We start from the raw sequence: 461,373 nt of genomic DNA, 5'->3' as shown, positions 1-461,373 counted from the left end.
CCTTTGAGCACGTCTATCCGATGCAGGTGCCGTTGGGTGCCATGCGTGACATGCTGCTGTCTAAAACGGAGCGTACCTGATGCGTCATATCATCTCGATTCTGATGGAAAACGAACCGGGTGCGCTGTCACGTGTGGTCGGGCTGTTCTCCCAGCGTAACTTCAACATTGAAACGCTGAACGTTGCACCGACCGAAGACCCGTCGCTGTCACGCCTGACGGTGACCACCGTGGGTGATGACCGAGTGATTGAGCAAATCACCAAGCATCTTAATAAGCTGATTGATGTGGTGAAGCTGGTCGACCTGACGGAAGGTAACCACATTGAGCGTGAGCTGATGTTGGTGAAAGTAAAAGCGTTAGGCGCTGCCCGCGATGAAGTGAAGCGTACGGTGGATATTTTCCGGGCGCAGATCGTCGACGTAACGCCAAGCCTTTATACCGTTCAGATTACCGGTGACGCCGCTAAGTTGGATGCATTTCTACAGGCCATGGCGCCGGTAGGCATTCTCGAAGTGGCGCGTACTGGGGTGTCCGGTATCGCTCGCGGCGATAAAGTTCTATCGTTGTAAACGCGGCATGCTAGCTGAGTAAGTCGTTGGAAAAGCCGTCCTTATCAGGGCGGCTTTTTTTGTATTCATATAAGCACGCGTTAACGTGGCGTCACCGTCGCCCAAAACGCGTCAATCATCGGATTTTTGAGGCGTCGGTTAAGCACGCAAACTCCGACATCGTAGTGGGGGAGCTCGGGTTTTACGCTGAGCACTTGCACACGTTCGGACAGCGGGCTGTTATCTAGTACGATTTTAGGTACCACTCCCACGCCAAATCCCAGCCCCACCATGCTCACGATCGCTTCATGCCCAGCTACTTGGGCATAAATGCGCGGCGTAATGCCCATCGCTTTAAACCACGTATTGGCGTACTCCCTTGAAAGCCCAGCCTCTGAAAGAATCATCGGGACATCACGCCACTGCTCGGCTGTTGAGCTTTCCGGCTGACTTGGCAGCCAGTCATGGGCTTCTGTAGGTGCAATAAATAGCAGCGGTGAGCGGGTAAGCGATTTAAAGGCCAGGGCGCTGGGGGGAATCCGTGGGCGGGGGGTGATGGCCATATCGTCTGCGCCTTCCAGCACCCGCGACATGGCATCGGCGGGGTCACCGGTATGCAGCTTTAATTCGATGCCGGGGTGCCGAGTACGCACATCACTCAGTAGTTCGTAGAGAAAGCTATAGCTGGCGGTTACCGAGCAGTAAATGCTTATTTCGCCGCTCAGCTGTGCCACCGTGGCGGCCAGTGTTCGCTTCTGCATTTCCCATTGCTCTAAGGTCTCTTTTGCATAGCGCTGAAACGCTAAGCCTTGAGGGGTTAGCGTGACATGGCGATTGTCGCGCTCAAATAGTTGCGTGCCTAGCTCGCCTTCAACCTGCTGAATTGAGCGGCTTAGGGTGGATGGACTGATATGACAAAGCTCGCTGGCGCGGCCAAAGTGCAGCGTCTCGGCCAGCGTTACCACATGCTTTAATAAGCGAAAATCCATAGGAAGCCCACTGTTAAAATCGATGTTTCATAATTAGAAATAGTATGTTGCAAATATAGCGTTTTACGCAATGGTGGCGGTGGCGTAGAGTGATCTCAACGCCAAAGCCCAGTGCTGCAAAAGACGGCACGGGTGGCCATCAACGCTGATACGACCTATATAAATTATTCCTATATAACGATCATTTTTTGATCAAGTTCGATTTTTGGAGCCTCGCTATGCACGTTTATTACGATAAAGATTGTGATCTGTCCCTCATTCAAGCCAAGAAAGTCACTATTGTTGGTTATGGCTCGCAAGGCCATGCCCATGCGAATAACTTGAAAGAGTCTGGCGTCGACGTCACAGTTGCTCTGCGCAAAGGTTCTTCCTCTGCCGCCAAAGCAGAAGCCGCAGGCCTGAAAGTGGCAAGCGTTCCAGAAGCGTGCAAAACCGCAGACGTTGTCATGATTTTGGCGCCGGATGAGAATCAAAAAGCGATCTACGAGCAAGAAGTAGAGCCGAACTTGAAAGAGGGCGCGACCTTGGCCTTCGCTCATGGCTTTAACATCCACTACAACCAAATCGAGCCGCGCAAAGATCTAGATGTCATCATGATCGCGCCGAAAGCGCCAGGTCACACGGTTCGTTCTGAGTTTGTTAAAGGTGGCGGCATTCCTGACTTGATCGCTATCCACCAGGATGCGTCTGGTAATGCCAAAGAGTTGGCGCTTTCTTACGCGGCAGGCGTCGGTGGCGGCCGTAGCGGTATCATCGAAACTACCTTCAAAGATGAGACCGAAACGGATCTGTTTGGCGAACAAGCAGTTCTGTGTGGCGGCGCAGTTGAACTGGTCAAAGCTGGCTTTGAAACGCTGACTGAAGCAGGTTATGCGCCAGAAATGGCTTACTTCGAGTGTCTGCATGAGCTTAAGCTGATTGTTGACCTGATGTACGAAGGCGGCATCGCCAACATGAACTACTCCATCTCCAACAATGCGGAGTACGGTGAGTACGTGACTGGCCCTGAAGTGATTAACGATGAGTCTCGTGCCGCAATGCGCAATGCACTCAAGCGTATCCAGACGGGTGAGTATGCCAAAATGTTCATCCAGGAAGGTAACACTAACTACCCGTCGATGACGGCACGTCGTCGCTTGAATGCTGAGCACGAAATCGAGCAAGTAGGCGCTAAGCTACGTGGCATGATGCCGTGGATTGCTGCCAACCAGTTGGTTGATAAGTCGAAAAACTAAGCGGTTAGCGTGCTGGTACGCTAGTTAGAGCCTCGGGGCGCGCATTGTCGCGCCCCGAGGCGTTTGGCGTTGCATACTGCAATTGACTGGCTGAGTTAGCGTCACCGTGTAGAATGAAAAGGGATCACTGTTCTTGTGACTTCACTTCAAACGGATGATATTTATGACCCAGGATGCTCGCGATCAAGAGCGTAAACAGGCCCCGCAGTCAGTGTCTCAAGAAGGCCAGAAAACAGAAGCTAATGGTGCTGGAGAACAAGAAGACGCTAGTCACGAAAAGGTAAGTAATGGCAGCGCAAGTTATGACAACGTAAGTAATGAAGACCTTGCTAGCGTTTTTTTGCGCGAAACCGAGGTGGTTGAAGAAGCGGTTGAAGACGGTAAGAAGATTCGCCGAAAAGGCATTTACTTATTACCTAACTTGTTTACTACGTCTGCGCTGTTTTCAGGGTTCTTCGCAGTGGTAGCTGGCATTAACGGAGAATTCACTTCGGCAGCAGTGGCAATTTTTATCGCCATGGTGCTTGATGGGCTTGATGGCCGTGTTGCCCGTATGACCAATACTCAAAGCGAGTTTGGCGCCGAGTACGATAGCCTTTCCGACATGATCTCGTTCGGTATGGCGCCTGCATTGGTGGCCTTTACCTGGATTTTACAAGACATCGGTAAAACTGGTTGGGTCGTGGCATTTCTTTATGTGGCTTGTGCTGCACTGCGCCTGGCGCGCTTTAATGTGCAGATTGGTAGTGTTGATAAGAAATGGTTTATCGGCTTGCCAAGCCCATCCGCTGCCGCTTTAGTGGCTGCAAGTGTATGGACCTTCCATAGTTTTGATGCAGATGCGGTAGGTTTTAAGCTGCTAATGCTGTTTGTAGTGGGGGCTGCGGGGGTGCTTATGGTTAGCAATATTCGTTATTACAGCTTTAAAGACCTCGATTTCAAAAAGCCTGTGCCTTTTGTTGTGCTGCTAGCGGTAGTGCTAGGGTTCGTCATGATCTCAGTGGAACCATCTGTAATGCTGCTACTGCTTTTTGGTGCTTATGTGTGCTCAGGCCCTGTATTAGCCGTTATGCGCAAGGCCAAGCCTAAAAGCTAAAGTTTATTCACATTTTCTCAAAAAACCACTTGCCAAGACGGCAGCGAATCCGTAAAGTACGCATCCGCTGCCGGGGACGCACAGCGTTACCAGCGGTGATTGAAGGTGAAAACCTTCGGTTTGTCAGAGAGTTAGAAGAACTCAGCAGCAATACGCTGTGATGTTTTCCAACCCTTTTTGAAACGAGCCACGCCAGAAAGCATCGTTATCTCGCTTTCTTCGCTCACTCGCTTCATTCACTCAAAACAGTGATTGACAAACACCAGGAAATGCGTAGAATACGCCTTCCTCGCTGAGGCAAGCTAGTTTATCGGTTAGCCAGTTACTTCTTCGGAAGTTCAGCAGCGAAAACAGCTCTTTAACAATTTGATCAGGTAATTCATGTGGGCGCTTGCCGATGAGGGTGATAAATCACCAAATATCAAGGCAAGCGGTCATGAAAACGAAAGTTTGAATGAATTCGTTTGAACCTTGAGCCAAGTTTGATGCGCTTTTTGTTGTTCGTAAACATTACGTTTTCGGGTGACGAGTAAGCATCACAATGATTTTAAACTGAAGAGTTTGATCATGGCTCAGATTGAACGCTGGCGGCAGGCCTAACACATGCAAGTCGAGCGGTAACAGGGGTAGCTTGCTACCCGCTGACGAGCGGCGGACGGGTGAGTAATGCATAGGAATCTGCCCGATAGTGGGGGATAACCTGGGGAAACCCAGGCTAATACCGCATACGTCCTACGGGAGAAAGGGGGCTTCGGCTCCCGCTATTGGATGAGCCTATGTCGGATTAGCTAGTTGGTGAGGTAATGGCTCACCAAGGCAACGATCCGTAGCTGGTCTGAGAGGATGATCAGCCACATCGGGACTGAGACACGGCCCGAACTCCTACGGGAGGCAGCAGTGGGGAATATTGGACAATGGGCGAAAGCCTGATCCAGCCATGCCGCGTGTGTGAAGAAGGCCCTCGGGTTGTAAAGCACTTTCAGCGAGGAAGAACGCCTAGTGGTTAATACCCATTAGGAAAGACATCACTCGCAGAAGAAGCACCGGCTAACTCCGTGCCAGCAGCCGCGGTAATACGGAGGGTGCAAGCGTTAATCGGAATTACTGGGCGTAAAGCGCGCGTAGGTGGCTTGATAAGCCGGTTGTGAAAGCCCCGGGCTCAACCTGGGAACGGCATCCGGAACTGTCAAGCTAGAGTGCAGGAGAGGAAGGTAGAATTCCCGGTGTAGCGGTGAAATGCGTAGAGATCGGGAGGAATACCAGTGGCGAAGGCGGCCTTCTGGACTGACACTGACACTGAGGTGCGAAAGCGTGGGTAGCAAACAGGATTAGATACCCTGGTAGTCCACGCCGTAAACGATGTCGACCAGCCGTTGGGTGCCTAGCGCACTTTGTGGCGAAGTTAACGCGATAAGTCGACCGCCTGGGGAGTACGGCCGCAAGGTTAAAACTCAAATGAATTGACGGGGGCCCGCACAAGCGGTGGAGCATGTGGTTTAATTCGATGCAACGCGAAGAACCTTACCTACTCTTGACATCCTGCGAACTTGTGAGAGATCACTTGGTGCCTTCGGGAACGCAGAGACAGGTGCTGCATGGCTGTCGTCAGCTCGTGTTGTGAAATGTTGGGTTAAGTCCCGTAACGAGCGCAACCCTTGTCCTTATTTGCCAGCGGGTAATGCCGGGAACTCTAAGGAGACTGCCGGTGACAAACCGGAGGAAGGTGGGGACGACGTCAAGTCATCATGGCCCTTACGAGTAGGGCTACACACGTGCTACAATGGCCGGTACAAAGGGTTGCGAGCTCGCGAGAGTCAGCTAATCCCGAAAAGCCGGTCTCAGTCCGGATCGGAGTCTGCAACTCGACTCCGTGAAGTCGGAATCGCTAGTAATCGTGAATCAGAATGTCACGGTGAATACGTTCCCGGGCCTTGTACACACCGCCCGTCACACCATGGGAGTGGACTGCACCAGAAGTGGTTAGCTTAACCTTCGGGAAAGCGATCACCACGGTGTGGTTCATGACTGGGGTGAAGTCGTAACAAGGTAGCCGTAGGGGAACCTGCGGCTGGATCACCTCCTTAAACGATGCATCACTCCTCGCGGTAAGCGCTCACAATGAATTACCTGATCAGAATGCTGTTGATACGCAGTGATAAGCGTTTTCTTCATATTGAAAGAAGAGAAAAGACCTTTTTTAAGATCTTATTTAAAAGACCTTTCTTTTCCTTTTAATGTGAAAAAAGCACTCGCTTATCACTGCGCATAGCAGTCGCTCTTTAACAATGTATATCATGCTGACATAAACGTTTTAAAACGTTTATACGTAATTGTTTTGTGATACGTCTCAAGCGTATCCGGCAATCGTTATCATTGCGAGACACCAGACTCCTTCGGGTTATAGGGTCAAGCAATGAAGCGCACACGGTGGATGCCTAGGCAGCCAGAGGCGATGAAAGACGTGGAAGCCTGCGATAAGGCTCGGCGAGGTGGCAAACAACCTGTGACCCGGGCATTTCTGAATGGGGAAACCCACTCATCATAAGATGAGTATCTTGCGCTGAATATATAGGCGTAAGAGGCGAACCAGGGGAACTGAAACATCTAAGTACCCTGAGGAAAAGAAATCAACCGAGATTCCCCTAGTAGCGGCGAGCGAACGGGGACCAGCCCTTAAGCATGTGACTGATTAGGCGAATGCGCTGGGAAGCGCGGCCATAGTGGGTGATAGCCCCGTAGTCGAAAATCTGATCATGTGAAATCGAGTAGGTCGGGGCACGAGAAACCTTGACTGAAGACGGGGGGACCATCCTCCAAGGCTAAATACTCCTGGCTGACCGATAGTGAACCAGTACCGTGAGGGAAAGGCGAAAAGAACCCCGGAGAGGGGAGTGAAATAGATCCTGAAACCGTGTGCGTACAAGCAGTAGGAGCAGACTTGTTCTGTGACTGCGTACCTTTTGTATAATGGGTCAGCGACTTATATTCAGTGGCGAGGTTAACCGTTTAGGGGAGCCGTAGGGAAACCGAGTCTTAACTGGGCGACACAGTCGCTGGATATAGACCCGAAACCGAGCGATCTATCCATGAGCAGGTTGAAGATTGAGTAACATCAATTGGAGGACCGAACCAGGATCTGTTGAAAAAGATTTGGATGACTTGTGGATCGGAGTGAAAGGCTAATCAAGCTCGGAGATAGCTGGTTCTCCTCGAAAGCTATTTAGGTAGCGCCTCACGTATCACCGCCGGGGGTAGAGCACTGTTTCGGCTAGGGGGTCATCCCGACTTACCAACCCGAGGCAAACTCCGAATACCGGTGAGTGCAAGCGTGGGAGACACACGGCGGGTGCTAACGTCCGTCGTGAAAAGGGAAACAACCCAGACCGTCAGCTAAGGTCCCGAAATCCTGGTTAAGTGGGAAACGATGTGGGAAGGCTCAGACAGCTAGGAGGTTGGCTTAGAAGCAGCCATCCTTTAAAGAAAGCGTAATAGCTCACTAGTCGAGTCGGCCTGCGCGGAAGATGTAACGGGGCTAAACCAGGTACCGAAGCTACGGGTTCACACTATGTGTGAGCGGTAGAGGAGCGTCGTGTAAGCCAATGAAGGTGGATTGAGAAGTCTGCTGGAGGTATCACGAGTGCGAATGCTGACATGAGTAACGATAAAGGGAGTGAAAAACTCCCTCGCCGGAAGACCAAGGGTTTCTGTTCGACGCTAATCGGAGCAGAGTGAGTCGGCCCCTAAGGCGAGGCCGAAAGGCGTAGTCGATGGGAAACAGGTCAATATTCCTGTACCGGACATGATTGCGATGGGGGGACGGAGAAGGCTAGGTGAGCCAGGCGTTGGTTGTCCTGGTGAAAGTGAGTAGGCTTGGGTCTTAGGTAAATCCGGGACCCTTTAAGGCCGAGACACGAAACGAACTGACTACGGTCAGGAAGTCATTGATGCCACGCTTCCAGGAAAAGCCTCTAAGCTTCAGATCATGTGCGACCGTACCCCAAACCGACACAGGTGGTCAGGGTGAGAATCCCAAGGCGCTTGAGAGAACTCGGGTGAAGGAACTAGGCAAAATGGTGCCGTAACTTCGGGAGAAGGCACGCCGGCGTAGGGTGACGAGACTTGCTCTCTAAGCCCGAACCGGTCGAAGATACCAGGTGGCTGCAACTGTTTAGTAAAAACACAGCACTCTGCTAACGCGCAAGCGGACGTATAGGGTGTGACGCCTGCCCGGTGCCGGAAGGTTAAATGATGGTGTTAGGATTCGTCCGAAGCTCTTGATTGAAGCCCCGGTAAACGGCGGCCGTAACTATAACGGTCCTAAGGTAGCGAAATTCCTTGTCGGGTAAGTTCCGACCTGCACGAATGGCGTAATGATGGCCACGCTGTCTCCACCCGAGACTCAGTGAAATTGAAATCGCCGTGAAGATGCGGTGTACCCGCGGCTAGACGGAAAGACCCCGTGAACCTTTACTATAGCTTCACACTGGACGCTGATGTTGCCTGTGTAGGATAGCTGGGAGGCTTTGAATCTCGGACGCCAGTTCGAGGGGAGCCAACCTTGAAATACCAGCCTGGCATCATTGGCGTTCTCACTCAGGTCCGTTATCCGGATCGAGGACAGTGTGTGGTGGGTAGTTTGACTGGGGCGGTCTCCTCCCAAAGAGTAACGGAGGAGCACGAAGGTACCCTCAGCACGGTCGGACATCGTGCAGTGAGTGCAAGAGCATAAGGGTGCTTGACTGCGAGACAGACACGTCGAGCAGGTGCGAAAGCAGGTTCTAGTGATCCGGTGGTTCTGTATGGAAGGGCCATCGCTCAACGGATAAAAGGTACTCCGGGGATAACAGGCTGATACCGCCCAAGAGTTCACATCGACGGCGGTGTTTGGCACCTCGATGTCGGCTCATCACATCCTGGGGCTGAAGTCGGTCCCAAGGGTATGGCTGTTCGCCATTTAAAGTGGTACGCGAGCTGGGTTTAGAACGTCGTGAGACAGTTCGGTCCCTATCTGCCGTGGGCGTTGGATGTTTGAGAAGGGCTGCTCCTAGTACGAGAGGACCGGAGTGGACGCACCTCTGGTGTTCCGGTTGTCACGCCAGTGGCATTGCCGGGTAGCTATGTGCGGACGGGATAACCGCTGAAAGCATCTAAGCGGGAAGCCCCCTTCAAGATGAGACATCCCTGAGGCCTAGAGCCTCCTGAAGGGCCCAGCGAGACCAGCTGGTTGATAGGCACGGTGTGGAAGCGCTGCAAGGCGTTGAGCTAACGTGTACTAATGGCCCGTGAGGCTTGACCCTATAACACCCAAGGGGTCTGGTCGCAGTGATAACGAAAACCGGATACGCGCTTCCTGTCGGTGACAGGAGACGAGAGACGCCACAAAACAGATCAGCATGATATGCATTACAAGTTACGCCTGACGACCATAGCACGCGTGAACCACCTGATCCCATGCCGAACTCAGAAGTGAAACCGCTTAGCGCCGATGGTAGTGTGGGGTCTCCCCATGCGAGAGTAGGTCATCGTCAGGCACTTATTGAACAAAGAACCCAGCCAACCGGCTGGGTTTTTTGTTTGCGCGGAAGAAAAAAGCACCCTCTGCCCCCTATCACAAAGCGGCCACCTGCCGAAGCGTTTACCGCACTGTCATTCCCGAGTGGGGTTATCGGGAATCCACCTTGGCCTTGACCTTGACCTGCAGCCCGAAACCCCAGCTCAACATGGATTCCCGCTAAGAGCCTGCGGGAATGACAAGGGCAGGGCCTGCGGGAATGACAACAAGGGCGGCGTGGAGGGCTGGGGGGGCGTCATCGTCAGGCACTTATTAACAAAAACCCCAGCTTCAACTGAAGCTGGGGTTTTTGTTGGTGCTATTGGTTATGGACTGTCTGAAAAATCCCTCAGAGCCTCGTGCACTGAGGATTTTTATGCATGGAACGGTGAAAATTAGCGGCAGATTGCTTCCAGTGCCTCTATTAAACTATCCATTTCATCATCTGTGCCGATGGTGATGCGCAAGAAGTTGTTGAGCGCGTCAGTATTAAAGTGACGTACCAAAACTCCTCGCTCGCGGAGGCCTGCAAACAGCTGAGCACCTTCAATGTTAGGGTGTTGAGCAAGCACGAAGTTGGCTTTTGATGGCAGTACTTCAAAGCCTAGCTGCTCAAGACGCTGACGTGTGCGCTCTCGAGTCGTGATCACATTATTTCGGCAGGCGTTAAAATGTTCTTCATCCTTAAGGGCTTCAATGCCGATGAGGCTCGCTAGACTATCGACGGGATAGGAGTTAAACGAGTCTTTGACCCGCTGAAGGCCATCAATCAGCTCAGGGGAGCCAATGGCATAGCCCAAGCGCAACCCAGCCAAGCTACGTGATTTAGAGAACGTTCCCGTGACGAGCAGATTAGGGTAGCGCTTAACTAAGGCGACAGCGCTTTCTGCGCCGAAATCAACATAAGCCTCATCAATTAATACAACCCGGTTTGTCACGCGCTTAAGCAGAGCCTCAATGGTTTCGAGGGAGTGCGCGTGTCCAGTCGGCGCGTTTGGGTTGGCAAAAATAACGCCGCTGCGCTCTGAGGTGCTCGCCAGGGCATCAATATCAACTTCCCACTGGGCATTTAGTGGGTGTTTGCGAAGCGTGACGCCATAAAGATTGGCGTAAACAGGATAGAAGCTATAGGTGATTGAGGGGACATCCAGCGGTGCGTCATGGCAGAAGAAAGCCTGAAACGCAAACGCTAGCACTTCATCGGACCCATTGCCGACGAAGGTCTCGGCGACGCTAACCCCATAGCTTTCTGCCAGCGCTGTACGCAGGGCATGAGAGGTAGGGTCAGGATACAGGCGCAAATGATCGGTGGCATAATTGCGCAGCGCCTTGCTCACCCCTGGCGCAGGTGGGTAAGGGTTTTCATTAGTGTTGAGTTTAATAACCTGTTCACGGGGCTGCTCACCTGGCACATAGGGGGTAAGCTCCCGAACAGCTGGACTCCAGTATTGGCTCATGCGGGTAACCTGATTATCCTAATGTTAATACCCCATGGTCACCCGGTGGCCGCCCAAGCGCAAGCATTCAAGTCAGTAAGGGGGTGGGCGTCGCACCTTGTAGCGGTTATGCTGTCATAAGCGCGCGAAAGAAATGTATGTCCAACACGATAAGGAGACACTCAATGCAATTTAGGAGTTTGCTAGCCGGCTCGGCTATGTTGGCACTGCTGGCGGGCTGTGCAGCTGGCCCGACTGGCCAGGGTGAAGATGCAGGAATGACTGCTTCTCAAGTCAATTACCAAGGTACGCTGCCTTGCCGCAACTGCGATGGTATCGACTTGGATGTGACGATGATAGGCGAAGAAATGAGTGCTCCTGAAGAACGGACGTTCACGTTAAACGCCACGTATCGTAATCATCCACAAACACCACCAGACGAAAACTACGCAGGTAACTGGGAAGTGTTGACAGGCACGCCGTCTGATCCAGATGCTACTGTCTATGAATTAACGCCGAATGGCGATGGTCAGATTTACTACTTCCAGCGTATCAGTGAGCGCACGTTGGAGCTGATTGACCCAGAGCGTCGTCGTTTCGAGAACGGCGAAATGCTGCAGTTACAGCGTCAATAAAGTGTGAAGCGACGCTCAAAGGCGGCCATTGGCCGCCTTTTGCATTTCTAGCGATCTGATGCATAAATCTCAGTGGCGACATCAAGATATCTACAGGAGCAACATGGCGGTGGCGAAAGCGAAAAGTGCCTTTGTATGTACCGAGTGCGGTGCAGAGTATCGAAAGTGGCAAGGCCAGTGCTCCAGCTGCCAGGAGTGGAACACGCTAAGTGAGATTCGTTTGGCCAGTGCGCGACCTGGAGGTGGTGCTGCGACGGGACGGGCGGGCTATGCTGGAGACCTGTCGAGAGATGTAGTGGATCTTGGCAATGTGGATCTCAGTGAGGTTCCTCGCCTTACCTCGACCTTTGCCGAGTTTGACCGTGTGCTGGGTGGTGGCTTAGTGCCGGGTTCTGCTGTGTTACTGGGGGGGAATCCAGGCGCTGGTAAATCTACACTGCTTCTACAAACTGCCTGCAAGCTCGCTCAGCAGCGGCGTATTCTATATGTCACTGGGGAGGAGTCGCTTTCCCAAGTCGCCATGCGCGCCCACCGCTTACAGCTGCCTACTAATGGCTTGAAAATGTTGGCCGAGACCAGCGTGGAAACCATCTTGGCGGTGTCTGAACGAGAGAAGCCAGAGATTCTGGTGATTGACTCCATCCAGACCATGCATCTGGAAGATATCAGCTCTGCGCCGGGTGGCGTTGCCCAGGTGCGGGAATCTGCGGCAGCGCTGACACGCTTCGCTAAGCAAACGAACACGGTTCTTTTGCTGGTTGGACATGTGACCAAAGATGGCACGCTGGCGGGCCCTAAAGTGCTGGAGCACATGATTGATGCTTCGTTGCTATTAGAGGGCGGAGCTGATTCTCGATTTAGAACGCTCCGCGGCCAGAAAAACCGCTTCGGCGCGGTGAATGAGCTGGGTGTGTTTGCAATGCTCGAGCAAGGTTTGAAAGAGGTTAAAAACCCCAGCGCGATTTTCCTCTCACGCCAAGAAGAGCAGGCACCTGGTAGCTTGGTCATGGTGGTGTGGGAAGGCACTCGGCCAATTCTAGTGGAAGTGCAGGCATTGGTGGATGAGTCCGCCCTGGGTAATCCTCGTCGGGTTGCCGTGGGCGTCGATCAAAACCGGCTTGCCATGCTGCTAGCCGTGTTAAATCGCCACGGTGGTCTATTTACCGGTGATCAAGATGTCTTCCTTAACGTAGTGGGTGGGGTGAAAGTGCTCGAAACCAGTGCTGACTTAGCGGTGCTGTTAGCCGTGGTGTCCAGTCTACAAAATCGCGCACTGCCAAAAGAGCTAGTGGTGTTTGGCGAAGTGGGGCTTTCAGGAGAAATTCGGCCGGTGCCCAGTGGGCAAGAACGCATTGCCGAAGCGGCTAAGCACGGTTTTCTAAGAGCAATTGTTCCGCGCGGCAACGCACCTAAGCAGGCTCCGAAGGGAATGGAGGTTATCCCTGTCGATAAATTGAGCGATGCCCTGGAAGCGCTGTAGCGTAAGCTATGCTAAGGAAAAGCATTAAGACTAAGGAGAGGTGCCATGAGTGCAATTCGGTTAACCCAATATAGTCACGGAGCGGGTTGCGGCTGCAAAATTGCACCAGATGTGCTGGATGGGATTCTTGCTAAAGCGGGGCCCGCCGCGGGCCATAAGCGGCTCATTGTCGGTAACAAAGGACGCGAAGACGCAGCGGTGTATGATTTGGGTGATGGCCGCGGCATGATTGCGACCACCGATTTCTTTATGCCGATTGTTGATGACCCCTTTGATTTTGGTCGTATTGCTGCCACTAACGCGATTAGCGATGTGTATGCCATGGGTGGCACGCCGGTTATGGCATTAGGGATTTTAGGTTGGCCGCTGGATAAACTCAGCGCAGAAATCGCGGGAGATGTTGTTGCCGGTGCCCAGGCTGTTTGTCGTGAGCTAGGGGTAGCGTTAGCGGGCGGTCACTCGATCGACGCTCCTGAGCCGATGTTTGGTTTGGCGGTCAACGGGTTAGTCGATTTAGCGCAGTTAAAGCTCAACAGCCAAGCAAAGTCTGGTGACCTGTTATTTCTAACCAAACCACTTGGCGTAGGGCTACTAACCACAGCCGAAAAACGTGGTTTGTTAGAGGCTGGGCACCACGGCCTTGCCCGTGAAACGATGCTCAAGCCCAACCATATCGGTGTTGAGTTAGCTAAGGTGAAGGGCGTTAACGCTATGACGGATGTCACCGGGTTTGGCCTTGCTGGGCACTTAGCTGAAATGTGCAGCGCAAGCGGTGTGATGGCGCAGATCGATTTTCGCCGCTTACCCCGTTTAGCCGAAGCCGAAGCTTACCGTCGGCAGGGCGCTGTCCCCGGAGGTTCGCTGCGCAACCGCGAAGCCCTTGGTAAAGCGTTGCCAGTGATGGACGACGCTCACTGGCAATGGCTGTGTGATCCTCAGACGTCAGGCGGTTTGCTGGTCAGTGTCGACCCTGCCTGGGAAGATGATGTAGAGCGTATTGGTCGTGAGCACAGCCTTACCTTGGTACCGTTTGGTACCATGAAGGCAGCTCAAGGCGACGTTTTGATTGAGGTCATTGGATGACGCTAGCCACTGTTCCGGCATCATTGAACTTAATCGCGCAAACAACACCGCTGATTGATGTGCGCGCCCCGGTTGAATTTGTGCAAGGCAGTTTGCCTGGCGCGGTTAACTTACCGTTAATGGTTGATGATGAGCGCCATCAAGTTGGTATTGCTTATAAACAGCACGGACAGCAGGCGGCAATCGGTTTAGGTGAACGTTTAGTCAGCGGTGACACTAAGCGAGCACGCGTTGACGGGTGGCTGGAGTACGTAGCGCGTCAACCAGACGCCATTATCTACTGTTTTCGCGGAGGGCTTCGTTCGCAAATTGCACAGCAATGGCTTGCTGATGGAGGCATCAATCGGCCGCGCATTGACGATGGCTGGAAAGCGATGCGGCAACGGCTATGTCAGCGCATCGATGAGGCTGCCAGCCAGCCGATGCTGGTCGTGGCGGGGCTGACGGGTTGCGCGAAAACGACGCTAATTAATCAATTGAGTAACGGCATTGATCTGGAGGCGTTTGCCAACCATAAAGGATCGGCTTTTGGGAGGCAGCCAGAAGAGCCGACAACACAAATTGATTTTGAGCATGCCTTAGCCAAGCGCTTAATTGGGCTGACGGGAAGCTTAGTGGTAGAAGATGAGTCGCGGCAAATCGGTAACGCCAATATTCCGCTTACCTTTTGGCATGCTCTGCAACGTGCGCCGCGAATACGCATTGAGATGCCCTTGGATTGGCGTTTAGAGCAGTTGCGTCGCGACTATATTGAAGCACTTGAACAGCGCTACACTGCCCGTTACGGCCAGCAAGAGGGCTGGCAACGTATGCGACTCCAATTAGCCAATGCCCTGGAGCGTTTGGCGAAACGCTTAGGCAATGCCCGATTGCAGCGTCTACAGCGATTACAAGGTATGGCTTTTGATGCCCATGCACTAGGGAATATTCAAGCCCACGAAGCATGGCTTGCGCCACTGTTGACCGAATATTACGACCCACTTTATCGCTATCATCTTGAAAAGCAGCGAGATAACCGTCCTGTGGAACTGCATGTTGGCGATTGGGAAAGCTGCTTAGAAGCCGCTAGGCAGTGGAGCGCTTAGCGGCGTTGTATTCATCTATAGCTTATGCCGCTTTCAGCCATTGGGTCATCACGCGGTCTAGCAGTGGGGCTAACTGATGAAAGCGTCCAGCATCTTCTAGGATCTGTTCACTGGTTTGTATAAAACGTCCTGCTGAGGCAGTTTTTGGCTGTGGCCACTCATCGGCATTGAGCAGTGGTGATACGCTGGAAGCCGTCGCTTCGAAATGACACAGTAAACCGACGACACGCCCGGCGTCCCACGAAAAACCTTGCAGTGGTGCTGCTGCACTGCCGCCTAGCGGTAGTGCGCTTTCCGGTAAGCTAAACACGAGGCGGTGCCTCATAAATGCCTCAAATTGTTCGGGTAGGTCAAAGGTGCTTTCTGGGGCAAGTGTTATTTGGTGCCAGCCAATTTCAGGGTAGGTGCCTGGTGCAATAACGGCATCCAGCGCCTCCGCTATCCACAGTGCGCCCAAGCCAATACCCAATAATGGTTTCTGCCCATCCAGATAGCGGTTAATCAGCTTGCGTTCGGCTTTAAACCAATCGGGCGGATCATTTACTAGACGTTCAGGGCCATCCAGTATAATTAGCGCGTCGCACTCACCTGGTCGTGGGGTTAGCTCGCCCGCATAAAGATGAAAAACGGTGTAACTATGGCCCATACTTTCAAGCCAGTCAGTTAGACGAGCGGGGCCATGGTCAGGGCCGTGCTGTAGCAGATGGATATGCATGGTAATCTCCTCGCCGGCCGATGTTAATAACGCGATAGGGATCTCCTGCCGCGTTTGTGCGACGATAACGTATCGCGTTCATTTCACCAATATTGTGACCCAGGAAATCAGCATGGTGGCTAAACCCCTAGGATTTTACCAGCGGCTTCAACAGTTGCCGTTGCCCGCTCAGCAAGCGTTTATGGCAGCTTTGTGTGAACGTCTGCTACCTAACTACGCGCTTTATCAACAAACCACGGGGTTAGGTGACGAGCATACACTGCAGACTGTACTGAGCCTGGTGTGGGAGCGTCTGAGCGTTTCGAATGCGAGCATTGACTTTGCTCGGCAAGCGGAAAAACTGGCTGAGTGCGAACCTCCTGAAGATGATGAGAGCTTTGGCGCGCGCCGAGCGTTAGATGCTGTTGTGTCTGTATCCGCGCTGCTGGATACGCTGCTAGGGGAGTCGCCTGAAGCCGTGTTAGATGTCAGTCGCACCTCGCGAGCGGGCGTTCGCGCTTTTATCGAGCTAACGGAAGGTGAAGAAGATGCCCAGGCGCTTGCGCTGATCATTCGCGACCATCCCTTGATGGCCGACGAAAATGATTTCCAGGACGCTGTTTTGGACGCCGTGAGCGAGCCAATTAATAAAACCTCCCTAAAAGAAATTCGTCAGCTAGGGCGTAATAACGGCATTAGTAATCTTGGTTTAACCTTAGACGAGGGCGAGGAGTAACGGTCGAAGCTGGTTAAAACCGCAGGCCCGCCGTGACCATCATGCCGGCGGTGCCGAAGATGATAAGGTCTGATTCTACACGCCCCCATTGCACGCCAATGCTGGGTAGCAGTGCAGGCGCCGTGCCTAAATGGTTAAAGGGAATCTTGTCGCGATATTCACCTTTATAGCCGTGTAGTAACCCGCCAGTTAGCTTAGCGCGTACGTTGATCTCTTCGGCAAATTGCCAAAGAGGGAATTCACGCCCAGCATAAAAATACCAGGTTGGTTGATCAAATGAGTTTTTAAACCATGCTGCCCCTGCTAACCAGCGGTCTGGATTATGTAGTTCAACGCTTGCCAGTTTTTGCTGATTGGTATGGTCAGGGTCAGGATCGAAGTGGCGCGTTAGCAAACTGGTTTGCACCAGTGTGTGATCGAGTTCTAAGGAAGGAGGCCAATCTGGCAAAGAAAAGGCTGAGACAGTAGTGCTCAGCCAAATCCCAGCTATCCCTCCTGCCCATTGATAATAACGAGGCATGTCACTGCTCCTGAGAGAAGGGCTTTTTGCTAAGTGGTTTCGCTACTAGGAGGTTTTGTTAAAGGCGCATTTCGATGCCACGTTCCGCCATGTAGCGTTTTGCTTCTGGTATCGTATATTCACCAAAGTGGAAGATGCTTGCTGCCAATACCGCATCGGCACCACCTTTGAGTACGCCGTCTACTAAGTGATCCAAGTTTCCTACGCCGCCAGAAGCAATCACCGGCACGCTGACGGCTTCAGAAATAGCGTGGGTAACCCCCAGATCAAAACCCACTTTAGTGCCGTCGCGATCCATACTGGTTAGCAATAACTCGCCAGCACCAAACTCTACCATCTTTTTGGCCCACTCGATGGCATCCAGTCCCGTTGGTCGACGCCCACCGTGAGTGAATATTTCCCAGCGATGAGGCTCGCCTTCTTTAGACACCTTCTTAGCGTCAATCGCCACCACAATACATTGGCTGCCAAAGCGCTCGGCGGCTTCGCGAACAAACTCAGGGTTGGTCACCGCGGCGGTATTGATGGAGACTTTATCAGCCCCTGCATTCAGCATCGTGCGAATATCATCGCAGCTGCGGATGCCTCCCCCCACGGTGAGGGGAATAAACACTTCACCGGCAATGCGCTCTACCATGTCGACCGTTGTGTCACGGTTTTCATGGCTGGCGGTAATGTCGAGGAAGGTGATTTCATCAGCACCCTGCTGGTTATAGCGCTGGGCGATTTCGACCGGGTCGCCTGCATCACGGATGCCTACAAAGTTAACGCCTTTCACCACACGTCCGGCATCGACATCTAAGCAAGGGATAATACGTTTCGCTAAACTCATTTGTCGCCTCCGCTAAGCTGATCGCTCAAGCGCTGAGCTTCTGCCACATCGAGGCTGCCTTCATAGATCGCGCGGCCGGTAATCGCGCCTAAAATGCCGCTGTCAGCGACATCACACAGCGCACGAATGTCGTCTAAATTGGTGACGCCGCCGGAAGCAATCACCGGTAAGCCGCCTTCGCGGGCTAGCGCAGCCGTGGCTTCTACATTGACGCCTTGCATCATGCCATCGCGGGCAATGTCGGTATAGACAATGCTGGAAACGCCGTCATTGGCAAAGCGCTTGGCGAGTTCGGTCGCCTTTAAAGTAGATACTTCCGCCCAGCCATCGGTGGCCACATAGCCATCTTTAGCATCCAGGCCAACAATAATGTGGCCTGGGAACGCACGGCACATTTCACCCACGAAGTTCGGCTCTTTAACCGCTTTGGTGCCAATAATGACGTAAGAAACCCCGGCATTTAAATAATGCTCAATGGTTTCCGCTGAGCGGATACCGCCGCCAATTTGGATGGGCAGCTTAGGGTAGGCGCGCGCAATTGCGGTGACTGCCTCGCCGTTCATCGGCTTGCCTTCAAAAGCGCCGTTTAGGTCAACCAAGTGCAGGCGGCGAGCACCCGCTTCTACCCAGCGAGCGGCCATGGCAACAGGGTCATCGCCGTAGGACGTTGAATCTTCCATGCGGCCTTGCTTCAAGCGCACACACTGGCCGTCTTTGAGATCAATCGCGGGAATTACCAACATTGTGAAACCTCTCAGGGCGTCCAGGTGACAAAATTTTCTAGCAGGCGAAGGCCCGCGCGGGAGCTTTTTTCAGGATGGAACTGCACAGCGAAGGTGGCGTCACGGCCAATCGCTACATGGGCGCAAACCTTGCCGTACTGGGTAGTACCAAACACTTGAGCGTCGTCAGTCGCATTGACGTAGTAGCTGTGCACAAAATAGAAGTGTTCGTTATCGTCAATGCCTGACCATAGCGGGTGATCGTGATGTTGCGCCACAAGGTTCCAGCCCATGTGCGGGACTTTCAAGCGCTGTTCGTAATCATCGCGCATATTGGCCGGAAAACGATCAACGCTGCCATGGAAAAAGCCCAGGCAATCTACGCCACCGTTCTCTTCGCTACGTTCCATCAGCATTTGCTGGCCCACGCAAATACCCAATAGTGGTTTAGCTTGGCGGGTAAGGATGTCATCGACTAAGCCGCGTAGCTCGGTACGTTCCAGCTCGCCTACACAGTCCCGAATTGCCCCCTGGCCCGGGAGTACTAGGCGCGTTGCACCTAAAATACGTCGAGGGTCGCGAGTAATAATCACATTTTCGTGGGTGACGTGCTCAAGCGCTTTTGCCACAGAGTGCAGGTTGCCCATTCCATAATCGATTACCGCGATGGTCATAAAGCGCTCCTTGTTATCGTTGGCGAGCTACCACTCGCTGCAATACCCGGCATTATAGGCTGCCTTTGGTAGACGGCATTTGTCCCGCCATACGCGGGTCTTCTGCCACCGCCATGCGCAGCGCGCGGCCAAATGCTTTAAATATAGTCTCAGCCTGATGGTGAGCATTAAAGCCTTTTACATTGTCAATATGCAGGGTGACGCGCGCATGGTTGACGAAGCCTTGGAAAAATTCCCAAAACAGCTGGGTATCCATACGGCCAATGGTATCGCGGGTGAAGTCGACATTCATATAGAGACCTGGACGGCCGGAGAAGTCGATAACCACACGGGACAACGCTTCATCAAGAGGAACGTAAGCATGCCCGTAGCGATAGATGCCGCGTTTATCGCCGATCGCTTGGTGAAATGCTTGGCCTAGGGTAATGCCTAGATCTTCAACTGTATGGTGATCATCGATGTGCAGATCGCCTTTTGCGTCAATGTCGAGATCCACCATCCCATGACGAGCCACTTGATCAAGCATATGGTCAAGAAACGGAACGCCGGTGTCGCTGCGGAGACGGCCTTCGCCATCAAGGTTGACGCTGACCGTAATCTGCGTTTCGTTGGTGTCACGGCTTACCGTGGCAATACGCGCTGACATGTTGCATCTCCTGCGCTGATGCGCACTCTGAGGGGGTATTGGTGGATCGTCGGGTAATGTTAACACCGCTAGATCAAAGCATAACCTGTGCCAAAAGCGACCATTATAGTGAATCGGCACCCCCATCCGCTACAATGCGCGAAAGGTAGCCGCCTTTGCTGGCGGTAGAATAGCAGCCTTGCTGCTTTGGCAAAGAGGATTTCACCATGCCGGTGACATTGCATTACGTCGACCAGGCCCGTTGGGAAGCTGAGGAACAGGTGCGTATTGACCTAATACGCATTTATGAAGATGCGCCCCAAGAGCGAATGCCTACACCAACGGTCACCCCTTTTATTGAACAGCATTTAAAAGGGCAGCACTTTTTTGCCTGCGCACATTTTAACGATCGACTGCTCGGTGCGGTGGCGATAAAAGAGGCAGTTGACCGCGCATGGTTGCTCTCCGAGCTGTGCGTGCGTAAACCCACTCGACGGCGTGGCGTAGGCACGCGACTGATGGCACTGTTAGGGGAGCAGGCAAAACAAGAAGGGCGTGTGCTGCGCATTGAAACGTCGTCGTTGCCGTTAGCCGATCGAGTACTGCTCTCAAAGCTTGGTTATCGCCCCGTAGCCCCTGAATCGTCCGCACCGTCGGATGATGCCATCACCAGTGATTTTGTTGAGCTAGACCCACAAGGAAAAGGGCAATGAATCATCTACTACGTATTTTGCTGGCTGCGGTAGGTATTTTAGCAATCGTTGCCGTTGCCGCAGTGGTGTATGTCACCACTTTTCTTGATCCAGAAGATTTCAAGCCTCGGCTAACCGCGGTGGTAGAAGAACAAACTGGCCTGAATCTAGCCTTGGAAGGCCCAATTACATGGTCATTTTATCCGCGTATAGGGGTTAGTGTTGAGCAAGCAAAAGCGTGGCTGCCAGAGCAAGCTCAGGACGAGAGTGCGTTTGCCGCCATTGAGCGAGCTGAAGTTAGCGTCGCCTTTGCCCCTTTATTACGCGGCGAAATCGCGGTTGACGGCTTAACCCTAGATGGCATGCGCTTAAACCTTGAAAAGGATGGACAGGGCGAAGGTAATTGGCAGCCGCTACTAGAGCGCCTCGCAGAGCAAGGTAACGAAACAGCGGAAACGGTACTGGCGCCTGCAAGCGCTGGCCCCAACGCAGATGCTGGCAATTTGTCGGTAGTGCTGAATATTGCCAGTGTAGAAGTGAAAAATGCTGATATTCGTTTTCGTGATGAGCAAAGCCAAGCGCTTTGGCGTGTTCAGTCGCTCAATATTTCAGGCGCCAACGTCAATCCGTTACGCTCCTTCCCTTTAAAAACCATGTTCACATTAACTAAGCATAATCGCTTAGATGCTGAGGTGTTGGAGCGTACGCCCGACCTGAGCAGCGAAGTGAATCTCGACACTCGTCTTCGTTTAGGTTTGAAAGATGAACAGTTGGTTTTTGAAAATATCCAGTTGACGACCCGTACGCGACGCGCTGGCGAAAGTGATCCGCAGCAGCTTAGTTTGAAAGCAGCTGAAATAGTTGCCCGAATGGGGGAGCAACAACTTACGATTCGCGAGGGTGTCGTTGACGCGGGCTTACGTCACCCAAACAATTGGCAGGGTAGCCTCGCGCTTTCGTTGGCATTTGGTTTGGAAAGTGACTGGGCGGCGCAAACTGCTCAGTTTAAAGATGCTCAGTTAACCGGGCCGGATGGGCTGAGAGTCAGTGGCCATCTCAATGTCGAAAAGTTTTTAGACTCTCCTCAGTACAGCGGCCAACTCACCGCAGCGCCTTTTACATTGCGGCCTTGGTTATCTCGCGCAGGCATTACTCTCAATACGGCCAATGAAAGTGCCCTGAGAGATGTGGCGATGACTAGCCCAATTGAAGGCGATATGACGAGTATTGATCTACCGCGTCTTTCCTTAGTAGTGGACGACAGCACCTTTACAGGTAATATTTCCGCCGCGCTGGACGGTACTCGGCTCGCCTTTAATCTGGAAGGCGACCAACTGAATATTGATCATTATCTGCCTGGTCCGGAAACCGCCCAACAAGCTAGCCGAGGCTTACTGCGCAAAGCCTTGGCCCAAACCGATGGGGCACTATTGCCTCAGGAATGGCTGAGCACGCTATCGCTAGAGGGAGACTTAAGCGTCGACCAGCTTGTGCTGGCTGGATTAACGTTCGATGACACTTCGCTAAGCTTGCGCGGAGAGAATGGAGTGCACCAACTGACAGCCTTTGAGTCACGTTTTTATGAGGGCGAGCTTAATTCGACAGGCCGTCTAGATGCGACAGCAAACGTGCTGGAATGGCAGATTTCTCCACGTGTCAGTGATGTTCAGGTCGCACCTCTCATTGAAACCTTTAGTGAAGAGGAATCACCGTTACGAGGCCGCTTTAACTTGGAAGGTGCACTGACGACTCAAGGCAATCGCCGTGACGTGCTCATCAATAATCTTAACGGCGAGCTAAGTGCACAACTGAACGATGGCGCTATTCTGCAAACGAATATCTCTCAGCAAATGTGCGAGATAGTGGCGCAGCTAGAGGGCGAAGGCACGCTGCGCGAATGGGAGCCTGATACGCGTTTTGAACGGTTTGACGCGACCTTCCAAGTGCGTAATGGTGTAGTAAACAGCGATGATTTGCTTATCACCCTTCCTGGCATTGATGTACAGGGTGAAGGCGAATTCAATCTCAATACACTGAATTTTACGACTGAAGCAAATGCTAGGTTGGTCGACACAGCAGATGCCGCCTGTAACGTGAACCCGCGTTTAGAGCAGTTGCCACTTCCCGTTCGCTGTGAAGGCCATGTGGGCGACGACAAAACCCAGTGGTGCCGATTTGATCGTTCGGCTTTCCAAGCAGCGGTGATAGACCTGCTACGTAATGAAGCAGGCGGCCGCCTTGAAGAAGAACTTGAGGAGCGGCTGGGCGATTCGCTTGATCAAATTGATGAACGCCTAGGAGAAGGCGCTGGTCAGGAACTGCGTGAGGGAATCCGTCGTCTATTTAACTGAGCATTCATGCACGTTTTGAAGCGATACAATCAGTGTGCGCCGGCCTTACCGCCGGCGCTTTTTTGCGTGTTAGTTAGCCACATAATAGCAAGGCCAACTGACGGCTAATTGCAGGGTGCCGTTTTACTGTTTAAGGAAATCCTATGGCCGACATGTTTACACCGTGCCTCGCGGCGGAAGAGTTTCAACGCCGCTTACTTACCTGGTTCGATCAGTATGGCCGGCATGACCTGCCTTGGCAGTCGCCCCGAAGTGCCTACCGGGTATGGGTATCTGAAATTATGCTCCAGCAAACCCAAGTCGCGACGGTTATTCCCTACTTTAAACGCTTTATGACGCGCTTTCCCACGTTAGAAGCACTGGCCAACGCACCTCAGGACGACGTGCTGCATCTCTGGACCGGGCTGGGTTACTACGCCCGTGCTCGTAATTTGCATAAAGCGGCCCAAGTGGCGTTAGCGTCCCATGGGGGAGAGTTGCCAACGGACAGTGTCGAAGCGTTAATGGCGCTGCCAGGTATCGGCCGTTCCACGGCTGGCGCGATCATCGCGCAAAGCGCTGGTCAGCAGGCCACGATTTTAGATGGCAATGTAAAACGATCACTGACTCGCTTGCATGCCATTGCTGGCTGGCCAGGCAAGCCAGCAGTAGAGCGTTCACTATGGACACTGGCTGAGTATTTTACGCCCAATACCCGTCTTGCCGACTATACCCAGGCCATTATGGATTTCGGCGCCACACTCTGTAAACGCAGCAAACCTGATTGCTTGATCTGTCCGTTTAACGACGTATGCCGTACCTACGCCCAAGGTGAGCCGCAACGCTTTCCTGAATCCAAACCTAAAAAAGCCTTGCCTACGCGTGAAACCATTATGCTGATGCTACGAGACAGGCAAGGGCGGGTGTGGTTAGAGCAACGGCCACCCAGCGGCCTGTGGGGAGGCCTATGGAGCCTGCCTCAATTTGAGCAACATAGTGAACTGAACGATTGGCTGGCTGATCATGTGACGTCCCCCGAACGCCATGCGCCACTGCCCAGCTTTACGCATACGTTTAGTCATTTTCGGCTATTGATTACGCCTCAGCCGGTCAGTTGCGATAGGCTGAACGGCGTAAGAGAAGAGGGCGTGTGGTATGACGTTGACGAACCGCCCACGCTTGGCTTGGCTGCGCCGGTTAAATCGCTGCTGAGCCAGCTGGCGCCTTTTTCCTTAGATCCAACGCCAGGGCCGTCACGCTAACCTCACACGCGCTATTACTTTTATATTCGCAGCGTTATTCAAAAAGGAGTACACCATGAGCACCACCGTTTTCTGCCGCAAGTACCAACAAGAGCTGCCCGCTCTGCCATTTCCACCACTGCCAGGTAAGCAGGGGCAAGAGATTCAAGCCACCGTGTCTAAGCAGGCCTGGGAAGAGTGGCAGTCGTTGCAAACGCGCTTGATTAATGAAAAGCACCTCAACATGTTAGAGCCCGAGGCACGCGCCTATTTGATGGATCAAATGCAGCGTTTTCTAAATAACGAAGCTACGGATCAAGCGGAAGGTTACGTGCCGCCTACCCAGGCTTAAGCGTTTAGGAAGCAAGGCTGTAAGGAGTGAAACTCGGTGCAGCCCACGGATGGCGTGGCTTTTGCGCGTTTTGAGCCCTGAAAAGAAGTGCCCTAAGCACGTGACTAGAAAGAAAGTTTCACGAAAGTGTTGACGAAAAGCTGAGTTTTTAGTTTAATACGCACCGTTGGCAGCGGCCAGATAGCTCAGTTGGTAGAGCAGGGGATTGAAAATCCCCGTGTCGGCGGTTCGATTCCGTCTCTGGCCACCAAACGTTGGGGTATCGCCAAGTGGTAAGGCACCGGTTTTTGGTATCGGCATCCCCAGGTTCGAATCCTGGTACCCCAGCCATTGCCAACAAGATTTCTTGTTGATTGCAAAGCTTAACAGTGAAGCAATCATATTCTCAAGAAAGCGCGAAGCGCCGACATAGCTCAGTTGGTAGAGCAACTGACTTGTAATCAGTAGGTCCCGGGTTCGACTCCTGGTGTCGGCACCACTTAAAGTGGTTAAAATCAGAGCGTTAGAGAATTAGATCAAGCCGTCCGAAAGGGCGGCTTTTTCGTATGTGTTTATAAAGTGTCTACAGCGTGGGCGCTTTCACAGCTGAACCTTGCAAGTTGGGTGACCAAGCTGCCATTGCAGAAAGATGGTCATCGTCCACCTCTATACTATAGAGAAAACCGACTATCCCCAGTCCATTTCCCCCATAGCTACCTTAGCGCCAATCTGAAGTGCAACACTTAGCTTTGCATTTGGGTAGCGACGGGTCATTGCTTCAATGAGTTCATCGCTGTTATTCGCTTTGGCGAGCTCTTCTTCAAATGCTAATAGGTACTCACGTGTATATTGAATCGCGGAAGCATCAATCGCTGCGTCAGGTTGCATGTGGCCGGGTATAACGACCCTAGGAGAGCGTGCTGCCATTTCATCAAGCGCTTGTACCCAAGCCGCTCGCTGTTCAGCAGTAGGGGTGTCTGCTGTCCACACATGCAGGTCTGAGAATACCAGCACACCACCAAAAACAGCATCCAGGGAGGGAGCCCAGAGGTAGCGACGATTGGGCAGACCCTCTACGTTAACAATCTGAATGTCTTGACCATCGACTTGCAATGCTTGGCCATCAAACGTCTCGGGCATAACGATTTCATCAAGTGATTGTGGTCCGTTTTCTTGGAGCTGGGGTGACCATGTAGAGATTTTTTTCTCTACATTTCCCTTGATGGCATCAATTGTGGCGGGGGCAGCGATAACTCGAGCATCGGGAAATGCTGCTTGTATCGCGCCAAGGCCAAAATAGTAATCAGGATCGCTTTGGCTAATATAGACGGTGGTTAGCTGCTTACCGCTCTGTTGGATTGCCTCGGCAATTGCACGACCATCAGATAAGGTAAAGCTACTGTCAATTAATACTGCCTCTGTTGCTCCCGTCACCAATACGGGCGCCCGGAAAAAGCCATTTTCTCCCGCAGGAAAATGCCGCCAACTTAATTGGTCATCAGACGCGAGGCTCTTTTTTATGCCGCTTAGGTTACCAGTACTTATAGCCATGGATAATCCCAAGACAGTTAACGACTTTAAAAACATACGACGAGTAGCCATTTTTTCTTCCTTCTGCAATTTCATTTAGAGAGCCAATTGATTAAGTTGACGCGTTACAGGGCGCGTATCTGTTGGGCTAGCGCACTGGGGTTGGCATACAACTCATTCGTGGAAAGAACCTTTAGGTTTTCACTCGACTGAGCGATGAACGTGGGCACTCCTCGAACGTTAAGCTTCTGCATTAGCGCTTGAGCCTGTGAAATTCGAGAACGATTGGAATGGATAAGTGTTTCACTGGCACCTGTCATTAGCTCGGCCGCTTGCGTCAGCTCAAGTCTTTGTAGAATTTCAACCAACGTGACTTGAGATGTCACGTCACGACCCTGTACGTAGCGTGCGTATTGGATTGATTTTAAGGCCTCGAACTCATCGGCGGGTGCGGTAAGCGATACTGCCGTTAGCGCTAGTGTAGCGGCACTACTATCAAACCGTTGATGATGATCGCTTAACACCTGAGCGCGATATAGTTGAGTGAATAATTGCCCTGTTAGGCGCTCAATCCGCTGATCGTTACTCCAGGCATAGGCCGCGAATTCCTGATCCATTTGCCTTCCGCCACCGCCTGAGAAAAGGCCGCTGGGTAACAGAACCACGTTTATATCGTCTGCCGCGATCACGTCCGAAACAGATGATGTTGCGCCATAGCACCAGCCACACAAAGGATCGAATAGGTAATACAAAGTGTTATTCATCGTCGAGTCTCTCTATACATGATGGACTCGCATGCTAAAGAGATTGTATTGACGGATAAATACATACGAAGCATATTATGTGTATGGAAAAAGCATACAGTCGAAGTGGAAGTAAGCTAGGCGGATTTAATAACTTGCGGCGTTTAACTTACTTTGCGGCAGTGGTTGAAACGGGGTCTTTTACGGCCGCCGCTGAGCGTCTGGGTATCACCAAGGCGGTGGTTAGCCAGCAGGTGGCGCGCCTTGAACAAGAATTTAGAACCTCTCTTCTCACGCGTACGACGCGATCGGTACAAGTTACCTCCGCTGGAAAAGTGTTTTACCAACGCTGTGCCTTGATTCTCCGTGAAGCTGAAGATGCTTTTGATGAGTTAGGCGAAATAGCCCAGGAGCCAACAGGCACATTACGATTGACGGCCCCTTTCGATTACGGTGTCACCTTTGTGGTGCCGGCGATTGCTGCATATACCCAGCAATATCCCGATTGCCGGGTCGATGCCACGCTGCGGGATCAAAAAGTCGATCTGATGGCTGAGGATATCGAACTGGCTATCCGTGTTGGTTGGCTAACAGAGACAAGCGTGCAAGCAAGGAAAATAGGCTCTTTTCAGCAATTGCTCGTTGCATCGCCAAGCCTTGAAAAAGAGGTGGCGCAGCTCTCTCAGCCGGAAGAGTTATTGAAATTCCCGTTCATTGCTAATAAAGCGCTGCCCCATCCATTGCAGTGGGAATTTTCACTCAGTAAGGGGGAGCGCAGAACCATCCACGTGCGCGCCTCAATTTTTCTTGATGCGACACTCGCGGTACGCGAAGCGTTGTACGCTGGTGCGGGAATCTCGGTATTGCCGGATTATGTCATTGCAGGCGACATAGCCGCCGGGCGCCTTATACATATTTTGCCCCAGTGGCGTCTGCCCTCCGGCGGCATACATGTCGTTTTCCCATTCGCACGTTTTCGTCCTGCGAAAGTGCGTGCGTTTGTCGACATACTTGCGCGTAGAGAGCAGCAGCGACAACAAGAGGGTGCTTTTCATTAAGTGAGCTTGCCTGCTAACCGATGGCTAATAAAGATGCACGGCCTCAAATACTGCCACTGGTTTGCCATTGGCGTTTTTAAGTGACAGGGAACCACCGTCTACTTGCCAAGTGTCTACATTGTTAAGTACGCTTAGCATTGTCTGCTCGTTACGCATTTGTGTGTCGGGGCAGGCCATCATCGTGGTGCCAACTTGTTCAAATGCTATCTGCTGACCATCAACACGGTAACTGCCAATCAAGGTATTGCAGCCAGTTGAGCCAGCTAGTCGTGTATTTTCTTCATGGAGCACAAGATGAGGCTCGCGAAAGTTCTCAGCGGTGATGATGGGTTGCCCTTCAAGCGTGACCAGTTTCCAGTAGGTATTGGTTAGCGTTTCGTCAGGCTTGGCTGCTTGATGAGGCGCTGAATGTGATTGGCACCCGCTCGCTAGCAGGATAATAAGAGTGGATGCGATAAGGGATAATTTTTTCATAAAGCGTTTCTCTAGGTTTGCGTCATAAAATAATAATCGGATTGATAATGTTTTGCTACCTTAGCCTCTGTCCGATACTTTGTTAACAACCTGAGTCTATTCCTGTTTTAATGTTTTATATGAATAGTAAGCCTCATGTTTTATGTGCCCTTGCTTGATTGTCTCTTTTTCCTAACCTACTGGCTTAATGAGACCATGAGAGGCGGCATGCGATGTGAGGATAATACGATGACAAAAATATGATTTATTTTATTGGCACTTCTAATGAGGCGACCAAATTCACTATGCCATTTACCCTGTGTAAGGGTGTTTGAACAGAAAAGTTATTCGTGAAAATAGAAGTGATATCAGCTGTTTGAACTTTAAGAAGATGATAAGAGATGCCGATTTTATAGCGATTATATTTATGGATATGTTTTTCTGTAATGGTCTTTTAAAATCGTTACTAGGTCTTGTTTGAGAGCGATTAAAAAAATTTCATAACACACGTTATAAAATGAAGATGTGGCGGTTGCAAGAGCTAAGTATTTAGCTACCCTATTGGCTGTGTTATGTGCAAGCGGAAGCCGCTACATGTTTTATCGGTCTGAAATTTAATCATACAAGGAGTGGATTAGATGACAGTCAGCAACAATTCTCTCAAAACGATTACTGTCTACAAGCAATATAATGAAATGTTGGATATGCCGTCGGCGCGACGTACCGCGGTGAAAGATGAGTACCCAACGCGCCTAGCAGCAGCTCCAGCTTCGCTAACTCAGCCGCGTCGCGATGCGGTGGTTAAAGGTCGGAATTTATCAGGGCCGCTATCCTCAGAGCAGCTTGATGAGTTTGAACGCAAAGGTTTTTTGTTTATTCCAAGCCTTATTTCAGGTGAAGAGCTGGAAGCACTTCGCCATGAAATGAAATTATTGATGAGTAATAATGCTTATCGCGATCAAGAATTCAGCGTTACTGAACCAGAAAGCCATGATATTCGTTCGCTGTTTGCCGTGCATAGGCTTTCTGAACGATTAGGTCAATTGGCCAGTGACGAACGCTTAGCGGGTGCAGCCCGGCAGATCATTGGCGCTAATCCATACGTGCATCAGTCACGGATTAACTATAAGCCAGGTTTTGCAGGTAAAGGGTTTAATTGGCACTCGGATTTCGAGACGTGGCACGCGGAAGATGGCATGCCGAATATGCATGCTGTTAGCGCTTCACTGATCTTGACCGACAACCATGAATTTAATGGCCCGCTTATGCTGATTCCAGGCTCCCATTTAGAATTTGTGCCCTGTTTGGGGGAAACACCGAAGGATAACCACAAAAGCTCGCTTAAAGCACAGGAGATTGGTGTGCCCAGCCAAGAAGCGCTGACTCAGTTAGTAGCAAAATATGGTATTGAAGCGCCAAAAGGTAAAGCAGGGGGCTTACTACTATTTGATTGCAACACGTTGCATGCGTCTAATGCCAATTTGTCGCCTGACCCCCGCAGCAACGTGTTCTTTGTCTTTAATCGTCCGGATAATCGCTGTGTTGCACCGTTTGCTGCTCCCAAACAGCGTCCTCGCTTTTTGGCGCATGGGCCTGATGATCGCTGGCTGCCCGACGCATAATCTAACGTGTCACTAGTGATATGTATGAAATGCTGTAGAAGAGGGTGTGGTACATACGCATAGCTAAGGTAGACTGTTGCGCCTGTCGTTGCGAATGCGGCACGCATAATGAGAAGGAGAGGACCCGCCATGCGTTTTGTTCCCCAGTTTACCGATGGTCAGGAGTTTCCCCACACGTTGGGCAAAATCGTCTGCGTTGGCCGCAACTATGCCGACCATGCCAAAGAACTGGATAATCCGGTTCCCAGTGAGCCTCTGTTATTCATGAAGCCCGCCACCAGTGTGGTGGACTTGACTAAACCTCTTGATCCGCCGTTTTCACGAGGTGATATACATTACGAAGTCGAACTTGCGCTTTTGGTGGGGGAGACCCTGACTCACGCGACCCAAGATGAAGCAGAGCGTGCCATTGTGGGCATTGGCCTGGCGATAGATTTAACGCTGCGAGATGTACAAACCCAGTTGAAAGAGAAGGGGCACCCGTGGGAAATAGCAAAAGCATTTGATGGTGCTTGCCCACTATCGCCGTTTTTGCCGCTAAGCCGCGTCCCCAATTGGAACGCGCTGGTGTTCACCCTTGAGATTGATGGTGAAGAGCGTCAACACGGAGAAGGCGCCGATATGATCTTCGCGATCCCGACGTTGGTGGCGGAGATGAGTCGTCACTTCACGCTAGAGCCGGGCGACGTTATTTTGACAGGTACACCTGCGGGCGTCGGCGAATTGCCCCGTGGAGCTTCGCTGCGTTTAACGTTGACCGGTGGGCTAGAAATCACCACTAGCGTAGTAGAGTAGTTGGATGGCGATGACGCCAAAACCAACAATAAGTAAGCGTTAGCCGTTATGCGAAAAGCCACTGACGATGTCAGTGGCTTTTTCGTTGGCCTATCCTAAAAGCGCTATTCTATAAGCACTATTCTATAAGCTCTATTCTAAATAGGTGTAGCCATCCAGGCCTTCGCTCAGGCTAGCGGCAAACTTTGCCTGCTCTTGGGTCGAAAAGCCGCTAGTGATCAATTGCTCGGTGAGCTTTTGCTTAAGCACTCGAGCATCAAAATTGACGTAGGCTAAAACATCGGCCACCGTATCGCCTGCCTGTAGGTTAGAAAGCACCCACTCGCCATCGTCACCCAATGCGGCATCGACTGAGTCGGTATCGCCGAACAGATTGTGCAAGTCGCCGAGAATTTCTTGATAGGCACCTACCAGGAAGAAGCCTAGCCAACGCTCGTCGTCGCTTGCCCACTCGGGCAGCGGTAGTGTGCTTTCCACGCCCTGGCCATCCACGTAGCTATCAATGCGGCCATCTGAATCGCAGGTAATATCCTGAATGACTGCGCGACGAGTGGGGGGCTGGTCTAGCCCGCTCAATGGCAGAACAGGGAATATCTGTTCGATCCCCCAGACATCAGGCACTGACTGGAATAATGAGAAGTTGACGAACAGCTTGTCGGCTAGCTTTTCGGCCAGTTCGTCCATGATTTCCCGGTGTGCGCGATTACGGGTATCGAGCTGGCCGCGTAGGCGAGCACAGGCTGCCATATAAAGCCGTTCACCTTCGGCACGGGCATTGATATCACTTAAGCCCATTACGAAGCGGTCTTGCAGCTCACTAACCGCTTGCAGAAGGTCATGCCAAGCTTCCACCAAGACACGGGGCTCCTGGCTTTCGGCTAACTGCTCAAAAACCCGCCATAGGGCTTCCACCTGGAGGTCTTCCTGAGAAGAGCGCTCTGGAGGCGAATCATTAACGCGCTCTTCGCCAATCACGTTGGTGATCAACACGGCATGATGAGCCGTTAGCGCACGGCCTGACTCACTGATCAGATGAGGCTGGGGAAGGTCAGCCTCCTGACACAGCTGCGCAAAGGCGCTAACGACGTTACGTGCATACTCCTGCATGGAGTAGTTGGCTGAGCAGTAGCTACGTGAGCGAGTACCTTCGTAGTCGATGCCTAGACCGCCACCCACATCGACGGTATCAATCGGTGCCCCTAGGCTCACCAGGTTTTGGTAAAAACGGGCGCATTCCCGCAGACCGCGCTGAATGTCGCGAATATTGGCAATTTGCGAGCCGAGATGAAAGTGCACTAACTGTAGGCTCTCTAACGCATTTTGAGCGCGTAAGGTCGCGACTACGTCAAGAATTTGGCTGGCAGTCAGACCAAACTTCGACTTCTCTCCACCAGTGTTTTGCCATTTACCTTTACCCACTGAAGCAAGCCGAGCCCGCAAACCAATACGCGGGGTGACTTCCAACTCACGCGCCTCTTCTAATATAAGCTCCAGCTCAGAGAGCTTTTCCACAACCAGATAAACGCGATGCCCCAGCTTTTCACCCAGCAGCGCTAGGCGAACGTACTCGCGGTCTTTATAACCATTGCAGACGATAAGCGAGGAGCCGCCATCAGACAGCGCCAGCACTGCCAGCAGCTCCGGTTTACTGCCTGCTTCTAAGCCTACGCGACCATTGCCCCGCTCGGAGGTGGCGAGGATCTCTTCCACCACGCGGCGCTGCTGATTCACTTTGATCGGATAAACGGCTGTGTAGCCGCCCTGATAGTCGATGTCCTGCATCGCGACATCAAACGCACCGCACAGCTGTTCTACGCGGTCGTGCAGAATATCGCTAAACCTTACCAGTACCGGCAACCGCAGACCTGCAGTCTGCAACTGACGCACAAGCCCACTAAGCGGCAATGCTGGGCCTTCTGCGTCGCTACCTAGCGGACGAACCAAGGCTTGCCCGTGGTCGTCCACATCAAAGTAGCCACTGCCCCATTGGTCAATATTCCATGTGCGTCGGGCGCGTAAGGCCTGGGCGCTGGTGGTCACCGATTCGATCATCAAGAAACCTCTGGGAGCGGTAGTGCACCAAATGCAATGCGCGCTTTTAAAATGGTTCGGAAACGCTCAGGGTCATGAGGCGTTAGGTCATGGGCAGGTGGGTCAACATAGACGACCAGCAGGCGCGATAGCCAATATCGCAACGCCGTCATGCGCAACATGGCTGGCCATAATTCACGTTCATCAGCGGTGAGAGGGCGACGTGCTTGGTAAGCGCTCAGAATGGCTTCATAACGCTCAGCATTCAGCGTGCCATCCTCATTGGTTGCCCAGTCGTTAATGACGATGGCGAGATCAAACAGCAAATCGCCGGTACAGCCGTTATAAAAATCGATAATACCGCCTAGTTGGTCGCCCTCAAACAGCGTGTTATCACGGAATAAGTCGCCGTGAAGCGCTCCTTGCGGTAGCTCGCCATGTTGGCTAAAGGCACCTTCGAAGTCATCGACTTCATTTTTCATCAGCGTTTGGTCGTCAGGGCTAATATAGGTTAGCACCTTGTGATGCACCGCTCGCAGCCAGTGAAGGTCGCGCGGGTTTGGCCGATGGCCAGGAAAACGCTGGGAGACAACATGCAAGTGCCCCAACGTATTGCCCAGCGCTTGGCATTGGGCAAGGTTAGGGGCGCTAGGATGCTTGCCTGGTAGGCGTGGAAACAGTAAAGCAGGCTTACCTGCCAAACTGTGTAGCGCAATCCCTTCGCGGTCGTGAATAGTACCGGGCACCGGCAAACGGTGCTCATCCAGGTAATCCAACAACTCGACAAAAAACGGCAGCTCTTCATGTTCACCCTGTTCAAACAGGGTTAACACCAGCTCACGACGATCGGTGGTCACAAAAAACGTCGAGTTTTCTGTGCCACCGGCAACGCCTTGTAGCGAAACGAAGCTGCCTACATCAAACTTTTCCAAAAACGCGGCGACCTGAACGTCGCTCAGCGGAGTAAATACAGCCATGAGAATCTCGCCCAGGTTGCTAAGCCCATTATTGTAGCGGCTTGCAGGGTCAGTTGGCAGCGTTGTGTGAGTTTGAAATGCGTTATTCGTAGCGGTTGTTTCTGCAGCCATTGCCGTGAACGCGTATCATAGCTAATAGACTTCTTACTGTGTTGCTAACAATGGAATTGGTTATGGCCCGTGCCCCAATCGTGCTTGTCGATGGCTCATCGTACCTATATCGCGCTTTTCACGCGCTGCCACCGTTAACGACCTCCAACGGCCAGCCTACGGGAGCCGTGAAAGGCGTATTAAATATGCTCAAGCGGTTGATCAAAGACTACCCGGAAAGCCCAATGGCGGTGGTGTTTGATGCGCCAGGAAAAACCTTTCGCGATGAGATGTACAGTGACTACAAAGCTCATCGGCCGCCCATGCCGGATGACCTGCGCAGCCAAATTAAGCCGCTGCACGCTTGTGTAAGAGCGCTAGGCTTACCGCTGCTGTGCATTGAAGGTGTCGAAGCCGACGATGTGATTGGTACCCTGGCCCATCATGCCACCCAGGCTGGCCGTGATGCGGTGATCTCGACTGGCGATAAAGATATGGCGCAGTTGGTGAATGACCACATCACACTGGTCAATACCATGAAAGAAGAAACCCTCGATGAAACGGGCGTCAAAGAGAAGTTTGGTCTACCACCCTCACTGATCATTGATTTTTTGGCATTGATGGGTGACAAGGTTGATAACATTCCCGGCGTACCGGGGGTGGGTGAAAAGACTGCCATTGGCCTGTTGCAAGGCATGGAAGGTGGCTTAGAGACAATTTATGGTGATCTTGAGCGCGTCAAGACACTTAGTTTCCGTGGTGCGAAAACGTTACCGAAGAAGCTGGAAGAGCACCGTGAACAGGCCTTTCTCTCTTATCAGTTAGCAACTATTAAAACTGACTGCGAACTGCCCGTGGGGCTGGATGACTTGGATATTGCGCATCCCGACCGTGAGGCGCTGGTAGAGCTCTATAAAGAAATGGAGTTCAAGCAGTGGTTGGCTGAGCTACTGGCAGGTAGCGACGAAGGCGTCGATGATGTAAAGGGGAGCGAGCCTGCGCCTGATAACGCTGCTAATGACGTGACTGATAGCGCCGCGGCTTCTAGCCAGCGGCATGACCATGTCATCGTTGAGCAAGCTGAGTTTGATGCGTGGCTAGCGCGACTGAAAAAAGCCGAGCGCTTTTGCTTCGACTTAGAAACGACCAGCCTGAATTATATGGACGCCGATATTGTAGGCGTTGGCTTGGCACTGGAAGCTGGTGAAGCTGCCTATATTCCACTGGCCCATGACTACCTGGATGCGCCCGCTCAGCTGGATCGTCAACAGGTCCTGCAAGCATTAAAGCCGCTGCTGGAAAATCCTGAAAAAACCAAAATTGGTCAGAACCTTAAGTACGATATTTCCGTGCTGGCAAACTATGATATTCGCGTGGTGGGGCCGCTGGCCGACACCATGCTAGCCTCGTACGTGTTGAATTCCACCGCCACGCGTCACGACATGGATTCGCTGGCACTAAAGTATTTGGGCGAAAAAACCATCTCTTTCGAAGAGATCGCTGGAAAGGGGGCCAAGCAGCTCACGTTTAACCAGATCGCCCTAGAGCAAGCGGTTCCTTATGCCTGTGAAGATGTGGATATCACGCTGCGGCTGCAAGAAATACTGCGCCCTCAAGTGGAACGGGAAGGGCGTTTAGCGGACGTGCTGGATCATCTTGAGCTGCCGCTGATTAACGTCTTGTCGCGGATTGAACGCAATGGCGTCGCACTGGATGCCGAACGTCTACACGAGCAAAGCCAGCAGCTAGAGCGCCGTATTCGTGAGCTTGAAAGCGAAGCCTTCGAGTTAGCAGGTCGTGAATTTAATCTCGGTTCGCCCAAACAGCTAGGGCAGATTTTGTTCGAAGAGCAGAAAATTCCGGTGATCAAGAAAACTCCCAAAGGCGCCCCTTCGACCGCAGAGGCGGTGCTAGAGGAGTTGGCGCTGGATTACCCCTTGCCCAAGGTGATTATGCAGCACCGGGGACTGGCGAAGCTAAAATCCACCTATACCGATAAGCTGCCGCGCTTGCTCAATAAAACCACTGGGCGGGTGCATACTAGCTATCACCAAGCGGTAACGGCGACAGGGCGGCTGTCGTCGTCGGACCCGAATTTACAGAACATCCCTATTCGTACCGAAGAGGGACGCAAAATTCGTCAGGCATTTATTGCCCGCCCAGGCTATCGCATTGTGGCGGCAGACTACTCGCAAATTGAACTGCGTATTATGGCGCACCTCTCAGAAGATAAAGGGCTTTTGGAGGCGTTTGCGGAAGGGCGCGATATCCACACAGCGACCGCTGCCGAAGTATTTGGTACTGCGCTTGAAAAGGTCTCTGCCGACCAGCGGCGCAGCGCTAAAGCGATCAACTTTGGCCTAATTTACGGCATGAGCGCTTGGGGCTTATCACGCCAGCTGCATATTGATCGTAATCAGGCGCAAACCTACATCGACCGCTATTTTGACCGTTATCCTGGCGTTGCTCGCTATATGGATCGTATTCGCACCCAGGCCGCAGAAGATGGCTTTGTGGAAACCGTGCTAGGGCGGCGGCTGTACCTGCCAGAGATCCACTCGCAAAACCGCAATCGCCGTCAGGGTGCTGAACGCACCGCCATTAACGCGCCTATGCAGGGCACGGCAGCGGATATCATCAAGCAGGCGATGATCGATGTCGATGCATGGCTTGCTGAAGGCGATTTTGACGCCCTCATGGTTATGCAGGTGCATGATGAACTGGTGTTTGAGGTGGCCGAAGGGCAAGTTGAGGCGTTTATTGAGCAAGTTCAGGCGCGTATGCAGGCCGCTGCCACGCTTAGCGTGCCGCTGATTGTTGAAGCCGAAAGTGGCGCCAACTGGGATGAAGCCCACTAGCATGAAGCCCGCTAGGCTAAGCGAGGCTTAAACGACGTTACGGGGTCGTTACCGGCAACCCAATAAAAAACACCTGCAGCTGAGCTGCAGGTGTTTTTTTAGTTAGGCTTGCGGCTCCTGAGTCCTAAGAGCCGTAGAGCTTAACGCCAGCTTACGCGATCGAAAATACGAATCGCTTCTGGGTTATTTTCACCCAAGATGCTGATGTTGATATCGTCTTTGGCGAAATCACCCCAAGATTCAAGTACTGGGTTTTTCTTGATGCCTTCCACGACAGGGAACTCGTAGTTACGGTCAGCCAGTACTTCCTGAGCTTCGTCAGAGGCTAAGAACTCCAGGAAACGAATGCCGTTTTCTGGGTTTTGCGCGTTAGCCACTAAGCCAGCGCCGCCAACGTTAATGTGGGTGCCACGGTCATCCTGGTTGGGGAAAATTACCCCCACTTTGCGTGCGGCTTCGCGGTCGGCATCTTCATCGGAATGCAGCATGCGAACATAGTAATAGTGGTTTGCAACCGCTAAGTCACACTCACCGCTGGCAACGCCAAGAATCTGATCGGTATCGCCACCTTCTGGGTCGCGTGCCATATTATTCACAACACCTTGGGCCCACTCTTCTGCACCTTCTGCGCCGTGGTGCTCAATCATTGACGCTAGCAGCGACTGGTTATAAATGTTGTTGGAAGAGCGAATGCATACTTGGCCTTCAAACTGCGGATCGGCCAGGTCTTCATAAGAGGTGATTTGGCTGGGGTCAAAGTTCTCACGGTTGTAGAAAATAACCCGTGCGCGCTGGCTAAAGCCAAACCACAAACCTTCAGGGTGGCGCATTGATTCTGGCAGGCGCTCGTTAAGCACGTCAGAGTCTACGCTTTGAAAAAGACCGTCCTGCTCGGCGCGCCATAGGCGGCCTGCGTCAACGGTAAGCATTACGTCAGCAGGGCTAGCGATGCCTTCACGCTGCATGCGCTCCATCAACTGGTCGGAGTCGCCTTCCAGTACATTAACTTCGATGCCGGTCTCGTCAGTGAACGCTTTGTAGAGAATCTCATCAGAGTCGTAATGGCGGGCGGAGTAAATGTTGACCTCGTTAGCGAGCGCGCTACCTGCAAAAGCAGAACCTGCCATGATGGCAGCTACGGTAGCCGTAAGACGTGCTTTTTTCATAACAAATACCCTGAATGTTTATGATAATAAGTTGCATTAGCGACGTGACGTATTGAAACGCTTCTCTTGGTTGGCGTCAAGTTAAATGCTAATGAAACGCATCTGCTGTTTAGTAAGAAACGTGCATCTCTACTCAATAGAAAATAGAATGCAAATAACTTTCAACCGTGTTCGCAGCGGCATGCGTTTATCATGTCGCGGGTGGACGAGACAATGGTGAAATAATGACGGCAACTGTGTCACTTTCCGATGTGTCGGCGCCTGCATCAGCACTGTCGCTTCGTGGTATTCAGCACACGTTTGCGGCTAATAAAGTGGTGAAAGGCATTGATCTTGATATCGCCCCAGGCGAGGTTGTGTGTTTGCTGGGCCCTTCTGGTTGCGGCAAAACCACACTGCTTCGGATTGCTGCGGGCTTAGAGGTCGTGCAGGAAGGCTCGGTTAGTCTTGATGGTCTATCCATTGCGGCACCCGGCAAGCGTCATGTGCCACCAGAAAAGCGCAATGTTGGTCTCGCTTTCCAAGACTCAGCCTTGTTCCCACACCTTAGCGTACTGGAAAATGTTACCTTCGGTCTGAAAAATTTGCCCTCTAGCCAGCGCCGGGAGCGTGCGCTGGAACTGCTGGCTCAACTTGGCATGGCCGACTACGCTGAGAGCTATCCACACATGTTGTCAGGTGGGCAGCAGCAGCGCGTTGCGCTGGCGCGAGCGCTGGCACCCACGCCTAAATTAATGTTGTTGGATGAACCCTTTTCGAGTCTGGATGCGCGGCTACGTGATCGCATCCGAGACGATACGCTGCATGTGTTGAAAAAACTCGGTTCAGCGACCCTGCTAGTAACCCACGACCCTGAAGAAGCCATGTTTATGGCAGACCGTATCGCGCTAATGCGGGATGGCGAAATTGTGCAGACCGGCACCCCCCGTGAGCTTTATTGTGCGCCAGTGGCTCCCTTTGTGGTGACGTTTTTTGGTGAAGTGAATGAGTTAAGTGGTGTGGTGAAGGGGGGCTTTGTCGCTACGCCAGTTGGGCTGGTAGATGCCAGCTGGTTGCCAGAAGGCAGTAATGTTCAGGTGATGATACGCCCCGAAGCATTGCGCATCAAAGAGCGTGACTTGCCCGTCGAGTCGCATAGCCACAGCCATGTGGTCATGGCTAAGCTGCTAGGGCGTTCCAGCCTTATTCACTTATGTGCGCATGGAGAAGATGGTCAGGAAGCCCACCTTCACGCCCGTGTGCCAGGCGTGTTTTTACCCCAGGAGGGCCAGCCGATTGATATCGATTTGGACCACTCCCAGGTATTTATCTTTCCGCGTTAATTTTCGCTGTTCAGCGCTTGCTCGCATCCACTACTCAGCCTGGCTACCCGGGCGCGCCCGGCGCATTGCCAAGCTGAGTAAAATCACCGGTAAGATGCCGACGACCACAATGGTCAGAGAGGCTGTTGACGCTTCAGCTAAGCGTTCATCTGAGGCGAGGCTGTGAGCGCGTACTGCCAGCGTGTCAAAGTTGAAGGGGCGCAGGATGATCGTGGCAGGCAACTCTTTCATCACATCGACAAATACCAGAATCCCGGCTGCTAGGAGACTGCTACGCATCAGCGGCGTATGAATATGGCGTAGCGTGCCACCAGCGGTTTGGCCCAAGGTGCGCGATGCGGCATCCATGCTGGGGGTTACTTTGCCAAGGCTCGCTTCTACCGCATTAAACGAGACGGCCAGAAAGCGTACGACATAAGCGTAAATCAAAATAAACGCTGAACCGCTAAATACCAGGCCAATGATTTTTCCGTAGTGTTCGTGAAGCCACATGTTCAGCGAGTTATCCAGCCAGGCAAACGGAATCAGGATGCCCACGGCAACCACCGAGCCAGGAATGGCATAGCCCATTGCGGCGATGCGTGTGAAAAACCGTGCACTTGGTGAATTATTGAGCCTAACCCCGTAGCTCAGGAGTACGGCTAACCCTACTGCAATCAATGCGGCAACGGTCGCGAGGCTCAGGCTATTCATAGCAAAGCCAATAAACCGTGTGCCAAACAAGCTATCGCCCGTTTCAATGGCCATATTGAGCAAAATACCGCTGGGCAGTAAAAAGCCGATAACAATGGGCAGCAAACACACCAGGGTAGCCCCGAGTGCATACCAGCCACGCAGCTGATATTCCGGTAGTTGCTGATAGCGGTTAGTGGTGTGGAAGTAGCGCCGTTTACCCCGCGAATAGCGCTCTAGAAGAACCAATACAATGACGAAGGTCAGCAGGCAAGCGGCTAGCTGAGCGGCAGCGACGGGTTCTCCTAAGCCAAACCATGTGCGATAGATCCCCGTGGTAAACGTGTCTACTCCAAAAAACTGCACTGCGCCAAATTCGTTAAGTGTCTCCATCAGTACCAGTGAAACGCCACCTACTAATGCTGGGCGGGCGAGGGGCAACGCCACGCTGGCAAACAAGCGCCAGGGGCCACGTCCTAAGGTACGGCCTACATCTAATACACATACCGACTGCTCAAGAAAAGAAGCCCTAGCTAACAGATACACATACGGGTAAAGCACAAAGGTAATCAGGGTTGCCGCGCCGCCTAGTGAGCGCACATTGGGGAAATAGTAATCGCCTACTCGCCAGTCAAACCATTCACGCAATATGCTTTGTAGCGGTCCCGCTACTTGGAAAAAGTCTGTATAGGCGTAGGCAATGACATACGTTGGTACCGCCAGGGGTAACAGCAGCGCCCATTCAAATATGCGCTTGCCTGGAAAACGGCACATTACCACCAGCCACGCCGTCCCGGCGCCTGTAATCAGAGTGCCAATGCCAACCCATAGCACCAGCCAGAAAGTATTAGAGAGATAACGTGGTAATACAGTGCTTGCAAGGTGCTGCCAAACGCCTTCTGTCGGCACAAAAATATGGCTGAGGACCACAATAATAGGCAGGGCGACAACAAGGGCGATCAAAAAAAGCGCGATTGACCAAGGGTTGAGCGATAGTGAAATGCGTGACGCAAAACCTGAAAGCAGAGCCGATGGTGAGCGGCGAGCTGGCGTAGACACGTCGTTGTCTCCTTGGATGAGGGGCAGCTTGGCTCGTCAATGCGAAAAAATAGCGGCTGCAAATAGTATCACTTGCGTTAGGCGGCTGCAGCCAACATTGTGGCTATCAAAAAAATCCCCCCGCAAGGCGGGGGGACGTTGTGCGTTTGGCATCAGTCGCTTGGTATCACTGGTAGCCCACCAGCACACTAGGTAGCCCCGTAATCAAACTAGGGAAAATAGCCATTAGTATGCAGGCGAAAAGGATGATGGCCACAAATGGCACGACGGCTTTATATAAGTCGACGATTTCGACCCCTGGTGGAGCCACCCCTTTCAAATAGAACAGTGCATAGCCAAAGGGCGGCGTTAAGAAGGAGGTTTGTAACACCACCGCCACCATGACGACGAACCACAGTACATCCACGCCCATCTGCGAAATGATTGGCAGCATGATAGGGAAGCTAAGCAACACAATGCCAGTCCAATCAAGGAACATGCCGAGAATGAATACCAGGAACAGCATTAATAGCAGAGCACCAACGGTGCCACCCGGCATGGCCAGGACAAAGTCACTGATCACGGTCATCCCGCCACCAATCGAGAATACCCCAGTGAATGCCGTGGCCCCGACGAGCACTAACATCACCATCGTCGTGGTTTTGCCAGCTTCAATCAGCGTGTTGTAACAGGTTGATAGTTTGCGGTCGCCGAAGATTAAAAACAGCAGGAAAGCGATAAAAACACCAATAGCGGATGCCTCAGTCGCCGTCGCTACACCGGTAAACAGTGCCCCCAGTACGCCGAGAATTAACGACATTGGCGGGACAACATACTTGCCCAGCATGATCAGTAGCTGTTTTGTGCTGACTTCAGCGCGCTCTTCTGCAGGTACTTTAGGGCCGTAGCTAGGTTTGAGCCAGCAGATTACCAGCACGTACAAGGCGTACATCACCCCCAGTATCAGGCCGGGTACTAACGCACCAGCAAAGAGTGCACCTACGGAGACAGGCGAGTAGCTTGCCATCAAAATCAGCATAATGCTGGGGGGAATCAAAATGCCCAGACAGCCGCTAGCCATGATGACGCCAGCACTTAGCTCTTTGTTATAGCCATACTTAAGCATAGGTACTAAGGCAATCATGCCCATAACGGCAATCGACGCGCCGACAATGCCAGTGGTCGCTGCCAGTAAGACAGAGACAACCACCACGGTCAGCGCTAATCCACCGCGAAGGTTCGCCAGTAGTAAGCGCATGGCATCAAACATTTTTTCGGTGACGCCTGAGTCATTAAGGAAGCGCGCCATTAGAATAAACAGTGGTATCGCCACGAGTACATAGTTGTCCATAGCGTTGCCATAGACGTTGTTAATGATGATACCCAGGGTATTAATGCCCGGCCCTAGATAAGCACCGATGACCGCCATGCCCCCCAATACAAAAGCAAGCGGGTGACCCATAAACAGGCCAACTAAAAGGCCGCCAAACATCACCAGCGTCAGTAGTTCTGCACTCATGCGGACGTCTCCTCACGCAGCTGCATAATGGCGCGCAGAACGATAGCAATCGCCTGCAACAAAATAAGCACAGCAGCGACTACGATAACGCCTTTCACCGGATACACCGGGATTGAGACCATTCCGTAGGTCGTTTCGCCACGACTGAACGAGCGCTCGAAAAAACGCCAACCGTAGGTCAATAACAGCCAGATGAAGGGCACAAAGAATATCAAGTAGCCGAGCAGGTCTAGTACGGCCTGCTTTTTACGTGATAGCAGGCGTTTAATAACGTCGACTTCCACGTGGGCATGGTGGCGCAATCCATAGGCGGCCATCAGCATAAAGTGGGCGCCGAACAGCATTTTGGTGACATCAAACGCCCAGTCGCTAGGGCGGCCAAAGAAGAAGCGCGACACAATGTCGTAAAGCACTATTAGAGTAATGATGGCAATTAACGGTGCAATGATGCGGCCCAGCAGCTCGTTAATTGCATCGATCGCCTTGGCAATCGCGTTCATGGAAGGTCTCCGCAGCTAAGCAATAACCGCCCCAGCAGCGCAGGGGCGGCACTTAAACGTCTTATAGGCAGGCTTCGATCTCTTCCAATGAGGGCAGGTTATCCATCGTGCGGCTCATGTTGAATGGTGCAGTAACATCACGCCATGTAGCGTACTCTTGTAGATAGGTAATCATGGAGTGATAGACCTTCGCGTGGTCGGGATTTTCACAAGCGCCACGTACGATGACATCGTTGGTGATTTCCTGGATACGCGCCAAGTCTTCTTCTGAGAACTGGTTAATGGTGACGCCCGCATCAATAAACTTCTGGGTTGCTTCGGTAGATTCACGCTCCGACCAGGAAAGTGACCAAGCCATAGTGGCTTCAGCAGCTATTTTAAGCTTAGTCTGGGTTTCTTCAGACAGGGCATCCCAAGCGTCTTTGTTAATCATAACGCCGAAAACGCTTGCCGACTGGTGCCAACCAGGTGTCGCCCAGTAGTCAGCAACTTCAGCAAAACCGGCCTTAAAATCAACGCCTGGAGTCGAGAACTCACCGGCATCAATTACGCCGCGTTCAATCGCTTGATACACTTCACCACCGGCCAGAGTGACCTGGGAGCCGCCTAGCTCTTCGAGTACACGGCCCTGGTCGCGTCCCGATAGACGCAAACGCTTACCTTCAAGATCTGCGATGCTCTCAATCGGTGTGCGGCCCATGAAACCAGATTCGTTGTTGGTAATGCCGTAGGGCAAATACACCATGTTGTACTGGCCATAGATTTCTTGATAGAGCTCAAAACCGCCCCATTGTTGAATCCAGTTCAAGTAATCCACGCCGTTAAACAGGCTGGTCGTGGTGGCCAGAGGAGAGAACGCTGGGTTCAAACCGGCCCAGTAGCCTGGCCAATCGCCAGAAGCTTGGATAGCACCGGTTTCGGTAGCGTCGAACACTTCAGTGCCAGGCATTAGCGTGCCGCCTGCACGGAAGTTAATTTGTACTTCGTCACCTGCAAGCTGGTTGACAAGCTCTACCCAGTGCTGATCAACCTTAATCAGGTCAAGGTTTTCGGGCCAGGTGGTCGTCATTGTCCACTGCTCTTGCGCTTGAGCAGTAGAGGTGAGTGCGGCGAAAGCGACACCAGCGGCGAGGCTGGTTAGTGCGAATTTAGTCATCTTTTTCATTGTATGTTTCCTGGTACTTTGGCGGTTGGCGTTATTAGTGTTTATTACCTGAAAGCAGGAAAGTGCAGTGAGTATGGCTTACGTTTACGTAAGGTAAACGCCGCTAGGCTGCATCGCTAAGCTAGCACACTCCCCCCGCTGCAGCGCAATATCAGTAACTCAAGGAATTTAACGTCGTATAAGATGTTTCTTTGAAAAATTTAGCTCATTAAAAACAATTATTTGTATATTTTTTAGTAACTTTCTTAACCTTAGGGTTAGTTCTAAGAGCGTTGAAAATTACGCTGATCTACAACCAAAGTTGTAAACAAGAGACAATCTCAGGAGTTGCTATGCGAGCAGGCTGCCGCATTGACACACCCAGCGCTGTTATTAAGCAGGCATCCGCCTTGGTTCATCATGCCACCCGCTTGCAGCGCCGCCGTTGGCGGGCACTGGTATGGCTATATGGGGCGCCTGATAAGGCCCGCCAGCAGGCGCAACTGTTGTGGGAAGCGCAAACGTGGCAAGCACCGCTGTGGGTGGGTGCTGAGCACGAGACGCTAGTGGCGCCGTGTTTACCAGCCAGTAAAGCTCGCACACGGCTAGGTGCGGAGCATCAGCTAATCGTCCTAGACGCTAGTGGTAGCCAAGGGTTAGATCCAGATGCGCTCGGCGCATTAGCAGGTACCGTCAGTGCTGGTGGGTTATTGGTCATTATCACGCCAGACAATTGGGGCGAACAGCCTGATCCTGATTATGCTCGCTTTGCTGATTACCCGTGGCGTTGGGATTCGCTGAGTGCCCATTACCTTAAACGGTTAGCGTTTCAACTGACGGGTGAGAGCGCTATTGTTCGCTGGAAGGTAGACGGTAGCCTCACGCTGCCCGGGCTGTCTACTCGAGACTCGCGAGCGGCTCCATTTGACGACGCAGACTGTTTGACGGCTGACCAGGTTCGTGCAGTGAATGCGCTAGTAAAACTAAAGCGTCGTCGGCCATTGGTTATTACCGCGGATCGTGGGCGGGGTAAAAGCGCCGCATTGGGGATTGCTTGTGCTCGTCTGCTACAAAAAAGCGTAACGCAACTGGTGGTGACGGCGCCTCGACTCAGTTCAGTGGAAAGCTTGTTTGCGCGCGTAGTAGCGCTATGTCCGGAAGGTCAACGCCTCAGCCCAGCGCGGTTTGAACTGCCGAGCGGTAGCTCGCTGTGTTTCCTTGCGCCTGATGCACTTAACGAGCAGGTTGATCAGGCAAGAGTCGGCGGTAGCGGCAGCTATTTACTCGTCGACGAGGCAGCGGCAATTCCTGCGGCAATGTTAGCTCACTGGCTTGCTGCATTTCCGCGTATCGCGTTTGCAACTACTGTGCATGGCTATGAAGGCTCAGGGCGCGGTTTTGCACTACGCTTTCGCGAGGTGCTAAATCGAACAGCCCCCCAATGGCGAGAGTTAACGTTAGATGCCCCTGTTCGCTGGTCAGTGGGAGATCCTTTAGAAGCGACTATTCAAGCGTTGCTACTGCTCAACGCTCCGTTGCCTGAGGCACATGCCAGTACTCATTGTCAGAATGCCTCTATGCCGTTGACTCAGGCGCAGTTAGCCAAGCAGCGAGAGTTGTTAGCGAAACTGTTTGGCTTGCTGGTGCAGTCCCACTATCGCACCACGCCTAGTGACTTACGCCAACTGTTAGATGGCCCTGGTACCGCCATTCGCACAATCATCGCGTCACAAGAGCCTCAGGCCGTTTTGGTGACCCGTGAAGAGGGCGGCTTTAATGCCGCACTTGCTGATCAAGTGGCGCGTGGTGAGCGACGCCCTCAAGGCCATTTACTGGCCCAGTCGTTGGCGGCTCACAGTGGCAGCCGTGAGGCGTTAACCTCTCGCTGGCGGCGAGTGGCACGCATTGCTACTCATCCAGAGCGGCGGCGTGAAGGATTAGGACGCCGGTTGTTAGAAGAGGATATAGCTAACGCTCGTCAGCAGGGTATCGCGCTTTACGGGGCTACCTTTGGTGCCGAAGCATCGTTGCTGCGTTTTTGGCTGGCGCTCGGGTTTACGCCTGTTCGTTTAGGCATCACCCGAGAAGCGGCTACCGGCGAGTACGCCATTATGGTGGCGCGCGCGCTGACCAGCGAAGGGCAAGCCGTGCTAGCGTCGCTGCGTGATACCTTTGCGGCCTCGTTGATAACGCTATTGGCCTTTGAATTAGCGACACTGCCCGCACCCATCGTCGCGTTACTGCTGCCGTCCTTGCCTCGTTTGCCGCTTAGCAACGCTGAGATTCAGGCGGTGGACGATGTGGCGTATGCGCACCGCGACCCTGCCTTGGCAAGGACGTCGCTCCAGGCGCTGGCCAGAGAGGCTAGCCATTGGCCGTTAGAGCAAGAGGCGCACATAGCCCACCAGCAGTTAATTACCTGGGCCTTCCAAAACCAGCCGTTAGCAAAGGCGCACGGTGAGTCAGTGCGACTGATTCGTCGCGCGACTCAACAAATTATTGAACAGCGCACGCTTTTCCCCAGTAGCCCGGAGGGGTAAAGTAAACTGGTTATCGATAATGAAGAGTTTCCATGAACGCACATCTAGAAGCCCTCGAGCCACGTTTAGTGTGGCAGCACTTTCGCACACTATGTAATACGCCGCGTCCCTCTGGTCATGAGGCCGCGCTGGTGGCGACGCTGGAGGCCTGGGCCGATTCCCAGGGGCTATCCCACGACCGTGATGAGTTTGGCAACTTGCGCATTTGTAAGCCAGCCACGCCCGGCTGTGAAAGCGCACCAGGCATCGTGCTGCAGGGCCATCTAGATATGGTGGCGCAAGCTAACGCAGGCCATGACCACGATTTTACCCGTGACCCCATTCAGACGTATGAAAAAGACGGTTGGCTATTTGCTGATGGCACCACACTGGGTGCTGATAATGGCCTTGGTGTCGCCGCTATTCTGGCCGTATTGGAAGACCCTGCGCTTACTCATGGCCCGTTAGAAGCACTGTTTACGCTAGAGGAAGAGACCTCTATGGGGGGCGCGCTCAATCTTGCTGAAAATTGGCTGGAAGGGTCATTGCTGCTTAATTTAGACAGTGAAGATCGCGGCCAAGTCTATATCGGCTGCGCGGGAGGCGCTGATGTAGTAGTGAATGCGCAGCTCCCCAGCACGGCGATGCAAGACCATGAGCAGGTGATTTCGCTGGCGCTGACGGGGCTAAAAGGCGGTCACTCGGGGATGGATATTGATAAACCCCTGGGCAATGCGAACCGTTTGCTAGTCCGCGTGCTGTGGGCATTGGAATCCTTTGGTGCGCGACTGGTTAATTACCATGGCGGCACACTGCGTAATGCCATCCCCCGTGAGGCGTTTGCGCAAATTGCCCTGCCTGCGGATGAGCTTGACGCCGCGCTGGCGATGGTGGAAACGCTTGCTGATACGCTAAAAGCTGAATTGGGCAGTGGCGATAGCAATATGGCGCTTACTGCTGAGCGCGTGGAGCTGGCTGACGCTGAACCACTAACGCGGGATGCCAGTGCGATGCTGCTGGCTGCACTGCATGCGGCCCCCTGTGGGGTCGAACGCATGAGCGCTGATGTGCCAGGGGTAGTGGAAACTTCGAACAATTTAGGTGTATTAAGCGTCGAAAACGGACGTTTCCATCTTTGTGCACTGGTGCGTTCACTGCATGATAGTGCCACGGGCGCGATGGCGGGACGTTTTCAGGCGCTATTTGGTCTGATGGGCGCTAGAGTGAAAGTGGAAAATGGCTATCCAGGTTGGGTGCCTAATCCACAAAGCCCCTTGCTTGCTACCTTTAATGCCCGGCATGCTGCGTTAATGGGCCGTGAACCCGAGGTCAAGGTGATTCATGCAGGCCTTGAATGTGGCATTCTGGGAAGTAAGTACCCACAGTTAGACATGATTTCGTTTGGCCCGCTGATTCGTGGTGCGCATTCGCCAGCCGAGCGAGTGGAAATTGCCTCGGTGGCGGAGTTCTGGGAGATGCTGCGCGATTTCATTGAAACCTTGGCGAACTCTCGTTAGACAAATCGCCATAAAAAACGGCACCCGTATAGGGTGCCGTTTTTGTTAGTGTCTAACCCTCTGCCTACGTTAGCCGTCAGCGAGGTAAGCCTCGCGTTATTTGCTCAGGTAAGCGTTGAGCATCCATACGGTTTTTTCCTGCTCGCGAATATAGTCGCCGGCTTGTGCTGCGGTACCTTCATCGTCAGCGTCCGAGGCAATTGCCAGCAATTCCCGCTGTAATTCAATCAGTGTTTGATAACCTGTGAGTACGCCTTTCACGCAGGTTTGACCATCATGAACGTCTTTGTCTTCTTCAATGCGCGAAATCTTCACATAGTCGCTATACGCATGAATAGGCTTGTGGCCTAACGTCAAAATACGTTCTGCCACTTCATCTACTTTGGTAAGCAAGTCGGTATAAAACTCTTCAAATTTCGCGTGTAGCTCAAAGAAGTCGTTACCTCGTACGTTCCAGTGGTAGCCACGAACGTTCATATAGAAAATCTGATAATTGGCCAGCAGATGATTAAGTTTCTCGGCAAGTTGGCTTGCGCTGCCTTCGTGTAAGCCAATGCTATTTGTATCACTCATGTAGTGCTCCTCCATGGTTGCAACCGCTCTGAAAACAGTACGGTCATCAAATCGTTCGATTTAGCTTAAGACGCTTAGCGAGCGTTGCAAAACAAGTTTTTTGCATCGCGGCAATAGCGTCATAACATTACCTTGGCGGTGAGCTGGCGACGGCTGACTCATCGCTTACGCAACATAGTACAGGTCTGATATGCCGTCGAATGTATGCCTAATAAAAGAGATGTAGGCGCCTAGCGTGTTTTTCAAGGGGGCATATTTCCACGCGTTGGCTGGCTGACCCGTTTATCGAGCGAGCCAAAGCCTTGCAATGCTCTCACAGCGGTCAGCGAGTAGCTCTGCGGTGCGTGGTAAAGCATCCTCAAGTGTCATCGGGCCGTCGGCAAGGGCAAACGCAGCGGTAACGCCTTCTTCTAGGCAGGCCTGCCACCCTTCACCCAGGCTACCGGCCAGTACGATGACCGGCTTGCCGTGGCGTTTGGCGGTACGGGCAACGCCAATAGGCGTTTTACCCGAAAGGCTTTGGCCATCTAGGCGACCTTCTCCGGTAATCACTACGTCAATATCAGGAAGCAGGCTAGGTAGCTTGGCCTGCTGCATAATCATCTCAATGCCGGGCGTGGGGGTGGCGTTCAGAAAGCTGCGAGCGGCAAATCCCATACCACCCGCAGCCCCCGCGCCGGCTAATTCTTTTTCATCGCGACCCAGCACCTGGGCACTTAGCTCGGCAAAGTGGCCGATCGCGCGATCAAGCGTGGCAACATCGTCAGGTGATGCGCCTTTTTGCGGGCCAAAGACAGCGCTCGCTCCACGTGACCCTAGCAGCGGGTTATCTACATCCACGGCGGCTTCAACTTCTAAGCTGTTTAAACGAGGGTCTAGCGTGGAAAGGTCTAACGTTGCAAGCTGCTGGAGTGCTGCGCCACCGGGGGGAAGCGAGTTGCCGTGCTTATCTAATAGCTTGGCTCCCAGGGCTTGGAGCATGCCTGCGCCTGCGTCATTGGTGGCACTGCCACCTAAAAAGAGCAGCGCCTTTGTGGCACCAGCATCAAGCGCCGCATGAAATAACTCTCCGACGCCGTAAGTGGTGGTATGCAGGGCATTACGTTGATGAGGGGATAGATGCTGCAGCCCACTGGCTTCTGCTAGTTCGATAAACGCGGTACGCTGCTCGCTAAGCCAGCCCCAGGATGCTTGACGCGGCCGCCCCAGGGCATCTTGTACTGTTAGTTGACGTCGCTCGGCATGGGTGGCGGCTATAAGCGCATCCAAGCTGCCTTCGCCGCCATCAGCAAGCGGGCAAAGGTGGATCGTGGCGGTTGGCGAAGCCCGTTGAATACCGTCTGCCATGGCGCTTGCTGCTTGTTCAGCGCTAAGCGCATCTTTAAAACTATCGGGGCAAAGCAGAACATTCATCGCACAACCTCCCTAACGCGTTGTCATAATTGTTTATCGTGGTTTTTTATCATTTATCTTAATGAATAGCTGCTGGCGAGCTTAGCGCGGCGTTCGATGACACACCAGCCGCATCTGAGATGAGAGGATCACTCATGAAGGCAATACTACCGATTAGCATGACGTGCTTGTTGATACTGACAGGCTGCCAAGCAGTGCCAGAGCGTCTTCCTCAAGCGGAGCCAGCCCCTTCTGCAGCCTGCTACTTTCCCACTGGGCCGTCTGGTCAAACGGCACCGCCATTGGAGGTGGTGACGCAAAGTATTGACGTATTGGAAGCATGGGGGTTTGAGCTTGAAGCTACCGACACCGATTTAGGTTTGGTGACCGCTAGTCGGCAGCGAGATTTGATTGGCTACTACGACCCTTATGATAACGACTTTGGGTATGGGCGAAACATGCGGGTCTTTGGTGGCTTTGGTTTGGGGCGTGGTGGTTCCAGCATTGGTCTGGGGATTGGTAGTGGATTTGGAGGCGGTTTCCGCCATCAACCTGTTGAAATAGAGCGGGTGTCGCTACTGGCACGTGATGGGCATATTCGGCTTTCCCGAGATATTCGGCGCTTTGACCACTTAGGGGATCTGCGTGAATCTTACAGCGCTAGCAATGATGATTTTTGTCAACGTTTCCAAACTGCGTTTGAGCAAGCAGCAGCTACCCCGAGGGCGTTATGAAATCACTACGTAAGCACTTTTTAACGGCCACCGCAGTACTCATGATCCTTATGCTGGCAGGTTGTGCCTCTACGCAGCCACTAGAGCCGCGAGAACTACGTTACAGCGCTTCCCCAGAGCAAACGTTCCGCGAAGCCATTGAGTTAATGATGGAGCAAGGCTATGTCGTTCGGCACGCTGATTTAGCGCTAGGGCGCGCAGATGCAACGCTAGCCCGCTGGCCAGAGTATCGCTTGCAACTGCAGGTAAGTGAGGTGCCTGGTGGCAGCCGTGTCAGCCTGTCGGCGTTGCGTGGGAATCAGCCGCTGCCACCGTATGTATTAGATCCCTGGCTGGTTGAGCTGCAACATAAATTAGGAGAGCTGCCGTGACAGGCGTATTCCCCCCGCTAGGTAGCTCACTGAATAAATTCCGCAGATACTGGATAGCGTTGGTAATAGGCGTTTGTAGCACGCTAAACAGCAGCCTTGTGTTGGCCCACCCCCATGGATGGATTGATCTCAGCGTTAGGGTGATAACAAACGATGAGGGGGTCGCAACAGGGCTTCATCAAACATGGCGAATGGATCCTTTTTACAGTTTGGTGGTGTTCGAAGAGTTACAGCAGGTTCAAGGCAGCAACCTGCAGGAAGGACTTGACCAGCTAGGCAGCGACATCCGCGATAACCTGTCGCAGCAGCACTACTTTACGGAGGTTCGTGTGAATGGCGAACCGCAAGCGCTGGGTGAGGTATCTGAATACACGGCGTTGGAGCGCAATGGTCGCTTAACCTTTATGTTTATTCTGCCGTTAGCAACGCCTCAGCCATTGGCCGGGCGAATGCTGGAGTACCAGGTCTTTGATCCAACCTACTATATCGAAGTGGTGCACGAAGAAGAGGACGGAGCACCCTCTGAGCAGGCGCTGATTCTCTATGGTGAGCCTGACTGCCGTTTAAGCGTGCTGCCTGCTGATCCTGATCCCGAGCTTGTTATGCAAGCCGCGCTGTTAGATGTGGATGAAACGGGGGAGCCAGGATTGGGTCGCCATTTTGCAGAAACGGGGCGGATTGAATGCGACTAGCGGAAAACCTGGAAGGTCGTGTATAAAGTGTTACTTTATAACTTTCCGGTGGAGGGGCAATGCCATTAACGCGGCAACAACTGTTATGGGGAGCGCTTACCGTGTCGGCGGCGCTGCTGTTGGTCTTCATCGTACAGGCTAATTTGCAGGGGGTAAGCCTTCAATTGCTGGCTTGGCAGCGAGATTTACATCGCACCCTGACACTTGCTATTACCGAACTCTCTCGTACGCCTTCTAGCAACACTTGGCTAACGCTGCTAGGGGTAAGTTTTGCTTATGGCGTTTTTCATGCTGCGGGGCCTGGGCATGGCAAAGCGGTATTAGCGACGTATTTAGCGTCTCACGGAGGTGCTACCCGTCGCGCCTTGGGGCTCTCTTTTGCGGCAGCTCTGCTGCAGGGGATAACGGCGATTGCCATGGTGGCAGTGCTCGTACATGGGCTAGGCTGGGTGACCCGTCAGGCGATGGGCAGCGTGGTTTGGGTAGAGCAAGCCAGCTTTATATTAGTGGCACTGTTAGGTGGCTGGTTATGCTGGCGAGCGATAAAACAATTGCGCCACGCTTACTCAGGCCACGCTAGTGATGCTGTTGGTCACAGTCACAGTCACAGTCATGACCATTCCCACTGCTGCGGTGGAGCTCATCATATTGAGCCACAGCAAGCGCTTGATTGGCGCACAGCGCTGATGACTGTTGGTGCGATTGGGATGCGTCCGTGCACTGGGGCAGTGCTTATGCTGGGGGCTGCTAGCCTGCTTGGGCAGTTTTACGTCGGTGTCGCTTCGGTACTTGCCATGTCGCTTGGTACTGGTATTACCGTTTCTGTACTGGCGCTGGCAAGCATCGTGGCTCGTGGCTGGGCGGCTAAGCGGTTGCAGCAACAGAGCAGCCGACAGGTGGTCGAGAAAGCGGCTGGTTGGGCGGCGCTTGCCGGCGGTGCTCTCATTGTTGTACTAGGCGTATCACTTTCTATGGCTGGCGCCGCCCAGCCTGCCAGTAGTCCATTACTTAGTGAGCCACCATCCAGACAGGGCTCTTTGCTGGGGAATTAAGTTAAAGCTTTAACCCTTCAATTTGGGCCAGCAACTGTTCGCGGCGACTGCCCTGTAGGGCTAGCTCATAAGGCTCTGGGCTACCATTTCCCCATACCGGCGCTGGCCAACAGGCATCATCTATATAGCGCACTACCAAATGAATATGCAGCTGGCTGACCACATTACCTAAGGTGGCAATATTGAGCTTATCGCCGTGAAATGTCTCCTTCATCACGGTCCCCAACGCGATCGTTTCACGCCACAGCTGGGCTTGTTCATCCTGGCTCAGTTCAAATACTTCGCTGACTGAGCCGCTCCTGGGGACCAAAATTACCCAAGGGTAGCGCGCATCGTTCATTAGCAGCGCCCGACAAAGGGGAAGGTCGGCGAGCGGCAAAGTATCCGCTTCCAGCCGTGGGTCAAGTTCGAACATTTTCAAGTAAGTACTCCTTTACATAATAAAAATCATCATAGCAGCTGCGGATACACCTTGCTCTTTACCCAAGGACTTACCAAGAGGCTTTCCAAGGGCTTGGGAAGGAGAGGCCAAAACAGGCGAAATCATTAAAATCTGTTACTCTAAAAACACTCCCATACGGCAAGGCTGCCGTCGGAGCATCCCGATGTTGAATGATTTGTTAAGGAGAACACAGATGAAAAAATTATTAAGTATTAGCTTTATTCTGTTGATGACGGCGGGCGCTCTAGCGGGCTGCAATACCATTGCAGGTGCAGGAAAAGACGTTCAAGAGGGTGGCCAGGCGGTTCAGGATGCGGCGAGTTAATACGCTTTATTTCCACTGCTTCTTGGCGTGAATGAGCGGGTTAGGCATAGTTGTCTAGCCCGTTTTGCATTCAGGGTAGTTATTTGCCAACACAAGGAAGCACCACAATGAATCATCCATTCCGCTGTGCGAAGAAAAAATTGGCCAGCCTCACGGTATTACTCGCATCGGTGTTACCAGTCTCGGTGTTATTGGCGGCATGCGCAGGCTCACCCGATAATGTCTCTGCTCCAGAGCCTCCAGCTGTTGGTCAGCCTTCTGCCGAAATGCGCACCACATGCGATGCTGAAGCGGTTCAGTACGCCATTGGCACGTCTTTTGATGAAGCTAATGTACCCGCTCTACAAAGTGAGAGTGGTGCCAAGCAGGTTAGGGTGCTCAGGCCTAGCAGCGCCGCCACCATGGATTATCGCGAAGACCGCTTAAATATTCTTCTTGAAATTAATGACACGATTGAAGCGCTGCGCTGCGGCTAGCGTAAGATCAGTACGACGCAGGCGGCCGTTAATAGTCCCATAGTGATATTAAATACCCGCCATGCTTGGTCACTTTTGATCCACTGTCCAATCGCGCTGCCAAACGCTGCCCACAGGGCAATGCACGGCAGCGCGACCAACTCCGCAAAGCCTGCTAACACCAGTGCGTTTACCACCGGTTGGCCATTTTCGGGCAGAAACCCAGCCATCAACGCCAACCCCATTACCCACGCTTTGGGGTTGGCGAATTGAAACATCGCGGCTTGGAAAAAGGTTAACGGCACTCCGTGTTGAGTTCCGTTGAGATTCGGCGGTGGTGCAGTGGCTATCTTCCAGGCTAAATACAACAAATAGGCGCTACCCACCCAGCGGAGTGTCGTTTGCACCATAGGAAAGCGTTCAAACAATACGCCTAGCCCCAGCGCGATACCGGAAAACAGCAGAAAACAGCCGCCTAAAATGCCCCACATATGAGGCATGGTTCTGCGAAAACCAAAATTCGCCCCAGAGGCGGTCAACATAATATTGTTTGGCCCAGGGGTAAGCGTCATCGACATCATATAAAGCGCAGCCGGGCCAAGCAGTAGCCATTCGTTATTCATTTTTGTATCCATACAATTTTGTGGTTTAAATTGTTTTTTGATCGCTTTTGTAAGCATAATGGCGGGTAAATCTACGTCAAAGGTTTTATTGTCACCATGACAATTTGGGTGCCTTCACTTGAGTGTTTTTCTGGGCCACGCTATCGCGCGATTGCTCAATCTATTGGCGCAGCCATCTCGGCCGGCGAACTTGCCCCAGGCGAACGTTTACCACCTCAGCGGCGCTTAGCGGATGCGTTGGGGGTAACCGTAGGCACTGTTACCCGGGGGTATGCTGAGGCAGAGCACCATGGCTGGGTAACCGCTCGAGTAGGCAGCGGAACCTTTGTCAAACAACCTGCACCAAGAACCGTTTTTGATATGGCATGGCGTCAGAATGATGACAGCGATGTCATTGATTTAAGCTTAAGCTTGCCGCCGCCTCATCCGCTTCGTTTGCAGGCGTTCAGTGCTGCATTAAAGGCTATGAGCGAATCGCCTTCTGCAGTAACGCGAGGAGTTTCCTATCTTGATGCGAGGGGAGCCGAAGGCCACCGCGAGAGGTTGGCAGGGTGGCTAGCGCAGCTAGGTATGTCGCTGGATGCGGATGAGCTACTGATTACTCAGGGAGGACAGCATGGCATTAGTCTGGTGCTGAGTACGTTGCTGCGCCCTGGCGAACTGATGGCGACCGATGCCTTGACCTATCCAGGTGCCATTAGCGCTGCCCAGCAAGCACACCTAAAAATGGTCGGCATTGCCTTTGACGAATCGGGGATGTGTATGGAGGCGCTGGAGGCCCAGTGCGCCCGCCAGCCACCCAGGTTAATCTATGTGACACCCGATCAGAATAACCCTACCGGGGCTTGCCTCAGCGAGGAGCGGCGAGAGCAATTGGTGGCACTTGCCAGACGCTATGACAGCTGGCTACTGGAAGATGGTGTGCAGTATTTACCTGCTGAGCAGCGCGGCACACCGCTGTATCAGTTAGCACCAGAACGAACGCTATTTGTCTTCAGTACCGCAAAGGTATTAGCGGGTGGGCTGCGTATCGGAGTCTTGCGGACGCCTAATAAGCTGCTTGAACGCCTAGCCGCTGGGTTAAGAGCGCAGAGTTGGATGGTGCCGCCGCTGATGGTTGATATTGCCTGTTATTGGATCGCTCAGCCCGAGGCAGCTTCGTTGCTTGCATGGCAAACCGAGGAGCTGGCCGCGCGACAGCAAATAGTGACAGAGGTGCTTTCCGATTACACGCTGGGTCGAAGCCACAATGGCAGCAATGTCTGGCTTACGCTGCCGGAAGGGAGCCGTGCCATCGAGCTGTGTGAACGCTTGCAGCTGCAAGGCGTTAAAGTTTCAAATGCGGAGCCTTTTTGTGTGGGAAGTACGCCTGCGCCCCAGGCCATTAGGATCTGTATTGGCGCTGCTGCTGACAGGCAGACATTAACCCAGGCGCTGAACGTTATTAAGCAGTGCTTGGCTCAGCCACCGTTGGCGACCGTTACCGTATAGCAGGGCTATTCATAGTCCTGCTATTGGTAACCAAGCTACTCATAACGGTCCTTCCATCCTTGATGGCGTACCTGCTCTTTGAGCATTTCGAGAATGTCGTAAAGCACTTGTTCGGTGACATGCGCGCTTGTTTCATCCACAGTTAGCCAGCTGTTGAAGCCCGTTTCTGCTGTACGCTCAACCAGTTGGCGAAACTCTGTTGAGTGAATGCCCTGAGCGAGTTCATCCACTAGCCGCTGGGCAACTCCGCTAAGTGACGCCTGCATAGCGTTTGAAGCCGTGTACCCCATGGGAAGGCGGTGTAGTTTTTGAATTTCTGGGCTTTCCCGCAGTGTTCGGCTAACTAAGTCATCAATCGCCGCCATGATAGCGATGCGGTTTTGTTGATAGGCTTGTCCCACCGTTGTTTCTAACCGCTGAGCAATTTCATGAATGAGCTGAGCCTTGCGAGGGAGGATAACGCGATCAATAACCCGCTCTGTAAGTGAATCGCTAGCGATAACTTGCTCTTGCACATTGCCTAGTAAGCGCAGTGCAATGCGGTCGGAAAGTTCTTCCAACAGGATGTCGTAATACTTGGCCAAAAAGCGGTAGCTGGACCAGCGGGTTACATCAATCAAGCGCAGCCGGTGCAGTCGGTTTAAGAGTGACACGACACGCAGTACGCGCAATAAGCGGAACCCGCTAAGGGGGATGCAGCCAAGTACGTCGTACCAGTTAACAAACGGGTAGAAAAACCAGCGGTGATAGCGCCGTTCGGCAATTGCTACCGTCCAGCCCAGCAGTACATCCGCTATAAAAATACCCACGAAAAATAAGTCGATGGTAATAAAACGGCTGTGGATCACTGTGTCGTAAAAAGCGTGAAAGCCGGGTGTGAGGCTGGCAATGGTGTCGTTAATTGGCCCAATCAGAAATAACGAGTCAAACAGTAACAGGCTAAGGTTGATGATAACCGCGGCGAGAATAAAAAAATCCCAGCCGATATGCGCATACTCAACGCTTTTAGGTAGGTGTGGGTAGCGCTCCCTAGCGGGCATGAGGGCTCCTTGCTCTGAAGGTGTAGGTTAGCGTTAAGAGTGCTGCTGATGGTGGTTTTTATGAGTTAGCAACTCTTCTTGCTCTGCTTGCTTACGCAGTTTTTTGCGTAGCGCGGCTTTTTCGAATCTCAACTTCTGTAGCGACGTTTCCAACGCTAGCGGTGGCACTAACGCGGGCTTTCCGTCTGAATCTACTGCCACCATGGTGAGATAACAGCTATTGGTGTGACGAATCAGCTTCTCACGAATATCTTCGGCCACTACCTTAACCCCGATCTCCATAGAAGAGCGCCCCACATGATTGACGCTGGCAAGAAAGGTCACCAGCTCGCCGACGTGAATTGGCTGTTTAAACAACACCTGATCGACGGAAAGCGTGACGACATAGTGGCCCGAATAACGGCTGGCGCAAGCATAGGCCACTTCATCGAGTTTTTTAAGAATAGCACCACCGTGTACTTTGCCACTGAAGTTCGCCATATCGGGTGTCATAAGAACCGTCATAGAGAGTTCATGCTGGCCGGGTAGGGCGCTATGTTCAACCTGGGTGTCAGACATAAATAAAAACCTTCAGAGATTAAAATGCCCGCCCCAGAGGGCGGGCGCTATGCAGGTCGCAAGTGTTGTCAGGCTAGTGCCCTAACACTATCGCTACATTAGTGCTAGAGCCATACTAGGCCAACAGAAATGATAATGCCGGTAACAAATAGCTGGATAAGACAGAAGCCCATTATGTCTTTCGCTTTCAGGCCTGCGATAGCCAGAACCGGCAATGCCCAGAAAGGCTGCAATAAGTTCGTCCAGGCATCGCCCCAGGCCACTGCCATGGCAATACGTGGAATATCAGCACCCAGCGCTTCTGCGGCAGGTAGCATGACTGGGGCTTGAACAGCCCATTGGCCACCGCCGGAAGGCACGAACAGGTTCACGATGCCAGCACTTAGGAAGGACCAGAATGGCAGCGACGTAGCGGTGGCGAAAGAGACTAACCACTCAGACATGCTCTGAGCCAATCCCGACTGCACCATTATGGCCATAATGCCCGCGTAGAAGGGGAACTGAATGACGATGCCAGCGCCGCCTTTTATGGCTTCGTTCAAACTGTTGAGCAGGTTGCGCGGTGTACGATGCAGCACAATAGCTAAGAATAAGAACAGGAAATTAACCACGTTCAGGTTCAAGCCACCGCTACGGAGTAGAAAGTGGTCGAGCAGGAACAGCAGCCCTGGAACGCCCACTAGCAGGGCGAGAGGCATACTGTTTTCGAGCTTTTCGGCTGGGCGGGTAATACGGCCTTGCTGCTCGGGCTCGTCGTTTAGCAGCTTGGGATCCACATAAACGCTGTCCTTTTCGTCCGGCAGCATGAAGCGGTTAACCAGCGGTACGGCGATAAACAGACAAATAACAATCGCAAGGTTAAAGAAGGCAAAAATGGTTGAGCCGGTACCGATAACGCCGATTTGATCAGCGGAGAAGTGGCCTTCAGTAGCAATGGTCAACGGAATGGAACCCGCAAGACCGCCATGCCATACCACGAAGCCTGAGTAAGCACTGGCAACTAGAAGCCGATAGTCCACTCGTACCAAGCGAGCGAGCTCTTTGGCAAAAAGCGCCCCAACCACCAAGCCAAACCCCCAGTTAATCCAACTAGCCGCGAGCGAAACGAGCGTGACTAAAATGATCGCGCCACCAGGGCTTTTCGCAGTGCTAGCGATTTTCTGCAGAATGCGTTTGACCGGTGGTGAGCTTGCCAGCATAAAGCCCGTGACGAGTACCAGCAGCATTTGCATTGAGAAGGTGAGTAGCCCCCAAAAACCATCTCCCCACATGCGCAGCACGGCAAGCGGTGTTTGGCGCTCAACGGCGATGGCAGCCACGGAGGCAATTAACGTGAGGAGCAGAACAAAGATATAGGGGTCTGGCAAATAGCGCTCTACCAGCTTAACTGCCGGTTTTGATATGAGTTTTAACATGAGTGCTCTCTTTATTCGTTATTAAGATATGCGTGGCTAATATACGGCGGTACAGCGTATTTTTCATCCATTGTTAGCGGCTTGATTAAGTGCTTGCTCAACGACTGGCTTAGAGAATCATTCTTACGATAGACCAGTTGGCAACAGCTAAGCGTGGTGGGCTTCAACGGTGGGAGGGCACGATGAGTTTAGCGTTGTGGATTTCAGTACTATGGGCTTTAGCCCTGAGGGCACCAGTGGCGCTGACGGTAGCGGTAGTAGTAGGCGATCAGTACCACCGAGCGTGTGAGCATAAAGAGCGTAAAGGCTAACCACAGGCCATGGTTACCAAGCCCTTGGGATAGCCACCAAGTTGGTAGGTAAACTGCTAGACCAATAAAAATGCTGTTGCGCATTTCGCGCACAGCGGTGGTGCCGATAAAAACGCCATCTAATAAGTAGCTCCATACGGCTATCAATGGCATTACGATCATCCACGGTAGATAACTAGCGGCGGTGGCACGAACCTCTGTCAGCCCTGTCAGCATGGCAACTAGATAATTTCCACCCAATGCGAAGGCAAAGGTGGCTACAGCGGCTGTCCAGAACGAGAACTGTGCTGTCGCCCGAACTATCGCTGCAAACGCCTGCCAGTCACGCCGCCCATACGCGCGGCCTACCAGCGATTCTGCCGCGTGGGCGAAGCCATCAAGTGCGTAGCTAGTGAGCATAATAAATTGCAGTAGCACAGCATTAGCGGCTAACACCGTGTCGCCCTGACGTGCCCCTTGAGCGGTAAAAAAGGCCATTGCAAACAGTAACCCTAAAGTACGCACAAACAGATTGGCGTTAACATTAACCAGGGCTGAGTAGGCTGACACTACCAAAAGTCGCTGCCGTTGAAAGCAGCCTTCCAAGTGGCCAAGCTGGCGCAGTACTAAATAGCTGCCAAAGGTTAGCGCACTGTAATCGGCAATCACGCTGGCCAGGGCGACGCCGCCGCTGGTCATCCCTAGCCCTACGACAAACCAAAGATCGAGCACGATATTGACGCTGTTGGTCAGCACTAAAATCATCAGCGTAACGCGGGCGTTTTGTTGGCCCAAAAACCAGCCGAGGATGGCGTAGTTCGCCAGCACTGCCGGGGCTGACCAGAGGCGTATTTCGGCATACTCGCGTGCCAGTGGTGTCGCCGCTTCACTGCCGTCTAATAGCCACAAGCCGAGCGAAATCAGCGGCGAGCCAAAGATAATCAGTAGCGCGCCGATAACGGCCGCCATAATAAGTGACTGACCCAGCAAATTGCGCACATCGCTATGTGCTTCGCGGCCGATTGCCTGGGCAACCAACCCCGTGGTGCCCATGCGTAAAAAGCCAAATCCCCAATAGAGGAAACTAAACAGCGTCGCCCCGAGGGTCACGGCAGCCAGATAGCGAGAATCGGGCAGGTGCCCGACCACCGCGGTATCGACCAGCCCTAGTAAGGGAACTGTTATATTCGAAAGAATGATTGGCCAGGCAAGAGTCCAAATACGCACGTTTCAGTGGGCCTAAGCAGCAGTAATGATGCGGTACTTCTCCATGAGTTTCTCGTGGGTTTCGGGACGCTCTGGGTCGAGAGGGATGCAGTCCACTGGGCACACTTGCTGGCACTGTGGCTCGTCAAAGTGACCGACACATTCCGTGCATAAGTTGGGGTCAATAACGTAAATCTCTTCGCCAGGAGAGATGGCGTCATTGGGGCATTCAGGTTCGCAGACGTCGCAGTTAATGCATTCGTCGGTGATCATCAGGGCCATGGGCGTACCTCACGAATGGCTTTTCGCCCAGGTAGTTATATACCTGAGCGTTTTACTCAACAATATCGATCGCTAGATAGTGTAGTGCTTACGCAGTGCCTCTGCGACCTGCGGGTGAACGAGCGGTGAAATATCGCCGCCCAGTTTGGCGATTTCTCGCACGATGGTCGACGAAATATAGGAGTTTTCCACCGCTGGGGTGAGAAATACGCTCTCAAGCTCAGGGTTTTGCGCCCGATTCATATTGGCCAGCTGTAGCTCGTACTCGAAATCCGAGACAGCCCGCAGGCCACGTAGAATAATGGTGGCACCCTGTTCATGCATCATAGTGGTCAGAAGTGTTGAAAAGCCGATGACCTCTACGTTCGGCAGTGAAGCACACACCGTTTTGGCCAGCGCGATACGGGTATCTAACTCAAGACTAGGCTGCTTGCCGGGGCTCGCCGCGACGGCAATGACCACCTTATCGAACATCCGTGCGCCGCGTTCGATAAGATCAAAATGGCCGTTGGTGATAGGGTCAAAGGTCCCGGGATAGACGGCAACATTCACACGCTGATCGTTCATTCGGGTGTCTCCTGCTCGTCAAGCTGACCAAAAGGGTTATCCGCCGTTAGCGAAACGGCGTGATCATAGCCCGGGATATGAATGCGGTCGGCGTGGATCTCAAGCTCGGGGCCTTCTAGAACGGCTTCACCAAACTGATAACGAGGCGCATAGTGCCCATGATCAGCGTCTGCTAAATAAGCGGCGGCATTCTCGCGCACAGCTTCCCGACGTGTTTTCCAAGCGCTGATGGCAGCGCTGCCGTGGCGTTGAGTGAGCAATCGTTCGGTGACCTGAGGGGAGAGCACAACGCCAGTAGCGTTATTACCACCGAACCCTTTTGCATTAATAAACGCCGCATCGGCGCTAAATGCCACTGGGGTAGTGGAAAAACGTAGCCGCTTAGCGTACACATCGTCCGCGACCGCGTCTAAGGTAGGAATACCTGGCAGTAACCCATGGGCAAAGCTGCCCAAAGCGTTTACCAATTGATCGCCTGCCGCAGACCCTTGGGAGTGGCCGATAAACGCTTTAATAGCGACCACTGGCCAGTTATCGATGCCATTTGCGCGGGCAATTTCATCGAAAACATGGGATTCGGTAGTACGGTTTTTAGGGGTGCTGGTGCCATGGGCATGCAGGAAGGTACGCTCTTTTAGCGCTTTCTCACCTAGCATATCTTTTACCAAAGCGGCTGCCTTGCCCAGGGTGATGTAGTTACCAATGCCGGGTGCGGAAATAGAGCGCTTAAAGCCATCAGCGTTAACGAATACATCAGGCACTGAACCTAGAATATCCGCCCCTAACTCAAGCGCTAACGCATCGTCCATTAACAGTACGAACTGACTTGCTTCCGCCATGGTGAAGCCACAGTTACGTGCAAACGGGCGACAGGCGCGCTGGTAGTCAGCGTCGGTAAGTAGCGCTAAAGAATCCAGTGCTTTCAGGCTGGCATCATCGGCCAGTGCGCCCATCGCGCGGAAGCCTTCGATGATTTCGGGGGTAATCGGCGCATCTGCGGTGCCTACCATAACGACCCGGCAGCGCCCTGTGCGAATATCATCAATACCTAGGCGCAGGTTATATAAAAAGCTTGCGCAGGCACCTAAGGCAGCACCCGTACTCCCCACACTGCCTAATACGTAGGCATTGAGGAAGTCAGCGGGCATTTGCCCGTAGCCCAGCGGCATTTGCTTAGACGTGGCACGTTGGCCACTCACCAAGCTCTTTAGTAAGCCGCCCCAGCCTTGGTCATCTAATTGGCCAATAGAGTTGCCCGCATATACAGCGATATGGTCAGGGTCAAGCCGCTGGCGAATTGTTTCCCAAGCGAGCCCGCTGGCACCTAGGCAGTCACTAGCACTAAAGACTGCCATCGACAGCCCGCGCGGATGATGCACGCTACGGTAAAGGCTAGCGGGGTCGAAGCCACTCGGCAGTTGGGCGGCTGCACGCACCTTGGGCTCTAAGGCGTCAGGCAGCAGAGCACTAAAGTTGCCCGCGGGCACGGTGACGGCGACTACCTTCGCGTCGATGTCCTCCACCTGCCATCCTTCAGGCAGCTGTTCGGGCAGCTGACGGCGGCGCAATGTAAAACGCACCGGTTCAGACAGCGTCATTTCTGCCCGTCGGTTGGCTGGCAAGCCCGGGGCGAGAAAGCGTGGATCCTCGTTGCGCCGAATCAATGTGTGGTTAAGCACATGATCGCGCAAGGTTTGAGCAGGGGAGTCAATGGGCTGGCCGGCGCTATCATGCCAGCCGTTAGCGGAATGCTCGGCAAGGCGCATAAGCGCTGCCAAGCCTTCCAGTGTTTGGCGCTGCTGGTCAGCTGGAAGAGCATCAAGCACGGTGCGGCGGAAGGCCTGGTGGCCCGAGGTTCTGCCGGCGGGATTGATGCCGCCCATGCCGACAATCACCGGTAAGTGTGACAAGCCGGGTTCCTCGTGGTGCGGTGGTTTTTAGTAACAGCTATTGTCAGAGGCATAGCAAAAAAGTGCTGCTCATCTGCGCTTAATAATACTCTCGAACGTGATCATAGCACCGGGCGTGCAACGGCGTCATGCCGCGTGCGCGGTAGACTGATAGAATCACGTTTTTTTTAAGCAGGGAATGGCATGCAGCATACTTCACGACCCGTGGTTTCCAACCAACCTGGCCCGCATCACGATGTGGCGCGCCGGGTAGCACGTGCCTTGGAAAACCCACTGCGAAAGCCAATCGCTGCGCATACACAACAAGCTTTTGAAGACGCGCATACGTGGCTTCAAAAGCAGCAAGCGCCGTTAATCCTCGATGCCGGCTGCGGTGTAGGGCTTTCGACACGCCGTTTGGCAGAACAGTTTCCGGCGCACGCGGTGATCGGCGTTGATCGAAGCGAAGATCGGTTAAGCCGAGACCATGGTGAATTGCCTGCTAATGCACTGTTGGTGCGGGCTGACCTTGTCGATTTCTGGCGACTAGCTGAACAGGCAAAGTGGGCACCCGAGCGGCATTTTCTGCTTTACCCCAATCCTTATCCAAAAGCTGCGCATTTAAAAATGCGCTGGCATGGGCATCCTGTTTTCCCCACACTGCTAGCCCTTGGAGGGCGTTTAGAAGTGCGCTCCAATTGGCAGTTGTATGTTGAAGAGTTTGCTCTGGCAACCGCCCTAGTAACGGGAAAGCAGGCAACGATTGCCGCGTTGGCTCCCAACGGCAGCTATCTAACGCCATTTGAAGCAAAGTATGATCAAAGCGGCCAAACGCTTTGGCAGTTGAAGATTGAATTGGAGCGGGCATGACGTTTGTATATCTAGTGCTAGCGATTGTTGCCGAGGTTATCGCTACTAGCGCCCTCAAGTCGTCAATGGGATTCACACGACCGCTTCCAAGCATCATGGTCGTCGTGGGCTACGGTGTGGCATTTTATCTGTTGAGCTTGGTGTTGCGGACATTGCCGGTCGGTATTGCTTATGCCATCTGGGCAGGTCTGGGAATCGTGTTGGTCACGCTGGTTGGCATTGTAGTTTTCGGTGAGAAACCTGATTTACCTGCCGTTATCGGCATTAGTTTGATCGTGGCTGGGGTAGTCATACTTCAAGTCTTTTCAAAAATGAACGTGCATTGAGGAAAGTAAGCGTGACGTGCTCAGATACTAGGTTTTCAAATAGTAAGTGTTCAGAAGTTAACTATTCTGCGGTGACATTCTCAGCGTTTAATCATGCGGTTAAATCATCCCTACGCCGCTGGCATCGGGCATTGATGACAAGTGTGGTAGGTGCCGCCATGTGCGCAAGCCCTGCACTGTATGCCGACTTCAGCCAGCTTGGTCAGTTAGAAAGCAAAGGCTTCTCAATTAGTGCTGAAGCACGCTTACTGGATGCGGATACCGGCAGTAATACATTGCTGGGGAGTCTGAATCCTGAGCGTCAGCTGTCGCCAGCGTCTGTCACCAAAGCCTATATGTCTGCTGCGGCGCTCAATCGTTTTGGGCCCCAGCATCGCTTTACCAGCCAGCTTGTCAGCACAGGTAATGTGGAAAATGGTGTATTGCGTGGCGACTTGGTATTTGAAGGTGGGGGCGATCCAGGCCTCACAACTGAAGACCTTTGGCGGTTAGTGCAACGTCTGCAACTGGCGGGTGTGCGCGAAGTGGATGGCGCACTGGTGGTCAGTCAGTGGCGCTTTGGCCCTGTTGAGTGTATTACCACGGACCGCTGTAATGCGCGTACCCGAGTCACCAATGCTTATAGTGCGCCGCTCACCTCGGCAGGCGTCAACTTTGGTAGCTGGTGCGCCAATATAGCCCCTGCTGCGGCAGCGGGAGAGCCTGCCCGCGTGGGGTTATGCGATAGCCAAGCGCCGTTAATTACTATAGATAACCAAGTTATTACGCGCCCGGCTAATAGTGGCACCGACATCAGTGCAGAGCGGATTACCGATGAGCGCGGTGATGTTCTGCATCTTACCGGGCAAATTTCAACCAATGCCGCGGCTCGTGATGTTTACCGTGGCGCTGGCGATGCGGCAGAGAAAACGGCGCAAGTATTGTTAAGCATGCTAAATCAGGCGGGCGTCAGTGTGCGAGATCCCTGGCGGGTTAGCTCAACGCGTCCGCCCAGCAGTGCACAGCGTTTGGCAGCCGTTGACAGCAAGCCGCTGCAGGAGCTGCTGCTGCGTACAATGAACTACTCCAATAATTACATGGCTGATGTGCTGGCGCTGAACCTGGTGGAAACACCACAAGCGCAACTGCGCCAAGCGGGGGAAGCGATAGAAGCCTATGTGAACAGCTTGTCGGGCCACGGTCCGTTAACGTTACACAGCGGCAGCGGGCTGACGACGGATAACCGTACCTCCGCTCACGGCGTCAATGTGATGTTGGAGGATATGTTTCGCCAGAGCGCCTTGTTCCCCAGTTTTGTCGCCTCTTTCCAGTCGCCTGCCAATGGGGTCATGCGCTTTATTCGCCGTGGTTCTCCAACGTTTCAAAATAACGTCATGTTGAAAACAGGCACTCTCAATCAGCCGTTTGCTGTTCGCGCCGCGGCGGGCTATTTCCGTACCGCCCAGGGGCGCTGGGGCGTTTTCAGTGTGCTGGTTAACGGTACTGGCAGTACGCCTTATCTTAGCTGGCCCGAGGTGTTAGATCCGCTGTCGCTGGATTTAGATGCGATGATATTGGCTAATTAATCTTAATTTTACCGGCGAGGCAATAGGCATGAAGCCAGGACATACGGGGTTAACCCATTTAATGCACTCAACGCGCTATTCATGGAAAGGGCTAAAAGCCGCTTTTAGAAATGAAGCTGCGTTTCGCCAAGAAGTGGGTATTACAGCGGTGTTGCTGCCGCTGGCTTGGTGGATTGGAGAAGGGCCCATTAGCTGGTTGCTGCTGGTTGGCAGCCTGTGCCTTGTGCTGATTGTAGAACTGCTTAATAGTGCTATAGAGAACGTTGTTGATCGTATTGGCACCGAGCATCACGAGCTTTCAGGGCGTGCTAAAGATATTGGCTCGGCGGCGGTTATGCTGTCATTGATCATGGCAGGCTTAACCTGGGGGCTGTTAGGCTGGCAAAAATTGGTGGGCTAAATTGCTTTTATTCAGCTCATGCAGCGATCCGCTTCATCAACAAACATAATAGACGCTTGGCAAAGAGGTGGTTATGCAGTTAGACGACGCGTTTTTCCCCAACGTTGGGCTGCCAACAGCGCTTAAGCCCGCCGCTCAGCGCGCCTGGCAGCGATTAAGTGAAGCGCTTAGCCAAGCTGATAATATTGCCTCAATGACCCAGCAGTCGTTGCCTTCCAGTAGTTGGGAGGCACTTTCTGATGCGCGTCGTGAAGCGTTAGCCAACGTCGTAACTGTCTCAAGCTTTGCTCTAGATACCTTGGCACGCTTTCCGCACTGGCTGATTGATTTAGATGTGGCTGGCGAGCTGGATGCGACAGCAAGTAAGGAGTCACAAGCGAGTTGGCTAGATGATGCGCTAGAAAATGCTGATGATGAGGAGGCAATGCATCGCGCTATTCGCCGTTTTCGCCGTGCTCGCATGCTCGGGATTGTGTGGCGCGATCTTAATCGTCCTGATGACTACACCATGTGGGACACTGCTCAGGCAGTTTCGTGGCTGGCGGAAGTCTGTCTTGAAGCCGCGCTAAGCTGGCTTGAGCGTTTTTACGCCCCGCGCTGGGGATTGCCTGCGGCTCGCAGAGATGGCTCGTCCCAGCGGTTGGTGGTGCTGGGTATGGGTAAACTCGGCGCGGGTGAGCTGAATCTTTCCTCAGATATTGACCTGATCTTCGCCTTCCCTGAAAAAGGTGAAACCGAAGGCGGGCGTAAGCCCCTTGAGCACCAAGAGTACTTCACCAAACTAGGTCAGAAACTGATCGCCGCTTTAGATGCCATGACGGCCGACGGTTTCGTATTTCGCGTTGACATGCGGCTGCGTCCACTGGGTGATGGTGGCCCCCTGGTGGGCAGTTTCTCGATGCTCTCCAGTTACTATCAGGATCAGGGCCGTGAGTGGGAGCGTTATGCCATGCTCAAAGCGCGTCCCGTCGCAGGAGATATAGATGGTGGGCATGAATTGCTCGCAAGTCTCAGGCCGTTTGTTTACCGCCGCTACCTGGATTTTGGTGCGATTGAGTCGCTGCGTGAGCTCAAGGCGATGATCAATCGCGAGGTAAAGCGCAAAGGCATGCAAAGCAATATCAAGCTAGGGCCCGGTGGAATCCGGGAGGTTGAGTTCGTTGTCCAGGCATTTCAGTTGATTCGCGGTGGACGTGATACCGAGCTTCAAGTGACTTCACTCAAGACCGCCCTTCAACGACTGCCTGAACTGGGGCTGTTGCCCCAAGCGGTCGTCGATGAGTTGCTACCCGACTATGCGTATCTTCGTGACATGGAACACGCTATTCAGGCGCTAGAAGATCGTCAAACCCAAACGCTACCCGTTGATGATGAAGATCGAGAGCGGATCGCCTTTGCCTTGGGGCATGACGATTGGCCTGGACTCATCGCGCGGCTGGAGGAAGTGCGCGAACGCGTTCGTCAGCACTTTGATGCGGTGATCGCCGACCCCGAAGAGGATAGCGATGCAGAGAGTAGCGACGATAACCTTGGCCTGTCTCAGTGGCGGTTACTGTGGCGCGGCGAGCTAGAGCAGGAAGAAGCGGAAGCACTGCTAACTGATGCTGGTTTTATAGAACCAGAGAAAGCACTTAAACGGCTGCAGAGTCTTTACCATTCCCGCCAAGTGCAAAGCATGCAGCGTATCGGCTTTGAACGGCTAGATGCGCTGATGCCGCTACTGCTGGTTGCCGTTGCTGAAAGTGAGTTGCCGGATAACGCGCTTAGTGGTGTCCAGCCGCTGATCGAGTCGGTGCTTAGGCGAACCGCTTACCTTGCGCTGTTGCGTGAAAACCCCCAGGCGCTTGAGCACCTAATGAAGCTGTGCTCGGCCAGCCACTGGATTGCAGAGCAACTTGCACGTTACCCGATACTGCTTGATGAGCTACTAACGCCGGATACGCTTTACACTCCCGCTGATAAATCACGACTTGCCGATGAGTTACGCCAGACCTTAAGCAGGCTGCCAGAAGATGATGATGAGGCGCAGTTGGAAGCGCTTCGCGTGTTTAAGCATGCGCAGATGCTTCACGTTGCAGCGTCGGATATCGCTGGAACACGCCACTTGATGAAAGTGAGCGACTACTTAACGTATATCGCTGAAGTCATTCTAGATGCCGTGCTAGCGATGGCCTGGAAACATGTCACGCGTAAACATGGTGTGCCAGAAGGCCTCAATACACGAGAGCCAGCGTTTTTGATTGTGGGATACGGCAAGCTGGGGGGCATCGAACTTGGTTATGGCTCTGATTTGGACTTGGTGTTCCTCCATGATAACGACGGAAAAGGCACTACCGATGGTGCCAGACCCATCGATACAGCGGTCTTTTTTACCCGCCTAGGCCAGCGCATCATCCACCTTTTAACCGCAGTAACGCCTGCCGGCAGCCTTTACGAGGTTGATATGCGCCTTCGGCCTTCAGGCAATGCGGGCCTATTGGTGACCTCTTTAGATGCTTTTGCGGATTATCAACGCCAAAACGCCTGGACCTGGGAGCACCAGGCACTAGTACGCGCGCGCGTTGTCGCCGGTAGTAACGCGCTGGCGAGTAAATTTGATGCGATCCGTGGTGAGATGCTGTGTCGCGAGCGTGACCCGCAAGCCTTAAGAGATGACGTTGTCAGCATGCGTCATAAAATGCGTGATCACCTTGGCTCTAAAGGGCAGCCAGGTAGTGCGGACGGGGAGGTGTTCAGTCTAAAGCACGATGTGGGTGGCATGGTCGATATTGAGTTTCTTTGCCAATACGCGGTGCTATCACTCGCTCATGACACGCCTGCATTAATCACGTATAGCGATAATATCCGCATTTTAGAAACCCTCGCCAAAAGTGGTCATATTAGCGAGTCAGAAGCGGAGCAGTTGCGGGAAGCGTACCTCGCTTATCGTAGCCGTACCCATCGTGCGGCGTTAACCGGTGAAAAAACTGTCGTTGATGCACAGGCATTCAAAGCCCACCGCGATGTGGTTATTGCACTTTGGCAGCGTTTTCTTGAACCCTGATTGGCGAGATGAGCGTTTTTAAGTAGCATCGATAGGGAAGATAGCCTGATAACAATAAGGAAAAGCTCCCTATGCATGCAACCGTTTGTCTCTGCGCCCGCCGCTCGGCGGAGGGCGTATGATCGGTCATATTCTCGCAACGCTGTTACCCGTGTTCTTAATTGCTGGCTGTGGTGCGGTTTACGGGCGTTATCGAAACCCTGATATTCGCAGCCTTAACACGCTCAATATGGAGCTATTTGTTCCATTACTGGTATTTGCCGTGTTGGCTGATCGCCAAGCGCCGTTGGCAGACTATGCGTGGCTTGCCACTGCGGCGGTGGCTGTCGTGCTAGGGTCTGGTCTTGTGCTTTGGCCGGTTGCTAAATGGCTGTCTCTGGACATAAAAGTGTTCTTACCGCCGATGATGTTCAATAACTCTGGCAATATGGGGGTACCGCTATTGGTGCTCGCCTTTGGACCAGAAGCCCTACCGGCTGCAGTGGTCGTGTTTATTGTTGAAATGTTGCTGCATTTCTCAGTAGGTCTTTATATGTTGGACCCGCGCACGTCACTTTGGCGACTATTACGAATGCCCATCGTAGCGGCGAGCCTAGCAGGGCTAGTCATAAACGTTGGAAATGTACCGTTGCCGAGCTGGCTGTTAGAAGCAATGCACATGTTAGGGGGAATCTGTATTCCACTGATGCTCTTTGCATTAGGTGTTCGATTGCTGGAAATTGATTTTAATGACTGGCGAACGGGCTTGTTGGGCGCGCTCCTCTGCCCACTTTCTGGCTTAGTGATCGCACTACCGCTCATGTGGTTACTACCATTGAATCCGCTACAGACAGCTGTGCTACTGGTATTTGCAGCACTGCCGCCAGCGGTATTGAATTACTTAGTGGCCGAGCAGTATAAACTGGCGCCGCAGAAGGTCGCTTCGTTGGTGCTCATCGGCAATTTAGGGAGCTTAATCGTTATGCCACTGACGTTGGCAGCAGCGTTCGCCTGGGTTCAAGCGCCGCTTTAACAGCGGCGGTAGTCTGCAACTGATTAAGGCCGGTGGTGGTCGTCTTTAACTTCGTAACTACCTTCTATTGCGTCGTGCTGGCTCGTAGAGGTGTCGCTGTAAGCATAACCGCCACCAACATCCTGAGCGTTGTCAGCGCGCATCTGCTCCATGCGTTTTTTCATTTTATGGCGGACAAAGGGCATCATTGCCCAGCCAATGAGCAGGAAAAAAAGTCCGAGTACGACACCCACGATCATCAGTGCACCAAACGCTAACCACGTCAGTAACAGTTTAATGCTGCCCACCAGGCCGGTTGGCTGGGTCTGGGCTGCCCGAGCACGCCACTGGTTAGCAGCTTGCCACGCGGCATTGCGTTGATCACGATTCATTTGCGGCATGAAAGCCTCCATCGTTCATATGCGTTTCATTGGAACACAGGCTGGGTATCAAGTTCCTGGTCTGGGTCAACATTTCTTTATGACTACCGTAAAGAAATTTTATACGAATATGTTAGCTTAAAGACCATGCCGTTTAATGTTTAGTACAAGATATAGGTTTCAAAAAGCCTGTATTTATCGGTACATTTTACGCTGTTATACACAATGCTCATTTAACAGGATGGTTATATGGCAAATCATGGCGGTAAGTCGGTATTTGTCGCTTCTGCAGTGATTATATTCGGCTTGGTTGTTATTGGCGCTGCATTCCCAGAAGGCTTTGGTAATGCAGCCCAAGCGGCGCTCACCTCAATTACGGAACTGTTCGGCTGGTTCTACTTATTTTCAGTGTTTGGCTTTGTAATTTTTCTGGTTGGCTTAGCATTGAGTAAGTATGGAAAAGTGCGCCTTGGCCCTCAAGACAGTACGCCCAGCTACAGTTTTTTCTCGTGGATTAGCATGCTGCTGGCGGCTGGGTTCGGCGTTGGGCTGGTGTTCTACGGTATGGCGGAACCAATGACGCACTATATCAACCCGCCTTATGGTGACGTGCCTGCTGAAACAGACGCTGCTGCGCGCTATGCAATCCAATACAGCTACTTTAACTGGGGCGTCCATCAGTGGGCAGCATTTTCTGTTGTGGGCTTGATTATTGCCTACTTTCAATTTCGCAAAGGGCAAGCAGGGCTGGTGTCTTCAGTGCTCTCTTCGGTGACGGCTAAACATCCCCGGGTGCGCCCCTACGCATCCTGGCTGGATATTTTTGCCGTGGTCGCCACCGTTATGGGGGTTGCCACCTCGCTTGGCTTAGGTGTGCTGCAAATGAACGGTGGCCTTAATGCGGTGTTTGGTTTGCCGGAAAATGGCTTTTGGCAGTTTATCATTCTGTTTGTCATGTTCTGTGCTTACATGGCATCGACATGGTCAGGTTTGGATAAAGGCATTAAACGGTTATCGAACTTAAACATGATTTTATGTATTGGCTTGATGCTGTATGTATTAATCACCGGCCCTACTATTGCTATTTTAGAGACCATTACCCTGGGACTTGGCGATTACCTGCAAAACTTTATCGGTATGAGCCTACGTATTTCGCCCTACAGCGATAATCAATGGGCGAGTAGCTGGACCATTTTTTATTGGGCATGGGTCATTGCCTGGTCGCCGTTTGTGGGTACCTTTGTGGCGCGTGTTTCCCGTGGCCGCACGATCAAAGAGTATGTCTTTGGTGTGTTGTTTGTACCACCACTATTAGCCTGTTTATGGATAGGTATTTTTGGCGGTGCCGCGCTTAATTTGGAAATGTCGAGCAGTGATGCTGGATTGGCTGCCGCCACTGAAGCCAATATTACTGTGGCGTTGTTCGAGATGTTCGAGCTAATGCCCTTTACCGGTGCATTATCGGTCGTCGCCATGTTACTTATCTTCATTTTCCTGGTGACGTCGGCAGATTCTGCTTCCTACATCGTGGCGCAAATGACCGACAATGGCTCCATCAATCCGCCACTTTATAAGCGTATTATTTGGGGTGTCTTGATCGCCGCCATTTGTTTAACACTGATTGTGGCGGGTGGACTTTCTGGCCTGCAGTCAGCGGCGGTGCTTTCGGCATTACCGTTTACCTTTATTTTGTATATGATGATTGTAGTGTTGGTTCGTGAGCTGCGTGCTGACCGCAAGGCGATGTTAACGCAGTTATATCGTCGCCACGGGGAAACGCCGGTTGGTGCTGATGCATTTGAAGCTGAGCAGTTAGGCGAAGAAGAACGCTTACGCCGTGCTCCAAGTGTCGTCAATCGCCGCATTAATAGTTAAATTATTCGCTGATTTATGGGGAATGCACACATGGATAAGGCGTGCTGATGGCCCGGCAAGGACGCCACGGTGCCACGCGAAAACAGCCCAAAAGGGAGGTTGTTGATCGCTGGTTGGATCGCCTCGTCACTGTTGCTGTTATAACTGCGATGGTGGTGGGTATTGCCGCCGTGGTAGCGCACTGGTTGCTATGAACCAGAATGCCAAGGATGGCAAAAGTAACAATGTTCAGCGTATCACGCTCGGCTATGCCGAGCGTTTGCTTTTTTAAGGCCCCGTCCGCGGTTAAGCCGCTTTACTGAATAATCACTTGCCCTATTATCGTCATGAATTAGCTGTCGTTAATAGGGTAATGACGCTACTACACACTTTTTTGAGAGAGCCTGCATGCTGACTGCTAACCCCGCCAAGGTTGCTCCCACCTACGCATCGCGACGTGAAATATTTGGTTGGGCAATGTTTGACTTTGCCAACCAGGCTTACACCTTGCTCATCATCACGGTCGTGTTTGGAGAATTGTTCACGACGGTAATCGTCGGTGATCGAGGCGATGGCTTTCGTCTAGCCAATTTTTTGTGGAGTCTCGCGCTCGCGTTGAGCTATCTAATGGTCGTGTTAACTGCCCCGCTCTGCGGTGCCGTGATGGATTATCGAGCAGAAAAAAAGCGCTTTTTATTAATCAGTTATCTCGCCACTGTGGCGACAACTGCCATGCTCTACTTTGTCGAGCCTGGTTACGTAGTCGCGGGACTGCTATTAATTATACTTTCAAACTATGCTTACTCGATGGGCGAGTCGTTTATTGCCGCTTTTTTACCGGAGCTAGGCCCCCCTGATGCGCTGGGTAAAATTTCTGGGTTTGGCTGGGCGCTTGGCTATATTGGTGGCCTTTTTGCCGCTGGTTTTACGCTGATGGTGCTAGGGGAGGCGACCGCCGATAACTTTGAGCGCATACGTTGGGTAGGTCCTTTTGCAGCTGGCTTTTTCTTAGTAGCCGCGCTTCCCACCTTCCTATGGATGAAAGAGCGGGGAGTGCCTCAACCCCATGCTGTTTCCTATCAACGTATTGCGTTACAGCGTGTTCGCTCAACATTTACTGAGCTGCGCTACTTTAAAGACTTAACTGTCTTTTTGGTGTCGCTGTTATTCTCAATGGCAGGTGTCTACATCATTATTGCGTTTGCTTTTATTTATGGCGCTCAGGTGATTGGTTGGGATGAGAGCGTGCGCAATATTATGTTTATTATTGTTCAAATAACGGCAGCGGCAGGCGCACTGGGATTTGGTTTTTTACAGGATAAATTGGGCGCCAAGCGCACGTATCAAATGACACTGGCGTTGTGGGTCATCGCTATTTTATCAATATGGGCGACGCCAGAGCTGACCGACTGGGTGAACAGCCATTACGCCGTGCAGTGGCAGGCACAGTACGTTTTTCTGGTGGTCGGTTGTCTGGCGGGGCTTAGTCTGGGGTCTAGCCAATCAGCTAGCCGGGCGCTGGTCGGCGTATTTTCACCACTGGAGAAGTCTGCTGAATTTTTTGGCTTCTGGGGGCTCGCTAATAAATTGGCCGGCGTGTTCGGCATTGTCATGCTGGGCATTTTGCAAACGTTAATTGGTTTGCAAGCGTCTATCCTATTATGTGTAGCACTGTTTGTTATCGCGATGTTGATATGCGCTGGCGTGAATGAGCAGCGTGGACGTGAGGCTGCACTTGCCTGGAAAAGGAGCGCTTAGTCTGGAGGTGGCGTATGAAAACCCTCGCTATGCAACGAGGTGGTATCGTCACAATGCTACTCTTTTGGGTGCTGCTATTGGCTGCTGGCACATGGCTATTAGATGGTGGTTTCGAGAAGGTAATGACGCCGAATGCCCATGTGATGTACGCCTCCGCCGATGACGGACCTGTCAATTTGACGCGTAATCGTGCTGGCCATTTTGAAGCTCCTGGGAAAATTAACGGGAAGCCGGTGACCTTTCTATTAGATACGGGGGCGACTTATGTTGCAGTACCGCGCAATTTAGCTAGCGAGTTGGGGCTAAAGCCGGGACGCAGTGCTTGGTTTAATACCGCGAATGGTCGCGCAGAGGGCTCGCTGACACAGCTAGATGAGGTTGTGTTGGGCAACATACGTATGAATGGCGTGCAAGGGTCTATAAGCCCTGGTATGGAAAACGATACCGTACTACTTGGCATGAGTTTTCTTAATTTATTGGTGATTGAAATACGTGGCGGAGAAATGGTGCTGAGCCTGCCTACGGAGTGAATGTTACTTGTCTGCATCGAAACGGTGTGCTTAGCTGGAAATTCATGGAAGCAAACCCGCTAAGGAGCAGTTATGGGCATTGAGGTAGGTGGATTACTAGGGCTTATCTGGCTCATCATTATTGTATGGGCCATTGTTAAAGTTGCTAAGAGTTCAGCAGGTGGGCTGGCAAAGCTGTTATGGATCTTGGCGCTATTATTTTTCCCGTTGGTTGGACTGATCGCGTGGTTTCTATTTGGCCCCAAAGGGTAGCGAACAACACGCTATTTCTAAAAAATAAAAAGCGGGCCACCTCCGTGGTCTGCCTTTTTAGTAACCTAGCGATCAGACTACCTAACGGATCGTGAAGCGGCTTATCACGCAAGCCGTTTTAGTCACTTGGTGGCGCTTTATAATGCCCAGGAATCGTCAGCTTCTCTCCATTAGGCAAATCGCGCACTTGAGTGGGTACGTAAACGCGCTTGATAACACTTTTTGTTTTGCTGTTTCCCATAATGTCCTCCTTCTGCCAGATTATCGACAGTTAGCAACGCCACATTAGCGTTTGGCGGTGTAAGAATCAAGGTGTCTAGCAGGCGAACCATTACATAGGTTATGGGGAAAGAAGTAAGGGGGCAGGCGTTTGAACGGTTTTGAGGTATCCTGGAAGATATTGCAACCTGCGGTTACATAGGGTGAGCGGGTGATAACACAAACTGCCTAAGCGGAGTGAATATAAAGGATGGTAGACCACTTGGAACAGCAATTTCAGGCGCTTGGGGCTCAAGACGCCGCCACACTTGGCTATCCCGATCAAGATCACGTGTTGATTATTGAAGATGACCAGCGCTTGGCAGAGCTGACCCGCGAATATCTGGAGGCAAATGGCTTTCAAGTGACGCTAGAGGCGGATGGTGCAAAAGGCGTGGATCGTATTTTAACACTTCAGCCTGACTTGGTGATTTTGGACTTAATGTTACCGGGCGAGGATGGTTTGGCTATCTGCCGTCGTGTTAGGCCCAACTTTGCTGGTCCTATCATGATGCTAACGGCCCGCACGGATGATCTTGACCAGGTGCTGGGTTTGGAAATGGGGGCCGATGACTATGTGCCAAAACCGGTTCAACCCCGTGTACTCCTAGCGCGTATGCGTGCGTTACTGCGTCGTGCCGATGCACCAGCGCCGGGTGGTGAGATGCGCCTGCGCTTTGAAAATCTAGAGATAGATAACGCAACGCGTGAAGCCTGGCTTTCCGGCGAGCGTATTGATCTCACCAGCGCGGAGTTTGATCTACTGTGGCTGTTGGCGAGCAACGCAGGGCGTGTATTAACCCGAGAAGAAATTTTTAATGAGCTGCGTGGCATTAAATACGATGGTCAGGATCGTTCAATTGACGTGCGGGTTTCGCGTATTCGTCCCAAAGTAGGCGACGACCCTAACCAACCGCACCGGATCAAAACAGTGCGAAGCAAAGGCTATCTTTTTGTCAAAGACAGTTAACTAACAGAGGTTAACCGCATGCGGCGAGTGCTGGGCCACGGTTCTTTTTTAAGGTTTTATCTTCTGTTGGGGCTAGCACTATGCGTGGTATTTTTTATTGCATTGGGCGGGCGTTCTTTTATCGAGCAGATTCGTCGTGAAGATTATCGTGAACAGCTCGCCGCATTGCCGATGTCGTTAATGACGCAGCAGTTAGCGTCAAGTCCGGTAGCTGAAAGAGAAACCATGCTTGCCCGCTTTTCGGAACGGCTGGGTATGCAGCTCTCACTTAAGCGTATTGAGAGTGTGGGGCTTAACTACTTTGAACAAGCTCGCGTTGAGCGAGGCACGGTATTAGTTGCTGAAGACCCCTGGCGGTTACGGCAACGCATACCCAGCGATGAGTGGATGCTGGAAGCAACGTTTGCCGCCTGGAGCGAGCGTCAGTGGCAGGGCAGCATGATACTGCTCGGAGAGTGGCTTGCTAGCATGCCACATGAGGCGAGGGCCGACGCCATCGCTTCGCTAGACACGGGTGGCTGGCCACTTGTCCTGCTTTCAACGCCGCCCTCAGATCTTACTCCAGAACAGCAGTTTCAACTCTCTCAGGGAGGCGTGCTGACGCGGCTGGTGTCGGATAAGCTCTCGCTGATGCTGCTTTACCGGGTGCCTGGTGATAATCAGTGGTTGCAAGCGGGACCGACCTCTCGTGGTGATACGCTGCCGGTCAATTTGCACTTACCTTTGTTGGTAGGCTTGATGGTAGTGCTTAGCCTGATTATTTACTTAATTATGCGCAGTATTGAATCGCGTATGGCGCGTTTAGAGCTTGCTGCGACTAGAATCGCTAGCGGGCGCTTAGAAACCCGGGTGAAAGTGGAAAGCGGAGACTTTTTAGGCCGCCTGGGCATGGCATTCAATGGGATGGCGAATCAAGTTCAGAGCTTGCTAAGAGGCCAGCAAGAGATGATTCGTGCGGTCTCTCATGAATTACGCACGCCGGTGGCCCGTATACGATTCGCGGTGCAAATGGTCGAAGATATGACCGACCAACCTGCGATTCGCCGTCAGCTTCAGGGGATTGATGCTGATATTTCCGAACTAGACGAATTGGTAGACGAAATTCTCACCTATGCTCGCTTGGGGGGGGAATCGAACAATGGCGTTGAATTAGAAATGGCGTTGGTTGAGTGCCGGGCAATGGCTGAGCGAGTTATCGACACGCTGTCGCCGTTGCACCAAAGCCTATCGTTAACGCTGGATGGTAGTGCTGAAGTTGAGTTGTACGCCGAACCTCGCTATTTACAACGAGCGCTGCAGAACCTTGTCAGCAATGCCTGTCGCTATGGCAAGTCGCAAGTAGTGATTCGTCTATGGGATGAGCCTCACCTTGTACGTATTGATATTGAGGATGATGGGCCCGGCATACCACCCGAAGCGCGTAGCGATATCTTCAAGCCGTTTGCCAGACTTGACGATAGTCGAGCCCGTAGCTCTGGGGGCTACGGGCTAGGTTTATCCATTGTGCAAAAAATTATCGCAGGCCATGGCGGTAGCGTCACTGTTGATACCAGCCCTACACTGGGCGGCGCGCGCTTTACGCTGCTGATTCCTCGTCGCGAGTTGCCGGTTTAATGCCTGACAGCACCGCAAATGACGTCTCTTTAGCGGTGCGCAAAAAATCCTGCATCCAAGGCGCTTCTATATTTTCCTCCCGAATGGCAGCATAAAGTGTGCTCCAAATGCCGTTCTCACCCAGTTTTACGGCGCTAACGTAATCCCGCTCTAAATACTCGGTGAGTGCCCAGTTGGGTAGCGCGCAGACGCCTCTACCGCTGGCAACAAGCTGCATCATCATGATGGTGAGCTCTGCGGTGCGAATTTCCTGTGGTCGTACATTGGCGGGAGACAAAAACTGGGTAAACACATCTAGCCGGGAGTGCTCGACTGGGTAGGTGATTAGCGTCTCCTCGGCTAACGCTTGTGGTTCGATAAATGGCCGGCCGGCAAAGGCATGCTGTCGAGCAACCGCCAGCAGTCCCTCATAACGAAACAGCGGTACGTAGTGAACCCCTTCTAGTGGCTGGGGGTCAGCGGTAATCACCAAGTCTAACTGCTCTCTAGCAAGAGCAGGGAGCGGGTCGAAGTGGTGACCACTGGGGATATCAATTTCCACCTCTGGCCAATGGTCGCGAAAATAATCCACCGTTGGCATCAGCCACTGGAAACAGCTGTGGCACTCGATCGCCATGTGTAATCGCCCCTGTTCGGTACCTGCCAAGCGAGCTAAGTCGCGCTCAGTTTTACGCACCTCAGGCAAAATCTCATCCGCCAGGGCCAATAGGCGAAGACCCGCCCGGGTGAATTCTACTGGGCGCGTTTTACGTACAAACAGCGCGCTGTCAACGCGACCTTCCAAGTCTTTTAACTGATGGGAAAGTGCCGACTGCGTTAGGTGAACCCGCTCAGCAGCCTCCACTAAAGAACCGGTTTCCCGGAGGGCAAGCAGCGTGCGCAGGTGGCGTAATTCAATCATTGTGAGTATTTTTCATGATTAGTATTAAAAACTTTAGTTTGATTCATCTTTGTGGGGTGAGCAGACTGTGCGAAATCATTCACGTTGAAAGGTTTCATCATGACAGTTTCTCATATTCTCGGCTATCCCCGAATTGGCGCTCAGCGCGAACTTAAAAAAGCCACCGAAGCCTATTGGAAAGGAGACATCTCACGGGGAGACCTTGAAGCAACAGGGCAGGCGCTCAGGCTTTCTCATTGGCAGACCCAGCAAAACGCGGGCCTCGACTTTATCAGTGTTGGCGATTTTGCATTTTACGACCAGGTACTTAATGTTTCCGTCATGCTGGGAGCGGTGCCCGCGCGTTTTAACGCCCAACACGAAGTTAGCGCAGGCAACGTTGATTTGGATACCGCGTTTCGCATGGCCCGTGGCCGTGCCCCTAGCGGCACACCTGCAGCTGCTTGCGAAATGACCAAGTACTTTGATACCAACTACCACTACTTAGTACCTGAACTGCATGAGGGGCAGACGTTTACGCTAGCGTCTGAGCGCTTATTTAATGAAGTAGATGAAGCTTTACAGGCAGGCTTTACGCCTAAAGTGACGCTAACCGGCCCGCTTACTTGGCTATGGCTAGGCAAGGCTAAAGGTAGTGAATTTGACCGGCTGAACCTGCTAGATAGTGTATTAGATGTGTATAGCGAAATTCTGGCACGCCTAGCCACCCAAGGTATTGAGTGGGTGCAGCTTGACGAGCCTGCTTTGGTGCAAGATCTGCCGTTGGCGTGGCAGCAAGCGTATGAGCGTGCCTATCATCGCCTGCAGTCGGCGCCGCTGAAGCTACTCGTTGCCACTTACTTTGGTGCGCTGGGTGATAACCTTTCGCTAACCACTCGCCTGCCAGTGGCTGGTTTGCATATTGATGCTGTGCGTGCGCAGGGCCAGGTAGAGAGCGTGATTGATCGTTTAAGCCCTCATCAAGTGCTCTCAATTGGCTTAGTCGATGGCCGTAATATTTGGCGTGCTGATTTGGCAGCCCTACGTGAGCGTTTGCTGCCCTTAAAAGTGCGTTTAGGGCAGCGGTTATGGCTGGCGCCCAGCTGTTCGTTGCTGCACGTGCCGGTAGACTTGTCCCAAGAAACCGAGCTAGATAGCGAGCTGGTCGGCTGGCTAGCATTTGCCCGGCAAAAACTGGATGAAGTGGTGACCCTCGCTCGGCTCATTGATAACCGAACAACGTCCATTGATGAGCAGCGGGTGAGCGAGGCAACATATGCTTTGGATAAGCGTCGGGAATCAACCCGAATTCATCAACCTGCTGTCAGCTCACGTCTAGCAGCAATAACGGCTCAAGATAGCCAACGCCAATCACCTTATGCTGCCCGTGCAGCAGCACAGCGCAGAGCGCTTGCGTTACCGCTGTTTCCCACCACCACCATTGGTTCTTTTCCGCAAACAGATGAGATACGCGCTGCTCGTCGGGTATTTAAAGCCGGTGAACTGAGCCAAACGGATTATGAAGCCCGCATGCGTGAAGAAATTGCCTTTGTCGTAGAACGCCAGCAAGCACTAGGGCTTGATGTGCCTGTCCATGGTGAGGCTGAACGTAATGACATGGTGGAGTACTTTGGTGAACAGTTAGAAGGCTTTGCCTTTACGCGCTTCGGCTGGGTACAAAGTTATGGCTCTCGTTGTGTGAAACCACCGATTATTTTTGGTGATGTCACCCGCCAAGTGCCGATGACGGTGAAGTGGAGCGAATATGCCCAATCGCTCACGGATAAGCCCATGAAAGGCATGCTGACAGGACCTGTGACGATTTTGCAGTGGTCGTTTGTGCGTGATGATCAACCTCGCGCAACTACCTGCCGCCAGATCGCCCTGGCGCTGCGTGACGAAGTATTGGATTTGGAAAAAGCCGGTATTCGGATCATTCAAATTGACGAGCCTGCGCTACGTGAAGGCTTACCGCTGCGCCAGCACGAGTGGCAAGACTATTTAGATTGGGCGGTAGAAAGCTTCCAGCTAAGCGCCGCTGGCGTGAAGGATAGCACCCAAATCCATACCCATATGTGCTATTCGGAGTTTAACGACATCATTGGTGCCATCGCTGCGCTAGACGCGGATGTGATTACTATTGAAACCTCACGTTCCGATATGGAGTTGCTGGACGCTTTCCAGGATTTTGCATACCCGAACGAAATTGGGCCAGGGGTTTATGATATCCACACACCCAATATTCCGGATGTTGCGTGGATGGTGGCGCTGATGGAAAAAGCGCTAGAGAAAATCCCTGCCGAGCGGCTATGGGTGAACCCAGATTGTGGTCTAAAAACCCGTGGTTGGGCTGAAGTGGAGCCTGCATTGGCGAATATGGTGGAAGCGGCCAATCAACTGCGTCAGCGTTATGCGTAATTAGCTGATCACCCGCTAGATAAGTAAGTAGGGGTGGTAAAAGTTAATTCTGAACATAGGTACTTCTGAACATAGGTACTTCTAAATATAGGTACTTCTGAACACAGCTACTTATCATTTAAGCCCCGCTGCAGCAGGCAGCGGGGCTTACTGTTTCTCTAGCGGTGATAGCTAGCTTTTTGAGGCGTAGGCATAGAGCAGTGTTTCCTGGGCGCTGATCGGGTCGCCATTGCCAGGGCTCTGCAGTTGATAGCTACCGTCGCTTTGTAGTAGCCAGCTTTGGCAGTTATCTACCAGATAGGTTTCCAGATCTTTACGTACTCGGGTGGCCAGCTTTTTATCCAATAGCGGGAAACAGGTTTCTACGCGATGGAACATATTGCGTGACATAAAATCAGCGCTTGAACACCACGTTTCTGGCTTGCCGTCATTGTGGAAGTGGAAAACACGGGTATGTTCTAAAAAGCGCCCAATAATCGACCGAACGCGGATATTCTCTGAAACACCCTCGATACCAGGTTTCAAACAGCACATGCCACGAATGATCAGGTCGCACTCTACGCCTGCTTGCGAGGCGCGATAAAGCGCTTTGATAAGTTTGGGCTCTGTTAACGAATTGCACTTAATAATGATATGCCCACGCTTACCTTTAAGCGCCACCTGAGCTTCACGGTCAATCATTTCGACTAAGCGCTCGTGAAGCGTAAAGGGGGCGTGAAGCAGGGTGTCGATCTTGCGCGCGCGGCCCATGCCAGAAAGCTGCTGGAACACCTTATGCACGTCCGCGCATAGCGCTGTATTGGCAGTCAGCAGACTATAATCGGTATATAGTTTCGCGGTTTTAGAGTGGTAGTTGCCGGTGCCTAAATGTGCGTAGTGGCGCAGCTCGCCCTTCTCACGCCGCACGATATGCAGCATTTTGGCGTGGGTTTTATAGGCCATGATGCCGTAAATCACGATGGCGCCGGCTTCTTGAAGGCGTGATGCTAACTGAAGATTGTCGGCCTCATCGAAACGCGCCCGCAGCTCGATAACAACGGTGACTTCTTTGCCTTGGCTGGCGGCATCGACCAGAGCACTCACTATCGTTGAGTCTGCGCCTGTACGGTACAGCGTCTGCTTGATTGCCAGTACGTCCGGATCGCGTGCAGCCTCGCGCAGTAAATCTTCGATAGGTGAAAAGGACTGGAACGGGTGGTGAAGCAGAATATCGCTTTTGGCAATAGCGCTAAACAGGCTGCCACCTTTTAATGCTTTTGGCACGCTAGGTGAGTAAGGGCGGTAGAGTAGCTCTGGTCGGTCGACATCGCCGAGAACCGCCATCATGCGGGTCAAATTTACCGGCCCTTGAACACGGTATAAATCGCTGCTTTCTAGCTCAAACTGGCGCAGCAAGAAACTGATCAAGTCATCTGGACAATTATCAGCGACTTCAAGGCGAACACCGCTGCCATAGCGGCGGGCTAATAGCTCGCCACGTAGCGCTGAGGCCAAGTCTGAGACCTCTTCTGGGTCGACGGTCATATCGGCATTGCGGGTCAGCCGGAACTGATAACAACCGCGCACACGCATGCCGGGGAAGAGTTCCTCTGCATGTGCGTGAATCATCGACGATAAGAAAATATACTCGGAGAAGCCTTCTGCACATAGCGCTTTAGGCAGCGCCATCAAACGAGGCAGTGAGCGGGGTGCTGGCAGTATTGCCATACCGCCAGCCCGGCCAAAGGCGTCCTTTCCCTCTAGCTCAACAATGAAGTTGAGGCTTTTATTAACCAAACGCGGGAACGGGTGGGAAGGATCTAAGCCAATGGGGCTGATGACCGGCATGATCTCGTTATCAAAAAAATCTTTCACCCAGGCTTTTTGCTCGTCGGTCCACTGATCGCGACGACGAAAGCGTAATCCCTGAGCTTCCAGCGCGGGCAGCAGTGTTTCGTTCAATATTTGATATTGGCGGGCAATTTGCTGATGCGCGATATCCGAAATTTCTGCCAACACAGCCTTGGGTAAGCGGCCATCAGCGGCGGTGGTATCGTCGCCTAGTGCCATTTGGTGTTTAAGCCCAGCGACTCTTATCTCAAAAAACTCATCCATGTTGGATGAAAAGATCAGCAGAAACATCAGCCGGTTAAGTAGCGGATGCGCATCGTCCAGGGCTTGTTCAAGCACCCGGATATTGAATTGCAGATGAGAAAGCTCGCGATTGAAGTAGAGCTGCGGATCGTCAAGATCCGCCTCCAAATGAGACTCTTTCGCGTGAACTCCGGTGGGGGTACGATTGATGCGCAATGGCAAAGCTTCTCCCTCGCCACTTACTGTCTCGTTTGCAGCGTTCGTTGACTCGCTAGAAAATACTGGCGTGGAATCTGCTGATTGATCGTCCATGGTTGCCCCCCCGGTGGTGGTTCATACTCATCATAGCGTGATAATTGCTGTTGATAGGAGTATGCCGGGAAAAGATGACAAACTAGTGTCACTGGTTTGTCATCTTTACGGACTGATCTACTAAACTAACGCTGCAATAAGCGTGCTGCTTCTAACGCAAAATAGGTTAAAATTCCATCAGCTCCTGCGCGCTTGAAGCACATCAGTGACTCAAGAATCACCGGTTCGGCCTCAAGCCAGCCGTTATCGAAAGCAGCGCGATGCATGGCGTATTCACCGCTGACTTGGTAGGCAAATGTCGGTACTTGGAGTTCGCTTTTTACACGGCGTACGATATCCAAGTAAGGCATACCGGGTTTCACCATCACCATATCGGCGCCTTCGGCGATATCCATAGCCACTTCATGCAGCGCTTCATCGCTATTGGCAGGATCCATCTGATAGGTGCGTTTATCTGCTTTGCCAAGGTTAGTGGCAGACCCGACTGCATCACGGAAGGGGCCGTAATACTTAGAGGCATACTTAGCGCTATACGCCATAATACGCACATTATGCAGGTGTTCTTGCTCTAACACTTGGCGGATGGCGCCGATGCGGCCATCCATCATATCGGAGGGGGCTACGACATCGGCGCCTGCTTCGGCGTGAGAGAGCGCTTGTTTGAGCAGCGTATCCACTGTGCGGTCATTTTGCACATAGCCGTGCTCATCAAGAATGCCGTCCTGCCCGTGGCTAGTATAGGGGTCAAGGGCGACATCGGTAATAATGCCAAGCTCTGGTAGTGCTTCTTTTAGCGCCCGCACACTACGCTGGACAAGACCATTCGAGTTGTAAGCCTCTTCTGCTAACTCGCTTTTTTGCTCAGCGCCGACAACGGGGAAGAGAGCTAAGGCAGGAATACCCAGCGCGTAGGCCTCACGTGCCTGCTCTATCAGCAGGTCGATGGAAAGACGCTCAACACCGGGCATTGAGGCAATTGCTTCGCGTTGATTTTCGCCTTCCAGTACAAAAACCGGCAAAATCAAATCACTGGGTGTTAGCGTCGACTCCTGCATTAAGCGACGGGAGAAATCGTCGCGACGCATACGGCGAAGTCGGGTAGCAGGGAAGTGACGGGGAGCAGAGGTGTTCAACGGCTTTCTCCAAACAATCGCATAGTCAATCGAATAGTAGGTGCCTTAAAAGGCCTAACGTGAGTATATCAGTCCTGCACTGCAGCGAAAGCAGGCTTGTGGTAGCTGGCTTGTAGTGGCTTTATAGACTGACTAAAGTGAGCCACTCAGCGACGCTAAGTGGCGACGATTTAACAGCGATAATAAGCGCTACGATAAGGAGATAAGCATGACCAAACAGGTAGCAATCGTATTAGCAGGCTGCGGCGTTTTTGATGGTTCTGAAATCTATGAAACAACGCTAACGCTGCTGCGCCTTGATCAGTTGGGGATTGGCTATCGCTGCTTTGCGCCAGATGTCGCTCAGCATCATGTGATTAACCACTTAACCCAAGAGCCTGTTGAGGGTGAGCAGCGCAATGTGTTGCAGGAGTCTGCGCGCCTTGCCCGGGGTGATATTAGCCCGATTACTGAGCTAGATGCTGACGACTTTGATGCGGTCATTGTTCCTGGTGGCTTTGGTGTCGCTAAAAACCTGTCTGATTTTGCCGACAAGGGCGACAGTATGCAGGTACTTGAGAGCGTAAAAGAGGCGCTGGTAGGCTTTAAGGAAGAGGCAAAACCCATTGGCCTGATGTGTATTTCTCCTGTTTTGGTCCCGCGCCTACTTGGCGAAGGGGTGGCCGTGACCATTGGTCATGATCCGAGTGTTTCTGGCGCCATTAGTGCGATGGGTGGCCTGCACCGCAGCTGTGGCGTAGAAGACATTGTGGTGGATCATGAGCACCGGGTGGTAACGACGCCTGCTTATATGCTGGCGACCCGTATCAGTGAGGCCGCAACAGGTATCTTTAAGTTGGTAGACCGCATTGATGAAATGATGGGCTAATATTTTCTAGGTAATCGGCTATTCGTATGAAGCGTAAAAAGCCTCTGTCATGTTTCCATGACAGAGGCTTTTTTTGAGCAGTGGATCGTCTTTAATAGTGCTTTTAGGTCTCTTGTTCCTCAGCGTCATCCGCCTTTGCCTTACGGCGTACCAACCGGCCAAACAGTAGGCCCACCTCATAAAGTAGATACATCGGTATCGCTAACAGGCTTTGAGAAATAATGTCGGGAGGGGTAAGCAGCATGCCCACCACAAAGCAGCCTAAAATAATGTAGGGGCGCTTTTTAGAAAGGCTTTCGACCGTGGTCGCACCAGACAGGATCAACAGAAATGTTGCGATGGGGATTTCAAACGCAACACCAAAGGCGAAAAACAGCTTCAGTACAAAGTTCAGATACTGATTAATATCGGTCATTACCGCCACGTTTTCCGGCCCGGTCTGGGTGAAAAACTCAAAGAGCAGCGGGAAAACCACGTAATAAGCGAAGGCCGCCCCAGCGTAAAATAGCGCTATGCTGGAGACCAGAATGGGTATCGCCAGCGCTTTTTCGTTATCGTAAAGCCCAGGTGCTACAAACGCCCATGCTTGGTGCAGTACGAAGGGGATAGCGATAAAAACGGCGACTACCAGGGTTAGTTTGAAGGGCGCCAAGAAGGGCGAGGCTACCTCGGTGGCGATCATCTGTGAGCCTTCTGGCAACAGGGCCATTAATGGCTCAGCCACAAAGCTGTAGATGTCATTAGCAAAGGCATAAAGGCCAAGAAATACGACTAATACAACCACGACCGCTTTCATAAGCCGCGAGCGTAGTTCAATCAGGTGCTCAATAAGAGGCGCTTGGCCTTGGTCTTTACGTGGCTCCTGGGAATCGCCAGACATGCTCATTGGTGATTACTATCCTTTGTAAGATCTGCCTTTGTAAGATCCGCCTTTGTAAGATCCGCTTTTTTAATATCGGCATTTTCCACATCCGCTTGCTTAGCATTATTGCTAGGCTCACTCTTGCCGCTAGGATTCACCGCGCGCAGTTCATCGGTAGCACGTTGATGAGACGTTGAGGAAGAGGCTGCTGGCGTGTCTTCGCGTACTGTTTGCAGGGCATCATCTAGCCGAGCACTCGCGTTGGCAACCCGCTGCTCGGTCTCGTTTTGGGTCGCTTGTGTCGAAGTGCTGGAAGAAGAGGGGGCGTCGGCAATGCTCTCAACATCCTGCTTGGCTTTTTTGAGACTGTCATCGAGCTTTTTCTGTTGCTCGTTGAGTTTTTGACGCAACTCCTCTGCTTCCAACTGAGCGCTGATTTCGCGCTGCATACCGGATACCGTACGCTTGATTTTGCCAATCCACATGCCTGCTGTGCGAGCCGCTCTAGGCAGGCGCTCTGGGCCAAGCACCAGAAGCCCGACGATACCAATCAGCATCAGTTCAAGAAAGCCGATATCCAGCATGGGTTATTTGCGCTCTTCGTTACGTTCTGTGGGGCGTTCTTCGGCGGCACGCTTCTCTTCTGCTTGAACATCATAGGTGTTACCAGCCTCTTCGTGGCTTACTTTCGCCTGAGGTTGGTCAGCATCTTTTTTGTCGCCGTCTTTCTCTTCTTCGTTAATGGCCTTCTTAAAGCCTTTGACTGCACCGCCTAAGTCGGTGCCCACATTACGCAGTTTCTTGGTGCCGAAAATTAGGATGATAATGCCCAGAACAATCAGCAACTGCCAAATACTGATACCACCTAACATATGCATTTCCTCATCAGTGCAGGTTAACGTTGTGTGCGGGACGCTTTTTCGTCATGACCAGAAATACCAAACCGCCGTGCTAGCTCATCTAAAACGCGCTGATGATCCAGTTCAAGGTGCGACAGCATCACCAAACTATGAAACCACAGGTCGGCGGTTTCAGCGATCACAGCTTGATGCGCTTGTTCGCCGCCGTGCTCGGCATCTTTAGCAGCCAAAATTGTTTCGGTCGCCTCTTCGCCGACTTTTTCGAGTATCTTGTTCAAACCCTTATGATGCAAGGAGGCAACATAAGAATCTTCTGCACAAGCATGTCGACGCTGCTTTAAGACCTCCGCGAGTGCATCTAGCACTTGCGTCGTCTGGGTAGAATCAGTCATAGGCATCCTTTTATCAATCATCACAGCGCTTTCGCCAAAGATCAGTGCTTTCGCCAAGGGCGACACTGAGACGCTTTATCTTACTGCCAGAATGTTTCATTGCCATAGCAGCAGCAACAAACCTACTCCCGCAGCGGCTAAGACAGGCCACTCTTGAGCCGATGCCCAGCTGCTCAGCGGCTGCCAAGCCAGGGCAATAGCAAGCAAAATAAGGCCGATACGCAGTCGGTAATGACGCTTATGCTGGCGCGTCAGTTGCTGCTGAACGTCACTAATTGAGGTTACTTGCTGATGACGCTGGCGGTGTTCATGCTCCATTCGACTCAGTGCCTGATGCGCTAGCGCGGGTAGCTCAGGCAACTGATGAGAAAGCTCCGGCGCTTGGCGTTTGAGCGACTCCCAAAGGCCGCCGATACCCGCGCGCTGTTTCATCCACTTTTCTAGATATGGTTTCGCAGTGCTCCACAGGTCCAGGTCAGGATAAAGCTGACGACCCAGCCCTTCGATGTTAAGCAGCGTTTTTTGCAACAATACTAACTGTGGCTGTACTTCCATATTAAAACGTCGTGCTGTTTGAAACAGTCCTAACAGCACCTGCCCAAACGAAATATCTTTTAGCGGCTTTTCAAGAATGGGCTCGCATACGGTACGAATAGCGGCTGCGAACTCGTTAGCGCGGGTGTTTTCGCCCACCCAGCCGGACTCAATATGTAACGCTGCTACTTCGTAATAATCTTGATGGAAAAAGGCTAGTAGATTGCGCGCTAGGTAGTCTTGATCTTCTCGAGTAAGGCTCCCCACGATGCCGCAGTCGATGGCGATATACTGTGGATCTTCAGGATCATCGCAGTTAACAAAGATATTGCCGGGGTGCATATCGGCATGGAAGAAGTTATCTCGGAAGACCTGGGTGAAGAAGATTTCTACGCCGCGTTCAGCCAGCTTCTTAAGGTTGGTTCCACGCGCAATAAGGGTATCTAAATCAGCCACTGGTACGCCGCGAATGCGCTCCTGGACCATGACATGGCGGCGGGTGTATGACCAATAGATTGTCGGCACAAACAGCAGCGGTGAGTCTTTGAAGTTACGCTTAAGTTGCGATGTGTTTGCCGCTTCTTTGTAGAGATCAAGCTCGTCAAATAAGGTGGCTTCGTAATCACGAATCACTTCTACGGGGCGTAAGCGTTTTGCGTCAGGCACTTTACCCAGCAACTTAGCGATTTGATACATCAGCGCCATATCTTGGCGCATAATGCGCTCGATGCCGGGGCGAATAATTTTGACGACGACATCTTCACCGCTATGCAGCGTTGCCGCATGCACCTGGGCAATCGATGCTGACGCTAAAGGCACTCGGTCAAAGGCGGCAAATGCCTCTACAAGCGACATTTCAAGCTCTTTTTCGACCCGTGCAGCGGCTAGTTCGCCGGGGAAGGGCGGCACTTGGTCTTGCAGCCGTTTTAATTCATCGGCGATGTCTTCGGGCAATAGGTCTCGACGGGTCGAGAGCATTTGGCCAAATTTAATAAAAATCGGCCCCAGCGCTTCCAAGGCCAGGCGCAGTCGCTCGCCGCGACTGCGCTGCCCGACAGGAAACAGTTTTAGAGGCGAAAGCGTCATTAAGGCACGTAGCCAGAACGGTAGCCGCTCAACGGGTATCAACGTATCCAAGCGATGGCGAGCCACTATCCAAGAGATCTTCAATAACCGCAGGCTCATCAGTGCGGCTCCTCGAGGTGTGGCTGCTTGTTTGGCGACTGGCTGGCCGTCAACTGTGTCAAACGCTTATGCAGGCGATTGAGCTTGGCTTCCAGGCGGTCGGTGGAGATCTCTAGTTCGGTCAAATGATCGCGGAGCACATCGCGCTGTTGGCGGCCGGGGAGTATGCGGGCTTCTTCAAATACGTATTCAGAAACGTCTTGCAGCAGCTCATCTTTCGCTCTTAGCCCCCAGCGCGCGGCGCGTCGGACACCTTCGGCCAGTGAATGAGCGGGCATATCTCCCAGCCAGCGAGCTAGCTCGCCTTCCCAGTCGATATCCAGATCAAAGAGTAGGTCTCGGGTGGCTTCCAGAAGGTGGATGCGGCCACGCACAGAAAGCTTGCCATCAAACATCAACCGCTCAATGGAGGAGCCACTTAACCACTCAGAGAGTGTTTCAGGAGTGAGTTCGACGATGGCATCGACGTCAGTTTCGTCTAAATCATCGCCACGCAGCAGATCAATACCTGCATGGTGGTAGTGCAGCACCAGCTGAAGGTGAGGCTTTTCAAGCCTTACCAGTAGTCGACTTCCTGCTAACGCGGACAAACGCGCAGGCGCAGCCGGATCACGGGCAAGCAAGGCGTTCAACGTGCGTTCACATCCGGCCAGCAACAGGGTCGGGGTGACTAGCATGCTGACCTCATTGTCGGTGAGTTCATAATTTAATGCCGCGGTGAAGGGCAACGATGCCGCCGGTCAGGTTGGTATATTCAACCCGATCAAGCCCTGCCGTTTCCATCATGCCTTTCAGGGTTTCCTGGTCGGGATGCATGCGAATAGATTCGGCGAGGTAGCGATAACTCTCACCGTCCCCGGCTACTAGTTCGCCCATTTTAGGCAGCAGGCGGAAGGAGTACTCATCGTAGGCTTTCGACAGCAGCGCACTATTTGGCTTTGAAAACTCCAGCACTAGCAACCGTCCGCCGGGCTTTAGCACGCGTGTCATAGAGCGCAGTGCAGCGTCTTTGTCGGTGACGTTGCGCAGTCCGAAGGCAATCGTAATGCAGTCAAAACTGTTGTCCGGAAATGGCAGGCACTCGGCGTTGGCTTGTACAAACTCAACGTTGCCTCCGACGCCATTATCCATCAGTTTGTCGCGGCCAACGTTGAGCATGGAGGCGTTAATGTCAGCCAATACCACTTTGCCACGCGGGCCAACCAGACGAGAGAATTTGAGCGTTAAATCGCCAGTGCCGCCAGCAATATCCAGCACGTGGTGCCCAGGACGAACGCCTGCGCGCTCAATAGCAAGGCGTTTCCAGACGCGATGGATGCCCATAGACATCAGGTCATTCATGATGTCATAGCGCGCAGCTACCGAATGAAAGACATCGGCAACACGAGACGCTTTTTCGTCAACTGCGACTTCCTGATAACCAAAATGGGTGGTGCGTTTTTCAGTGGGGCTCATGGGGCTCTAGCTCCCGAGTTCGAGGCGGTAATAGTCGACCAAAAGGTCGTCGCAATAAATGGTTAGCGACATTGTAGCCTTCTCACCCCCAACTTGTCTGCGCTTCAACTGAGGTGAAGCGTCACAGCTGTTTGAATTGGATGCTGGCCGGTTCGCGGGAGGCGCCGGCCTCTTCAAGGCGTTGTAGGTAGTTTTGCCAGTAATCTGTTTGGTGCTGAGCTAAGTCGTAAAGATAGTTCCAGCTGTAAAGGCCGCTGTCGTGGCCGTCGTCAAAATGCAATTTCAGAGCGTAATTGCCGGCTTGGGTAATGTTTTGCAGGCCGACATCTTTTTTACCCACTTGCAGCACGGCAGTATCGCCGCCGTGGCCACGCACTTCGGCTGAAGGTGAGTAAACCCGTAAAAACTCGACAGGCAGCCGAAAGCTTTCACCCGTGGCGTAGCCAAGTTCTAGCTCGCGAGCCTGCTTATGGTAGTGAACCCGCGTTGGGGTGGGGGCATTCGTAGAAGTAGGGGCATTCATGGCTGACGTCACCTTTTACGATATTGAGCTAAAGCGGATTGACCGACTATTTGCGCCTTAGCAAATGCGTGAAGGCAAGCGCCACGGCTAACGTTTGATCGACAGGACGTCGATCAAGCACGAGCAACATGGATTTGTTCTCGTGCGTAACGTTAGACGCAGCGCAGCCTGGACAGCAGCATTTGCGTGCGTAAAAAGCGGGCAAGCTGCTGCGGGCTATACCGATATAAGCGCGTTTACAAAATATAGCGCGATAGGTCTTCGTCTACTGCTAGCTCACCCAGTTGGGCATTGACGTAATCGGCATCGATGACCAGCGGGCTATCCATGTCGCCGCCTTTAAATGAGGCTTCTTCGAGCAGCCGTTCCAGCACTGTATGTAGACGGCGAGCGCCAATATTCTCGGTGCCTTCGTTCACCTGCCAGGATATCTCGGCAATACGCTCGATACCGTCTGGAGTGAACTCGATATCCAGCCCTTCGGTAGCCAGCAGTGCTTGATACTGCTTGGTGAGCGAGGCGGAGGGCTCGGTGAGAATCCGCTGGAAATCGCCGGGGGTCAGCGCATCCAGCTCAACACGGATCGGCAAGCGTCCTTGTAGCTCTGGAATAAGGTCCGAGGGACGCGATAGGTGGAAGGCACCCGAGGCAATGAACAGGATATGATCGGTTTTGACCATGCCGTATTTGGTTGAAACGGTAGAGCCTTCGATTAACGGCAGCAGGTCACGCTGAACGCCTTCACGGGAGACTTCGCCACCGCTAGACTGGCCGCTACCCTTGGCAACTTTGTCGATCTCATCCAAGAAGACAATCCCATGCTGCTCAACGGCTTCGACGGCGCGGGCTTTGATCTCTTCTTCATTGACCAGCTTGCCCGCTTCTTCATCGCGCAGCAGAACCAGTGCCTCTTTCACCGTTACACGGCGCTGCTCACGCTTTTGTTGGCCCATGTTGGAGAACAGGCTCTGTAGCTGGTTGGTCATCTCCTCCATGCCTGGCGGCGTCATTATGTCGATGCCTTGCCCATGGGAAGAGATTTCGATATCGATCTCTTTATCATCCAACTGACCTTCCCGAAGCTTTTTGCGGAAGGTTTGACGCGTACCGTTATCTTCCCGAGGCTTATCTTCCTGACCGCGGGGTGGTGGCAGCAGTGCATCTAGAACGCGGTCTTCAGCGGCATCTTCAGCGCGATGGCCGACTTCTTCCTTCGCGTGTTCACGCACCATTTTGATGGCGGCTTCCATCAAGTCGCGAATAATCGACTCAACGTCCCGGCCTACATAGCCCACTTCGGTAAATTTAGTGGCCTCGACCTTGATGAAGGGCGCTCTGGCTAGCTTGGCGAGGCGGCGAGCAATTTCAGTTTTACCCACGCCGGTAGGGCCAATCATCAGAATATTCTTTGGAGTCACTTCCGGGCGCAACTCATCGTCTAGTTGCATGCGACGCCAGCGGTTACGCAGGGCAATGGCCACGGCGCGCTTGGCATCTTGTTGACCAATGATGTATTGATCCAGGGCGTGGACGATTTCGCGGGGTGTCATCTGAGTCATAAAAAGGGCCTCAACGGTCGTTGATGTTCAGCTCTTCGAGCGTCACGTGGTGATTGGTAAATACGCAGATGTCGCCGGCGATTTCGAGAGACTTTTCAGTGATTTCACGAGCAGAAAGCTCGGTGTTTTCCAATAGTGCGCGGGCACTTGCCTGGGCAAAGTTGCCGCCAGAGCCAATAGCAATAATGCCGCGTTCAGGCTCAACCACATCACCGTTACCGGTAATAATCAGCGAGGCACTGTGGTCCGCCACGGCCAGTAGCGCTTCCAGGCGGCGCAGCGCTCGATCGGTGCGCCAATCTTTGGCCAACTCAACCGCTGCTTTGGTGAGGTGTCCTTGGTATTTTTCTAACTGCGCTTCAAAACGCTCAAACAGGGTGAAGGCATCGGCGGTGCCGCCAGCAAAACCAGCGAGTACTTTGCCACGATACAGGCGGCGTACTTTACTCGCATTGCCTTTCATTACGGTGTTGCCCAGTGATACTTGGCCGTCGCCTGCAAGGGCAACCTGATTACCGCGGCGTACGGATACAATAGTGGTCATGGAGATAACTCCTTGGGGGAGACACATGCTCCCGATGACTGATCGGCCATTTTAAAAGACCGTATAAAAAGCGATTCACAACAAAATGCGGGCGGCTGATAAAAAATCAACCGCCCGCTAAATAAAGCTGTTAGATAAACTGTTTTTTTAACGGGGCTTATGACGGTGAAAGCCTGCCTAGCCCGTTGGTTAACGTAGTCTGTGGTTAGACTAGTTCTGCAGTTGGATCAGCAGTGGCTCAATGCCTTGTGTGGCCATTAAGTCTTGGGCGCGGTTAAGCTCACGAGTATCTTCGTAAGGGCCTACTTGAACACGGTGCCAAGTATCGCCATTAGCCTTTACTTCGCTAACTTGGGCCAGCAGGCTTAAGTTGCGCAGACGGCCACGCAACTGCTCGGCATCGCTTAGCTCCCGAAACGACGCGGCCTGTAGCATGTAGCGGTTAGGCGTGTTGCTGGCAGGCGCTTGCTGGGCAGCGGCCACTTGCTCTTCAGGGCGCATATTAGCTGCAATAACCTGAGCAATAGGGTCATCGTTCTGACGCGCACTTGCGTTGCTTGTCGTTGTTTCGTTGCTTGTCGTTGTTTGGTTAGTTGTCGCGTTGTTACTTGCCGTCGTTTGTTCCTGCTGTGCTGCTGCTTCAGGGCGGTTCACGGTTGATGGCAGTGACACGCCTGGAGCAATGACTTCTGTGTCTGGCAGCAGCGTGTAGAACTCAAACGTTGGCATTGATGGCTCAGCGACGGTTTCTGTTTGACGCGCAGCGCTGCGCTCATCGCTGTCAGCAGGCTTAGGCAAGACAGTCGCTTGGGGCGTGTCTTCCTGCTCTTGCCAAGGAGCGGTGCCATGTTGATGCTGTGCTAGGAAGAAGCCTGCCGCTAAACCTGCTATCCCCCAAAGCCAGCCAGGAATTTTGAATCCGCCACCTGAGCTTTTGCTGGCTTTGCGCTGAGAGGTTGCGCCTCGGCGGGCGGGCTTCTCTTTTGGGCTGGCCATCGCTTACATCTCCTCTGGGGCGCTAACCCCCATAAGATCAAGGCCGTTGCGAAGCACCTGCTTGGTTGCTAGGCCAAGAGCTAAGCGTGTGTTGCGCAGGGTATCGTCTTCGACCATGACTTTAACGGCGTTGTAGCAGGTGTGGAAATCACCCGAAAGATCCAATAGATACTGAGCAACCTGCTGGGGCTCGCGATTTTTAGCGGCGTTTTCAACCACTTCTGGGTAGCGTGCCAAGCGATTAAGCACGGCCTTTTCCTGGTCGCTATCGAGCAGTGCGAGGTTAGCTAGAGCGACGCTGTGGTTGAATGGCTGGTCTGCATCTTCGGCTTTGCGCAGCATGCTGGATACCCGCGCATGGGCGTATTGAATGTAATACACCGGATTATCGTTCGACTGCGAGCGCGCCAAGTCGATATCAAAGGTAAGCTGCGAATCCGCCCGGCGTGCGGCCAGGAAGAAGCGGGTAGCATCACGGCCAACTTCATCAATCAGGTCGCGCACGGTGACATAGCTACCAGCACGTTTGGAAAGTTTTACCTCTACACCTGAGCGGGTCACCATCACCATTTGATGCAGAACGTAGTCGGGCCAGCCTTTGGGAATGCCGACCTCCAGTGCCTGCAAGCCAGCACGAACACGGGTAACCGTGGAGTGGTGGTCAGCACCTTGCTCATTAATCACGGTTTTAAAGCCGCGTTGCCACTTATTCAGGTGGTAGGCCACATCCGGTAAGAAGTAGGTATAGCCACCTTCCCGTTTGCGCATCACGCGGTCTTTGTCATCGCCAAAGTCAGTGGTGCGCAGCCACATGGCACCGTCTTCTTCGTACGTATGGCCATTCGCAACGAGCTTCTCAACGGTCGCGTCTACTTTGCCGTCTTGATAAAGCGATGACTCAAGGAAGTAGACGTCAAACTCAACGCCAAACGCTTTCAGGTCTAAATCCTGTTCTCGGCGTAGCCAAGCGACAGCGAAGGCCTGAATGGCATCTAGGTCATTAGCATCTGCTTTAGCGGTGACTTCACGGTCATCGGCTGCCACCGTTTTGCCTGCCATGTAGTCATTGGCCACATCAACGATGTACTCGCCGCGGTAGCCGTCTTCTGGCCAGCTGGGGTCATCTGGCCCAAGGCCCTTGGCGCGAGCTTGAACAGAAAGCGCCAGATTTTTGATCTGGGCGCCGGCATCGTTGTAATAAAATTCGCGCGTCACATCGTAGCCGGTGGCTTCTAACAGGCGGCAAATACAGTCGCCTATTGCTGCGCCACGGCCATGGCCAACATGAAGAGGTCCTGTCGGGTTGGCAGAAACAAACTCCACCTGGACTTTCTCGCCCTTGCCAATCAGGCTGCGGCCAAAGGCATCGCCGCTATCGAGCACCTGAGCAACAATTTGAGCGGCCGCATCTGTGGCAGCAAAAAAATTAATAAAGCCGGGGCCAGCAATCTCGGTTTTTTGAATGGCATCGCTCGCAGGGAGGGCGGCGACCAGTAGGTCGGCTAGCTCGCGCGGCTTCTTTGCTGCGGGCTTCGCCAGCATAAGGGCTAGGTTGGTGGCGTAGTCGCCGTGTGCTTTATCTTTAGTGGGGTCAACTTTAATCGTCGGCTGTAGATCGTCGGGCAGCACGCCTTGGTGCTTAAGCGCGTCAATCGCGCCTTCTAGCAAAGTAACAATTGTGTCTTTCATTTAAATATCCGAATGTCGTCAGTGGCGGCGTGTGCATGCGCTCATGTTAGGCAGCGGCAAAGCGGTCATTATCGGCAATTGGCGCGCAGTTTCAAAGCCGTATTACGTTACAGGGCGAGCCAATGGCCCACGATATGTCTATCTCTACGCGAGACTCTACGCGAGAGTTTGCGGGTCAATGTCGATTGACCATCGGACTTTGCGCGCCTCACGATTGGCTTCTAACCACTGTACCAGCCAGTTAGCAGCGGTATGGCGCTGGCTACGTTTGTCTGCTGCCAGCATGATGTGCACATGATAACGGTTTTGGCGGCGCTCCATGGGAGCTGGAACGGGGCCTAGGCAGCGCACCGGTAGTTTTACCATTGTTAACCATTGGTGAAGTGCTTGAGCAGCCTGCTGGCCCAAAGCAGTGGCAGCTTCTTCATGGGGGCTTTCAATGCGTAGCAATGCCATAAAGCAAAAAGGCGGCAGCATAGCGAGGCGGCGCTCTTCCAAAAGGCTGCGGGCGAGTGCGCCATAACCGTGCTCCGCAAGTTGGCCCAAGTGCGGGTCATCTGGGTGCAGCGTTTGTACCAGAACCCGCCCTGGATGAGCGGCACGCCCAGCGCGACCGGCGACCTGCTCCAGCAACTGCGCGCTGTGTTCCAGCGCGCGAAAATCAGCAGCGTAAAGTCCACCGTCGGCATTAACGACGACGACCAGCGTGACATGGGGCAGGTGATGGCCTTTCGCCAGCATTTGGGTGCCGACGAGCAAGCATGGCTCGCCTCGTTGGATCTCTTTGAGTATCTGCTCAAAACTCTCTTTTTTACGCGTACTGTCGCGGTCGATACGGTGAACGGTGACGTTTGGGAACAATCCCTGCAGCGTCTCTTCCGTTCGTTCGGTGCCGCTGCCCAGGGCGCGCAGGTCGCCGCTGCCACACTCGGGGCAAGCGTCTGGTAGCGCGCGCCGACTATCGCAATGGTGGCAGGCCAAAAGGGCAGGCTGGCGGTGCAGCGTCATGCGCGAGTCGCACTGTCCGCACTCGGCGATCCACCCACAGCTATGGCAAGCCAGCGTTGGTGCGAATCCCCGTCGGTTAATAAAAACCAGCGCCTGCTTGCCTGACGCTAAGGTGTTTTTGATAGCGGTGATGGCGCCGGGCAGAAGCCCCCCCTGGCGTCGCTGATGACGTAGGTCAATCAATTCAAGCTTGGCTGGTGGGTGTCGGCTGGGACGTTGGGTGAGGCGCAGATGGCGATAGTGGCCGGAAAGCGCTTGCTGCAAACTCTCAAAAGAAGGCGTGGCGCTGCCTAACAGCAGGGGGATGTTGTGGTAATGAGCCCTGGCAACGGCTAAGTCCCGGGCGTGGTAGCGAAGCCCGTCGTGCTGTTTATAGGAGCCATCATGCTCTTCGTCGACGATAATGGCCCCTGGGCTTTTGAGTGGCGTAAAAATAGCCGAACGGGTGCCGATAATGACTAGCGCGCGGCCATTGGCAGCGGCTTCCCATACATCCAGGCGCTCCAGGTCGGTCAGCCCCGAGTGTAGCGCCACTACCGGTACCCTAAAGCGACTCTTAAAGCGCGCCAGGGTTTGAGGCGTGAGGCCTATTTCAGGCACCAACACCAGAGACTGCTTGCCCTTAGCGGCGAGGGCTTCAATTAGCTGAAGGTAGATTTCGGTTTTACCGCTTCCGGTTACGCCTTCAAGTAAGCAAGGATGGTAGCTATCGAGCTTTTCATGCAATACGGCAAGTGCCGAGGCCTGCTCTCTGTTCAGCGGCAGTGATGGTGAGGCCAGCAGGTTGCCACCAGCGGAAGGTGTTGCGGTTAGCGTGGTTTCCTGGGCACGGGCGAAGCCCTTTTTTTGCAAGGCTAGCAGCTGTTCACGGGTGAAGCCATGAGCAGTGATTGCTCGACCAGCCAGCCCATGTGGATGCTGACGCAGCAGGGCATACAGCTCGGCTTGTTTCGGTGCTCGCTGAAGCGGCAGGTCGTCCCCAGGTGATAGCGGCAGCCACAGGGTCTGCGTTCGCCCTCCCATTGGGTGGCCCTGGCGCAGCCGAGCGGGCATGGCCAGCTGCATTGTGTCGCCTAAACTGTGCTGATAATAACGCGCAGCAAAATGGCATAGCCACTGCCAGTCGTTGGGCAGGGGGGCGTCATCGAGCACTTCGCTAATAGCGCGTAGCTTCCCGTGAGGCAGTTCGCTGCCATTGGCAAGTTCTGCCACCACGCCGACCACTTCTCTGCGGCCAAAGGGGACGCGTACTCTAAGGCCTATCTGCCAGCCACAAGCGGGTGGTTGGCATGTTGGTAAGTAGTCAAATAAACGCCGCAGCGGTGATGGTAGAGCGACTTTTAGCACTTGAAAAGGTGCTGAGGACTCGCCTTGAGGGCGTGCCTGGTTAGAAACAGAATCGGACAATTGGCCTCCGGCGTTTAGTTTGCTAGAATGCGCGGCCGCTCTGAATCTATAGGATGGAGCGGTTAACCGGTTAGCAGTTTTTTCAAACCCGTATGCGGTGCCTGGCAACGGATCAGGTGGCGGCATACAGCTCATGAGGCTCAAGATGAAACAAGGTATCCACCCGAATTACAACACGGTCACCGCTAGCTGTTCTTGCGGTGCAAGCTTCCAGGTTGGTTCTACCTCTGGTCAGGACTTCTCTCTGGACGTGTGCTCCAACTGCCACCCGTTCTACACTGGTAAGCAGAAGCAAGCGACCACTGGTGGCCGTGTAGAACGCTTTAACAAGCGTTTCGGCGCTGCCGTTAAGCGCGGCTAATCCTAACGGATTTGCGCTGCTGCAAACACACAATGTGTTTGCAATATAAGCCCACGCTACGGCGTGGGCTTTTTATTCTCAGAGGCACGCTTTTTCCATTTTCCTTTCCCTTCCTTGCCTGATAGGCCTTTTGAAGGCTTATTCTACCTAGTAATGATGCATCCATGGATGCTTCTAGCAGATGCTTTAAATAGATACTTTTCCACAACCGCTTCTGCATAGATAGGCCTGTGGAAAAAACTGGTTTTTTATAATTTTTAATGGAATTTATTTTCATAAATGCCGCATTGCATCAATAAGCAAACCTTTATGGCTATCGCGTTCATTTATAAGTTGCAGCAAATGGTGTTGAAAAGTTACGAACATGTTGGAAACGGGGTTGAAACAACTGTTTTTCTGCAAAGTTTACTACGTGCTTGAGGCGCATGGGTTTTTTCTATATTCTGGAGTGACTTTTCTACTTTAGGCTGATTGGACCTTGACCATGATGGATGCAAATAAGCAAGCGGCTTTGGATTATCACGCTAAACCGATTCCCGGTAAGCTATCTGTGGAGTTAACCAAACCCACAGCTACCGCGCGTGATCTGGCGCTGGCGTATAGCCCTGGCGTTGCTGAGCCGGTTCGCGAAATCGCCCGTGAGGCGGAAAACGCGTATCGCTACACTGGTAAAGGGAATCTGGTCGCTGTCATTTCTGACGGAACTGCCATTCTAGGTCTTGGTAACCTTGGTCCGCTGGCCAGTAAGCCGGTTATGGAAGGTAAGGGCGTACTGTTTAAGTGCTTTGCAGGCATTAACTCAGTCGATATTGAAGTGGATGCTGAAAGCCCTCAGGCGTTTATCGATACGGTGGCGCGCATTGCGGATACCTGGGGTGGTATTAACCTGGAAGATATCAAAGCACCCGAATGCTTTGAAATCGAAAAAGCCTTGATTGATCGCTGCAGTATTCCAGTATTTCACGATGATCAGCATGGTACGGCCATTGTGACCGCTGCCGGTATGCTTAATGCGCTGGATATTGCCAATAAGCGTATTGAAGATGTGAAGATTGTCTGCATGGGCGCGGGGGCAGCAGCGATTGCCTGCATGCGTTTGCTAGTGTCTTGTGGCGCGAGTAAAAAGAATTTGGTGATGCTTGATCGTCGCGGTGTTATTCACGCTGATCGCGATGGCATTAACGAGTATAAAGCTGAATTCGCCCGCCATACCAATATGCGCACGCTAGACGATGCCATCGACGGTGCTGATGTGTTTATTGGTCTTTCAGGCCCAGGGCTGCTTTCTGCCGAGCAAGTGAAAAAAATGGCCGCAGACCCGGTTATTTTCGCCTGTACTAACCCAGATCCGGAAATTCACCCGGCTGTGGCCCGCGAGGCACGTCCTGATGTGATCATGGCCACAGGTCGTTCGGATTTCCCGAATCAGGTAAATAACGTATTGGGTTTCCCGTTTATTTTCCGAGGTGCTTTGGATGTTCGGGCGACACGCATTAATGAAGCCATGAAGCTGGCTGCTGTCCACGCCCTGAAGGATCTAGCTCGAGAGCCGGTACCCCAAGAAGTGTTAGACGCCTACGAGCGCACCGAGATGAGTTTTGGGCGTGAGTACATTATTCCGACACCGGTCGATATTCGCCTGCTAGAGCGAGTTTCTTCGGCGGTGGCTCAGGCAGCCGTAGACTCAGGTGTGGCGCGTAAGCCTTATCCCGCGCACTATCCGCTCAAAACAATTAATGACGTTTACGGTGCGTAAACTTTATAGCGCACGTTGATGTATCCTCCGACGCCCGCTGATAGCGGGCGTCGGTGTTTTTGCGAACCGGTGCGCTTTAGTGCTGTTGCGGGTAACGCACCAGTCCTTCTTGAGCGGTAGAGGCCACTAAGCGACCATCGCGTTGGTAAATATGACCGCGCGCTAAACCACGGGCACCGCCAGCCCAGGGAGAGTCAATCACGTAGAGTAACCAGTCATCCAGACGGGGGTCTTCGTGTAGCCACAGGGCATGGTCCAGGCTGGCGATGCGCAGTTTGGGATCGGTAAACTTGATGCCGTGGGGAACCAGTCCGGTCGTTAGCAGGTTGAAGTCCGATGCGTAGGAAAGCAGATGGCGATGCAGGGCTGGGTCATCGGGCAGCGTTCCGCCCGCTAGGCGAAACCATAGGCACTGACCTGCAGGCGATGCATTGTCTGGATTGCCTTTTAAATGCAGAAACTCGATAGGATGACCTGGGAAACGCGCATGCTTTACATCTCCACTTTCGATTAACGCTTCTGGCGTAGGCACGTGGGGCATGGTGCGCTGGTGGCTAATGCTCTCTTCGGCGCTTTGAAACGAAGCGCTACAGAAGAAAATCGGGCGCCCTTTTTGAATAGCGGTAACGCGCCGAGTAGTAAAGCTACCACCATCGCGAATCGTGTCTACTTGGTAGACGACAGGGCGGTGAGGGTCGCCGGGACGCAGAAAATAGCCATGCTGTGAGTGTGGGCGGCGATCATCGGGCACGGTGCGGGCCGCCGCTGCTAATGCTTGGCCTAATACCTGGCCGCCGTAGAGCTGTGGGAAGCCGAGGTCTTGGCTTTGGCCACGAAATAGCGTCTCTTCAAGTGTTTCCAGCTCTAGTAAGCTTACCAGTAACTTCAGCGCATCGTTCATTCTCGGTATCCTTAGTGCTGTCCGTTTGGCCGCTAATGTTTGCCAGGGTATCTTTGCGGCTATGGCACAATTAAAACGATCGTTTTGCTACCTTAGCGGAGTTTGTCTTGATACGCAGCGACGAATTTTACATGCACCGAGCGCTTGACCAAGCACACCTTGCCTTTAAAGAGGGTGAGGTGCCGGTGGGGGCCGTAGTGGTGGATGCTTTGGGTACCATTATAGGAGCAGGGCGAAACTCACCGGTAGCGAGTTGCGACCCTAGCGGTCACGCGGAAATTGGCGCGCTGAGAGCGGCGGGGCAGCAGGTAGGTAACTACCGCTTAGAGGGCTGCACACTATTTGTGACGCTTGAGCCATGCATGATGTGTGCGGGTGCCATGGTCCATGCCCGATTAGCACGCTTGGTTTATGGTGCGGCAGAGCCGCGCACGGGGATGGTCGAATCAAAAGCTAACCTGCTTGCTCAGCCGTGGTTCAATCATCAAGTAGCCGTCACTAGTGGCGTGCTGGCAACGCCGGCAAAAAAATTGCTAAAACAGTTTTTTGCTACGAAACGTTAGCCCGCTACTATCGTCAACGAGTGGCGGTATTGTGGGTAGCAGTCAATCATTGCTCCACGGGTGGAATAATATCAAAGAGTAACAGAGGCTCATCGCTAACCAGCGTTTGTCCCAATTGGAAAAACTGCTGGCGACTGCGTTCGACGTACTCAATCATCTCGTAGTAGCGGCGAATGTTGCGTACATAGATCACCGGCTCACCGCCGCGTGCATAGCCATGGCGAGTTTGGCTGTGCCATTCCCGTTGCTGAAGTAAGGGCAGCGCTGCACGGACATCTTGCCAGCTGTCTGGGTTGCCGCCGCGCATTTCGGCGATCTTGCGGGCATCGTATAGGTGTCCAAGTCCCACGTTATAGGCCGCCATCGCCATGTAGAGCCGGTCATTGCCGACAATGCTCTCTGGCAGACGATCTTTAATGCTGCGTAAATAGCGGGCGCCACCATCAATGCTCTGGGCAGGATTAGTGCGGTCAGCGACGCCCATCTCGCTGGCGGTTGGGTTGGTGAGCATCATTAGGCCGCGCACCCCGGTGGGAGACACTGCGTTAGGGTCCCAGTGAGATTCCTGATAGCCCACGGCAGCCAGCAGTTTCCAATCAAACCCCGTGTCTCGAGCAGCCTTTTTGAAAAGCTCGCTATAGGTTGGCAGGCGTTCATCAAGATGGGCTAAAAATGTGCGTGTTCCCACGTACTCCAAATAATCATCATGGCCAAAATAGCGGCTGACGAGCTGCTCCAGCGTGCCATTTTCCTGCAGTTCTTGGAGGAACTGATTGGCAGTTTCCAATAGCCCCAGTCCGCGCCCGCTGGGCACCGCCCAGGCTAATGATAGCGGCTCTCCTAGCAAGAAACCGCGCTCGACGTTAGGAAAAAAAAAGCCGATTGAGACGAAACTGATGATCAAAAATAATTGCGGCATCCAGCGTGCCGTTTTCCACCCGCGCCAGCAGTTCTGCTACTTCAAGCTCGTGAGACTCTTTCCAGCTTAAGCTTGGGTAGTCGCGCTGAAGGGCGAGGAGTGATTGGCTGGTGCCTGCTTCGCTAAGCGTGCCTAATTCCAAACCAACTAAATTTTTTGGCTCGTTTATGCCGTTCAAGCCACGACGATAAACCACCAGTGGCTGCATCTGAATAATTGAGCGGGTGTAATGAATGCCGGGTGAATCTGGCAGCAAGGGGAGCGCCGCAGCACCTAGGTCTCCTTGTTCTCGTACGGCTGGCAGCACGCTTTCAGGATGGTGGCTTGCATTGAGATTTAAGCTAACCCCCAAATAGTCAGCAAACCGATGCATCAGCTCATATTCAAAGCCAGTGGGGCCTTGGCGGCCTTCATAGTAAGTGGTTGGTGTGTTACGGGTATGAATAGTAATAAATTCTTTCGCGATGATCTGGGCGAGGTGCTCACCTTGCGGTACCGGCGTGGTGGCGCGCGGAATTAACGCTAAGAAAAGCGTAACAATGACTGCAAAATAAGCGCGATAACGCGTTATAAAATGTCGGCAAATCAACGTCAGCATGGCGTCTTGTCGGCATGAAACAAGCTGTCACGATACCCAGCCTGAGAGATGCTGTCACCTTGTTGATTTCGTGTGGCCGCCGCTTTCCAGTATCATAGTGAGATTGCCGCGCTGCGGCCCACTGATTTCCCGCACGAACTCTTCCTGCTTTAGAGGCTCCCAGATATGCTCGAACTGCGAGGCGCACCTGCCCTTTCTGCCTTCCGCCATGAACGGCTGTTAACGGTGTTGCGTGAACGTGTTCCCGAGGTGGAGGCGTTGTCCGCCCATTACGTCCACTTCATAGACCACCGCGAGACACTGGATGATGCTGCCCAGGAGTGTTTGGCCAAGCTGCTTGATTATGGCAGCCACGCAAGCCAAGACATTCCTGAAAACGCCCAGCGCTTCCTGGTTGTGCCGCGTTTAGGCACCCAGTCGCCATGGTCTTCTAAAGCAACTGATATTGCTCATAACTGTGGGCTGCACCAGATTGATCGCATCGAACGTGGTGTCGATTATCGGGTAGCGCTGCGCAGTGAGCCTAGCGCTGAACAGTTAGACGCGATCAGCGCGTTACTGCACGACCGTATGACGGAGAACGTGCTGGCTGACGTTGCTGATGCGGTCAAACTGTTTGCTCATCATACCCCTGCGCCACTGGGCAGTGTCGATATCTTGGAAGGCGGCCACGAAGCGTTGGCAACAGCCAACCGAGAATTAGGGCTGGCGCTTGCCGACGATGAAATCGACTATCTAGTGGCTGCGTTTATTGAGCTTGGTCGCAACCCTAGCGATGTCGAGCTGATGATGTTTGCCCAGGCGAACTCGGAGCACTGCCGCCACAAAATCTTCAACGCGGACTGGGTTATTGATGGTGAAGCCCAGAGCCATTCGCTGTTTAAGATGATTAAGAACACCTTTGCGACCTCGCCGGATAACGTACTCTCGGCTTATAGCGATAACGCGGCGGTGATCAAGGGTAGCCAGGGAGGGCGCTTCTTCCCCACGCCACTGACTGGCGCTGAGGGGGAGCGGGCCAGCTACGACGCCCACCAAGAGCCCATCCACATTCTGATGAAGGTGGAAACCCACAACCATCCTACAGCGATTGCACCATTCCCTGGCGCGGCGACCGGTTCTGGCGGTGAAATTCGTGATGAGGGGGCGACCGGTATCGGCGGCAAGCCGAAGGCCGGCCTGTCGGGCTTTACCGTATCCAACCTGCGTATCCCCGAGTTCGTACAGCCCTGGGAAGCGTTTGACTACGGCAAGCCAGAGCGCATGCAGTCAGCGCTGCAAATTATGCTGGACGGCCCCATCGGTGGTGCGGCGTTTAACAATGAATTTGGCCGACCTAATCTGACGGGCTACTTCCGTACCTATGAGCAGGATACGCTGAGCGACGATGGTATCGAGCGTCGCGGCTTCCACAAGCCGATTATGCTGGCCGGTGGTTATGGCAACATTCGTGCTCACCATGTGCAGAAAGGGGAGATCCCCGTTGGTGGCAAGCTCATCGTGATGGGTGGCCCGGCCATGCTGATCGGTCTGGGTGGTGGTGCAGCGTCTAGCATGGCATCAGGCGAGTCCAGCGCGGACTTGGATTTTGCCTCGGTGCAGCGGGAAAACCCGGAAATTGAGCGTCGCGCCCAGGAGGTCATCGACCGCTGTTGGGCGCTGGGCGATAAAAACCCGATTCGCTTTATTCACGATGTAGGTGCAGGCGGGCTTTCCAACGCCTTACCGGAGCTGGTCAAAGACGGTAATCGCGGTGGCCTGTTCAACCTGCGTGCAGTGCCTAATGCTGAACCGGGTATGAGCCCGCTGGAAATTTGGTGTAACGAAGCCCAAGAGCGTTATGTGCTGGCCGTTGCCCCTGATGACTTAGCTACCTTTGACGCACTGTGCAAACGCGAACGCTGCCCCTATGCGGTGGTCGGCGAGGCCATGGAGCATCATCACCTGGAAGTTCGTGACGGCCATTTTGATACCAAGCCGGTCGATCTCCCGATGAGCGTGTTGTTTGGCAAGCCGCCGAAGATGACGCGCTCGTTTGAACGTCAAACCCCTGAGCTATCTGGCGTTATGCTCGACAACCTGGATCTACGCGAAGCGATGGATCGGGTGTTGCGCCTGCCAACCGTGGCATCGAAGAGCTTTTTGATTACCATTGGCGACCGTTCAATTACCGGCCAAGTCGCCCGCGATCAGATGGTTGGCCCTTGGCAGGTACCGGTGGCCGATGTGGCCGTGACCACTGCTAGCTTCGACACCCACGCTGGTGAAGCTATGGCGATGGGCGAGCGTCCGCCAGTGGCACTGATTAATCCTGCTGCTAGTGCTCGCTTAGCGGTTGCCGAAGCGATTACTAACTTAGCCGCGGCGCCCATTGCCAAACTGTCGGATATTAAGCTTTCAGCGAACTGGATGAGCGCTGCCGACCATCCCGGTGAAAATCAGGCGCTCTATGATGCTGTACATGCCGTCGGTATGGAGCTGTGTCCGGCACTCGGCATTGCCATTCCGGTGGGTAAGGATTCCATGTCAATGCGCACTGCTTGGCAGGAAGGCAATGAGGCTGACGAAAAGAGCATCACATCGCCGCTTTCGCTGGTGGTGACGGGGTTTGCGCCAGTGACCGATGCGTTGGCGACGCTGACACCGCAAATCAATCTAGAGCAGGATGAATCTGACCTGATTCTGATCGACTTGGGTAATGGCCAAAACCGCTTAGGTGGTTCTGCGCTGGCGCAAGTTTATGGTCAAGTCGGTAATGACTGTCCTGATGTTGATGACCCAGAAGACCTGAAAGCATTTTTCGAGGTCATTCAGGGGCTCAACCGCGATGGCAAACTGTTGGCCTATCACGACCGTAGTGATGGTGGCCTGCTGGTCACGCTATTGGAAATGGCCTTTGCTGCCCATGCAGGCCTTGAGATTAAGCTGGACTGGCTGATTGATGAGCCGGTGGAAGCGTTCAATGCGCTGTTCTCTGAAGAGCTGGGTGCGGTCATTCAGGTGAGCCGTGAGCACACTGAAGAAGTGCTCACCCAGTTTGCAGTGGCGGGTATCGAAACCTGCGGTGTTATTGCGCGTCCCCGTTATGACGACCAGGTGCGGGTAACGCTGTTTGAAGAGCCGCTGCTGGAAACCACACGCCAGCTGACCCAGCGCACCTGGGCGGAAACCAGCTACCGCATGCAGGCACTGCGTGATAACCCCGAATGCGCCAAGAATGAATTCGATAGCCTGCTGGATGTTCGTGACCCTGGCCTAAGTGCCGCGCCTAGCTTTGATATCAACGATGATATCAGCGCGCCGTTTATCAACACGGCCAAGCCTGCTGTTGCTGTACTGCGCGAGCAAGGCGTTAATGGTCAGGTCGAGATGGCCTGGGCGTTCCATAAAGCGGGCTTCGACGCAGTGGATGTGCACATGAGTGACATCCTGGAAGGGCGTGTTTCGCTTGATGAGTTCAAAGGCTTAGTCGCCTGCGGTGGTTTCTCTTACGGCGACGTGCTGGGCGCTGGCGGCGGTTGGGCAAAGTCGGTGTTGTTCAATGAGCGTGCCCGTGAGCAGTTTGCCAACTTCTTCACCCGTGATGACAGCTTCTCGTTGGGCGTGTGCAATGGTTGTCAGATGCTCTCGCAGCTAAAGACACTGATTCCGGGGGCTGAAAGCTGGCCTGCGTTTGAGCGTAACGAATCTGAGCAGTTCGAAGCACGTGTAGCGATGGTGCGGGTAGAGAAAAGCCCGTCGATTCTGCTGGCGGGTATGGAAGGCTCTAAGTTACCGATTGCTGTGGCCCACGGCGAAGGACGTGCTGAGTTCCGTGATACCGCGCATCTGCGCAGTATGCAGTCCAGCAGCCAGATAGCGCTGCGTTATATCGACAACTACGGTCAAGTAACAACCCGCTACCCAGCTAATCCTAACGGCTCGCCGTCAGGAATCACCGGCCTAACCACACCGGATGGCCGTGTGACCATTATGATGCCTCACCCAGAGCGGGTGACTCGCGCGGTCACCAACTCCTGGCGTCCGGCCGAATGGACTGAGGATGGCGCTTGGCTGCGTTTATTCCGTAACGCCCGTGTATGGCTGGGCTGATACGCCTTGCCATGCTAAAGAAAAGCGGCCTGCGGGCCGCTTTTTTTCCTGTGGTGGAGAAGTGATCTTGGTGGTAGTTGCGATAGAATGAAACGTTCGTTTGAAAATACTTCGTCTTCGCGCCACACTCAGTTCACAAGCGCGTTTATCACATCATAAGCGCACTACTTCACAAGCTCAGCTATCGCCCATCGATGGCGAGCCAAAGGAATCTTCTGGGAGCCCGAATGCATCAAATCCTCAATGAACGTGTGACTCTGACCTTCGCTGACCACGTGGCTGAGGTCATGTTGTCACGACCTGACCACCACAATGGCCTGGATTGGGCCATGATTGATGGTCTGTTGGCAGCCCAACAGTGCCTGACCCAGCTCGCTGGGCTGCGTGCGGTGGTCTTGAGTGGCGATGGTGACAGCTTTTGCGCGGGGCTCGATATGGCGTCGATCATGAGCGAGGCGGAACGGCTGCCCACCCTGCTGGCGCCCGACGAAGCGGGTATCAATCCGGTTCAGCGCTTGGCTCTAGGCTGGCGCGAGGCGGGCGTTCCCGTGGTAGTTGCTCTGCACGGGCATGTTTACGGCGGCGGCTTGCAGATAGCCTTGGGCGCCGATATTCGTATTCTCCACCCCCGCGCACGTCTGGCGCTGTTGGAGATTGATTGGGGCATCATTCCCGATATGGCCATTAGCGTGACGGGCGTGGGGCTGCGCCAGGATGTACTTCAGGAGCTGGCGATCAGTGGGCGCAAGGTGTCCGGGGAGGAGGCCTATCAGTTGGGCTTGGGCAGCCGCCTGAGCGATACGCCCCTGGAAGCCGCCCGGGAAACCGCTGCGCTTATTGCTTCGCGCTCACCTCGTGCCGTCGCTGCGGCTCGTGAGCTGTTTGCACGCAGCCCGGATTTAGCCCCTCGTGATCGACTAGCCCTCGAAGCGCATTTGCAGCAGCAGCTTTTAGCCGGTGCCGAGCAGCGTGAGGCGGTGAGTGCACGAATGGAGCGTCGCGCCCCGCGTTTCGACTGACATGCCTCAATTCAGCCCTTCCAGCGATCCCATTTCTGGTTCACCACCCCGTTTACGCCCCTACCAAACGGAGGCCGTAAAGCGCGTGGTGGGCCACTTCCGTGCCAGCAGCGCGCCTGCAGTGGTGGTATTACCCACTGGGAGCGGTAAGTCGTTAGTGATTGCTGAGCTGGCTAGGCTAGCCCGTGGCCGTGTGCTGGTGCTGGCCCACGTGCGTGAGCTGGTTGAGCAAAATCATGCCAAGTACCAAGCCTACGGGCTTCAGGCAGATATTTTCAGCGCAGGTCTTAAGCGTAAAGAAGCCAGCCGACAAGTGGTATTTGGTTCGGTACAGTCGGTGGTGCGTAATCTGGAGCGCTTCAGTGACGCCAGTTTTACGTTATTGGTGATTGATGAGTGCCACCGAGTATCGCTGGAAAAAGATGCTAGCTATCGCCAAGTGATTGAGCATCTTCGGCGTCAGAATCCGCAGCTAAAAATTCTCGGCTTAACCGCTACGCCGTTTCGGTTGGGGCAGGGGTTTATCTACCACCGCCATCACCACGGCATGGTGCGCGGTGATGAAGCGTGCTTCTTTGCCGACTGCGTCTTTGAACAGCCGCTGCGATTGATGGTGAAGCAAGGTTTTTTGGCAGCGCCAAAACGGCTGGATATGGCCATTGAAGGCTACGATTTTTCTGCCTTGGCCCCTGCGCCCAGTGGGCTGTTTCGTGAGGAAGAGCTCAATCGCGTTGTTGCCGGTAGCCGTGCTACGCCAAGGATTATTCAGCAGGTGGTTGAGTACGCTGAAGAACGTCAAGGGGTGATGATTTTTGCCGCAACGGTCGCTCATGCTGAAGAAATCATCAGCTACTTACCTGCGGACCAAGCGGCGTTGATTACCGGCGCGACGGCCTCCCAAGAGCGCGCCTCTCTGATTGAGGCGTTCAAGGCGCGTGAGCTTAAGTTTCTAGTTAATGTGGCCGTGCTAACCACAGGATTCGATGCGCCCCATGTGGATTTAATCGCTATTCTGCGGCCCACGGAATCGGTGAGCCTTTACCAGCAGATTGTTGGTCGAGGGCTGCGTTTATCGCCGGATAAAACCAACTGCCTAGTGTTGGATTTCGCTGGTAATCCCTGGGACCTTTATGCGCCAGAAGTCGGCGAGCCAAAACCAGACAGCGACAGCGAACCGGTCCAGGTTGAGTGCCCGGCGTGTGGCCATGCCAATCTGTTCTGGGGTAAGCGTGATGGAGAACTGGTGATTGAGCATTTTGGCCGCCGCTGCCAGGGGCTGGTAGACAATCCCAATCCGCCCGCTAAGCCGGGCAAGGGCAGGCAGGGCACCGATCAAAAACAGTGTGATTTTCGCTTTCGCTTTAAAGTTTGTGAGCAGTGTGGCGCTGAGAATGATATTGCCGCCCGCCGATGTCATGGTTGCGAGCAACTGCTGGTGGATGCCGACGATAAGCTCAAAGACGCACTCAAATTAAAAGATGCCAAAGTGCTGCGAGTCAGCGGTATGCAGTTAGAGGCCACGACCAATGGGCGGGGGCTACCACGCCTAAAAGTGACCTATCACGATGAAGATGGCGCGAGCTTGGCAGAGTGGTTTGCGCTGGAAACGCCTGCTCAGCGGCGGGCATTTTATGCTGTTTTTTTACGTAACCACCTGCGTGCCCCAGGCGCTAAGTGGCAGCCTGCTTCGCCGACCGAAGTGGTCGAAGAGCAGCGCCGCCTGCGCCATCCCGATTTTGTTGTGGGGCGTAAAGTCGGGCGGCACTGGAAGCTTCGCGATAAGCTGTTTGACTACCAAGGGCGTTATCGCAAGGCGGCTGAGGCAGGCTAGCGATAATGCCTCGATAGGTGACACGCTGTTACACTGGCGAGCATAGCCATTTAACTAACCATGGGCGCTCAACTAACCATGGATGTTTAACTAAAAAGGAACACGCCCCGCGTGAGCGAGACGCCAAACGCCCCCGTTGATCACGAACTTATTGAGCCAACTGCCGAACCGGTAGCGGAAGCGCTTGGGCGTCTGTTTGATGAGCCCATCATGCAGTTGCCGGAGGATCTCTATATACCGCCAGAGGCGCTACGCGTGTTTCTAGAGGCCTTCGAAGGGCCGCTTGATCTGCTGCTCTATCTTATTCGCCGTCAGAACCTGGATATTTTGACGATCAATGTGGCAACCATCACTCATCAATACATTGAGTATGTGGAACTGATGAAAGCCATGGAGATTGAGCTGGCCGGAGAGTACTTGTTAATGGCGGCTATGCTGGCGGAAATTAAATCCCGCACACTACTGCCGCGCCCACCGAAGGCAGAAGGCGAAGAGGAAGAAGATCCCAGGGCTGAGTTGATTCGCCGTCTGCAAGAGTATGAGCGCTTAAAGGAAGCCGCTGAAACGTTGGACACGCTGCCTCGGGTAGGGCGTGACTGGTTTAGTGTACAGGCGGGTCTGCCCCCGTTAGAGGCGCGGGTAATTCATCCCGATGTAGGGTTAGATGAGCTGCTTGGGGCGCTGTCGGATATTCTGAAACGCGCTGAGCTGGCGCAAGCCCACCAAATCAGCCGCGAGGTACTCTCTACCCGCGAACGCATGCTGAAAATTATGGAGCAGTTAAGTCACGACGGGGACCATCAGCGCTATACCCCGTTTGAAGCGTTGTTTACGCTGGAAGAGGGGCGTGCTGGAGTCGTTGTTACGTTTATGGCCATTTTAGAATTAGCCAAAGAAGCCATGATCGAAATTGTACAGAACGCGCCACTGTCGCCCATTCATGTGCGTGCGCGGCGTGCGGCCCTCACGGATGGAGAAGAAGAGAGCGCATTTGAAGAGGCTGACTCAGGCGATGACGTCTCAGAGTCTGCGTTTGAAGAGTACGCGTTTGAGGAGTCAGCATTTGAGCCTGACGAGGAGTCGCCGTGAGAGACACCACGTTAGACGATATTATTGAAGCGGCATTACTTGCCGCTGGCGAGCCGCTTTCTCTAGAGCGGCTTGAAACGCTGTTTTTAGAAGACGAGTGTCCGTCTAAAAAAGCACTGCGCGATACGTTGTCCCGCCTTGTCCTGCGCCATGAAGAAGGAGCGCTGGAGCTAGTAGAGACCGCGTCAGGATTTCAGCTGCGTATTCGCCCACGACTCTCTCATTGGGTGTCGCGCCTATGGGATGAGCGGCCACAGCGATACTCCCGGGCATTGTTGGAAACATTGGCGCTGATTGCTTATCGACAGCCGGTGACGCGGGGTGATATCGAAGACGTGCGCGGTGTAAGTGTTAGCAGCTCTATTATCCGTACGCTAATGGAGCGGGGATGGATTCGCGTGGTAGGCCATCGAGATGTGCCTGGGCGACCAGCCGTTTATGCCACCACCCGCAGCTTTTTAGATGATTTTGGCTTGAAAACCTTGGATGCATTGCCGCCGATGCATGAATTGGTCAATGCCGATGATAGCGATACGGTTATTGAGCAAGATGAAGCACAACCAGCACTGGACGAAACGCCAGAAACCGTGCAGGATGCGCCACCCCAGAGTGAAGAGATAGCTTCAGCTGAGACTGCTGCAGCAGAGATAGCTGATAAACACGCCGAGACGGCGTTAACCCAGCCGCTGAGTTTTGCCGATTTAGAGGCGCGCTTAGCGGCACGTGCGCAGCGTAACGATGATGATGCGCGCACGCAGACTAACGATGTGAGGTCAGACGACCATGAGTCAGAGTAATAACACCACGCCCCCCGCCAGTGAAAAGCTGCAAAAAGTACTGGCCCGGGCAGGGCTGGGGTCACGCCGTGAAATGGAAACTGCCATTTCCGACGGCCGGGTAAAGGTTAATAGCCAGGTAGCCAAGTTAGGCGACCGAGTAGAAGCCCGCGACAAGGTCAGTTTTGATGATCGCCCTGTGTCGCTGCGCCCCGAAGAGGAAGTGCCCCGCCGTGTGATTATGTACAACAAGCCGGAAGGAGAGTTGTGCACGCGCAAAGACCCAGAAGGGCGTCGCACGGTGTTTGAGCGTCTCCCGCGTCTGAAAGGCGAGCGCTGGGTTGCCATTGGCCGTTTGGATATTAACACGAGCGGCTTGTTGCTATTCACCACAGACGGCGAGCTTGCAAACCGGCTAATGCACCCTTCGACCCAGGTAGAGCGTGAGTACGCGGTTCGCGTGATGGGTGAAGTCAAGCGCGAGCATATTGTCGCCATGGTTGATGGCGTCATGTTAGAAGATGGTCCTGCGCGCTTTACTGACGTACAAGAGTTTGGTGGCGAAGGCATTAATACCTGGTTCCACGTGGTGATTTTAGAAGGTCGTAACCGTGAAGTACGCCGCCTGTGGGAATCTCAGGGGCTAACGGTTAGCCGTCTGAAGCGGGTGCGCTACGGCAACATCTTCCTTGATAAGCGCGCTAAAGCAGGCGAGTGGGTTGAGCTCTCCCAGGATGAGGTCGACGACCTAGCCACATTAGCAAACTTGGAAACTCGCAAGGTGCCAGCACTAACACCCGACGAGAAAAACCGCTGGAGCCGTGATAAGCACAAACGCCGTCCGGTTCAAGCTATGCGCAAGCCTAAGCGTCGCGAATAACTGCTCCCCTTGGCTGTTCTGAGCAGCAAGTCGGCAGAAAAGTAAAGCATCACATTTGGCTTTTCTACCGTGCTTAGTTCAGCCGGGCTTTGATGCTTTGTGTGTATGCTGCTTTCAAGGAGTCTCGCTTTCCAACCAGGCAACGATTTTATGCATGCCTGTGCTGTTCGAGCCTTTTACGAGTACACCGTCGCCATTGTTGAAGGTATCTGCCAGCACTGTTTTTAATGCCTCAATAGACGCCACGTGGGCGCCTTGCTGCGCAGTAGGCAAACGCTCCCAAAATGTTCGGTAATGGGGGCCAACGACATACAGTGTGTCGATTTTAGCGCGCTCGACAGCCTCTAAAAGTGCTGTGTGGTAGTGTTCGGCTGATGGTCCCAGGTCTTCCATTTGCCCCAGAATGGCAATTCGTTGTCCTTCAACAGTGAGGTGTCCCAGTCGATCCAGTGCTGCGGCCATTGAGCCTGGATTGGCATTGTAGGCATCATTGATTAGTGTGAACTGGCGACCCTTAAAACGAATCAGTTTTTCCTCTCCACGGCCGGGCAGTGGGCGGAATGTTTTTAAGCGTTCTAGTATTGGTGCTAACGGATAGTCCAATGCCGTCGTGACGGCTATTACGGCAAGGCTGTTCAAGGCCATATGGTGGCCAGCTGCTCCAATTTTCATGTTCTCCTGTGGGCCGCCGTAACGTGACAATGTGGCAACCTGCGTTACGTTGTCATAGCTAATCAGTCGTATGTCACTCTGCTCGTGTTCGCCAAACAATATGACGCGTTGCTTGTTCTTAATCGCGGCCGAGTAGACCATTTCAAACTCGAGCATATCTCGGTTGATGACAGCAACCCCACCCGGTGACATCCCCTCGAAAATAGCGCTTTTGACGCGAGCAATATCAGCCACTGTGTGTGAGCTACCTATATGCGCCGGATGGACGTTCAGGAAAACAGCAACATGCGGCCGTGCCATTCTGGAACTGGTCGGCATTCTGCCGACTGCCATTTCTAGTACTAGGTGTGGCAAATCCCATCCAGCTGAAGATAGGTTCCAGGCAACGCCATGCGGTAAATTTGCATTGTGTGCACTAGCATAAACGTCACCTCGGGTTGCTAGAGCATGTGCCAGCATGGCCACGGCCGTCGTTTTACCCGAACTTCCAGTCACTCCAACAACAACACCGCTCATCTGATTTCGAGCATAGCGGCCAAGGGCTAAGATTGCCTCCCCGATGTTGTCGACCTCAAGTATTGGGAGTTCGTTGCTTTCTAGCGCCAGCGTGGATGATGAGGATGAGCTCACCATGATACCTGCTGGTGTTGGTAAGGTGCTCACGCGACTTGGCAGAACGCCGACCTTCTCATCCTCGCCTCTCACAACCACAAGGTCGCCACCACAAACGCTCGGAGCGAAATACTTAACTCCCTTTGCGAAGAACCAGTCGTGTGTAGGCCGTCGAAGCCAGCGCCCCCCTGTGGCTGCTTCTATGTGATGGGCATTCCAGGCGCGGTCGTTGACCACGGGGGAGGGGGCGCAGGGCGCTTTTAGATAGTGGGTCAAGAACGCAACATACCCCGACAAATAGTGCTCCACATCATCGATACGTACACGGAAGCTGTGGTGACGAATAAAAAAGCTACCCATGATGCGCTGCGGGTTCTGAAAGTAGATAGCAAATTCTGGCCAGAAAAAACCATTGAGCAGGTAGTGTGCCCGTGCTTCTAATGCGCGGTAGAACTTCTTAAGATCAACTTGCTCCAGCAGATGTTGATGCTGCTTGCTAGTTTCCAGGCGTGTAATCATTTTGTGAGCTGCCATCATCAATTCAAGCAGCGTTGGGAAAGTCGTAATACGTCCCATCACAAAATTAAGATGCCCTGAAACGTTTTTGATACCAAATTGGTAGTAACGCTCTTCTGGTCGGTAAAGCGTTAATTCATTGACGCAGTAACTAAGCCAGTGGTCGTGAGTTTTCCAGTGGTCTTTTTCGATAAAATACTCAAAAGCGCTTACAACGGTGTTTAGCCAGCGTTCGTCTTTAGTAAGGCCGTATAGGCGCATTAGGCCGAAAGCGGCCTCGCCATCGTAGTATATGATGCGAAACTCTTCTTTTATGCTGAGATCGTCGGCATTTAAAACGTGATTGAACTGGCCAGTGGCCTGGTGCTGCATGTGCTGTATGCCGAGCGCTAGCTGCTCCATAAGCGGCAAGTATTGCTGGTCATTAGTAAGCTCTGTGTACTTAACAAGGGCAAGCAAACACACCGCGTTGCCGCCGAGCTTTATTTCGTTGTTGCTGTCTTGTAAGTAAGCGAGGGTTTCTCCAGAAGGTAAGGTATATTGGCGAATTAATTGGCTCGTTAAGTGCTCCATAGAGCGGTCTATTGCAGACTTTAACTCGCTACTTTGGGTGACTTCCCATGCTTCAAGCATTGAGTACGTGGTGCTGGTGTGGCGGAGTGTATTGTAGGCGTTGATTTCTCTGTCGAAGCAGGGGTGAATGCCATAAATAAAGCGGCCTTTTGCATCGACCTGCTCTGCCAGGAATTGGCTGGATTGCTGAATTAATGAGGTAACCTGAGCAGGGTCTAGCTGCTCGATAATTCGCCGCCCGGTATTGCGACCTTCTTGACCGCCGCTATAGCCGTGAAGCAGTTCATGCGGTTTGTCGGGTTGCACTAAAATGGCTTGGGTGGTGAACAGCAGGGCTTGATCTTGGAGGGCTGGTAATGAGAAGTGCTTACCGTAGCGCTTCACACCATAGCTGAGAAAATTTTTCTTGTTCAGTGCGGCTTTTGGCTGATTGCCACCTAGGTACAGCATGGCGTTTGCGTTGAGTTCTTGCTCAAGAAAGGCGTAGCGGAAGTTGGTATCTAGACAGACGCCATAGCGGAAATAGTTGCGCTTTACGCTTTGCATCTCTTTTAGGCAGTCGGCCCATGGCATGGCCCGCGTTCCGGTTACCCAGTCAATACGTAGCCAGCGTACCTTAGGCGACTCTTTAAATTTTCGTTGTTGCCAGTCGGCGAGCTTTTTCCACACCTCGGCTAGATGCTTACCTGAAAACTGCACCACGGTTGCTCGTTGCAAGCCATCCGTGAATGATAAAAATAGGGTAAGTGATTTGTTTACTGATAAATGGGCTTTCGACAGCTCTGCTTCCAGTGGCGCTTTTGCCTGCACAATTAACTCTGAGAGTTTTTTTGTGGGGTGCTGCTTGATCAGGCTGCGTACCTGAGGCTGTTTGGCCTTTGGTTGGGCACTACGTGCGGCGGTAGGCTTTTTCACTGTTGGTTGCTGGCGCATGCTGTGCTTCTCTTTGTTAACGTCGCGAAAACACATGGGTATGGTGCGTTAACGCTTTATGTTTGGCTTAAATATCACATTTTAATTAGTGCGTGTCATTAGCGCCGGAGAGTAGCAACCCATGCTTTTTCTGGGTTAATTAGAAGTTTTGCTAATCAGCTTTAAAAGAACTTGCCAAGCGTAGGGGTGGTCTGTATTATATGCATCCGTTCGAGGGGGTCGTTAGCTCAGTTGGTAGAGCAGTTGACTTTTAATCAATTGGTCGTAGGTTCGAATCCTACACGACCCACCATTCGAACCAGTTTATAGCGCCAAGTGGTCAACTAGGTGCGTAGCAAAATTTGGGTCGTTAGCTCAGTTGGTAGAGCAGTTGACTTTTAATCAATTGGTCGTAGGTTCGAATCCTACACGACCCACCAAATTTAACGCCCCTGGTAGCTTGCTGCCAGGGGCGTTTTGCTATTCGGTGATGAAGCGTCCTAACGCACACTTTATGCTTGCAGCGGGCAACGATTTAACACCACAATAGTCTTAGTTATAGCTACCAATGATGTCTCGGTAGCGCTGCCCGCACTAATGGCGGGCAGAGCGATGAGTCACCGCGAGAGACGCAGCGACTCGTCGCATCGAGTGCGGCGTTTGCGGAGTGCACGCGCCGTGACCGGTGTTTAACAGGGGGATTCCCTGTTCGTCACAGTGGTAGACACGATGACTATTATGACTACTCAAGCTGAGCTTGACGCTCCGCTCCCCAGCCCGTACTGCCCCACCCGCATTCCTGCGGAAGATGAGGCGCGGGTAGCCGAAATCAAGCAGTTGCTAAAAGCACACAATGCGGTGCTCGTCGCCCATTACTACACCGATGATGCCATTCAACAGCTGGCTGAAGAGACCGGTGGCTGTGTTGCTGACTCCCTTGAAATGGCGCGCTTTGGTGCGCGGCACGATGCAACAACGCTGGTGGTTGCAGGTGTACGCTTCATGGGGGAAACAGCGAAAATTCTATCCCCAGAAAAACGCGTTTTAATGCCCACCCTGGAAGCGACCTGTTCGCTGGATATTGGTTGCCCTGCTGACGAGTTTAGCGCTTTTTGTGATGCGCATCCGGATCGTACCGTTGTGGTATACGCCAATACCTCGGCTGCTGTAAAAGCGCGCGCTGACTGGGTCGTCACCTCTTCGATTGCCGTCGACGTTATTGAGCACCTTCAAGCCAAAGGTGAAAAAATACTGTGGGCGCCGGATAAGCACTTAGGTGGCTATATCCAGAAAAAAACCGGTGCAGATATGCTGATGTGGGACGGTGCCTGTATCGTTCACGAAGAGTTCAAGGCAAAGGGGATTGAAGATCTTAAGCGTCTTTATCCTGAAGCCGCTGTACTGGTGCACCCAGAGTCGCCCGATGCCGTGGTCAAACTGGCCGATGTGGCAGGTTCAACCTCTCAGTTGATCAAAGCCGCGCAAACGTTGCCCAATGACAAACTGATCGTTGCTACTGATCGCGGTATTTTCTTTAAAATGCAGCAGGCGGTGCCCGATAAAACGCTATTTGAGGCGCCCACAGCAGGTAACGGTGCGACCTGTCGTAGCTGCGCACATTGCCCGTGGATGGCGATGAATGCTCTGGATAACTTGGCGGGTGCGTTGCGTGACGGTAGCGGTGAGATTTTTGTTGATGACACGCTGCGGTGGCAGGCGTTAAAACCATTAGAGCGAATGCTGAACTTTAATGCCTAGTGTATAAACTCTCCATGGCAGCAAGGCGACAGCCCGAATGCGATAAGCATGCGGGCTGTTTTTTTGAAACATCAAAACTTCTCTAGTGCCTCGCGGTATTCAATGAACGCTTCCCTACGTTGTTCGATACGCGCCAGTGCCTGTTGATCATTCTCTTGCTGTGCGGCATCTTTGGCGATGCTCAACTGACGAATGCCGCGGTCAATTCTGCCTGTTAGCTGTAAGTGTTCTGCTCGCGCTAAGTGTCCCCAGCCGTCATAGCCGCTTCGTCCGGCTGCTTCGGCAAGAAGATTGAACCCTTGAGGGGTTTCAGGGTGCTGAGCAGTAATATCACGTAATAACTCATAAGCTGCTTGAGGATCGCGCTGGAGCTGGGCTTCGGCTAACACCAATTGAGCAGGTAAGTAGTTGGGCATGATGCGCAGCAGGCGCTGGCTACGCGTAATAGCCTCCTCATAGCGTTGTGCTTCTAGCGCAACGGTGGCGGCAGAAGCCGGTAGCATGCCATAGTCAGGTAGCTCGCGGGCCAATTGGTCAAGGGTTTGCAGTGCGTTGTCTGTTTGGCCATTGCGGGCTGCCATTAGCGCTGATAGGTAGCGTTGCGCTTGTTCTTCGCTATCCTCTTGAGCAAGTCGTGACGCAGCTTGTTGCGGTGTGTTGTGGTAAATGCTCAAAAGTGCGCGGGCGCGCATCATGTCGTATAACGTGTCGCTGGTATAGGCGTCGGCAATATTTAGCTGTGATGCGCGTGCTTGAGCATCACTTAGTCGGCTATCGCTCACCGGGTGGGTAAGTAAGAACTCTGGTGGTGTGCCGCCCTGGAGTCGTGCCATCCGTTGCATGGCACTGAACATACGTACCATCGCATCTGGGTTGTATCCAGCACTTGCCATTGCCTGCAGGCCAACCCGGTCGGCTTCTTGCTCAAAGCGTCGTGAATAGGACAATTGGTCTTGAATGAGCGCCGCTTGGGAACCCATAGCAGCGGCCATGCCCGCATCGCCGCCACCGCTGGCGGCAATGAGCATGCCTGCCAGCATGGCGGCCATTGCAGGCAGCTGTGTTTGCTCCGCACGTGCACTGCCCCTGGCGTAGTGTCGTTGAGATAGGTGGCCCAGCTCGTGGGCGATAACCGACACAAAGGCTCCCTCATCTTCAGCAAAGGCGAATAGCCCTGAATTGATACCTATGACCCCGCCAGGGACTGCGAAAGCATTGAGAGAGCCGTTATCAACCATCACGGTCGTTGTGCGAAGGTTGCCAAGCTGGCTGTGGGGAGCAAGGCGTGCAACTAGACTATCTAGGTAGTCATTTGCAATAAGGTCTTGCCACTGTGGTGCTTGGGCACGAAATTGACGAAGCCAAGCGCGCCCCAGGCGATACTCTTCGTTACTGACAGAGGTTGAAGCGCCACCTAGGCTTGGGAGCTGATAATCGTCGAAGCCAAAGCTGGGTGGGCTAACACTGGCGACACTCAGCATGAACGCTAGCGCGTAGGCTCGGCGAGAAAGTGTGAATCGAAGGTGCAGCATGGCATCCTCATGGTGTTCCTGATATTCAAGTAATATACGCAGCAAACAGCGGTGTGACATTGATTCAGGCAGGTAAGTGCCGTTAAATCAAATTCTCAGCGACCGTTTTAAAGAAATAGTTTATGTAACAATGCCGTATTCAAGTAAGTATTTTGATCAAGTAGGTATTTTGGGGGAGAGGGTATGTCCGAGCACACAGAGTCCAGGTCAAACGCTAGCATTAAGCCCGATACGGTGCTGGATGCTACCGGGTTGCACTGCCCGCTGCCATTATTAAAAGCCAAACAGGCATTGGCTGGGCTGGCCCCTGGTCAATTGCTTGAAGTAAGAGCAACGGATGCTGGTTCGTGGCGTGATATGGCATCTTTCACCGAGCTTAGTGATCATGTGTTAGAAGCGCGCGAGCAGCATGGCGATATGTACTATTTTTGGATACGCAAAGCAGGGATGTCTCACTCATGACCATGCGCACTATTCTGAAAAGTTGGATTGATCGCTACTTTTCAGACGAAGAGGCGTTAATTCTTCTCTTGGTATTGGTAGCTGGTTTTGCGGCCATTATTTGGTTTGGCAGGATGCTGGCGCCGTTCTTCACCGCGCTGGTGATCGCTTTTTTACTGCAGGGCGTAGTGAGTGCCTTGACGCGGCGCGGTGTACCTCATTTGCTAGCGGTCATTGTTGTGTTTGTGGCGTTTGTTAGCGTGTTGCTAACAATGGCCTTTATTTTGATGCCGCTGATATGGAATCAACTTGTCGGGCTTGTTCAGGAGACGCCGCGTATGTTTGCTAGCGGCCAAGGGTGGTTAGACGAACTTCAGGCCCGTTATCCTAATTTAATCACTCCCGATCAAATGCAGAGCTGGATAGGCGTTGCCAGTCGGGAAATTAGCCAGCTAGGACAGCGTGCATTAACGCTGTCACTGGCATCGCTCGGCAATATTATGTCGTTGATTATTTACTTAGTGTTAGTGCCGATACTGGTATTCTTCATGCTAAAGGATCGCCAGTCTTTGGTAGGTTTTACGCTGTCGTTGCTACCGCAAAAGCGTACGCTGTTAACGCGTATTTGGCATGAGATGGATCGTCAGATTGCTAATTACATACGCGGCAAATCGATAGAGATTATTATCGTTGGTACGGTTGCTTTTTTTACCTTCGCTTTCTTTGGCTTACCTTACACCGCCTTGTTAGCAGTGCTGGTGGGATTTTCTGTTCTGGTGCCATACATTGGAGCGGCGGTAGTCACCATCCCAGTGGCAGCCGTTGCCGGGTTTCATTTTGGGATCAGTGAGCAGTTTGCTTATGTGGTTGTCGCTTACGGCGTTATTCAAGCGCTTGATGGGAATGTGCTTGCACCGGTGTTGTTTTCAGAAACGAATAATATTCACCCGGTTTCCATTATTGTCGCGGTGCTGTTTTTTGGTGGTATCTGGGGGTTCTGGGGCGTTTTCTTTGCGATTCCCCTGGCCACCCTACTAAAAGCACTGGTTTATGCATGGCCAAGAGGAATAGCCGAGAGAGAAGGTGAAAAGCAGCTTCCATTGGCTGAACATTAGCAGGCGCCACCTGACCGTAGTACGTGAAGCGCGAACGGAAAAATTGCCTGCGAATCAGTCGCGGCACCGCTTCGCGCTGTACCCGCCCAGGATGCGGTGCTCCTGGTTTTGTTAGTTGGCGTGAAGCGCTTCTGCTGCTGTTAGTACGTCATCAACATGCCCTGGTACCTTAACGCCGCGCCACTCTTGAACAAGCTTACCCTCGCTGTCGATTAGGAAGGTACTGCGCTCAATGCCAAGATGCTCTTTGCCGTACATCTTTTTAAGTTTGATAACATCAAAAATCTGGCATACGGTTTCGTCCTTATCGGAGATAAGCTCGAAGTTAAAATCTTGCTTGGCTTTGAAGTTCTCCTGAGCACGGATACCATCTCTAGAAACGCCGATAATAACCGTATTGGCAGCATCGAATCGTGGCTTGCGGTCTCTAAAGTCTCCGCCTTCGGTAGTGCACCCCGGGGTGCTGGCCTTTGGATAAAAATAGATAACCACCTGCTTGCCACGCAGCTTAGACAGCGTCACCGTCGTATCGCTAGTGGCTGGGGCAGAAAAGTCAGGTACCGGGTGATTGAGTTTTACAGACATGAAGAGCTCCTTTAATGAGAGGGTTTACTTAGTTGATTACACGAAAGTAACGCTATTATGTCAAAGCGAATAGGCGCCCAGTAATGAGCAGGTGAGAAAACTCTCAGCGCTTTGCGCTGTACAGGTTCGAGCCGCCTGAGTACCATTTGCTGTCTGTCGCCTCCCTTGGGACGACAGCAAAGTGTTCAAAGCATAAAATGGCAGTAGGTTAAATCGCCCCGATAGTGCTCGTTCTAGTGGTCAAAGCTCTTGTGGACAGTCTCTTGTGGGCAGTCTCTTGTGGACAGGCTCTTATAAATAGAGCCCTTATGGTCGAAGCTTCTCGATTTTCAATGAACATCGTCAGTAGCTTAATTTTATAATTTGGCAGGTGAGGAAAAAACGGATGATCACAGGCAGCATTGTCGCCCTGGCGACGCCGATGAAAGTCAATGGCGACATCGACTGGGAGGCGCTTCGTCGCCTGGTGAACTTCCACCTCGATAATGGCACTGATGCCATTGTCGCAGCGGGCACCACGGGCGAACCTACTACCATGACGTTTGCTGAGCACTTTGATGTGATCCGCAGCGTGGTAGAAGAGGTGAATGGTCGTATTCCGGTGATCGCCGGCACGGGAGCGAACGCCACATCAGAGGCGGTTGAGTTAGCTCGCTACGCTAGCGAAGTTGGCGCAGATTACTGTCTATCGGTTTGCCCCTACTATAACAAACCGACTCAGGAAGGCCTTTACCAACATTTCAAAGCGGTGGCTGAAGGAAGCAAACTGCCGGTAATTCTTTATAACGTTCCCGGCCGTACCTGCTCTGATCTGTACAATGAAACGGTAGTACGCCTAGCCGAGGTGAAGAATATTATCGGTTTGAAAGATGCTACCGGGAACCTTGAGCGCGCAGAGGATCTAATTACCCGCTTGAAGGGCAGCGACTTTATGCTCTACTCCGGCGACGATGCCACCGCCTGTGACTTTATGTTGATGGGTGGCCACGGCGATATCTCGGTGACTGCGAACGTAGCGCCCAAAGCGATGCATGAACTCTGCGCTGCAGCCGTAGCTGGTGATTCGGATAAGGCTCACCAAATTAATACGCGTTTGATGCCGTTACACACCAATTTAGGCATTGAAGCGAATCCGATTCCGGTTAAATGGGCACTGCATCGCATGGGATATATGGACGCAGGGATTCGTTTGCCGTTGACCTGGCTGTCGGAAAAGTACCACGCCACTGTCAGTGAAGCGCTGCAGCTGGCGGGCGTCGTAGAGGAGTAATTCGACGTAACCCCTTTGCTACTCGGCGTACGTTGATGCGCCGAGTACTCGACCTGTTGACTGTAAAGGTGGCTTGATGAGCCCTGTTCTTGAAAAACGTTTGCTTGAAAAACGTGCGCTTAAATGGATACCGCTGGCTCTCGCAACGGCTGTCACGCTTGCTGGATGCGCGCGCGACGATGGTTACTATCACGACCGTAATTTGGATTATACTGAAGCTACCCCAGCGCCCCCCTTAGTACTGCCAGAAACCCGCAATCCACAGCGTTACCGTGATGCCATGCCGGTGCCCCAGGTAGCGGTGCAAGGTAGCCGTATTGATGAGGCGGCCGAGATTGCTCCCCCCCAGACGCTGACAATTGGCAGTGGTTTAGAACCTGAATTTGTAGAGCGTCGTCAGGTCGGTGATCAGACTTGGTTGGTGGTCGCGGCAGATACGGGAACTGTCTGGCCTCAGTTAGAAGCGTTCGCGAATAGTCGCCAGCTAGGTGTTCAGCAAAGCGATGCGAATCAAGGTGTCATAGTGACCTCTCAAGCCACGTTGAAGCTACAAAGCGCGCTCAGGGCGGGCAGTAGTGAGGTGCGCTGTGAGCAAGCAGGGCAAAGTGTGACTGTGTGTCTTGATGCCCTAGAGCAGTACTTAGGCGCACGCAGTGCCACTGCTAGCGCATCTTCTTGGACTGCACAACGACTCGCACAAGATCAGACGCTGCAAATGCGCCAGCAGGGCGACGCGTGGGAAGTTGTGATCCCTCAATCCATTGATCGTGTTTGGGCAGAGCTGGACCACTATCTTGAGCTCGACTTTAGTGTCGAAGGGCAGCGCGACCTATTAGCCACTTCTGCTGAAAACTATGAATTCCTGGTTGAGTACATGACCGAGACTGAGCGAGGTCGCAACCCGCTACAAATTGTCTTCAGTCCCGATGTGCGTCGCATGTCGCAGCAAATTCGTCTAGCTCTTCAGCCTGATGGTGATAAGACCATTCTGCGTGCGATTAATGCCAGTGAGCGTAGTTTAACTGCTGACGATCAGCGCGAGCTGCTTGAGCGAGTCTCCGGCTACCTACGTTAATTTTTAATTTTGAAACCCTTCGGAGCCCCTATGGAAAAGCGCCAAGAACTCTACGCTGGTAAAGCGAAATCCGTTTATACCACCGACGACCCTGACTTGTTGGTACTGCACTTTCGTGATGATACCAGTGCTTTCGATGGCAAAAAGAAAGAGTCACTGGCCCGCAAAGGCAAAGTGAACAACATCTTCAATGCTTTCATTATGCAGCGCCTGGAAGAGGCAGGGATTCCTACCCATTTTGAGAAGCAGCTTTCTGATACTGAAAGCCTAGTCAAAAAAATGGAGATGATTCCTGTTGAATGCGTCGTGCGCAACATTGCAGCAGGTGGCCTAGTTAAGCGCCTGGGTGTGGAAGAGGGCATCAGTTTGAATCCGCCCACCTTTGAATTGTTCTTAAAGAACGATGAAAAGGGAGACCCCATGATTAACGAGTCGCTAGCAGAAACCTTTGGCTGGGCAACCCCCGAACAGCTGGCGAAAATGAAGTCACTTACTTTTAAAGTGAACCATGTGCTTAAGCAGCTGTTTGCCGAAGGCGACATGTTGCTAGTCGATTACAAGCTTGAGTTTGGAGTCTTCAAAGGCGATGTAGTCCTTGGCGATGAGTTCTCCCCGGATGGATGTCGTTTATGGGATGCCAATACGCGAGAAAAGCTTGATAAAGATCGCTTTCGCCAGGGGTTAGGTGGTGTCATTGAAGCGTATGAAGAAGTAGCACGACGGATTGGTATTCATATTGATTAATGCCGTAGCATATATGTAATAAATGTTTGTGCTGATATGCTCGCATAGTAAAAACCCGCTTAGGATACTGCTTCCGAAGCGGGTTTTTCTATTAAACTCTGATAGTGTGCTTTAGTCGTCTGAAGACTCTGCAGTTAGTTCATCAAGTGCCTGTAACCGATAGCCATAGCCATAAACTGAAACAAGGTTCCAACCAAATTCCGACGTTAGACTAAGCTTTTTGCGCACTCGGTGAATATGAACGTCTAGCGTACGAGTGCCAGGCGGATCACTTTTACCCCATACATATTCATATAGGTAGGAGCGTGAAAGCGGACTTCCTAACTGGTTTAGTAGAAGAAAGGCTAACCGAAACTCCTGCCTCGTCAACGATACTTCTTCTCCGTCCACGTAGGCTGTTTCACGATTGGTATTGAGCTTAATGCGGCCAAACTCTAATGTTTGCTGCTGAGCAACACTTGGCGTGCGGAGCGAGTGGCGACGAGTTGACGCATGGGCCCTTGCGGCCAATTCGCGCGGCCTAAAAGGCTTGCTGATGAAGTCATCAGCCCCCGCGTTCAAGGCTTGAATAATATCGGCTTCTTCTTGTCTCAGGGTCACCATTAGGACAGCAGGAATAATCTGTAGGTAGGTTTTCATCCAATTGAGCAGCGCAATACCAGTGCCGTCGGGCAAGTGCCAATCTAGTATGACTAAATCGAACGTATTGCGGCTAGCGGTATGAATAAATGCCTTACTGGTTTCGAATGAGTAGATGTTCGCCTCTATACCTCGCTCGGCAAAGCCATCCATAAGCGCTGTTTCAATGCGCTCTGATACCACCTTCTCATCTTCTACTACTGCAATGCGCATAGGCTGTATCCAAGTCAGGTCTCGTCAGTGAAAGTGAGCAGTATAGGTTACAAATCTGTTCCTAGATCTCAAAAGCATCAAGGCAGCATAGTTAGATACTTGCTCTGAAATATGAGCTTTGCAAGTAGAAAAGCTCGTTAAGTGCCTGCCCAGTAGTGTTTAGTATCCCCGGACTCTTCCTCTATTGATGCTGCCGCAGCGGTATGACCAACGCTGAGCGTGATCAAAATACGTGGCAGGTCAGCTACTTCCCAGAATACGCATGTCGGCCGAAATGTAAATTGATGAGTTCAGTTGAGGTGTAAATTTTAATTAGTATTAATTTTTATTATGTCTGGGCTGTTTTTTGTGGATGTATTAGTAAGTGCTTACTCTTCATTTGGCTAAGAGCAGGAGATTCTTAGCTGGCATGTATTTTTCTACCTTAGAGCCCATTAAAAGAGACTAAAAAAACTCACTGACTAGGCTGTTAATATTGATTAATAATATGGAGAAGAGTAGTTCCCTGTGCTAGCTTCAATGTTAAGAAGTGTTTCAAGCGCGGGTATGGCTTCCATAGACTATATAAAAATATTCCGAAAAGTCTTGTGAATCTGCGAGCGAAAACTCGTTTTAGAAGCCTAGCTAGCAGAGTGAGCCCAATTATGTGCCCCCCTTACCTGTCGCCCAAGAAACTAGCAAAAACTAGTCACAATAATCCCTGACAATTTTAATGGGAGCATGGGAATGAATAACGTATTTCGCTTAGTTTGGAATCGATCTCTTGGGCGCCTGGTAGTAGCTTCAGAAGTAGCACGTAGTTGTAGTAAGTCGGGGGCTAGTCACCAAATTGGACGGGTGGCCGAACCTATAACAATTCAATCACCTGTCAAATATTTTCTTCGGCCGGTTACATTAGGTGTCGTGTTCGCATTCGCGGCAATGCTTTCTCCACTGGGAAGCCACGATGCTGAAGCAAGGAAATTTGCTTCAGACGGTGGTAGCTGTGTGTCTGGAGCGGCAGGCTCAGTGGTTGGTAGGATAGCGACCCCAAACACCAGCGCAGACCCCATAGATGGAAGTGGTACTTACTCGCTTGTTGCAGGTTGTGATGCCAGTGGTAATAACCAGTTGGCAGCTACTGTCTATGGTGCTTTTAGTCAGGTCACAGGAACTGGCGGAGCGGTGTTTGGCTTTAATTCCAGTGCGGCTCAGTGGGCGACGGCAATAGGGTTAGAAAGCCGCGCTACTGGCGTGGGTGGCACAGCATTAGGTTTTGGAAGCCAAGCAACGGCTAGGAATTCTATTGCCATAGGAAGTGCTGGCGGTACTGACAATAACAACCCACTTTCTGTTGCAAACTCAACCACGGCGTCGGGCGCGCACTCTATTGCCATTGGTGCGGATAACGTGCGCGGAGCGCAGGCCTCCGGAACCAATAGTATCGCATTGGGAGGGCGGGCCACGGCTAGTGAACTTGCTACGGTAGCAATTGGTGAACGTGCGGAGGCGACCGTAAGTCACGCAATTGCGATAGGCCAGCTAACTCTAGCGACAGGCTTTGGTGCCACTGCTGTGGGTGTTGATGCTGACGCGCTACAGCAGAACACCACGGCGTTGGGACGGCGAGCCTGGGCCAATGCTAATGCCGGTACGGCCGTAGGGCTTGGCAGTCGGGTGGAAGCGGGTGCCACGCGTGGTGTTGCGATTGGTGGTGCCACTGATGAAACCTCTAATGCGACGGTGGATGCATCGGGTACCCTTGTCACTGCGGTCGACGGTATTGCAATTGGTGCGGGGGCGATAACTCAAGGCGAGCGCGCTATGTCCTTTGGACGTGAGGCGACGGCTAGTGGAGAGGACGCCATCGCCATGGGCACCGGTGCCACGGCCAGTGGCGTCCAGTCTATTGCTATTGGTACCGGCAACACCGTGTCTGGCGACAACTCTGGCGCTTTTGGTGACCCGAATATTATCAATGGCGCCGGCTCCTACGCGGTGGGTAACGATAACGAGATTGACGCCGACGAGGCCGGCACTTTTGGCAACCGTAATGTGCTGGCGGCGACTGCCAACGGCAGCCGCATTATCGGTAATGATAATAACATTGATGTCGCCGATGCCTTTGTGATCGGCAACGGCGCAGACGTCACCGTGGCCGAGGGCGTGGCGCTGGGTAATGGTTCCATCGCCGATACCGGTGCGGGCGTGGCAGGTTACAACCCGACTACCGGCGCCGCCGATGGGCTGGACGCGGGGATCGCCGCGACCCAGAGCACCACCGGGGCGGTGGCCGTGGGTGATGCCGCAGGCGGCGTTTATCGCCAGGTTACCGGCGTAGCCGCAGGTACCGAGGACTCTGACGCGGTCAACGTCGCTCAGCTCAAGGCCAGCGAAACACACTATTACAGCGTCAACTCCACTGTGACCGGTGCTGGATCAAACTTTGACAATGACGGTGCGACCGGGGCGAATGCCCTGGCGGCAGGCGTAAAGGCCAGCGCTGCAGGGGCATCCGCCGTGGCCGTTGGCAATACGGCCACTGCAGGTACAACGCGGGACATTGCTATTGGTAACGCGGCCGAGACGGGGGTCATTGCCGGTGCGACAGGGAACCAAGCTGACAATGTGGCCATCGGTTCGGGAGCGCAGGCGCTTGGCGGCACCGCCATTGCCATTGGTGAAGGGGCAACGGCGACGGGCACCAGTACAGCAAGTGTCAACTCGGTCATCGCCATTGGTCGTCGAGCAACGGCCAGGGATGTCGCTGCCCTTGCCCTAGGCTCCAACGCAAGCACCGGGTGGGGTCAAGCTATGCCGCGGCTATCGGCCCCACTGCGACGGTTGGCGACAATGCAGCTAGCTCAATCGCCATCGGCAGCAGCTCGAAAGTGGCAGATGGTGCCTCCTCTTCCACGGCAATCGGTCGCAACACCATGGTCAATGCGTCGACCTCCGTGGCCGTCGGGTCGGACGCGACAGTGGCGACTGGTGCCTACTCTTCCACGGCACTCGGTCGCAACGCTACGGTCAATTCGAATCGCTCAGTGGCCATCGGGCAGGACACGGACGTGGCGATTAACGCCAATTTTGGAACGGCCATCGGTAGTGCCGCCAAGGTGCTTGAAGGCGCTGTGTCGGGCATGGCGTTTGGCACCAATGCGCAAGTCTTGGCCACAGGTGATGTCGCCATAGGGCGCGGTGCCAGCGTAGATGGAACGTCCGATGGCGGTCCTTCTATTGGCTTAGGCGCGGATGTCGCGATTAATGGATCAGCCGACGCCACAGCAATCGGCTCGAAGGCAACAATAGGGACAGGTGTCAGCGATTCCAGTGGTGCCACGGCGATTGGTTCCGGGACTGTCGTGGGCGATCAGTCGCGCAATGCTACGGCTATTGGCAGGCTTTCCAGCATAGGTGACAGTGCGTGGGATAGCGTGGCGTTGGGGACTGCAGCCACTGTTGGAGATAGCGCTGCTGGATCCGTTTCTATCGGCGTTAATGCGACGAATGCTACAGGGGCTTTTAGCTCGGTTGCCCTGGGTATTGGTACCAGTAACGATGCATCTCATGCAATCGCCATTGGTAGCTATGCCACTACTAGTGCGAGTGATGCAATTGCCATTGGCTCTGACACCGAAGCAGCCAAAAATTCCATCGCTTTGGGGCATGACGCTAAAGCCACGGGGAACCAATCGATCAGCATTGGTACTGGCAACGAGGTCAGTGGTGACGGCTCCGGCGCGATCGGCGACCCGAGCATCATCACTGGCGCAGGCTCCTATTCGCTGGGTAACGACAACACCATTGATGCCGACGAAGCTGGCACCTTCGGCAACGACAATATCCTGGCTGCGACGGCTACCGGCAGCCGCATCATCGGTAATGGCAACGATATTGATGTGGCCGATGCCTTTGTAATCGGCAATGGAGCAGACGTCACCGTTGCTGAAGGCGTGGCGCTTGGTAATGGCGCGATTGCCAGTACCGGTGCAGGCATTCAAGGCTATAACCCGCTCACCGGCGCTGCCGATGGCACCGATGCGGCGATTGCCGCGACGCAAAGCACCACCGGTGCAGTGGCCGTGGGTGACGCAGGCAATGGCGTCTATCGTCAAATCACCGGCGTGGCGGCTGGTAGTCAAAATAGCGACGCCGTCAACGTCGCCCAACTGAAGGCCGCCGAGACGCACTACTACAGCGTCAACGACGGTGGCGTGGTGGGCGGCAACTACAACAACGATGGTGCCGCTGGCGCCAACAGCATTGCCGCGGGCGTGGGTGCAAGAACCGGCGCGGCAGCGGGCGGTAGCCTGGCGATGGGCACGAACGCGCAGGCCGATTTTGTAAATGACATAGCATTAGGGACCGGTGCCCATGCGACCGGCGACACAACGGGGACTGGGCCAGCGACCGCATTTGGTCACAGTGCGACAGCCTCCAAACCCGCTGACACAGCGTTCGGCACCCTGGCCACGGCGTCGGGTGGCCAATCCCTTGCACTTGGTTACGGCGCCACTTCTTCAGGGCTTTCCAGTACTGCATTCGGCACCCAGGCAGAGGCGACCGCGAAAGGCAGCCTTGCGCTGGGAGGCTTCACGTTTTCCAACGGCGAGTTTTCCACCGCGATCGGCGGTGCCACTGCCGGTGCCGACGAATCCGTCGTGATCGGTGAACTGGCGAGCAGCACAGCGGCCGCCATCGACGGCGTCGCACTGGGCGCGGGCGCCGAAGTGTCGGCGGAGAACAGCGTGGCATTGGGCGCCGGCAGTGTGGCCGACGGCAGCACGTTGAGTACAGCGGCTTACCAACCGCTTGATGTTGACGGTAACCCGGCTACCGTTGCAGCACCCACCGCAGATAGCGAAGTCTCAGTTGGTAGCGCAGGTAATGAGCGCCGCATCATTAATGTGGCTGCAGGGGCAGAAGATACCGATGCGGTCAACGTGAGTCAGTTGAAAGCAGTGAATGATGTTGCCAGCGCTGGCTGGAATGTCCAGACCAACGGTGATACAGCGACGAATGTGGCTCCCGGCGATACCGTTCAGTTTATCGATGGCAAGAACATCGATATCACCCGCAGCGGTACCGATATCACCGTCGCCACCGCCGACAGTGTGGCCTTTGATGATGTGACCATTACCGGTGGTCCAACGCTGACCGGTGGTGGAATCAATATGAATAACACCACCATCAGTAACCTGGCTGATGGCGTGGACGCGCAAGACGCTGTTAACGTTAGCCAATTGGAAAGCGCAGCGGCGGCCTCAAAAACTGCAGTCACCGGCGGCACCAATATTGCCAGTGTGGATCAAACCACCGGCGCGGACGGCCAGGATATCTACGAAATAAACGCTGATGGAGCCTCAGTGAGTGCCGGTTCCGGTGCGGTGGATGTTATCGCCGCTGCCCCAGATGCGGATAACGTCACCGACTACGCGGTGGATCTCAGCCAAGCCAGCAAAGACAGCCTAGACCTCGCCGACTCGGCACTGCAAACCGTGGTCACCCAGATCGACGGTGTGGATGTTAAAACCCTCGACCAGAACGATAACGTCGCTAACTTTATCAGCGGCCAGAACATTGAGCTGAGCAATGACGGCGGTGCGATTGAAATTGCCACTAGCACAGACCTGACGGCGGATAGCCTGACTATCAACAATGGACCAATACTCAATGACAGTGGCATTGATATGGGCGGGGACACCATCACCAACGTTGGCGCGCCAGTAAACGGCGGTGATGCGGTTAATCTCGACTACTTCGATGAAAACCGCTCCCGCTATTACAGTGTTAACGATAATGGCACCCAGCAAGGTAACTACGACAATGATGGTGCAACTGGCATTAATGCACTGGCAGCGGGTACTAATGCGTTAGCGCAAGGCAATGCCTCTGTTGCCGTCGGTGATGGCGCAGAAGCAACAGCTGTTCGCGATATTGCAATGGGCGAAGGAGCGGGTGCGAATGCAGGAACCGGTGGGCGCGATAATATCGCGGTCGGAGGCCTAGCAGGGCAGGGCCGTGGCAATAACAGCAGTTTCAATGTGGCCACTGGTTACAGATCTGGTGAGAATGTTACCGGAAACGCTAATATCGCGTACGGCCGTACATCAGGCCAGAATGTAACAGGTTCTGAGAACCTTGCTTTCGGTACAGGCGCTGGCCGTAACGTCACGGGCACGGATAACGTCGGAATCGGCCAGGATGCCGGGGAAGGCGTGAATGGAATCAATAACCTCGGTATTGGCCGACAGGCTGGCCGGACGGTAGCGGGTAGCCAGAATATTGGTGTTGGTGGATTGGCCGGTGCAGGAGTCACTGGTTTCAATAACGTTGGCGTTGGGGTATACGCAGGAGGTAGCACTAACGGTGATTTCAATGCTGCTGTAGGCGAGCGAGCCGGTCGGATTGTGACGGGAAGTCATAACGCGGCCTTGGGGCACTACGCGGGTAACCGATTGATCGGTAGCGATAACGTAGCTATTGGCCATCATGCAGGCACTCTGGTTCATGTCGATCCCGCGCTTAGAGTGGAAGCGGATCGTACGGTATCTATTGGTAACCAGGCGTTGGCCTCGGCTGATGATGCTGTTGCGATTGGCACAAGCGCGCAGGCTTCGGGCGAACGCAGCATTGCGGTTGGCTATGACGCTATCGCCACCGGCTCTGTTGCTATGGGCGCATCTTCACGCGCAGGCAATGGCGGCGCGGCCTTTGGTGATGGTGCCATTGCAACGTATAACGGTGGTGTTAATGATCCGGCAATTGTGGCAGGCGCAGCGCTAGGGGAAAACGCGAGTGCTGATGTGTCAGGAGCCACCGCGTTAGGTACAGAGGCTACGGTGACTCATGAAGGCAGTGTAGCGCTGGGGCAAGGTTCTATCGCCGATGGCAGTACGTTAGGCACGGCGGCTTACCAACCGTTGGATGTTAACGGCAACCCAGCTACCGTTGCAGCACCCACCGCAGATAGCGAAGTCTCAGTTGGTAGCGCAGATAATGAGCGCCGCATCATTAATGTGGCTGCAGGTGCAGAAGATACAGACGCGGTCAACGTCAGTCAGTTGAAGGCAGTGAATGATGTTGCCAGCGCTGGCTGGAATGTCCAGACCAACGGTGACACGGCTACCAACGTGGCTCCCGGCGATACCGTTCAGTTTATCGATGGCAAGAACATCGATATCACCCGCAGCGGTACCGATATCACCGTCGCCACCGCCGACAGTGTGGCCTTTGATGATGTGACCATTACCGGTGGTCCAACGCTGACCGGTGGCGGTATTGATATGAACAACACCACCATCAGTAACCTGGCTGATGGCGTGAATGATCAGGATGCTGTGAACCTCAGTCAGTTGGAAAACGCTGCGGCTGCCTCAAAAACCGAAGTCACCGCAGGTACCAACGTGGCTAGTGTTGACCAAACCACCGGCGCTGATGGCCAAGACATCTACACCGTTAATGCCGACGGCGCCTCGGTGAGTGCCGGTTCTGGTGCGGTGGATGTGACCGCCGCTGCCTCGGATGCGGATAACGTCACCGACTACGCAGTGGATCTCAGCCAAGCCAGCAAAGACAGCCTGACGCTGGCCGACTCTGCGCTGCAAACCGTGGTCACTCAGATCGACGGCACTGAGGTGAAAACCCTCGACCAGAACGACAATGTCGCCAACTTTGTGACCGGCGATAACATCGTGCTCAGTGATGAGGCGGGTGGTATCAAGATTGCCACCGCGGATGACGTTACCTTTACCAGCATCAACAGCGACAGCCTCGCGATCACCGGCGGCCCGACCCTGACCGGTGGTGGCATTGATATGAACAACACCACCATCAGTAATCTGGCTGATGGCGTGGACGCGCAAGACGCTGTCAACGTTAGCCAATTGGAAAACGCTGCGGCGGCCTCAAAAACCGAAGTCATCGCAGGTACCAACGTTACCAGTGTTGGCCAAACCACCGGCGCTGATGGTCAAGGCATCTACACCGTTAATGCCGACGGCGCTTCAGTGAGTGCCGGTTCCGGCGCGGTGGATGTTATCGCCGCTGCCCCAGATGCGGATAACGTCACCGACTACGCGGTGGATCTCAGCCAAGCCAGCAAAGACAGCCTAGACCTTGCCGACTCGGCGCTGCAAACCGTGGTCACCCAGATCGACGGTGTGGACGTTAAAACCCTCGACCAGAACGACAACACCGCCAACTTCGTCACCGGCGACAATATTGTGCTCAGTGATGAAGCGGGCGGTATCAAAATCGCCACTAGCGCAGACCTGACGGCAGATAGCCTGACGATCAATAATGGCCCGACGCTCAATGACAACGGCATTGATATGGGCGGTGATACGATTACCAACCTCGGTGATCCGGTGAACGGCGGCGATGCGATCAATCTTGATTACTTCGACGAGAACCGTGCGCACTACTACAGCGTGAATGACGGCGGCATCATCGGCGGCAACTACAATAATGATGGTGCCACCGGCCTGAACGCGATTGCCTCCGGCGTTGACGCCACCGCTAGCGGTGACGGTGCGGTGGCCATGGGCTTTGGTGCCAGTGCGCCGATTAATGACAGTCTCGCGTTGGGCAGTGGCTCGGTGGTTGACCGCGCGCTGGCTCCAGACTCCGGCTTTATCCCAGCAGGGTCCGCCACCATTGAGTTCAACACCACCGACAAAGAACTGCTCGGTGCGATCTCGGTGGGTGACAACGACTCTTACCGCCAGATCACCAACGTCGCCGACGGTACGGAAGCACAAGACGCCGTGACGGTGCGCCAGTTACAAGGAGCGGTTGGCTCTGTGATTGATAGCGGCACCAAGTATTTCCGTGCCAACTCCACCGAGCCTGATTCGCTGGCAGTAGGTAACGACAGTATTGCGGTTGGCCCAACAACGGTCACTAACGGCGACAACGGCATAGGCATGGGTAACGGCGCGATTGTCGGGCAAATGGCCCCAGGTGGCACTGCGATTGGTCACAATGCCGAAGTCATGCTCTCTGATGGTATAGCGTTCGGTACCAATGCCCTCTCTGAAGCCCAGCAGGGCATTGCCCTGGGCGCAGGCGCGACGGTTAGCCACGATCAAAGTGTCGCCCTGGGTAGCAACAGCAGCACTGAGGACGCGGTCGCCACCAGTGGCGTCACTATTGCCGGTGATAGCTATACCTTCGCTGGCACCACACCGGATAGCACGGTGAGTATTGGCAGTGCAGGCAACGAGCGCACGCTGACCAATGTGGCCGCAGGTCGCGTGAGCGAGACGAGTACCGATGCCATCAATGGCAGCCAACTATTTGCCTCTAACCAAGCGATAGAAGAGGTCAGTGCGATTGCCAACACGGGTTGGAATGTTCAAACCAACGGTGATACAGCGACCAACGTTGCCCCAGGCGATACGGTTCAGTTCCTAGATGGCAAAAATGTTGATATCACCCGCAACGGCACGGATATCACTGTTGCCACGGCTGATAGTGTGGCCTTTGATGGCGTGGCCATCACCGGTGGTCCGACGTTGAACGGAGGCGGCATTGATATGAACAACACTACCATCAGCAACCTTGCCGATGGTGTGGATGCTCAAGATGCCGTTAACCTTAGCCAACTGCAAAATAGCGCGGCAGCGTCGAAGACAGAGGTTGCGGGTGGCTCTAACGTGGCGAGTGTTGACCAAACCACTGGCGCTGATGGCCAAGCTATCTACACCGTTAATGCGGACGGCGCTTCAGTGAGTGCCGGTTCCAGCGCGGTAGATGTTACCGCCGCTGCCCCGGATGCGGATAACGTCACCGACTACGCGGTGGATCTCAGCCAAGCCAGCAAAGACAGCCTGACACTGGCCGACTCTGCACTCCAAACTGTGGTTACCCAGATCGACGGTACCGAGGTCAAAACTCTCGACCAGAACGATAACGTCGCCAACTTTATCAGCGGTAACAATATCGAACTGAGTGATGATAATGGCGCGATTGAAATCGCCACTAGCGCAGACCTGACGGCGGATAGCCTGACCATCAACAATGGTGGTCCGACGCTCAATGACAATGGCATTGATATGAACGATAACCGCATCACCAATGTTGGAGAGGCGGTCGACGGTGGTGATGCCATCAATCTGGATTACTTCGATGCAAACCGTACCCGCTACTACAGCGTGAATGACGGCGGCACCATCGGTGGCAACTACAACAACGATGGTGCAACGGGACTGAACGCGATTGCCAGTGGTGTTAATGCCACTGCTAGCGGCGAAGGCGCCGTGGCCTTGGGCTTTGGAGCGAATGCACCGATTCGCGATAGTCTGGCATTGGGCAGTGGCTCGGTGGTTGACCGCGCGCTGGCACCGGACTCCGGTTTTATCCCAGCAGGGTCCGCCACCATTGAGTTCAACACCACCGACAAAGAGCTGCTTGGTGCAATCTCGGTGGGTGATGATGACTCCTATCGCCAGATCACCAACGTTGCCGACGGTACGGAAGCACAAGATGCGGTGACGGTTCGTCAGTTGCAAGGTGCGGTGGGCTCGGTGGTTGAGACGGGCATCAAGTACTTCCGTGCCAACTCCGATGACCCTGACGCCATCGCAGCGGGAGACGACAGCCTTGCCGTTGGGCCTAATACAGTCACCAATGGTGACAATGGCCTCGGCATGGGTAACGGCGCGATTGTCGGGCAAATGGCCCCAGGTGGAACTGCGATTGGTCATAATGCCGAAGTCATGCTCTCTGATGGTATAGCGTTCGGTACCAATGCCCTCTCTGAAGCCCAGCAGGGCATTGCCCTGGGTGCAGGCGCGAGGGTGAGCCACGATCAAAGTGTCGCCCTGGGCAGCAACAGCAGCACTGAGGACGCGGTCGCCACCAGTGGCGTCACGATTGCCGGTAATAGCTACACCTTCGCTGGCACCACACCCGATAGCACGGTCAGCATTGGTAGCGAGGGCAATGAGCGCACGTTGACCAATGTGGCCGCAGGCCGCGTGAGCGAGACCAGCACCGATGCCATCAATGGCAGCCAACTGTTTGCCTCTAACCAAGCGATAGAAGAGGTCAGTGCGATTGCCAACACGGGTTGGAATGTTCAAACCAACGGTGATACAGCGACCAACGTTGCCCCAGGCGATACGGTTCAGTTCCTAGATGGCAAAAATGTTGATATCACCCGCAACGGCACGGATATCACTGTTGCCACGGCTGATAGTGTGGCCTTTGATGGCGTGGCCATCACCGGTGGTCCGACGTTGAACGGAGGCGGCATTGATATGAACAACACTACCATCAGCAACCTTGCCGATGGTGTGGATGCTCAAGATGCCGTTAACCTTAGCCAACTGCAAAATAGCGCGGCAGCGTCGAAGACAGAGGTTGCGGGTGGCTCTAACGTGGCGAGTGTTGACCAAACCACTGGCGCTGATGGCCAAGCTATCTACACCGTTAATGCGGACGGCGCTTCAGTGAGTGCCGGTTCCAGCGCGGTAGATGTTACCGCCGCTGCCCCGGATGCGGATAACGTCACCGACTACGCGGTGGATCTCAGCCAAGCCAGCAAAGACAGCCTGACGCTGGCTGATTCCGCGCTCCAAACGGTGGTCACTCAGATTGATGGCACCGACGTTAAAACCCTCGACCAGAACGATAACGTCGCCAACTTTATCAGCGGCCAGAATATTGAGCTGAGCAACGACGGCGGTGCGATAGAAATCGCCACTAGCGCAGACCTGACGGCAGACAGTCTGACGATCAATAACGGCCCAACGCTTAATGGTAACGGCATTGATATGGGCGGCAACACCATCACCAGCCTGGGCGACCCAGTGAATGATGGCGATGCACTCAACCTTCACTACTTCAATGAAAACCGCGTTCGCTACTTTAGCGTGAACGATAACGGTGTCATCGGCGGTAACTTCAATAACGACGGTGCCACCGGCTTGAATGCAATGGCGAGCGGTGTAGGTGCTACTGCAATTGGCGAAGGTGCCGTGGCCATGGGCTTTGGGGCAAATGCTCAAGTACGCGGCAGTCTAGCGATTGGTAGCGGCTCAATTTCTGACCGTGCCTTAGCCCCAGAATCAGGTTTTATCACTGCGGGTTCAGCAACCATTGAGTACAACACTACCGACAAAGAACTGCTTGGCGCGATTTCCGTCGGGGACAGCGACTCTTATCGACAGATTATTAATGTTGCTGATGGCACGGAAGCGCAAGATGCCGTCACGGTTCGCCAACTACAGGGGGCAATAGGCTCTGTCGTTGATACCGGCACTAAGTACTTCCACGCCAACTCTACGGCGCCAGACTCACTTGCGGTAGGTAACGACAGTATTGCGGTTGGCCCAACCACGGTCACTAACGGTGATAACGGCATTGGTATGGGGAACGGCGCGATTGTCGGTCAAATGGCCCCTGGTGGCACCGCCATTGGCAATAATGCCGAGGTATTGCTCTCCGACGGAATCGCATTCGGCACTAATGCCCTCTCCGAAGCCCAGCAGGGCATTGCCCTGGGTGCAGGCGCGACGGTGAGCCACGATCAAAGTGTGGCGTTAGGCAGCAATAGCACCACAGATGAGCCGGTTGCAACCCAGGGCATGACGCTGATTGGCAACGACTACGCATTTGCAGGCACCACGCCGGACAGCACCGTGAGTATTGGCAGTGCGGGCAACGAACGTACGCTGACCAATGTGGCGGCTGGTCGTGTGAGTGAAACCAGCACGGATGCCGTCAACGGCAGCCAACTGTTTGCCTCTAACCAAGCCATTGAAGAAGTAAGTACTGCCGTCAATGCCGGCTGGAACGTCACCGACGGTACCAATGCCGCCAATATCGGCCCTAATGGCGAGGTAACGTTCACTGGGGATAGCAATCTCACCGTCGCGCAGACTGGCATCGATGATGCAGGCGAAGTGGAAATCACCCTGAATCGTGACCTTGATCTCGATAGTGTGACGGCTGGCAACAGCCAACTCACCAACACCGGTCTAAGCGTAGACGATGGTAGCGGCAACCTCACCACCGTCACTAACGATGGCCTCACCATTGCTGGTGGACCCAGCATTACCGCGAGTGGTGGTATTGATGCCAATAACCAAGTCATCAGCAATGTAGGCACGCCAGTGGATGACGGTGATGCGCTTAACCTCCAATATTTCAATGAAAACCGTGCCCGTTACTACAGTGTGAACGACGGCGGCACTGTCGGTGGCAACTTTAATAACGATGGTGCCACGGGGTTGAATGCCATCGCTAGTGGCGTAGATGCTAGCGCCAGTGGTGAAGGTGCCGTGGCCATGGGATTTGGTGCTAACGCGCCGATTACAGATAGCTTGGCACTGGGTAGTGGCTCGATTTCTGACCGTGCTTTAGCGCCAGAATCAGGATTTATTCCTGTGGGTTCGGCAACCATTGAGTACAACACCACCGACAAAGAATTACTTGGTTCGATTTCCGTCGGGGACAGCGACTCTTACCGTCAGATTATTAATGTTGCCGATGGTACTGAAGCGCAAGACGCTGTCACCGTGCGCCAGCTTCAGGGAGCGATAGGCTCCGTGGTGGCTACAGGCACTAAGTATTTCCACGCCAACTCTACAGCGCCCGACTCACTTGCAGCAGGTAACGATAGCATTGCCGTTGGCCCGACCACCGTCACAAACGGTGATAACGGCATTGGCATTGGTAACGGCGCGATTGTCGGTCAAATGGCTCCAGGCGGCACTGCCATTGGCGATAGTGCCGAAGTACTGCTGTCAGACGGAATAGCGTTTGGTAGCAATGCCCGCTCCGAAGCCCAGCAGGGTATCGCTCTTGGCGCAGGTGCGATGGTTAGCCACGATCAAAGTGTGGCGTTAGGCAGTAACAGTGCTACAGATGAATCGGTTGCGACCCAGGGTATTACACTGATCGGCAATGATTACTCGTTTGCAGGCACTACGCCGATGAGCACTGTCAGTGTTGGTAGTGTGGGTAATGAGCGTACGATCACTAATGTGGCAGCAGGGCGAGTAAGTGCTACCAGCACCGATGCCATCAATGGCAGCCAATTGTTTGCTTCTAATCAGGCTATCGAAGAGGTGAGTGCCGCGGCGAACGCTGGATGGAACCTGAGCGTTGAAGATGGCGACGCTAGCAATGTGGCCCCAACGGGTGAAGTTAACCTCTTAAGTGATGACGGTAACATACTCATCACCCAGGCCACGGTTAATGATCGTGAAGAAGTCGCTTTTGGTCTATCCGATGATGTATCAGTTGCTAATAGCCTTACCGTCGGACAAGACGGGCCAGTCATTAGTAGTGAGGGCATCACCAACTTAGCCGAAGGCGATGTCTCAGCCGATAGCAAGGATGCCATCAACGGCTCTCAACTTTACGCCACGAATCAGTGGATCGAAGTGCTAGAAAACAGCGTTACCAACGTGGTGGGTGACGGAAGCGATGAGTACATCACCAACAACGGTCGTGGTATTCGCTACGTGCGCACCAACGACAGTGGCTTAGCAGTCAGCGATGCCTTTGCCCAAGGAGAAGGCTCCACCGCCGTGGGCTACGAAGCCGTTGCCTCGGTAGATCGCGCTCTGGCGATGGGGTACGACGCGATTGCTTCGCACCAAGGGAGTGTCGCGTTAGGGGAAGGGGCTCGCACTGCAGAAGCGGTTGGCACCGCATCGGTTGAAATTGCAGGCCAAACGTACCAGTTTGCGGGTGTTTCCCCAGTAGCCACCGTCAGCGTTGGCAGCGTCGGTGCTGAGCGAACGGTGACGAACGTCGCAGCAGGCCGAATTTCGGCTGAGAGCACTGATGCCATTAACGGCAGCCAGTTGTATGCCACCAACCAGGCAGTCGGTGAGCTAGACAACCGCGTCACCAATGTCGAAGGCGATATCACTAATATCACCAACGACTTGGCGGATCTGGATGACCGCGCGGTGCAATATGACCGCAACGACGATGGCAGTGTTAACTATGACACCATTACCTTGGAAGGCGATGGCGGCACGAAGATCACCAATGTTGCTCCCGGTGATATTGCACAAAACAGCTCGGATGCGGTGAACGGCGGCCAGCTATGGGATGTGCAGAACCAAATCACCAACATTGAACAAGGGGGCTCCAAGTACTTCCGCGCCAACAGCGATGGGCCCGCCGCAGACCCACAAGGTGCTGACAGCATCGCCATGGGGCCAGGCAGTGTCGCGGCAGGCGATCGTAGCGTGGCTTCGGGAGCCGGTGCGCAAGCCAAAGCGGAAGGCAGCGTTGCCCTCGGTGCGGACTCTGTTGCCGACCGTGAAGGCATGAACGGTGAGCGTGAGCGTTTCTCCAACGAATCCGTTGCTTCCACACAGGGTGCCGTTTCAGTGGGTAGTGAAGGAAATGAGCGTCAGATCACCAACGTAGCAGGCGGTACCCAAGACACCGACGCGGTTAACGTTCGTCAGTTGGATGCTGTTCAGCGCGGCGCGGTGAACTACGACCGTGATGAAGATGGCAATGTTGACTACAGCACCATCACGCTGAAAGGCGCAGAAGGCACCACCATCACCAATGTGGCGCCAGGTATTAATGCCAACGATGCTGCCAACGTGGGGCAGTTGAACGAGCTGGGGCGTCGCTTTGAGAACGAGATTGTCAACGTGCATGGCCGTATCGACGATGTTGAACGCAACGCTAATGCAGGTTCTGCCAGTGCGATTGCTGCTTCCACGGTGCCGCAAGCGTGGATGCCCGGTAAGAGCATGATTGGTGTGGGGGCAGGCACCTACGGTGGCGAATCGGCGGTCTCGGTAGGTGTCTCTCGCCTTTCTGACAATGGCCGCTGGGTGATTCAAGGCAAGGTGACGGGTGACTCGCAAAGCAACTTCGGCGCAGGTATTGGCGCTGGCTGGCACTGGTAAAGGAGAACGACGTGAACAATCTTAGTAACAGCATGATGACCAAGGCGGCCCTCGGGGCCGCCAGTATCGCCGCCGTTCTCGTGTTAGCAGGCTGTGCTAGCCCGCCTAACAGTGACCGTACAGAGTTGCGTGAAGCGGGTGATGGCTTTCCGGCGCTAGCGGGCAACTGGTATGACGGTGGCAAGTTTGTGGAGCCGGATAGCGTGCTTCGTATTGCAGAAGGGCAAAGCAAAGACCAAGTACGGCAACTGATCGGCAATCCCCATTACGCGGAAGGATTCTTTGGCGTTCGAGAGTGGAACTACGTATTCAACCTGTACACGGGCAATGGCAATGAGTACATCACCTGCCAATACCAAGTGCACTATGATGATGAGATGGCGTTAGAAAGCACGCGTTGGCGCGACGCGCAATGTCCGGCGTTATTGGTGCCAATCGAAGTAGAAGAAATAGCCGCTGAGCCGCGTGAAGAGAAATTAACGTTATCAGGCGATGTGCTATTTGATTTTGATAGTGACCAACTCTCGTTAGAGGGGCGACGCGCTTTGGAACGGGTGTCAGATATGGTGCTTGATGCCTACTCATCACCAAGTGTACTCGTTGTTGGCTACACGGATCGATTTGGTGAGGAGCAGTATAATCTTAGCTTGTCTCAGTCACGTGCGGAGGCAGTTGGCAGTTATCTAGTCTCACAGGGAATAGAGCGACGTAACTTAACGCTGCTAGGAAGAGGAGAGGCCGACCCTATCGTTGATTGCCCAGGTCAAGTGGCTACACCAAGCGTGAAGGAGTGCTTGAGGCCTAATCGCAGAGTGGAGATGACGCTGCAATAAGCACTCTAGTCAGTCAATAACAGCTCGACCCCAATGCCCACGATGTTCACGCTTTAATAAGCATGCGCATCGTGGGCTTTTATATGGCTATAAAAGTCGCTTTTTAATTGAGATGACGAAAGTGTTTAAGATTGTTTCTTAGTGCTGTAAGTCTGGCTGCCTACTCCTGAGTTCAACTAATAAGTGTTTTGTGAGAGGGGGTTTGTATGAACAATTGTAAATAGTGTGAGGTTCTCTAGGTAAAATTAGTTAACGATTGCTGAATATCAACCTGGCTGCGAATGTTATTTCATCATAATGAATTTTAATGAATAGCTATTTTTTCGGCTTTAATAGCGTGGCTTGTTAAATTCCGGTGTATTTTTTTTCATTATTTTCAAGGCGTTGATAGCCATGTTTTTGACTGTCTGCGAGAAAGTGGAAAGAGTGGTTATGAACGATCTGTATAGTGAATATTTTGTTAAAAATAATGATTATTAAATTAGGTAAATAGATCTCTAAGTCTGGGTTGTTTTTACATCTATGTGAATGTTAACAATCTTAAACCCATATTGAGATTGTGATTATCTAAGTAAGAGAATGTATCCACTAAAAGGAACCTTGAACAAAATCGCTAACGTCTGCGCTTTAGGGCAGCGGCTGGCGGTTATTCGAATTGGTCGTTTGTCTGTAGCTGCGTTGCGAATGCTCCGGTTGTTTAGTGGCATTCAGCGGTTGCTGAGTCGGAAAAGTGTTGCGCTGGGTTAGGTGTTGCTTCTGAGCATCAACATTGTACCGAGATGGCCAAGGTCAAGGTAAAGGTAACTGAGCGAGGCAACAGCACCTCCTCACCGAATAATTAGTGGAGTTCTAAATAATGAATAACGTGTTTCGACTAATTTGGAACCGGGCCCTTGGTCGGCTGGTAGTCGTCTCGGAAGCAGCGCGTAGTCGTGATAAAGCCGCCACGCGAAAAGGAGTGGTTGGCCAACTGCCCGCGCCAGAAATCGCCTTCTCAGGCGTGCCCGCTCTGCTGCGTCCTGCTGTTGTTGCCGTCGCGCTGGCCGTTGGCTCGCTGGTGCTGGTTATGCCAAGCGGACAGGCCCATGAAGGTTTTGGCGGGGACGATTGTAATGGCGACATTACACGGCTTGCGCTCGGGTATAGCTCAAAAGCTTGTGCAGATCATGCGACGGCTATTGGGGTAGCTACCAATGCATCAGCGTTATCGGCTACCGCGATTGGAGTAAAGGCGGCAGCGAGCGGAGAGTCGAGCCTTGCGATTGGGATTTTATCGACGGCAAAAGGGGGCTTTTCCGCGGCCGTTGGAAGCGGGGCTGTTTCGGATGGCGATTTTTCCTCGGCGTTCGGCAACGATGCGCAATCGGCCGGCTACGCTTCTGTAGCCTTTGGTACGTCGACACGAAGCACTGGCCATAATTCCACTGCGATTGGCCGGCGTGCCAAGGGGCTAGGGCGTGACTCTACGGCCATTGGGGTGGGTGCCCAGGCAGAAGCTGGTGCGTTGAGGGGCCTGTCTATTGGGAACGCACTTGATACCGGAACGATTGGTGGTACGGTCTCGAATGGTACGGTTGATGCTTCGGGAACACGCGTAACGGCAACCGATGGCATCGCGATCGGTTCTGGTACGCGCAGTGACGCTGAGAGAAGCACGGCGATCGGCTATGCCGCTCAAACATCAGGGAAAGACAGTATCGCCTTTGGTACTGAGGCAGAAGCCAAGGGTGATTATGGTATTGCGCAAGGCGCGCAGGCAACCGCTTCCGGACAGTCCGCAGTGGCCGTTGGCGATACGGCCACTGCAGGTACAACGCGGGACATTGCCATTGGTAACTCGGCCGAGACGGGGGTCATTGCTGGCGCGACAGGGAACCAAGCTGACAACGTGGCCATCGGTACGGGAGCGCAGGCGTTTGGTGGCACCTCCATTGCCATTGGTGAAGATGCAACGGCGACAGGTACCAGTACAGTAGCTGTAAACTCGGTCATCGCTATTGGTCGTCAGGCAAAGGCTAACGAGACAGCTGCCCTTGCCTTAGGCTCCCATGCAAGCACGGGGATGGGGTCAAGCTATGCCGCAGCTATCGGCCCCAATGCGAAGGTCGGCGACAATGCAAACAGCTCAATCGCCATCGGCAGCAGCTCGAAAGTGGCGAATAAGGCCACTTTTTCCACGGCAATTGGTAGTAGTGCCACGGTTAATGCGTGGGGCTCAGTGGCCGTCGGGCAGGGCGCGACAGTGGAAAGTGGTGCCACCTCTGCCACGGCAGTCGGTCGCAACGCCAAGGTGCTTGAAGGTGCCGTGTCGGGCATGGCCATCGGCCATGATGCGCAAGTCCTGGCCAAAGGTGATGTCGCCATGGGACGCGGTGCTAGCGTGGATGGAACATCCGATGGAGGTCCTTCTATTGGCTTAGGCGCGGATGTCGCGATTAATGGCTCAGCCAACGCCACAGCGATCGGCTCGAATGCAACAATAGGGACAGTGGCAAGTGTCGAGGACTCCGATGGTGCCACGGCGATCGGCTCTGCGGCTGTCGTGGGCGATAAATCGCGCAATGCTACGGCCATTGGCAGGAATTCCAGCATAGGTGACAGTGCGTGGGATAGCGTCGCGTTGGGGTCTGCGGCCACTGTTGGAGAGGGCGCTCCAGGAGCAGTGTCCATCGGCAGATCAGCGAAGAATGAGGCTGGGGCTTATGACTCGATTGCCTTGGGTACTTCCGCCACTAACTTATCAACTATCGAATCAAAGGCAAACAGTTCAATTGCCATTGGCTCTAGGGCTAAAACCAGTGCGAGTAATGCGGTGGCAATGGGCTCTGACGCGGAAGCAGCCAAAAACGCTATCGCCCTGGGGCATGACGCTAAAGCCACGGGCAGCCAATCGATCAGTATTGGTACTAAAAACGTGGTAGATGGCGATAATTCAGGCGCGATTGGTGATCCGAGTTATGTGAGTGGGAGTGGCACCTATACCCTAGGTAACAACAACGGCACTGCAGCTGCGCCAATTTCTGCTGATAATGCTGGCATCTTCGGCAATAACAACCTGATGAGTGCTTCCGCCACAGGCAGCCGCATCATCGGCAACGGCAATGATGTCGATGTCGCCAATGCCTTCGTGATCGGTAACGGCGCGGATGTCACCGTTGCCGAGGGCGTGGCGCTGGGTAATGGTTCCATCGCCGATACCGGTGCGGGTGTGGCAGGTTACAACCCGACTACCAGCGCCGCCGATGGTATGGATGCGGCGATTGCTGCCACCGAGAGCACTACCGGGGCGGTGGCCGTGGGTGACGGAACCAATGTGTTCCGTCAAATCACCGGCGTGGCCGCGGGCACGGCGGATAGCGATGCGGTCAACGTTAGCCAGTTGAAAGCAGTGAATGATGTTGCCAGCGCTGGCTGGAACGTCCAGACCAACGGTGATACAGCGACGAATGTGGCACCTAACGCTACCGTCCAGTTCATCGATGGCAAGAACATCGATATCACGCGCTTTGGCACTGACATCACGGTTGCCACTGCAGACAATGTTGACTTCACCAACGTCAATGTCTCCAATAATTTGGACGTTGATGGTGACACCTACCTGGGTGACAACTTCTCGGTCGTCAACAACGAAGCGTTCTACGACGGTGCCATCACTGAAAACACCCACATCGTCAACAAAGAGTATGTGGATGGTGGCATTGGTGACCTTGCGGACACCCCGATCACCTTCGGCGGCGACACTGGTACCACAGAGCGTAAGCTAGGTGACCAGTTGGATATCGTCACCAGCAACGCCAACCTCAGCACGGAAGTGACCGACGACGAGACCCTTGTTATTGCCATGAGCGATGACCTGAACGTCAACAGCGTCACCACCAACACGCTAGATGTTGCCAACAACGCCACCATCGGCGGCACGCTGAACGTGACTGGCCAAACCACCTTGACTGGCGGCTTGGACATGGCAGGCAACAAGATCACCAACGTTGGGCCAGGTACGGATGGCACCGACGCAGTGAACGTTGACCAGTTGACCGACGTTAGTGATGTGGCCAACAAAGGCTGGAACGTCCAGACCAACGGTGACACAGCTACCAATGTGGCACCGGGCGATACCGTGCAGTTCGAAAATGGCCAGAACATCGCCATTACTCGCAACGGCACTGATATCACCGTGGCGACGACGGATATCGTTGACTTCACCGAAGTGAATGTCTCTGGCGATACCAATATTGGTGGCAACACTACCATCGCGGGCGACACGATTGTTCAAGGCGACACCTACCTGGGTGACAACTTCAAGGTCGTTAATAACGAAGCGTTCTACGACGGAGCCATCACTGAGAACACCCACATCGTCAACAAAGAGTATGTGGATGGTGGCATTGGTGACCTTGCGGACACCCCGATCACCTTCGGCGGCGATACTGGTACGACCGATCGTAAGCTAGGTGACCAGTTGGATATCGTCACCAGCAACGCCAACCTCAGCACGGAAGTGACCGACGACGAGACCCTTGTTATTGCCATGAGCGATGACCTGAACGTCAACAGCGTCACCACCAACACGCTAGATGTTGCCAACAACGCCACCATCGGCGGCACGCTGAACGTGACTGGCCAAACCACCTTGACTGGCGGCTTGGACATGGCAGGCAACAAGATCACCAACGTTGGGCCAGGTACGGATGGCACCGACGCAGTGAACGTTGACCAGTTGACCGACGTTAGTGATGTGGCCAACAAAGGCTGGGATCTCACCGCTAACGGCGAAGCCGTCGGCGAGAACATTGCCCCAGGCGAAACGGCGGACTTCAGTCAGGGCAAGAACATTGCCATTACCCGCACGGGTAACAGCATTGAAGTAGCCACGGCAGACGATGTTGACTTTACCAATGTGAATGTGACCAACCAGCTGGATGTGGCGGGCGATACCAATATTGGTGGCAACACTACCATCGCGGGCGACACGATTGTTCAAGGCGACACCTACCTGGGTGACAGTTTCAAGGTCGTTAATAACGAAGCGTTCTACGACGGAGCCATCACTGAGAACACCCACATCGTCAACAAAGAGTATGTGGATGGTGGCATTGGTGACCTTGCGGACACCCCGATCACCTTCGGTGGCGACACCGGCACGACGGATCGTAAGCTGGGTGACGCGCTAAACATTGTCACCAGCAACGCCAACCTCAGCACGGAAGTGACCGACGACGAGACCCTTGTTATTGCCATGAGCGATGACCTGGACGTCAACAGCGTCACCACCAACACGCTAGATGTTGCCAACAACGCCACCATCGGCGGCACGCTGAACGTGACTGGCCAAACCACCTTGACTGGCGGCTTGGACATGGCAGGCAACAAGATCACCAACGTTGGGCCAGGTACGGATGGCACCGACGCAGTGAACGTTGACCAGTTGACCGACGTTAGTGATGTGGCCAACAAAGGCTGGAACGTCCAGACCAACGGTGACACGACCACCAATGTGGCACCGGGTGACACCGTGCAGTTCGAAAATGGCCAGAACATCGCCATTACTCGCAACGGCACTGATATCACCGTGGCGACGACGGATATCGTTGACTTCACCGAAGTGAATGTCACTGAAAACCTCACGGTGGCAGGTGAAACCCAACTGGGCGACAACTTCGTCGTCAACAACGACGGTAACGTCACCTACACCGGTGAGATCACCGAAGGCGACCACATCACCAACAAGACCTACGTCGACGGTCTGGGCGACGACCTCGTTGCCGAAGGCCTCAACTTCGCGGGTAACGACGGTGAAGTGATCCACAAAGACCTGGGTGAGCAGCTCAACATCGTCGGCGGCATGACCGACCTGACGGCAGACGCCGCTTCAGCTGAAAACCTACGTACGGTTCAGAACGCCGACGGCGATCTTGAAGTCCAGCTGTCCAAGAACCTGACGAACTTGGAAAGCGTCGAGTCGACCACGGTGAACGTCACCGAAGAGCTGACGGTTGCGGATAACACCACCATCAACGAAGGCGGTATCACCACCAACAACGTCGATATCACTGAAAACCTCACGGTGGCCGGTGAGACCCAACTAGGCGACCACTTCGTCGTCAACAACGAAGGTAATGTCACCTACACCGGCGACATCACCGAAGGCGACCACATCACCAACAAGACCTACGTCGATGGTCTGGGCGACGACTTGATCGCCGAAGGCCTCAACTTCGCGGGTAACGACGGTGAGGTGATCCACAAAGACCTGGGTGAGCAGCTCGACATCGTTGGCGGCATGACCGACCTGGATGAAGACGCCGCCTCGGCCGAGAACCTGCGTACGGTTCAGAACGCCGACGGCGCGCTTGAAATCCAGCTGTCTAAGAACCTGACGAACCTGGAAAGCGTCGAGTCGACCACGGTGAACGTCACCGAAGAGCTGACGGTTGCGGATAACACCACCATCAACGAAGGCGGTATCACCACCAACAACGTCGATATCACTGAAAACCTCACGGTGGCAGGTGAGACCCAACTGGGCGACAACTTCGTCGTCAACAACGACGGTAACGTCACCTACACCGGCGAGATCACCGAAGGCGACCACATCACCAACAAGACCTACGTCGACGGTCTGGGCGACGACCTCGTTGCCGAAGGCCTGAACTTCGCGGGTAACGACGGTGAAGTGATCCACAAAGACCTGGGTGAGCAGCTCAACATCGTCGGCGGCATGACCGACCTGACGGCAGACGCCGCTTCAGCTGAAAACCTACGTACGGTTCAGAACGCCGACGGCGATCTTGAAGTCCAGCTGTCCAAGAACCTGACGAACCTGGAAAGCGTCGAGTCGACCACGGTGAACGTCACCGAAGAGCTGACGGTTGCGGATAACACCACCATCAACGAAGGCGGTATCACCACCAACAACGTCGATATCACTGAAAACCTCACGGTGGCAGGTGAGACCCAACTGGGCGACAACTTCGTCGTCAACAACGACGGTAACGTCACCTACACCGGCGACATCACCGAAGGCGACCACATCACCAACAAGACCTACGTCGATGGTCTGGGCGACGACTTGATCGCCGAAGGCCTCAACTTCGCGGGTAACGACGGTGAGGTGATCCACAAAGACCTGGGTGAGCAGCTCGACATCGTTGGCGGCATGACCGACCTGGATGAAGACGCCGCCTCGGCCGAGAACCTGCGTACGGTTCAGAACGCCGACGGCGCGCTTGAAATCCAGCTATCTAAGAACCTGACGAACCTGGAAAGCGTCGAATCGACCACGGTGAACGTTACCGAAGAACTGACGGTGGCCAACAACACCACCATCAATGAAGGCGGACTCACCACCAACAACGTCGATATCACTGAAAACCTCACGGTGGCAGGTGAGACCAAGTTGGGTGACAACTTCGTCGTCAACAACGAAGGTAACGTCACCTACACCGGCGACATCACCGAAGGCGACCACATCACCAACAAGACCTACGTTGATGGTCTGGGTGAAGACCTGGTTGCCGAAGGCCTCAACTTCGCGGGTAACGACGGTGAAGTGATCCACAAAGACCTGGGTGAGCAGCTCGACATCGTTGGCGGCATGACCGACCTGACGGCAGACGCCGCCTCAGCTGAAAACCTACGTACGGTTCAGAACGCCGACGGCGCGCTTGAAATCCAGCTGTCCAAGAACCTGACGAACCTGGAAAGCGTCGAATCGACCACGGTGAACGTTACCGAAGAACTGACGGTGGCCAACAACACCACCATCAATGAAGGCGGACTCACCACCAACAACGTCGATATCACTGAAAACCTCACGGTGGCAGGTGAGACCCAACTGGGCGACCACTTCGTCGTCAACAACGACGGTAACGTCACCTACACCGGTGAGATCACCGAAGGCGACCACATCACCAACAAGACCTACGTCGACGGTCTGGGCGACGACCTCGTTGCCGAAGGCCTCAACTTCGCGGGTAACGACGGTGAAGTGATCCACAAAGACCTGGGTGAGCAGCTCAACATCGTCGGCGGCATGACCGACCTGACGGCAGACGCCGCTTCAGCTGAAAACCTGCGTACGGTTCAGAACGCCGACGGCGCGCTTGAAATCCAGCTGTCTAAGAACCTGACGAACCTGGAAAGCGTCGAGTCGACCACGGTGAACGTCACCGAAGAGCTGACGGTTGCGGATAACACCACCATCAACGAAGGCGGTATCACCACCAACAACGTCGATATCACTGAAAACCTCACGGTGGCCGGTGAGACCCAACTAGGCGACCACTTCGTCGTCAACAACGAAGGTAATGTCACCTACACCGGCGACATCACCGAAGGCGACCACATCACCAACAAGACCTACGTCGATGGTCTGGGCGACGACTTGATCGCCGAAGGCCTCAACTTCGCGGGTAACGACGGTGAAGTGATCCACAAAGACCTGGGTGAGCAACTCGACATCGTTGGCGGCATGACCGACCTGGATGAAGACGCCGCCTCGGCCGAAAACCTGCGCACCGTTCGCAACGAGAATGGCGAGCTTGAAATCCAGCTGTCTAAGAACCTGACGAACCTGGAAAGCGTCGAATCGACCACGGTGAACGTTACCGAAGAACTGACGGTGGCCAACAACACCACCATCAATGAAGGCGGACTCACCACCAACAACGTCGATATCACTGAAAACCTCACGGTGGCAGGTGAGACTAAGCTGGGTGATAACTTCGTCGTCAACAACGAAGGTAATGTCACCTACACCGGCGACATCACCGAAGGCGACCACATCACCAACAAGACCTACGTGGATGGTCTGGGCGACGACTTGATCGCCGAAGGCCTCAACTTCGCGGGTAACGACGGTGAAGTGATCCACAAAGACCTGGGTGAGCAGCTCGACATCGTTGGCGGCATGACCGACCTGGATGAAGACGCCGCCTCGGCCGAGAACCTGCGTACGGTTCAGAACGCCGACGGCGATCTTGAAGTCCAGCTGTCCAAGAACCTGACGAACCTGGAAAGCGTCGAGTCGACCACGGTGAACGTCACCGAAGAGCTGACGGTTGCGGATAACACCACCATCAACGAAGGCGGTATCACCACCAACAACGTCGATATCACTGAAAACCTCACGGTGGCAGGTGAGACTAAGCTGGGCGACAACTTCGTCGTTAACAACGAAGGTAATGTCACCTACACCGGCGAGATCACCGAAGGTGACCACATCACCAACAAGACCTACGTCGACGGTCTGGGCGACGACCTCGTTGCCGAAGGCCTCAACTTCGCGGGTAACGACGGTGAAGTGATCCACAAAGACCTGGGTGAGCAGCTCAACATCGTCGGCGGCATGACCGACCTGACGGCAGACGCCGCCTCGGCCGAGAACCTACGTACGGTTCAGAACGCCGACGGCGATCTTGAAGTCCAGCTGTCCAAGAACCTGACGAACCTGGAAAGCGTCGAGTCGACCACGGTGAACGTCACCGAAGAGCTGACGGTTGCGGATAACACCACCATCAACGAAGGCGGTATCACCACCAACAACGTCGATATCACTGAAAACCTCACGGTGGCAGGTGAGACTAAGCTGGGCGACAACTTCGTCGTTAACAACGAAGGTAATGTCACCTACACCGGCGAGATCACCGAAGGTGACCACATCACCAACAAGACCTACGTCGACGGTCTGGGTGACGACCTCGTTGCCGAAGGCCTCAACTTCGCGGGTAACGACGGTGAAGTGATCCACAAAGACCTGGGTGAGCAGCTCAACATCGTCGGCGGCATGACCGACCTGACGGCAGACGCCGCCTCGGCCGAGAACCTACGTACGGTTCAGAACGCCGACGGCGATCTTGAAGTCCAGCTGTCCAAGAACCTGACGAACCTGGAAAGCGTCGAGTCGACCACGGTGAACGTCACCGAAGAGCTGACGGTTGCGGATAACACCACCATCAACGAAGGCGGTATCACCACCAACAACATGACGGTTAACGAGAACCTGACGGTTGAAGGTGATACGCATCTGAATGAGAACCTGTATGTCGATGGCAGCACTACCATCAACGAAAACCTGACGGTAGAAGGCGATACCCACCTGGGTGATCACTTCTCCATCGTTAACAATGAAGCGTACTACGATGGCCCGATCACCGAAGGCGATCACATCACCAACAAAACGTACGTTGACAACAGCGTAACTGAGTTGGGCGATACGCCACTGACATTTGGTGCCAACGAAGGTGAAGATACCGAGCGCCGTCTGGGCGACCGTCTCGATATCGTGGGCGAAGCCGATGATGAAGGTCACAGCAACATCATCACCAAGGTGACCGATGAAGAAACGCTGGAACTGGCGCTGAATGCCGACTTGAACGTCGACAACAGCATCACCGTAGGCGACACCTTCATTGACGGTGACAGCATTACCACCAACAACATGACGGTTAATGAGAACCTGACGGTTGAAGGTGATACGCATCTGAATGAGAACCTGTATGTCGATGGCAGCACCACCATCAACGAAAACCTGACGGTAGAAGGCGATACCCACCTGGGTGATCACTTCTCCATCGTTAACAATGAAGCGCACTACGATGGCTCGATCACCGAAGGCGACCACATCACCAACAAAACGTACGTTGATAACAGCGTAACTGAGTTGGGCGATACGCCGCTGACGTTTGGTGCCAACGAAGGTGAAGACACCGAGCGCCGTCTGGGCGACCGTCTTGATATCGTGGGCGAAGCCGATGATGAAGGTCACAGCAACATCATCACCAAGGTGACCGATGAAGAAACGCTGGAACTAGCGCTGAATGCCGACTTGAACGTCGACAACAGCATCACAGTGGGCGAGACCTTCATTGACGGTGACAGCATCACCACCAATAACATGACGGTGAACGAGAACCTGACCGTGGCAGGTGAAACCCGCCTGGGCGACAACTTCTTCGTTAACAACGAAGGTAACGTCACCTACACCGGCGACATCACCGAAGGCGACCACATCACCAACAAGAGCTACGTTGACAACAGCGTGACCGAGTTGGGTGATACGCCGCTAACGTTTGCGGGTGATAGTGGCGAGTCGTTTGAGCGTCGCTTGGGTGAAACGGCCAACGTGAAAGGCGGTGCTGAAGGTGGCTTGACCGAAGGCAACATAGGAGTTGTAGCCGATGGTGAAGACACGCTGAACATTCAGCTAGCTGAAAACATTGACCTGGGTGAAGACGGCAGCCTGACGATCAACGAAACGCTGATCGACGGCGACCAAGTCATCACCAACAACATGACGGTGAACGAGAACCTGACGGTTGAAGGCGACACGTTCCTGAACGAGAACCTGACCGTTGCTGGTAACACCACCATCAACGAAAACCTGACGGTTGAAGGTGACACCTACCTGGGTGATAGCTTCTCCGTGGTCAACAACGAAGCGCATTACGACGGTCCGATCACCGACGAGACGCACATCACCAACAAGCAGTACGTGGATAACTCGGTTAGCGAAGTTGCCGATACGCCACTGACGTTTGGTGCCAACGAAGGTGAAGACACCGAGCGCCGTCTGGGCGACCGCCTCGATATCGTGGGCGAAGCCGATGATGAAGGTCACAGCAACATCATCACCAAGGTGACCGATGAAGAAACGCTGGAACTAGCGCTGAATGCCGACTTGAACGTCGACAACAGCATTACGGTTGGCGAGACCTTCATTGACGGTGACAGCATCACCACCAACAACATGACGGTTAATGAGAACCTGACGGTTGAAGGTGACACGTTCCTGAACGAGAACCTGTATGTCGATGGCAGCACCACCATCAACGAAAACCTGACGGTAGAAGGCGATACCCACCTAGGTGATCACTTCTCCATCGTTAACAATGAAGCGTACTACGATGGCCCGATCACCGAAGGCGACCACATCACCAACAAGAGCTACGTTGACAACAGCGTGACCGAGTTGGGTGATACGCCACTGACGTTTGGTGCCAACGAAGGTGAAGACACCGAGCGCCGCCTGGGTGATCGTCTAGACATCGTGGGCGAAGCCGATGATGAAGGTCACAGCAACATCATCACCAAGGTGACCGATGACGAGACGCTGGAACTGGCGCTGAATGCCGACTTGAACGTCGACAACAGCATCACAGTGGGCGAGACCTTCATTGATGGTGACAGCGTCACCACCAACAACATGACGGTGAACGAGAACCTGACCGTGGCAGGTGAAACCCGCCTGGGCGACAACTTCTTCGTTAACAACGAAGGTAACGTCACCTACACCGGCGACATCACCGAAGGCGACCACATCACCAACAAGAACTACGTTGACAACAGCGTGACCGAGTTGGGTGATACGCCGCTAACGTTTGCGGGTGATAGTGGCGAGTCGTTTGAGCGTCGCTTGGGTGAAACGGCCAACGTGAAAGGCGGTGCTGAAGGTGGCTTGACCGAAGGCAACATTGGAGTTGTAGCCGATGGTGAAGACACGCTGAACATTCAACTGGCTGAAAACATTGACCTGGGTGAAGACGGCAGCCTGACGATCAACGAAACGCTGATCGACGGCGACCAAGTCATCACCAACAACATGACGGTGAACGAGAACCTGACGGTTGAAGGCGACACGTTCCTGAACGAGAACCTGACCGTTGCTGGTAACACCACCATCAACGAAAACCTGACGGTTGAAGGTGACACCTACCTGGGTGATAGCTTCTCCGTGGTCAACAACGAAGCGCATTACGACGGTCCGATCACCGACGAGACGCACATCACCAACAAGCAGTACGTGGATAACTCGGTTAGCGAAGTTGCCGATACGCCACTGACGTTTGGTGCCAACGAAGGTGAAGACACCGAGCGCCGTCTGGGCGACCGTCTCGATATCGTGGGCGAAGCCGATGATGAAGGTCACAGCAACATCATCACCAAGTTGAGCGATGACGAGACGCTGAAACTGGCGCTGAATGCCGACTTGAACGTCGACAACAGCATTACGGTTGGCGAGACCTTCATTGACGGTGACAGCATCACCACCAACAACATGACGGTTAACGAGAACCTGACCGTGGTAGGTGAAACCCGCCTGGGCGACAACTTCTTCGTTAACAACGAAGGTAACGTTACCTACACCGGCGAGATCACCGAAGGCGATCACATCACCAACAAGAGCTACGTTGATAACTCGGTTGGCGAAGTTGCCGATACGCCGCTGACGTTTGGTGCTAACGAAGGTGAGGACACTGAGCGCCGTCTGGGTGATCGTCTAGATATCGTGGGCGAGGCTGATGAAGAAGGTAACAGCAACATCATCACCAAGCTAAGCGATGACGAGACGCTGGAACTGGCGCTGAATGATGATCTTAAAATCGTCAGTTCCATTACCGTAGGTGAGGATGGCCCGACTATTAGCGGTGACGGCATCGACATGGGTGATAACAAAATCACCAATGTGGCTGATGGTGACGTATCCGCAGATAGTAAAGATGCGATCAACGGCTCTCAGCTGTATCAGCTGGAAAGCATCGTGACGAACGTGACTGGCGATATCAGTAATGAATACGTTACTGAAAATGGCTTAGGCATTCGCTACGTGCGCACCAATGATAGTGGCTTAGCAGTGAGCGATGCCTTTGCCCAAGGAGAAGGTTCCACCGCCGTGGGTTATGAGGCCATTGCCTCAGCAGATCGCGCTCTGGCGTTAGGTTACGACGCGATTGCTTCGCACCAAGGCAGCGTTGCGCTAGGGGAAGGTGCTCGTACTGCAGAAGCGGTTAGCACCGCATCGGTTGAAATTGCAGGCCAAACGTACCAGTTTGCGGGTGTCTCCCCAGTAGCCACCGTTAGCGTTGGTAGCGTCGGCGCTGAGCGAACGGTGACCAACGTCGCAGCAGGCCGAATTTCGGCTGAGAGCACCGATGCGATTAACGGCAGCCAGTTGTATGCCACCAACCAAGCGGTCGGTGAGCTAGACAACCGCGTCACCACTGTTGAAGGCGATATCAGTAATATCACCAACGACCTGGCGGACTTGGATGACCGCGCAGTGAAATATGACCGCAACGACGACGGCAGTGTTGATTACAACACCATTACCTTGGAAGGCGATGGCGGCACGAAGATCACTAACGTTGCTCCCGGTGATATTGCACAAAACAGCTCGGATGCGGTGAACGGTAGTCAGCTTTGGGATGTGCAGAACCAAATCACCAACATTGAACAAGGGGGCTCCAAATACTTCCGCGCCAACAGCGACGGCCCCGCCGCAGACCCACAAGGTGCTGACAGCATCGCCATGGGCTCAGACAGTGTTGCGGCAGGCGATCGTAGTGTGGCTTCGGGAGCCGGTGCACAAGCCAAAGCGGAAGGCAGCGTTGCCCTCGGTGCGGACTCTGTTGCCGACCGTGAAGGCATGAACGGTGAGCGTGAGCGTTTCTCCAATGAGTCGGTGGCATCGACGCAAGGAGCCGTGTCGGTGGGTAGCGAAGGTAACGAACGCCAGATCACCAATGTGGCGGGCGGTACACGAGATACCGATGCCGTTAACGTCCGCCAGTTGGATGCTGTTCAGCGCGGCGCGGTGAACTACGACCGTGATGAAGATGGCAATGTTGACTACAGCACCATCACACTGAAAGGCGCAGAAGGCACCACCATCACCAACGTAGCGCCGGGGGTTAATGAGACCGATGCGGTTAACGTAGGGCAGATGAACGAGCTGGGACGTCGTTTTGAAAACGAGATCGTCAACGTGCATGGCCGTATCGACAGCGTCGAACGCAACGCTAATGCGGGTTCTGCCAGTGCGATTGCTGCTTCCACGGTGCCGCAAGCGTGGATGCCCGGTAAGAGCATGATTGGTGTAGGGGCAGGCACCTACGGTGGCGAATCGGCGGTCTCGGTAGGTGTCTCTCGCCTTTCTGACAATGGCCGCTGGGTGATTCAAGGCAAGGTAACGGGTGACTCGCAAAGCAACTTCGGCGCAGGTATTGGCGCTGGCTGGCACTGGTAAAGGAGAACGACGTGAACAATCTTAGTAACAGAATGATGACCAAGGCGGCCCTCGGGGCCGCCAGTATCGCCGCCGTTCTCGTGTTAGCAGGCTGTGCTAGCCCGCCTAACAACGACCGTACGGAGTTGCGTGAAGCGGGTGATGGCTTTCCAGCACTAGCGGGTAACTGGTATGACGGCGGCAAGTTTGTCGATCCTGAAAACATTTTACGCATTCAGGAAAGCCAGACGAAGGATCAAGTACGCCAGCTAATCGGCAACCCCCATTACTCGGAAGGGTTCTTTGGTGTGCGGGAGTGGAACTACGTGTTCAACTTGTACACGGGTAACGGCAATGAGTACATCACCTGCCAATACCAAGTGCACTATGATGATGAGATGGCATTAGAGAGCACGCGTTGGCGGGATGCACAGTGTCCGGCGTTACTGGTGCCAATCGAAGTAGAAGAAATTGCCGCTGAACCGCGTGAAGAGAAACTAACACTATCAGGCGATGTGTTATTTGATTTTGATAGCGACACGTTAACATTAGAGGGGCGTCGTGCTGTTGATCTAGTGACTCAAACAATCACAAGTGACTTTGTAAACCCGAGCGTAATGATCATCGGTTATACAGATCGATTTGGTAATGAGGCTTATAATTTAGCATTATCCAACTCTCGTGCTGAGACTGTGGGAACCCGTATGGCTAATCAGGGAGTTCGTCGCTCAAGCATTATGACGGTTGGGCGTGGTATGGCGGATCCTGTTGTTGAGTGCCCAGGAAGAAGTGCAACGCCAGGTGTGACTGAGTGTTTGAGGCCGAATAGACGTGTAGAAATCACGGTTACAGAGACGGCTCGTTAGTTGCTTATGTAGCTAACTAGTACTAAAGATAACTACTAACGGTAGGGATATAGTGTTATCCCTGCCTTTTAACAACTGAAAATTAGGAACTGAAATAATGAAGTATGTTGGCTATCTCACGACGTTCGTAGCAGCAGTTGCGGCGGCAGTTGTTCTATCTGTATTCAGTATGGGGGTAATGGCGGAGCAGCAAGAGGAACCCGCTAAGAAGTCTGTGGATCAAGGCTCGGTATGTGTCGCAGTAAGTGACGAGCAAGCGCTAGGGTGCCCCGAAGGTGGTATATTTTTAGCACGTTTGGTCGTCAATGAAAGTGACTTGCAAAACCCACTATTACTTGAAAACCGTGTGCTTAATACCATGGCTCTTTTCTGCGATACAAACTTTGAAATTCAACATACACGCACTGGTGTACTTTGTGTGCTGACCCATGAGCGTGTCGGTACGCCAGCTGAAGCTGTTAACGCTATTGAAGCAGTTGAAGAAGAAGCGGTCGAAGAAGACTCCTAATTGAGCACTTAGATAATTGCTCTTATTATTTTATGATAATTTACATTAACTGAGAGGTAGTTCCTTATGAGCAAACCGCGCACGTCAAGTTCAGTAAAAAGCAGAGCAGTTAGTAAAAGTGAAGCCAACCAAAGCGATAAAAACGTAACTGCTAATGAGAGTGAATCAGCGGTTGCCGTTGGTGAACAAGCAGCACAGCCAACTGTCACGATAGATGGTAAAGAGTACACGCTTGAAAGCCTGGGACAGCAGGGGCGCGAACAAATTCAGAACCTGCGAGTAACTGATCAAGAACTACAGCGTTTACAAGATCAACTGGCTATTACGCAAACGGCCCGCAATACTTATGCCCGTATTTTGGCAGAAGTGACGCAGTCGATAACGCCAGTGAAGTAATCTCGTAAGTGGTGAGATTGCTCAATTTTATTGAATGCCCGGTAGACGAGAGTCTATCGGGCTTTTGTGAAGGAAGGCCTGAATATGAGGATACTACCCTGGTTGAGCCTTGTTTTTGTCGGGGTTAGCACGCTAGCCAGTGCGGATTATGAGGCAGGGCTTGACGAATACCAGCGTGGTCATTATGCCTCCGCTATTCATGAGTGGCGTACGGCAGCAGAACGAGGCAACTCGGACTCTCAGTTTGCACTGGGAATGATGTTCGAACGCGGCCAAGGAGTAAGTGCCAGCTTAGATGAAGCCTACAAATGGTACCGACTTGCGGCGGATAATGGGCTCACAGATGCTCAGGTTAGGCTGGCTGAGCTTTATCTTCTTGAACGTCTTGATGGCGACCCAGGATCAGCCGCGCAATGGTTTGAGCGGGCTGCCGAGGCGGGCAATGCTGCAGCGCAATTTCAACTAGGTTTATTGTATTTGGAAGGTGAGGGCGTTGATGAAAATGCTGAGCTTGCAGCGAGATGGTTTGAGTTGGCTGCTGAGCAGGGACATGTGGCAGCTCAGAACAATATCGGAAGCCTTTACGAAACAGGTCGTGGAGTAGAGCAAAGCTATACCCGCGCGTTTGAGTGGTATGAACGTGCTGCGAAGCAAAATGATCCGTTCGCACAAAATAATTTAGGTGCGATGCACGCTAGGGGGCATGGGGTTGAACGTAACCATGCTTGGGCTGTTTTTTGGTTTGTTATGGCTGCTCAAGGGGGCAATGGTTTGGCGCAAGAAAATATTAATGCCAGCCTGCCTAATCTTGAAGAAAAGCAAATTGCCGGAAGCCGCGTTAATATCCGCGCGGGAGCAAGTACTGATTTTGAACGTATTGCGTCATTGACAAAAGGCACCACTGTTTACGTGCTAGGGAGCATGGATGGATGGAGTCAAGTCTACTTCGAACAGGGCAATGCACCCGCTTTAGGTTGGATATCCAATACACTAATTGAGTGATCTTTTTAATCCTGAATTCAGGATAGAAATTAATGCTGTTTGAAAGAAATACATTACCAAGCGTACCTATGCGCATTGAAGATGGTGGCGTTATGAATATAAGAAGCAGCGGGAGTCGTCTGAAAGCTCAGTCACTATTACAACATCTTTTAGGCGTTGTATTCGGAGGTGTGTTTTTACTGAATTGGGGGCTTGCCTATGCATCTGATACACACCATCAAGTGATGCCAGGCGATACACTTTGGGATATCTCCGAATATTATTATGGTACTCCTGACGAGTGGCCTACTTTGCAGCAAGTGAATGCGATAGCTGATCCCTTCAAACTTCAGCCTGATACCATGGTGGACCTCAGTGCTCTCGACCCTTTTCCCTTGTCAGTTCTATACCGTTCGGGAGATGCATGGATAGTCGAAGAGAACGGTGAAAATCTTTTAGAGAGTGGAGACCTTATTAAGGTCGACTCCGTTATTCAAACTGGCCCAGGTTCTTCCTTGACCGTTCAGATGCGTGACGGGGCTAGGGCGGTGGTACCTTCTAATTCACGCATTGTGTTAAAGCGTGAAGGGGAGAGAGGCATCACGTTTCAATTAGAGCATGGAGAGATAGAGTCTTATGTGCCTACAAATCGCATGCGCAGACGAGCATACAATATAGAAACAACTGCGGGCGTCCTAGGTGTGCGCGGTACTCACTTTCGGGCAAGCTATACAGACGAAGCACTGCTAACGTCGGTTTATGAGGGAAATGTTGCTGCTCAACATCGGGTGGATACTGCCGAAGCCTCAATAAATGAGGGAGAGGGTGCACGTGTTGATGAAGCAGGTGGTATCCAAGTAGTACAGCTATTACCTCCACCAGAGGGAGTGGCTATCAATTCGCTTTCAAATGAAGCCATACAAGTAGATATTTTATCGCCTATGCAGGGGCAGGCTTTCAGAGCGCAAATAGCAAGTGATCCAAACTTTTTAACGATAATACGTGATCAGCGATCTCAGAGCAGCCAGATACAGTTCGACCCACTTCCTCCAGGGTTCTACCATTTACGCATATCCGCTATAGATGAGCTAGGTATTGAAGGTGAGAGCACTATTTTCGTTATTCATCACCATGGTGATCGAGTATCCGTTAAACAGGAGGAAGATGCGTGGATATTCGAGTGGTTCCATAAAGCACAAACAAACTATCGCTTGCAACTAGCTGCTGATCACGAATTTACGCGAGTTTTATTGGATTATGAACCTCAAAATAATGGTCCTTTAAGAGTAAGCCGTTTGCCAGGTAACGAGATATTCTGGCGTGTTGTCAGCTTAGGTGAACGTACAGATATGGCTGTTGTTCTCGATGCTGGAACACTAAGGAGCCTCTGATTAACGTTATGAGCGCAGGCCAGACAAGGAAAAAATCAACGAAAAAGCGCAGTTTACGGGGTGTAAATGAGCATTTTGATCGGACTCGCGCACGAGATGATTTTTAACGCAGTATGGACAAGCGCAATAGTTAATCAGAGGTTTCCTAAATGACTCAGGGAAGTAACCTTTCTAGAGCATTGCACCGGCGGTTTGTGATGACATGGTGTGCAATGGGTAGCTTGTTACTGCCCATTGCTTTCTTTCTTTATAGTTTGTCTCCCTTACTGTCTGATAATTTTTTTTACGATGCTTGGCTTTCCAGGCAATCAGAGCCTCCCTCTGACGATATTTTAGTTGTAGCGATCGATGAACCCAGTTTACAAGCATTGGGGCGTTGGCCTTGGTCTAGAGATGTTCACACACAGCTGATTGATCAGTTGAACGCTGCGGGCGTGCAATCGATTGTTTTGGACATCCTTTTAGTTGAGCCAAGTCGGCTACCTGAAGAGGATCGGCAGCTTGCCAATGCGATGGATCGCCATGGCCGCACTTATCTACCTATGGCACTACTTTCTGAATCGCTGCTGGACGGTAGGACACGAGATGTCTTAATCCCCCCCTCTCCATTATTATCTGCCGCCAAAGGCGTTGGGCATATCAATGTGATGCTTGATGCTGATGGAGTAGCTCGGTCAGTGGAGCTGTTGATTGAGCGCGGTGATGATGTCTGGCCACAGCTAATGACCCTTCTTGTGGATCCAGAAAAAAAGGGAGGGAGTGATATATCATCAAACTGGCCAACTGAGGCGATAAGAATACCATTTCGTGGTCCATCTGGCTCATATCCGACCGTTTCTTACCATGATGTATTAATGGGGTATGTACCCGCTTCTTTGCTCCGAGGTCGCACTGTCTTAGTGGGCATGACTGCTCTTGGTTTGGGCGATCGTTACAATGTGTCGTTATTGTCTTCAGGTTTAATGCCAGGTGTTGAGGTGCATGCTCACTTACTCGATGCCCTACGAAATGAAACTTATATACGCGAAGTGGATAGTTGGCTAGGGGCATTTTTAGCAAGCTTACCTATTGTTATTTTAATTCTACTGGCATGGTGGCTAAGGTTTCGCTATTTGCTATTAGTGGTGCTGTCGCTCGGTACTGGTGTGTTATTCGCTTCTTTAGTAGCGCTGAATTTTAGGTGGTGGTGGCCTCCTTTTGCGAGCTTAATAGCGTTGGGGATCGCCATCATTGCAATTGTTTGGCAAAGCCAGGCAGCCTTACTGTCTTGGTTTAAGCGCGAGCTGGAATTGTTATATCAAGAACCATCTATCTTGCCCTTTAGGCAGCCTGATGATATTCGAGGTGAGGGTGGGAAGCTTTATCAGCAGTCTCAAGCACTTGAATTTGCGCTAGATAGAATTGTAGAAGGGCGGCGATTCATATTAGATGCAATGCACTCATTACCGCTCCCCATCTTCATACTAAATAAGAAGGGAGAGGTTCTACAGGCAAATAAAAAAGCATTGGCGATTTGTTGGGAGGAAGGAGAGCATGCCATCGATCACATTGATGCTTTGCCATCCTTCCTAACCTTTGAAGAGAAACACGGTTTTTCGACTATATGGCCACCCCAGCCAGCTGACACGAGTAACGTCAACGGCATTCAAATAGGTGGATTATGTACTGACAGGGATGGGCGAACGTACCGACTGGAGATGGGAGAGTTATCTACAACGACGAATAGTGCGGCTGGGGGCTGGTTAGTATGGCTGGTTGACCTGACAAGTGAAGTAGAAGCTGAAGCACAGAGGTCTAGTATGCTTAGTTTCTTATCACATGATATGAAAGCTCCTCAGGCAAGAGCGCTAGCATTTCTAGAAGCCCAAAAAAATCCAGCCTCGGCCGCATCGCAAGCTAATTTCTATAGCTATTTGGAACAATGCCTCACGATGGGACTTGGGATGATTAACGACTTTATTAATTTAACGCGAGCCAAGTCATTTGATTTGAAAAAAGAGTTTGTGCTTTTTGAAGATGTTGTTATGGAAGTGCTAGATCAAGTTTACCCACTTGCGAAAGTAAAAGATATTAAAATGGTGAGAAAGCTCAAAGATGAAGACGGCGCCCCGATGATGGGCGACAAAAACTATCTTGCAAGAGCCGTCTTTAACTTAATTGAAAATGCCGTTAAGTATACGCCTTCTGGAGGCGAAGTTAATGTTTTTGTGTATCGACAGGATAGGTGGATTGTGCTGCAGGTTTCTGACAATGGCGTTGGTATTGAGTCTGATGAGATTAACGATATTTTTGACGACTTTACTCGCAGTGATAAAGATGGAATGGCGGATGGGCATGGTCTAGGGCTAGCATTAGTGAAAACGGTAGCAGCTAAGCATGGCGGCGAAATTTATTGTGAAAGTGAGTTTGGTAAAGGCAGTCAATTTACAATGAAGCTACCTTTTTGTGAGTTGTGAGTTGTGAGTTGTGAGTTGTGAGTTGTGAGTTGTGAGTTGACAATTGTTAGTTGTTTTTTTGAATGTTGATTATATAAACGACATTGCCTAGCTCAGGCATCTGTTGTACTTGAAAACGAATATTGACATCTCTTAACTGCATGCCATATTCCCGTTCTAGTTGATCCTGATGGTAAGCGGGTCGTGGGTCTTGGCCTAATACTTGGGTAATGAGCCGCCTTAAGTCACTAGCATCTGCGCGTTCAGCGAGCGCTGTTTCGGCCGCTGAGGAGAATTCTACGGGGTAAAAAGGTGGCGGTGCAGAGGCATAGCCTGAGCGTGCATTCGGAACGGCTTCAGTCCAAGGCAGGTAAGGTTTGATATCCGCTACGGGCGTGCCTGTCATTAAATCTGCTCCTTTGAGCAGTAGGCGTACACCATGGTGCGTATCAATTCCCACTAGCTCAACAAGTGATAGCCCTAAACGATTAGGCCGGTGTGTGCTGCGACTCGCGAATACCCCTATTTTTTTATTGCCACCCAGTCGGGGAGGGCGTACAAGGGGAACCCACTCTTCGGGGCTGCGGTGAAATATAAAGCTGATCCATAAGTGGCTAAATGCTTCAAGTCCACGAACGCTTAACGGTGTGTTGAAGGGGGGCGTTAATACCAGTGTCGCTTTCGCTGCCGTCGCTAGTCCTGGTTGGCGAGGAATGCCAAACTTATCAGGGTAGTCGCTTTCAATATAACCTATAGGGTTGATGGTAAATGGCTCAGTTATGGATATATCGTGCATGACACACCTTACGTGTAGATAAAAACGAAGTATAAAACAGCCAAGCATCGAGTTGGGATGCAATGAAACGTTAAGGTGCGATAATTAAATAGTGGAGTTGTATACATGCTAAGTACCAACGTGACAAGCACCAACGTGACAAGTGCTAACGTGAGCCAAACACCTTCTACGCCTACTCCAAGAATTATCTATCGTGAAGGGTTTACCCGTGACGCAGCTGACCAAGCAGAGGTGTTTTATCACGCCGTGATGCAGAGTGCCGCTTCCCACTATGGTGTAGACGAACGCCGAGCTTGGGCGAATGCTCTGCCACGCGAGGCAAGCGCCTGGGCGGCCAGACAAACGCTTTATACTACGCTGGTCGCCAGCTGTGATGGGCGATGCGTAGGTTTTTTAGAGCTGGATATTGCGGCCAAACGCATAGAGACACTTTATGTGTGGCCTTCACTGACTGGACGTGGGATCGGTACCACACTGTTGATACACGCTGAACGTATGTTGCTTGAGCAGGGCGTATCGAGTGTAGAAATTGAAGCAAGCTCAGTGCTTTATGAACGCTTGATTCGCCGAGGTTTTAGCAACCTCGGCGAGCAGTGGGTAGAGCGCAGTGGCGAGCTTTTGAAACGCTATCGCTTAGTCAAAAAGCTTAACGCTGTCGAAACCTGAGTACATCAAATGTCGAAGGTGTGGGTAATACGCATCGATAAATCGATCGATTTTAGGTCTTTGGTAAGTGCGCCGCTGGAAATACAGTCAACACCAGTATCGGCAATTGCCTTTAATGTGGCTGCGCCGACATTGCCAGAGGCCTCAAGTGTTGCCCGCCCACCATTTATTTCGACGGCTACATGTAAGTCTTCTAAGGCGAAATTATCGAGCATGATAATGTCTGCCTTTGCGGCCAGTGCCTGATCAAGCTCCTCAAACGTTTCCACCTCTACCTCTACTGGCAGGTCACTTGCCAGTTTACGAGCTTGCTCAACGGCTGCCTTAATACCGCCACAAGCAGTAATATGATTCTCTTTAATTAAGAAAGCATCCCACAATCCTATACGATGATTATGTCCACCGCCGCAGGTTACGGCGTACTTTTGGGCGAGGCGCATTCCAGGCAACGTTTTACGCGTATCTAGTAAACGGACATTAGTGCCTTCAATTAAATCAACATAATGTCGTGTTGAGGTAGCTGTGGCAGACAATGTTTGCAGCATATTTAGGGCCGCTCGTTCACCGGTCAGTAGGCTGCGAGCAGGCCCTTCTAGCTCTAAAAAACACTGATCTGCTTGAAGAGAGTCGCCGTCTGCTGCCTGCCAACGTAGCGTAACGCGGTTATCTAACCGTCGAAAAATCTCATCTACCCAAGCAACACCACAAAGTACTGCGGGTTCACGCGTAATGATGCTGGCGGTTGCCCATTGGTTCTCAGGGATTAGCTGCGCTGTAATATCGCCAGGGCCAATATCCTCAGCTAGTAAGCGGGCTGCGCTAGCGCGTATCTCTTCGGCAAGAGCGTTTTCATAATGCATGGCGGTGAGTTCTCTAGGCGTTATTGAGTGTGTTGGGCATTATAGTGAAAGAGAATGCCAACGTAGAGAAGAGTGTATCTGTTATGAAAAGTACAGCCTTTGATGGGCAGTGGCCAAGCGCTAGACAAATGGCATCACCCAACTGCGATCAGCGCCCCAATAGTGAGGTCTCGCTACTGCTTATTCATGCGATTAGTTTGCCGCCCGGTCAGTTTAGTGGTGATGCCATTGAGGCACTGTTTACTAACCAGCTAAATTCAGCAGAGCACCCCTTTTTTGCTGAGATTGCACATCTTAGGGTATCAGCTCACTTTCTGATTCGTCGCGATGGCGAGTGCTTACAGTTTGTTGATACAGATCATCGCGCCTGGCATGCCGGGCGCTCATGCTGGCTGGATCCGTATCAAAAGGCGTGGCGAACAGCCTTAAATGACTTTTCAGTGGGTATTGAGCTGGAGGGTGACGACGTGACCCCTTTTACCAAAGCGCAATATCAAAGGTTAGTAGCGGTAACTCAGTGGCTAATAGCGCGCTACCCACAGCTGGATAAGTCACGCATTACCGGTCATGCTCACGTGGCTCCACTGCGTAAAACTGATCCAGGGCCAGCCTTTGACTGGGCTTATTATTATCAACAGTTAGATGCTTAGCGCTGGGTTAATAAATTTGTAAAAGAACGTTGGAAATTTAATTAAGTACTTCACTCGTAAGTAAATAAAACGGTAGTTTGGCTACATTTTTGAGCGTTTGGTAGATTCGTCTAAAGTCTTACTATTTTTTTATGTTGCGGTGCAATAGTCTGTTTTCGATAGCCTTTTAGGGCTTGCTGGAATTGGCAGAGTGACGACTTTGCGGTATCTTCTCATATACAAAAGGCTAACTTTTACGACAATTGTGTAGCTTTACTACATCGAAAAGTACGTAGCTTGTTGAATGTAGAAAGAAAACATCTACACGGCGCTTAGGCGTCGGCGTTTTATCGGCCTGTGGTGGCTAAACACCGCAGCCGCCCCAGGCCCTAAGGGTTGGCGGGGCTCATTGTCATTTATCGTCATTCGGAGAGACCTCTATGAGTCTGGAGACAAGAGAAGATCTCGATCCGCTCGAAACCACGGAGTGGCTGGAATCCCTGGAATCAGTACTGGATCGTGAGGGCGAAGATCGTGCCCGCTACCTGATGACCCGCTTGGCGGATCGCCTGCGCCGGGACGGGATGAAGGTACCCTTCTCGGTGACAACCCCGCACCGGAATACGATCCCTGTGCATCGCGAAGCACCGATGCCCGGCGATCTGTTTATGGAGCGCCGCATTCGGTCGTTGATTCGTTACAACGCCATTGCCCAGGTCATCCGTAATAACCGCGCCAACCCCGGGCTGGGCGGCCACATTGCCAGCTTTATGTCGTCGGCCACGCTGTACGATGTTGGCTTTAACCACTTCTTCCGCGCCCCCAAAGGCGATTTTGAAGGCGACCTGATTTACATCCAGGGCCACGTTGCCCCGGGGATTTACGCGCGTTCCTACTTGGAAGGCCGTTTATCAGAAGAGCAGATGGACAAATTCCGTCGCGAAGTCGACGGCGATGGCCTCTCTTCCTACCCGCACCCGTGGCTGATGCCGGACTACTGGCAGTTCCCCACGGTGTCCATGGGCCTTGGCCCGATTCAGGCCATCTATCAAGCCCACGTGATGAAGTACCTGCATCACCGTGAGCTGAAAGACATGTACGACCGTAAGATCTGGTGCTTCATGGGTGACGGCGAGTGTGATGAGCCGGAGTCACTGGGCGCGATCTCCCTAGCGGGGCGTGAAAACCTCGATAACCTGATCTTCGTTATCAACTGCAACCTGCAGCGCTTGGACGGTCCGGTGCGCGGCAACTCCCGCGTCATGGACGAGTTCGAAGGCGTATTCCGTGGTGCCGGCTGGAACGTCATCAAGGTGGTCTGGGGGCGTCACTGGGATCCGCTGTTCGAGAAGGACAAGAAAGGCATCCTGCAAAAGCGCATGGATGAAGCGGTCGACGGTGAGTACCAGAACTACAAGGCCAACGGTGGCTCGTACACCCGTGAGCACTTCTTCGGTAAGTACCCCGAAACCGAAGCGATGGTCAACGACCTGTCTGATGAAGACATCTGGAAGCTCAACCGCGGTGGTCACGATCCGTTCAAGGTCTACGCGGCCTACCACGAAGCGGTCAACCAGACCAACGGTAAGCCCACGGTCATTCTGGCGCATACCGTCAAAGGCTACGGCATGGGCAGCGGCGATGGCGAAGCCGCCAACGAGTCCCACCAGGTCAAGAGCATGGAGTACGAGGCGTTGCGTAAATTCCGCGACCGCTTCGGCATTCCGCTCACCGACGAGCAGCTTAAAGATGTGCCCTATTACAAGCCGGAAGAAGACTCTCCCGAGCTGAAATACATGCACCTGCAGCGGGAACGCTTAAACGGCTACCTGCCGAGCCGCCGCAGTGACTTTGAGGCGCTGGAGATCCCCAGCCTGGACGACAAAACCTTTGCCTCGCAAATGGTCGGTTCCAAAGGGCGCGAAGTCTCGACCACCATGGCGTTCGTGCGCGTGCTGAACGGCCTGGTGAAGGATAAGAAGCTCGGCAAACATGTCGTCCCGATTATTCCTGACGAAGCGCGTACCTTCGGCATGGAAGGCATGTTCCGTCAGCTCGGCATCTACACCTCGGAAGGTCAGAAGTATGAGCCGGTCGATAAAGGCCAGATCATGTTCTACCGCGAGGATCAGAAAGGCCAGATTCTCGAAGAAGGGATTAGTGAAGCCGGTGCCATGTCCGCATGGATTGCCGCCGCGACGTCCTACAGCAACAACAACGTCACCCTGCTGCCGTTCTACGTCTACTACTCGATGTTCGGCTTCCAGCGCATTGGTGACTTGGCCTGGGCCGCCGGTGACCTGCAAGCCCGCGGCTTTATGGTCGGCGGCACCGCCGGGCGTACCACGCTCAACGGTGAAGGTCTGCAGCACCAGGATGGCCACAGCTTGATTCAAGCCTCCACCATCCCCAACTGCCGCAGCTACGACCCGACCTATGCCCACGAAGTGGCGGTCATCCTCCAGGATGGTCTGAAGCGCATGTTCTCCGACAAAGAGAACTGCTTCTACTACCTGACGGTGATGAACGAAAACTACGAGCACCCCGCGCTTGAGAACGTGCCTACCGACGATATCGTCAAAGGCATGTACCTGCTCAACGAAACCCAGGGCGATAAAGGCCGCGTGCAACTGCTGGGCTCCGGCACCATCCTGCGCGAAGTCGAAGCGGCTGCCGAGCTGTTGGCCAACGACTGGGGCATTGGTGCGGATATCTGGAGTGTGACCAGCTTTAACGAGCTGCGCCGCGAAGCGCTGCTGCTGGAGCGTGAAGGCTTCCTGAACCCGGACGCTGAGGCCAACAAGCCCCACGTGACGAAGTGCCTGGAAGGCCGTGACGGCCCGGTGATTGCCTCCACCGACTACATGAAGCTCTACGCCGACCAGGTGCGTGCCTGGGTGCCGAGCGAGTACACCGTGCTGGGCACGGACGGCTTTGGCCGTTCCGACACCCGCGAGAAGCTGCGCTACTTCTTTGAAGTAGACCGCTACTTCGTCACCGTGGCGGCGCTACGCGCGCTGGCAGACCGTGGTGAGCTTGATCGCAAGCACGTCGGCGAGGCGCTGAAGAAGTATGGCATTGATGCCAGCAAGCCAAACCCGCTGACCAGCTAAACCGCTGCCCGGCGGGCAGAAGCCCGCCGGCTCGATCCGATTTGGAAGGAGCGCGACCTTGAGTAGCGAAATCATCAAAGTTCCCGATATCGGTGGCGATACCGATGTCGAAATCATCGAGATTGCGGTGTCAGAAGGCGACGTCATTGAAGCGGAAGACACCCTAATCACCCTGGAATCCGACAAAGCCAGCATGGACGTCCCGGCCCCGAAAGGCGGCAAGGTGCTCAAAGTGCTGGTCAAAGAAGGCGATACTGTCTCCGAAGGCGACGACATCGTTGAGCTGGAGGTTGAAGGCGGCACAGACGGTGGCGAAGAGACGTCAGCCCCCGCGTCTGACAGCCAGCCCAACGACGCGCCAGCGAAACAAGACAAACCAACGCAGGAAGCAGCCCCCGCACCGGCAGCGAAGAAAGCCAGCGGCGGCAAGCAAACCGTTGACATCAAGGTGCCTGACCTGGGCGGTTCCGACAGCGTTGAAATCATCGAAGTCGCCGTCAGCGCCGGTGATGAGGTCAACGCCGAAGACACCCTAATCACCCTGGAGTCGGATAAAGCCTCCATGGACGTGCCCAGCCCGCACGGTGGTAAGATCGTTGCGCTCACGGTAAAAGAAGGCGATACCGTCTCGGAAGGCGACGTGATCGGCCAGATGGAAATCGCTGGCGAAGGCGGTGATGCATCGGCTGAAGAAGATGCACCGCAGCAAGCCGCTAGCCAAGCCAGCAGCGAGCCGGAAGCAGCGGCTGAAGAGCCGGTCGTTGAAGAAGATAGCGGTAGCGGTGAGCCTGAGCGCAAAGAGATTCGTGTACCTGACTTGTCGGGTTCTTCTGACGTGCCGATTATCGAAATTGGTGTGGCGGCAGGTGATGAGGTCAACGAAGAAGACCCGTTGATCACTCTGGAATCTGATAAAGCGTCGATGGACGTGCCGAGCCCTTACAAAGGCAAGCTCTTAGAGCTTACTGTGAAAGAGGGTGACACCGTCTCTGAAGGCGATGTGATTGGCTATATAGAAGTAGCCGGTGCCAAGAAGGCAGCCCCTAAAAAAGCGGCGCCGGAGAAAGCTCAGTCCTCTAGTGCCAGTCAGTCAAGTGCGAAGCCTGCCGCTTCACCAGAAGGCACGCCTAGCCCTGAAGCGCAGATGGCCTCTCATAAGCCCCGCGATGGGAAACTGGTACACGCAGGCCCCGCAGTACGCATGCTGGCACGTGAGCTCGGCGTAGACCTCGGTCTTGTTAAGCCTAGTGGCCCGAAAGATCGGGTGCTGAAAGAAGATGTGCAGGCCTACGTGAAACAGGCCATTGCCAACCAAGGTAAAGCACAAACAGCGGCTGCCCCTGCGGCGAGTGGTGGTGCTGGCATTCCCGCGATACCGGAAGTTGACTTCAGTCAGTTTGGCGACGTAGAAGAGAAGCCGATGGGTCGCCTGCTGAAAATGGGCGCGACCAATCTGCACCGCAGCTGGCTTAACGTGCCTCACGTGACGCAGTTCGACGAGGCCGACATTACCGAGCTTGAAAGCTTCCGTAAGGCCATGAAAGCCGAGGCTGAAGCCCAGGGCGCCAAGCTGACACCGTTGCCGTTTATGGTCAAAGCCTGTGCCTTTGCACTGCGTAAATTCCCCCAGTTCAACGTCAGCCTGAAAGGCGACGGCGAAACGCTGGTATGGAAAAACTACGTGCATATTGGGATTGCCGTGGATACGCCGGATGGCCTGATGGTGCCGGTGGTGCGTAACGCTGATAAGAAATCCTTGATCGAGATAGCCAAGGAGATGGCGGAGCTAGGCAAGAAAGCGCAAACCAAGAAGCTTAAGCGTGATGAGATGACCGGTGGCTGCTTCACCATTTCGAGCCTTGGCTCGATTGGTGGCACCGCGTTCACACCGATCGTTAATGCGCCGGAAGTGGCGATCCTGGGGGTATCGAAAGCGCAGATGAAGCCGGTATGGGATGGCAGCGCCTTCCAACCGCGCTTAATGATGCCGCTCTCGCTCTCCTATGATCACCGGGCGATTAACGGTGCGGATGCTGCCCGCTTTACGGCCTTTCTGGCCGATGTGCTGACGGATATTCGCCGATTGCTGCTGTAATCGTCTCGCAGTAAGCCACAAGCGGCGCCCAATAGGGCGCCGCTTGTGTTTAAAACAGTTCAGTAGGTCTGCAAAGAAGGGGTGACCAAAGTACAAGAAATTGCCACCTGACTGTTTTTGCTTAAGAAAATGTTAAAAAAATGCGTTATCAGGCTTTTGGGGAGTTGTGTCATCCGAACGGCACGGTTATTGTCAGTCCATTATTCAAAAATTATTCATATCTAACGACTAACATTCAAGGAGCAGTGCCATGCGTTTAATCCTGTTGGGTGCCCCCGGCGCGGGGAAGGGGACTCAGGCTCAGTTTATCTGTGAGCAATTTAAGATCCCTCAAATTTCCACCGGGGATATGCTGCGCGCGGCCATCAAGGACGGTACCGAATTGGGGCTCAAAGTAAAAGAGATTATGAATAGCGGCGGTTTGGTGTCCGACGATGTCATTATCGATCTTGTTAAAGAGCGTATTAGCCAACCCGACTGTGAAAATGGTTTCTTGTTCGATGGTTTTCCGCGCACCATCCCGCAAGCCGATGCGATGAAAGAGGCTGGCGTTAAGCTGGACCACGTGTTGGAAATTGCCGTACCAGACGAAGAAATTGTTAGCCGTCTTGCGGGGCGTCGTGTGCATCCGGCATCTGGGCGTGTTTACCATGTCGACCATAATCCGCCCAAAGAGCCGGGTAAAGATGATGTGACTGGGGAAGCGCTGATTCAGCGTGAAGATGATCAAGAATCTACCGTGCGCAACCGTCTGTCGGTTTATCACGACCAAACCGCACCGTTGGTAGACTATTATCAGCAGTGGGCGAAAGAAGACCCTGAGGCCGCGCCGCAGTATCATCGCGTAGAAGGCGTAGGCAGCGTGGCTGACATTACTCGGCAAGTGAAAGAAGCGCTTTGCTAAGTAGCACATGCTAGTGAATGTCACGATGGCCCGCAGGTTACCTGCGGGCCATCGTCGTTGAGGCCGCGTAAAGGTATAATGACGGTCTATTTTATGGAGTGCAGAATCGATGTCATCGTTATACCTTCTCGCACTGGACGCATCTTCTAGTGCCTGCTCTGCGGCTTTATTGCGCCAGCAGGGTAGCCAGCGTGAATGCTTGGCGCGTTTCGAGATGACGCCAAGGGCCCATACCCGGCGCTTAATGCCGATGGTGGATGACATTCTCGCTGAGGCCAATATTTCTACGCAGCAGCTAGATGCGGTTGCGTTTGGGCGTGGCCCTGGCTCATTCACCGGCTTGCGCATCGCTGCCGGTGCAGCGCAAGGCTTGGCGTTTGGGCTGGATCGTCCATTGTTGGGTATTTCCACCTTGGAAGCGCTCGCGCTTCAGGCCCATCGCCGCTACCATTTTCGTCATGTAGTGACCGCGTTAGATGCCCGTATGGGCGAAATCTATGCGGCTACTTGGCACTGTTTAAATGACACGCTTAGCTTGCAAAGTGACGAAGTAGTCGTGGCGCCTGCTAACTTTTGTTTGCCTGCGGAGGAGACCGACTGGGTAGGCGTGGGCTCGGGGTTTACGCTGTGGGATGACTTTGCGTTAAGCCTACAAGCCAACATGTCTCAGCACCTCACTGATCTTGAGCCACGGGCCGAAGAGATGGCATGGCTCGCCGCTCGTGATTTGGAAGCGGGGTTGGGTCAGGCAGCCCATGAAGCACAGCCAGTTTATTTGCGCAACGACGTGGCCTGGAAAAAGCCAGCATGAGCCACATGGCAAGCCCAGAGACGCTTGTGCTGCCTTCGGGGTTAGCACTTAGTTACGTTGATGGCCAATTGGCACTGTCAGGTGATGAGCGCCAATACGGAAAACCGCTTAGCGTGGATTTTGCCGCTGGAAAGGCAGCCCATCGCCGTCAGTTTGGTGGTGGTCGCGGGCAGTTAGTGGCAAAAGCCTGTGGGCTTGCTAAAGGCATCACACCTAACGTCGTGGATGCCACGGCTGGTTTGGGTCGGGATGCATTTGTACTGGCAAGCCTGGGCGCAAATGTCTTATTAATTGAACGTGTCGCGGCGATTGCCGCGCTGCTTCAGGATGGCCTCGCGCGTGCCGCAAGAACAGAGTCGACAGCAGAGATTGCCTTGCGTATGACGCTCCGCCATGGTGATGCCGCTGAGCAGTTGGCTGCCCTTGTGGAAAGCGCGGCCTTTGATCCTGAGGTTGTTCATCTTGATCCGATGTTTCCGCACCGTGAAAAGTCGGCGTTGGTCAAAAAAGAGATGCGCGTGTTTCGAGAGCTGGCGGGAGATGACGATGATGCACCGCGCTTATTAGAAGCTGCGCTGGATGTAGCGACGCATCGAGTAGTGGTCAAGCGCCCCCGTAAAGCACCCCCTATCGGCGGTCCCGCGCCGCAGCATACGCTGGAAGGTAAAACGAGCCGGTACGATTTGTACGTCCATCGTTCGCTAACTCGTCGCTGAGCCGTTTCATCAAGAGAAGGAGTCTCTATGCAGCACGTGTGGCGTGAAGGCAACCGCACGACTCTGTTGCCGGAAGCAACGCGATTTTTGCCAGCTATGTTTGATGCGGTTAGTCAAGCGGAGTACTACGTGCTGGTGGAGCTCTACTTGATGGAGTCAGGTAAGTTAGCCAGCCAGATGAGTAATGCGTTGATCGACGCTGCTGAGCGCGGTGTAAAGGTGTATTTGCTGCTCGATGGTTATGGCTCTATGGGATTGGAGCACCGTGACCGCACACGCCTAGAGCAAGCAGGTGTCGCATTACGGTTCTTTAATCCCATCGGTTTTCACTCGCTGGCTCGCAACTTAAGCCGTGACCACCGTAAAATTGTTGTCGTGGATGGAGAGATTGCGTTTACCGGCGGATTTGGCGCGGTGGATGAGTTTCTGGAAGCATGGTACGAAATTGCGGTGCGCATCGAAGGCCCGGTGGTTGCTGATTGGGAAGGGCTTTTTCGCCGCTTATGGCGCTCCCGGTTAACACGGCAAGAAGGTGGTGGGCGGGCTAGCGCGGCGTTGCCGCCACAGCGGACAGCCGTACATTATGCTGATGGCATACGCGGCCGAGTGATGTCAGCGAGGGGTTATCGTTACCAAGCTATTCGCCACTCGCTCCATGCGCGGGTAAATCAGGCAAACAAGCGGCTTTGGCTATGTACACCTTATTTTGTGCCGACCTTCACGCTGCGCCGACGCCTGATTCGGGCAGCACGGCGTGGCGTGGATGTTTGTTTACTATTACCGGGCAGTAAACATGACCACCCAGGCGTGCGCTATGCAGGACAACGGTTTTACCAAGCGTTGTTAAAAGCCGGCGTGCGGATTTTTGAGTTCCAGCCCACGTTTATTCATGCCAAGTTTGTGTTAGCCGATGACTGGGTCAGTCTTGGCTCATGTAACTTCGACCATTGGAATCTGCACTGGAACCTTGAAGCTAATCAAGAAGTAGAAAACCAAGCCTTCGCCAAACAAGTTCAATCGCTGTTTGAGCGTAACTTTACCGCCAGTCAAGAAGTCGATGCTGCCGCCTGGGCCGCACGGTCCTGGCGGCAGCGAGCCCGAGAGTGGGTCTATGGCGTAGTGGATGGTATTGTCACCCGCCTTAAATAATGTGCGGCTAACAATCGGCTATCGACGCTTTTTACCTTTGGCCGGGGTTTTCTTGCGTGGCTTAGGTTTCGGCGTTTCGGGGGGCACGCGGTAGTGAAGATAAAGGTCCAGGACTAATTCTGGCAATTGGGCAACAAAGGTTTCCTGACTGGCCTGATCTTGGGCCATCTCAGCCATTTCTGGCTCATCATCGAATAAACCTGAGAGCGACATAAAGGGCAGCAGTAGCGTGGCGGCAGCCTCTTCGTCATCTTGAAACCATGCGCTTTCGTCGCTAAAGACACCTTCCATAAACCCCGCGCACCAGTCGCCGATAGGCGTTTCTTCAGCGGGGATGCCATCGAGCGTTAGCTCGAAGGGTAGCTCTGGTAAACCACCTTGTTCAAGCACTGCGACGGCGTTGTCACGTAGCAGTGTTAACAGTTGGATAATCTCGTCTCGCTCGGCATCATCCCGATAACTTGGCTCTCCCTGAAACAGCTCAGCTAGCCATTGACTGGTGGGTAATTCGCTAGGGGCAACTGCCAGCGCCACTAAAAAGCCATGGGCAGAGATAAGATCCAGCGCATCTTCGCCGACCTGCTCTGAGTCGAGAAAGTCATCCAATCGATCAAGTTGCTCGTCATCAAGTAGCGGCTGAGGTGGGGTGGTATTGGGCGACGTTGCTGCGGGAACGTTATTGCGCTCTGCCATAAGGGGCCTCATCATAAAAATCGTCTTTGAGAAAAAGATGTTGATCGGCAACACTCGTTGGCAACATCGTTACTGGTTAGTTTATCACTAATGAAGACTTTACCACTGCCCCCATGGCCTGCTGAAAAACTTGCAACACTCTCTTCAGAGGCGCTCATGCACGCCGTGCGAGACAGAACTGATGAAGCGTTAAGACGCTGCCAAGAAGTCTATCCTGCACTGCCAGCGCCAAAGGTGTGGTTCGACCTAAAAGGTGCCTCAGCAGGGCAGGCGCATCTAGGGCGTGGCGGGCTGCGTTTTAATCCTGTTTTACTGAGCAATAATCGGCAGGCGTTTTTTGACGAGGTGATTCCCCATGAAATGGCGCATTGGTTAGTCTTTCATTTAGCCAATGGCACGCGGCTCAAACCGCATGGTCGAGAATGGCAAGCCGTCATGCGAGACCTGTTTGGCCTTGAGCCTAAGGTGACTCATCGCTTTGATGTTCAGGATGCCCAGTCTCGGCCATATTATTATCAATGTGGCTGTCAAACGCATTGTTTCACAGCCAGGCGTCATTCTTTAGTGGTAAAGGGGCGTCGCTATCGCTGCCGCCATTGTGATCAGACCTTGGTCTACAGTGCTTTTAGAAAACCTTGAAAGTGCTTTAACTTATTGTTTTTAATATTTAAAATGTTAATACCAATGTCTAAAGGGAAGCCGGCGTTGGGAGGTTTATGCTAGGTAAATATTAAGCGCGTCGGTGCGACTAATAATAATACCGACACCATTTTCTAGAGAGTGCAATTTCACGGACAGAGGCAACTTCATGAGCGAGCATAAAAACGTCTATCCAGTGCGCGATAGTATCGCTGCCAGTGCATGGGCTGATAAAGATAAATATGCGGCAATGTATCAGCAGTCCATGGACGACCCGGAAAGTTTCTGGGCTGAGCAAGCAAAGCGTCTGGATTGGATCAAGACGCCAACCAAGATTAAAAACACCTCCTTCGCACGCGATAATGTTGATATTCGCTGGTTTGAAGATGGTGAGCTAAACGTTAGCGCCAACTGTCTAGATCGCCACTTGGAGAAGCGTGGCGACCAAACGGCGATTATCTGGGAAGGGGATAACCCTAACGATTCAAAACACATTACTTACCGCGAGCTTTATGAGCGCACTAACCAGCTGGCCAACGGCCTGAAGTCGCTGGGAGTTAACAAAGGCGATACAGTGACGCTGTATATGCCGATGATTCCCGAGGCGGCCATGGCCATGTTGGCATGTGCCCGTATTGGTGCTGTGCACTCTGTTGTGTTTGGCGGCTTTTCGCCGGATGCCGTCGCTCAGCGGGTAATTGGTGCTGATTCTAAACTGGTGATCACAGCTGATGAGTCGGTGCGTGGTGGTAAACACGTCCCCCTTAAGGAGAACGTCGATTCGGCGCTGACGCGCGATGGCACCGATGTATGTAAAAACGTATTGGTGGTGAAGCGTACAGGCGGTGATATTGATTGGCAGGAAGGTCGTGACATTTGGTTTGACGAGCTGGTGGATAAGCAGTCTACCGAATGCCCAGTTGAGGCCATGAATGCCGAAGATCCACTGTTTATTCTCTATACCTCTGGGTCAACTGGTGCGCCTAAGGGCTTAAAGCATACCACTGGCGGCTACCTGACCTACGCCGCGATGACCCATCAGTATGTTTTCGACTATCAAGAAGGTGAAATTTACTGGTGTACAGCGGACGTAGGCTGGGTGACGGGCCACAGCTATATCGTGTACGGACCGCTTGCCAATGGTGCAACCACGCTAATGTTTGAAGGCGTACCGAGCTACCCAAGCCATGGCCGCATGGGCGAAATTGTCGATAAGCATCAGGTCAATATCCTCTATACCGCGCCTACCGCTGTCCGTGCCTTAATGGCGCATGGTGATAACGTGATGGACTCTAGCAAACGTGATTCATTGCGCTTGCTGGGTTCTGTGGGCGAACCTATCAACCCAGAAGCCTGGGAGTGGTTCTATCGCGTTATTGGCAATGAGCAGTGTCCTATTGTGGATACTTGGTGGCAAACCGAAACGGGCGGCATTATGATCGCGCCACTTCCCGGTGCTACAGATCTAAAGCCTGGTTCTGCGACAACGCCCTTCTTTGGTGTGAACCCCGCGCTGGTGGATAATGAAGGCCATAAATTGGAAGGCGAGACGGAAGGCAATCTAGTCATTCTCGACTCCTGGCCGGGCCAAGCGCGCTCCATTTGGGGCGACCACGAACGCTTTGTACAAACCTACTTCTCTACTTACGACGGCATGTATTTTACTGGGGATGGCTGTCGTCGGGATGAGGATGGCTATTACTGGATTACAGGGCGGGTTGACGACGTGCTTAACGTCTCAGGCCACCGTATGGGCACTGCTGAAATAGAGTCGTCTCTGGTTGCTCACTCGGCAGTGGCAGAAGCCGCCGTCGTTGGCTTCCCGCACGATATTAAGGGCCAGGGCATCTATATCTATGTAACGCTCAATGATGATGTTGAGCCCACGGATGAACTCAAGAAAGAGCTGACTCAATGGGTACGTAAAGATATTGGCCCGATTGCATCGCCAGATGTAATTCAGTGGGCGCCAGGGCTGCCAAAAACACGTTCTGGTAAAATTATGCGGCGCATTTTACGTAAAATTGCAGCTAATGAGTGTGACGGCCTGGGCGATACCAGCACGCTGGCTGATCCGTCGGTGGTGGACGAACTCATCGAGCATCGTGCCAACCAGTAATGCTCTTTGCCCCCAGTTATCTTTCTAATGGGGGCACTTTTAAATGACGGATGTCATTCATTTGCTATGTTAAATAAGGCAAACTGGACAGATCCGTTGCAGTGCCGGCCATGGAGCCGGCACTGTTATTTCTGTTTGGATGACGTATCTATGACAAATAGTGCATGTGATGCTTGGGAATGACGAAGCCCATGGGGTACCATGCTTCAACCGTATGAGCCTAGCGTCGCGGCGGTAGTCAACCCCGCTGCTCGAGGAACCGGAGGAATATCCATGGCAGTAGCCCATAAGTTTATCGTCGCAGACGACCATCCGCTGTTTCGTGCAGCGCTCACTCAGGCGTTGCGCCAGTTAGCCCCCCAGGCTGAGATTGTCGAAGCCGACACCATGGAAGCCACCACTGAGGTCGTTAATCGACATCCTGATGCTGATTTGATTTTGCTAGACCTCCATATGCCAGGAGCGCATGGCTTCTCAGGTTTGATTCAATTGCGTGGCCAGATGCCCGATATTCCGGTGGCGGTTGTTTCAGGCAGTGACGAGCCCTATGTAGTACGTCGTGCCATCGATTACGGCGCGTCAGGCTTTATTCCTAAATCTTCCTCGCTACAGTTGATTGCTGAAGCAGTGGGGGAAATTCTGCAGGGGGAAGTTTGGCTGCCAGAAGCGTTGGCGAACGTCTTAGATGAAACCAGCGAAGAAGAGTCGCGTTTTGCGGAGGCAATTGCCTCACTGACGCCGCAGCAGTTTCGTGTGCTCAATATGCTGACGGAAGGTTTGTTGAATAAACAGATCGCCTATGAGCTTAGCGTCTCAGAAGCCACTATTAAGGCCCACGTGACGGCTATTCTGCGCAAGCTGGGAGTGCACTCGCGCACCCAGGCTGTTATTGCTGCTCAGAAACTTGAAGTGGAACCGCCAAAAGTTTCTTCTTGAAGGGTAAGTTGGATTCCCGATAACCCCCTTCGGGAATGACGGTGTGGTGCGTCTATCTCGCGGCTCCGTCATTCCCGCGTTCCTCACCACTGTGTCATTCCCGCATGCTTTTAGCGGGAATCCATTTTGAAGCAGGCTCCTAGGCATCAGCGAGAAAGGTCAAAGTGGATTCCCGATAACCCCCTTCGGGAATGACAGTGTGATGCATCAATCCGCCGTATCATTACGTTTTCCCTCCTGCTCGGCTAGCCTGAAGGGTACGAGTTAAAAGCGCGCGTAGCGCGGCGGGTTTGACCGGCTTAAGCAGCAGTTGATAACCCGCACGCTTGATCTCCTCGGCCACCGCTTCCGTACGGTCGGCGGTAATCACAATGCCCGGTACGGCTCCCTCAAAGCGCTCGCTGAGTGCTTCGAGTGCCATCAAGCCCGTGACTTCGTTGTCCAGGTGATAGTCGGCCAAAATAGCGTCGGGGTCGCCGTCCATGTTGCGCAGAATCGATTTTGCGCCGCCAATGCTGGTCGCCGTAAATACTTCACATCCCCAGCCGCTCAGCATGGCCGTCATGCCCTCTAAAATGAGCGTTTCGTTATCGATACACACAATGCGGGTACCCGCTAACTTATTACCGCTACGGCGGTTTTGAGGTTCCTGGTCCGCTAAAGTCACTTCAAGGGCGGCAACAATGGGAACGCTGACGCAGAATGCAGTCCCCACCCCTACCCAGGATCGAACCTTAATTGGGTGGTCAAGTACACGGCTCATACGATCGGCGATTGAGAGGCCTAAGCCGAGCCCTTTCTCACTCTCTTTATGGCGTGAAACTTGATCCAACCGGCGGAACTCTTGGAAAATTTCCGTTAGCTTAGATTCAGGAATACCTGGCCCGCTATCCCATACCTCTATGGAAAGCCGTCCCGCTTGGCGGCGGCAGCCTAGAAGTACACGACCTTCTTGGGTATAGCGAATCGCGTTGGATAGAAAGTTTTGTACAATCCGGCGAAGCATCTGCGGATCGGAATCTACCCATTGTTGCGTCGGTACGACGACAAGATCCAGCCCACGGTCATCGGCCATCACTTCAAATTCGGCACGCAATGGGCGAATAATATCTGCGAGTGCAAAATGGCTGCGTCGCGGTGTAAGCGCACCCGCATCAAGCTTTGAAATATCTAGCAGAGTGCCAAGCAGCTCTTCAGCGGCTTGAAGTGAGTTATCAATATGGCTGATGGTGCGCTGGGTGTCGCTAGCGGTGACGTTCTGCATTAATGCAGAGGTAAACAGCCGGGCTGCGTTCAGCGGCTGGAGCAAGTCATGACTAGCGGCAGCCAAAAAGCGCGTTTTGGAAGCGTTAGCATCTTCAGCTAACTGTTTCGCTTGGCGCAGCGCTTGCTCTGCTTCAGCGCGCACACGGTTCTCTTGGCGCAGCGCCGCGTTGGCCTCGGAAAGTGCTTGCGTGCGCTCGCGAACGCGCTCTTCCAGGGTTTCGTTGGTCACTTTTAAGGCGATTTCGGCTTGGCGGCGCTCGGTAATATCTTGATAAAGCGCGAAGAAGCCTAAAATCGATTGGCTATCACCAAAGTGGGGCGTATAGGTGACCAGCATATAGCGCATGGCATCATTAACGCGCATTGAGACTTCAAAACTAACGCGTTCGCCTGCCAGTGTTCGTTGAACCCACGGCATGCGCTCTTCGGCTTTTTTAACCGGTAATACGTCTTCGTAGCGGCGCCCAATCACGGCATTACGATCTATGTCGAAAGCTTGTTCGTAGGCGCGGTTGGTAAATAGATAACGGCACTCTTTATCAAAGTAGGCAATCAGCGCTGGCACATTATCGGTGTAGATACGGATGTTGTTTTCAGAGCGGATCAGCGCCTCTTCGATGCGCTTCTGCTGAGTAATATCTTGATAGGTATAGACAAAACCACCACCAGGCATCGGGTTGCCTTGGACTTCCAATACGCTGCCATCTTGGCGATAGCGCACATAGCGGTGAGGCTGGCCGTCGCGAATGTTGTCGAGCAGCAGTTGGACGTGCTCTTCCGGGTCTCCTGGGCCATATTCGCCGCTGTGCGCGTTGTAGCGAAAAATACGATCTATGGGGGCGCCGACCCGTATCAAGTGATCAGGGAAGCGGAACAGCTCTAAATAGCGCTGGTTCCACACCACCAAGCGCAAATTCTGGTCAACCACGCTAATACCCTGGTTGATGTTTTCAATGGTGGCTTGCAGTAGTGCGCGGTTGAACTCTAAGACTTGAGAGGCTTCATCAACGATTGAAATGACATCTGAAATGCCGATGCCGCGCCCCTGAAGCGCCGAGTTAACGACTATGCGTGCTGACGATGCGCCTAACACTGACGCAAGAAAGCGCTCAGTAAATTGGATGACGTCGATAGACGCCCGTGAACTATCTTCCATGGGTTTTCCCGCGCGGCGTGCGTAATCCTCAAATGCACGATCCACTTGGTCTGCCCCAAGAAAACGCTCACACAGCACTTTAAGGTCACCGACAGTGGTGGCACCTGTCCATGGGCGGTTTACGGATGTTTGACGAGTTTCTACGCTATCGACAAACAGCGATGCCTGAATACGCTCGACGACCCGCTGAGAAGTCACCTGTGACACAAAGATATAGCAGAACAAGTTGATGCCCAGCGACAGCATGACTCCGTGGGTAAATGGATCGCTGAGGTTTAAGCCAAAGAGGGTTGTCGGCGATAGCCAATTAAGCCCTAAGGGGCCGCCCGCCAGCCATGCTTGAGGCAGTACTCCGGCATTGATCATAGCCGGCATTAACAAGCTGTATGCCCAAATCGCAAAGCCTGCGTTCATGCCAACAATAACGCCGAGGCGGTTACCGCGCTTCCAATACAGCCCGCCGATGAGTGCGGGGGCAAACTGAGCGGCGGCCGCAAAGGACAGCATGCCAATTGAGGCCAACGAGGTGAATTCGGCAATGAGCTGATAGAAGCCGTAAGCCATTGCCAATACAGCAACAATCGTCAGGCGGCGCGCGCGGAGTACTAAGCGGCCATAGTCACGAGCTTTTGTGTCGAACCAACGCAACCTAAATAGTGCTGGGATCACAATTTCATTAGAAATCATGATGGATACTGCCACTGCCGCCACAATAACCATGCCTGTCGCGGCAGAAAATCCGCCAATAAAGGTGAGCAGGGTCAGCCACTGCTGGCCAGACGCCATCGAAAGAGCAAGTACGTAAGTATCAGGCTCAACCCCGCTTTCCGAAAACAGCAGTAGACCGGCTGCCGCCAAAGGCACCACAAAAAAGGCGACTGCGAGTAGGTAAAGAGGAAATAGCCAGCGTGCTTTCGTTGCATCATCTGGGTGGGTGTTTTCCACTACTGCCACATGAAACTGGCGAGGCAGGCAAAGTATGGCGAGCATGGCGAGCAGCGTTTGCGCCCAGAAGCTTTGGCCAAAATCTTGATTGGCTAGTTGGCGCTGCAACTCCAGTTGGCTTTCAGCGTGGCCCATTAGTTCGCCTAGGCCATCAAACATGCCCCAGGTAACAAAAGCGCCAAGGACGACAAACGCTAGCAGTTTTACAAGAGACTCAAATGCTACCGCATGAATCAGCCCTTCGTGATGCTCTGTCGCGTCCGTATGGCGAGTGCCAAAAAGGATAGCGAAGATTGCCATGACAATAGCGACATAAAACGCTGTGTCGCCAAACAGCGGCGTATGGGTCATATCCGCTGCGTCGGTGAGAACGCTAAAGGTGGTAGACACCGCTTTTAACTGCAGGGCAATGTAGGGCAGGGTGCCAATGAGGGCAACTAAACTAGCAAACGCTGCAAGGGATTGGGTTTTGCCGTAGCGGGAAGCAATAAAGTCAGCGATTGACGTGACGTTTTGGTGCTTGGCAACACGAATCATTTTTGCCAGAACAGGCCAAAACAGTAAAAACGTTAAGATTGGCCCGACAAAGATACTGGCGAATGACCAGCCAGCCGTGGCTGCTTGCCCCACTGCGCCGTAAAACGTCCACGAGGTGCAGTAAATGGCCAATGCCAAACTGTAGATGATTGGCCGTCGGCGGCTGGCGCCGTGAGTCCGTGCACGGCGATCACCGAACCAGGCAATTCCAAACAGCACCGCAATGTAAAGCAGTGATACCGCGACCAGCAGACCGCCATGAAACATGTCGTCTCCCCACGTTGAAGGCTTCGCCTAGCGACGATCTAATATCAAATAACGATCATCTAAATAAAGCCCCTATTCTAGGCGAAGGAGGGGCATCACGTCTGCTGGTCGGCGGCAAGTTGGCAAACGGTTGTTAACAAAGGCGCGGTTTCCCTCAGTGTGCGGCGCTCGTTTAATTCAGCGTCGCCCGTCTCTGGATTCAGGGGGACTATCTCGCGGTGAGCGCAGTTCAACACATAAGGCTGAGTAGTCAGTATATCGGTATGGCGGCGTTCGAATTGATAGAGAATAAATTCGGCAATTAACTCATCGTCAATGTGACGAGCGCGCACATTGTCGCTATCAACGATGCTGAATTTAGTCGTCATCGGAAACACAAAGGTCCATGGTCGCCACACGGCGCTAGACGTATCGCTGGAAATGACGATGGCAGTTTCAGGTAGTTGAGAGCGCTTGTGTTCAAACCAGCTGTATTCGGTTGAGACCTGATACCCCAGCATACCCAGGCCACCAAAAACGGGCACAATCCATTTAGGCAGCCGTTTACGGCTAAGCGTCCTAAGTAATAGGCCTATCCCTGCGGCGGCAAGCCCTGCAAATACAGCGGCAACAAGATGCCAGATCATAAAATATCCTTTCTAAATGACATCGGGCTCCCCTAAGGAAGCCCGATGAGAAGTATCGATTCCGAATCTAATGGCAGTGTGCCAAAGAGGAGGATTCGATTATGACTTAGTGGTCGACCGCGACACCAGCACCTTTCGGGTAGCGAACGCTTTCTACCAGGTCTTGAATCTCCTGCGGAGGCTCTTCCGTTGCGCTAGAGACAGTAAACGCAACCGCAAAGTTAATCATCGCGCCTATTGCACCGAAGGAGAGTGGTGAAATGCCCAAGATCCAGTTGTCTGGCGTGTTAGCCAGCATGTTGGTGCCGGGAACGAAGAACCAACCGAGATAGGTGAAGATATAGAGCAAGGTGCAGATCAGACCTGCCAGCATGCCGCAAATCGCGCCTTTGCTGTTCATGCGCTTGGAGAAAATGCCCATCATCAGCGCTGGGAACAGTGAGGCACCAGCGATACCAAAGGCAAGTGCAACCGTCTGCGCTGCGAACCCGGGTGGATTAAGCCCAAGGTAGGTAGCCAGAAGAATCGCGCCGCCCATTGAAATACGTGCTGCCAGCATTTCACCCTTCTCAGAGATCTTCGGATTGATCATTGTTTTGATCAAATCGTGACTAATGGCTGACGAGATGGCCAATAGTAGACCCGCCGCTGTTGAAAGAGCCGCAGCGATACCGCCTGCTGCAATAAGGCCGATAACCCAGCCCGGCAAGTTGGCAATTTCAGGGTTAGCTAGTACGAGAATGTCGTTATTAACGGTTAGCTCGTTACCTTCCCAGCCACGATCAGAAAAGTCGACAGCATCGTTGTACATTTGGATGCGGCCGTCGTTATTGAGATCGTTAAAAGTAATAAGCCCAGTTTCTTCCCAAGTGCGCACCCACTCAGGGCGGTCTGCGTAGAGAATCGGATTGAGGGCGGCTTCTTCGTAGTTCTCTACCTGCCCCGCCATCTCTGGATAGACGGTGGTAGCCAAGTTCAAGCGTGCCATGGAGCCAACCGCGGGGGCGGTGAGATACAGCAGGGCAATAAACACGAGTGCCCAACCAGCGGACCAGCGTGCATCAGCAACTTTCGGCACAGTGAAAAAGCGAATAATAACGTGGGGTAAACCAGCAGTACCCACCATTAGCGACAGAGTAAACAGCACCATGTTCAGCTTATTATCGACGTCGGCGGTATAGTCGCGGAAACCAAGCGCAGTAACGACTTCATCCAACTTGGTCAGCAGCGGAATGCCAGACTCCGTATGGGTACTGAACATACCGAACATCGGAATTGGGTTGCCGGTTAGTTGCATGGCAATGAACACCGCCGGAATAGTGTAGGCGATGATAAGTACCACGTACTGAGCAACCTGCGTGTAGGTAATACCTTTCATGCCGCCAAAAACGGCGTACAGGAACACAATCAGCGCTGCGATCCAGATACCCCAGGTGTTACTGACTTCCAAGAAGCGCGAGAAAGCAACGCCAGCACCGGTCATTTGGCCGATAACGTAAGTAACAGAGGCAACGATCAAACACACAATCGCGACGAAGCGCGCAGTGTTGCTATAGAAGCGGTCACCAATAAAGTCGGGCACTGTAAACTTGCCAAACTTACGCAGGTAAGGCGCTAGCAGCATTGCCAGGATAACGTAACCACCTGTCCAGCCCATCAAGAAGGTGGAGTTAGCGTACCCGCCAGATGCTAGCAGGCCGGCCATTGAAATAAACGATGCAGCTGACATCCAGTCAGCGGCAGTCGCCATACCGTTGGTGATAGGGTGAACGCCGCCACCGGCAACGTAGAAGTCTTTGGTCGACCCGGCTCGAGCCCATATCGCAATCCCGATATAGAGCGCAAACGACGCGCCGACAAATAATAGGTTAATGGCAAACTGGCTCATACTGGCTTACTCCCCAAGGCCGAATTTTGCATCGAGTTTGTTCATTCTCCAGGCATAGAAGAAGATCAGTACGATGAAGGTGAGGATGGAGCCCTGTTGAGCGAACCAAAAGCCCAAGTCAGTCCCACCAACGGGAATGCCCGCTAGCAGCGGACGAAAGAGGATGGCACATCCATAAGAAACGAACGCCCAAACGGCCAAGCATCCAAAGATTAATCGGACGTTGGCTTTCCAGTATTCAGCAGCGTTGGATTTGTCATCTGCCATTGTGGTGCTCTCCAGTTGTGATTTTTAGGGTTGGAAAGTTAACTCAGGATAGCGTGTGATCCATTAGGGCAATCCTTCATAGAAAACCGCTCTTTTAGTTGTCTGCGATGATTTAGTGCGATTAGACGCATATCATCTTGTTGGTTAAGTTGCTCTGCTGGTTAATGGTTTGGCAAGGTTTTCTTCAGTGCCTTGATAAGTGTTTAACAAGTGCCACGTGAACATCCTGTATAGCCCGTTGTTAATAGTGGGCAATAATTGCAAAAAATAAATCCCAGACTTTGGTATCAATGAGCTTTCAGTACGTATTGTGATGTTTATTTTTGAAAATAAACACCTGTTTTTGAAGTTTTTTTAGCTTTTTTATCTAGGTGATAGGACGATGGTCTATGGGTCGCTTAAAAGCAATGTTTGCTACTTTTAATAGGTGGTATATTAAATGGCCAAGTTTGCTAGTTCGTGTCGCTACTTTGGTCGCTAAACAAACGTCTTTGCGACGTTAGCGGTATAGCAAAAGGTATAATAAAGGCGCTGGTTAAAAAGCAATCAAACCTTAAGCCATTGTGTTCTTCATCGCGATTAACTGGGGTCACTCATGATTGACGTTGATCTTTCCCAATTGCCCTTCACATTAATTGATGATGAAGGGCGTGACCACGTTCGTCGTGGTATGGACATCGCCTATTTTGATCGTGATGAAATTATTATCGAGATGGGGCAAGCGGGTGAATCAGTATTTTTGATTCACAAGGGCGAAGTTGCTGAACTGGATCCTACCCTGCCAGCGTCCAGTGCACGGATTGGGCACTACACGGCTGGTGATCTGTTTGGCGCCATTAGTATTCTGAATGGCAAAAGCCGCTATCGCTTCCAAGCTGAGCAAGAGTGCTTGTGCTATGTGATGCCCAAGGCGCTATTTATAAAACTATGCCGTCATCATCCTGACTTCGAAAATTTCTTCAAACAGTCGCTATCTCACAAAGCGCGGTTAATGACTGAAAAGCGTGCCGAAGGCGGCGTGACCATGGCCGGTTTTATGTTGGCTAAAGTCAGCGAATGTATGCGTGAACCTCTTATCATGGATGCATCGACAGATATTGCCAGCGCGGTGCGTCAGCTCAACGATAGTCATGCAGATAGCTTGCTAGTCAAAACCCAGGGCGAGTTTGGCATTGTCACTAAAACCGATTTGCTCAATGGTGTCGTGCTGAATAACTATGAACATACAGCGCCCGTTGAGGATGTTGCCCATTTCTCGTTGGTGACCGTTACCCCCCATCAATACTTATTTGAAGCGCTCGTGCTGATGACGCGGCATAAAGTAACGCGGGTGGTGGTTATGGAACAGGGCGCCCTGAAAGGGGTGGTGGAGCTAACGGATGTACTTAGCTATTTTTCGAGCCGTAGCTATGTCGTTAGTCTGCAGGTGGAGCAGGCAAATAGCTTAGAAGCATTGGCGGCTGCCAGCCAACGCACGCCAGAATTGGTGAATGCGCTTATGGCGCAAGGGGTCAAACTACGTTTTGCCATGGACCTACTGGCCGCGTTGAATGGCCGAATCATCAATAAAGCGTGGTCATTTGTTATTCCTGAGCAGTATCACTCCCAAAGTTGCCTAATGGTGATGGGGAGCGAAGGGCGCGGCGAACAAATTCTTAAAACAGATCAAGATAATGGCCTGATTTTAGCCGATGACAGCCAATGGCCTTCGCTTGCCGAAGACATGAATGTGCTTACTCAAACGCTGATTCAGCTCGGCTATCCACCATGCCCAGGTAATATCATGGTGTCTAATCCTGAATGGGTTGGCACTGTGTCGCAATGGAAAAACAACATTGCTAAGTGGGTGAGTGCAAGAGATGGCGATAGTCTAATGAAGCTGGCGATTTTACTGGATGCCCATGGTGTGGCTGGTAATCCGCAATTGCTAGACAGTGTGCGTGCGGAGCTGTTTGAACGCTGCTCACGGGATGAGCTATTGCTGTCCTACTTTGCGCGCGCTGCACTGCGTTTCTCAACACCGCTAACGCTATTTGGCTCCTTAAAAAAGCCCCAGCATGGGATCGATATTAAAAAAGGCGGTATTTTCCCCATTGTTCATGGGGTGCGCACAATGGCCCTCGAGCGACGCATTAATGCTACTTCCACCTTAGATCGCTTGGACGCTTTAGCAGAAGATGGTCGTCTTGATCGCCGTTTTGCTGACGACCTGGGCGAGGCGTTGGCGCTGTTTACCGAACTACGTTTAAAGCAGCAATTGCAGACAGCAGAAGCATCGACTCAGCAGCGTAGCAACCGTGTGGTGGTGCAAGAACTCTCGTCCCTTGAGCGTGACCTGTTGCGTGAGGCGCTGCATATCGTAAAAGATTTTAAACAGCGGCTCTCCCATCGTTATCATTTGGAGTATTCGTGAGCGGAATGCGCTTGTTAGACCGGCATATGTCACTGCTCAGTGGCTCGCTGCGTACATTAATGCAGCGCGAAAGCGACCGCCGACGCTGGGCAGATTCCCCCTACGCATGGCTGTTTCAGCCCTACATGGGGGAAGAAATGGTGGCGCTTGCCTGCCAGGTTAGCCCAGGCCAAGCGCCGGTGGTCAGCGTCGCTGCTGTTGTCTTAAGCCCAGGGAGAGTGCAGACCAGCCGAGCCTGGGTGGCTACCCTGGCAGAAGAGCAGAACAGCAACGTCCCCGCGCTGCGGCGACATCATCAGCTGTATGCGACGGACATGGTGCTGGCGCCTAACGCTGAGCATCTTGGGGCGCTAGCTGAATTCATTGGTAATCGGCCGCTAATTGGTTGGCAGTTAGGCCGCTCGGTGGAACACCTAAATCTTTTGTTTAAAGCAGGGTTGGGATTTGGTTTGCCCAATGCCCAGGTCGATGTTGGTAAGCTACACTATCGCCAACTGCGTCGCTTACATCCGCAGTGTGAGACGAACGGCCGCCTAACCGAAGCGCTCGCTCGTTGGCAAATGCCCGCTCTTCAATGGATGGGAGTGCTGGGGGATGCAACCGCAAGCGCGCTTTTATATCTGCGTTTGCAGCGCGAGATCGCCCAGCAGGGATAGTCGTTACTATCCTCACGGGATGAATCCACGGGTTTATCTTGGGTGGACGTGGTGAGTCTTGTTAGAATGCCCGCTGCTTCTTCTACCATCGGCAGTGCCTACACCATGCTACAACCTGACTATTTTGACCCCGCAGCGCCTGATACTGTTTCTGTTGACAGCCCTGCTGTTAATAGCGCACAGACACCATCCGAGCATCACGCCGCTAAACAAAAGCGTGAATTTAATAAGCTACAAAAGCGCTTACGGCGAGAGGTTGGCAACGCCATCATTGATTATCAAATGATTGGTGAAGGTGACAAAGTGATGGTGTGCCTGTCTGGCGGCAAAGATAGCTATACGATGCTGGAGATACTGCTTAACCTGCAGCGCAACGCGCCGGTTAACTTCTCTCTGGTCGCCGTCAATATGGATCAAAAACAGCCAGGCTTCCCGGAGCATGTGCTGCCCCAGTACCTAGATAAAGTGGGGGTTGAATACCACATTCTAGAGCGTGACACCTACTCGGTGGTGAAAGAGAAAACCCCAGAAGGAAAAACGACCTGCGCGCTCTGCTCACGACTAAGACGTGGCTCTCTTTATGGGTTTGCCGAGGAAATTGGGGCAACGAAAATTGCCTTAGGGCATCATCGTGAAGATATTTTAGAAACGTTATTTCTTAACATGTTCTTTGGTGGCACTTTGAAAGCAATGCCTCCCAAGCTTTTATCTGACGATGGCAAGAATATTGTCATTCGCCCCCTTGCCTACTGCAAAGAGGCTGATATTGCAGAGTTTTCTCGGCTAATGGAATTCCCCATTATCCCCTGCAACTTATGTGGCTCTCAGCCCAATCTCCAGCGTCAAGTCGTCAAAGATATGTTGGCTGAGTGGGATAAAAAACATCCAGGACGCCTAGAAAGCATGTTTAAAGCGGTGACCAATGTAGCGCCTTCCCAGCTAGCAGACCGCCGTTTATTTGACTTTGCTGGCCTTGAAGCCAAACAAGCGGCGTTGATGGAAGGGCGTATTCAGGCGCTTAGCGTGGACTAGCCGACTGTTCTTCCTCTTCAGCTAGCGTGATGAGGCGCCGCATATCTAAAATATTAACCTCGCGCCCTGAAACAGCCACCACCTCTTGCTGTTGAAAGCGGCTAAGAATACGGCTGACCGTTTCTACCGCCAAGCCTAAGTAATTGCCGATGTCGGCGCGGGACATGGAGAGTCTGAAGCTATAAGGCGAGTATCCACGTCGGCGAAAACGGTCTGAAAGGGTGACTAAAAAGCTGGCTAGTCGTTGATCGGCCGTCTTGCGCGATAGCAAGCGCATCATGCGCCGGTCATCTCGCAATTCTTTGCTCATGCTCCGATAAAGCTGGCCACGTAGTTCGGGCAGTTCTTCGGAAAGCAGGTCCAAACGGTCAAATGGGATCTCACATACCGTTGTGGTTTCCAGTGCAATGACGCTACCGGGGTAGTGCTCTTCGTCAATTCCATCTAATCCTACTAGTTCGCTGGGAAGGTAGAAATTTGTCAGCTGATCATTGCCGTTCCCTTCGCTGGTCACCTGTTTCAGGCTGCCTGAGCGGACGGCATACACACTGGTGAAGTGATCACCCTGGCGAAACAGGGGCTCGCCTTTTTTGAGCGGTGCGCGGCGGCGAATGATGGCATCAAACTGGCTCATGTCCTCAAGCTCTAAGGCGAGCGGTAGACACAACGAGCTTAGGCTACAGGTCTGACAGCGCGCCTCTTGCAGCAGTGAGCGTCGTTGGCTGGCGGGGTGTGGCATATCATTCTCCCTTTCTCGTTAGCCATCATAGGCCCAGAGGCAAGACGTCTCAAGAAGCTTATACAATCTTAGAGTAGCGCTGAGTAGGCTGATCAGCTAGGCGAGCATCAAAGGCCATCGCCAAATGGCGAATCAGCAGCCGTCCAGTGGGGGTGGCGCTAATAACTTGCTGATGGCGAGTGATTAAGCCGTCTTGCTCAGCTGTCTTCAATTGCTCAATTGCGGTGGAGAAATAGTCATTAGCATCGATGTGCCAACGCTTTCCAACTGCCGCTAGATCAATGTGCATGTCGCACATTAGCCGTTCAATCACGTCTCTTCGTATTAGGTCGTCCTTATTTAACCTTAATCCTTTGACGGTTGCCAGCTTACCTTGATCTAAGGCTGCTTCATATTGGTCAAGCTGAGTCGGGTTTTGTGCGTAAACGTCGTCAACCCGTGATATAGCGGATACGCCTAAGCCAACTAAATCGCACTGTGCATGGCTAGAGTAGCCCTGGAAATTGCGTTGTAAGGTGCCGTTGCGCTGTGCAATCGCCAGGCTATCGTCAGGTCGTGCAAAGTGATCCATGCCAATATGCACATAGCCTGCGTTAGTCAGCATTTCTATGGTGGTATGCAAAATAGCCAGCTTTTCATCAGCGCTGGGGAGGTCCGTTTCGTTAATGCGTCGTTGTGGCGCAAAGCGGGTGGGCATGTGCGCATAATTAAATACGGACAGCCGTGCCGGGTTGAGTTCGATGACTTGACTTAGCGTCTCAGCAAAGCTTTTTTCGGTTTGAAATGGCAGCCCATAAATTAAATCAAGATTGAGTGAGCGAAAACCAAGACGGTGTGCTTCTTCCATCAACGTTTCGGTGAGTACCCGGGGTTGTACTCGGTTGATGGCTTTTTGTACCTGCAGATTTAAATCCTGCACGCCAAGGCTTAGTCGATTAAAGCCGAGAGACTGTAGATGGCGCAACGTAAATACATCTGCTTCACGAGGATCTATTTCAATAGCGTAATCGCGATCGGCTGAGCTAGATAAACCAAAACGGGCATCTAGGCGGTCAATTAGGTCCCCCATCTGTGCCAAGGTTAGAAATGTGGGCGTACCACCACCCCAGTGTAACTGTTGCACCGGGCGTGAAGTGTCTAAATGGCGGGCAGTGAGCACCATTTCTCGATCTAGCCGAGAAAGGTAAGGTTCTGCAAGGGCGGTATTCTTCGTTGCGATTTTATTGCAAGCGCAGTAGAAGCAAATTTTTCGACAAAAGGGTACATGTACATACAGTGATAGCGGGCGGTGGCTCTCGTTACTGCGCGCTAGCGCCTGAGTAAAGTCATCGGCACTAAACTGCTCATGAAACGCTAGAGCTGTCGGGTAGGACGTGTAACGTGGGCCACTTTTGTCATAGCGACGCAGCAGCGTTTCATTCCAGGCATTAGCCCCAGACACATCAGTGTTGGTAGGTGAGAAGGCAGCAGTGGCATGAACGGGCATGGCGAGCGCTCCGAAGTGAGAAGTAAACAAAAGGAGTGACTGAGCGCCGTCGCTCAGTGTTCTCTCGGCATGCTACGTCGGTGTCACTTGGAATGCGTTGAGCTATATCAAACTATAGGAGGGTCTGACTAATGCGCTGTTAGAGGAATAAGCGTCCATAGCTGCCAAAGGGCGAAACTTATAATCGACAGTGCGGCGACGCTGCGAGTGGCAGGGTGGCGAATTAAATGGCTTAACTGCTGTGCTGCAAGTCCTGTTGCCAGCAGAGCAGGGAGTGTACCCAGGCCAAAAGCCCCCATTAGAAGCGCGCCATCGAGTGGGTCTGCAATCGCTAAGCTCCAGGCTAGCATGGAGTAAACCAGCCCACAGGGCAGCCAGCCCCACAGTGTCCCTAGGGCGAAGGCTTGAGGAAGATGGACGACAGGCATCAGGCGTCTTCCCACTGGCTCAATATATCGCCAAAGGTGCCTTCCCACCGCTTCTACTTTCAGCAGTCCTTTCCACCAGTTGGCGATATAGAGCGCCATTAAGATGAGCATCAATGCGGCGAAAGCCTGCAATGCAACACGTGCAGACGGAGAAAGTGAGATAAGTGTGCCAAGTGCAGCAACAATGGCACCCGCCACCATATAGCTGAGAATGCGTCCGGCGTTATAGCTAATCAGCAGCCCACCCATGCGGGCAGGGTGTCGCATGCTAGGCGGTACGGCAAAGGTCAGCGCGCTCATAATGCCGCCACACATGCCGATACAGTGGGCGCCGCCCATTAAGCCAAATACAAACGCGGCTAGCAGGGGCGGTAAATCAAGTCCCGTCGGATTCATGCGGGCGGCTCTTGGTTATCTTGAGAAGAAGAGCCGCTTTTTTTACGTGCGGCACGCTGCTCGGGAGTCAGGTCATTCTCATCATCGTCGAATAGAATGCGGTGGGCTGGGCCTTCCAAATCGTCAAACTGGTCGTGCTTCACGGCCCAGAAAAACGCCCACACCGCGAGGCCCAGAAGAGTGAGTGAAAGTGGAATCAGTAAGTATAAAATCGTCATGCCGTCACCGGTGTTGATAGGGCAATCTGAGGGGCGGGCGGGGTACGCCAGCGAGTAAGACGCAGCGCGTTACCTACCACAATCAGGGAGCTTAGCGACATGCCAATCGCAGCGAGCCAGGGGGGGATTAACCCCATTGCTGCTAAAGGCAGTGCCGAAAAGTTGTAGCAAACCGACCACATCATATTTTGGCGCATAATTCGGCGTGTGGCGCAGGAAATATCAATCGCCTCAAAAATACGCATTAGGCGTGGACTGAGCAATATCGCGTCGGCGCGGGTACGGGCGAGGTCTGTGGCGCCATTCATAGCAATGGCAACGTCAGCGCCAGCTAATACCGGCACATCATTGATACCGTCACCGATCATCACGACACGCTCACCGCTGGCTTGTAACTCACGTAGTCGTGCCAGCTTGCCCTCAGGCGATTTGCCAGCGTGCCACGTGGTAATATTGAGCTGTTCTGCCAAGCTCTCTACCGCTTCTTGCGTGTCACCAGAAAGTAGTTCTACTTCCAATCCACGGGCTTGAAGTGCGGCAACGGTTTGAGCCGCATCTTCACGAATGCCATCGTGTAGCTTGAACCAGGCACGTGGTGCGCTGTTTTCACTGAGTAAAAGCCACTGGCCGGTGCTTGGTGGAGGCAGTGTGGTTGTCGTCGCAAAATCAGGTTTGCCTAATCGCCATGTTGCGCCGTTTAAAGTGCCTTCTAGCCCGCTTCCAGTCACACTTTTGATGTTGCGTGCCTGCAGAGTGGCATCTCTAAATGGGCGAAAAGCTCTGGCTATGGGGTGTTCAGAGTGTGCCTCTAGCGCCGCCGCGATGGCTTGGGCATGCTCTTCACTGAGCGTCGTATCGCTGTGGGCGAGATGCTGTTGGTCAATAGGGTGCGTTTGGGTCAGCTGCATTTCGCCGCGGGTCAGCGTACCGGTCTTATCAAAGATCACGCGGGTGACGTTGGAGAGTGATTCGATCGCGTCAGCACGTGTAATTAGTACGCCTCGCTGGCGCAATTGGCCATGCCCTGCTGTCAGCGCAGTGGGGGTGGCCAGCGCCAGTGCACAAGGGCAAGTGACTACTAATACCGAGAGTAGTACCCATAGCACACGAGATGGATCAATAAACCACCATGCTACGGTGACACACGCGGTAACGATCAGCAGTCGTAATACAAACAGGTGCGCCATACGCGCCGCCATCTGGGCAAGTCGTGGGCGACTTGCAAAGGCGCGATCGGTTAAATCGACAATACCGGCCACTCTGGCGCTATTGCCAGCATGGGTTACCTTTATGATGAGCGGGTTTTCCATGTTTTGGCTGCCACCCACCACGCTTTCGCCTACCCGTCGAGTCACTGGCAAATACTCGCCGGTCAGCATCGACTCATCAAGGCTGGATTCGCCGTCTTCGATAATGCCGTCAGCGGGAACGCCATGACCGGGCTTGATGAGCACGCGGTCGCCTTCTTTAAGTTCACTGGCAGGCAGAATGCGTTCACTGCCATCCGCTTCAAGGCGAATAGCAGACACTGGCAAAACGCCGCTCAGCGCATTGCCGCTGTGGCCGCTGCGCCGCCTGGCCCTACCTTCTACATAACGGCCAAATAGCAAGAAGAAGGTAAACATGGCGACCGAGTCGAAATAAACATCGCCAACGTTAAACAGCACTGCATAACTGCTCGCCAAATAGGCGCCGCCAATGGCTAGCGAGACCGGCACATCCATGCCAAGAACGCCGGTTTTCAGATCACGCAATGCGTTACGGAAAAAAGGCTGCGCTGAGAAAAATACCACGGGCGTGGCTAGGGCAAACGATAGCCAGTGAAACAGAGCGTAAAAGTCTTCGCTAAGCTCACCTGGCCCCGATACATAAATGGGAATGGAGAACATCATGACCTGCATCATCCCGACAGCCGCGACAATCAGGCGGCGCACATTCATGCGTTCTTCATGTTGTAAGCGCGTTTGGGCTTGATCAGGTTCATAGGGCTGCGCATCGTAGCCAATGGCCGCTAGTTCAGCGAACAGCTGTGAGAGGTTGATGACGGCGGGGTCCCAGCTCACACGTAGGCGATGATGGGTAAGGTTGACCGCGCTAGAAGTAACGCCATCAAGTGCATTCAAACGGTGTTCAATGAGCCAGGCGCAGGCTGCACAGGTGATGCCGTCTATTGCTAGTGTGGCTCGTACTTGTCCTTCGTCACCCTCTGGGTGAACAAACTGCGCTTGCAGCCCTGGGTCATCAAATACCGACCAGGTTTCTGCTTTGGCAGCTTGGCGCTCGTCAGGGCGCTCTGGCATTTCTGTGCGATAGCGATAATAGCTCTCCAACCCGCCATCAACGATGGCGTGGGCGACGGCTTCGCAACCTGGGCAGCATAGTGGTTTGGATGTGTCGTCAATGTTAATTCGCCACGGTGCCCCTTCGGGCACCGGGTTGCCGCAGTGGTAGCAGCTAAGGGCGGTCGTGGTCATTCGTTCTCCGAGCGCCCGCCAGGTAGTAGTGCAATCGTGTTTTCGTCAGGAAAGCGTGCTTCTCCGATAAGGCGCCATTCTGATTCATCGCCTTGCTCTGGCTGTAGCTGTAGATACCAGCGATAGCGCAGATTGTCAGGTCCTTGAGTGATGTAGCGGCCTTCGCGCACATGCTCTAGTACAAACGACTGGTCACGATCGTCTTCGGTGGGAAAGATAAGATCTAGATAGAGCTTATCTGGGCGAGCATCACCCGCAAGATCAACAACAATATCGCTGGTCAGCGGATCAATGCGTAACTCGGCACTTAAATTTAAAGCGCGCGCTTGCTCTTGCTTGGCGAATACCATGTTAATTGCTTTGCCGTGCTCGTAGTAATCTTCTTGTACCACCATACCGTCGTAGCTTTTGATCGACATAACCGCAAAGGTCGTGCTGACAATAATGGAGGAGAACAGCAAGCCTAACAAAAACCATGGCCAGAACTGTTTGTACCAAGGCGTAATCGTAGGGTCTGACATAACGCATTTATCTCCTGGCGTTACCTAAGAAGCGGGCTTCACGCTCCTGACGGATTTGCTCATCTTGTTGTGCTTGTAGCACAAAAGTAATGGGGTGGCTGGGCTGGCTTAGATCTTGAGGGTTTGCAAGTACGGTGACTACCTGAATGCGAGATTCGCCTGCTGGCACGCTAATCGACGCGCTATCTAGCGTTAAGCTGGGTAGGCCTAACACACTGATTTGGTAAGTGTGTGGCTGGTTATCAAGGTTACGCACTGTAAGGCTGTAAACATTGCTGATTTGCCCTTCTCGGGTCATTTGATACAGCTGTGTGCGCTCACGCTCGGCGTCGAAACTAAGTGGTATGCGGTCGTTAACCGCCCAGGCAAACGCAACGACCATAATAATCAGCGCGGCAAAGTAGCCCAGCAGTCGAGGCCGTAAGATGTGGCTTTTCTTGCCTTCTAGCGCATTTTCCGTTGTGTAGCGAATAAGCCCTTTGGGGTAGCCCATTTTGTCCATGACGCTGTCACAGGCATCAATGCAGGCTGCACAGGTAATGCACTCGTACTGGAGCCCATCACGAATATCAATACCTGTTGGGCAAACCTGAACGCATAGCTCGCAGTCTATACAGTCGCCAAAGCCGGCTTCTCTCGCCTGAGTATGGCTAAGCGACTTCTTCCGCCGACCTCTTGGCTCGCCGCGTGCTTCGTCGTACGACACGATCAGCGTGTCGCGATCAAACATGACTGATTGGAAGCGCGCGTAGGGGCACATGTAAATACACACCTGCTCGCGCAGCCAGCCTGCATTTAAATAGGTAAATACTAAAAAGAAGCCAACCCAAAAATAGGACCAGCCATGGGCTTCTAGCGTAGGCAGTTCCGTTACTAGCGTGCGGATGGGGGTGAAGTAACCCACAAAAGTAATGCCAGTAGCCAAAGAAATCAGTAACCAAGCGGAATGTTTAGCTCCTTTCCGCCACGCTTTGTCAGCATTCATTGGCTGCTTGTCGAGCTTAATACGGTGGTTTCTAGATCCCTCTATGCGGTGCTCAAGCCAAATAAATAAGAATGTCCAGACGCTTTGTGGGCAGGTATAGCCGCACCAAACGCGTCCAGCAAAAACAGTAATAAAAAATAGTCCAAAGGCACAGATAATAAGCAGCCACGAAAGTAATACGAACTCTTGGGGATAAAATGTGGCAGCAAAAATATGAAACTCTCGGCCTGGAAGGTCAAACCAGATGGCAGGGCGGTCGCCCCAGTTCAGCCATGGAAGCAGGAAGAAGCCGAGCATAAGCGCCCAGTTGGCGCTGCGCCTTACTTTCTGGAAGAGCCCTTTAATTTCGCGCACATAAATATGTCGGCGCTTGGCATACATGCTCTGAGTTGTACTTTCCCCAGGGGTATGGTGCCCAACGGGCGGCGGCGTAATATCTTGGCTAGGTATTTTTTCCATGGCGATGATCGCAGCTCACTAAGGCGGGAATGGGCGGCAGCATGGATATCGTGGCGTTAAACCTGCGACGCTAGATAACACAACTGTATGCCGTGTCGCTAAATAGTAGTGTAACGGATAGCAAGGGTGTCTGGATGGGCGGTGGATGAAGAAAGGGTGCGGTATGAAACCGCACCCTCGTGCTACTACCTACAAGCGGTTGCTACTAACTAAGCGATTAGTCGTTGAAGCGTAGGCTGTAGACATAAGCGGCTACTAGATGAACACGCTCTTCACCGATATAAGCCGCTTGTGCTGGCATGTGGCCGTTGCGACCATTGCGCAGTGTTTGGCGGACAGAATCAGCAACGCTTTGTCCCGGTGCCAAATAGAGCCATACATCATCAGTCAGGTTGGGTGCGCCAAGCGCGGTATTTCCCGTTCCACTGGGTGTATGACATGCCGCGCACGCTGCTAGGAAAGTGCTTTCGCCACTGGCGGCACGGTCTGCATCATGCTCTTCGCCAGACATTGAGAGAACGTACTGAGTGAGGTTCTCAATGTTGTTCTCGCCAAGCTGCTGCCAGGCAGGCATTAATCCATTACGGCCATTATTCAACGTCGTCATGATGTTTTCCGGCTCACCGCCATACAGCCAGTCGTCATCGGTGAGGTTCGGGAAGCCGTAACCACCTTGGGCGTTAGAGCCGTGACATACCGCACAGTTGTTCAGGAAAACACGCTCTGCTACCCGCATTGCTTCAGCGTCTTTTGCCAATTCAGGAATAGGTATTTCCTGATACTGAGCAAAAATCGGTGTGAAGCGCTCTTCGGCATCAGCAACTTCTTCTTCCCACTGGCCTTCTTGGGACCAGCCCAAAATGCCTGCATAGTTACCTAGGCCTGGGTAAAGTACTAAGTAGCCCAGGGCAAAAATAACGGTGAGGATAAACAGCTTGAACCACCACTGGGGTAGTGCGTTGTCGTACTCTTCGATCCCATCAGCCGCGTGGCCAGTGGTTTCGATATTGCCATCAGCATCAGGTGTTTTATCGGTACGGCGGTTGGATAATAAGATCCAAACGCTCAGAGCGATAGTGCCCAGTGTGACGACAATGATCCAGGCGCTCCAGAAACTGGATAGGGAGTCACCCCATAAATTATTCATGTATTTTTATCTCCCCTGTCGTGGCGGGAATCCACTTCGTGCTCAGACGAAGCATGCTTGTCACGGGTCGGTTGCTTATCATCGTCATCGGCGAAAGGCAGGTTAGCTGCTTCGTCGAAGTCTGGTTTGCGTCGCTTGGAATAAGCCCATAAACAGATGCCAATAAAAGCGACAATCAATATCAGCGTGATAAGGCCGCGGAAAGTTCCCGTATCCATAACTTAACGAGTGCCCTCAAGCACGGTGCCTAACTGCTGCAAGTAGGCCACCAGTGCAGTAATTTCCTGAGTGCCGCGAACGTCTTCTGTCGCAGTGGCGATATCTTCATCGGTATATGGCACGCCTAACTGACGCAGGGTGCGCATTTTTGCCGGTGTCGATTCGCCATCCAAGGTGTTTTCAAACAGCCAAGGATATTCAGGCATGACTGACTCGGGTACCACATCTCGTGGGTTATAGAGGTGGGCACGGTGCCAATCATCACTATAGCGCCCACCTACGCGAGCAAGATCCGGCCCGGTGCGCTTGGAACCCCAAAGGAAGTTGTGTTCGTAAACCTGTTCGCCTGCCACGTTATAGTGGCCATAGCGTTCGGTTTCTGCCCTGAAGGGGCGAACCATCTGGGAGTGGCAGCCTACGCAGCCCTCGCGGCGGTATATGTCGCGCCCTTCCAGTTCCAGTGCGGTGAGAGGCTCGAGGCCCTCAACTGGCTCAGTTGTTTGCTTTTGAAAGAACAGCGGTACGACTTCGGCCAGGCCACCAAAGCTGATCGCAACCAGGATCAACACGGCGAGCAGGCCAACGTTCTTTTCAACAATCTCGTGTTTCATTGGTCTCAACTTCCCCGTTTTAAGCGGCTTGTGGCGCTGAATGGCTAATCGTTTCGCGACGTTTTACGGTCATGTAAACGTTGAATGCCATAATTAGCATGCCTGTTACCCAGAAGAGGCCGCCAATCATACGCACAAAGTAGCCGGGGCCACTGGCTTCGACAGACTCTACAAAGGTGTACATCAGCGTGCCGTCAGCATTAATCGCGCGCCACATTAGGCCTTGCATGATGCCGTTGACCCACATAGCGGCGATATACAACACAGTACCAATGGTGGCTAACCAGAAATGCACCGCAATCAGATTGACGGAGTACATCTCAGTACGCCCGAAGACCCGCGGGATCAGGTGGTACATAGAGCCAATGGTAATCATCGCTACCCAACCTAGTGCACCAGCATGCACGTGACCAATGGTCCAGTCGGTGTAATGCGACAGCGCGTTGACGGTCTTGATGGCCATCATTGGCCCTTCAAACGTCGACATGCCGTAGAACGACAGCGCTACCACCAGGAAGCGAAGTGTTGGATCGGTGCGCAGTTTATGCCAAGCGCCAGACAGGGTCATCATGCCGTTGATCATACCGCCCCAGGAAGGTGCAAGCAGAATGATAGACATAATCATACCCAGCGACTGTGCCCAGTTAGGCAGCGCTGTGTAGTGAAGGTGGTGGGGGCCTGCCCACATATAAATCATAATCAACGCCCAGAAATGGACGATGGAGAGACGGTAGGAATAGACCGGGCGTTCGGCCTGTTTTGGCACGAAGTAGTACATCATGCCCAGGAAGCCTGCCGTAAGGAAGAAACCGACCGCATTGTGGCCATACCACCACTGCACCATCGCATCTACCGCACCCGCATAAATCGAGGTGGAGTACATGGGGGTGACCGGAATAGCCGCATTATTAACGATGTGCAGCACCGCGACGGTCAAAATAAACGCTGCAAAGAACCAGTTCGCCACGTAAATATGGGAAGTGGTGCGCTTTTTAATCGTCATTAAGAAAACGATAGCGTAGCTAATCCAAACGACCGCAATCAAAATATTGATTGGCCATTCGAGCTCTGCATACTCTTTTGTAGTGGTATAGCCTAGCGGCAATGACACGACAGCCGAGAGAATAACCGCTTGCCATCCCCAGAAGGTGAACGCTGCGAGCTTGTCAGAGAACAGGCGAGTCTGACAGGTACGCTGTACGACATAGTAAGACGTCGCAAATAGCGCTGAGCCACCGAAGGCGAAGATAACAGCGTTAGTGTGTAACGGACGAAGGCGCCCGAAGCTTGTCCAAGGTAAGCCAAGGTTCAGTTGCGGCCAAACTAGCTGGGAGGCAAGGATAACGCCAAGCGTCATACCTACAATGCCCCACACAACGGTCATGATCGCGAACTGCCGAACTACCTTGTAGTTGTAGGTCGGGTGTTCCAGTGCTGTGCTCATTTCATGTTCCCATCGAACGCGGTTAGGGGGTAACCCGTAGCATTTTGCATTAGCATTTTGCCCGGGTGCGGCCACCCGCTTGATGATGCAGGTCAAGATCCGATAGAGATTCTATCGCAGCCGCGCCTTAAGCTGAACACGCCAATAGAAGTAACACTGAATTATTAGTAGTTAATCGTGTCTTATTACGCTGGTTCTGGTTTCGTCGATATACACCCAGCCGCTTTAAACGATGCGTTAGTTAATCCCAGCGTACAGCGGTTAATAGTGATTGGGCACGGCCCGCTTTCAGTTTTTGGGTCGCCCAAGGTGGGCCGAATACTACTTGCTCATGGCGCTGGGGCGGGTCATTGCTCTGTGTTTATGCGGCAATTTGCCGCGACGTTAGCAGCGCAAGGCATGCAGGTACTGGCAATTGATTTTCCCTACATGCAGCAGATTAACGAGCAGGGTAAACGCCGTCCGCCACCCCCCCATCAAGCAAACGGTGGCTAACTTTGCCTCATGGTACGCGCTACTGACGCCTTTGAGCGATCAGCCCTTGTGGGTGGGCGGTAAATCGATGGGTGGGCGTGTCGCCACTTTATTTGCCAGTGAAATGCTCGCCAATGACGTGCATGGTCCTGGCGTTATTGTCGCAGGCTATCCTTTCCATCCACCTAGAAAACCAGACAAAACCCGTTTGGAACATTTTCCCGCTATTCGTTGCCCCGTGCAGATTCTCCAGGGGGAACGAGATCCCTTTGGCAATGTAGATGAGGTTTCAGGCTATAACCTGCCTAATAATATTAACGTTGCTTGGCTTGCTGATGGCGATCATGATTTTAAACCTAGACGTGTTTCTGGATTAAATCAGCAAGTTTTGATTGACGAAGCGGCCATACTTGCGGCATCCTTCGTCCGCGCTCACCAAGCACGGTATGTGTGAGGAGTGGCAATACGCTGGTTTGAATCGAAAATTTGAACGCACCGTGTTGACATCTCACTAAGTTCCTGTAGAATGCAGCGCCACGTGACCAGCGGGTGGTTAGCTCAGTTGGGAGAGCACCAGCCTTACAAGCTGGGGGTCACTGGTTCGAACCCAGTACCACCCACCATTTATTTGGTCGTTTGGAAACGTGAAGCAGTAGCAATTGATGCATTAAGTGGACCGGTAGTTCAGTTGGTTAGAATGCCGGCCTGTCACGCCGGAGGTCGCGAGTTCGAGTCTCGTCCGGTCCGCCATCATCAGTTATTACCGCATAAAAGTTGTCGCTATTCGGACCGGTAGTTCAGTTGGTTAGAATGCCGGCCTGTCACGCCGGAGGTCGCGAGTTCGAGTCTCGTCCGGTCCGCCACGATAACTTATCAAGTTGTACAATTTAAAGCATTATTGCTTTAAAAGCCCTGGGTGGTTAGCTCAGTTGGGAGAGCACCAGCCTTACAAGCTGGGGGTCACTGGTTCGAACCCAGTACCACCCACCATTTAACTGAATGTTTTTAAGCGCCTCTGAACCGCTTTTAAATAGCTAGTTTTATGGTTAGAAATAAGTGCCTTAAAGTGGACCGGTAGTTCAGTCGGTTAGAATGCCGGCCTGTCACGCCGGAGGTCGCGAGTTCGAGTCTCGTCCGGTCCGCCATTTAAGCACTCATCGACTAAAACGTTTAGTCGAACGAATTCCAAAAAGCCCAGATCAATGATCTGGGCTTTTTATTGCGTGTAATTTAGTACCTTGGGCCCATTCTCTAGCGCCATACCGTGCAGCCATGAAGCTGCACGGTAGTATCAGGCGATAGCGCTTACCCCCGCCTTGGCGATCTGTACGTCTTGGTCAGGCTTCACACCTGAGATGCCGACAGCACCCACGACGTTGCCATCTACGATAATCGGAACACCACCTGACAGCAAACCTTGCAGTGGCGCAGAAACAAATGCCGTGCGCCCACCGTTAATCATTTCTTCAAAGACTTGGGTCTCTTTACGGCCTAGTGCTGCACTGCGCGCTTTATGTGTTGCCACATCGGCACTGAAGGGCGCGGCACCGTCTAAGCGGCGCAGAGCGAGTAGATGCCCGCCATCATCCGTTACGGCAATGGTGACTGGCCAGCCGTTGTTATCGGCTTCTTTTTGAGCGGCATCTAGTACCTGAATGACATCGGCTTGGCCGAGAACAGCTTTGCTTTGCATCAAACTTTCCTTTTGATCAAGGGGAGTAAAGTGCCGCGCTATTGTTTGCTTGTAAAAGCTTGTTAGCGCGGCAAAGTGAATCAGTGTTTATACCAGGGCAGCATCCACCACTTCCACCCAATGCCGTACCGGGGTGCGATTGGCACTAGCAAGGTGGGTTTGGCAGCCAATATTGGCAGTGACGATAACCTCTGGATTGCTAGCTTCCAGCGCATTGAGCTTGTTATCGCGCAGCTGTGTGGCAAGCGCTGGCTGGGTAACCGAGTAGGTGCCAGCTGAGCCACAGCATAGATGCGCATCTTTTACCGGCGTTAGCGAAAACCCCAGCTTGCTGAGCACGCCTTCAACCGCACCATTGAGCTTCTGGGCGTGCTGCAGTGTGCAAGGGCAGTGAAACGCGAGACGTTGGTGCTCTTTCAGCTCGAGTTTCTCTACTGGCTCTTCGCGCAGTATTTCGACAATATCTTTCGCCAGTGCGCTGACTTTTTGCGCTTTCTGGGCATAGGCCGGGTCATCTTTGAGCATGTCGCCATACTCTTTGACAAAAGCGCCGCAGCCGCTGGCCGTTTGAACAATGGCTTCCGCCCCTTGTTCGATCTGTGGCCACCAAGCATCGATATTGGCACGCATACGAGCGCGACCATCGTCCTGGGCATTCAGGTGAAAATCAATGGCCCCACAACAACCTGCTTCGTTGATGGGCGTCACGCTAATCCCAAGTCGGTCTAGCAGTCGAGCGGTCGCTGCATTGGTGTTCGGCGATAGACCAGGTTGAACGCATCCTTCTAATATTAGCACCTTGCGAGAATGGCGTTGGTTATCCGGGCGTTGGCCTGCGTCGACTGGTGCAGGTGGCATCTTACTGCGTAACTTGCCAGGCACCAGGGGTTTGAAGGTTTGCCCTAAGGACAGAAGTGCTTTGAAGCGCTTAGGGTCTACCAGCATCTTACGCAGCGCATAGCGTTGGGCGCGTTCGGCCATGGAACGAGGAACCCGGCGGTCAATTTCTGCACGACCGATATCCAAAAGTTTGTGATATTCCACACCTGAAGGGCAGGTGGTTTCACAATTGCGACAGGTCAAGCAGCGGTCTAAATGCAGGCGTGTCTCTTCGGTGACCTGATCATTATCATCGCGGCTTTCCAGCAGCTCTTTCATTAAATAGATGCGCCCGCGTGGTCCGTCCCGCTCGTCGCCTAGCAGTTGATAGGTGGGGCAGGTGGCATTACAAAAGCCGCAGTGTACGCAGGTGCGCAGAATGCGCTCGGCCTCCTGAATATGCGGTTTTTGGCGATCAGCATCGGTAAAGTGCGTCTGCATGTCTACTCTCCTGATTAAAACGCCGCATAAAGACGGCCTGGGTTGAAAATGCCGTAGGCATCCAACTCGGCCTTCAGGTTGCGATGATACTTTTCGACCACGGGGTTGAGCGGAGTGAACGGTGACTCTGCTCCGCCTTGGGCGTAGGGGGTAAAGCAAGTAGCATGACCACCTGCCTGCTGGCAAGCCGTGCGCAACGTATCAACTGCCGCGCTGGTTTTTATCCACCGCTGGCTGCCACCCCAGTCATAGAAGATATCGCTTTGGGGGATATCCAAGGCTAGCGGCGGCGTATTGGGGGGTAATGATAAGCGCCACAGCGCTTGCCCTTCATTCAGACTGAAAAAAGGATGCTGATGGTCGCGCAGTTGCTGCCAGAAATCGCTGGAAAGTGATTCGCCACCCAAGCGTTCCTTGGTCGCATTAACGGAACTTGCGCCGCCTTCTAAACGAATAAATAGCTCGCCTGCGTGCCATCCGGCTGCGGTAATGGGCAGCGGCTGTCGCCCTAGTTCGGCGAGCTTACCCAAGGCATCTTCAAGACTCATGCTTAGGCGTAGGCTGTGAGTGGCAGTAGGAATAGGCAGGACTTTAAATGAGATATCCGCTAGCACGCCTAGCGTCCCCTGAGCACCTGCCATTAAGCGTGAGAGGTCGTATCCGGCGACGTTTTTCATGACTTCACCGCCAAAACGCAACAGCTTGCCTTCTTGGGTGATCACGCGTGTGCCCAAGACAAAATCTCTCGCTGCGCCAGCCCATGGGCGGCGTGGGCCGGACATGCCGGTGGCAACGGCACCGCCAATGGTGCTGGCATCGCTGAACGCGGGTGGTTCAAAGGCCAGCATTTGATTTTCTTCGGCTAGAGCTGCGTTGAGTGCGCTTAACCGTGTACCGGCACGAACAGTAATCACAAGCTCTACCGGGTCATAAGAGACAATGCCGCTATGGGGCGAAATGTTTAAGGCGTTGCCTTCTACCGCTCGGCCGTAAAAAGCGCGGGTATCGCCACCTACTATGCGCAGTGGCGTGCGGTTGGCATAGGCGCTGCGCACCTGTTCACACAGGTCGTCAGCGATATCTTGATCGGCAGCATGTATCGCTAGTTCAGTCATGGTGATTCCTAATCATTATTCTTCCTAGTGGTTAGTCGACTAGGAGTCGCATCAGAAGCGTGGTAGTTCCGGATGCGGTAGTTCGTTGTTGTGCACATGCATCGCGCCAAACTCAGCACAGCGCGCCAGGGTAGGAATATTTTTCCCTGGGTTGAGTAAGCGCTGTGGGTCAAAAGCAGCTTTCAAGGCATGGAATACCGTTAGTTCATCGGCTTGAAACTGACTGCACATCTGATTGATTTTTTCGCGGCCGACACCATGTTCGCCAGTGATGGAGCCGCCCGCCGCGACGCATAGCTCGAGAATTTTTCCGCCGACGTCCTCTGCAAGAGCCAGCTCTCCCTCTTTATTGGCATCAAATAGAATCAGCGGGTGCATATTGCCGTCACCGGCATGGAAGACGTTGGCAATCGCCAAGCCACTCTCTTCCGACAGGGCGGCAATACCTTTGAGGACGCGAGGGAGTTCGCGGCGAGGGATGGTGCCATCCATACAGTAGTAGTCAGGCGACATGCGCCCCACCGCGGGGAAGGCATTTTTTCGCCCTGCCCAGAATTTGGCCCGCTCAGCCTCATCGCGAGCCTGTTGAATGTCGGTCGCCCCCGCTTTTTCTAAGACTCGGCGAACGGTTTGGCAATCGTCGTCCACATCGGCTTCAACGCCATCTAGCTCACACAGAAGAATGGCTTCTGCTTCAACGGGGTAACCTGCCTTGATGAAATCTTCAGCAGCCTTGATTGCCAGCTTATCCATCATTTCTAACCCGCCAGGAATGATCCCCGCGGCAATAATATCGCCAACAGCACGGCCCGCTTTCTCTACGTCGTCAAAGCTGGCCATGAGTACCTTGGCGGTTTCAGGTTTGGGCAGCAGCTTTACGGTGATTTCAGTGACCACACCCAACATGCCTTCAGAGCCATTCATCAGCGCGAGGAGGTCAAAGCCAGGTGCATCCAGGGCTTCGGATCCCAGAGTCATACGCTCGCCTTCAATCGTCATGACATCAACACGCATCACGTTATGAACGGTGAGACCATACTTGAGGCAGTGCACGCCACCCGCATTTTCCGCCACGTTGCCACCAATCGAGCAAGCAATCTGTGACGATGGGTCGGGTGCATAATAAAGCCCGTAAGGGGCAGCAGCTTCAGAAATAGCTAAGTTGCGCACGCCTGGCTGTACACGTGCAATGCGAGCATCTGGGTCAACATTAATAATCGTGTTGAAGCGCGACATCACTAGCAGGACGCCTCGTTCAAGCGGTAAAGCACCGCCTGAAAGCCCCGTGCCTGCACCACGAGTAACGACCGGAACACCCAGGGCATGGCAGCGTTTTAGAAGGCCTTCTACCTGTTCCAGAGTTTCGGGTAATGCAACCAGCATCGGCATGATGCGATAAGCGGCAAGGCCGTCGCACTCAAAGGGATGTAAGTCCTCTTCACGGTGCAGCAGCGTCAAAGATGGCACTGCGTTTTGCAGATCATCTAAAACATCTGCTTTATCGCGGTGAATGAATTCGCCGTCGAGGCGTTCATCGAAAAGAATGTTCATGTTAGCTCCTGTGGGTGAGGAGAGCAGAAAATTATCTAATCACTTTATGGAAAATCTTTCCATAAATAACTAATTCGGTGCTGGAAAACTTTTGCATACAGTGAAAATTCTAATAACGTGTTAATGATTTACTGTTTCTGCTGAGGTTGCCGGGTAGTAGTCCCTCGTGAAGAGGCTGCTGGGTTGCCCTTAGGCTACCCAGCAGGAATGACTCACTCTTGATTAACGTTTTCCCGTCACATCAGTGGATCGGTAATGCCAATCACATAGAAAGCAATAAGCGCAATGATCCCAGTAAAGATCAGATAGTAGATTGTGGGAATAATTGTTTTACGAATCGTTGTACCTTCGCGACCCAGTAGGCCAACCGTCGCTGATGCGGCGACAACATTGTGAATCGCAATCATGTTACCCGCTGCGGCACCAACGGCTTGCAGCGCGACCATCATCGCCGTAGACAACCCAAGTGTTTCGGCAACGCTAAACTGGAATTCCGCTAGCATCAGATTAGAAATGGTATTGGAACCGGCAATAAAGGCACCCATAGCCCCAACCGCAGGTGCAAAGAAGGGATAAATGCCCCCCACGCTGTTAGCTACCGCCTGGGCCATCATGACGGGCATTGACACAAGGTCAGCACCATTCACGCCAGAGTTAATCAGGATGCGTACCATGGGAACGGTGAAGATCAAGACAAAGCCAGCACCGAAGATGGTTTTAGTGGATTCAGACACGGCAGCGCTAATTTTCTGCGGGTTCATGCGGTGCAAGAAGTAGGTGACGATGACCACCGCGATAATAATGCCGCCTGGCAAATAAAGCGGCTGTACACCGCCGCTGACACCGGCTTCGCCTAGAATGTTGTTCCAGCTCAGGTTAACGGAGGTCAAGGCAGCTTTCAGCGGTTCAACGGTGCGTGAAGCAACCAAGAATACCGCGAGTAGGACGTAAGGAATCCAGCCCTTGAAGGTCGACATTGGCGCTTTACCAACAACGTCATCCAATTTGATCTGCAGGTTGCCGATCCATTCATCTGGCCAAGACGTTGATTCAGGAAAGTCCCAGGTGTCTTTCGGTAGCAAGAAGCCTTTGCGAGCAGCGGGTACTACAATCGCTAAGCCCACCATAGCACCAATCATTGATGGGAATTCTGGGCCTAAGAAAACGCCGACCAGCATGTAAGGTACGACGAACGAAATGCCAGTAAAGATTGCAAAGGGTGCAATGGATAGGCCTTCTTTCCAGGAGCGATTCGCACCGAAGAAGCGCACCATGATCAATACCAAAATCAGAGGCATCAATATGCCTACGATGCCGTGCGTGATGGCCACAGAGCTAGTAATTTGCTGGAAAAAAACGTCCCACGTAGAGCCGCTAGCTTCCAACTGGGCTGTGATGCCTGCGCGATCAAGCCCGCTACCGACACCCACTACAACTGGGGTGCCAACGGCGCCAAAAGAGACCGGAGTGGACTGAATCATCATGCCGACAACAACGGCTGCCAGTGCAGGGAAGCCAAGCGCTACCATGAGCGGTGCGGCTACTGCTGCAGGCGTACCAAAGCCAGAAGCCCCTTCAATGAAGCAGCCGAATAACCAAGCAACAATTAGCGCCTGAACGCGACGGTCAGGGCTAATGCCTGAAAAACCGTTACGAATCGCAGTGATGCCGCCAGAATGCTTAAGCGTATTTAGTAGCAAGATGGCGCCAAAAATTATCCACAAAAGGCCTGCTGTTTGAATCAGCCCTTGAATGGTAGACGCGGCAACGCGGCTAAACGACATATCCCAAGCGGTCAGACCAATGACGGCTGCGGTCAGGAAAACAATCGGCATCGCTATTTTTGCGGGTATTTTAAAACCAATGAGCAAAATACCGGCAAGCAGCAGCGGCAGAAATGCCAGAAGTGCAAGTGTAGTTTCATTCATTTTAGGAATGGCCCCTTGTTATTGATTTGGTGTGCTCGGCAGATGCCAGCGATCGTGGCAATGCTGGTTGGATCAGTGCTAAAGATACGGTTAGGTAGAAAAAATGGCTATATTGGATAATTGGTAAGACCAATTAAGGGTGGTTGTATGTATAGGCGTTGAACCACTCTTTTAAATTTAACGAATTGTTTTTATTTGCTTTTAAATTTCCACAATGCAGTAGGGATGCCTGCAACCCATTAGACTAATAGACAGTACAGTTTCCATCTAAAAAGGCAGTACAGGGCAAATGAATGGAGAAAAAGTCGCTCGCTTACTTAGCTGATACGAAGACCTTTGGGGAGGGTTCAGAACAAGTAAATCCCGTTACTTGCGTCCTTGGTAGCTTAAGCCCATTGTTGTCAGCGTGTGTTTGGTTTTAACCACGTTTCTAATTACAAGGAGGCCGTCACAGTGGCAATAACTCTTTATGACTTATGCGGACGCGATGAGCGCTTACGCTTTTCTCCCTATTGCTGGCGCGTTCGTATGGCACTGGCACACAAAGGGTTGGAATATACGACTGTTCCTTGGCGTTTTCTTGATAAAGAGGCACTTGCCTTTGCCGACTACGACAAAGTGCCGGTGTTAACCGATGGTGACACGGTTGTCACTGATAGCTTCGAAATCATGCGCTACTTAGATAAGGCCTATCCTGCCAATCCAGTATTGGGAGAAGGGGTGAGCTATCAGCGAGTCCACTTTTTTAAGCTTTTTGTTGAGCGTAGCGTGACCCCGGCACTTTTTCGCACGGTCGCGCTGGATTTATTAGCGGCCATACATCCTGACGACCGCGCCTACTTCAGAGAGACCCGCGAAGCCCGTTTTGGTATGCGTTTAGAGGACGTCAATAATCCAGAACAGGGGCGAGCACAGCTGAAAAAACTGTTGGCTCCTGTACGTGATCAGCTTCGGAGTAGCCCATTTTTAGATGGCGAAGCACCCAGTGGAGCAGATTACCTACTATTTGGCAGCATGATGTGGGCATATACAGTGTCACTTGAGCCATTAGTTGACACTAATGATCCGGTTGATGAGTGGTTTAAGCGTATGCTGGAGGTGCACGAGGCGGTCGCGGGTAAGTCCATTACTATTCGTGATCTATAATGTGTCAGGCGGCAATAATGCCGCCTGTATCCATCGTATGTACGAGGAAAGCCACACAAACGACTTATGTCGTATGTGTGAGAGGAGATGGCAATGATTGATCTGTATTACTGGACAACTCCCAATGGCCACAAAATCTCCATCATGCTTGAAGAAGCAAAACTTCTTTACCGGGTAAAACCTGTCAACATAGGGCGTGGCGAGCAGTTTGACCCTGAATTCTTAACCATTGCGCCGAATAATCGTATTCCCGCCATTGTGGATCATGCACCTCAAGACGGTGGTCAGCCCCTGGCACTGTTTGAGTCAGGGGCTATTTTGGAATACCTGGCTGATAAGTGCGGACAGTATCTGCCCGCTGAGGGGCGAGAGCGTTATGTCGTGCTGCAATGGCTTCATTGGCAAGTGGGCGGGTTGGGTCCGATGGCGGGTCAAAACCACCATTTTTGCCACTATGCGCCGCAAAAAATCGAATATGCTATCGGACGTTACGTGCGCGAGACGTATCGCTTGTACAGCGTGCTAGATCAACGACTATCTCAGCAGCATTATGTGGGTGGTGATCGTTACTCCATCGCTGATATGGCGATTTATCCATGGATTGTGCCATGGGAAAAGCAGTGCCAAACGTTAGAGGAGTTTCCTGACCTAGAGCGTTGGTTTGATGAAGTAGCACAGCGCCCCGCTGTCCGAAAAGCTTATTCTTTGATCGAAGACGTTAATCCACAGGCGGGGGGAGAAATAGATGAGCAGGCACGTAAATACTTGTTTGGCAATCGCTAAGTTGTCACTGATTGGTTGATGAGGTTGCCGCCTTCAATCGCTAGCAGCAATGTTATTTAAAAATAATGTTGCGCTGCACAAAAGGCACTGCTAGCTTTGTTGTTAGTAAAGGCAACCGCCTGATCATCGACCGCTTATCGATGCGTGTCGAATCGCTAGCTCACTTAAGGAGATTATGTGATGAACAAGGCCGCAGAGAAATCCACCCAGCAGTTTGAGTCTGTCTTTGTATCGCCAATGCGTTCTTATACCCTGGCAGCGCTTGATTATTATCAGCAAGTTGTCAGCGCGCAAATGGATGCAGCACGTGCATACTCTGATATGACGGTTGCTCAGGCACGCACATGGTTAGACGTTAAAGATGCCGACAGCTTTAAAAAAGCCATGGAAAGCCAGCAAAAAACAGCCTCTGACCTAATGGAACGTATGAAAGGAGACTCTGAAAAAGTCACCTCCATTAGCCAAAACTTTATGCAAGAGAGCCAGAAAATGGCGGAAGAGACCACTAAGAAAGCAGTGGAAACCGCTAAGCAGTAACCTATTTTTCATTAGGTAAATGATTGATAGTAAACGATCAAATGCTATTAATTGATCGATGAAATGCCGCACCGTCAGGTGCGGCATTTTTTGTATATATGCATTTTAATGCGTTGTAAGACGTTATTTCTGCAAGCAAAAAGGAGTGGCTGCATGCGGTGGGCTTTGCGTGGTGATATGTCCGTTACAACGGCTGTTCAGCCCGTACGTTCAGTCTGAAGCGGGCGATACGAATAATCTCTTTAATTGCTGTTTCACGCTCTTCAGCTAAACCATTGTGTAAGCGTGCTTCAAACGCCGCCAAAATGGCGTGGCGATCAAGCCCCTTCACCGCAATGACGAAAGGGAAGCCAAATTTTTCTTTGTAAGCAGCGTTAAGTTGTTCGAAGCGGGCAAACTCTTCAGGCGTACATTGATCTAGCCCAGCGCCTGCTTGCTCGCGTGTAGAGTCTTGGGTCAGCTCACCCGACATCGCCGCTTTGCCTGCTAAGTCAGGGTGGGCCTGAATAACAGCGATTTGCTGTTCAGGTGTTGCTCGCTGCAGCATAAGTCCCATCAGGTCAGCTAGCGCGTCAGGTGCGTCATGCGCATTGCTTAACCCTTCCTTCCAGGCTGCTTCCGCCACCCAGGGAGAGTGCTCATATACATCGCCGTAATGTTGGGTAAAGCTTTCTAAGCTGCATGTACTAGGAGCGGGCGAAAGGGTAAGTGATGTTGAGGTAGCCACTAAATTTCTCCAGTATGTTTAATCATGGGAATACTGTATACAATAAATGGTATCAACGGTACTCTTTGACCGATAGGTTAAGTCGGTCAACTGCTATCAACAGCAGTTACCAACAACTATTATCAACAACAGTCAACAACAACTGTGATTATTAAGGAGTTGCTATGGGACGGTTAACGACTCACGTACTCGATACCGCTAAAGGACAGCCCGGCCAGGGGATTACCATTGACGTGTTCCGCCTAGCAGGGACCACGCGCGAACACTTGGGCAGTGTGATTACCAACAGCGACGGTCGTTGTGATGCGCCTATCTTGGAGGGTGATGCCCTCACAGTAGGCGAGTACGAGCTGGTTTTCCACGCGGGTGACTACTTGCGCGCCCAAGGCATCGCTTCTCAAGAGCCGCGCTTTTTGGACGTGATTCCTTTACGTTTTGGCGTTGCAGATGCCAGCCAGCACTACCATGTGCCGTTACTGCTATCCCCTTATAGTTACTCTACCTACCGCGGTAGCTAGAGCTTGGCTATCTTTTCGCCGATTTTTGCCTAGCCTGACGTTCGCTCGCTGAGTTACCAGGTAAACCTGCTAGGACTTGTTTATGCAAGCATATATTATTGATTTTGCTAATTTATTATTACGTTGGTTGCACGTTATAGCCGCCATCGCCTGGATCGGTGAGTCGATCTATTTTGTCATGCTGGATAATGGCTTAAGAACGCCGAAAGCAGCCGAAGATCGTGAAAAAGGCGTATTTGGAGAGATGTGGGCCGTGCATGGCGGTGGTTTCTACCATAATCAAAAGTATGCTACTGCGCCTGCCAAGCTGCCGAATGATCTTCATTGGTCGTTCTGGAAAGCCTATACGACGTGGCTATCGGGTTTTGCCTTGTTCGTTATTCTCTATATGGCAAACCCGGGCTTCTATCTAGTTAACCCCAACAGCAACTGGGCGTGGGCGGCGAGTATGACAGGCTGGCAGGCCAATCTACTGGCGTTGGCCTTCTTGCTCGGCGGTTGGGTGGTTTATAACGAACTCTGTAAACGCATAAGCCCTAACATGGACCATGACGGTCTTCTCAGCGTTGCCGTTGCGGTGATGATGATAGTGGTCGCTTATTTAAGCACCCAGATGTTCACAGGGCGTGCTGCCTTCCTATTAACCGGGGCTGTGATGGCCACCGCCATGTCAGCCAACGTGTTCTTTTGGATTATTCCCGGCCAGCGCCGCATGGTGAAAGCCATGAAGGCAGGCGAAGCGCCTAATCCATTGGATGGTAAACGGGGCAAGCAGCGTTCGGTACATAACACCTACTTTACGTTGCCGGTAGTACTGTTGATGGTGAGTAATCACTACTCTTTCATCTACTCCCATGAGCTTTCCTGGGTGGTCATGGTACTGTTTATTTTTGCCGGTGCCCTTATTAGGCAATTCTTTGTATTAATGCACGCAGGAAAAACGCAGCCAGCCTATCCTGCCGTAGGGATAGGGCTTATTCTATTAGCGTTTTGGGTAGCCGCACCGAGCCCTAGTGCTAGTAATGCGAGCGCGTCAGGTGCGCCCAGCCAAGCCCAAATTTCAGGTTTAATTGATCAGCATTGTAGTCAGTGCCATGCTCGCAACCCTGAGCATGCCGGTTTTTCAGCGCCGCCTGCAGGCTACGCGTTTGATACTTGGGATGAAATCCTAGGACATCAAGCGCAAATTAAGCAAGTTGTCGCGAGTCGATATATGCCACTTGGCAACATCACCAACATGAGTGATGAAGAGCGCGATATTATTGCCGCGTGGGAGGAGTGATTAAAGGAGACCCTATGAGTGATGCGCAGGCGGCGTTAAAGCAAAGACCCGTAGAAAAAGAAGGCGAGGAGCGTCACGAGTCAATCTATCGCGCGGTTAGCGACGCCATTGTAGAGCAGCGGCTAAAACCGGGTGCTCGGCTGCGCGAAGACGCTTTGTCAGACGTCTTTGGTATCAGCCGTACCGGTATTCGTAAAATCTTGCAGCGCTTAGCATTAGAACAGTTGGTGACGCTCACGCCACGTCGGGGAGCCAGCGTAACACGGCCTACCGCTGAAGAGGCCAAGGATGTGTTCGACGCACGCCAGATGATTGAGTGTGGGCTAATGCCTGATGTAGCAAAGCGGATTGGAGAGAAAGAAGCCGCTGAACTACGGGAAATGGCTCGTCAAGAGCGTCAAGCGCTGCGTAATGGCCAACAGAGCATCGCTATCCGCCTGTCTGCTGATTTTCACGTGCGCCTTGCCCAGCTTTCGGGTAACGCAACGCTTGCGGAATTTGTTGAGCGTCTGTGCTCACGCTCGTCGTTGATTCTGGCGGTTTACGGTCATCGTGGCCACTTAGGCTGCGAATCCCACGATCACGATGATTTGATCGGCTATCTGGAAGCGGGCAATGGCGAGCGTGCGAAAGCGTTTATGAGCCGCCATCTCAAAGCGATTGAAGCCTCACTTTCGATGGTTGAAGAAGAAGAGAATGTGCCAGACCTGCAGCAGATTTTTGGTGGTTAAGCAGGTTAAGTAGTGAAATATAAGCATTGAAAAAGCCCAGGCCTAAAGGCCTGGGCTTTTTTGTGGAGGTAGGAAGTTTAATGCTGTGTGAGTGCTTACACCGCAGGTGCTGGGACGGCCTTAAACTGGCGCATTAAACCGTAATAGAACAGCCCACCTAATCCTGCGCCAATCAGCCAACCATAGCCGCCAAGGCTTTCGAACGCGGGCACGATGACCGTAGAGAGCGAGAATAACGCTGCACCGCCGAAAGCAATCAAGGCGCGGCTATTCCAGCCATTAACGTAGTAGTAGGCGCTGCTGGGCGCTGAGGAGAATAGCTCTTGCATATTGAGGTGTTGGCGTTTGATCAGGTAGTAATCCACCACAATGATGCCGTAAAACGGCGCTACTATGGCACCTAAGGCGTTAACGAAGCCGGGTACGCCGATTTGGCTGATCACTGAAATCCATAGCGCACCGACAAAGAAGGCAATCACTGCGGTAATCAGGCCACCCATTTTAAAACTGATTTTGCTGGGAAACAGGTTGGCCAAGTCGTAAGCCGGTGGAATAAAATTAGCGACCAAGTTGATGCCTACGGTGGCCGCGAAGAAGGTGAGGGCAGCCACAATGGTCAATGGTAGTGAATCAACACGCTCAACAATATCGGCGGGATTGGTCAGTGCATCCCCAAACAGTACCAATGTGCCAGCCGTAATGATTAACGCAATAAACGAGAAAAAGGCGACGTTTAGTGGCAAGCCCAGCAAGTTGCCAAGTTTCATTTGGCGCTCGGTTTTGACAAAACGCGTGAAATCGCCAAAGTTAATCACTACCGCTGCAAAGTAGGCCACCATGGTGCCAACAATTGCTAGAAACGCCCCAAGACTACTGCCACTTTGCTCGCCGCTACCGCTAAAAATAGTGCTCACTGCGGGTAGCAGTTCACTTCCGGCCTGGAACCATACAATGATCATCAGTACGACCATCACCACATAAACCAGCGGCCCTGCCCAGTTTAGAAAGTGTTTGATGCGCTCAATGCCCTGCCAGAAAATGGCGATTTGAAATAACCAGACAATCACGAAAGACAGCCAAGCGACCCCTGAAAGACCCAGAAAAGTGCTGCCATTGCCGGCCCCAAACAGGGCTGTGATGAGCAGCGCCACAGCCGTTGAGGCAAAGTAAGTCTGTACGCCGTACCAAAAAATACCAACGATTGCGCGTAACAACGCTGGCAGGTTAGCCCCCCGTACTCCCATGCTGGCGCGAACCATAACAGGAAAAGGGATGCCGTATTTGACGCTTGGTTTGCCGGTTAGGTTGACCAGGAACATGACAATGACACCGGCAAGAATGATGGCTGCCATCACTGCCCAGCCATTCAGGCCGTAGGACAGAAACAGCGATGCCGCCAGGGTGTAGCCAAACAGGCTTTGAATATCATTCGACCACACGTTGAAGATTTCAAACGCGCCCCAGTTACGGTCTTGGGGCTTTAAGGGCGCAAGGTCTTCATTGTAAAGAGTGGGATCAATTTGCTTTATATCGAGATCACTATTGGACGGCTGCTTATTCATGGTTAACGCTCTCTTGTCGGAAACGATTGCCTGCCACGCACCGTGAGCAGGCAAATACGCATCATGGTTACTGGGTAAAACGTTGGCAGACAGACCAATGCTTCATCAGTAGGTAATAGGTCAACCCGGCAGGAATAAGGCTGGCGTACCATGAGATCGAAGAGAATGTCAGCGCGGCCACAATGCCGACTACCGTAGCAATTAAGGCGGCTTTGTTGACGCCTTGATAGGGGCCAGAAGGGTCGTATAGTTTACTAATGTCCAGTGTGCGACGGCGGATGATGTAGTAATCGACGACGAGAATGGCAAAGATAGGCCCAAGAAACGCTGAGTACGTTTGTACGAATAGCTGCAGACCAGCCGCCGACTCAGGCTGAACAAGTTTCCATGGAAAGGTGGCAAATGCCAGTAGGCCTACAATAACGGTGGCGACCGGAAACTTAAGTTTGAATACGTCCATTAATACGTAGGTGGGTGGCACCACATTATTCAGTACGTTCGTGGTTACCTGTGCAAAGGCGATGAATAGCAGCGTGGTCATTAGCAGTGGCGTGTTGTCTACAGCGTTAGCAAATACCTGAATGGGGTCTGCTGTGCCTGTCGCCTCTGACACCATGTAGCCAATCAAGCCCATAAACAGCGTGCAGGGCAGAATCGACATGGCATAGATCGTCGTTAATAAGCTCTGGCGGGTGCCTTTCTTGTGCTCTCGTGAATAGTCGCTAACATTCAGCATCATGGTGCTATAAATGCCCAGAAACAGCATGGTAGCGCTCCAGAACGGCAAGCCCCAAGAGCCTTCCATGGTCAAAATGCTGGCCGACAGCTCATCGCCGTAGCGTTGCACCGTGGCGTAGAACATATACATCAGCGAAAGCAAAATAAAGACGCTGCCGATATTCTCAAGCCATTTAATCCCCTGAAAGCCCAGCACTGACAAACCAATCTGCAAAAATTGGAAGGTAATAAAGTAGAAAATCAGATTATCGAAACCGAACAGTGTGGCAGACACCATATTGAGCGCGCCTGCGCCAATCCAGCTTTGAAAGCCGTACCACACCACTGCTGGCACAGCCCTTACCAAGCCAGGAATTCGGGTGCCACTAAAGCCAAAGGCGCTACGCGCTTGCACCATAAAGGGAATGCCATATTTGTAGCCAGCTGCGCCATTAACTGCCAGCGCAATACCGATTACAAAGCAGCCAATCGCTATAGCGAGTGTTGCCTGTAGTAGGTTTAAGGTGCCCACCACGCTTGAGCCCATGGCAAAGGTACCAATTGAGACGCATCCACCAAACCAGGCTAAAAAGTAGGACGTTCGCCCCATGATTCGCGTGCTTTGCGGTGCTAGGCTTTCTGCGCCGATGGCTTTGTCAGCTATTGCGGTGTTCGCAACGGGTGGTTCTTCTGACGTAAGAGCAGGGTTGGAGTTGCTCATGTTTCCGTCCTCGCAAGATTGTCGGTGTTATTGGCAGCTTGAGCGCATTACGCGCCCAAGCGATGCTTGCGGCATGGCGTGCTAACGGGAGTACAGTTATTTTTGAAGTTATTGTTTTTAAGACCTGTTTTTAGGACTTGCTTTTAAGGCCAATCTTTTAAGTCATGGCTACTAACGTATTTTTTAGTGATATTTACCTTGGTGAGGGGAGGTGAAGGTCGGAGAGTGCAGAGAACTTGCCGGTAAATGCTTTCGGGCGCGGGTAGTCCAAGTCGCCATGTTTGCTGGTGTGGAGACCTAGGCTAACCAACGACTCGGCAAGCTTTAATGCGGCGCTAACGCCCTCTATCACCGGTAAGCCAACCTCGCGGGTGATTTCTTCAGTTAAGTTCGCCATCCCACCGCACCCTAAAACGATGGCACCAATGCCGTCTTCATCGCGGGCGCGGCAGCACTCTTCGACAATGCGGGTAAAGGCGGCATCAGGGTGATGTTCAAGATCGAGAACCGGAATTTCTGCAGCGCGTATGCGGCGACAGTGGTGGCGGAACCCATACTGCTCAAGCAAGTGTTCTGCAATAATGCCGGTACGCCCTAACGTCGTCACAATCGAGAAGCGGGTGCTGACCAGCGTGGCTAAATGAAAGGCGGCTTCCGCAATGCCGATGACGGGCGCGCGGGTTAACTCACGGGCTGCGAGTAAACCAGGATCGCCAAAGCAGGCCACCACGTAAGCATCGATGCCGCCTTCACGCTCTCCTTTAAGAACTTCTTCGGCAACGCCTACCGCGCTAATGGCCTCGTCAAAATGACTCTCGATGGACACCGGTCCCGCATCAGGCTGGGTGGCGGTAACCGTTGTCGATGCCGCTGCCTGCCGCTGGGCGGCTTGATGAATGGCAGCCGTCATTGAGGCTGTTGTGTTTGGATTGATAATGCGTATATGCATGTTGAATCGCTCGCTGGTAGACAAAATTGAGCATCTTGTATACGAAAATAGGGCGGTTTTGCGTGGATCGCAAGCCTTTTTATGCGCTTAAAGTACCGGCGTCGCTTGACCAAATGTTCAAGTTTCAACAGGTTAGCGACTTGGCTACTTTAAAATGCTAGCCATCTCAGCTAATTAAGCGGCTGTTGGATTGCGGTTGTTCTATAAAGTCGCTATTTTGTATACAATTATTTTCTGTATTGTAGATCTTTAATTTCAATAAAATGCTCTGCAACCAGCTATCTACAATCGTATAAAAGGAGCCGTTGAATGCCTCATTCATCTAATCGACCATCGAATGCTTACTCTCGCGACCTGGTGGGATATGGTCGCACCCCCCCTCATGCTAATTGGCCAGGCAAGGCGAAAATTGCTGTTCAGTTTGTGCTTAATTATGAAGAGGGCGGGGAGAACTGCGTCCTTCACGGCGACGCAGGGTCAGAGCAGTTCCTGTCGGAAATCATCGGCGCACCGGCTTACCCGGATCGCCACTTGAGCATGGAGTCTATCTACGAGTACGGCTCCCGCGCCGGGGTGTGGCGCATTCTGCGTGAATTTGAAAAGCGTGATTTGCCTCTTACGGTGTTTGGCGTTGCCATGGCGCTGGAGCGTAACCCTGATGTCGCCCAGGCATTTAAAGAGTTAGGTCACGAGATTGCCTGTCACGGCTACCGCTGGATTCACTATCAGGAAGTGCCCGAGCACGTTGAGCGAGAGCACTTGCAGAAAGCCATGGAGATTTTCCAGCGTCTTTACGGTGAGAAGCCACAAGGCTGGTACACCGGGCGCGATAGCCCCAACACCCGGCGCTTAGTGCTAGATGAAGGCGGTTTCCTTTATGATAGCGACTACTACGGCGACGACTTGCCTTTCTGGACGCAGGTGACCGATAGTCAGGGAAGTGACCACAACCACCTGATTGTGCCCTACACGCTGGACAGCAATGATATGCGCTTTGCCGCGCCGCAAGGTTTCAACACTGCGGATCACTTCTTTACCTACCTGCGCGATGCCTTTGATGTACTTTACGCAGAAGGGGAGGAGGCGCCCAAAATGCTTTCGGTGGGCATGCACTGCCGCTTATTGGGTCGCCCTGGACGTTTCCGCGCCCTACAGCGCTTCTTGGATTACATCGAAAGCCACGACCGTGTTTGGGTGGCCCGGCGGGTTGATATCGCTCGTCACTGGGCGGAACATCACCCTGCAACTCGTTAATTAAGCAGCTTAATAGGATGCTATGACGCCGCATATCGGACAGCGGATTACCGCCCAGTTTGACGCGCTAACTGCCCAGGAGCAGCGGGTGGCGAGCTTTATCCTCGATCACTTTGATGATCTGGCGGTGTATAGCGCCGCTGATTTGGCGCGTTTGACTGGGGTATCCAAATCGACGGTTAGCCGCCTATTCAAGCGGCTGGGGTTTGAAAGCTACCGCACCGTTAAAGACCACGCCCGCCAGCTACGTAACTTGGGCGTGCCTTTGGTGATCGACCCCAACGCCATGCAGGAAGAGGCCGGGGCGCCGTTTCAGCGCCATTTGCAGCGGGAGCAGGATAATCTACAGCGCTGCTTAAACGGCATTGTGGCGGATCAATTTGCGGCACTGGTAGAGCGGTTGGATAGCGCGCGTCATGTGGTCGTGATCGGCTTTCGTAACAGCTACCCGCTAGCGCTGCATTTCCGCCAGCAGTTGATTCAGGCGCGTACCCAGGTGCGGGTGGTTCCTCACCCAAATCAGTCGTTAGCGGAAGAGATTGTTGATCTCACCGAGCAAGACGTGGTGGTGTTGTTTGGTTTTCGCCGCCGCCCAGCGGCATTTGCTTCGCTAATTGATGCAATTGAGCGAACACCTGCCAAGGTGGCCTTACTGGCTGACCCCACCGCGATCAATTTTGCCTCACAGGTAACGTGGTTTTTTGAAGCTCCGCTGGAAAGTCTCTCCGCCTTCGATAGCTACGCCGCTGCCAATAGCCTGATCTGCCTGATTGCCAACGGCGTGTTGCACCGTCGCCTTGCAGAAGGGCGAGAGCGCATCAGCGCGATCAGCGATGTTTACGCTGAGCTTAGTGAGTTGGAAGCGCCCACCAGCGTGGACTGGGGCGCCCAGTAGGCTTTGCACGGAAACTGTCTGCGCTCGACAATACGGCGTTAAAAATAGCCTCGTGCGCGAGCCCGATCAAAATACTCACTTACAAACCCATCTCTGCCGTCAAACCCATCTCTGCCGTGCGCTAACCTGTCCACTGTGTTGCCTGAGCGAAAATAAGAAAGCTCAGGGCAATGACTATCCAGACGCAAAAAAGTGGGAAGAAGAATTTGACCCACTTTTGCCACGGCACACCCGCCAGCGCCAGGGTCGCCATAAAGTAGCCCGAGGTCGGGTAAAAGATATTACCGATACCGTCACCCAGTTGGAAGGCCAGCACCGCCGTTTGGCGGGTAACGCCGATGATATCGGAGAGCGGTGCCATCAGCGGCATGGTGACCAGCGCTTGACCGCTGCCGGAGGGGACAATGAAATTGAAGCCTAGCTGGGCGAAGAACATGCCAATCGCTGAGAGCAGGGTGGGCAGGCCTCCGACGAGGTTGCCAAGCCCAAACACCAGCGTGTCCATGATTTGGCCATCTTCCAGCATCACCGCAACACCCCGCGCGACGCCGGCGATCATGGCCCCAACTAGTACATCGCGGAAGCCCTGGTTGAAGCCAGCGCATATTTCGTCGGTATCGAGGCCTGCGATTAGGCCCACTACAATCCCCATGATGATAAATAGGCCTGCCATCTCCATCATGAACCAGCCTTGCTGCAGCACGCCATAGACGAGTACCGCGAAGAAGGCGAAGGTGGCAACGGCAGCCAGTTTCTGGCGAGCGGTGGCGATTAAGGCAGGGCTATTGTCAGCATGCTGGTAAAGCGTACGTTTTTCGGATTCGCTAGTGTCACTGCTCAGCAGGCTAAGCGAAGGAGTCTGGTGCACCATACGGGCATAACGCATAACGAAGAAAATGGCCGCGGCTAACATCACCACAAACGCCATGACGCGCAAGCCATAGCCGGAGTAGAGAGGAAGATCTGAGAGTTGCTGCCCGAGGCCAGTGTTGATTGGGTTGAGTACCCCTGTCGTGAAACCGACGGTGGTGGCACAAAGTGCCACTGCCGCTGCAGTGACTGAATCGAAACGTAAGGCAATCATTAGCGGCAAGATAACCGGCACATAGACCAGCGCCAACTCCTGGGTACCGATAACCGTCGCGATCAGTGCAAATACCGTCATTAATACGGGGATAGTGAGTAAGCTCTGTCGTGCAAAGCGACGCGTCAGCTTATCAACGCCTATTTCAATAATACCGGTGTGCCTTAGCACCATGAACATACCGCCAATCATGAAGGTGAAAAAGACGACTTCACCGGCACTCATCAAGCCATTCGGAATCGCCAGCATAAAGTCGATGATTCCAATCGGTGAGGAGGCGATCTGTTCATAAGAGGTCGGGTCAATAGTGATACGTCCGTTCGGTCCAGGAACACGCTCGAACTGCCCGGCAGGCACGAAATGCGTCGCTATTGCTGCTAAGCCGATAAAGATGAACAGAACCACGTAAATATCAGGGATCCGACACCAGCTTTTTTTAGCCGCAGGGCTATCAGAGGAAGACGAAGAGGGGGGCGTTGGGACATGTTATGCCTCGCGTTATAAGACCGCCATAGATGACGGCTATTGTTATTAATACTTACCTGGAGCAACGACATGGTCCGTGGGAGCAACGAGCAGGTCGACCAAAGTTGCTGTATATGGGCATATCCGTATAGTTTTAGAGTTATGAAACGAAAGTTGCTAAATAATTTACTCTTGGGAGAATTGTTTCACAAGTATTTCGTTAAATCGCTTTATTGTGGCTCGTTAATCTTGTATACAATGTGAGAGTATTGTGTCTTCACTAAGTCATATAGGTTCCAAAATGCCAGCTAACTACTACGCCCCTACGGGGGGGCATCCGCCACAAACACAGCTAACCGCTGACCGTGCCGTGTTCACAGAAGCGTATGCGTTGATTCCCAAAGGCGTGATGCGCGATATCGTCACCAGCAACTTGCCTTTCTGGGAAGGCACACGCTTATGGGTGCTGGCGCGTCCGCTTTCAGGCTTTGCTGAAACGTTCTCTCAATACATTATGGAAGTACAGCCTGAGGGCGGCAGTGAAAAGCCGGAGCTAGACCCCCAGGCCGAAGGCGTACTGTTCATTGTGGAAGGTGAGTTAACGCTTACTCTGGCGGGTGAGCGTCACACCATGCGCCCCGGTGGCTATGCGTTTCTTCCCCCAGGTAGCCACTGGCAAGTGCGCAATGAGTCATCTGCGCCCGTACGTTTTCACTGGGTGCGTAAAGCGTATCAGTTTGTGGAGGGGCTAGACGTACCGAAGGCTTTTGTCACCAATGAGCAAGACATTGCTCCCCTCGAAATGCCGGGAACCGAAGGTCGCTGGGCAACCACGCGCTTTGTTGATCCTGCTGATGTGCGCCATGACATGCACGTCAATATCGTGACTTTTCAGCCAGGTGGCGTGATTCCTTTTGATGAAACTCACGTGATGGAGCATGGGCTTTATGTGTTGGAAGGGAAGGCGGTGTATCACCTTAACCAGCAGTGGGTTGAGGTAGAGGCTGGCGACTTTATGTGGCTTCGCGCATTCTGCCCTCAAGCGTGTTACGCCGGCGGCCCAGGGCCATTCCGCTACTTACTGTACAAAGACGTCAACCGCCACGCCGCACTCAAGCTCTAGCATTGAGCTCAGGCGGTTAAGTTCTGGTATATAAGTTCTGGTATATAAGTTCCGGCGTTGGCTGCTTCGCTGTGTTGTTATCCGGAGAAGCAGCCTATTTTAGGATTTTATAATGATTAAATTGATAGCCGAACCGCTAACAGCCGAGGCGTTTGCGCCTTTCGGCGATGTGATCGATGCCCGCACGTCGGCGTCGTTTCCCATTAATGCTGGTCGTACCCAGCGCCATCATGATCTGGCGAGCGTTGAGACATTAGGCGACAACGCCCATGCGCTGATTAATATCTTTGTCAGCCAGCCGATTACGTTACCGTTGGAATTAACCTTTTTAGAGCGCCACCCTCAGGGTAGCCAAGCCTTTATGCCTCTGCATCAAGAGCGCTTTATTGTGGTGGTAGCCCCTCCTGGTGACACCATTAACGCTGCAGATGTACGCGCGTTCGTTACTGATGGCCGTCAGGGCGTCAATTATCGGGCAGGCACTTGGCATGCTATTCAGTCGGTGCTTGAGCGTGAGGGCGAGTTTTTAGTGGTAGATAGGGGAGGTGATGGCAATAACTGCGATGAGTATTCGCTTGATATTACCGTTACTCTAGGCGAATAACTTGCGCTAACAGCCTACGGTTGTCATCTTGCTCAGGTTAGCTTTTGACTGAACGAGAAAAATAGAGCGCACATTGCGCGTAGGAGACCAGCATGTCACAAGCCCACCGTTTGCCAAAACTACTCAAAATGCTGCGTCACTACGACGATCCAGTCAGCGGTGCGGATCTGGCTGAAGCGCTAGGTATACCGCTGAGTGTTCTCTACAAAGATATTGCTGTGCTTAGAGCCGTTGGGGTCGAGATTGTTAGTGAACCAGGCCAAGGCTATGTGCTCCCGTCTAGCGCTCAATTACCTCCCCCAACGCTTTGCGAGCCAGCCGCCGAACGGTCTGACGAACTGGTTTTCTATACGCATCCCCTTTCGCGGGGAGGCATTGTGCACTGGATGCTTGAAGAGCTTGGTGTGCCTTATCGCTTAGTGGTCCTGGAGTACGGCTCCACAATGCATTCGCCAGACTATTTAGCCATCAACCCGATGGGCAAGGTACCAGCTATTCGCCACGGTGAGCGAGTGGTCACGGAGGCTGCCGCTATCTGTGCTTATCTTGCCGATGCCTTCCCCGAGGCGGGTTTGGCACCGCCGCTTTCAGCAAGAGGTGACTATTATCGCTGGTTATTCTTCGCTGCTGGGCCGCTAGAAGCCGCTGCCTCGCTTAATAGCTTGGGCTTCCAACCTAATGCAGAGCAGCGGATGCGGCTAGGTTCTGGCGACTTTGCGACGGTGATTGAGGCTCTGGCTGCGGCCGTCAATGGACGCCGCTACATCGCTGGTGATGCTTTTAGCGCCGCCGATGTTTATGTCGGTTCCCACATTGGATGGGGAATGCAGTTTGGAACTCTTCCACGCCGTCCTGAATTCGAACATTACTGGGCGGGGCTGCAAAACCGTCCTGCACGACAGCATTGCGAGCTGTTCATCCAGCAGGCGTTGACACAGTAGTTGCCCTGTAAAATGGTGACGCGCCAGAGGTAGTCGTCCCCACGCTGATGAACGCTTATTAAGTTTTTATTCTCATTCTATTAATAATTAGGAAAATTATGAACGCACTGCACTTCTCTTCGATCCGTCGTACTAAAATTGTCGCCACCCTGGGCCCCGCCAGCGACCGGGAAGGTGTCTTAGAAGCCATGTTAGCGGCGGGTGTTGATGTGGTGCGTTTAAATTTCTCGCATGGCACCGCGGATGATCATCGTCGACGCTTAATGCGCGTGCGCGAAATTGCCGCTCAGCTGGGCCGAAGTGTCGCGGCGCTGGGTGACCTTCAAGGCCCTAAAATTCGCATCGCGCGCTTCAAAGAGGGCGCTGTGGTTCTTCAAGAGGGCCAGCCGTTTATTCTCGATATGGCGCTTGATGGTGATGCGGGCGATGTGCACCAAGTGGGCTGCGACTACAAAACCTTGGCGCAAGATGTGACGGCTGGTGACCGCCTACTGCTAGATGATGGTCGTGTGGTACTGGATGTCACACGGGTAGATGGCCAACAGGTACACACTGACGTGGTTGTGGGCGGTAAGCTCTCCAACCATAAGGGTATTAACAAGCAGGGCGGTGGGCTTTCTGCTCCCGCGTTGACCGAGAAAGATAAAGTTGACCTAAAAACCGCTGTTGAGATTGGTGTCGACTACCTTGCTATCTCATTCCCTCGTCATGCGGAAGATATGTTAGAGGCGCGCCGTCTACTCGGTGAGGCAGGTAAAGATATAGGCTTAGTTGCCAAGGTGGAACGTGCTGAAGCCGTAGCGGATGAGGCAACCCTTGACGGCATTATTGAAGCATCAGAAGCGGTCATGGTGGCGCGTGGTGATTTAGGGGTCGAGATTGGCGATGCCAAGTTGGTCGGTGTGCAGAAGCGCATGATCAAGCGCGCGCGTTCGCTTAACCGCGCTGTGATTACTGCCACGCAAATGATGGAAAGCATGATTTCTGCGCCGCTGCCTACCCGCGCAGAGGTATTCGACGTTGCCAACGCAGTACTGGATGGCAGTGATGCAGTAATGCTTTCCGCCGAAACGGCTGCAGGCGATTACCCACTGGAAACCGTTGAGGCGATGGCACGAGTCTGCTTAGGCGCCGAGCGTGAGAAAACTGCCCAAGAGTCAGGACATCGTATTCATGAAGGCTTCTCACGGCCAGACGAAACCATTGCACTTTCGGCAATGTATGCTGCCAATCATATGAAAGGCGTTACAGCGATTGCCTGTATGACCTCCTCGGGTTATACGCCGCTAATTGCCTCGCGTATTCGTTCAGGCTTGCCTATTGTAGGGCTTGCTCACACCCCTATTGCTCAACGTCGTATGGCGCTTTATCGTGGTGTTGTATCACTGCCGTTTGATACCTCAGCAATGAGCGCCACAGAGTTGAATGACGAAGCACTGACGCTGTTGGTTAAGCAGGGTGTTGTTAAGCTTGGCGATCACGTGATACTGACTCGAGGTGATCATATGAACGCTCATGGCGGCACTAATACCATGAAGATCATGGCAATTACCGAACAGCATATTGAGCAAGCGCAGCGCTGATTGATGCGAATCCTGCTATTAACGTGTTTACTGTTTGTTACTGCGCCTGTGTTTGCAGGCGCACCTATCATTGCGGCTGCTTCTAATCTGCAGTTTGCGTTGGAAGAGGCTGCGGAACGCTTTACTCAGCAAACGGGTCATGCTCTGCGCCTCAATTTTGGTTCCTCCGGAAATTTTCGCCGCCAAATTGCTCAAGGGGCCCCCTTTGAGCTGTTTCTCTCGGCGAACGAAGCCTTTGTACAAGCGCTTTATCAAGAAGGCCACGTCGATAACGAGGGCGTTATTTACGCCCGTGGTCGGCTGGCGTGGGCGCAGCCTAAAGGAAAGTACCCACCCCCCGATGCACACACGCCGCTTGCTGGTGTTCATGAGGCGATTGCCGCACTTGAGGAGGGGCAGCGTCAGCGTATCGCGATTGCCAGCCCTGAACATGCGCCTTACGGAGTTGCTGCCCAAGAGGTATTGCAAAAGGCTGGGCTGTGGGAAACTACCGAGCCATTGCGTATTCAAGGTGAAAATGTGTCGCAAACGCTGCAGTTTGCCCTGTCGGATGATGCCCGCGGTGGGTTAGTGGCGTACTCTTTGGTGCTGGCTTCAACACTCAGCGAGCGAAGTGAGTTTGTGTTGATTCCCGAAGCGTGGCACACGCCGTTGCGCCAACGTATGGTACTTACGCCTCAGGCAGGAGAGGTGGCACAGGCTTTTTATGCATGGCTTCAGCAAGCAGACGCGCAGGCTATTTTCCAACACTACGGTTTTAATACAGATTGATGGACTGGACAGCGCTCTCGGTATCGCTGCGCTTAGCAGGCTTGACCTGCCTCTTTTTGCTGCCCGTTGGAGTGTGGCTAGGCCGTGCGTTGGCTACCGCACATTTTCGCGGCAAAGGGCTTTGCGAAGCGCTAGTGGCGTTGCCGTTAGTGTTGCCACCCACCGTGCTCGGCTTTTATTTGCTACAGCAATTTGGCCGCGACGCTCCTCTAGGAAGTGTTTGGGCTTCGTTAACAGGAAGTGGGCTCAACTTCACTTTTAGCGGTATCTTGCTAGCCTCATTAATTGCTAATTTACCTTTTGCGATTCAGCCTATTCAGCGGGCGTTTGAGAATGTGCCAACTAATCTGCGTGAAGCTGCCTGGTGCAGCGGGCTGAGCCCTTGGCAAACTTTTTTGCGCATTGAACTACCGCTGGTATGGCCAGGCATTCTTTCCGCTATCGCATTAACATTTGCCCATACATTGGGAGAGTTTGGGGTGATTTTAATGGTCGGTGGTGCCATTGATGGGGAAACTCGCACGCTAGCGATTGCTATTTATGATCGGGTACAGGCGTTCGATGAACAGGGGGCCGCACGTATGTCAGCGCTGCTGCTATTGGTGTCGTTAACAACCCTAGGTCTGGTCTACGGGCTTGCAGGCAGGCGCAGGTGGGTGCGTGGCTAAAGTGATCACTGGTAGCGGACTGGAGGTAATGGCCAAGCAGCGTAGTCCGATACCACTGGACGCGGCATTTAGCTGCCCAGCGGGCGAACTCCTAGCGCTGGTGGGCCCGTCCGGTAGTGGCAAAACCACGTTACTGCGTACTATCGCTGGCCTGTATCAACCAGAGCAGGGCCATGTGGCATGTTTGGGCAGCACTTGGTTAGCAACTGAACGGCGCTACTCGCTTACCCCCCAGCAGCGAAAAATCGGCATAGTGTTTCAAGATTATGCGCTGTTTCCCCATCTTACTGCGCTAGCGAATGTCCAGCTTGCCCTGGGACATCTTCCCCACTCTGAACGTCCGCTTCGTGCGAAGCAGTGGCTTGCCAATGTACGTTTGGAGGGGCTGGAAAAGCGCTTTCCCAGCGAACTTTCTGGCGGCCAGCGCCAACGCGTGGCGCTGGCACGCGCCTTAGCGCGTGAACCGCAGGTATTATTGCTAGATGAACCCTTCTCAGCTGTTGATCAGGTGACCCGACGCCGACTGCAGCGAGAACTGGCGCTGTTGCGTCAGCAAATATCGATTCCCATTATCTTGGTTACCCACGATTTAGAAGAAGCCACTGCGCTAGCAGATCAAATCTGCGTGCTGCATAACGGCGTGAGTCTTCAACAGGGGAGCCCCGAAGCACTATTTCGGCGGCCTGCCTCGCCGCTGGTGGCAAGGCTTTTAGATCGCCACAATATTTTCGAGGGTGAAGTGACCAGTGTTAATGGCCAGAAACGGCTGCAGTGGGGGGATCGATACTTAGAGGTTGCCGTAGGCCTCTCTGATCTGCCGCAGGGTGAGAGAGTGACGTGGTACTTACCGCCTTCCGATATTGTGCTGCATCGCCGTGGTCGACCTTCACAGGGTGAGCGTGAAAACCCAGTGGCCGCTACCGTGCATGAAATGGTCGTTCTTGGCGGTATCACCTCAATCTCGCTGCGTGTTTTGCATGGCGATATGCTACGTTTCGATATTGCCACCCATGCTGCTAGACGCAACCAGCTAGCGCTGGGGGAGCAGGTACATGTGTCGTTGCTTGCTGAAGGCATTCATATTATGTCGGGAAAACATGTTGCTATGTCGTCACGCCATATGTCCTCAAATAACCTGTCTTCAAATAACCAGTCTTCTACTAATATGTCCTCTCATCAAAAAAGGAACTTGTCATGACTGTTACTCGCCGTCAGCTACTGAAGACGTCTTTGGGAGTTTCACTAGCGGCGAGTTTACCGTTGCCGCTGTTGAGCGCTTGGGCTGATGAATCTCGCCAAGCCTCGACATTGCCGCTGGCGATTCACAGCCAGGAAGGCCCGCATCGATTAGACGTTGAAGTGGCCGAGACCGCCTCCCAGCGACAGCGCGGCTTAATGGAGCGCGAGCACCTGCCTGAAGCGCGTGGCATGTTATTTCGGTTTGAGAGCGAACAGCCCGCTGGCAACGCCTTTTGGATGTACCGCACGTTAATCCCGTTGGATATTGCTTTTATCAACGGAGAAGGGCGCATTGTGGCGATCAATACCATGCAACCCTGTGCGTCTGATACCCCTCGAGAGTGCCCCGCTTACCCAGCCGGTGCGTCTTACCATGCCGCGCTGGAGGTTAACGCAGGCTACTTCGCTGAGCGCGGTATCCAGGTGGGCGACTGCGTATCAGTCCCTGCTCTGGCAGGGTTTTGCCGCCCTGATGCATAGAGTGCCGATACCGGCGTACTACAGTGGCTTTGCTGGGCGACGCTTACCAACGTTGAGCACGATCAGGGCAATACCGGCTACCACAAGCCCCCCGCCTACCAGCTTATGAATACCTAGGCTGTCGCCCATCAACAGCGCGCCCAAGCCAACAGCAAGTACCGGTACCAGCAAGGTCATTGGCACCACGCGATTCACAGGATGGCGGCGTAGTAAGGCATACCAAATGCCGTAAGCAACAATTGATGACATTACCGCGGTGTAAGTCATCGCTCCCCACCCGCGCCAACTCGCTTGCTGAATGGCCTGCCACTGGCCAGTTTCAAATAGCCAAGACCCTAACGCGACCTGAGGAATCGCAAACAGCGCTACCCAACCCGCCAGTGCTAAGGGAGCGATAGGCGGACCACGCTTAATCAACAGTTGGGAAACTGCCCAGCCAAAGGCGCTTAACAAAAGAATCGTCAGCGGCAGTGGTGAGGGCAGCGTTGGCCCTCCAGCGAGCACAATAACGCCAGCGAAAGAGAACAGCAGCCCCGCGATGCGCTTTGCCCCCAGTTTTTCTTTAAGAAACACCACTGCCAGTAGCGTGGCAAAAGGCGTGCCCATCTGCACCAGCAGTGCGCCAGTGCCTGCTTCTGCTTGACCTAAACCGATAAACAGCAGCGCAAAATGTAGGCTGCCAAATGTGAAGGAGAGCAAGAGCAAAAAAGGCAGCTGAGCTCGAGCGACAGGGTAGAAAGGCACCAATAGAACAGCGACCAGCATAAAGCGCAGGGTCGTCATTAGTAGTGGCGGTAGCTCCGCCACGCCCACCTTTATGACAATGATATTCAGCGCCCAAATGGCGATGACAAATAGGCCTAACAACAGGTCGCGTAGTGGCACGTTGATATCCATGGCTAGATGAAAAAAGATGGTCATTATAGCAGCTCGGGTGACTGCAAAAATAATGCAAAACACTACGGTTCCACTGTGTTGTTGTAGTACGTCATACCAAAGTTTAAAGTTTCTTTTTAATAATATTTAAAACTTTATAATCAATGATTTACTCCTGAATTGACGTTTTAATAACGTTATCATCCACTCATCGAAGATCAATAAATCAGCCTTTTCTTGCATATATTTCGGTGATGCTCTAAAAAAATGTAACCGATTACATTTTTGGCGTCGGCACTTTTACAACGCATAACAAGCCAACAACAATGAGGTGGATATGGATACCCCGCTACGCCCAAAACGTTTGAGCCCACAGGCTCTGCTGGCTGCTAGCGCAGTGACGCTGTCAGTGCTGAGTATGCCTGGCGTTGCTCAAGCTCAACAAAGCAGCACAGCAGAATTACCCATTGCTGTTCAAATGTATACGCTGCGTGATTTTGGCAATTTGGAGGAGCAGTTAGCCGCCGTAAATCGGGCGGGAATCTCTGCCATTGAGACGGTCGGAACCCAGGAAGTATCAGCCGAAGAACTCAACGCTTTGTTAGAAGAGCACGCGCTTGAGGTGATCTCAAGTCATGTACAGCTAGACGATTTGCGCAATCGCTTAGATGAAACGGTGGCGTTTAATCAGGCGGTGGGTAATGACACCTTAACAGTGCCTTATCTAGCCGAGGACGCACGGCCTAGCGATGTCGAAGGCTGGCAGGCGCTGGGTGAAGAGTTAGGTGAAATTGCCGCTACGCTCGATGCCGAAGGTTTCCGGTTGGCGTACCACAACCATGATTTCGAGATGGAAGAGTATGACGGTAAAACCGCGTTAGAGCATCTGTTTGATGCGGCTGGATCTGATCTGCTGGCGGAATTGGATATCGCCTGGGTAGCGCGTGGTGGGTTTGACCCGGTTGAGTATGTCTCGCGTTTCGATGGGCAACTGTTTGCTGTACACGCCAAAGATAATGCTCCAGAAGGCACTGCTGAAGAAGAGGGCGGTTTCGCCACACTTGGGGAAGGTGTACTGGATTGGGATGCCATCTTGCCCGCCATCGAGGCCGCTGATGTTGAGTGGTACATCATCGAACACGATATGCCACTCGACTCAGAAGCGGTGATTACCGAGGGCAACAGCTTCTTGCAGGAAAAACTGACAGCGCTTCGAGAAGAGTAATGCACGCCTAGGCCATCTCATTTAGATGACGAACGCGAGGATGCTTTATGAAGCGCTACCTTCTTGATCGGCGTAGCCTGCTGCGCCATAGCGTTACCGGTGCTATTGGTCTGGCGGCGCTACCTCAGCTTGGATCTCGAGCCCTAGCTGACGATGCGCCTGCTCAGCAGGCACTTAAAGGCAATATCCATCATTCGGTCGCCCGTTGGACATTTGATTTTCTGTCTCTGGAAGAGCTTTGCCAGCTTTCAACCGAGCTGGGCATTACGGCGATTGATTTGGTGGGGCCAGAAGAGTGGCCTGTGCTTCAGCGGTATGGACTCGACTCCTCCATGTGTAATGGCGCTGAGTTGAGCCTTGAGGATGGCTGGGGCGATACCCGCTTTCACTCAGCGCTGATTGAGCGATACCTTCAACATATCGATCTGGTCAGCCAAGCGGGTTACACCAATCTCATCTGTTTTAGCGGCAATGCCCGAGGTATGAACCCTGAACAGGGTTTGCTAAATGCCGAAATGGGACTAAAGCAGATTCTTGCCCAGGCAGAGGCAAAAGGCGTGGTGCTACAGATGGAGCTGTTCAACAGCAAAATCGACCACCCCGATTACCTTTGCGACAACTCTGCATGGGGGATCGAGCTTTGCCGTCGCCTCGATTCGCCCAACTTCAAGCTGCTCTATGACATCTATCACATGCAGATTAGTGAAGGCGATGTCATTCGCACTATCCGTGAAAACCATCGCTTTTTCGGCCATTACCATACTGCCGGTGTGCCCGGGCGCCATGAAATAGACGACACCCAAGAACTTAACTACCCCGCAATTTGCCGCGCTATTCGAGATACCGGCTTTCAGGGCTATATCGCCCAAGAATTTCTCCCTGACCGTACTAGCCAACAGGCAAAAATAGAATCACTACAAGCGGCTATTCGGCGCTGCGATGTGTGATTCGACGCGAACAACAACACAATAAGGAAGATGACCATGCCAGATAATCACTACGATGCCATCGTGGTTGGCTCAGGCATTAGCGGCGGCTGGGCCGCTAAAGAACTTACAGAGAAAGGCTTGAAGGTTTTACTGCTTGAGCGTGGGCGCAACATTGAACACGTGAAGGATTACCACAATGCCCATAAAGAGGCGTGGGATTATCCCCACCGCAATGAGCCGACCCAGGAGATGATCGCTAAACACCCCGTGCTCAGGCGCGACTACCCCCTTAACGAAGCCACCATGGGCATGTGGGTGGATGAACAGGCCAATCCCTACGTGGAAGAGAAGCGCTTTGACTGGTTTCGCGGCTATCACGTAGGGGGGCGCTCACTGCTTTGGGGGCGGCAAAGCTATCGGCTCAGCCCTATGGACTTCGAGGCCAACCAGCGTGAAGGCATCGCCATTGATTGGCCGATTCGCTATGAAGATATCGCCCCGTGGTATGACTATGTGGAGCGCTTTGCCGGTATTGCAGGTACTCAGGAAGGGCTAGATATTCTTCCCGATGGCGAGTTTCTGCCGCCAATACCGCTTAACTGTGTGGAAAAAGATGCTGCCAAGCGTATTAAAGAAGCCTTTGGTGGGCAGCGCCATCTTATCCACAGCCGAGTCGCCAATATTACCCAGCCAAAGCCGGAACAAAATCGCGTCAATTGCCAATACCGCAATAAGTGCTGGCTGGGTTGTCCTTTTGGCGCCTATTTCAGTACCCAATCAGCTACTTTGCCGGCTGCAGTGGCTACTGGCAACTTGACCCTGCGGCCATTCTCGATTGTCAGCCAGGTGCTGTATGACAAAGACCGCCAGCGGGCGCGGGGCGTTGAGGTGATTGACGCTGAGACCCATGAAGTCCATGAGTACACCGCTGATGTCATCTTCCTCAATGCGTCTACGTTCAACACTACCTGGATTTTGATGAACTCCGCTACCGATGTCTGGGAAGGGGGCTTGGGCAGTAGCAGTGGCGAACTGGGTCACAACGTGATGGATCACCACTTCCGCTGCGGTGCCAGTGGCGAAGTGGAAGGCTATCTCGACAAATACTACTTCGGACGTCGTCCTGCGGGCTTTTACATTCCGCGCTTTCGCAACGTAGGCGATGAGCAGCGAAGCTACGTGCGCGGGTTTGGTTATCAAGGAGCGGCGAGCCGCGAGGGCTGGGACCGCGAAATTGCTGAGCTCAATATCGGCACTGATTTAAAGCAAGCACTTAGCCAGCCAGGCGGTTGGACGATCGGTATGACAGGCTTCGGCGAAATGCTGCCCGATCACGATAACCGCATCTCTCTTGACCACAGCGTTCGCGATAAATGGGGACTGCCGGTGCTATCGATCGACGTTGAGCTCAAGCAAAACGAGCGCAATATGCGTCGGGACATGGTTCAAGATGCGGTTGACTTACTTGAGGCCGCTGGCGTGAAGAACGTCAAAGGCGACGTAGGTGATTACGCGCCGGGCATGGGGATCCATGAAATGGGCACCGCGCGTATGGGCCGTGACCCGAAAACCTCAGTGCTCAATAGCCATAACCAAGTATGGGATGCGCCCAACGTTTTCGTTACCGATGGCGCCTGCATGACGTCATCCTCTTGCGTGAACCCTTCTCTGACCTATATGGCGCTTACCGCTCGGGCGGTGGACTATGCCGTGGAAGAGCTCAAGCGGGGGAATTTGTCATGAATCGTCGCGAATTACTCAAAATGATCGCCCTGACGACCGGTACCGCGATGATTGGAGGTAAATCCCTATTTGCCTTTAGCGATGCTGGCCAGTCAAACCATCCCTTTAGCAGCCGCGATGTAGAGCGACTGGACGAACTTGCCGAAACCATTCTGCCCAGAACCGATACCCCAGGCGCCAAAGATGCTGGTGTCGGGGAGTTTATGGCCCTGTTCGTTAGCGACTGCTATACGCCCTCAGAAAGAGAGGTGTTTTATTTTGGTTTAGCCCAGCTTGAGGCGCGTAGCCGAGCGGCCTATCAGCGCGATTTTATGGCGTTAAGTGGCGAACAGCGATTAGCGCTTATAACCGAGTTAGATCGCGAAGCGATGGCGCACGCCCAGCAACATGCTAGCAGAGAGCAGCCAACCCCTGCTGAAGCACTGACTGCAGAGACCCAGACCGCGCAAAATCAAACGGCGGAAACCCAGTCATCACAGGAGCACGCGGATAGCGATGAAGCGCTTCCACACTACTTCACTATGATGAAGCAGTTAACGCTGTTCGGCTTCTTCACCTCAGAAGTTGGCGCGACGGAAGTCTTGCGTTACGAAGCGGTGCCAGGCCGCTACGAGGGCTGCGCACCATACAACGGCGAACCTGCATGGGCCACATAATGGAAAGGAAAGCATCTATGACGACTCAACACATACATGGACTAAAGTTGCGTTCCTGTGCTCAGACACTTTGCCTATTGACCTGCGGCAGTCTGCTGGCATTCGACAGCGTGGCACAGGAAAGCGCCTCGAACGAGGCGCTGACACCCGAACAGCAATCCGCCAAAACTGAAGTCTGGGAGCCTGTGCCCCTTTCGGTTTCAGTGCCTGATACAGGCGTTCCCTCCGATGCCATCGTGCTATTCGATGGAACCGACTTAGGCGCGTGGGAGGCCGAAGAGGGCGGGCAGGCTGAATGGCACGTGGAAGACGGCGCCATGACGGTGAATCGCGGCGCGGGCGGTATACGTACACGTCAGGATTTCTGCGACGTGCAGCTCTACTTGGAGTGGCGATCACCGGCCGATATCGATGGCATGGATGGCCAAGATCGTGGCAATAGCGGCGTCTTCCTGCAGGAGCGTTATGAAGTTCAGGTGCTGGATTCCTACGATAACCCGACCTATCCCAACGGCCAGGCGGCTTCCATCTATAAACAGCATATCCCACTCGTCAATGCATCGCGCCCGCCCGGTGAGTGGCAGAGCTATAATATCCTCTACACTGCACCGCGTTTTAATGGTGAAGGCGCCCTTGAATCGCCTGCCTACATCACCGTGCTGCATAACGGTGTCGTGGTCCAGCACCATGCTGAAGTGCAAGGCACCACCGAGTGGATTGGCGAACCCAATTACGAAGAAGCCCACGGCTGCGCCCCCATTTACCTGCAAGATCACGATGCGGACGTCAGCTTTCGAAACGTTTGGGTAAGAGAGCTATAGACAGGCACCTATAAACACCCAAGGTGAGCAAGCCCAGTCTTGATGCTAAATAGCAGTGAGGCTGGGCTTTTACATTTTTGGAGTGGGTGTTAGTTGGCAATACTTGGGATTTACCTATTCACACCATCACACTCGATCGTTGTGTTTAGAGAGCAAAAAGCCGGGCGCTCTCAAAGCACCCGGCTGTTTTTATCCTCTATATCCTTACACGTTAGGCTTAGCCGTTACGCTTTTGTCGTTTTTAAAGGTGAGGTAGAACAACACCAGCACCGCGATAGCAAATACGGCTGGGAACATCCAGATGCCTTGCCAGTCGTGCGCGCCGTTGGTGGAGAAGTGATCGGTAATCTGACCCGCGACCCAGAAGCCTATCAGCATGCCTACCCCGTAAGTGGCCAGTGTGATCATGCCCTGGGCAGAGCTTTTGAATTTCTCCCCCGCACGGGCATCGGTGTAGATTTGGCCGGTCACGAAGAAGAAGTCGTAGCACACGCCATGCAATGCAATACCGATCAAGAGCATAAACACCATTTCATCGGCGTTACCGAACGCAAACAGCGCGTAGCGCAACGCCCAGGCGAGCATGCCGATTAGCAAGGTTTTCTTGATACCAAAGCGGTGAATAAAGACCGGTAGCAGCAGCATAAATAGCACTTCTGATACCTGACCCAGGGTCATTTTACCAGTTGGATTGGTCACGCCGATCTCGGCGAGGAAGGGGTTGGCGTTTTGGTAATAAAACGCCAGCGGAATACAAATCAGAATAGAGGCGATAAAGAAGATGGCGTAGTTGCGGTCTTTTAGCAGGGCCAGCGCATCTAGCCCTAGCACTTCTTTTAAGCCCACCGGGCCGTCTGCTTTAGGCGGCGTCGCGGGAAGGCTAAAGCTATACAGGCCAAGGGCTAAAGACGCGATGGCGCACATCAAGAAGGTGTTACGCAGCATACCGTCGGCGATGCCTTGCGAAGAGTCCCAGGCGAATAAGTAGCTGATCCCCAGACCGGCGATAATCCAGCCAATGGTTCCCCATACGCGGATTTTAGCGAACTCCTGGCCTGGGTCGCTCATTTGGCGGAAGGAGACTGAGTTAACCAGCGCCAGTGTCGGCATATAAATAATCATATACATCAACACCAACGGGTAAAACGTACTGAAGTCGCTGGCGACATACAGGCCGTACATTAACGCAGCGCCCGCCAAGTGCAGAACACCGAGAATGCGCTCGGCGTTGAAATAACGGTCAGCGATCAAGCCAATAATGAAAGGGGCAATAATCGCTCCCCAGGACTGGGTGGAGAATGCCATGCCAATCTGGCCACCGCTGGCGTTGAGGTTGTTGGCCAGGAAGGTGCCCAGGGTGACAAACCAGCCGCCCCAAATAAAGAACTGCAAAAACATCATGATGCTGAGTCGTGTGCGTATCATAGCCATGACGTGATCCTTTGTTGTGGTTGTGTGTTGGTGATTGCTGTCTTGATTTAAAACCGTCAATTAGCGGTGTGAAGGAAGGCCAAGAATTCGGCGGTTGCGTGAAGGGCTGGCGGTGACACCGGCAAAATCATCAAAAGCGCGACCGGCGGGTTGAATCAGATGTGCCTCGATAAAGGGAGCGCCCTCTGCAGCACCCTGGGCGGCGTCTTTAATGCAGCACTCCCACTCAAGCACCGCCCAGCCATCAAATCCGTACTGCGTCAGGCGGCTAAAAATCCCGTTGAAATCAATCTGCCCATCGCCTAATGAACGGAAGCGGCCGGGTCGTTCTACCCAGCCTTGGTAACCGCCATAAACGCCGCTGCGGCCATTGGGGTTAAATTCAGCGTCTTTAACGTGAAACATGCCGATACGCTCGTGGTAGCGGTCGATAAACTCGAGATAATCCAACTGCTGCAGCAGTAAGTGGCTGGGGTCATAAAGAATTTTCGCCCGTGGATGGTTGTCCACTGCCGCCAGGAACCGCTCGAAGGACGCGCCGTCGTGAAGATCCTCGCCAGGGTGAATTTCAAAGCACAGGTCAACGCCTGCCTCGTCAAAGGCATCCAGAATTGGCCGCCACCGCCGGGCCAGCTCGTTAAAACCTTCTTCGACTAGCCCATCAGGACGTTGGGGCCAGGGGTAAACAAAGGGCCATAGCAGCGCCCCGGAGAACGTCGCGTGGGCCGTTAAGCCAAGCCGTTGGCTGGCTTTGGCAGCCAGTTTTAGCTGCTCAATGGCCCACTCGGTACGCTCTTGCGGCTTGCCGTGTAGCTCAACAGGCGCGAAATCATCGAATAAGTCGTCGCAAGCGGGATGCACGGCGACCAGTTGGCCCTGTAAGTGGGTAGAGAGTTCGCCGATCACAACGCCAGCCTTTTCACAGCGGGCGTTTAGCTCATCGCAGTAAGCTTGGCTTTCAGCGGCCTTGTGCAAGTCGATAAAACGACTATCTACAGTGGGTAGCTGAATGGCTTGATAGCCCTGTTCGGCTGCCCAGCGAGCGATTGCGTCGAGGCTATCGAAAGGCGCCTCGTCGCCGATAAACTGGGCCAGGAAAATGGCGGGCCCGCGGATGCCTTTGTGAGTGTTTGGCATGATTAGGCTCCTGGTAGCTGAGTAGCAGGCAGTGGCGTCCATTTTTGTTCGCTTTTGGCGCTGGTGGTGACGGCCTCGATAAACGCCATGCCACGTAGCCCGGAGGCCATGCCGGGAACGCCCTCAACGTCGCCTTGCTCGCCTTGATGAATGGCGTGGGCAAAGTCGCGGTAAAGGTTGCCGAGTGCTTCCAGATACCCCTCAGGGTGACCGCCGGGCAGGCGCAAGCGCTGCAGCGCGCTGGGGGAAAGGTCGGGTTGGTCGATGCCCGCACGGAGGGTGCGCATCGGTGCTTGAAGTGGGCGGTAGAGCAGGCTGTTGGGCTCCATTTGGTGCCACTCAAGCGCCCCTTTATCACCGTAAATACGAATTTTGAGCGCGTTTTCTTCCCCGCTGCAGACTTGGCTGGCGATGAGGGTGCCGCTGGCGCCTTGATCGGTGCGCAGCAGCACATCGCCGTCATCGTCCAGTTGGCGGCCATCGGCGTGGCTGGCAAGTGAGGCGCATAGCTGGCTAACACGATGCCCGGAAATAAACTCGGCGAGGCCGAAAGCGTGGGTGCCAATGTCGGCCATGCAGCCGCTGATACCTGCTAGGGAAGGGTCGGTGCGCCACGCGGCCTGCTTATTACCCTGCTGCTCTAAACACTCGCCTAGCCAGCCCTGGGGATACTCCACATGAATTTTGCGAATGCTACCTATTTGGCCCTCGCTCACCATTTCCCGGGCTTGCCATACCATGGGGTAGCCTAAGTAGGTATGCGCCAAGCCATACAGGCAGCCGCTGGCATGCCAGCTTTCTGCTAAGCGCTGGGCTTCTTGGAGCGATACTGCTGCCGGTTTTTCACAGAACACATGAAAGCCTGCCTGCATGGCCGCTTCCGCGATCGGTACGTGAAGATGGTTAGGCGTTACGATCACCAATAACTGCATGCGCTGTTCGGCGGGAAGTTGCTGCTCGCTTTCCAGTAATTGCTGCCAGTCAGCGTAAACACGTTCTTCGGGTAGGTGGCACGCTTCGCCGGTCATCTGGTTGTTATCCGCCGAGCGGCTAAAGGCACCACATACCAGCTCGCAGGTGTCGTCGAGGCGAGCAGCTAGGCGGTGAACTTGACCGATAAACGCCCCTTGTCCGCCGCCGATCATGCCTAAGCGGATGCGGGGTTGATTGGGTCGCGGCATAGAGAGGCTCCTGCTTTAATAAAGCTTTTGATTTTTCAGGTGGCGCTTGTTCAGGTGGCGCTTGTTCAGGTGGCGCTTGTTCAGGTGGCGCTTGTTCAGGTTGCGCTAGTGCAGTCGACAATGTAACCGGTTACATTTGATTTGAAGTTAGGGCTTCACGCCATAAGCGTCAATGCGACAAAGGTCTATCGGTGCTTGAGAAGGGGTGGAAAATAGCGCGCTGAGTTTAACGCTGGAATACGTTAAGCTGACCATGAATAATGCCGCGCAGCTATCTGCTTACGGCGATTACCTAGTGATAAGGGAGGCCATGACCAATATACGTAAGGTCGCCGAGTTGGCGGGGGTGTCGGTCGCGACCGTATCACGCGCGTTAAAGTCGCCAGATATCGTCTCGCCTACCACCCGAGAAAAAGTGCTGAAGGCCGTTGATCAAGCGGGCTACAAACCCAATTTGATGGCGGTTCAGTTTCGCTCACAGCGCACTTATAACTTGGTGGTTTTAGTACCCACTATCGCAAATACCTTCTTTGCGCGGGTAATCAGCGGCATTCAGGAAGCGGCCCAGGAACGCGGCTACGGCGTTCTGCTGTGTAATACACTCGGTAATGAGGCGATGGAAATCCAATACGCCAGTTTAGTCAGTACCCGCCAGGCAGATGGCGTGATTCAACTGCGTGCTTTTAACCCTTTTTCTGAAAAGGCGTTTCCCGCTGGTGCGGTATTGCCCATGATCAATGCCTGCGAGGTGCTGGACGATGCTCCCTGTCCCACCGTCAAACTCGATAACCGAGCGGCAGCCCGTGAGGCCACCGAGCACTTGATCTCCCTGGGGCATCGTCGAATCGGCATGATTAAAGGGCCTCGGCGCAGCCCCTTGACCCGTGACCGTCAACAAGGCTACCAGGATGCGTTGATCGCGGCGGGCATTCCGTTAGATGAGAGCCTACTTTGTCCTGGCGATTTCACGCCACTTTCTGGCTATCAGGCGGCTGAAACGCTTATTGCTTTAGCGGAGCGCCCCTCCGCCATTTTTTGTGAAAGCGATGAAATGGCCATAGGTGCTATAAGCCGTATCAAAGAAGCGGGCCTACAGATTCCAAAGGATATTTCGGTGACAGGTTTTGATGATATTGCGTTTGCTTCCTATAGCGATCCTCCCTTGACCACGATTGCCCAACCAGCGGAAGCGTTCGGACGTGAAGCAGTTGCGATGTTGATCGAGGTGCTGGAAGGGAGGCAGGTAGACAATTTAGTTTTGCCCTACACCCTGGTATCAAGGAAAAGTACGGCAGAATGCTTACCTTAGACATCTTTCTTTCGCGCCTTAAGTGCATACAATAAGTTAGGCTCTTTGATGGGCCTCATAATGGGTATAAACGCAGGCTCTAAAACACGCACACCATAAAAATAGTTAAAAAAGGATCGACAATAATGACGCTGACACGCTCTATGGCTCGTTTAACGGTAGGTTTAGCTGGTGCGGCCTTACTCTCGGCTTCTTTCTCTGCACAAGCACGTGAACTCTCTGTTTCCACTGTTTTATCTGATGCTTTCCCGTGGGGGCAAGCGGCGGAAAAGTGGGCGGAGTTGGTGGAAGAGCGCAGTGGTGGAGAACTAACGCTGCGGGTTTACCCGAACTCTCAGTTGGTTTCCGGTGACCAAACTCGTGAGTTTTCGGCCATGCGTTCGGGGCTAATTGATGCTGCGGTAGGCTCGACGATTAACTGGTCGCCTCAGGTTCCTGAACTGAATTTATTCTCTTTACCATTCTTTATTCCCGATGAGGCTGCTGTGGATGCGGTTACTGGCGGCGAAGCCGGTGAGCTGGTCTTTGCAGCGATTGAGTCTCGCGGTGTTATGCCGCTGGCCTGGGGCGAAAATGGCTTCCGCCAAGTGTCAAACTCCCGTGGGCCGATTAGCCAGCCAGAGGATTTGGATGGTCTGAAAATCCGCGTGGTTGGCTCACCGCTGTTCCAGGATACCTTCTCTGCCCTTAACGCAGATCCGACGCAAATGAGTTGGACAGATGCTCAGCCAGCGTTAACCACTGGCGCGGTTGACGGGCAGGAAAATCCGCTTTCAGTATTTGATGTCGCGCGTATTGATCAGGTGGGCCAGGAGCACTTAACGCTCTGGAACTACATGAATGACCCGCTAATTTTTGCGGTTAACCAGCAGGTATGGCAATCGCTTGATGAAGAACAGCAAGTGCTGTTGCGTGAAACTGCCATTGAAGCGGGGGAGTGGGAAATCGCTATGACGCGTGAGGAAGAAAGCGAGCGTCTGGCGGCTATTCAAGAGCGTGGTGTTACGGTTACTGAGTTAACCGATGAACAGTACCAAGCCTTTGTTGAAGCCACGCAGTCCGTTTACGAAAAATGGGCGCCGCGCATTGGTGAAGACGTGGTTAACGCGGCTCGGTCGGCTATCGACGCACGTTAATGACTCCTTTGGTGTTATAACTGCCGGCCTACAGGGCCGGTAGTTTTTTCTGTTATGAGGCTGCCATGAAAGGCTTTCCCGATGCACGCCCTGAACGCTGGTTGGGCGCGCTGTCACTTATTATTATTTCGTTGATTAGTCTGGGAAATGTGGTCACACGTTACCTGACTGGCGGCTCATTCTCGTTTACCGAAGAATTTTCCGTATTTTTGCTGGTGGTGCTTACCTTCGCAGGGGCATCGGTGGCGCTTAGGCGAAACCGCCATATTCGTATTGGTTTTTTAGAACGGGCGTTACCAGGGCGCTGGCGCAGCGCCCTTATTCTATTTCAAGCTTTGTGCGGGTTAGTCGTTCTGGGCTTGATCACTTGGTATGGTGGAAAGCTAGCCTGGCAAGAGTACCAATGGGAATCGCTATCGCCGGGGTTAGGGCTGCCCCAGTGGTGGTACTTAGTGTGGCTTCCGATATTATCCTTTGCCATGGTATGGCGTCTCGTTCAGCAAACCCGAGATCGATTAAACGGAGGGCTGGATAATGACGCCTGATATTTGGATGATTCTTGCCTTTGCCGGATTTTTGATAGCGGGTGTGCCCGTGGCATTTTCGCTCGCGCTAGCTGGCTCGGTGGGTATTGTGGCTGGGCTTTCGCCAGATATGTTGGCAACGCTGGGTACCAATACCTATAACAGCATTGCCAAGTATCCTTTAATCGCGATACCGCTATTCATACTGACAGGGCTGATTTTTGAGCGCTCTGGTGTGGCGTTACGCTTGGTGCGCTTTGCTCAGGCACTTATTGGGCCTCGTCATGGCGGCCTGGCGTTGGTCGCGGTGCTGGTGTGCATGATTATGGGTGGCATGAGTGGCTCGGGCCCGGCGGATGCGGCGGCAGTGGCCATGGTAATGCTGCCAAGCATGACAAAAGCGGGCTATCCAAAGCCATTTTCCGCAACCCTTATTGCAGCATCGGCATCCACCGCTATCTTAATCCCTCCTTCCGTGGCGCTAATTCTTTACTCGATTGTTGTGCCCGGTGTTGATCTGCGCGCGCTATTTGCCGCAGGACTTTTTCCCGGCATTTTGGCAGGGCTAGCGCTGCTGGTGCCTGCGATGATCGTTGCTAAGCGTTACGGCTGGGAAGGAGCACCGGCAGCAGGCGCTGAAACCCTGACCGTGCGTACGACGTTTAGGCAGGCGTTGCCTGCTTTATTTGCTCCAGTGCTCATTTTAGGGGGGCTGCGCTCAGGCTTATTTACCCCGACAGAAGCCGCCGTCGTAGCGGTTGCCTATGGCACCATTGTGGGGCTGTTTTTGACGAAAGAGCTTTCGTTACGTGACTTATGGGAATTGCTAGGAGAGGCTGCGATTATTTCTGGAGTGGTGATGTTGATTATCGCTCTAGCGGGTATTTTTGCTTGGGCCGGAACAATGCTGGGGACTTTCCGCCATTTGGCAGAGTGGATTATTGGCTTAACAGACAACGGTATTTTGCTGTTGGTGCTGGTCATGCTAGCGGTATTGGTCGCTGGTATGCTGCTTGACGCTATTTCTATCTATCTCATCATGATGCCGGTGCTGATACCCGTTATGCAGCACTTTGAATGGAACCCCGTTTGGTTCGGCATTCTGCTAGCCATGAACATTGCTATTGGTCAATTTACCCCGCCGGTTGCGGTGAATTTAATGGTAACCACAGAGGTTGCCAAAATCCGTTTGGAAGAGACTTTGGGGTGGGCGTTGCTATTTGTTGTGGCGATGGGATGTGCGCTTGCTCTTGTGGCCATTTTTTCAAGTATTGCGCTGTGGTTGCCATCTGTACTTGGTTATAACGTCTAACACACCTATGCCTGACGTCATTCGTCATAAGATGTTCAATCCGCTATACGCTATGCGAATACGGCATGGCTATTAACGGTAACTAAACGTAATTCATCGGTAATCTAAGTTTGTTGTCTGAGCTGCTTGTGGTAGGCAATGTCGTCTATAGTCAGTGCATTGCCTCTAAGCATTAAGTTTATCTGTTAAACAGTAGGACTTAATTGCAAGCACTGGGATGTGTATGGGCGTTATATCGGTAATGACTTGCCGTGTATTTCGCCAAGTATGTTTTTTTTCGCTAAAGTAGTAAGGGTCGGCTGTATTAGTCGGCGTTGATAACAGATTGTCTTGAAAACGTTTTGGCAGAAAAACACCTGAGGGAACCGTTCAGCAGGTGGAGTTAAAGCGTATAACGCTCACAACATCAAGATAAAGAGGTGTGTCCATGAAACGCCATGTATTTTCCACTGCCGCCTTCTCTGGCGCGCTGATTGCGGCCGCTACGTTTGCATCACCGGCGGTTGCACAGGAACGCTTCATCACTATCGGTACCGGTGGCCAAACAGGTGTGTACTACGTAGTTGGTCAGTCGATTTGTCGATTGGTGAACCGTTTGGAAGACGCAGATATCAAATGTAATGCACCTTCCACTGGTGGCTCCGTGGCCAACATCAACGGTATCAAGTCCGGCGAATTGGACATGGGTGTCGCTCAGTCGGATGTTCAGTATCAAGCTTACAATGGTACTGGGAATTTTGAAGGTGAGGCCTATGAAGACCTGCGCGCGGTGTTCCGCGTTCACGGTGAGCCGCTGACTATCCTGGCTCGCGCTGATGCTGACATTAATTCCCTTGATGACTTGGAAGGTAAGCGCGTCAATATCGGCAACCCAGGCTCTGGGCAGCGCAACACCATGGAAGTGGTGATGGGCGCCAAAGGCTGGACCGAGGACTCTTTCTCGTTAGCGTCTCAACTCGATGCCGCCGAAATGGCTGCCGCGCTTGCTGACAACAACATCGACGCGATGGCCTATGTCGTGGGTCACCCCAATGGAGCCATCCAGGAAGCGACCACCACCGTTGATTCGCGTCTGGTGCCTCTCAACGATGAGACAGTTCAGGGCATTGTTGACGAGTTCCCGTACTACTCCATGTCGGTCATTCCAGGTGGATTGTACAAAGGTAATGACGAAGACGTCGAAACTTTCGGCGTCGCAGCAACCTTCGTGACCACTGCGGAAACCGACGAAGACATCATCTACCAGACCGTTAAGGCGGTATTCGATAACTTCGATCGCTTTAAGCGCCTGCACCCGGCCTTCGAGAACCTCGATCCCCAAGACATGGTGACCTCTGGTCTATCGGCGCCACTGCATGAAGGTGCCGCTCGTTACTACCGAGAGCAGGGCTGGATCGAGTAAGTTGGCCAAGCTGAGGTGATTTCGCCTCGATGAGGGAATGCGCGGCCACTTAGAGTGGCCGCGCATTCTGTTTGAGATGCTGTATGGCGTAATGCCAATGGAATCTTTCGTCACTACATACCAGGCAGGGTTAGCTTATGACTGAGGACAAGAACAGGAGCGCGGAATCCGCGGTTGACCTCGAGGATATGGTGGCTTCGAGTGATACTGGGGCTCGCAAGCCAGCGGGCACGCCGGGAAAACTATTGGTTAGCATCGCCGCGGCATGGTCGCTGTTCCAATTGTGGGTCGCCTCCCCATTGCCTTTCGTGGTCGGCTTCGGTGTCTTCAATGCCACCGAGGCTCGTTCCATTCACTTGGCATTCGCGCTATTTTTAGCCTATATGGCCTATCCGGCGCTAAAGCGCTCACCGCGCGACCGCATTCCCATTCAGGATTGGGTATTGGCCTCGGCGGCGGCCTTCTGTGGTGCCTATATGTTCATGTTTTATGAACAGTTGTCGCAACGACCGGGGGCACCGATTCTACAGGATGTGATCATTGGGGTGGCGGGGCTCCTGTTGCTGCTTGAGGCAACACGTCGAGCGCTTGGGCCACCGCTGATGATCATTGCCACGATCTTCATTATCTATTCCCTTGCCGGGCCCTACATGCCAGGCATTCTTTCCCACCGGGGTGTAAGTCTCTTCGGTCTGGTCAACCACCAGTGGCTGACTACCCAGGGGGTATTCGGTATCGCCCTTGGGGTATCGACTAGTTTCGTATTCCTATTTGTGCTGTTCGGAGCCTTACTCGATAAGGCGGGTGCCGGCAACTATTTCATCAAAGTGGCGTTCTCGTTGCTGGGTCACTACAAGGGTGGGCCGGCCAAGGCTGCGGTAGTGGCATCGGGCATGACTGGTCTGATCTCGGGCTCCTCGATCGCCAACGTGGTAACTACGGGTACCTTCACCGTACCGATGATGAAACGCGTCGGTTTTTCCGCCGAAAAGGCGGGTGCTGTCGAAGTCGCCTCCTCTGTTAACGGGCAGATCATGCCGCCCGTGATGGGCGCTGCGGCCTTCCTGATGGTCGAATATGTCGGTATCTCCTATGTGGAGGTCATCAAGCATGCGTTCCTACCTGCACTAATTTCCTACATCGCCTTAATCTATATCGTCCATCTCGAGGCCATGAAGGCTAACCTGCAGGGCCTGCCGACCAGCAATCCTCCCAAGCCGCTGGTGCGCAAGGTGATCGGCTTTTTGGGCGGTTTATTGTTGATGATGGTAACGGCGCTGGTGGTCTATTATGGCTTGGGGTGGTTAAAACCCGTTCTGGGCTCCGCTACGCCTTGGGCGGTGAGTGTGGGCCTGGTGGTGATCTACATCGCACTGCTTAAGGTGGCTGCAGGCTATCCGGAGCTCGAACTCGATGATCCGAATGAGCCGATCTACAAGCTGCCCCAGACTCGGCCGACAGTGATGGTTGGGCTGCAGTTCATTCTGCCAGTGATCGTATTGGTGTGGTGCCTGATGGTGGAGCGCTTGTCACCTGGGCTGTCGGCATTCTGGGCCACGGTGCTCATGGTGTTCATCATTCTGACCCAGCGGCCCATCACGGCAATCTTTCGCGGGCAGAGTGAGATGGCCGAGGATATTCGGGCGGGTGTCCTGGATCTGTGGAGTGGTCTGGTGACTGGTGCCCGCAACATGATCGGCATCGGCATCGCCACCGCGACAGCCGGCATCATCGTTGGCGCGGTTTCCCAGACCGGCGTGGGCTTGGTGCTGGCCGATGTGGTGGAAATCCTCTCTATGGGGAACCTGATGCTGATCCTGCTGCTCACCGCGGTGCTCAGTCTGATCCTCGGCATGGGGCTGCCCACCACCGCCAACTACATTGTGGTGTCGGCTCTTCTCGCCCCGGTGATCGTGCAGCTCGGTGAGCAGAACGGTTTGCTGGTGCCGTTGATCGCCGTTCACCTGTTCGTGTTCTATTTCGGCATTATGGCCGATGTGACACCCCCGGTGGGGCTCGCCTCCTTCGCGGCAGCGGCGGTCTCAGGGGGAGACCCGATACGGACCGGTTTCCAGGCCTTCTATTACAGCTTGCGGACCGCGGCGTTACCGTTTCTGTTCATCTTCAACACTGACCTGCTGCTGATCGACGTGAGCTTCCTGCAGGGTGTCGTTATCTTCATCATATCGACGATCGCGATGCTGATCTTTGCTGCCGGCTCCCAGGGCTTCATGATCGTGCGTAACCGCTGGTACGAATCGATCCTCATGCTGCTGGTCGCCTTCACGTTGTTCCGCCCGGGGTTCTGGATGGACATGATCCATGACCCCTATGAATCGGTGCCGCCGTCACAATTCGTCCAAACGCTGGGTGATGTCGACGAGGAGAGCACGCTACGGCTGCAGATCCGCGGTGAAGATGACTTTGGTGACCCGCTTACCACCTACATGATTCTGCCCGTACCTGAAGGGCAGACGGGTCAGGAGCGCCTGGAGAACTTGGGGCTTGAGCTACTGATCGAGGATGAGCGGGCCGTGGTCGATATGGTGGCCTTCGGCAGCACAGCGGCCGATCTTGGCCTGGATTTCGACCAGGAAATCATCGAGGTGCTGGCACCTGTGGATCGTTGGATCAAGGAGTTGATGTGGATTCCGGCGTTCCTGGTGTTCGGTTTGATCGTGGTTATGCAGCGTCGTCGTCGTAATAATACGTCAGCCACGGCTGCTGCATAAAGGAGGATGCCATGTACAGCAAGATCGTATTGCCGGTGGACCTGAACGAGGAAGCCTCTTGGTCAAAGGCGCTGCCTACGGCCATTACTCTGTGTCAAACTTTTGGAGCTTCACTGCATGTGGTAACAGTGCTCCCGGAGTTCACGATGCCCATGGTAGGGGCCTACTTTCCGAAGAACTTTTCTGAAAAAGCACATGCTGCGTTGAAAGAGGCGCAGCATAAGTTTATTCAGGAACATGTGCCTGAGGAGATTAAGACTCAGAGTGTGATTGTCGACGGCTCGCCATGGGAGGCCATCATTCAGGTAAGTAAAAAGCTAGATGCCGACCTGATTGTCATGGCATCTCACACCAAGCGTAAATTTGTAGACTACGTTCTGGGCCCTAATGCGGAACATGTGGTTCACCATGCCAAGATATCAGTGATGATCGTGCGCTGATCTCAGCACTCGTTGATTGTTAAGCGAACTCCAGGCCATTTGGCCTGGAGTTTTTGTTTGTGGCTATATATTAACGTTGGCTAACGCATCGAATAAATTGGCGTTAATAGCATGAAAGCAGGATTTTTTGTACGCAATGTCGCTAGACAGCCCCACCTTGTCATTGCTCAGCTACATTAAAGGTACGTTAAGCCATTAACCCATGGTTAACGAACTCATGCATGTGGCAACTTTTTCAGGGTATTGGGCAAGTTCGATCTCAACCTGAATGGGGTTTAAAGGCCACCGCTGCATTGGGGTAAATCTAAGGAGTCATGCTATGAATGCAGCTACAACAAAAACGCACGGCCGAGCAGATATGCCTAATGTAAAAATCACTATTAATAAGGTGGGAATGGATCGGCCGCGTGCATGGCTTGCCGCGGGGTTCGAGGACTTTCGTCGTGCAACTGCTATCAGTTTAACCTACGGTATGTTTTGGGTGGGATTAAGCATAGCGATTACAGCGGGTGCAATAACACTCGGCTATTGGTACTGGTTATTACCTATGATCGCTGGGTTTATGTTTGTTGGGCCACTGGTGGCGGTAGGCTCCTATGGCATTAGTCTTGCTCTTGAACGGGGAAGGGTTCCTAACCTTGGCGATGCCTTCGGCAGTTGGCGTCCGCACGCAGGCCAGTTGGCGATGATGGGCGTGATGATGATGATTTTCTTCCTCGCCTGGATTCGCCTTGCAACGCTGCTATTCGCGTTGTTCTTTGGCTTTGAAGTACCTAGTCCAGCAACCCTTTACACATCACTCCTTACTACGCCTGAAGGCTTGGGCATGATTGCAGTAGGTTCAGTGGCGGGCGGTATTCTCGCCTTCGGTGCGTTTGCGATTAGCTCAGTGGCTATCCCAACGCTAATGGATCAAGATCTTACTTTTATGGAGGGTATCGAAGCTAGCGTGCGCTGTGTTGCCAAAAATTTCCGTCCTATGCTGTTGTGGGCTGCTATTTTGACAGGCTGCGTGTTGATTGGTGTGCTTACGTTTTACATTGGCTTGGCACTCATTTTACCCGTTTTAGGCCATGCAACATGGCATGCTTATGAAGAATTGGTGCGCTTTGAACCAGTCGAAAAGCTTGAGACCTAACGGTCAGAAAGTCTTGAAATGTTGAGCCTCAAACGCGTTGCTAAGTAAAAACATACTTAACCTGACTATGTGAAAGAGATAGCGTAACCTTTGCGCTATCTCTTTTTTATCCAGAGTCCTGCCTGTCTTGATAGTTGACAGAAACGGGCCTGTTTTCAAGATATTGTGTCGTGAGGTAAGCGTTGTGAAAGCGTTTTTACTGGGAGGGATTATGCTGTTGCTCAGCATTCCCGTGACGGGTCATATGCGGACAGAGGCCTCCCTCGATATGCCCGAAGGGCCTGTTATTCTCACAGTCAACGGTGACATAACACATTTCAACGCAGCCCAGGGCGCACTCTTTGATCGTGATATGTTACAAGCTTTGCCACAGCACTCCTTTGAAACGGGCACGCCGTGGACTGAGGGCAGTAGTACTTATAGCGGACCGCTGATGCGCACATTACTAGAGCATGTTGGGTTGTCTGGTTCTGAAAATAGCTCTGGAAATAGTTCTGGAAATAGTTCTGGAAATAGCGTTTACGTCTCCGCTTTAAACGGGTTCGAAGCGGAAATACCGATCAGTGATTTTTATAAGTATGATGTGATCCTAGCATTAGAGCGGGACGGGCAAAGCATTCCCATCCGTGAGTACGGCCCTTTGTGGGTACTTTATCCTTTCAGCCAAGATGAGGCTCTTTTAAGTGAAAAAATGCGTTTTAGAGCTGTTTGGCAAGTTATGCAGATAAATGTCCGTTAGTCAGTCTATTTCTCGGGCTCCCCGCCTGCTGCGTTATCCGCGTCGCTTTAAAGTGGTTGCTATGATTACCGTCCTGCTGTTCGCGGCAGCTCTGGTAGTGGCAGCCTTAGCGGCTTGGCGACAGGATAATTTGACACAAAGTTTGAGAGAAGATACGGCCTGGGTGGTATATAAGCTTGATCGCGATGCGATTCAGCTATTCAACCACTTACTTGCGGTCACCCGTGGTCCGATTTCACCTTCCGATCAGGACAATTTAAACCTGCACTTCGAACTACTCTATAGTCGAATGACGCTGTTGCAAGAGGGCGAAGTGAGCCTGCTGTTAGATAATATCAGTATGGCAAAAGCGTTATTAGTTCAAATTCAGCAGCAGCTAGATACGCTAGATCCCATGTTTGAACCTCATGCATCTTTACCTCAGTTGCCGATTGCTGAGCTAGAGGAAGAGCTGTTGGTACTAACTCGACTGACAGAGCGATTTGTTATTGCTATTAATGGTTATCTAGCAGAGTCTGCTACTGAAGAGCGCGTGCTATTAAATATTTTATACAAGCTTTTAATGTCGTTATTGGTGGGAATGAGTTTCGCTGTATTGCTGGTAATTGTGTTTCTAGTGCGTGAAATGCGAGAAAGCGCCTCCGCTCGTCGTGAGCAAGAGCAACTTAGCCATCAACTAGAAATCACTGCCACGCAGGCACAGGCCGCGAATCACGCTAAATCTGACTTTTTAGCAATGGTTAGCCATGAAATTCGCACGCCGCTCAACGGCGTTATTGGTATGAGTGAGTTGCTGCGTGAACCATCTAGCCTTGCGCAAGTAGAAGACTATGCTCGTACGATTCATGACAGCGCTAATCAGTTGTTAGCGATGATCAATGAAATTCTTGATTTTTCAAAGATTGAAGCGGGGCACCTAACGCTTGAAACTGCGCCCACCGCCCTTAAACCACTAGTCGACAGCGTTATATCGCTTTTTGAGCCTCGCGCTAAGGAAAAAGGCCTGCAGTTAACGTTATATGTTGATCCTCTCGTCCCGGCATGGGTAATGATCGATGCCAGCCGATTGCGCCAGATTTTGCTTAACCTCATCACAAACGCTATTAAGTTTACTGACCATGGTAAAGTTAATATACGTATTTATTCCACGGTAAATAGCCTGTTATTTGAAGTTTGTGATACCGGTTGTGGCTTAAATGAGGAGCAACAGGCGTCACTGTTTGAGCCATTTCAACAAGCGGATGAGTCAGTTGCTCGTCGGTTTGGCGGTACTGGGTTAGGTTTGGCGATTTGTAAACGCTTAAGCGAAGCCATGCAAGGACGACTAGGGGTTCGCAGCACTCCTGGGCAGGGCAGCACATTTTGGTGCGAGTTGCCTCTTGTAGAAGCCAGCCCCGTCACCGCTCCATTGCCGCCCGAACCAACGCAGGATTTTACAGGCACATCCTTACTACTTGTGGAAGACAATGCCGTCAATCGTAAAGTTGCCATTGGGCTACTGTCGCGCCTTGGATGTGATGTCGTCTGTGCTGAGAATGGCCAAGATGCTCTGGACATGGTGCAGGCTCAGCAGGTGCACCTTATCTTTATGGATATCCAGCTACCGGATATCGATGGCATCACCGTGACCAAAAGGCTTCGCTCTCAAGGTGGCTGGCTGGCTAACGTGCCGATTGTGGCCATGACGGCTGGCGGCGTGGAAGATGTTCGCCAACGCTGCCTAGCAGCGGGAATGAACGATTACATTACCAAACCGTTATCCTTACTTGCCCTTAGCCATGTGCTGTCACTGCAGCTGTTTACGGCTTCGCGCCCAGACGCCTTATCGGCGTTGCCTTTAGATCAGGAGCAGCAAGAGTTACAGCCACTCCTTAACCGTGCAACACTAGAGTCCCTGGTTATGTCATTGGGAGCTGAAAGTGTTGAACAGGTCATCATGCTTTATTACCAGCAAGTGAGTGATTACTCTGCACAGTTGGCTGCTTACCTAAGCAACGCGGAATTTCTGACAACGGAGCAAGCCAAGCAAGTGGCGCGCTTAGCACATCAGCTGCGCGGCGAATCGCTCGGTGTTGGGGCAGAGCGTTTGGCCGCTGAGGCTAAACGGCTCGAAATAACTGCCAGTAACAGTGCGTCTTCACCGCAAGATTTTACTGAAACCATGAACCTGTTGAGGCAAACCGCTTCGCGAACTCATGCAGCGTTGGAGAAATGGCGCCGTGACGATAGCACCGAAGAATAGCGGTATTCAGATCGCTGCCAGCAACCAGCTAAATCCCTTCCAAGCCGCCGATGAACTGGCTCAGCAGCTAGGTCATGAGCACTTGGGGTTTGTGCTGTTTTTTTGCAGTGCAGAGTATCCGTTAGAGGAACTAGCAGCTGCCCTTGGTGGTGCGTTTGATAAGGTGCCGATGAGTGGTTGCACGACGGCGGGCGAGATTACACCGCAAGGCTATGACCGAGGCTCTGTGGTTGCGATAGGTTTTGATAGTCGCGTGTTTGCAATTGAAACCGCACTGGTAGACGACCTTGAACACTTTGACCTTAGCCGCGCACAACCGCTTGTCGATACCTTGCTGGAGCGTTGTCGACAGCAGGCGGTTGCACCGGTGAACGAGCATAGCTTTGCCCTCACGTTACTAGATGGTTTGTCCAGCCGTGAAGAACAGGTATTAGCAACCTTAGATGCTGCTCTTGGCCGTATTCCCAGCTTTGGCGGCTCGGCCGGTGATGATAATCACCTTACCCATACCCATGTTTATGCGAATGGGCATTTTCATACCCGCGCCGCCGTGGTGGTAATGCTTAACACGCGGCTTCCGTTTGAGGTGTTTTCTACCCATCATCTTGAACCGCTTGCCCATAAATTGGTGGTAACAGAGGCTGACCGGGAGCAGCGCCGAGTGCTAGAGCTCAACGGGTTACCTGCTGCTGACGTGTATGCAGCGTTAGTCGGCTGTTCTGTTGATGCGCTATCGCCATCCATTTTTGCCCAGCACCCGCTGGCAGTTTATATCGGCGGTCAACACTATATTCGTTCAATACAACGCGTGAATGAAGATGCTAGCCTAACGTTTTACTGTGCGGTAGAAACGGGCATTGTGCTCACCGCGATGCGGCCTGCGCCGTTACTCTTGGATCTAGAGGTGATGCTACAGCGCGTGCAACAACGCCTGGGGGCAACACCTTCGATTATAGGCTGTGATTGTTTCTTAAGGCGTATGGCGCTTGAGTCTTTGCAACAGCTGGATCAGGCGTCAGCGCTGCTTCGTCAGGCACGAGTGGTGGGGTTTAATACCTACGGCGAACATCATCATGGCATGCACGTAAATCAAACCTTTACGGGGGTGGCTTTTGGCGCTCTTCCAACTAGCGGCGGATAGCAATACTGCGGCGGATAATGCCACGCTGCGCGAGGAAAACCGCCGTTTGCGTAAGGTTTGCCAGGCACTGATGGAGCGTGTGGAGTCCGGAGCAAGCCCTAACAGCGCTCCCTATGCAGCGTTTGAGCGCTCGGTACTGCTAGCAGAGCAAGTACGCGAACGCACCGATGCACTTCACCGCACATTAGATGAACTTAGCCAAGTGAATGCACGGCTGCTGGCGGCGAATGCCGAAGCGGAGGCGGCCAACCTTTCTAAAACGAAATTTTTAGCGGCGGTTAGTCATGATCTGCTTCAACCGTTAAACGCCGCACGGTTATTCGCCAGTGCCTTAGAAACGCATGCGCTCCCCGAGGCCTCCCAGGCTTTAGTAGGCCACATAGGGCGTTCGTTAAAAGATGTCGAAGGGCTTTTAGGTACATTGGTGGATATCTCCCGCCTGGATGCTGGCGTGCTTCACGCGGATAAAGCACCGTTTGCGGTAAGCACACTGCTAGATGCCTTGGCCGAAGAGTATCGGCAAGTGGCCGCCGTACGTGGGCTGACGCTTCACTATGTGCCGTCGAGTGTGGTGGTCGAATCTGATCTAGCGCTGCTGGCGCGTGTCGTGCGCAACTTCCTCAGCAATGCTGTGCGCTATACCGAACATGGTCACTTACTGCTTGGCTGTCGACGACGCGCCAACGGTCTTGAAATTATGGTGGGCGATACTGGGCCGGGGATACCAGAGCCACAGCGTCAGGCGATTTTTCTAGAGTTTCGCCGCGCCAACCAGTCCCAAAGTGGCCACAGCCGAGGGCTTGGATTAGGACTGGCAATCGTAGATCGTATCAGCACTATGTTAGAGCACCCTGTGTCGCTGACTTCACAGCTTGGGCGTGGCTCGCTTTTTTCTGTGCTGGTCCCTTTCTCTGTGCCAGTACCTAATGCAGCCCCAAGCGCGGGCGCATCGCCCGTTGCGTACGCGCCAAAAGCGTTGCCTGGATCTGATCGTTGGCAGCACGATCCGCTACAAGGCTGTGTCATTTGGGTGATTGATGATGATCCCGCGATTATAGAAGGAATGCAGGCGTTGCTGGGCAGTTGGGGGTGTCGGGTGAGGGCAGCCGCTACGGTGAGTGCGCTGGAAGCAGCGAGTGACGGTGAGCGCCCGGCCGTACTCTTGGTGGATTATCACCTGGGTGACCACCGTGAAAATGGCATCGATCTGGCTGCAAGATTGCGTCGACGCTATCCAGGGTTAGCCACCGTGGTCATCACTGCTAACCATGAGGCAGCCCTGAAACGGGCCACCCGGGAAGCGGGTATGCACTGTTTGTTAAAGCCGCTTAAGCCTCTTCGCTTAAAGATGCTGCTGGGAACGCTCTTAGAGAATTCCACTTAACGGGAAGTCGGCGGCTAGGTGGAAGAGGTTCGTTTGGCAAGATAAGCGCCTAGCTCCTCTTCACCTGCGATAACGATGGCATGTACTCTACTTGTTGCACCTAGCTTGCGTAAAATAGCTGAGACATGCGTTTTAACGGTAGTTTCAGCGATGAACAGTTCTCGTGCGATTTGTTTATTGGACATCCCCTGAGCCATGCAAGCCAATACATCTAACTGCTTGTCGGTTAAGCGTATTAGCCGTTCGCGGGACACCTCCGACGAAGGCGTCAACGCTGATGACTCCATGCGCGGGGGCGGCTGGCGCATAATATCTGCAGGCAGATAAAGTTGCCCCTGAAGAATTTGGTTGAGTGCTGCTAACAGCTGCTCTCGGGGGGTTGATTTCGGAATATAGCCCACGGCACCTTGGGTAATGGCATCTAACACCAACTGGCGCTCCTGATGTGCCGAGACAATGGCGACGGGAAGCCATGGAAATCTTTCTCGAAGTATTGTCAGACCCTCTAGCCCATCGGCATCGGGCAGGCTTAAATCGAGCAACAGCAGATCAAGCTCATCGTGGGTGCCTATCGTGTGAATAGCCGCCGCCAAACTGTCCGACTCCAGCAGTTGAGTATCTGTTAAACCAGCGCTAATCACCGCGTGTAGTGCTTCGCGAAACAGCGGATGGTCATCTGCCACTAGCAACGAGTACATGGCGTCTCCTACCAAGGGATGAGGGTGCGTCCTGCCATCGGGCTATATCGTAAATGGCGTGTGTGGCTAACACTGGGTAGGCACCTTATTTAATAATCATAATACTCAGGAGCTTTACCATGATCTACGCCAACCCGGGTGATGCTGGTTCCGTTGTGTCCTTTGAAAAACGCTTTGGCAACTATATCGGCGGTGAGTTTGTTCCCCCGGTCAACGGCCAGTACTTTGATAATATCAGTCCTGTTAACGGCCAAGTATTCTGCGAAATTCCCCGCTCTAGCGCTGAAGACATTGAGAAAGCGCTAGATGCAGCTCACAAAGCAGCGCCTGCCTGGGGTAAAACCTCCGTTCAAGAGCGCAGTAACATCCTACTTAAGATTGCCGACCGCCTCGAGCAAAACCTTGAAATGCTGGCTGTCGCAGAAACGTGGGATAACGGAAAAGCGGTTCGTGAAACCCTGAATGCGGATATTCCGCTGGCTGTTGACCACTTCCGTTACTTTGCTGGCTGCCTGCGTTCACAAGAAGGTACGGCTGCGGATATCGATGCTAACACTGTTGCCTACCACTTCCATGAGCCGCTGGGCGTTGTTGGTCAAATTATTCCCTGGAACTTCCCGATTCTAATGGCTGCTTGGAAACTTGGCCCTGCCCTTGCCGCGGGTAACTGCGTCATACTGAAGCCAGCTGAGCAAACTCCTGCCTCGATATTGAAAGTTATGGAGGTGATTGGCGACCTGCTGCCCCCCGGCGTGCTAAACGTCGTTAATGGATTTGGCGCAGAAGCAGGCCAAGCACTCGCCACCAGCAAGCGTATTGCCAAAATTGCCTTTACCGGTTCGACGCCGGTTGGCTCGCATATTCTTAAATGTGCCGCAGAAAATATTATCCCCTCGACAGTGGAGCTGGGTGGTAAATCGCCCAATATCTATTTTGCTGACATCATGAACGCCGAGCCGACGTTTATTGATAAAGCCGTCGAAGGCTTAGTGCTGGCATTCTTCAACCAAGGCGAAGTATGTACCTGTCCTTCTCGTGCGTTGATTCAAGAGAGCATGTACGACGAGTTTATGGCCAAGGTGGTTGAGCGGACTAAAACCATCAAGCGCGGTAACCCGCTGGATACCGACGTGCAGGTTGGTGCTCAGGCGTCACAAGAGCAGTTCGATAAAATCATGTCGTACATGGACATCGCACGCGACGAAGGCGCCGAGTTCCTTGCTGGCGGTGATAAAGAGAGCCTGGATGACAGCATCAATGGCGGCTACTACATCCAGCCGACACTGCTCAAAGGCAACAACAAGATGCGCGTCTTCCAGGAAGAGATTTTTGGACCTGTGGTCGCTGTTACCACCTTCAAAGATGAAGAAGAAGCGCTCGCTATTGCCAACGATACCGAGTTCGGCCTGGGTGCTGGCGTATGGAGCCGTGACATCAACGTCGCCTTCCGTATGGGGCGTGGCATTCAAGCAGGTCGCGTATGGACCAACTGCTATCACCAGTACCCTGCCCATGCTGCGTTTGGCGGTTATAAGAAATCAGGCGTAGGTCGCGAAACCCATAAAGTGGCGCTTGAGCACTATCAGCAAACTAAGAACCTGCTAGTGAGTTACGATATTAACCCGCTAGGTTTCTTCTAATACGCTATTCTGCAGTGATCTCGCCCGGCCATTGCCGGGCGTTTTGCTACTCCCCTGACGCTTACTGTAACGATAAGAGCAACCACAAGTTGCCACATCGACAACCATCAGGAGTTGCATCATGGATAACACAATGCGGGCGGCAGTCGTACGTGAGTTCGGCCAGCCACTAGCGATAGAAGAAGTAAACGTGCCTCGTCCCAAGCGGGGAGAGGTGCTGATGAAGGTAGCGGCCTCTGGAGTTTGCCACACTGATTTACACGCAGCACACGGCGATTGGCCGGTAAAACCCTCGCCACCGTTTATTCCAGGGCACGAAGGCGTTGGGCATATTGTGGCGGTGGGTGACGGCGTTACCCATGTCAAAGAGGGCGATCGTATCGGTGTGCCTTGGCTGTACTCAGCCTGTGGTTACTGTGAACACTGTTTAGGCGGCTGGGAAACCCTGTGTGAATCTCAGCAAAATACCGGTTATTCGGTCAACGGCGGGTTTGCCGACTATACCTTGGCGGATGCGGGCTATGTAGGGCGTCTGCCGGACGCCGTTGATTTCATCGAAATAGCCCCGGTTCTGTGTGCCGGAGTAACGGTTTATAAAGGCTTGAAAATGACCGATACCCGCCCCGGCCAGTGGGTGGTTATTTCAGGCGTTGGTGGCCTGGGGCATATGGCGGTGCAGTACGCGAAAGCGATGGGGCTGAACGTCGCGGCTGTTGATATTGACGACGGTAAATTAGCCCTAGCCGAACGGCTAGGTGCCACGGTGACGGTTAACGCGATGAAAACCGACCCGGCGGCGTATCTGAAGAAAACCATTGGTGGTGCCCATGGGGCACTGGTCACAGCGGTATCGCCAAAGGCGTTTGATCAAGCGCAAAACATGCTGCGCCGTGGTGGCACTCTGGTGCTCAATGGCTTGCCGCCGGGTGACTTCCCACTGCCGATCTTCAGCACGGTGCTTAACGGTATTACCATTCGTGGCTCTATCGTGGGGACGCGCAGTGACCTTCAAGAAGCGCTGGATTTCGCCGCCGAAGGCAAAGTCAAAGCGACTGTGGCGACTGACACGCTAGACAATATCAACGACGTCTTCCAACGTATGATCGACGGCAAGATAGAAGGCCGTATTGTGCTGGATATGGCGAGCTGAGCGAGCAAGTGGGGGAGACGATAGCTCCCCCTTTTATTCCCTGCCGTCTATTCAATATCTACTGAATCTTTCTTTTCCAACCAGCGTTGTGCCATACGCTCGGCGTGGGCAAGATTGCTCACGACCGCTAATTTGCCCACTTCACGCTTAATGCCCGCGCGTTTAATTTTGAGTGCCAGGCGCGGCTGCAGCCCAACAAACATCACTCCTACGCCTTGTTCGCTCAGCTCACGACGCAACGTATCTAACGCCACCATGGCCGTGGTATCCAGACTGGGAACTTCGCGCACATCCAGAACGATAATTCGCACGCTGTGATCAATCACTCTTAGCGTGGCAATCGCCTTTTCAGCGGCACCGAAAAATAGTGGACCGTGAATTTTGTAAAGGGCGACTTCCGGTGGGAAGTGCGCGTCTTTATCGGGTGTGTCTAAGCGTTGAGTGTGGGTCAACTGGGCCATGCGGCGAATAAACAACGCGGCGGCCAAGCCAATACCGACAGCCACCGCAATCACCATGTCAAAAAGTACCGTTAGCCCAAAGCAGATCACCAGCACCCACACATCGCTAGCGGGGGCACTTTTCAGTGTATGCACAAAGTGTCGTGCCTCGCTCATATTCCAGGCGATGATAAATAGTAGCGCAGCCAGGGCCGCCATAGGCACATGTCCCAGAACGCCTGCCAGCGCGACTACCGCGAGTAGCACCACCAGCGAATGCACGACTGCGGCGATAGGTGAGAAGGCGCCGCTTTTGATGTTGGTCGCTGTGCGGGCAAGCGCTGCTGTGGCGGTAATGCCGCCAAAGAAGGGCACGATTAAGTTGCCCAGCCCCTGACCAATCAGTTCAGCATTAGGGTCATGTCGAGTGCGGGTTAGGCCATCTGCCACGACGGCGCAGAGCAGTGATTCAATGGCCGCCAGTAACGCGATGGCTAGCGCTGGGCCAAGCAGCGCTTGAATTAGCGCGAAGTTAATCTCAAGCGGTGCACCGTCAGCGCCAGGAAAGTGCCAGGGTGCAGCAACGCTAGGTGCAAAGGGTGGAATGCCGCTACCGCTTTCACCTTGGAACTCCCAGCTAAACCGTGAGGCAATCGTGTCGACTTCAACGCCACTCATTACTAGTAGTGCGGCAGCTAGGGTACCTACCGTCAAGCCAACTAGTGGCGCAGGTATCGGGGTATTCAATCTGGGCCAGATTAACAGCGTTGCCAAGGTAACAACTCCCACGCTGATTTCTGCGGGGGAAAGGCTGGGGAGCGCTTGGCCAATCAGCACTAGGTTATGCAGGGTACTATCGCCTAGCTCTACTCCGGCCAAGCCAAGAAAGTCAGGTAGTTGTAGGAGCGCAATGACTACCCCGATGCCCGCCGTAAAGCCGAGGATAACCGGGTAGGGCACGTACTGAATCAGACTGCCTAACCGAGAAAGCCCCAGTGCGACCAAAATGGCGCCCGCCATCAGTGTGGCAATCAGCAGTCCGCCCAGGCCATGGTTGGCGACAATAGGAAATAGAATTACCACAAAGGCAGCGGTGGGGCCGGAAATGTTAAAACGCGAGCCACCCGTCAAAGCGATCACTGCACCCGCGACAATCGCAGTATAAAGCCCGTGTTGGGGCGGCACGCCAGTAGCAATCGCCAACGCCATAGAAAGTGGGACGGCTACCACACCAATCGTCAGCCCCGCCATGACATCACGCTTCAATTTGGCAAGCGTGTACCCCTCGCGCCAAGCGCTGAGTAGTGCACTGCCCGGTACTGGAAAGGCGTACCCCGAAGGTCGATGAGCGCGGGCCATCAGGCAAGTCTCCTAATAAAGTTGAAAAACAAGCAAGTGGGAAAACAAGGTTTTACGTTACGCCTGCTCAGTGATTCTCACAATATGGCGTTAGTTGTGAGAAGCGTCATCAGGGCGTTTTTCGGGCATAAAAAAATCCCAGCACGTAGGCTGGGATTTCTCTTTTCACTTAAAGACTTACGCCGTTACATCTGGGAATCTTCGGGCGGTTCGCCGATGGTGCCTGGCATTGCTTGCACATGGCCCATCTGTTGACCTGCCAGAGTAAGGAAGTGTAGATGGCGTTCGTACTCTGCCACGAGATCACCAATCACTTGACCACGGGTATAGCCGTTCAGGTCTTTATCTTGACCGCCTTCAGCTAAGTACACGTCCAAGCGGACATAGAAGTCATCATCCGCAGGTATAAAGCTGGGTGTACGCATACGGTGCGGACATACTTGATAGACAAAGCTAGTGGCATCGCCCAGGTCAACCTGCAGCGTAAGATTGGGAAGCGACTCACCATCAAGATGCTCTTCGGTAACGTTGGCGGTTTGGCCACGGCTTTCAAGTTCTTGGGCAAATTGCGTCATCGCTGGGCGAATAGAGTGCTGAATGGTTGCTGCGGCACCCGCACGGTTAGAGGTATCCAGCGCACGATCCAGACGCTCGCGCCAGTCGCCGCCGGGTGCGCCACCGGCAATCATGCGACGTGCGTCGGCCTTGCTGCCTTCCAGTTTCAGGGCTTTATACATTCCCACCATGACTGCGAAAATCACCAATGAGAAAGGCAGGGCGGTAATCACCACGGCACTTTGCAGAGCGTTTAAGCCGCCAGCCATTAACAGGGCGATGGTGATTAAGCCAATCACTGCCGACCAGAAAATACGTAGACGGATCGGCGCATCGTGGTTAACGTCACTCAAAATAGACGTAAAGTTGGCCAGTACCAGCGCACCGGAGTCCGCAGAGGTAATAAAGAACACAATCCCTAGTACCGTTACTACGGCTGCAGTAAGGCCTGCGTAAGGGTAGTACTCAAGCAGTGTATAAAGCGTGGTTTGCGGAGTGTTGAGTGCCTGCTCACCCAGCTCGACCACACCTTGGTTGGCCACCAGCTCAATGCCGCTGTTACCGAACACCGACATCCATACCATCATAAAGGCCAGCGGAATAAACAACGCTCCAGCGACAAATTCGCGGATGGTACGGCCACGTGAAATACGTGCCAAGAAAAGACCGACAAACGGTGTCCAGGCAATCCACCAGCCCCAGAAGAAGATCGTCCACCACATTTTCCACTCTTGGGCGCCTTCGTCAGCAAACGCGTAGGTGTCAAAGCTGGCACCCACAAAGCCGGAAAGGTAGTCACCAGCGTTATTGACCACTTTATCTAGTAGGACCAGGGTATCGCCTGAAAAGAGTACAAATAGCATTAGGGCTAGCGCGAGCAGCATGTTGAACTCAGAAAGACGGCGAATGCCTTTCTCGACGCCAGTCACCACGGATATGGTTGCCAACACCACGACCAGGACGATCAAAATCACCTGCACGGTGAGGGTTTCGGGCACACCAAACATGTAGGTGAGGCCGTAATTGAGCTGCATCACCCCAATACCCAGACTAGTGGCGATACCGAACACGGTGGAGATTACGGCGGTGATGTCTACGGCGTTACCGATTGGCCCGTGGATACGCTTGCCCAAAATTGGGTAGAGCGCGCTACGAATCGCTAGTGGCAAGCGATGGCGGTAACTAAAGTAGGCCAGCGCCATACCCATCAGCACGTACAGCCCCCAGCCGGAAAGCCCCCAGTGCAGATAGGTTTGAACGACGGCCTGACGCATGGCCTCTTGGCTTTCAGGCGCTAGATCAGGTGGTGCCAGATAGTGGGCGACCGGTTCAGCCACGCTGAAAAACAGCAGGTCAATACCGATACCTGCAGCAAACAGCATGGCTGACCACGATAGCAGCGAAAACTCAGGTCGTGAGTGATCTGGGCCAAGGCGAATGCTGCCAAAGCGCGACATGCCAATAATCACCACAAATACCAGATAAGCCACAATCGCCAGCATGTAGTACCAGCCGAACGTTTTACTTACCCAGGCAAGCCCAGCATCGAAGAAAGCGCCAGCCTGTTCGGTAAACAGCATGGTAAGAACTAAGAAAAGGAGAATTCCCGCCACACTCCCGTGGAAAACCACGGGATTGAGGCGGTCGCGTGAGGGGAGGTTGAGGTTGTCTTTCGCCATGGAGGCGGACTCCTGTTGTTAAGACAAGAATTAAAAACAGCGTTATTTTTGAATGAACGTTCAAATAAAATACGCGGTTTAGGTGCTCACTTCAAGTCGACGGGAAGCTTTCAGACCCGCGGATAAAGCGCTTTTCAGGAGTATAGAAACAAAAATGCCCGGCTAGGCCGGGCGTTAGAACAGGGTTTGACGTTTAATAAACGCTTACTCTGCCGCACTTTCCTCTGCAGGTTCGCTGTGGTGTCCACGACGCTCATGATCGCGCTTGCCATGAGCTCTTTCCCCCTGGCGACGCTCGCTATGTTTCTCAGCATGCATCTCGCGCATGGCATCGCGCAGAGTTTGTTGCTCTTCTTCGGTTAGGATCTCGGCCACCTGGGCCTGGTGCTCTTCGCGCAGCGACAGCATGGCATCACGGTGTTCAGCGTGTGCTTCGTTTAAGGCAGTTTGCTGCTCTTCGCTTAAACCGGCGCGTTGATAAGCTTCTTGGCGGTACTCTTCCATGCGTTCCTGCATTGCTTCGCGGTCAATATCTGCACTGTTGTGGTGATCGGCATTGGCGCTGAAGGCTAAAGGCATAAGGGCAACGGCAAGTAGTGCAGGAGCAAATAATTGGCGAAGTGACATGTTCATAACAGACCTCGAAACGTTTTAAAAAGTGGCAGTTTATCGATGTCAGTATCTAGGGGCTTGGTGTAAAACGTTTGCACAAAGTGTGCAACAACCGTGACCTTATTTTAGCTTACACGGTCACAATCACTTGGGTGGGGGCTCACTGGATTTAACAACTGGACTTAAGAACTGGATTGAAGATCTGTGATTAAAAACTGTATTGAGGGGGCGTATTGAGGAATTTTACATGCTGGATTTACGTATTATGCGTCGATATCTGGGCGTAAGCGCGCTGACTCTCTTGATGAGTGGCTGCGGTGCAACGCATCAAGCCAGCCAGGGCCTACCTGCCATTGAGCAGGGGATGCTGAACACTCCGCAGACCTTTACTCGACTACCCGCCCAACGTTATACACCTGATGATTGGGCGCAAACATTGAGCGCCCAGGTACTATTGCCGAACGCATCAGACGCAGAGCGTCGACCAGCTGCACTCATTGTGCATGGCGGTGGCTGGCGCAACCGTGGACCAGACGACATGGAGGCGATTGCTGAGCAGTTAGCAGAGCAGGGTTATGTGACAGTGAATATTGAGCACCGCTTTGCTCCCGAGTACCGATTCCCTGAACAGCTACATGATTTGCAACAGGCGATGAGCTGGATTCACAGTAACGCTGAGCGTTGGCAAGTGGATACTGACCGCATCGTGGGCGTTGGCTTTTCTTCTGGCGCACATTTGATAAGCCTGCTTGCCTTGGCTGGCGATGAAGGCCCGCTTGGCGACCCTTATGGTGGCGAGCACACAAAGCTAGCAGCGGTGCTGGTTGGCGGTCTACCCAGTGACCTGCTGAAGTTTGATGACGGCCGCTTGGTGGTCGACTTTATTGGCGGCACCCGCGCCGAAAAACCAGAGGCCTATGCGCTGGCTTCACCTGCGCGGCAAATCACCCCTCAGGCACCACCGTTTTTTCTGTTTCATGGCAGTTGGGATCAGCTAGTGCCCGTTGATCATGCAACTGACTTCTATCAAGCACTCCAGGCCCAGGGCACTGAAAGCGAGCTTTACTTACAGCGTGGCTATGGGCATTTTGCCAGCTTTCTGCTGCGTGGTAGCGCTATTGACGCGGGAATCGCCTTTCTTAATCGGCAGGTAGTCAGTAAGGATTAGACTTTAGTTGCGTTCTGATGTTATGCAAGGTTGATGACAGTTTCGTGGAGTAGCGTTCTAGGCTCACAGAGAGATATCTGTGCGAAAACCAAACAAACCTATAAAAAGAGAGCCACGCTATGTTTAACACTTCCAGTGCTTCCTTATCGTTCGATATCAAATCGATATTGGTAGGGGCAACGGCCGCCATTGCCTCTCTATCAATGGCGCTTCCAGCTGTAGCTGACGACTTTCCCTCTCGACCGCTCAATATGGTGGTAGGTTTTGGCACTGGCGGAAGCGCGGATCGTATGACCCGCATGATGTCAGGGCCTATTTCCGAAGAGCTAGGTGTACCGGTACAAGTAACTAATCGCCCCGGTGCGGGCACTCAGGTTGCTTCTAATTACGTTCTTAACGTGCCTGATGATGGTTATACCGTCTATGCTTCGACGTTTGCTCCTTACTTAACTAACTCTATCCTTACTGGTGATGCAGAGTTTAGTGTCGACGACTTTTCTTATATCAACTTCCAGTGGTTTGATTTGGATCTAATCGCTGCAAATAAAGACAGCGGTTATGAAGACCTGCCAAGCCTGCTTGAAGCGATCCGCGAAGAAAAGGGACAAGTACGCGGTGCGGTGGTTCAAGGCTCTGCTGGTCACTTAATGGTGCGTTTGCTACTTGATGAAGCAGGTATTCCCCAAGATAACCTCAACTTGGTGACCTATAACAGCGGTGGCGAAGCCCGTTCAGCGGTAGCGGGTGGGCAGGTGGATTTTGTCTCTATTAGTGCCCAAGGCAGTGAGGGTATTCGTGAGTTTTTAACTCCGTTGGCGATCGTCAATGATGAGCGCATTGAACAGTGGGATGCGCTCCCGATCAATGAAGCGCTGGCACCGATGAACTTTGAAGTGCCCGTTCTTCAGGGCTCAATGCGCGGCTTTGCCGTGACCAGTGAGATGGAACGGCAGCATCCTGAGCGTTTTGAGAAGCTCTCCTCGGCTATTCAAAATGCGCTTGCCCGTAAAGATGTTCAAGAGCAGCTTGAGCGCAACGAAATGGGCGGCGTTTGGGTCGGCCCAGAGCGCTCCAACGAGCTGATGCGCGAAAACTATCAAGTGTTTGAAAAATACGCTCACCTGCTTAACTAATTTTCACGACCAGGTTTTTTACGACCCAGTTTTTCGAACAGCTTTTCCGAACTAATCCTTCCATGATAGCTGGCCCCTCACATTAATGAGGGGCCAGCATGGGGTTTTACCATGTCTGAATGTAAACGTGACTATGGGGACTTTATCGTTCTCATGGGGCTGGTTGGCTTTACACTATGGTATTTATTAGACGCCATTAGCGTATCCGCCACACCGCAAAACCTGCTGCTTATATTGCCACTTGCCGTTATCGTGTTAGCGATTATTGCACTTGAATTGATCCTGCGTATTAAACATGGCTCGCTGTTTCGCTCCTCTGAGGAAGAACCGCTGCATAAAACATTACCTGTTGTGGGGCTCTTCGCCGGCTATGTGCTGTCGCTTGAAGCGATAGGCTTTGATATTGCCACCGTAGCGTTTCTGGCGCTTTTCCTGATCCTTAAAGGGGAGCGCAATTGGCTGCTGGTAGGCGGCTATAGCATCGCTTTTGGGCTGAGTGTCGCGTTCTTTTTCTCGCAGATGCTGCCGTACCCGATGACACTGCTGCTGCTTCCAAGCTGAGGAGATACCATGATTGATTTTGGCGCAGTAGGGCAGAGTTTGGATCTGCTTTTTTCTAGTTTTGGCCCTTGGTTGGTAGTAGTGCCGGGTATCGTACTGGGGCTTATTTTTGGCGCAACGCCAGGCCTGCAGATATCAATGGCGATGGCTATTTTCCTGCCGATGACCATGTACATGGACTTTATTCAAGCCATGTTGTTTCTTACCGCTATTTTTACTGGTGGCTCATTTGGTGCCGGTATCCCAGCCATCTTGATGAATATTCCGGGCACCTCTTCGGCAATCGCGACCGCCTTTGATGGTTACCCCATGGCGCGGAAGGGGCAGCATAACCAGGCGTTAGGTGTCGCGTTAGCCTCCTCGGTGATTGGCGCGATGATGGGCTACGTGGTGCTGTTCTTTATGATACAGCCGCTTTCCTACATGGTGCTGAGGTTGGGGCCAGCAGAGATGTTTGTAGTGATTCTCTGGGGGATGACGCTGATTGCGAGCTTAAAAGGCGAACAGGTGCTTAAAGGCTTGATTGCAGGATTTGTCGGGCTGTTAGTGGGGACGATTGGATTTAGCGAAATTGGTTTAGCACGCGGGACGATGGGGCAGACTTACCTGTTGGATGGCGTCCCCGTCATTCCGGCCATGATGGGAATGTTTGCCGCCTCAGAGCTATTTAAGCTAGCTAATAAAGGCTTCATCGTTGAATCTGCCGATGCCCGTAAGGTCAAGGTGAGTGAGATCTTCGAAGGTTGCAGAATGGCAATGCGCTACCCCGTTGTGATGATCCGGGGTGGTCTTATTGGGGTGTTGGTAGGAGCGGTTCCTGGTGTAGGCTCATCCGTGTCTAACCTGCTCTCCTACATAGAAACTAAGCGCCGTGATCGGGATCCTGATTCATTTGGGAAGGGCAATCCGAAAGGGGTCGTGGCGTCTGAAGCGGCTAACAGCAGCTCCGAAGGGGGCTCGATGGCAACACTGCTGGCACTAGGGATTCCTGGCGGTGGCGCTACAGCGGTAATGTTAGCGGCGTTTGCTATGCATAATATCACTGGAGGCCCGCAGTTTATCCGCCAACAAACGGATGTGGTTTACGCGATTATCTTCGCTAACTTTGCCCAGGTGTTTCTGCTGGTGATCATCGGCTTACTGTTTATTCCTCTCTTGGCCAATATCGTCAAAGTGCCCATGCGCTACTTGATCCCTTCTGTGTTGGTGCTGGCGGTAATGGGGTCATTCGGGCTAACCGGCAATATGGCAGGGCCCGCGACGGTGCTGGTGTTTGCAGTGATCGGTTGGATATTTCGCCACTATGGCTACTCTGTACCCGCCGCCGTGATCGGCATGTTACTGGGCTCGCTGGCTGAAAAATCGTTACTTCACTCCTATCAAATTAGTGGTGGTGATATTACCTACGTTTTTGAGCGCCCAGTCACGTTAGCAATTTTTGCACTGTTGCTAATCTCGTTGTTCAGCCAGCCGCTCATGAAGCGGCTTAAAGCACGCCAAGCCGCCATTCAACAATGAATTGACATGTTGCAACGAATCGTATGACGGTGAACCGCTATCTCGCACTCACAATGTAGGGTGCGAGTAGCCAATGCCTCTGTCATGTAGAGAATGTCACAGAGACTTTAAACCCACCCTGTGGTCGGTTGCCCAGAGACAGTTGTGCCGAATGAGTGATCGCAATCTGCTCTACAATGGCCAGCCCCAGCCCGCTACCAGAAGAGTGTTTGTTGTGGCGGAAAAAGCGTTCGGTCAATTTGCAGATTTGTGCTTCATCTACGCCAGTCCCTTCATCGCTCACCGTTAATAGTACTTGGCCTACGTCAGCCGTTAGTGCAACGGTGATGACGCCTTGGTAAACATGCTCTCCACCTGCATGCAAGCTGGCATTCTCAATTAAATTGGTGACTAACCAGCGCAACAAAATAGGGTCACCAATGACATTAGGTATCGCTTGATGTTTTTCAAATGCGAGCTCTTGGCCTTGCTTATAGATAGTGGGGGCAGTCTGAGCGCAGGCTTCCTGACAAATCGCTACTAAATCGACGTTCTCCAAGTGAGATATATCAACCAACTCGCTGCGTGTTTTGGCATATTTCAGCAGTTGCTTCACGGTGTGGCTGGCATGTTCGGTGATGCGTTGAATCTCTTTTAGATTAGTCTGCGCTGGTGAGGGAAGGGGTGTTTTAAGCGATACCTCGGTTAAAGCGCGAATCTCTGAAATGGGCGTTCTAAGCTGATGCGAAACATCGGCATTGAGCTGTTGAGTGCTTTCAATGCTGCGCCGCATACGCTGCATCAAATGGTTAATACTCTGGATGAGCGGTAAGATCTCTTTGGGAGCGGCATCATCCAAGGGGTGCAAGTCATTGGGTGAGCGTTGTCGCAACGCCTGGCTTGCTGTATTGAGAGGCGCCAGACTTAGATGAATGGCTAATAGGGCAATGGAAATTGCCAGTAGGCCTGTTACGGCCATTAACCCTGAAAGCGTTACCATAAAGTCATTAGTGAGCGTGTGGCGCGCTTCTTTTGATTCGGCTACCACTATTTCAATGTCTACCGATTCACCACCTCGGTAAAAGGGCAGTGTAAGCGCCACGGCGCGTAATGCATTGCCGGCATAGTCTACGTCATAGAAAATGGGTTCTTGAGACGTTCTGGGAGGATCTGATAAACCGCTAAAGCCTGCAATCATGCCACCTTCAGACTCTTTAATGCGATAGAATATTTTCCCATCGCCTCTGCTGCCAAGTGTACTGATACTGAAATAGTGCATATTGATGCGCAGCTCACCATCCACCGTGTAAATTCGACGCTCCAACCGCTGGGCTGCGTTAAGTAGCAGGTCATCAAAGGTGGCATTAATTTGCCGAGATAACAGCAGGTGACTAGAGATCAATGCCAAGATCGCGAGGGCGGTGAAAGGTAGTCCAATCCATAAAAGCAGCCGACTGCGGATCGATTGGCGTTTATTCATGGTCAGGGGCTTTCACGCCTTTAGGTTCGCAGTCTTTAGCTTCCAGGTAATAGCCCAGACCGCGTACCGTTTTTAAGCCGAAATCGTAGCCAATTTTTTTACGAATCCGGGAGATGTACGTTTCTACTGCGGCGTAGCTAACCGACTCATCGGAGGTAGATAATCGGTCGATAATTTGATCCTTATTAACGAGGCGATTTTGGTTTATCAGCAGGTACTCCATGACTTCTAACTCTCGGCGGTGCAATAGCAAAGGTTTTCCATCTAGGCGCAGCTCCATGGCATCGGGGAGAAACTCTAAGCGCCCGCATTGTAGCGTTTCTCCACCAAAGTGTTTGGCACGTCGTACTAATGCCCGCGCCCGCGCTGCGACCTCTTCCAGTGAAAAAGGCTTGCATAAGTAGTCGTCTGCACCTACTTCAAGGCCATGTATGCGCTGATCAAGACTGTCTCTTGCTGAGATGATTAAGACAGGAATCGTATTCTGCTGATGACGTAGCTTGCGCAGTAGGGAGATGCCGTCCAGTTCAGGTAGGCCGAGATCCAACACCAACAGATCGTATCCACCTTGCTCAAGCATATGGAGTGCTTTTCTTCCATTGTCGGCGACATCAATGCTAAAGGCAGCCTCAAGTAGAGTGGCTGCAATAGAGTTAGCTAAATTAATGTTGTCTTCTACTACTAGCACTTTCATAAGCAATCCTGTTGTTACCCAGTGCGCTATCAATGGGGTCAGTGTCATTGATATTGAGACGCTCACAGCTCACTTCATCTTGAGCCCGTCCGAACATTGACAACCAAGACCATTCGCCTGGGTTGAGCACGAAGCCGTAGCTGAGTGTTAAGCCAGATATGATTTTGATATCACCCAGCCTGGCTTCATTTTGACCTGTGATGTCGTAGTCTTCACTGACAACTTCGTCTCCTGCGGTGAGTTTTTGCATGACTTCGTCGTCATAAATCACTAGCTGAATCGGCTCTGCTGAGCGAACTCCGATGCTAGAACCGCCAAAGTCACCCGCGGCGAAACGCATCGGTACAGATACGCAGTGGGCTTCATCTTGCTGTTGGGTAAGCGTTTCTCTGCTAATGAGCATGCCTCTTCCGGCAATACCTCGCAGCTGTAATAAAGTGCCTGTTTTTGGTGATTCAATGATTACCACGCCTTTTATGTCATCCGGCATCACTCGCTCATCTTGCTCCGTCGAGCCTGTGCTATTAGTAGCATGGCTGTAAGCTGGCAACGTTAAAAGCACTAACAGTGTGCACAATAGGGTAAATAAATGCGGCAGGTTATTAACACCTTTCATTGTCTTCTCCAACTTAAAGCGTATTACTATGCTGTGGATAATCCATATCGTTGATAGGTAGCTTGCTCGGCAAGGCTAGTAAGATGAGCAACATCACCATGCCGATGGCGGGAATCAAGACCACTGACAACCACCAAGCAGAACGCTGAGTGTCGTGCAGTCTTCGCACGGTTAAAGACAACAGGGGCAGAAAAATCGCTAGGCTGTAAATCGCTTCTATTTTCCATGTCGATTGATAGAAGGTTTCCGCTAAAACAAACGCCATCAATATAAGGCTGTTCACTAGGAAGAACATCCAAAAAGCTTCTCGTGATGCCCTTCCTGAAAATTGTGCGTAACGCTGCCAAGCATCAAAATACCAGTGCATACTTTTCTCCTATCCAGCGGCTGTTGATGCGTAAAAAGTACGTCTTAGTGAGCGTGCCTGCGTCCTCGATCAGGTTCGAGGACGTCCAGGAAAGGGATGTAGGACAAAATGACGAGCGTTAAGCAAAGATCAATAAACCCAACGGAACGGAAATGATCGCTATTCCATTGCCTTTTGTGGTGGCCCTGCTGTTGTCTATATTGGCGGTGTTGTTGTTTATGCGCCGTGAAGAATCCACGCCATCGGCGTTTGTTTTTATCGCCCTATGTGCGTTAACAACGACGGTGGTAGGTCTACGTTGGACATTTGATTGGCCGCTGTTGCGCTTATTACAGCCTATCTTGGCGTCCTGTATTCCTATTACGGCTTGGTACTGCTTTTCCAGTGCACATCAACGCTATAGGCTGCGAATCTGGCATGTAATACCCCCCGTATTGGTTACCTTAGGCTCCCTGACGTACCCATTCTGGCGTCCGCCTCTAGACCCTATGTTGACGCTTCTTTATGTGGGATACGGTACCGCGTTAATTCATGCTTCGTTTAAAACGTCACTCCCTCCCGAGCAAGTGCGCTTTTCCGATATCGACAAGGCGTTAAAAGCAGAACGCATGGCGGGTGTGATGCTTTTGATGTCGGCGTGTATTGATGGCGCGCTAGTCGTTGATTTTGAGTTTTTTGCGGGTGCTCATGCGCTGACTATTCTCACTATTGGCCATGCAGTGTTGCTGCCAATACTCGCCATTGCGGTGATTATGGTGAGCTTGAGCATCGCACCAAGGATTAACGAAATACCCTCTCAAGATGACAAAGAAGCGCCTGTAGAAGCGCCTAAAGACCAACCTCACAACCAGTTCAATGACGATGGGGGAGAGGGTCAGAATGCAGAAAACCTGAATGTAGAAAACCTGAATGTAGAAAACATAGTTCACAAGATAGACGTGTTGCTCACTACTCAAGAAGTGTTTCTCGATCCCGATCTGACCTTAGACCGGCTAGCGCGCAAAGCTTGCATCCCGGCGCGGCAGATATCTGCCGCGATCAACCAGGTTTATGGACGTAACGTTTCTCAAGTGGTTAACGAATACCGTATCGAACGGGCAAAAACATTATTAGCCACCACAGATAGCAGCATCACCCAGATTTACCTAGACTCGGGTTTTCAGACCAAATCTAACTTTAATCGAGAGTTTTCCAGGGTCACCGGCCAAACGCCCAGTGCGTTTCGGCGCGAAACAGCGGATAAGGGGATGGCCTAATGGGCGCCAATGAACGCTAGAATATCTTGATAGATGATGTGGTGAAGTTCCTGCCGTGAGCGGCCATCACCGTCTAGGCAGATAATGCCATCACCCGGCGTTTGCTCTTCGATTAGCTCAATCGCCCCCGGTTTGCACCGTTGCATAAAGCTGAAATGCGCCGCATCGGGATAAACAATGTACTTTTGCTTACGCGCTGGAATGTAGTGCGCCAGAAAGCCAGACTCCTCTGCTTGTGGTGAGTCACCTATATCTACGCCTGCGGCAAGGATGAGCGTAGGCGTCGTGAGTGATTGCAAACTCTGACGAGAAAAGCTGCGTGCCAACCCCAGGTCTAAGGAGACAACACGCTTGATTCGATCATCTCTCAGGCTGCCCGTGGGTTCGCCTGCTTGGGGGGTGTTTAAACCCAATTCTGGCATGAGGCCACAGACTCGCAGGTTCTCTTTGATTAAGCATTCTGATGTTAATTGGTCACGATCAAACTGCGCGCCTGCTAACAACATCACCGTCCAGCCGCCCAGTGAATGGCCGATGGCTGAAATGTTATGCGTATCGATATATGGCAGCAGGTAGGACTCTTTTAACAGCCAGTCCAATAAGCGCGACAGGTCGTGGGGTCGTTGCCACCACTGAGCGGCAGCTAGCGGGGAATGATCAAAGCTCGTGGTGCCAGGGTGATCAAGCGAGGCAACGATAAACCCCTCTTGCACCAGCTTGGTAGCTAGCCAGCTTTGATTACGCCAGTTGCCACGATAACCATGTGAGATTACAACCAACGGAAAGGTACCCGCTAACGGGGTGCCGCCTCGTATGGCATCTGTACCAAAAAACGCTGGATTGTCAGCCACCCTTTCAGTTAGAGAAGTCGTTTGGGATGGATACCAAACACTGGTTTCTAATGGGCGATCACTGTCTGCGTATAAGATAATTTGATCAAAGCCCACCGCCGACTGTGCAGATGCCTGGCCCGTCATACAAAGCATCAATAACATCAAACCCAGCAGTATTTTCATCGCACTGTTCCTCATAGTCATTACCAACTTCATCACTATGGGGAACACCAAGACACGCAACGACCTAAAACAGGATCAAGGACGAAACAGTGGGTCTAAAGCTCGCTAAACTACTTCTGGAATAGCTTCAACTAGCGAGGAGCGACGACTATCCCTCAGGCTGATATTTATATCCAACCCCGTAAACGGAGCGAATAATCTCTAGCTCAGGCAGTGCTTCATGGATTTTTTTGCGTAGCTTCTTGATGTGGCTGTCCACGGTACGCTCCGAGACAATGCGGTTATCCCGGTACATGTGATCCATTAGCTGCTCGCGACTGAAGATACGTCCCGGGGACTGCATCATGACGCGCAATAGTTGGAATTCTACGGCAGTGAGGCCAAGGTCGTGCCCATTGGCAAGCGCCTGCCAGCCCTCTTCATCGAGTGTCACTGGTGCTTGTGGGGTGGTGTCGGAGGCGTCATCGACTTGCGCCGCGGCTTGGCTGCGGCGTAATACAGCTTTTACGCGGGCAACCACTTCGCGGGGGCTAAAGGGTTTGCAAACATAGTCGTCTGCCCCTAGCTCCAAGCCCAGTAAACGATCAACTTCCTCGACTTTCGCGGTCACCATAATAATGGGTAAGTTAGGCCAGTGTTGACGGATTTCTCGACACAGCGTTAGTCCATCTTTACCAGGAAGCATGACATCTAGCAGTACTAATGCAGGAACGTGCTGGGTTAGCCAGGGCATAACGTCGTTGCCGTTGGCAATTATGGTCGGAGCAAAATTATTGTTTTCCAGATAGTCCGCCATTAAGCGGGCAATTTTAGGCTCGTCTTCAACAATGAGCAGTGAGGCGTCTTGGGGTGAACTATTCTCAGACATAGTCAGCTCGCTTAGATTAAGAGGCAATAAGTAGCGGAAAGCGCAGCGTCCATTTCAGGCCGCCTAGCTCAGAAACGCCAGGCGAAAGCGTTCCGCCATGGGCATTGACTAACGCGCTTGCAATAGAGAGCCCCAGCCCGCTGCCGCCACTTGCGCGGTTACGTGAGCCTTCCACGCGGTATAGGCGTTCAGTTAAGCGTGAAAGCTCGCTTTCAGGCACGCCTGGGGAACTGTCTTCCCAAGTAATCACAGCATGGTTAGTCTCGCAGGTTAATGAAACCCGTAGCTCTCCTGGTGGTTGTGTATAGGCGCAGCTGTTATCCAGCAGGTTATTCCAGAGCTGGCGTAAGCGTTGGGCATCCCCTTGTATCATGATATCGGAGGTAAGCTGGCTTGACAGGGTCAGGCCGCTCTCTTCTAGCCAGCGGTCGGCATCGGATAAACGGCCTTTCAAGCTTTCGCTAAGGTTCATCGGCGCTAGCTGAATATCTAATGCGCCTGCATCACTTTGCGAAAGCAGCCTCAAGTCAGTGACTAACCGTTCCAGTTGAGACACTTCTTGAGCCAGTGAGCTAAGATTTTCCTGGTTTAGCGGACGAATCCCATCCTGCATCGCTTCGATTTCACCACGTAGGACTGCCAACGGGGTACGTAGCTCGTGCGCTGTGTCTGATACCCATCGTGCTCTGGCGTCACGGCTAGCTTCTAGGGTGGCCGCCAATACGTTGAAATCGCGTGCCAAACTGGAAAGTTCATCTTTTCCGCGTTCTGGTAACCGAGTGTGATAATCACCTTCGGTTAAGCGCAGCGTTGCGCCTGCCAAAGCTCGGGTGCGTCGGCCTAGCCACCAGGAAAGCCCTCCTGCCAGTAACAGCGATGCTAAACCAAGAGAAACAACAATAAGTACCAAATTGCGCTGCTGGCGCTCTAAAAAGCGACTTTCCATACGCTCCATCATATCTTGCGGAGGACGAAATCCCAGCTCTCCAATCGCCTCATTGTTTCCGCTTGAGGTCACGTCGCTATACAGGGTGAGCCACCGCCAACCGTTTGAGCCGCGTGCGCTCTCAACAGGCGGGACGACGAATCGGCCATCGCTATTGCGTAAAGCGAAGTCCTGAGCTTCGCCGAGAGGAGAAGGGCGATCACGGTGTGCCTGGCCAAGCTCAAAGCGCACAATATAGGGCCAGCGTTCTGGCGATTGCTCCAACCACTCCCAACTGCCTTGGGTTTCCCAGCGAGTAATTAGCCCATCCGCCAGCAGCGTAGCGCGCCGCTCTTGGGCTTGATTGAGATATTCTAAAAAGCCGCGATCAATACTGTAAGTCACTGCTAGAAACACGCTTGCTGCAATGGCTACGTTGACGCTTAAAATAGCCACAAAAAGCTTTAGACCCAGTCGAGAAGGGCGCCACTGGCGTAGCGAAGCGAGCGGTTTCATTAGCTGGCTCCTTCATGGCTTGGTTGGGGTGGTTTGTTGAGTCGTTCGCGTAGGTTTTCTAAACCCAAATAGAGGCAGGGCACTACCAGTAACAAGATAACCGTGGCGAATAGCATGCCAAACCCTAGCGAAATGGCCATGGGTATCATAAAGCGCGCTTGGCGAGAGGTTTCTAGAATCATTGGCGCCAAGCCTAAAAACGTGGTGAGTGTGGTCATCATAATTGGCCGTAGGCGGCGAGTCGCCGCGGCGACAATCGCTTCGCGGGCATCCATGCCCTCACGACGTTTACGGTTAGCATAATCAATCAGTACCAGGGCATCGTTAATTACCACGCCCGAAAGTGCCAGCATACCGAGTAGGCTGATAATCGATAGTCCGAACCCCATTAGCATATGGCCTGCAACGGCCCCGACAATACCAAACGGAATAGCGGCCAGTACCAGCAGTGGCTGAAAGTAACTCCGGAAAGGAATAGCCAACAATGCATATAGCGCGGCCAGCATTAACCACATGGCGTTGCGAAGTGTGGCTAAATTGTCGGCGGTATCTTGCTGCCGACCGCCCATGCTCACTTCAAGCCCTGCCCAGGTATTGCTAAGCGTGGGGAAAACATCTTCCTGCAGCGTGGCGAGCACTTGGTTAATTGCTTGATCTCCTTCTGAGTCAGCGGTCACTGTAATGATTCGCCGACCATCGATACGTTGAAGACTGCTAGAAGCTTGGCTTAACGTAATGTCTGCAACGCGTGACAGCGGAACGCTTAGGCCGTCAGGCGTCTGGATCGGCAGCCGATAAAGCTCATTGAGGCTATCGCGATCTTGTTCCGGCAGGCGTACCTCAACGCTGACTTCTCGGCGGCCAATAAATTGTTCTATGGCTGTAGCACCCTGTAGCGGGCCGCGTAGCGCCTGGGCTAGATCGCTCCCCGTTAGCCCTAACGCGCGCCCTTCAGCAGACAGGCGCATTTCAAGCTGCGGTTTGCCGTCTCCCAGTCCGCTGTCGATATCGGTTAGCCCATATTCGGCCAGTTGTTCAGCCAACTGCGCAGCGGCCGCCTCTAACACTTGGGTGTTTGGGTGGGATAAACGCAGGCTCAGCGCTGCACCACTACCGGGGCCGCCGAAGTCTGACTCAAAGCGCACTGATTGCGCGCCGACTAAGTCGCCTGTTAAGTCGCGCCACTCCTGGGCAATTCGAGATGGAGGCCAGGCATCTAAGCTTTCTCTGGCGATATCCAGGCGCACTTGCAGGCTCTCACCATCCAGGCTGCTGCGGGTACTGCTAAAGCTGAGGGTTGCCTCGCGTTCGCTAAGTTGCTCGGCGGCATTGAGCAATTGCTGGCTCAGTTCGCGGCTAACGCTAATATTGCTGCCAATCGGCAGGGTAACGCTGGCTTGAACCTGGTCCGATTCCACCCTGGGCATAAGTGAAAAGCCAAGCCTACCGCTCATTGCCCAGGCAAGCGTGACACATAGCAAGGCGACGCCTAGGGATACTGTCAGCAGGCGTTGAGTAAGCGCGCGCTGTAAAAACGGTTCAAACTGATGGTAAGTAAAGTGATGCAAGCCCTTCTGCATGCGCATACGAACAGCTTCTATAGGGCGTTGCCATACGGGTGTCTGGCGGGGTTTGCTGGCGTGGGCGAGGTGGGCGGGTAGTATAAATAGAGCTTCCACCAGGGAAATAATAAAGACCGTGGTAACGACCACTGGAACGGTAGCAAAAATAAGCCCTAAAAAGCCGGGTAAAAACAGGAGTGGCAGGAACGCAACAATATTAGACAGAATCGCAAAGGTAAGCGGTGTGGCGATTTCTTGAGCACCTTTCACCGCGGCATCGCGCAGTGAATAGCCCTGTTCTCGGTGGCTGTAAATATTCTCACCAACCAGAATGGCATCATCCACGACGATGCCAAGGGCAATAATAAAGGCGAACATCGACATCATATTGAGTGAGACGCCAACCCATGGCAGAAACAGCATCGCACCCAAAAATGCCGTCGGGATGCCTAGTGTTACCCAGAAGGCCAATCGTGCCTCAAGAAACAGTGCCATAAGAATTAGCACCAGTGCCAAGCCCATCCAGGCGTTTTTTAGCAGTAGGTTCAGGCGGTCTTCATAGATTTCTGAGCTATCTCTGGAAACATCCAGGCGTATCCCGTTAGGTAGGTTATTGCGCAGCCGCTCCAGCTCACCGTAAACGGCTTGAGAGATACTCGTCGGCGTTTGATCGCCAATCTGATAGATATCCACCGATAAGCCTTGCTCGCCGTTGTAGAACTCCTCGCGATCGGTTTCAGCAAATCCTTCGCTTACGCGAGCAATATCGCCCAGCACAACGGGTGAACCTTGGGCAGTGGTGAGAATGGGGAGTGCGGCAAACTCATCCGCACTATTGCGGCGTCCCTGGTAGCGAATCAACCACTCGCCTTCGGCGGTAGTGAGCTGGCCACTGGCGAGGTCGAGCGCTTCTTCGGCAATTCGGCTGGCAAGCTGCTGATGGTCTAACCCAAAGCGCTCAATAGCTTCTTCATCCACAAGCACCTGGATTTCACGTTCCCGGTTGCCGGAGAGCTCTGCTCGGGAAATCCCGCTAGTGGCCTGTAGTTCTGCGCGTACATCCTCCGCGGCGTCATGGAGTGCCGCTAAGCTAACTGAGCCATACACTTGTAGGCTCATCACGCTACGAGAGCGACCAGCTAGGGTAAAGCGCGGTGGATCCGCAGCGTTAGGCAAGGTGGTGATGGCATTCACGGCTTGCTGGATGTCCTGGTAGGCTCGCATCACGTTAACGCCATCGATCAACGTGGCGCTGACCACGCCGCTACCTTCGCCAGCGCTGGCGGTTAATTCATCGATGCCCTCCACGTCAGCAATGGCAGCTTCAACCGGTAGTAACAAACTTTGCTCAACATCTTCCGGTGTGGCACCGGGGTAGCTGATGCTAACTTGGATGATTTCCGTTTCAAATTCCGGGAAAACCTCTTTCTTGATGGCCAAGGATGCCATTAAGCCGCCAACGATAAACAGCACCATCATCAGGTTAGGGGCAACGCCATGGTCGACCATCCAGGCGAGTGGGCCACGGCGAATCATGGGCTTTCCTCATCACTGGCTGGCGTATCGCCTCGCTGACGAATGCGGACTTGCTGGCCTTCACGAGGTTGCGCCAAGCCAGCAATAACCACCCGCTGTCCGGGGACTAAACCGCTGCGTACCAGCGCCGTTTCCTGACCGCGGTAGGCCAGGGTGACATGGGTGCTGCGTAGGCGATCTTCATCATCTACCCACCATACCTGCTCGCCGGGACGCAATGCGGCAGAAGGCAAGGCGATGAGCGGTTCCTGGGTTGTGCTATGAAAGGCAACACGCAGCACATCGCCAAGACGCAGCGCAGGGCCATCTTGCTCTAGCGACAGCGGGTCATTCACGGCGATCAAAAGCTGCGCCTGTAAGCCGTTCTCTTCCAGGTTTGGCAGAATAGAAATTAAGTTACCTTCTCTGCTTGCTCCTTCCGGCCAGCCTTGGCTGGTAAGCGTGACGCGGCTGCCTGGCGTTAGCCAACCCAAAATATCCCCCGGCAACGAAGCGCGAACCCAAAACTGTTCGACGCCGACCAAGCTGAGTACTTCAGTACCCTGGCTTAGCAGGGTTCCGGCGCCAACCAAGCGATCTTGCACCATGGCTCGCCAAGGGGCAGTTAACGTGGCACGCTCAAGATTAAGCGCCGCTTGGTCCCGCACCACGCGTGCTTGCGTTAATTGCGCTTGAGCTTGGCGTAGCTGTGGTTCACGGAGCACCAATGCACGGCGCTCAGCGCTGAGTTGGCGGCCAAAAGATTCATACTCACTTCGGGCGCGCTGTTGCTCCGCTTGCTCTAGCGCTAACTGCGCCTGCGCGTTGGCCAACTGCGCTTCAGCATCTTCGAGAATCAGCCGTAAATCGGCCTGATCGATATAAGCAACCGGCGCTCCTTGTTCGACGACCTGACCTGGTAGAACGCCTTCGCCAAAGCGTTCTAGCTGACCAGCCACCCGACTGGCTAACATGGTGGATTTCTCAGCTTCTACTCGACCAAAACCGTTAAGCATGGGCGCTTGCAGGCGCTCTTCAGTCGTCATGATATCCACTAAGGGTGGCGCTGCGGGTGGTGGCGGGCGGCGTTCAACGCGAGGCGGCTGGCTGATAATCCACCAAGCTAAGGTTAAGCCGCCAACGAAAACCAGTAGTGCTGCCAAGGCTCCGAAACCGATACGGCCTTGTTGAGAAGGTGCGTGAAAGTGAGGGGAGGTCATTACCGCGCGGCATCCGTTGGCTAAGGGCGAAAATTCCAGAGAAAATGGCGTATCATGCTAGCATCACCGATACGCAAGCAATGATTAGGTAAGTAATGTGCAAATAGTGTGCAACCCATTAAGCATCGCTGCATCGTGCGGTTTAACCGCCGACGGGCCTACAATACCTGTCATTATTATTTTGCAAAGCACTAAATTCACTGGTTAATGTGACGTCATGAAAAACACCGCCACTCGCGATAAGTTAATTGAAACCGGTGCCGAGCTGATTGCCCAGCAGGGCTACAATGCGACGGGTATTAATGCCGTCTTAAAAACCTGTGGTGTGCCTAAAGGATCGTTTTACCACTACTTTTCCAGCAAAGAAGATTTTGGGCTAGCGGTGATCGAGCGCTTTGCCAGTCAGTATGATGAACGCTTGGTAACACTGTTTGAAGACGTTTCGTTGCCGCCGCTAGAGCGCATACGGCGTTACTTCGCCACAGGGCGTGAGCATATGTTGGACTGCGACCACACCACTGGCTGCTTGATTGGTAACCTGGGTCAGGAGCTTTCGGGGCAGAGTGACACCTTCCGTGATGCACTTAACTTGGTGTTCCAGCGCTGGGAGAAGCGTTTAGCCGTCTGCCTGAAAGAAGCGCAAAATCAGAATGATATCGATAAGGCGATGGTTCCAGAAGCCCTGGCTAGTTTTATATTGTCGGGCTGGGAAGGCGCTATATTGCGCGCTAAAACGCTTAAGTCAGTCGCTCCTATGGAGCACTTTGAGTCGATTTTATTTGCCCATGTGCTGGCGCCATCAGCGTCCTGCGAAGCAAGCCGCTAGTGACGCGCGCGAAAATGGTGCTCTCCGCTAGCCACATCATTGCACACGGCTGCCAGCAGCGAATCATCTAGCGACGGGTCGTCCAGTGACAGCAGGCCGCACTGAGCCAACGCAGAGCGCAAACTTATCTGTTCATCTAAGCGCTGGTAGACCACTCGCACACAACAGGGCATACGCTCACTGTTATCAGCCACCCCCATTTTCAATCCGGTTAAGCGTGTGACTTGGCTTTGGTAGCTGGGAAACAGAATAGTTTGGGTGATTTCATGGCCATTGAGGGTCTCGTGGTCAACCAAAAATAGTCGGTCTGCAAGCTTAACGGCAGTTCCTACGTACCGGTTATGACAGGGCCGCTTTCCCAGAGCGACTTGCATACGCTCGGTGCGCTGGTACACCACACCTCCTTCTCTGGCTTCTAGGCACACCAACGTGCGCATCAAATGCCCTGGGCGCGACATTGAGTGGTAAAGCTCGAAGTAGCGACCTAGATAACGCTCCATACCTTCGCTACCCCGCTGAATCAACGCATTAGGCCAGGGGAGTGTGTTCGGTGAGCTATCTGCGTTGAGCTGTCCGGTTTGCACCAGCGCACGGAAGTCGTGGTGAGGCAGCGCGATATCTTCTGGCGTTACCCCAAAAAAGTGGCAAATACGCTGCAGCGCGGCGTGGCTTGGGTAATAGCGACCGCTGAGGTAGCGGTTGAATTGAGCGCGGTTAATGGATAAGCGGCGGCAAACGTCCGCAATAGACGGATAGTAGCTGCATAGCAGGCGTAAATTGGCCACAAAATCATCATGCATGGGAGCGGTTTCAGCGTTCTCAGTCGGCGACGGTGCGGCTAATGTGACGCTTCGCTCTTCATAGTGCAATAGCCACGTAACACGTCAATCAGGTCTGATTTTAATTAGAATCTTGCGAGGCCAGATGATGGACACCCGCAGTGCCGGTGTGGCGCCTTTTCATTGTTTGGAACCGCCACCGGCAGACTGTCGTGCCAGCGCAATGCGCTCACAGGTATTCCTACCCAGTTCATACGCCATCTTTATCAGTAATCGCTACTCGCAGTATAGGTAGGTGTGCAAAATCGGCATTGGTGTTTTGCAAGGAGTCGTTTGACGTGATATCCCGCTTAAACGACCGACTGACCCAGCATTCGGATGGCGATCAGTTGAAAATCGGTCTCAGGAATCTCCCTTAGTCCAAATCTGAAAGCCGCTCCCCAGTGCCGTTTATTGCTGATGAACTCGAGGTCGTCGATCAGTGGTCGGATTGGCACCTCTCGGCAAGGGCTGGAAATCGACATCGCGCCGATGGGGCACAAAGCCGTTTCCCATGTTATGTCGGTAGACATTGGTGCCTTTCAATCGGCCGATCGCGGTCAATGCTTGGCAGGGCTCACGGGCGTTAAAGTGAACCTTTGGTGAATACATCACCATCCAGTCTCCCGCGTTCATACGGCTGATCGGTCCTTTCTTTCCGTGACAGGCCTGAACAAAGCCGCCGTGCTCTCCTGTTTTTGCGTGGTCGCGCGAGGCGACTACGATCCAGTAGCGTGTTGTCATGTGATCACCCGGGCGTACCGTGCAGCGTCAATCGGTAGCCAAACGGGTCCACAAAACTGAAGGTTCGTCCAAATGGGCCATTAAAGGGGGGCTCAACAATCTCCAAACCGTAATCCCGTAGACGCTCGTGCAGACTGTCTGCCTGTTCGCACCCCAACCAAAGCGCTACGCCCCATCCCAGCCGAGGGCTGTCTGCTAGATTGATGTTGGGAGTACGAAGTGCAAAAGGGATGGGGAGGGTCTGGAATACCACTGCGTGCTCCGGCCCCTGGTCTGTGGGAATCAATCCTAGCTGTTCTGTGTAAAACTGTTTCGCTGCCTCCAGATTTTCGACCTGCAGGGCAATAAATTGTGGGCCGGTGACATGTGGCATTGGCTTTAAACTCCTGGTTATGCAAATATAAGGAAGCTGATACGATATCAGGTTCCTTATATTATGCAATCCCAGGAGTAGGCACTGTGGTCGAACACCGCATCGGTTACCTCATCAAGGGTGTGCAACAAGCTATCCGTCATCGCATGGACAACGAGTTGCGCCATCTCAATTTGTCGACGTCCCAATATGCGGCGCTAAGTGCATTGGAGCGGTCCGATCAAATGTCCAATGCCGAGATGGCCCGTGCCTGCTTCGTCACGCCCCAGACAATGCAGCAGTTGGTCAAAGGCCTTGAGTGCGAGGAATGGATAGAGCGATGTTCCCACCCTGAACACGGTCGTATTATTCAGACCCGACTGACAGCATCGGGCCGGGCCGTCCTCGACCAAGCTCACTGTCTGGTCGAGGCTATTGAAGAGATCATGATAGAAGGGTTATCCCAACCTGCACGAGAACGTCTGGCGGCCGATCTGAAACTATGCCTGAACAACCTAATTCAATAGGAGCCGAGTCGTTGGCTTCGCAAGTGTATGAGATACCATAAAGACACCCCGGCGAAAGCTTAAATATGAAGCTTCGCTCGGCCTTAACAATGGCTCTTAAAACCGTCTAGACAGTGCTGATAATCAGCGCTGCATTGACGCCACCGAAACCGAATCCGTTGCACAATACATGCTTAGTAACGTGCTTCTGATGAGTCGCCGTGACGAAGGTTAAATCCTGCATATCATCATCGCAGTGCTCAAGATTGATGGTGGGGGGAAGCTGCTGATTACTGACTGCCAATACAGAAAAAATACTCTCAATGCCCCCTGCTGCGCCTAATAGGTGCCCTGTGGCGGCTTTCGTTGCCGAAATAGGGATGTCAAGCAAGCGCTCACCGAATACATTACGCAATGAGGCGATTTCAGCTCGGTCGCCAACGGGCGTCGAGGTGGCGTGGGCATTGATATGATCAATAGCATCAGTAGAAAGGTTCGCCATGCCTAGCGCCGCTTGAATCGCGGCTGCAGCGCCGGCCCCATCCTTTGGGCCTGCCGTCAGGTGGTAGGCATCCGCGCTGGTGCCGTAGCCGCTAATGATCGCTAACGGCGTTGCGCCCCGCGCGACCGCATGCTCAAGTGTTTCGATCACCATAACGCCAGCGCCTTCTCCCATCACAAAACCGTTACGGGCTTTATCAAAGGGCCTGGACGCGCGTTCAGGGTTGTCTGCTTCCGTGGAAACGGCCTTTAGGGCGTTAAAACTGGCAAGTGACAGCGGGTCAATACACGCCTCGGCGCCGCCGACGAGGGCAACATCAGCTTCGCCGTTGCGTATTATGCGCATACCGTCGCCAATCGCCTGTAGGCCTGCTGCGCAAGCCGTCACTGGGCAGCCGAGAGGGCCTTGAAAGCCATAACGAATGGACAGGTTACCAGCAGCCAAATTGGCCAGAAAGGCGGGTACCGTGAAGGGGGAGAGTTTGCGATAGCCGCGCTCAGCAAGGGTTTTTTGAGCTTGTGTAATGGTCGGGAAGCCGCCAATGCCAGAGCCAATAATGGTGGCTGTTCTGCGTTTTTGGGCCTGCTCAACGGGGAACCAGTTGGCCTGCGATAGCGCCTCTTTGGCTGCCGCCAATGCGTAGAGGCTGAACAAGTCCATTTTGCGCTGCTCTTTGGGGTCGGCTATCTCATTCAGATCAATACCGCCGGTGGGGTCTTGGTCAATACTCGGCACCACTCCGGCAATTTTGATCGGGATATGACTTGTGTCAAAGCGGTCAATGGTGCTGATGCCAGACTGGCCGTTAATCAGCCGCTGCCAAGTCGTATTGACGCTGTTGCCTAGCGGGCTGACCATACCCATGCCGGTAATCACGATAGGTGAGTGCATAGCGACTCCTGAGTTATTGATAGGGTTACCCTAGCAATGGGCAGTATATGATCAAGATAATATTTAGCTGACGAGGTAGGTATGCCTTATCCCAAGAGCCATAAATCGAAAACCAAAGAGCGCATTTTGGCTTCGGCGACGGAGCTATTCAGCCGCTATGGGTTTCAAAAGGTCTCGATTGGCCAGATCATGAAGCTAGCCAAGATGACGCATGGCGCCTTTTATGCACATTTCGCTTCAAAAGAGGCCCTATACAATGAGTCTGTCCGCCTGACCATTGATAACAGCCGGGCGGCTAGACTGGTAAAAGGCCCGCTTTCGTTGCAGCACTTAACCGAGTTAGTCGCTAACTACTGCAATCTCCAAGAGCTGGAAGCTAAGCATAGGCCGGGGCCTGAAGCGGTACTGTTCAATGAAATAGGTAGTGAAAAAGCAGAAATTCGCACCCTGTTTGAAGCGTCATATATGAGTATGAAAAAGATGCTTGAAACGCGCTTGATCGCATTGAGTAAGCTGAAACAACTTCCTTTTGCCAATGACCGCAAAGCGATTGCTGATAAGTCCCGGGTCATATTGGCCTCTCTGGTAGGGGCCGTCGCGATTGCCAAAAGTTTGCCGGGGGAGGTGGAACGAAAGCAGGTGTTGTTAGCCACACAACGCCAGATTTTACTGATGCTCGGGGTCAGCGAAGCTGAGGCGGAGCGTATGATGCAAGCACAGTAGTTCGGCCATCTACTGAAGAGAGTCTCGATGTGTTGTTGAAGCGTTACCGCTCTTACGCGACGTTGAATGAGTGATTCGGGAGACTGCCCAAGACGAAGCGGGTAAAAAACTGGATAATGGCCGCCATCAGCCTATGGCCCCAAGACCTTCAGCACATTTATCTATCCGGATGCCCGCTCATGGAAATCAAAGTTAACTATCTCGACAACCTCCGCTTAGAGGCCAAGTTCGACGATTTTACGGTTATCTCCGACCAGCCGATTCGCTATAAGGGCGACGGCTCGGCACCTGGGCCGTTTGACTACTTCCTGGCGTCGTCTGCCATGTGTGCGGCCTACTTTGTAAAGGTTTACTGCAACGCCCGCGATATTCCTACCGAAAATATTCGCCTGTCACAGAACAACATCGTCGACCCGGAAGACCGCTATAAGCAGATCTTCAAAATCCAGGTCGAGTTGCCGGAAGATATTTCTGAAAAAGATCGCCAGGGCATTCTGCGCTCCATCGATCGCTGCACGGTTAAGAAGGTGGTTCAAACCGGTCCTGATTTCCAGATCGAGACGGTAGAAAACATCGACGAGGACGCCCAGGCACTGCTGATGGGAGCGCCGGAGGGCAGTGCTACTTATATTCCAGGCAAAGACCTGCCATTAGAACAAACCATCGCCAATATGAGCGCGATGCTGGCTGACCTGGGCATGAAGATCGAGATCGCCTCCTGGCGCAATATCGTGCCCCACGTTTGGTCACTGCATATTCGTGATGCGGCTTCACCGATGTGTTTCACTAATGGCAAAGGGGCTACCAAAGAGAGTGCCCTGTGTTCGGCGCTGGGCGAGTTTATTGAGCGCTTAAGCTGTAACTTCTTCTATAACGATCAGTACTTTGGTGAAGAGATTGCCAACAGTGATTTTGTTCACTACCCCAATGAAAAGTGGTTCAAACCGGGGCCGAACGATGAACTTCCCGCAGAAATTCTCGACGACCATTGTCGCGATATTTATAACCCTGAAGGTGAGCTGTGTGGCTCACATCTGATCGATACCAACTCGGGACGTGAAGACCGCGGTATCGTCTCGTTGCCCTTTGTGCGTCAGTCCGACGGCGAAACGGTCTACTTCCCCTCCAATCTGATCGAAAACCTGTTCCTCAGTAACGGTATGAGCGCGGGCAATACCCTGGTAGAAGCCCAGGTGCAGTGCCTGTCGGAAATTTTCGAGCGGGCGGTGAAGCGTGAAATCCTCGAGCAGGAGTTAGCTCTGCCGGATGTACCGCAGGACGTGCTAGCCAAGTATCCAAGTATCGTAGAAGGCATTAACGCCCTGGAAGCCCAAGGGTTCCCGGTGTTGGTCAAAGATGCCTCTATGGGCGGGCAGTTCCCGGTGATGTGCGTCACCTTAATGAACCCGCGTACCGGCGGCGTATTTGCTTCATTTGGCGCGCACCCGAGCTTTGAAGTGGCGCTGGAGCGCAGCCTAACTGAGCTTCTGCAGGGACGCAGCTTCGAAGGGTTAAACGATCTGCCGCTGCCGACGTTTAACTCGCAAACCGTTTCTGAACCCAACAACTTCGTTGAGCACTTTATCGACTCGGTGGGCGTCGTTTCCTGGCGTTTCTTTAGTGCCAAGCCCGATTTTGAATTCAGCGAATGGGATTTCTCTGGCAGCAATGAGGAAGAGGCCGCGACGCTGTTTGGCATTTTTGAGGAGCTGGGCGCTGAAGTGTACATGGCGGTCCACGAAGACCTGGGCGCACCAGTCTGTCGCATTCTAGTGCCGGGTTACTCAGAGGTGTATCCCATTGAAGACTTAATCTGGGATAACACCAATAAAGCGTTGGACTACCGGGAAGATATTCTCAATCTGCACCGCTTGGATGACGCCCAGCTTACCGATCTGGTTGAGCGGCTGGAAGAGAGCCAGATGGATGACCACGCCGATATCATCACGCTGATCGGTATCGAGTTTGATGAGAACACTGTGTGGGGGCAGCTAACGATTCTAGAGCTCAAGCTGCTGGTTTACCTCGCGCTGCAACGCCATGAAGAGGCACTGGACTGCGTGCAGATGTTCCTGCAGTACAACGATAATACCGTTGAGCGCGGTCTGTTTTATCAGGCGGTAAATGCGGTGCTGGAAATTGTGTTGGATGATGAACTGGAGCTTGAAGATTATCTGCATAACTTCCAGCGCATGTTCGGCGAAGCGACCATGGCGGCTGTCGTGGGGTCGGTAAGTGGCGAAGTACGCTTCCACGGCCTAACGCCGACTAACATGCAGTTAGAAGGCCTGGAGCGCCACCAGCGCTTGATCGAAAGCTATAAGAAGCTTCATGCGGCACGGGCGGCGAAAGCGGGCATTTAAGCATTCTCCAAACGCGCTGCTAGTTAACTGTTTTGCTGGTGTTACGGCGCCAGCAGAGCAGATCGCCATTTTGCCCGAACAAAAGGTCTAATCAGCAGAGTGGAACCAAGATTGGCGGCTGAGGAATTCGATTAACTCGTGGCGAAACAGCTTGGCCCTTGCTGAAAGGCTACGCCGATAGGGCCACACCAAGAAGATCTCTCGGTGGCGTCCCTGCCACTCAGGAAGTACTTGTATTAACTCTCCCGCTTGTAAGCTGTTCGCCACCATACTGGCGGGCATCAACGAGACGCCTGCTCCCGACGTTGTGAGGTTCAGCACAATATTCATATCGTTACTGATGTGGAAATGGCTCTTGTGACAAGCGTGCTGACTACCGTCTTGATGGAACAACAGCCAATCGCTAAACATTTTTGCTGCCACGCTGGGGCATGCTTGTAGCTCTTCTATCGTGCTGGGAATAGGGTGTTTCATCGTCGGTGATGCCACCAAAATCGGTTCTATATAGCCCAGGTGTTTTTGGATCAGCGTCGAATCTTTTTGTGGTCCAGAGCGAAGCGCAATATCCGCTTGGTGGTCGCGAATATCAACCACGTTGTTATCGAGTTCGATCGTCAGCGCAATCTCAGGGTAGCGATCAATAAAGTGACGCCAAAATGCATCCAGTGGCCCGCTGCCCAGGTTGACAGGTGCCATAACCTTCAATGGCCCGCTTAGGCTATACAGTGTTTGATCCAGGTCTGAAATTCGCTGATCCAGTGCGAGCACTAGCTCTTCACACTCGCGGAAGTAGGACTCGCCCTGAGGCGTCAACGTTAACCCCTTGGTTGAGCGATGGAGCAACTCTACGCCTAGTGTGGCTTCCAGTGCGCTTATGCGCCGCGACACGGTGGCAATGGTCATCTTCAACGTTGCCGCCGTAGCCGTGAGGCTGCGTTGGTAGGCGGCCACGATAAAGATATTCAGGTCATCAAGAGAGGGTTTTCGCATTTTGCAATTCTGTAAAATTGATTCTCATATATTGGCATATATTACCGTTATAGGTGTTTGTTAATCTGTCTGCACTCAAACATCACCCTTAGGTACTGCCATGAAACACAGAATTATCTTCGCTATTCTCATGTCGTTTACGCTATCGCTGATTATGTCTGCCTGGGTAACGTACGTGAATATCGGAACTCATGCTGATTTTGTTGGCATCTGGATGCACGCTTGGCTCCTTGCTTGGCCAGCTGCTGGGATCATTGCGTTTATCTGCGGCCCCTTTATTCATAAATTAGCCCACCGCATTGCCGAGAAAGTCTGACGGCTTGCCTGATGCACTCTGGTGCACCCGCTGATGCAGTGAGTGCACACAACTGCATCGCTGCGCCAAATTTAATTCTTCCCCATGCTTGGTAAAACGTTCTCCGCGGCGCGGTTTTAAGAAGCGCGAAATAAAACGACGCGAATTCCAACATAACGCTAATACAAGAACGCGGAGAAAATCACATGCTTGATATGCTCAATGAGCTCCTCTGGGGAAAGGTTCTGCTAGTGCTGCTAGTAGGCGTTGGCATCGGTTTTACCGTTGCTTCCCGCTTTGTGCAGTTTCGTTATTTCGGCCAAATGTTTCGCATCCTGGGGTCGGGGCAGGCCTTTAAGCGTAATAAACACGGCCACTTAAGTTCGTTTCAGGCACTTGTCCTATCAGTGGCAGGTCGCGTAGGTGGCGGTAATATTGCTGGCGTAGCGGTCGCGATTACGCTAGGTGGCCCAGGGGCTATTTTCTGGATGTGGCTGGTGGGCCTGATGGGTATGGCGACTAGCTTTTTAGAATGTACCCTCGCGCAGACCTACAAAGAAGCGGAAGGCGATGGCACTTATCGCGGTGGTCCGGCGTACTATATTGTTAAAGGGTTAGGTAAACAGTGGCGTTGGCTGGCAGCGTTTTACTCGGTGCTATTGCTGTTAACCTTTGGTTTTGCCTTTACCGCACTGCAATCTTATGCGGTAGCGACCTCGTTTGGCGACGCTTTCGGTGTGCCGGTGCTTTACAGTGGCATTGCCCTGGCCATGCTGGTAGGGCTGATTATTTTTGGTGGCATCAAACGTATTGCGCGCATCTCAGAGTTTCTGGTGCCTTTTATGGCGGTCAGCTATATCGCCATTGCGCTGCTGGTCATCGCCATGAACATTGGTGAAATTCCCGGCGTTATCACGCTAATCGTAAAAAGTGCTTTTGGCCTTGAACCGCTGATTGGTGGCGGTATTGGTGCGGCCATTATGATGGGTTTGAAGCGTGGTCTGTTTTCTAACGAAGCGGGTCTGGGCAGTGCGCCTAATGTGGCAGCGGTTGCTTACGTACCGCACCCGGCCAACCAAGGCATTGTGCAGGCGTTTTCGGTGTTTATCGATACCGTGATTATCTGCTCGGCCACGGCGTTTTTGATTCTGCTCAGCGGTGTGTACGACCCGACAGTCGGCGCTGGCGTTGAAGGTATCGCCCTGACCCAGGCGGCGCTAGCCGACCATGTAGGCGAATGGGGTCGCACCTTTGTTAGCCTCGCGCTGCTGCTGTTTGCGTTCAGTACTATTTTGTACAACTACTACCTAGGCGAGAACAGCCTCAACTTCTTTAGCCGCGATAACCAGAATCTGTTTAACGCTTTCCGTGTCGCCATTGTGTTGCTGGTGTGCTGGGGCGCGACCACAGATCTTGGCACTGTATTCGGCTTTGCCGATGTCACCATGGGGCTATTGGCAGTGGTCAACCTCGTGGCGCTGATTCTGTTGTTCAAGTGCGGCCTGCGCATCCTTAACGATTACGATAGCCAGCGCCGCCAGGGCATCAAACAGCCGATCTTCGATGCCAATCAGCACCCGGATCTTGAGCTAGACCCCAAAGCGTGGGAACTGGAGCCTGAAGAGGCCGAAGCGCTAAAGCAGCGCCTGGCAAGTGCGCCTGCTAAGTAAGCCCTCACATGCACTAACGCTATTCGATTAGGAGAGACTATGTCCCGCGTACTCGTGCTCTACACCGGCGGTACCATCGGTATGCAACCATCGCCACATGGGTATGTGCCTTGCGCGGGGCTGGCCGATCGTTTAACCGCACACTTGGCGCTGGCTGCCGGCAGGCTGCCATCGTTTGATGTGCTAGAAATGCAACCGCTGATTGATAGCGCTGAGCTAATGCCCGACGCCTGGAACCGTTTAGTGGCACAGTTAGAAAGCCACTGGCAAGCATACGATGGGTTTGTGGTGCTACACGGTACCGACACCATGGCGTATAGTGCCGCTGCGTTGTCGTTTATGCTCGGCGCGCTCAACAAGCCGGTGATCTTCACCGGCGCTCAAATTCCTTTGGGGGAGCCCCGTAGCGATGCACTGAATAATCTCGTCAGTGCACTGCAACTGGTGGCTCACTCCGCGACACCTTGTGAAGTGAGTCTGGTCTTTCACGATCGACTTCTGCGCGGTAATCGCGCGCGCAAGGTACGCACTCAGGGCTTAGATGCCTTTGACTCTCCCAATTTTCCCTGGCTTGCCGAGCTTGGCATTGCCATATCTTACCCTCAGTCCTCTGCGTTGCTGAGTGGACGGCCTGACTTTGCCCCCATTGAGGTAGATGATGAGACGGTTGCGATATTGCCACTCTATCCTGGTATGTCGCTGCGCCGCGCTAAGGCGCTGCTGGCCGATGAACGCTTAAAAGGCTTGATTCTGCATAGCTACGGCGTCGGTAACCCGCCCAGTTTTGAAGGCGAGCTGTTAACGGCGTTAACGGCTGCAAATGAACGAGGGGTCGCACTGCTTAACGTGACTCAGTGCGCCCAAGGGGAAGTCGTACAGGGTGCCTACGCCACCGGCGCGGCGCTGAACCAAGCCGGTGTGATTGCGGGAGGTGATATCACCCTAGAAGCCGCCGTTGCAAAGCTCACGGTGCTGTTAGGTCGTGGGATGAGCGGCCCTGCACTGCGCAGGGCACTTAGCGGCTCACTACGAGGCGAGTGCAGCTAACATCTTACCCTCTAGTGCTTTTTAACCTTCCAAATTCGCCACGTTAAGATCGCGATAATAAGCGCACTCAGTGGCGCTATTACAGAGGCGGCAAGGTTGGGTTCGATATCGACACCTAGCGCTCTTAAGCTTTCCAGCCCCAGTTTCATTAAGCTGAAAATGTAGTAGCTGATGACGATGATCGAGAGACCTTCAACGGCCTTTTGGATTTTTAGCTGGCTGCTCGCGCGGGCATCTAAGCTCTGCAAAATTTTGTAGTTTTGCCTCTCGATTTCAACCTGGGTGCGGGTACGCAACAAGTCGTTTAAGCGTGTGGCGCTGGTGGCCAGCGTTTCTACGCGGCGATTCATGGCATCGCAGTAACGCACGGCAGGCTCAAAACGCCGCAAAATAAACATGCCAAGCCGAGGATAATTACCGATACGCTCCTCGCGCAGCTCATTGATGCGTGCCAACACGATGCTGGCATAGGCATCGGTCGCGCTAAAGCGTTGGCGTGTTTGTACACCGCAGCGTTCGAGTTTTGCCGAGAGCAGTGTTAAGGCGTTGAGCAACGGTTCGGCAGGCGAGGTGTGCTGTTCGGCGTGTTGATGAGAGAGCGCAGACAGTTCCGTTTCATAGTGTTGTAGCTCACTGCTGAGTGCTTTGGCTTCCGGTAGCGCCAGCATCGCCATTATGCGGTAAGTCTCAATATCAAATAAGCGTCTCGCCATCCTGCCCAGTCGATAGCTATCCAGATTATCGTTAACCATTAGCAATCGGTTTCTTTGCTGATCATCCAGGTTGAAGTCGCTCCAAACCGTGGCATCTCCGCCGCCTACCTTTGAGCCCGCTGGCTGATCTAATCCATAGGCCTCCACGCTACCTGCCCATCGATTGGCCGTTTCCACGCGCAAGACGCTGGCACTGATTATTTTATCGGCAAAATCCGCAAGTAAACGGGCTAAAAAAGTAGGTGGTGTTGGCCATATGCGAGGGTTGCTGTTGTTGTCGTGCTTAATGGTCAGCGTAAAAAACTCGGTGTGTCGCTCCCACTTTATCAGGCAGCCCTGACAACTGACTATTTGTTGCACCTGATCGGGAGTGACAGTGACTTCTGTCAGCTCTGCTAGGCGATTAAGCAACCTAGTAACGTCATCGCCTTCAAGCGTAAAAGCATAGTGATGAAGACAAGCAGGCCCCTCAAAATAGATGGGAGGCCGCGCGTGAAGCTCGTTATGTAATGCCGTGTGTTGAGCATGCATGAAGCAAATTACCTGATCTATTGTTGTTACAAGTGTTGTTAAGAGCGTTGTGGCGAATGTTGTTACGAATAGCCAGCTTGATGGCTAACCTAGTTGCCAAGCGGCGTTAGCCAAAGAACCAGTAGCAGACGGCAATGGCAGTGATGATGCCCGCGGCGTCGGCGATGAGCGCGCAGCCCAGGCCATGGCGAATACGGGTAACGCCGACCGCGCCAAAATAGACCGCTAGCACGTAGAAGGTCGTTTCGGTGCTGCCTTGCAGGGTAGCGGCTAGCAGGCCAGGAAAGCTGTCGACACCAAAGGTGTTCATCGTCTCGATCATCATGGCCCGCGAGCCGCTACCAGAAAGGGGCTTTACAAAGGCGGTAGGCAGCGCATCGACAAAGCGAGTGTCCCAGCCAACCCCTTCCACTAACCAACGGATGCCACTTAGTCCTGCGTCCAGAACGCCGCTGGCACGCAGTACGCCAACCGCCACCAGCATGGCAATAAGATACGGCAGCAGGGTGACGGTAAAGCTGACACCTTCTTTTGCCCCTTCAATAAAGGCGTCATACACCCTGACACCACGCAGTGCGCCAACCACTAAAAACATCATGACAATAGTGAATAACGTTAGGTTACCCACCAGTGTTGAAGCAGCCGCCAATGCTTGGGCCGACATGCCCGCCAGCGTGGTAATTAATAACCCCAAGGCAAGCGCTGCAGCGACCAAATAAGCCAGCACCACGGGTTGCCAAAGTTTTAAGCGCTGTACGAGTGCAACCGCGAGTAGCCCTGCCAGGCTGGAGGCGCTGGTAGCCAGCAGAATCGGCAGAAAGACCAGGGTGGGCTCAGCCGCGCCTTGCTGAGCACGATAAATGAAGATCGTGACAGGTAGCAGCGTCAGTGATGATGTGTTGAGCACTAAAAACAGAATTTGTGCGTTGCTGGCGGTATCGCGGCTCGGGTTGAGACTCTGCAGCGATTGCATGGCTTTAATGCCAATCGGTGTGGCAGCGTTATCTAAGCCTAGAATGTTAGCCGCAAAGTTCATGCTAATTAGCCCCATGGCAGGGTGGCCCTGGGGCACTTCTGGCATTAGGCGGGAAAACAGTGGGTCAAGCACGCGGCCTAGTAAGCGAATCATGCCGGCCTTTTCGGCAATCGAAAGAAAGCCCAGCCAAAGCGTCATCGTGCCTAGTAGCACTAAAATAATATCCACGCTGACGCTTGCCATATCGAACAGCGACTGCACTAAGCGAGCAAAAACCTCGCTATCGCCACCGACTAACCACTGCCACAACGAGGCTGCAAACGCAGCAATGAAAAAGCTTAACCAAATTCCGTTTAGCATGGTGGGCAGGCATCCTGGGCAGTGAGGCAGTTGTATTTTTATAACGCTGCTTATCCTACCCAATGATTACCTGCAATCGCTAACCCGAAAGCGAAAGAAAAAACAGAATCAGTGGTGGAGAGAGTAGTGACAGGATAAATCCGCTGACCACGGCAATAGGGACACAGGCCACGCCGCCGTGCTGCTGGATCACCGGCAGGGTGAAGTCCATGGAGGTAGCGCCGCCATAGCCAATGGCTAGCGCGGCGTGGCGGTGGATAACGAGCGGAATCAGAATAAAGGCCAGCAGTTCGCGCGTAAGGTCGTTGAAAAACGCCACGCCGCCCATTAACGGGCCAAGTTGGTCGCCAATCAAAATAGCCGAAAGCGAATACCAGCCAAAGCCAGATGCCATGGCTAAGCCTTCATTCCAACTAAGCGAGAGAAGCGGGGCGGCTAACAAGCCAGCCAGCAGCGAGCTCAGCGCAAGGGTAACCGCGATGGCAAGCCCCAGGCGATTCAGCAAAATTTGTTTAAGTGGCATGCCGGAATTGCGTAGCTGGCAGCCAATCAGCATCAATAGTACGTACAGCACCCACTCTGCCAGCCAGTCGGCGGTGGTAAACAGCGTTTCCCCAATCATCGGGCCAATTAGCAAACCAAATGCCACGCCAGCGGCCACCACACCTACCAACATGAGTGAACCCTGCATAGCCGCCAGTTTGCTAGTAGGGGCGTTCTTCACCACTGGTGAATTACCGGCTTTCAACGCCACTTGGCGTGATAGCCACCACAGTGCACCCAAGTTGAGCACGGTAGTAATGCTAAACAGCAGCAGCGCGTTACCGCCTAACCTTGAAAGCTGGCTGCCCAGGTTTTCAAGGCCCGCAAGACTTACCCCCATCAATAATAGAATCAAATAAACCGAGCCATTAACGGCTCGGTTGATGAGGTTTAGCAAGCGGGTAGAGCGAACGCGTACTAAGTAGCCTAACAAGAGAGGCAATAAAACAATCAGTAATCCAGAAAGCATTTAAGGTGCGTTTCCCCCTGCGGGGTTGAATTGAGTCATGGTGAGATACGTCTGACGACGCCCCTCTTTTCGATATTCTGCCGAGAGGATTAGTCCTGGCCAATCTGGGTGGAAGCTAATGTGTAGGTATCGGTCGGGCTTTTCTTTATCAATCAGCGTGACGCGCGTGGCTTCGAACTCACCGGCGGGAACGGTAATGGTGTTGGGCTCGTTGATATTCTGTTGATCGACATAGTACTGGAAGTGTTCGTCACGTCCGCGGTGATCAACAAACTCGATATCACAGGGAGTGCTTACCATGCAGCCTTCATGACCTGCTCGTCGGGAAAGGTCGAATAGAGCGGCCTGACGATCAAGCGAGCTAATATCACTTTCGTTGAGCTGGTAACTGTCGCCGACACCCAGTAGCGAATAACTGCTGTTATAGAGCAAAGAGCGAGTCGAGGTATCGTCTATCGAAAAGCGGCTACGCTCCTCACCTCGGGCAATCGCGACAGCAAAATTCATATTGCTTAGCCAGTGGAGCCCCTCATTGCTGAGCGTATGGGTAATGGTTGCGCCGGGCCAGCCGCGTATTTCTAAACGGTATTGGGCCTGGAAGGGGTGTGGGGCCTGCAGAGTTTGCTCACCTTGTGGAGTATCTGCTGTTGCTAAGCCGCACAGGGAAAACAGGCAAGCGCCCAACATTGCGCTCGCAGACTTAGGGTGTCTGATGCCTCTTGTAACATAACGCAAAGGCCCTTCCTCCTTCTCGAGTGTTTTCCTAAGAGCCTTTAGCTAGCGCTTGGTTCCCCGTGCAGTATAGCGTGCGTATGGCTAAGCGTCAGTAGCCTGCTGCTGGACTAATCGTTGCTAACGATTCACCCGCTTCAAATGCCTTAATATACGCAATGACTTGATCAATGGCGTCATTGAGTGGTGTAGGTGCTGCCATATGAGGCGTTACTACCACGTTTGGATGCTGCCAAAGGGGGTGGTTGGTTGGAAGAGGCTCTTCACAGAAAACGTCTAGCAGGGCACCACGCAGATGTCCTGGCTTATTCGTTTCACCGAGCGCATCGAGTAACGCCTGTTCATCGATTAGGCTGCCGCGACCGGGGTTAATAACACTGGCACCTTCGGGTAATTTTGCTAGCCGTTCTGCGTTAAGAATACCTTCCGTAGCCGCGGTATCTGGCAAAATAGTGACTAAGCTCTGCACTTGGCCAAGCAGTTCATCAAGCCCTTCATCGCCATGCAGGCAGCATACGCCGCTAATCTGTTTAGCTGAGCGGCTCCAGCCAAGTACGGGGAACCCTGCTTGCGACAAGTGAGTGGCTACGTAACTGCCGATTGCGCCAAGGCCTAATACGCCAACTGGCCACTGTGTTTTTTCAGGCACGGCTTGGGGCTTCCAGGTAGCGCTCTGCTGTTGAGTGGCGTAGCTATCCATGCTGCGGTAGAAGTGCAGTACGCCATATAGCACGTAATCTGCCATGAGTTCGCCCATGCCAGCATCACGTAATTTCACGATAGGAACATCGCTTGGAAGGCCGGGTGTTTTCAGTAAGTAATCAACACCTGCTCCCAGGTTGATAATGCCTTTGAGCTGGTCTTGTTCCTGCAGTAAATGCTCTGGAGCTTTCCAAACGGCAAGGTAGTCAGCGTTTTTGCGTTCATCTTCAGGTGCGTCACTTGTCAATACAGTGGCCTGGGGCAACGCTTTTTCTAGAGCGGCTTGCCATTGGGCTGAATCATCAATATGGATGACTACTTTCATTTTTCCTCCTGACTACATGTTAACTATGGTTACGCTACCACGGCTTACCACAATTTTTGTCATAAAGGCTTTGACCGGCAACCAAGGGTCGGTGCTAGTATCGCCCTAAGACGACATTGGCAGGCCTACTGCGGGGGTGGCCAGGTCGATCCTGTGGCCCAGCGCGCCTAACTTACAATAGATAGCGCTGGTTCTTAGTGATCTTTGATGGCGAGTTGCCCGATGACTGAGGTTTCCCTGCCCTTCACACGTGAAGAGTACGCTAATCGGCTTTGGAAAGTGCGCGCTGAGATGGCGGGCCGTGGTATTGACGTTCTGATCGTCAGTGATCCTTCCAATATGGCATGGTTGACTGGCTACGACGGCTGGTCATTTTATGTTCATCAATGCGTATTGGTGGGCCTTGAAGGCGAACCTGTATGGTTTGGCCGCCGTATGGATGCCAACGGCGCGCTGCGCACCTGCTGGATAGACCCCGATAATATTACCTACTATCCGGATTACTATGTTCAAAATCCGGATATGCATCCAATGGAGTATCTTGCCCAATCGATCATGCCTGACCGTGGTTGGCATACCGGTGTGGTGGGCATGGAGATGGATAACTACTACTTCTCTGCTAAAGCCTATCAAAGCCTTTTGCGTGAGCTTCCCCATGCGCGCTTTATGGATGCCAACGCACTTGTGAATTGGTGCCGAGCGATTAAGTCGCCGCAAGAAATAGCTTATATGCGTGTGGCGGCAAAAATTGTTGAAGGGATGCACACGCGTATTTTGGAGGTTATTGAGCCCGGGCTGCCCAAAAGTAAGCTGGTGTCGGAAATTTACCGCGTCGGCATCGAAGGATTTATTGACGAGAATGGCAAAGTGTTTGGCGGCGATTACCCCGCCATTGTGCCGATGTTGCCAACCGGTAAAGACGCTGCTGCGCCGCACCTTACTTGGGACGACACGCCATTTCGTAAAGGTGAAGGCACGTTCTTCGAAATTGCTGGTGTCTTCAAGCGCTACCACGCGCCGATGTCGCGCACCGTATTTTTAGGTACGCCGCCAACCGACTTTATTCGTGCTGAATCTGCTTTGTTGGAAGGCATTGAGAGTGGCTTGGCCGTGGCTAAGCCGGGCAATCGTACGGCGGATATTGCCATGGCGCTGGGTGCGGCGATGGATAAATACGGTTTTGACCGTGGCGGCGCGCGCTGTGGTTATCCGATTGGTATCTCGTACCCGCCGGACTGGGGCGAGCGCACGATGAGCTTACGCCCCTCAGACGAAACTATTCTTCAGCCCGGAATGACATTTCACTTCATGCCTGGCCTCTGGGTAGAAGACTGGGGACTGGAAATTACCGAAAGCATTCTGATTACTGAAAATGGCTGTGAAACCCTGGCCAATTTTCCGCGCCAGCTGTTTGTTAAGTAGCTGTCTATACAATACAAGGGACATACAATGACGCTTCAACCGAACCAACTGCGGCCTAGCCCTATTTCCGCCACCGTTGATTTCGACGCCGATGGCGTACAGCACGGCTTTTTAAAACTGCCGATTTCCACCGATGAGTCTGCCTGGGGCGCGGTAATGATACCTATTACCGTGGTTAAAAATGGCGAAGGCCCCACGGCGTTATTAACGGGTGGGAATCATGGCGATGAATACGAAGGCATAACGTCGTTGTTGAAGCTTTCTTCCACGTTGAAAGCGGAAGAGGTGAGCGGGCGAGTCATTATCGTACCGTGTATGAACACGCCAGCAGTCATGGCTGGAAAGCGCACGTCGCCGATGGATAAAGGCAACTTGAATCGTAGTTTTCCAGGGGACCCAAACGGCACCGTAACGTCGCAAATCGCTGATTATTTTACCCGCGCGCTGGTTCCGATTAGTGATGTAGTGCTCGATTTGCACTCTGGTGGCCGTACGCTGGATATTTTGCCGTTCGGCGCTTCTCACGTTTTAGACGATAAGTCCCAACAGCAGGCGGCGTTGGAAGGCGCTAAAGCGTTCGGCGCTCCCTATGCGATGGTGATGTTTGAGCTAGATGCAGAAAAACTGTTCGATACGGCCTGTGAGCGCCAGGGCAAAGTGTTTGTGGCCACTGAGCTTGGCGGCGGCGGTACGTCCACGCCGCAAAGCATTGCGATTGCTGAGCGCGGTGTGCGCAATTTTTTGATCCATTACGGTTTGGTGCAAGGCACAGTAGAAATGCCCGAGGGTGGGCAAATGTACCTCGATATGCCAGATGCCAGCTGTTACGTGCAAAGCCAGCATTCTGGGGTGTTAGAGCTGCTAGTGGCGTTGGGTGATGAGGTGAAAAAAGGCCAAACCATTGCCTATGTTTACGATATGACCCGCAGCGGTACCGCTCCTGTGGCTTACAAAGCGGAACGTGACGGCATCTTAATGGCTCGCCGTGCGCCATCGTTAATCAATATGGGGGACACCCTGGCGGTGATTGCCGATGTTGTTGAACGCCTGGAGGCGTGACAACCCGCATGATGAAATTGGACCGTTATGATTTAAAAATTCTCGATATTCTCTCTCGGGATGGACGAATCACTAAGTCGAAGCTGGCGGAAGCCATCAACCTCTCGGTGAGTCCCTGCTGGGAGCGAGTTAAACGTCTGGAAAATGCGGGCGTTATCGAAGGATATACCGCGCGCATTAATGCCGATGTATTAGTGCCGCGCAACGCCGTATGGGTGCAGATCGAGCTCAAACAGCACAATGCTGAAAGCTTTTCCCGCTTTGAAGCATTAGTCATGCAAACGCCAGACGCCACAGAGTGCGTGGCGGTAGGTGGCGGTGTGGATTATCTGGTGAAGTTTGAAGTGTTTTCCATCGACAGTTATCAACGCTTGATCGATAGTTGGTTAGTCTCGGACGTGGGAATAGAGCGTTATTTCACCTATATCGTGACCAAATCGGTTAAGCGGACCGAGCCAGGTATTGGATCAAACGACTTTCTGTAATATTGGCCTGTGTAAATCGATCTATCTAAATCGAATTTAACAATTTATCCAGGTGTTTGATCAACGCTATTTCAGCGTTTCATTGGCTTAACATGAAAATTAATGCCACTCACCACTAGCTTAGTGAAAGACATCCATAGAAGTTAATTTACTAAGCGGAAACAGTCAGATCGCCTGACGCAGAGAGAAGCTAATGTCATATTTCACCATTGCCGGTGTTCAAATGCATGCCCTGCACCATGGCGACAATACCGAGGCTATGCGCCATCGGATCGATGCGCTAATGAATCGTTTTCCTCAGGTTCAAATGGTGCTGTTCAGCGAATTAATGCCGATGGGAGCTTCGCCGCTCCACGCTCAAACGTTGCCCAGCGATACCGAAGCATTTTTTTGCCAATTGGCTGCGCAACACCGCATCTGGTTAATTCCGGGATCAATGTTCGAGCAAGTCGGCGAGCATACTTACAATACCTTGGTAGTGATTAACCCTCTGGGCCAAGTTGTAACGCGTTATCGTAAGATGTTTCCGTTCCGGCCTTACGAAGCTGGCGTCGAGGGCGGCAGTGAATTTGTGGTCTTCGATGTGCCAACGATAGGCCGCTTTGGCGTTTCTATTTGTTATGACATGTGGTTTCCCGAAACGACTCGTACCCTGGCTTCAATGGGGGCCGAAGTCATTCTCCACCCCACGATGACGGATACCATTGACCGAGATATTGAGCTGTCAATTGCCCGCACCAATGCGGCGATCAACCAGTGTTACTTCTTCGATATCAATGGCGCTGGCGCGTTGGGGAATGGCCGCTCTATCGTCGTTGGCCCCTCTGGCGATGTGATCCATCAAGCGGGTATTGGTGAAGAAGTCATACCCATCGAAATTGACCTCAACCGCGTCCGCCGCGAGCGCGAAACAGGGTTGCGCGGTTTGGGCCAGCCACTGAAAAGTTTCCGTGACCGTGAAGTCGATTTTTCGCTATACCGTAGCGAAAACGGATCTTCCCCTTTCCTTGACACCTTAGGACCACTTGCTAAACCAGTACGTACCGACCAAGACATTTTTTAGGAGCCTATTTGGCTTGACCCATCATCACAAGAAGAATGGATTTCGCGCCAAGCTGGATGATCAATTTAGGCGAATATCGCGATATTTAGCGAAACTCCTAGGCAGCACTAGTTCAACACGGCCTTCAGTACGTGTCATACAAGGAGCGAAAACAATGAATAAAATAACGTCCATTGCAGATGTCCGTAGATATTTTCTAAACAATAAAGAGCCAGTTTACTTTATTTCTGCGACGAACTTCAATCTTCTGGGTATCGGTGATTGGGTCGGTAGCTTCCGTCACATTAACTATATTGACTGCTTTGAAGGCAAGCAGCGTAATGTCTTCGTGCCTAAACAGAAGTTTCCCCGCGACTTCGAGAGCATTGAGGATATTAATAACTATCTGCTTGAGCACAAAGAAGTCATTGATTTCATTCAATCACGAGCCAATGGCGAAAGCGCTGGGGTGGCAGCGTTTTTAATGTTCGATGAGCACACCGAAGAAATTTGTGAGCAGTTGGGCCTGCGGGTTGCCTTCCCTCCCGCCGAACTGCGCAAGCGGATGGATAATAAGATTGAGACGGTGCGTATTGGCAATAAAGCGGGCGTGCCCAGCGTGCCCAACGTGCTGGCCAGGGTAGGCAGTTATCAGGAGCTTCTAGAGGTCAGCGAGTCGCTCGGTAACGATTTAGTGGTACAGACCGCGTTTGGCGATTCTGGTCATACCACCTTCTTTATTGCCAGTGAAGAAGACTATTACAAGCATGCTGAAGAGATCGAAGCCGAACCCGAGGTCAAGATCATGAAGCGCATCAACTGTCGCGGCTCGGCGATAGAAGCTTGTGCCACGCGTTGCGGTACGGTCGTTGGCCCGTTGATGACAGAGCTTGTAGGCTTCAAATCCTTGACTCCTTATAAGGGCGGTTGGTGTGGCAACGAAATGTTCGCCGGCGCCTTTAGTCAGGAAGTGCGTGATTTAGCGCGCGAGTACACCTTTAAGTTTGGTGAGGCACTGCGCGAAGAGGGTTATCGAGGCTATTTTGAACTCGATTTCCTGATTGATATGGATACCCATGAAGTGTATCTGGGTGAACTTAACCCCCGTGTGACAGGAGCAAGCTCTCTGACGAATGTGGCGGCTTTTGCTCATTCTGATATTCCACTGTTCCTGTTTCACCTGCTTGAATTTTCGGATGTCGATTTTGACCTGGACATCAATGATATCAATGAGCGTTGGGCGCACCCTGAAAGTGTCGACAGCTGGAGCCAGCTGGTTATCAAGCATACCGATGAAAGCGTTGACCTGTTAACGGAAGCGCCTACTACCGGCGTATGGCGCATGAATGCTCAGGGCGAAATTGCTTATGATCATTATAGCTATCACCCCCACGCGGCAGAGAACGAGCATGAAGCCTTTTTTCTGCGCATTAGTGGCGCAGGAGACTTCCGGTATGAAGGGGCCGACCTGGGTATTTTGATCACCCGGGGGCGGTTAATGGATGATGACTTCCAACTGAATGAGCGTGCCAAGGCTTGGATAGACGGCATCCGTGGTCAGTACACCGGACAGGCGTTGCAAGACCCAGTGGTGGAGGAAGTTGCCGTCAGCCATGCTATCGGCGGTGGCAACTTCAAAATTCTTTAACCATGGACAGCAACTTTGTTGCAGGCCGAGCGCCTGGTGTGGAGCTGGACAAAGCCTTGACGTTTCGCACCGTGCATGAAGAGGTGGCGGGGCCAAAATGGCAGTCGTTGTTCCATTACCACTGGCCTGCCTATGAGCCCTGGTATCTGGCCGAAGGTGAGCGTGAGCGTCCCTCTTATCTGGAGTGTCATAACGCCTTACGCAAGCACATGCCCGAATTGCTGGCGACTTACCGCACGCTGTGTGAAGTAGCCGGTGGCGGGGATCTTTCGTCACGGCTACTGAGTTTGTATCGTCCGCCGCCGTATATTACCGGTTGCTCACAGGCGGTACTAGCAAGGCCGACGTCAACTGTGCTGGCACGCAACTATGATTACCCACCGGAGTTGTGCGAGGGCTCCATTCTCTACACCCGCTGGAATCAGCGCCGTGTTATCGCCATGTCTGATTGCCTGTGGGGCGTGCTAGACGGGATGAACGATTCTGGGCTTGCTGTTTCTCTGGCCTTTGGTGGGCGCAAGGTGGTGGGGGATGGCTTTGGTGCGCCGGTTATTCTTCGCTACATTCTCGAATTTTGCGATACCGTGCCCGAAGCTGCTGCGGTACTTGCGAGAGTGCCTACCCATATGGCCTACAACATTACCGTGGCAGATGCTTCAGGGCGTTATGTCACGGCGATGATTGCACCGGATCGCCGCGCCAGCATTCGGCGGGTGGCGGTGGCTACCAATCATCAAAAGAAAATCGAATGGTATGCCCATGCGCTGGCCTCTGAAACCTTGATTCGCGAGCGTCAGCTCTCGATTCTGGTGGATGACGACGCCACCACTGAAGAGCGACTAATTTCGGCTTTTTCCGCTCCCCCTTTGTTTCGCCATGACTATCGGCGTGGCCTGGGCACAGTGTATACCGCGGTATATCGCACTAAGGAAAGGCTTACCCAGTTTCGCTGGCCCGGTAGAGTATTAGATTTGAGCTTCGATGTGTTTCCTGAAGAGCAAATTACCGTGCGCTATGGCTCCCGCGGGCTGTCCGGCTGATTTAGTACTGTTGCTGAGGCAAGTGTCTTGTCCAGATAAATACCTAAAAAGGATGGGTGTCGTCATGCAAGAGAATAATCCAACCGAAACTTCCTACACCGCCCTGGGTTTTTATCACAAAATTTCCCAACTTCGTGCTGATACCTGGAATGAGCTTAAACGTGATTTGGGAATTTTGACGCGCCTTAAAGAAGAGGATCGCGCCAAAAACTTGATTAAAGCTATCGACATCAAGTTGACACGCTTAGAGATCATTGAGGACTACCACGCATTTCCATCTAAAGAGGATTTTCGCCACCTTTGGACGCTATTTAATCGCGGTGAATATGCGCTGTTGGATAAAGTCGTTAAGCGTTTGGTAAGGGCGTTGATCAGTGAGTCCTATCGTCGACGGCATGTAGATCTTTCTGAGACGGATGCGGGTGCTGAAGACATGGAGGCTTTGGACGCCCTTAATCAACTTCGCCGCGGGCACCCGGCTTCCAATAGCTCGGCGCAACCTTACTTTGAACTGCTGATCGTAGATAATCTTTCTAACCAGGAAGAAGATGTGGTGCGTGAAGCATTTCATAACATGCGCCGACCTGAAGATCGCTTTGTTTACGATGTTGTAACGGTAAAAAGCTTTGAAGATGCGTTGATTGCAATATTGGTGAATCCTAATATACAAGCATGTCTGATTCGCTACGAGTTTCCGTATAAGTCCAAGTATAACCTCAGTGCTTTGCGTAATTATCTGGAAGGTCTCTCAGAAAATGAGTTGGAGCACCATAGCGAAGCTGATCGCAGTATCCTGCTGAGTTCGATGATTCATGAGTTGCGCCCAGAAATTGATCAATTTCTGGTGACGAGTGGTGATGTTGAAGCTACGGCAAGCCGAGATATTAAGCACTTCAACCGTATCTTCTACCGCGAAACGGATTACATCGAGCAGCATCATACGATTCTACGCGCCATTGATAATCGCTATCGCACACCGTTTTTTGATGCTCTGCGTGAATATAGTAGAAAACCCACTGGGGTATTTCATGCCATGCCCATTTCCAGGGGCAAGTCGGTGACTCGATCCCACTGGGCAGGGCACATGATCGACTTCTACGGCATTAATATTTTTCTGGCAGAAACATCCGCAACATCGGGGGGGCTAGACTCGCTGTTGCAACCGTTTGGGCCAATCAAAAAGGCGCAAGAGTACGCTGCCCGCGCCTTTGGAGCTCGTCGTAGCTTCTTTGTGACTAATGGTACGTCCACTGCCAATAAGATTGTGGTGCAGGCGCTGATTAAGCCGCGAGACATTGTGTTGATCGATCGTGACTGTCACAAGTCGCATCATTACGGCATGGTGCTAGCTGGGGCACATGTCAGTTATTTAGACTCCTATCCGCTTGATGATTATTCCATGTACGGTGCGGTGCCGCTGCATGAAATCAAGAAAACGCTGCTGTCCTACAAGCGTTCCGGACAATTGCACAAAGTTAAGATGTTGTTGCTGACCAACTGCACCTTCGATGGCATCGTCTATAACGTGCGCTGGGTGATGGAAGAGTGCTTAGCGATTAAACCAGATCTGGTTTTTCTTTGGGATGAAGCATGGTTTGCCTTCGCTGGTTTTAACCCGACGTATCGGCCACGTACCGCTATGAACACGGCACGTACATTGCGGGATCGTTACCGCAGTGAGAGTTATCGGGAAGAGTATGCGGCTTGGAAAGCCGAGTTCGATAAGCTCGATCCAGAAGATGACGCTACATGGCTTGACCAGCGACTGATGCCCGACCCAGACGAGGTACGCATTCGCACCTATGCAACCCATTCAACCCATAAAACGCTGACCTCGTTACGCCAAGGCTCCATGATTCACGTGTGGGATCAGGATTTTCGCCAGAAAGTGGAGGCTTCTTTCCATGAAGCCTACATGACTCACACCTCTACCTCGCCCAATTATCAGATTGTGGCATCGCTGGATGTGGGAAGAATGCAGGCGGAAATGGAAGGTTTCGAACTGGTACATGCCCAGGTAGAGACAGCGCTTTCGCTTCGCGAACAGCTCTACACCCACCCATTACTGCAGAAATATTTCCGCGTATTAAAAAATAGCGACATGGTGCCTGAAGCCTACCGCGAGTCGGGTGTAGAGTCCTATTACGACCCGGTGACAGGGTGGAATAAGATGGAGGAAGCCTGGGCGCGAGACGAGTTTGTGGTTGACCCTACCCGTGTCACGATTGCCATCGGTAATACAGGCGTTGACGGTGATACCTTTAAAAATGAATACCTGATGAATAAGTACGGGGTTCAGATCAACAAGACTTCCCGCAACACCGTACTGTTTATGACCAATATCGGCACGACACGGGGCTCTATTGCCTACTTATTGGATGTGCTGATCAAGTTGGCGAAAGAGTTCGAATATCGCTTGGAAGACAGTAGCCGCCCTGAGCGCAAAATCATCGAGAATCAGGTGCATTCGCTGAATCATGATTTGCCGCCACTACCTGACTTCAGTCGTTTCCACGACGCCTTCCGGCCGAATCCTGATACGCCCCAGGGTGATATTCGTTGTGCTTACTTTCTGAGTTACGACGAAGAGAATACTGAGTACTTACGCTTCGATAATGGCAAGTTGCAGTCGCAAATGCGTGCTGGACGCGATGTTGTATCGGCAAGTTTTGTCATCCCTTATCCGCCAGGATTTCCGGTATTAGTGCCAGGACAGGTCATCAGCGAAGAAATTTTAGCCTTTCTGCAGGCGCTGGATGTCACTGAGATCCATGGCTATCGGCCGGAGTTAGGGCTAGTGGTGTTTACTGAGGAGGCTCTGATTAACCCCGCCGCAGGTTAAATGCAGCAGATTAAATAGAGGCGCTGCCAAAAAAAATCACTATAAAGCATGCTTTCACAAAAAAAGCGCCGGAATTATCCGGCGCTTTCAAAAACACTTCGTGCGGTATCTCCCTTACGCTAGACACACTGAAACAGCCCATCGAGACGTTGGGCTGTAGACCGATTTTTTAGCAACATTTTCTGTGCAACGGTTTGTCGCCAGCGATTGGCTTCACCGTCACTGGCTGCAACCTGGGGAGGTGCCCATGACCACACTATCGACCACGCTCACTAAGCGCTTGGAAGATCCGCGTCTGTTCCGTCAGTACGCCTACGTAGACGGTAAATGGACCCATGGTGACGGCGGCCGCGAAGAAGCGGTGTATGACCCGGCGACCAATGAAGCCATTGGCCACATTCCCTTGCTGGAAGCTGAGCAAATTACCGCTGCCGTAGATGCTGCTGAAACTGCCTTTGTACAGTGGCGTGCCCTACGCGCTGACGAGCGCTGCGAGCGCTTGCTGGCTTGGTACGATTTGATTCAAGCCAATCGTGAAGACCTAGCCACCATCATGACGTTGGAGCAGGGCAAGCCGCTGCCGGATGCCCGTGGCGAAGTAGAGTACGGTGCCAGTTTCGTGCGTTGGTTCGCTGAAGAGGGGAAACGCACCTACGGTGAAACCATTCCTAGCCATATTCCCAATGCATCACTGGGCACCATTAAAGAGCCGGTAGGCATTGCGGCGATGATTACGCCGTGGAACTTCCCGCTGGCCATGATTACCCGCAAGGCTGCAGCGGCGTTGGCCGCTGGATGTCCGGTGATCATCAAGCCTGCCAATGAAACGCCGTTCTCGGCGCTGGCGCTGGCGGAGCTTGCCGAGCGGGCAGGTATTCCGGAAGGTATTTTTAACGTCGTGCTGGGTGATCCTGCAGAAGTCTCTAAAATTTTGTGCAGCGAGCCGCGTATCCGAGCGCTCTCTTTCACGGGTTCTACCCGTGTTGGCCGCTTGTTGATTGAACAGAGCGCAAATACGGTTAAACGGCTATCGCTGGAGTTAGGTGGCAACGCGCCGTTTATCGTTGGTCCGGATATGGATCCCAAAGAGGCAGCCTATGCTGCAGTCTCGGCCAAGTTTCAAACGGCTGGGCAAGATTGCTTAGCCGCCAACCGCATTTTGGTTCACGAATCTATCCACGATGCGTTCGTTGAGCAATTTACCGAGCGCATGGCGGCACTTACCGTGGGTAACGGTTTGCATGGAGAGGTTGATTTGGGCCCGCTGATTCATCGCCAGGCAGTCGAAAAAGCAGCATCGATTGTTGATGATGCGATTTCCAAAGGTGCCACGATGATTGCTGGTGACCAGAGCCAAGCACCGGGCGATAACTTCTTTATGCCAGTGCTGTTGACCAACGTAACACCGCAAATGAAAGTCTGGCGTGAAGAGAACTTTGCCCCGGTGGCCGGTATTACCGCTTATAGTACCGATGACGAAGTTATTGAAATGGCCAATGACACCGAATACGGCTTAGCGGCCTATATCTATACCCATGATATTCGCCGCATCTGGAAGTTAATGCGGGCGTTGGAGTACGGCATGGTTAGCGTCAACTCCGTGAAAATGACTGGCCCACCGGTACCTTTTGGTGGCGTGAAACAGTCCGGCCTTGGACGTGAAGGCGGCGCTACCGGTATCGATGAGTATTTAGAAACGAAGTACTACTGCCTTGGGGCATTAGGTTCAGTATCGGGAAGTTGATGTTTAATCGGTTTTATTAATTTAAGCATCCTCCCCACACGGTGGGGAGGGACTGTATAGAGAGAACGTTATGAGCTTGCATCAGGATCTGATCGAACGCGACCGTAAAGTCACTTTTCACGCCTCTACGCACCTGCGCGACTTCGCCCACGGCGATTTGCCGGGTCGTGTTATCACTGGCGGTAAAGGTATTAATATCGTAGATAAAGATGGCCGTGAGTTTATCGACGGCTTTGCGGGCCTTTACTGCGTCAATATCGGCTATGGCCGCACTGAAGTTGCTGAAGCGATCTATAAGCAAGCGCTAGAGCTTTCTTATTACCACACCTATGTAGGCCACTCGAACGAGCCGCAGATTGAGCTTTCTGAGCGTATTCTGAAAATCGCTGGCATGAACATGTCCAAGGTGTATTACGGCATGTCAGGCTCTGATGCGAATGAAACACAGCTCAAAATAGTACGTTACTACAACAACGTGCTGGGGCGTCCGCAGAAGAAAAAAGTGATCTCGCGTATGCGTGGTTACCACGGTTCCGGCATCGCCTCTGGTTCGCTAACCGGTCTTAAAGCGTTCCACGACCATTTTGACCTGCCAATCGACACCATTCGCCACACTGAAGCGCCGCACTACTATCTGCGCGCGGCAGAACAGCACGGTATGACAGAACTTGAGTTTTCTGCCTACTGTGCCGAGAAATTAGAGGCAATGATTCTGGAAGAAGGCCCCGACACCGTCGCAGCATTTATCGGTGAGCCGGTGCTGGGTACCGGTGGTATCGTACCGCCGCCAGAAGGCTATTGGGATGCGATTCAAGCAGTGCTGAACAAGTATGACGTGCTATTGATAGCCGACGAAGTCGTGTGTGGCTTTGGCCGTACCGGCTCGGACTTCGGTAGCCACCACTACAACATGAAGCCTGATTTGGTCACCATTGCTAAAGGGCTAACCAGCGCGTACCAGCCGCTTTCTGGCGTGATTGTTGGCGACAAAGTATGGAAAGTGCTTGAGCAGGGTACTGGCGAGTTTGGTCCTATCGGTCATGGCTGGACCTATTCAGGTCACGCACTAGGCTGTGCCGCAGGCCTTGCCAATTTGGATATTATCGAGCGCGAAAACCTAGTGGGTAACTCTGCTGAAACTGGCGGCTACTTCCAGCAGCAGCTCAAGGCCACCTTTGAAGGTCACCCGTTGCTTGGCGACGTACGCGGTGTTGGCCTAATGGCCGCTCTAGAGTTCTCACCAGACGCCAAACAGCGCCTGCATTTCGACCCGGCGTTGAAAGTTGGCCCGCGTGTTGCAGCAGCGGCAATGGAAGAAAACCTGATCGCCCGTGCGATGCCTCAAGGCGATATTCTAGGCTTTGCACCGCCACTGACCATTAACCGTGGTGAAGTTGACGAAATGATTGGTCGCGCCAAGCGTGCCATTGATCGCGTGACGGATGAGCTGGTGCGTTCCGGTGATCTTAAAACTGGTGAGCAAGAAGCGGCCTTTACGATTTAATAGCGCTTAACGCTCCCCAAACGCCGCTGCCTATATCGCAGCGGCGTTTTTGTTTTTGAGGAGGGCAGCTATGCTAAATGCATGAGATCACCTATCTCCCACCATTATCCGACCCATCAGGCTAGGAGTTATCATGCAACCGGTACTTGCTTTTGATGTATACGGCACGCTCATTGATACCCAAGGGGTAACGGTTGAGCTGGAGCGCCGCCTCAGTGACGCAGCCATCGCTGGGGATTTTGCTAAGCGCTGGCGGGAAAAACAGCTGGAATACAGCTTTCGCCATGGTTTGATGGGAGCCTATGTGCCGTTTTCGGAGTGTATCCGGGAGGCATTAGTGTTCACTGATCGTGCGATGCAAAGCGGTCTTTCTGATAATGACCATGACCACTTAATGGCGGTTTATGCAGAGTTACCTGCATTCCCAGATGTGCTGCCTGCCCTAGATCAACTACGTGATGCTGGAATTCGCCGCGTGGCGTTTTCTAACGGCACTCAAGAAGCTGTCACTAAGCTACTGGCCCGCGCAGGCGTGGAAAACCACATGGATGCGGTGGTAAGTGTTGATGACGTTAAGCGCTTCAAGCCTGATCCTGCGGTATACGCTTACTTACGCGCATGTTTAGAAGCACGCCCAGAACATACCTGGCTGATTTCCAGTAATCCTTTTGATGTGATTGGAGCAACGCATGCAGGTTTACATAGCGCCTGGGTGCGCCGTCACCCTGATGCGCCCTTCGACCCCTGGGGAGGAGAGCCGGATATGACAGTGCCTGATTTGGAAATGCTGGCTGAACGAATGAGCCGTTAGGTTGTTAACCCACACCGACAAGCCGCATAATGATGCCAACTTAATCGCTTAGGATATGACCATGTCGGAAAAAATTTACTGTATCGCCAGCTTTAAGCCCAAAGCGGGAAAAGAAGAAGCGGTATTTAAAGCGCTGCAGTCTTTAGAGCCAAACACCCATCGCGAAGATGCTTGTATTCACTACACTGTGACTCGGCAAATCGACAATCCGTTTGCCCAGGGCACTAGCCACCCGATCGTGTTTCATGAAATCTGGGCCAGCCGAGAAGAGTTTGAAGCCCACTGTCAGCGCAAAGAGATACAAGATTTTTTCGCTAAGCACGTCGAGTCACCCGACGGCGATATTGAAGATGCCAACGTGTGTGTTTATACCGACGAGCCGTGGAATTTCGACGCTCCCAAGGTGTGAAAAGCAGTAACGGTGTAGAATAAGTAAGCGTTGTACCTAGATGACGGAGCCAACATGACTGAAAAGAAAATGAACGTCGAAAGCTTTAACTTGGACCATACCAAGGTAAAAGCACCTTACGTGCGTTTGGCCGATATTAAAGAAGGCCAAAATGGCGACCGTATCCACAAGTATGATCTGCGTATTTGTCAGCCCAACAAAGAGCACATGGAGATGCCTGCGCTGCACTCCCTGGAGCATCTGATGGCTGAAATGTCGCGTAATCACACCGATAAAGTGGTTGATATCAGCCCGATGGGTTGCCAAACCGGTTTTTATATCGCGATGATTAACCACGACGATTATGACGGCGTGCTAAGCATTATCGAGCAAACGCTCAACGATGTGCTGACTGCCACGGAAGTACCCGCCTGTAATGAGATGCAGTGCGGCTGGGCCGCCAGTCACAGCCTGGAAGGTGCCCAAGCGCTAGCCAAAGGCTTGCTGGCTAAGCGCAGTGAGTGGACTGACGTATTTGCTTAACCAGTAAATGAAAGCATGCAATATCAGCAATACGCCTCCTTACTGGGGGCGTTTTAGTGTTGGGTCATTAACCAATGGCAAACGCCCAATAACGTTAAGCATGGGGAAAAAAGGCATAGAACATCACTGCTCTATCAATAGAACAGTGATGTTTAAACAGTTTAAAATACGGCGGTTTGATTCAATCAGATTATTGCGTGGCTGAAAAATTCTCAGCAGCTGCTGCTAGTACGGCTAACGCTGACTCGGCGTCTTCAAACCCAAGACCTTCCATACCACCGTCAGGGCCTTTGTAATTCGCGAACCAGATATCAACAATCTGGCTAACACCAGGGAACTCACTATCGAGTTGCTGCATGCTTTCAATATGGGCAAACGGTGAATCCTGGGTAAGTACTGCCACCAGTTTGTCGTCTTGCTCGCCGTCGTCTAACATTTTTAAAACGCCAATAACACGTACATCAACGACTTCACCGCGCGGTAACGCTTGGCCTAAGACGATGACATCGAGTGGGTCACCGTCACCGCCTAGTTCTTTGGGCAGGGCAGTACCCGGAATGGCGCCATAATTGCCTGGATAACCCAGGTAATTTACAATGCGCGGCTCGCCGTCTTTATACTCCCAATAAACCGCGTTCGGGTCCTCTTTGCTAACTTCCCATTTGGCAGACGTGCCTGTGGGTATTTCGATAATGGCGTTGGCATAACCGTTGCTGTTAATGGCATCCATCGCCATTAAATCGTCATCACCGGCAATGGTGAAATCATCTTTTAGGGTCATGTCTGAGGTATAGGGCGTTGTGTCAGAAAAGGCTAGATTGCCTAATGACTCAGCATACGCCGTCGACGTTAACATCGAGATGCTTATTACACCTGCCAGCAGTAGTTTGTTATCCATGACCATTCCCGTAAGCGATTTAATTCGATAAATCCTATCAGGGGGGAGTGACGAATTAGTGACAGGGGTAAGTCGATCAAGCGGGGTCTATCGTTAGCAATAGCCGCTTTTGACCTGCCTCCAAAGAGGGGCTGCGGTGCACTAAGCCATGCTCTTCACAGCCCACCCAACCGCTGCCTTTTAGCAACGCGATATCACCGGCATGCAACCGCTGAATGGCGCTTGGGTCGCTGATAATCTCTGGGCGATCAGGTGTTGGCGCACCCAGCCCCGCGCGATTAAGCGCATTTTCAGGTAACCATTCGCTACCCGGGCCGACATAGGTGGTCACTAAACGTACCGGCAAGTTGTCGCAGTGAAAACGTGGGCACATCGCCGCTGTTAATAAGCGTAGACGAATGCCCACGGTATCGGTATCAAACAGGAATGCGATGGCTTCAGCAGCGGTTGCGATATCGTCAACCAGCGCATCTCCTGCTGAGGGCTCTGGTAGCTTGCGACGCAAGTCATTTTTAAAGTCATCTGTCGGGCTGCCAAGCCATGCGTACTGCCAGTCGCGCGATGTCTGGCTCTGTGCGTTTGCGCTAAGCGCCACATCGGCGGGCAGAGCGCGGTGCAGAATAGCGATGTTAATCTGCTCTTCAAATATACGCGGAAGCACGCTGATGTCGGTATCCAGTGCGGCGTGTTGTGGTAGTCGCCAAGAGACTGCTTGATGAGAGTGTGGAGTGGGCATGTAGGTCTCCTGTTACGTTTAGCAGTGCATTAGCATTGAGAAAGGTTAGGTCGCAGAGCTTTATTTGTTATGTTATAACGTTTTTATCAAAAGGAGTCTAACCATTGCAACCCGATATCACTCAGTCAGTAACTGCCAGAACAGACAGTGGCGCTGAATTCCCAGATGCAAAAAAAGCTGAGGAGGCTCTGCTGTTGGCCTCATCAGAGGACGAGTACATGAATGCCGCGCAGCTTGCTTTTTTTCGTCGGCGGCTTTTAAACGAGCGAGCGGAACTTGAAGCGCATTTAAGCGAGGTGAAAACGGCTATCGCCTCTCATGAGAGGGATAGCGACGAGGCTGACCAGGCCTCGTTTGAGGAGGAGCTGCGGTTGTCACTTCGCCAAGCAGATCGCGAAAGTCGGTTGATCACTAATATCGATGCAGCCTTACAGCGCATCGAAAATGGCGAATACGGCTTCTGTGAAGAAACTGGCGAGCCAATTGGTCTTCAACGGCTACTTTTTCGTCCCACGGCAAAGCTTTGCATTGAGGCAAAGGAGCGCCAGGAGCGTAAAGAGCACCATTTCCGCAAGGCACGGGGGGAGTGATGCAGTTCTCCACGCTGACACCGGTTAACGTACTGACCGGATTTTTAGGGAGCGGTAAGACAACGTTACTCAATCGCTGGGTACGCCAAGCGTCAATGCAAAACACGCTGATCGTAATTAATGAGTTTGGTGATATTGGACTAGATCATCAACTGATTACCCAGAGTGATGAGCAAGCGGTGGTGGAGATGAGCAGCGGCTGTTTGTGCTGCACATTGAGGGGAGACTTAAGCCGTACGCTAAAGCAGGCTATTGATTCGCTGTTGGCAGAGGGAAAACCAGCACCTTCCCGTGTTGTGATTGAAACCACGGGACTGGCCGATCCCGCCCCTATTTTACAGCTGTTAATGACCGATCATTGGCTTGCCCACCGTTTCCAGTTGGATAGCGTGGTGTGCTGTGTTGATGCCGCGAACGGTGAGGCAACGTTGCAGGCGCATCGTGAGTCACAGCGCCAGATTGCGATAGCTGACCGATTACTCATCACCAAAACTGACCTGGTCGACGAAGTTTGCTTAGCGCCACTGGCTAACCAACTGGCGTCTATCAATCCCGCCGCAGAGCAGTGGCAGGTGGTGAACGGTAATCTTTCGCCTGAATTGTTGGTAGGCGCAGGGCTTTTTCGTCGGGATTCTCAACGACACCAGGTGGAGCAGTGGCTGAAGTCAGCACGTTACAGCGTTATCCATGCTGAAGATGTTAAGCACGAGGGGGAGCAGCAGGGCGACAGTAACGCTGCTTTTGTGCAGCCCACTAGCCAGCCAACGTTGACTCGCCATGGGGAGAATATCAATGCGTTTTGTTTTTGCGTTGAGGAATTAATTACCCCAGACGCTTTGGAAAACTGGCTGGATCTATTGATGTCGTTGATGGGCGAGAAAATGCTACGCATTAAAGCGATTGTGCACCTTACCGACCGTGATGAACCGCTCGCGCTGCACGGCGTCCAGCACATTTTCCACCCGCCGACGCCTCTGCCGATGCAGTGTGTTAATGACCGCATTTCTCGGTTTGTCTTCATTACTCAAAATGTCGCGCCTGCCACTGTGGCGCAGCTTTATCGTTATTTCACACCCTTTAACTCATCAACGAACGAGGCAATTTAATGACGGCTTTTACTTTACCCGATATTGCCCAACAACCTGCCCGTTTACCGGGCACGCTTTCCTGGGTTGGTATGGAAGGCGTGGCGCTGCCAGTAAGGCTGGCGGGGAGCCAAGTAAACGCTAATGTGTCAGCGGGCGTTAGCCTTGAAGAAGCCGGTGCTCGCGGTATCCACATGTCACGGCTGTATACCGCATTGGATGCATTAGAGCACCAGGCGCTAACGCCCACGTTACTTCATCGTGTTCTTGCGGCTTTTTTGGAGAGTCACCACGCATTATCAGAAAACGCTTACCTAACGTTCAGTGGGGAGGCATTACTTAAACGTGACGCGCTGATCAGCCCTTTGTCAGGTTGGAAAGGCTATCCGTTTACACTGCACAGCCAGCTCACACCGTCAGGTTTCAAGGTGGAGCTAGACGTATCCGTTGGTTACTCCTCAACTTGCCCCTGCTCAGCGGCATTAGCAAGACAGCTAATTCAGCAAGCGTTTGCGGAAGATTTTGAAGAGATTCCCTTAACCAAGCAGGCCGTACTCGCGTGGCTAGGCAGCGAGGAAGGGGTACTCGCCACTCCACATAGTCAGCGCAGTGTTGCCCACTGTTCCATACGGCTGGCAGGAAACGATGTTATTCCGCTTGCCGACCTTATTGAGCGTATTGAGAGTGTCCTGGGGACAGCGTTGCAGACAGCTGTTAAACGTATTGATGAGCAGGCATTTGCGCTCGCCAATGGCCAGAATCTGATGTTCTGTGAAGATGCAGCCAAACGTCTCGACGGCGCACTTAGAAAGATGGCTGATATTTCAGGGTTCCAGCTAAGGGTAGTTCACGCAGAAAGTTTACATGCCCACGATGCAGTGGCGAGAAGTGAATGGCAGTGGTGAGAAATGTTCATGAGAAATGATGTTAGCTGGCTGTAAGAAAATAAAGATGTGTTTACGCATTGACACCAAGCAGTCGTGGCCTTATATACGATGCATCATCCATCACTATGAGCTCCCATGTTCCTTCTTATCACGATTGCTACCCTTTCAATCGCGTTCTCTTTTCTGTGCTCTATCCTTGAAGCAGCGTTGCTGTCTATTACGCCAAGCTATATCGCCAAGCAAAAAGAAGATAATCCCAAGCTTCATGCCGCGCTGACGAAGCTAAAAACCAATATTGATCGGCCGTTGGCCGCGATCTTAACGCTTAACACCATTGCGCATACTGTCGGTGCAACGGCAGTGGGGGCGCAGGCCGCGGTCGTGTTTGGCGAAGCCTCTATTGCCATTGTGTCTGCCGTCATGACCATGCTGATTTTAATTCTTTCTGAAATCATTCCCAAAACGATTGGTGCTACCTATTGGCGAGGCTTATCACCGGTGTTACCACGGTTACTGAACCCAATGATCATTGGGTTGCTGCCGTTTATCTGGATGTCCGAACAGATTACGCGCCGTTTAGGGAAGTCAGAGCATGATGTTGACCTGCGCGATGAAATTAAAGTGTTGGCGCGGGTAGGTTTAGAAGAGAAAGTGTTAGATGCGGATGAGTCACGCACCATTATTAACATGTTGAATTTGCATGAAATTGCGGTTAATAAAGCGATGACGCCTCGTACTGTGTGTGAAACGGTATTGCCTAACATGACGGTTAAGGAGTTTGATGAGCAGTATGGCAAAATGCCATTCACTCGTTTCCCTGTGATGGATAACGGCGAGCAGGCATTTGGTTATGTGCACAAGGCCGATATGTATCACGCCGATGATGCCAAAACCATGCGTGAGCTGATGCATCCGATTGGTAGTGTCGATGTATCGAACAATGTCGAGCAGGTGTTTACATCAATGTTGAAGGATCACCTGCACATGCGGGTGGTTTATGATGAACACGGCACCTTTGTGGGCCTTATCACCCTAGAAGACATCATTGAGACGATATTAGGTCAAGATATTGTCGATGAAACCGACAGTGTGGCGAACTTGCGCCATTATGCAAAACAGCGCTGGGTAAAGCGCATCAAGCGGGAAGAGAAAGACGTCAAATCGCTTGATTGAGCAGAGCAAATGTTTCACTGCTATAGCGCTAAACGTTCTATAGTGAAGGTGTTGAAAGTCATATAAGGTATTAAGGTCACTTGACCCTAATGAGGAGGAACGATGTCATTACGTATCAATGCGGTAGTGCCTGATTTCGAAGCAGAAACTAGCCAAGGCCCGATTCATTTTCACGACTGGATCGGCGATAGCTGGGCGATCCTCTTTTCTCATCCTAAAGATTTCACCCCGGTCTGCACCACAGAATTCGGCGCAGTGGCAACGCTGAGCCCTGAATGGGAAAAGCGCGGCACCAAAGTCATTGGCGTCTCTGTGGATGGCGTTGAAGACCACAAACGCTGGGCAAGCGATATCGAGAAAGTTTGCGGCAATAAGGTTGGCTTCCCCATTATTGCCGATGAAGGCCTAAAGGTTTCCAAACTGTTCGATATGCTGCCAGAAGATGCTTATCTGCCAGATGGCCGCACCCCCGCTGATAGCGCAACGGTACGCTCGGTGTTCATTATCGGGCCGGATAAGCAGTTGAAGCTATCGATGACCTACCCGATGACGGTTGGCCGTAATTTCGCAGAAATTCTGCGTGCGCTGGATGCACTGCAAGCCACGGCAAAACATGGCGTTGCAACACCTGCTGACTGGACCGTTGGTCAGGACGTTATTATTCCGCCGAGCGTGTCTGATGAAGATGCCAAGCAGAAGTTCGGTGAGTTTGACGCTGTTCTGCCGTACCTGCGTAAAACGAAATTGCGCTAATTACTAAAGGGTAGCTGTTTCGTTTCAGAAGCCCACGCAATACCTCCCCCGCTAGCCACCGGTTAGCGGTTTTTTTTTATTGCTAGGGGGAAGGACATGCGGGTGGAGTGAGCGTGCTGGAGAAGCCTAGTTGGGTAAACCAAGCGGTGGCGTTGCCGCCTGTATTATCACCATCACTCATTAAGGCGATACCGTTGACTTCGCTAGGAGCGCTGCCAAAAAGAGCTTGGTAGTCAGCACGGACATCGCGTACTTCTGCCACCCACTCCCCAACTGCGCTATTGCCACTTTGCAGCGCCATCAGTTGTGCTCGGTCAGTAAAGGCATTTGGCCACGAGGCACCCTGAGGTTGGGTAGAGGACCAGACATAGTTAACCGATTCGACCTGCCAGGGAAGAATCCCCGTCTTACGCGCCACATAAACCCGTGCTGGATAGTCATCGCCCGCTTTCGTTGTTTCATCAACGCCCGGATAGATTGAGTCTACTTGCCAGCACCAGTGAAGATAGGGCGTTGCATTTAAATCAATATCGCGTTCCAGGTAGCGTGCAGAGGCCTGGCCCTGAGCATTGGCTTCAAGTACTCGTTGGCCTGATTTCTCAACAATGGAATAGCGTGTTTCGCCTTCGAAACTTCGGATAGGCCAAGTCATGATTTGATTGGGTGTAAAGCGTATCTCTTGCCCGCTAGCGGTTGTGAACAATAACGGGCTGAAAAATAGGCTAGCTAATGCTGTTCCTTTGATGGGAAAAGCACTAGTGAGGCTCATAACGACCACCGCTTTCTGTCGAGTTTTTTGGTACAGCAGGGTGGTGCTCAGCTATTTTGTGCAGCAGGTCAAATTGGCGGCCACAGGCGCGGCAGGCGCTGCACATAGAGAGATGTATGCGTAGTGCAGTACGTTCGCGAAAAGTGAGTGCTCTATCTTGCTTAAGTGATATCAAGCGTGTTGCTTCACGGCACATTAGCATCTTTATTGGCTCCTACTGAGTCCAGCCATTATCCAAGCACGCTCTTAACCTTAACCGTGCTCGGTGTAAGATAACCCAGCAGTTAGTTTCTGTTATATCGAGTTCCTTACAAATATCCTGTGTCGATAATCCCATCAGCTCTCGTAAGGTAAATACGCGCGCGATACTGTCGGGTAGCGCTATTAAACAGGCATCGAACACTTGCCAGAAGCGCTGGTTCTCTAAAATATACTCAGGCTCCCCCCAGTCGTGCGGGCGGGCGCTGGGCTGCCAATGCCCATTTGATTTGAATAGCCGGTCTAACGTGTCCTCGTCGATTGAGTCATTTAGCGGCTGCCAGCGCCCCTGTTTTTTCTGCTGGCGCAGATGGTCAAGTATCTTAAATTTCAAGATGCCAAATACCCAGGTTTCAAATTCTGAGCGTCCTTCAAATGAACTGGTTTTTTCAAACGCGGTGAGCAACGTTTCCTGAACGGCATCTTCAGCGGCAGCACTCTCCCTAAGCTGCAAGCGTGCAAATGCAAGCAGGCGGGGGCGTATATGACTGAAGTGTTCGGCAGCTTGCTGTGAGGAGATAGGCAATGTGAGCTTCCCTAAGCTAAGAAAAGTCAGACTTAAAGCTCAAGGATCCCATCACCGCGTAAAATGCGTTGCGGTGACGGGAAAAGCACCTAAACAGTTAAGCGGTTAAGTGCTCTACGAGCGCTTGGGCAAATGTATCGGTTGTGCCAGTGCCGCCCATGTCGGGTGTCACCATATCGCGGCGTGTCTCCAGCACCGCGCGAATTCCGTGACGAATAGCGTCGCCTTTTTCGTTCATGCCTAAGTGGTCAAGCATTTGGGCGGCTGCTAACAGCAGGGCGCAAGGGTTGGCGATTTTTTGTCCGGCAATATCCGGTGCTGAACCGTGAACTGCTTCAAAAATAGCAGCCTTTTCGCCGATGTTAGCACCGGGCGCCAAGCCTAACCCGCCAACTAGCCCAGCACATAGGTCAGAAAGAATATCGCCAAACAGGTTGGTGGTGACAACGACATCGAACTGGTGCGGATTCATCACCAACTGCATGCAGGCGTTATCTACAATCATTTCCTGGAATTCGATCTCGGGATACTCTTTGGCGACTTCCCGAGCGACATCCAAAAACAGGCCAGAGCTGGTTTTAATGATGTTAGCTTTATGTACAGCGGTGACTTTTTTACGGCCGTTATTTTTTGCTAGCTCAAATGCATAGCGCACAATGCGTTCGGAACCCTGGCGGGTTACCTTGATGACTGAAATGCCGGTATTGCCATCGTCAATCATCTCTTGGCCATCAGAGAGGTAGGCACCTTCGGTGTTTTCCCGCACGGTAATCATATCGATATCGTTGTAACGCGAACGCGTACCGGGGAAGCTAATCGCCGGGCGCACGTTGGCGTACAAGTCAAAATGACGACGCAGCTGCACGTTGATGGAGGAGAAACCTTTGCCAATGGGAGTGGTCAGCGGGCCTTTCAGGGCAATACCGTACTTCTCGATGGCATCAAGCGATTCTTGAGGAATCAGCGTGCCGTGTTTTTCAAGCGCCGCCAGGCCAGCATCGATAAACTCATAATTCAGACCGCACTCCAGCGCATCAAGCACGCGCAGGGTGGCATCCATAATTTCTGGGCCGATACCGTCGCCTTTAATCACCGCAATTGACTGACTCATCATCTATTTCTCCTCTTTGGCGGGCATATTCGGCACGTGACTATGTGTGCCGCTTCAACATAAAACGTTGGCAATTGTCATCGTTTCTGGTGGCGCAATGGTACGCCACAATCAGTCGCGAGGTCACCCTGCCTAAGTAGAGGTGGGGGCGTGTCAGCGCGTATCACGGTGTGGGCTACCAGAGTGGCGTGAGATGCAATGCGACTGTGATGCTGTTAGAATGCTGCGCTTTGTCGCACCTTGCTTATTGCAACCGTACAGAATATTACTTATGACTGCATTTACTCACATCTTTTCTGGGCTGATGACTCCGCCCTAGCTTCCTGCCTTCGTTAAGGTAATGGCTGTGCATTCATCGCGCTGTCATTGCTTTGTGGTACTTAAAATTAGCCGTGCTCATCTCATGCAGTACGTGACTTTTTAGGTACCCAACGCCAGCTTATCTTCACAATAAAAAGTGTTACAGCCTCAGCGTGCCAATGCTTGGCGGCGTTGTCTGCCCGCTTTTGGCCAATCTTAAATCCTTAACCGTGGACCCTTCGCATGTACGAAAAGTTTAAACAATCTTGGCTCTCAAACCTCAAGGGCGACACCCTTGCGGGGATTGTCGTGGCGCTTGCACTGATTCCTGAAGCCATTGCATTTTCGATAATTGCGGGTGTTGATCCAAAAGTGGGCCTATACGCCTCATTTTGTATCGCAGTAGTGATCGCCTTTACTGGTGGTCGCCCAGGTATGATTTCAGCAGCTACCGGTGCGATGGCGCTACTGATGGTTACCTTAGTTCGCGAACATGGCCTGGAGTACTTACTGGCGGCCACGCTATTGACTGGGGTATTACAGATTATCGCAGGCTACTTAAAACTTGCAGAGCTGATGCGTTTTGTATCCCGTTCGGTGGTCACCGGCTTCGTGAATGCCCTAGCGATATTAATCTTCATGGCGCAACTGCCTGAGTTAACTAATGTAACGTGGCATGTGTATGCCATGACGCTAGCAGGCTTAGGCATTATCTATCTCTTCCCGTACTTGCCGGCGATTGGAAAGTCGGTCCCTTCTCCTCTGGTATGCATCGTGGTGCTTACCGGGGTGTATATGGTAAGCGGCATGGATATACGCACGGTAGGTGATATGGGCGAACTGCCCGATACACTGCCAATGTTCTTATGGCCTAGCGTGCCACTTAATTTAGAAACGCTAATGATCATTTTTCCCTACGCCATCATGCTGGCGGTGGTGGGCCTTCTGGAATCTATGATGACAGCCACTATTGTTGATGACTTAACGGATACACCCAGCGATAAAAACCGTGAGTGTAAAGGTCAGGGTATCGCTAATATCGGATCGGGTTTACTGGGCGGTATGGCAGGCTGTGCAATGATTGGTCAGTCAGTCATCAACATAAAATCCGGTGGCAGGACTCGGCTCTCAACGCTTATCGCTGGTGTTGTTCTGTTGTTGATGGTGGTCTTTCTCGCTGATTGGGTCTCGCAGATTCCTATGGCAGCGCTGGTAGCGGTGATGATTATGGTATCGATTGGCACCTTTAGCTGGGAGTCGATTCGCGACCTTAAAAAACATCCGGTGAGTACCAATATCGTTATGCTAGCCACAGTGGCGGTGACTGTGGGGACGCACAATTTAGCGATTGGTGTCTTTGTTGGTGTACTGCTGGCGGCGATGTTCTTTGCTAATAAAGTCGGCAACATCCTGTATATCGGCTCGAAAGAAGTAGAGGCCGGTAAAGAGCGTGAATACCAAGTGGTTGGCCAAGTGTTCTTTGCCTCTTCTGAGCGTTTTATTGCGGCCTTCGATCTTAAAGAGAGCATCGATAAGGTCACCATCAACCTTTCCCGTGCCCACTTCTGGGATATTACCGCTGTTCAAGCACTGGACCGCGTGGTGATTAAGTTCCGTCGTGAAGGAACTGAGGTGGAGCTGGTGGGCTTGAGTGAAGCCAGTGCCACCGTGGTAGATCGTTACGCGGTACACAACGACCCAGAAGCGGTTGAAAAGCTAATGGGCGGTCACTAACCACCGCAAGGAGAGCGATATGACTGAACACGTACTCGCCGCGATTGACGGCTCCCAGTATGCAGAAAGCGTCTGTGACTACGCCGCTTGGGCAAGCTTGGCATTAAATGCGCCGCTTAGCTTTGTGCATGTGGTGGATAATCATTCTGATGTGCCAGCAGAGCAAAATTTGTCGGGTAACCTAAAATTTGGTGCCCGCGAGCGCTTGATGAAAGAGCTTTCTGAGCTTGATGAACAGCGCGCTAAGGTAAACCGTGAACAAGGCAAGCTCATGCTGGAAGCGGCCAAGGCACGGGCAGTAGAAGATGGGGTCGCTGATCCCATTATTCGCCAGCTTAACGGCACGCTGGTCGAAACCTTGGTAGAGCTAGAGAAAGACATACGTTTGTTGGTGGTAGGCAAGCGTGGTGAAACCGCTCACCACGCTAGCGGCCACCTAGGTTCTAACCTTGAGCGTGTGGTGCGTGAAATGCATCGCCCAATTCTCATGGTGCCCAAAGCCTTTAAGCAGCCTGAAAGGGTGCTGATTGCGTTTGATTGTAGCAAAACTGCCCGTAAAGGGGTGGAAATGCTGGCACGCTCGCCGTTATTTGCAGGTACCGAATGCCATGTGCTGATTGTGGGTGCTGAAACCGCTGAGCATCGCAGCGAGCTTGATTGGGCGTTGACTACGCTACGTGATGCTGGCCACCAAGCCGAAGGCGCCATCCGTTCCGGTGAGGTAGACGACACCTTGCAAGCGTACGAGCAGGAGCATGCGATCGACCTTCTAGTGATGGGCGCTTATGGCCACTCGCGTATTCGCCACTTGCTGGTCGGCAGTACCACCACAGCGATGTTACGCGGTAGCCGAATTCCGGTACTGATATTGCGTTAATCAATACGTACACTTTAACGCCGGTCACCACGCTAAGGGGCCGGCGTTTTTTATAGCTGGCTCAGAATTAGCTTGCCGGGCACCCAGCGTATCAACGCTATCATGCCAAATAACTCCACTAGCGATTGAAAAACAATAACGACTACCGCGGCTTGCCATCCATTGGGCAGGGTAAGCGCAATGGGCAACATGACAAACGAATTGCGCGTGCCAAAACTAAAGGCAAGTGTTCGGGCGCTGGCAGGCGGTAGTTTGAATAGGCTGCCTAACGTTTTACCCAACAACCCAGCGATGACTAAAAAGCCAATAAAGATAAACACAACCTGCCACAGCACATGGCTAAGCCCTAGCACGCTATTCACCTGCGACGCGGCAATGACTAGCACTACCAGCGCAAGTAGCGGTATTGGTAGATAGCCAAGATACCCAGAGGCTTGGTTAATGACATGGTAGCGCTGGGCAGCTAATTCCGTCAGCCATGCCAATCCCAAAGGAAGCATGATTAAGCCAGCAAATGCGCTGAGAAGGTTGGTAGAAAAGGTTAACTGAAACCACTCGCCGCCTAAAAATAGCCACAAATAAACGGGCAATGCGACCATTTGGATGAGCAGCAGCAGTGGCGTTGCCGCAACAGCGCGGGCGGCATCGCCTTTGCCTAAGTGCGTGAAAGTAATAAACCAGTCTGTGCAGGGCATCAGTAGCACTAGCAAAACACCAGCCATCACCGGTGGGGGAAGTGGTAGCCCCACTACTAAAAGACCTAGCACCAACACCCCCAGTAGCGCAGGAATGATAATGAAGTTGCCAATCAGCAGCGCTGCCATAAAGCCTTTATCGATAACGCTTTGCTTGATATGTAATAGCGGTATCTGAGTAAAGGTGGCGTAGAGCAGTATGCCGAGGAGCGGCCATAGCAGCTGCTCAAGTGATGACGCTAGTAAGGGAGCTATCAGACCCAACGTAAGCCCTAAGCAGATAAACCCTAGGTAAAGCCAGGACTGCTGTCGCTCTAACTGCTCGCGCATAAAATACCTACGGTTATAGACGAGAAAGCGCTATGCGTTCTCCTAGCCAGGCCGCCAGTAACCAAAGCGGTAGGCTGATAAGTACATAAAGCAGCGCTAGCCCAGAAAGCCCCTGTTGAATAAGGTGCAATGTTTCCAGGCTAAAGAGTGAAAACGTGGTAAAACCGCCACAAAAACCGGCCACTAACAGCGGCTGCCAGTGCGCAAGCTTGCCGTTCGGAAAACGTGAGGAGGTAGCGGCAATCCAACCGATGATCCCAGAACCCAGCACGTTAACCAGCAGCGTGCCCCAGGGGAAATAGCCACCAAATGCTGCCAAAGACACGAGAGATACCCCGTAGCGAAGGGCACTGCCAAGCCCGCTACCAATCCCGACGGCTAGGTAAGCTCGCCAGTTCATAGCAACAACCCCTTAGCTAACAGCCAACCGAGCATGGCCATCACCATGCCGAGCACTAGGGTAGCGGCAATATTTAAGGCGGCACGCAGCGCTTGGCCACTTTGCCATAGCTCAATAGTTTGTAAGCTAAATGAAGAAACGGTGGTGTAGCCACCTAGCAAGCCTGCAACAGTAAATAGCCACAGCGGCTGTGTGGTTGGCACGCCGTAGTAACCAAGAAGTCCGCCCGCTATAAACGCACCGCTGGCATTCACCAGTAAGGTACCCCAGGGGAAGGTTTTGCCCAGCAGGTGGGCCATAAGGTTAGAAACGGCATAGCGACCCATGCCGCCCAATGCGCCGCCAAGTGCTACCAGTAGCATGCTCGCGATACCATGCCCCATCGTAACTCCTTTAACTGGCCGCGTTGATAGGCTGCTAAGTGTACCACCTACCCTATAACGATAGGGGTGAACACAAAGAACGCGTTAAGGTGTCGCTGGTCAATAAGTTCGTGTAAAAAAGAGTGAGAATAATAAAAATCTTAACGCATCCGCTCAAGGAGTCGCTTTTATGTCTGATCGCGTGTTCGCCGCTATTGATGGGTCTCAGTATTCAGAAAGTATCTGTGATTATGCTGTCTGGGCCGCCAAGGCACTTGGTGCGCCATTAAGCTTTATTCATACCCTGGATAACCACGCCCAGGTGGCAGAGCCTGATCTAACCGGTAATTTAGGTTTAGGGACCCGAGAGCATCTGCTTGAAAAGCTTTCTGATATTGAAGAACAGCGCGCGAAAGTTGCCCGTGAGCAGGGGCGCTATATGCTCGATGCGGCAAAAGCACGTGCAATTGAAGCTGGTATTACTGATCCACTCTGCCTTCAGCGTAACGGAACGTTGGTAGAGACCTTGGTTGAGAACGAAAAGGAGATGCGCTTACTGGTACTAGGCAAGCGTGGCGAAACTGCGCATCAAACCAGTGGCCATCTCGGCTCTAACCTTGAACGCGTTGTGCGTGAGATGCATCGCCCACTATTGATGGTGCCTAAGCAGTTTACGCAGCCGAAAAACGTGATGATGGCGTTTGATGGCAGCAAAACGGCTCGCAAAGGCATTGAGATGCTGGCCAAAAGCCCGCTCTTTGCAGGTGCTGCCTGCCATGTCGTGATCGTGGGTGCTGAGACGGCAGAAAATCGATCACAGCTTGAGTGGGCAATCGATGTCCTTGAGTCTGCAGGCCACCACGCTGAAGGCGCAATTCGCGCTGGCGAAGTGGAAGCAACCTTGCGCGCTTACAAGCAGGAGCACGGTATTGACCTGTTGGTCATGGGTGCCTATGGCCATTCGCGTATTCGTCACTTGCTGGTAGGCAGTACGACGACCGCCATGCTACGCAATGCCCATTTGCCGGTGCTGATTCTGCGCTGAGGCCACTAGGAGACGCAGATGAACCACCCTGAGGTAGACATAGTCGCGATACGCCAAAAGCTGTTAGCACTAGAGGTTTCTTTGCGAGAAGAGAGCATTGAAAGCGCGTCTTCAAGAGAGACGGTGGTACTTGATCAAACGTCGGTAGGGCGGCTGTCACGTATGGATGCGCTGCAGGGTCAAGCCATGGCAAAGGCAGAAGAGCAGCGCCGCCAAATGACGCTTAAGCGTATCAGCGGCGCCTTGCAGCGTATTGAGCAAGAGAACTTTGGCGAGTGCATCGAGTGTGGCGAATGGATTGGTGCCAAACGCCTCACCTGGGACCCGCTAGTGCTGAAATGTATCGAATGTGCTGAGCAAGCGCTTAGGCCTCAATAGCAGCGTCTTTCTGCTGATGCTGCTTGGTGGCCTGCGCCATATTAATGCCTGACAGCAGCGCCTTCAGCGATGCGCTAACGGTGTCACTATCTTCGGCCACAGCGCAAAGTCGTTGTCCATCAATATTCAGCTGCACAAAGGCAATCGCATTGGCTTCGCTGTCGCCACCCAAGGAGTGCTCACTGTAGTCAATAATGGCTACATGGCTGCCCGAATGCTTCTTCCAGGCATCAGTGAAGGATGACATGGCGCCGTTGCCGGTACCTGACAAGCGCAGTGTTTCAGAGCCTTGCCAAAGGGTTATTTCTATTCCCTCGTGCTGGCCTTTTGATAGCCGGTAATCGGCCAATGCCAGTGGCGCATCCTGAGTGAAATTATCAAACATCACTTGGCGAATGATTTCACTGGAAAGCTCGCCGTTGCGGCGCTCGCTCTCTTGTTGCACGTAAGGAGCAAGGGCCAGCATCATCCAACGCGGTAAATTAATGCCGTAGTCTCGCTCCAACAAAAAGGCCATGCCGCCTTTGCCAGATTGACTATTCACCCGGATAACGGCTTGGTAGTCGCGGCCAATATCATGCGGGTCAATGGGTAGGTAAGCCACTTGCCACGGCTCGTCGGGCTTTTGATGCTTGAGGGATTTACGAATAGCATCCTGGTGGCTGCCAGAAAACGCGGTATACACCATCTCGCCGACCCAGGGATGGCGCGGATGCATAGTAATACCAGTACACTCATGCACCACCTGAACGATCTCGTCCGGGTTAGAAAGATCCAGCTGCGGGTCGATGCCTTGGCTGTACAGGTTCATCGCCAAGGTGACAATATCCATATTGCCGGTGCGCTCGCCGTTACCCAGTAACGTGCCTTCGACGCGGTCAGCTCCCGCCAACAGTGCCAATTCTGCTGAGGCGACTGCGCCACCGCGGTCGTTGTGGGTATGTACCGAAATAATCACGCTGTCGCGACGGCTAATGTGCTGGCAAAAGTATTCAATCTGGTCAGCATGATGATGCGGTCCCGCAACTTCTACCGTGGTGGGCAAGTTGAGGATGCATTTGTTGTCAGGCGTTGGCTGCCAGACATCCATCACGGCTTCGCAGATGGCCAGTGAAAAATCGATTTCAGTGCTAGAGAAGCTTTCCGGCGAATATTGGAAACGCCAGTCAGCATCTGGGTGTTGGGCAGCATAGGTCTTCACCCAGGTAGCGCCTTGCACGGCAATATCGGTAATGCCATCTCTATCCATCTCAAACACCCGCTCGCGCTGGATGGTCGAAGTGGAGTTATACAGGTGAATAATGGCGCGCTTGACGCCCGTCAGCGATGCAAAGGTTTTCTCGATTAAGTGTTCACGGCACTGCACGAGTACCGCAATAGTGACATCGTCTGGAATTTGGTCTTCTTCAATTAGCCAGCGGACAAAGTCGTAGTCTGGTTGGCTAGCCGAGGGAAAGCCCACCATCACTTCTTTAATACCCACTTTAATAATCTGCTGCCAAAAGCGCTGCTTTTGCTCAACCGTCATCGGCTCTAATAGCGCCTGATTGCCATCGCGTAGGTCTTCACTTAGCCAAATGGGCGCTTGAGTTAGGTCGCGGTCAGGCCATTGGCGGTTGAACGCGGGAACACGCGGAGCAGGGCGGTATTTGCGATGATCAAAAGCAGACATGGTGAGTTTCCTGAAGGCAGTGAGTTAGTTGGGCGGCCGCTTGTGGCGTAAGCCGCGTTAACAGGTGTCTGGGTAAGACACCGTGTAGGGACTGCTTGTGACAGTCAATACAGTTTACTTGAAGTAAGGCGAAAGGTTATTGCGAAAATGTGGTTCTATCGCCAATAATTGGCAATAAATATCGTATTGTTATTTTTTATTGGTAGGAGCTGCTTGTTATGCCTGTCGTGCCGCTTGAACTTGATCGTTTTGATCGCCACATTCTGAATGTGTTACAGCAGGAAGGGCGGATTAGTAACCAGGAGTTAGCCGAGCGCATCGGGCTTTCCCCTTCACCTTGCTTGCGCCGGGTGCGTGCGCTAGAGGAGCACGGCTTAATTACCCAATATCGGGCCGATGTTGATGCGCGACAGCTAGGCTATCAACTGATGGTGTTGCTGCACATTTCAATGGACCAACATACTCCCGAACGGTTTGATAACTTCGAACGTCATATTCGTAAAATCCCCAACGTGATTGAGTGTTTGATTATCACCGGCCAAGCGGCAGATTTTCAGCTCAAGATTCTAGTGCGGGATATGGACGACTATCAGCACCTTTTACTGCACGTGATCAACCGTATTGAAGGCGTCACCGGAGCCCACACCAGCTTTGTTTTGCGACGAGTCTTTGAGCATCGTCCTGTGCCTACGGAGCGCGCTTGATTAAGAAGGCATAGGCAACGAAGCGGTGGCGGTTTACACTGCTTTTTTTGTCTTACCCAGGAGATTGAACCATGACAATTCAGCGCCATGATACAAAAGCCCGTATGAGCCGTGCCGTTATTCATCAAGGTGTGGCCTATTTGTGTGGTCAGGTAAGCGGTCCTGAAGCGCGCCACGAAGGAATTAAGGAGCAAACCGAGAGTATGTTGGCGCGGGTTGATGCCTTGCTAAAAGAAATTGGCTCCAGCCGCGAGCAGCTACTGAGCGCGACTATCTATCTTAAAGACGGTAATGATTTTACTGCAATGAATGAGGTGTGGGATGCCTGGGTGCCTGAAGGCTATGCACCGGCACGCACCTGTGTATGCGCGCCGTTGCCTGCTGATGAGTTAAAAGTAGAAATTACCGTTACCACTGCCGTCAGCAGTTAAGGTATCCGGCTGTCTTACTGATTACTTACCTGCCTTTTCCACAGGAAAGCGGGTATCGCGCAGGCTATCTTTGATTTTCTTCAGGTGCGGTAGGAAGTCTTCGCCGCGCCTTAGGGTAACCCCAGTGGCTAAGGCATCGATCAGCGTTAGTTGAATCATCCGCGAGGTCATGGGCATATAGTGGTCGGTGTCCTCGGGGGTGGCAACTTCGAGAGTCGAAGTACATTCCAAAGAAAGCGGCGAGTTAGGGGCGGTGATCCCTAGTACCACGGCGCCTGCTTCGCGAGCAACGCGTGCGATATCGACCAGTTCTCTGGTGCGGCCTGTGTACGAGATAATCACCACTACGTCACCGGTATGACAGGCGGCGGCCACCATGCGCTGCATCAGCACATCTACATAGGCCATGACGGGCAAGTTAAAGCGGAAGAATTTGTGTTGGGCATCCTGGGCGACGGCACCTGAAGCACCCAAGCCAAAGAAATGGATCTGTTTTGCTTGAGTAAGATAATCAACCATGCGCTCAACGGCGGCCATATCGACCTCACGCTGGGCTTCGTCCAGGGCGGCAATCGTCGCGCCAAAAATCTTATGGGTATACTGCGTTGCTGTATCGCCAGGCTCGACAGCTCGCGTCACATAGGGCGTTCCGCCTGCGAGGCTTTGGGCAAGTTTGATTTTAAAATCGGGGTAGCCTTTGGCGCCGAAGTTGCGGCAGAACCGGTTGACCGTAGGCTCGCTGACGCTGGCCGCTTGGGCAAGGCTTGCAATGCTCAAGCTGGTGGCTACTGCTGGGTCCTCCAGGATGACATTGGCAACTTTGCGTTCTGAGCGGTTTAATTCTTCTAAGCGTTCGCGTAAGCGGTCAAGCAGGTCATGCGCCATCAATAGCCTCCATGGCAATATTTTTTGCACGTTGGGTGCCTAATTCGTTGCACCAAATAAAAAAGCGTTGGCTAAAAGAATATCACCACTCGCTTCGGCTAGGGGAATAAACTCCGTCGCTAAACGATTGCCTAGCCCCGTTTAGTCTCCGGGCAAAGGAGCTTCGGAACCGATGGTAGGCTGTTATTAATCAGCTTTAGCCAATCCTGAGTAATTTTAATAGCCAGCGTTTATAAGGCGGCCTTATCAGTGAGCTAGAGGCCCGTTTTGATTGATAAAAAACACCTCGTAAATGGCTGAATCGTTCAAAACCATGGCGACCGTGATAAGCCCCCATGCCGCTTTCGCCAACGCCACCAAAGGGCAGCGAGGCAACCGCGTGATGAAGCAGCGTTTCGTTAAATACCAGCGCACCAGAGCGAGTGGTGTGGCGTAAAGTTGCCTGAAGTGTTTTGTCGTCGGTAAAGGCATAAAGTGCCAGTGGGTGAGGCCTGGTATTCACAAAGGTAATCGCGTCGTCGATGTTTTTAACGCTGATAAGCGGTAGTGCACGGCCAAATATTTCCTCTTGCATCAGCTCAAGGTTTTGGGTTGGATCAATAACGAGCGCTGGTGCGTGTTGCCCGATATCGATGATGCGGCAGCCGTGATCTCTCGCTTGTGCTATCAGCCGTTCACTGCGCTGCTGATGGTGGGGGCTGACAAAGCCTGTGGCCTCTTTATCGTTGGGGCGCTGCTGTTCGATAGCTCGACTTAGCGCCTGAATAAAGGCTTCCAGGTGGCGGCTTTCTACAAGCACATAATCCGGCGCAATGCAGGTCTGGCCGGCATTCATTCCCTTGCCAAATATAATTGAGGCGGCTGCACGATCCAGATCAGCGTCACTCGCCACGATAGCGGGTGATTTTCCACCCAGTTCAAGCGTCACCGGGGTTAACTGCTCGGCAGCGGCAAGTGCAACTTGGCGGCCCACCGCCGTCGAGCCGGTGAAAACCAGATGATCAAAAGGTAGTGCGCTAAACGCTTTTGCTATCTCTGGGCCACCTTCAACAACGCATACTTCTTCATCGGTAAAGTACTGCGGTACCAGCTTAGCCAGCAGGGCGCTGGTATTGGGGGCGTACTCGCTGGGCTTGATCATGACGCTATTGCCCGCTGCGACAGCATCAATAGCGGGCATCAGTGCTAAGCTCCAGGGGTAGTTCCAGGGCGACATAATACCAGCCACGCCAAGTGGCTGAGGAGCGATGCGGGCGCGGGCGGGCCATAAACGCCATGGCATGTTGGCAGCGTATGGGTGCATCCAATGCCAGAGGTGTCGCCGTGTATGACGAATGGCATGCAGCACCGCGTTAATCTCCGCTAAGCGTATTTCTGTCTCACTACGCTTGCCGAAGTCAGTTTGAATGGCCTGGATAATCTCCCGCTGGTGATGCTTAGTCATTCGTGCAAGGCGGGCTAAGCGCTCTCGTCGTAACCTTAATGAGGGGAAGGGCGCTTGGCCAGACGCATGACGCTGAGTGTGCAACAGGCGCATTAAATCGCGTTTCATGGCAGCTCCTTGAGTTAATTCTTAATAACAATAGTCGTTTGTCCTGCTACTTGAATACCTCACACTAAATAGAAATGACAGCATCAACAAAAGCACTGACAGTCTGGTTGGTGGTAAGGTCACACTTTCACCATTTAAACGATATGCCTCGGGAGGCATCATGCTTTCGCGCTCACTGTCATGCATTATGCTACCCGCTATCGACGCTGTGGATGCCGTCCAATGGGACGCACTGGTGAGTAGCGACCAGCCTTTCCTACGACACGCGTTTTTGCATGCATTAGAGAGCAGTGGCTCTGTCTGCGAGGCGACCGGCTGGGAGCCTTGCCATCTGTGCGTATGGCAAGATAGCCGCTTAGTGGGCGCGTTGCCCATGTATCGCAAACACCACTCTTACGGTGAGTATGTGTTTGATTGGGGATGGGCCGATGCACTGGAGCGAGCAGGCGGCCATTATTACCCCAAGGCATTAAGTGCCATTCCGTTTACCCCGGTGCCTGGTACGCGTACTTTAATTGCCGATGATGCCAACGCGGAGGATGTTCGCGGGTTATTAGCAGCGACGTGGCAAACTCACTGTGAAGAACAAGCGTTATCGAGTTGGCACCTCCTGTTTGCACAAGATGACGAAGTGGATGCCTGGCAGCGCCAGTTTCCAGCGTTAATTGCCCGAGAAGGCGTTCAGTTCCAGTGGCGAGATCGCACCTTTGGTGATTTTGAGGGCTTCCTGGCGAGCCTTACATCGAAGCGTCGCAAAATGATTAAACGTGAGCGTCGCTTGGTCGCCGAGCAAGGTTTTACGCTACGGCGTTTAGAGGGCGAGGCGATTACACAAGAAGCAATGGCGCACTTCTTTCGCTGCTACACGATCACATACCACGAGCGGGGACGGCCTCCCTACTTAAATGACGTTTTTTTCGAGCGATTACGGCATTCGATGCCTGAAGCGCTTGTATTGGTTCAGGCGCTGTTGAACGGCCAGCCTGTTGCCGCGGCTCTCTATTTTCGTGGCGATAGCACTTTATACGGCCGCTATTGGGGAAGCGAGGTGGTTGCCGACTGTCTTCATTTCGAAGCCTGCTACTACCAAGGCATTGAATTTTGTCTGGAAAAGGGACTCTCTTTGTTCGACCCCGGTACTCAAGGAGAGCACAAACTGGTGCGCGGTTTTGCGCCCCAGCGGGTACGTTCGCTGCACTATCTTGTACACCCAGGCCTAGCGGCCGGCGTCGCGCAATTCTGTCAAGAAGAGGGGGCCCATATCAGCGCCTATCGTGAGGCGGCGACCGACGCATTACCGTTCAAATGAAAATCGCCTTATAAAGCCAGCTATATAAAGCGTGACTCGCTGGAAATAGCCCATGATGGCATAATGCGCCTCGTTCAGGCCTAAACAAAGGGATGCGGTGATGCATAAATGGCTAACGGTTGCGCTGCTTGCTGTATTGGGGCTTCTCCAATACCAGCTTTGGCTAGGTAATGGTGGCTGGGAGGATTTGCAGCTGGTAGAGGAGCGCGTTGCCGTTCAAGAGGCTGCCAATGTGCCGATGCGAGAGCGCAATGCTCGGTTAGCGGCTGAAGTTACCGACCTAAAAACCGGCCTGGATGCGATTGAAGAGCGTGCGCGTAGTGACATGGGCATGGTGCGTAGCGATGAGCAGTTCTTTTGGGTGCCGGGTGTTGCCATTGAAGCAGAGCTAGTGGGCATCAATGCGGGGCTAGTGACTCAGCCAAACTTGCCTAGCGAGGACACAAACGAATGAGTCACTCGTTGTGGCTAATCGTGCCCGCCGCAGGGCAAGGTAAGCGAATGGGCGCTGATAAGCCTAAGCAGTATCTGCCACTAGGCGAAAAGCCCATTCTTGCCCATACACTTAGTCGACTACACCGAGCCTTCCCTACTGCGCATCTTGTGCTGTGCCTGGATAGTGATGATCATTGGTTCAAACCTGAATGGGTGCCATTTCCCCAGTGGCAACGAGTGGCGGGTGGTGCGGAGCGAATGGATAGCGTTTTAAATGCGCTGCACGCTATAAAAGCGCAAGACAAAGATATGGTGATGGTGCATGACGTCGCGCGCCCCTGCATTACATCATCTGATTTGCTGGCGCTTTATGACGCTGCTCAGCAGCACCCAAGTGGCGCACTCTTGGCAATGCCGGTTGCTGACACCATGAAACGGGCCAATGCCGAACAATTAAGCGCCGTGACAGAGCCTCGGGATCGGCTGTGGCATGCGTTAACACCCCAAGCTTTTCGTTATGCGCTTTTGCGGCGCGCCCTTGAATACGCTGTCGCTAATCACTGTGTGGTCACGGATGAAGCCTCGGCTGTTGAAGCGCTTGGTCAGGCACCCAAGCTGGTTAGTGGGCGTCGTGATAATCTCAAGATCACTCATCCTGATGACCTTGCCCTTGCTACCGCTATCATGGCGTCGCAAGTAGCCCAATCCTCTGAATCTGAAAGGAGTTGTTAATGCGAATTGGCCACGGATTTGACGTGCACCGATTTGGCGTTGGCGACCATTTGATGATTGGTGGCGTTAAGCTGCCTTTCGAACATGGTTTTGTTGCCCACTCGGATGGCGATGTGTTGCTGCATGCTATCAGTGACGCACTGCTGGGTGCCTGTGCGCTCGGTGATATCGGGCGGCATTTCCCCGATACCGACCCAGCATGGGCTGGCGCAGATAGTCGCCATTTATTGCGCCACGTGGTTCAACTGGTTCACGCAGAGGGCTTTTGTGTGGTTAACCTGGATGCCACGTTAATGGCGCAGGCGCCTAAAATGGCGCCGCATATTGATACGATGCGCGCTGTCATCGCTGAAGATTTAGGTATTAGCCTTGGGCAGGTCAATGTTAAAGCCACGACGACTGAACGGCTTGGGTTTACCGGACGAGGCGAGGGTATCGCCGCTGAGGCAGTGGTGTTGATTGAACACCAAGAGGCGTTAAATGCTTAATTTACCCGCTTGGCAGCGCTGCTTAGATGCTGAGTTCGGTGCCCCTAGCCCAGGTTGCTATCGCGTTCAGCCAGAAGATTTTGTCGTCGACGAGCAGCTGGACTTTACGCCTGAAAATCATGGTGAGCACCTGTGGTTACGTCTTGAAAAGCGCCATCAAACCACGTTAGATGTGGTAAAAAGCGTCAGCCGCCTTTGTGGTGTCACACTTCGAGATGTGGGCTACTCCGGGATGAAGGATCGTGTCGCAGTAACGCGGCAGTGGTTAAGCGTGCATTTGCCCGGACGCGAGGCGCCAAGTGATTTGAGCGAATCATTAGCGGCAGTGGGTATTACGGTGTTGGCCCAGGCAAGGCATCCCCGAAAGCTAAAGCGCGGTGTCCATAGCACGAACCACTTTACGTTGCGGCTGAGTGGCGAAGCGGTTCAACATCCGAATTTTTTTGACCGCTGGGAGGCGCTTTGTCGCCACGGTGTGCCTAACTATTTCGGACCCCAGCGTTTTGGGCCTGAAGGGCGGAATTTACAGCGTGCAGAAGCTCTTCTAGCGAAAGGTTGGCGCAAGCGAGATGATCGCCAGGGCATGATGCTTTCCACGGCGCGTAGTTTCTTGTTTAACGAGTTGCTGAGCGAGCGTTTGACGGATGGAACGTGGTGCCAGCCGCTAGCGGGCGATATGCTGATGCTGGATGGCACGCACAGTGTGTTTACCGTTGATGCCGTTGACGACGACTTGATCGGTCGTGCTGCTGCGCTTGATATTCATCCAACCGGTGCCCTGTGGGGCGTCGGGGAACTCGCCGAATATCAAGTGGCAGACTACGAAAAACGGCTGTTAGCGTGCCATCCAATGCTGTGCGAGGGATTGGTGAAAAGCGCTGTGAAACGCTCCCATCGGGCGCTGCGAGCAAGGTTAATTTCGCCTAGTATCGAGATATTACCTAATGCCGTGGTACTCTCATTTGCCTTACCTCGGGGAAGTTTTGCCACGGCGGTGGTGAGTGAGTTAATTGCTCATCCGGATTTTGCTTAATGCGCTCAACGTGCGCTTATCTTTGCTAGGCATCCATAAAGGAGACGTTAATGCGGCGACTGCTGCTTTCCAATGACGATGGTGTCCATGCACCGGGCTTGCGGGCACTTCATGATGCGCTAGTCGCCCATGCGAATTTACGTGTGGTTGCTCCCGATCGAGACCGCAGCGGCGCCAGTAACTCGCTGACGCTTTCTCGTCCGCTTTCTTTAACCGCGTTAGATAATGGCTTTTATAGCGTAGACGGTACGCCTGCCGACTGTGTTTATCTGGGCGTGAACGGCGTCTGGGATGAGCGTCCTGACTTGGTGATTTCGGGGATTAATCACGGCAGCAACCTTGGCGATGACGTACTCTATTCAGGCACTGTGGCGGCTGCCATGGAAGGGCGCAATTTGGGTATGACTGCCATTGCCATGTCGCTGTGTGGTGAGCGCTATTTCGCGACGGCAGCGAAAGTGGCGGCCAGCTTAATCGGTGCTGCCGATCAGCTATCGCTGCCACCCCGCACACTCTTGAATGTCAACGTGCCAGATGTTCCGTGGGAAGAAATTAAAGGCGTCAGAGTGACCCGCTTAGGCTACCGCGGACCAGCAGAGAAACCTGTTCCCGTAAAAGATCCGCGTGGTCGTACGCGCTTCTGGATAGCACCAGTTGCGGCTAACGCCGATGATGGTGAAGATACCGACTTCTCTGCTATCGAAGCAGGTTATGTATCAATTACTCCACTACAAACTGACTTAACGCGCCATCCCGCGCGCAGCGACGTGCAGGACTGGTTGGATGCTTTTGCCTGAGCTTTCGCCCAACGAACTGCGCGGACGAGGCATGACCTCTCAGCGGACTCGAGATCGCATGGTAGAGCGGCTTGAGCAGCAGGGTATTCAAGACGCACGGGTGCTCGATATTATGGCAGTTGAGCCAAGGCACTTGTTCGTTGATGAAGCGCTGGCGCATCGTGCGTATGAAGACACCGCGCTGCCTATCGGTTTTGGTCAGACACTCTCGCAACCATTGACGGTTGCGCGCATGACCGAGCTGGTGCTGCGGGCTAATCCAAAGCGTGTGCTTGAAGTGGGGACCGGTTCGGGGTATCAAACGCTGATACTGTCCCGGCTGGTGCCAATGCTTTACTCGGTCGAACGCATTTATGCATTACATCAACGCGCTGCAGAGCGGCTTTGGCGGCTTGATGCCCCAGCGACGCTGGCAGTGGCTGATGGTGGTGAGGGGTGGCAAGAAGCTGCGCCTTTTGATGTGATTTTGTTAACCGCTTGTGCTCAAACGCTGCCAGAAGCTTTATTGGAGCAGCTTAGCCATGATGGTGTACTCATTGCTCCATTGGAAGAGCCAGACGGTAGCCAATGGCTCACCCAAATAAAACGCATTGGTAGTGCCTTTGAAAAGCGTCGGCTCGAACCCGTACGTTTTGTACCTCTATTGCAAGGAGTGGTGGATTGAAGCGTCGATTTGTAGAGCTGTTTTTAAAAGGCGCAGGGATGGGGGCAGCCGATGCGGTGCCCGGTGTTTCAGGTGGAACGATCGCATTTATTACCGGTATTTATGAGGAACTCATTAATACCATCAAACAGTTTGGCCCCGGCGCCTTCATCGCTTGGCGTCGTGGTGGTTGGCTAGCGCTGGCTCAGCATTTGAATTTGGCCTTTTTAGTGCCGCTGCTACTTGGCGTTGCGGTTAGCCTTTTCAGTGTGGCTCATGTTGCGCTTTGGCTAATGGAAGCGCACCCGCTGCTGATTGAAGGGTTTTTCTTCGGTTTGGTAGCCGCGTCGGGGTATGTTGTAGCCAAGGCGGGAAGAGGTTGGAAATTTTGGTATTTATTGCCAATGGTTGGCGGGCTGCTGTTGGCTAAGTCGCTGCCAGGTATGATGCCGCTGGTGTTACTTATTGGTAATGAAGCTCTGGTAGTCATGGTAGCTGGCTGTATTGCTATTAGTGCCATGCTGTTGCCAGGGGTGTCTGGTAGCTTCTTGCTGCTTACGATGGGACTTTATGGCACCATTTTAGGGGCTATTCGAAGCTTTGATATCGGTATTATCATACTCTTTGGCATGGGATGTGTTGTTGGTTTGGCGTTATTCTCGCGACTACTGTCGTGGCTTCTGCGTCGCCATCATGATTCTACGCTACAGCTTTTGCTCGGGTTTATTGTTGGCTCGTTACCCGTGTTATGGCCGTGGAAAGAGCTGGTAAGTTATCAGCTTGGCCCTGATGGGCAAATGATCCCGTTGGCTCATCGTTATCTGTTGCCTAGTGACTATGCGGTATTGTCTGGTGCATCTGCACAAACGGTAGGCGTTGTGGCACTAATGGTGGTTGGCGCACTATTGGTGGTGTTATTAAACCGTCGCGCAGTGCACTATGCCGGACATAGATCAATAGGAAACGCGCGCGACGTTGAAAAGGAGTAGGGTTTCCATGCGTAAGGTTTTCATCATGTCAGTATTGGCGTTAGCGGTCAGCGGCTGCGCCAATCAGCAGCAAAACACCCCACAAGTGCGTGATTTAAGTGAAGCGCGCCGCGCGGTAGCAGACTCACCTCAATATACTGTTAAAACAGGCGATACCCTTTATGGCATCGCATGGCAGCACAATCTTGATTATCGCCAGTTGGCGCAAATCAACAATATTGATGCGCCTTATCAAATTTACCCAGGCCAAACCATTGCGCTGCGTGAAGGAGCGGCGGCATCAAGTAACCCGTCAGCAGGCTCCTCTGCCCCAGAGCGCCCTGCGTCGGGCGCTGTTGCAACAGGACTGAATCCTCAAGCGACTTCCGTGGCCAGCAACGATCAGCAGCTAGATTGGTTGCTGCCCGATGAGAGTGCGATTGAGCGTAACCAGCGTTTAACGGCTGAGCGGGCGGAACGTGCTGAGCAAGCTGCTGAGCAAGCGTCGGTGGCCGCCGCGCAGCAAGTGGCTGATAGCGCAAGTGCCGCTAACACCGAGGCGACGTCTACTGTTGAGGCGTCTCAGCCAGAGCCTACGAGTGAGCCGGAACCAACGCCTGAACCTAAGCCAGAGCCCAAGCCTGAACCAGCTCCAGAGCCTGAGCCAGCAGCGACTACGCCGCCTGCTGAGGCTGAGCAGCCGAGCCAAACCGCTCGCGTTGACCGCTCCTCACGCACGTTTACACCTGTTGATAATATTAACTGGCAATGGCCAACAACAGGCCAGGTAACCGGAGAGTTTGGCCAGGGGGGCTCTATCACCGCTGGGATTGATATCGACGGTCAAAAGGGGCAACCTGTCAAGGCGGCAGGCCCTGGTATCGTTGTCTATGCGGGTAGCGGCGTTCGGGGTTACGGTAACTTAATACTACTCAAACACAACGATCAGTATCTGAGTGCTTACGCGCATAATGATAGCTTAAGCGTTAAAGAAAATGATGTCGTTGAAGCGGGAGAAGTGATTGCCACGATGGGGGATAGCGATGCAGACAGCGTCAAACTGCACTTTGAAGTACGCCGTGATGGGCAGCCTCAAAATCCCTTGGACTATCTGCCGTCCCGTTAATCATTGCCAAGCGAACCTTTCAGTTGGTGTGCTTGGGGTACCCGAATAGCTAGAGTTAGGGCGTCATATAACAAAAATGGTGTAAGTGCACAGGGAGTGCGGCCACCTTTACCTTTCTAAATGGCGGTTAGGCGAAATAACGGGGGATGCTACCATGAGTATGCTGGAGAAGGATCTACAGGAGGTTGACCTGGACGCTGTTGAAGAGGCGCTGGATAGTGTCGATGATGTTTCCGCGGAGGAAGACGCCTTTGAAAAAGCGTTGAGCCGTGATGAGCGTCAATCGACTCAAAGCTTGGATGCGACACAAATCTATCTCAATGAAATTGGTTTTTCGCCGTTATTAACGCCGGAAGAAGAAGTCTACTATGGCCGTTTAGCGCGTAAAGGTGACCCGCTTGGACGGTCAAGGATGATCGAGTCTAACCTTCGCCTGGTTGTTAAAATTGCCAGGCGCTATCTTAATCGAGGGCTTACGCTGCTTGATTTGATTGAGGAGGGTAACCTTGGGCTAATCCGGGCGGTGGAAAAGTTTGATCCTGAGCGAGGGTTCCGCTTTTCTACCTATGCCACGTGGTGGATTCGACAAACCATTGAGCGTGCGTTAATGAATCAAACGCGCACCATTCGTTTGCCGATCCATGTGGTTAAAGAGCTAAATATTTACCTGCGTGCCGCGCGGGAACTGACCCAAAAGCTTGATCATGAAGCCACTGCAGAAGAGATCGCCGATCATCTCGACAAGCCAGTAGAAACGGTTAAGAAGATGCTTGGGCTTAATGAACGCGTCTCCTCGGTAGATTACCCAATGGGTGGCGAAAGCGATAAGCCGTTAATCGACACGTTAACCGACGACGATGTGCTAGGGCCGGAAGCATGCTTAGTGGATGGCGATGTGCGTGAGCACGTAGACCACTGGTTGGATGAGCTAAGTGATAAGCAGCGAGAGGTGGTTGTACGCCGCTTTGGTTTGCGAGGCCATGAGTCCGCTACGTTGGAAGAAGTTGGTGCAGAAATTGGCTTAACTCGCGAACGTGTTAGGCAAATTCAAGTAGAAGCACTAAAGAAACTGCGCCGCTCATTGGAAAAACAGGGCCTTTCCCTTAACGCTATTTTCGAGAGCTAATCGCGGTAAGCTGTTGTGTAACACCGACCATAACGCACCGAGTTCAACGCTCGGTGCGTTGTTTTTGACGCCCATTGGTTGATCAACCGTTAACTATTGACTGTGTAAGTGAGAAACGTGATGCGCCCCTTGGTGGCCCATATTGATTTAGACGCCCTGCGTCATAACTATCAGCTAGCGTGCCGCTGTGCCCCTCAAAGTCGCTCGGTAGCCGTTATTAAAGCGGATGCTTATGGTCACGGTGCGCTTGAGTGCGCGCGTGCGCTAGAAGCTGAGGTGCCTGCATTTGCTGTCGCTTGCATAGAAGAAGCGATTAGCCTGCGTGAAGGGGGAATTAAAAAACCTATTGTATTGCTGGAAGGTATTTTTACCGCTGACGAGCTGGCGCTCGTTGATCAGCACAATTTTTGGATCAGCGTTCACAGTGAGTGGCAGGTAGCGGCCTTATTGGCTTTTTCACCCCACCAACCTATTCCAGTATGGATGAAAGTGGATTCCGGTATGCATCGTTTAGGCTTTTCTCTAGACGAGGCACCTGATGTTTGGCAGCGATTAGCTAGCGCACCACAGGTGACAGCGCTGCATTTGATGAGCCACTTTGCGACAGCAGATGCACGTGAGGGCAGCTACTTTAATCAGCAAATGGCCTCTTTAACGGCATTGGCGGAAGCGCTAAATGCGCCCCTGTGCTTAGCAAACTCCCCCGCAACACTGGCATGGCCAATCGCCCATGGTGACTGGAATCGCCCTGGTGTCATGCTGTATGGCAGTGACCCGCTGGAAGACGCCAGCGAGATCACCCGGCAACTGCGCCCGGTGATGAGCTTACGCTCCGAAATTATTGCCCTTCGTGAACTAGAGGAGGGTGAACCGGTTGGCTACGGTGGCCGCTGGCGTGCATCTCGGCGTTCTAAAATTGCCGTCGTTGCAGCGGGTTATGGCGATGGTTATGATCGCCACGCCATAGACGGCACCCCGGTGTTAGTAAATGGCCAGCGCTGTGCGATTGCCGGCAAGGTCTCAATGGACATGCTAACCGTAGATGTTACCGACGTGCCGGGGGCTGCTATCGGTAGTGAGGTGGTGCTGTGGGGAGCCGCTAGCAACGGTGCTGTGTTGTCAATTGATGAGGTAGCACGCTATTGCGATACCATCAGCTATACCCTGTTAACGGGAGTGCTACCAAGAGCGCCGCGCCGCTACCATGGGGCCTTTGTTTAAACGGTTACCAGTATGTCTAAAAGCTCATATCCGCAGTCGTTTGCGCACCCTCGTTATTGGCCAACCTGGCTTGCGATAGGCGCGATGCATCTTGTTGCCTGGTTTCCCTGGCGGCTTAAGTTATGGGTGGGGAAAATAATTGGTTTATTGGCATGGCGCTTTATAAAACGCCGGCGGCATATCACTGAGACAAATATTGCACTCTGTTTCCCTGAAAAAAGTGTTGATGAGCAGCGCCGCTTGGTAAAAGAGGTTTTTATCGCCAACGGTATTGGCTTAGTGGAAACAGCCACTGGTTGGTGCCGTGACGTGGAAGGGTTACGGCACCGGGTGGCCTACCAAGGCCAAGAGCATCTCGCACGGGCTAAAGCGCAAGGCAAGGGCGTGCTGGTGGTTGGGATTCATTTCTCCACACTGGATTTAGGGGGCGCACTGCATTCGCTATTTCGCCCTGCTGATGTGGTTTATCGACCGCACAACAACCCCTTATTCGAACGCTTTATGACCCGTGCCCGTTCGCGAATTTTTGGTCAGGCGATTGATCGGCATGACTTACGTGGTGTTATTCGGCGAATAAAGTCGGGCCATATTGTGTGGTATTCACCGGACCAAGACTTTGGCCGCGATGTCAGCGTATTCGCGCCACTGTTCGGCCAGCAAGCCGCTACCATCAGGCTGACCGCAAAAATCGCCAGAATGACGGGGGCGCCGGTGGTGCCGCTGATGTTCCACCGCAATCCTGATAACCAGACATATACCATCAGCTGCCTGCCCGCGTTTGATAACTTCCCAAGCGGTGATGAAATGGCCGACGCTACTCGGGTAAATGAATTTATTGAACAAGCTATTCGTAAGTATCCTGAGCAGTACTTATGGCTTCATCGGCGCTTTAAAACGCGTCCGGAAGGTGAGCCAAGCGTTTACTAGCGACATCCGTTAACAAAAAAAGCCGTTCTGCTACCAAGCAGAACGGCTTTTCGTTAATTTTGAAAGCAGATGTTAGTCCAGATTTCGAGAGTAGAAAATCTCTAGCATCTCTTTGCGCAGACGGCTTTCAATGTCCCGTGCTTCTTCGAAGGTAATGTCGCGGCGCGATGTGCCGAACAGATAGTTATCAAGTTCGAAGTCTTTCAGCAGCATTTTGGTGTGGAACATGTTCTCTTGATAAACATTCACATCGATCATCTGATAGGCGTGCTTGGTATCTTCTGCCAAGTAGTCCTGGATCGAGGTAATGTCGTGATCAATAAACAGCTTTTTACCATCGACATCGCGGGTAAAGCCACGAACCCGATAATCCATGGTGACAATGTCAGAGTCGAAGCTGTGAATTAGGTAGTTCAGTGCTTTCAATGGGCTGATGTGGCCACAGGTAGACACATCAATATCCAATCGAAAGGTGCTGATGCCGTTGTCAGGATGCGACTCAGGATAGCTGTGTACGGTCACGTGGCTTTTATCAAGATGCGCTACGACTGTTTCAGGTAGCGGTCCAGGGCCTGGTTCAGTTTGCTCTGGGTTTGCTTCATCCAGCTCGTGTTCAGCAATCAGAATCGTAACGCTGGCCCCATGGGGCTCATAGTCTTGACGAGCAATATTGAGCACATGAGCGCCAATAATATTGGTGACGTCTTTTAGAATCTGCGTCAAACGTTCGGCGTTGTAAAGCTCATCGATATAATCAATGTAAGCCGCACGCTGCTCTTCGGTTTTGGCGTAACAGATGTCGTAAATGTTAAAGCTCAACGAGCTAGTCAGGTTATTAAACCCGTGGAGTCGGAGATTATCTGACACGTCCGAACCTCCCTATGGCAGATGAAGACACCCCGACGAGCCAGCGCCGGAACCGATAGTAACTTGTCACCGTGATGCTGTAGTCGCTTTCTGCAAAGCGGCTGTTTGCTACGCAGTAGGGGTAAAAACAAGCGAGCGTATTATGCCCGCCAAGCGCATGGTATGCATCCAGCCGCGCTATTTTTTTTAATAAACAGGGAAGATGGCGCTCCGAGTAGTTCAAGCGTCGACAATCTCAAAAGAGTGGGTAATCTCAACGCCGCCTTGTGTCAGCATAATAGATGCGCTGCAGTACTTCTCTGCGGAGAGCTCAACCGCCCGCTGTACCTGCTTCTCTTTTAAGTTGCGGCCAGTCACCACAAAGTGTACGTGGATTTTGGTAAACACGGAGGGCACTTCATCAGCGCGCTCTGCGTCAAGCTCCGCGATACAGTCGGTGACATCAGCGCGGGCTTTATCAAGAATATTCAAAATGTCAAAGGCGGTGCAGCTACCCATGCCCATCAGCAGCATTTCCATTGGGCGAGGGCCGGTGTTGCGGCCGCCGTGGTCAGGAGGGCCGTCGATAACGACGCTGTGCCCACTACCGGACTCTGCTACAAATTGGCGACCATCTGTCCATTTTACCCGTGCTTTCACGTCGCTCTCCTCATCTAGGCACCTATAGGTAGTTGCGAAGCATAACATTTCTAGCGATAGACGCACTTTTTCATCGCTTGCTGATCTGTTGCGCCAAAAAGTGGTGTTCAAGAGCCTCAAGGCGCTCTGGAGTGCCCACATCGACCCAGTGGCCTGAAAAGTGTTCACCGCTGACCTGCTTGTCTGCCATTGCCTGCTTAAGCAGTGGTGCCAGGGCAAACGCCCCAGGCGCCTGATCGGCAAGAAGATCCGGGTGCAGCAGGCTGATGCCGGCAAAGGTAAGACGCTGGTGGCCTTCCACTCCAACGCGCCCGTTGATAAGGGAAAAATCACCGCTAGGGTGGTGGGAAGGGTTATCTACTAGCACAAGATGGGCGACGTCACTTCCCTGTAGCAGTGATTCTGAGGGAATGTAATCGCACCAGACATCCCCATTGACCAGCAGAAACGGGGCATCACCAAGCAGAGGGAGTGCCTTTTGAATGCCTCCGCCGGTTTCTAAAGGTGTCTCTTCATGGCTCCAAAGAATCCGTAACTGGTAGTCGTTTCCATCACCTAGTGCTGCCATGATCTGCTCTGCGCGATAGCTCACGTTGATGACCACCTCATCAATGCCTGCACGCTTGAGCCGTTCGAGGTGATGCACAATAAGCGGCTTATCGCCTACAGGTAACAGTGGTTTTGGGCAGTGGTCGGTAAGTGGCCGCATTCGTTTGCCAAGTCCCGCGGCTAAAATCATCGCTTTCATAACGTGCTTTCCGCTAAACGTAGGGCAATGGCGGGGCGCAGTGTGCCACTTACCCATTCAGCAAACTCGCTGTGCTGGGGCAGCGCGGTTAGGCTATCTTCTAAATGCGCCAAAAAATGCGGCAGGCGTGATAAATAGCCTTGTTTGGCATCGCGAAGCGTTAAGCGGCAAAAAATTCCCAGCACTTTTAGGCAGCGTTGAGCGGCCATGGCTTGGCATTGGATAAGAAATTCATCATTGCTGATATGGCGAGAGAGACGCCCATCTTGACGTGCTTGGCGATAGAACGAGTCGACAAACTGCATAAACTGCGCTTGAGAAAAGCGGCAGTAGCGACCGCGCAGTAAGGAAATAACGTCGTAACTGATTGGCCCTGCCACCGCGTCTTGAAAGTCAATCATGTAAAGCTGCTGGTCGTGCACCATGATATTCATCGCATCGTAATCGCGGTGTACGCTGACGACGGGTTGATTGAGGGCTTGCTCAACAAGGTGGCCACGTAGCGCATCCCAACTGGCTGGCGTTGATAACGACAGCCACTTTTTTAAACACCATTCAGGAAAAAGGTCGAGCTCTCGGTTCAGCAGCGTCGCATCATAAGGCGGCAGCGCGGCAGGGTTGGCGTGGTTCTGTAACTTGGCCAGTAACGACAGTGCATCCAAATGACTCTGTTGAATACGCGCGTCATCAGTGAATAGCGCTTGTAAAGGGGTATCCCCAAGGTCATCAAGCAGCAAAAAACCCGCGTCGAGATCGGCGGCGTAAATATGCGGAACGGGTAGTTTTGCCGCGTACCAGCGCTTTCCGATAGCGACGAACGGCGTTGAGTCTTCCTGGGTAGGGGGGGCATCCATTACTATGCGAGTATCGCCGCAGGGCAGTGTCAGCCGGAAATATCGCCGGAAACTTGCGTCACCGCCCGCTGGAGAAAGGCGGATAGCGGCGCTATTTAGGCCATTTTGTTCAGCCGCCCACTGGGTGAGGGCGTCAATCCTAGAAGAGGACATGCAAGCTCCTTGCTGGTCGGGCATCATGCGGGCTGTATAATACCGATTCTGGATGCCAAGGATAACGAACATGGGCAAGCGAATCTCGCGTACCGTACCGGTTGCGCACACGCTGTTGGGCAGTTTGCTCGCTGGCGCCTCATTTTCAGCGGTGGCACAAGGCCAGACGCTGCCTGCCGAGGCGCTTGATTGGCAGGCCTGGAGCCAAGATGAAGCACCGCATCAGCTGTGTCGAGGGCGATATGTGATGCCTGACTACCGCTTGCCAGCGGTGGATAACCCTGAAATGTTGTCGGTAGAGACTCAGGAAGCCGATTACGCCGCAGATGGTGAAGCGTTGTTGCGCGGTGATGTTGTACTGCGTCGTGGAAACACCGAGCTACAGGCGGCGCAGATGTATTTACCCGCCGACCGCCAGCGCGTAGATGCAGAAGGTAATCTCGCCATACGAGATGGCCAGGCGCTGGTGCGCGGCGAACAAGCCACGTTAATGCTCAACGATGACCGAGCCTCGTTACGCAACAGCCACTATGTGCTTTACGAACAGCATTTACGTGGTCAGGCCAGTCAATTAGAGCAAACCGGTGAAGAGCAATATCGTCTGCGCAATGCTTCATTTACGACGTGTGATCCAGGTGCCAATAGCTGGCAACTCGTTAGCAGCGATATAAAGCTGGATCAAGCAGAAGGGTTTGGTACCGCACGGCACGCACGTTTAGAAGTAAAAGACGTACCGATTTTTTACTGGCCTTGGCTACGTTTCCCCATTGATGACCGCCGTCATACAGGATTGCTGTCACCTTCTATTAGCTTTTCCAATGAGGGGTTTGACTATGCGCAGCCCTTTTACTGGAATATAGCGCCAAATCAAGATGCCACCATTACACCGCGCTGGATGTCTGACCGTGGGCTGTTGCTCAATGGTGAGTACCGCTACCTGCTTGAAGAGAGTCGAGGGACGGTAGAAGGCGGATATATCAATAGTGATGACGGCAGCGAAAATGGTGATAACCGCTTCGAAGGCAATGATCGCTGGTATATTGATGCACAGCATGCAGGAACGCTGGCGCCACGCAGTGATTACCAATTGCGCTATGGTGCCGCTAGCGATGGGCGCTATTTCGATGATTTTGGTGGTGAGTTTGGCAATAGTGAGCGCGTTAGTATGGAGCGGCTCGCTCAAGTAGATTACCGCGGTGAGCGTTGGCAGTTAGATGCCCGTGCCCAAGGCTTCCAGCGGTTGGAAGATCCGCTGAGTGATTCCGATAAGCCATTTTATCGTCTGCCAAGTTTGACAGCGAACTCTGACTGGCAGTTAGGCGGCGGTCTCTATACACAATGGCGCTCTAACGCGACCTATTTCTGGCGTGATGTAGACGAGCGACAGGTGCCTGAGCGCGAAGCCGCCATCGGCACGCGCCTGCATCTCACGCCAGCTATCGGTTGGCGTTTTGAGCAACCCTGGGGCTATATCGAGCCGCGTACCGAGTTATGGCATACCGCTTATGAGTTGGATTATGGCGATCGCGTCACTGACCGAGGCACGTCTCCCAGCCGTAGTGCGGCGGTCACATCGATAGATAGTGGCCTGGTGTTTGAGCGTGAATTAGAGCTGAGCGGACGAGACTATCGCCAAACCCTTGAGCCACGTTTGAACTACGCATACGTCCCACGTACTAACCAAACACAACTGCCTGATTTTGACAGCCGCGAGCGAGCGTTCTCGTGGGATCAGCTATGGTCTCCTCATCGTTTCTCAGGCGCAGATCGTTTAGGTGATCTCAATCGCGTGTCGCTTGGCGTACAATCTCGCTTTATTGAAGACGCCACCGGGCGGGATCGGTTAACGCTTGGGGTTGGGCAAAGTGTTTATTTATCCGAGCGTCGCATCGATAGTGAAGGCGACCCAGACACATTGCCTGCTCGTCCAGAGGATGATCCAAATGTGAATCCGCTTAGCCGTTATCAAGCCACTCGCGATCGCTCGCCGTTGGTGACGCGCCTCGATTGGCAGATTAATGATCGGTGGAGTGCGGGTTATGAATGGTTATACGACGACCAGCGTGAACAGACCGAACGCTCTAGCGTTGATGCGCGTTATCGCCATCCTGCTGGCCACGTAGTGAACCTTGGTTACCGTTGGGAGATCGAAGGTTTCGATCCAGGCGTCGTACCCGGTGATGACGGCTTTAGAGATTACAGCCGAGAAGAGTGGGACCTGTCACTTGCTTGGAAAGCCAGCCCGAGGATTGATTTGATTGGTCGCTATCTGCACGATCAAACCAATGACCGTGCGCTTGAGCGGCTGGCAGGCGTTCAATGGAACGACTGCTGCTACGGCTTACAGCTAGTATGGCGTGAGTGGGTAGACGATAACGACACCGCCCCTGTGGGTGATGACTTTAATGATCGCGGGCTATTTTTACGCTTTGTATTCCGTGGCCTTGGTGGCGTTGGTCAACAGGCTGACGGCTACTTTGAACAGGCCATTCCTGGCTACCGCCCAACGCCGCTGTAACGATTTTGTTAAATGGCGACTGACTGAAAGAGATTCTTTATGACTACCAGAATGACCCTGCTGACCGATGGCTTGAAAAAGCGGGCAAAGCTGCTTTCTGCGGGCGGCATGATGACGCTCTGTCTTGGAACGAGTGCTGCGCTTGTGCCGCTATCGGTTTACGCCCAAAATTTCGAATCAACCCAGCGGCAAATGCTGGATAGTGTTGTGGCTGTCGTTAATGACGGCGTCATCATGCGCAGTGAGCTTGATGACCGCATTGCCCAGGTAGAGCAGCAGGCGCAGACCCAGGGGGGGGACTTACCGCCCCGTAGCCAACTGGCTCAGCAGGTACTAGAGCGCATGGTGATGGATGAAATCCAACTGCAGATGGCTCGCCAAGCCAACCTTAGCGTGGATGACACGGAGCTAAATCGCCAGTTGCGCTCCATTGCTGAGTCTAACGGCATGACGCTAGAACAGTTTGCCGATGCCGTGGAGGCAGACGGCATGACCCTGGGTGGCGTACGTGAAGAAATACGCCGCGAAATGCTGATGCGCCAAGTACAGCAGCGCCAAATTAGTCAACGTGTCACCGTGACTGATCGCGATGTTGAACGCTTCTTGAGCCAGCAGCCATCTCAGCAGGGTCAGGCGTTTATTGAAGAAGTACGCGCCCGCCACGTATTGGTAGAGTTAACGCCAACGCGCAATGAAGATCAGGCTCGTGCCCGCGCTGAGCAGGCTCGCCAGCGTTTACAGCAGGGGGCAGACTTTGCGTCCGTCGCTCGTGAGTTTAGCGACGACCGTGGTAGTGCCATGAATGGCGGCGAGCTTGGTTGGGTGCGTCCAGGACAAACGGTGCCAGCCTTCGAAGAAGCGATGGGGTCGTTGAGTACTAACCAGCTATCTGAGCCAGTGCGCTCCCAGTTTGGCTACCACGTCATTGAAGTGCTAGAGCGTCGCCGTCAGGATGTGACGGATGAAAGTCGTCGTGAGCAGGTTCGTCAGGCCATTTTCCAGCGTCGTGCTAACGAAGAGCTACAGACCTGGCAGCGTGAAATGCGTGAACAGGCTTTTGTCGATATTCGCCTTTAATGAGCCAATCTAATGAGCAATAGTGCGCCACTGCTGATAACTACCGGAGAGCCAGCGGGCATCGGGCCAGAAATCACACTGATGCTAGCCGCTAATGGCCAATTGAATAATACGGTGGCTATTGGCGATACGCAGTTGCTGAAACAGCGTGCGTCGCTGCTGGGGCTTCATGTTGATGTGATAGAAGCTGCCCCTGGAAGCAGTGTGGCTTCCTCGCCAGGGCGTTTGGTTGTGTGGCCCGCGGCACTTCGCGAACCAGCGCTCCCTGGCGTGCTCAATCCTGCTAATGCAGGCTATGTGCTAGAGACATTGCAAATCGCTGTCGACGCCTGTCAGCAGGGATATGCAGCGGCCATGGTCACTGCGCCGCTGCATAAAGGGGTGATTATCGAAGGCGGCTTTCCTAGCTTCACTGGCCACACCGAATGGCTGCGCGATGCCTGTGGGGTTGATGAGGTCGTGATGTTGTTGGCTACCGACCAGGCGCTGCACGCTCAGTCGAGCCGCTGGCAGGGTAACAGTGACCTACGCGTCGCGCTTGTCACCACACACCTACCGCTGCGTGACGTGGCGGATGCGGTTACCTACGACAAAATTACCCGCATTAGCCGTTTGCTTGCGACTGATCTGAAAAACCAGTTTGGGATTGCCGCTCCGCGCATTGCGGTGTGTGGGCTAAATCCTCATGCCGGAGAAGATGGCCATTTAGGGCGCGAAGAACTCGATGTTATTATCCCCGCGCTGAAAGCGCTGCGCGCTGAAGGCCTTGATGTTCAAGGCCCACTGCCAGCTGATACGCTTTTCACGCCGCGCCATTTAGCGGGCGTTGATGCGGTGCTGGCGATGTATCATGACCAGGGGCTGGCAGTGTTAAAATACGCAGGCTTTGGTCAGGCGGCGAATATTACACTTGGCTTGCCGCTGGTACGTACTTCGGTAGATCACGGTACCGCGCTCAGTTTAGCCGGTCGCGGCACTGCCGACCCCAATAGCTTAGGCGTAGCCCTAGCGCTAGCAAAGCGACTTTCCGCGCAGCGCGCCAATGGCTTAAATGCTTTATGAATCAACCCTCCAAGGAACACTGTTAGATGTCTCAAGTGCCTCAGCAGCACCGCGCTCGTAAACGCTTTGGTCAAAACTTTCTGCGTGACCTCGGCATCATTTCGCGTATTGTCCGTGCCATTGGGCCTCGCGAAAGCGACCGACTCGTCGAAATTGGCCCTGGGCAAGGCGCGCTCACTGCTCCGTTGCTAGAGGCGGCAGGAAAGCTTGAAGTCATTGAATTAGACCGTGACCTGATTCCGGGCTTAAGGGTGCAGTTTTTTAACTACCCTGACTTTGTTATCCATGAGGGTGACGCACTAAAGTTTGATTTCGCCGCGCTAAAAGGGGATGGCCCTGCGCTGCGAGTCGTCGGTAACCTGCCTTACAACATCTCGACGCCGTTGATAGTGCATCTGTTAACCATGGGCAATGCGATTGCCGATATGCACTTTATGCTGCAAAAAGAAGTCGTTGAGCGTTTGGCCGCTGAGCCAGGTAGCACTGATTGGGGGCGCCTGTCGGTGATGGCGCAATATTACTGCCACGTGGATCAGCTGTTTGTCGTACCGCCGGAAGCCTTTGTTCCCAGACCGAAAGTTGACTCTGCCATTGTTAGGCTAACACCTCACGAAAGCTTGCCCCAAACAGCAGATGACCCAGCGCTGCTGTTTGAATTGGTCAAGCTGGCGTTTGGTCAGCGACGCAAAACACTGCGCAATAACCTGAAAGGCAGGGTAAGCGCAGAAACATTAGAAGCACTAGGCATTGACCCTGCACGGCGCCCTCAAACCTTGACGGTTGCAGAGTACGTAGCTATCGCCAACCAAGTGGCTACTGACGAAGCGCTTGGTGGTAATGGGAGTGCTGACGCGTGAGTGCCCTAGCCATTGAGGTTAGCGTCGCGCCTGAGTACCGTGCAGCCGAGTCAGATGACCGTGAGTCGCGCTTCGTGTTTAGTTACACCGTGACGGTGCATAACCAAAGCCCTCATAGCGTGCAGCTCATGGCGCGCTACTGGAAAATTACCCAAGGTAACGGTGATAGCCAAGAGGTGCGTGGCAAAGGGGTGGTGGGCCAGCAGCCGTTAATTGGCCCGGGGCAGCGTTTTCGCTACACCAGTCGAGCCATTCTGCAAACGCCGGTAGGCGTTATGGAGGGCGCTTACACGCTGCTTAACACCTACACCCAACGAGCTTTTGAAGTGCCCATTGCGCCTTTCAGGCTAGCGGTGCCGCGTCAGCTTCACTGACCATTCTCAAAAAGGGAGAGCGATGAGCACCTATGCCATTGGTGATCTGCACGGCTGTCATGCCGAGTTTGTCAGTTTGCTAGAAAAGCTAAGCTTCAATGCAGCAAACGATACACTCTGGCTGGTTGGTGACTTGGTCAATCGTGGCCCTGGCTCGCTGGCTTGCTTGCAGGAAGTGCAGGCGTTAGGCAGCGCCGCTCGATGCGTGCTGGGTAATCACGATTTTCATTTATTGGTGGTGGCTCGTGGCGGCGGCAAACTGAAAAAAAACGATACCCTCAGCGATATTCTTGCGACACCACAGCGCGAACAGGTGTTGGATTGGCTGCAAAGCCAGCCATTGGCAGTTTATGAAAACAATACGCTGATGACCCATGCCGGTGTATTACCAACGTGGTGCGCCGAGCAAGCGGTATCGTTTAGTCAAGAAGTGCAGATGGCCTTGCTTAGTGAGCGTTCGGGTGATTTTTTAACGCAGCTATTTGGTAATCAACCTGACCAGTTCCATGAGGATCTAGAAGGAATTGATCGTTTGCGCTGTCTCGTCAATATATTTACCCGCATGCGCTTTATCGACGCTAATGGTCGGCTAGACTTCGCTGCTAAAGAAGGCTTGGAAAGTGCGCCTGACGGGTTCGCCCCCTGGTTTCAATACCCAAGAGCAGATGCGCTTCAACTGTTATTCGGACACTGGGCGGCATTAGAGGGCCAAACCCCGAACGCCAAGATAAAGGTTGAAGCGCTGGATACTGGTTGCGTGTGGGGTGGGTCGTTAACCGCTCTCAATCTGGAATCGGGTGAGCGCATCAGCGTACCTAGCCGTCAGCCGAGATATTAAAACACCAGACATTGAAAAAAGGGCGGTAGCCGTGTTTCAGGTGGATGCGAAAACCAAAGGACTCGATGTTTATCGTGTTGGCGGGGCAGTGCGCGATGCGCTGTTAGGCTGGCCGGTAGTGGATAATGATTGGGTCGTCGTCGGTGCCACGCCAGAAGTCATGCAACAGCGGGGCTTTAAACCAGTGGGGCGCGATTTTCCGGTATTCCTGCATCCTGATACCGCCGAAGAGTATGCGCTAGCGCGCACTGAGAGAAAGTCTGGCCACGGTTATGGCGGCTTTGAAGTACACGCAAGTCCTGATGTGACCTTAGAAGAAGACCTTTCAAGACGTGATTTAACCATCAACGCGATTGCGCAGCGCTTTGATGGCGCGTTGACCGACCCCTTTAACGGTCAGCGGGATATTGAACAGCGGCTATTACGCCATGTGTCCCCGGCATTTAGTGAAGATCCCTTACGGGTACTTCGCACGGCACGCTTTCTTGCCCGTTATGCGCATTTAGGGTTTGCCATCGCGCCTGAAACCCTCGAGCTAATGCGAGATGTAAGTCGCAGTGGTGAGCTTAGCCACCTTGCTGCGGAGCGAGTGTGGGTCGAAACCGAAAAAGCGCTGGGTGAACCAAATCCTGACCGTTACTTCACCGCCTTAAATGATTGCGAAGCGCTGGCTGCTTGGTGGCCTGAGCTAACAGATGGCGTTGTGCTGGCAAACGCGCTTGAGGCGATGGCGCTTGAGACAGTTGCACAGGTGGCTATCGACAGCTCACTTCCTCTGGCTCACTGGCGCTACGCGTTGTTGGTGTCGGTATTGAATGATGCTCAGCGTGATGCGCTGGCGATAAGATTGCGATTACCTAATGCGGTGACGCAGCTGGCGCGCCATGTAGCGCTGAGTAGGGATATGTTGGCCGAGCCATTAAGTGACGAACGCGTTCTGCACTGGCTGGAGCGTTTGGATGGTTGGCGTAAGCCCGCGCAGGTTAATGCACAGTTACAACTTATTAAGCGTTTAGCAGAGAATACGCTCGAACCGCTGAATCGGGCGTGGCAGGCTGCACAAAGCGTTGACCCTCAAGCGCTATTGCAAGCGGGTTATCGCGGTGCAGCTTTAGGTAAGGCGCTACGTGAACACCGCCAGCAGGCAGTAGCAAGTGCGCTGATGGATACGCACTAAGGGCTGGCTATAGGCTTTGTTTAGCGAGCGGACACCGCCTTTGGCACAGGGTCTGCCTGGGAAACCCAGCGTCCACGCCAATGAAAGTCGATGGCCCATAAGCGTTGACTACCCAATTCAAAGCGCTGCCATAGCGCAGCGTAAGACAAGCCATAGATAGGGTGATACTGATCGGGTAGCAGTTCGGCTAGCGGCTGTAGAACGAAGGCATTGTGCGTGATTTCCCCTCGGGGCAGGGCAACACCGTCAACAGTGCCGCAAATACCGCCTACTGCGAGCAGGTCAATATCCAGTGCTCGAGGACTACACTTAAGCATATCGGGAGTGCGGCCATGGGCAATTTCGAGTTGCTTAGACCACGCCTGAAGCTCGCCCACCGACCAATCGCTATCAAAGGCAACCACAAGGTTGTAAAAGTTGCGATTATCGCTAAATCCTACCGGCTCGCTTTCAAATATGCGCGATATTTGAAGGGGGCCAAACGTGTCTTCGAGCGCATCTAGGCACAGGCGGATATGAGTGTCCGGATCGATATTGCTGCCTAAACTGAGAGTAACCAAGCTCATGGAAGCGTGCCGCGGGTGATTTCAAGACCGACGCTAGCGGCTTGTGGAACGGCCCCCGGTTTGCGTACGGTAAGGCGCAGCCAGATAATGGAAAACTCCTGCTGTAAGCACTCAGCTAGGCGCTCGGCAAATGTCTCGACGAGAGCAAATTGGTGCTCGTCAGCAAAGCGCTGAATTCGCTGGCAAATGGCTGCATAATCAAGCGTCAGGCTCAAATCATCTGCAGCGGCGGCGGGACGAATATCCGTTGCGAGCGATAAGTCCAAGCTCAAAGACTGAACAATAGTGCGCTCCCAGTCGTACACACCGATGACGGTATCTACTGCCAGCGCTTCGATCAAAATGCGATCCACAGCTATTCCTCTAGCGTCAACAAGCGGGGGATTGTACTTGAGGATAGCGCGAAACGACAGCTAGGTACGATCTAACGCTGGGAAGGAGCCAAGATGGTGGGCGGAGTGATATGGATGGTGGTGGGCTACTTAAGCGGGAGCTGGTTAGCGGCGCTTAGCGTATGCCGGCTAGCAGGTGTTCCTGATCCGCGATATTGCGGTTCGTGTAACCCTGGGTTTTCGAACGTGCTACGCCTTTACGGGCCTCGTTTAGCAGTCGCCACGCTTTTGCTAGATGCCTTAAAAGGGGCACCTGCAGTGCTGGCAGCCAAATTGTTAGGGCTGCCTGTTTGGTTGCAAGGGGCGGTTGGATTTGCTGTTCTGCTAGGTCACAGCTATCCACTATGGCATAGGTTTCGCGGTGGTAAATCGGTTGCCAGTGCGTTTGGCGTGCTGTTGATATTGGTACCCAGCGTGGCGCTGCTTAGTGCGGTGTGCTGGATGCTGCTGGCTTGGCGGCTACGCATGGCAGCGGCAGCATCGCTCGTTAGTGCATTTGTCGCACCGCTGGCCTGCGCTTGGCTAGCACCTGACTATGTTGTGGTTGTGAGTGGGTTTAGCCTGCTGGTGCTTGCCCGTCACGGGTTAAATATTCGCCGCCTGCGCCGCGGAGAAGAGCCGCATCTCCGCGGCTAGGCAGGGGCTATAGATGTAGGAGCTATAGGTGTAGGAGCTAGAGGTGTTAAGTAGGCGTTAAGGTGTCCAACGGCCAGCGCGGTGTAGCCTTCATAATGCCGTTGTCATCATGCTCACCCGCCGCCAGTCGTTGGGCGCCCACATAAGCGATCATCGCGCCATTGTCGGTGCAGAAGCGCCCGCGAGGGTAATAAGATCGCGCGTTGCGTTTCTCTGTTTCAACCGCGAGGCGTTCGCGCAGGCGTTGATTAGCGCTAACGCCACCTGCCACCACTAAGCGCTTCAATCCGGTTTGATCCAGTGCCCGGCGACATTTGATAACCAGGGTGTCCACTACGGCTTCTTCAAATGCCCTCGCCACATCAGCCTTGGCCTGGGTGTCTAACTCGCTAGCAGCATCCAATTGGCGAATAGCGGTCAGCGTGTGGGTTTTTAATCCCGAAAAACTGAAGTCTAGGCCTGGGCGGTCGGTCATTGGCCGTGGAAAGCGAAAACGTTTTGGATTGCCTTGTTCAGCAAGTTTTGCAACGTGAGGGCCGCCGGGGTAGGGGAGTCCGAGCATTTTGGCCGCTTTGTCGAAGGCCTCACCTGCGGCATCATCAACGGATTCCCCGAGTAACTGGTAGTGTCCCAGGGCCTGTACTTCGACAAGTTGAGTGTGTCCGCCAGAGACCAATAAGGCTACGAAAGGGAAGTCAGGGGCGTCATCTTCCAGCATAGGGGCTAACAGGTGGCCTTCCATGTGGTGTACGCCAAGTACTGGGATGTTCAGCGCACGTGCCATACCATGCGCTGTGCTGGCACCCACCATGAGCGCACCGACTAACCCCGGGCCAGCTGTGTAGGCAATGCCGTCTAGGTCGTTACGCGTCAGCTTGGCGTCGTGCAATACTTGCTCGATCAGTGGCAACAGTTTGCGCGTATGGTCGCGAGAAGCGAGTTCAGGCACCACGCCGCCATACTCGGCATGCATGGCAATTTGACTATACAGCGCGTCGGCGAGCAGGCCGCGGCCTCCAGTGTGCGAAGTATCATAAATCGCGACGCCCGTTTCATCGCAAGACGTTTCAATGCCCAGTACGCGCATGGCTGAAGAACTCGTTGTAAGTTAAAAAGTTGCAGGTTAGAAACCAGTGCTGCTAATCAGTCGCCTAGTTTAGCATTCTCATACTTAAGGCGCGTAAGCATTTGCAAAGATCGCCAACCACGACTAGACTACTGTGCGCTGTAAAACTGGGTCGTACACTGTATTCTAAAAGTGTACGTACTATCCGAACTCAAGACTCCTTAAGGTAGGTGAGTGCTTAATGCCTTCTGTAAAAGTACGTGATAACGAGCCGTTTGACGTCGCCCTGCGTCGCTTCAAGCGTTCTTGCGAAAAAGCCGGTGTTCTTTCTGAAGTACGCCGCCGCGAGCACTATGAGAAGCCGACTGCTGAGCGTAAACGCAAAGCGGCAGCTGCCGTAAAACGCCACGCCAAGAAAATTCAGCGTGAGCAAAAGCGTTTCGAACGGCTCTATTGATCCGTACCCGAGGGGGCCGGAGCAGTTAGCTGGCCATCTCAAGAGGGATGTCAAGCGGCCGCCACTAGGTGGCCGTTTGTTTTTTGTTTTGTTTCATCGCTGTTTATGGTGATCTGGCAATTTGCTTGATGACTCTAGGCAAGCGAACTAGCGCTTTGCGCGAGGATGCCCGCAGTTCATGGCAGGCCAAATTCCACAACGTTTTATCGATGACCTGTTAGGCCGCGTTGATGTGGTCGAGGTGGTTGGTGAGCGTGTGCAGCTTAAAAAGGCCGGGCGTAACTATTCTGGGCTATGTCCTTTCCATCAAGAGAAAACCCCATCGTTTACGGTTAGCGCTGATAAACAGTTTTATCACTGCTTTGGGTGTGGTGCCCACGGTAATGCGCTACGCTTTCTAATGGAATACGACAAACTACCCTTTCCCGATGCGGTTGAGCAGTTGGCTAGTCGTTTAGGGCTGGATGTTCCTCGTGAGGGTGCCGATGATCCGCGCGCCCAGCAACGCGAAAAAAAGCGCAAAGAGGGCGTTAATCTTCTTGAACTTGCTGCCAGTTTTTATCGAGAACGGCTAAAAATGCAGGAAGGGCAGGGAGCACAGCGTTATCTGCAAGGACGCGGGTTATCGCCAGATGTTGTCAGTACTTATGGTATTGGCTATGCGCCTGGTGGGTGGGAAGCCCTGAAGCAGCACTTGAGTACGCGAGGTATTGGTGAGCCTGTACAAGTAGAGTATGGCTTGCTAATTCACCGTGAAGACACGGGGCGGACGTATGACCGCTTTCGCGATCGAGTGATGTTTCCCATTCGGGATTTAAGGGGGCGCACCATCGCGTTTGGCGGTCGGGTAATGGGTGATGAACAGCCTAAATATCTGAATTCGCCCGAAACGCCTGTCTTTCACAAAGGACGTGAGCTGTACGGGTTGTATGAGGCTCGCCAAGCGTCAAGCAAGCTTGAGCAGCTCGTCATCGTTGAAGGTTACATGGATGTCGTGGCGCTGGCGCAGTACGGTATCAACAACGCTGTCGCAACCTTAGGGACGGCAACAACAGAAGACCACCTAAGCCGACTATTTCGTTTAGTCAGCCGTGTGGTGTTTTGCTTCGACGGTGACCGTGCAGGACGTCAAGCGGCCAGCCGTGCGTTGGAAACCGCCTTGCCGCAGATGATTGACGGTCGTGAAGCGCGCTTCCTGTTTCTGCCGGAAGGTGACGACCCGGATACGCTAGTGCGCCGTGAAGGTAGCGACGCATTTCAAGATCGCGTTACCTGTGCGATGCCGCTATCTGAGTTTCTTTTTGAGCAGGCAGCGCAGGGGCGAGACTTGAATACCGTGGAAGGGCGAGAGCGGTTTGCAAGTCAGGTGCTTGAGGCATTGAACAAAGTGCCTGAAGGCATGCTCAAATCGTTACTGTTGGAGGCGTTAGCTAAGCGCAGTGGGTTGGCACAATCGCAACTGAAAACGCTGCTTGATAAACGCGCGGCCGCCAGTGCGCAAAAAGAGGCACAGAAAGCGCCTTCGCAGGAAGCCGTGCACTGGGAGCCGCTTGAGTCGCCCGACATGATGCCGTTTGAGCATCATGAGGAGCAGCTGGTCAGCGCAAAGCCTGCTGGTAAAAAGGCACCAAAGGGGCGCGCTCAGTCGCCGCGCCCGCAAGTGCTTTCAACCGTGGCTCGTATTGTGCAGCTACTGTTGCATGAGCCTGGTTTAGTGACGTCGCTGCCGGATTCCCTGGATTGGTTGCCGGAGAGTGAAGAAGCACCGCTATGTCGTGACTTGATTGAGTTACTACGTGCCGGGCGTTATCGCAGCCCGCAAGTGGTGTTGGCGCACTTTCAGGGGAGCCATGAAGGTCAGGTCTTGGCTGAGCTGGCGTCACGGGAGTTGCTGATTCCCAAGGGAACTCGGGAGACTGAGCTGACAGGGTTGGTTGAACATCTAATAGAGGTTCAGCGCAAGCGATCGCCTCAGGAAGAGTACCAGGCGTTGCTGGATTTAGAGCGTTCTGGGCAAAAGCTGGATAAAGCGCAGCGGCAGCGTTTGGCAAGTTTAATGATGGAGCTTGTTCAACGACATTAAGTGAGCTTTACGGCGTTTGTCTTTGAATGAGTAGAGTTTGGAATGAGTAGAGTTTGAGGCGCTAGGGTTGAATTTCCCTAACGTTGGCACCAAATAAAGGGTCAGTCGCCAGGCGCTGGCCTAACCGAACAACCTAACACACCTGAATGACCGCGCAAATACGTTTCGCTGGAAAAATTCCTGCTATTTACGCTATACTGTTCGGCTTGTTGAGTTTAATCGATTCAGCGCCCCAGGTGTTTCATTCTTCTTCGTCGAGATAGGGTTTCTATGGCTGGAAATGCGCAGCAGCAGTCACGTCTGAAGGAGTTGATCGCGCGCGGCAAGGAACAGGGCTACCTGACCTATGCCGAGGTCAACGACCATCTACCCGAGGATATCGCCGACCCGGATCAAGTGGAAGACATCATTGGCATGATTAACGACATGGGTATCAGTGTCGTTGAAGAAGCGCCAGATGAAGACACTTTGATGATGTCGGATCACTCCACGGACGAGTCCGCTGCGGAAGAGGCCGTCGCGGCACTCGCCGCCGTGGAAAGCGACGTCGGTCGCACTACCGACCCTGTGCGCATGTACATGCGCGAAATGGGTACGGTTGAACTTCTAACCCGCGAAGGTGAGATCGAAATCGCCAAGCGGATAGAAGAGGGCACGCGGGAAGTGATGTCAGCGCTGGCGTATTTGCCTGGCGCTGTTGCTTCTATCCTGGATGCCTACGATGCCACGCAGGATGAAGAAGCGCCTGGTCGCTTGTCTGATCTGTTCTCTGGCTTTATCGACCCCGACGAGGGGATTCCAGGCGTTGCAGAAGCCGAAGTGCCCGAGCCTGAGCCGGAAGCCGAGTTGAGCGATGATGATGATCTCGACAGCGACGGTGACGACGAAGATGACGACAGCACTGCCAGCGAAGGCGGCCCTGATCCGGAAGAAGCGAAAGCTCGTTTCGAACAAATCCGTGAGCAGAACGCCGCTGTTGAAGCTGCGTTGGCGAAATATGGGCGTGGTAGCGCTGAGCTTAAAAGTGAGCAATCGCGTTTAGCCGAGCTGTTTTCGCCGATTAAGCTGGTGCCGAAGCATTTTGAGCGTCTGGTTGGCCAAGTACGTATTAGCGTTGAGCAGGTGCGTGCCCAAGAAAAAGCGGTTATGCAGCTGTGCGTGAAGAAAGCTAAAGTACCGCGCAAAACCTTCATTAAGTCGTTCCCTGGGTACGAGTCTAATCCAAAATGGTTGGACACCTTCCAGGAAGCGCAGCCCAAGTATGCTGACCGTCTTGAGCCACTGCGTGCCGATATTGCTCGTTCGCAGCGCAAAATTGCCTTTGAAGAAGACATGGTGCAGCTCACCGTGGCCGACCTCAAAGAAGTTAACCGCAAGCTCTCTATCGGCGAAGCGAAAGCACGTCGTGCTAAGAAAGAGATGGTTGAGGCTAACCTGCGTTTGGTAATTTCGATTGCGAAGAAGTACACCAACCGTGGCCTGCAGTTCTTGGATCTGATTCAAGAAGGCAACATTGGTTTGATGAAAGCGGTTGATAAGTTCGAATATCGCCGCGGTTACAAGTTCTCGACCTATGCCACATGGTGGATTCGTCAGGCGATTACGCGTTCTATCGCTGACCAGGCACGCACCATCCGTATTCCGGTGCACATGATTGAGACGATCAATAAGCTCAATCGTGTTTCTCGTCAGATGCTGCAGGAAATGGGCCGCGAGCCAACGCCGGAAGAACTGGGCGAACGTCTGGAAATGCCGGAAGACAAAGTACGCAAGGTGCTAAAAATTGCCAAAGAGCCGATCTCTATGGAGACGCCGATTGGTGATGACGACGATTCGCACTTAGGTGACTTTATCGAAGACGGCACTATGTTGTTGCCGATTGATATGGCCACCGGCGAAGGCTTGATCGAAGCAACGCGTAACGTCCTTGGCGGCTTAACTGCTCGTGAAGCGAAAGTGCTGCGCATGCGTTTCGGTATCGATATGAATACCGACCACACGCTTGAAGAAGTGGGTAAGCAGTTTGACGTTACTCGCGAGCGAATTCGTCAGATCGAAGCTAAGGCGCTGCGCAAGCTACGCCATCCGAGTCGCTCTGAGCCGCTGCGCTCATTCCTCGACGAGTGATCAGTTAGCTCTCGTACTTGGTAAGTAGTGGCTAGTAAGTAGTAAATAGAAAGTGGTGATTTGGTAGTCGTCACCATAAACAAAAAGCCCGCCGTTCTATGAACGACGGGCTTTTTGCGTTATGCCATAAGCGTTATATGATGATATGGCTTAAAGCGTGTAATGCGTGGCTGATCCTGGGCCGACAGGCAAGCCAAAAACAAATACCCAAATAAAGAACAGCAGGCTCCAGCCAATCAGCATAAATAGCGTGTAGGGCAGCATAACCGCTACCAACGTCCCAATGCCCATATCTTTACGATAGCGAGTTGCTACGGCAAGAATTAAACCAAAGTAGCTCATCATGGGTGTAATTAAGTTAGTAACCGAATCGCCGATTCGATACGCCGCCTGAATTACTTCAGGGGCATAGCCCATTAGCATTAGCATCGGTACAAAGATGGGAGCTGTTACTGCCCACTGTGCAGAGGCGCTGCCTAGTGATAGGTTGACGAACGCACACATAATGATAAACAGCGCGAACAGACCTGGGCCGCGTAGCCCTAAAGACTGCAGCAGATCGGCACCGGCAACGGCTGTGACAGTGCCAAAGTTACTCCAGTTAAACAGCGCTACAAACTGTGCCGCAAAAAAGACCAGAACGATATAAAGGCCGAGGCTGCTCATGCTTTTCGCCATAGCGTCGACAATATCGCGATCGTTTTGCATGGTGCCTGCCAGGCGGCCATAGACAAACCCCAATACGGTGAAGGACACCGCGACAATTACCACAATGCCACGCAAAAAGGGCGAGCCGCTAATTAGCCCTGTTTCGGGGTTACGCAATATGCCGCTTTCGGGCACAACCATGACCGCGACCAGAGCGGCTAATGCTAATGTCGCAAGTCCAGTCCCTTTTAAGGCGCGCTTCTCTGAGTCGGATAGCCCTTCCATGCGCTGGTTTTCAATGCCGCTATCAGCATAGGCAGAATCGAATTTACCTAGCTTGGGTTCTACGATTCGCTCAGTAACAAAGCCACCAATAAGCGTGACAAAGAACGTACTGGCGAACATAAAGAACCAGTTGGCTTCTGCGCCCACAATGTAAGCAGGGTCAAGAAGACGCGCTGCTTCCTGGGTGATGCCCGATAGTAGCGGGTCAACAGTACCAATCAGTAAGTTAGCGCTGTAGCCTCCAGAAACACCGCAGAACGCAGCCGCTAGGCCCGCCAATGGATGACGCCCTAATGAGTGGAAAATCATGGCCGCTAAAGGAATCAATACGACATAGCCAAGCTCAGCCGCCATGTTCGACATGATGCCGGCAAACACCACTGCATAGGTGACAATGCGCGGCGAGCGATTGAGAACCAGCGCACGCATGCTGGCTGAAAGCAGTCCTGAGTGCTCAGCAACGCCGACCCCCAGCATGGCTACCAGTACTGTACCCAGTGGTGCAAAGCTAGTGAAGTTGGTTACCATTTCAGTGACTAAGCGGCGCAGGCCTTCGGCATTGAGCAGTGAATTAACCGCTATCCATTCACCTTCGTTAGCAGGGCGAGGGTCAGCAACAGATACCCCTAATGCACCGGCGATGCCGCTGGCGACTACTACCAGAACACATAAAATAGCGAAGAGAGTAACAGGATGTGGGAGTAGATTACCCAGCCACTCAACGCTATCAAGAAAACGAGTAAATGCACCTCGCTTTAGGGTTTCTTGGCGATTTTGTGAGTTTGTCATAAGGTTTTTGTCGTCAGTAGGTTGTTTTTTAGCAAAAAATGCCCATGAGTCTGGGGGACGACACTACGTTGAAGCCATCGGGGTCGCAAATGGCTTTATGTATAGCGAGATGTAAAAAATGAATGCCGCCTGCGCAAGGTGTAAGGCGGCGATAAAAAAGGGCTGCTAGCGGGAGATGAGAGGACTAGCGTGCGACTTGTCGCGCTTTGTAAATACGCCGAGCAATCAGCAGAAGCTCAATCATGGCAAATAGAATCAGGCTGTAGCCTAAAAGCTCGATGGCTTCCTCAGCGACATCTTTAAATTCGCGAATATAGTTATCCTGCATGACGGCTCGCCAGAAGTCTTGGCGACCATAAAGGCGGGAGAAAATATAGGTAACGAGCACACCGCCAGTGAAAAGTCCAAACGCGAACGTATTGCTATAATGTGAAAATTCTTCAATAAATCGACGACGCTGGACGACTACCCAGGCAAGGCTAGGGATGACAATTAACGATACCAGCACTTTCCAAGAGTTGTCTGCGACGTAGTAATCTAAAAAGTAATCCTGTTCGCGTACCAGCGACGCAGCCACAAACGCCAGCAATAGAAGCGTAACAGTAGGCCATACCTTGAGTACTTGGCGCACGTAGATGAGTAAGCCACAACAGCTAGCCAGTACCAGGGTTTGAGTGAACTCTGTAAAGCCTAATTCGGTATAGCGCACATCGGGTAGGTAGAGAGCTTCAAAATATCCGCCTTGGGCGATACCAGCGACAAAAAACATATAAAGTGTTGCGCGCAGAAGCGTATATCCAAAACTGAGTGGCCACTGCGGTGGGGAAGATGGCATACCAACATCCTTATCAGAGAGATGACGTTGTAAGAGAGGAGCTTAAAAACATGCATAGAAGAATGTTCATTATATCGACACACTTCTATGCTCGCACGTCGAACTTAATGTGAGCTGCTCGACTAATGGTGGATTAAGGCTGCAAAGTAACTTAGTTATTAGGTAATCAACAATTACCGCTGAAGGGCAGACAACACAATGGCAATAAGCGTTTTTGATCTCTTTAGAATTGGGATTGGCCCATCAAGCTCTCATACGGTTGGGCCGATGCGTGCGGCGCGCGATTTTAGTCAAGCGGTTATCTCACCTTCGCTGATGCGCATTGTGGCTAGGCTCCACGGTTCGTTAGCTTCTACTGGCATCGGGCATGGTACTGATAGTGCGGTCATCATGGGCTTGATGGGCGAAACGCCAGAGTCAATCGATCCTGACACCATTACTGAGCGGCTACGTGCGCTGGATGAAGGCGCTCTAATAACGCTGCCCAATGGGCAAGCGCTATCGTTTGATCGCACCCAGGATATTGAATGGGACGACCATTGCCTGCCATTTCACCCGAACGCTATGGTGTTGACGGCTTATCAGTACGATACGGTTATTGCGACAAATACTTACTATTCCCTTGGTGGTGGCTTTTATGTCGATCAAGCCTGCGCCGATCAAGGTGGGTTAGACGAAGACAAAACCGCGCTACCTTACCCATTTGAAACGGCTAATGAGTTGTTAGCGCTCTGCCAAACAAATGGTTTGCGTATCAGTGAGCTCATGTTTGAAAACGAAAAAGCATGGCGCAGTGAAGAGGGGATTCGCACACAGCTGCTGACGATTTGGCAAGCCATGCGCACCAGCATTGAAAATGGCTTAAAAGCGACGGGACACTTGCCCGGTGGATTAAATGTTCGGCGACGCGCCCATGGCTTGCACCAACAGCTGCTTTCACCACCGCAGAATCAACGCTTAATTGTATCGAGCTTTACTGTGATGGATTGGGTCAATTTGTTTGCGCTGGCAGTGAATGAAGAGAACGCCGCGGGTAAACGGATGGTCACTGCACCGACGAACGGTGCTGCCGGTATTGTGCCTGCTGTGCTGGCGTACTATTTGAAATTTGAGCCAGATGCCTGTGACGACGATATAGTGGCTTTTTTGTTGGCAGCGGGCGCGATGGGCATATTGTGTAAAAAGAACGCGTCCATTTCCGGCGCGGAAGTTGGCTGCCAGGGAGAAGTCGGCTCTGCTTGTGCGATGGCCGCAGCGGGGCTTGCAGAAGTGCTGGGTGGCTCGCCAAAACAGGTAGAGAACACTGCTGAGATTGGTCTAGAGCATAATCTTGGCCTTACTTGCGACCCCGTGGTGGGGTTGGTTCAAGTGCCGTGTATTGAGCGAAACGCCATTGCCTCGGTGAAGGCGATCAATGCTGCGCGTATGGCGATGCATGGTGATGGTGAGCATTTTGTATCGTTGGATAAAGTGATTCGCACCATGCGTGACACTGGCCGAGATATGCAAGATAAATATAAAGAAACGTCAAAAGGCGGTTTGGCTGTTAACGCCATCGAGTGTTAGTGAGTAGGGCGGGGTGGCAGCGTTGCATCAATATTGGCCACCAAGTAATCGACGAGCTGACGGATTTTAGGTGATAGATGGCGGTGACGAGGATATACCGCCCATACCGCCGTATCGTTGTGTTGGAAAGGTTCCAGAACGGATACCAGTTCGCCACTGGCAAGATAGGGGGCTACGTAGTAATCCGGTAGTTGAGCAAGCCCTAGCCCTTTAAGCGCGGCGTCAAGCAGCGCGGGGCCGGAGTTTCCGCTCCAGCAGCCCTCCACTTTAACTTCGCGGCGCTGACCGTTGACTTCAAACAACCAGTTAGGACGTGAACCCATCAGACAACGGTGTTGGCTAAGTTCCGACAGCGTATGTGGCCTGGGAGCTTGACGGAAGTAAGACCGGGAGCCCACGACATACTCCTGCCGTTCGCATAGCCGCCGAGCAATCAAGCTAGAGTCTTTGAGTACCCCCATACGAATGGCAATATCGTAGCCCTCTTCAATAATTTCTACGGGGCGGTTGGTGAAGTGCATATGCACTTCAAGCTGCGGATGCAGGCACTGAAAGTCATTCACCAGTGGCGCGATGTAGCGCTCGCCGAACGTCGTCGCTGAGGTCAGCTTCAGCAGCCCACGTGGATTTGCCTGCAGCTCGCTAATCGCTTGCTCTGCATCGCGCAGGCCATCAAAAAGATGGCGGCAGTGTTCTACGTAGATTGCCCCAGCATCGGTTAAACGAATTTGCCGTGTTGTGCGGTACAAAAGCTGAACACCCAACTGATTTTCCAGCTGGCTCACCAAGCGACTAATATGCGATGTCGATACCTTTAAATGGCGTGCGGCAGCTGAGAATGTTCCCAGTCTTACCACCTCGACGAATGCCTCAATACGGTCCCAACGCTGCACGAACTATCCTTAATTAATTTCTGATTGTTGCTCAGTGGCAATAATCTTATGAGTGTATCCCGCTTTATCCCACTCGCCTAGCTGGCCTACACTGCAGGCATTAAATCTGGTTCGATTCAAATGAGCCCGACAAAACAGTATTTATTCTTACGTGGCCGTTAAGGAGATGCATAGATGAAATCGCGTGCAGCTGTAGCACTCGAAGCGGGTAAGCCGCTTGAATTAGTTGAGATCGATGTGGAAGGTCCAAAAGCGGGCGAGGTACTGGTGAAGATGGCAGCGACGAGTGTATGCCATACCGATGCTTATACCCTTTCTGGTGCTGACCCCGAAGGTAATTTCCCAGCGGTATTGGGCCACGAAGGTGCTGGTGTGGTACAGGAAGTTGGCGAGGGTGTGACCAGCGTTAAGCCGGGTGACCATGTTATTCCGCTGTACACCGCCGAGTGCGGAAAATGTAAATTCTGCCTCTCTGGTAAAACCAACCTGTGTGGCAGCGTGCGCGCTACTCAGGGAAAAGGTGTGATGCCTGATGGCACCTCGCGCTTTTCACTAGATGGCAAAATGCTGCATCACTACATGGGCACGTCGACTTTCAGCGAGTACACCGTGCTGCCGGAAGTATCGCTTGCGGTGGTCTCCAAAGAAGCGCCGATGGATAAAATCTGCCTATTGGGCTGCGGCGTTACTACCGGTATCGGTGCGGTACTGAATACGGCAAAAGTAGAGCCAGGCTCCACCATCGCCGTTTTTGGTTTGGGCGCGATTGGTTTGGCGGTCATCCAAGGGGGAGTTATGGCAAAAGCCTCGAAGATTATTGCCATCGATGTGAACCCCGATAAATTTGAATTGGCCAAGCAGTTTGGCGCGACTGATTTCGTTAATCCGAAAGACTACAGCGACCCGATTCAGCAGGTAATCGTCGATATGACCGACGGTGGTGTTGATTACTCCTTTGAGTGTATCGGCAATGTTAACGTGATGCGTTCGGCCCTTGAGTGCTGCCATAAAGGCTGGGGGGAGTCGATTGTCATTGGTGTCGCGGGTGCGGGCGAAGAGATCTCCACGCGTCCTTTCCAACTGGTCACCGGGCGGGTTTGGAAAGGCTCTGCGTTTGGTGGTGTTAAAGGACGCAGTGAGTTACCGGGTTACGTCGAGCGCTATATGAATGGTGAGCTGAATATCGACGACTTTATTACCCACGACATGCCGTTTGAGCAAATTAATGAAGCCTTCGAATTGCTCCATGCAGGTAAGAGCATTCGTACCGTGCTGCATTACTGAGTATCATTGGTAATAGGGTAAATGAGCGCGGTAGGGGAAACCCTCCGCGTTTTCATCTTTTTAAGGAGCCGGCCCATGAGCATGAGTGAAACTTTAGAACTAGTGTCTGCCAATCGCAGTTTTGGTGGCTGGCACAAGCGCTACCGCCACTACTCCCGGGCGCTGGATTGCGACATGGTGTTCGCGGTTTATCTGCCTCCCCAGGCAGAGAGCGAGCGCGTGCCGCTGCTTTGGTGGTTGTCAGGTCTAACCTGTAACGATGAAAACTTTATGCAGAAAGCGGGCGCACACCGTATTGCTGCTGAGCTAGGGGTGGCGATTGTTTGCCCCGATACCAGCCCACGCGGCACCGATCTGCCCGGTGAGCATGAAAGTTACGATCTAGGATCGGGTGCGGGTTTTTATGTGAACGCCACTCAAGCCCCCTGGAAATCGAATTACCGCATGTATGATTACGTGATTGAAGAGCTGCCTTCGGTAGTGCGTCAGCACTTCCCTGTAAACGGGCGTGAGTCGATCAGTGGCCACTCCATGGGCGGTCACGGCGCATTAATCCTGGCATTGCGTCACCCTGGCCGGTTCCGTTCGGTTTCCGCTTTTGCGCCTATTGTTAACCCAATGAACTGTCCTTGGGGGCAAAATGCGTTTACCAGCTATTTAGGCGACGACCAGTCGCGCTGGCGCCAGTACGATGCCTGTGAGCTGGTAGCTAATGGTGCCTCTCGTCAACGGCTATTTATCGATCAAGGTGAGGCCGACCAGTTCCTGGATGAGCAACTGATGCCGGAGCGTCTGGAAGCTGTGTGTGAAGAGCATGATCACCCACTGACGTTGCGCCGCCAGCCAGGTTACGATCATAGCTACTTCTTTATCGCCTCGTTCATTGAGGAGCATATGCGCTATCATGCAGAACACCTCATGAAGCGCTAAGGATATCGAAATGCTCAATCGCGCGTTGCGCCGTTTTCTTGGTTTGATATGGCGTCTTATTTGGCGTGGCGCGCTGGCTTTTATTGTCCTCTCAATTGCGCTGGTTTTACTATTCCGATTTGTGCCACCTCCTGGGTCAATGGTGATGGTAGAGCGCAAAATTCAAAGCTGGATAAATAGCGAACCTATTGATATTCAACGCCAATGGAGAAGCTGGGAAAATCTATCCAGCAATGCCAAGTTGGCGGTGATCGCTGCTGAAGACCAGCGCTTTCCTCAGCATCGTGGTTTTGATTTAGTTGAGTTGAAGCGTGCCCTGAAAGCCAGTCTCGATGGCGAACGATTGCGGGGTGCCAGCACGCTAAGCCAGCAAACTGCCAAGAATGTTTTTTTATGGAGCGGCCGTAGCTGGGCCCGTAAGGGGCTAGAAGCATGGTTTACATTGCTAATCGAAATGCTGTGGAGCAAGCAACGCATACTGGAAGTGTATTTAAACGTCGCTGAGTGGGATACGGGAGTATTTGGACTAGAAGCGGCGGCAGGGCACTATTTTGGCGCTTCTGGCAGTGCATTGACCGAACGGCAAGCAAGCCTGCTAGCGGCTATTCTTCCCAGTCCGCGTACCCGCAGCGCGTCACGCCCAGATGCTCAGGTAGAGCGCCGCAGTCAGTGGATTCTTCAGCAAATGCGTAATCTAGGTGGTGTTCGTTACTTGGATCGCTTGTAGCGCTTTAAGCTTCTCGCTTGCTGCTAGGTTTGCGTACCACCATGATCACCCCAGCAATGGCAATGACCATACCTGCCAGTCCGAGCAGGGGGAGGCGTTCGTCGAACAGCCACCATGCTTGTAGCGCAGTCACGGGTGGCACCAGATAAAACAGGCTGGCAACGCGGGATGCTTCGCCCTTTTTAATCAACACCATTAATAGCAGGATGGCGGCGATAGACAGAATAAGTACTAGCCAGCCAAGAGTGAGCACAAACGTTATGCTCCATTCGACCTGCCGAGTTTCAAACAGCAGTGCTCCCATGCCCAGTAGCATGCCTGCCGCTATGTATTGAATAACCGCCCCGGAAAGCAGTGGCATGCTGGTGTAGTAGCGTTTCTGATAAAGCGTCCCCAATGAAATTCCCACCAAGGCGGCCATCACGCTAACCAAAGCGCCAAGGCCAAAGCCAGCAAAAAGTGAGGTGCCGAACTCTAGCTTGCTGCCCAATACCAGACAGATGCCCACAAGGCCAAGCAGTAGCCCCAGCCACTGGCGGGGGGTTCAGAAGCGGGCCCGCACAGGCTGCGGTTAGCAGCGGCTGCAGGCCAACCAATAGCGCTGCCAGCCCAGCAGGCATGCCCAGGTAGATACCGTAAAAAACTCCACCTAAATAAGTGCCGTGTACCAAAAGTCCTGAAACGCCTATATGCAGCCAGAGTACTGGCGATGAAGGCCAGGCAATGCGCATTAACCACGTCAGTGGAATAAGCAGCATCAGGGTGAGCACGAAACGAATAAACAAAAACGTGAAAGGTTCTGCGTAGGGAAGGCCAAATTTTGCGCCAATGAACCCCGTGCTCCAGAGTAAAACAAATAATCCAGGCATAGCGGCAAGGCCTAAAGAAGCCATATTTACATTTTTTAAACTATTGATAGTGTTGGACATAGTTCCTCGGTGCGGGCCCTTTTTGCTTAGTTTTGCGTTGCTTAAGATTTCATTCTGTTACTAACTTTTACATAAAGAGTTGAACCTGTTCCTGAACAGCGCGTCACATGGTGCACATTCATAACGCGCCAATGAGGTTTCTTACTATGCAACGTATGACTGCTCTGTTCTCTGCTGCTCTTCTCGCTACTGGTCTTATGGCGGGCACCGCTCATGCACAGCAAGCCCAAGACCCCGCCCAGGATCCGATGGCTACCCAGCAAGCGCCCGCTCAGGATTTCTCTGATGAGCAGCTACAGCAGTTCGCCGATGCTTCTCAAGAAATCGCCGTGATCTCTCAAGAGTACACACAGCGTCTGCAGGAAGCAGAAGATGAAAGCACCCAACAGGAAGTTCGCGCTGAAGCCAACGACCGCATGATCGAAGTCGTTGAAGATAGCGGTCTAGATGTTGATACCTTTAACGCCATTGGTCAGTCAATCCAGCAAGATCCTGAGATGATGCAGCGCGTTCAGGAAATGGCTAACCAGTCATAATTAGTTCCAGTCAGCTAGTGTTGTGGATAGTGACAGATTTTCCTTAACCTGCGAAGTATTCTGTCCTCCTGCTGCTAGTCTGTTAGTGCACAAGACCCAGCGTTTTTCGCTGGGTTTTTTTGCTTTTGTTCACTCTCATTTGTGATTGAAGGGTTTACGGTACACGCTATCCAAGACAAACTTCATCTATTGATGATGCTGCCGCGCCAAGTGCAGGAGATCGCATGGATGTTGAACTGTTAGAAATACGCCAGCATATGGGGCAGTTTCCCCCGTTCGATGGTTTATCGGATGCATTGCTAGACGCCATAGCTGAGCAAGTAGAAGTGCGCTATTTCAAAACCGGTAGCGACATTTTAGAGCTCAACGATATGCTTGATGAGTTGTGCTTTATCCGTAGCGGTGCCGTTGAGGTTTATCGTCGTCAGGGCGAGCTATATAACCGCTTGGGTGAAGGGGATATCTTTGGCCACTTTAGCCTGCTTCGAAACCATAAAGTGCGCTTTCCTGCCAAAGCGATCGAAGACACGCTGATTTACTTTATTCCCAACGCCGTCTTTCAGCGGTTATGTGAAGAAGATGACGATTTTGCTGACTTTGTTGAACTCGAACGCCCTCGTTTAGAAACTGCAGCAGAGCAGCAGAAGAAATCTAACGATATGATGGTTACGCGGATACGCAAATTGGTAACGCGTTATCCCGTCATGGTTGAGTCCACGACTACCGTCCAGCAAGCCGCTAAGCAAGTGAACGATGCTCAAGCGTCGGCGGTGCTGGTAATTAATGAAGGCAGTGATAATCCGCGTTACAGCTTTCAGGACAGCGAAGGCAAAACGTGGCAAATGTGCGGTATTCTGACGGATAGTGACTTCCGTACCCGCATTGTAGCTGAAGGGCTGTCAGCGCAAACGGCCATTGGCGAGGTTGTTTCCGAACGGTTAATTACCATTCAGTCGGATGCGTCGGTTTACGAAGCCATGCTGACGATGCTGCGTAACAATGTTCACCACTTACCGGTGCTTTACCGACAGCGTCCGGTTGGGGTTGTTCACCTCTCCGATATTATTCGTTACGAGACGCAAAGTGGGCTGTACCTAGTAAGCAATATTTTCAACCAGTCCAGCGCCCAAGGGTTAGCAAAACTTGCTCCAGATGTGCGCGCTGCTTTTGTAAGAATGGTGCAAGAAGGTGCTAATTCGCAGATGGTGGGGAGCGCCCTGTCGACCATTGGGCGTAGTTTTACGCGGCGACTGCTAGAGCTTGCCGAAGAAGCGCTAGGGCCACCGCCGGTGCCTTACTGTTTTATGGTTAACGGCTCCATGGCGAGGAATGAGCAAAGTATCGTCACCGATCAGGATAATGCACTGATCTTGTCAGACGACTTTAACCCCGACGAACACGACGACTACTTTCACGCGTTAGCGGCCTTTGTAAGCGATGGCTTAGACGCCTGCGGTTATACCTACTGTAAAGGCGATGTGATGGCGACTAACCGCCAGTGGCGTCAGCCGTTGCATGTTTGGAAGCGTTATTTCCAAGACTGGATGGCGAACCCAACCCCTGAACGACTACTCCATAGTTCGATTTTCTTCGATTTAGACAGCATTTACGGCGAAGACCATTTTGTTGAAGCGCTTCAGGATTTGATTGCCCAAACGGCGCCCCAGTCGCCACTGTTTTTGGCGGCCATGGCCCGTAATGCGCTGAATCGAACACCGCCGCTTGGGTTCTTCCGTACGTTTGTGATGGAAAAGGATGGCAAACATAACAACTCAATCAACCTAAAACGGCGTGGTACCGCCCCGATGGTTGACCTTATTCGGGTACATGCGTTGGCCTGTGGGTCTAAAGCGCAAAACTCGTTCCAGCGCTTAAATGATATAAGCAATACCCAACTGCTGGCGACGGGTGTAAGCGATAAGCTCAGTTACGCATTTGAGTTTTTATGTATGTCGCGGATTCGCCATCAAGTGATAGATCTGCAAGAAGACCGTTTCCCCGATAATAATATCGAACCGGAGAATGTTGAGGATAGCGAGCGCCACACGCTTAAAGATGCTTTCCAAGTACTCAACAACGCGCAAAAATTCTTGAAGTTCCGCTATCCCGTTCCCGCTCAGCGGCAGGGGCGATAAGATGCATGGAATCCGGCCCCGCCAAAAAGTAGTTCAAGCTAACTGGATAGGCTATATGGCTGAGCGAGCCGAAAAGGCTCATGATAGTGCGCTTAGACAATTCTTTGCAACGCCGCTACCCAGCCCGGATACACCTATCGCGCAAGTGCCGATGGTAGCGTTAGATATGGAAACAACGGGATTGGACGAGCGGCGTCACGCGATTGTCAGCATTGGGGTAGTGCCTTTCACACTGGATCGCATTCCGCTTGCTCAGCGTCGCTACTGGGTAGTGAAGCCCTCGCGACCCTTAGATGAGGCGTCCATTGCTTACCATCACATCACTCATTCTGAAATCGCCACTGCGCCTGACTTTGATGCCGTGTTGGATGAGCTATTAGCTGTGCTGGCAGGGCGGCTTGTGGTGGTGCATTTTCGCAACATCGAACGCCCGTTTCTTGATGCTGCCGTAAAAGCACGACGGGGAGAAGGGGTGATGTTCCCGATGATCGATACGATGTCGCTTGAAGCGCACATGCATCGACAAACGTTATGGGCACGGTTTCGCCGTTGGTTAGGGCGTCCGCCTGTTTCGATTCGTTTAAATGCCAGTCGTGAACGCTATGGTCTGCCTGTCTATCAAGGACATCACGCGCTGGTTGATGCACTGGCGACAGCAGAACTGTTACAAGCGCAGATCAGTCACCACTACACGCCTGAGACGCAGTTGAAAGATATTTGGGTTTGAGCAGCGTAACGTTACTTAACGCAAACGGGCAGCCAAATGGCTGCCCGTTTGTGGTTTAGTGCAAGTGCGATTCAGTTTAATGGTTAGCGATTCACATCATACCGCTTTGGGTTCGCTCATTAAACCTTTGACAATGGCATAACATGCCACCAACAAGATGATGGTGAACGGGAAACCGGTAGAAACCGCCATAGTTTGCAGTGCGGTCAGACCACCGCCAAGCAGCAACGCAATTGCGATAGCCCCTTCGATAATCGCCCAGAACACACGCTGTGGTTTCGGCGCATCCACCTTGCCGCCTGCAGTAATGGAGTCGATAACCAATGAGCCTGAGTCAGAAGAGGTCACAAAGAAAATAATGACCAGTAGAATCGCAACAAACGAGGTGATTTGTGACAGCGGTAACTGCTCAAGCATGATGAACAGCTGCAAATCCACGCCTGCATCACGCACGGCTTCAATGCCTTGGCTAACGTACTGATCAATGGCGGTGCCACCAAAGGTGGTCATCCACAGTACCGATACAATCGAAGGCACGAGCAATACTGAAATCAGGAATTCACGAACGGTGCGGCCACGGGAAACCCGTGCGATAAACATACCAACGTACGGGGACCAGGAGATCCACCAAGCCCAGTAGAAGGCCGTCCAGCCTTGGCTAAAGTTCGCATCTTCACGGCCAAACGGATTCGACAGTGCTGGCAGATGGACAAAATAGTTGAGCAGGTTTTCAAAGAAGCCTGTTGCAATGAGCAGTGTTGGACCCACGGCAATAACGAAGAAAAGCAGCAACGCCGCCATGGCGATGTTGATTTTTGAAAGCAACTGAACGCCTTTGTCGACACCGGCCATAACCGACCCGATAGCGATAATCGTGATGCCGATGATGAGCAGAATCATCGTAATATCGCTTTCTGGTGCGCCAAACAGGTAGGTTAACCCTGCTGCTGCTTGAGTTGCCCCCAAACCAAGCGACGTCGCTAAGCCAAACAGCGTGGCAAAGACCGCCAGAATGTCGATTAAATGCCCCGGCCAACCCCAGACGCGCTCACCCAGAATTGGGTAGAATACCGAGCGCATAGACAGCGGTAGCCCTTTGTTGAACGAAAATAAGGCAAGTGATAGCGCTACTACTGCGTAAATCGCCCAGGGGTGAAGGCCCCAATGAAAGATGGTAGCTGCCATACCCAGCGCAGCTGCGCCTGCAGCATCGCCCTCCGCACCCCCTAATGGTGCCCAGCTACCCCCATCAAAGGAGGTACCAAAGTGGGTCAATGGCTCGTTAACGCCAAAGAACATCAGGCCGATGCCCATGCCCGCAGCAAATAGCATTGAAAACCAGCCCACATAGGTAAAATCAGGCTTTGCATCAGCGCCGCCGATGCGGATTTTACCGAGTGGCGAAACAATTAACCCAAGACACAAGATAACGAAAATATTGGCGGCAAGTATAAAGAACCACGCTAAATTGCCGGTCAAGAAACTAAAAATGGCGTCATACACCGGTGCGATAGTGTCTTGTAGCGCGAGGGTTAAAACGACAAACAGTAGAACCACAATCGACGAAATGGTGAATACCTTGCCATGTAGATCAAGGTTCACACCCATCGTGGTGGTGGTGATGTTGTCTTGACCGATAACGTAATCGGTATCTATTAGATTCGCTGGACCGTCAGGGGCGGGTATGCCCTCTGAGACCGGCTCTTCAGGTGGTCGATTTTGCGGCTTTTTATCCACAAATTTGCTCCCATCATTATTAAAAGTGCGTGCTGTTAAGCGCGAGTTGTCAACGCATTGCTTCTACAACGCAAGAGCGCGTTTATTGGGTCACTCGAATCAGGAAAACGGAGACGTCTGTGTGGGTGGCTACTTTGCTGCCATGGGACGGCATAATAATGTCCAGGTGGCGGGGTAAATGTGTTGCCATTACCACCAAATCAGCCCCCGTTTCCTCCACTGCATCGACAAGCTGCTTATCCACATTAGCAACGGGATCCGTCGAGCTGTAAACCCTAATACTTACCGGTTGACCGTGCACTTTATGTCGCTCGTGGGCAAAAGCTTCAAGTTTTTGCTCATACTCTTGGGGAGTGCGGGCAACGCTTGTAGGTGTATTAGCGGTAACGCCAACGTAGATGATATGAGCATCATATCGCTTAGCAAGGTCTGCCACTACGCTTAAGGCAGGCTCCAGTAGCTCTAGATGAGCAAGATCGACTGGCACCATAATGTTCTTAAACACAGTACGCTCCTCATATGGCTCCATTTAGCATGGGTTTACCGTACTAATTAAAGCTATATCGTTGTTTGAAAACAGTGGGTTGCAACAAATGAGCTGAAGCGAAGTGCAGCTTCAGCTCATTAATCATTTTACTAATAAACTGGATTTAGCCAAGACAATATTAGTTACTTAATTAGTTACTTAGCCACTGCGCGACGACATCTTGGTTGTCTTCTACCCACTGCTGGGCGTTTTCATAAGGGTCGCTGCCGTCTTCCTGGTTCATCAGCATGACCTCACCCATCTGCTCGGGTGTCCACTCGAAGGCGTCAAGGATGGCGTAGGCTTCTGGCATGTCATCTTTTAGGCCTTGGCGCACCACCGTGTGGATCTGTTCAGCACCGCCATAGACATTTTCCGGATCTTCGAGGTATTTCAGGTTGAAGCGGGCAAACATCCAGTGTGGTGTCCAGCCAGTTACCACGACATCCTCTTCATTGTTAATCGCGCTTGAAAGCGCTGCGGTCATGGTGGCACCGCTACCGCTACGCAGACGCAGCCCGAGGTCATAGGTATCCACGACCTCTTCGGACAGCGCCATTAGGCCTGCACCGGGGTCAATACCGATGATCTCGCCGTTAAAGCTGTCGGCGTTGTCGTTTAGGTCGGCAATAGAATCGACATCTGTATAAGCCGGTACTACCAATCCCAGCTTGGTGCCATCCAAGTTCATGCCGAGATCTTCAATATTGTCACCTACACGCTCCATGTAGTCAGCGTGAGTCGTGGGTAGCCAAGCGGCGACGATGGCATCGGCGTCGCCAGTGGAAAGCGCCTGGAACATAGCGGCGGCAGAAAGCGACGTTAGTTCAACATCGAAACCAGCTTGCTCTAATACAGCAGCGACGACGTTGGTAGATGCTACTTCAGACGACCACTCAACATAGGCAAGGTTGATAGTGCCCTGATCTTGGGCGAAGGCCAGACTTCCAGCGGCAACGCCAGTGCCAGCAATGAGGGCCAATGAGGCGAGGCGGATCCGGTGATTTAACGTACGAGTTTTCATTCACTTGCTCCTTGGGGAAACAGTTGTGGCAGTTATCAATAGTGTGAGTAAGCGCCACAACCGTAGTAAGTATGCTATCAGATGCACTTAAATTAAGAACTCGAAGACACGGCCAGCATGCACATGTAAAAAGCGTTCATCAAGAAGACCGGTCAACGCAGTGTGATTGTCTGCATGACTTTTCATGCGTTTATTCACTGTGAGCGGCGCGTTTTCCGTAATGATTGAGTCAAACGGTCAAGTAGCATGGCTAGAATGACCACGGCGATACCGGCTTCAAAGCCATCACCGGGGCGTAGTCGCTGAATAGCGCGCCACACTTCGCTACCTAGGCCATCTGCACCAATCATGGCGGCGATAACCACCATCGAAAGTGCCAGCATAATGGTCTGGTTAATACCCGCCATCACCGTGGGTAGCGAGAGCGGAAGCTGAACCTTGAAAAGTTTTTGGCTGCGCGTTGCGCCATAGGCATCGGCGGCTTCAATAAGCTCAACCGGCACCTGGCGGATACCTAACGTTGTGAAGCGAATCGCAGGCGGCATCGAGAAAATTACCGTTGCAAAAATGGCGGATACAGAACCAATGCCGAAAAATGGAATTGCTGGTATCAGGTAAACAAAGGCAGGCATGGTCTGCATAAAGTCCAATATCGGCATGATCAATCGGTACAGCCGATTAGATAATGCCGCTGCAATACCGACAGGCAATGCGATCACCACGGCAACCAGGGTTGCGAAGACCACCAGCGTGAGCGTTTCAATCATCGGGTTCCAGAGACCCAGGTTCCAAATCAAGGCTAGCCCGGCTACTGAACCAATCGCTAAGCGAGTGCCCGCTAGCTTCCAGCAGAGTAGGGTGATTAACCCAAGTAGTGCCCACTCAGGTAGCCACATCAAGCTATCGTTCAAAACATCAATGCCGGTTTGAGTAAAACGGGAAATTGCCCGGGTGACGACTGAATATTCGCTGGTCAACCAGGTCAGGCCGCTTTCGATCCAATCGCCAAGGGGGATGCTTGGAATATCCATTACTGTTCTCCTGCTCGTGCTAATTCATCCAGTACCGCGCCCTTCACAACGACACCTAGCAACCGCTGCTGCTCGTCAATGACGGCGATGGGAAAGCTTTTATCGCTAAACATAGCGAACAGGTTTTGCAGGGGTTCTTCAGGGGGTACTTTGCGGAAGTCTTGAGTCAGGTGATCAATAATAGTATCTGACTTGGCATCAATCGCTTTGCTCGCCGACTCGGCCTCTAGCAGGCCGATTAGGCGGCGGTCACGATCAGTGACATAAATTGAATCAATACTGTGGTCACGCATACGATGTAGTGCAGTGCGCGGGCCGTCGCTTTCGCGGGCGGTAGAGCGCACGGGGCGCATGGCGCTTTCGGCGGTTAATACACGCGAACGGTCGACACCTTCAATAAAGCGGCGCACATAGTCATCAGCAGGTTGGGTTAATATTTCTTCCGGTGTACCAATCTGTACGACTTCGCCATCTTTAAGCAGCACGATGCGATCACCAATATTGAGCGCTTCATCTAAATCATGGGTGATGAAGACGGTTGTTTTCTGCATTTTAGATTGCAGTTGCAACAGCTCTTGCTGCATATCCTTGCGGATTAAAGGATCCAGCGCTGAAAAGGCTTCATCCATTAATAGCACGGTGGAATCATTCGCCAGGGCGCGGGCTAGGCCGACACGCTGTTGCATACCACCGGAAAGCTGATTCGGATAAGCCTCTTCCCAGCCATCTAGCCCTACTTGGGTTAGCGCGTTTTGGGCAATTTGCTTACGCTCAGCTTTATCGACACCGCGGATTTCAAGCCCGAACTCGGCGTTTTGGCGTACAGTGCGGTGTGGGAATAGCGCAAAATTTTGAAAAACCATAGAAAAATGGCGGCGGCGACACTCTAACAGCGCCTTTTCGCTTAACGTGGGAATATTCTCGCCATCAATGATTATTTCGCCTTCGGTGGTATCAATCAGGCGGTTCAAACACCGAATTAACGTTGACTTGCCAGAACCGGAAAGCCCCATAATGACGAGAAGTTCGCCTTCATAGACATCGAATGAGATGTTCGAAAGGCCTAACGTTTGGCCAGTTTTCTCAAGAATTTCAGGGCGTTTTAAACCCTGGTCACGAAGCTCAAGAGCTTTTTTCGGCTGCTTGCCAAATACCTTGCTCAAGCCGCGAACCTGAATTTTGACAGGGCGTGTCTCGTCCATCAGCGATGCCTTTTGCGTGAATGAGCAGCCTTGTGTCGTTGCTCAGCTCGCTTTCCGGTACCCGATGGCTTTCCCTGCAAACAGCGACACAAAACGGTTCATAATTAGAATTTAAGTTTTAACTTGGTTATTTATTAATATTTATTATACATAAGTGGGCAGGGTGTGTCACAACGCCTCCTCCGCTAAGCGTCAAAAGGTGTCACATGTGTCAGTTTTAACCCGCAGTAACAATTTTCTGGGCATAGAATTAATCTGGTTTTTTTTATAAATTTCTGATTTTTATAGATAAGTTTATATTTTTTGGTTTTTGGTATGAGCTATGCAGTGAATTAGGCAGTTAATCGATATTTTGGTTAGAAGGGAGGTAAGCCTAATGGATAAACCAGTTAATCAAGTTACCAAACGCCCCCGTGTGCTTACATTGTGCATGTTAGCAGCTACCGTTAGCACATTAGCTCTTGCTGGTTGTGGTAACGGTGATGAGCCAATGCCGCCTGCCGAACAGCCAGAAACGATGGAACAAGATGCGACTTCCTCTACTGGACAGGCAACTACTGCAAGTGATGCTACCGCATCGGATACTACTTCTGACCCTATGATGAACGATGAGCCTGCAGTGGCTGATGACTCTGACATGGGCGATCCTGGGCTAAGCGATGATGCCGCGGCATCACAAGAACCTATGCCAGATGAAGAACCTATGCCCGATGAAGAGGCTAGCAACCCAGAAGATTCTGAAGAAAACCCAGGATTTGGTGAAGGTACTGACCCGATGCCAGGTGCTGATGAGAATGACGATGAGATGAATAGCGGCCAGTAATCGTTAACGCTCCCTACGATGATAAGCCGACCCAGCTGTCTGTTCCCTGCGGCTGCTCCACACGGTTTATCATCCTTTCCCCCCGCGCCCGCGGGGGTTTTTTATGGTGCGCCAGGCATGGCGCGCAGCGCCTTAACAGGCGCTATTCCTGAGGGTGGTGCCTCAGGATGACTTGGGGGTGAAAGTCCCCTGCACGCCCGGCAAGGGGAAGTGCTAGCCGACGGCAAGGGTGTCCCTCGCGAGGGGGAATCTGAAGGAAGCCCAAGGCAAAACGCTGGCCTGACGAATAGGAAGCGGATACGAGGCGTCATGGCGGGGTGAGATGGCCATAATCATCAAAGCCTGGTACTTGCACGGAACGCCATGACGTAGATCCGACAGGCATAAGCGGGAAGGTCGCGCGCCTTACCCTGGGAGGTCTGGTGATCTGCCACAGTGCTACCGGCGTCGAGAGGCGACGGGATGGGTTACCAGACGTCAGCCGAGGCCATAGTAAGTGCCGGTTCACTACGGCACCAAGGGCCGAACATGAAGAACCGCGAGTAGGCGATAACGTCTCGAGGATCGATCATGAAGACAGACCATGACGCTAATACCGTCACTCACCCAGAGGGGCAGGAGCAGAACTCCGCGCCCCAGCCGGTGGGCGTCGAGACGATCCCGGCGTCGTTATCGTGGACGAAAGCGGAGTCAGCCTCGCTCATGGAGCGGGTCGTTGACCCGGAGAACATGGAGCGAGCTTACCGTAAGGTGGCTGCCAACAAAGGTGCACCGGGTGTCGATGGCATGACGGTGCATCAACTGGCTGACCACCTAAAACAGCACTGGCCAACGCTGCGTGAGCGGCTGTTGGCCGATGCGTATCACCCGAGTCCAGTTCGAGCAGCCACGATCCCCAAGCCTAAAGGCGGAGTGCGGCAGCTCGGAATACCCACGGTCACCGACCGGCTGATCCAGCAAGCGCTGTCACAAGTGCTCATGCCGGTCTTCGACCCGGGGTTCTCCGCGTCGAGTTACGGTTACCGCCCCAAACACAGCGCCAAGCAGGCCGTATCGGCCATGAAGGCCCATGTTACCGCTGGCCACCGCTGGGTGGTCGACCTTGACCTGAAAGCCTTCTTCGACCGAGTGAACCACGATCTGCTGATGGCACGGGTAGCGCGGCGCGTTGATGACAAGCGCGTGCTGCGCCTGATCCGCCGCTATCTGGAAGCGGGTATGTTGCAACATGGCTTGCCCACGCCGAGGCGACAGGGGACACCCCAAGGCGGACCACTCAGCCCGCTACTGGCGAACATCCTGCTGGACGATCTGGACAAGGAGCTGGAACGCCGAGGCCACCGCTTCTGCCGCTACGCCGATGACGTTCAGGTGTACGTCAACAGTCGGCGGGCAGGCGAGCGTGTCATGGAAAGCTTGAGTGAGTATCTCGAGAGCTCACTTCGGCTGACGGTCAACCGCACGAAAAGTGCGGTGGACCGGCCATGGAAACGCGGCTATCTGGGCTACCGTCTCACTTGGCACAAGCAGCCGAAGTTGACGCTGGCCAAGGCAAGTCTGAAGCGCATGATGCAGCGTGTTCGTGAGATCCTGAAGCGTGGCAGGGGGCGTAACACCCAACGGATAATCGAAGAGTTGGGGCCAGTCCTGCGTGGATGGGCCAACTACTTCAGCTTTGTTGATGTGAAACGGCCCTTGGAAGCGCTGGATCAATGGATACGTCGCCGCTTACGCGGCCTAATCTGGCGGCAATGGAAACGTTCAGCGACTCGTCGCCGGAAACTTCAAGGGCTGGGCCTGGACGCGCCCCGAGCTTGGAAATCGGCAGGCAATGGTCGAGGCCCTTGGTGGAACGCCGGGGCATCGCACATGAACCAGGCCCTGCCGAGGAAATGGTTTTATGACCAGGGACTGATCTCGGTACTGGATACGGTAAGAGGGCTTAACCGTTCTTCATGAACCGCCGTGGTACGGAACCGTATGCCCGGTGGTGTGAGAGGACAGGGGAGGCGACTCCCCTTCCTACTCGATTGATCCGTGAACCCTCTTTGATAAGAAAATTCCCCACACGTACGCCATTTTGGCAAGGTAGTGCATAGCTTGTCGTCATATAGACGAATAGTCGGTTACACCGGTGAGTGGCCGACTATTTGCGTTAATTTATTCCTCGTTATCTTCCAAACGACGATAAAGCGTTCGTCGAGCAATACCCAACACTTCAGCCGTACGCCGTTTATTGCCGCCGGTGGCCTCTAACACTTTGCGTATGTAGCGCTTTTCTACTTCTTCCAGGCTGGGCCAGCGGGTAGGTGCAGGTGCTGGAACCTGAGTGCCAGGTAACACTTCACCAGTGAGTGTCGGCGTTATTTCCGAACCGTTATGTTGGCTAGCCTGTTCGCGTAAGCGCTCTGGCAAATCTTGGTGCTGCAATATGCCTTCTTCGCTCAGTGTTACGGCCCGCATAATAGCGTTTTCCAGCTCGCGTACGTTGCCTGGGTAGGTGTAGTTCAACAGGCTATTTAGCGCTTCGGGCTCGATTTGTTCAATCTGCTTACTTTGCGCTTCGGCGTGTTTATCGATTAATGCAAATACAAGATGCTCTATATCGGTGCCACGCTCGCGCAGTGGAGGAATGCGCAGCGAGAACGTCTCAAGGCGATAGAACAAGTCACTGCGAAAGTTCTCTTGTTCGATCTCTTTTTCAAGATTGCGATGGGTCGCGGCAATGATGCGGACATCTACCGGCTCCTCACGCTCGCCGCCAACGGGTCGTACCGTCTTTTCTTGCAGCGCGCGCAGTAATTTGGCTTGAAGATTAACCGGCATTTCGCCAATCTCATCCAAAAACAGGCTGCCGCCTTGAGCGCTATGAAACAGACCGCGGCGCGCTTCGTTAGCCCCGGTGAATGCCCCTTTTACATGACCAAAAAACTCACTTTCCATTAGATCGGCAGGAATGCTGGCACAGTTAACAGGCACAAAGGGTGCTTCGTGGCGTTTGCTTTCTTGATGGATAGCGCGAGCCAATAGCTCTTTACCGGTACCGCTTTCGCCCAGAATTAAAATAGGCGCATCGCTTTTAGCCAGCCGAGATGCATCATGAAACAGAGACTGCATGCCTGAGCTTTTTCCGACAATGCCGTGAAACTGGCTCAACTCAGTATCGTCGTGGGAGAGAGACAAGCGCTGGCGCTCTAAGACGCGGAAGACTGCCTCGCGAATGGCATCTAAATCCAATGGTTTAGTTAGAAAGTCATCGGCTCCCAGCTTTAGCGCCTCAACGGCTTGGTCAATGGTGCCAAAGGCAGTGATGACAATAATGCCCAGCTCGCTACCGCTTTGACGCAGTTGCTGAAGTAACTGAATGCCGGTCATTCCTGGAAGACGTACATCCGTAATCATCATTGCCACAGCTGTATGGCTTAGTAGTGCCAAGGCGTCTTCGGCACTGGGAACGCCTAGCGTGTCATAGCCCGCGTCGTTGAGCTCTTCTTCCAATAACTCACGTATAGCGGCGTCATCTTCCACTACCAATAAAGGTAAAAGGTGTTCCTGATGGGTCACAAACGTTTTCCTCAAGCGGATGCGGTTTCACTAAGGGGGAGCGTAATCTCGAATCCAGCGCCGCCAAGGCCGCTATCAAATACGCCAATCGTCCCGCCGTGGTCGTTAATAATGCGATGCACCATGGAGAGCCCTAAGCCGCTGCCTTGGCCCACCGGTTTGGTCGTAAAGAAAGGATCAAATACTTGCTGATGATGCGACGCTGGAATGCCAGGCCCGTCATCTTCCACCCAGAGTGTTAGCTCTTCACTGTATTGCTTGGCACTAAGGCGTATACAGCTAACATCTGGTGCTTGCGCTGCGTTGCGTAATAGATTGGTGAGTACCTGCACAATTTGCTGCCCATTGACCAATAAATGGGGGGTAGGGGAGGGAAGATCAATATCCAAGTGAATATTTCGTGGCTCCAGCTCCTCTTCCACTAACTCACTGGCACTCAGAATAAGCTGATCCAACGCTTGCGTGTCTTTCTCTACGTTATGTTGTCTGCCTAGTTCCATTAATTGGCGGACAATTTGAACAATTCTTTCGACTTCGCCTCGGATACGGCCTAATCGTGCACGTTCGTCATCGCCAATGGTGTCCCTGCGGGCTAAGCGCTGGGCTTGGCCATTGATGACGGTTAATGGTGCGCCAATTTCATGGGCGACACCGGCCGCCAAAACGCCTAACTCCGCCAGCTTTTTAGATTTGCGCAGGCGCTTTTCTAGTTCGATTTCGCGCTGCCGACGAGCATCAATATCGCGATCTTTTTCTGCCATGGCATCTAGCATGCCGTTCAAGCCTGATGCTAAGCGGCGATATTCCGTCGGGCCATCGACCGTAGCCCGTTGGCTGCGGTCGCCATCTTCCACAAGTAACATCACGTGCAAAAGACGATTGAGCGGTCGTTCTATATAGTGCCTAAAGCCCCACCAGATGCTAAAAACAATACCGGCCGCTCCGATTACAAACACTAAAACCGCCACAATGCTGATAAAGCCCGTATAGTTTTCGATGCCGGTATTAAGTCGATTTACCTGCAGAACACCTCGTACCGTACCATCTTGCGCCCGCAGCGGAATCAATGCTGAGTAGTACGTCCAGCCTTCCTGTTGGCGGTAATTGCTATACAGGTCATCTTGTTCGATAACCTGCTGAATTTCATCCGGCGTAAACAGGTCTTTGCCCAACCCCAGCCCATAAACTTCCCGGCCTTGGGTGTCGAACACATAAGCACCATAGATACGATGGAATGAAAAAGCGGATTGCAGTGCTTCTTCTAGCGGGGTGTCGCTATCGCGAGTGGCGGCGTAACTCAGTGATGTGCCCAGTGCACGGGTGATAATCTCAACTTCGGTTTGCAGCTTGGAACGCACGTTATCTTCTAGCGACTTGATAGCCACTAGGCTAAAAACCACTAGAATGACAAACAGTGGCACGATGACCGTCAAAATAATTAAATTACGTAGTCGCATCAGGCATCCGTGATGAATACTGGCTGTTCAGCAGTGGACAGCATTGGCAGCGTACATAGATAGTGTAAATAAATAGACAGTATCAATAGGCAGTATAAAGAGTAGCGGTTCAGATAACGTTAGTGTGGGTTAATTAACCACCTGCAAACGGTAAAGGCTGCCCTGATCGCCATCGGTTAGCAAATAAATGGCGTCGTTAGGGCCTTGGCGCACATCGCGAATGCGGCCAATGTGGCCGTCAAGAATAACCTCTTCATCCACCACGTTGCCGTTTTCCAATTGCAGACGCAGCAATGTTTCGCTGGCTAAACCACCGGCTAATAGCTGCCCCTGCCAGTTTCCAAACGCGCTGCTGGTGACTTCGGTAAGGCCCGAAGGCGCAAATCGACCTTCAAAGCGGTAAACCGAGTCGACCATGCCGGGCTTCGATTCGACTCCAATCGGCTCATTAGTCCGATAATCATTTCCCAGGCTAACCTCTGGCCAGCCATAATTACTGCCTGCTTTGATGTGATTAAGCTCATCGCCTGTGCGCGGGCCATGTTCGGTCGCCCAGGGTTCACCATTGCTAAGTACCGTCAACCCTTGAATGTTGCGATTGCCCGTGGAGTAAATTTCATCCAAGGTGCTATCAGCGCCCACGAAAGGGTTATCGTCAGGAACACCGCCCGTATCCGTTAGGCGCAGCGTTGACCCCGCGTGGTCGTCGCTTGCCTGGGCACGGGATGGGTTAACGCCGCGGTCACCAATACTCATTAATAGTGTGCCGTCTGCTAGCCACGCCAAACGCGAGCCGTAATGACGGCCGGGTGAAGAAGCGCGGTCCTGTTCAAAAAGGTGCTCGACCTCACCGAGTGAATCCCCTTGCCACTTAACCCGTGATAGTGCTGAGCGACTGTTATTGCCGTCTGGTTTGCTCCAGGTGAAATAAATCCAGTCATGTTCACCGTCACCAAAGGAAGGGTGCAAGGTGATATCGAGAAGCCCACCTTGCCCCTGGTGGCTGACCGTGGGCATTTCTTCGAGCGTTTGCTGGTTACCTTCTTGATCTACCAGGGTGAGTTGACCACGGCGTTCGCTGACTAAAAAACGCCCGTCAGGTAAAAAAGCCACTGCCCAAGGGGTGTTCAACCCACTAGTCACACGTTCAAGTGACAAGGTAATTTGATCGGTTTCGATCGCGTCGTGAACCATTTCTGCTTGGGCATTGCTAACAGTGCCCGCCAACATTAACCCGCCAATAGCTGTTAGAAACCAACGATGAGAAGGCGTCGTTAACACTGCTTGGCGTGCTTGTGATTGAGGTTGGCGAATCATGCTCACTCCTGTCGTCGGGGCCTTCGATGATCATGATGATCATGTTCCATGCCTAGCAGTGACTGTTTAAAGCGAGCGGGGTTCCCTGTGCTGCTATATATCCGGCGGGCTAAATCAGACGGGCTATAGCAAAAACGCTACATCAGAAATGCCAGCAGTATCGGTAAATACACCAGGGCAAGCAGCGTAGAGCAAAAAACGAGGCTGGCAACATACGCCGGTTCGCGCTGGGCTCGCTGGGCGAACAAGTAGTTAAACACTGCCACAGGCATGCACATTTGTAGCACCAGAATGCTTTGCGCCAGTGGGGGCAGGCCAACCCAACCCGCAATTAGCCACGCTGCCCCAGCGGCAAGGGGAATACGTACTAGGCTAAAACCGATGCCGGAACGCAGGCTTTTTACCTGGATGCTGGCTAGGGAAACACCGAGCGTGATCAACATAAGCGGTACGGTGAAACCAGACATTAAGTCGACCGTATTGGCTAGCCAAGGGGGCAGTGATGTGTCGGTTAACAGCAGCGCCATTGAGATTAAAATGGCATAGACGGTGGGCGTTTTCAGCAGCGTTTTAGTCGGGCTTCCGTTGCTATTGAGAACAGCCCCTAAGGTGAACTGAAAGAGCGAGACCGTCACCATCACCGTAATACCATAGGCAAACCCTGCGCTGCCAAAGGCATACAGAACAACGGGGAGTCCCATATTGCCGGTGTTGGGATACATCATCGGGGCGAGTAATACGCGCCAACTGCGGCGCAACAGTTTGGCGACCACAAAGCTCGCTGCGCCCATGGTGAGAATCACCAGCGTCGTGGCAAGCATCATCTGTCCAAAGCTATTGGCATCAATATTAGCCCCAGAAAGTGAGGCAAGCACCAGCGCGGGTGTGCCGATGTTAAACACCAAACGAGTAATGAAATCGACGGGGTAGGGATGCCCTAAGCGTACCCATAAATATCCCAGCCCAGCACCGGCGAGTACCGGAGCCATCACGGCAAAAAGTTCGGCGAGCATTACCATTCCTTGACGATGATTAGCGACTCATTGTCGTTAATTAGGCCGCTAACTGGCAAGGTGAATTGGTTATTCAGCGTTAGTGGTGGAGTGATTGGATTGCCAAGCAGCCGGAACTTGCTCGCGTAAAAACTCGAGCAGTGCGTTAACCCGACGCGAATGGTGGCCGTAAGCGTACAACATGGTGATCGGCAGTGGGGCAGGTTCCCAGCCGGGCAAGCAACTGACTAAATCACCAGGATGATGCTGCTCGCGTTTTTCAACCACCCAGTGGGGCAGCAGCCCGATGCCTTGACCATAAGCAATGGCATCAATTTGAAGCACCGTTAGATCGACGCGCAGCCGCGAGCGGGGCGCATTAAACAGAAAGTCGTCGTGATGAGCATGGTGGAACAGCAGGCCGCTAGAGGCGCTATCGAGTAAATCAATCCATGCGTGTGATTCTAGCTCGCTTGGGTGCTGAGGATAACCAGCGTTGGTAAGATAGCTGGGGTTGGCATAAAGGCCGCGAGTCAAGTGCCCTAAACGCTCCTGGTTGAGACCGCATTCGTGGGTTGCCCCTAGCCAGATGTGCACACTGTTACTGTGCATTTTAGTGGGCGGAGATTCTCGCGTGTGGAGGGTTAATTCCACCTTGGGATAGCGGGTTAAAAATGCATCAACGACGCCTGCCATCCAACCTCGTGCTAATGCCCCGTGAACTTCCAGTGTTACTTTTCCGCTGATTTCCTCACGCAGTTCTGCTAGCGCTTCTTGGCTATGTGCCGCCATCGCTAGCAGTTCTGTGCAGTAGTTATGAAATAGCAGACCCGCTTCCGTAGGAATCAGCCGGTTAGCTTGCCGCCTGAGCAATGGCTGACCCAATCTTGCTTCTAACTGACTAATACGGCGGCTCAGTGTCGATTTAGCAAGTCCTAGCTTTTGTGCGCTGCGCGTTAGGCTACCGGTAGTCATCACATCGGCAAAGGCGGCGAGTTCATCAAAATCGTACATGGTCGGGGCCACTGGGCAACAATTGAAACGCTATTGTGCCATTTAATGATGTTAATGAAAATAATTGGCATTTGTGTTCCGGATGGCTGAACGCACTGTGCGACCTCTTTGTGTAAGAATTATGCAAAAATACGAATGTTAATGATTCGTATTTGATTGCGAGTGCTCTTTCACATTAAAGGAACCCTGCTATGTCTTCTCGTTTGCGTCGCACGCTATTGGCCGGTGCCATCTCTTCATTGGCCAGTAGTGCCGTGTTGGCACAAGGAACACCTCGGCTAGATGATGTTGTGGTTACCGCATCGGGGTTTGAACAGCAAATTTCCAGTGCGCCTGCTTCTATTAGCGTTATTTCTCGTTGAGCGTGGACACTATCAAAATGTCACCGACGCGCTGCGCGACGTGCCGGGTGTGATTGTTACCGGTGGCGGCGCAGGTGACCGTGGCAATGATATTTCAATTCGCGGCATGCCCTCCCAGTACACCTTGATTTTGGTGGATGGACGTCCGCAAAATTCTCGGGAATCGCGCCCGAATGGTAGCGCTGGGTTCGAGCAGGACTGGCTCCCGCCACTACAAGCGATTGAGCGCATTGAGGTGGTACGTGGGCCAATGTCGACACTTTACGGTTCAGACGCTATCGGTGGGGTGATCAACGTAATTACCCGCAAGGTGGCTGATGAATGGCACGGCAATGTGCAGCTCGACACGGTGCTACAAGAGAACAGCAATTCTGGAGACAGCCGCCAAGCGAATTTCTACCTAAGCGGGCCGTTAGTGGGTGACCGGTTAGGTCTGCAACTTTATGGGCGTGCGTCTGAGCGGGATGAAGATGATATTTTGAATGGCTACGAAGAGAAAAGCCTGCAAAGCCTAACCGCACGGCTGAACTTCGCCGCCAACGATAATCACGACTTCACCGCCGAAGCCGGCGTTACCGAACAGGATCGTCACTCGCGGGTGGGGCGTTCTGGCGCTGCTGAGGGTTGCAAAGGTGGTTGCACCGACAGTATCGGCGAATACACCAACACCCACGTTGCCGTTACCCATAGTGGCCGCTTTGACTGGGGCACCAGCGAGACCTTTGTACAGCGTGAGCGTAGCGACAACAAATCCCGCGATATCGAAATTACCAACACCACCGCTAAAACCAGCGCGGTGATCCCACTAGGCATGCACTTAGTGACTGTTGGCGCGAGCTACGAAGAGGAGTCGCTGAGCGATACCACCACCAACCGAATATCTGATCGGACCGAAATCGAAAATAGCCAGCGGGCGCTATTTGTAGAAGATGAGTGGATGTTGACCGATACCTGGGCGTTGACCGGTGGCTTACGCGTCGATGACGACGATAACTTCGGCAGCCACGTCAGTCCGCGCCTTTACAGCGTTTGGAATGTGACACCTGACTGGACCCTTAAAGGGGGCGTTTCAACCGGTTATCGCTCGCCAAGCCTACGCGAAATCACTCCCGATTGGGGGCAGGTCAGCCGCGGTGGCAATATTTACGGTAACCCGGACCTTAAACCTGAAACGTCGCTTAACAAAGAGATTGCACTGCTCTACGCCAATGATGCAGGTCTAAGTGGCAGTTTGACGCTGTTCCACAACGACTTTGACGATAAAATTACGCGTATTGCTTGCCCTGTGGATATCTGTACCGATGGCCGTAACGACTATGGCAGCGACCCTACTTATCGCGTTAACGTGGATGAGGCGGTTACACAGGGGGTGGAAGCCAGTCTGGCAGCGCCGTTGACAGATGCAGTGTCGTTAACGGCTAGCTATACCTTCACTGACTCCGAACAGAAAAGCGGCCAATATGCTGGTGAGCCTTTGACGCAGCTACCGCGCCATCAGGTCTCGGCTACACTTGACTGGCAGGTCAACTCGCGACTCAGCCAGTGGACAAAAGTGAGCTACCGTGGCGAGGAGAGCCAGCCCACTACTGGTCCCTCCAGCCGCTCTGTGGTGGCACCTTCCTACACCTTTGTTGATGCAGGAATGGGTTACAAACTCAACGATAGCACTACGGTGAACGCGGGTATCTACAACCTATTTGATGAGCGCATTACTTACGAAGAGTACGGTTACGTGGACGATGGTCGCCGTGTTTGGTTGGGACTGAATGTCGCGTTCTAGTACCTGTTAGTACCTGTTTGCTATTAAACGTTGCGGCCACCTTATTAGGTGGCCGCGTTTTTGAGTGAACCACGTATTTATTTACGGATGTTGGGCTTGGGCAGGCTGCGTATGTCGTTTGCTAAGCTGCAGTACGCTTATCATCAATGCTGGCAGGAACGTCACCGTCACGATGGAGGCTCCCAGCAAGCCAAATAAGACAATCGCCCCGACACCACGGTAAAGTTCGGTGCCTTCGCCAGGTAAAAATACCAGCGGTGAAAGCCCGCATAGGGTTGTCAGCGTGGTAATCGCAATCGGGCGCAGGCGGGTTTGAACTGCTTGAGATACGGCTTCCTGAACGGATAGCTGCTTATCGTGTAATCGCCGCCGAGCCTGGTCGACCACTAGAATGGGGTTATTCACCACGGTTCCCATTAATATCAAAAAGCCCAGCATCGTAATCATATCGAAGGGCTGACTTAGTGGAGCGATGCCAATAAGTGGCAGTAGGCTGCCCACTGCATTCATGGCTGCCAGACCCATAATGCCACCCACCACGCCCAAAGGAATGGAGGTAAGGATCAGCAGCGGGTAGCCCCAGTGAGAGAAAATCGCTACCAAAAGCAAATAGACAATCACAATCGCAATCAAGAAATTACCCATTAGCGCGTCTCGCGTAGCATTTAACTGATCACTAGCTCCCGAAATTGAAATAGCCACTGCCGAAGATAATACCCCTTCATGGCGAAGCCGCTCCAGCATCCTCTGGGCCTGCTCAACTCCCGCTTCCAGGGCAATACTGGGTGGTGGGATGACATTCAGGGTCACCGTTCGGCTACCATCGACACGACGAATAACGCTGGTATCCATGGTTTCATCAATGCTGGCGACGGCAGAGAGCGGCAACGTCGCGCCGCTGGGGGTATGCAGCAGAAGGTTGGGTAGTTGGTCCAGAGGTAGCGACAGCTGGGGGCCATAAAGATAAATATCGATCTTCTCGTCATCGAGAAAGAAGTCATCTACATAGGCACCTTCGGTGAGTGCGGCGACTGAAAAGCCGACATCTCCTGCCGCTAAGCCAAGCGCTGACGCCTGCGCCCAATCTGGGCGAATTTGAATCAGCGGCTGATCCAACGACAGCGAAGAGGGCTGGCTCTGAATGCGCGGATTGCCAAACTCATTGCGGGCTTCTCGGTAGAGGTTATTGGCGGCTTCATAAACGGTCGCCAAATCCGGGCCGGCGATATCCAGGTTGATACTCCGCGTGCCGCCATCGTTACTGGAAATGATCGAGCCTTTCGAGGCAAACGCGCGCATCCCTGGAAAGCGCTCGTAGTAGCTGGTAAGTGCGTCCATTAACGCTTCGATATCACCAGGGTCCGCTGCTTCCGCGACGATAAACAGCCGCGTCGGGGCGACTCGCATGTTCATATAGGCCAGCGGTGGTACCTCAGTGTCGCCTGCTAAAAAAGCCGCTGGGTCAGCGCCTACATGAGGTAAAAAGTAATCCTCTACGTGCGCGGCGATTCCCGCCATCTCCTGCAGGCTATAGCCTGGCGGTGGGCTCATCACCGCAAAGGTTTTAGGTTCCTCGCCTTCGGGTAAGTACTCGGCGGGCGGAGTGAGTACCAAGAGAGTCCAGCCGCTGATCGCTAGCGTGGTTACCAGGATCGCTCCGCGCCGAAAAGGGGTGGCGATCAAACGCTCAAGTCGCTTCCCAGCCCATGAAGGGGGAGAGGCCGCAGGGCTATTCTCATGTTGGTTGCGCATCGAAAAACTAAAGCGCGAACAGAGGGACGGCACTAGCGTAACTGCCACCAGCATTGAAGCGAAAATAGCAGCGGAAACGGCAATCGCTACATCAGAGTACAGCTGCCCAGCTTCTTCTTCGATAAACACAATCGGTAGGAACACCAAAATGGTGGTGGCTGTCGATGCTAGCGTCGCAGGCCATACTTCCTGCACGCCGCGTAGCGCCGACTCAATGCGGTCGAGCCCTAAACGGCGGTATCGCTCAATATTTTCCAATACTACAATACTGTTATCGACGCTCATGCCTATGGCAAAGGCAATGCCTGCCATGGAAATCACGTTAATCGTGCGCCCGGTGAGCATCAGCCCTAAAAAAGCCGCAATGGTGCAGAAGGGGATGCCGATAACGCCAATAAAGGTGATGCGAGCGGAGCGCAAAAACAGGTACATCACCAACGTTGCAAAGGCCGCCCCAAGTAGCAGGTTGCTCCATACATTACTGACAGAGGCTTCTACATAGCGCACATCATCGGCAGTCAACACCATTTCCATACCTGCCGGGCGCAGAATGCTGTCGTTAATGGCCGCGATTTCTTCCTCAATGGCGTATTTTATATCGATGACATTAGCACCGCTTTCCCGCCGCAGGTCCATACCAATGCCCGGTTGGCCGTTATAAAACGATAGCTGGCTTAAGCGAGACTGTCCCTGGCGGACCTCGGCAACGTCGGCAAGCCGCACGATGCTATCGCCTTGACGAGCGATAACCAGCTGCGCCAAGTCTTCAGCATCATCAAAGCGACCCAGTGTGCGTATCAGATAGCGACGTTTACCGGCTTCTAGTTCGCCCCCAGAAATATCCCGGTTACGTTGGGTGATGGCATCGCGTAACTCGGTAAGTGAAATCCCGCGCTGGGCCAGCGCGCCCGGGTCGAGCAAAATTTGTAGCTGCCGCTGAGCGCCGCCATTGACGCCGACTTCGGACACGCCTTTAACGCTTTCCATGCGAGGTCGCACACGGTCGTCGATAAAGTCGCTCATCAGTTGGATATCTAACGCCTTAGGGTTGCCGGGCAGCGTACCCACGTGAAAGCGCAAAAACGCGTCTGTCGAAAAGGCGGCAGAAACAATCCGTGGCTGGTCCACATTGGTGGGATATGACGATACTTGGCTGAGCGCGTTATTGACTTGAATTAGCGCAGCCGTCATATCCACGCTAAACGGGAATTCAAGCTCAATTTCAGCGCTGCCGCTTTCGGCCATCGCCGTCATGCGGGTAAGATTTGGCACATTGCGCAGGTACTGCTCCTGCTCAATGAGGATCTCTTTTTCGATATCCTGAGGTGTCGCTCCCGCCCAGCGCGTCTCGACCGTTATTGTGCGGGCTTCAATGTCGGGAATCATCTGAACGGGGATGCGCAGCGTGGCGGCAATGCCCAGCAGCAGGAAGATTAGCGCGATAACAGTGACCAGCGTTTGCTGGCGCAGTAGGGCTGCAAACATTACTCGCTCCCCGCTGCGATATCCTCAACGCTGACACCTTCGACCAGCGATTCATTACCCCGAATGACCACCTGCTCATCACCAGCGAGGCCCTCGACAATTTCCACGCGATCGGCAAAGTTAATGCCCAACTGCACACGCTGTTCAGTAACCTGATAAGTGTTGTCTTCATTAGGGGTGGCCACCCATACGGTGACTCGCCCGTCTGGGTAGCGGCTTAGCGCATCGCGGGGAACCGTCAGCCCATCGCTGCCGGTCGACGCCCGCAGCACGGCATCCACTGCATTACCTGGATACAGCGAAGCTGCTTCGGGCACATGGGCGCGTAATAGAAATGTGCGGGCACTGGGGTCACTGATCGGCACCATGGTGGCGATAGTTGTCTCGTAGGTTTGTTGGCCCACGCGCAGGCTGATCAACGCTTCGTCTTGAACGGCGGCATAAAAGGCTTCGGGCACCTGAAAATCAGCGCGCAGCTCATCAAGGTTAACGAGTCGCGCAACGCTATCTCCTGGCGTGACCCACTCACCGAGATTGACGCTGCGAGCGCTGACGACACCATCAAAAGGGGCGTTAATTGCATGGCGAGCCAGAAGGGCGTTTAAGCGCGCTTGCTCCGCCGTTAAACGCGAGCGTGCGGCGCGGGCCACGTTAACGGCACTACGACGAGCACTAGCTTCAGTCGCCGCGATGTTACGCCCCACGCCCACCGATTCCGCTTCCCGCAGTAGTCGTTCTGCTTCCGCTAGTGTGGCCTGGGCCTCCTGCTCTGCGGCAACCGCCGCTGCTACGTCAAAACGAGCCAGGTCGTCATCTAGCGCGATTAGCGTGTCTCCCTTGGCGACGTGGTCGCCAGGATTAACCGCTACCCGAATAATAAGCCCTGCTACTGATGCTGAGAGTAGGGCATCTTCCAGGGAGTTTACGGTGCCGACCAGGTTTGTTTCGGTATAAATTGGCTCGCGGTTTACGGGCGCTAGCTCAACCCTGGGAGCTGATTGCGCGAAGGAAGCGCTAGAGAGCATAAGGCCGCAGAGCAACAGTAGAACCAAGGCAAGATAGCGGACGAGCGGGTGCGCGGTCATGACAGACAGTTCCCTAATAAACATCGAATTCGCTGTTAAGCGGGCGTAAAAAAGCCCTGGCGCATGGCCAGGGCAGTAAGTCAGCATTGAAACAGTAAACAGAACCTTCTAGCTAGTAGTGTTTAGAACTCGTAGCGTGCAGAGAGCCACAGTCGACGTCCCTCTTCGCTGTTGGCATACACATTGCCAAAGCTAGTGCCGTCACCATAAGCGCGATAATCGACGAAGTCTTTATCGAACAAGTTGTAGATGGTGGCACTCACGTTAAATTGCTCGGTAAATGCGTAGCTGCCGCCTAAGTGGAACAGTGAATAGGCTTTGAAGTCGCCTAGGTCGTCGAAAGAGGGTGCGCCCCTAACGCTTTCACGGTTACGGTAACGTTCGCTGCGGTACTCGGCGGAAAGCCACGTGTCCAACTGAGGCGTGGCTTGCCAGCGCAGCGTGGCATTGAATGCATGCTCCGGGGTATCGGTCAGCGGTTCGCCACGGTTGTTACCGCTCTTCTGTTCGCTATCGGTGTAAGTGTAGTTGGCCGATAAGCGCCAATCTGGCGTGAACTGATAGCTGGTAGAAAGCTCGACACCCTGGGTAACGGCTTCATCGATATTGACGTCTTGGCTATAGACACCGTCGGGTACGAGCGGGTTGTTCTCAACAACAATGTCGTTGCCGCTGGCTATTTTGTCGTCAAACTCGTTATAGAACAGCGTGGCGCTAGCGGTGAAACCTGCCAGGCTATCGTAATGTGCACTAATTTCACTGCTGGTGCTGGTTTCCGGTTCAAGGTTTGGGTTGCCGATAGTGAGTATGGTGCCCTGACCGGTGACGCCGTTGATTCCCGCATGCAGGTCATTCAGCGAGGGCGTTTTGTAGCCTCGGCTGACGCCGCCTTTCAGTGTCCAGTTTGGCGTCGTGTTCCACACCAAATAGCTACGTGGGCTGAACTGGCTGCCAAAGGCATCATGATGATCGTAGCGGCCGCCAAGCGTTAGCGCCAAATCGTCACGTAGCATCCACTCATCTTCTGCAAAGAGTGACCACGTAGTTTGCTCAAAGGTCTCATTTGCTAACCCATCATCGAGCTTAGCATCCCACCACTGCAAACCCACCGTGGTCATGTGGTCGCCTAGCGGCATAACATATTTGCTGTCTAACACTGTATTGGTGGTTTCTAGCTCGCGAGGCGCGCCGCCCACGATGCCAGGGAAGCCGTCATAGGCAACGCCATTTTCACCAGGAATCGTGCGGCCTTTAGTTTCTGTGGTGTTGCGCATCAAACTGGATTCGAGCGTGCCTGATGCAAAGCGGCCAGTGTGACCAATAGCAACCTGCTGACGCTCAAAGCGCAACTCGTCGGCGTAGCCATTGGCGGCGCCAGGATCTGGCGCGCAGCTACGGGTGCGGCCATCTAAAGTACCAAGCTGGCATTCGTCATTGTTATAACGCTGTCGATTAACTTCACCATCCACCCAAAGGTCGTGATCGGCATTGGGTGTCCAGGTTAACTTGCCGCCCAGGTTATAGGTATCGCCTTCAACGGGGCTGGGGCCGCGCTGGCTAACGTCAATGGGGTTGCCGTTGCCGTCAGTGTAAGTAAGCTCTGATGCATCCCGCTCGTATAAGCGACCACGCACCTGAATGCCTAGCGTGTCTTGAATAAGCGGACCGCTGGTGTACAGGTTTATTTCGCGGCGATCACCGAAATCACGATCTTCATTAAATGTGTTTTCAACGCCTACGGAACCAACCCACTCGCGGTCTACTCGACGAGTGATGATGTTGATTACCCCGCCCATGGCGTCAGAGCCATATAGCGTCGACATTGGGCCACGAATGACTTCGATACGTTCAATACTGGAGACAGGCGGGAAGAAGCTAGTAGACGTTTCGCCAAACCCGTTAGGCGTGACGCTGCCAGCCGCGTTCTGCCGACGGCCGTCAATAAGAATCAATGTATAGTCGCTAGGCATCCCACGAATACTGATATTGCGGCCCCCGGTTTTGCCGACAGACCCACCAACATCAACACCTTCTACGTCACGTAACGCATCAGCCACGCTGGTAATGCGCTTGCGCTCCAGTTCCTCACGAGAAACGACGGAAATACTGGCAGGGGCATCCACCAGTGCCTGCTCAAAACCACTTGCAGATACAACAATATTGTCTAGTTGTTCTGATTCTTGAGCTAAGGCCGCGGTGGCGGAGACGCTAAGAGCGACGGCGCTGGCTAACGCGGTGCGAGTGAAGCGTGGCATGGTGATCCCCTGAGATAAAACTTGTTTGCTAATGAAAACTGTTATCAATCGAGGTGGTGATTCTAAGAAGAAAAGTTCCCATATGCGAGTTTGTTTCATCGAACATCGTGTTGCTTAATGCCGAACAGCGTTATGGAAAAAATATACCTCTATTAGCTTGTTAGGCGGCTAATTAAGCGGGTGTTGCAGTAACTGGAACGTTCGATTCGTTGGAATAATGATGCAAGTGCTTTTGAGAATCGTTATTATCACTGCCACAGACACTCAGGAGCGTTACTTATGGGTTACTCATCGCTGCGCAACGGACTTGTAGGTATTGTGGTAGGCGGGTTATTGGTAGGTGGATCGTTGGCAAGCGTTGCTCAGGCGCGCACGCTGGATACCGCATACGGAGACGTTGACGTTAGTGATGCGCCAGAGCGTGTTGTTACTCTGTATGAGGGTGCGTTAGATGCTGCTTTGGCTGCTGGCGTGACACCCGTTGGCGCGGTCACTACCCGCGGTGGTGATAACGTTGCTGAGTATGTAGAAGCCCACCTAAATGGCGAGCGTCCTGAGATTGTCGGCGTTGTACGTGAGATTAATATTGAAGCGGTTCTGGCCCAACAGCCCGATTTAATTCTGGCCGCCGCCCAGCTACCGGAAGAGCAGTACCAGTTGCTATCGCGCATCGCGCCTACTGTAGTGCCGCACGCTCAGCCGTTAGCGCCTGATAGCTGGGAAGCAGAAGCGCGGCTTTATGGACAGGCGCTCAATCGTGAAGCGGAAATCGACGATGCTATTGCGGCCGTCGATCAGCGTATTAGCGAATTGGCCGCTGCGATTGATGATGCGAACGCAGGTGGCACTGCTGTGCTGGCTCGCTGGATGCCCAATGGCCCGATGGTGATGTCCAAAGAGCTGATCGCCACTGGCCTATTGGCGAAAGTGGGGGTAGAGGTTCAGGATGCGGGTCTGGTTGCTGAAGGTCACCCCCATAGCGATATACTCAGTCTTGAAAATCTTTCCCAAGTGGACGGCGATTGGCTGTTCCTGGCTACGCTTAACGCCGATGGCCAAGCGGCGTTAGATGCCGCCAAGCAAAGCTCCGCCTTCACACGTTTGAACGTAGTTAAACAAGATCAGGTCGTGCCGGTGAATGGCCAACTGTGGAGCAGTGCCAACGGACCGCTGGCCGCTCAAGCCATTCTGGACGATATTGAGAACGCATTGTTGCCGTGACATCACTACCTAGCGCAATGGGCAGCGCCAGTCGGCGCTATGCTCCCCGTACATGGATGCTTATTCTGCTCACCGCCCTTGTGGCGGTGAGCGTCGTTAGTTTACTGATTGGGGCAGGTGAGGTGGGGCCACGCCGAGTGCTGGGATTGCTGCAGAGTGCCAGCGACAGCGAAGCGCAGTTTATCGTCTGGGAGCTTCGCGCTCCGCGTACCTTAATTGGCATTGTGGTGGGTATTGCGTTGGGCGTTGCCGGGGCGCTGCTACAAGCCATTTCCCGCAACCCGCTCGCCGAGCCGGGTCTGCTGGGGGTAAGCGCAGGGGCGGCCTTTGCAGTAGCACTGGCTCTGGTACTAGGGGCTAGCGCTGCTACGCTACGCATTTCGGTTGCCCAGTTAGGAGCACTGATCGGCTGTGTGTGTGTCCTTAGCGTGGCGCGTTTTCGCGGAGTGGGAAATGACCCGGTGCGTTTAGTGTTGGCGGGGGCGGCATTTTCTGGGTTATTAGGCTCGCTCACCTCATTAATGCTGCTGTACGACCAGCGCGCCGCTGATGAGATTCGTTTTTGGGTGGTAGGCAGCCTTGCAGGAAGACGGCTGGATGATCTTGTGGCGGTGTTGCCGAGCTTACTAGTTGCTGCCATCGCGGTGGTTCTCATGGCGCGGCCACTGGCGGCGCTGGCGTTAGGCGAGCGAGCGGCGAGTGGCTTGGGGCATCACCCCACACTGATCCGCTGGGTAGCCGTAGGTTGCGTGGCACTGCTGGTTGGCGCGGCAACTGCGATTGCCGGGCCGATCGCCTTTGTAGGGCTGGTGGTGCCATTTGTAGCGCGTGCGTTTGCCGGGCCCGATATTCGCCGCACGCTGTGGTTTTGCCTGCCGATAGGCCCATTGATTGTGCTTATGGCGGATATTATCTCGCGTGTTGCCGTCGCACCTTCCGAGCTGCCATTGGGGGTGCTTACCGCGCTATGTGGCGCGCCGGTATTGATTGCCGTGGTGCGTGCTAAACGGTTACCCATGCTGTAACGCTTTTTTTAACACCCTGCCGCCCAGGCGTCGCGGTGTCATCTTGGTGATGTGTTGATATGAAAATAATGGCGAATCATCCGCCTTTAACGGATGTTGTCACTCCCAGCCATGTTTTAAACAATGTTCCAATCCATGCCGCAGAGCATGCCGATAGCGTGCCAGCGCCGGAAGGCTACTGGCATATTGCGCTACCCCGTTGGGGCTATAGTTTCCTGCTCGAAAAGCGCGCGCTAGCCGTCAATATTGGTTTGTTGATGGCATTGCTGGCATCTTGCCTGCTCTATCTAAGCTTAGGTAGCGTACCGCTGGCGCCCAGTGCGGTTATTCCTGCCGTGTTAGGTAAGGGCGACATGATGACGGCCTTTATGGTTCAGGAGCTGCGTTTGCCTCGTTTGGCCGCTGCTTGCTTTACCGGAGCGGCGTTCGCACTTTCAGGTATTTTGATGCAAACCCTGGCACGCAATCGCCTAGCCACGCCCGGCATTATCGGTATTGATAATGGCGCAACGGCGTTTGCGGTGGCCTCTATTGTAGGCATGAGCGTGTCTATTGCGCCGCCCGCGATGGCATTGGCTGGGGCAACGACCGCCGCTGTGCTGACCTTTGGCCTCGCGGCAGGCAGTGGTACTCAGGGTTATCGGTTTATTGTCGCGGGCATTGGCGTGGGAGCGGTGTTTGGTGCTGTCACTCAATTAATGCTGGCGCGGGTAGCGATTGACACCGCTAATGCCGCCTACCCGTGGACGGTAGGATCACTCAATGCCCGCCCCGGCGGCGCAGTACAACTGTTGGGAATTGGCTTGGCATTGGGGATTATTGCCGCCTTGGCGCTGGCGCGTTCACTGACGCTGCTGCGCTTTAAAGATGCCACCGCCAGCGGCCTAGGACTTCGTGTTAAAGCCCGCAGGCTACAGATCCTGATGCTTTCCGTTGTGCTTACTGCCTTTGCGGTTGCTGTGGCGGGGCCTGTGGGCATGGTCGCGCTGATTGGCCCAGAGATTGCCCGCTCACTCTCCAGCGCTCGACATGTGCCGATTCTAGCCGCCACCTTAGCAGGTGCTCTGGTGATGTTGTTGGCCGACCTTGCCGGGCGCACCCTCTTGGCGCCGATTGAAATTCCCGTTGGTATTGTCACCGCGGTGGTTGGCGGGCCCTGGCTGCTATGGATATTAATGCGCCCACAACGGAGCCGCCCATGAACAACTCATCTCTTTCACCAGAACAAGTTTCACCAGGACAAGTTTCACCAGCGCCTGTTTCACCAACGCTTGCCACCAATGCGTTGTGCATGAGCTACGGCCAGCGCCGAGTGATTGAAAACCTGGACATTAGCCTGCCAAGCGGGCAGGTCACCGCCATTGTTGGCCCTAACGGCTGCGGCAAATCAACGCTACTTTCCGGCCTTGCTCGTTTGCACAAACCAGATAGCGGTGCGGTACTGCTGGATAGCCAGGATATTCAACGCCTGCCCGCGCGTCAGTTAGCTACTCAGCTAGCGTTGCTGCCCCAAGAGGCGGTGGCTCCAGAAGGCTTAACCGTCACTGAATTGATTCGCTTTGGCCGCCAGCCTCACCAAGGCTGGCTACGCCAGTGGTCGGCGGAAGACCAGCGCGTGGTGCAGTACGCGCTCGACGCTGCTGGTTTGGAAGACCTCGCCGATCGGCCGCTAGAAGCGCTTTCCGGCGGCCAACGCCAGCGTGCCTGGATCGCCATGACCATTGCCCAGCAAACGCCGCTTCTGCTTTTAGATGAACCCACCTCTGCGCTAGACTTAGGCCATCAGATTGAAGTGTTTGAGCTAGTGCGCCACTTGGCTTGCCATGGCCGCACGGTGGTGATGGTATTGCACGACCTCGCCAGTGCTTGTCGTTATTCAGACAACCTGATTGCGATGCGTGATGGCCAGATTATTGCTCAGGGAGCACCCGCTGAGGTGGTGACGCCCGAGCTAGTGCGCGAGCTTTACCAGGTAGACTGTACGCTGCTGCTTGATCCGGATACCGGCAGCCCCTTGCTGGCTAACGTGCGCCGCGTGGCTCAGCTGGCATAAGCGCCACTCAGTAACTTCAGCCCATAGTTCTCGTTCTCTCTACATTCTCTCAATAACTTCTAAAAGGAACCGATGTGGCTTCTTCACCACCTCGCGCTCAAGCGACGTCTTCAAACCAAAGCTTTCAAGCGCTCGTGCGACTGCTGCGCTATGCCAAAGGTTATCGGCGGCGGATTGCCGCGGCCACCGCCTGTTCCATTATTAATAAACTATTTGATATCGCTCCGGAAATTCTGATCGGTGTGGCGATTGATGTGGTGGTGAATCAGGAAAACAGCTTTGTCGCGCGGCTGGGGTTTGAAACACCTCATCAACAAATCACCATTCTGGCGGTGCTGACGTTCTTTATCTGGGCGGGGGAGTCGCTGTTCGAGTATCTGTTCCAAATCCTCTGGCGCAACCTTGCCCAGCGGCTACAGGCCGATATGCGCCAGGACACCTACGAGCATGCCCAGCGCCTGGATATGGCGTTTTTCGAATCTAAAAGCTCCGGCCAGCTCGTCGCCACCATGAACGACGACGTGAACCAGCTGGAGCGCTTCCTGGACGGCGGAGCTAACGCACTGATTCAAGTTGGTGTGACGGTAATCGCGGTAGGCGCCGTGTTCTTTGTACTGTCACCGCTGATTGCGCTACTGGCGTTCACGCCGATTCCGCTGATTATCTGGGGCGCTTTCTTCTTCCAACGCAAAGCCGGGCCGCTGTATAGCGATGTGCGTGAAAAGGTGGGTGATCTTGCCAGCCGCCTTTCCAACAACCTAAGCGGCATTGCCACCATCAAAAGCTTTACCAGTGAAGCACGGGAAGCCGAGCGCCTCCGTGATGCCAGCGAAGCCTATTTAGAAGCCAATCGCCGGGCGATAAAGGTCAGCTCCGCGTTTATACCCGTGATCCGTATGGCAATTTTGGCGGGCTTTCTCGCCACCTTTACCGTCGGCGGCATGATGGCGCTGGACGGCAGCCTGAATGTAGGCGCTTATGGCGTCCTGGTTTTCCTTACCCAGCGCTTGCTGTGGCCGCTCACCGGCCTTGCCCAAGTGATCGACCTGTTCGAGCGCGCGATGGCCAGTACTAAGCGGATTCTTGACCTACTGGAAGTGCCAATTACGGTTAAAGATGAAAGTACAACGCCTCTCACTGCGCCTGTGAAAGGCGAGGTGCGGTTCGAAGCCGTGAGCTTCCACTACGCCGCTAGCCAAGTAGGGGTGAATGGCGTTGATCTCCACGTGCCTGCAGGCAACACCCTAGCGCTGGTAGGCGCTACCGGTTCCGGTAAATCGACCCTGATCAAATTGCTGCTGCGCTTTTACGACCCAGTCAGCGGCCGCGTACTGGTCGACGGTCAGCCGATCACAGAGGTCAGCATGCACTCGCTGCGCCAAGCGATAGGGTTGGTGAGTCAGGATGTGTACCTGTTTGAAGGCAGCATTCGCGACAATATTGCTTACGGCAAACCCGATGCCTCGGAGGCCGCGATTATTGACGCCGCGAAAACCGCCGAAGCCTGGAGTTTTATTGAAACGCTGCCCCAAGGGTTGGAAACCCCGGTTGGCGAGCGAGGAGTATTACTCTCTGGCGGCCAACGTCAGCGGCTTTCGCTGGCCAGGGCGCTGCTTAAAGATCCGCCGATTCTGGTGCTGGATGAAGCCACTAGCGCGGTGGATAACGAAACTGAAGCTGCCATTCAGCGTTCACTGAAGCGCATCGCCCATGGCCGTACGGTGATTATGATTGCCCATCGGCTTTCGACTATTGTGCATGCCGATGAAATCGTGGTGATCGAAAAAGGACGCGTTGCTGAGCGTGGTAACCACTCAAGCTTGTTGGTGGCTGATGGCCACTATGCTGCCCAGTGGCGAGTACAAACTGGCGCTGCCCAGGCAGGCGATGTGGAAACACTCAGCCACTGAACGCGCCTTACGGCGCGTTAGCGGTTCACCAGCAGGGCATTCAAGGTGACCGGTACATGCTCGTCAATCTCCTGATAGCCCAGCAACGACAGCACGGTTCGCACCGTGCTGTTGGCCATCAGCGCGCGGCCATCCATCGCCATCGGTTCAGCATGGGTAACGCGCACCTCGTTCAGTCCTTCGCGGGTAAAGCGCAGCGGCACCGACTCTTCCTGATTAATCAGGTCGGTTTGTACCCGAAAGGTAAGCGTTTCTACCATGGATTCACCAATATCCAAGCCATCTAACCGCTCTGGCGGCATTTGCGCGACCAGTGTGACTAGCGTGGTATTGGCCAGTAAGCCCACCCACGGCGGCAAATCACCAAAGCGAGTCAGCAAATCCGTTTGGCTCAAACGCAACGGCAGGCGCAGGGTGCCATCGGCAGAGATATCACCCTGCAAATTATTCACCTGATGGTGATGGGTTTGCGGGGCACTGCCATCTAATTGAGTAATAGACGCCTGCACCCGCGACTGACCAGGATCTAGCTGCCAATCCGCATGAACCGGCACCGCCAACAATAGCGGGATAAGAGCAATCAAAGCTTTCACAGCACGTCTCCGCATTTCGGAACTCACTACCAGACCTCACGCTTTTCAATAAGTGCCCCTAAAAAATTGCTGCTATCACCACAAGATAGCACCGTAAGGGGTAGCCTCGCCCGAACACATTCGCTATTATATGCACGCTTTACGGGCCTATAGCTCAGTTGGTTAGAGCAGGGGACTCATAATCCCTTGGTCGTAGGTTCAAGTCCTACTGGGCCCACCATTTCTATCTTGTTCCCTTTATAGCTTTTTCTCAAACATCGCAGGCCTTGCCGTCTAGCGATTTCTTTGCCGTGCCTATTTTTTACTACCTCCAAATCTCTCCTCTCCAGGCTAGCCGCTATTTTCAAGCCTCCATTCTCAGGTTAGCGTCGTTGCTGTTATTGTTCATGCGAATAAAAATCCGTATCATTCGCTTTATTATAACGATGCTTCTCCTCATGCCTGTGAGACCTTCCTATGCTCCCTACGTCCATGTCGTTTTCTGTTGCGCCGCTGACTGCGGCGGTTCGCCGCTCGTTGGTGGTGTCGCTTGGTGGAATGCTTAGCGTTGCGCCTTTGGCGGCGCTTGCTCAAGAGGAGCGAGTTGCTAACGATCCTGTTGTGGTAACCGCAACTGCCTTGAAAGTGGATACGCCGCTGGTGGAAACGCCGCGCCCTGTATCCAGCGTTGATCGTGAGGAGTTGGAAGCCCGCAACGTCCAGCAATTAGATGAAACTTTCCGTTATCGTGCAGGCGTGCTTTCGGGGCATTTCGGCAGTGATAACAACACTGATTGGTTCAAGGTGCGTGGGTTTGATCAGTCCACTTACCAAGATGGCCTGCGGATCTATCGCGAAGGGTTTTACCAGTGGCTGCCGGAGCCATTTGGCTTGGAGCGGGTGGATGTGTTCAAAGGCCCATCCTCTATTCTTTACGGCGAAGCGCCTCCTGGAGGCTTGATTAATGCGGTTAGCAAGCGCCCAACAGAAACGCCTCAGGGCGAGGTGAATGTACAGTTTGGCAATCGCGATCATCGCCAAGTGGGCATTGATACCAGTGGCCCGGTAGGCGAGAGTGACAATGTTCGTTACCGTTTGGTCGGCCTTTATAAAGAGCGTGATGGTGATTTGAACGCGACTAACAACGAGCGTTACTACTTTGCGCCGAGTTTGGCGGTGGATGTTAGCGACGATACAACGGTTACTTTTTTGGCCAGTGTGCAGAAAGATGACGGTGTTCCAGTCAACTCCTTCAAGCTGCCCTATGGTACGGTTCAAGACACTCCCTTTGGCCGTGTCGACCCCCAAACCAACCTGAGTGAGCCGGGTTACGATAAGGATAACCGTACCCAGTGGGCGTTAGGCTATGAACTACGCCATCAGCTTAATGATACGTGGCGCTTCGAGCAGGATTTACGCTACAGCGAGCTGGATTTAGAGCTGCGTAGTACGTACGCTTTCTTTATGGCTGATGAACGTCAGGCGGCACGCGGGCATGTGTATCGCGATGGCACCATTGATAGTTTGACGGTTGATAACCGTATGATGGGCACTTGGTACACCGATCGTACAGAAAATACCCTGCTGCTGGGGGCGGATTATCAGAACCTTGGGGTGAGTGGCCAAGAAGCTGATCCGTTTCCCTTCGGCGATCCTATCGATATCTTCAACCCCACCTACGGCAACTTTACGCCCGTAGGGGCGGATGATTTGGTAACCCGAGAAATTGATAAAGAGCAAACCGGCTTGTACGCCCAAAACCAGCTGCGTATTGATGACCGTTGGGTGCTTTTGGGTGGGGTTCGCTTTGATCAGGCGGACACCGAAAATAGGAATGTTACCGCGGGAACAACGCAACGCTCAGACGATGACCAAGTATCCTGGTCCGGTGGTGCGATGTATTTAGGGGAAAACGGTGTTAACCCCTATATCAGTTATACCGAATCTTTTGACCCGTTAGGTCGAGTGGACAGCGATGGTGATCTTTACGAGCCCCGCGAAGGTCGCCAGTGGGAAGCTGGGGTCAAAGTCGCGCCCTTTGGCTGGGACGGCTATGTCACGGCCGCAGTATTTGACCTGCAAGAGAGCAATACGCTGATCAACTCGCCCAGCGGCTTCCAGGTACAAGAAGGTGAGCGGACCTCTCAGGGCTTTGAGTTGGAAGGGGTTGGTTACCTAACGGATGACTTAAAAGTGACGGCGGCTTATACCTATACCGATTCACGCCTTGAAGATGATCAGCGGGCGCCCTTGATACCGCGCCATCAGGCGTCAACCTGGTTGGACTATGCCTTTACCGGCGGTGCATTGAATGGCGTTACCTTAGGTGGAGGTGTGCGTTATGTGGGGAGCACGATAGACACCAGTGTGTCAGATAACACTGCCGTGGGTAGCTACACGCTGGTCGATGCGATGGTGGGCTACGAGTTTGCTGATGGTTGGCAGGCTCAATTGAACGTCAATAATCTCACCGATAAAGAGTACGTGGCGAGTTGTGAATATTGGTGCTACTACGGCGAGTCTCGCAGTGTCATTGGCAGCTTGAGATACCGCTGGTAACGCGTGGTTTTCCACCACTGCTCCGTTAGCTGTGTGGTGTCAGCACTCGGGCATACAGCGCACAATCTTCGCTATAGCAAGTGCAAGACGCTGCGATCAGGCCGGGGCGGTCCATGATGATGATTTCACCACGGTGGTAGCGAATTAGGCCGCGTGTTTGCAGGGCAATTGCCGCCAACGTAATCCCTGCTCGTCGAACGCCTAGCATCATGGCCAAGAACTCGTGGGTTAGCTGCAATCTATCTGATTTGGCGCGGTCTTGGGTCATTAGCAGCCAGCGGGCAAGGCGTTCCTCAATCCGATGAAAATGGATGCAGGCCGCTGAGTTTGCTAGCTGATTAATGACGACGTAAAGGTACCGTTTTAGCCGCAGATGCAGTACCGGGCACTCTAGCAAGAGCCGTTGAAAGCTAGCAGTGTTGATACGCAGCGCTACCCCGGCTCCCTGAACAACTGCGAGCAGTGGCGCTTCTTCGATACCGAGCATCAGTGAGAGACCAAGCATGCCTTCACGTCCTGCCATCGCGACTTCAAGGCGGCTATCCCCATGAAGAATGACGATCTGTGAAACTGGTGATGGGGAAGTAGGCGTGGGTGACTGTATCGGTAGGATGGTGAAGTTCTTCGCCAAACGTAAGCGACACAGTCTCGCAACTGGCCATAAAAGCGTCTTGCTCAGCAGTAGGCAGATCAGCAAGAAGATAGTTGGCATCGGCAGCGTGAAAAATAGACGTCATGTGCCTCTCCGGTTGAAAGAACCTGGCAAACGGCATAATGAAGATCGCGATCATTTTGATGTCGGCTGCAGACGCACCATCTTTTTTTAATGGTACCTCCACATATTAACATTGGTTGAATCAAGCGTCGGCACGCTAGCGTACATAGCGTGTTGGTGCTTTTGGCATTATGTTAGCGGCTTCGCTTATGTTGCTCACATAACGTGATGGTGGTTGAGCAGCCGATCATACTCGCGTTTGACCACTGAGTAGCACTCGCAGACCCGTGCTTCCAGCCCAGGGCGGTCGATTACTTTAATGCGCCCTCGGTTGTAAGAAATCAAACCGGCCTTTTGAAGTTTACCCGCTGACTCGGTGACTCCCTCGCGACGCACGCCTAACATATTGGCAATTAATTCCTGGGTCATCACCAGTTCATTTCCCGGCAGCCGATCAAGGCTGAGCAACAGCCAGCGGCATAGCTGTTGGTCGACACTGTGGTGGCGGTTGCATACCGCTGTCTGCGCCATCTGGGTCAGTAAGGCTTGGGTATAGCGAAGCAGTAGTCTCTGCATGGCACCGGCGCGGTAGAATTCGTTTTTGAGCAGTTGTCCCTTAAGCCGATAAGCATGTCCTGCGCTCTGTACGATCTCTCGGCTAGGGGTGGTTTCACCTCCCATAAAGAGCGAGACGCCTACAATACCCTCGTAGCCGACTATAGCGATCTCCGTCGAGGCGCCGTTCTCCATCACGCAGAGTAGCGAGACGATGGAATCCAGCGGAAAGTAGACATGACTCATTTGCCGACCAAGTTCACTAAGTGATTGACCCAATGTCAATGTCACTTTTTCAAGGTGAGGCAGCAGATTCGTGAGATCATTTTGGGGAAGTAAACCAAGCAACGCATTTTGCTTGAAATTATTCGGTTCAAGCATTGAATATCCTCATTATCTTAAGCTTAGATGCAGCTTTCTTCAGCCGCCGCTTCTACAAGGGAGCCCTTGTGGATGTGCGCCCTCCAGCCGATAGACATTCTCCTTTCAAGTATAGAGTGCCTTGAGGCAATCTCTGTACGCTATCGCACATAGGACTGATTTGTCGGCTTGGGAGTCGCCAATTTTAATTTAAATAACTTGCTGCTTGTGTTCGCTAACGCACAGTGAGTTGTCAATCTACCGCCTAATGTCACTATCAGTGAGGCAAGGGATATGCCTGAACAGGATGTTGCACTGTGCGCTGCAAGGAATGCAGCGCCGACCTTACCCTTGGACACGGCTACACATGGATAAAAACGTCATGCTGTACGGTGGTCACCAAAACAATAATACCCAGATGACAGAAGACGATGCCGAGCAAGGTGCCGACGAGCGATTGCGGAGTGTCGAGAATGCCCTGCAAGTAGAAAGGGGGTGGGCTAAAGCAACACTAAATTCAATCGGTGATGCTGTTTTGACGACCGATTTGAGCGCCAGGGTTACCTATCTGAACCGCGTTGCTGAAGCATTGACCGGCTGGACGAGTGCAGAGGCGCTTGGTAAGCCAATTGATCAGGTCTTGAAGCTCGTGCATATCCAAACTTACGAGCCCGCGCCTAACCCAGCGCTAAGAGCAATAGAAGAAAATCGCACGGTAGGGTTGGCTCTGGACTGCGTGTTGATTCGCCAGGATGGTAGTCAACTAGAGATAGAAGATTCGGCGGCTCCTATTCATGATAGCCATGGTGTTACGGTAGGGGCGGTGATTGTATTTCATGATGCCAAGCACTCTTTAACGCGCGCTGAGCAACTAGCCTATCAGGCTCACTATGATGCGCTAACCAAGCTGCCTAATCGTTTTCTATTTGCAGAACACTTTGCTCGCGCTATCCGTCTAGCAAAACGGCACGACCATTATGTTGCACTGTTATATTTAGATATCGATAACTTTAAGTTCATCAATGATTCACTTGGCCATACTGTTGGCGACAGCTTGTTGCAGTTCGTCGCTAACTGTCTCAGTGAATGTGTACGCGCTACAGACTCCATGTCCCGACAGGGTGGAGATGAGTTTATAGTACTGCTTAGTGAAATTGAAAAACTGAGTGATGCTGCCAGAGTGGCAGAAAAAATCCTTCGGGCATTAGCGATGCCATGCTGTATTGGTCACTATAAACTAGGCATTAGTGTCAGTATCGGGATCAGCCTCTATCCCGATCATGGGGCAAATGAACATAGTTTGCTCGAGAATGCCGACACCGCTATGTACCGTGCAAAGAAAAGCGGTCGACATCAATACCAAGTATTTAGCTATGATATGAACAATAAGCACTGGCAATGTAAGCATAAAGAACGTTGAACTCGTTTAGCTATCCATTCTATTAGAATTCACTAGACTCAAACGTTACGCTCATGTGGTGTTGTACGTCTGGGAGTCGCTTTTATGACACGATTTTATCGCCGTTTTAGTGTGATGTTGCCGCTTGCGTTTCCCGCTTTGCTGCTTAGCTCAATGGTTCATGCGGCTGCTCCGCAGGCGAGTACCTCGGTATTAAGTGCTGAAGCTTCTGACCCGAACCAGTTAGGCTGGATGCAGGGCTTCCCACCTGCACCGGAGCAGTTGATTGGCCAGCCAGACTCCAACTACTTTAGTTTCCCCAAAATGCGCTGGACGGTGTGCCACTTTCGCGAGCTGTTGCCTACTAAGCAGGTCAGCCGTGGGTTGGGCGCACCTGCTCCTTTGCCCTATGCATTAGATGACGCGATAAACGCTGTCACCTTCACTCCGATTGACGCTAGTGAGCCTATGTCGTGGCAGGCGTCGCTGAATGAAAACTACACCGATGGTCTGCTGATTCTTCACCAAGGCCAGGTGGTGTATGAGACTTACTCAGGCTGTTTGGATGAAACGGGCCAGCACGGCGCTATGTCGGTGACTAAATCCATGACCGGCTTGCTAGGTGAAATTCTGGTGGCAGAAGGCGTGCTGGATGAGCAAGCGCTGGTGGGTGATATTTTACCGGAACTTGCCGACAGTGCTTTTGGTAATGCCACGGTGAAGCAACTGCTTGAGATGACCACAGGCCTTGCTTACAGCGAAGATTACAGTGACCCCAACGCTGAGGTCTGGGCCTACAATGCAGCGGCAAGCCCGCTCCCCAAGCCAGACGATTACACTGGGCCGCGTACTTATTATGAGTATCTCGCAACGGTACAACCGGAAGGGGAGCATGGGCAGGTCTTTGGCTATAAAACGATTAATACCGATGCACTTGGCTGGGTGATCGCGCGCACGACGGGTGAATCGGTGGCGTCACTGTTGTCATCGCGTCTTTGGCAGCGGTTAGGCATGGAGCAGGATGCTTACTTTACCGTGGACTCTATTGGTACGCCGTTCGCAGGGGGCGGTTTGAGCGCTGGCCTTCGGGATTTGGCCAGAGTCGGCCAGTTGGTGCTTAATAAAGGCGTAATGAATGGTGAGCGGCTATTTCCTGCCGCAGCCGTTGAGCGCATTCGGGAAGGCGGCGACAGGCAAGCGTTTGACGCCGCGGGATACCGTTATTTACCGGGCGGTAGCTACCGCGGCATGTGGTGGTCTCTGCATAACGAGCATGGCGCCTTTGCCGCAAGAGGGGTGCATGGACAAACCATTTATATTGACCCCACCGCTGAGATGGTCATTGTGCGTTTTGCATCGCACCCGGTGGCAGGAAATGCGGCTAATGACCCTACCTCACTCCCCGCCTATCAGGCGGTTGCAGAGTATTTGATGGAAAAAGCGGCTATGACATCTGAGTAATATGCCAAACGGTACTTTCCATGGGCCCTTTCTCAAGGTCGGTGCAAGTGTCAATTCGCATGATGGTGACGGCTTAGCAGCGCACGCTGAGTTGGCCTTGAGTGTTGCCCCGTTGCCACTGCCAGCGTATCAGGCGTTCTTGCTCACTGCCGCTATCGTCCAGCAGCGTTAGCTGGTGCTGATCCGTACTTAGTTGGGTACTTAGGTGAGTCAGGGCGGCTAATTCTGCATACTGTTGGGCGGGGGGGGAGTTGTGAGCTGCCCCGGCAGCCACCCAGATGGCTGCTTTCCCAGACCTCGAACGGTAGCTGGTGGTCAGCAACCGTTTGAGCCAGCGCCTTATAGGTTTGGTAGCCGTACTTGGCGCAGCATTTGTCTTTTGTGCCGTGGGTGCAGCAGAGCAGTAGGTCTTTTTCTAGCGGGGGCTGTTCCCACTCTGCCAAGCTGTTGCCTGTTTGTAGAGCGCTTAAAAAGTTTTCTAAGTGATGGCGGGCGATTAGAAAGCGCCGCCGCTCTGGCATCAGAAATACTTGGTGCTGATGTTTATCCATTCCCAGTTACTGAATCAGGTTAATACGTAGGCCGCTATCGGCAATGTCATCTAGTGTCTGTTTCAGCGTGTCGTTCATGCCGCTGGCATGGCGCAATTTGCGCAGCCACTTTGCGCGCGGCCAACTGATTAATAGATTGAGTTCGGCATGGGCAGCGCTCCCAGCTAATGGGTCATTCTGTTCACGGCTGAGGTCGGCGCAGAAAGTGTGCTTCATAGGGCGATATGTTCAAGAGTGCGTGTTCAAGGGCGTATATATTCATGATCGATCAAAGAGTTTTAATCAATTGTGTGCTTTTAACGCCATGCTTTTAACCCCATGCTTTTAACACCATAGTGGTTTCGATTTTAATCTTTTATGTATTGTTCTTTGTGGTGCAGCATATTTTTTTGCACCGTTTTGGGATGTCCTTTTAGCCGGAGTAGATGCTTAGTTGAAATCAACAGAGTTGGAGGTGAAAAATTATTTCCCTTGACCGTATCGATCAAAGGTTATAAAGAATAAAATTCCTTATAAATGTTTGTGGGGGAAATAAATTGCTTATTGATCGTTTTGATTTGAAAATTCTTGAACAGCTTCAGCGCGATGATAGTCTTTCTATTGCACAGCTTGCAGAAGGGGTTGGTCTCTCTGTTACGCCGTGTTGGCGGCGAATACAAAAGCTGGAAAAAGACGGAATTATAGAAAAAAGAATTGCCGTACTGAACCCTGAGAAATTGGATCTTAGTCTTACTGTGTTTGTGATGGTTAAAACGGATAAACACAACCAAGCTTGGCTTGATACATTTCAGGAAACGGTTAAAAACTTTCCTGAGATCGTAGAAGTTAATCGTCTCGCAGGTGAATACGACTACTTACTCAAGGTCATTACGCGTAATAACCAATCTTATGACGCCTTTTATAAAAGGCTGATTGCGAAAATAGAGCTCAGTAATGTCACATCGTGCTTCTCAATGGAACAAGTCAAGAAAACCACCGAGCTCCCCCTCGGCGATCTCTCGTGAGTGGATGGAGCGCCTACAGAGTGGGGTCATTGGAGAAGGGCGCTTGATCCCCGGCCCATTTGGAGACTGCCCCTTGCTCTATGCCGATTACACGGCATCGGGAAGGGCGTTGGATATCGTCGAGCGGGCAATGCAGGAGGAGGTGTTGCCTCTGTATGCCAATACGCATACAGAAACCTCTTACACCGGTAAAATGACCACGCGGCTACGGGAAGCTGCTCGCCAAGCTGTGGCGGAGTCTGTAGGTGCTGATGACGAATATGCGGTCATTTTTGCTGGTGCTGGTGCAACCGCGGCGATAGATCGTTGCTGTCGCATTCTTGAGTTGACCCATGGGCAAGTGACTTCGAAGGTCTCCAAACCGGTTGTTTTCGTTGGCCCCTATGAGCATCACTCCAATGACCTGGTATGGCGTGAGTGCGATGTTGATCTGGTACGTACTCCTCTGGATAGCCATGGTCTTGTTGATCTGGGAATACTAGAACAGCAATTGCAGGCACATGCCGAGCGGGAAGTTAAAGTCGTGGCGTTTTCGGCTGCTTCGAATGTAACGGGGATTTTGTCGCCCGTGGCCCAGATAGCCAAGTTAGCGCACCAATATGGCGGCTTGGCTGTGTTCGACTATGCGGCAAGTGGGCCCTATGTCGCGATCAATATGGCAGGCAGCGGCCAAGGCGATCATTTGGATGCCGTCTTCCTTTCCCCTCATAAGTTTGTTGGTGGACCTGGAAGTTCCGGCGTGCTGGTGATTCGCAAAGCGGTGTGCTGCAATGCGAAGCCATCTATTTCAGGTGGCGGCACGGTATCCTATGTAACTGCCTCCCATCATCGCTATGTTCAGAATGTCGAGCGTCGGGAGGAAGCGGGTACGCCTAATATTTTGGGCGACATTCGCGCGGGGTTGGCGTTCCGTATCAAAGCAAAAGTTGGCACTGAGACCATTGAACTGCGCGAGAAAGAGTTGGTGGCCATGGCGGTGGCACGCTGGCAAAAAATAGCCAACCTAAACCTGCTTGGCTCACTTAATGCGCCCAGGCTGGCCATCTTCTCGTTCAATGTCACTGCTGGAGAAAGGGCGATACACCATAACCTCGTGGTTGCCATGCTGAATGACCTATTCGGTATTCAGGCTAGAGGTGGCTGTTCCTGCGCGGGCCCTTATGGTCATGAACTGCTTTCCATTGATAGTGATACGGCTGCAGCGCATGAAGCGTTAGTCCAAAAAGGTAGAAGCATATATCGCCCAGGTTGGGTAAGACTCGGATTTAACTTCTTTTTTAGCAATGAGTCGGCTAACTATGTAATATCAGCGGTCGAGTTTATTGCGCGTTATGCCCCAGTATTAATGAAACTTTACTCTGTGGATGAACATAGTGGTGTTTGGGTTGCCCAGCGCCCTGATGCGTCAGCTCAATCCGAAGAGTCAGTAACGCCATGCCTATTGGATACGCTTTTCACTAAGGATGCATCTGTTGGAACAGCTGACGAGGCCACAGTACTTGATTGCTTTGCCAGAGCGCTTGAATTGGTTGAACTGGCGAAAGCCTTGCCTTTACCCGCTAATCGCCATGCTGAAGATGTACCCGTTCGTTGGTTCTGGTGGCCCCATGAAGCCGAACAGGCCATGCAGACACAAGCCGAGATGATGCCATGACCCTCACTCCCTCTTTGGCCGGTGCCGGCCTTGAAGCCTTGAATGCACGTGTGAAGCACGACCTCGCCTGTCTGAACCTGCCACCTGCTAATTGGGTTCCCCCATTAGAGAGAGAGGATGGGCGGCACGTTTACGATGTCGTGATTGTGGGGGGGGGGCAGTGCGGTTTAGTGGCGGCTTTCGCGCTACTGTCGGGAGGCATCTCCAATATCCGTATTTTTGATCGCAACCCGGCGGGTAAAGAAGGGCCCTGGATGAACTATGCCCGCATGGAGACACTGCGTTCGCCGAAAACATTACCAGGACCCAGCTATGGGTTTGCCTCACTGACCTTCCGGGCTTGGTATGAGGCGCAGTTTGGCACCGAGGCTTGGGAAATTCTTGACAAGATTCCGCGACCTACCTGGATGGAATACCTTTGCTGGTACCGTGAAGTTCTCAACCTGCCGGTCGAAAATAGTGTCAAGGTTGAGCATGTTAAGCCCGAGGGAGAGCTACTCAGTCTTGAGCTTTCTGGCCCAGGCGCGACGGCTGAACGTGTTCTAACACGTAAACTGATTATGGCGACTGGCCGTGAAGGTACCGGTGCCCCCAAGATTCCCGATTTCGTTGCTGGTTTGCCGGAATCTAGCTGGGCACACACGGCGGACGATATCGACTTTACTGCCCTTAAAGGGAAGCGTGTGGTCGTGGTGGGGGTAGGCGCCTCGGCGATTGATAATGCTGCTGAGGCGCTGGAGCATGGCGCCAGCGAGGTTCGCTTCCTGATTCGCCGTCAGCAGATGCCGACAATCAACAAAATGATGGGTATTGGCTCCTATGGCTTTACTCATGGCTACGCAACACTGCCGGATGAGTGGCGCTGGCGCATTATGCATTACTCTTTTATCACTCAGACGCCGCCTCCTCGTGGCTCGACGTTGCGCGTCAGCCGCCATGAGAATGCTTATTTTCACTTTGGTTGTGGCATTGAAAATATTCGAGTTGAAGGGTCGGAAGTGGTGATCACGACCCAGCAGGGCAAACAGGTTCGCTGCGACTTTCTGATTCTGGGAACTGGGTTTGAAGTTGACCCACTGGCCCGTACCGAGCTGGCAGGGTATGCCGATCGTATCCTGCTGTGGCGTGATCGATATCAGCCACCCGCCGAGCTTCAGCATGAGGAGCTGGGCAATTTTCCTTACGTGGATCGCGACTTTGCCTTCCAAGAACGAGAGCCAGGAGCGGCCCCCTGGCTGCGTAATATCCACTGCTTTAACTATGGCGCCTCTATTAGCTTAGGCAAAGTCAGCGGTGACATTCCTGGGATCAGCGAAGGAGCCAGCTGGTTGGCAGGTGCAATTGCCGCAGGCTTTTATCGAGAAGACATTGAACGCCACTGGCAGCTACTCGAACACTACGACTCTCCGGAACTACTGGGGGATGAGTGGGAGCCTTCCCCATTGTCTTGAATGCGTAGCGCTAACATCGTCTTTGTATTGCAATGTTAAGGAACCAAAATGTCACATGTACTGGAAACAGCCGCTGGCGTGCCCAGCAGCGGCCCGCTGGCCGAAGCCCTGACCATGCGCGGCAAGTTGATGGAGCTGACACAAGCATCCTATGAAGCAGCGCTGCTACCCAGTGATGCCGGGAACCTGCCCGCCAGCTTAAGAGCGGCGCTGGCATGTCGTATGGCGAGAATTTGCCAGCAAGCAGGGCTGACACAGCACTATGCTGATTTGCTTGCCGGGTATGGCGATGATGCCGACCCTTACCAACTGGCTCTTCCAGGGCAAATGCCACCGGCGGATAACCAGCGTTTGGTTGCGATGGTGGATTACGTTGATTTGGTCACCGAACGACCACGGGATGCCAGCGAAGCAACAATCGGTTCGCTACGTGCCGCAGGCATTGATGAAGCAGATATTGTCCGCTTAGCCGGGCTGGTTGCTTTCGTTAACTACCAGCTGCGCGTTGCTGCTGTGCTGAGTGTGATGGGGAAAAACCAATGAGTCGTGTCATTCACAAGTTCACTACCCGGGTACCCACGTGGCGTCCCCATATCACGCCGATTGATTTTGATCAGGCGACACCTGCTCAACGGGAAGCGCTGAAAGAGACGCCTTCCAACACCAAAATTTCCGACTATGTATTGGTGTTGGCGCATGATCCTGAGCCGCTGCGTATTCGCACGTCTCTATTTAACGGCATCATGTATGACAAGGGTGGTCTATCCCGTGAAGAGCGGGAACTGGGAGCGGTGGCAGCATCGGTCGTCAACCGCTGTATCTACTGCGCGGCTGTGCATGCTCAGCGTTATAACAACCTGACGCGTGATGAGCGGGTGATGCAGGAGATCTTCTTCAATGGCGAAAAGGCGGATATCGATGCTCGTCAGCGTGCCATCCTTAAGTTTGGCATGCGGCTCTCTGAGTGTCCTCCCCAAGTAACCGAAGATGATATTGCCAGCCTACGTGAAGCAGGGCTGGATGATCAGGAAATTTTGGATCTTACCCTCTCAACCACTCTGTTTGGCTGGGCAAACCGGCTTATGCACACCCTTGGTGAACCTGTATCGGGAGCATAGCTTAAGCAAGCACCCGCTTTTTAAAACGTTGGCACATCCCTGGCGAGTATCTATCGGCAGCTAGTCACTATCGGCAGTTAGTACCTATAGACAGTTAGCACCCATAGACCGCTAGTAAACATATAAGAGGAACGTCCCCATGACAAAACGTACGTTTTCGCGCTTGGCCCTGGCAGCCGCAACTTCCATGCTTTTTATTTCCCCTGCTATGGCAGAAACCTTGCGCTTGGGCACGGTAGTAAGTGCTCCTCACCCATGGATTGATGCTGCTGAAGCGTTTAAAGCCGAAGTAGCAGAAGCGACCGATGGGCGTATCGATGTACAGATTTTCCCAGGTGGCCAATTAGGTAATGACCAGACAATGGTCGATGAGATTCGTATCGGTACTACCGATATGATCATTGGCGGTGTGATGAATATTTCGCCGTATACCCCTGAATTTGAAATTTTCAGTCTTAATTATCTGTTTGAAGATATGGATAAATTCCGGGCTGCCACCTCTCCAGACTCGCCCGTGTTTGACTACTTCGCCAACGCTATGCAGGAGTCAGGCGTAGGCTTGAAGTTGTTGAGTCTGACAGGAGGGGGAACGCGCAATTTAAGTACCAATACCGGACCTGTCACCCAGCCCTCTGATCTGCAAGGTATCAAGATGCGTGTGACTGGTTCCCGCCTGGATGCTGATATGTGGCAATCAGTCGGTGCGTTGACGACATCGCTACCATGGACAGAAATCTACACTGGCCTGCAAACCGGCGTAGTGGGGGCCTTCGAGAGCACCATCAGTGGTTATTACTCAAGCCGCCTTTATGAAGTAGCTCCTTATCATGCCAAAACCGAACACCAGGTGATGATGAGCCATATTTCCATCAGTGAGAACCGCTTTAACCGCTTCTCGGAAGAGGATCAGGCCATCATTCTCAATGCGGCCCAGAATGCGGGTGAGTTCGGCACTGAAAAAGGAGTGGAGTACGATGCGGAGTTTATTCAGGAATTCGAGGAGCTAGGTGTAACGGTGACTGAAGTCGACAAGCAGGCCTTCATTGATGCGGTCGTTCCTCTGCATGACGAGTTTGCTGAGGAACGTGGTTTGACTGAGCTGCTTGACACGATTCGCAACCTGTAAACCGCGATCCATCAGCGCTTTGGCGTGCTGCTTTGTGTCTCATCTGAAAGCAGTGCGCCAATGTAAGGGCAGAAAAATGCGGAAAATAAACGATCTGTTGGAGAAACTCCTGACATTTATCGCGGGCTCGCTGTTTGCAGCCTTTATCCTAACGGTGCTCTATCAGGTGGTGGCACGTAACTACCTGAAAATATCAGTATCGTGGACCGATGAAGTTGCTATGGCTTGTTTCATTTGGGCGGTCTTTATTGGCGCGGCCATTGCACTGCGTAAGCGTAGGCACTATGTGGTGGACGTGTTCCCTCCAAGCTTTGTTATTACTCAGCGCGTATTACGCTTATTCGGTAGCCTCGCCTGTCTGCCCGTGATCTATGTACTGATTGTGCACGGTAATGTACTGGTGGATATGGGCTGGAACCGACGCTCGGTAGCCTTAGGTACGCCCATGGCCTATGTGTTCGCCGCGATCCCCGTAGCAGGTATCTCCATGTTGCTATTTTCTATTGAGACTATTCGCGATGATATCGCTAAGCTGCGTGCTGGTAGAGATGCGGCCAGTGGTGGAGAGGCCCCCGAATCATGAGTCCATTGATTACCTTGATTGGCAGTTTTCTGATTCTTATCGGCCTAAGTGTCCCTATCGCTTTTGCTATTGGTTTGGCTTCCATATTGACGATCATGCAATTGGGGCTGCCTTTAACCTCGGTCGTTAATCAGATGTTTGCCAGCATTAACTCATTCCCGTTACTGGCCGTGCCTTTCTTCCTATTGTTAGGGCGCCTGATGAACGACGGGGGCATCACCGACCGCCTGCTGCGCTTTGCGGATAGCACCGTTGGGCATGTTCGCGGCGGTCTGGGCCACATCAATGTCATGGTATCCATGATGTTCGCCAGCCTTTCGGGGTCTGCAGCTGCAGATACTGCCAGCGTGGGGGCGGTGCTCATTCCTGCGATGAAGAAGTCGGGCTATCCCGCGCCGTTTGCTGTGGCATTGACGGCAGCATCGTCTGTGCTGGGAGGGATCATTCCACCCTCGATTCTCATGGTAATTTACGGTGCCTTTGGCAATGTATCAGTGGGTGCTCTGTTTATGGGGGGCATTCTGCCAGGGATACTCGTCGGTTTGATGCAGATGGGATATGTGTATTACATCGCGAGAAAGCACGATATTAAAGCAACGGGTAAGTTCTCTTTCCGCCAAATGGGGCGTACAGCGATCACCGCTGCTCCACCTATGGTGCTGCCGCTAGTGGTGCTAGGTGGCATCACCCTAGGCGTATTCACTGCTACGGAAGCGGCTTCGGTAGCGGTCTTAGTAGGCGTGTTGTTGGCCTTTGTTTTTTATCGAGCGATACGTTTTAGGCAGCTTCCCGGCATTTTGTCAGATTCGGTTGTAGCCTTTTCGTTACCGATGTTTGCTGTTGCTTCCGCAGGCATTATGGGGTGGCTGATTTCGTACTTGGGGATCGCTCAGGAGGTCGCTAACTTTATCCTCACCGTAACGCAATCGCGGGTGGGCATCATGCTGTTGGTGATGCTGTTCATGTTAGTGATTGGAACCGTTCTCAGCCCGGTGACGGCAGTTATTATCTTCCTCCCCATTATTCAGGGACTGTGTATCGCGGCTGATATCAACCAGGTCCATATGGCGCTGGTAGTGATTTTATCGCTCACCCTAGGGTTGATTACGCCTCCCTATGGTATTTGTCTGCTTATCGCAACACAGATTGGCGAAGTTTCCATGCCGCGTGCTTTTATGGCAGTAATACCGCTAATAGTGCTCATTATGTCGATAATTATCGCCATGATACTACTGCCAAGCGTCTTTCTGTATTTACCGCAATTAGTGTTTCCAAAAGCGTTTTAGTAAGGTGGGGTAGCGTTATATTAGCGCTACCCCCACCTCTACGATGCCAAATACTGCCACCCCAGCAGCGACCGGCCAGCCCAAAGAGCGGAGCCGCGACCATACCCACAATGTGACGGCAAGACCGATAGCAGTGGCAATCCATGAAACGGCACTCGGGCTCACTGGCACGATAGAAACACCGAGCACAGCGGCGATCATCAGCGGGCCGAGAATACTTAGCCACTGAGGCATATTGTTAATGCCTGTCTCACTGTTTATACGGCGCTGCATCCATAGAAAAGGCACCACACGCATCAGCAGAGTACCTATCGCGGATATCATCACCGCTAACCACAACGCGCTACTCATTACTTCCTCTCCTTTTTTCAAACTTCACCAGATAGAAGCACAGCGCGCCACAGGCAGCCGCCAATGGGATGGCCACATTGCCCCATCCAGTCAGCGTTAAACACAGTGCGGCAATGATGGTGAGTCCCATTGCTACTGCCCAGCGTTTATCGGTAAAACGCGGAGCCACCATGGTGAGAAATAGTGCAGGCAGCGCGAAGGGCATAATTTCACCCAACAACGGCCAGCGGGCGGTAAATGTTTCGCCAGCGGTAGCCCCCACGGCAGTGCCCACTGCCCATGCTCCCCACGCCAGTAACGATGCACCTACAAACCAGCTAAAGCGCTTCGCGTCAGGCAACTGAGGAAGCCTGGTTAATGCCAGAGCAAATACCTGGTCGGTTAGGCCGTGCATTAGCCATGGCCAATGGCGGCTGCGCGGCAGCAGCTCGGCTAGGTTAGGGCCGTACACTACATGGCGCACATTAATCAGTAATGTCATTGCTACCACCAACCACAGCGGAGCGCCGGTGGCGATCATGCCCACAAACAAAAACTGCGAAGCACCCGCGTAAATCAGCGCTGATATAGCTGTGGCTTCCCATGTGCTAAAGCCTGCTTGGCTAGCCACTAAACCAAATGATAGCGCCACCGGTATGTAACCACCCAATAGCGGAATCGCTTCCCGCACGCCTTGCAGCGCGCTACGCCAAGGCGAGTGGCTGACGAGTTGGTTCATAGCGCTTCTCCCTGTTCGCCGTAAGTAATGGTAAGTAGCATGGTGGCCTCGTGGTCTTGGGTGCGGTAAAAGTGAGGCTTATCAGCACGGAAGGTGATGCTTTCGCCAGGGGTTAGCGTCGTCACTGCCCCTTCTGGGCCGGCTTCTAGCCAGCCGCTGATCAGGGTCAGCGTTTCTTGAGTGCCCAGGGTGTGAGCTTCAGCGTGACGCAGGGTATGGGGAGCGCAGCGCATCCAATAGGCATCTACCTGAGGCGAGCCTTTTCCCTGGTCAATTAACTGAACTTGCACGCCATCTTCACCTAAAGGCACTGAGATAGGCGCGACCAGGGTGCCGAAGGGGACATTAAGCTGCACTGCTAACCGCCAGATGGTGTCCAAGGTGGGGTTGCCATTACCTTGTTCCAGACGGCACAGATTCGATTTGGCAATGCCAGCGGCATTGGCTAGATAGGAGAGTGACCAGCCCCGCGCTTGGCGAAGGGATTGCAAATGCTGGCCTAGGGTACTTAGTGAGTGCTCATCCATTCTATTATCTCGCTGTTCCTTTTATAGAACGTTCTATATAAGGAACAGCGAGAAGTCAAACAAATTGTGTTATATCGTGTGGTCAGAGTCGGACGGTTGACGGGCTCGGCAGGCGGCAGCAGTGAACAGCACATCCGTTGAGGAATTCAGCGCGGTTTCGGTCGCGTCTTGTACCACGCTGATGACAAAGCCAATCGCTACCGCCTGCATGGCAACTTCTGTTGGAATGCCAAACAGGTTGGCAGCCATCGGAATTAGCATCAGCGAACCACCGGCTACGCCTGAAACACCGCAGGCAGCCAGTGCAGACACCACGCACAGTAGTAGGGCTGTGGGGAAGTCGACGGTAATGCCTAGCGTATGGGTGGTCGCCAAGGTAATCACCGTTATGGTGATAGCTGCACCACACATGTTGATCGTCGCGCCGAGCGGAATAGAAATAGCGTAGGTGTCGGCATCCAGCTTTAGGCGGCGGCACAGCTCTAAATTTACGGGGATATTCGCCGCTGAGCTACGGGTGAAAAAGGCGGTGATGGCACTGCCGCGCAGGCAGGTGAACACCAGTGGGTAAGGGTTCTGACGGGTAGTGAAGTAAACGAGCAACGGATTGCTAACCAGAGCAACAAACAGCATACAGCCTACGATGACCCCTAGCAGTTGAGCGTAGTTGAGCAATGCCTCTACCCCTGACTCTGCCAAGGTTCCCGCGACTAAGCCAAAGATGCCAATCGGCGCTAAGCGAATTACCAGCGTGACAATGCGGGTGACAGCAGTGGATAAATCGCTTAACGCTTGGCGGGTGGTGTCGCTGGCTTGGCGTAGCATTAAACCAAGGCCAATGGCCCATGCCAGAATAGCGATAAAGTTCGCTTCCATTAGCGCACTTACCGGGTTAGCCACCGCATTCAATAACAGGTCCCTTAGAACGCTAAAAATATCCCCAGGAGGATTGCCGTGGTAATCCCCCCATTTTTAGAGGGCTTCAAAAGTAGGCCTCAGGCCATCATGGCCAACTTCTGTTGAGGAGTGATTCCTCCGAGTCCCATATTGGGTCGTTCGTGATTGTAGTGCCAGAGCCAGCGAGTAGCATAACCTTGGACTTCTTCGGTGCTGTCGAACAGATACTGGGCCAGCCAATCGTAACGCACCGTTCGGTTGTAGCGTTCGATATAGGCATTCTGCTGGGGCTTGCCGGGCTGGATAAACGCCAACACAATGCCTTGGTTTTTCGCCCAGTTCGCCAGCTTGCCGCTGATGTATTCAGGGCCGTTGTCACAGCGAATAGAGCGCGGTTTGCCCCGCCACTCAATGATCTGCTCCAGTGACCGTATAACACGCTCTGTCGGAAGCGAGAAGTCTACTTCGATGCAAAGGCCTTCGCGGTTGAAGTCATCAATCACATTCAGCAGCCGGTATCTGCGACCATCGTTGAGCTGGTCGTGCATGAAGTCCATCGACCAACTGTCATTGATCATTTCCGGCACGGCCAATGGCTCCGGCTTTTCACGAACCAGGCGTTTCTTGGGTTTTATCCGCAGGTTCAGTTCCAGCTCCCGATAAATTCGGTAAACCCGTTTGTGATTCCAGCCAAACCCTTTGACGTTTCTCAGGTGCAAAAAGCACAGGCCGAAGCCCCAATTGCGCTGGTTATGGGTCAACCGGATTAGCCAGTCGGCGATCTCGGTATTCTCGCTGCTGAGCTTGGCCCGGTAGCGATAGCAGGTCTCGCTGATGCTGAACATCCAGCAAGCCAGTCGAATGCTGATGCGCTTCTCATTGACGGCTTTCTGCGCCATCTCACGGCGTCGAGACGGCTTCACCACTTTTTTTCGATGGCTTCCTTGAGGATGTCCGCTTTCAATCGTTCCTCAGCGTACATCTTCTTGAGCCGTCGGTTTTCATCCTCTAGCTCTTTCAACCGGGCCATCATGGACGCATCCATGCCGCCGAATTTAGCTCGCCACTTGTAGAAAGTCGCACTGCTCATGCCATGCTCACGACACAGCTCTGGAACCGGAGCGCCGCCTTCGGCTTGCTTGAGAATTGACAGTATTTGGCTGTCAGAAAAACGTGATTTTTTCATGCAGAATCTCCCTGCGTTTAGCTTACGGAAAATTCTACTTTTGAACACCCTGGTTTTTCGGGGGGATTACCCCGTCAATTTGCCCCGCATTCAATGAAAGTTCGGTAGGGAACAGAAAGCTTGCCGCCACTGCAATTAGCGCAGCGATTAATGTGCCTACCACATACAGTATGAGCACGGGGCGAATGTGTGTTGGTTGACCTTTCTTGTGTGCAGCGATGGCAGCGGTAACCAGCACAAAAACTAAAATAGGGGCCACTGCTTGCAGAGCGGCAATAAATAGCTGGCCAAGCAGTGCCACATTGCCTGCAATGTCCGGTGTGAAAAGGGCGATGAATACCCCGGCAACAATGCCAATTAAAATCTGCGGGATAAGGCCCAGCCGGAAAAGTGGCTGAAACACAGTGTAGACGGTGGCAATCATTGCGCGACTCTCAGGTAGTAGAAGGGGAAACGTTGTGGCGATAGGCCGTGGACGTGCCTGAAAGGGGCAGCATTCTACCAGCTGTGAGTATCTCGCGGGCAGTTGTATGAAAAACTTGGGGAGGGCGCTCAATTAGATAAGTAACTGGCGATATAATGTGCCGATCGCTGAGTTTTATTCTTGGCGACACCTACGTTGCAACCTATCGCTCCTCTTAAAAGAGAAAAGAACAAGGAACTTATCAATGCGCATTAAAGTGTTATTAGCTGCACTGCTGATACTGTGTAGCTCTTCGCTTGCAATGGCTGCCGACTACTACATCGATATCACTAATCGTACGGGCTATATCTTGTATTATATGTATATAAGCCCAACAGATTCGAAAAGCTGGGAAGAGGATGTGCTCGGCAATGATGTTCTGATGGATGGTGATACTCAGCGGGTGACGATTACGGGGTATGACAGTCCTATCTTCGATATTCGTTTGGTCGATGAAGACGACGACAGCTATACCTTCTGGAAGGTAGATGTATCTACCCGGGATCTTGTGGTTACGCTAGATGATTTAGACTGATAAAAATTCCCAACGGTTTGCCTCCCCTAACAGCGCCCTTGCTGATGATTCTTCGGGATAGAGGCAAGCCGTTTTGTTGAGCACTCCGTGTTATCAGCGTTTAACGCCACATAACATTGTCATGATGCAGGGGCACATCGCCTGATAACTATCTCTAGTTGATGATGCTGACTATCTAGGGGCACTCGAATGGGCATACCAACCTCCGTTTCTGCTAAGCAAACGCCATCCAGTGTTGCCGTGAGGGCTTGGCTTAGGAGGGGTTGGCTTAAGAGATTCTGACTTAACGTCGCTGGAGAAGCTTGCGCGTTGGTCACCTTGATATGATAGTGCGATTGGGCAAGGGTAATGTCGGTAGTAAAATGCGGCCAGCTCGCTGGCAGGCAGGGATAAATTACCAGCCAGCTCGCTTCCCGGCGAATGCCTAAAATACCCTCCATACCGGCTTGATACATCCAACCGGCGGCGCCGGTATACCATGTCCAGCCTCCTCTACCCACATGGGGTGCCACAGAATACACATCAGCAGCGACCACATAAGGCTCAACGCGATAGCGGATAGCCGCTTCCGTGGTGGTGGCATGGTTGATGGGGTTAAGCAGTGTAAACAGCTGATATGCTTTGTCGCCTTCACCCAGCTGTGCAAAGGCCAAAATTGCCCACATTGATGCATGACTATACTGCCCGCCATTTTCGCGCATTCCAGGCGGGTAGCCGCTTATATAGCCGGGATCCTGCTTAGGGTGATCAAAGGGAGGCCAAAAAAGCAGCGCTAACTGCGGGTCATGCAGAATGAGCTCGCGCTCCAGGGAGTGCATTGCGAGCGTCGACCGCTGAGGGTCGCTGGCGCCGGAAAGCACCGCCCATGATTGGGCGATGGAATCAATCTGGCATGCATCGCTTTGTTTGCTGCCTAGCCAGCTGCCGTTGTCGTAAGTCGCTCGACGATACCACTGGCCATCCCAAGCGCTGTTTTCAAGCGCTAGGCGTAGCGCATGGGCATGTTGATACCAACGAGCGGCGCGTTGAGGATCATCTGAGTGGCAGGCTTGGGCCTCGCGCTGCTCGGCAATTGGCGCAAATTGATGAAGTGTTTTAAGCAGCAACCAGCCTAGCCACACACTCTCTCCCTTACCCCCAGCACCCACGCGGTTCATACCGTCATTCCAATCCCCGCCGCCTATCAGCGGCAAGCCATGTTCACCCAGTTGCGAAAGGGTGATATCCAGTCCGCGTGCGCAGTGTTCAAACAGTGGGGCGGTTTCCAGCAAGGTGGTCGGCTGGAAAAAGTGTTCGTGCTCATGCGATGACAACTGCGCGCCGTCTAGAAAACTCACCGGCTCATCCAGCACCGTTATGTCCTGGGTTGTTGCGAGATAACGCGCGCAGGCGTAAGCCAACCAAACCCGGTCGTCAGAGATGCGCGTGCGCACGCCTTGTCCGGAATGTGGCAACCACCAGTGCTGTACATCGCCTTCCGGGAATTGGCGTGAAGCCGCTCGCAGTAAATGCTGGCGCGTTGTAGCGGCGTTGCTAAACGTCAATGCCATGCAATCTTGCAGCTGGTCGCGAAAGCCATAGGCACTGCTGGCTTGGTAAAACGCTGAGCGAGCCGTTAAACGGCAGGCGATGGTCTGATACAGCAGCCAGCCGTTTAGCATGATGTCCATCGCCCGATCAGGTGTTTTGACCTGGATGGCATTGAGCTGCGTGTTCCAATGGTCATGAATGTTGGCGAGCTCTGCATCAATGTCAGCATCACGAAAACGGGTAATCAGCCTCGTAACGTCGTCATTGGAGCCACCCTGACCAAGCAATACGATAATGTCGACTGTTTCTCCTGGGGCTAGCGTCACGGGACGCTGAAGAGCGGCGCAGGGGTCTAGTCCCGCGCCTAACGTACCGGAAAGCGGCGTTTTACAGCGTAACCCAGCCGGTTCGACCAGGTTTTTTCCATAACCGATAAACTCGCTGCGATTGCCAGTCCATTGCGTAGGTGGCTCGCCAATATCGAGAAAAGCCACTCGGCCTGGGAAGTCGGCATTCCATGGATTGGTAACTAACAACGCACCGCTTTCTGGTGCTTGCGACGTAATCAGGAAGGGAGCTGATGCGCTGCGCGACGTGCCCAAAACCCACTCTGCATAAGCGGTCACAGAGAGCTTGCGTGTCCGGTTTGAATGATTAGTCAGTCTCAGCCGTGAGATGCGCAACGGGGCATCCAGGGGCACAAAGTGCAACAGTTCTAAGCTAAGCTCGTCATTCTGATGTTCAAATTGGCTATAGCCAAAGCCATGACGCGCAACGTAGCGGCCTGAATCACGTATCGGGCTTGCCGTTGCGGTATAAAGCTCGAACGTCTCTTCATCTCGGACATAAACAGCATCTCCGCTTGGGTCAATGACGGGGTCATTGCTCCACGGCGTCAGCTGGTTTTCTCGGCTGCTGTCTGCCCATAGATAGCCAGCGCCCTCTGCCGATACTTGAAACCCGAACTGTTGATTGGCAATGACATTAATCCATGGCGCAGGCGTTGAGCTGCCCGCTTCTAGGATGGTGACATACTCTCGTCCTTGCTTTGCAAACCCGCCCCAACCATTAAAAAGCTCGAGTGTAGGCCGCTTAAGTTGGCGAAGAGTATGAGTCTTATCTATCAACGGTCTGGGGAGGGCGCGTTTAGTAATGGCAAGCGGAGGCTTGGCGGTGCTCTGACCAGACAACATAACCGACAGCTGATCTGCAATTGATCCTCGGTGCGCTATCAGCACCACGCGAGCAATTGATAGAAGCTGAGAGCGTGACTGGGCGCTTGCTAAGTCGGCGCGTAAGGCATAAACCGTTCCCTGGGCATAGCCATTGTGAAGCCGGGGTCTTGCTTGGCTGCTGAGAATCGTGGCTTCAATGGCTTGCTGTAGATCTTGAATATAAGAGGAGGCACGCTCATTGATGATGACGATATCGACTTCGAGACGTTTCATGCGCCAATACTCATGGGCGCGAAGTAATTGATGCAATTGTGGCAAATCGTCAGTGGATTCAATCCGCAGCAATACGATGGGTAAATCACCGGAGATCCCGTGTTGCCATAGCAGTGACTGTTGAGCTGCGCCGCTTTGAATCGTTTTCTGGGGTGCCCTAAAGCATGCGTCGGGATAGAGCAGTGGGGCAGCCAGCCGCTGAAAGTCGGCGGCCTCCTCTGGCTGAGTGCCCAAATGGCGTAGCTGCACTTGCGCTTGAGTCCAGGCGAGCATTTTTGCTCGCTCAAAGGCGCTAACATCATGATGCTTATCAATGAGATCCATCAGCGCCTCGCGTGAGCCGGCAACAACCGTCCAGTAAGCGATGCGGGCGGCTTTTCCTGGCGCGATCCGCAGGCAGTAGTGCGATGCAAAAATAGGGTCAATAACACTGCCTACCGTGCCTGATAAATGCTGGCCTTCAGAAAGTGCCGTTGCTGTGGAAATACGGTTGCCTCGGCCAATAAATTGCTCGCGGTCGGTCTCATATTGGAAGTCTCCCACAGTATCGCCTTCCACTACGGCGAAGTGAGCTGCCCACACTTGCGCTTCGCTGGGGGCCCGCCGCCGACGGGTGGCGATTAGCGCATTGAATGCTGGAAGGTATTCAGTAACCACGAACATTTTGGCAAAGCTAGGATGGGCGTTGTCGGTACTCGGCGTGGTGAGTACTAATTCTGCATAAACCGTAACATCAATGTCGCAGGTTTGGCGTCCATTGTTGGTCAGTGTTAGCAAACGTACTTCGCTGTCATCTTCCCCAGACACCAGGATGTCTAAGTGACTGGCAATAGATTCGTGCCGATGGTCATAGCGAGCATAATCTTCAGCAAATAACACGTGATTGTCGTCGTTATTCGTGTCGGTATGTGATTCCAGTGACTGTCCTGTTGCATTCCAAACGCTTGGGCGTCGCGTATCGCGGAGAAAAATAACGCTTCCCCAGTGATCGCGTGTGGTATCTGGTTGCCAGCGAGTGATGGCAAGATTGTGCCATCGGCTGTAGCCGCCACCTGTTGCGGTCAACATGACAGAGTAGTTGCCGTTTGAGAGCAGGTGAGTCACTGGAGGTCCGTTGACGCCGGTTGATAGACGGCGCACGGTTTGTGCTTCGTTGATGGTTTGGCTAGCGGTTGATTTCACCTCTTCGGCACGGGGATAAGCAATAGCCACATCCCGTGGAATACGCTCTTGAAGCAATAGCTCGCTCGCCTGAATCATCGGTTCGCGGTGGAAGCGTTGTCGCATCTGCCCACGGTGAAGCGTATTAGCGATGGCGACGATGGTCATGCCTTGGTGGTGTGCCATATAGCTGCGCACAATCACCAGCTTGGCGCCTTTGGGGAGCCGTGAGCGGGTCAGGTCTAGCGCTTCGTAGTAGCCATAGCGTCCTAGCGCGCCCATTTCTGCAAGGCGGCGATAATTTTTGAAGGCCCCCTCTGGGTCGATCATTGCCGCCAGCCCCGTTGCGTACGGCGCGACCACTAAATCGGCCGATAGGCCACGCTTCAGCCCTAATCCAGGCACCCCAAAATTGGAATATTGATAAGTATGCTCTATGTCCCGTGCGTTATACCCCGACTCAGAAATGCCCCAAGGAGCTGAAAACTGGGCGGCGTATGTTTCCTGGCGTTTAACTATCAGGCGGTTAGTTTGCTCCAAGAGACTGCCAGCGGGAGCGCGGATTATCAGCGACGGCATCAGGTATTCGAACATGGAGCCTGACCAGGAAATCATTGCCGCACCCTCTTTTAAGGGGGTTGCAGCGCGCCCAAGTCGGAACCAGTGACGAGTGGCTACATCGCCTTTGGCAATGGCAAACAGGCTGGCCAGCCGTGCCTCTGAAGCCAGCAGATCATAACAACTGATGTCCAGACTGACGTCATCCAGCGAGAAGCCAATCGACAGTAACTGCCGCTCAGGATTGAGGAGAAACGCAAAATCCATACTGAGGGCAAGTCGTCGCGCTTTACTGGCCAGTTGCTGGAGCCGCTCTACATGTGCGCCATTGGCGATTGTGTTGTTTGTGTGGTCACCGCTATGCTGTGCAGCCGTTTTGTGTAGTGCTGCCACCCAAAAAAGCACATCTTTATCATCGTCACTAGCGAGATGCTCATTGAAAAGGTCGCCAGCGATACTAAGTGCTTTTTTGGTTTGCTTGGTCAGGGCTTCCAAGTCTAATGGCGATGTTTTATTTGCGCTTACGAGAGTGGCGACTTTCTCAAGCTGATCAGTGAGCGGTTTGGTGGGCGAAGGTGTTTCTGCTGCTTGGGAGGAGCGCTTAAGCTCTTCATATTTAAGTGCTTCGAACGCCAATGCCAATGTATCAGCTATTGCTTGGCGAGGGTCAGGTGAAAACGTTGTGTCCTGCCAGGTTTCCAAGGCGTTAGCGAGAGTAATGAGGTGACCAGCAAGGTTGCCGCTATCGACAGTAGATACATACCTGGGGTTTAGCGGACGCAGATCATCGATTGCATACCAGTTAAAGAAGTGACCACGATAGCGGGGCAGGGTATGCATGACGGCAAGTGTCGTTTCTATACGGCTTAGCGCGTTGGGGCTACCGATCCAACCAAAATCACGCGCCGCCAGTATCGACAGCAGGTATAGACCCATATTGGTTGGTGACGTTCGCTGGGCGATAACCGGCCGAGGCTCTTCCTGAAAATTGTCCGGCGGTAGTAGATTGGTCGATGTAGTTACAAAGGTTTCAAAGTAGCGCCAGGTTCTACGCGCAATTAGCCGAAACTCACGGGCGGTTTCTTCTGTTATAAGAGGTTGGGTCGCAATACTAACCGTACTGCTTAGCCAAGTTGCCAGTACCAGCGCCGCTATCCATAGTAGCGCTATCGGCAAGACCACTAGCCAAACACTACTGTTAAACCATAACGCACTGAAGGCAATGGCTATGCCAAGTAACGTACCGGGTGCCATGTGCCGATAAAACCCCCAAATGGTCAGGTGGGGGCATTTCATCGTCTGGGCCGACGATGTCCACTCTAGTAAATGGCGGCGAGTGATAAAAACGCGTGTCAGGGTGCTAACAATGGCATCTAGCATCCGCCACGCTTGGTCAGGGAGAAACATCAGTTGCAGCAAAATTTGTTTCAATCCCAGCGTCAGTTCATCCCTCCATTGTTGGAAGTGGTAACGAAGGTTGACGCCTTTGCGCAGTGGAGCGAACGACGTTATTAACGACAGTAAGACCGGTATGCTAATGACCATAATAACCATTAAGCTACTGACAACGGCCATCATGAGAGGCAGTTGCCAGCTCACTGCAAGGCAGGCTAATAGTAACGGGGGAAGCAGCGATCGGCGTAGATTGCCGAGTATTTTCAAGCGCCCTGAAGGCGGTAATGAAGCTGTTAATAACCAAGGGAGTAACTGCCAATCGCCTCTCACCCAGCGATGTTGGCGTTTTGCCACCACATCATAACGGTCTGGAAAGTCTTCTATGACTTCAATATCTGATGCCAATCCCGCACGGGCAAAAATGCCCTCAAACATATCGTGACTTAGTAGGCTGTTTTCAGCGATACGGCCCTCAAGCGATGCCTCAAAGGCATCAATATTATAAATACCTTTCCCTGCAAACGAGCCATCACCAACTAGGTCTTGATAAAGATCTGAAATGGCGGCGGCATAAGGGTCAATGCCGCCTGGAGAAGAGCACAGCTGTTGATAAATAGAGCCTCTTTCGCCTGTAGGCATCGATTGAGTGACGCGTGGTTGCAAAATTGCATAGCCTTCCACTACCCGCCGTTGCTGCGTATCAAATCGAGGGTGGTTTAACGGGTGGGCTATTTTGCCAACCAGCTTGCTGGCGGCTCCTCTTGGCAGGCGTGTATCGGCGTCCAGCGTGAGAATATAGTGCACATTTCTTGGCAGGGAAGGTGGGGCCCTGAAGGTCGTATCGGTTGCGCCACGTAACAGTTTATTGAGTTCATGGAGCTTGCCCCGTTTGCGCTCCCACCCCATCCAGCATTGTTCACCTGCGTTGTAGACGCGGTTGCGGTGCAGTAAAAAGAAGCGCTTTTCATGGCTGGAAGCACAGTAGCGTTTGTTTAATTCTCAATGCGTTTTTCACAAATGCTCAACAATGCCTCATCGGTGGCTAGTTCTGCCTGCTGGGCATCAACACCATCCGTTAACAGTGCATAGCTAATAGCACCGCCATCACTACCCAGGTGGTGCACCTCAAGCCGATCAAGCTGTTCTTGTAAGTCAGTTTCATTGGTCAATAGCGTTGGCATTGCCACCAGCGTACGAAGAGAGGGGGGAACACCTTTGGAAAGATCTAGGCTAGGCAGTGGCTGAGCGCCGATATTATAAATAACGAAACGATTGACGATAGACGTAGCGAACTCAATCGTGGGCAGTACGCCCAGAGCTGCCAATAACAATAACCACAGTGACGACACCTCGCCTGAATGCGTTGATAACAGCAACCACCCGGCCAATACCATCAAAGCGACGGTAGTCGCTGTCAGCATTATGACGTAGCCATTGATGCCATTTTTCAACAGCAGCTGGCGAAAGCGCCGTTTCAATGGCGGGCGATAGTTAAGGCGTTCTTCTAACGTATTCCTACCCGCTGCCACTAAAAAATAACCGGGGTCTTCGACTCGTGCTGCCTCATGGACATCATCGGTAAGTGGCAGCGCTTCTCCTGACAGCGTTAGCGTATGATCAACGACTTCCAACTCGCTATAGGCTGAGCCACGGGCGAGCTCTTCCACTGCAATGCGATACTGATTACGTGTTGAAAAATCATACTGCGCAAAGCGGCTGTGTTCGCGTAATTTTGCGTCTACCAAACTGACACTTTCGAAAAGCTCAGCCCAATCGGTGCTAGAAATAAAACGCATACTGGTAATGATATTTCGCACAGTAACGTTCGCTGCACCTTGGCGCTGTTGGTTACTTTGCACGACATCATCGATGGATTCGCCCTGGCGATTAAGCTGCTCAAAAAGCCAGCAGGCCAGTGCATTGGTATGGGGGTTAACACCGCGTAAACGTTTGGCTAATTGAGCTATAAAGGGCGCCGACAGTGGCGTTTTCTGAGACGTAAAAGAAGGGAATTGATGATCAATTGAACCATCATCCATTGAGCAGCTATCTGTCGAGATGCTATTAGCCGATTCGTTGTTTACCGAGTCATTTTCAGTAGCAATCCATCTAGCCGCAAGTGTGTCCGCGGCATCGCGCGCCGTTTGTTCACTAATAATTTGATCGGCAAGTCGACGTAAATTTTCAACTAATACAATACGAAGCGTTATCGCGACCGCCCATAACTCTCCAATTGTTAGTGGCTGTACGCGTTGATAAGCTTTAATAAATGTACGTAAGTTAGCGAGTTCTATATTGCTATCGGTATGTGCAATAAATGCCCACGCAATACCAAAGACGCGTGGGTAGCCCGCAAAGGGGCCTTCTGCAAGTTTTGGTAACTGTCGGTAATAACCCGGCGGAAGATCGCCGCGTATTTCACGAATTTGTGCTTCGATAAGATGATAATTATCAAGTAACCAAGCGGCAGCGGGAACGACATCTCGGCCTTCTGCCAGCGTGACTGCGCAAGCGCGGTAAGCGGCAAGTAATACGCGTGCATTATCGTTTAGGCGGCGCGTCAACGACACTACTTTGATCGGTCTTGCAGTCACAACTTGTTGTGCCAGCGCTAAACTACCCGCGTGCTGCTCAAGTCGCTCTGCACTAAATAACTCTTCACGTACTGGCGCAGGGGAGCTCCACAATGCCATAGAAGCTTTGTGTTGGCGCACACGACGAAATAAAGGCGTCTGAAAAAAAAGAGTCACGGGTTACATCCTGATGAATGTGTACAGCACAGCTCTTAAAACAATGCTTTTCTATCAGGACGATGTGCTTAACGTTCGCTGCTGTCGGTTCGATAACGCACATTACGTGCGTAACCGTTATAGGGCGATCTTAAGTGCTAGCGTAGGGTCCAATAGCCTCCCCATAGCCGCGTGGCAGTCGTGATTAGGCAAGCGACTGCGAATAGCCCCGCTAACCATGGAAAATAGTGAGGAAATAAGCAAAAGAGCACTAACGCGATAACGGTTTCTGTGCCTTCGGTTAATCCCTCTAAATAGTAAAATGCCTTTTGTGGAAAGTTTGGCCGTTCAACATTGCGTGCTTTCGCCGCAATAGCAAAGGCTAAAAACGATGTTCCCGTGCCGATAAATGCGAATAGCAGTAGCGCGGCTGCCAGCGCATTTTGCCCAGGGTTAGCCAGCGCGAACCCCAGTACGACCGCGGCATAAAAGACAAAATCCAACCCGATATCAATAAACCCACCCGCATCGCTTTGCTGGCTGCTTAGCCGGGCAAGCGCGCCATCCAGCCCATCACCAAGGCGGTTCAATAAAATCGCCATTAGTGCCAAAACATAATATTCAAAGGCTAATAGCGGTAGCGCGCTCATACCCACTAAAAAAGCCACTAAGGTAACTTGGTCAGGGGTAATCTGCCGGTTGTTGAGATACCGAGCCATACTGGCAAGTGGTCGATGGGTCAACGGCATAGTAAAACGGTCGAGCACGTGATTACCTCCTTGGAAAAAGACTCAAACCTACCGGGATAAAAGCGCAGTGTCACATCAGGGTAAGGAGCGCTAACAGCTACAACTAAAGTTGTTAGACTTTGGTTGTAATTTTTGTCAATTCGCTGGACTAATACTTGGCTGCAGTGAATAAAGGGCACCAAAAAGCCAGCTAGGCTGGTTTAAATACGCCATAGGGGTTTACTGAGTTAAGCACCCTTTCGATCACCTGACTGCGAACGGTACTTTGATAATGCGCAGAACTGCCACCATGACACTCTGGGAGTCGCTTTGGCACTCCCATGACCAAGTCAAAAACCTACTTATGTGTGCGTTGCCAACCTCCGGCGCTGGACGCTCATCCTCTACTACGTCAGGTGAGCAACAACACTCGGGTAGCAGACCGCCAAAGCCACCTGCCTATACGACAGCTCAAAAGGTTGGGCTAGTGCTAGGGCCGATGCTGTTTGCCTTCGTGCTGCTGTTTTTCCACCCCGCGGAACTTAGCTTAGAAGGCCGCATGGTGCTTGCCACCACGCTTTGGGTAGCCGTGTGGTGGATTACCGAAGCCATACCTATTCCTGTTACGTCACTTTTGCCCATTGTATTGCTACCGATCACTGGGGCGCTTGAGAGTAGTGCGGTAACGGCAGCATACGGTAATCCTATTATCTTCCTTTTCCTCGGCGGTTTTATGATTGCCCTAGCGATGGAAAAGTGGGATCTGCATAAGCGTATTGCCCTCACCATTATTTCGGTATTGGGCACCAGCATTAACAGTATTGTGTTCGGCTTTATGGCGGCCACTGGCTTTTTGTCGATGTGGGTATCCAACACGGCGTCGGTCATGATGATGCTGCCTATTGGCACTGCAATTGTGTATCAGGTAACCCAGGAGCTGAATAAGAGCGAGGGTGATCATAGCGAAGACATCGATAAATTCAGTAAAGCACTGATTTTTGGCGTTGGTTACGGCGGCACTATCGGTGGTTTGGGTACCCTGATCGGTACGCCTCCCAATATTATTCTGGCAGCGATTGTGAATGAGCTGTTTGGCGTTGAAATTACCTTTGCCAGTTGGATGATGTTTGCTTTCCCGGTTGTTGTGGTGCTGCTGTTTATTGGTTGGCTAATGCTGACACGCTTTATTTACCCGATTAACTTCAGCAACCTTCCGGGTGGCAAAGCGCTCATTGCTAAGGAAAAGGCCGCGCTGGGTAAGATCACCTTTGAAGAGAAAGCAGTGCTGGTTGTTTTCCTGTTAGCGGCGTTTTTCTGGATTACTCGCTCTTTCCTGTGGCAAGGCCAAATACTAACCATCCCAGGTATTAACGACACGATGATTGCCATTGTGGCGGCGATTGCGCTGTTCTTAATTCCTTCGCCAAGCAAAGGCGGCTGCTTGCTGGGGTGGGATATTGCCAAAGACGTGCCTTGGGGCATTCTGCTGCTATTTGGCGGCGGCTTGGCGATTGCTGCTGGTTTTGGCTCTTCTGGTTTAGCTGCCTGGATCGGTGGTCAGATGAGTGTGCTGGAAGGCGTTAACTTCTTGCTAGTGATCTTGCTAGCCGCTGGAATGGTGTTGTTCTTGACCGAAATCACTTCCAATACAGCAACGGCCACGATGATTCTTCCGGTGCTTGCCTCGTTGGCGCTGGCGTTGGATATCCATCCGTTCGTGCTAATGGTACCTGCGGCCATGGCAGCGAATTGCGCCTTTATGCTGCCGGTGGGCACGCCCCCCAATGCGATTATTTTTGCGACCGGAAAAATCAAAATTATCGAAATGGTACGCAACGGGTTCTGGCTGAATATTTTCGCACTGCTGCTTATCGTCGCGGCGGTTTATTTCTTATTGCCCCTCATGTGGGGAATCGATCTAACCACCTATCCGGACGCGTTCCGCGACTAACAGCCAGTCACTAATGTTGCTCCAGCCCCGCCATGTGCGGGGCTTTTTGTAGAGAGCTTTGGTAGCAAGCTTTTTGTGCTGCGTGACGGACAGTTTGGAATGCAGATTGCTATGATGGGGCATATTTTTTGCGTTGAGCCTGCCATGCGACTACTTCATACCGCCGATTGGCATTTAGGACGGCTGTTTCACAACCTCTCCCTGCTGGAAGACCAGCGCCATGTATTGAACCAGCTACTGGATATTATCGACCGCGATGCGGTGGATGCTGTGCTGGTTGCAGGCGATATCTACGACCGTTCGGTGCCGCCATCCGCCGCCGTCACGCTGTTAGATGAGGTGCTTGGTGAGCTGTGTGAAAAGCGTGGCCTACCGGTGATTATGATTTCCGGCAACCACGACGGCGCTGAGCGACTCGGCTTCGGGGCGCGCCACCTGCGCCAAGCAGGGCTGCATATTCTGTCTGATCTATCTGCCTGCGATCATCCCGTGACACTGTCGATTAATGGGGAAGAGGTGGATGTGTTCGGTATTCCCTACGCTGACCCGGAGTATGTGCGCAGCCAGTTTTCGGTGGATGTCCGCGATTTCGACAGCGCCCACCGTTACTTAGTCGAACGTATCAACACCCAGCGTCAAGCGGGTCGACCGACTGTGCTTATGAGCCACTGCTTTGTGGATGGCGGCAGTGCCAGTGATTCAGAGCGACCGTTAACCTTGGGGGGCGCGGAAAGTGTTGCTTGGGAGCCGATGCAGTCGTTTGACTATGTCGCCTTAGGCCACCTTCATGGGCCGCAATATCGCGGTGGTAACCATATTCGCTACAGTGGCTCGCTGCTTAAATACAGCTTCTCAGAGGCTAACCAGCGCAAAGGCGTCACGCTGGTGGATATTGGCCCCGAGGGCGTGAGCCAGATCGAGCACCGCCCGCTGACGCCGCGCCGAGAGGTACGTGTGCTGGAAGGCGAACTGGCCGAGCTGCTAGCACAAGGCAAAACCGATACCCAAACCGATGACTATCTACTCGTTCGTTTGACCGACCGCCACGCGATTCTTGACCCCATGGGCAAGCTACGCGATGTCTACCCCAACGTGCTGCATTTAGAAAAGCCCGGCATGTTGGAAGCCCAAGGGCGTCAGCAGCTAGACCGCGAGCGGCTGCAGTTTAGCGCGTTGGATATGTTTAGTGATTTCTTTAGCCAAACTAGCGGGGGCAATATGAGTGATGAGCAGGCCAGTGCCATGCGCGAGCTCATCACCTCCCTAAGCCGTGAGCAGGAGAGCCAGTCATGACGCCGTTAACGCTCACCATGCAGGCGTTTGGCCCCTTTGCAGGCAGCGAAACGATTGACTTTACTGCGTTGGGTAAAAGCCCGTTGTTTCTGATTAATGGCCCCACGGGCGCAGGGAAAAGCTCGATATTAGATGCCATCTGTTTTGCGCTTTACGGCCAGACCACCGGTAATGACCGCGATGCCGGGCAAATGCGCTGTGACCAAGCTGCTGCTACCTTGTTGACCGAGGTTAGCTTGGATTTTCGCCTGCGTGATAGTGCCTACCGTGTGCGCCGGGTGCCCCAGCAGGAGCGCCCCAAGGCGGCTGGTGAAGGCACAACCACACAAAGTGCTGAAGCCCAGCTGTGGCGGCTGACCCCGGAAGGTGATGAGGATGAATGTTTGGTGGCGCGTAAGGTCACCGATGCCAACAGCCAACTGCACGCCTTAATAGGTCTGGATGCTAATCAATTTCGCCAAGTGATGGTGCTCCCCCAGGGGAAGTTTCGTGAACTGTTGTTAGCGGAATCGAAAGATCGCGAGAAAATTTTTTCGCAGCTATTTCAAACCCAGATTTTTCAGCGTATTGAAGAGCGCCTGCGTACCCAGGCGAATCAAATTGAGCGAGCGGTGAATGATCACCGCCAGCATATCAGCGGCATTTTGGCCGGGGGCGAGCTGGAAAGCGAAGCGGCATTAGCGCAAGAAGTAGAGGCGCTAACCCCGCAAGTAGGGCAAGCGCGCCAGCGTTTTGAAACCGCTCAGCAGCAGCGCCGTAGTGCTGAACAGCGACGAGATGAAGCCCAAGCGTTACAGCGCCAATTTGAAGCGCGGGACAGCCTCGCTGCAGAGAAAGCACGCCACCTTGAGCAGCAGGCGCAAATAACGGCCTTTCAGAGTCGTTTGACCCAAAGCGACCACGCTCAAGCGCTACGACCTTACAGGGCTGCGTTAGTCCAAGCGCAGCAGGCACTCACTACCGCCCAAGAAGAGCAGCGACAAGCTGATGCCGCGCTGACTACCCAGCGTACCAATACTGAACAAGCCAAGCGTACCTTTGAAACGGCCCGCCAGCGCCAGACCGAACTACCTGCACTGCGCGAGCGCCATCGTCAGTTGGGCGAGTTTATCCACAAAAGCCAGCAGTTAAGTGAGCTTGAAGCGCGCTGGCAAGCGGCACAAACCGCTTGGCAGCAAGCCGATGGCATACTTAAGCGTGATGAAGCTCAATTAGACGGTATTCGTCAGCAAGGTGAAGCGCTAAGCGTTACTCTTGAGCAGCTGCAAACGGAAAGTCAGCAGTTGGCCAGCGCCCCTGCAGAGCTGAGCCGCCATGAAAGCCTGCTAGCTCAGCGACAGGAGTTGGAGGCGCTGATGCGGCAGAGGCGTGAACTTGTCGCTCAACAACAGCAGGCAACGGCGGCACTTCAAGGTCGGCGCAGCGAAGCAGAACAGGCTAAGCGCCACGCAACTGAGCAAGAGATGCGCTGGCACCAAGGGCAAGCCGCACTGTTAGCGCTCACCCTGGAAGAGGACGCACCTTGCCCGGTGTGTGGCAGCCTTGAACACCCATCCCCAGCGGTTCAGCATGCTGATATCGTTACCCAAGCGCAGGTAGAAGAAGCCCGCTCAGCCCAGGAGCAAACCCGCCACGCCTTACAAACCGCTGAGCGTCAGGAGCAACAGTTAGCACAACAGCTTAGCTATAACGCTGAGCAGGCGCAGCGCCTTAGTCACCTGCTTGGTGAGTGGGCCAGCCAACCGCCGTTTGAGCTGCAACAGGCCTGCGAACAATTGCGCCGCCAAGTCGCGCGTCGGCAACATGTTGAGGGTGAGATTAATCGGCAAAACGCTGCCCGTGACGAGCGTCGCCGTGACTGGGGCACGCTGGACAAACAGCTCAAAGCCCAACGGCCTGCGGTTGAAAAGGCCAAAGAGGAGGCGTTACGGCTAGAGAGCCAGCGCGATCAATTAAGCCAATCACTGCCAGAAGATGCCCGTAACCCGTTGGCCATGCGCCAAACGCTCACTGAACTTGATAACCAAATTGCTGAGCTTGAACAGGCCTGGGAGCGTGCACAGCAGGTGCTTTCGACGAGCGAAACTCAGCAGGCGCGGGCAGAGGAGCAACTGCGCGGTGCAAACCAGCAGCTGGCGCGTAGCCAGCAAGCGCTTGAACAGGCTCAGGCTGAGTGGCAAATAGCGCTACAGGCTAGTTCGTTTGACAGCGAAGCTGCCTTTCAGGCGGCTCAGCTAGAGGATAGCCAACGGCAAGATCTGGCTCGCCAGGTAGAGGCCTATCAACGCCGGTTGGCTGAACTTGACGGCGCGCTACACAATTACCACGCCCAGCTGGCCGAAAAAACGCCGCCAGATCTAGCCGCACTCGCCACACTCACCGAAGCCGCCCAAGCGGAGGAGCATACCCAACTCGAAGCGTGGCGAACACTAGATGGGCGGTTAAATACGTTGCAGGGTATTCGCCAGAAACTTACCGCCGCCCGTGCGGCTCAGGCCGAGCTTGAAGCCCAGTATCGAGTGTGGGGGACATTAAGCGAAGTTGCTAACGGGCGCACTGGTAATCGCATTAGCTTGCAGCGGTTTGTGCTAGGAGTGCTGTTGGACGACGTACTGATTCAGGCGTCTGAACGACTGGTGCGTATGAGTCGTGGGCGCTACCAATTGGTGCGTCGCGAAGACCCATCCAAGGGCAACAAAGCCTCGGGACTGGAGTTGGATGTGGCCGATACCTACACCGGCAAGAGCCGTTCGGTAGCGACGCTTTCCGGCGGTGAGTCGTTTATGGCGGCGTTGGCGCTGGCACTAGGGCTTTCTGACGTGGTACAGGCCTACGCAGGCGGTATTCAGTTGGATACGCTATTTATTGATGAGGGCTTTGGCAGCCTTGATCAGGATGCGTTAGACCAAGCGATTGCGATGCTCAGTGAGTTACAAATGGGCGGGCGAATGATCGGGATTATCTCTCATGTCAGCGAACTCAAAGAGCAAATGCCTGTCCGTGTTGAAGTGCGTGCCAGCCGACTTGGTAGCTCGGTGGAAGTGAAGGGCGCGCTTCTTTAATGCCTGGGGTGGCGTTAATTCATGCTGCGTTCATACAGCATGTTTTATAACGGAAGTGAATCGTCTAGCGAGTCCTAGAGATACTATCCACTTAGGAGTGCAAGGATGAACGCAAGCAAGATTTTACAACAGTTGATGAAGCAGGCCAGCGGTAGCAGAAGTAGTGGAAACAGTAGTGGAAACAGCGGAAACGGTATTGATGTTAAAGGCGTTATTGATGGGCTATCGCGCCAGCTAGGCGGTGGCAGCAGTAGCGCAGGCCAGGGCTCGCGGCAAGGAGGCGGCTCTAGCGGTTTTGATATGAAGAGCCTGTTAGGTGGTGGCGCAATGGGCATGCTCATTGGCTCTAAGCGTGGTCGTAGCATGGGCGGTAAAGCGCTCAAGTACGGCGCAATTGCTGGTGTGGGCATGCTGGCCTGGAAAGCATGGCAAAGCTCTCAGGAAGGGAAAAATGCTGCTAACTCGTCTAATGCTGCTCAAAATGCATCCGAGGGCGAACGGGTAGAAGTGCTTAGCGGTGAGTATCAAGAGCGGCGCAGCCTTGAGCTGTTGCAAGCAATGATTATGGCCGCAAGGGCTGATGGCCACATTGATGAGCAAGAGCAGGCACTCATTACGGAGCAGATCGATGCGCTAGGTGCCGATCAGGAGATGCATCGCTGGGTCGAGCAGCAGCTTAATGCTCCGCTGGATGCTCAGACACTCGCCCGTGAAGCCGACTCTCCCCAGGCTGCCCGCGAGATGTATCTGATCAGCGTCGCTGTCACTGATGATCAAAATCCCATGGAGCGCGCCTGGTTGGATCAATTGGCAAGTGCGCTGAATCTCTCGCCCGACATGGCTGCCGAGCTTGAACGCCAGGCGCAGCAGGCAGGTTAATGCTAGATACACTTAATTTTTGGCTAGCCACCGGCTTTGGGCTGGGGCTAGCGCCAGTCGCGCCGGGTACGGTAGGTTCGCTGCTGGGCATTCCCTTAGCATGGTGGTTGTTAAGCCGACCGTTGGTACAGCAGGGCGCTGTCATCGCTGTTCTGCTGGTACTTGCAGTGCCGATTTGTCACGTCGCTGCGTGGCACTACGCAGGATTAGATCATGGCAGCATTGTTGCTGATGAGTACTTGGCGTTCCCGTTAGCGGTTATTGGGCTACAAGCGGCACGCCATCCACTGGTAATGGCGTTGGCATTCGTTATTTATCGCCTCTTTGATTCGCTGAAGCCGCCGCCAATTCATTTGGCAGAGTATGTGCAGGGTGGCTTTGGAATTGTGTTAGATGATGTTATTGCGGCGTTAGTGACGTGGGTAGTGATGGCACTAATACTGAAATTTTGGCAGCGCGGAGCCTCTGAGCAACGTTTGAACCCATAAAAGATATCAGCAACAAAAAAGCGCCGCTAGCCTGTTGAAAGCTAATGGCGCGTTCTTTTTACGACCTATGATTCTGAGCGTTTACTGCCTCACTCTTTAACAACAATTACCGATTTTGCGTTAACGAACTCAAGCATACCGAAACCACCATGCTCACGCCCATAACCGGAATCTTTGACGCCGCCAAACGGCATTTCCGGGGTGGCAACGCCAAAGCCATTGATGAAGACCATGCCGGTGTCAAAGTACTTGCTGGCAAGTTCAGTAGCACGCTTCACGTCTTTGGAGATGATGCCGCCGCCGAGACCATAACGGCTGTCATTAGCAATGCGCATGGCGTCTTCGTCGTCTTTAGCGCGAATCAGCGCCGCGACGGGTCCGAATAGCTCGTCATCGTAGGCGGGCTGGCCGGGTGTCACGTTATCCAGCACGGTCACTGGGTAAAACGCGCCTTTACCAGATGGCTTTTCTCCGCCGCAGAGGATTTTTGCGCCTTTACGCACACTCTGTTCCACCTGCTCGTGGAGAGCATCGCGTAGGTCAACCCGCGCCATGGGGCCTAAGTCGGTGTCATCTGCCCTGGGGTCGCCTACTTTCAGCGCCTTCATTTTTTCCACAAAACGCTCTTTGAACGCTTCGTAGTTGGCATCGGTCACCACGAAGCGTTTTGCAGCCACGCAGGTCTGTCCGGTATTAAACACTCGGCCAGTGACGCAGGTTTTGACGGCAACATCGAGATCGGCATCATCCAGCACCAAATAGGCATCGTTTGAGCCCAATTCCAGTACGGTTTTTTTCAGGTGCTCGGCTGCTTTTGCCGCCACTTTACGTCCTGCACCATCACTGCCCGTAAGCGTGACGCCACGAACCGCCTGGTGTGCAATCACCTCATCAGATACATCGTGAGAGATAATGATCGTGCGGAAAACGTTTTCCGGTAGGCCAGCCTCACGATAAATTTTTTCGAGCAGTAGGCCACTGCCAGTGACATTCTCAGCATGTTTCAGGAGCACGCTATTACCCGCCATAATGTTGGCGATGGAGTAACGCACTACCTGATAAGCAGGGAAGTTCCACGGCTGTATGCCATAGATAACGCCCATGGGAGAGTAAGTGACAATGCCACGCTCGCCATTGCTGGGGTTGCGCTCTTCGTCAGCTAATGTAGTGGGGCCATGCTTCGCGGTGTAATCGCATATACCTGCGCAAAGCTCGACTTCCTGGCGGGCTTGGTTGGGTAGCTTGCCCATTTCCTTCACCATCAGTTCGGCAAGCTCTTCTTTATTGGCGTTAAGCGCCTCGCCAATGGCTTTCACTACCTTAGCGCGCTGTTCAAGTGGTTTAAGCCGCCAGTCGAGAAACGCTTCATGACTAGCCTCGACAATCTGCTTGGCATGGCTGGCATCCATTAGCGCATAAGTCTCAAGCGTTTCGCCGGTGGTTGGGTTGACGGTTGTGATGCTGTTGCTCATAAGATCTCCTATCTTTTGATCAACGGGGCGTTAAAGAATAGACCAGCTATTAGCCGACTGGTCTATTAATACTGATTCTCCACTCTAGTAGAAAAAACGCTGCTTTGCCCAAATTGATTGTTAGCGTCTTAACTAAAGCGCTACCCCTAAGGCAGTCACCGGTAAAAAACGTTCCGTTAAGCTCGCACGTTTATGGTGGGCTACTGAAATGTTGGGCCGCCTGCTTCTTCACCCCATACTTCTTCCAAGCGATCATCACGACCACAGCTCAAGCGATAAAATCGGTAGCGCAGTGGATTTTTTTCATAGTAATCCTGGTGATACTCTTCAGCTTCCCAGAACTCGCTGGCAGGGGCTATCTCAGTCGCTATAGCCTGGTCAAAGCGTGCTTCCATTTCAGCTTTGGATGCTTCTGCTAGTTCTCGTTGTTCATCATCATGGTAGAAAATTGCTGAGCGGTACTGGTCACCGCTGTCGCAAAACTGGCGGTCTATGGCGAAGGGGTCAATATTGCGCCAGAAAATCTCTAGCAGCTGTTCGTAGCTGATTTGGCTGTCATCGTAGGCAATTTGCACCACTTCGACATGGCCAGTTCCACCGCGAGAAATCTGCTCGTAGGTAGGGTTTTCAAGCTCGCCGCCCATATAACCAGAGATGGTGGCGCTGACGCCGGGCTGCTTATCGTAGGGCGGTTCCATGCACCAAAAACAGCCGCCAGCAAAAGTGGCTTCCGTATTGGATTGGGCATGGAGTGGCGTGCTGGCGAGACCTGCGGCCGCTATGACAAACAGCGTTAAGGGCTGAGATAAGAGGCGAAAACGGTGGTATCGAATCATTGTAAGCACTCCAGTAGACGTGGTGAGTTATCGCTCGATGTCGAGTCGCTTAGTGGCAACGTTGGCTAATACCTTACATAACCTATTCGCTACCCCAGCCGGTAAGGCCATACTGTGTCTAACGTATCCAATGCCGCTCTGATAGTCGGCTCCGCGGCACGTTCTTTGCGCCATATCATGCTAAGTGCGCAGGGCAGACGAACATTTTCGGCTACAGCCAAACCGCTTTCCTGGCGTTCGGCCATTGCCAGCGCGTCCCTTGCTAAGCTTAGACCCACTCCCGCACGTACTAAATCCAGCATACAAGCTTCTTGGTCTACTTGGGCAACCCTATTAGGTGTGGCGCCACTTGGGGTTAGGACGCGCTCTAGCAGCCGGTGGTGTGCCGAGACCGAGGGCGTGACTATCCAGGGAAGTCTGGCTAGAGCTTCCCAGCGAGTATCTAACAGTTTGGTTTCCCAGCCTGCTGGGGCAATTACGTGATAGTGGAAGTGGGTCAGCTCACGCCAAGCAAGGATTTCGCTTCCTGATCCTTCGCCGGGAGGGGCGAGAAAAAAGCCCACATCCAGTTCGCCTTGCTCTACTTTCGTTAATACGTTGCCACTCATCCCGTGGTGCAGCTCGGTTTCCAATTGAGGGGCGCGAGCCATCAATCGGCTGAGAAATTTGCCCAGCCGAATAAATTCCGGGTCAACAATCGTGCCGATTTTTAGTTTTCCTCGCAGGGTGCTGTGCAAAGCGCTAGCGCGTTGCTCAAAGGCCAGGGCGCTGGCCAGGGCATTTTCTGCGGCGGGCAATAACGCATAGCCATCGGCGGTTAGCGTTAACCCCTGAGGGCGACGGGTGAATAGGGTTAACCCTAAGTGCTGCTGAAGTTGCTTCAACTTTAGACTGACGGCGGGTTGAGTCAGGCATAGCTGGTCAGCTGCCCGTGAAACGCTTCCAGTACGTGCGACGGCTACAAATGCCCGTAGCGCTGAGTTCTCTTGCATAAGCGAGCGCCTGTTGCTGTTATGTTATTAGTAAAGCTTATATCCAGGTTAAAGATTACTCAATTGATTGCCTTTTAGAGCGTGTTAATCTGTCGATACTTAATTTGTTATTTTAATCTGCTTATAAAGGTAGCCCAATGACAACAACCGCTATTAACCATTTCATTAACGGGCAGATCAACGAGGGAGTCTCGGGTCGCTCTCAAAATGTCTTTAATCCTGCGACGGGTAACGTCACCGGAAACGTAGTGCTTGCCTCTGCACACGATGTAGATAGTGCTGTGCAAGCCGCTAAAGCGGCATTTCCTACTTGGGCCGATACCCCGCCCATTCGCCGGGCACGGGTAATGTTCAAGTTTTTGGAGCTGCTCAACGCCCATAAAGATGCATTGGCGGAAGCAATTACTAAAGAGCATGGCAAAGTGTTTACTGATGCCCAGGGCGAAGTTGCCCGGGGGATTGATGTCGTTGAATTCGCTTGCGGTATTCCTCAGTTGTTAAAGGGCGACTATACCGAGCAGGTGAGTACGGGTATTGATAACTGGACCATGCGTCAGCCATTGGGTGTGGTGGCTGGCATTACGCCGTTCAACTTCCCCGTCATGGTACCGATGTGGATGTTCCCCGTGGCGATTGCTGCAGGTAACACCTTTGTTCTTAAGCCTAGTCCGCTTGACCCCAGTGCCTCGCTGATGATTGCCGATCTGCTCAAGCAGGCTGGTCTGCCGGATGGTGTGTTCAATGTGGTTCAGGGCGATAAAGACAGCGTTGAAGCGTTGATCGACCATCCGGATGTTAAGGCGTTGTCGTTTGTTGGCTCTACGCCGATTGCTAACCTGATTTACGAGCGCGGCGCTAAGCACGGTAAGCGGGTGCAAGCACTGGGTGGCGCTAAAAACCATATGGTAGTGATGCCGGATGCCAACTTGGATAAAGCGGTGGATGCCTTAATCGGCGCTGCTTATGGCTCGGCGGGCGAACGTTGTATGGCAATCAGCGTGGCGGTGCTGGTGGGCGATGTGGCGGATGGCGTGGTGGCTCAACTGGCGGAACGTGCCAAGGCGCTGAAGGTTAAAGACGGCATGCAGCTGGATGCGGAAATGGGCCCGATTGTCACCCGTCAGGCTCACGAGCGGATTACCGGTTACATTAATAAAGGTGTAGAAGAAGGCGCACACTTGGTGGTAGATGGCCGTGAATTTGATGTCGCGCAAACCGGCGACGGCTGTGCCGAAGGCTTCTGGATGGGCGGTACTCTGTTTGATCATGTCACCCCCGAGATGACCATTTATAAAGAAGAGATATTCGGCCCAGTGTTGGTCTGTGTTCGGGTGCCGGATATTGCCACTGCCATTCAACTGATCAATGACCATGAATTTGGTAACGGAGTGAGCTGCTTCACTGAGAGCGGTAGCGTTGCGCGGGAATTTGGTCGCCGTATTCAGGTGGGCATGGTCGGCATCAATGTGCCCATTCCGGTACCCATGGCGTGGCATGGTTTCGGCGGTTGGAAGCGTTCGCTGTTTGGCGATACGCATGCTTATGGTGAAGAGGGCGTACGCTTCTATACCAAACAGAAATCCATTATGCAGCGCTGGTCAGACTCTATTGATTCAGGCGCCGAGTTTGTGATGCCTACGGCGAAGTAACGCCATTACGTTACGGGAGCCCGTTCATGTCACATGTTACTAATAATAACTTCGATTATATTGTGATCGGCGCAGGCACCGCAGGGTGCCTGATGGCTAACAGACTCAGTGCTAACCCAAGTAATAAGGTGTTGCTAATTGAAGCAGGCGGGCCGGATAACTACCACTGGATTCATATTCCGGTGGGCTATCTTTACTGCATCAACAACCCGCGCACTGACTGGCTGTTTCGTACCGAGCCTGACAAAGGGCTCAATGGCCGCTCACTTATTTACCCCCGGGGTAAAACGCTAGGTGGCTGCTCCAGCATTAACGGCATGCTTTATCTACGTGGTCAGGCACGCGATTACGATCACTGGGCCGAGTTGACCGGCGATGACGCCTGGCGGTGGGAGAACTGCTTGCCAGATTTTATGAAACACGAAGACCATCACCGTTTGGATGAAGGTGGTGAAGGCGATGCCGATCATCGCCGTTATCATGGTCATGGTGGCGAATGGCGGATCGAAAAACAGCGCTTAAGCTGGCAAGTGCTAGATGATTTTGCTGAGGCGGCGGTGCAAGCGGGCATTCCGCGCACTGACGATTTCAATCGTGGTGATAACGAAGGCGTTAACTATTTTGAAGTCAACCAGCGCAATGGCTGGCGCTGGAATACTTCTAAAGCGTTTTTGCGGCCGATCAAGCAACGCACCAACCTAACGATCTGGCACTCTACCCACGTCAATCGTTTGCTATTTGAACCACAAGGTGGCCAACCACGCTGCACGGGCGCTGAGCTTTTGCGTGAAGGCGCAACGATCAACGTGACAGCCAATAAAGAAGTTGTGCTGAGTGCTGGCGCTATCGGTTCGCCACAGATTCTGCAGCTTTCCGGTATTGGCGCGCCCGAGCTATTACAACAACACGGTATTGATGTGGTGGCAGCGCTACCTGGCGTAGGCGAAAACTTGCAGGACCACTTGCAGATTCGTTCTGTCTATAAGGTGAAAGGGGCAAAAACGCTCAATACCATGGCCAGTACTCTACTGGGTAAAGCCATGATTGGTTTGGAATACGTGCTGAAACGTAGGGGGCCGATGAGTATGGCGCCTTCTCAGTTATGTATCTTTACGCGCAGTTCTGACGAGTATCAGCACGCCAACATCGAGTACCACGTACAGCCATTAAGTCTGGATGCGTTTGGCCAGCCGTTACACGACTTCCCGGCGATTACTGCCAGTGTCTGCAACCTTAACCCCACAAGCCGTGGCTCGGTAAGGATCAAAAACCGTGATCCACAGACGGCGCCCGCCATTGAGCCTAACTACCTGAGCACGCAAGAAGACCGCAAGGTGGCGGCAGACTCATTACGGGTTACGCGGCGAATTGCCGAGCAGCAGGCATTCGCTAAGTATCAGCCAGAAGAGTTTAAGCCTGGGGTGCAGTATCAAAGCGACGAAGAGCTGGCCAAATTGGCGGGCGATATCGGTACCACGATCTTTCACCCCGTTGGGACGGCGAAAATGGGCCGCGATGACGATCCGGGGGCCGTGGTGGATTCCAAGCTGCGTGTTAAGGGCGTGAGCGGTCTGCGAGTAGTGGACGCCAGTATTATGCCGACCATTACCAGCGGTAATACCAACTCACCTACCTTAATGATTGCTGAGAAAGCAGCAGGGTGGATGGTGGCAGCGGACTAGTCATCACCCTGACATTTTTTTTAACTATAGTATTGACGTGCGGCTAAGTTAAGCGCATGCTGAATGCAGTTGGTTAGCAAGTCGAACGTTGTCAGCAGTATCGAAACGCCCAAGCGTTTAGTCTGGTGAAAGTTTCTTGTTCTACCCACTGCAACTCGGGTATTACCCGGCTCTACATCAAGCTACATCGAGGATTTCGATCATGGCAACTGGTACCGTTAAGTGGTTTAACGACACTAAAGGCTTCGGCTTCATTTCTCCGGACGACAATGGCGACGACCTGTTCGCGCATTTCTCTGAAATTCAAGCTGACGGCTTCAAAACTCTGCAAGACGGTCAGAAGGTTTCCTTCGACGTGACTCAGGGTAAAAAAGGCCTTCAGGCTTCTAACATCAAAGTTCTTTAATTAGAAACGATGATGTTCGCTGTTAGCGGTTAACGCTAATATGCTAAAAAACCCCGCTTTCGCGGGGTTTTTTCGTTTTTATCTAATCGGTATCCTGTTCACTTCTCACTTCTCACTTCTCACTTCTCACTTCTCACTTCTCACTTCTCACTTCTCACTTCTCACTTCTCACTTCTCACCTGGAGTGCCCCTGAAAAAGTAGACACCTTTTTCAGAGAGAAGGTGTTATGAAATATAAGCGTAGCCCCAGGTATTCCGATGAGTTTAAACGTGAAGCCGTGCAAACGTCACTCTCTTCACCGCAGACGCAGACAGCGCTTGCTGCCAAACTATGTATACATCCGAATACATTAAGTCGTTGGCGCAAGGAGTTGACCATGGATCACACATCGTCTGACAAGAAAATTGCCAATGATGGCCCTGAAAAAAGCGTTCAGGAGCTTGAAAATGAAATCAAGAGGTTGAAAAAACAGCTAAGAAGATCCCAGCTGGAGACTGAAATCTTAAAAAAAGCGGACGAGTACTTTATCAAGCACGGCAAGTAAAATTTGCTTTTATTGAGATCCATCGCCAGTTGCAGTGGCCGCTCTCAATAACTTGTGAAGTACTCGGTGTCTCTCGATCAGGTTACTACCGATGGAAAGGTCGCCAACGGCGTCCCGGGAAAATGCAAAAGCGTCATCAAAGCATCACGTCTTTTTTGCTAGAGCGTGCCAAGAAAATGAAAAGCGTGCCCGGTTATCGGAAACTATGGATTGAAGCTCAAGATGAAGGGTACCGCTGCGGGAAGAATCAGGTTCAACGCCTCCTTCAAGAAGCAGGCTATCGCTCCTGTACCGCCTTGAAACCCGGGTATCGGGGTAATCCCCCCATTTTTAGAGGGCTTCAAAAGTAGGCCTCAGGCCATCATGGCCAACTTCTGTTGAGGAGTGATTCCTCCGAGTCCCATATTGGGTCGTTCGTGATTGTAGTGCCAGAGCCAGCGAGTAGCATAACCTTGGACTTCTTCGGTGCTGTCGAACAGATACTGGGCCAGCCAATCGTAACGCACCGTTCGGTTGTAGCGTTCGATATAGGCATTCTGCTGGGGCTTGCCGGGCTGGATAAACGCCAACACAATGCCTTGGTTTTTCGCCCAGTTCGCCAGCTTGCCGCTGATGTATTCAGGGCCGTTGTCACAGCGAATAGAGCGCGGTTTGCCCCGCCACTCAATGATCTGCTCCAGTGACCGTATAACACGCTCTGTCGGAAGCGAGAAGTCTACTTCGATGCAAAGGCCTTCGCGGTTGAAGTCATCAATCACATTCAGCAGCCGGTATCTGCGACCATCGTTGAGCTGGTCGTGCATGAAGTCCATCGACCAACTGTCATTGATCATTTCCGGCACGGCCAATGGCTCCGGCTTTTCACGAACCAGGCGTTTCTTGGGTTTTATCCGCAGGTTCAGTTCCAGCTCCCGATAAATTCGGTAAACCCGTTTGTGATTCCAGCCAAACCCTTTGACGTTTCTCAGGTGCAAAAAGCACAGGCCGAAGCCCCAATTGCGCTGGTTATGGGTCAACCGGATTAGCCAGTCGGCGATCTCGGTATTCTCGCTGCTGAGCTTGGCCCGGTAGCGATAGCAGGTCTCGCTGATGCTGAACATCCAGCAAGCCAGTCGAATGCTGATGCGCTTCTCATTGACGGCTTTCTGCGCCATCTCACGGCGTCGAGACGGCTTCACCACTTTTTTTCGATGGCTTCCTTGAGGATGTCCGCTTTCAATCGTTCCTCAGCGTACATCTTCTTGAGCCGTCGGTTTTCATCCTCTAGCTCTTTCAACCGGGCCATCATGGACGCATCCATGCCGCCGAATTTAGCTCGCCACTTGTAGAAAGTCGCACTGCTCATGCCATGCTCACGACACAGCTCTGGAACCGGAGCGCCGCCTTCGGCTTGCTTGAGAATTGACAGTATTTGGCTGTCAGAAAAACGTGATTTTTTCATGCAGAATCTCCCTGCGTTTAGCTTACGGAAAATTCTACTTTTGAACACCCTGGTTTTTCGGGGGGATTACCTCGGCGCACTGTGTCGACATTACCCGTTTTGCCTAACTTACTGAATCGGCGATTTTCAGTCGGCGAGCCGAACAAGGTTTGGGTCTCGGATATTACCCAGATTCGCTGTAAGGAAGGATGGCTCTATCTGGTAGCTGTCATGGACCTTGGTACCCGTCAAATCGTTGGTTATGCGCAGGGGGCAGTCAACAGTTCACAACTGGTGTTAAACGCACTGGAGTCAGCCTGGAAGTATTCTCAACCGGTTGGAAAGGAATTACTTTTTCATTCTGACCAAGGCACACAGTATCGCAGCGAAGAGGTGATGGCGTGGCTTAACGGCCGCGAGGTCACAATAAGCATGTCTCGCCGAGGAAACTGTTGGGATAATGCCTGTGCAGAAAGCTTTTTTGCCTTGCTCAAGAAGGAATGGACAAAGCCGCTAGGCACTATAGAACGAAGCGATATGGGCGATGAGATCCGATACTATATTGATGAGTTCTATCCAAAAATGAGAAGACACATGACGCTAGGAGGTCTCACTCCCAGCGCCTATGCTGCGAACAGTTAAACCCAAGTGTCTACAAAAATGGGGGCATACCAACTTCTCACTTCTCACTTCTCACTTCTCACTTCTCACTTCTCACGCCTATATTCTTTTTTGTTCTTACTGTGTTTCTAAAAATAACTTTTTAGAATATCTCCGAGGCGGCACAATGCTCCTAAGATTTTAGGTTAGGGATGCAGGATATGTCGCTGGATGCTTGGATAGCCGTGGGGGTAGTGCTGACTATCTTCCCGTTAATGACACTGTCTCGACTGGGGCCAGACATTATTCTGCTTGGTGCCGTCGTGGTGTTAATGACCTTGGGGGTCATTGATCCTCAGCAGGCGCTGGGTGGTTTTTCCAACAGTGGCTTGTTCACCGTGGCCTTCATGTATGTGCTGGTTGCCAGTATTCGTGAAACGGGCGGCATTGACCTGATTATTCGCTATGTACTGGGTCGTCCTAACAGTGAGCGGGGTGCGCTTGTTCGGCTGCTGTTACCCGTGGCATCGCTGAGCGGTTTCCTCAATAACACGCCCGTAGTGGCTACCTACATCCCTGCTGTAATGAGTTGGAGTCGGCGACTAAGGCTTTCTCCTCAACGGCTTTTAATGCCGCTCAGCTTCGCTTCCATTCTAGGCGGTACCATTACACTGTTTGGTACCAGTACTAACTTAGTTGTGCATGGTTTGTTAGTAGAGCGCTATCCCGCGCTTGAGATGGGGCTATTTGATTTAGCGTGGGTAGGTGTCCCTGTTGCGCTGGTGGGTCTTGCTTATCTTATCTTCTTAGGGCCACGCTTATTGCCCTCACGAGAGGGGATGTCAAAAGCGTTTGCTAATCCTCGCGAGTTCACTATCGAAATGGAAGTTGATCCGGCGGGGGTGCTGGTTGATCGTACGGTGGAAGAAGCTGGATTACGCCACCTTCAAGAGCTTTTTCTAGTCGAAATTGAGCGTGCAGGTAATGTGGTGAGTGTGGTGGGGCCAGGCGAGCAGCTAAAGGCAGGCGACCGACTCGTTTTTGTGGGCACCTCGGACGCCGCTGTAGAGCTACAGCAGATTCGTGGACTCATCCCTTCTCGTGATGCGGCGTCGAGTTTGGAAAAAGAGTTTAAAGAGCGTCGCTTGGTTGAAGCAGTGGTATCGAACCAGTGTCAGTTTATTGGACAGCGGATTCGTGACGGCCGTTTTAGAACGCTGTATGGCGCTGCTGTATTAGCAATCTGTCGTGGCGGTGAGCGGGTAACCGGCAACTTAGGCCAAGTCCGTTTGCAACCTGCTGATGTGCTGCTGTTAGAAGCGCGCCCTCCGTTCATTGAGCGCCACCGCCAATCGAAAGACTTTCTTTTAATTAGTGAGTTGAACGGTTCAGCGCGGCCTGTTCATGAAAAAGCTCCGCTGGCTTGGGCGATTCTGTTGGGGGCGGTGCTGTTGGCGGCATTAGGTGTCTTAAGTATGCTCAATGCTGCCATGTTGGGCGCGGCGCTCGCGCTGTTAACCGGTTGTTGTTCCGTGGGCGCTGCTAAGCGTGGCCTGGATACGCAAGTGTTGCTGACCATTGCAGCATCGTTCGGGGTGGGGGCTGCGCTGCAAACATCCGGCGCGGCGGATTTCCTGGCGGGCAGTGTTCTATCGTTGGTAGCGGGTAACCCATTGTTGCTATTAATTGCTACTTATTGCGTTGTGGCAATGTTAACCGAGTTGGTAACCAATAATGCCGCTGCGGTGATCATTTTTCCGGTGATCATGGCAGCAGCAGAAAGCCTGGGGGTTAACCCGATGCCCTACGTGGTGGCGGTAATGTTTGCTGCCTCGGCGAGTTTTTTGACACCGATTGGTTATCAAACGAATCTCATGGTGCATGGCCCTGGCGGCTACCGGGTCAGTGATTTCTTACGCGTTGGTGGTGGCTTAAACCTATTGACGGGAGCCATTGCCTTAACCCTTATTCCACTGGTTTGGCCGCTTTAAGCAGGCAAATGACTCGCTCAACGCGTCACTTTACGCTAGGGTGGCGCTTTTAACGTCAGCAAGGAAAGAGCCCATGACAGCCCCAGGCGAACTGATTATTGAACCGCAAAATGGTCAACCCGCCGATGCGTGCGTGTTTATTATTCACGGGTTGGGTGCCGATGGGCACGATTTCGAGCCGCTAGTGCCAGCCCTGACACTACCAGACTCAGCACATGTGCGTTTTATTATGCCCCATGCGCCGCGCTTGCCGGTCACTATTAATGGCGGCATGGTGATGCCTGCGTGGTACGATATTCTCGCTATGGACTTAGGGCGTCGGGTAGATGAAGTGCAGCTGAAAACATCTGCTGAACGTATCCAGGCGCTGATTGAAGAACAGATTGATCAAGGGATCGACAGTCGTCGTATTATCGTAGCGGGTTTTTCCCAAGGTGGCGCAGTCGCTTATCAGGCGGCACTCTCGTTCCCTCAGCCTCTTGGCGGACTGTTGGCAATGTCGACCTATTTTGCGACGGCCGATAGCATCGATTTAGCTGACTCCAATCGTGAGATACCCATCGAAGTGCATCATGGGAATTTCGACCCCATCGTTCCTGAGACTCTGGGTCGCAGTGGTGTCGAACGCCTAAAAGAAATGGGCTACACGGTTAATTATCGCCAGTATCCGATGGCGCATGCGCTATGCCCGCAGCAGGTAAATGATATTGGTAAGTGGCTGAGCGAGCGGTTGGGCTAAGTGGGTAAGCAGTACCGAGGTCGTAGAGCTGGCGCACCTGGTGATATTCCTCGTGAGGGGTGGCTCGATATTATTTGGCGTGTAGTGCGAGCTGCACGTCGGGACCGGATTACTATCTTTGCCGCGGGCATCGCTTTTTATGCTCTGCTGGCGCTATTTCCGACCATCGCCGCCGTTATTTCTCTTTGGGGTTTGCTGTTTGATCCTGTTGAGGCAGGCCGTCAGCTTTACGAAATTAGCCGCTTTATGCCACCGGATGCGGCAAACTTGATTGACCAGCAGGCTCAAGAGGTGGTCGAGACGACGGAGTCTGGCAATGTGATGACAGCGCTTGCGGGGCTGTTAGTGGCCATGTACATCGCGTCGAAAAGTGTTTCCATATTAGTGGTTGGCTTAAACGTAGTGTATGGCGAACACGAAAAGCGCCCGTTATTGCTACGTGGTGTTGTGCTGGTATCGTTGACCTTTGGCTTGATCATAATGACGCTAGTGTCACTGGGGTTTATCGCCATTGTGCCGATAGTGGTGGATGCGCTGACGATTGAGCCACCGGTGGATAGTGTTTTGAAATGGCTGCGTTGGCCCGCGCTGTTGTTACTGATGAGCGTGCTTATTGCTTTGCTGTATCGTTACGCGCCTTATCGACGTTCTGCCCAGTGGCGCTGGTTAAGCTATGGCACGCTGTTTGCCACCACTATGTGGTTACTAGGCTCAGGTGGCTTGTCGCTTTACGTACGGTACTTTTCTACCTTTAGTGAGTTGTATGGCTCTCTTGGTGCTGTTGTGGCGCTAATGCTGTGGTTTTGGCTGTCAGCGTTTGTGGTGCTGTTTGGTGCCGAACTCAACTGCGAAATGGAGCGCCAGACCTGCAACGACACAACGGTGGGAGCTGCTCGCTCACTTGGCGAACGTCAGGCATTTGCTGCTGACACGGTGGGTGTTGAAAATCCCTGGAATAGCGAAAATGTTGATGCGCGACACCAACCGCGGGATTAATGAACCTGTAAATAATAGCCACTAAACAACACCGCCCAGCTTTGCTGGGCGGTGTTGTTTAGTGGAAGTGTGAATCGGTAGGGTTTTTGCGGCAAACGTTACAACAGCTCTTCGGCAGCCAGCGCCAAGCGTGAACGTTCAACGCTTTTCAGGGTAATGTGTCCAGCATGGGGCCAATCCCTAAATCGTTCGACAACCGCAGCCATGCCACAGGTGTTGGCGGTGAGGTAGGGCGTGTCGATCTGGCCAACGTTGCCTAAACAGACAATTTTGGTATTTCGACCCGCTCGGGTTACCAGTGACTTCAGTTGTTTGGGGGTGAAGTTTTGCGCCTCGTCAATAATCAAGAACGTATCGTTTAAGGTACGCCCACGCATAAAGCTCGGTGCGCGAATCTGTACCCTAGAGCCAATTAACTGCCGAGTAGCACCATTATCCCAGCTAGATTCCCCTTCTTCGTTACGCAATAGGTTGTCCATATTGTCGTGGAAGGCGCCCATCCACGGTGACATTTTCTCCTCTTCGGTGCCCGGTAAGAAGCCGATATCTTCACCCATGGGTATTGGCGCACGGGTAAACACAATGCGCTCAAATAGTTTGGCGTCCAGTGTTTGCTGGAACGCTGCAGCGAGTGTCATAAAGGTTTTGCCGGTGCCTGCATTACCAGCAATGGTGACCAGATCAATGTCTGGGTCCATCAGCAAATTGAGGGTGAAGTTTTGGCGACTGTCGTGAGCATGAACGCCCCATACGCCCGCATGGTGACGGTAGTTGGTAAGTAGCTGTAGTCGGGCAGATGACGGTGAAAGCTCACGGACAATGGCTTCAAACTCAGCGCCATTTTCGCTATCGGACACCAGCATGCCGACATGCCAATGGCGAGGCATGTTGCCACTTAGCTGATAAAAGGTGTGGTGGTCGACACGTTCAACGGTGACGTCGACATTGAGTGCTTCCCACAGCGAAGCACCATCCTGTCCGGCAGTGGCGTAAACCTGTGCGCCTTCAATCATGGCATCGCTGTCAGAATAGGCGCGATCATTCAGGTAATCTTCCACCGGCACTTTTAGCGCGGCAGCTTTCACCCTCAGGTTGATATCTTTAGTGATCAGGATGACGGAAGCATCCGGACGCTCATCGCGTAACCGGCAGGTTTCCGCCAGAATGCGGTTGTCGGGGTTGTCATCAAGGGAGTCGAAGGGTTTAAGGTCGTTGTAGCACAAAAAATGGAGGCGGCCCGATTCACCACTGATGCGGGGAATAGGAATGCCTTTCTGGATTTCGTCGAAGGTGACTTGGCTGGTTAAGTCGGAAAGCGTACGGCTAATTTGCCGCGCCGTACGGGCAATCTCTCTGATGCCGTTTTTATGCTTATCTAGCTCCTCGAGTACAGTCATGGGGATAACGACGTCGTGCTCATCAAAGTGGTAGAGCGCGGCGGGGTCGTGGATAAGGACATTCGTGTCTAGGACATACAGCCTAGTCGCTTTCTTATCGAGTCGTACCATCGTGGAAACTACTCCTTAGTTGACGGCAACATCGACACTGGCAGATGCACTTTACGCTTAGATGACACTCACCTGTGCCGGTTCTCTAGCGTGTCCTTTTGATCTCCTTATGTAGCACTTTTTTACAAGTTCCTTAATAGAGTGGAAGGCATAAGCAATTTTTTCCAATGCTCTATTTCAACGCTATTACAAAGCATCAACGGGTAGTGCCTAAAAAGCGTGACACCTTCGTTAGCAGCGCGGTGGCGACTACGCCCAGGCTTTCACCCTCTACGTAGCGATAATAGTGGCTGTCCAGGGCGAGATCATGATTTAACGCGCAAAGCTGATGGCTTTCTATGGCTTCTTTCACCAATGGGTAGGGTAGTAGTGCCCAGCCAGTGCCATTGATAGCGGCATCGCGAATGACCTCGAACATGGTCAGCCCGAGGTAATTTGTCGAAAAAAGTGCCTCACTGACTAGCTTATCGCCCTGCTCATAGGTTAAGCACACCTGGGTATATTGGGCGAGATCATCGCGGGTAACGCTGGGCAAGCGGCTTAGCGGGTGCGACGTTGCCGCTACTAGGCACATGCTCACCGGTGCAAGATTACTGGCATTTACGTCGGCACCTTCAGCGGTATACAACCCAAAGGCGATATCAACGGTTTGGCGAAGGACGAACTGTGGGTGCTCTTGAGGAGGCAATAAATATACCGAGATGGCCGTAAGCGGATAGCGCTGCTTTAAATCGTGCATGACTTGTCGCCAAAATGCTTCGGGCAACGCATCATCCCTGGCAATGCACAGCTGGCTTTCTACGCCTTGCAGGTGCTGTTGGCAGTGTTTTTTGATTCGGCTGGCACTTGTCAGCAGTCGGTAGCAGTCCGGCAGCACGCTTTCACCTACCGCAGTGAGCTGTAGGCTATTGCCTGAGCGCTCGAACAGCACGACCCCAAGACTATCTTCCAAGGCATTCACTGTGGCGCTTAGCGTGCTGCGCTTTATCCCTGTGTGTCGCGCGGCCGCCGCAAAGGAGCCATGTTCAGTAACGTCAATAAACGCCTGCACTTGTTCTGCGCGCATGGGTTACTCCATTGAGAGCCAAGAAAGTTGGCGCTGAGCGATTGGTGAAACGTTAGTGTACTCACTACGATGCGTTGGGTTTAACATACTTTACTGGAGTATTTCGCGTGACCCCCTTTGTCGCCGAGCGCCGTGCGCTCAGATTTTCTGCTGTCTCTGCCAGCCTGTTTGCCTTTACCGGCCTTGCACTCGGGCTTGCCAGTGGATCAATTACTATTTTATTCGATAGTGGCTATTCGCTATTAAGTTTAGTGCTGGCGTCGCTGTCGTTGTTTGCGTTAAAGCAGGCGCGCAAACCGGCAGATAATCATTACCCCTTTGGGCGGCTGACCGTAGAGCCGTTGGCTGTGCTGCTTAAAGGCGTAGTGATCGCGTTAGTGTGCCTGTTCTCAATGGTGTCTGCTGTGTGGAGTCTTGCGCAAGGCGGGCGGCTGGTAACGTTAGATCTTGCGTTGATGTTTGGCGTGGTGAATGTGGCAGGCTGTTTACTTACTTGGTGGTGGTTGAGCCGTTATGCTCGAATTGCGCGCTCTTCACTGCTGGCTGCCGAGCTGCGTCAGTGGCAAATGGACACATGGCTGAGTGCCGCTGTGATGCTGGGCTTTGCGCTCACATGGGGGTTAACGCTGACCCCTTGGGCTCATCTGGCGCGTTTTGCCGATCCTGTGATGGTGCTGATTATCGCCGGATACTTCTTGCCGATGCCTATTCGCATGATGCGTGGCGCGCTGCGCGAATTGATGTTTGGCGAGCCGTTGGGTAGCGTTCGCCAGGACGTAGTACAAGAGGTGGCAGACTTCGATATTGCCAATGACGACGTACGTTTAGCTCAGGTTGGTAGCTTCTTAATGGTTGATATTCAACTGGATATGCAACAAATCAATGATGCGGAGGAGATTGTTGAAAGTGTAGAACAGCACTGCAAACAGCGTAATCTGCGTGCAGTGACCAGCATTACATTAGTAACTTAATTTATTAGCAGCAGAATAGGCAGCAGTGACAGCGCTGCCTCAACCTGAGCCGTTGCCGATAGGCGTTTAGTCGTTTGCTCTCTTTTGAGGCTTACCTTTGCGCTGGGTGCTTGCCATCTCTTCAAGTTCCTCTTCGCTCATTGAGTCATACATGTCTTTGGAGGAGTCATAAAGTTCACTAGGCTTTGTTTCACCACGCTTGGCAGAAAGCGCCGCTCCCGCGGCTTTCTGCTGCGCTTTGGAAGTTGCTTTCATAGGTCGACTCCTGTCAGTTGACTTCCTTAAACCAATCACGATATTAAGCTTAGCAGAGAGAAGTGTCCTTTCCAGACGAGCTGACGATGTTAACTTAAGAGAATTCCATGACACCGGCGATTAATAGCGCGAAACACGCGGGAATTGCGTTTCAGATCCATGAGTATCAACACGATGCTGCTGCGCAATCTTACGGGCTGGAGGCAGCTGAAAAACTGGGTGTTGCCGCTCAGCAAGTGTTTAAAACCTTGGTAGTTATCCTGGATGGTAAGCAGTTGGCAGTTGGTATTGTACCGGTCACCAGCCAACTGGGATTAAAGCAAATTGCTAAAGCGGCAGGGGCGAAAAAAGCGTCAATGGCGGCGCCAGGTGACGTGGAGCGGACCACGGGTTATGTGCTTGGTGGTGTTAGCCCGCTGGGCCAGAAAAAGCGTCTGCCTACGTTTATCGACGACTCGGCGCAGACATTTTCGACACTGTATGTAAGTGCGGGGCGACGTGGGCTGGAGATTGAGCTTGCTCCGAACGACTTAGTAGCGTTATGCCAGGGGCGTTTTGCGGCGCTAGCAACGACTCTTTCCTAATCTCTGATCTACTATTTATGGGACTAGCAACCACTCATCTATGGGGCTAGCAACCACCCATGTTGTACCGTTCGCCTATCCTTGCCAAGGCATAGGTTGGCGCTTTCTGGTATGGTGCTTCACATTATAGGTTTGCTGGGCAATATAGCCCCTTCAGGATAATTTTGTGTCTGACACTTCTTTTGCATCGCTTGCGCTCTCTCCTGCGCTTTTAAGCAACTTAGATTCCCTTGGCTATCACGCAATGACGCCTGTGCAGGCGCAAAGCCTGCCACCGATGTTGGCGGGGCGTGATGTGTTGGCTCAGGCCAAAACGGGGTCGGGGAAAACCGCTGCCTTTGGCTTGGCACTGCTGGCTGAGTTACGCGTAGAAGCATTTGCTGTACAGGGCCTTGTGCTGTGCCCCACCCGAGAGCTCGCCGACCAGGTGGCCGAAGAGCTACGTCGTTTAGCGCGTGGGTTGCCCAACGTTAAAGTACTTACTCTGTGCGGCGGA

Annotated in this window: 377 protein-coding genes, 11 tRNA genes, 3 rRNA genes and 6 pseudogenes (2 of these 397 only partly in view); 232 read left to right on the top strand and 165 right to left on the bottom strand. The window is 52.9% G+C overall.

The annotated features are described in order from the left end of the window. Together NDQ72_16975 and ilvN are read left to right on the top strand one after the other, a co-directional pair. A protein-coding gene (locus NDQ72_16975) for an acetolactate synthase 3 large subunit (protein WKD30432.1) crosses the window boundary here: on the top strand, nt 1-80 show its end. 1,645 nt of this gene lie to the left of the window's left edge; only the last 80 of its 1,725 coding nucleotides appear in the window; its start codon lies off the left edge, out of view; the stop codon is at nt 78-80. Then, a complete protein-coding gene (gene ilvN / locus NDQ72_16970) occupies nt 80-571 on the top strand; it encodes an acetolactate synthase small subunit (GenBank protein ID WKD27709.1) in 492 nt (163 codons plus the stop codon). The genes NDQ72_16975 and ilvN overlap by 1 nt, the downstream gene beginning before the upstream one ends. Before the next feature lie 80 nt (nt 572-651). Here the strand turns inward: ilvN and ilvY are convergent, their stop codons facing one another. Then, a complete protein-coding gene (ilvY, locus tag NDQ72_16965; protein ID WKD27708.1) occupies nt 652-1,539 on the bottom strand; it encodes an HTH-type transcriptional activator IlvY in 888 nt (295 codons plus the stop codon). Between the two features lie 218 nt (nt 1,540-1,757). Here ilvY and ilvC point away from each other — a divergent pair, with 218 nt between their 5' ends. The 5 genes from ilvC to rrf all read left to right on the top strand — a co-directional run bounded on the left by ilvC (nt 1,758) and on the right by rrf (nt 9,401). Continuing rightward, on the top strand, nt 1,758-2,774 hold the full coding sequence (gene ilvC / locus NDQ72_16960; protein WKD27707.1) for a ketol-acid reductoisomerase: 1,017 nt from the start codon (nt 1,758-1,760) through the stop codon (nt 2,772-2,774). Nucleotides 2,775-2,937: 163 nt separating this feature from the next. After that, nucleotides 2,938-3,870 (top strand): CDP-diacylglycerol--serine O-phosphatidyltransferase, encoded by a 933-nt coding sequence (gene pssA, locus NDQ72_16955; GenBank protein WKD27706.1) that lies wholly within the window; start codon nt 2,938-2,940, stop codon nt 3,868-3,870. A gap of 549 nt (nt 3,871-4,419) precedes the next feature. Beyond that, a 16S ribosomal RNA gene (locus tag NDQ72_16950) occupies nt 4,420-5,954 on the top strand. Between the two features lie 320 nt (nt 5,955-6,274). Next, a 23S ribosomal RNA gene (locus NDQ72_16945) occupies nt 6,275-9,167 on the top strand. 118 nt (nt 9,168-9,285) lie between these two features. Continuing rightward, a 5S ribosomal RNA gene (gene rrf, locus NDQ72_16940) occupies nt 9,286-9,401 on the top strand. The 16S, 23S and 5S rRNA genes sit together here, the layout of an rRNA operon. A 415-nt stretch (nt 9,402-9,816) precedes the next feature. Here rrf and hisC read toward each other — a convergent pair. Next, nucleotides 9,817-10,878, bottom strand: a complete 1,062-nt coding sequence (gene hisC / locus NDQ72_16935) for a histidinol-phosphate transaminase (GenBank protein ID WKD27705.1) — start codon at nt 10,876-10,878, stop codon at nt 9,817-9,819. Nucleotides 10,879-11,042: 164 nt separating this feature from the next. Between hisC and NDQ72_16930 the strand changes: the two genes are divergently transcribed. From NDQ72_16930 to mnmH, 4 genes are all read left to right on the top strand, one after another. Beyond that, entirely contained in the window at nt 11,043-11,492 is a 450-nt protein-coding gene (locus NDQ72_16930) for a copper resistance protein NlpE (protein ID WKD27704.1), read from the top strand. Nucleotides 11,493-11,601: 109 nt separating this feature from the next. Beyond that, nucleotides 11,602-12,972 (top strand): DNA repair protein RadA, encoded by a 1,371-nt coding sequence (radA, locus tag NDQ72_16925; protein WKD30431.1) that lies wholly within the window; start codon nt 11,602-11,604, stop codon nt 12,970-12,972. A 45-nt stretch (nt 12,973-13,017) separates the two neighbouring features. Then, nucleotides 13,018-14,055 carry a selenide, water dikinase SelD gene (gene selD, locus NDQ72_16920; protein WKD27703.1) on the top strand — a complete coding sequence of 346 codons (1,038 nt, stop codon included), beginning with the start codon at nt 13,018-13,020 and terminating at the stop codon, nt 14,053-14,055. Beyond that, nucleotides 14,052-15,140 carry a tRNA 2-selenouridine(34) synthase MnmH gene (gene mnmH / locus NDQ72_16915; GenBank protein ID WKD27702.1) on the top strand — a complete coding sequence of 363 codons (1,089 nt, stop codon included), beginning with the start codon at nt 14,052-14,054 and terminating at the stop codon, nt 15,138-15,140. Before selD ends, mnmH begins: the two co-directional genes overlap by 4 nt. Before the next feature lie 22 nt (nt 15,141-15,162). On the opposite strand, the gene NDQ72_16910 is transcribed toward mnmH, so the two are convergent. Then, complete coding sequence (locus NDQ72_16910) at nt 15,163-15,855, bottom strand: type 1 glutamine amidotransferase (GenBank protein ID WKD27701.1); 693 nt, start codon at nt 15,853-15,855, stop codon at nt 15,163-15,165. 112 nt (nt 15,856-15,967) lie between these two features. On the opposite strand from NDQ72_16910, the gene NDQ72_16905 reads away from it, so the two are divergent. Further along, complete coding sequence (locus NDQ72_16905; protein ID WKD27700.1) at nt 15,968-16,570, top strand: YjaG family protein; 603 nt, start codon at nt 15,968-15,970, stop codon at nt 16,568-16,570. Nucleotides 16,571-16,583: 13 nt separating this feature from the next. Here NDQ72_16905 and NDQ72_16900 read toward each other — a convergent pair whose 3' ends face one another. From NDQ72_16900 to hisB, 5 genes are read right to left on the bottom strand one after another with little or no spacing between them, the layout of a single operon-like run. After that, on the bottom strand, nt 16,584-17,090 hold the full coding sequence (locus tag NDQ72_16900; GenBank protein ID WKD27699.1) for a hypothetical protein: 507 nt from the start codon (nt 17,088-17,090) through the stop codon (nt 16,584-16,586). A 58-nt stretch (nt 17,091-17,148) separates the two neighbouring features. Further along, nucleotides 17,149-17,922 (bottom strand): imidazole glycerol phosphate synthase subunit HisF, encoded by a 774-nt coding sequence (gene hisF / locus NDQ72_16895; GenBank protein WKD27698.1) that lies wholly within the window; start codon nt 17,920-17,922, stop codon nt 17,149-17,151. Further along, on the bottom strand, nt 17,919-18,665 hold the full coding sequence (gene hisA / locus NDQ72_16890; protein ID WKD27697.1) for a 1-(5-phosphoribosyl)-5-[(5-phosphoribosylamino)methylideneamino]imidazole-4-carboxamide isomerase: 747 nt from the start codon (nt 18,663-18,665) through the stop codon (nt 17,919-17,921). The genes hisF and hisA overlap by 4 nt, the downstream gene beginning before the upstream one ends. 11 nt (nt 18,666-18,676) lie before the next feature. Continuing rightward, on the bottom strand, nt 18,677-19,318 hold the full coding sequence (gene hisH / locus NDQ72_16885) for an imidazole glycerol phosphate synthase subunit HisH (protein WKD27696.1): 642 nt from the start codon (nt 19,316-19,318) through the stop codon (nt 18,677-18,679). A gap of 52 nt (nt 19,319-19,370) precedes the next feature. Continuing rightward, a complete protein-coding gene (gene hisB, locus NDQ72_16880) occupies nt 19,371-19,964 on the bottom strand; it encodes an imidazoleglycerol-phosphate dehydratase HisB (GenBank protein WKD27695.1) in 594 nt (197 codons plus the stop codon). Nucleotides 19,965-20,170: 206 nt separating this feature from the next. Between hisB and NDQ72_16875 the strand changes: the two genes are divergently transcribed. From NDQ72_16875 to NDQ72_16845, 7 genes are all read left to right on the top strand, one after another. After that, entirely contained in the window at nt 20,171-20,656 is a 486-nt protein-coding gene (locus NDQ72_16875) for a PanM family protein (GenBank protein ID WKD27694.1), read from the top strand. Continuing rightward, complete coding sequence (locus NDQ72_16870; GenBank protein WKD27693.1) at nt 20,653-22,986, top strand: AsmA family protein; 2,334 nt, start codon at nt 20,653-20,655, stop codon at nt 22,984-22,986. The genes NDQ72_16875 and NDQ72_16870 overlap by 4 nt, the downstream gene beginning before the upstream one ends. Before the next feature lie 143 nt (nt 22,987-23,129). After that, a complete protein-coding gene (gene mutY / locus NDQ72_16865; protein ID WKD27692.1) occupies nt 23,130-24,227 on the top strand; it encodes an A/G-specific adenine glycosylase in 1,098 nt (365 codons plus the stop codon). Nucleotides 24,228-24,282: 55 nt separating this feature from the next. Beyond that, a complete protein-coding gene (locus tag NDQ72_16860) occupies nt 24,283-24,558 on the top strand; it encodes an oxidative damage protection protein (protein WKD27691.1) in 276 nt (91 codons plus the stop codon). A 174-nt stretch (nt 24,559-24,732) separates the two neighbouring features. Further along, nucleotides 24,733-24,808: transfer RNA gene (locus tag NDQ72_16855), tRNA-Phe, on the top strand. A gap of 5 nt (nt 24,809-24,813) precedes the next feature. Continuing rightward, a tRNA-Gln gene (locus NDQ72_16850) sits at nt 24,814-24,888 on the top strand. Nucleotides 24,889-24,960: 72 nt separating this feature from the next. Continuing rightward, a tRNA-Thr gene (locus tag NDQ72_16845) sits at nt 24,961-25,036 on the top strand. A 188-nt stretch (nt 25,037-25,224) separates the two neighbouring features. Here NDQ72_16845 and NDQ72_16840 read toward each other — a convergent pair. Together NDQ72_16840 and NDQ72_16835 are read right to left on the bottom strand one after the other, a co-directional pair. Further along, nucleotides 25,225-26,088: an MBL fold metallo-hydrolase gene (locus NDQ72_16840; GenBank protein ID WKD27690.1), complete on the bottom strand. Its 864-nt coding sequence runs from the start codon at nt 26,086-26,088 to the stop codon at nt 25,225-25,227. Nucleotides 26,089-26,192: 104 nt separating this feature from the next. Beyond that, nucleotides 26,193-26,831 carry a DsbA family protein gene (locus NDQ72_16835; GenBank protein WKD27689.1) on the bottom strand — a complete coding sequence of 213 codons (639 nt, stop codon included), beginning with the start codon at nt 26,829-26,831 and terminating at the stop codon, nt 26,193-26,195. A 134-nt stretch (nt 26,832-26,965) separates the two neighbouring features. Here NDQ72_16835 and NDQ72_16830 point away from each other — a divergent pair, with 134 nt between their 5' ends. Next, the gene (locus tag NDQ72_16830) at nt 26,966-27,868 is read left to right on the top strand and encodes a LysR family transcriptional regulator (GenBank protein WKD27688.1); all 903 of its coding nucleotides are present in this window, start codon (nt 26,966-26,968) and stop codon (nt 27,866-27,868) included. Nucleotides 27,869-27,892: 24 nt separating this feature from the next. On the opposite strand, the gene NDQ72_16825 is transcribed toward NDQ72_16830, so the two are convergent. Further along, nucleotides 27,893-28,342: an META domain-containing protein gene (locus NDQ72_16825; GenBank protein ID WKD27687.1), complete on the bottom strand. Its 450-nt coding sequence runs from the start codon at nt 28,340-28,342 to the stop codon at nt 27,893-27,895. A 617-nt stretch (nt 28,343-28,959) separates the two neighbouring features. On the opposite strand from NDQ72_16825, the gene thpD reads away from it, so the two are divergent. Further along, nucleotides 28,960-29,943 carry an ectoine hydroxylase gene (thpD, locus tag NDQ72_16820; GenBank protein WKD27686.1) on the top strand — a complete coding sequence of 328 codons (984 nt, stop codon included), beginning with the start codon at nt 28,960-28,962 and terminating at the stop codon, nt 29,941-29,943. Nucleotides 29,944-30,072: 129 nt separating this feature from the next. Beyond that, nucleotides 30,073-30,738: a fumarylacetoacetate hydrolase family protein gene (locus NDQ72_16815; GenBank protein ID WKD27685.1), complete on the top strand. Its 666-nt coding sequence runs from the start codon at nt 30,073-30,075 to the stop codon at nt 30,736-30,738. A 132-nt stretch (nt 30,739-30,870) separates the two neighbouring features. Here the strand turns inward: NDQ72_16815 and speA are convergent, their stop codons facing one another. Then, on the bottom strand, nt 30,871-32,790 hold the full coding sequence (gene speA / locus NDQ72_16810) for a biosynthetic arginine decarboxylase (protein ID WKD27684.1): 1,920 nt from the start codon (nt 32,788-32,790) through the stop codon (nt 30,871-30,873). Continuing rightward, nucleotides 32,790-33,746: a homoserine kinase gene (locus NDQ72_16805; protein ID WKD27683.1), complete on the bottom strand. Its 957-nt coding sequence runs from the start codon at nt 33,744-33,746 to the stop codon at nt 32,790-32,792. Before NDQ72_16805 ends, speA begins: the two co-directional genes overlap by 1 nt. A 173-nt stretch (nt 33,747-33,919) precedes the next feature. Here NDQ72_16805 and polA point away from each other — a divergent pair, with 173 nt between their 5' ends. Further along, nucleotides 33,920-36,694: a DNA polymerase I gene (polA, locus tag NDQ72_16800; GenBank protein WKD27682.1), complete on the top strand. Its 2,775-nt coding sequence runs from the start codon at nt 33,920-33,922 to the stop codon at nt 36,692-36,694. 140 nt (nt 36,695-36,834) lie between these two features. Here the strand turns inward: polA and NDQ72_16795 are convergent, their stop codons facing one another. Next, nucleotides 36,835-37,860 carry a Fe(3+) ABC transporter substrate-binding protein gene (locus NDQ72_16795; protein WKD27681.1) on the bottom strand — a complete coding sequence of 342 codons (1,026 nt, stop codon included), beginning with the start codon at nt 37,858-37,860 and terminating at the stop codon, nt 36,835-36,837. 224 nt (nt 37,861-38,084) lie between these two features. On the opposite strand from NDQ72_16795, the gene NDQ72_16790 reads away from it, so the two are divergent. Continuing rightward, nucleotides 38,085-39,182: an ABC transporter ATP-binding protein gene (locus tag NDQ72_16790; protein WKD27680.1), complete on the top strand. Its 1,098-nt coding sequence runs from the start codon at nt 38,085-38,087 to the stop codon at nt 39,180-39,182. Between the two features lie 30 nt (nt 39,183-39,212). Here the strand turns inward: NDQ72_16790 and NDQ72_16785 are convergent, their stop codons facing one another. The 4 genes from NDQ72_16785 to dctP all read right to left on the bottom strand — a co-directional run bounded on the left by NDQ72_16785 (nt 39,213) and on the right by dctP (nt 44,076). Next, entirely contained in the window at nt 39,213-40,913 is a 1,701-nt protein-coding gene (locus tag NDQ72_16785; GenBank protein WKD27679.1) for an iron ABC transporter permease, read from the bottom strand. 166 nt (nt 40,914-41,079) lie between these two features. Continuing rightward, the gene (locus NDQ72_16780; protein WKD27678.1) at nt 41,080-42,411 is read right to left on the bottom strand and encodes a TRAP transporter large permease subunit; all 1,332 of its coding nucleotides are present in this window, start codon (nt 42,409-42,411) and stop codon (nt 41,080-41,082) included. Next, nucleotides 42,408-42,911: a TRAP transporter small permease subunit gene (locus NDQ72_16775; protein WKD27677.1), complete on the bottom strand. Its 504-nt coding sequence runs from the start codon at nt 42,909-42,911 to the stop codon at nt 42,408-42,410. The genes NDQ72_16780 and NDQ72_16775 overlap by 4 nt, the downstream gene beginning before the upstream one ends. A gap of 61 nt (nt 42,912-42,972) precedes the next feature. After that, nucleotides 42,973-44,076, bottom strand: coding sequence for a TRAP transporter substrate-binding protein DctP (gene dctP / locus NDQ72_16770; protein WKD27676.1), 1,104 nt, complete (start codon nt 44,074-44,076; stop codon nt 42,973-42,975). Nucleotides 44,077-44,408: 332 nt separating this feature from the next. On the opposite strand from dctP, the gene NDQ72_16765 reads away from it, so the two are divergent. Together NDQ72_16765 and NDQ72_16760 are read left to right on the top strand one after the other, a co-directional pair. Continuing rightward, nucleotides 44,409-46,595: a GNAT family N-acetyltransferase gene (locus NDQ72_16765; protein WKD27675.1), complete on the top strand. Its 2,187-nt coding sequence runs from the start codon at nt 44,409-44,411 to the stop codon at nt 46,593-46,595. Nucleotides 46,596-46,627: 32 nt separating this feature from the next. Beyond that, the gene (locus NDQ72_16760) at nt 46,628-48,091 is read left to right on the top strand and encodes an aminoacyl-histidine dipeptidase (protein ID WKD27674.1); all 1,464 of its coding nucleotides are present in this window, start codon (nt 46,628-46,630) and stop codon (nt 48,089-48,091) included. Nucleotides 48,092-48,187: 96 nt separating this feature from the next. Here NDQ72_16760 and NDQ72_16755 read toward each other — a convergent pair whose 3' ends face one another. Both NDQ72_16755 and NDQ72_16750 read right to left on the bottom strand, forming a co-directional pair. Next, entirely contained in the window at nt 48,188-48,664 is a 477-nt protein-coding gene (locus tag NDQ72_16755; protein ID WKD27673.1) for a DNA starvation/stationary phase protection protein, read from the bottom strand. A gap of 282 nt (nt 48,665-48,946) precedes the next feature. Continuing rightward, nucleotides 48,947-50,077 (bottom strand): glycerate kinase, encoded by a 1,131-nt coding sequence (locus NDQ72_16750; protein ID WKD27672.1) that lies wholly within the window; start codon nt 50,075-50,077, stop codon nt 48,947-48,949. A gap of 134 nt (nt 50,078-50,211) precedes the next feature. Here NDQ72_16750 and NDQ72_16745 point away from each other — a divergent pair, with 134 nt between their 5' ends. Genes NDQ72_16745 through NDQ72_16730 form a run of 4 tightly spaced genes read left to right on the top strand, consistent with a single transcriptional unit; the run spans nt 50,212 to nt 52,905 of the window. Further along, on the top strand, nt 50,212-50,790 hold the full coding sequence (locus tag NDQ72_16745) for a hypothetical protein (protein WKD27671.1): 579 nt from the start codon (nt 50,212-50,214) through the stop codon (nt 50,788-50,790). Further along, nucleotides 50,787-51,161: a hypothetical protein gene (locus NDQ72_16740; GenBank protein WKD27670.1), complete on the top strand. Its 375-nt coding sequence runs from the start codon at nt 50,787-50,789 to the stop codon at nt 51,159-51,161. The genes NDQ72_16745 and NDQ72_16740 overlap by 4 nt, the downstream gene beginning before the upstream one ends. Before the next feature lie 53 nt (nt 51,162-51,214). Further along, on the top strand, nt 51,215-51,853 hold the full coding sequence (locus NDQ72_16735; protein WKD30430.1) for a DUF1007 family protein: 639 nt from the start codon (nt 51,215-51,217) through the stop codon (nt 51,851-51,853). A gap of 59 nt (nt 51,854-51,912) precedes the next feature. Next, entirely contained in the window at nt 51,913-52,905 is a 993-nt protein-coding gene (locus tag NDQ72_16730; protein ID WKD27669.1) for a nickel/cobalt transporter, read from the top strand. A 1-nt stretch (nt 52,906) separates the two neighbouring features. Here the strand turns inward: NDQ72_16730 and NDQ72_16725 are convergent, their stop codons facing one another. Next, nucleotides 52,907-53,326 (bottom strand): HIT domain-containing protein, encoded by a 420-nt coding sequence (locus NDQ72_16725; GenBank protein WKD27668.1) that lies wholly within the window; start codon nt 53,324-53,326, stop codon nt 52,907-52,909. Nucleotides 53,327-53,540: 214 nt separating this feature from the next. Here NDQ72_16725 and NDQ72_16720 point away from each other — a divergent pair, with 214 nt between their 5' ends. Together NDQ72_16720 and NDQ72_16715 are read left to right on the top strand one after the other, a co-directional pair. After that, the gene (locus NDQ72_16720) at nt 53,541-53,672 is read left to right on the top strand and encodes an entericidin A/B family lipoprotein (GenBank protein WKD27667.1); all 132 of its coding nucleotides are present in this window, start codon (nt 53,541-53,543) and stop codon (nt 53,670-53,672) included. A 107-nt stretch (nt 53,673-53,779) separates the two neighbouring features. Further along, nucleotides 53,780-54,148 (top strand): I78 family peptidase inhibitor, encoded by a 369-nt coding sequence (locus tag NDQ72_16715; GenBank protein WKD27666.1) that lies wholly within the window; start codon nt 53,780-53,782, stop codon nt 54,146-54,148. Here NDQ72_16715 and NDQ72_16710 read toward each other — a convergent pair. Continuing rightward, nucleotides 54,145-54,750, bottom strand: coding sequence for a LysE family translocator (locus tag NDQ72_16710; GenBank protein ID WKD27665.1), 606 nt, complete (start codon nt 54,748-54,750; stop codon nt 54,145-54,147). The two genes, NDQ72_16715 and NDQ72_16710, sit on opposite strands and share 4 nt — an antisense overlap. Before the next feature lie 96 nt (nt 54,751-54,846). Here NDQ72_16710 and NDQ72_16705 point away from each other — a divergent pair, with 96 nt between their 5' ends. Next, the gene (locus NDQ72_16705) at nt 54,847-56,241 is read left to right on the top strand and encodes a PLP-dependent aminotransferase family protein (GenBank protein ID WKD27664.1); all 1,395 of its coding nucleotides are present in this window, start codon (nt 54,847-54,849) and stop codon (nt 56,239-56,241) included. 35 nt (nt 56,242-56,276) lie between these two features. On the opposite strand, the gene NDQ72_16700 is transcribed toward NDQ72_16705, so the two are convergent. From NDQ72_16700 to NDQ72_16670, 7 genes are all read right to left on the bottom strand, one after another. Continuing rightward, nucleotides 56,277-57,281: an ion transporter gene (locus tag NDQ72_16700; protein WKD27663.1), complete on the bottom strand. Its 1,005-nt coding sequence runs from the start codon at nt 57,279-57,281 to the stop codon at nt 56,277-56,279. Between the two features lie 33 nt (nt 57,282-57,314). Continuing rightward, nucleotides 57,315-57,839 carry an acyl-CoA thioesterase gene (locus tag NDQ72_16695; GenBank protein ID WKD27662.1) on the bottom strand — a complete coding sequence of 175 codons (525 nt, stop codon included), beginning with the start codon at nt 57,837-57,839 and terminating at the stop codon, nt 57,315-57,317. Nucleotides 57,840-57,943: 104 nt separating this feature from the next. Continuing rightward, nucleotides 57,944-59,254: a short-chain fatty acid transporter gene (locus NDQ72_16690; protein ID WKD27661.1), complete on the bottom strand. Its 1,311-nt coding sequence runs from the start codon at nt 59,252-59,254 to the stop codon at nt 57,944-57,946. Nucleotides 59,255-59,472: 218 nt separating this feature from the next. After that, nucleotides 59,473-60,771: an MATE family efflux transporter gene (locus NDQ72_16685; GenBank protein ID WKD27660.1), complete on the bottom strand. Its 1,299-nt coding sequence runs from the start codon at nt 60,769-60,771 to the stop codon at nt 59,473-59,475. 12 nt (nt 60,772-60,783) lie between these two features. Continuing rightward, nucleotides 60,784-61,032 carry a YfhL family 4Fe-4S dicluster ferredoxin gene (locus tag NDQ72_16680; protein WKD27659.1) on the bottom strand — a complete coding sequence of 83 codons (249 nt, stop codon included), beginning with the start codon at nt 61,030-61,032 and terminating at the stop codon, nt 60,784-60,786. A gap of 72 nt (nt 61,033-61,104) precedes the next feature. Then, nucleotides 61,105-61,599: a pantetheine-phosphate adenylyltransferase gene (gene coaD / locus NDQ72_16675; protein WKD27658.1), complete on the bottom strand. Its 495-nt coding sequence runs from the start codon at nt 61,597-61,599 to the stop codon at nt 61,105-61,107. After that, the gene (locus NDQ72_16670) at nt 61,596-63,482 is read right to left on the bottom strand and encodes a beta-ketoacyl synthase (GenBank protein ID WKD30429.1); all 1,887 of its coding nucleotides are present in this window, start codon (nt 63,480-63,482) and stop codon (nt 61,596-61,598) included. Before NDQ72_16670 ends, coaD begins: the two co-directional genes overlap by 4 nt. A 210-nt stretch (nt 63,483-63,692) precedes the next feature. Between NDQ72_16670 and NDQ72_16665 the strand changes: the two genes are divergently transcribed. The 6 genes from NDQ72_16665 to NDQ72_16640 all read left to right on the top strand — a co-directional run bounded on the left by NDQ72_16665 (nt 63,693) and on the right by NDQ72_16640 (nt 70,704). Continuing rightward, a complete protein-coding gene (locus NDQ72_16665; GenBank protein WKD27657.1) occupies nt 63,693-64,358 on the top strand; it encodes a methyltransferase domain-containing protein in 666 nt (221 codons plus the stop codon). After that, on the top strand, nt 64,355-64,684 hold the full coding sequence (locus tag NDQ72_16660) for a multidrug efflux SMR transporter (protein WKD27656.1): 330 nt from the start codon (nt 64,355-64,357) through the stop codon (nt 64,682-64,684). Before NDQ72_16665 ends, NDQ72_16660 begins: the two co-directional genes overlap by 4 nt. A gap of 158 nt (nt 64,685-64,842) precedes the next feature. Next, nucleotides 64,843-66,249 (top strand): D-alanyl-D-alanine carboxypeptidase/D-alanyl-D-alanine-endopeptidase, encoded by a 1,407-nt coding sequence (dacB, locus tag NDQ72_16655; GenBank protein WKD27655.1) that lies wholly within the window; start codon nt 64,843-64,845, stop codon nt 66,247-66,249. A 28-nt stretch (nt 66,250-66,277) separates the two neighbouring features. Further along, the gene (locus NDQ72_16650; GenBank protein ID WKD27654.1) at nt 66,278-66,649 is read left to right on the top strand and encodes a diacylglycerol kinase; all 372 of its coding nucleotides are present in this window, start codon (nt 66,278-66,280) and stop codon (nt 66,647-66,649) included. A gap of 73 nt (nt 66,650-66,722) precedes the next feature. Beyond that, complete coding sequence (gene glnE, locus NDQ72_16645) at nt 66,723-69,692, top strand: bifunctional [glutamate--ammonia ligase]-adenylyl-L-tyrosine phosphorylase/[glutamate--ammonia-ligase] adenylyltransferase (GenBank protein ID WKD27653.1); 2,970 nt, start codon at nt 66,723-66,725, stop codon at nt 69,690-69,692. 118 nt (nt 69,693-69,810) lie between these two features. Beyond that, complete coding sequence (locus tag NDQ72_16640; protein ID WKD27652.1) at nt 69,811-70,704, top strand: AEC family transporter; 894 nt, start codon at nt 69,811-69,813, stop codon at nt 70,702-70,704. A 23-nt stretch (nt 70,705-70,727) separates the two neighbouring features. Here NDQ72_16640 and NDQ72_16635 read toward each other — a convergent pair whose 3' ends face one another. Next, nucleotides 70,728-71,084 (bottom strand): hypothetical protein, encoded by a 357-nt coding sequence (locus NDQ72_16635; GenBank protein WKD27651.1) that lies wholly within the window; start codon nt 71,082-71,084, stop codon nt 70,728-70,730. Between the two features lie 228 nt (nt 71,085-71,312). On the opposite strand from NDQ72_16635, the gene NDQ72_16630 reads away from it, so the two are divergent. From NDQ72_16630 to NDQ72_16600, 7 genes are all read left to right on the top strand, one after another. After that, nucleotides 71,313-72,938 carry a BCCT family transporter gene (locus tag NDQ72_16630; GenBank protein ID WKD27650.1) on the top strand — a complete coding sequence of 542 codons (1,626 nt, stop codon included), beginning with the start codon at nt 71,313-71,315 and terminating at the stop codon, nt 72,936-72,938. A 47-nt stretch (nt 72,939-72,985) separates the two neighbouring features. Beyond that, a complete protein-coding gene (locus tag NDQ72_16625; protein ID WKD27649.1) occupies nt 72,986-73,132 on the top strand; it encodes a hypothetical protein in 147 nt (48 codons plus the stop codon). A gap of 193 nt (nt 73,133-73,325) precedes the next feature. Next, nucleotides 73,326-74,675, top strand: coding sequence for an MFS transporter (locus NDQ72_16620; protein WKD27648.1), 1,350 nt, complete (start codon nt 73,326-73,328; stop codon nt 74,673-74,675). A 14-nt stretch (nt 74,676-74,689) separates the two neighbouring features. After that, on the top strand, nt 74,690-75,205 hold the full coding sequence (locus tag NDQ72_16615; protein WKD27647.1) for a TIGR02281 family clan AA aspartic protease: 516 nt from the start codon (nt 74,690-74,692) through the stop codon (nt 75,203-75,205). Between the two features lie 72 nt (nt 75,206-75,277). After that, entirely contained in the window at nt 75,278-75,457 is a 180-nt protein-coding gene (locus NDQ72_16610) for a PLDc N-terminal domain-containing protein (GenBank protein WKD27646.1), read from the top strand. Between the two features lie 469 nt (nt 75,458-75,926). After that, nucleotides 75,927-76,685, top strand: coding sequence for a winged helix-turn-helix domain-containing protein (locus NDQ72_16605; GenBank protein WKD27645.1), 759 nt, complete (start codon nt 75,927-75,929; stop codon nt 76,683-76,685). A gap of 18 nt (nt 76,686-76,703) precedes the next feature. Further along, on the top strand, nt 76,704-78,299 hold the full coding sequence (locus tag NDQ72_16600; GenBank protein WKD27644.1) for an ATP-binding protein: 1,596 nt from the start codon (nt 76,704-76,706) through the stop codon (nt 78,297-78,299). On the opposite strand, the gene NDQ72_16595 is transcribed toward NDQ72_16600, so the two are convergent. Further along, nucleotides 78,262-79,200: a LysR family transcriptional regulator gene (locus NDQ72_16595; protein ID WKD27643.1), complete on the bottom strand. Its 939-nt coding sequence runs from the start codon at nt 79,198-79,200 to the stop codon at nt 78,262-78,264. The genes NDQ72_16600 and NDQ72_16595 overlap by 38 nt on opposite strands. 99 nt (nt 79,201-79,299) lie before the next feature. Here NDQ72_16595 and metE point away from each other — a divergent pair, with 99 nt between their 5' ends. Further along, the gene (gene metE / locus NDQ72_16590; protein WKD27642.1) at nt 79,300-81,597 is read left to right on the top strand and encodes a 5-methyltetrahydropteroyltriglutamate--homocysteine S-methyltransferase; all 2,298 of its coding nucleotides are present in this window, start codon (nt 79,300-79,302) and stop codon (nt 81,595-81,597) included. A gap of 171 nt (nt 81,598-81,768) precedes the next feature. Here the strand turns inward: metE and ppk1 are convergent, their stop codons facing one another. Together ppk1 and hemB are read right to left on the bottom strand one after the other, a co-directional pair. Beyond that, a complete protein-coding gene (gene ppk1, locus NDQ72_16585) occupies nt 81,769-83,982 on the bottom strand; it encodes a polyphosphate kinase 1 (protein WKD27641.1) in 2,214 nt (737 codons plus the stop codon). Nucleotides 83,983-84,107: 125 nt separating this feature from the next. Further along, the gene (gene hemB, locus NDQ72_16580; GenBank protein WKD27640.1) at nt 84,108-85,115 is read right to left on the bottom strand and encodes a porphobilinogen synthase; all 1,008 of its coding nucleotides are present in this window, start codon (nt 85,113-85,115) and stop codon (nt 84,108-84,110) included. 208 nt (nt 85,116-85,323) lie between these two features. On the opposite strand from hemB, the gene elbB reads away from it, so the two are divergent. After that, on the top strand, nt 85,324-85,983 hold the full coding sequence (gene elbB / locus NDQ72_16575) for an isoprenoid biosynthesis glyoxalase ElbB (GenBank protein WKD27639.1): 660 nt from the start codon (nt 85,324-85,326) through the stop codon (nt 85,981-85,983). A 103-nt stretch (nt 85,984-86,086) separates the two neighbouring features. Here elbB and tatC read toward each other — a convergent pair whose 3' ends face one another. The 13 genes from tatC to NDQ72_16510 all read right to left on the bottom strand — a co-directional run bounded on the left by tatC (nt 86,087) and on the right by NDQ72_16510 (nt 99,123). Continuing rightward, on the bottom strand, nt 86,087-86,869 hold the full coding sequence (gene tatC, locus NDQ72_16570) for a twin-arginine translocase subunit TatC (protein ID WKD27638.1): 783 nt from the start codon (nt 86,867-86,869) through the stop codon (nt 86,087-86,089). Then, nucleotides 86,866-87,429: a Sec-independent protein translocase protein TatB gene (gene tatB / locus NDQ72_16565; protein WKD27637.1), complete on the bottom strand. Its 564-nt coding sequence runs from the start codon at nt 87,427-87,429 to the stop codon at nt 86,866-86,868. Before tatB ends, tatC begins: the two co-directional genes overlap by 4 nt. A gap of 3 nt (nt 87,430-87,432) precedes the next feature. Continuing rightward, nucleotides 87,433-87,717, bottom strand: coding sequence for a Sec-independent protein translocase subunit TatA (gene tatA, locus NDQ72_16560; GenBank protein WKD27636.1), 285 nt, complete (start codon nt 87,715-87,717; stop codon nt 87,433-87,435). Nucleotides 87,718-87,740: 23 nt separating this feature from the next. Further along, nucleotides 87,741-88,097, bottom strand: coding sequence for a phosphoribosyl-ATP diphosphatase (locus NDQ72_16555; GenBank protein ID WKD30428.1), 357 nt, complete (start codon nt 88,095-88,097; stop codon nt 87,741-87,743). 96 nt (nt 88,098-88,193) lie between these two features. Beyond that, nucleotides 88,194-89,816, bottom strand: a complete 1,623-nt coding sequence (ubiB, locus tag NDQ72_16550) for a ubiquinone biosynthesis regulatory protein kinase UbiB (GenBank protein ID WKD27635.1) — start codon at nt 89,814-89,816, stop codon at nt 88,194-88,196. Further along, complete coding sequence (locus NDQ72_16545) at nt 89,816-90,493, bottom strand: SCP2 sterol-binding domain-containing protein (protein WKD27634.1); 678 nt, start codon at nt 90,491-90,493, stop codon at nt 89,816-89,818. Before NDQ72_16545 ends, ubiB begins: the two co-directional genes overlap by 1 nt. 22 nt (nt 90,494-90,515) lie before the next feature. Then, nucleotides 90,516-91,271 carry a bifunctional demethylmenaquinone methyltransferase/2-methoxy-6-polyprenyl-1,4-benzoquinol methylase UbiE gene (ubiE, locus tag NDQ72_16540; protein ID WKD27633.1) on the bottom strand — a complete coding sequence of 252 codons (756 nt, stop codon included), beginning with the start codon at nt 91,269-91,271 and terminating at the stop codon, nt 90,516-90,518. 121 nt (nt 91,272-91,392) lie between these two features. After that, entirely contained in the window at nt 91,393-91,794 is a 402-nt protein-coding gene (locus NDQ72_16535) for a DUF971 domain-containing protein (protein ID WKD27632.1), read from the bottom strand. A 236-nt stretch (nt 91,795-92,030) separates the two neighbouring features. Continuing rightward, nucleotides 92,031-93,353: an ATP-dependent protease ATPase subunit HslU gene (gene hslU / locus NDQ72_16530; protein ID WKD27631.1), complete on the bottom strand. Its 1,323-nt coding sequence runs from the start codon at nt 93,351-93,353 to the stop codon at nt 92,031-92,033. A gap of 10 nt (nt 93,354-93,363) precedes the next feature. Continuing rightward, nucleotides 93,364-93,897: an ATP-dependent protease subunit HslV gene (gene hslV / locus NDQ72_16525; GenBank protein WKD27630.1), complete on the bottom strand. Its 534-nt coding sequence runs from the start codon at nt 93,895-93,897 to the stop codon at nt 93,364-93,366. Between the two features lie 210 nt (nt 93,898-94,107). Beyond that, the gene (locus NDQ72_16520) at nt 94,108-94,893 is read right to left on the bottom strand and encodes an SPOR domain-containing protein (GenBank protein ID WKD27629.1); all 786 of its coding nucleotides are present in this window, start codon (nt 94,891-94,893) and stop codon (nt 94,108-94,110) included. Between the two features lie 3 nt (nt 94,894-94,896). Next, nucleotides 94,897-96,582 (bottom strand): arginine--tRNA ligase, encoded by a 1,686-nt coding sequence (gene argS, locus NDQ72_16515; GenBank protein WKD27628.1) that lies wholly within the window; start codon nt 96,580-96,582, stop codon nt 94,897-94,899. 156 nt (nt 96,583-96,738) lie between these two features. After that, nucleotides 96,739-99,123 (bottom strand): primosomal protein N', encoded by a 2,385-nt coding sequence (locus tag NDQ72_16510; GenBank protein ID WKD27627.1) that lies wholly within the window; start codon nt 99,121-99,123, stop codon nt 96,739-96,741. A gap of 19 nt (nt 99,124-99,142) precedes the next feature. Here NDQ72_16510 and rpmE point away from each other — a divergent pair, with 19 nt between their 5' ends. Beyond that, nucleotides 99,143-99,358, top strand: coding sequence for a 50S ribosomal protein L31 (rpmE, locus tag NDQ72_16505; protein WKD27626.1), 216 nt, complete (start codon nt 99,143-99,145; stop codon nt 99,356-99,358). 484 nt (nt 99,359-99,842) lie between these two features. After that, nucleotides 99,843-101,114 carry a malate dehydrogenase gene (locus NDQ72_16500; GenBank protein ID WKD27625.1) on the top strand — a complete coding sequence of 424 codons (1,272 nt, stop codon included), beginning with the start codon at nt 99,843-99,845 and terminating at the stop codon, nt 101,112-101,114. A 76-nt stretch (nt 101,115-101,190) separates the two neighbouring features. Here NDQ72_16500 and NDQ72_16495 read toward each other — a convergent pair whose 3' ends face one another. After that, on the bottom strand, nt 101,191-102,015 hold the full coding sequence (locus NDQ72_16495) for an acyl-CoA thioesterase II (protein WKD27624.1): 825 nt from the start codon (nt 102,013-102,015) through the stop codon (nt 101,191-101,193). Between the two features lie 131 nt (nt 102,016-102,146). Here NDQ72_16495 and tadA point away from each other — a divergent pair, with 131 nt between their 5' ends. Beyond that, a complete protein-coding gene (gene tadA, locus NDQ72_16490) occupies nt 102,147-102,578 on the top strand; it encodes a tRNA adenosine(34) deaminase TadA (protein WKD27623.1) in 432 nt (143 codons plus the stop codon). 46 nt (nt 102,579-102,624) lie between these two features. Here tadA and mltF read toward each other — a convergent pair. Beyond that, a pseudogene (mltF, locus tag NDQ72_16485) lies at nt 102,625-104,095 on the bottom strand (membrane-bound lytic murein transglycosylase MltF). A gap of 165 nt (nt 104,096-104,260) precedes the next feature. Between mltF and purL the strand changes: the two are divergent. The 6 genes from purL (at nt 104,261) to rluB (ending at nt 113,782) form a co-directional block, all read left to right on the top strand. Next, nucleotides 104,261-108,187 (top strand): phosphoribosylformylglycinamidine synthase, encoded by a 3,927-nt coding sequence (gene purL, locus NDQ72_16480; protein WKD27622.1) that lies wholly within the window; start codon nt 104,261-104,263, stop codon nt 108,185-108,187. Nucleotides 108,188-108,414: 227 nt separating this feature from the next. Continuing rightward, nucleotides 108,415-109,206 (top strand): crotonase/enoyl-CoA hydratase family protein, encoded by a 792-nt coding sequence (locus tag NDQ72_16475; GenBank protein WKD27621.1) that lies wholly within the window; start codon nt 108,415-108,417, stop codon nt 109,204-109,206. A gap of 1 nt (nt 109,207) precedes the next feature. Continuing rightward, nucleotides 109,208-111,037 (top strand): DEAD/DEAH box helicase, encoded by a 1,830-nt coding sequence (locus NDQ72_16470; protein ID WKD30427.1) that lies wholly within the window; start codon nt 109,208-109,210, stop codon nt 111,035-111,037. A 111-nt stretch (nt 111,038-111,148) separates the two neighbouring features. Beyond that, nucleotides 111,149-112,126, top strand: coding sequence for a segregation/condensation protein A (locus NDQ72_16465; protein ID WKD27620.1), 978 nt, complete (start codon nt 111,149-111,151; stop codon nt 112,124-112,126). Then, nucleotides 112,123-112,923 (top strand): SMC-Scp complex subunit ScpB, encoded by an 801-nt coding sequence (gene scpB / locus NDQ72_16460; GenBank protein ID WKD27619.1) that lies wholly within the window; start codon nt 112,123-112,125, stop codon nt 112,921-112,923. Before NDQ72_16465 ends, scpB begins: the two co-directional genes overlap by 4 nt. Continuing rightward, entirely contained in the window at nt 112,910-113,782 is an 873-nt protein-coding gene (rluB, locus tag NDQ72_16455; protein ID WKD27618.1) for a 23S rRNA pseudouridine(2605) synthase RluB, read from the top strand. Before scpB ends, rluB begins: the two co-directional genes overlap by 14 nt. Before the next feature lie 114 nt (nt 113,783-113,896). On the opposite strand, the gene NDQ72_16450 is transcribed toward rluB, so the two are convergent. Then, on the bottom strand, nt 113,897-117,088 hold the full coding sequence (locus NDQ72_16450; protein WKD27617.1) for a Mur ligase family protein: 3,192 nt from the start codon (nt 117,086-117,088) through the stop codon (nt 113,897-113,899). Between the two features lie 216 nt (nt 117,089-117,304). On the opposite strand from NDQ72_16450, the gene NDQ72_16445 reads away from it, so the two are divergent. The 3 genes from NDQ72_16445 to nadA all read left to right on the top strand — a co-directional run bounded on the left by NDQ72_16445 (nt 117,305) and on the right by nadA (nt 118,825). Beyond that, a tRNA-Lys gene (locus NDQ72_16445) sits at nt 117,305-117,380 on the top strand. A gap of 51 nt (nt 117,381-117,431) precedes the next feature. Beyond that, nucleotides 117,432-117,507: transfer RNA gene (locus NDQ72_16440), tRNA-Lys, on the top strand. A gap of 289 nt (nt 117,508-117,796) precedes the next feature. Continuing rightward, nucleotides 117,797-118,825 carry a quinolinate synthase NadA gene (nadA, locus tag NDQ72_16435; GenBank protein WKD27616.1) on the top strand — a complete coding sequence of 343 codons (1,029 nt, stop codon included), beginning with the start codon at nt 117,797-117,799 and terminating at the stop codon, nt 118,823-118,825. A gap of 71 nt (nt 118,826-118,896) precedes the next feature. Here nadA and NDQ72_16430 read toward each other — a convergent pair whose 3' ends face one another. Continuing rightward, complete coding sequence (locus tag NDQ72_16430) at nt 118,897-120,357, bottom strand: M48 family metalloprotease (protein WKD27615.1); 1,461 nt, start codon at nt 120,355-120,357, stop codon at nt 118,897-118,899. 183 nt (nt 120,358-120,540) lie between these two features. Between NDQ72_16430 and NDQ72_16425 the strand changes: the two genes are divergently transcribed. Beyond that, nucleotides 120,541-120,819: a sulfurtransferase TusA family protein gene (locus tag NDQ72_16425; GenBank protein ID WKD27614.1), complete on the top strand. Its 279-nt coding sequence runs from the start codon at nt 120,541-120,543 to the stop codon at nt 120,817-120,819. After that, nucleotides 120,816-121,913: an AI-2E family transporter gene (locus tag NDQ72_16420; GenBank protein ID WKD27613.1), complete on the top strand. Its 1,098-nt coding sequence runs from the start codon at nt 120,816-120,818 to the stop codon at nt 121,911-121,913. Before NDQ72_16425 ends, NDQ72_16420 begins: the two co-directional genes overlap by 4 nt. A gap of 111 nt (nt 121,914-122,024) precedes the next feature. Here the strand turns inward: NDQ72_16420 and NDQ72_16415 are convergent, their stop codons facing one another. Continuing rightward, entirely contained in the window at nt 122,025-122,498 is a 474-nt protein-coding gene (locus NDQ72_16415; GenBank protein WKD27612.1) for a peroxiredoxin, read from the bottom strand. 385 nt (nt 122,499-122,883) lie between these two features. Between NDQ72_16415 and dapA the strand changes: the two genes are divergently transcribed. The 3 genes from dapA to NDQ72_16400 all read left to right on the top strand — a co-directional run bounded on the left by dapA (nt 122,884) and on the right by NDQ72_16400 (nt 125,587). Beyond that, nucleotides 122,884-123,768: a 4-hydroxy-tetrahydrodipicolinate synthase gene (gene dapA / locus NDQ72_16410; protein ID WKD27611.1), complete on the top strand. Its 885-nt coding sequence runs from the start codon at nt 122,884-122,886 to the stop codon at nt 123,766-123,768. Nucleotides 123,769-123,844: 76 nt separating this feature from the next. Next, the gene (gene bamC, locus NDQ72_16405) at nt 123,845-124,843 is read left to right on the top strand and encodes an outer membrane protein assembly factor BamC (protein ID WKD27610.1); all 999 of its coding nucleotides are present in this window, start codon (nt 123,845-123,847) and stop codon (nt 124,841-124,843) included. 30 nt (nt 124,844-124,873) lie between these two features. Beyond that, nucleotides 124,874-125,587, top strand: coding sequence for a phosphoribosylaminoimidazolesuccinocarboxamide synthase (locus tag NDQ72_16400; GenBank protein WKD27609.1), 714 nt, complete (start codon nt 124,874-124,876; stop codon nt 125,585-125,587). A gap of 111 nt (nt 125,588-125,698) precedes the next feature. Here the strand turns inward: NDQ72_16400 and NDQ72_16395 are convergent, their stop codons facing one another. Next, nucleotides 125,699-126,439 (bottom strand): response regulator transcription factor, encoded by a 741-nt coding sequence (locus NDQ72_16395; GenBank protein WKD27608.1) that lies wholly within the window; start codon nt 126,437-126,439, stop codon nt 125,699-125,701. Nucleotides 126,440-127,342: 903 nt separating this feature from the next. Between NDQ72_16395 and NDQ72_16390 the strand changes: the two genes are divergently transcribed. From NDQ72_16390 to NDQ72_16345, 10 genes are all read left to right on the top strand, one after another. Beyond that, on the top strand, nt 127,343-129,613 hold the full coding sequence (locus tag NDQ72_16390) for a hypothetical protein (GenBank protein WKD27607.1): 2,271 nt from the start codon (nt 127,343-127,345) through the stop codon (nt 129,611-129,613). A gap of 1,124 nt (nt 129,614-130,737) precedes the next feature. Further along, entirely contained in the window at nt 130,738-142,317 is an 11,580-nt protein-coding gene (locus NDQ72_16385) for a YadA-like family protein (protein ID WKD30426.1), read from the top strand. Nucleotides 142,318-142,328: 11 nt separating this feature from the next. Beyond that, on the top strand, nt 142,329-143,150 hold the full coding sequence (locus NDQ72_16380) for an OmpA family protein (GenBank protein ID WKD27606.1): 822 nt from the start codon (nt 142,329-142,331) through the stop codon (nt 143,148-143,150). 856 nt (nt 143,151-144,006) lie between these two features. Continuing rightward, nucleotides 144,007-158,172 (top strand): YadA-like family protein, encoded by a 14,166-nt coding sequence (locus NDQ72_16375; GenBank protein WKD27605.1) that lies wholly within the window; start codon nt 144,007-144,009, stop codon nt 158,170-158,172. Nucleotides 158,173-158,183: 11 nt separating this feature from the next. Continuing rightward, a complete protein-coding gene (locus NDQ72_16370) occupies nt 158,184-159,017 on the top strand; it encodes an OmpA family protein (GenBank protein WKD27604.1) in 834 nt (277 codons plus the stop codon). A 97-nt stretch (nt 159,018-159,114) separates the two neighbouring features. After that, nucleotides 159,115-159,525: a hypothetical protein gene (locus tag NDQ72_16365; GenBank protein WKD27603.1), complete on the top strand. Its 411-nt coding sequence runs from the start codon at nt 159,115-159,117 to the stop codon at nt 159,523-159,525. A 66-nt stretch (nt 159,526-159,591) separates the two neighbouring features. After that, the gene (locus tag NDQ72_16360) at nt 159,592-159,921 is read left to right on the top strand and encodes a DUF6447 family protein (GenBank protein WKD27602.1); all 330 of its coding nucleotides are present in this window, start codon (nt 159,592-159,594) and stop codon (nt 159,919-159,921) included. 84 nt (nt 159,922-160,005) lie between these two features. After that, entirely contained in the window at nt 160,006-160,923 is a 918-nt protein-coding gene (locus tag NDQ72_16355; protein ID WKD27601.1) for an SH3 domain-containing protein, read from the top strand. Between the two features lie 32 nt (nt 160,924-160,955). After that, nucleotides 160,956-162,293: a FecR domain-containing protein gene (locus NDQ72_16350; GenBank protein ID WKD27600.1), complete on the top strand. Its 1,338-nt coding sequence runs from the start codon at nt 160,956-160,958 to the stop codon at nt 162,291-162,293. A 149-nt stretch (nt 162,294-162,442) separates the two neighbouring features. Next, the gene (locus tag NDQ72_16345) at nt 162,443-164,749 is read left to right on the top strand and encodes a CHASE2 and HATPase_c domain-containing protein (protein ID WKD27599.1); all 2,307 of its coding nucleotides are present in this window, start codon (nt 162,443-162,445) and stop codon (nt 164,747-164,749) included. 46 nt (nt 164,750-164,795) lie between these two features. On the opposite strand, the gene tsaA is transcribed toward NDQ72_16345, so the two are convergent. Continuing rightward, entirely contained in the window at nt 164,796-165,524 is a 729-nt protein-coding gene (gene tsaA / locus NDQ72_16340) for a tRNA (N6-threonylcarbamoyladenosine(37)-N6)-methyltransferase TrmO (GenBank protein WKD27598.1), read from the bottom strand. Between the two features lie 105 nt (nt 165,525-165,629). On the opposite strand from tsaA, the gene NDQ72_16335 reads away from it, so the two are divergent. Next, on the top strand, nt 165,630-166,190 hold the full coding sequence (locus NDQ72_16335; GenBank protein ID WKD27597.1) for a GNAT family N-acetyltransferase: 561 nt from the start codon (nt 165,630-165,632) through the stop codon (nt 166,188-166,190). Nucleotides 166,191-166,195: 5 nt separating this feature from the next. On the opposite strand, the gene nadC is transcribed toward NDQ72_16335, so the two are convergent. After that, nucleotides 166,196-167,050 (bottom strand): carboxylating nicotinate-nucleotide diphosphorylase, encoded by an 855-nt coding sequence (gene nadC, locus NDQ72_16330; protein WKD27596.1) that lies wholly within the window; start codon nt 167,048-167,050, stop codon nt 166,196-166,198. An 83-nt stretch (nt 167,051-167,133) separates the two neighbouring features. On the opposite strand from nadC, the gene ampD reads away from it, so the two are divergent. The 7 genes from ampD to NDQ72_16295 all read left to right on the top strand — a co-directional run bounded on the left by ampD (nt 167,134) and on the right by NDQ72_16295 (nt 176,467). Beyond that, nucleotides 167,134-167,700 (top strand): 1,6-anhydro-N-acetylmuramyl-L-alanine amidase AmpD, encoded by a 567-nt coding sequence (gene ampD, locus NDQ72_16325; protein WKD27595.1) that lies wholly within the window; start codon nt 167,134-167,136, stop codon nt 167,698-167,700. Nucleotides 167,701-168,119: 419 nt separating this feature from the next. Then, entirely contained in the window at nt 168,120-170,792 is a 2,673-nt protein-coding gene (gene aceE / locus NDQ72_16320) for a pyruvate dehydrogenase (acetyl-transferring), homodimeric type (GenBank protein ID WKD27594.1), read from the top strand. 58 nt (nt 170,793-170,850) lie between these two features. Then, nucleotides 170,851-172,887 carry a pyruvate dehydrogenase complex dihydrolipoyllysine-residue acetyltransferase gene (aceF, locus tag NDQ72_16315; GenBank protein ID WKD27593.1) on the top strand — a complete coding sequence of 679 codons (2,037 nt, stop codon included), beginning with the start codon at nt 170,851-170,853 and terminating at the stop codon, nt 172,885-172,887. Between the two features lie 250 nt (nt 172,888-173,137). Beyond that, entirely contained in the window at nt 173,138-173,791 is a 654-nt protein-coding gene (gene adk / locus NDQ72_16310; GenBank protein ID WKD27592.1) for an adenylate kinase, read from the top strand. A 109-nt stretch (nt 173,792-173,900) separates the two neighbouring features. Beyond that, nucleotides 173,901-174,602, top strand: coding sequence for a tRNA (adenosine(37)-N6)-threonylcarbamoyltransferase complex dimerization subunit type 1 TsaB (gene tsaB / locus NDQ72_16305; protein ID WKD27591.1), 702 nt, complete (start codon nt 173,901-173,903; stop codon nt 174,600-174,602). Then, on the top strand, nt 174,599-175,318 hold the full coding sequence (locus NDQ72_16300) for a class I SAM-dependent methyltransferase (protein ID WKD27590.1): 720 nt from the start codon (nt 174,599-174,601) through the stop codon (nt 175,316-175,318). Before tsaB ends, NDQ72_16300 begins: the two co-directional genes overlap by 4 nt. A 27-nt stretch (nt 175,319-175,345) precedes the next feature. Beyond that, entirely contained in the window at nt 175,346-176,467 is a 1,122-nt protein-coding gene (locus tag NDQ72_16295; GenBank protein WKD27589.1) for a phospholipase D-like domain-containing protein, read from the top strand. 18 nt (nt 176,468-176,485) lie between these two features. On the opposite strand, the gene NDQ72_16290 is transcribed toward NDQ72_16295, so the two are convergent. Then, nucleotides 176,486-177,160, bottom strand: a complete 675-nt coding sequence (locus NDQ72_16290) for a YecA family protein (protein ID WKD27588.1) — start codon at nt 177,158-177,160, stop codon at nt 176,486-176,488. A 90-nt stretch (nt 177,161-177,250) separates the two neighbouring features. Between NDQ72_16290 and NDQ72_16285 the strand changes: the two genes are divergently transcribed. The 3 genes from NDQ72_16285 to NDQ72_16275 all read left to right on the top strand — a co-directional run bounded on the left by NDQ72_16285 (nt 177,251) and on the right by NDQ72_16275 (nt 180,854). After that, complete coding sequence (locus NDQ72_16285) at nt 177,251-177,799, top strand: SprT-like domain-containing protein (protein ID WKD27587.1); 549 nt, start codon at nt 177,251-177,253, stop codon at nt 177,797-177,799. A 169-nt stretch (nt 177,800-177,968) separates the two neighbouring features. Further along, nucleotides 177,969-179,918 carry an acetate--CoA ligase gene (gene acs, locus NDQ72_16280; GenBank protein ID WKD27586.1) on the top strand — a complete coding sequence of 650 codons (1,950 nt, stop codon included), beginning with the start codon at nt 177,969-177,971 and terminating at the stop codon, nt 179,916-179,918. A gap of 273 nt (nt 179,919-180,191) precedes the next feature. Further along, nucleotides 180,192-180,854 (top strand): response regulator transcription factor, encoded by a 663-nt coding sequence (locus NDQ72_16275; protein ID WKD27585.1) that lies wholly within the window; start codon nt 180,192-180,194, stop codon nt 180,852-180,854. A gap of 223 nt (nt 180,855-181,077) precedes the next feature. Here NDQ72_16275 and NDQ72_16270 read toward each other — a convergent pair whose 3' ends face one another. The 4 genes from NDQ72_16270 to NDQ72_16255 form a co-directional block, all read right to left on the bottom strand. After that, entirely contained in the window at nt 181,078-185,025 is a 3,948-nt protein-coding gene (locus NDQ72_16270; GenBank protein ID WKD27584.1) for a PAS-domain containing protein, read from the bottom strand. A gap of 95 nt (nt 185,026-185,120) precedes the next feature. Continuing rightward, a complete protein-coding gene (locus NDQ72_16265) occupies nt 185,121-185,651 on the bottom strand; it encodes a hypothetical protein (GenBank protein WKD27583.1) in 531 nt (176 codons plus the stop codon). 106 nt (nt 185,652-185,757) lie between these two features. Continuing rightward, nucleotides 185,758-187,539 carry a cation acetate symporter gene (locus NDQ72_16260; GenBank protein ID WKD27582.1) on the bottom strand — a complete coding sequence of 594 codons (1,782 nt, stop codon included), beginning with the start codon at nt 187,537-187,539 and terminating at the stop codon, nt 185,758-185,760. A gap of 6 nt (nt 187,540-187,545) precedes the next feature. Next, nucleotides 187,546-187,806 (bottom strand): DUF4212 domain-containing protein, encoded by a 261-nt coding sequence (locus NDQ72_16255; GenBank protein WKD27581.1) that lies wholly within the window; start codon nt 187,804-187,806, stop codon nt 187,546-187,548. A 595-nt stretch (nt 187,807-188,401) separates the two neighbouring features. Between NDQ72_16255 and NDQ72_16250 the strand changes: the two genes are divergently transcribed. The 3 genes from NDQ72_16250 (at nt 188,402) to ttcA (ending at nt 191,907) form a co-directional block, all read left to right on the top strand. Next, nucleotides 188,402-190,219 (top strand): DUF294 nucleotidyltransferase-like domain-containing protein, encoded by a 1,818-nt coding sequence (locus tag NDQ72_16250; GenBank protein ID WKD27580.1) that lies wholly within the window; start codon nt 188,402-188,404, stop codon nt 190,217-190,219. A 5-nt stretch (nt 190,220-190,224) separates the two neighbouring features. After that, on the top strand, nt 190,225-190,875 hold the full coding sequence (locus NDQ72_16245; GenBank protein WKD30425.1) for a DNA polymerase III subunit epsilon: 651 nt from the start codon (nt 190,225-190,227) through the stop codon (nt 190,873-190,875). Between the two features lie 66 nt (nt 190,876-190,941). After that, nucleotides 190,942-191,907 (top strand): tRNA 2-thiocytidine(32) synthetase TtcA, encoded by a 966-nt coding sequence (gene ttcA / locus NDQ72_16240; GenBank protein ID WKD30424.1) that lies wholly within the window; start codon nt 190,942-190,944, stop codon nt 191,905-191,907. Here the strand turns inward: ttcA and fnr are convergent. The 11 genes from fnr to ccoN all read right to left on the bottom strand — a co-directional run bounded on the left by fnr (nt 191,894) and on the right by ccoN (nt 203,034). Then, nucleotides 191,894-192,646: a fumarate/nitrate reduction transcriptional regulator Fnr gene (gene fnr, locus NDQ72_16235; protein WKD27579.1), complete on the bottom strand. Its 753-nt coding sequence runs from the start codon at nt 192,644-192,646 to the stop codon at nt 191,894-191,896. The two genes, ttcA and fnr, sit on opposite strands and share 14 nt — an antisense overlap. 58 nt (nt 192,647-192,704) lie before the next feature. Continuing rightward, nucleotides 192,705-194,132: an oxygen-independent coproporphyrinogen III oxidase gene (gene hemN / locus NDQ72_16230; GenBank protein WKD27578.1), complete on the bottom strand. Its 1,428-nt coding sequence runs from the start codon at nt 194,130-194,132 to the stop codon at nt 192,705-192,707. 128 nt (nt 194,133-194,260) lie between these two features. Then, a complete protein-coding gene (locus tag NDQ72_16225; GenBank protein ID WKD27577.1) occupies nt 194,261-194,956 on the bottom strand; it encodes a sulfite exporter TauE/SafE family protein in 696 nt (231 codons plus the stop codon). Next, nucleotides 194,953-195,174: a cbb3-type cytochrome oxidase assembly protein CcoS gene (gene ccoS / locus NDQ72_16220; protein WKD27576.1), complete on the bottom strand. Its 222-nt coding sequence runs from the start codon at nt 195,172-195,174 to the stop codon at nt 194,953-194,955. Before ccoS ends, NDQ72_16225 begins: the two co-directional genes overlap by 4 nt. Next, nucleotides 195,171-197,648, bottom strand: a complete 2,478-nt coding sequence (gene cadA / locus NDQ72_16215; GenBank protein WKD27575.1) for a cadmium-translocating P-type ATPase — start codon at nt 197,646-197,648, stop codon at nt 195,171-195,173. Before cadA ends, ccoS begins: the two co-directional genes overlap by 4 nt. Beyond that, nucleotides 197,645-198,169, bottom strand: a complete 525-nt coding sequence (locus NDQ72_16210; protein WKD27574.1) for a FixH family protein — start codon at nt 198,167-198,169, stop codon at nt 197,645-197,647. The genes cadA and NDQ72_16210 overlap by 4 nt, the downstream gene beginning before the upstream one ends. A gap of 7 nt (nt 198,170-198,176) precedes the next feature. Beyond that, on the bottom strand, nt 198,177-199,613 hold the full coding sequence (gene ccoG, locus NDQ72_16205) for a cytochrome c oxidase accessory protein CcoG (GenBank protein ID WKD27573.1): 1,437 nt from the start codon (nt 199,611-199,613) through the stop codon (nt 198,177-198,179). Nucleotides 199,614-199,830: 217 nt separating this feature from the next. Next, a complete protein-coding gene (gene ccoP / locus NDQ72_16200; protein ID WKD27572.1) occupies nt 199,831-200,760 on the bottom strand; it encodes a cytochrome-c oxidase, cbb3-type subunit III in 930 nt (309 codons plus the stop codon). Continuing rightward, nucleotides 200,757-200,978, bottom strand: coding sequence for a CcoQ/FixQ family Cbb3-type cytochrome c oxidase assembly chaperone (locus tag NDQ72_16195; GenBank protein ID WKD27571.1), 222 nt, complete (start codon nt 200,976-200,978; stop codon nt 200,757-200,759). Before NDQ72_16195 ends, ccoP begins: the two co-directional genes overlap by 4 nt. Nucleotides 200,979-200,981: 3 nt before the next feature. After that, nucleotides 200,982-201,590, bottom strand: a complete 609-nt coding sequence (gene ccoO, locus NDQ72_16190) for a cytochrome-c oxidase, cbb3-type subunit II (protein ID WKD27570.1) — start codon at nt 201,588-201,590, stop codon at nt 200,982-200,984. Between the two features lie 19 nt (nt 201,591-201,609). Further along, nucleotides 201,610-203,034: a cytochrome-c oxidase, cbb3-type subunit I gene (ccoN, locus tag NDQ72_16185; GenBank protein ID WKD27569.1), complete on the bottom strand. Its 1,425-nt coding sequence runs from the start codon at nt 203,032-203,034 to the stop codon at nt 201,610-201,612. A 177-nt stretch (nt 203,035-203,211) separates the two neighbouring features. Between ccoN and NDQ72_16180 the strand changes: the two are divergent. The 6 genes and pseudogenes from NDQ72_16180 (at nt 203,212) to NDQ72_16155 (ending at nt 204,653) form a co-directional block, all read left to right on the top strand. Continuing rightward, nucleotides 203,212-203,962 (top strand): annotated as a pseudogene (locus NDQ72_16180) (alpha/beta fold hydrolase). A 93-nt stretch (nt 203,963-204,055) separates the two neighbouring features. Further along, nucleotides 204,056-204,131 (top strand) — tRNA-Val (locus tag NDQ72_16175). A 50-nt stretch (nt 204,132-204,181) separates the two neighbouring features. Continuing rightward, a tRNA-Asp gene (locus NDQ72_16170) sits at nt 204,182-204,258 on the top strand. A gap of 36 nt (nt 204,259-204,294) precedes the next feature. Continuing rightward, nucleotides 204,295-204,371: transfer RNA gene (locus NDQ72_16165), tRNA-Asp, on the top strand. A 51-nt stretch (nt 204,372-204,422) separates the two neighbouring features. Continuing rightward, a tRNA-Val gene (locus tag NDQ72_16160) sits at nt 204,423-204,498 on the top strand. A gap of 78 nt (nt 204,499-204,576) precedes the next feature. Then, nucleotides 204,577-204,653: transfer RNA gene (locus NDQ72_16155), tRNA-Asp, on the top strand. A 146-nt stretch (nt 204,654-204,799) separates the two neighbouring features. Here NDQ72_16155 and NDQ72_16150 read toward each other — a convergent pair. The 5 genes from NDQ72_16150 to NDQ72_16130 all read right to left on the bottom strand — a co-directional run bounded on the left by NDQ72_16150 (nt 204,800) and on the right by NDQ72_16130 (nt 211,115). Beyond that, nucleotides 204,800-205,201 carry a heme-binding protein gene (locus NDQ72_16150; GenBank protein WKD27568.1) on the bottom strand — a complete coding sequence of 134 codons (402 nt, stop codon included), beginning with the start codon at nt 205,199-205,201 and terminating at the stop codon, nt 204,800-204,802. A gap of 87 nt (nt 205,202-205,288) precedes the next feature. Next, a complete protein-coding gene (glcF, locus tag NDQ72_16145) occupies nt 205,289-206,521 on the bottom strand; it encodes a glycolate oxidase subunit GlcF (protein ID WKD27567.1) in 1,233 nt (410 codons plus the stop codon). Nucleotides 206,522-206,535: 14 nt separating this feature from the next. Continuing rightward, complete coding sequence (glcE, locus tag NDQ72_16140; GenBank protein ID WKD27566.1) at nt 206,536-207,636, bottom strand: glycolate oxidase subunit GlcE; 1,101 nt, start codon at nt 207,634-207,636, stop codon at nt 206,536-206,538. A 51-nt stretch (nt 207,637-207,687) separates the two neighbouring features. Beyond that, entirely contained in the window at nt 207,688-209,187 is a 1,500-nt protein-coding gene (glcD, locus tag NDQ72_16135) for a glycolate oxidase subunit GlcD (GenBank protein ID WKD27565.1), read from the bottom strand. A 236-nt stretch (nt 209,188-209,423) separates the two neighbouring features. Beyond that, a complete protein-coding gene (locus NDQ72_16130; GenBank protein WKD27564.1) occupies nt 209,424-211,115 on the bottom strand; it encodes an L-lactate permease in 1,692 nt (563 codons plus the stop codon). 453 nt (nt 211,116-211,568) lie between these two features. Between NDQ72_16130 and NDQ72_16125 the strand changes: the two genes are divergently transcribed. From NDQ72_16125 to NDQ72_16115, 3 genes are all read left to right on the top strand, one after another. Next, entirely contained in the window at nt 211,569-212,261 is a 693-nt protein-coding gene (locus tag NDQ72_16125) for a glutathione S-transferase family protein (protein WKD27563.1), read from the top strand. Between the two features lie 93 nt (nt 212,262-212,354). Next, nucleotides 212,355-213,044, top strand: coding sequence for a glutathione binding-like protein (locus NDQ72_16120; GenBank protein ID WKD27562.1), 690 nt, complete (start codon nt 212,355-212,357; stop codon nt 213,042-213,044). A gap of 180 nt (nt 213,045-213,224) precedes the next feature. Continuing rightward, nucleotides 213,225-213,581: a phasin family protein gene (locus NDQ72_16115; protein WKD27561.1), complete on the top strand. Its 357-nt coding sequence runs from the start codon at nt 213,225-213,227 to the stop codon at nt 213,579-213,581. A gap of 184 nt (nt 213,582-213,765) precedes the next feature. Here NDQ72_16115 and uraD read toward each other — a convergent pair whose 3' ends face one another. Next, the gene (gene uraD / locus NDQ72_16110) at nt 213,766-214,308 is read right to left on the bottom strand and encodes a 2-oxo-4-hydroxy-4-carboxy-5-ureidoimidazoline decarboxylase (GenBank protein ID WKD27560.1); all 543 of its coding nucleotides are present in this window, start codon (nt 214,306-214,308) and stop codon (nt 213,766-213,768) included. 164 nt (nt 214,309-214,472) lie between these two features. Here uraD and uraH point away from each other — a divergent pair, with 164 nt between their 5' ends. From uraH to NDQ72_16095, 3 genes are all read left to right on the top strand, one after another. Then, entirely contained in the window at nt 214,473-214,826 is a 354-nt protein-coding gene (gene uraH, locus NDQ72_16105) for a hydroxyisourate hydrolase (GenBank protein WKD27559.1), read from the top strand. A gap of 82 nt (nt 214,827-214,908) precedes the next feature. Beyond that, the gene (locus tag NDQ72_16100) at nt 214,909-216,108 is read left to right on the top strand and encodes a urate hydroxylase PuuD (GenBank protein WKD27558.1); all 1,200 of its coding nucleotides are present in this window, start codon (nt 214,909-214,911) and stop codon (nt 216,106-216,108) included. A 14-nt stretch (nt 216,109-216,122) separates the two neighbouring features. After that, nucleotides 216,123-216,839 carry a GntR family transcriptional regulator gene (locus tag NDQ72_16095; protein WKD27557.1) on the top strand — a complete coding sequence of 239 codons (717 nt, stop codon included), beginning with the start codon at nt 216,123-216,125 and terminating at the stop codon, nt 216,837-216,839. A gap of 95 nt (nt 216,840-216,934) precedes the next feature. Here NDQ72_16095 and NDQ72_16090 read toward each other — a convergent pair whose 3' ends face one another. The 3 genes from NDQ72_16090 to NDQ72_16080 form a co-directional block, all read right to left on the bottom strand. After that, nucleotides 216,935-218,401 carry an NCS1 family nucleobase:cation symporter-1 gene (locus tag NDQ72_16090; protein ID WKD27556.1) on the bottom strand — a complete coding sequence of 489 codons (1,467 nt, stop codon included), beginning with the start codon at nt 218,399-218,401 and terminating at the stop codon, nt 216,935-216,937. 67 nt (nt 218,402-218,468) lie between these two features. Beyond that, nucleotides 218,469-219,839 carry an NCS1 family transporter gene (locus NDQ72_16085; GenBank protein ID WKD27555.1) on the bottom strand — a complete coding sequence of 457 codons (1,371 nt, stop codon included), beginning with the start codon at nt 219,837-219,839 and terminating at the stop codon, nt 218,469-218,471. A gap of 193 nt (nt 219,840-220,032) precedes the next feature. Next, a complete protein-coding gene (locus NDQ72_16080) occupies nt 220,033-220,788 on the bottom strand; it encodes an aspartate/glutamate racemase family protein (protein ID WKD27554.1) in 756 nt (251 codons plus the stop codon). Nucleotides 220,789-221,097: 309 nt separating this feature from the next. Here NDQ72_16080 and puuE point away from each other — a divergent pair, with 309 nt between their 5' ends. Next, on the top strand, nt 221,098-222,042 hold the full coding sequence (gene puuE / locus NDQ72_16075; protein ID WKD27553.1) for an allantoinase PuuE: 945 nt from the start codon (nt 221,098-221,100) through the stop codon (nt 222,040-222,042). Nucleotides 222,043-222,064: 22 nt separating this feature from the next. Next, nucleotides 222,065-222,937, top strand: a complete 873-nt coding sequence (locus NDQ72_16070; GenBank protein ID WKD27552.1) for a MurR/RpiR family transcriptional regulator — start codon at nt 222,065-222,067, stop codon at nt 222,935-222,937. Nucleotides 222,938-223,058: 121 nt separating this feature from the next. Here NDQ72_16070 and NDQ72_16065 read toward each other — a convergent pair whose 3' ends face one another. Beyond that, a complete protein-coding gene (locus NDQ72_16065; GenBank protein ID WKD27551.1) occupies nt 223,059-224,426 on the bottom strand; it encodes a YfcC family protein in 1,368 nt (455 codons plus the stop codon). Nucleotides 224,427-224,787: 361 nt separating this feature from the next. On the opposite strand from NDQ72_16065, the gene NDQ72_16060 reads away from it, so the two are divergent. The 8 genes from NDQ72_16060 (at nt 224,788) to NDQ72_16025 (ending at nt 231,895) form a co-directional block, all read left to right on the top strand. Beyond that, nucleotides 224,788-225,609 (top strand): bifunctional allantoicase/(S)-ureidoglycine aminohydrolase, encoded by an 822-nt coding sequence (locus NDQ72_16060; GenBank protein ID WKD27550.1) that lies wholly within the window; start codon nt 224,788-224,790, stop codon nt 225,607-225,609. A 112-nt stretch (nt 225,610-225,721) separates the two neighbouring features. Further along, the gene (locus NDQ72_16055) at nt 225,722-226,213 is read left to right on the top strand and encodes an ureidoglycolate lyase (GenBank protein WKD27549.1); all 492 of its coding nucleotides are present in this window, start codon (nt 225,722-225,724) and stop codon (nt 226,211-226,213) included. Nucleotides 226,214-226,305: 92 nt separating this feature from the next. Next, nucleotides 226,306-227,154, top strand: coding sequence for a glutathione S-transferase N-terminal domain-containing protein (locus NDQ72_16050; protein ID WKD27548.1), 849 nt, complete (start codon nt 226,306-226,308; stop codon nt 227,152-227,154). Nucleotides 227,155-227,252: 98 nt separating this feature from the next. Continuing rightward, the gene (gene pyk, locus NDQ72_16045; protein WKD27547.1) at nt 227,253-228,737 is read left to right on the top strand and encodes a pyruvate kinase; all 1,485 of its coding nucleotides are present in this window, start codon (nt 227,253-227,255) and stop codon (nt 228,735-228,737) included. Nucleotides 228,738-228,740: 3 nt separating this feature from the next. Beyond that, a complete protein-coding gene (gene modA, locus NDQ72_16040) occupies nt 228,741-229,508 on the top strand; it encodes a molybdate ABC transporter substrate-binding protein (GenBank protein ID WKD27546.1) in 768 nt (255 codons plus the stop codon). After that, complete coding sequence (gene modB, locus NDQ72_16035) at nt 229,508-230,176, top strand: molybdate ABC transporter permease subunit (protein WKD27545.1); 669 nt, start codon at nt 229,508-229,510, stop codon at nt 230,174-230,176. Before modA ends, modB begins: the two co-directional genes overlap by 1 nt. Continuing rightward, nucleotides 230,169-231,374 (top strand): ABC transporter ATP-binding protein, encoded by a 1,206-nt coding sequence (locus tag NDQ72_16030; GenBank protein ID WKD27544.1) that lies wholly within the window; start codon nt 230,169-230,171, stop codon nt 231,372-231,374. The genes modB and NDQ72_16030 overlap by 8 nt, the downstream gene beginning before the upstream one ends. After that, entirely contained in the window at nt 231,371-231,895 is a 525-nt protein-coding gene (locus tag NDQ72_16025; GenBank protein WKD27543.1) for a DUF192 domain-containing protein, read from the top strand. Before NDQ72_16030 ends, NDQ72_16025 begins: the two co-directional genes overlap by 4 nt. 18 nt (nt 231,896-231,913) lie before the next feature. Here the strand turns inward: NDQ72_16025 and NDQ72_16020 are convergent, their stop codons facing one another. After that, a complete protein-coding gene (locus NDQ72_16020; protein ID WKD30423.1) occupies nt 231,914-232,780 on the bottom strand; it encodes an EamA family transporter in 867 nt (288 codons plus the stop codon). A gap of 328 nt (nt 232,781-233,108) precedes the next feature. Here NDQ72_16020 and NDQ72_16015 point away from each other — a divergent pair, with 328 nt between their 5' ends. From NDQ72_16015 to NDQ72_15995, 5 genes are read left to right on the top strand one after another with little or no spacing between them, the layout of a single operon-like run. Next, on the top strand, nt 233,109-233,996 hold the full coding sequence (locus tag NDQ72_16015) for a sugar phosphate isomerase/epimerase (GenBank protein ID WKD27542.1): 888 nt from the start codon (nt 233,109-233,111) through the stop codon (nt 233,994-233,996). Between the two features lie 47 nt (nt 233,997-234,043). Next, a complete protein-coding gene (locus tag NDQ72_16010) occupies nt 234,044-234,943 on the top strand; it encodes a TIM barrel protein (protein WKD27541.1) in 900 nt (299 codons plus the stop codon). Nucleotides 234,944-234,979: 36 nt separating this feature from the next. Further along, on the top strand, nt 234,980-236,668 hold the full coding sequence (locus NDQ72_16005; GenBank protein WKD27540.1) for a GMC family oxidoreductase: 1,689 nt from the start codon (nt 234,980-234,982) through the stop codon (nt 236,666-236,668). Next, a complete protein-coding gene (locus NDQ72_16000; GenBank protein WKD27539.1) occupies nt 236,665-237,324 on the top strand; it encodes a gluconate 2-dehydrogenase subunit 3 family protein in 660 nt (219 codons plus the stop codon). The genes NDQ72_16005 and NDQ72_16000 overlap by 4 nt, the downstream gene beginning before the upstream one ends. Nucleotides 237,325-237,341: 17 nt before the next feature. After that, on the top strand, nt 237,342-238,145 hold the full coding sequence (locus NDQ72_15995) for a DUF1080 domain-containing protein (protein ID WKD27538.1): 804 nt from the start codon (nt 237,342-237,344) through the stop codon (nt 238,143-238,145). A 204-nt stretch (nt 238,146-238,349) separates the two neighbouring features. On the opposite strand, the gene NDQ72_15990 is transcribed toward NDQ72_15995, so the two are convergent. The 3 genes from NDQ72_15990 to NDQ72_15980 are packed head-to-tail and all read right to left on the bottom strand — an operon-like array spanning nt 238,350 to nt 241,894. Further along, the gene (locus NDQ72_15990) at nt 238,350-239,576 is read right to left on the bottom strand and encodes a nucleoside permease (GenBank protein ID WKD27537.1); all 1,227 of its coding nucleotides are present in this window, start codon (nt 239,574-239,576) and stop codon (nt 238,350-238,352) included. Nucleotides 239,577-239,636: 60 nt separating this feature from the next. Continuing rightward, complete coding sequence (locus NDQ72_15985) at nt 239,637-240,713, bottom strand: sugar phosphate isomerase/epimerase (GenBank protein WKD27536.1); 1,077 nt, start codon at nt 240,711-240,713, stop codon at nt 239,637-239,639. Between the two features lie 2 nt (nt 240,714-240,715). Continuing rightward, nucleotides 240,716-241,894: a Gfo/Idh/MocA family oxidoreductase gene (locus tag NDQ72_15980; protein WKD27535.1), complete on the bottom strand. Its 1,179-nt coding sequence runs from the start codon at nt 241,892-241,894 to the stop codon at nt 240,716-240,718. Nucleotides 241,895-242,204: 310 nt separating this feature from the next. On the opposite strand from NDQ72_15980, the gene NDQ72_15975 reads away from it, so the two are divergent. From NDQ72_15975 to NDQ72_15920, 12 genes are all read left to right on the top strand, one after another. Next, nucleotides 242,205-243,203 (top strand): LacI family transcriptional regulator, encoded by a 999-nt coding sequence (locus NDQ72_15975; protein WKD27534.1) that lies wholly within the window; start codon nt 242,205-242,207, stop codon nt 243,201-243,203. 125 nt (nt 243,204-243,328) lie between these two features. Next, nucleotides 243,329-244,339 (top strand): DctP family TRAP transporter solute-binding subunit, encoded by a 1,011-nt coding sequence (locus NDQ72_15970; protein WKD27533.1) that lies wholly within the window; start codon nt 243,329-243,331, stop codon nt 244,337-244,339. 65 nt (nt 244,340-244,404) lie between these two features. After that, the gene (locus NDQ72_15965) at nt 244,405-244,884 is read left to right on the top strand and encodes a TRAP transporter small permease (protein ID WKD27532.1); all 480 of its coding nucleotides are present in this window, start codon (nt 244,405-244,407) and stop codon (nt 244,882-244,884) included. Then, nucleotides 244,874-246,175 carry a TRAP transporter large permease gene (locus tag NDQ72_15960; protein WKD27531.1) on the top strand — a complete coding sequence of 434 codons (1,302 nt, stop codon included), beginning with the start codon at nt 244,874-244,876 and terminating at the stop codon, nt 246,173-246,175. Before NDQ72_15965 ends, NDQ72_15960 begins: the two co-directional genes overlap by 11 nt. 427 nt (nt 246,176-246,602) lie before the next feature. Next, on the top strand, nt 246,603-247,577 hold the full coding sequence (locus NDQ72_15955) for a TAXI family TRAP transporter solute-binding subunit (protein WKD27530.1): 975 nt from the start codon (nt 246,603-246,605) through the stop codon (nt 247,575-247,577). Nucleotides 247,578-247,714: 137 nt separating this feature from the next. Continuing rightward, entirely contained in the window at nt 247,715-250,309 is a 2,595-nt protein-coding gene (locus NDQ72_15950; GenBank protein WKD27529.1) for a TRAP transporter permease, read from the top strand. An 11-nt stretch (nt 250,310-250,320) separates the two neighbouring features. Beyond that, the gene (locus NDQ72_15945; protein WKD27528.1) at nt 250,321-250,749 is read left to right on the top strand and encodes a universal stress protein; all 429 of its coding nucleotides are present in this window, start codon (nt 250,321-250,323) and stop codon (nt 250,747-250,749) included. Between the two features lie 319 nt (nt 250,750-251,068). Then, the gene (locus tag NDQ72_15940) at nt 251,069-251,887 is read left to right on the top strand and encodes a DUF2189 domain-containing protein (GenBank protein WKD27527.1); all 819 of its coding nucleotides are present in this window, start codon (nt 251,069-251,071) and stop codon (nt 251,885-251,887) included. Between the two features lie 184 nt (nt 251,888-252,071). After that, nucleotides 252,072-252,626, top strand: coding sequence for a molybdopterin-dependent oxidoreductase (locus NDQ72_15935; GenBank protein WKD27526.1), 555 nt, complete (start codon nt 252,072-252,074; stop codon nt 252,624-252,626). After that, nucleotides 252,616-254,868 (top strand): ATP-binding protein, encoded by a 2,253-nt coding sequence (locus tag NDQ72_15930; protein WKD27525.1) that lies wholly within the window; start codon nt 252,616-252,618, stop codon nt 254,866-254,868. Before NDQ72_15935 ends, NDQ72_15930 begins: the two co-directional genes overlap by 11 nt. Next, on the top strand, nt 254,846-256,009 hold the full coding sequence (locus NDQ72_15925; GenBank protein ID WKD27524.1) for an FIST C-terminal domain-containing protein: 1,164 nt from the start codon (nt 254,846-254,848) through the stop codon (nt 256,007-256,009). Before NDQ72_15930 ends, NDQ72_15925 begins: the two co-directional genes overlap by 23 nt. Continuing rightward, a complete protein-coding gene (locus NDQ72_15920) occupies nt 255,981-257,393 on the top strand; it encodes a hybrid sensor histidine kinase/response regulator (protein ID WKD27523.1) in 1,413 nt (470 codons plus the stop codon). The genes NDQ72_15925 and NDQ72_15920 overlap by 29 nt, the downstream gene beginning before the upstream one ends. Before the next feature lie 14 nt (nt 257,394-257,407). On the opposite strand, the gene NDQ72_15915 is transcribed toward NDQ72_15920, so the two are convergent. Continuing rightward, nucleotides 257,408-258,091 carry a response regulator transcription factor gene (locus tag NDQ72_15915; protein WKD27522.1) on the bottom strand — a complete coding sequence of 228 codons (684 nt, stop codon included), beginning with the start codon at nt 258,089-258,091 and terminating at the stop codon, nt 257,408-257,410. 119 nt (nt 258,092-258,210) lie between these two features. Here NDQ72_15915 and NDQ72_15910 point away from each other — a divergent pair, with 119 nt between their 5' ends. Both NDQ72_15910 and adhP read left to right on the top strand, forming a co-directional pair. Next, on the top strand, nt 258,211-259,731 hold the full coding sequence (locus NDQ72_15910) for an aldehyde dehydrogenase (GenBank protein WKD27521.1): 1,521 nt from the start codon (nt 258,211-258,213) through the stop codon (nt 259,729-259,731). A 121-nt stretch (nt 259,732-259,852) separates the two neighbouring features. After that, the gene (gene adhP, locus NDQ72_15905) at nt 259,853-260,881 is read left to right on the top strand and encodes an alcohol dehydrogenase AdhP (protein ID WKD27520.1); all 1,029 of its coding nucleotides are present in this window, start codon (nt 259,853-259,855) and stop codon (nt 260,879-260,881) included. Between the two features lie 47 nt (nt 260,882-260,928). On the opposite strand, the gene dauA is transcribed toward adhP, so the two are convergent. From dauA to NDQ72_15890, 3 genes are all read right to left on the bottom strand, one after another. Further along, nucleotides 260,929-262,680 carry a C4-dicarboxylic acid transporter DauA gene (gene dauA, locus NDQ72_15900; protein ID WKD27519.1) on the bottom strand — a complete coding sequence of 584 codons (1,752 nt, stop codon included), beginning with the start codon at nt 262,678-262,680 and terminating at the stop codon, nt 260,929-260,931. Nucleotides 262,681-262,865: 185 nt separating this feature from the next. Continuing rightward, complete coding sequence (gene betT / locus NDQ72_15895) at nt 262,866-264,914, bottom strand: choline BCCT transporter BetT (GenBank protein WKD27518.1); 2,049 nt, start codon at nt 264,912-264,914, stop codon at nt 262,866-262,868. A 204-nt stretch (nt 264,915-265,118) separates the two neighbouring features. Beyond that, nucleotides 265,119-265,541, bottom strand: coding sequence for a hypothetical protein (locus NDQ72_15890; GenBank protein WKD30422.1), 423 nt, complete (start codon nt 265,539-265,541; stop codon nt 265,119-265,121). Between the two features lie 232 nt (nt 265,542-265,773). On the opposite strand from NDQ72_15890, the gene NDQ72_15885 reads away from it, so the two are divergent. From NDQ72_15885 to NDQ72_15870, 4 genes are all read left to right on the top strand, one after another. Continuing rightward, entirely contained in the window at nt 265,774-266,694 is a 921-nt protein-coding gene (locus NDQ72_15885; protein ID WKD27517.1) for an alpha/beta hydrolase, read from the top strand. Between the two features lie 119 nt (nt 266,695-266,813). Next, a complete protein-coding gene (locus tag NDQ72_15880; GenBank protein WKD27516.1) occupies nt 266,814-267,827 on the top strand; it encodes a tripartite tricarboxylate transporter substrate binding protein in 1,014 nt (337 codons plus the stop codon). A gap of 111 nt (nt 267,828-267,938) precedes the next feature. Then, the gene (locus NDQ72_15875) at nt 267,939-268,388 is read left to right on the top strand and encodes a tripartite tricarboxylate transporter TctB family protein (GenBank protein WKD27515.1); all 450 of its coding nucleotides are present in this window, start codon (nt 267,939-267,941) and stop codon (nt 268,386-268,388) included. Nucleotides 268,389-268,397: 9 nt separating this feature from the next. Further along, the gene (locus tag NDQ72_15870) at nt 268,398-269,906 is read left to right on the top strand and encodes a tripartite tricarboxylate transporter permease (protein ID WKD27514.1); all 1,509 of its coding nucleotides are present in this window, start codon (nt 268,398-268,400) and stop codon (nt 269,904-269,906) included. An 82-nt stretch (nt 269,907-269,988) separates the two neighbouring features. On the opposite strand, the gene NDQ72_15865 is transcribed toward NDQ72_15870, so the two are convergent. From NDQ72_15865 to NDQ72_15850, 4 genes are read right to left on the bottom strand one after another with little or no spacing between them, the layout of a single operon-like run. Then, on the bottom strand, nt 269,989-271,365 hold the full coding sequence (locus NDQ72_15865; protein ID WKD27513.1) for a sensor histidine kinase N-terminal domain-containing protein: 1,377 nt from the start codon (nt 271,363-271,365) through the stop codon (nt 269,989-269,991). Continuing rightward, nucleotides 271,358-272,059 carry a response regulator transcription factor gene (locus NDQ72_15860; protein ID WKD27512.1) on the bottom strand — a complete coding sequence of 234 codons (702 nt, stop codon included), beginning with the start codon at nt 272,057-272,059 and terminating at the stop codon, nt 271,358-271,360. The genes NDQ72_15865 and NDQ72_15860 overlap by 8 nt, the downstream gene beginning before the upstream one ends. Beyond that, on the bottom strand, nt 272,028-272,675 hold the full coding sequence (locus NDQ72_15855; GenBank protein ID WKD27511.1) for a hypothetical protein: 648 nt from the start codon (nt 272,673-272,675) through the stop codon (nt 272,028-272,030). The genes NDQ72_15860 and NDQ72_15855 overlap by 32 nt, the downstream gene beginning before the upstream one ends. 13 nt (nt 272,676-272,688) lie before the next feature. After that, nucleotides 272,689-273,042 (bottom strand): DUF805 domain-containing protein, encoded by a 354-nt coding sequence (locus NDQ72_15850; protein ID WKD27510.1) that lies wholly within the window; start codon nt 273,040-273,042, stop codon nt 272,689-272,691. Between the two features lie 152 nt (nt 273,043-273,194). Between NDQ72_15850 and NDQ72_15845 the strand changes: the two genes are divergently transcribed. Beyond that, entirely contained in the window at nt 273,195-274,298 is a 1,104-nt protein-coding gene (locus NDQ72_15845; GenBank protein WKD27509.1) for an AraC family transcriptional regulator, read from the top strand. On the opposite strand, the gene NDQ72_15840 is transcribed toward NDQ72_15845, so the two are convergent. From NDQ72_15840 to NDQ72_15820, 5 genes are all read right to left on the bottom strand, one after another. Further along, on the bottom strand, nt 274,295-275,314 hold the full coding sequence (locus NDQ72_15840; protein WKD27508.1) for a lipoprotein signal peptide: 1,020 nt from the start codon (nt 275,312-275,314) through the stop codon (nt 274,295-274,297). The genes NDQ72_15845 and NDQ72_15840 overlap by 4 nt on opposite strands. Nucleotides 275,315-275,462: 148 nt before the next feature. Then, nucleotides 275,463-276,182 carry a response regulator gene (locus tag NDQ72_15835; protein ID WKD27507.1) on the bottom strand — a complete coding sequence of 240 codons (720 nt, stop codon included), beginning with the start codon at nt 276,180-276,182 and terminating at the stop codon, nt 275,463-275,465. Nucleotides 276,183-276,198: 16 nt separating this feature from the next. Then, nucleotides 276,199-277,623, bottom strand: coding sequence for an ATP-binding protein (locus NDQ72_15830; GenBank protein WKD27506.1), 1,425 nt, complete (start codon nt 277,621-277,623; stop codon nt 276,199-276,201). Next, nucleotides 277,623-280,721, bottom strand: a complete 3,099-nt coding sequence (locus tag NDQ72_15825; protein ID WKD27505.1) for an efflux RND transporter permease subunit — start codon at nt 280,719-280,721, stop codon at nt 277,623-277,625. Before NDQ72_15825 ends, NDQ72_15830 begins: the two co-directional genes overlap by 1 nt. Further along, nucleotides 280,718-281,920, bottom strand: coding sequence for an efflux RND transporter periplasmic adaptor subunit (locus NDQ72_15820; protein WKD27504.1), 1,203 nt, complete (start codon nt 281,918-281,920; stop codon nt 280,718-280,720). The genes NDQ72_15825 and NDQ72_15820 overlap by 4 nt, the downstream gene beginning before the upstream one ends. A gap of 217 nt (nt 281,921-282,137) precedes the next feature. Here NDQ72_15820 and NDQ72_15815 point away from each other — a divergent pair, with 217 nt between their 5' ends. Further along, nucleotides 282,138-282,746, top strand: coding sequence for a TetR/AcrR family transcriptional regulator (locus tag NDQ72_15815; protein WKD27503.1), 609 nt, complete (start codon nt 282,138-282,140; stop codon nt 282,744-282,746). On the opposite strand, the gene NDQ72_15810 is transcribed toward NDQ72_15815, so the two are convergent. From NDQ72_15810 to NDQ72_15800, 3 genes are all read right to left on the bottom strand, one after another. Beyond that, entirely contained in the window at nt 282,743-283,546 is an 804-nt protein-coding gene (locus NDQ72_15810; GenBank protein ID WKD27502.1) for a helix-turn-helix domain-containing protein, read from the bottom strand. The two genes, NDQ72_15815 and NDQ72_15810, sit on opposite strands and share 4 nt — an antisense overlap. 429 nt (nt 283,547-283,975) lie before the next feature. After that, entirely contained in the window at nt 283,976-284,308 is a 333-nt protein-coding gene (locus NDQ72_15805) for an EVE domain-containing protein (protein ID WKD27501.1), read from the bottom strand. Nucleotides 284,309-284,312: 4 nt separating this feature from the next. Beyond that, nucleotides 284,313-284,681 (bottom strand): VOC family protein, encoded by a 369-nt coding sequence (locus tag NDQ72_15800; GenBank protein ID WKD27500.1) that lies wholly within the window; start codon nt 284,679-284,681, stop codon nt 284,313-284,315. 86 nt (nt 284,682-284,767) lie between these two features. Between NDQ72_15800 and NDQ72_15795 the strand changes: the two genes are divergently transcribed. Next, nucleotides 284,768-285,187, top strand: a complete 420-nt coding sequence (locus NDQ72_15795; protein ID WKD27499.1) for a MarR family transcriptional regulator — start codon at nt 284,768-284,770, stop codon at nt 285,185-285,187. Between the two features lie 106 nt (nt 285,188-285,293). Here the strand turns inward: NDQ72_15795 and fabF are convergent, their stop codons facing one another. Continuing rightward, the gene (fabF, locus tag NDQ72_15790) at nt 285,294-286,559 is read right to left on the bottom strand and encodes a beta-ketoacyl-ACP synthase II (GenBank protein ID WKD27498.1); all 1,266 of its coding nucleotides are present in this window, start codon (nt 286,557-286,559) and stop codon (nt 285,294-285,296) included. 81 nt (nt 286,560-286,640) lie between these two features. Here fabF and NDQ72_15785 point away from each other — a divergent pair, with 81 nt between their 5' ends. After that, entirely contained in the window at nt 286,641-287,282 is a 642-nt protein-coding gene (locus NDQ72_15785) for a TetR/AcrR family transcriptional regulator (GenBank protein WKD27497.1), read from the top strand. A 179-nt stretch (nt 287,283-287,461) separates the two neighbouring features. After that, nucleotides 287,462-289,645 carry an OsmC domain/YcaO domain-containing protein gene (locus tag NDQ72_15780; GenBank protein ID WKD27496.1) on the top strand — a complete coding sequence of 728 codons (2,184 nt, stop codon included), beginning with the start codon at nt 287,462-287,464 and terminating at the stop codon, nt 289,643-289,645. 87 nt (nt 289,646-289,732) lie between these two features. Here the strand turns inward: NDQ72_15780 and NDQ72_15775 are convergent, their stop codons facing one another. Further along, nucleotides 289,733-290,635, bottom strand: coding sequence for a LysR family transcriptional regulator (locus NDQ72_15775; protein WKD27495.1), 903 nt, complete (start codon nt 290,633-290,635; stop codon nt 289,733-289,735). A gap of 100 nt (nt 290,636-290,735) precedes the next feature. On the opposite strand from NDQ72_15775, the gene NDQ72_15770 reads away from it, so the two are divergent. The 3 genes from NDQ72_15770 (at nt 290,736) to NDQ72_15760 (ending at nt 293,647) form a co-directional block, all read left to right on the top strand. Beyond that, on the top strand, nt 290,736-290,951 hold the full coding sequence (locus tag NDQ72_15770) for a DUF2798 domain-containing protein (GenBank protein WKD27494.1): 216 nt from the start codon (nt 290,736-290,738) through the stop codon (nt 290,949-290,951). Between the two features lie 185 nt (nt 290,952-291,136). Further along, nucleotides 291,137-292,600 carry an alanine:cation symporter family protein gene (locus NDQ72_15765; GenBank protein ID WKD27493.1) on the top strand — a complete coding sequence of 488 codons (1,464 nt, stop codon included), beginning with the start codon at nt 291,137-291,139 and terminating at the stop codon, nt 292,598-292,600. Nucleotides 292,601-292,639: 39 nt separating this feature from the next. After that, complete coding sequence (locus NDQ72_15760) at nt 292,640-293,647, top strand: asparaginase domain-containing protein (GenBank protein WKD27492.1); 1,008 nt, start codon at nt 292,640-292,642, stop codon at nt 293,645-293,647. An 11-nt stretch (nt 293,648-293,658) separates the two neighbouring features. On the opposite strand, the gene NDQ72_15755 is transcribed toward NDQ72_15760, so the two are convergent. The 5 genes from NDQ72_15755 to NDQ72_15735 form a co-directional block, all read right to left on the bottom strand. Next, a complete protein-coding gene (locus tag NDQ72_15755) occupies nt 293,659-294,891 on the bottom strand; it encodes a DUF3422 domain-containing protein (GenBank protein WKD27491.1) in 1,233 nt (410 codons plus the stop codon). Nucleotides 294,892-294,997: 106 nt separating this feature from the next. Next, complete coding sequence (locus tag NDQ72_15750; protein WKD27490.1) at nt 294,998-296,227, bottom strand: spore maturation protein; 1,230 nt, start codon at nt 296,225-296,227, stop codon at nt 294,998-295,000. Between the two features lie 79 nt (nt 296,228-296,306). Further along, nucleotides 296,307-297,239: a LysO family transporter gene (locus tag NDQ72_15745; GenBank protein ID WKD27489.1), complete on the bottom strand. Its 933-nt coding sequence runs from the start codon at nt 297,237-297,239 to the stop codon at nt 296,307-296,309. Further along, nucleotides 297,240-297,926 (bottom strand): hypothetical protein, encoded by a 687-nt coding sequence (locus NDQ72_15740; protein ID WKD27488.1) that lies wholly within the window; start codon nt 297,924-297,926, stop codon nt 297,240-297,242. A gap of 136 nt (nt 297,927-298,062) precedes the next feature. Continuing rightward, complete coding sequence (locus tag NDQ72_15735; protein WKD27487.1) at nt 298,063-298,998, bottom strand: glyoxylate/hydroxypyruvate reductase A; 936 nt, start codon at nt 298,996-298,998, stop codon at nt 298,063-298,065. A 222-nt stretch (nt 298,999-299,220) separates the two neighbouring features. Between NDQ72_15735 and doeA the strand changes: the two genes are divergently transcribed. From doeA to NDQ72_15675, 12 genes are all read left to right on the top strand, one after another. Beyond that, nucleotides 299,221-300,420: an ectoine hydrolase DoeA gene (gene doeA / locus NDQ72_15730; GenBank protein WKD27486.1), complete on the top strand. Its 1,200-nt coding sequence runs from the start codon at nt 299,221-299,223 to the stop codon at nt 300,418-300,420. Nucleotides 300,421-300,447: 27 nt separating this feature from the next. Next, nucleotides 300,448-301,479: a N(2)-acetyl-L-2,4-diaminobutanoate deacetylase DoeB gene (gene doeB, locus NDQ72_15725; GenBank protein WKD27485.1), complete on the top strand. Its 1,032-nt coding sequence runs from the start codon at nt 300,448-300,450 to the stop codon at nt 301,477-301,479. Nucleotides 301,480-301,487: 8 nt separating this feature from the next. Further along, nucleotides 301,488-301,964 (top strand): Lrp/AsnC family transcriptional regulator, encoded by a 477-nt coding sequence (locus NDQ72_15720; protein WKD27484.1) that lies wholly within the window; start codon nt 301,488-301,490, stop codon nt 301,962-301,964. A 193-nt stretch (nt 301,965-302,157) separates the two neighbouring features. After that, nucleotides 302,158-303,027 carry a carbon-nitrogen hydrolase family protein gene (locus tag NDQ72_15715; GenBank protein ID WKD27483.1) on the top strand — a complete coding sequence of 290 codons (870 nt, stop codon included), beginning with the start codon at nt 302,158-302,160 and terminating at the stop codon, nt 303,025-303,027. A gap of 154 nt (nt 303,028-303,181) precedes the next feature. Then, a complete protein-coding gene (locus tag NDQ72_15710; protein ID WKD27482.1) occupies nt 303,182-304,654 on the top strand; it encodes a biotin carboxylase in 1,473 nt (490 codons plus the stop codon). A 2-nt stretch (nt 304,655-304,656) separates the two neighbouring features. Then, nucleotides 304,657-305,694 carry a C45 family autoproteolytic acyltransferase/hydrolase gene (locus tag NDQ72_15705; GenBank protein WKD27481.1) on the top strand — a complete coding sequence of 346 codons (1,038 nt, stop codon included), beginning with the start codon at nt 304,657-304,659 and terminating at the stop codon, nt 305,692-305,694. 64 nt (nt 305,695-305,758) lie between these two features. Continuing rightward, nucleotides 305,759-308,536 (top strand): beta-eliminating lyase-related protein, encoded by a 2,778-nt coding sequence (locus NDQ72_15700; GenBank protein ID WKD27480.1) that lies wholly within the window; start codon nt 305,759-305,761, stop codon nt 308,534-308,536. Between the two features lie 247 nt (nt 308,537-308,783). Continuing rightward, entirely contained in the window at nt 308,784-310,280 is a 1,497-nt protein-coding gene (locus NDQ72_15695; GenBank protein WKD27479.1) for an NAD-dependent succinate-semialdehyde dehydrogenase, read from the top strand. A gap of 70 nt (nt 310,281-310,350) precedes the next feature. Beyond that, on the top strand, nt 310,351-311,784 hold the full coding sequence (locus NDQ72_15690) for an aspartate aminotransferase family protein (GenBank protein ID WKD27478.1): 1,434 nt from the start codon (nt 310,351-310,353) through the stop codon (nt 311,782-311,784). A gap of 133 nt (nt 311,785-311,917) precedes the next feature. Next, nucleotides 311,918-312,595 carry a haloacid dehalogenase type II gene (locus NDQ72_15685; GenBank protein WKD27477.1) on the top strand — a complete coding sequence of 226 codons (678 nt, stop codon included), beginning with the start codon at nt 311,918-311,920 and terminating at the stop codon, nt 312,593-312,595. A 61-nt stretch (nt 312,596-312,656) separates the two neighbouring features. After that, on the top strand, nt 312,657-313,004 hold the full coding sequence (locus tag NDQ72_15680; protein ID WKD27476.1) for an antibiotic biosynthesis monooxygenase: 348 nt from the start codon (nt 312,657-312,659) through the stop codon (nt 313,002-313,004). A gap of 54 nt (nt 313,005-313,058) precedes the next feature. Continuing rightward, a complete protein-coding gene (locus NDQ72_15675) occupies nt 313,059-313,526 on the top strand; it encodes an S-ribosylhomocysteine lyase (protein WKD27475.1) in 468 nt (155 codons plus the stop codon). 190 nt (nt 313,527-313,716) lie between these two features. On the opposite strand, the gene NDQ72_15670 is transcribed toward NDQ72_15675, so the two are convergent. Then, nucleotides 313,717-314,424, bottom strand: coding sequence for an inorganic diphosphatase (locus NDQ72_15670; protein ID WKD27474.1), 708 nt, complete (start codon nt 314,422-314,424; stop codon nt 313,717-313,719). Nucleotides 314,425-314,500: 76 nt separating this feature from the next. Beyond that, complete coding sequence (locus NDQ72_15665; GenBank protein ID WKD27473.1) at nt 314,501-315,160, bottom strand: DUF1826 domain-containing protein; 660 nt, start codon at nt 315,158-315,160, stop codon at nt 314,501-314,503. 104 nt (nt 315,161-315,264) lie between these two features. On the opposite strand from NDQ72_15665, the gene dksA reads away from it, so the two are divergent. The 5 genes from dksA (at nt 315,265) to NDQ72_15640 (ending at nt 319,648) form a co-directional block, all read left to right on the top strand. Then, nucleotides 315,265-315,750 carry an RNA polymerase-binding protein DksA gene (dksA, locus tag NDQ72_15660; protein ID WKD27472.1) on the top strand — a complete coding sequence of 162 codons (486 nt, stop codon included), beginning with the start codon at nt 315,265-315,267 and terminating at the stop codon, nt 315,748-315,750. Further along, the gene (locus NDQ72_15655; GenBank protein WKD27471.1) at nt 315,750-316,856 is read left to right on the top strand and encodes a GTP-binding protein; all 1,107 of its coding nucleotides are present in this window, start codon (nt 315,750-315,752) and stop codon (nt 316,854-316,856) included. The genes dksA and NDQ72_15655 overlap by 1 nt, the downstream gene beginning before the upstream one ends. Beyond that, entirely contained in the window at nt 316,856-317,740 is an 885-nt protein-coding gene (gene folE2, locus NDQ72_15650) for a GTP cyclohydrolase FolE2 (protein ID WKD27470.1), read from the top strand. Before NDQ72_15655 ends, folE2 begins: the two co-directional genes overlap by 1 nt. Nucleotides 317,741-317,857: 117 nt before the next feature. Beyond that, nucleotides 317,858-318,895: a CNNM domain-containing protein gene (locus NDQ72_15645; protein WKD27469.1), complete on the top strand. Its 1,038-nt coding sequence runs from the start codon at nt 317,858-317,860 to the stop codon at nt 318,893-318,895. Between the two features lie 102 nt (nt 318,896-318,997). Further along, on the top strand, nt 318,998-319,648 hold the full coding sequence (locus NDQ72_15640; GenBank protein ID WKD27468.1) for a peroxiredoxin: 651 nt from the start codon (nt 318,998-319,000) through the stop codon (nt 319,646-319,648). A gap of 82 nt (nt 319,649-319,730) precedes the next feature. On the opposite strand, the gene NDQ72_15635 is transcribed toward NDQ72_15640, so the two are convergent. The 4 genes from NDQ72_15635 to NDQ72_15620 all read right to left on the bottom strand — a co-directional run bounded on the left by NDQ72_15635 (nt 319,731) and on the right by NDQ72_15620 (nt 322,312). Further along, nucleotides 319,731-320,417 (bottom strand): DUF3047 domain-containing protein, encoded by a 687-nt coding sequence (locus tag NDQ72_15635; GenBank protein WKD27467.1) that lies wholly within the window; start codon nt 320,415-320,417, stop codon nt 319,731-319,733. Beyond that, nucleotides 320,404-320,613: a zf-HC2 domain-containing protein gene (locus NDQ72_15630; GenBank protein WKD30421.1), complete on the bottom strand. Its 210-nt coding sequence runs from the start codon at nt 320,611-320,613 to the stop codon at nt 320,404-320,406. The genes NDQ72_15635 and NDQ72_15630 overlap by 14 nt, the downstream gene beginning before the upstream one ends. A gap of 18 nt (nt 320,614-320,631) precedes the next feature. Next, nucleotides 320,632-321,201 (bottom strand): sigma-70 family RNA polymerase sigma factor, encoded by a 570-nt coding sequence (locus NDQ72_15625; GenBank protein ID WKD27466.1) that lies wholly within the window; start codon nt 321,199-321,201, stop codon nt 320,632-320,634. A gap of 97 nt (nt 321,202-321,298) precedes the next feature. Then, complete coding sequence (locus NDQ72_15620) at nt 321,299-322,312, bottom strand: isocitrate dehydrogenase (GenBank protein WKD30420.1); 1,014 nt, start codon at nt 322,310-322,312, stop codon at nt 321,299-321,301. A gap of 543 nt (nt 322,313-322,855) precedes the next feature. Here NDQ72_15620 and NDQ72_15615 point away from each other — a divergent pair. Both NDQ72_15615 and NDQ72_15610 read left to right on the top strand, forming a co-directional pair. Then, entirely contained in the window at nt 322,856-324,346 is a 1,491-nt protein-coding gene (locus NDQ72_15615) for a SulP family inorganic anion transporter (protein ID WKD27465.1), read from the top strand. A gap of 19 nt (nt 324,347-324,365) precedes the next feature. After that, nucleotides 324,366-325,223, top strand: coding sequence for a universal stress protein (locus NDQ72_15610; protein ID WKD27464.1), 858 nt, complete (start codon nt 324,366-324,368; stop codon nt 325,221-325,223). A gap of 50 nt (nt 325,224-325,273) precedes the next feature. On the opposite strand, the gene NDQ72_15605 is transcribed toward NDQ72_15610, so the two are convergent. Genes NDQ72_15605 through crcB (NDQ72_15595) form a run of 3 tightly spaced genes read right to left on the bottom strand, consistent with a single transcriptional unit; the run spans nt 325,274 to nt 327,031 of the window. Next, nucleotides 325,274-326,248, bottom strand: coding sequence for an arsenic resistance protein (locus NDQ72_15605; GenBank protein WKD27463.1), 975 nt, complete (start codon nt 326,246-326,248; stop codon nt 325,274-325,276). Between the two features lie 13 nt (nt 326,249-326,261). Next, the gene (crcB, locus tag NDQ72_15600) at nt 326,262-326,648 is read right to left on the bottom strand and encodes a fluoride efflux transporter CrcB (GenBank protein ID WKD27462.1); all 387 of its coding nucleotides are present in this window, start codon (nt 326,646-326,648) and stop codon (nt 326,262-326,264) included. After that, nucleotides 326,645-327,031, bottom strand: coding sequence for a fluoride efflux transporter CrcB (crcB, locus tag NDQ72_15595; protein WKD27461.1), 387 nt, complete (start codon nt 327,029-327,031; stop codon nt 326,645-326,647). The genes crcB (NDQ72_15600) and crcB (NDQ72_15595) overlap by 4 nt, the downstream gene beginning before the upstream one ends. 169 nt (nt 327,032-327,200) lie before the next feature. Here crcB (NDQ72_15595) and NDQ72_15590 point away from each other — a divergent pair, with 169 nt between their 5' ends. Further along, on the top strand, nt 327,201-328,055 hold the full coding sequence (locus NDQ72_15590; GenBank protein ID WKD27460.1) for a universal stress protein: 855 nt from the start codon (nt 327,201-327,203) through the stop codon (nt 328,053-328,055). 18 nt (nt 328,056-328,073) lie between these two features. Next, complete coding sequence (locus NDQ72_15585) at nt 328,074-328,433, top strand: TraR/DksA family transcriptional regulator (GenBank protein WKD27459.1); 360 nt, start codon at nt 328,074-328,076, stop codon at nt 328,431-328,433. Here NDQ72_15585 and NDQ72_15580 read toward each other — a convergent pair. Then, nucleotides 328,420-330,105, bottom strand: coding sequence for a 2-isopropylmalate synthase (locus NDQ72_15580; protein WKD27458.1), 1,686 nt, complete (start codon nt 330,103-330,105; stop codon nt 328,420-328,422). The two genes, NDQ72_15585 and NDQ72_15580, sit on opposite strands and share 14 nt — an antisense overlap. A 218-nt stretch (nt 330,106-330,323) precedes the next feature. Between NDQ72_15580 and NDQ72_15575 the strand changes: the two genes are divergently transcribed. After that, nucleotides 330,324-330,809 carry an Lrp/AsnC family transcriptional regulator gene (locus NDQ72_15575; GenBank protein ID WKD27457.1) on the top strand — a complete coding sequence of 162 codons (486 nt, stop codon included), beginning with the start codon at nt 330,324-330,326 and terminating at the stop codon, nt 330,807-330,809. A 71-nt stretch (nt 330,810-330,880) separates the two neighbouring features. Continuing rightward, nucleotides 330,881-331,240 (top strand): RidA family protein, encoded by a 360-nt coding sequence (locus NDQ72_15570; GenBank protein ID WKD27456.1) that lies wholly within the window; start codon nt 330,881-330,883, stop codon nt 331,238-331,240. A 21-nt stretch (nt 331,241-331,261) separates the two neighbouring features. Here NDQ72_15570 and NDQ72_15565 read toward each other — a convergent pair whose 3' ends face one another. Then, nucleotides 331,262-332,125, bottom strand: coding sequence for a MurR/RpiR family transcriptional regulator (locus NDQ72_15565; protein ID WKD27455.1), 864 nt, complete (start codon nt 332,123-332,125; stop codon nt 331,262-331,264). Between the two features lie 196 nt (nt 332,126-332,321). Continuing rightward, nucleotides 332,322-333,677, bottom strand: a complete 1,356-nt coding sequence (locus tag NDQ72_15560) for an aldehyde dehydrogenase family protein (GenBank protein WKD27454.1) — start codon at nt 333,675-333,677, stop codon at nt 332,322-332,324. A 160-nt stretch (nt 333,678-333,837) separates the two neighbouring features. Between NDQ72_15560 and NDQ72_15555 the strand changes: the two genes are divergently transcribed. The 12 genes from NDQ72_15555 to lpxL all read left to right on the top strand — a co-directional run bounded on the left by NDQ72_15555 (nt 333,838) and on the right by lpxL (nt 344,482). Further along, on the top strand, nt 333,838-334,986 hold the full coding sequence (locus NDQ72_15555; protein ID WKD27453.1) for a GNAT family N-acetyltransferase: 1,149 nt from the start codon (nt 333,838-333,840) through the stop codon (nt 334,984-334,986). 100 nt (nt 334,987-335,086) lie between these two features. Continuing rightward, a complete protein-coding gene (ftsB, locus tag NDQ72_15550) occupies nt 335,087-335,440 on the top strand; it encodes a cell division protein FtsB (protein ID WKD27452.1) in 354 nt (117 codons plus the stop codon). After that, the gene (gene ispD / locus NDQ72_15545; protein WKD27451.1) at nt 335,437-336,153 is read left to right on the top strand and encodes a 2-C-methyl-D-erythritol 4-phosphate cytidylyltransferase; all 717 of its coding nucleotides are present in this window, start codon (nt 335,437-335,439) and stop codon (nt 336,151-336,153) included. The genes ftsB and ispD overlap by 4 nt, the downstream gene beginning before the upstream one ends. Further along, entirely contained in the window at nt 336,153-336,641 is a 489-nt protein-coding gene (ispF, locus tag NDQ72_15540) for a 2-C-methyl-D-erythritol 2,4-cyclodiphosphate synthase (protein WKD27450.1), read from the top strand. The genes ispD and ispF overlap by 1 nt, the downstream gene beginning before the upstream one ends. Further along, on the top strand, nt 336,634-337,674 hold the full coding sequence (locus tag NDQ72_15535; GenBank protein ID WKD27449.1) for a tRNA pseudouridine(13) synthase TruD: 1,041 nt from the start codon (nt 336,634-336,636) through the stop codon (nt 337,672-337,674). Before ispF ends, NDQ72_15535 begins: the two co-directional genes overlap by 8 nt. A 50-nt stretch (nt 337,675-337,724) precedes the next feature. Beyond that, nucleotides 337,725-338,471, top strand: coding sequence for a 5'/3'-nucleotidase SurE (surE, locus tag NDQ72_15530; GenBank protein WKD27448.1), 747 nt, complete (start codon nt 337,725-337,727; stop codon nt 338,469-338,471). Next, nucleotides 338,458-339,135 (top strand): protein-L-isoaspartate(D-aspartate) O-methyltransferase, encoded by a 678-nt coding sequence (locus tag NDQ72_15525; GenBank protein ID WKD27447.1) that lies wholly within the window; start codon nt 338,458-338,460, stop codon nt 339,133-339,135. Before surE ends, NDQ72_15525 begins: the two co-directional genes overlap by 14 nt. Next, complete coding sequence (locus NDQ72_15520) at nt 339,132-340,103, top strand: DUF368 domain-containing protein (protein ID WKD27446.1); 972 nt, start codon at nt 339,132-339,134, stop codon at nt 340,101-340,103. The genes NDQ72_15525 and NDQ72_15520 overlap by 4 nt, the downstream gene beginning before the upstream one ends. A gap of 7 nt (nt 340,104-340,110) precedes the next feature. Further along, nucleotides 340,111-341,208, top strand: a complete 1,098-nt coding sequence (locus NDQ72_15515) for a peptidoglycan DD-metalloendopeptidase family protein (GenBank protein WKD27445.1) — start codon at nt 340,111-340,113, stop codon at nt 341,206-341,208. A gap of 154 nt (nt 341,209-341,362) precedes the next feature. Then, complete coding sequence (rpoS, locus tag NDQ72_15510) at nt 341,363-342,334, top strand: RNA polymerase sigma factor RpoS (protein ID WKD27444.1); 972 nt, start codon at nt 341,363-341,365, stop codon at nt 342,332-342,334. 120 nt (nt 342,335-342,454) lie between these two features. Beyond that, entirely contained in the window at nt 342,455-343,555 is a 1,101-nt protein-coding gene (alr, locus tag NDQ72_15505; protein WKD27443.1) for an alanine racemase, read from the top strand. A gap of 12 nt (nt 343,556-343,567) precedes the next feature. Beyond that, nucleotides 343,568-344,482 carry an LpxL/LpxP family Kdo(2)-lipid IV(A) lauroyl/palmitoleoyl acyltransferase gene (lpxL, locus tag NDQ72_15500; protein WKD27442.1) on the top strand — a complete coding sequence of 305 codons (915 nt, stop codon included), beginning with the start codon at nt 343,568-343,570 and terminating at the stop codon, nt 344,480-344,482. Nucleotides 344,483-344,554: 72 nt separating this feature from the next. On the opposite strand, the gene speD is transcribed toward lpxL, so the two are convergent. The 4 genes from speD to NDQ72_15480 form a co-directional block, all read right to left on the bottom strand. Continuing rightward, complete coding sequence (gene speD / locus NDQ72_15495; protein WKD27441.1) at nt 344,555-345,349, bottom strand: adenosylmethionine decarboxylase; 795 nt, start codon at nt 345,347-345,349, stop codon at nt 344,555-344,557. A 219-nt stretch (nt 345,350-345,568) separates the two neighbouring features. Continuing rightward, a complete protein-coding gene (locus NDQ72_15490) occupies nt 345,569-345,988 on the bottom strand; it encodes an OsmC family protein (GenBank protein WKD27440.1) in 420 nt (139 codons plus the stop codon). A gap of 70 nt (nt 345,989-346,058) precedes the next feature. After that, nucleotides 346,059-346,736, bottom strand: a complete 678-nt coding sequence (locus NDQ72_15485; protein WKD27439.1) for a nucleotidyltransferase family protein — start codon at nt 346,734-346,736, stop codon at nt 346,059-346,061. Further along, nucleotides 346,733-347,743, bottom strand: a complete 1,011-nt coding sequence (locus NDQ72_15480) for a phosphotransferase (protein ID WKD27438.1) — start codon at nt 347,741-347,743, stop codon at nt 346,733-346,735. Before NDQ72_15480 ends, NDQ72_15485 begins: the two co-directional genes overlap by 4 nt. Before the next feature lie 70 nt (nt 347,744-347,813). Between NDQ72_15480 and NDQ72_15475 the strand changes: the two genes are divergently transcribed. From NDQ72_15475 to NDQ72_15445, 7 genes are read left to right on the top strand one after another with little or no spacing between them, the layout of a single operon-like run. After that, nucleotides 347,814-350,261, top strand: a complete 2,448-nt coding sequence (locus NDQ72_15475) for an LPS-assembly protein LptD (protein ID WKD27437.1) — start codon at nt 347,814-347,816, stop codon at nt 350,259-350,261. 39 nt (nt 350,262-350,300) lie between these two features. Further along, on the top strand, nt 350,301-351,338 hold the full coding sequence (locus tag NDQ72_15470; protein ID WKD27436.1) for a peptidylprolyl isomerase: 1,038 nt from the start codon (nt 350,301-350,303) through the stop codon (nt 351,336-351,338). A 12-nt stretch (nt 351,339-351,350) separates the two neighbouring features. Beyond that, nucleotides 351,351-352,400, top strand: coding sequence for a 4-hydroxythreonine-4-phosphate dehydrogenase PdxA (pdxA, locus tag NDQ72_15465; GenBank protein ID WKD27435.1), 1,050 nt, complete (start codon nt 351,351-351,353; stop codon nt 352,398-352,400). Nucleotides 352,401-352,426: 26 nt separating this feature from the next. Beyond that, nucleotides 352,427-353,257, top strand: coding sequence for a 16S rRNA (adenine(1518)-N(6)/adenine(1519)-N(6))-dimethyltransferase RsmA (rsmA, locus tag NDQ72_15460; protein ID WKD27434.1), 831 nt, complete (start codon nt 352,427-352,429; stop codon nt 353,255-353,257). Continuing rightward, nucleotides 353,254-353,631 (top strand): Co2+/Mg2+ efflux protein ApaG, encoded by a 378-nt coding sequence (apaG, locus tag NDQ72_15455; protein ID WKD27433.1) that lies wholly within the window; start codon nt 353,254-353,256, stop codon nt 353,629-353,631. The genes rsmA and apaG overlap by 4 nt, the downstream gene beginning before the upstream one ends. A 22-nt stretch (nt 353,632-353,653) precedes the next feature. Next, nucleotides 353,654-354,469 carry a symmetrical bis(5'-nucleosyl)-tetraphosphatase gene (locus NDQ72_15450; GenBank protein ID WKD27432.1) on the top strand — a complete coding sequence of 272 codons (816 nt, stop codon included), beginning with the start codon at nt 353,654-353,656 and terminating at the stop codon, nt 354,467-354,469. A 31-nt stretch (nt 354,470-354,500) separates the two neighbouring features. Continuing rightward, a complete protein-coding gene (locus NDQ72_15445) occupies nt 354,501-355,646 on the top strand; it encodes a polynucleotide adenylyltransferase (protein ID WKD30419.1) in 1,146 nt (381 codons plus the stop codon). Nucleotides 355,647-355,666: 20 nt separating this feature from the next. On the opposite strand, the gene folK is transcribed toward NDQ72_15445, so the two are convergent. Together folK and folB are read right to left on the bottom strand one after the other, a co-directional pair. Continuing rightward, nucleotides 355,667-356,212, bottom strand: coding sequence for a 2-amino-4-hydroxy-6-hydroxymethyldihydropteridine diphosphokinase (gene folK, locus NDQ72_15440; GenBank protein ID WKD27431.1), 546 nt, complete (start codon nt 356,210-356,212; stop codon nt 355,667-355,669). Beyond that, nucleotides 356,209-356,565, bottom strand: a complete 357-nt coding sequence (gene folB, locus NDQ72_15435; protein WKD27430.1) for a dihydroneopterin aldolase — start codon at nt 356,563-356,565, stop codon at nt 356,209-356,211. The genes folK and folB overlap by 4 nt, the downstream gene beginning before the upstream one ends. Nucleotides 356,566-356,670: 105 nt before the next feature. Here folB and plsY point away from each other — a divergent pair, with 105 nt between their 5' ends. Then, nucleotides 356,671-357,240 (top strand): glycerol-3-phosphate 1-O-acyltransferase PlsY, encoded by a 570-nt coding sequence (gene plsY / locus NDQ72_15430; GenBank protein ID WKD30418.1) that lies wholly within the window; start codon nt 356,671-356,673, stop codon nt 357,238-357,240. Between the two features lie 46 nt (nt 357,241-357,286). On the opposite strand, the gene tsaD is transcribed toward plsY, so the two are convergent. Continuing rightward, entirely contained in the window at nt 357,287-358,327 is a 1,041-nt protein-coding gene (gene tsaD, locus NDQ72_15425) for a tRNA (adenosine(37)-N6)-threonylcarbamoyltransferase complex transferase subunit TsaD (GenBank protein ID WKD27429.1), read from the bottom strand. A 220-nt stretch (nt 358,328-358,547) separates the two neighbouring features. Between tsaD and rpsU the strand changes: the two genes are divergently transcribed. The 3 genes from rpsU (at nt 358,548) to rpoD (ending at nt 362,973) form a co-directional block, all read left to right on the top strand. Beyond that, entirely contained in the window at nt 358,548-358,763 is a 216-nt protein-coding gene (rpsU, locus tag NDQ72_15420) for a 30S ribosomal protein S21 (protein WKD27428.1), read from the top strand. A 178-nt stretch (nt 358,764-358,941) separates the two neighbouring features. Beyond that, complete coding sequence (gene dnaG / locus NDQ72_15415; protein ID WKD27427.1) at nt 358,942-360,846, top strand: DNA primase; 1,905 nt, start codon at nt 358,942-358,944, stop codon at nt 360,844-360,846. Nucleotides 360,847-361,116: 270 nt separating this feature from the next. After that, a complete protein-coding gene (gene rpoD, locus NDQ72_15410) occupies nt 361,117-362,973 on the top strand; it encodes an RNA polymerase sigma factor RpoD (GenBank protein WKD27426.1) in 1,857 nt (618 codons plus the stop codon). A gap of 150 nt (nt 362,974-363,123) precedes the next feature. Here the strand turns inward: rpoD and NDQ72_15405 are convergent, their stop codons facing one another. Both NDQ72_15405 and NDQ72_15400 read right to left on the bottom strand, forming a co-directional pair. Beyond that, nucleotides 363,124-364,695, bottom strand: a complete 1,572-nt coding sequence (locus tag NDQ72_15405) for an AbgT family transporter (protein ID WKD27425.1) — start codon at nt 364,693-364,695, stop codon at nt 363,124-363,126. Between the two features lie 184 nt (nt 364,696-364,879). Beyond that, the gene (locus tag NDQ72_15400) at nt 364,880-365,530 is read right to left on the bottom strand and encodes a hypothetical protein (GenBank protein WKD27424.1); all 651 of its coding nucleotides are present in this window, start codon (nt 365,528-365,530) and stop codon (nt 364,880-364,882) included. A 198-nt stretch (nt 365,531-365,728) separates the two neighbouring features. On the opposite strand from NDQ72_15400, the gene NDQ72_15395 reads away from it, so the two are divergent. After that, nucleotides 365,729-367,096 carry an L-serine ammonia-lyase gene (locus tag NDQ72_15395; protein ID WKD27423.1) on the top strand — a complete coding sequence of 456 codons (1,368 nt, stop codon included), beginning with the start codon at nt 365,729-365,731 and terminating at the stop codon, nt 367,094-367,096. Here the strand turns inward: NDQ72_15395 and NDQ72_15390 are convergent. After that, a complete protein-coding gene (locus NDQ72_15390) occupies nt 367,093-367,989 on the bottom strand; it encodes a LysR family transcriptional regulator (protein ID WKD27422.1) in 897 nt (298 codons plus the stop codon). The two genes, NDQ72_15395 and NDQ72_15390, sit on opposite strands and share 4 nt — an antisense overlap. 174 nt (nt 367,990-368,163) lie before the next feature. Between NDQ72_15390 and NDQ72_15385 the strand changes: the two genes are divergently transcribed. The 3 genes from NDQ72_15385 (at nt 368,164) to mtgA (ending at nt 370,930) form a co-directional block, all read left to right on the top strand. Further along, nucleotides 368,164-369,273, top strand: a complete 1,110-nt coding sequence (locus NDQ72_15385) for an S-(hydroxymethyl)glutathione dehydrogenase/class III alcohol dehydrogenase (protein WKD27421.1) — start codon at nt 368,164-368,166, stop codon at nt 369,271-369,273. Nucleotides 369,274-369,348: 75 nt separating this feature from the next. After that, the gene (fghA, locus tag NDQ72_15380; protein WKD27420.1) at nt 369,349-370,203 is read left to right on the top strand and encodes an S-formylglutathione hydrolase; all 855 of its coding nucleotides are present in this window, start codon (nt 369,349-369,351) and stop codon (nt 370,201-370,203) included. Nucleotides 370,204-370,213: 10 nt separating this feature from the next. Further along, complete coding sequence (gene mtgA / locus NDQ72_15375) at nt 370,214-370,930, top strand: monofunctional biosynthetic peptidoglycan transglycosylase (GenBank protein WKD27419.1); 717 nt, start codon at nt 370,214-370,216, stop codon at nt 370,928-370,930. A gap of 4 nt (nt 370,931-370,934) precedes the next feature. Here mtgA and NDQ72_15370 read toward each other — a convergent pair. Further along, nucleotides 370,935-371,859: pseudogene (locus tag NDQ72_15370) on the bottom strand (DMT family transporter). 146 nt (nt 371,860-372,005) lie between these two features. On the opposite strand from NDQ72_15370, the gene NDQ72_15365 reads away from it, so the two are divergent. The 3 genes from NDQ72_15365 to NDQ72_15355 all read left to right on the top strand — a co-directional run bounded on the left by NDQ72_15365 (nt 372,006) and on the right by NDQ72_15355 (nt 375,257). Then, nucleotides 372,006-372,395, top strand: coding sequence for a DUF4168 domain-containing protein (locus tag NDQ72_15365; protein ID WKD27418.1), 390 nt, complete (start codon nt 372,006-372,008; stop codon nt 372,393-372,395). Between the two features lie 224 nt (nt 372,396-372,619). Further along, a complete protein-coding gene (locus NDQ72_15360) occupies nt 372,620-374,530 on the top strand; it encodes a DUF294 nucleotidyltransferase-like domain-containing protein (protein ID WKD27417.1) in 1,911 nt (636 codons plus the stop codon). Nucleotide 374,531: 1 nt separating this feature from the next. Continuing rightward, entirely contained in the window at nt 374,532-375,257 is a 726-nt protein-coding gene (locus tag NDQ72_15355) for a 3'-5' exonuclease (GenBank protein WKD27416.1), read from the top strand. A 96-nt stretch (nt 375,258-375,353) separates the two neighbouring features. On the opposite strand, the gene NDQ72_15350 is transcribed toward NDQ72_15355, so the two are convergent. From NDQ72_15350 to NDQ72_15330, 5 genes are all read right to left on the bottom strand, one after another. Continuing rightward, nucleotides 375,354-376,994 (bottom strand): BCCT family transporter, encoded by a 1,641-nt coding sequence (locus NDQ72_15350; protein WKD27415.1) that lies wholly within the window; start codon nt 376,992-376,994, stop codon nt 375,354-375,356. 82 nt (nt 376,995-377,076) lie between these two features. Further along, nucleotides 377,077-377,499: a universal stress protein gene (locus tag NDQ72_15345; GenBank protein ID WKD27414.1), complete on the bottom strand. Its 423-nt coding sequence runs from the start codon at nt 377,497-377,499 to the stop codon at nt 377,077-377,079. Nucleotides 377,500-377,671: 172 nt separating this feature from the next. Next, entirely contained in the window at nt 377,672-378,544 is an 873-nt protein-coding gene (locus NDQ72_15340) for a glycine betaine ABC transporter substrate-binding protein (protein WKD27413.1), read from the bottom strand. 194 nt (nt 378,545-378,738) lie between these two features. Continuing rightward, a complete protein-coding gene (locus tag NDQ72_15335) occupies nt 378,739-379,575 on the bottom strand; it encodes a proline/glycine betaine ABC transporter permease (protein WKD27412.1) in 837 nt (278 codons plus the stop codon). Continuing rightward, nucleotides 379,575-380,777, bottom strand: a complete 1,203-nt coding sequence (locus NDQ72_15330) for a glycine betaine/L-proline ABC transporter ATP-binding protein (protein WKD27411.1) — start codon at nt 380,775-380,777, stop codon at nt 379,575-379,577. Before NDQ72_15330 ends, NDQ72_15335 begins: the two co-directional genes overlap by 1 nt. A 376-nt stretch (nt 380,778-381,153) precedes the next feature. Between NDQ72_15330 and NDQ72_15325 the strand changes: the two genes are divergently transcribed. Continuing rightward, a complete protein-coding gene (locus tag NDQ72_15325; GenBank protein ID WKD27410.1) occupies nt 381,154-381,600 on the top strand; it encodes a hypothetical protein in 447 nt (148 codons plus the stop codon). A gap of 570 nt (nt 381,601-382,170) precedes the next feature. After that, entirely contained in the window at nt 382,171-383,559 is a 1,389-nt protein-coding gene (ltrA, locus tag NDQ72_15320; GenBank protein WKD27409.1) for a group II intron reverse transcriptase/maturase, read from the top strand. A 201-nt stretch (nt 383,560-383,760) separates the two neighbouring features. Here the strand turns inward: ltrA and NDQ72_15315 are convergent, their stop codons facing one another. The 5 genes from NDQ72_15315 to NDQ72_15295 form a co-directional block, all read right to left on the bottom strand. Next, a complete protein-coding gene (locus NDQ72_15315) occupies nt 383,761-385,164 on the bottom strand; it encodes a sigma-54 dependent transcriptional regulator (protein ID WKD27408.1) in 1,404 nt (467 codons plus the stop codon). 11 nt (nt 385,165-385,175) lie between these two features. Next, a complete protein-coding gene (locus NDQ72_15310; protein WKD27407.1) occupies nt 385,176-386,621 on the bottom strand; it encodes a HAMP domain-containing histidine kinase in 1,446 nt (481 codons plus the stop codon). A 129-nt stretch (nt 386,622-386,750) separates the two neighbouring features. Beyond that, the gene (locus tag NDQ72_15305) at nt 386,751-387,851 is read right to left on the bottom strand and encodes a PQQ-dependent sugar dehydrogenase (GenBank protein WKD30417.1); all 1,101 of its coding nucleotides are present in this window, start codon (nt 387,849-387,851) and stop codon (nt 386,751-386,753) included. A 224-nt stretch (nt 387,852-388,075) separates the two neighbouring features. Beyond that, complete coding sequence (locus NDQ72_15300) at nt 388,076-388,951, bottom strand: AEC family transporter (GenBank protein ID WKD27406.1); 876 nt, start codon at nt 388,949-388,951, stop codon at nt 388,076-388,078. Nucleotides 388,952-389,020: 69 nt separating this feature from the next. Further along, nucleotides 389,021-389,944, bottom strand: a complete 924-nt coding sequence (locus tag NDQ72_15295) for a LysR family transcriptional regulator (protein ID WKD27405.1) — start codon at nt 389,942-389,944, stop codon at nt 389,021-389,023. A 191-nt stretch (nt 389,945-390,135) separates the two neighbouring features. On the opposite strand from NDQ72_15295, the pseudogene NDQ72_15290 reads away from it, so the two are divergent. Then, nucleotides 390,136-392,086: pseudogene (locus NDQ72_15290) on the top strand (ligand-gated channel protein). An 81-nt stretch (nt 392,087-392,167) separates the two neighbouring features. On the opposite strand, the gene NDQ72_15285 reads toward NDQ72_15290, so the two are convergent. The 3 genes from NDQ72_15285 to NDQ72_15275 all read right to left on the bottom strand — a co-directional run bounded on the left by NDQ72_15285 (nt 392,168) and on the right by NDQ72_15275 (nt 398,663). After that, nucleotides 392,168-395,323 carry an efflux RND transporter permease subunit gene (locus tag NDQ72_15285; GenBank protein ID WKD27404.1) on the bottom strand — a complete coding sequence of 1,052 codons (3,156 nt, stop codon included), beginning with the start codon at nt 395,321-395,323 and terminating at the stop codon, nt 392,168-392,170. Beyond that, entirely contained in the window at nt 395,323-396,408 is a 1,086-nt protein-coding gene (locus tag NDQ72_15280; protein WKD27403.1) for an efflux RND transporter periplasmic adaptor subunit, read from the bottom strand. Before NDQ72_15280 ends, NDQ72_15285 begins: the two co-directional genes overlap by 1 nt. 122 nt (nt 396,409-396,530) lie before the next feature. Beyond that, nucleotides 396,531-398,663 (bottom strand): TonB-dependent receptor, encoded by a 2,133-nt coding sequence (locus tag NDQ72_15275; GenBank protein WKD27402.1) that lies wholly within the window; start codon nt 398,661-398,663, stop codon nt 396,531-396,533. A gap of 279 nt (nt 398,664-398,942) precedes the next feature. On the opposite strand from NDQ72_15275, the gene NDQ72_15270 reads away from it, so the two are divergent. The 5 genes from NDQ72_15270 (at nt 398,943) to NDQ72_15250 (ending at nt 404,872) form a co-directional block, all read left to right on the top strand. Further along, a complete protein-coding gene (locus NDQ72_15270) occupies nt 398,943-399,884 on the top strand; it encodes an iron-siderophore ABC transporter substrate-binding protein (protein WKD27401.1) in 942 nt (313 codons plus the stop codon). Between the two features lie 56 nt (nt 399,885-399,940). Next, a complete protein-coding gene (locus NDQ72_15265) occupies nt 399,941-400,909 on the top strand; it encodes an iron ABC transporter permease (protein ID WKD30416.1) in 969 nt (322 codons plus the stop codon). Between the two features lie 59 nt (nt 400,910-400,968). After that, entirely contained in the window at nt 400,969-402,111 is a 1,143-nt protein-coding gene (locus NDQ72_15260; GenBank protein ID WKD27400.1) for an iron ABC transporter permease, read from the top strand. 89 nt (nt 402,112-402,200) lie between these two features. After that, nucleotides 402,201-402,962 (top strand): ABC transporter ATP-binding protein, encoded by a 762-nt coding sequence (locus NDQ72_15255; GenBank protein WKD30415.1) that lies wholly within the window; start codon nt 402,201-402,203, stop codon nt 402,960-402,962. Nucleotides 402,963-403,036: 74 nt separating this feature from the next. After that, nucleotides 403,037-404,872 carry an ABC transporter ATP-binding protein/permease gene (locus NDQ72_15250; GenBank protein ID WKD27399.1) on the top strand — a complete coding sequence of 612 codons (1,836 nt, stop codon included), beginning with the start codon at nt 403,037-403,039 and terminating at the stop codon, nt 404,870-404,872. A gap of 17 nt (nt 404,873-404,889) precedes the next feature. On the opposite strand, the gene NDQ72_15245 is transcribed toward NDQ72_15250, so the two are convergent. Further along, the gene (locus tag NDQ72_15245; GenBank protein WKD27398.1) at nt 404,890-405,465 is read right to left on the bottom strand and encodes a hypothetical protein; all 576 of its coding nucleotides are present in this window, start codon (nt 405,463-405,465) and stop codon (nt 404,890-404,892) included. A gap of 143 nt (nt 405,466-405,608) precedes the next feature. On the opposite strand from NDQ72_15245, the gene NDQ72_15240 reads away from it, so the two are divergent. Together NDQ72_15240 and NDQ72_15235 are read left to right on the top strand one after the other, a co-directional pair. Beyond that, a tRNA-Ile gene (locus NDQ72_15240) sits at nt 405,609-405,685 on the top strand. 317 nt (nt 405,686-406,002) lie between these two features. Next, nucleotides 406,003-408,003, top strand: a complete 2,001-nt coding sequence (locus tag NDQ72_15235) for a TonB-dependent siderophore receptor (GenBank protein ID WKD30414.1) — start codon at nt 406,003-406,005, stop codon at nt 408,001-408,003. A 25-nt stretch (nt 408,004-408,028) separates the two neighbouring features. Here the strand turns inward: NDQ72_15235 and NDQ72_15230 are convergent, their stop codons facing one another. From NDQ72_15230 to NDQ72_15220, 3 genes are all read right to left on the bottom strand, one after another. Next, complete coding sequence (locus NDQ72_15230) at nt 408,029-408,526, bottom strand: Crp/Fnr family transcriptional regulator (protein WKD27397.1); 498 nt, start codon at nt 408,524-408,526, stop codon at nt 408,029-408,031. 16 nt (nt 408,527-408,542) lie between these two features. Further along, nucleotides 408,543-408,740, bottom strand: a complete 198-nt coding sequence (locus NDQ72_15225; protein ID WKD27396.1) for a hypothetical protein — start codon at nt 408,738-408,740, stop codon at nt 408,543-408,545. 194 nt (nt 408,741-408,934) lie between these two features. Further along, nucleotides 408,935-409,654 carry a Crp/Fnr family transcriptional regulator gene (locus tag NDQ72_15220; protein WKD27395.1) on the bottom strand — a complete coding sequence of 240 codons (720 nt, stop codon included), beginning with the start codon at nt 409,652-409,654 and terminating at the stop codon, nt 408,935-408,937. 346 nt (nt 409,655-410,000) lie between these two features. Between NDQ72_15220 and NDQ72_15215 the strand changes: the two genes are divergently transcribed. Both NDQ72_15215 and NDQ72_15210 read left to right on the top strand, forming a co-directional pair. Further along, a complete protein-coding gene (locus NDQ72_15215) occupies nt 410,001-411,053 on the top strand; it encodes a diguanylate cyclase (GenBank protein WKD27394.1) in 1,053 nt (350 codons plus the stop codon). Nucleotides 411,054-411,137: 84 nt separating this feature from the next. Continuing rightward, the gene (locus NDQ72_15210; GenBank protein WKD27393.1) at nt 411,138-412,493 is read left to right on the top strand and encodes a beta-lactamase family protein; all 1,356 of its coding nucleotides are present in this window, start codon (nt 411,138-411,140) and stop codon (nt 412,491-412,493) included. A gap of 152 nt (nt 412,494-412,645) precedes the next feature. Here NDQ72_15210 and NDQ72_15205 read toward each other — a convergent pair whose 3' ends face one another. Both NDQ72_15205 and NDQ72_15200 read right to left on the bottom strand, forming a co-directional pair. Next, complete coding sequence (locus NDQ72_15205) at nt 412,646-413,044, bottom strand: hypothetical protein (protein WKD27392.1); 399 nt, start codon at nt 413,042-413,044, stop codon at nt 412,646-412,648. Between the two features lie 6 nt (nt 413,045-413,050). Then, the gene (locus tag NDQ72_15200) at nt 413,051-413,260 is read right to left on the bottom strand and encodes a hypothetical protein (protein ID WKD27391.1); all 210 of its coding nucleotides are present in this window, start codon (nt 413,258-413,260) and stop codon (nt 413,051-413,053) included. A gap of 320 nt (nt 413,261-413,580) precedes the next feature. On the opposite strand from NDQ72_15200, the gene NDQ72_15195 reads away from it, so the two are divergent. The 8 genes from NDQ72_15195 (at nt 413,581) to NDQ72_15160 (ending at nt 421,266) form a co-directional block, all read left to right on the top strand. Then, on the top strand, nt 413,581-414,048 hold the full coding sequence (locus NDQ72_15195) for an Lrp/AsnC family transcriptional regulator (protein WKD27390.1): 468 nt from the start codon (nt 413,581-413,583) through the stop codon (nt 414,046-414,048). Continuing rightward, complete coding sequence (locus NDQ72_15190) at nt 413,978-415,702, top strand: aminotransferase class V-fold PLP-dependent enzyme (protein WKD27389.1); 1,725 nt, start codon at nt 413,978-413,980, stop codon at nt 415,700-415,702. Before NDQ72_15195 ends, NDQ72_15190 begins: the two co-directional genes overlap by 71 nt. Then, nucleotides 415,699-417,153, top strand: coding sequence for an NAD(P)/FAD-dependent oxidoreductase (locus NDQ72_15185; protein WKD27388.1), 1,455 nt, complete (start codon nt 415,699-415,701; stop codon nt 417,151-417,153). Before NDQ72_15190 ends, NDQ72_15185 begins: the two co-directional genes overlap by 4 nt. Before the next feature lie 48 nt (nt 417,154-417,201). Next, complete coding sequence (locus NDQ72_15180; protein WKD27387.1) at nt 417,202-417,696, top strand: hypothetical protein; 495 nt, start codon at nt 417,202-417,204, stop codon at nt 417,694-417,696. Next, a complete protein-coding gene (locus NDQ72_15175; protein WKD27386.1) occupies nt 417,693-418,271 on the top strand; it encodes a peroxidase-related enzyme in 579 nt (192 codons plus the stop codon). The genes NDQ72_15180 and NDQ72_15175 overlap by 4 nt, the downstream gene beginning before the upstream one ends. A 139-nt stretch (nt 418,272-418,410) precedes the next feature. After that, nucleotides 418,411-419,397, top strand: coding sequence for a TRAP transporter substrate-binding protein (locus NDQ72_15170; protein WKD27385.1), 987 nt, complete (start codon nt 418,411-418,413; stop codon nt 419,395-419,397). A 76-nt stretch (nt 419,398-419,473) separates the two neighbouring features. Next, on the top strand, nt 419,474-419,980 hold the full coding sequence (locus tag NDQ72_15165; GenBank protein WKD27384.1) for a TRAP transporter small permease: 507 nt from the start codon (nt 419,474-419,476) through the stop codon (nt 419,978-419,980). Then, entirely contained in the window at nt 419,977-421,266 is a 1,290-nt protein-coding gene (locus NDQ72_15160) for a TRAP transporter large permease (GenBank protein ID WKD27383.1), read from the top strand. Before NDQ72_15165 ends, NDQ72_15160 begins: the two co-directional genes overlap by 4 nt. 15 nt (nt 421,267-421,281) lie before the next feature. Here NDQ72_15160 and NDQ72_15155 read toward each other — a convergent pair whose 3' ends face one another. The 6 genes and pseudogenes from NDQ72_15155 to NDQ72_15130 all read right to left on the bottom strand — a co-directional run bounded on the left by NDQ72_15155 (nt 421,282) and on the right by NDQ72_15130 (nt 425,369). Next, nucleotides 421,282-421,617, bottom strand: coding sequence for an AzlD domain-containing protein (locus tag NDQ72_15155; GenBank protein ID WKD27382.1), 336 nt, complete (start codon nt 421,615-421,617; stop codon nt 421,282-421,284). After that, the gene (locus NDQ72_15150; protein WKD27381.1) at nt 421,610-422,335 is read right to left on the bottom strand and encodes an AzlC family ABC transporter permease; all 726 of its coding nucleotides are present in this window, start codon (nt 422,333-422,335) and stop codon (nt 421,610-421,612) included. The genes NDQ72_15155 and NDQ72_15150 overlap by 8 nt, the downstream gene beginning before the upstream one ends. Next, entirely contained in the window at nt 422,332-422,862 is a 531-nt protein-coding gene (locus NDQ72_15145; GenBank protein WKD27380.1) for an XRE family transcriptional regulator, read from the bottom strand. Before NDQ72_15145 ends, NDQ72_15150 begins: the two co-directional genes overlap by 4 nt. A 69-nt stretch (nt 422,863-422,931) precedes the next feature. Next, nucleotides 422,932-423,816 (bottom strand): annotated as a pseudogene (sstT, locus tag NDQ72_15140) (serine/threonine transporter SstT). 41 nt (nt 423,817-423,857) lie between these two features. Then, a protein-coding gene (locus tag NDQ72_15135; GenBank protein ID WKD27379.1) for an IS3 family transposase occupies nt 423,858-424,945 on the bottom strand; the annotation gives its coding sequence in 2 pieces (ribosomal slippage) (nt 423,858-424,693 and nt 424,693-424,945; 1,089 coding nt in all). A gap of 70 nt (nt 424,946-425,015) precedes the next feature. After that, nucleotides 425,016-425,369: pseudogene (locus tag NDQ72_15130) on the bottom strand (cation:dicarboxylase symporter family transporter). A 244-nt stretch (nt 425,370-425,613) separates the two neighbouring features. Here NDQ72_15130 and NDQ72_15125 point away from each other — a divergent pair. After that, nucleotides 425,614-425,943, top strand: coding sequence for a hypothetical protein (locus NDQ72_15125; protein ID WKD27378.1), 330 nt, complete (start codon nt 425,614-425,616; stop codon nt 425,941-425,943). A 119-nt stretch (nt 425,944-426,062) separates the two neighbouring features. Here NDQ72_15125 and NDQ72_15120 read toward each other — a convergent pair whose 3' ends face one another. From NDQ72_15120 to NDQ72_15110, 3 genes are all read right to left on the bottom strand, one after another. Next, on the bottom strand, nt 426,063-432,839 hold the full coding sequence (locus NDQ72_15120) for a glycosyl transferase (GenBank protein WKD27377.1): 6,777 nt from the start codon (nt 432,837-432,839) through the stop codon (nt 426,063-426,065). A 188-nt stretch (nt 432,840-433,027) separates the two neighbouring features. After that, a complete protein-coding gene (locus NDQ72_15115) occupies nt 433,028-434,785 on the bottom strand; it encodes a hypothetical protein (GenBank protein ID WKD27376.1) in 1,758 nt (585 codons plus the stop codon). A gap of 137 nt (nt 434,786-434,922) precedes the next feature. Further along, the gene (locus NDQ72_15110) at nt 434,923-435,531 is read right to left on the bottom strand and encodes a CDP-alcohol phosphatidyltransferase family protein (GenBank protein WKD27375.1); all 609 of its coding nucleotides are present in this window, start codon (nt 435,529-435,531) and stop codon (nt 434,923-434,925) included. 253 nt (nt 435,532-435,784) lie between these two features. On the opposite strand from NDQ72_15110, the gene NDQ72_15105 reads away from it, so the two are divergent. The 5 genes from NDQ72_15105 to NDQ72_15085 all read left to right on the top strand — a co-directional run bounded on the left by NDQ72_15105 (nt 435,785) and on the right by NDQ72_15085 (nt 443,165). Beyond that, complete coding sequence (locus tag NDQ72_15105) at nt 435,785-437,443, top strand: DASS family sodium-coupled anion symporter (GenBank protein WKD27374.1); 1,659 nt, start codon at nt 435,785-435,787, stop codon at nt 437,441-437,443. A 144-nt stretch (nt 437,444-437,587) separates the two neighbouring features. Continuing rightward, nucleotides 437,588-438,736, top strand: a complete 1,149-nt coding sequence (locus NDQ72_15100; GenBank protein WKD30413.1) for an exonuclease SbcCD subunit D — start codon at nt 437,588-437,590, stop codon at nt 438,734-438,736. Continuing rightward, nucleotides 438,733-441,798: an SMC family ATPase gene (locus tag NDQ72_15095; GenBank protein WKD27373.1), complete on the top strand. Its 3,066-nt coding sequence runs from the start codon at nt 438,733-438,735 to the stop codon at nt 441,796-441,798. The genes NDQ72_15100 and NDQ72_15095 overlap by 4 nt, the downstream gene beginning before the upstream one ends. Before the next feature lie 105 nt (nt 441,799-441,903). Further along, a complete protein-coding gene (locus tag NDQ72_15090; GenBank protein ID WKD27372.1) occupies nt 441,904-442,677 on the top strand; it encodes a tellurite resistance TerB family protein in 774 nt (257 codons plus the stop codon). Next, nucleotides 442,677-443,165, top strand: a complete 489-nt coding sequence (locus tag NDQ72_15085; GenBank protein WKD27371.1) for a phosphatidylglycerophosphatase A — start codon at nt 442,677-442,679, stop codon at nt 443,163-443,165. Before NDQ72_15090 ends, NDQ72_15085 begins: the two co-directional genes overlap by 1 nt. A gap of 89 nt (nt 443,166-443,254) precedes the next feature. Here NDQ72_15085 and NDQ72_15080 read toward each other — a convergent pair whose 3' ends face one another. The 3 genes from NDQ72_15080 to NDQ72_15070 form a co-directional block, all read right to left on the bottom strand. Beyond that, nucleotides 443,255-444,637: an NAD-dependent succinate-semialdehyde dehydrogenase gene (locus NDQ72_15080; protein WKD27370.1), complete on the bottom strand. Its 1,383-nt coding sequence runs from the start codon at nt 444,635-444,637 to the stop codon at nt 443,255-443,257. Nucleotides 444,638-444,837: 200 nt separating this feature from the next. Further along, nucleotides 444,838-445,473 carry a peptide-methionine (S)-S-oxide reductase MsrA gene (msrA, locus tag NDQ72_15075; GenBank protein WKD27369.1) on the bottom strand — a complete coding sequence of 212 codons (636 nt, stop codon included), beginning with the start codon at nt 445,471-445,473 and terminating at the stop codon, nt 444,838-444,840. Nucleotides 445,474-445,562: 89 nt separating this feature from the next. Beyond that, on the bottom strand, nt 445,563-446,465 hold the full coding sequence (locus NDQ72_15070) for a LysR family transcriptional regulator (GenBank protein WKD27368.1): 903 nt from the start codon (nt 446,463-446,465) through the stop codon (nt 445,563-445,565). 137 nt (nt 446,466-446,602) lie between these two features. Between NDQ72_15070 and NDQ72_15065 the strand changes: the two genes are divergently transcribed. From NDQ72_15065 to NDQ72_15050, 4 genes are all read left to right on the top strand, one after another. After that, nucleotides 446,603-448,114, top strand: a complete 1,512-nt coding sequence (locus tag NDQ72_15065) for a CoA-acylating methylmalonate-semialdehyde dehydrogenase (GenBank protein ID WKD27367.1) — start codon at nt 446,603-446,605, stop codon at nt 448,112-448,114. 26 nt (nt 448,115-448,140) lie between these two features. Then, nucleotides 448,141-449,796 (top strand): GMC family oxidoreductase N-terminal domain-containing protein, encoded by a 1,656-nt coding sequence (locus NDQ72_15060; protein WKD27366.1) that lies wholly within the window; start codon nt 448,141-448,143, stop codon nt 449,794-449,796. Nucleotides 449,797-449,998: 202 nt separating this feature from the next. After that, entirely contained in the window at nt 449,999-450,202 is a 204-nt protein-coding gene (locus NDQ72_15055) for a cold-shock protein (GenBank protein WKD27365.1), read from the top strand. Between the two features lie 227 nt (nt 450,203-450,429). Continuing rightward, nucleotides 450,430-450,747 carry a transposase gene (locus NDQ72_15050; GenBank protein WKD27364.1) on the top strand — a complete coding sequence of 106 codons (318 nt, stop codon included), beginning with the start codon at nt 450,430-450,432 and terminating at the stop codon, nt 450,745-450,747. 353 nt (nt 450,748-451,100) lie between these two features. Here NDQ72_15050 and NDQ72_15045 read toward each other — a convergent pair. Then, nucleotides 451,101-452,188, bottom strand: a protein-coding gene (locus tag NDQ72_15045) for an IS3 family transposase (GenBank protein ID WKD27363.1) whose coding sequence is annotated in 2 segments (ribosomal slippage) — nt 451,101-451,936 and nt 451,936-452,188 — 1,089 coding nt in all. Because the reading frame shifts where the segments join, the coding sequence is not laid out codon by codon here. An 81-nt stretch (nt 452,189-452,269) separates the two neighbouring features. On the opposite strand from NDQ72_15045, the gene NDQ72_15040 reads away from it, so the two are divergent. The 4 genes from NDQ72_15040 to NDQ72_15025 all read left to right on the top strand — a co-directional run bounded on the left by NDQ72_15040 (nt 452,270) and on the right by NDQ72_15025 (nt 456,493). Beyond that, entirely contained in the window at nt 452,270-452,809 is a 540-nt protein-coding gene (locus tag NDQ72_15040) for an IS3 family transposase (protein ID WKD27362.1), read from the top strand. A gap of 179 nt (nt 452,810-452,988) precedes the next feature. Continuing rightward, entirely contained in the window at nt 452,989-454,758 is a 1,770-nt protein-coding gene (locus tag NDQ72_15035; protein WKD27361.1) for an SLC13 family permease, read from the top strand. A gap of 73 nt (nt 454,759-454,831) precedes the next feature. Continuing rightward, nucleotides 454,832-455,497, top strand: coding sequence for an alpha/beta hydrolase (locus NDQ72_15030; protein WKD27360.1), 666 nt, complete (start codon nt 454,832-454,834; stop codon nt 455,495-455,497). Continuing rightward, nucleotides 455,498-456,493 carry a YihY/virulence factor BrkB family protein gene (locus tag NDQ72_15025; protein WKD27359.1) on the top strand — a complete coding sequence of 332 codons (996 nt, stop codon included), beginning with the start codon at nt 455,498-455,500 and terminating at the stop codon, nt 456,491-456,493. Nucleotides 456,494-456,591: 98 nt separating this feature from the next. Here the strand turns inward: NDQ72_15025 and NDQ72_15020 are convergent, their stop codons facing one another. Further along, complete coding sequence (locus NDQ72_15020) at nt 456,592-458,001, bottom strand: PhoH family protein (protein ID WKD27358.1); 1,410 nt, start codon at nt 457,999-458,001, stop codon at nt 456,592-456,594. 196 nt (nt 458,002-458,197) lie between these two features. After that, the gene (locus NDQ72_15015; protein WKD27357.1) at nt 458,198-459,067 is read right to left on the bottom strand and encodes a LysR family transcriptional regulator; all 870 of its coding nucleotides are present in this window, start codon (nt 459,065-459,067) and stop codon (nt 458,198-458,200) included. 107 nt (nt 459,068-459,174) lie between these two features. On the opposite strand from NDQ72_15015, the gene NDQ72_15010 reads away from it, so the two are divergent. Further along, nucleotides 459,175-460,038: a cation diffusion facilitator family transporter gene (locus NDQ72_15010; GenBank protein WKD27356.1), complete on the top strand. Its 864-nt coding sequence runs from the start codon at nt 459,175-459,177 to the stop codon at nt 460,036-460,038. 66 nt (nt 460,039-460,104) lie between these two features. Here NDQ72_15010 and NDQ72_15005 read toward each other — a convergent pair whose 3' ends face one another. Then, on the bottom strand, nt 460,105-460,293 hold the full coding sequence (locus NDQ72_15005) for a DUF3008 family protein (GenBank protein ID WKD27355.1): 189 nt from the start codon (nt 460,291-460,293) through the stop codon (nt 460,105-460,107). Nucleotides 460,294-460,400: 107 nt separating this feature from the next. Here NDQ72_15005 and ybaK point away from each other — a divergent pair, with 107 nt between their 5' ends. Together ybaK and dbpA are read left to right on the top strand one after the other, a co-directional pair. Further along, entirely contained in the window at nt 460,401-460,877 is a 477-nt protein-coding gene (gene ybaK / locus NDQ72_15000; protein WKD27354.1) for a Cys-tRNA(Pro) deacylase, read from the top strand. Nucleotides 460,878-461,043: 166 nt separating this feature from the next. Continuing rightward, a protein-coding gene (dbpA, locus tag NDQ72_14995; protein WKD27353.1) for an ATP-dependent RNA helicase DbpA crosses the window boundary here: on the top strand, nt 461,044-461,373 show its 5' portion. Its footprint extends 1,068 nt past the window's final position; the window shows 330 of its 1,398 coding nt (coding positions 1-330); it begins with the start codon at nt 461,044-461,046; its stop codon lies off the right edge, out of view.

Source organism: Halomonas sp. KG2, from assembly GCA_030440445.1.
In the GTDB taxonomy this organism is placed as follows: Bacteria; Pseudomonadota; Gammaproteobacteria; order Pseudomonadales; family Halomonadaceae; genus Vreelandella.
The sequence above is the reverse complement of the archived record's forward strand: the minus strand, read 5'-3'. Positions and strand labels throughout refer to the sequence as shown.

Bases quoted from the DNA above. Each gene is read 5' to 3' on its own strand.
- ilvN (WKD27709.1), top strand. From the start codon at position 80: ATGCGTCATATCATCTCGATTCTGATGGAAAACGAACCGGGTGCGCTG.
- ilvY (WKD27708.1), bottom strand. From the start codon at position 1,539: ATGGATTTTCGCTTATTAAAGCATGTGGTAACGCTGGCCGAGACGCTG.
- ilvC (WKD27707.1), top strand. From the start codon at position 1,758: ATGCACGTTTATTACGATAAAGATTGTGATCTGTCCCTCATTCAAGCC.
- pssA (WKD27706.1), top strand. From the start codon at position 2,938: ATGACCCAGGATGCTCGCGATCAAGAGCGTAAACAGGCCCCGCAGTCA.
- hisC (WKD27705.1), bottom strand. From the start codon at position 10,878: ATGAGCCAATACTGGAGTCCAGCTGTTCGGGAGCTTACCCCCTATGTG.
- NDQ72_16930 (WKD27704.1), top strand. From the start codon at position 11,043: ATGCAATTTAGGAGTTTGCTAGCCGGCTCGGCTATGTTGGCACTGCTG.
- selD (WKD27703.1), top strand. From the start codon at position 13,018: ATGAGTGCAATTCGGTTAACCCAATATAGTCACGGAGCGGGTTGCGGC.
- mnmH (WKD27702.1), top strand. From the start codon at position 14,052: ATGACGCTAGCCACTGTTCCGGCATCATTGAACTTAATCGCGCAAACA.
- NDQ72_16910 (WKD27701.1), bottom strand. From the start codon at position 15,855: ATGCATATCCATCTGCTACAGCACGGCCCTGACCATGGCCCCGCTCGT.
- NDQ72_16905 (WKD27700.1), top strand. From the start codon at position 15,968: ATGGTGGCTAAACCCCTAGGATTTTACCAGCGGCTTCAACAGTTGCCG.
- NDQ72_16900 (WKD27699.1), bottom strand. From the start codon at position 17,090: ATGCCTCGTTATTATCAATGGGCAGGAGGGATAGCTGGGATTTGGCTG.
- hisF (WKD27698.1), bottom strand. From the start codon at position 17,922: ATGAGTTTAGCGAAACGTATTATCCCTTGCTTAGATGTCGATGCCGGA.
- hisA (WKD27697.1), bottom strand. From the start codon at position 18,665: ATGTTGGTAATTCCCGCGATTGATCTCAAAGACGGCCAGTGTGTGCGC.
- hisH (WKD27696.1), bottom strand. From the start codon at position 19,318: ATGACCATCGCGGTAATCGATTATGGAATGGGCAACCTGCACTCTGTG.
- hisB (WKD27695.1), bottom strand. From the start codon at position 19,964: ATGTCAGCGCGTATTGCCACGGTAAGCCGTGACACCAACGAAACGCAG.
- NDQ72_16875 (WKD27694.1), top strand. From the start codon at position 20,171: ATGCCGGTGACATTGCATTACGTCGACCAGGCCCGTTGGGAAGCTGAG.
- NDQ72_16870 (WKD27693.1), top strand. From the start codon at position 20,653: ATGAATCATCTACTACGTATTTTGCTGGCTGCGGTAGGTATTTTAGCA.
- mutY (WKD27692.1), top strand. From the start codon at position 23,130: ATGGCCGACATGTTTACACCGTGCCTCGCGGCGGAAGAGTTTCAACGC.
- NDQ72_16860 (WKD27691.1), top strand. From the start codon at position 24,283: ATGAGCACCACCGTTTTCTGCCGCAAGTACCAACAAGAGCTGCCCGCT.
- NDQ72_16840 (WKD27690.1), bottom strand. From the start codon at position 26,088: ATGGCTATAAGTACTGGTAACCTAAGCGGCATAAAAAAGAGCCTCGCG.
- NDQ72_16835 (WKD27689.1), bottom strand. From the start codon at position 26,831: ATGAATAACACTTTGTATTACCTATTCGATCCTTTGTGTGGCTGGTGC.
- NDQ72_16825 (WKD27687.1), bottom strand. From the start codon at position 28,342: ATGAAAAAATTATCCCTTATCGCATCCACTCTTATTATCCTGCTAGCG.
- thpD (WKD27686.1), top strand. From the start codon at position 28,960: ATGACAGTCAGCAACAATTCTCTCAAAACGATTACTGTCTACAAGCAA.
- NDQ72_16815 (WKD27685.1), top strand. From the start codon at position 30,073: ATGCGTTTTGTTCCCCAGTTTACCGATGGTCAGGAGTTTCCCCACACG.
- speA (WKD27684.1), bottom strand. From the start codon at position 32,790: ATGATCGAATCGGTGACCACCAGCGCCCAGGCCTTACGCGCCCGACGC.
- NDQ72_16805 (WKD27683.1), bottom strand. From the start codon at position 33,746: ATGGCTGTATTTACTCCGCTGAGCGACGTTCAGGTCGCCGCGTTTTTG.
- polA (WKD27682.1), top strand. From the start codon at position 33,920: ATGGCCCGTGCCCCAATCGTGCTTGTCGATGGCTCATCGTACCTATAT.
- NDQ72_16795 (WKD27681.1), bottom strand. From the start codon at position 37,860: ATGAAAAAAGCACGTCTTACGGCTACCGTAGCTGCCATCATGGCAGGT.
- NDQ72_16790 (WKD27680.1), top strand. From the start codon at position 38,085: ATGACGGCAACTGTGTCACTTTCCGATGTGTCGGCGCCTGCATCAGCA.
- NDQ72_16780 (WKD27678.1), bottom strand. From the start codon at position 42,411: ATGAGTGCAGAACTACTGACGCTGGTGATGTTTGGCGGCCTTTTAGTT.
- NDQ72_16775 (WKD27677.1), bottom strand. From the start codon at position 42,911: ATGAACGCGATTGCCAAGGCGATCGATGCAATTAACGAGCTGCTGGGC.
- dctP (WKD27676.1), bottom strand. From the start codon at position 44,076: ATGAAAAAGATGACTAAATTCGCACTAACCAGCCTCGCCGCTGGTGTC.
- NDQ72_16765 (WKD27675.1), top strand. From the start codon at position 44,409: ATGCGAGCAGGCTGCCGCATTGACACACCCAGCGCTGTTATTAAGCAG.
- NDQ72_16760 (WKD27674.1), top strand. From the start codon at position 46,628: ATGAACGCACATCTAGAAGCCCTCGAGCCACGTTTAGTGTGGCAGCAC.
- NDQ72_16755 (WKD27673.1), bottom strand. From the start codon at position 48,664: ATGAGTGATACAAATAGCATTGGCTTACACGAAGGCAGCGCAAGCCAA.
- NDQ72_16750 (WKD27672.1), bottom strand. From the start codon at position 50,077: ATGAATGTTCTGCTTTGCCCCGATAGTTTTAAAGATGCGCTTAGCGCT.
- NDQ72_16745 (WKD27671.1), top strand. From the start codon at position 50,212: ATGAAGGCAATACTACCGATTAGCATGACGTGCTTGTTGATACTGACA.
- NDQ72_16740 (WKD27670.1), top strand. From the start codon at position 50,787: ATGAAATCACTACGTAAGCACTTTTTAACGGCCACCGCAGTACTCATG.
- NDQ72_16730 (WKD27669.1), top strand. From the start codon at position 51,913: ATGCCATTAACGCGGCAACAACTGTTATGGGGAGCGCTTACCGTGTCG.
- NDQ72_16720 (WKD27667.1), top strand. From the start codon at position 53,541: ATGAAAAAATTATTAAGTATTAGCTTTATTCTGTTGATGACGGCGGGC.
- NDQ72_16715 (WKD27666.1), top strand. From the start codon at position 53,780: ATGAATCATCCATTCCGCTGTGCGAAGAAAAAATTGGCCAGCCTCACG.
- NDQ72_16710 (WKD27665.1), bottom strand. From the start codon at position 54,750: ATGAATAACGAATGGCTACTGCTTGGCCCGGCTGCGCTTTATATGATG.
- NDQ72_16705 (WKD27664.1), top strand. From the start codon at position 54,847: ATGACAATTTGGGTGCCTTCACTTGAGTGTTTTTCTGGGCCACGCTAT.
- NDQ72_16700 (WKD27663.1), bottom strand. From the start codon at position 57,281: ATGCCCGCTAGGGAGCGCTACCCACACCTACCTAAAAGCGTTGAGTAT.
- NDQ72_16695 (WKD27662.1), bottom strand. From the start codon at position 57,839: ATGTCTGACACCCAGGTTGAACATAGCGCCCTACCCGGCCAGCATGAA.
- NDQ72_16690 (WKD27661.1), bottom strand. From the start codon at position 59,254: ATGTTAAAACTCATATCAAAACCGGCAGTTAAGCTGGTAGAGCGCTAT.
- NDQ72_16680 (WKD27659.1), bottom strand. From the start codon at position 61,032: ATGGCCCTGATGATCACCGACGAATGCATTAACTGCGACGTCTGCGAA.
- coaD (WKD27658.1), bottom strand. From the start codon at position 61,599: ATGAACGATCAGCGTGTGAATGTTGCCGTCTATCCCGGGACCTTTGAC.
- NDQ72_16670 (WKD30429.1), bottom strand. From the start codon at position 63,482: ATGGGCGGCATCAATCCCGCCGGCAGAACCTCGGGCCACCAGGCCTTC.
- NDQ72_16665 (WKD27657.1), top strand. From the start codon at position 63,693: ATGCAGCATACTTCACGACCCGTGGTTTCCAACCAACCTGGCCCGCAT.
- NDQ72_16660 (WKD27656.1), top strand. From the start codon at position 64,355: ATGACGTTTGTATATCTAGTGCTAGCGATTGTTGCCGAGGTTATCGCT.
- dacB (WKD27655.1), top strand. From the start codon at position 64,843: ATGTGCGCAAGCCCTGCACTGTATGCCGACTTCAGCCAGCTTGGTCAG.
- NDQ72_16650 (WKD27654.1), top strand. From the start codon at position 66,278: ATGAAGCCAGGACATACGGGGTTAACCCATTTAATGCACTCAACGCGC.
- glnE (WKD27653.1), top strand. From the start codon at position 66,723: ATGCAGTTAGACGACGCGTTTTTCCCCAACGTTGGGCTGCCAACAGCG.
- NDQ72_16640 (WKD27652.1), top strand. From the start codon at position 69,811: ATGATCGGTCATATTCTCGCAACGCTGTTACCCGTGTTCTTAATTGCT.
- NDQ72_16635 (WKD27651.1), bottom strand. From the start codon at position 71,084: ATGCCGCAAATGAATCGTGATCAACGCAATGCCGCGTGGCAAGCTGCT.
- NDQ72_16630 (WKD27650.1), top strand. From the start codon at position 71,313: ATGGCAAATCATGGCGGTAAGTCGGTATTTGTCGCTTCTGCAGTGATT.
- NDQ72_16625 (WKD27649.1), top strand. From the start codon at position 72,986: ATGGCCCGGCAAGGACGCCACGGTGCCACGCGAAAACAGCCCAAAAGG.
- NDQ72_16620 (WKD27648.1), top strand. From the start codon at position 73,326: ATGCTGACTGCTAACCCCGCCAAGGTTGCTCCCACCTACGCATCGCGA.
- NDQ72_16615 (WKD27647.1), top strand. From the start codon at position 74,690: ATGAAAACCCTCGCTATGCAACGAGGTGGTATCGTCACAATGCTACTC.
- NDQ72_16610 (WKD27646.1), top strand. From the start codon at position 75,278: ATGGGCATTGAGGTAGGTGGATTACTAGGGCTTATCTGGCTCATCATT.
- NDQ72_16605 (WKD27645.1), top strand. From the start codon at position 75,927: ATGGTAGACCACTTGGAACAGCAATTTCAGGCGCTTGGGGCTCAAGAC.
- NDQ72_16600 (WKD27644.1), top strand. From the start codon at position 76,704: ATGCGGCGAGTGCTGGGCCACGGTTCTTTTTTAAGGTTTTATCTTCTG.
- NDQ72_16595 (WKD27643.1), bottom strand. From the start codon at position 79,200: ATGATTGAATTACGCCACCTGCGCACGCTGCTTGCCCTCCGGGAAACC.
- metE (WKD27642.1), top strand. From the start codon at position 79,300: ATGACAGTTTCTCATATTCTCGGCTATCCCCGAATTGGCGCTCAGCGC.
- ppk1 (WKD27641.1), bottom strand. From the start codon at position 83,982: ATGGACGATCAATCAGCAGATTCCACGCCAGTATTTTCTAGCGAGTCA.
- elbB (WKD27639.1), top strand. From the start codon at position 85,324: ATGACCAAACAGGTAGCAATCGTATTAGCAGGCTGCGGCGTTTTTGAT.
- tatC (WKD27638.1), bottom strand. From the start codon at position 86,869: ATGAGCATGTCTGGCGATTCCCAGGAGCCACGTAAAGACCAAGGCCAA.
- tatB (WKD27637.1), bottom strand. From the start codon at position 87,429: ATGCTGGATATCGGCTTTCTTGAACTGATGCTGATTGGTATCGTCGGG.
- tatA (WKD27636.1), bottom strand. From the start codon at position 87,717: ATGTTAGGTGGTATCAGTATTTGGCAGTTGCTGATTGTTCTGGGCATT.
- NDQ72_16555 (WKD30428.1), bottom strand. From the start codon at position 88,097: ATGACTGATTCTACCCAGACGACGCAAGTGCTAGATGCACTCGCGGAG.
- ubiB (WKD27635.1), bottom strand. From the start codon at position 89,816: ATGAGCCTGCGGTTATTGAAGATCTCTTGGATAGTGGCTCGCCATCGC.
- NDQ72_16545 (WKD27634.1), bottom strand. From the start codon at position 90,493: ATGCTAGTCACCCCGACCCTGTTGCTGGCCGGATGTGAACGCACGTTG.
- ubiE (WKD27633.1), bottom strand. From the start codon at position 91,271: ATGAGCCCCACTGAAAAACGCACCACCCATTTTGGTTATCAGGAAGTC.
- NDQ72_16535 (WKD27632.1), bottom strand. From the start codon at position 91,794: ATGAATGCCCCTACTTCTACGAATGCCCCCACCCCAACGCGGGTTCAC.
- hslU (WKD27631.1), bottom strand. From the start codon at position 93,353: ATGACTCAGATGACACCCCGCGAAATCGTCCACGCCCTGGATCAATAC.
- hslV (WKD27630.1), bottom strand. From the start codon at position 93,897: ATGACCACTATTGTATCCGTACGCCGCGGTAATCAGGTTGCCCTTGCA.
- NDQ72_16520 (WKD27629.1), bottom strand. From the start codon at position 94,893: ATGGCCAGCCCAAAAGAGAAGCCCGCCCGCCGAGGCGCAACCTCTCAG.
- argS (WKD27628.1), bottom strand. From the start codon at position 96,582: ATGAAAGACACAATTGTTACTTTGCTAGAAGGCGCGATTGACGCGCTT.
- NDQ72_16510 (WKD27627.1), bottom strand. From the start codon at position 99,123: ATGCCGCCACCTGATCCGTTGCCAGGCACCGCATACGGGTTTGAAAAA.
- rpmE (WKD27626.1), top strand. From the start codon at position 99,143: ATGAAACAAGGTATCCACCCGAATTACAACACGGTCACCGCTAGCTGT.
- NDQ72_16500 (WKD27625.1), top strand. From the start codon at position 99,843: ATGATGGATGCAAATAAGCAAGCGGCTTTGGATTATCACGCTAAACCG.
- NDQ72_16495 (WKD27624.1), bottom strand. From the start codon at position 102,015: ATGAACGATGCGCTGAAGTTACTGGTAAGCTTACTAGAGCTGGAAACA.
- tadA (WKD27623.1), top strand. From the start codon at position 102,147: ATGCACCGAGCGCTTGACCAAGCACACCTTGCCTTTAAAGAGGGTGAG.
- purL (WKD27622.1), top strand. From the start codon at position 104,261: ATGCTCGAACTGCGAGGCGCACCTGCCCTTTCTGCCTTCCGCCATGAA.
- NDQ72_16475 (WKD27621.1), top strand. From the start codon at position 108,415: ATGCATCAAATCCTCAATGAACGTGTGACTCTGACCTTCGCTGACCAC.
- NDQ72_16470 (WKD30427.1), top strand. From the start codon at position 109,208: ATGCCTCAATTCAGCCCTTCCAGCGATCCCATTTCTGGTTCACCACCC.
- rluB (WKD27618.1), top strand. From the start codon at position 112,910: ATGAGTCAGAGTAATAACACCACGCCCCCCGCCAGTGAAAAGCTGCAA.
- NDQ72_16450 (WKD27617.1), bottom strand. From the start codon at position 117,088: ATGCGCCAGCAACCAACAGTGAAAAAGCCTACCGCCGCACGTAGTGCC.
- nadA (WKD27616.1), top strand. From the start codon at position 117,797: ATGACTATTATGACTACTCAAGCTGAGCTTGACGCTCCGCTCCCCAGC.
- NDQ72_16430 (WKD27615.1), bottom strand. From the start codon at position 120,357: ATGCTGCACCTTCGATTCACACTTTCTCGCCGAGCCTACGCGCTAGCG.
- NDQ72_16425 (WKD27614.1), top strand. From the start codon at position 120,541: ATGTCCGAGCACACAGAGTCCAGGTCAAACGCTAGCATTAAGCCCGAT.
- NDQ72_16420 (WKD27613.1), top strand. From the start codon at position 120,816: ATGACCATGCGCACTATTCTGAAAAGTTGGATTGATCGCTACTTTTCA.
- NDQ72_16415 (WKD27612.1), bottom strand. From the start codon at position 122,498: ATGTCTGTAAAACTCAATCACCCGGTACCTGACTTTTCTGCCCCAGCC.
- dapA (WKD27611.1), top strand. From the start codon at position 122,884: ATGATCACAGGCAGCATTGTCGCCCTGGCGACGCCGATGAAAGTCAAT.
- bamC (WKD27610.1), top strand. From the start codon at position 123,845: ATGAGCCCTGTTCTTGAAAAACGTTTGCTTGAAAAACGTGCGCTTAAA.
- NDQ72_16400 (WKD27609.1), top strand. From the start codon at position 124,874: ATGGAAAAGCGCCAAGAACTCTACGCTGGTAAAGCGAAATCCGTTTAT.
- NDQ72_16395 (WKD27608.1), bottom strand. From the start codon at position 126,439: ATGCGCATTGCAGTAGTAGAAGATGAGAAGGTGGTATCAGAGCGCATT.
- NDQ72_16385 (WKD30426.1), top strand. From the start codon at position 130,738: ATGGGCACGAACGCGCAGGCCGATTTTGTAAATGACATAGCATTAGGG.
- NDQ72_16375 (WKD27605.1), top strand. From the start codon at position 144,007: ATGAATAACGTGTTTCGACTAATTTGGAACCGGGCCCTTGGTCGGCTG.
- NDQ72_16365 (WKD27603.1), top strand. From the start codon at position 159,115: ATGAAGTATGTTGGCTATCTCACGACGTTCGTAGCAGCAGTTGCGGCG.
- NDQ72_16360 (WKD27602.1), top strand. From the start codon at position 159,592: ATGAGCAAACCGCGCACGTCAAGTTCAGTAAAAAGCAGAGCAGTTAGT.
- NDQ72_16355 (WKD27601.1), top strand. From the start codon at position 160,006: ATGAGGATACTACCCTGGTTGAGCCTTGTTTTTGTCGGGGTTAGCACG.
- NDQ72_16350 (WKD27600.1), top strand. From the start codon at position 160,956: ATGCTGTTTGAAAGAAATACATTACCAAGCGTACCTATGCGCATTGAA.
- NDQ72_16345 (WKD27599.1), top strand. From the start codon at position 162,443: ATGACTCAGGGAAGTAACCTTTCTAGAGCATTGCACCGGCGGTTTGTG.
- tsaA (WKD27598.1), bottom strand. From the start codon at position 165,524: ATGCACGATATATCCATAACTGAGCCATTTACCATCAACCCTATAGGT.
- NDQ72_16335 (WKD27597.1), top strand. From the start codon at position 165,630: ATGCTAAGTACCAACGTGACAAGCACCAACGTGACAAGTGCTAACGTG.
- nadC (WKD27596.1), bottom strand. From the start codon at position 167,050: ATGCATTATGAAAACGCTCTTGCCGAAGAGATACGCGCTAGCGCAGCC.
- ampD (WKD27595.1), top strand. From the start codon at position 167,134: ATGAAAAGTACAGCCTTTGATGGGCAGTGGCCAAGCGCTAGACAAATG.
- aceE (WKD27594.1), top strand. From the start codon at position 168,120: ATGAGTCTGGAGACAAGAGAAGATCTCGATCCGCTCGAAACCACGGAG.
- adk (WKD27592.1), top strand. From the start codon at position 173,138: ATGCGTTTAATCCTGTTGGGTGCCCCCGGCGCGGGGAAGGGGACTCAG.
- tsaB (WKD27591.1), top strand. From the start codon at position 173,901: ATGTCATCGTTATACCTTCTCGCACTGGACGCATCTTCTAGTGCCTGC.
- NDQ72_16300 (WKD27590.1), top strand. From the start codon at position 174,599: ATGAGCCACATGGCAAGCCCAGAGACGCTTGTGCTGCCTTCGGGGTTA.
- NDQ72_16295 (WKD27589.1), top strand. From the start codon at position 175,346: ATGCAGCACGTGTGGCGTGAAGGCAACCGCACGACTCTGTTGCCGGAA.
- NDQ72_16290 (WKD27588.1), bottom strand. From the start codon at position 177,160: ATGGCAGAGCGCAATAACGTTCCCGCAGCAACGTCGCCCAATACCACC.
- NDQ72_16285 (WKD27587.1), top strand. From the start codon at position 177,251: ATGAAGACTTTACCACTGCCCCCATGGCCTGCTGAAAAACTTGCAACA.
- acs (WKD27586.1), top strand. From the start codon at position 177,969: ATGAGCGAGCATAAAAACGTCTATCCAGTGCGCGATAGTATCGCTGCC.
- NDQ72_16275 (WKD27585.1), top strand. From the start codon at position 180,192: ATGGCAGTAGCCCATAAGTTTATCGTCGCAGACGACCATCCGCTGTTT.
- NDQ72_16270 (WKD27584.1), bottom strand. From the start codon at position 185,025: ATGTTTCATGGCGGTCTGCTGGTCGCGGTATCACTGCTTTACATTGCG.
- NDQ72_16265 (WKD27583.1), bottom strand. From the start codon at position 185,651: ATGATCTGGCATCTTGTTGCCGCTGTATTTGCAGGGCTTGCCGCCGCA.
- NDQ72_16260 (WKD27582.1), bottom strand. From the start codon at position 187,539: ATGAGCCAGTTTGCCATTAACCTATTATTTGTCGGCGCGTCGTTTGCG.
- NDQ72_16255 (WKD27581.1), bottom strand. From the start codon at position 187,806: ATGGCAGATGACAAATCCAACGCTGCTGAATACTGGAAAGCCAACGTC.
- NDQ72_16250 (WKD27580.1), top strand. From the start codon at position 188,402: ATGATTGACGTTGATCTTTCCCAATTGCCCTTCACATTAATTGATGAT.
- NDQ72_16245 (WKD30425.1), top strand. From the start codon at position 190,225: ATGCGCTTGTTAGACCGGCATATGTCACTGCTCAGTGGCTCGCTGCGT.
- ttcA (WKD30424.1), top strand. From the start codon at position 190,942: ATGCCCGCTGCTTCTTCTACCATCGGCAGTGCCTACACCATGCTACAA.
- fnr (WKD27579.1), bottom strand. From the start codon at position 192,646: ATGCCACACCCCGCCAGCCAACGACGCTCACTGCTGCAAGAGGCGCGC.
- hemN (WKD27578.1), bottom strand. From the start codon at position 194,132: ATGCCCGTTCATGCCACTGCTGCCTTCTCACCTACCAACACTGATGTG.
- NDQ72_16225 (WKD27577.1), bottom strand. From the start codon at position 194,956: ATGAATCCGACGGGACTTGATTTACCGCCCCTGCTAGCCGCGTTTGTA.
- ccoS (WKD27576.1), bottom strand. From the start codon at position 195,174: ATGACGATTTTATACTTACTGATTCCACTTTCACTCACTCTTCTGGGC.
- cadA (WKD27575.1), bottom strand. From the start codon at position 197,648: ATGACCACGACCGCCCTTAGCTGCTACCACTGCGGCAACCCGGTGCCC.
- NDQ72_16210 (WKD27574.1), bottom strand. From the start codon at position 198,169: ATGTCAGACCCTACGATTACGCCTTGGTACAAACAGTTCTGGCCATGG.
- ccoG (WKD27573.1), bottom strand. From the start codon at position 199,613: ATGGAAAAAATACCTAGCCAAGATATTACGCCGCCGCCCGTTGGGCAC.
- ccoP (WKD27572.1), bottom strand. From the start codon at position 200,760: ATGAATAATTTATGGGGTGACTCCCTATCCAGTTTCTGGAGCGCCTGG.
- NDQ72_16195 (WKD27571.1), bottom strand. From the start codon at position 200,978: ATGGATACGGGAACTTTCCGCGGCCTTATCACGCTGATATTGATTGTC.
- ccoO (WKD27570.1), bottom strand. From the start codon at position 201,590: ATGAAACACGAGATTGTTGAAAAGAACGTTGGCCTGCTCGCCGTGTTG.
- ccoN (WKD27569.1), bottom strand. From the start codon at position 203,034: ATGAGCACAGCACTGGAACACCCGACCTACAACTACAAGGTAGTTCGG.
- NDQ72_16150 (WKD27568.1), bottom strand. From the start codon at position 205,201: ATGCAAAGCAAAGCTGTTCTCGGCCAAGCCGATGTCATTCAGGTACTA.
- glcF (WKD27567.1), bottom strand. From the start codon at position 206,521: ATGCAGACGCACTTTACCGATGCTGATCGCCAAAAACCGCATATTCAG.
- glcE (WKD27566.1), bottom strand. From the start codon at position 207,636: ATGACTGAACTAGCGATACATGCTGCCGATCAAGATATCGCTGACGAC.
- glcD (WKD27565.1), bottom strand. From the start codon at position 209,187: ATGAACATTCTTTTCGATGAACGCCTCGACGGCGAATTCATTCACCGC.
- NDQ72_16130 (WKD27564.1), bottom strand. From the start codon at position 211,115: ATGAATGAAACTACACTTGCACTTCTGGCATTTCTGCCGCTGCTGCTT.
- NDQ72_16120 (WKD27562.1), top strand. From the start codon at position 212,355: ATGATTGATCTGTATTACTGGACAACTCCCAATGGCCACAAAATCTCC.
- NDQ72_16115 (WKD27561.1), top strand. From the start codon at position 213,225: ATGAACAAGGCCGCAGAGAAATCCACCCAGCAGTTTGAGTCTGTCTTT.
- uraH (WKD27559.1), top strand. From the start codon at position 214,473: ATGGGACGGTTAACGACTCACGTACTCGATACCGCTAAAGGACAGCCC.
- NDQ72_16100 (WKD27558.1), top strand. From the start codon at position 214,909: ATGCAAGCATATATTATTGATTTTGCTAATTTATTATTACGTTGGTTG.
- NDQ72_16095 (WKD27557.1), top strand. From the start codon at position 216,123: ATGAGTGATGCGCAGGCGGCGTTAAAGCAAAGACCCGTAGAAAAAGAA.
- NDQ72_16090 (WKD27556.1), bottom strand. From the start codon at position 218,401: ATGAATAAGCAGCCGTCCAATAGTGATCTCGATATAAAGCAAATTGAT.
- NDQ72_16085 (WKD27555.1), bottom strand. From the start codon at position 219,839: ATGAGCAACTCCAACCCTGCTCTTACGTCAGAAGAACCACCCGTTGCG.
- NDQ72_16080 (WKD27554.1), bottom strand. From the start codon at position 220,788: ATGCATATACGCATTATCAATCCAAACACAACAGCCTCAATGACGGCT.
- puuE (WKD27553.1), top strand. From the start codon at position 221,098: ATGCCTCATTCATCTAATCGACCATCGAATGCTTACTCTCGCGACCTG.
- NDQ72_16070 (WKD27552.1), top strand. From the start codon at position 222,065: ATGACGCCGCATATCGGACAGCGGATTACCGCCCAGTTTGACGCGCTA.
- NDQ72_16060 (WKD27550.1), top strand. From the start codon at position 224,788: ATGCCAGCTAACTACTACGCCCCTACGGGGGGGCATCCGCCACAAACA.
- NDQ72_16055 (WKD27549.1), top strand. From the start codon at position 225,722: ATGATTAAATTGATAGCCGAACCGCTAACAGCCGAGGCGTTTGCGCCT.
- NDQ72_16050 (WKD27548.1), top strand. From the start codon at position 226,306: ATGTCACAAGCCCACCGTTTGCCAAAACTACTCAAAATGCTGCGTCAC.
- pyk (WKD27547.1), top strand. From the start codon at position 227,253: ATGAACGCACTGCACTTCTCTTCGATCCGTCGTACTAAAATTGTCGCC.
- modA (WKD27546.1), top strand. From the start codon at position 228,741: ATGCGAATCCTGCTATTAACGTGTTTACTGTTTGTTACTGCGCCTGTG.
- modB (WKD27545.1), top strand. From the start codon at position 229,508: ATGGACTGGACAGCGCTCTCGGTATCGCTGCGCTTAGCAGGCTTGACC.
- NDQ72_16025 (WKD27543.1), top strand. From the start codon at position 231,371: ATGACTGTTACTCGCCGTCAGCTACTGAAGACGTCTTTGGGAGTTTCA.
- NDQ72_16015 (WKD27542.1), top strand. From the start codon at position 233,109: ATGGATACCCCGCTACGCCCAAAACGTTTGAGCCCACAGGCTCTGCTG.
- NDQ72_16010 (WKD27541.1), top strand. From the start codon at position 234,044: ATGAAGCGCTACCTTCTTGATCGGCGTAGCCTGCTGCGCCATAGCGTT.
- NDQ72_16005 (WKD27540.1), top strand. From the start codon at position 234,980: ATGCCAGATAATCACTACGATGCCATCGTGGTTGGCTCAGGCATTAGC.
- NDQ72_16000 (WKD27539.1), top strand. From the start codon at position 236,665: ATGAATCGTCGCGAATTACTCAAAATGATCGCCCTGACGACCGGTACC.
- NDQ72_15995 (WKD27538.1), top strand. From the start codon at position 237,342: ATGACGACTCAACACATACATGGACTAAAGTTGCGTTCCTGTGCTCAG.
- NDQ72_15990 (WKD27537.1), bottom strand. From the start codon at position 239,576: ATGGCTATGATACGCACACGACTCAGCATCATGATGTTTTTGCAGTTC.
- NDQ72_15985 (WKD27536.1), bottom strand. From the start codon at position 240,713: ATGCCAAACACTCACAAAGGCATCCGCGGGCCCGCCATTTTCCTGGCC.
- NDQ72_15980 (WKD27535.1), bottom strand. From the start codon at position 241,894: ATGCCGCGACCCAATCAACCCCGCATCCGCTTAGGCATGATCGGCGGC.
- NDQ72_15975 (WKD27534.1), top strand. From the start codon at position 242,205: ATGACCAATATACGTAAGGTCGCCGAGTTGGCGGGGGTGTCGGTCGCG.
- NDQ72_15970 (WKD27533.1), top strand. From the start codon at position 243,329: ATGACGCTGACACGCTCTATGGCTCGTTTAACGGTAGGTTTAGCTGGT.
- NDQ72_15965 (WKD27532.1), top strand. From the start codon at position 244,405: ATGAAAGGCTTTCCCGATGCACGCCCTGAACGCTGGTTGGGCGCGCTG.
- NDQ72_15960 (WKD27531.1), top strand. From the start codon at position 244,874: ATGACGCCTGATATTTGGATGATTCTTGCCTTTGCCGGATTTTTGATA.
- NDQ72_15955 (WKD27530.1), top strand. From the start codon at position 246,603: ATGAAACGCCATGTATTTTCCACTGCCGCCTTCTCTGGCGCGCTGATT.
- NDQ72_15950 (WKD27529.1), top strand. From the start codon at position 247,715: ATGACTGAGGACAAGAACAGGAGCGCGGAATCCGCGGTTGACCTCGAG.
- NDQ72_15945 (WKD27528.1), top strand. From the start codon at position 250,321: ATGTACAGCAAGATCGTATTGCCGGTGGACCTGAACGAGGAAGCCTCT.
- NDQ72_15940 (WKD27527.1), top strand. From the start codon at position 251,069: ATGAATGCAGCTACAACAAAAACGCACGGCCGAGCAGATATGCCTAAT.
- NDQ72_15930 (WKD27525.1), top strand. From the start codon at position 252,616: ATGTCCGTTAGTCAGTCTATTTCTCGGGCTCCCCGCCTGCTGCGTTAT.
- NDQ72_15915 (WKD27522.1), bottom strand. From the start codon at position 258,091: ATGTACTCGTTGCTAGTGGCAGATGACCATCCGCTGTTTCGCGAAGCA.
- NDQ72_15910 (WKD27521.1), top strand. From the start codon at position 258,211: ATGATCTACGCCAACCCGGGTGATGCTGGTTCCGTTGTGTCCTTTGAA.
- adhP (WKD27520.1), top strand. From the start codon at position 259,853: ATGGATAACACAATGCGGGCGGCAGTCGTACGTGAGTTCGGCCAGCCA.
- dauA (WKD27519.1), bottom strand. From the start codon at position 262,680: ATGGCCCGCGCTCATCGACCTTCGGGGTACGCCTTTCCAGTACCGGGC.
- betT (WKD27518.1), bottom strand. From the start codon at position 264,914: ATGGCGAAAGACAACCTCAACCTCCCCTCACGCGACCGCCTCAATCCC.
- NDQ72_15890 (WKD30422.1), bottom strand. From the start codon at position 265,541: ATGTCACTTCGCCAATTATTTGCTCCTGCACTACTTGCCGTTGCCCTT.
- NDQ72_15885 (WKD27517.1), top strand. From the start codon at position 265,774: ATGCTGGATTTACGTATTATGCGTCGATATCTGGGCGTAAGCGCGCTG.
- NDQ72_15880 (WKD27516.1), top strand. From the start codon at position 266,814: ATGTTTAACACTTCCAGTGCTTCCTTATCGTTCGATATCAAATCGATA.
- NDQ72_15875 (WKD27515.1), top strand. From the start codon at position 267,939: ATGTCTGAATGTAAACGTGACTATGGGGACTTTATCGTTCTCATGGGG.
- NDQ72_15870 (WKD27514.1), top strand. From the start codon at position 268,398: ATGATTGATTTTGGCGCAGTAGGGCAGAGTTTGGATCTGCTTTTTTCT.
- NDQ72_15865 (WKD27513.1), bottom strand. From the start codon at position 271,365: ATGAATAAACGCCAATCGATCCGCAGTCGGCTGCTTTTATGGATTGGA.
- NDQ72_15860 (WKD27512.1), bottom strand. From the start codon at position 272,059: ATGAAAGTGCTAGTAGTAGAAGACAACATTAATTTAGCTAACTCTATT.
- NDQ72_15855 (WKD27511.1), bottom strand. From the start codon at position 272,675: ATGAAAGGTGTTAATAACCTGCCGCATTTATTTACCCTATTGTGCACA.
- NDQ72_15850 (WKD27510.1), bottom strand. From the start codon at position 273,042: ATGCACTGGTATTTTGATGCTTGGCAGCGTTACGCACAATTTTCAGGA.
- NDQ72_15845 (WKD27509.1), top strand. From the start codon at position 273,195: ATGATCGCTATTCCATTGCCTTTTGTGGTGGCCCTGCTGTTGTCTATA.
- NDQ72_15840 (WKD27508.1), bottom strand. From the start codon at position 275,314: ATGAAAATACTGCTGGGTTTGATGTTATTGATGCTTTGTATGACGGGC.
- NDQ72_15835 (WKD27507.1), bottom strand. From the start codon at position 276,182: ATGTCTGAGAATAGTTCACCCCAAGACGCCTCACTGCTCATTGTTGAA.
- NDQ72_15830 (WKD27506.1), bottom strand. From the start codon at position 277,623: ATGAAACCGCTCGCTTCGCTACGCCAGTGGCGCCCTTCTCGACTGGGT.
- NDQ72_15825 (WKD27505.1), bottom strand. From the start codon at position 280,721: ATGATTCGCCGTGGCCCACTCGCCTGGATGGTCGACCATGGCGTTGCC.
- NDQ72_15820 (WKD27504.1), bottom strand. From the start codon at position 281,920: ATGACCTCCCCTCACTTTCACGCACCTTCTCAACAAGGCCGTATCGGT.
- NDQ72_15815 (WKD27503.1), top strand. From the start codon at position 282,138: ATGAAAAACACCGCCACTCGCGATAAGTTAATTGAAACCGGTGCCGAG.
- NDQ72_15810 (WKD27502.1), bottom strand. From the start codon at position 283,546: ATGCATGATGATTTTGTGGCCAATTTACGCCTGCTATGCAGCTACTAT.
- NDQ72_15805 (WKD27501.1), bottom strand. From the start codon at position 284,308: ATGACAACACGCTACTGGATCGTAGTCGCCTCGCGCGACCACGCAAAA.
- NDQ72_15800 (WKD27500.1), bottom strand. From the start codon at position 284,681: ATGCCACATGTCACCGGCCCACAATTTATTGCCCTGCAGGTCGAAAAT.
- fabF (WKD27498.1), bottom strand. From the start codon at position 286,559: ATGCACTCACCTATCGTGATTACCGGCATGGGTATGGTCAGCCCGCTA.
- NDQ72_15785 (WKD27497.1), top strand. From the start codon at position 286,641: ATGCCTTATCCCAAGAGCCATAAATCGAAAACCAAAGAGCGCATTTTG.
- NDQ72_15780 (WKD27496.1), top strand. From the start codon at position 287,462: ATGGAAATCAAAGTTAACTATCTCGACAACCTCCGCTTAGAGGCCAAG.
- NDQ72_15775 (WKD27495.1), bottom strand. From the start codon at position 290,635: ATGCGAAAACCCTCTCTTGATGACCTGAATATCTTTATCGTGGCCGCC.
- NDQ72_15770 (WKD27494.1), top strand. From the start codon at position 290,736: ATGAAACACAGAATTATCTTCGCTATTCTCATGTCGTTTACGCTATCG.
- NDQ72_15765 (WKD27493.1), top strand. From the start codon at position 291,137: ATGCTTGATATGCTCAATGAGCTCCTCTGGGGAAAGGTTCTGCTAGTG.
- NDQ72_15760 (WKD27492.1), top strand. From the start codon at position 292,640: ATGTCCCGCGTACTCGTGCTCTACACCGGCGGTACCATCGGTATGCAA.
- NDQ72_15755 (WKD27491.1), bottom strand. From the start codon at position 294,891: ATGCATGCTCAACACACGGCATTACATAACGAGCTTCACGCGCGGCCT.
- NDQ72_15750 (WKD27490.1), bottom strand. From the start codon at position 296,227: ATGCTAAACGGAATTTGGTTAAGCTTTTTCATTGCTGCGTTTGCAGCC.
- NDQ72_15745 (WKD27489.1), bottom strand. From the start codon at position 297,239: ATGCTTTCTGGATTACTGATTGTTTTATTGCCTCTCTTGTTAGGCTAC.
- NDQ72_15740 (WKD27488.1), bottom strand. From the start codon at position 297,926: ATGTTGGGCGCTTGCCTGTTTTCCCTGTGCGGCTTAGCAACAGCAGAT.
- NDQ72_15735 (WKD27487.1), bottom strand. From the start codon at position 298,998: ATGAAAGTAGTCATCCATATTGATGATTCAGCCCAATGGCAAGCCGCT.
- doeA (WKD27486.1), top strand. From the start codon at position 299,221: ATGACTGAGGTTTCCCTGCCCTTCACACGTGAAGAGTACGCTAATCGG.
- doeB (WKD27485.1), top strand. From the start codon at position 300,448: ATGACGCTTCAACCGAACCAACTGCGGCCTAGCCCTATTTCCGCCACC.
- NDQ72_15720 (WKD27484.1), top strand. From the start codon at position 301,488: ATGATGAAATTGGACCGTTATGATTTAAAAATTCTCGATATTCTCTCT.
- NDQ72_15715 (WKD27483.1), top strand. From the start codon at position 302,158: ATGTCATATTTCACCATTGCCGGTGTTCAAATGCATGCCCTGCACCAT.
- NDQ72_15710 (WKD27482.1), top strand. From the start codon at position 303,182: ATGAATAAAATAACGTCCATTGCAGATGTCCGTAGATATTTTCTAAAC.
- NDQ72_15705 (WKD27481.1), top strand. From the start codon at position 304,657: ATGGACAGCAACTTTGTTGCAGGCCGAGCGCCTGGTGTGGAGCTGGAC.
- NDQ72_15700 (WKD27480.1), top strand. From the start codon at position 305,759: ATGCAAGAGAATAATCCAACCGAAACTTCCTACACCGCCCTGGGTTTT.
- NDQ72_15695 (WKD27479.1), top strand. From the start codon at position 308,784: ATGACCACACTATCGACCACGCTCACTAAGCGCTTGGAAGATCCGCGT.
- NDQ72_15690 (WKD27478.1), top strand. From the start codon at position 310,351: ATGAGCTTGCATCAGGATCTGATCGAACGCGACCGTAAAGTCACTTTT.
- NDQ72_15685 (WKD27477.1), top strand. From the start codon at position 311,918: ATGCAACCGGTACTTGCTTTTGATGTATACGGCACGCTCATTGATACC.
- NDQ72_15680 (WKD27476.1), top strand. From the start codon at position 312,657: ATGTCGGAAAAAATTTACTGTATCGCCAGCTTTAAGCCCAAAGCGGGA.
- NDQ72_15675 (WKD27475.1), top strand. From the start codon at position 313,059: ATGACTGAAAAGAAAATGAACGTCGAAAGCTTTAACTTGGACCATACC.
- NDQ72_15670 (WKD27474.1), bottom strand. From the start codon at position 314,424: ATGGATAACAAACTACTGCTGGCAGGTGTAATAAGCATCTCGATGTTA.
- NDQ72_15665 (WKD27473.1), bottom strand. From the start codon at position 315,160: ATGCCCACTCCACACTCTCATCAAGCAGTCTCTTGGCGACTACCACAA.
- NDQ72_15655 (WKD27471.1), top strand. From the start codon at position 315,750: ATGCAGTTCTCCACGCTGACACCGGTTAACGTACTGACCGGATTTTTA.
- folE2 (WKD27470.1), top strand. From the start codon at position 316,856: ATGACGGCTTTTACTTTACCCGATATTGCCCAACAACCTGCCCGTTTA.
- NDQ72_15645 (WKD27469.1), top strand. From the start codon at position 317,858: ATGTTCCTTCTTATCACGATTGCTACCCTTTCAATCGCGTTCTCTTTT.
- NDQ72_15640 (WKD27468.1), top strand. From the start codon at position 318,998: ATGTCATTACGTATCAATGCGGTAGTGCCTGATTTCGAAGCAGAAACT.
- NDQ72_15635 (WKD27467.1), bottom strand. From the start codon at position 320,417: ATGAGCCTCACTAGTGCTTTTCCCATCAAAGGAACAGCATTAGCTAGC.
- NDQ72_15630 (WKD30421.1), bottom strand. From the start codon at position 320,613: ATGTGCCGTGAAGCAACACGCTTGATATCACTTAAGCAAGATAGAGCA.
- NDQ72_15620 (WKD30420.1), bottom strand. From the start codon at position 322,312: ATGAGTCAGTCAATTGCGGTGATTAAAGGCGACGGTATCGGCCCAGAA.
- NDQ72_15615 (WKD27465.1), top strand. From the start codon at position 322,856: ATGTACGAAAAGTTTAAACAATCTTGGCTCTCAAACCTCAAGGGCGAC.
- NDQ72_15610 (WKD27464.1), top strand. From the start codon at position 324,366: ATGACTGAACACGTACTCGCCGCGATTGACGGCTCCCAGTATGCAGAA.
- NDQ72_15605 (WKD27463.1), bottom strand. From the start codon at position 326,248: ATGCGCGAGCAGTTAGAGCGACAGCAGTCCTGGCTTTACCTAGGGTTT.
- crcB (WKD27462.1), bottom strand. From the start codon at position 326,648: ATGAACTGGCGAGCTTACCTAGCCGTCGGGATTGGTAGCGGGCTTGGC.
- crcB (WKD27461.1), bottom strand. From the start codon at position 327,031: ATGGGGCATGGTATCGCGAGCATGCTACTGGTAGCACTTGGCGGCGCA.
- NDQ72_15590 (WKD27460.1), top strand. From the start codon at position 327,201: ATGTCTGATCGCGTGTTCGCCGCTATTGATGGGTCTCAGTATTCAGAA.
- NDQ72_15585 (WKD27459.1), top strand. From the start codon at position 328,074: ATGAACCACCCTGAGGTAGACATAGTCGCGATACGCCAAAAGCTGTTA.
- NDQ72_15580 (WKD27458.1), bottom strand. From the start codon at position 330,105: ATGTCTGCTTTTGATCATCGCAAATACCGCCCTGCTCCGCGTGTTCCC.
- NDQ72_15575 (WKD27457.1), top strand. From the start codon at position 330,324: ATGCCTGTCGTGCCGCTTGAACTTGATCGTTTTGATCGCCACATTCTG.
- NDQ72_15570 (WKD27456.1), top strand. From the start codon at position 330,881: ATGACAATTCAGCGCCATGATACAAAAGCCCGTATGAGCCGTGCCGTT.
- NDQ72_15565 (WKD27455.1), bottom strand. From the start codon at position 332,125: ATGGCGCATGACCTGCTTGACCGCTTACGCGAACGCTTAGAAGAATTA.
- NDQ72_15560 (WKD27454.1), bottom strand. From the start codon at position 333,677: ATGAAACGCGATTTAATGCGCCTGTTGCACACTCAGCGTCATGCGTCT.
- NDQ72_15555 (WKD27453.1), top strand. From the start codon at position 333,838: ATGCTTTCGCGCTCACTGTCATGCATTATGCTACCCGCTATCGACGCT.
- ftsB (WKD27452.1), top strand. From the start codon at position 335,087: ATGCATAAATGGCTAACGGTTGCGCTGCTTGCTGTATTGGGGCTTCTC.
- ispD (WKD27451.1), top strand. From the start codon at position 335,437: ATGAGTCACTCGTTGTGGCTAATCGTGCCCGCCGCAGGGCAAGGTAAG.
- ispF (WKD27450.1), top strand. From the start codon at position 336,153: ATGCGAATTGGCCACGGATTTGACGTGCACCGATTTGGCGTTGGCGAC.
- NDQ72_15535 (WKD27449.1), top strand. From the start codon at position 336,634: ATGCTTAATTTACCCGCTTGGCAGCGCTGCTTAGATGCTGAGTTCGGT.
- surE (WKD27448.1), top strand. From the start codon at position 337,725: ATGCGGCGACTGCTGCTTTCCAATGACGATGGTGTCCATGCACCGGGC.
- NDQ72_15525 (WKD27447.1), top strand. From the start codon at position 338,458: ATGCTTTTGCCTGAGCTTTCGCCCAACGAACTGCGCGGACGAGGCATG.
- NDQ72_15515 (WKD27445.1), top strand. From the start codon at position 340,111: ATGCGTAAGGTTTTCATCATGTCAGTATTGGCGTTAGCGGTCAGCGGC.
- rpoS (WKD27444.1), top strand. From the start codon at position 341,363: ATGAGTATGCTGGAGAAGGATCTACAGGAGGTTGACCTGGACGCTGTT.
- alr (WKD27443.1), top strand. From the start codon at position 342,455: ATGCGCCCCTTGGTGGCCCATATTGATTTAGACGCCCTGCGTCATAAC.
- lpxL (WKD27442.1), top strand. From the start codon at position 343,568: ATGTCTAAAAGCTCATATCCGCAGTCGTTTGCGCACCCTCGTTATTGG.
- NDQ72_15485 (WKD27439.1), bottom strand. From the start codon at position 346,736: ATGAAAGCGATGATTTTAGCCGCGGGACTTGGCAAACGAATGCGGCCA.
- NDQ72_15480 (WKD27438.1), bottom strand. From the start codon at position 347,743: ATGTCCTCTTCTAGGATTGACGCCCTCACCCAGTGGGCGGCTGAACAA.
- NDQ72_15475 (WKD27437.1), top strand. From the start codon at position 347,814: ATGGGCAAGCGAATCTCGCGTACCGTACCGGTTGCGCACACGCTGTTG.
- NDQ72_15470 (WKD27436.1), top strand. From the start codon at position 350,301: ATGACTACCAGAATGACCCTGCTGACCGATGGCTTGAAAAAGCGGGCA.
- pdxA (WKD27435.1), top strand. From the start codon at position 351,351: ATGAGCAATAGTGCGCCACTGCTGATAACTACCGGAGAGCCAGCGGGC.
- rsmA (WKD27434.1), top strand. From the start codon at position 352,427: ATGTCTCAAGTGCCTCAGCAGCACCGCGCTCGTAAACGCTTTGGTCAA.
- NDQ72_15450 (WKD27432.1), top strand. From the start codon at position 353,654: ATGAGCACCTATGCCATTGGTGATCTGCACGGCTGTCATGCCGAGTTT.
- folK (WKD27431.1), bottom strand. From the start codon at position 356,212: ATGAGCTTGGTTACTCTCAGTTTAGGCAGCAATATCGATCCGGACACT.
- tsaD (WKD27429.1), bottom strand. From the start codon at position 358,327: ATGCGCGTACTGGGCATTGAAACGTCTTGCGATGAAACGGGCGTCGCG.
- rpsU (WKD27428.1), top strand. From the start codon at position 358,548: ATGCCTTCTGTAAAAGTACGTGATAACGAGCCGTTTGACGTCGCCCTG.
- dnaG (WKD27427.1), top strand. From the start codon at position 358,942: ATGGCAGGCCAAATTCCACAACGTTTTATCGATGACCTGTTAGGCCGC.
- rpoD (WKD27426.1), top strand. From the start codon at position 361,117: ATGGCTGGAAATGCGCAGCAGCAGTCACGTCTGAAGGAGTTGATCGCG.
- NDQ72_15405 (WKD27425.1), bottom strand. From the start codon at position 364,695: ATGACAAACTCACAAAATCGCCAAGAAACCCTAAAGCGAGGTGCATTT.
- NDQ72_15400 (WKD27424.1), bottom strand. From the start codon at position 365,530: ATGCCATCTTCCCCACCGCAGTGGCCACTCAGTTTTGGATATACGCTT.
- NDQ72_15395 (WKD27423.1), top strand. From the start codon at position 365,729: ATGGCAATAAGCGTTTTTGATCTCTTTAGAATTGGGATTGGCCCATCA.
- NDQ72_15385 (WKD27421.1), top strand. From the start codon at position 368,164: ATGAAATCGCGTGCAGCTGTAGCACTCGAAGCGGGTAAGCCGCTTGAA.
- fghA (WKD27420.1), top strand. From the start codon at position 369,349: ATGAGCATGAGTGAAACTTTAGAACTAGTGTCTGCCAATCGCAGTTTT.
- mtgA (WKD27419.1), top strand. From the start codon at position 370,214: ATGCTCAATCGCGCGTTGCGCCGTTTTCTTGGTTTGATATGGCGTCTT.
- NDQ72_15365 (WKD27418.1), top strand. From the start codon at position 372,006: ATGCAACGTATGACTGCTCTGTTCTCTGCTGCTCTTCTCGCTACTGGT.
- NDQ72_15360 (WKD27417.1), top strand. From the start codon at position 372,620: ATGGATGTTGAACTGTTAGAAATACGCCAGCATATGGGGCAGTTTCCC.
- NDQ72_15355 (WKD27416.1), top strand. From the start codon at position 374,532: ATGCATGGAATCCGGCCCCGCCAAAAAGTAGTTCAAGCTAACTGGATA.
- NDQ72_15340 (WKD27413.1), bottom strand. From the start codon at position 378,544: ATGAAAACTCGTACGTTAAATCACCGGATCCGCCTCGCCTCATTGGCC.
- NDQ72_15335 (WKD27412.1), bottom strand. From the start codon at position 379,575: ATGGATATTCCAAGCATCCCCCTTGGCGATTGGATCGAAAGCGGCCTG.
- NDQ72_15330 (WKD27411.1), bottom strand. From the start codon at position 380,777: ATGGACGAGACACGCCCTGTCAAAATTCAGGTTCGCGGCTTGAGCAAG.
- NDQ72_15325 (WKD27410.1), top strand. From the start codon at position 381,154: ATGGATAAACCAGTTAATCAAGTTACCAAACGCCCCCGTGTGCTTACA.
- ltrA (WKD27409.1), top strand. From the start codon at position 382,171: ATGAAGACAGACCATGACGCTAATACCGTCACTCACCCAGAGGGGCAG.
- NDQ72_15310 (WKD27407.1), bottom strand. From the start codon at position 386,621: ATGCGACTACGTAATTTAATTATTTTGACGGTCATCGTGCCACTGTTT.
- NDQ72_15305 (WKD30417.1), bottom strand. From the start codon at position 387,851: ATGTTGGCGGGCACTGTTAGCAATGCCCAAGCAGAAATGGTTCACGAC.
- NDQ72_15300 (WKD27406.1), bottom strand. From the start codon at position 388,951: ATGCTCGCCGAACTTTTTGCCGTGATGGCTCCGGTACTCGCCGGTGCT.
- NDQ72_15295 (WKD27405.1), bottom strand. From the start codon at position 389,944: ATGTACGATTTTGATGAACTCGCCGCCTTTGCCGATGTGATGACTACC.
- NDQ72_15285 (WKD27404.1), bottom strand. From the start codon at position 395,323: ATGTTTGCAGCCCTACTGCGCCAGCAAACGCTGGTCACTGTTATCGCG.
- NDQ72_15280 (WKD27403.1), bottom strand. From the start codon at position 396,408: ATGACCGCGCACCCGCTCGTCCGCTATCTTGCCTTGGTTCTACTGTTG.
- NDQ72_15275 (WKD27402.1), bottom strand. From the start codon at position 398,663: ATGCCACGCTTCACTCGCACCGCGTTAGCCAGCGCCGTCGCTCTTAGC.
- NDQ72_15270 (WKD27401.1), top strand. From the start codon at position 398,943: ATGGGTTACTCATCGCTGCGCAACGGACTTGTAGGTATTGTGGTAGGC.
- NDQ72_15265 (WKD30416.1), top strand. From the start codon at position 399,941: ATGCTTATTCTGCTCACCGCCCTTGTGGCGGTGAGCGTCGTTAGTTTA.
- NDQ72_15260 (WKD27400.1), top strand. From the start codon at position 400,969: ATGAAAATAATGGCGAATCATCCGCCTTTAACGGATGTTGTCACTCCC.
- NDQ72_15255 (WKD30415.1), top strand. From the start codon at position 402,201: ATGAGCTACGGCCAGCGCCGAGTGATTGAAAACCTGGACATTAGCCTG.
- NDQ72_15235 (WKD30414.1), top strand. From the start codon at position 406,003: ATGCTTAGCGTTGCGCCTTTGGCGGCGCTTGCTCAAGAGGAGCGAGTT.
- NDQ72_15230 (WKD27397.1), bottom strand. From the start codon at position 408,526: ATGGCAGGACGTGAAGGCATGCTTGGTCTCTCACTGATGCTCGGTATC.
- NDQ72_15225 (WKD27396.1), bottom strand. From the start codon at position 408,740: ATGACGTCTATTTTTCACGCTGCCGATGCCAACTATCTTCTTGCTGAT.
- NDQ72_15220 (WKD27395.1), bottom strand. From the start codon at position 409,654: ATGCTTGAACCGAATAATTTCAAGCAAAATGCGTTGCTTGGTTTACTT.
- NDQ72_15215 (WKD27394.1), top strand. From the start codon at position 410,001: ATGGATAAAAACGTCATGCTGTACGGTGGTCACCAAAACAATAATACC.
- NDQ72_15210 (WKD27393.1), top strand. From the start codon at position 411,138: ATGACACGATTTTATCGCCGTTTTAGTGTGATGTTGCCGCTTGCGTTT.
- NDQ72_15205 (WKD27392.1), bottom strand. From the start codon at position 413,044: ATGGATAAACATCAGCACCAAGTATTTCTGATGCCAGAGCGGCGGCGC.
- NDQ72_15200 (WKD27391.1), bottom strand. From the start codon at position 413,260: ATGAAGCACACTTTCTGCGCCGACCTCAGCCGTGAACAGAATGACCCA.
- NDQ72_15190 (WKD27389.1), top strand. From the start codon at position 413,978: ATGTCACATCGTGCTTCTCAATGGAACAAGTCAAGAAAACCACCGAGC.
- NDQ72_15185 (WKD27388.1), top strand. From the start codon at position 415,699: ATGACCCTCACTCCCTCTTTGGCCGGTGCCGGCCTTGAAGCCTTGAAT.
- NDQ72_15180 (WKD27387.1), top strand. From the start codon at position 417,202: ATGTCACATGTACTGGAAACAGCCGCTGGCGTGCCCAGCAGCGGCCCG.
- NDQ72_15175 (WKD27386.1), top strand. From the start codon at position 417,693: ATGAGTCGTGTCATTCACAAGTTCACTACCCGGGTACCCACGTGGCGT.
- NDQ72_15170 (WKD27385.1), top strand. From the start codon at position 418,411: ATGACAAAACGTACGTTTTCGCGCTTGGCCCTGGCAGCCGCAACTTCC.
- NDQ72_15165 (WKD27384.1), top strand. From the start codon at position 419,474: ATGCGGAAAATAAACGATCTGTTGGAGAAACTCCTGACATTTATCGCG.
- NDQ72_15160 (WKD27383.1), top strand. From the start codon at position 419,977: ATGAGTCCATTGATTACCTTGATTGGCAGTTTTCTGATTCTTATCGGC.
- NDQ72_15155 (WKD27382.1), bottom strand. From the start codon at position 421,617: ATGAGTAGCGCGTTGTGGTTAGCGGTGATGATATCCGCGATAGGTACT.
- NDQ72_15150 (WKD27381.1), bottom strand. From the start codon at position 422,335: ATGAACCAACTCGTCAGCCACTCGCCTTGGCGTAGCGCGCTGCAAGGC.
- NDQ72_15145 (WKD27380.1), bottom strand. From the start codon at position 422,862: ATGGATGAGCACTCACTAAGTACCCTAGGCCAGCATTTGCAATCCCTT.
- NDQ72_15125 (WKD27378.1), top strand. From the start codon at position 425,614: ATGCGCATTAAAGTGTTATTAGCTGCACTGCTGATACTGTGTAGCTCT.
- NDQ72_15105 (WKD27374.1), top strand. From the start codon at position 435,785: ATGCGCAGAACTGCCACCATGACACTCTGGGAGTCGCTTTGGCACTCC.
- NDQ72_15100 (WKD30413.1), top strand. From the start codon at position 437,588: ATGCGACTACTTCATACCGCCGATTGGCATTTAGGACGGCTGTTTCAC.
- NDQ72_15095 (WKD27373.1), top strand. From the start codon at position 438,733: ATGACGCCGTTAACGCTCACCATGCAGGCGTTTGGCCCCTTTGCAGGC.
- NDQ72_15090 (WKD27372.1), top strand. From the start codon at position 441,904: ATGAACGCAAGCAAGATTTTACAACAGTTGATGAAGCAGGCCAGCGGT.
- NDQ72_15085 (WKD27371.1), top strand. From the start codon at position 442,677: ATGCTAGATACACTTAATTTTTGGCTAGCCACCGGCTTTGGGCTGGGG.
- NDQ72_15080 (WKD27370.1), bottom strand. From the start codon at position 444,637: ATGAGCAACAGCATCACAACCGTCAACCCAACCACCGGCGAAACGCTT.
- msrA (WKD27369.1), bottom strand. From the start codon at position 445,473: ATGATTCGATACCACCGTTTTCGCCTCTTATCTCAGCCCTTAACGCTG.
- NDQ72_15070 (WKD27368.1), bottom strand. From the start codon at position 446,465: ATGCAAGAGAACTCAGCGCTACGGGCATTTGTAGCCGTCGCACGTACT.
- NDQ72_15065 (WKD27367.1), top strand. From the start codon at position 446,603: ATGACAACAACCGCTATTAACCATTTCATTAACGGGCAGATCAACGAG.
- NDQ72_15060 (WKD27366.1), top strand. From the start codon at position 448,141: ATGTCACATGTTACTAATAATAACTTCGATTATATTGTGATCGGCGCA.
- NDQ72_15055 (WKD27365.1), top strand. From the start codon at position 449,999: ATGGCAACTGGTACCGTTAAGTGGTTTAACGACACTAAAGGCTTCGGC.
- NDQ72_15050 (WKD27364.1), top strand. From the start codon at position 450,430: ATGAAATATAAGCGTAGCCCCAGGTATTCCGATGAGTTTAAACGTGAA.
- NDQ72_15035 (WKD27361.1), top strand. From the start codon at position 452,989: ATGTCGCTGGATGCTTGGATAGCCGTGGGGGTAGTGCTGACTATCTTC.
- NDQ72_15030 (WKD27360.1), top strand. From the start codon at position 454,832: ATGACAGCCCCAGGCGAACTGATTATTGAACCGCAAAATGGTCAACCC.
- NDQ72_15020 (WKD27358.1), bottom strand. From the start codon at position 458,001: ATGGTACGACTCGATAAGAAAGCGACTAGGCTGTATGTCCTAGACACG.
- NDQ72_15015 (WKD27357.1), bottom strand. From the start codon at position 459,067: ATGCGCGCAGAACAAGTGCAGGCGTTTATTGACGTTACTGAACATGGC.
- NDQ72_15005 (WKD27355.1), bottom strand. From the start codon at position 460,293: ATGAAAGCAACTTCCAAAGCGCAGCAGAAAGCCGCGGGAGCGGCGCTT.
- ybaK (WKD27354.1), top strand. From the start codon at position 460,401: ATGACACCGGCGATTAATAGCGCGAAACACGCGGGAATTGCGTTTCAG.